This window comes from Candidatus Hadarchaeales archaeon (assembly GCA_038736355.1).
In the GTDB taxonomy this organism is placed as follows: domain Archaea; phylum Hadarchaeota; class Hadarchaeia; order Hadarchaeales; family WYZ-LMO6; genus WYZ-LMO6.
Window position 1 is genome coordinate 57,672 of record JAVYML010000001.1, and the last position, 402,580, is coordinate 460,251.

Here is a 402,580-nt window from a genome sequence, read left to right on the forward strand (position 1 = left end):
GCCACGTAATTGGTGAGGAGTTTCTTCACACCCCTAGCCCTCGAAGGGGCTAGAACCGTCAGAAAATTCCTCCCCTTAAAGGGCCTTATCCAGAAAGGCACCTCCTCGGTAACCGGTACCTCCACCAAACCCCTACGATAATATCTGCTCAGGATGAAATCCCTACTGAAAACACCCACAAGGCTGCCCCCCTCCATTTTCAAATCCAAGATTTCCGTCGTGAGGTCGAGCTTCCTGCCCCCGCTCTCATAGGGTTCCACTTCTTTGAAGTCCCTCAGCTTACGGGCCATCAGGGGCAACTCCATTTTTTCCTTGATCTCAAAGATCTTTGCCGCTAGAACCATCGGAACACCGGCAATATTCTCCCTTCAAACTTTAATTCCCAACGCCTCCTCCACCCATCTTTTAAGAACATGGGAAGAGCATACTGCTGAGGTGATGAATACGATCAGGGAGCTCATCCTAGAAAACTTCATGAGCCATTCCTACAGCAGGATCCCCCTCAAGCCAGGGTTGAACCTCATATGTGGTCCCAACGGGGCAGGGAAATCCTCCATCCTCCTGGGACTTTCCGTGGCGCTGGGACAAACCTATACGGAGAGGTCCAGGAAGCTCAGCGACCTGATCCAGAGGGGTAAGGACCTAGCCAGGGTCAGCGTGGTTTTCGATAATTCTCCTACGGACGGAAAGAGGCCCCTCCCCCACTTCCCCACCGACACGGTAGTGCTCTCCCGTTACCTCAGCAAGGATGGGACCTACTGGCACGAGATAAATTCTAAGGGCATCACGAAAGGGGAACTACTCAGGTTCCTGAAACATCTCTCCATCAACCCCGACAACATGCTCATCATCATGCACCAAAATATGGTGGATACCTTCGGAGCCATAGACATGAAGGAAAGGCTGAAGTTGGTGGAGGAGGCCGTGGGGCTGCATGAATACAGGGAAAACATCCTAAGTGCCATGCAAAAGCTCTCCCACACCCTCAGCGAGGAGGAGGCTGTGAAGAGGCTGTTGGAAAAGGCGGAGGAGACCTTGAAGTATTGGGAGGGCGAATACCAGCGCCTGAAGAGGAGGAGGGAACTGGAGAAAAGGAAGAAGGAGCTGGAGGCGGAATACCTTTGGTCCAAGTACCTCAGGAAGGAAGAGGAACTCCAAGAACTGGAGACCGACCTTGAAGAACTGAGAGTCCAATTGGAGGAGCTGAGGGAGGAAACGGGAAAGGAGAGGAGAAAAGTGGAGGGACTGGAAGGAGAAATAAGCAGGTTGGAGTTCGAACTGGAGGCCTCCTACGAGGAACTGATCGCGGGCGAAAAACTCAGGGCGGAAGGGGAAATCTACCTCACCCTGGCCGAAAAACTTTCGGGGATCACGTTGCCCTTCCCCCTCAGTTATGACAGGGGAAGGGTGGAAGCCAGGATAGGGGAGATCAGGGGAAGGATTGCCAGGCTGAAGGGGGAGCTCTCGGAGAAGAGGAAAGCCTACGTGGACAGCAGGGTGAGGGAAGCCCTTCTAGAGATGAGACAGGATCTCCTGCGCAAGGAAATGGACTCCCTCTCTGGGGAGATGAGAAGGGTGAGGAGGGAGCTCGAGGTTCTCAGGAGGGAAGCCGAAAGCGTGGGGGAAAGGGTGGAAACGAAGAGAAAACCCCAAGAGGTGCTGGAGGAGCTGAAGATAGTGGGAGCCCATCTGAGCACCTTGGGAGAGGTTTCACCAGATGTGGAGCAGATGTACCTGAACTACAAGGCCACCATGGAGGAATTGAAGGAGAGGGCAAAAATAGCGGAGGAAAACCGCAGGAAGGCCCTCGAAGAAGTGGAAGAAAGGAAGAGGCGCTGGAGGAAAGAAGTGGAGAAGCTCCTCCATCAGGTGAGGGAAGAATACGTGAAATTGCTGGAAAGGGTGAACGCGAGGGGGGACCTTAAGCTGGTGAATCCCGAGGATATCGAGGGCGCCGGGCTCGAACTCTACGTGGGCTTCAGGGGTACCACCCCCCAGCTCCTCGATGCTTATACCCAGAGCGGTGGTGAGAGAACCACCGCCATCATGTTCTTCCTCCTCGCCCTTCAAAAGCAGATCAAATCCCCCGTCAGGGCGGTGGACGAATTCGAAACCCACCTCGACCCACGCAATAGGGAAACCATCTTCCGTTCTCTCATAGAAGCCACCAAGGGGGAAAAAGTTCAATATTTGGTAATAACTCCGGGCTACCTCTTGGGGGTGGAAGAAGTACCCAACATCATCATGGTCCAAAACGTGGGGGGTGTCTCCCAGGTAAGGGTGGTGACGGGTGCGTAAGGAAAAGAGGGAACTACTCCTGAGGGTAATAGACCTTTGCGAGAGTGTTAGGAAGCATGAGCTGGATCCCTTCGAAGTCCAGGTAGGGGAGTTCCTGCGCAGGTTGAGGGAACTCCTCCCCAAACTTAAGGATTTACAGGACCTCTATCTGGACTTGCAAGCCCTGCTCGGTCTCACCGAGGTAATCCTCCACCAAGGAGAATGGATCAAACATCGATCCTCCCTTCTCTATTTGGATCCCCTTCTGATTTCCCTGAAGGTCCAGGTAATGTCCAATCGCGACCTTGCGGAAATCTTTGTGAGGGCATGGCATCCCATCGTGGAACTGGAAATCCTTTCCCCACCAGCCCTCTCTGAGGCCAAAGAGTACTGGACCAACCTTCCACCTCTGGAGGAGAGAAGAAGGGAGCTGGAAGGAGGGGGAGAAGGGAGGGGGGAACTCTCTGTGGAAGAACTCTCCAGGATGGGAATAGTGAGTAAGGAGGAATTCCAGAGGTTGCTCAACGAACTCTGGGAGGAACTGAAGAAGGTTGGCGGAAGGGGCATATCCTATTGGAAGTTCATATCCGCTCCCACTTTCGAGGAAACGGTGAGGAGGGCCTGGCTGGTGAGCTTTCTGGTGAGTTATGGCTATGCCGGGATGGAACTGAAACCCTTGGAGGACGACATGATCCTCTTCCCCTATTCCTCTCCCCAGCGGAGGGAGGAGAGCATGTCCCTTCCCGTCTCTATTTCAAGGGAAAAATGGAGGAGAAAACGTGGAAGGGGAGGCCGAGCTGAGGGAGAAGCTGGCTAGGGCTGCCCAGCTCCTTTTTTTCAAACACCATGCCCAACCTGGAGCTAGGGGATGGGAGCTGAAGAGGGCCCTGGGAAGGGAGTACGAGCAGGTGCTGAAGGTGCTGGAGGAAGAAGTGGGAAAGCTTGGTCTCACCATCAAGAAGGTGAGTGAGGGTGGAGAGCCGGAAAGCGACAGGTACTTCCTCACCCTGAAAGGTCATCCCACCCTCACGGAGGCCAGGACCTTCGGCTGGAGGATAGACGACATGGCCATGCTCACCGTGACCTTAGCCCACCTACTGGCCAAAGGAGGGAAGGCACCCTTCAGGGAGGTGGAGAGCATCCTGGAGGAGAAGTTTCCCAAGTTCAGGGTGGAGCCCACGCTTGAGAAGTTCATCAGGATGGGCTACCTCTCGGAGGATGAACAGGGGACTCTGTATGTGGGGTGGAGGACCAGGGCGGAGATCGACCAGCAGACCCTCCTCACCCTTCTCCTGGGGAAGGAAGTGAGGGGGGAAAAGTCTCCGGCGGAGCAGGGGGAAGCTACTCAGAGCGACGAGACCTCCCAATCCTCTCCGCCGCCCTCCTGATGCGCTCCAAGGTATCGGCTTCCTCCTCGGTGAGCTCAGGCCTCCAGGGCTCCCTCACTCTCATGGAGAGCTTCTCGCAGATGGGTGGTTCGGGCCAGGCCCCAGGATCCCAGAGGGTGTACCCCATGAACTCCACGGGCTTCTCCTGAAGGCAGGCCCAAACGGCCTTCTTCACGTTTTCAGGATCCATTCCCCTCCTAGGTTCTTCCTCCGAGATGAGGTTCACAATGGTGATTTGCTTCCTGAATCTCTCGATGGAGCGGAGGGGGAGGTTGGGAAGGTAGGGGGCCGGGGCTCTAGACCCCAGGATGGTCCTGCGCTTGTCGTTGGCCACGCCTTTCTCCACCAGCTGTAGGAGGGAGTGGGCAGGCAGGTGACCCTGTGACTCCCTCCAGCACAGCACCAGGTAGCGTATGTTGGGGTTTGCCACCACGTTGGCCACCAGCTTTTCTATCCCTATGTTCTCGGTCTGGAGGGTTCCCGCCAGGGCAGCACCCGCTTCCACGCCCACCTCCACGAGCCTCAGGAGTTCTGGCGGTATCCTGAAGTCGTAGGTGTCCAAGATGGCACAGACCGCGACCGGGGAATAGTCGTTGCCCCTGAGGTATCTCCCTTCCTCGGGAGGATAGTCGGGGGGAGGATCCACCTTCAGGAGCTGGTATCCCTCCACCTCGATGGCCCCCTCTGGGCACTTCAGCTCGCATGCCCTACAGGCACAGCACTCCTCCCCCCTCACCACCTTCGCGACCTTCCTTCCCCTCCCCTCCTCGAGCCCGAAGACCCCGGCGGGGCAGACCTCTACACACCTTGCACACCCTGTGCACTTCTCCTCCCTTATCCTTACCCCCACCATCCAGCTCTCTGGTCTCCCCTAGAATATAATGGTAGCTTTCACCAAAAAACTTTTATATAAATTTATATTGATGAAAACGATGCCCAAGCACCAGACCCCCGACTTTCAGGCAAAAAAGATGGTGGTGAAAAGGGGACTGGGTCTCTGGGAAAAGTACCTCTCGGTGTGGGTGGCCCTCTGCATCCTCACCGGAATCTTTCTGGGCCGGACCTTCCCGGAAATCTCCGACGCCCTGGCGAAGGTGGAGGTGGCCCACGTCTCCATCCCCATCGCGGCCTGCCTCTTCGCCATGATTTACCCCATCATGGTCCAGATAAGCTTCGAGGAGATCAAAAGGGCCAGCCGCTCCCCCAAGCCCATAGGGCTCACCCTCTTCATGAACTGGGCCGTCAAGCCCTTCACCATGACCTTCTTCGCCTGGCTCTTCCTCGCGGGAGTCTTCTCAGGCTTTCTTTCCCCCGAACAGGTCGAGCAGTAGAGCCGGGATGATCCTGCTGGGGGTGGCCCCCTGCACGGCCATGGTGCTGGTGTGGAGCTACCTGGCGAGGGGAAACATGGGACACACGCTGGTGATGACCGCCATCAACTCCCTCACCATGGTCTTACTCTACGCCCCCCTCGCCACCTTCCTGCTGGGAGTCTCGGGGATAAGGGTGCCCTGGGAAACCATAGCCTTCTCGGTGATGGTCTACATCTGCACCCCCCTGGTCGCGGGGTACTACACCAGGAGAGAGGTCCTGGAGCGGAAGGGGGAGGAGTGGTTCAGCAGAAGGCTGGTGCCGGCGCTCGGCAGGATGGCCATCGCCGCCCTCCTCATCACCCTAGTGATCCTCTTCGCCTACCAGGGGCACCTCATCACCGAGATACCGGGCATCATAGGGATGATCACCGCCGGGATCTTCGCCAACATCCTCCTGGTCTTCGGCATCCTATGTGGTAGCCAGGATCATCCACTTGGGATACGAAGACGCCGCCCCAGCCGCCATCATAGCGGGGAGCAACCACTTCGAGGTGGCCATCGCCGTGGCCATCTCCCTCTTCGGGGTGGAGTCTGGGGCTGCCCTGGCCACGGTGGTAGGGGTGCTGACGGAGGTACCCCTCATGCTCTTCCTGGTGTTCCTTTGCAGAAAAACAAGAGGTTTTTTCGGCTGAGGGGAGAGGAACTAAGATGGGTACCCGAGAACTCAGGGTGCTGAAATGTTTAAGCGACGAGACCAGGTACAGGATCTTCCTCCTTCTGGGGGAGGGGGAAAAGTGCGTGTGCGAGCTGGTGAGGGAACTCAGGAAAGAACAGCCGCTGATCTCCCACCACCTGAGGCTGATGAAGAAGTGCGGTCTGGTCTCCAGCAGGAATGAGGGGAGGAGGACCTACTACAGGATCAGCAAGCCCGAACTTTCAGAGCTCCTGGAGGTCCTCAAGAAGCTCTGAGCCATCCCTCCAAGAGGGCCCCTTTTATGGAGGGAGGAGAGAAATCGGAGATGCTCACCCTCGAGGATCTGGCCAGGATGGCCCAGCTCTCCTCCGCCCTCGAGGTGTGCGGTCATCCCAAGCCCGGAAACGTGCACCGCACCTCAGACTTTCCGGATGCCACCTTCGAGCAGTTCGTGGCCAGCACCATCGCGATAGGCCCCGCCATGCTCCTCGCCGCCCGCAGGGGCTTCTCGGTGGGGAAGGGGGAACTGCGGAAGGAGGAGGTGGGACTGGGGGGGATCATGGAGGAAGCCATGAGGGAAACTAGGAAATGGCAAAAAGATGGAAACACCAACCTGGGAACGATCCTCCTCCTCACCCCCCTCACTGCCGCCGCCGGCTGGGTGTTAGCAGAGGAGGGTAGGATAGGGGGGGAATCCCTTCGCCGGCGCCTCTCCGAGCTCCTCAAAGCCACTACCCCGGAGGATGCCGTGGGGCTTTACCGTACCGTCCTCCTCGCCGAGCCCGCCGGGCTGGGGAAGCTTGAGGACCTCGATGTAAACGATCCACGTTCTCAAGAAGAGCTGAGGAGGAGGGGGATCTCAGCTTACGAAGTCATGAGGATCTGCTCAGGATGGGATGACGTGGCGAGGGAGTGGGTAACCGATTATTCCATAACCTTCGAGTTCGGTTATCCCACCCTCGTCAGGATCTATCGACAGACGAACCACATCAACACCACCACCGTCCAAACCTTCCTCGAACTCCTGGCCTTCCGTCCCGATACCTTCGTGGCCAGAATCAAGGGAAGGAAGAAAGCGGAGGAAGCTTCACAGAAGGCCAGAAGGGTGCTGGAGGAAGGAGGAATGCTGACGGAGAGGGGAAGGAGGATGGTGAAGGAACTGGATGAAGAGTTCAAAGGAGAAGACATAAACCCGGGAACCACCGCCGACCTCACCGCTTCCTCCTGGATGCTGGCCCTCCTCCTAGAAGGGATAAGACCCTAACCCCACCACTAAATAGGGGGAAAGGAGAGGCTTGTTGATGGTTTCACCCCAAGCACTTGGTCTAAGGGAGGCTCCGGGGGAAGTAATCCTTTCCACCCTCAATCCTGACTCCTCACCCCATGCTGCCACCGTGGGGGTTAGACTCAAGGGCGAGGAAGTGGAAATGTTACTCTTCCATCCCTCCACTTCCCTCTCCAACCTCAAGAGGGAGGGAGAAGGGGTACTGAACGTGACGGACGACGTGAACTTGCTCGTGAGATTGGCCCTCAGGGAACTTCTCTCCCCACCCAAACTCGAGTTCCTCCCCTCCCCTCCGGGCAAGGTTCCCAGGCTGAAGGGGATGAGAGGATATGCGAACCTGAGGGTGAAAAGGATAGAGGAAGAGGAGGTGGAGGACGAGCTGGGACCCTCAAGGACCTCAAGGGTGACCTGCCTCGTGGAAAGGGTGGAGGTACTCTCACAGTACGTGAAACCCTTCTTGAGGTCCGAGTTCCTCCTGTTGGAAGCCGCGGTGATAGCCAGCAGAATCCTGGTCGCGAAGGAAAGGGGTTTGAAGGTGAGGAGGATGATGGAGGAGCTGAGGAGGATGGTGGAGGAATGTCTCCGCCTTTCCCCCTCCTCCCAGGAGGCCAAAACGGCTGAAGAGCTTCTGGGGGCTGTTGAAAAGAGGATGATCGGATGAGGGTTCTCCTCCTCACGGGAAGGCTCGCCTCTTCCCTCGTGAGGAAATACTCCAAGGTGGAAGGGGTGGAAGCGGAGGTGGTGGTGGCCCCCGTTCCCGTCGCCACTTTCCTCACACCTTCCCTAGCCGTGAGGGAATTGGAGAAGAAGGGAACCAAGGGCTACGATCTCGTCCTCCTACCAGGAATGGTAAGGTTCGACCCTTCCGAGGTGGAGAGGAGGATAGGGATTCCCACTTACAGAGGCCCCAAACATGCCGCTGACCTGCCCTTGGTCCTAGAAAAACTTGGGGAAGTGGAGCTTTCAAAGGAAGTCCCGGCCTGCGAACTCCTGAGGGAGGAGGCGAGGAAAAGGGCGGAGAGACTCCTGAAGGAGGTGGAAAGAAAGGCTGAGGAGAATCCGGGAGAGGGGGCCTTCCTCTTGGATGGGCTGGGGATAGGAGGATCCTTCCCCCCGAGGGTGATGGCGGAAATCGTGGACGCCCCCCTCCTCCCCCAAGAGGAAGTTTTGGAAAGGGCGAGGAGGTATCTCGAGGAGGGGGCGGAGATCCTGGATGTGGGGATGGTGGCTGGAAGGAGTTTCCCCGAAAAGGCTGGGGAGCTGGTCTCCCTCCTCAAGAAGGAATTCGGGGTACCCGTGAGCATCGATACCTTCAACCTCGAAGAAATCTCCCGGGCGGTGGAGGAGGGGGCGGACTTGGTTTTAAGCCTCGATCGCTCTTCCCTGAGGAAGTTCGATAAAGCCGAAACGGCCGTGGTACTCGTCCCACCGCGTGTGGAGAGGGGGAAGAGGAAGAGGGAACTGCTGGACTTGGTGGAGGAGGCCAGGAAGAGGGGTTTCGAGAAGGTGGTGGCAGATCCCCTTTTGGAACCCCTCAACCTGGGCTTCCTGGACTCGGTGAGGGTGCTGGCGGAAGTGAGGGAGGAGAGGCCCGAGCTACCCCTCCTGATGGGGGTAGGGAACGTGGTGGAACTCTGCGACGCCGATTCCCCAGGCATGATGGCCCTGCTTGCGGGAATGGGGATGGAGATAGGGGTCAGCCTCTTCCTGACCGCGGAAGCCAGCGACAAAACGGAGGGAAGCGTGGGCGAGCTGAGGAGGGCCAGGGACATGATGCTCCTGGCCAGGGAGAGGGGTTCCGTGCCCAAGGACTTGGGACTGGATCTCCTCTTCTTCAAAGAGAAGAGGAAGAGGGAGGAACCCTACGATCCCTCCCCGGAGGCTGGAGCCAAGGTTCTGGAAGAAAAACCCATGGAAACCCCATTGAGGCTTGGGGAGAGCTTCTTCAGGATAAGGGTGGAGGGAGGGGAGATAAGGGCCGTGCTCTATCGGGGGAAAAGGGCGGAGGTGGTCTTCAGGGGAAAGAGCGCGGAGGGTCTCTGCAGGAGGATCCTGGAGGAGGGGATAACCGACCCCTTCCATGCCGCCTATCTGGGAAGGGAGTTGCAGAAGGCGGAGATAGCCCTGAAGACCGGAAGGAGCTACGTGCAGGAAGGAGAGCTTTTCTAAGCAGCTATTTTATAGCGGACCACTCCAAGGATGAGAGCATGGCCCTTCTCCTCGTGAGCGTGAGGGACGTGGAAGAGGCCCTGGAGGCGGTTAAGGGGGGTGCAGACATCGTGGACGTGAAGAACCCACTTGAAGGTTCTCTTGGGGCGGCCTTTCCCTGGATCATCTCGGAGGTCAGAAAACTCCTCCCTTCCTTTCCCTTGAGCGCCACCATAGGTGACTTCCCCTCCCTCCCCGGAAGTGCCTCCCTGGCCTGCCTGGGGGCCCTGCAGGCTGGCGCCGATTTCGTAAAGATCGGGCTCAAGGGACCGAGGACGAGGGAGGAGGCCCTTTCCCTTTTAAAGGCCGTGGTGAGGACCGTCGACTTTTGGGGGAAGGGAGAAGCCGTTGCATGTGCCTATGGGGACTTCGAGAGGGCTGGGACCTTAGATCCCTTCCTCCTACCCGAGTTGGCCGCTGAAGCCGGGGCAAGGGTGGTCATGCTCGACACGGCGGTGAAGGACGGTAAACCCCTTCCCTCCTTCCTTTCCCTCTCGGAGCTGAAGGAGTTCTCCGAGAAGGCACATTCGATGGGATTGTTGGTGGCCCTTTCGGGTTCCCTTGGGGAAAGGGAAATCGAAAAACTGAAGGGACTGGCGGATGTGATAGGCGTCAGGGGGGCCGTCTGTCCTTCGGGGAGGGGGGGGAAACTCTCACCAGAACTCGTGGGAAGACTGAAAGGGCTGCTGAAGGATCTTCCTCGATGAAAGTTCTCCTCCTGGAGTTCGCCTCCTCCTTCGGAGGATCCCCCTCCCTCCTGCCTGAGGGTTTCGCCCTCCTCAGGATGATGGCCTCCCAGTTCGAAGAGGCAGGCTTCCAACCCCTTTCCCTCCTCCACCCCAACCTCCGCTGGCTCAGGGATTTTCTGCCGGGAAGGGTGGAGAGCTCCCTTCCCCCCTCCCTTCCCGAAGTCGCCCTTCCCATCGCCCCTCCCAGAGAGCTAGTGGAACTCACCGGATGGCTCGAGAGGAAAGGGGTGAAGGTACTGGGCACGGACAGGGAAGGGGCGAGGAGGATGGGGGATAAGTGGCTCACTTACCTCGCCCTGAGGGGGAGGATCAACCTCCCACCCTCCACGCTCATCCCTCCACGCTCGGGGAAATGGTTGGTGAAACCCAGGTGGGGAGCGGGCGGGGAGGGGATAAGGTTCGGGAAAAGGAGGAAGGAAGGGGAATTCTTCCAGGAGTTCGTGGAGGGAATTCCCGCGAGCTGCTGCCTGCTGGTGGGTGAGGAGCCCTTCGTTCTCTCCCTCAATCGACAGGTGCTCTCCCTCGGGAGGAACATCCGCTATCTGGGAAGTGATGTGCCCTTGAGGCTCCCACCCTCCCTTTCCAGGCAGTGCAAGGAAATGACTAGGAAGAGCGCCCAGCTCCTAGGAGCAAAGGGGATCTGCGGAGTGGACCTCGTGGTGGGGAGGAAACCGTACTTCATCGAATTCAATCCCCGCCCCACCACCTCCTTCCTCGCCCTGGTGAGGATCCTCCGGGGAAACCTGGCCGAAATGTTGGTGGAAGGAAGGGGGAAGGGTTCGATCGGGGGGGAGGCCTGTGTGAGGATCCTGGAGGCTCCCCCCCTTCCCCCCGGAGGGATGGAGGGAATGGAGGAAGTGGAGGGTCTCCTCACCCCTCCAGTGGCCACGGAAAAGGGCTTCAAGATGGTGGTGGTGGGATGGGGAAGGGACCTGAAGGAGGCTCTCCAGAGGATGGAGGAAACGAGGGAGGAAGTGAGGAAAAGGTTCAGCGCTTGGAGCTCTTGAGCTCCTCCACTTCCTTCTTACCCTTCTCCAGCTCCCCTACCTGTTCCCTGTCCTTTTCCAAGAGGAGGGCTTGGAATTCCCCCAGATGGGTTTTCTCTTCCCTAGCTATGTCGAGCAGTAGCTTCCTCACCAGTTCGCTGTTAGCCATCGCGGCCATCTGCTCGTAGAAGTTGATGGCATCCAGCTCCGCTATCATTCCCGCCCTGAGGATTTCCCTATCGAGCTCCTCCTTCCTGAGTTTCTTCACTTCCGTTGGAAGTTCCGATAACATCGAAAAACTCTTTTTTTAGTCCATATTAGCCCATCGCAAGCCTTCCTTATACCCTTCCCCACAGACCTATGGAGATGTCTTCCCTGGGTATTGACCTAGGCGGAGCCCACACCAAAGCCGTGCTCTTGGAAGGGGGAAGGGTGAAAGCCTCCCTCCTCCGCTACCTTCCCCTCTGGAAGGAAAGGGAGAAGGTGGGAGACCTCCTCAGAGAGTTGGAAAGGTGGGGACCGGAGAGGGTGGGGGTGGTGATGACGGGTGAATTGGCCGATGTATTTGAGACGAGGGAAGAGGGGGTGAAGGAACTGGCCAAGGAGGTATGGGGGGTGTGGAAGGGAAAGGCTCTTTTCCTCACCCTCGGTGGTGAATTGGTGGGGATGAGAAAGGTCCTATCCGATCCCCTTTCTGTGGCAGCTTCCAACTGGGTAGCCAGTGGGCTCGTCGTGGCAAGGGATTTTCCCGATTCCCTCCTCGTGGATGTGGGGAGCACGACCACCGATCTCATCCCGCTCGTGGGGGGGAGGGTGGCCAACCTGGGAAGCACGGATTTCCAGAGACTCAAGAGAGGAGAACTCGTTTATACGGGGGTCATACGCACCCCCGTGGCCTGCGTACTGGGAGAGGTGGAGGGAATAGGGATGGCGGCGGAGAACTTCGCGGTGATGGGGGATGTCTATCTCCTCCTGGGCAAGCTAAACCCGAAGGAATACACGTGTGAAACTCCCGATGGGAGGGGAAAAGACGTGAAGAGTTGCGAGAGGAGGCTGGCAAGGATCTTTTGTTCCGATCCGGAAGAGGTGGGGAGGAACTTCCTCAGGAAGTGCGCCAGGATCCTCCATAGGAAACAGGTGGAGAAGGTGGCGGAGAAAATGGGGAAAGTGAAGAAAAGGTATGGGCTGGAGGGCTGCCCCGTGGTGGTCACGGGGGTAGGAAGAGAGATCGTGGGGAGGGAAGCTGCCTTAAGGGCTGGATTCAAGAAGGTGGTGGATCTAGGAGGGATATGGGGGAAGGAAGCGGCCCTCATGACCCCGGCCTTCTCCATGGGCAAACTGGTCGAGGAGGTGGTCGGACGGATGCCGTGGTGAAAGTGGGGGGAAGTCTGCAGGAAAAGGAGGAGGCCTTGAAGAAGGTCTGCTCCCTCCTCCGCCTGCTTTCCGACGACTACGATCTGGTGGTGGTTCCGGGAGGGGGGAGGATGGTGGAAACGGTGAGGGAACTCCAGCGTGAGCTGGGCTTTTCGGAAGAGGTAGCCCACTGGATGGCCATCTTGGGAATGGAAGCCTATGGGATCCTCCTGAGGGAACTCCTGAGATGGAGGTGCGTTACCTCCCTCAAGGAGGTGAAGGGAGGAACGGTCTTCCTGCCCTTTCTCGAACTCAGGAAGGAAAAGAAGCTAGAGAGGTCCTGGAGGCTCACCTCCGATTCCATTGCCGCCTGGGTCTGTGGGAAGGTGGAATGCCATACGCTGGTGCTGGTAAAGGGGATAGAGGGGATAAGGGAAGGAGGAAGGCTGAGGAGGGTCCTGACCACGAAAGAACTGAGGGAAATGGGAACGAACGTGGTGGATCCCCTCCTTCCCGATCTTCTGGAAAAGAACAGGATCACCTGCTGGGTGGTGGGAGTGAAGGGGATGGAGGGATTGGAAGAAGCCCTCAGGGGTGGGGAGACCCTCGGGACCAAGATCGTTCCGGTGGTGGAGTGAAGCTCATTCCCGTGCTGGATGTGAGAGGAGGGATGGCCGTCCATGCCATAGGGGGTAGGAGGAAAGAATATAGACCCGTGAGGAGTGTGCTGGCCGAAGACTCCTCCCCCCTCTCGCTGGTGAAGGGCTATTTCAGCCTGAACCTGAGGGAGCTCTACTTCGCCGATCTGGACGCCATCGAAAAGACGGGTAACAACCTTCCTTCCCTTTCCGAAGTGGTGAGGGAAGGGGCGGAAGTAATGGTGGATGCCGGTTTTGAGCGGGCAGAAGATGCCAAACCCTACGCCGAGGCGGGGGTGAAGAAGCTGGTGATGGCCACGGAAACCCTCAGGAGCTTCGAGGAAGTGAGGAAGGCCCTGGACTATGGTCTGCCCCTCGTGGGAAGTCTAGACCTGAGGAGGGGAAGGGTGGTAGCCCGCTCCGAAGAGGTAAAGGGTCCGGTGGCCAGGGTGATCCAGGCTTTCGAAAGGGAGGGGGTCTCCGAGCTCCTCCTCCTCAACCTGGACAGGGTAGGCACTTCAACGGGCCCCAACCTCGCCCTCCTCCAAAGGGTCCTGCGCCTTACCCATCTCCCCCTCCTGGTGGGAGGGGGGGTGAGGGGCATGGGGGACCTCAGACTCCTCAAGAGGATGGGGGTTTCAGGGGTTCTCCTCGCCACCTCCCTTCACCTGGGCAGGGTGGGAAAGGAGGAAGTGAAGGAAATCCTGGCACCCTAAGCCAAGAGTCTCAGGATTTCTTCGGCCGTTCTCCTAGCGCTTTCCAGCGCTTCCTCCCTCCTCGGTGCGAACTCGAGCACACTGCAGACCGGTTGTCCCTTCCCTATCCCCTGTCCCTTCCAGGGGAGATCGACCACACCGGGGAACTTCCTCAGGTCCGGTGCCGTTCCTTCCCTCGGAGCGTACAGAACGAGCTTGACCGAAGAGCCCCTCGCCTCTCCGTATTTCCCTCCTCCACCGCTGCACCACCTGAAATGTTCCTCCACCAAGTTTATTCCCAGCACTCCCTCCACCTGCTCCAAGGTTCCCTGAAACCTAGGATTCACCTCCACCACCCAAGCCTCCCCCCCCGAAAGAACGAAGTCCACACCATTGCTTCCCACCAATCCCAGCTCAGAACACAGGACCTCGGCGTACTCCCTAACCCTCTCCACTTCCTCCCCATCCTCCAAGGGGACCACCCCTCCACAGTAGGAGAAGGGGCTTGGGGCGCAAAGCCAAGCCTCACCTATCAGCTGTTCGTTCACCGTCAGACAAACCGCCTCCCCCCTTCCACAGAGCAGGCTGGCGCTGACATTCCTTCCCGGCAAGTACTTCTGTACCACCACCCTCTTCGAAGGGGAAGAGGCAAGCTCGAAACCCTTCCTCGCCTCTTCACCCGATCTGGCCAAGAAAATCCCCCTTCCCCCTCCACCCAAAAGGGGCTTCAGGAGTACGGGATAACCCAGCTCCTCCCCCCTTTCTTCCGCCTCTTCCGGACTCTTGACCTCCTCGGTGGGGGGAAAGGGAAGACCCAACCTCGAGGCGACGCGGAAGAGGTCCTCCTTCGCCCTCCTCACCCTTTCCCATCCGTTGCCCACGAGCAGTCCTTTCCTCTCCAACTCCCTTAACAAGTCCGGCTGATGCTCCATGCCCGAAGTACAGAGCACGGCGTCCACCTCGTGCTCCTCTAAGGCCCTGAAACAGAGCTCTTTCCAATCCAACCTCTCCCGTGGAAGGGAAGGGGGAGGAGGGAAAACAGCCTCCGCGAGGGAGCAGAGGTCCAGGTCCCTGAAGCGGTCCACTGCCAATGCCCTCAGGCCCAGGGCCCTAGCCGCCTTCACCACGGGCCTGGTGTTGACCCCCACCACCAGTACCGTTCTCAGATCCTCCACCTCTCCCCTCGGGCGGGGAAAAACTAAAGGTCTGATCCTTCCCCAACCCTTGTCTAGATCTCCCCTGCCCTGAACTTTTCCGCAATCCTTCCTCGGGCATACAGGAGTACAGGAACCTGTTGATCTCCTCCAGCCACTCCAGCTTCTGCCTAGGGGAGAGCTTCAGGTACTCCCTGAGCTTTTCCTCGCTCACCACATACCGGGAGCCCCTTCCCCTCATTTCGCCATCCTCCCCATCCTCTCCACCTTCCCCAGGGCCTCAAGGTCGGAGAGATCCTGGAAGCGTCCGGAATACTCCTTGAGCTTCAAATCCCTCCGGAGACCAGGGGAATGGTGATCCTCCCCGCCCCCACCACTTCCCTCCTAGCATAGGCCTTTCCGAAGTCCAGGGGATGATCCAGGATCAGGTCTACTCCTTCGTAGGGTACCCGCGGGTTTTTGAAGCTGAAAGCCTTCCTGTTTTTCTCCTTTCTCCATCTCTCCAAGTTTTCCACGGTGATATCCCCAAAGGTGACTGGCACTCTGGGTCTATAGCCTCCTCATCGCTCCCAAGAACTTCTCCAGGTTGCGTGCTCCCGGCTGGAGGAGAAGGTCCAAATCGGCTGTGGCTCTGGGCACACCGTACAGGTTCACCGCTATTCCGCCAGCTATCAGGTACCTCACTTTTCTTCGGTTCAGCTCCCCCAACACCCTCCCGTAGTACATCAATAACCTTCAAAGCCGGGATATTAAGGACCTCAAGAGTGCCTACTTGCCCCACCTCCTCAGCATCTCCTCGCGCTCCTTCTCCAGAACCCTCTCTATGAAGGAGGTGGAGAACTCCCTCTCCCTCTTCAGGATCTCCTCCGCCGCCTTGGGGGTGATGTGCCTCCCCGCCAGAGCCAGGGCCGCTAGCCTGCCGTATCGGGAGAGGAGCCTGGCGCTCTCCACCACCTTCTTCCAGACCTCCCCCTCCCTTCCCCTCTCCGCCAGCTCCGCCGCCTTCCTCACCTCCTCCTCGGGCTCCTCCGCCATCCCTATCTCCGCGCTTCCGCACCTGGGACACCTGGGCCTCTCCTCCAGCTCGTGGAGGGGAAGCTCCCTGAACCAAGAACGGCAGGAGACACAGGCAAAGGTCCTCACTTCCCCCAGCAACCTCGCCCGTGCGGAGGCCACGACCAGAAGCCTCAACCTCCCGGGGACGGCCGGCTCCATTCCCACCCTGTGCTGCCTCCAGATCTGATAGGAGAGGGGGGTGGGATGGTCCCTCTCCCCAAGGGATTTCACCTCTATCTCACCCGAACGCATGAGGCGAAGCACCTCGGCCGTCCTTTCCAAGTCGAGATCCTTCTGTACCACTTCCTTGAAGGTTTCCTCGAATACGGGAGTACCCTTGAGGGAAACCATCAGCTTGTCCACGAGGGAATGGGTGAGTTCCACTTCTTTCCTCAGGACTCCCATCCTCCTCGCCACCTGAACCAACCTCCACCTGAAGAACCTGCTACCCTCCACGATTTCCCTCAGGTCCTCCTCCCTCCCCCTCCTGAGCAGGGATACCACCCTTTCGGGATCGAGGGAAGGGGAGCGCAGGACCAAACGATAGGGATCCACCCTTGAGGCCACGGTCTCCACCAGTTCCGAGGAAAGGGTCTGGGCCAAGAACCTCGCAAGGGTGCGGTTCACCAGGGTGCCAAAGCATGCCCCCACCACGCAGAATTCCCCCACCTTTTCCACCACCACTCTCCTATCCGTGGGGAGGGGGAGACCTTCCCTCAGCTGTGAAAACATCTCGGAGAGGGGAGACTCCAGTTCCCCTTCCTCCACTCCATACTCCCTCGCCAGTTCCCTCCTCACCTCTTCTTCCCCCCTTCCCTGGAGGAAGGCTTCTTCCACTCTCCTCCTGATCCTCCCCACTTCCTGCGCCACGGAAAAGGGAACGGGGATTTCCTCCCCTATCCAGCTCGGAACCGCCCCCACGGGATCCTCATCCCTCTTCACGTAGACCTTCGAGGAGAACACCTGAACGATCTTCCAGATTTCCCCTCCCAAGGTGAACTTCACTCCCGGCTCTCCGTACTCCGCCATGAAGGAATCGTCCAGCACCCCCACGGGTTGTCCGCTCTCGTCATCCACCACCAAGTACTGCTTCAGGTCGGGGATCATCGAAAGGTTCTCAAAATAATACTGGAAGAGCCTCGCTGGTGGTCCCGCCCTTTCCACCACCTTTCCATCCTCCGAGAGCCTGAGGAACCTCCCGCTCAAACCCTGTGCGAATTCCACGACCTTCAGCACTTCCTCCTTCCCCAGCCCCCTGAAGGGATAGGCCTTCCTGAAGAGCTCCACCACCTCCTCCACCTCCACCCTCCTCCTCCGGAGGAGGAGGGAGGCCAGGGAATGGAGGAGGACGTCGAGGGGCTTTTCTGGGACCTTCACCGGCTCGAGTTCCTTCCTCCTCGCATGCGAGAGGATGACCATGGCCTCCAGCATGTCGTCCGGGTCTTGAACCACCACTATTCCCTTAGCCACCTTTCCCAGCCTGTGGCCGCTCCTCCCCACCCTCTGGAGCAAACGGGTGACCTGTCTGGGGGAATTGTACTGGATGACCAGATCCACCCTTCCTATGTCCAACCCCAGTTCGAGGGAGGAAGTACTCACCAGCCCCTTCACCTCGCCCTCCTTCAGTCCCCTTTCCGCCCTTACCCTCGAGAAACTGGAGAGGGAACCGTGATGAACGCTCACGGGAAATTTCACATCCCAGAGCTTGAAACGATTGGCCAGGATCTCCGCCATGGGACGGGTATTGGTGAAGAGGAGGGTGGAGCCGTGGGTTTCCATCAGCCTCCTGATCTCCCTCAGCCTAGCCGCCACCTCCGGAAAGGTGTAGAGCTTGGATGCCAGCTCCCTGTCCTCTTCCGTAGGTTTGGGATAGACCACCCCGAGCTCCATTTCCTTTTCCATGCTCACGTCCACAACTTCGCACTCCCTTCCTTCCCCCACCAAGAAACGGGCCACTTCCTCGGGGGAGCCTATCGTGGCCGAGAGCCCCACGATCTGGAAATCCCCACAGAGGGCCCTTAGCCTCTCCAGCGAGAGGGAAAGCTGGGCCCCCCTCTTGTTATCCGCCAGCTCGTGTACCTCGTCCACGATCACCCACCTCACGGTTTTCAGGTGGCCGCTGAGCCTCCTCCCCGCCAGCAAGATCTGCAGGCTTTCGGGAGTGGTGATGAGGACCTCGGGGGGGACGAGGGCCTGCTTCTGGCGCTCCGAGGGAAGGGTGTCTCCATGTCTCACCGCTACCTTCAGGTCCAGCGCCCTGCACCACCATTCCAGCCTCTCGAGCATGTCCCGGTTGAGCGCCCGCAGGGGTGTGAGGTAGAGGATCCTCACCCCCTTCCCCTCTGGCTGGGAGAGGAGGAGGAGATGGAGAACGGGGAGAAAGGCCCCCTCCGTTTTCCCCGATCCACTCGGGGCTATCAGGAGGACGTTCTTCCCCTCTAGAATCTTGGGAAGGGCGAATCTCTGGGGGGGTGTGGGTTCGGAGAAGCCCCTTTTCTCCAAGAGGCTCCTGAGGGGTTTCAGGAGCAGCTGGAAGGGGTTGTTCTCAGAGATACTCTCCACCCCTTCCCAGCCTCCTCTTGAGCTCCTCCAGCTTCCTCCTGAGCTCCCTTCCCGCCTTCTGGTACTCGGAGAGGAAATCCGAAAGGGTACGGGTAGACTCCGTGCGACATCCCATCCCGGAGGCTATCACCAATTTGTCCCTCGAGGAAGGATGGAAGGAAGCCAGACCAAAAGGAACGGGCTCCCCTTCCTCCATCACCCTCCTTATCTCCTCATCCATCCTCTTCACCGCGAACTTGGCACCCACTCCCAGGAGCTCGAAGGGACTCACCATTTCCCCCTTGATCTGCCAAAGCCCCAGTCCGGGCGCGTGGAAGAAGAGGTCTCCGTAACCGTAGTCGTCCCCTCCCATCAGCACCCTCCATTCTTTCCTCAGGGAGGGATACTTCTGATACTTCTGACGCATCTCCTCCATTACCTCCGCCACGGACTTCACCCTCATCTCACCACCTTATCCTGAAGCCCTCTTCCCCCTTGGGTTCTTCCCACCTTACCTCCACCCCATCCACCCTCGCTCCCGGAGGACCCTTCCTGCAGAAGTTCAGCATCTCCTCCACCTTCTCCCTTTCACCTTCAAAAACCGCCTCCACCCTCCCATCGGGCAAGTTCCTCACCCATCCACCCACTCCCAGCCTGGAAGCCAGCTCGCTGGTCCTGTACCTGAAGAAGACCCCCTGAACCTTACCGCTCACGTAGACATGGGCCCTTACCCTCATCCCACCACCTACCCGAAGCCATTGGCCAGCTTATCCCTGAATTCCCTTAAGTCCCTTACCACGAACTCCCCAGAGGTCCTCCCCTTCCTGTCTAGATAAAAGGCCCTTATCCCCACCCTCCTAGGAACCAGGTAATCGTGCTCGAAGTGATCCCCCACATGAACGAGTTCGGAGGGGAGAAGGGAGCACTCCCTCAGGATCGTGAGGTAGGTCTCCTCCGATCTCTTGATCTTCCTGAAATCCGAAAAGGAGGAAAAGAAGCGGTCGAAGCAATCCTCCAGACCCAGCACCCTCAGCTGGAAGGAGGCGAACTCCCTAGGAGCATTGGTGAGGAGGAGGAGCCTGTACCCCCTCTCCTTCAGCCAACGGAGTACCTCCGGTGCTTCGGGATACACCCTCACCGCCCCCTTTGAGCGCTCGAAGAGCTCTTGGGGATCCACCCTCAGGTCGAACTTCTTCAGCCAGTACTGGAGGTCATACCATTCGAGTCTTCCATCCCCCACCCTATCGTACTCTTCCTTCACCACCCTCTTGGCCTCCTCCAACGGAAGCCCGTGCCTGAGGGAGTAGGCTCGGGGTATCTCCTCCAGCCACACCTTGTTGGCAAAGCTCATGTCCACGATGGTGCCGTCCAGATCCAGGGAGACCGCCTTCATCGTTTCTTCTTTATAATTGGGGGATTAAGAGGGTTGGCACCGGGCTATTTTAGGGTTCTAGGGAAAAGGAGAATGTGCCCACGAAGACCAAAAAAAAGCTTCCAGCCCTCCTCCTCAGGCCCCCCAAGAAGGAAAAGGGAGTGGAAATCAAGCCCAGAGAAGCCAAGATCATAGGAGTCTTTTCCTGCAAGGGAGGGGTGGGAAAGACCACCGTCGTCTCCAACCTTGCCTCGAGCCTTACGGACCTCAAGCGGAAGGTTCTGGCGGTGGATGCCAACCTGGGAGCCCCCAACCTCGGCCTACACTTCGGGGAGCTCACCCCCAAGATCACCATCCACGACGTGATCTCCTCCGATCTTCCCATCGAGGAAGCCGTTCTGAAAATCCAGGGGATATCCATGATCCTGGGCTCCATAGCCTACGAGGACGAGGTGAAACCCCCAGATCTGCGCGAGCTCCTTTCCCCCCTCAAGAGGGATTACGAACTCATCCTCTTGGACTCAGCCCCAGGGATAGGGAGTGAGGTGGTAGCAGCCCTCAAAGCCTGCACGGGGATGATCATCGTCACCAATCCCTACGTACCCACCATAGCCAGCACCCTCAAGACCTTTAGGGCGGCCGAAAAGTACAGGGTCCCCATCTTGGGGGTGGTGGTCAACAGGGTGGCGGGGGAACCCTTCGAGCTCTCGATAGGGGAGATAAGGAAAGCCCTGGGCTGGCCCGTGATAGGGGTGATTCCGGAAGACAAGAGGGTGAGGGAATCCACGGCGGCTGGCATTCCCGTGGTGAAGTATCGCCCCAGATCCAAGGCCGCCGTCAAGCTCAGGGAGCTCGCCTCCTTCCTTTCCGAGCGCCTGAAGACCCTCTAACCCTCCTCTTCAGCACCTCCCTTCTCTTACGCTTCACCACTTCTTCTAGGACCTCCCAGGAGGCCAGTTCTTTCCTCGCCCTCCTCCTCAGTTTTTCCATTTCCAGCTGGGTGAGACCCGCCTTCTTTCTCCTCTCCCTGATGAACCTTTCCAAGGCCTCCACCGCCACCCTCTCCGGTTTGGCCAGGCGCCTGCGCACTGGCACCACCTTGGGCATGCCAGCCCTGCGCAGGAGGGAGGAGAGCCTCGCCAGACTCTCCCTTTCCCTGCTGCTTAACCTCACCCTCTCTCTAAGCACCTTCCTGCGCTCCCTTTCCGTGGCCCTCTTGAGGAGACCCATCATCCTCCCATACCTAAAGGACCAGCTTACTTGGTAGAGGGAGAAGCCCAACATTGCCAAGATCATGCCCAAGAAGATCAGGAGAAGGAGGGTGGAAGAAGGGGCTGCCGGCACTTCGAAGACGGGGAGGAGGGAAACGGGTGGGAGGGGAACCGGTTTCACCCTCTGCCCGTAGAGGAGGAAGGTACCAAGTTCTTCCGTCCTGAACTGGAAGTAGAGGTACTCCCCGTCCTTCCCCGAGACCTCTAGGTTGAGTTCCTCTAGGGAGGGAATCCTCTTCACCCTTATGGTCCTCACGTCTATTCTTTCCTCCCTTATCCACCGACGGCTCACCTTCACCTCCACCCTCGCTTGGGAAAGGGGAGTGTCGGGGGTGAGATGGAAGTATCGGTAGGGAACCGAGTCGGAGGGGAGGTGGAGGGGGAAATCTTCCGCCTCCCAGATCACCATCGTTACCCTTCCACTCTCCCTCACCTCGATCTCAAGCTTGTGAAGACATGTTCCCAGCCAGCTCAGCTCCACCGTTCTCGAAATCCCCGCCTCCATATAGTCCAGCTGGACCTCACGCTGGGAGGGGGGTGCCCAACCCTTCACCCCTACCTTCCACTCCTCGAGAGGTACCCACTCCAGGGCGAAGGGGGGCCCACCCACGATCACCCATCCCCAGCCCGCAACCGTCACCGCCTCCGCCTCCCATCCATCCAGCTTCCTCCATCCATGGGGAGCCACGATCCCTCCCACCCTGTTCTCCAGCTGCACCCATCCCTTCATGGGAGGACCCTTCATGGAGAAGTTCCTTCCCTCCACCATCCTCCAGGAGGCAGGATGTTGCACCATCACCCTCCTCTCCTCCAGCTTCCTCCATCCCACCCCTCCCCTCGCCCCGATATTCCACTTCTCCACCTCCCTCCAAACGGCGGAGATGGTCCTGGAGGAAACCGTGCTTCCTTCCAGCCTTACCCATCCCCTCTCTTCCCGAGCGGAAAGACCGGCGCTCCAGTCCTCCAGACGCCACCATTTCCTTATGGTGAAACTCCACACCTCGGTGAGGTTCTCATGGCCCGCTTCATCCCTTGCCCTCACCCTCCAGTAGTAGGTTCCGGGAAGGGAGAAACCCACGATGAGGTAGTTTTCATGCGTGTTTTCCGCATGGACGAAGGGCCAAACCATCCCCGGCTCGCTGTCCACCACGAACTCGTAGAGAACGGAGGTATTGTCCCTCGCGCTCCTCCACTTGAACATGAGGGTGAAGGTCTCCACTTCCATCCCATTGGCGGGTGAGAGGAGCTCCAAGCCCGAAGGAGGCCAGAGGTCCGTGAAGAAGGAAAAGGTGGGGGAGTTCTCACTTTCCTTTCCGGAGTTGTCCCTAGCCTGTACCCTCCAGTAGTAGGTGAGGTTGTCCTCGAGGGGAGGCCAGACCTCCCAGCGATCGTTCTCCCTCCAGTCGGAATCCGCCACCACGTTTTCGAAGTTCTCGTCCACAGCCACCCATATCCTATGGAGGACGGGCTGGGAGATGTCCCAGGAGGGTTGCCAAACGAGGAGGGGCGAGGGAACGCCCACCACCTTCCCGTTCTCGGGGGAGAGGGGAAGGGGAGCGGGTGGTGAAGCGTTCTCCACCCTGAACCACCATGAAGGAGTTTCGAAAACATTACCCGCCTTGTCCACGGCCAAGACCCTCCACTCGTAATCGTTGTCCGGGAGGGAGAGGGGAACCTCCCACCAGTTCTCGAGAATCCAGCCCGAATCCAGGTAGTTCTCCACCACACCCTTCCTACAAACTAGGACCCTGTACCTGAGGGGGGTGGAATTGTCTGTTCCCTCCCTCCAGGTGAGGACGGGCTGGGAGTTCTCCAGCGTAGCCCCGTTATCGGGCCAGAGGAGGGAGACGTCCTGGGGAGGAAGCGTATCCAGCCTGAACCAGCGCACCTCCGAATGTTCTCCTTCGTTCCCCGCGTTGTCCTTGGACTGGACCCTCCAGTACCAGATCCCGTCTGGTAGGGTCAGATCCATCTTCCAGTTCTCCCCTTCCAGCCATCCCGAGCTCGCGTTTTCATAGGGGAACTCCCCGTGGTCGCTGAGGATCACCCTGTACCTCACGGGTAGGGAGTTCTCGCCCACGGAACTCCACCGGAACTCCACCTCCCTGAGGCTCTCCCCGTTCTCCGGGGAGAGGAGGGAAGGGGCGGGGGGTGGGACCCTGTCGAGCTGGAAGGTACGGGGAGGGGTGAAGGGACTCCAGTTACCCGCTCCATCCCTGCTCCTCACCTTCCAGGTGTAGATCCCGTCCACGGGTAGGGGTGGCACCTGCCAGAAGTTCTCAGACACCGTCACATCGTAAACCGTGACCGGACCGTACTCCACCTTCACGTTGTAGCTGAGCGGGAGGGAGATGTCCCACACACTTTCCCATCTCAGAACGGGGGTACTGTTGTTCAGGTTTTCGCCTTCGGCCGGGGAGAGGAGGAGGGGGGCAGGGGGAGGGGTGAGGTCCACCCTGAAGCTCCGGATGGAGGAAGGCGCGGGGCCCTCGTTCCCCGCGTTGTCCCTCACGAAGACCCTCCAATAGTAGATGTTCTCCTGCAGGGGGGAGGGAACCCAGTAATTCTGCTGGATCCAGCCAGAATTCTCCACCAACCGCGTGAAGAGCCAATCCAGGGCCAACTGCACGAAGAAGCTCAGGGGGCGGGAGTTCTCGGGTGGAGAGGACCAGGTGAGGAGCGGGGTGGGAGTGTTCAGGTTCTCACCGTCAGCGGGAGAAAGGGGAGTGGGGGCCGAGGGGGGAAGGGTGTCCACCCTGAAGGTCCGGATTTCCGACCACTCCCCCACCAGACCCAATACGGAGGCCCTGACACGCCAGTAGTACAGATTATCGGGAAGGGGGGAAAGAGCGTAGCAATTCTCGGTCAGCACCTGGTCCAGGAGCAAGGAGGGGAAGTCCTGGAACCATCCCTCCACCACGCAAAGGTCCACGTGGAGGATCGTCCTGACATCGCCGGGGGTGTCCTCTAGATACCTCAGGTGGATCGCCCCATCCACCAGATACTTTGGCAGTTCCAGCGAGTCGAAGGAGAACTGCAGGGTCCTTTCCTCCCCTCCAAGCATGCCCAGGAACCTCCAGCCACTTCTCTCCCACACGTATACCCCCACGTTCTCATCCCCGCTCGTCCTGCCTTTCACCTTCAACACGTAGTGGGTGGCCTGTGGTACGTTCTCTATCCTGTGTTCCCAGTTGAGGGTGTTGTCCTCCTCGTTCTCCGCTATGTTCTCGCAAATCCCATCCTCCCACCAGGTGTTCTCCAAGGATCCTCCCACCACCTCCCCCCTTCTGGAAGAACCGTCCACCAGCTGCAGGGGCTCGCTTCCCACCCTGGCGTTCTCCGTTCTCCACTCGGGCGCCTCGGAGGAGAGCTGGAGCCTGTAGTTGTCCGCCAGGAAAACGGCTTCCCAGCCCAGCGTGGGTGCATTCTCTTTCATGTTCCTCCCGTTCTCGGGGAAGAGGAGTACGGGCGCCCGCACGTTCGCGGGAAGGAAGACCGTCCACTCCTCCATCACCCCCCACCAAGCCTGAACCGTGCGAACCGCATCACTCCAGCCTTCCAACCACCCCCAGCCCGAGAAGGGGGCCTCAATTCCGCCTCCCCATCCCTCCAGTATCCTCCAGCCCGAGGGAGAGGACGCGTGACCCTCCCATCCCTCCAGCACCTCCCATCCCGCTGGCGCCTCACTCCCAACTGTCCATCCCTCCAGCACCTCCCACCTGCACACCCTGAACCACCTGACCTCAGACCATTCACTCGCGTTCCCCGCGAGGTCGAGAGCCCTCACGCGCCAGCTGTAAACTCCCGGGGAAGGAGGCACCCAGGTGTAAGTACTCTCTTCCACCTCCCCATTCTCGTGGAGGATGGGGGAGAGGTTCTGCCCCGCCCCCACCTGCAGATGGTAGCCATCCACCCCGGAGGGAGCATCCACGGAAGAAGTCCACCCCAGCTGGATGGGCCCAAGCTCCAGGAAGGCACCGTTCTCGGGGAAGAGGGGCTCCACCCCGGAGGGAGGAGTATTGTCCACACCGAAGAGACGGTTTTCCGACCATGGCCCCACGTTCCCGGCGTTGTCCCTGGCCCTCACCCTCCAGAGGTACCTTCCCTCGTCCAGCGTGGTGGCGAAGGAGGTGGAGTCCGTCCACACGTTCTCCCTCACCAGCAGGCTGGGATAGTAGAGGATCACCAAGTTGTAGGTAACGGGGAGGGAGTTTTCCTCCACCGCTCCCCAGCTCAAAATCGGTGAGGTCTGCACCCACCTGTCGTTCTCCGGGGAGAGGAGGGAGGGGGCGGAGGGAGGAAGGGTGTCCACGCGGAACCTCCTCCAGTCGGAGAAGAGACCCGTGTTGCCGGCATTGTCCCTGGCTAGGACCCTCCACCACCAGATACCGTCCTCCTTGAAGGAAGTCTCGTAGCTGGTGGAGGAGATCCAGGCATTCTCCGCTATGTTGACCTTATCGGGGGAGACCTCCACGTAGTACGTCAGCGGAAGGGAGTTCTCCGGTGGGGCCTGCCAGGTCAGGGTGGGGGTGTTGTCCCCCACGTTCTCGCCGGCCAAAGGACTCAGGGGAATGGGCTTGGCCGGGGGTACCGTATCCACCCTGAAGCTCCAGACCTCGGACCAGGGGGAGTTCTCCCCTCCCCTGAACATCCTCACCCTCCAGTAGTAGAGGTTGTCCTGGAGTCCGTTCTCCAGCTCGTGGGAGGTGACCGTGAGGCCTCTCTTCCAGTAGATGATGGGCTCGGAGAAGGTGGGCTCGTTGTCCACCTGGAGCTCGAAGTTGTCTGCGGGCTGGAGGTTCTCCCAGCTCAGGGTGGGGGTGGTATCCCTGGTGTTGGTCCCGGAGGGCGGGGAGAGGGGGAGGGGGGAGGGAACGGGGGAAGAGAGGGTTGAGGTCCAAGAATCGAGGGAGTACCAGAAAGCGGGAAGGAAGGGCCTGGCCGTCCAGTTCTCCAGTACCCTCCAGAGAAGAAGGGAGGAAATTCCCAGCATCCAAGCTTCGGCCTCTCTCCAGCTGGAAGGCTGAGAAGAGGAAGCGCCCAACCATCCCTCCACTTCCTTCCAGGACGCCCCCGCGTTTACCAGGACTTCCCTTTCCTCCAGCTCTTGCCAGCCTGCCCCACTCTTTCCTTCTCCCGACCAGCCTTCCACTTCTCTCCACCGAATGAGGGTGCCCGTTACCGCCATCCAGTCTTCTACTCTCACCCACTGAATCCTCGCTTCACCATTCGCGTCCCAGCAGTCCTGCATCCTCCATTCGGCCGGTCCTATACCCTCTTCCCGCCAGCATTCTAGGGGACTCCAGTTGGAAGTGGTGGCAAACCAAACAGAACCCCCCTCTAAAGCCTTCCAGAAGGCTGGAGCCTGGAAAGCGACCCTCCAGCCCTCCACCTCTAACCAAGAAGATGTTGCCTCCATCCCTCCGTACCACAAGTCCTGGATCGACCAACGGGCTGGGGCCCAAGCCATCATCGTCCAACCCTCCAGCGCCCGCCAGCCCGAAGGAGAAGGAAGACCAACCGTCCAACCCTCCAGAGCATACCAGACCCATTGAGTGCAAACCGTTATCGTCCAACCCTCCAGTGTCCTCCAGGCGGTTGGAGAAATCGATTGTAACTGCCATTCCTCCAGTTTCCTCCAACCGGCTACCGTCTCCGTTCTCTCTATCCATTCCTCCAGTTTCCTCCAGCCCGAGGGGGAGGGGAGCCATGCCTGCCATTCCTCCAGTTTCCTCCAGCTGGAAAGCGCCTCCTTCCTTCCCGTCCATCCCTCCACCTCTTGCCACCGGGCGGATGCCCCTGCGCTCCCCCACCTAGAGTCCAGGGACTTCCACCAACTAGGGGTCCCCATGGAAGCGATCCACCCCTCGAGGGAAGACCAACTCCCGATCGCTAGAGTACCCATGGACCAGCCGTCAAGCTCCTTCCAACCCGCTTCCGCCAGGAGGGAAACCATCCATTCCTCCGCCTTTTGCCATCCGGGGAGATACCCGGCACCCACCCTCCATCCCTCCAGCACCTCCCACCTGCACACCCTGAACCACCTGACCTCCGACCACTCTCCCGGATTTCCCGCGTTGTCCCATGCCCTGACGCGCCAGCAGTATTCCCCTGGCTCTAGGAGGAGGGAGGAACGGTTTTCCGCGGAGTTCTCCCTCCACTTCGGGGAGGAAAAATCAGGGTCGGTGTCCACCTCTGCCTCGTACCACCTTATCCCCGCCCCCTCGTCCGTCGCGTTCTCCCACTCCAGCTCCACCTGCTGACCAACGCAACCCTCGTTCTCGGGGCGGAGTAAGGTAACCTTAGAAGGAGGAGTGTTATCGACCCTGAACCACCTTCCACCCGACCAACCGCTCCAGTTCCCCGCATTGTCCTTTGCCCCCACCCTCCACCAGTAGGTGCCCTCAGGAAGGAGGAGGGAGAGAGAAGTAGAAGTAGTCCAGAGCTCCTCCACCTTTAGGTAGAAGTTTTCATCGTAAGCGAGGAGGAAGCCGTAGAGGACGGGGAGGGAGTTCTCCTGAACGGACTGCCAGATGAAAACTGGGGAGGAGGTTGTCCAGCCCCCGTTTTCGGGCTGGAGTTGACCAGGAACTTGCGGGGAAAGGGTGTCTATCCTGAAGGAGCGGGTCTCTGAGAAGAGACCCGTGTTGCCGGCATTGTCCCTGGCTAGGACCCTCCAGTAATAAACCCCATCGGGAAGGGAGGGGAAAACCTCCCAGCAGGAGGATGAAACCCAATCCTTTCTCACCACGTTCTCGGGCTCAAAGTATCTCGAGATTGAGACCTCCACGTAGTACGTCAGCGGGAGGGAGTTCTCCAGTGGGGCCTGCCAGGTCAGGGTGGGGGTGTTGTCCCCCACGTTCTCGCCGGCCAAAGGACTCAGGGGAATGGGCTTGGCCGGGGGTACCGTATCCACCCTGAAGCTCCAGACCTCGGACCAGGGGGAGTTCTCCCCTCCCCTGAACATCCTCACCCTCCAGTAGTAGAGGTTGTCCTGGAGTCCGTTCTCCAGCTCGTGGGAGGTGACCGTGAGGCCTCTCTTCCAGTAGATGATGGGCTCGGAGAAGGTGGGCTCGTTGTCCACCTGGAGCTCGAAGTTGTCTGCGGGCTGGAGGTTCTCCCACTCCAAAATGGGGGAGATCCGGGTGTTGTACCCATCATTGGGGAAAATCAGACTGGGCCGTGGGACGGGAGAAGAAGAGAAACAGGACCAGGAGTCGAAAGGAAGCCAGGAACCCTGAAAAACTTGGAAGGAGGCCGACCACCTCTCCGTCTCCCTCCAAGCTCCGGTGATTCCCCCCACACTTCCCTGCCAGCTCTCCACCCCCCTCCAGAGGGGCTGGGTCATCGCCACACCACCAAAACCTTCCAGTTTGTACCAGAAAACGGAAGAGGGAAGGAACACCGCATATCCTTCAAGGACCTGCCAGACCGCTGGAGAGGTCGTGAGGATCATCCACTCCTCCATCCTTTCCCAGTCCCCTCTCGTCGAACAGGATCCTCCCCATCCCTCCAGTTCCTTCCACACATGCGGTGCCACCACCGTCCCCATCCACCCCTCCACCTCTCGCCAAGAAGCCCGGCCGGCCGAGCCCGTCCACCAGGACTCCAGTTCTTTCCAAAGACGGACGGTGAAGTAGTAGTTCTCGGACCAATCGCTCTCCCATCCCGCTCCGTCCCTGGCCTTCACCCTCCAGCGGTAGCTCCCGCTTTCAAGGGCGTTCTCCAGCGAGTGCACGTTTTCCGCGAGGAACAGGCGATAGAGGAGGCTCAGATCCTCGTATACTTCCAGCTCGTACGTGACGCCAGAAATGTCCTCCACCCCGCTCCATCCCAGGGTGGGAGTGGGGGTCTCCACGGTGGCCCCGTTCTCGGGAAGGGAGGGGGAGGGGGTGGCGGGTGGAGTGTTGTCGTAACCCACCTCCGCCTCCGCTCCCGGAGGGGCCCGCTCGTAGTTCCCCCTGTCATCCCACGCCCTGGAATAGAACTGGTAGTGCCCCTGTCCGTTGGGGGGAACAAAGGGGAAGGTATAGGGAGGGGTGGAGAGGTTGTCGTAGAGGGTCCAGGAGCTCCAGCTGGAGTTGTCGGGGGAGTAGCGGAACCAGAGCTCCACGTTCTCCACGGACCCATCGTTATCATGGGCCTCCACCTCCACGAGGATGGGGGAGGAGGTCTGCCAGTAGGGGAAGAGGGGCTTAACCAGGGTGAAGGGGAAGACCTTCAGGGTGAAGGTGTAGGGCTGGGACCAGTTCTCGTTCCCTGCCCCGTCCACGGCGCAGACCCTCCAGTGATAGGGTGAGAAGTTCTCGCAGAGCTTGTTTTCGAGCCTGTGTTGATTCTCCGTCAACCCCGTTTTCCTGTAGAGGGGTGAACCGAAGTCAGGGTCGTTGTCTATTTCCAGGATGTAGCTCACGCCGCTCGAGTCCCAGACGCTGGACCAGAGGAAGAGGGGCTGATCTTCCAACAAATTGTCCCCGTCCATGGGTGAGAGGGGGGAAGGTGAGGGGGGAAAGACCGTGTCCACGGTGAAGCTCCTGACCTCCGACCAAGGGGAGCTGAGGGCTCCGGCCTTGGCCCTGACCTTCCAGTACCAGATGCCATCGGGAAGACCCGGAGAGGGGACCGTGTACTCGCTGGAGGTGGAGAAGACGTTGATCTCGGGGGAAATGAAGTTGGGATCGTTGTCCACCAAAAGTTGATAGGAAGTGGCTCCTTCTACGTCCGACCAGTCGAGGGTGGGAGTGGCTATGGGGAGGAAGGAAGCGTGGAGAGGACGGAGCAGCTGGGGAGGCCCCAGCGTCCTCACCCCTCCCTCCCAGCTCTCCAGAGCCGACCATCCCACCGTTCCCTCCCCTCCACCCGTCCAGCTTTCCAGCTCATACCAATCCTCGGCCAGAACGGGAGAAAGGGAGGAAAAGAGGAGCAGGAGGCTCAGGAGGAGGGAGAGGGAAGCCTCTGTCCTCTCCGCAGGGGAGGAATCCCTCCTCTGGACCCTCTCGCAGGAGACGGTGCGCACCTCCACCCGCCAATGAAACCTCTCTCCCTCCCCTCCCTCGCCGGTTTCCCAGGGAAGTTTTGTTTCGATTTAAATCGAAACCTTAAAAAGGAAAGTGGAGGAGGGAGAGGGGTGAGGAAGATAGACAGGGTGATGAGGGAGATCCTCCACCAATACCACGAGAAGGGAAGGAGGTTCTTCAACCAGAAGGAGCTGGCGGAAAACTGCGGTCTTTCCCTGGGAACGGTGAACCCCCTCATTTCGAAGTTCGAGCTCATGGGGATGGTGGAGAGGAGGCCCTTGGGCTTCAGACTGGTGGATCCCAAAAGGATGCTCCTCTACTGGGCGGCCACCAGGGAAATCTCTGGGGATGTGGTCTACACCACCTTTTCCGCCGAAACCCTTTCCAAGGTGGAAGAAAGGCTCTCCTCCCTCGGTCTCCTCACCGCCCACTCCGGATACAGGAGACTTTTCGGTTTCTGTCCCGTGGACTACTCCAGGGTTTTCGTCTACGCTCCCCCCGAGGAAGTAAGGAGGATCTATGGACCCAAGAAGAAAAGGCCCAACCTCTTCGTCCTTACCCCCGACGAGCACCTCCTGAGGCTGGGGAAAAAGGGAGCCGTGCCACCCGTTCAGCTCTACGTGGATCTTTGGCAACTGGGCTCGCTGGCGGGAAGGTTGCTGGAGGACCTCGAACACAGATTGGGGGAGGCGCCGGCCAGGGCAGTGGAGGAGGTGGCCAGGGAAAGGACTCAGCCTAGGGAAACGTAACTCCTTGAACCATCGAACTTCGGGAGGGACTGGGACTACTTCTTGGAACCCCTCTTGGCCTTCTTCTTGGCCTTCTTCCTGACCCTCATGCGCCTGAGGTAGGAGAGGAGCTGAGAGGAGAGCTTCAGATAACCCAGCGCCGCGGGAGAGCGGGGGGCCCAGAGCACCACGGGGGTTCCCCTCGTGATGCTTTCCGGAACCATCTCATCCTCGGGGATCTCGGCAAGCGAAGGCCAGCCCAACGTCCTCCTGATTTCGGAGATGGGTATTTCCCACCTCTTCCCCGTAACCCTCGTGAGGACGCAACCTATCACCGGAACCTTCAGACGCTCTGCCATCCTCAGGGTCTGCAGGGTGCCCGCTATCGCGGGGATCTGGGGCTGGCAACAGACGATGATGGCATCACAAACCCTCATGGCTGCCGTGACCTCTGGGGCGAAACCGGGAGCGGTGTCCAGGATGATGAGTTCGTATTTCTTCCTGAGAACTTCCACGATGGGGGAAAAATCCACGGCTGGAACCTCCTCCGTGTAAGCCACGGAACCCGGGAGGAGGTGAAGGCCATAGGGGGTCTTGATCAGGGCCTCCTCCACCCTCATCCTTCCGTACACCAAATCCTGCACCACCACGGGTGGGTCCACCACACCCAGATAGAGACCGAGGTTGGAGGCCGTCATGTTGGTCTCCATGATCACCACCTTCCCCTTTTTCTTCTGGGCAATGGCCGCCCCCAGATTGGAAACCGTGGTGGTCTTCCCCACACCTCCCTTCGCCGAAAATACCCCGAGCACAAAACCCCTCCTCCTCAAGACCAAGCCTCTCCCTCCAGCTGTTTCAACCCCTCAAAAGTCCCCATCATCCTACATCGTCAGGAATTACTTTAAAAATCACTTGGTGGAAAGGAGGAGATTCAGGATCCTGGAGGAAACCCTCTCCAAAACCCTCACCTTCTCATTGAGCTTGGAGAGCTCCCTCTTGTACTTGGTCTCCAACCTCTTCACTTCTCTTTTCTGTTCCTCCCTTAGGGTCTCGAGCTCATCCTTTCTGGAGGCCATCTTCTCATAGTATTCCCTGATCTCCTGGGCAAGACGTTTCATGGTCTCCAGATCCCCCGTGAGCTTTGCCAGCTCCGCCTTCGTCACCGCCTGCTTCACCACCACATCCATCTGGCTCACCATCTTCTCCAAGGGCTTCACCGTCTCCTCCAGGGTGGCGAGCTTGAGGGAAAGGTTGGTCACGTCCCTGAAACCACGCTGGAACTCCAGGAAGGCTGCCATCACCTTATCCGCCATCACTTCCACTTGATCCTTCAGCTGCTGAATCCTGAGCATGTTCTTCCTGGCCTCATCGGTCATTCCCAGGATGGTTTCCATCCCCTTGAACTGGGCCACGGTGGACCTGAACTCCTTCATTTCGTTCATCAGGCTCTTGATCATGTCCTCCAGGGCCACCAGCTTAGTATTCAGCTTCTCTATCTCCGCATCCCTCCTCATGATGGCGGCCCTGAACTCCTCGGGTCTTATCCCCTCTATGGCCATGAGGGCTTTCTCTGCCTTCGCCTTCAGTTCGGCGTTGTCCTTGGCCTGCGTGAGGACCATCGACCTTATCTCCCCAATCTTTTCGCTCAGGGTGGTGAACCTCGCATCGTAAACCTCCCTGAAGCTGGCGAGGGCAGTGACCTGGGCCTCCAGCTGATCAAGCCTCATCGCGAGGGGAGGTGACTTCTCACCCTTTTCCGCCGGCGGGGGGGCAGGATCTTCCTTTTTCTCCTCCTTCTCCCCTTTCTTCTTCAACTTCATCCTTCATCCCTTCTTCTTGTTGGAGCCACCATTTTTGCCCCCATTTTTCTTTCTCTTTTCCTCCGCTTTAGCCTTCTCCTCGGGCTCCTCCGGCTTCTCCCCCTTGGCCTCGGGATGAACCATCTCCTCTTCTTTCTCCTCCTTCAGGGGTTTCCCAGCCTCACCGTGCTTCACTTCCTTCTTCGGACCCAGGATTTCCTTGTAGGCCTCTATGATCTCCGGTGGCCTCTTCATCATCGCCAGCTGCCTCTCGCGCTCCCTCAGGGCTGCAAGCTGGGCCCTCTTGATTTCCTCCTCCGGCACCAGCTCGATTACCCTCTTGATGCCCTTGAGCTTGTGCTTGGCACAAAGCTCATCCACCCTGGGCTCCAGGGAATCGAGGTAGGCATTCACCATGTCGAAGGAAGCCTCCTCCAGCTTGCGCTGGGCCAGGCCAAGCTCGATCCTCAGGTCGAAGACATCCACCCCCTTCTCCTCCAGTTTCTTCAGCTTGAACTTGATGTTCTCTATCCTGTCGTCGGCGGCGTAGTACTTGTCCAGCTCCTCTGGAGAGAGCCTGAAGGGAGAGTGTAGGATGGGCCTGAAGTTCACGTAGTACGGTCTGCCGCGGTTGTAGTCTGGGTTCACGACCATCCCGAAGCCTATGGGTGCCCTCGAAACGGATCTCACGTGCTCCTCACCGTACTTCATGGCTATGCGCTGGAGCTCTCCCTCCTCCCTCGTCCAGAACTGTATCTGGGTGCGGCAGTTCGTCTGGATGGTTTCGGAGAAGTCGGCTATGGTCTGGGAAACCAGCATCACCCCTATTCCCCACTTCCTGAATTCCCTGACCGCCCTCTCCAGCTGGATGACACCGGCCCCCGTTCCACCGTACTTCGGGAGAAGCCTGTGTACTTCGTCGAAGATCAGGAGCACCTTCAGCTCCGGATACTCCCTGGGCTGTGACTCGAAGATGGACTGAATCACGTTGGTCACGAAGATGTCCATGTCACCGGGCTTGAGCCTCTCTATCACGAACACCGTGATCTTACCCCTGGCCTCCTCACCGAGCAGTTCCTTCATGTCTATCTTCTGCCTCGGATTCGTGATCAGCTTCACCACACCCGGGAAGCTCCTGGCATCGGCTTCCGTGAGACCGAACTTCGGATAGTGGGAAAGCATGCGCTCGTCCGTGCACTTGCGGAGGAAGCCCGTCCACTGGGCGGTGGGATCGAAGACGATCACGTTCTTACCCTGCTTCAGGGCCTCTTCCGCTATGACCATGGAGGAGATGGTCTTTCCACCCCCGGTGGCACCGGCGGTGATGACGTGCATCCTCAGGTCGGAGAGCTTGAGATAGGCATCGCGCTTGGCCTCTGCCAGCGTACCCAATTTGATGGCATCTGGACCTGGCTTGGGAAGCTCCTCCAGGAAGAGGGTGGCCTCGAACCTGCGCTTGGCACTCCTCCTCTTCTTCACATACCTGTAGGAGAACCTTCCCGCCACCCCCATGCCCACCATGCAGAGGAGGAGGAGGGCCAGCATCCACAGGGGCAGGCCCAGGACCCTCAACTCCCTGGGAGGCCTCCTCACCTGCATGAAGCTCTGATCGGGGGTGAGTTTGAACTCCTTACCGGCCCAAACATACCTCCCGCCCGTCCTTATCAGGTAATCTCCTTCAGGTAGGTTCTCCGGTACCCTGAGTTCGAAAGTGTGCAGCTTGACCTCTCCCGCCTCCAGCTCCAAGTTCTCCGCTACCTCCGCGACTATCTCTCCGGCCGTGCTCACCAGTTGGACGGAGACGGAGGAGGAAATGCGCGAATTGCCAAGGTTTTTGACCTCCACCCCCACCCTCAGGGTCTTGCCCGGAGCTATGCTGGGTGGCACCATCTTCAGCTCCGCCCTGAGGTACTTCCTCACCTCCACGGTATCCGTGGCGCTCACCGAGATCACGTCGCCGTTGAGTCTGTAGTCGGCCCTCGCCCTCACGAGGTAATAGCCTTCCTCCGCATTTTCGGGTACCATAAGCGTTGTATCCACCGCCAAGGTTTCACCCGCCTCCACCAACCTTGCCTGTCCGGTGGCATCGGGCAATACCACCACTCCGGCCGAGGTGAGGAGCTCCAGGAAGAGCTGGGTCTCCGAAGCCATCTCCCCCATGTTGACCAGCGTGACCTTCACGGGCAGGAGCCCTCCCGGAGAAACCGTCCTCATCATGGGGGTGACCTTCAGGTCGAAGAGACCCCTGGCGCTTGGCAGGACCCTGATGGTGACGGGTACGCTCTTCTCCACGTATGCATCCTTGATCACCACTTCTCCCGTGTAGGTCTTGGGTGGGGTCTTCCTCGGAATCTTCACCGAGACCTTGATCTTCCCGCTCTCGCCCGGGTTGAGGGTCAGGAGGGTGGGACTGAAGGTGAGGAAGCCCTCGTCCTTCACTTCACCCGTCGAGTCCGGCCTGAGGTCCAGCGGGATGAAGGCGTTGTTCTTCACCGTGAGATACACGTCCGCCGTCCCCTCCTGGTAGAGCTCCAGGGAGAGGGACTCGGGATCCACCGTGATGGGTTCCCTGGGGGCGACGTTCTCCATCATCAGCCTGAAGGCATTCTCCATCAGGGACTGGAGCCTGAGGGCAGACTCGCTCTCCTGCTGCCTGAGGTTCTCTATCCCTTGCCAGACCGTCTGGAAGCCCGACCAGAGGGCATTGATCATGTTCTCCATCAGGTTCACCGAGGTGCCCTGCAGGGCGATCAGGTTCTCCAGGATCTGGCTCATGGTCTGGAGCGGGCTCAGCAGGGTGTTCTCCAGCGTCTTCATGTTCTCTTGCGTGACCAGGCCGGAGACGATGGCTGCCATGTTGTCCACCACGCTCTTCAGGTTCTCGGCCGCGCTGGACATGGTGCCCGAGGCCTGGGTGAGGGCACTGGTGGCCTGCTCCATCTGGGAGATGGTGTTCTCCAGCCTGAGCACCTGGGTGGCGAAGGGATCGTACTCCGCAAGCACGTAACAGGCGACCTGGGAGCGCAAATTGTCCTCGGCGGTGAGGGTGTATTTCGTGATATCGATGGTCCCTCCCTGGTTGATCCATGTTCCGCTCCTCACCCTGGTCCAGAAGTCCCATCCCTCCGCCCTGTACATCCTCAGGTACCACACGTCACCCACCCGACTCAGGTAGGAGGAGAAGTCGAAGGTGAGGGTGAGCCTGGAGAAGTTGTCCGTGAAAACGGGATGGAGCAGGACGGCCACGGAGCGGTGGGTGGCCCTGGTCCCGTCCACGCTGGTGAAGGCAGAGGGCGGGAGGTCCACCCTCACCAGGTTCTCCAGGTTGTCGTAGGGCTGGAGCTGGTCCAGGTTGAGGTTCTCGTACCTGAGGGTGATGCCCTGCTCGGTGAGTTTCACCTCCAGGTCGAAGCGCCCGGCGAACACCTGCTTCTCGTACCTGCCCTGGTCATCGGTACTTACCTCGAAGGCCTTCTCAGAGGTTCCCACCTCGTAGAAGGTGAAGGTGGTGGGCACGGGTATTCCCTCCAGCTTCTTCACCTCACCCCTGAGGTTGATGGGCCTCCCGGCCAGGATCTCCCTGGAGTTCTCCCCCTTCAGGCCCTCCGCGTCCGTTCCCTTCACCTCCACCAGGTACAGACCGCGCTTGGGGAAGGTGTGGGTGAAGGAGTAGTCTCCGTTGTCGAGGGTCTGGACGGTTCTCACGGGTTGTCCCTGCACGTAGACCTGGAGGGTGATGCGGGAGGCGGGGATGAGATCCGGGAGGGAGAGGGCCCTGCCGCTGAAGCCGAAGGGTACTCCCTCGGGAGCCACCTCGCCCTGAGGTATCAGGGAAATCCAGAGGGTTCCGGTGGTGAGGACGACCTGGTTCTCGACCTCCAGCCCCCTGCGGTCCGTCACCCTCACCCTCACGTTCTCCCTGCCCACCTGCTGGGGTGCGGTGAGGACGGTGGAGTAGCCGCCCGTCTGGGAGGTTGGGAGGATCCGCTCGGTACCGAGGAAGGTCAGGATCACGTTCTCGTTCTCCACCGGGATGCCGTCGGGAAGGAGGGTGAGGGTTCCGCTGGCCGTCACGTTCTCACCCGGATTCACCACGTAGTCGCTCAGCACCAGGGACAGGCGGAGGGCCTTCACCTGGTATTGAACGGTCTGGTTGTACACGTACCCGCTTATCCCGTTGGCGGTGAGGATGGAAACGTCGAGGTTCTTGGAATAGGTACCCAGTGTCTGGGGGGCGGTGTAGGAAGCGTAAGTCCTCCAGTACCCATCCCTCACGTGGGTGAGACCGGGCGGGCTGGGGGTGGCCCCATCCACCTTCACCGTCACACTTCCCATCGTCACGGGGAAGAGTTCGGAACCGTTGTTCTCCAGGATCCTCACGGCAAGGTAGAAGTTCTCCCCCGGGTTGAGCACGCCGTCGAACTGGCCGTGGGAGTCGAGGGTACCGAACCACTGGAACTGCACTATCCTCTGCTCGAAGTACTGGGTGTTCTCACCCACGATTCCATCGGGGTTCTGCAGGCGCACGTACACGGTGTGCTTGGAGGGGGCGGGGGCATCCTTGGTGTAGAGATAGAACCAGTCACCGTTCTCGTCGGTGTAAACGGTGGACTCGTAGAACCCGTCCACCCTTATCTCCACCGCCGTGTTTTTGACGGGGGTCCCGTCGGGCAGGAGCACGGCCTTTCCGCTCATGGTGAAGTTCTGGTCGAGCGTGACGATGTTGTCATCGAAGGTGAGGGAGAGGCTGATCGTCTTGACCCTCAGCTCCTTCACGTTCTCGCTCCAGAAGACTCCCACGGTGGTGCTGGCCTTCCCGTAGTAGGTTCCAATACGGGAGGGGGAGAGGAAGGTGATGGAGTAGTAGCCGTTGGCATCGGTGAAGTTCTCTCCTCCTCCCGCCCAGTTCCCGTTCTCGTCGAAGAGGGAGAAGGTTACCTTGTTGAAGGCCACGGGCTCGTTGCCAGGCTGTAACACCGCCCTCCCGCTCACGGTGTTGGGCTGGGAGGGATTCACCACCTCGTCCGCGTACTCCATGGAGATGTCTATTCTCCTGACGGAGAGGGTGGTGAAGTTCTCCCCGGTGATCCCCTCGGCAGCCGTGATCCTCACCCTGTACTCGTAGACCCCTATCTGGGTGGGGGCGTAGATCTCGAAGCGGTAGGAACCGAAGAGGTCCGTGTTGTCCACGGCTATGACGGAGTTGTCACGGAGGAGGGTGATGGTGGTGTTGATGACAGGAGAACCCTCGGGCCTCAGCCTCACCTCACCCGAGATCCTCATGGCCTCTCCCGGGTTGGCCTCGTTCCTTGGGACCCCCGCCGTGTCGGTGAGGGAGAGGGAGACGGTGAGGGTCTTGACGGTGAAGATGGCGGAGTTCTCTCCCCTGATCCCCTCGGAGCTGACCGCCCAAGCGAGGAGCTGGTGTGGTCCGAGGGTGGAGGGAGCGCTCACCCCTATGCTGTACCTCCCGTTCTCGTCCGTGCTTCCCTCCCCGGCTATCTGCCCGTCCACGTACACCGTGACGGTGGCGGAGGTCTCCGGAACGTTCTCCCAGACCCTCCTCACCTCCCCGGAGACGGTGAGGGGCTGGCCCGGGTTCACCACGTAGTCGTCCAGGGAAACCGTGACCGAGAGGGTCTCCACCTTGAAGATGAGCTGGTTCTCCTCCCTGGTGCCCTCCTTGTCGGTGAGGGCCACCCTTACCACGTGCAGCCCCAGCACGTTGCTGGAGAGGGTCAGGGAGTACTCCCCGTTCTCATCCGTGGGAAGGTTCTCCAGCGGAGAGTCGTCCAAGTACACCTCCACGTTCTCCCCCACCACGGGGGAGTTCTCGGGCTGCCAACTGGCCCTCCCGTAGACCGTAAGGCTCTCCCCTGGGTTCACCGCGTTGTCGGAGAGGAAGAGGGTGAGTACCAGGTCCTCGATTCTGAGCCTGAAGGGTGAACTCCAGTCGCCCGCGTTGCCCGCCCTGTCCACGGCGCGGACACGCCAGTACCAGGTGCCCACGGACAGGGAGTTCTCCTGCGGGAGGGTGAAGCTGTTCTCCCTTATGTTCTCGAAGGTGAGCGGGGAGGAGAAGCCCTCATCCTCATCCAGCTGGAGGACGAAGTGGTCCACGCCGCTTACTTCCTCGGTCTGGGAGGTGTTGTCGGGAACATTCTCCCAGCCGAAGGAGGGAGTGTTATCGGAAGTGACCTTCCCGTTCTCGGGGGAGTAGAGCTGCGGGGTGAGGGGCTTCACCCTGTCCACCACCAGCTCGTAGACCCGTGACCACTCACCCGGCTCGTTGGGGGCGGCGCGGTCGTAGGCCCTCACCCTCCACCAGTACCTACCGTCGTACGGGTAGAACACCGTCACCTCGGAGGAGGTCAGGTAATCCGGGTTGGAGGAGAAGTACTCGCTGGGCAGGAGGGAAGTGAACTGCGGGTTCAGAGAGACCTGGATCTGGTAGTGGTCTATCCCCGAAGCATCCCTCACGTCCTCCCAGTCGTGGTTCACCACCACGTAGTCCCCCGCCACCCTGTTCTCGGCCGCGTTGTTCTCGGGCGCATAGAGGGCAGGACCGTAGGGTCTGGTGAGGTCCACCACGAAGTTCCAGATGGTGCAGGATTCCCACGGAGGAACATTACCCGCGTTGTCCCAGGCCCTGACCCTGAAGTAGAAGTTGTCTTCCCTGAAGCCCGCCGAGGGATATCCGGGATCTCCCAGGGACCATACGTTGTCCACCGTGGTCCCGGAGTAGTCCACGGAGCTGAAGTCCGGATCGTTGTCCACCTGGATCTCGTAGTGGGAGAGCCCCGCCACCTCTCCCGTGGGGGAGTTGGAGCGATCGCTGACCTGGTTCCAGCTCAGGGGGGTGAACCTGTCACCCACGATCTGGCCGTGTAACGGGGAGTTCTCCGGCAGGTCGGGGGGAAGGGTGTCCACCAGCAGCTCCCAGACCTCTGAGAAGGCCCCAGCCTTTCTCTCCCCTCCCATCAGGCCGTCCCAGGCCCTTACCTTCCAGTAGTAGTATTCGTCTCCCAGGCCAGAGGAGGGCTGGTAGGAGTTCTCCGCCACGTTCTCAAGGATCTCCGGAGAACCGAAGTCCGGGTCGTTGTCCACCCAGAGCTCGTAGGTCACTCCCGTCACATCGTAGACCTTTGTCCAGGAGAAGATGGGCCTGTTGTCCTTCGTCACCCTTCCGTTCTCGGGAGAGAGGAGGACTGGAGCCGGGGGCGGGTTCACGTCCACCACGAAGGTGAAGGGTGGCTCGAAGTCGCTGGCGTTGTTGGCCAGGTCCCATGCCCTGACCCTCCAGTAGTACCTGTTGTCCGCCAGCTCCAGCTGCTTGGTGGAAGAGGTGAGGTTCTCCCTCAGCACCAACTGGGTAAAGAGGTTATCCTTTGCCACCCAGAGCTCGTAGCAGGCGAGACCGGCCACATCCCCCGAGGGTGATCTGGATCTGTCCACCACGTCCCCCCATGCCAAAGTCACGAGGTTGTCGTTCAGGATGTCATTGTTTTCGGGCAGGGCCTTGGAAGGCACGTCCGGGGGAAGGGTGTCGAGCAACACGCTCCATACCTCAGACCAGGCGGACTCGTTGCCCGCGTTGTCCTTCACCTTGACCCTCCAGTAGTAGCGCTCATCCTGCGGGGCCCCTCCACCGTAAAAGATGAAGGTACGCTCGGAGAGGGAGACCGTGGCGCTCTTGTAGTAGGGGGAGGTCGGGGAGAAGGCCGTGCTGTTATCCACCTCGATAACATAGGCTCCCTCGGCCGGGATGCCGTAGAGGTCCCAGGCATCCTGCCAGTCGAACCTTATGCTGTAGTTGTTGGTGATCGCATTGTTGTGGGGTGAGGAAAGCGTCGGTGGACTGGGTGGGGTGAGGTCCACGATGAGGATCCAGGGGGCCTCGTTCTCGCTCACGTTCCCCGCCCAGTCCCAGGCCCTCACCAACCACCTCCACTCTCCCTCAGGAACCGTCAGGGTGCGGCTGGTCCCGAACACATTTTCTGAGATCCTGTATCCCGTGGCCACGTTCTCCAGGGTAAGCTCGTACCACCTAACCCCGGCGTTCTCTCCCGTGGGGGAGTTGGAGGTGTCCTCCACCGACTGCCAGTAGAAGGTCACGGTGTTCTCCTTGGTCACCACCCTCTGGGGAGGATCGTCCACTCCCGTGTCGGGTGAGACGTCCACCTTCGGTGGAGCGGGAGGAGCCACCGTATCCACCAGGAAGGTCCAGGTGCTGCTGAATTCGCTCACGTTGCCCGCCCAGTCCCAGACCCTGACCCTCCAGGAGTAATTCTCGTCCGGAAGGGAGGAGGAGGGCTGGAAGCTGTTATCGCTCACGTTCTCCAAGACCTCTGGGGAGCTGAAGTCGGGATCGTTGTCCACCCAGAGCTCGTAGTACCTCACTCCCGCGTTCTCACCGGTGGGTGACCAGGACCTGTCCACAACCGCCGACCACCTGAACACCGGCCTGTTGTCCCTTGTTCTGGTCCCGTTCGCCGGGGCCTGCAGGCTCGGTATGTCTGGGGGTCTGATATCCACCAGCAGGGTCCTTACCTCAGAGGTGCTATAGTTGCCTGCGTTGTCCCAAACCCTTACCCTCCAGAACCAGTTCTCGTCGGGCAGTTCCAACGTCCTGAAGTTCTCCGTGAGGTTCTCCTGCAGGAAGGGGGAAGAGAAGTCGGGATCGTTGTCCACCCAGAGCTCGTAGTACCTCACCCCCGCGACTTCACCCGTGGGGGAGTTGGAGGTGTCGATCACGTAGCTCCAAGTAAAGGTCTGGAGGTTCTCCCTGGTCACCAGCCCGTTCGCGGGGATGTCCAGCGTGGTGACCTGCGGAGGAACGGTGTCTAGCAGGAAGGAATAGGTCACGGAGTTCTCACCCACATTCCCCGCCCTATCCGTGGCCCTAACCCTCCAGTAATACCTTTCATCCGTAAGAGTTACCATCCTAGAGTTCGTGCTGGCGGTGTAGGAGGAGGGGGAGCTGAAGTCGGGATCGTTGTCCACGAAGAGCGTATAGAAAGCTATTCCAGAGAGGTCCTCCGGGACGCTCCAGGTAAAGGTCACCGCCGCGGAGTTCCTCATTCCACCATTTTCAGGAAGCATGGGAACAGGTGGGGGAGGTGGAGTGGTATCCACGATGAAGCTCCAGGTGGTGGACCAGCTTCCAGCGTTCCCCGCCCAGTCCCAGGCCCTCACCCTATAGAACCAGTTCTCATCCGTGAAACCGAGGGAAGGATAGTTCTCATCCGATCCAAGGGCGAAAACGTTGTCTGGAGTGAACTGGATGAGGAGGGGAGAGCCGAAGTCGGGATCGTTGTCCACCCAGAGCTCGTAGTACCTGAGCCCGGAAACCTCGCCCGTGGATGAACGGGAGAGATCCACCACGCCGCTCCAAGTAAGCGTGGGATTCTTCTCCTTGGTGATCAAACCATCGCTGGGGGAGGAGGATGGGGCTGGAGGTGGGACGGTGTCCACCATCAGGGAGAAGGATATCGACCAATCACCCACATGGCCCAGCACGTCATAGGCCCTTACCCTCCAGAAGTAGTTCTCATCCGGCAACTCCGTCGAGACCTCCCAGAAGTTGTCAAACACATTTTCTCTTACCTCCGGGGAGCTGAAGTCGGAATCGTTGTCCACCCAGAGCTCGTACTTCCAGATCCCAGCCAGGTCGTAGGGTCTGCTCCAGCTCAGGACGGGGGTATTGTCGTTGGTGCTTGAACCGTTGGGGGGTGAGAGCAGAACCGGGCGTTCGGGTGGAGTGGTGTCCACGATGAAGCTCCAGGTGGTGGACCAGCTTCCAGCGTTCCCCGCCCAGTCCCAGGCCCTCACCTTCCAAGAGTAGTTCCCGTCGGGGAGGACCGCGGAGAAGGAGTTCTCCGGATGGGAAACATTCTCCCTCACCTCCGGAGAGCTGAAGTCGGGATCGTTGTCCACCCAGACTTCGTAGTACCTAACCCCCGCGGCTTCACCCGTGGGGGAATAGGAGGCATCGGTGGACTGGGACCATTCGAAGGTGAGGGTAGTATTCTCCGTAACATAACCATGGTAGGGAGAGGAGAGAGCAGGGGTGGAGGGAGGACAGGTGTCCCTCAGGAAAGTGGAGACCTCGGACCAGCTGCCCTGGTTCCCAGCCCGGTCTATGGCCCTTACCCTCCAGAAGTAGTTCTCATCCGAAGAGATCTCCAGGTAGAGATAGGAAGCGGAGGGTTCCTCCTCGAATTCTGGGGAGCTGAAGTCCGGATCGTTGTCCACCTGCAGGTGGTAACGATCCACACCCGAATAGTCGTCGGTGGCCTCGGTCCAAGCGAAGCGAATCAACGTGGTGTTGGTTCTGATTCCTACGGGCTCGAGTGGTGTGGGTGTGGAGGGTCCGGTGGTGTCTATGATGAGGATCCAGGGGGCCTCGTTCTCGCTCACGTTCCCCGCCCAGTCCCAGGCCCTCACGATCCAGCGGTAAATCCCTGGGGAAAGCGTCACGTTCTTCGTGGTGGAGGTGAGGGAATTATCGTAGTGGGCGTAGGGCGGGACGAAGTCGTCGTCCACGATCAGCTCATAATGGGCTACTCCGGCATTCTCACCGGTGGGGGAGCGGGAGCTGTCCGAGGAGGGACCCCAAGTGAGGGTCACGGTAAGGTTGGTAGTGATGTAGCCGTTAGAGGGTGCGACCTTCGGCGGAACCGTTGGAGCAAGGGTGTCCACGAGGAAGGTCCAGGTGCTGCTGAAGTCGCTGGCGTTGCCAACCCAGTCCCAGACGCGCACACGATAGAGATAGTTCTCATCGCCCAGCTCGAAGGTGAAGGTATAGGAGTTCTCGGTCAGGTTCTCGACGAGGAGGGGAGAGCTGAAGTCTGGATCGTTGTCCACCCAGAGCTCGTAGTACCTAACCCCCGCGACTTCACCCGTGGGGGAGTTGGAACGGTCCCGGACCGAGGACCAGCTAAGCGTGGGGGTGTTATCGTTGGTCTTCATGAGGTGCTGAGGTGAGGTTTCCGGGACTTCTGGAGGTACGGTGTCCACGAGGAGGGAGCGCACGATCGAATCCGCAAAGTTCCCGGCCTCATCCCACACCCTGACCTTCCAGAACCAGTTCTCGTCGGGTAGCTGGAGGGTCCTCTCCAACAGGGTCAGGTTCTCCTGGTGGAAGGGTGAGGAGAAGTCGGAATCGTTGTCCACCCAGAGCTCGTAGTACCTTATCCCCGCATTCTCTCCCGTGGGGGAACGGGAGAGATCGCTCACCGAAGCCCATCTGAAGGTAACCAGATTTTCCCTCGTCCGGTATCCATCGACGGGCTGGCTGAGGGTCGTGGCCGGAACCACCGTATCCACCAACAGGGTTCTCACCTCCGAGAAGGGTGAGGGGGTACCCCAGACGTACATCCTGACCTTCCAGAAGTAGTTCTCGTCACCCAAGCCTGGCTGCGGAACGGTGAAGGAGTTTTCAAGGGTGTTCTCCTTCACCTCCGGGGAGCCGAAGTTGGGGTCGTTGTCCACCCAGACTTCGTACTTCTCCGCCAAGAGTCTCGAGACCCACCTGAGGGTCGGGGTGTTTTCGTTGGTCTTGAATCCATCCTCAGGCGAAACCAGCCTGACCCATCTCTCCACCGCGAAGACGAAGAAGCCCGACCACTCACCCACGTTCCCGGCCGTGTCCCTGGCCCTCACCCTCCAGAGGTAAACCTCTTCGGACAGGGTGCAGGTATGGGAGTTCTCCCACAGGTTGTCGTTCTCGTACACGAGGTGCGCCTCATCGGGATAGGTGAAGAGCTGGAGGTGGTAGATCACACCGGAGTTGTCCTCCACTGGCATCCATTCGAAGGTGACCTGACTGCCCGTCGTGCCCATGTTCTCAGGCAGGAACGGCTGGGGTGCGGGAGGAGCAAGGGTATCGACCCTGAACTTCCTGGTCTCGGAGTTGTCACCGATGTTCCCCACATTGTCCCTGGCGCAGACCCTCCAGTAATACAGACCGTCCGGCAGGGAGGGGGTGACCGTCCAGAAGTTCTCGTATATCCAGCCGCTCTCCCTCACCACCTGGGTGAACTGGTTGTCCGTCGCCACCCAGACGTAGAACATCACGGGCCTGGAAACATCCCAGACGTTCTCCCAGCTCAGGAAGGGTGTGTTATCAGAGGTGTTCTCCCCGCTCGGTGGTGTGTAGAGGACGGGCGGGGCCGGGGGCTGGGTCTCGACCCTGAACCACCTCCTCGGGGTTTCAAAGAGGTTCCCAGCGTTGTCCCTAGCGATGACCCTCCACTCATAGTCGTTGTCCGACAGAGGCGGCGAAACACTCCAATTATTGGCGAGGATCCAGCCCGAATCCCTGTAGTTCTCCTCCAGTCCCACCCTGTTGATGAGCACCCTGTAGGTGACGGGCAGGGAATTGTCCACGGCGGGATTCCACTCCAACGGGGGCTGGGCGAGCACATGGGCTCCGTTCTCCGGCCAGATCAAGAAAACGTTCTCGGGTGGCAGCGTGTCAACCCTGAACCAGCGCGTCTGGCTGTTCTCCCCCACGTTCCCAGCGTTGTCCCTAGTGCAGACCCTCCAGTAGTACACGCCATCCTCCAGCTCCGGTGCGGTCCAAGAAGTTCCCCCAAACCAACCCGAGTCCGCAACTATGGAGAGGAAGGAAGCATCGCGGGCCACCCAGATCCTGTAGAGCAAGGGGGGCGACATCTCCGCCCCTCCCGTCTCATCGGTGGTCACTTCCTCCCAGGTGAAGGAGGGCGTGTTGTCGTTGAGGTTCTCTCCCTGTACGGGTGAGAGCGGAACGGGTGGGGACGGACGCTTGGTGTCTATCCTGAACCAGATGTCTTCGCAGAAGTTCCCTATGTTACCGGCGTCGTCCTGGGCCTGTACGCACCAGTAATACTCATCATCCGATCTTTGGTCCGGATACTTGCAATTCTCTTCCTCGACCCAACCACTCGTCCAGAGAACCAGGTGCAGGATGTTCTTGAGTTGCACCCTGTATTTCAGAGGATAGGAGTTCTCGGGAGGTGCCTGCCAGCGGAAGTTGGGGGAGTTGTCGTTTATCTTTATCCCCACGGGCCACAGGGGCACGGGGGGAGCTGGGGGAAGGGTGTCCACCCTGAAGGCGAAGACCATGGAGTTGTCGCTGTAGTTGTAGAACTCGTCCCTGGCGCAGACCCTCCAGTAGTACAGACCGTCCGGCAGGGAGGGGGTGACCGTCCAGAAGTTCTCGTATATCCAGCCGCTCTCCCTCACCACCTGGGTGAACTGGTTGTCCGTCGCCACCCAGACCTTGTAAACCACGGTGGTGAGGTCGAAGGCATTCTCCCAACGGAGCGTGGGGGTGATGTTGTTCAGGTTCTCGAAGTTTTGCGGGGAAACCGGAACCGGGGTGGTTGGGCGGGAAGTGTCTATGGTCATCTTCCGGTTCTCGGACCAGGGACCGATGTTCCCCGCGTTGTCCCTTGCGCAGACCCTCCAGTACCAGATTCCGTCGGGTATGGGGAAGCTCTCCCAGCTGGTCGCCTCCATCCATCCCGAGGTGTAATTCTCATGACCGAAACCTGGATCGTCGGAGATGGAAACACGGTAGGTGAGGGGCAGGGAATCCTCCACGCTCCCATCCACTTCATTCTCAACCGGCTCCCATTCGAAGTTGACGGTGTTATCGTTCGTCTTTACCTCATGGGGAGGAAGGATGAGGACGGGGGCGGCTGGTGGCGTGAGGTCGATCACCAGCCTCCTGTTTTCAGACCAAGATCCCTCGTTCCCCGCATTATCCCTTGCCTTGACCCTCCAGTACCAGGCACCTTCGGTGAGAGTTGCGGTCCAGCTCGTGTTCTCGATCCAGCCCGAACCCAGATTTTCATAAGAGAAGCTTGGAGTGTCGCTGATGGAAACGTAGTAGAGTACTGGTCTGGAGTTCTCCTCCACGGCATTCCAGGAAAGCTGCACCTCGGTCCTGTTCTCTTTGTGGTTGTCGGGTGGGGAAGAGAGAATCGGCTCAGCGGGTGGGAGGGTGTCCACCCTGAAGTACCATATGGCGCTCGCATCGCTGGAGTTCCCGGCGTTGTCGACCGCGTAGACCTTCCAGTAGTACCTTCCGTCGGGCAGGGGTGGGACGATTTCCCACTGGGTGTTCTCACCACTCCCGTAGTCGTAGAGGATGGCGTTCCTTACCTGGTCCAGCGTTATGGCGTCGTATACGAGAACGTAGTAGGCCACCGGATAAGAGTTCTCTTCCACAGGTTCCCAATCGAGTAAGGGTGTGTTGTCGTTGAGGTTCTCATTGTTCTTGGGGGAGACGAGTACGGGTGGGAGGGGCTGGGTTATGTCGACGGACACGCTCCAGATGGCAGACCATTCCGACCAGGCACCGGGGAACGGGCCCGCGCCGTCGCTGTCCCTGTACTGTTTCACCCTCCAGTAGTAGGTACCGGTCCCGGGCAGCTCGTAGGTGTAACTTTTACTGGCAGTGGTCGTGTCGAGGAGGAAAGGTTCCGCAAAGGTGTTCTCATAGTCTATCTGGAGGTTGTAGTAATCGGCCGGCAAAACGTTGTCCCAAGAGAAATTGACCACCCTATCCGCTTGTCCGGACTTGTCGGGAGGTAAGAGCAGCCTTGGGGATGGAACGGGGGCCGAAACCGTGTCCAGCCATCCCTCCAGCGCATACCATTCTACCCTGGTCGGGAAAACACAACTCCAGACTTCCAGCACAAGCCAGCTAACGGGGGCGTCGACCCGCGAGGTCCATTCCTCCATTCCGTACCAGACCGCCGGGGCTGCGGTCCAGGCTGCCCAGACCTCCAGCGGATGCCAGACCACGGGGACTGAAGAGACGGTGGGGGTCCAGGAGTCCAAAGAAAGCCAGTGAGCGGGGGCGTATGTGTGTCCAGTCCACTCCTCCAGGCTCATCCATCCCATCAACTGGGTCGGGACACCAAGGGTCCATCCCTCGAGGACACGCCAGGTACCCGCGTAGAAGTTGCGGACCTGGGACCAAGGCCCCTCCCATCCCACGGCGTCGATGGCGCAGACCCTCCAGAAGTACAGGCCGAAGGTGGGAAGGATGACCGTATGGGAGTTCTCGGTGACGAAGGAGTTTTCGTAAACGGTGATGGAGAAGTCGGGAGTGGTCGAGACCTGGATCCTGTACCTAGCCACTCCCGAACCCGGACTCGGGTCCGAGCCCGTGTACCACCTGAGGATGGGAGACAGGTTGTCGGTGAAGCAGGAATTGTTCTCCGGCAGGTAAAGTTGGACCTGGTTGGGCGGGGTCCTGTCCACCCCGAAGGTGGCTAGGTCAGACCACGGCCCCGCGTTCCCTGCGTTGTCCACCGCCCGTACCCTCCAAGTGTAGTAGTCCTCCGTGATGATGGGTGGATCCACCACCCAGTTCTCATTCTCGTCGCCGGTCACCCAGAGGTCCCTCGTGGAACCGTATGCCGCCCCTGAGATCTGAATCTGGATGTGGTACCTGAGGGGGAGGGAATTCTCCTGGACGGGGAGGTACCAGCGGAGGTTGGGGGCCCCGTTGGTCCAGACTCCTCCCGTCGGGTAGTCGAGGATGGGGGCGGGCGGGGGAACGGTGTCCAGCCTGAAGGAGCTGACCGACCAGGCCCCGACGTTTCCCGCGTTATCCCAGGCCCTCACCCTCCAGTAATAGACGTTGTCCGGCAGGATGATGGGGACTTCCCTGTAATCCTCCGTGAACCCGTTGTCGCTCCAGATCACCTGGTCGAAGTTGACATCTGTGGCAACCTGAACCTCATAGGTGACGGGAGTGGCTTCCTCCGGGGTTCCGTCCACCTCCGTGGTCACGGGCTCCCAGTCGAGGAGGGGCGTGGAATCGTTCAGGTTCTCCCCGTTCCTAGGAGCCAGGAGGATCGGGGCCGCGGGGGCCTGGGTATCAACCCTGAAGGTCCAGATCTCCGACCATGGACCGGTGGCACCCGTTCTCTTCTGTCTCACCCTCCAGTAGTAGAGGCCATCCGGGAAGGATGTGAGGAAGGTCTTGTTCGGGGAGACGAGCCCATAGGCGGGTCTGTATACCTCGGACCAGTCGTTGTCGTTGTCGACCTCCAGGTCAAAGGTGTCTGCGGGCTGCACGTTCTCCCAGCTGAAGGTTGGGGAGGCATTGGGGGTGTTGATGCCGTTGGGTGGGGTCAGCAAACGGGGCGCCGGAACGGGGGCATCCACGGTTCCCGTCCAGCTCTCCATCCCGTACCATCCGGCCGGGGCAACTACCACCGTCGACCAGCTCTCCACCGCGCCCCACCGCGCCGGGGAAGGAACAACCGCGGTCCAGGAGTCCAATGAACACCAGATCACGGGAACGGAGGAAACGGTTCCTGTCCAGGAGTCCAGGGAGTACCAGAAGAGGGGGACGGAGGAGACCGTGGAGGTCAAACTGTCCAGCGGGTACCAGATCACGGGAACGGAGGAAACGGTTCCTGTCCAACCCTCGATCATGCGCCAGCTGGCTGGAGCGCTAAAGAGGAGGGCCCATCCCTCGACCTCCCTCCAGCTCACGGGAACCGAGCTCACCGTGACCCACCACCCCTCCACTTCCTGCCACACCACCGGCACGGAGCCCAAGGAAGCACTCCATCCCTCCAGCGTCCTCCATGTGGCCGTTCTCACGCTTCTGACCTCGGACCAGGGACCCTCGTTCCCAGCCTTGTCCACTGCCTTGACGCGCCAGTAGTAGGTCCCCAGGGCTGGGAAGATGTACTGGTAGTCGTTGTCGGGGTAGGGCTGGTTCTCGTCCACTAGGAGGGAAGTGAAGGAGGGATCGGTGGCTATCTGGATCCAGTAGTTCTCCGTTCCCGAGGGTGTGTCCACGGCGGTCTGCCAAACGAATACCACCACCGTACCGTTTTCGAAGGCCTGCTGGTTTTCGGGGGAGGAGAGCTGGACCTGCGGGGGTGGGGTGGCATCCACCCTGAAGCCCACCGCGGAACAGAAGGCGCTGGGGTTCCCGGCGTTGTCTATGGCCCTTATGCGCCAGTAGTAGTAACCCTGCGTTAGCGGTGGGACCGTCCAGTTCTCCCCGTAGAGCTGGTTCTCCTGGACCACGATGGTGAAGTCGCTCCAGTTCTCGGTCGCGATTTGGACATGATATCTCACGGGACGTGAGTTGTCCTCCACCGCCTGCCAGGTAAGGTTGGGGGTGGTCCTCGTCCAGGCGTCGTCCCTGGGCCAGACGGGAACGGGGACGGGGGGAGGCGTGGTGTCGATGCGGAAGACCACTTCCGTGTTGTCGCCCACGTTCCCCGCGTTGTCCCTGGCCCTCACCCTCACGCGGTAGAGATTGTCGGGGAGGGAGGGGAGGGTGTACTGGTTCTCGGGAATCCAGGCGGAGACGTGCTCGGGGGAGGAGAAGTCGGGATCGTTGTCCACGATCACCTGGTAAAGCAGGGGGAGAGAGTACTCGGGCGAACCGTCGTACTGCTTGGTCACATTTTCCCACCTTATGGTGGGGGTGCTCGTTCCCAGGTTCTCCCCCTGCAGGGGGGAGAGCACCACGGGGGAGGCCGGCCTGGTCAGATCCACGCGGAACTGCCAAGTCTCGGAGTTCTCGGAGTCCACCCCGCTCCTCGTCATGCGGACGCGCCAGTAGTACAGACCATCCGCCAGCTCCAGCAGGTCCTCGGCAGGGTTGTAGTTGGGAACGGTCTTGGGCTTGCTCACGCAGGGGGAGCTGAAGTCGGGATCGTTGTCCACCCAGATCCAGAAGGAGTCGGCTGGCTGGAGGTTCTCCCAGGTGAGGGTGGGCTGGCGTGTATTGAGGTTCCTGCCGTTCTCGGGGGAGAGAAGCCGCGGGGCGGGAACGGGGGCGGAAGCAGTGGCCTGCCATTTCTCCAAGATGCGCCACTCCACCGTGGTGTAGGCCCCCGCCGTCCAGGCCTCTAGCTCCCTCCATCCCGTGATGGGGGCCCCCGAAGAGGTAATCCATCCCTCGAGGACGAACCAGCACCTGAGGATGAGGGAGCGGGTCTCTGACCAGGGACCCTCGTTCCCCACCGCGTCTATGGCCCTGACCCTCCAGTAGTAGGTCCCTATCCCCAGGAAGTTGTAGGAATAGGAGTTCTCGGTGGGCGGGAGAAGGGTGTTCACTAGGGGGGAGAGGAAATCGGGGGCATCATCTATCTGGATCCTGTAGTTCGCGAGCCCGGAACCTCCATCCACGGTGGTATACCATTGGAGGACCAGGGAGAGCTGGTCGGTGAAGGTTACACCATTTTCCGGCCAGTAAAGCTGGACCTGCGGGCACTCGTTGTCGATGCGGAAGCTCCTGCTCCCGCTCCAGTCGCTCACGTTTCCGGTTCCAGCGTTGTCCCTGGCCCTGACCTGCCAGTACCAGACGGTGTTGTTCTCGTAGCAGGGAAGGGCCACCCAGTTGTCGTCCGTGATCCATCCCGAGGAATAGACCCCGGTCTGGAAGCTCGGGTCCTGCGAGACCCTGATCTCGTAGAACACGGGAGTGGATAGCTCCGTGTTGCCCGCGTTGTCCAGTGTGACGGCTGCCCAGTCGAGGTTGGGGAGGGCGGCCACCCAGGCCCCGGTGGCCGGCCAGGAGGGCTGGGGCACGGCGGGCGGAACAGTATCGATGCGGAAGCTCCGGTAAGTGGTGGGCCAGGACCCTACATTACCCGCATTGTCCTTGGCCCTGACCTTCCAGTAGTAGGTGTTGTCGGAAAGGGCGGAGGGGATTTGGTAGTTGTCGGTGGTGATCCAGTCCGTGGGATATCCGGGCACGGAGCTCAGGAAGGAGGAATCGTAGGCTATCCACACCTGGTAGAGGAGGGGATAGGAGTTCTCGGCCGGAGGCTCCCAGTCCAGGAGGGGCGTGCTGGTGTTCAGGACCGCCCCGTCCGCGGGTGAGACGAGCGTGGGTGGACCAGGTGGGAGGGTGTCGATGCGGAAGCTCCAGGGGGAGGTCCAGGCGTACCAGGAGTTGTTGAAGTACCTCTGAATCCTCCAGTAGTACAGGCCATCGTCGAGCGGGGTGGGCGGGGTCCAGGCGTTCTCGGTGCCGGGGATGGCGCTGTTGTCCACCACCACGTTGTTGAAGAAGTAGTCGGTGGCGATCTGGATGCGGTAGTTGTCCGCCGCCACGCTCTCCCACTGGAAGGTGGGCTGCGCGTTGTTGAGGTTGAGCCCGTCGGTGGGGTAGATCAGGTTGGGGAGGGTGGAGACGTTGAAACGTACCCAGTCCACCTTGGGGCCGTTCTCTCCCGTGAGGATGGCATGCTGGGAGGAGAAGTAGATCCTGTACTGGATGTAGCGGTTGTCTGGGATGTTCTCCATGGTGGTGGCGGCGGCCTCGAAGTAGGTGGAGGAGGTCCCGTCCGGCCCCATCCAATCCGTCCAGTTAAGGTTGTCCCCGCTCACCCTCACCTGCAACTTCACGTCGGAGGTCGCCCAGAAGGCCTCCTCTATCCTGACCATGTCCAGGATGAGGTAAGTGGGAGTAGCGTCGCTCGGGCTGTCGTCCCTGAACCTGATGTGCACGCTGTCGCCGTCCAGATAGTTCTCGATGGGGGAGAGGCGGAAGGTGATGGTGGAGGGGGCCTTCCTGGGCATGTAGTACTCTGTGCACTGCCAGCTGCTGGAGGCCACGTTCCACACGTCGATCCAGATGTACTCCAAATCATTGTAGGTGTACCCTCTGATTTTCAGGTCGTAGTTCTCATAGCCCGTGGTGATCCCGGTTATGGTGTACTGCCAGTTCAGGGACTGACCGGCGGCGGTTGTGGATTTGACCCTTGTATAGTTGAGCATGAAGGATGTGCTCACCGTGTCGAACTGGGTCGGGATGTCGGTCTGGACGTATCTGACCCTCACCTTTCCTGTACCGAGGATGTAGGGGGTGCCGGTGAGCTCGTAAGACCACTGGGTTGGGGTCTTCGAATCAAGGAGGCCGACATAGTCCCACTCCCCGACATCGAAGTCCCAGAGATAAACCTCAATATTTTCGTCGTCGCCGGTGAGGTAGTACGCGACTTCCAGCGTGTATGATGCCCTTCCGGTCGGAGCCATCAATGTATGGATGACCTCAAGGTTGTAGCCGGGCTTTACCCCGCGCACCCCGATGTAGTCAACGTAGATCTTTGTGATGCTCTCTTTAGTGTTATCATTGTCTACTATTCTTACGTGCACGTTCTCTCCTCCGAAGAGGAAATCGGGATGCAACTGAACGCTAAAAACAGTCCAAACATCCTTCGTGAGGTCCCCCAGCCTCACCCAAGTTCCAGGGCTCTGGGAATTCTCAACCTCCACGTGGAATTTGTCGAGGGTGTTGCTGAGCTTGTAATAAATCTCCAAAAAGTAATTTTCTGCTAGGGGAATGTTATCTACATTCTCATATACCTCCAGCCCGTAAAGGGTCGGCCAGTGGCGCCTGCAGCTGAGGTCCGCCCTTCCGTGAACGGGATTAGGCGGGAGCTCGCTAACCACAAACCGGATTGATGGGGTTGCGCTGAGGTTGTTCCAGGTCGAGCCGCTATTCGTGGACCAAATGGGGAAGATCCCGTCGTACGCTGGAGCGGCACCGTCATCGGCCAGAACTATCCCGAGTATGTAGTTATTATACCAGTGGGTCTTGAGCACGATTCTCGCCGTGTCATCACCAGCGGTAGTTGCAGCGCTCCAAGCAGAACCATTCCACTGCTTCCGCGAAATAGTTGCTCCATCACCCCACAAAAGCCAGGCATAGCCAGGGGGGGAAAACAGATAAGTTAGAGCGGCATTGTAATCTGTTCCAGCCTCAGTCGCCGCGTCATGCTCAGCGTCTAGAGTCCAAGTACCGACTCCGTCCCATCTGATAGTGTTCAGATCGGCACCGGCATCTTGGCTCACCAGAATCATCTTATTGTCGGATGGATGCGCCACGAGCTCAAGCCACTGAGCAGCTCCACCGAACTGGGCCGAGTAATCGTTGGTGGTAATGGCCGAGAGAGAGGTCCCATCCCAAATTCTGTAGCTAATACCGTTAACCGCACTCGAAGCCCAAACAAAGATGGCACGACCAGAGAGGCTCTCGTAAGCCACCTCCACCCTATTACCACTTGTAGCGGCGGCGGTAGCCCAACTCGCACCGCTGCCGAGATTGTCCCACATGTTTAGATCCCCCCTCCATACCATCCCGTAGACATTCGCGTTACTGTCCACCATGATCATGGCTATGTCGTTGTTATCGGGGAGGGGATTTGGAGCAAGCTCTATCCAAACTGGGTAGCCCGTCAGAGGCACGCTGACCGTCGCCTCAGAGGACCAGCTGCTCCCATCCCATAGTCTGTAGGCGAAGACTCCCGCAGTATCGTCCAAGTTATATACCACAAGGGCTCTGTCATTTCCGTTCTCATAGGCAATATCGAAGGGCCTCTTGGACGTCGTCGCCCAAGTAGTGGAGGATACCGTCAGGGGAGCGCTCCAGCTCCCGGTTGTCCCGTCATACACATAGAAGGAGATATATCCCGAGTCGTCGTATACCCCCAGAATCATTTCATTGCGGGTTCTGGCGGACTCAAGCCTAACCCATTGAACTACTCCGGGGGCTGCCGGAGGAGTGGGCATGGCTACCCATTCCGACCCGTTCCATTCCTTCACCCCAGGAACCTCGGTACCGGTGGAATAGACTGCCACGGCTTTCGGCTGCTCAAATATCTGTATTCCGCCCTCGATGTAGGTGGCATACCCTTCAGCCTCCTGCTGCTGGTAAGAGAAGTTCTCTATCCTGCCCCTGCGGTTTTCGTAATACTGAGCGTAGGTGTAGGCAGTGGCGCTGTATGAGTTCTCATATATGTTCTCGTAATTGCTTCCCCCTGCCTCCGTGGTGTCCGCGACCTCCATGGCATTTTCCGTGTCGATGGTCCCGCCCGCAACTACTGTTTCGTTCTCCGGACTCTCCATCACAGTATAAGTGACGCCACCTGCCGCCCCAGTCTCGCTCAGGTTCTCGTAGGATCCATCATCCGGATTCCGTGTGTTCTCGTAGGTCCCCTGCCACTGTGTCCCAACCCTTGCGCTCCCGTCCTTGAGGGTGTCTGGCTCGGCCCCAACGTAGGCTATATTTGTGGCACCCCCCTGAGGTTCCGTGAAGCTCCAGACTAGGTTGTCCCACTGGGCCACCCCTCCCGCGTCGAAGACCCTGGAGGTAAACCTTCCCTGCGTGTACCCGTAGATCAGCCTCACCACATCCCCCACGTTCTCCGTGTTCTCGTGGGTTCCCAAGGAGAACTCCTCGTTCGTGTTGTCCACGAAGGCGAAGGTGGAGAAGCCCGGGGTCCTAGCCAGGAAGAGGATCTCCCCACTCTCCTCACCCACCTCCACCGTGGGCAGCTCCTCCCATCCAGGCTCCCCGTAGTGGAAGAGGACGGCCCTGCTACCCGAGGGGTTGGAGCCCCTCAGCCATCCCTTCGGAACGGCAAATTCTATCTCCGCCTCCTCCAGGTCCTCCCTGGCGACGGAGGGGGAGATCTCCACATAAGCCAGGACCCTCTTACCCTCCAGCGGGGGGACCTCCTCCGGCTTTCCGGGGCTCACGTAGACCTCCACCCCCTCCAGATCCCTAGCGGCCCTCAGGCTCACGGCCCTGAGCAGGAGGCCCTGTCCTCCGAAGTCCGCCCTTTTCTTCTCCCCTGCCCTCATCCTGCCCACGACCGCCTTCCGGCCGTGCCTGGGTTCGGCCCTTATCCCCCAGACCTTGGGTCCATTTTCCCCGCTCAGCCTTGGATCCTCGCTTCTCAGGAAGACCCTGACCTGCAGGTACCTAGAGGGCGGGAGGAAGGAAAGATCGACGGGGGGTGAGGTGAAGAAGGTGTTGGGGGTACCATCGGGACCCATCCACTCGCTCCAGCTCTCCCCGTCGGTGCTCACCCTTACCTGCAGGTCCACCCGCGAGAGGGCCGGGGTGCCCGCGCCCCCCGCCGGAACCTGCTCCTGGCCCCCTGCGTTCTCCTCCATCCCTTCCCGTGAACCCTCGTTCTCGGAAGGGACGGGGATAATATCCCGACCCTCCACGGTTCCCTGATCTGATGGGGTCTCTTCTTCGGTCTGGGGCTCTAGATTTTCCTGAACCCCCGTTCCTTGGTTCTGGTCCTCCTGGGTCCCCTCGTTTTCGACAACACCCCCGTTCTCGAGACTTTCTCCTACAACTTCTTGATTCTCTGCCGGGATCGGACTTTCATTCTCCGGGGGGGCCTCCTGTACTCCTTCTCCGTTTTCAGCTGCACTCCCATTTTCGAAACCATTTTCCTGTGCCTCCTGGAGCTGGCCCAGTCCCTCCGAGTTTTCAGGGTTCTCCGTCCATCCCTCCGCCACCCCTTCGCTCGGGGAAGAAGCGTTCTCGACGGTGCTCCCGGCGGGGCTCACCTCGAGGGACTGGCCCTCCGCCGAACCCCCAGCGCCCTGGGTCCCCGTCCCAGGCATGGAGGGCTCGTTCTCCTCCCAGGTCAGGAGGCTCCACCTCACCACCCTCCCCGCGTCGAAGATCTCCGAGACGAAGGACCCCTGCGTGCACCCCGGGAGGAGCCTCACCACGCCCCCCGCGTTCTCCGTGTTCTCGAAGAGGGGATAGGAGATGGAGGGAAGGGGAGAGGAGGGAGAAGCGGCCACGGGAAAAACGGGAACGGAGGAGGTGAGGAGGAAGAGGGTGAGGAGGAGGGAGAGGCTTCTCCTCAGCGCCTCCCAGGTACAGAGGGGGGGCGCGGAGGCGGCCCGCCCCTCAAAAAAGAGGTCGCCTCCGCACGAGGGTTGGGGATAAAGGGGCTTCGGACGGGAGGGGGGCCGCGGAACGGAGTAGCTGGGCTCGACCTCGACAGCGGAGCCTTCAACAATCTCGCCACTCACCCTCGGCCCCCCTCTGATTAAAAATCTGCTTTAACCTTATTTTAAAAATTTTCTATTTAAGTAAAAATAAAATTATACTTAACTCTGAAATGCTAGAGAAAGAGGAAAAGCTCCGAATCCTCCCACCTCTAAATGTATAAACAAAATTTAACTAAAATAGAAATCTTTTTATACCACAATACAATTTGAATTAAAATGATGAGGGAAATACCCGTACATCCGGCACCCACCCTCTGCGGGAAGTGCGGTCTCTTCTACCTCTATCCCAAATGGCTGGACTACGAGCACAACCCCTGCCCCAGGTGCGATCACCCTAACAACGAACATCGGAAAGGAGGTGAGAAGTGATGGAAACCCTGTCGGCGGCGCTGAGGAAGGTGGGTCCCTGCGGCATGTATCTGAGGGATCCCCTCTGCCCTAGCACCCCTTCGGCCAAGTCAGCCGGATTGTGCCACCGCTGTCCCTTTGCCAAGAGGTCCTGAGCTCCCTGGGTAACAACCCGTATTTCTTGTGTCCAAGTTGGAGAACCATGGACAGCACCCTCTTTTTGTTAGATAGATACAACTGAATTTTTATACGAGAAAAATTTAATTACATAAGGTGGAAGGTTGGAAATCCTGAAGGATCATCCCATCAAGCTCGAGATAGGAGGGGAGGAATGGGAAACCCTGGATGAGAAAAAGGCCTCGGAGGTCAGCGAGGCCCTCGCGGACCCCATCAGGAGGTGGATCTACCAAGAACTGGGGAAGGGTTCCCTCAGGCAGGCGGAGCTGGCCAAGAAGGCCAGCCAGGCCCTCGGCAAGAAGATCACGAACGTGCTCATCCGCTACCACCTGAACAAGCTCGCCTCGGCCGGGCTCGTGAGGTTCGAGAAGGACGAATCCCGCCCCAGGGTGAAGATGGTGCACAGGTGTTGCGAGGTGAGGATCCAGGTGAGACCCTTCTCCCCGCCCTCCGCGGGGCTGGAGGAGGTGCTCGCTGAGACCCTGAGGAGGAGAGGCTGATGCCCATCCTCTCGGTGATGGGAACCAAAGGAGGGGTGGGGAAGAGCACCGTGGCCATGGGGATCTCTGCCTGGCTCAGCAAGCTCCAGAAGGACATGGTCCTGCTGGTGGATGGGGACACCCACGTGAGGACGGTGGAACTGAAGATGTGTCCCGGGGCGGACGTGACCCTCTCCCAGGTGCTGGAGGGGAAGCACTCCCTAGCGGATGCCATCTACTCCTGCGCCCTCAAGGCGGGGGGAAGGCCCCTCTTCCCCAAACTGGCCATCCTCCCCGCCGGGGGAAGGTTCCTCCCTCCCGGGAGCAGGGACATCGTGGGCTTCGTGGAGCACACGGTGGGGAGGTTCGAGCGCATGCTCTCCACCCTCAGGAAGAGGTTTTCCTACATCATCGTGGATACACCCGCCTCCGTGGGGTTCGAGCACCTCATCCTAACCGCCATAGCCGACGCCCTCCTCTTCGTGGTGAACCCAGACCTGGATTCCATCCTCTCCTCGAAGATGACGGCGGAGGGGCTGAAGGGACTCCTGGGCCTACAGGCGGTAGGGGTGGTGGTGAACAGGGCACCACGAGGAAGCTCGGTGGAGGAGTGGGTCCTCCAGGCGGGGGAAATAGCTCCCGTCCTTGGGGTGATAGAGGACGACGAGCTCGTGGAGGACGCCTTCAGGAGGGACTTACCCGTGGTGGCCCTTTATCCGGAGGCACCCTCCAGCCAGGCTTTGAAGAAAATCGCTGAGGAGATCCTGAAGCTGAGGATCGAGCCCACCAGGCTCCTCCCCAAGCTGGAGCTGGCGAGGGGCTCGTAGGGCTTATATTTCTGGGGCAGAAGTTACTTCTGGGGCAGAAGTATGCTCTTCGACGAGAGGCCCAAGGAGGAGAGACGGGACCTTTTTGGCAGGGAGAGGGAACTGGAGGAGCTGAAAAGGGCGGCGAAAAGACCCCTGGTGCTCCTCTTGGGAATAAGGAGGATAGGTAAAACCTCCCTCCTGAAGGTTGCGCTGAAGGAACTTGGGAGACCCACCCTCCTCCTGGACGCCCGAAACCTGGGAGAGAACTATGGCAGAAGAGAACTTTATTCCCATCTCGCCAACAGTCTCCAGCCCCTCCTCCCCAAGATGGAGAGGGTGCTCAGGGCGGTGAGGGGGGTGAGGATCCTGGGAACGGAAGTGGAACTCCGATGGAAGGGGGAAGAGACCTTCTCCCTTTCGGAACTCTTCGATAAGCTCGACCGGGAAGGTGCGGTGATCGCCATAGACGAGGCCCAGAGGCTCAGGGGGCCCCTCTCCCCCGAGATAAGGAATGCCCTCGCCCACGCCTACGACTACGATCGGAACCTCACCTTCATCCTCACCGGCTCCGAGGTGGGCCTCCTCAGGGATTTTCTGGGAATCGAGGACGAGGCCTCCCCCCTGTACGGCAGGTATGCCCATGAGGTGGTGCTGGACAGGTTTGAGCGGGAGAAATCCTTGGAGTTCCTGAGAAAGGGATTCGAGGAGGCCGGAAGGAGGGTGGATGAGGGAGTTCTGGAAAGGGCGGTCGAAGAGCTGGACGGGATTCCCGGATGGCTCACCTTCTTCGGTAACTCCTATCTCTCCGGAAAGCCCGATCTTCCCTCCATCAAAAGAAAAGCTGTGGGGTTGGCGATGGAAGAGCTGAAGCACCTTTTGAAGGGAAGACCGAAGAGATATGGGCTGGTCCTCAAGGCCGTAGCCGAAGGGAAAGGGGGCTGGAGCGAGGTCAAGAGATACGTGGAAGAGAGGGAAGGGTGTACCCTTTCCACCAGCGTCCTGCATAACATCCTGGAGAACCTGGAGAAGATGAGCATCCTGAAGGACTACACTTTCCTGGATCCCGTCTACCGGGAGGCCGCCAAACTCCTTTATCCAAAACTGGTCTAATATGGACCAGTTTTTTATAAAAACCGGTCTAATATAGACTGAATGAAAAGGGAAGACTTCAAATACGTCATAGCGGAATGGCTTCAGCAGGGGATCCCGGAGGTCAAGGGAAGGGAAATCCTCCTGCCCTTGCACGGTCGTAACGGGGTTCTGAACTAAGTATGGACACGTATGGAGTCCACACCTAGTCCTTGGGCCTCACCGCCCTTGCCCCCCTCCGGGTTCATTGGGGGACTCATCAAGCTCGGCCCCTTTCGGGGGGAACCCGTGACTCCCCACATCCTAAGGAATTCCCTCCAGATGTTCCTCGCCGCATTCCCCTGCCTGTCAACCACGAGTCCGCACCTGGGGCACCTGAACTCGCCCGCCCCCCTCAGGTCTTTATTGTAGAACCCGCATCCGGAGCAGGTCCTGGAGGTGCCCCGAGCCTTCACAAAAATGGTGGCGTACCCGTTCCAGGCAGACTTGTACTCCACGTACCTCTGCAGCTTGAGGTAGTCGTGCTTGGAGTTCTGCCTGTTCACGTTCCTGCTCTTCGTCCTGGCCACCCTCTCCTTGAAGTTCCTCAGGTCCTCGAAAACGTTGGTCCTTCCCGACAGCCGCTTGGCGAGCTTGTGCAGCGCGTCTTCAACCCTGTTCCTCTCCCTCGAGCGGTACTTCCCCAGGAGCCTCCTCCTGGTTTTATCGGGGAGCTTTTGGATCACCCTCCTCTTCAGCTCGTAGGTCCTGTGGATGGTATAAATTTCCTTCAGGTCCAGGGAGCAGTCGTTCTGCCCGTCGAAACCGTCCAGGGAAAGGAGATTTGTATCCCAGGCGACCGGGTTCTCTATCTTCAGCTCCGCTTTCTTCCTGACCGTCACTATGAGCTTATCCTGCTTGAGTATAAGTTCCCCGAGCTCCAATCCCCTTATCCTCTCCCAGCACCAGGCCTTCCTCAGGTCCAGGGTTACGCTCTCCCCATGCGGCCTCACCGAGATCCTGAGGACCCCGTTCCTGTAACTGTAGAGGGTCTCCTTGATCCTGACGAACCTCCTCTTCAGTTCGGGTTTCTCCCTTCCTGCCCTCCCCCGCAGGTACCTCTTCCTCCAGGACTTCAGGATGGAGTAGGCCTGCTTTATGGCCGAGTCCACATAGTGCTTTGAATAGGCCCATCCGGCGAGGTGCCTGTCCCTCAGCCCCTTCCTGAAAGCCCTGTCCTTCTTCAGGAACGGGATCAGCCTCTTTCCCCTCCTCTCCCAAACCATGCTCCCCCACAACTCGTCAAGGATGGCATTCAAGATCCGCATGTAGTCCTCTATGAGCCCGCCCACCTCGAGCTCGTGCGGTATCGAGTATGCCTTAACCAACAAGTTTCCTGACACCCTCAATCACCTCCTTATACTTGTGAGACCTCATGCCGTAGAGCTTTCCAGCGAAATGAGAGACTATGGTGATCAGGTCCTCAACAAGCTCTTCCTGAGGAGTTTTCTCTTCGTGGTTTATCACTTCTATTTCTGTTCCGAAAACCGAAAACATCTTTCTGAGTGTTTCAAAACCAAACCTCGTCAGCCTGTCCTCGTAGGCTATTACCAGCTTGGATATTTTTCTCTCCGAAACCATGTCCAAGAGCTTCAGGAAGTTTTTTCCGCTTTGGTTGAGCCCGGAACCAACATCCGTCAGAATCTGAATTTCACCGTAACCCATCTCCTTGGCGTAGCTTGAAATGAGCTGCTTCTGCCTTTCAAGATCATCTTTCTGGGTCGAAGACGAAACCCTCGCATACCCCACGACCATTTTTTCCTCCCTTAAATCGAAGATGCGCTTTATTTCGCTCTCGGGAATCCTCCTTCGTCCTCCAATGGTTCTAACACACCTGATCTTGCCCTGTCTATCCCATTGCTGGATGGTCTAGGTGGTGACTCCAAGGAGTTTTTTTCGCCTCTTTGATCGTGTAAAGCCTTTCCATCCAAGTTTCTATCATATCAAGATATTTTTATTTGGAAACTGCTGAAGGGGCAAGGCCAGTCCCGATGAAATCCTCTACCTCGACTTCGAACATGCCAGGTTAAAAGGGGTAACGGCGGCCGACCTGGACGAAATGCTGGTAGGCTTCTACGAGCTCACGGGCAAAAGACCCAAGTACCTCTTCCTCGACGAAATCCAGGGAGTGAGGGACTATGGGGGCTGGTTCAGGAAGAGGCTCGACGCCAGGGTCTATCTTTCGGGTTCTTCCTCCGCCCTGACCCCCAAGAGGATTGCGGGGGAGCTGAGGGGAAGGTGCGTGAACTACGAAGTCTATCCGCTTTCCTTCAGGGAATACCTCTCCTTCCTAGGCCACAGCCCTCCAAAGCCCGAGGTCCTCCTCCACAGGGAGGAAAGGGGCAAACTCCTCTCCCTGCTGAGGGACTACCTCCAGTATGGTGCCTATCCCGCGGTTGCGCTGGAAGGGGACAAGAAGCGCGTGCTGAAGGCCTATTTCGACTCCGTGGTGGTCAGGGATCTGGGCGGAACACCCCTGGCCGAAACCCTCGCCCTCTACCTCACGGCGAACTATGCCCAACTGACGACCCTGAACAGGATCTACAACTACCTCCGGTCGCTGGGTTTCCAAGTGGGCAAGGAGAAGACCATGGAGCTCCTGGAGAGGGCGAGGGAGACCTACTTCGCGTTCACGATCGAACAGTTCAGGAAGAGCGAGAGGGAAAGGAAGATGAACCCCAAAAAGCTCTACATCGTGGATACCGGCTATCCCACCGCGCTGGGGTACGAGTTCTCGGTTTCGAGGGCCATGGAAAACGCCGTCTACCTGGAACTCCTGAGGAGGGGGAAGGGGGAGGTGTACTACTGGAAAGAGTACGGGAAGAGCACCGGAGCTGAGGTCGACTTCGTGGTGAGCAAGAACTTCAGGGCGGAGGAGCTGATTCAGGTAACCTACGGGGAGGAAGAAATCAGGGAAAGGGAGGTAAGGGCTCTGGAAAAGGCAAAGGAGGAACTCGAACCCAAGAAGCTCAAGATCCTGACATGGGACTACAGAGGGGAAATAGAAGGGATGGAGGCCGTGCCGTTATGGTATTGGTTGCTGACATGAGCGGTTCGCGAGTCCGTGCTGGAAAACCGACCATCGGTCCACTTCTCTGGGGTTAAGACGCCAGGAGAGCGGGAACTCCGCTTTGCAGAGCCTCACTCAGTCCTCCCCATCAGCTTCTTCAGCTTCTCCAGGGTTTCCCTGGTCTCCGGGGCCCTCACCGTCTCTCCTTCCTTCTCGGGCAAGGGCCTGGCCCTTATCCTGATCTCCAGCTCCTCCGGTCGGACACGGGGCTCCACGGGCCTAATCACCCCTGCAAGCTTGGCAGGGGGCACTGCGGGCGGGGCCCTGCCGGCCCTGAGGAGGGACTGAAGGGCCTCCTCCGGAGCCGGAATGGGTGAGGGCCTGAGGGGTTTCAGGGTGAGGGGCTTGGCCTCGGGAAGCTCCTCGAAGGCTGGGCGGGCGGGTTCAAGCTTCCGCAAGGAAACGGCCGGAACCACCCTTTCGGGCAGCTTCAGCCTGGGACGCACCAGGCTGGACAGCGGAACCTTCGGGAGGATGGGGCGGAAGCGCCAGAGGTAGATGAAGTAGCCTGCCGCCCCCACCGCCATCAGGCTCCCCGCCAGGAGGAGGAGCAGGAGGGGCGGCCAGGAGAAGGGCGGGGGCAGGGTTGGGGCCTTCCTCCCGTACAGGGCCAGGGCCCTTGGGTAGAAGGTGAGCTCGGTCGAGAACACCAAAGCACCCTCTTCCCTTCCCTCCAGCTTCATGAGCACCTCCCTCCAGCCCTCACCGTCGAAGGCGAGGAGCTTGAGCCCTCCCTCCTTCACTCCCTTCTCTTCCATCCAGTCCTCCGAGACCTGGAGCTCCACCCTTGTTCCCTCCACCATCTGGGAGGAGGTGCTGAGGCCCAGCAGGGCCCCTCCGTACGCCCGCTCCAGGGAAGGCCAGAGGGCTCCCCTCACCTCTTCCCCCTTCACCTCCAGCAAGCCCAGCGAGACCACCCTCTGCTGCTCGCGGAAGACGATTCCTACCTTCCTCACGAACCAGGAGGGCGGGTGGAAGACGAACTCCACCTCCCCTCCCGGAGGCACGTTCTCCGCCATCTTCCTCAGGGAGGGGGTCAGGGTGAGGAAGCTTCCCACCGCGAAGGAGGAAGAGAGACCCGCCCCGTTCACCGCCCTCACCCTCCAGAAGTACCTCCCCTCCTTCAGTCCCTCGAGCCTGAAGGAGGGAGTACCCAGCTCCCTCACCGTCACCGGGGAGCCGAAGTCCGGATCGTTGTCCACCCAGAGCTGATAGGTCACTCCCGAGAGGTCAGAAACGGAAGACCAGTGGAGAGAAGGCTGGGTCGTTCCCACCATCTCACCCTCCCCTGGCGAGAGGAGGATGGGCACGGGAGGAGGTGTGAGATCAACCCCGCAGGAGGCCTTGGCCCTGAGGGGTGCGGGCTCCGTGAGGTTGTCGTTGTCCCTGGCCAAGGTATAGAACTCGTAGAATCCTTCCCCTTCTGGGGCGGTGAAGCTCCAGGACCAGGGTTCCCTCTCCGCCACCGCGAACTCCTTCCACTCTCCCCACACCACGTTGTCCCGGGAGTGCCTGTACCAGAGGGCTACCGACACCACGTATCCGTCGTTGTCCCAGGCGGTGGCGCTCACGGGGAAGGGCACCGTGTTCCTCCAGTACGGACGGAGCTCCAGCACGGAGGAGAGGGGCGGGAGGAACGGGAGGGCTTTCACCTTCAGGAGGAAGGGAGCGGTGCGCCTCTTCCCCTCCGCGTCCTCTCCCACCACCGTGAGGGAATAGGAGCCCTCTGGCGTCCCCCTCTCCACGCTGAGGTTGAGGGAGGAAGTGAAGGGAGGCATGCCCTCCCCGACCGAGAACTCCGCCAGCACCGTGGCGGGCAGGTTCTCCACCCTCAGCTTCACGGGGAGGGCGTAACCTCCGAAGGGCTCCACCCTCACCTGTACGGTGAGGCTCCCTCCCTCCGTCACCTCTCCCAGGCTCGGGCTGACCGAGAGACTGAAGTCCGCAGGTGGCGGCGGGGGAGGTGGAGGTGGCGGAGGTGGAGGAGGTGGAGAGGGCGTCTCCAGCCTGCCCTGCCAGCCCTCCAGCGCGAGCCAACCCGCACCGGCCCTAACCCAGGTCTGGAACTTCTCCAGTACCCTCCAGCCTGCCGGGAATCCAGCCTGCACCGTCCACCCTTCTGCCCTCCTCCACCCAGCCTGCGTGAAGAGGGGCGAACTCCATCCCTCCACCAGTTGCCAGCGTGCCGCCTCGGTTCCCGCCGAACCAAACCATCCTTCCACCGCGGACCATGAGGCCTCCGCCCAAATCCAGCTCTGCCAGGCTTCCGTCACCTTCCAGAGGCCCCTGGCCGAAACCCCCTCCTGCCAGCCCTCCAGCACCCTCCAGCCAGGAGGTGTGACCATTCCCTCCACCCACTCCTCCAATCCTTCCCAACCGGCCGCTCCACCCAGCGTGCCCGACCACCCTTCGAGCGCTGACCAGGCGAAGGGAACCAGGAGCGAGGACCACCAGGAGTCCGAAACCACCCAGCCCGCCACAGTCCAAGTTCCTCCCAGCCAGCCCTCCAGGCTTTCCCACCCCGCTGCCGTTCCCGTTCCTCCCGTCCAAGAGTCCAGCCCGTACCAGAGCATGGGGGCCCCTACCGCCGTCTGCCAGCTCTCAAGGGAGAGCCAGGCCTCCCTGAGCGTCACGATGAAGACCCCTGAAAAGTTCTCGTTCCCGGCCCCGTCCACCACCACCCTCCAGTAGTAAGTTCCGGCGGGAAGGAGGTCCTCGCAGGTGTGGTAATTCTCCGTTATTCCCACCTTGCGGTAGGAGAGGGGTGGGGAGAAGGTGGATTCGTTGTCCACCTGCAGCTCGTACTTCACCCCCGAAAGATCCGCAACGCTCGTCCAGCGGAAGGTCAGGCCTACTCTTGAAACCGTGCTTTCGTTCTCAGGCTCCAGCAGGGAGGGGGCAGGTGGAGGAACGGGGTCATAACCGCAGGAGGCGTCCGGGACGGGGGGCGGAGACTCGTGGTTGCCCGAGTTGTCCCAGGCCCTGGAGTAGAACTGGTAGTGGCCCGGACCGCTGGGCGGCTCGAAGTAGAAAGTGTAGGGCGGGGAGGTGAGGTAGTCGTAGAGGATCCAGGAGCCCCAGCTCTCGTTGTCGGGAGACCAGCGGAACCAGAGCTCCACGTTCTCCACGCGCCCGTCGGCATCGGAGGCGGAGGCGGAGAGGGTGATGGGCGCACTCTTCTTCCAGTAGGGAGAGACCGGCAGGACGGAGGAAACCGGTGGAACGAGCAGGGTGAAGGTGCGGACCTCGGAAACGTTCTCGTTCCCTGCCCCATCCACCGCCACTACCCTCCAGTAGTAGTTGTTCTGGGGCAGGACGTTCTCTACCATGTGCTCGTTCTCCACAAGCATCTTCTGGTAAACGGGGGAGGAGAAGGTGGGATCGTCGTCCACCTGCAGGAGGTAGGTCACCCCGCTAAGGTCGGTGACGCTCGTCCAGCCGAAGGAGGGTCTTCCGGTGGAGTCCACCACCGTTTCCCCGTTCTCAGGATAGACCAGGGAGGGGGCCTGAACGGTGGGATCGTAGCCGCAAGCCGTGTCGGGGATAGGTGGCGGGGATTCATGGTTGCCGGAGTTGTCCCAGGCCCTGGAGTAGAACTGGTAGTGGCCCGGACCGCTGGGCGGCTCGAAGTAGAAAGTGTAGGGCGGGGAGGTGAGGTAGTCGTAGAGGATCCAGGAGCCCCAGCTCTCGTTGTCGGGAGACCAGCGGAACCAGAGCTCCACGTTCTCCACGCGCCCATCGGCGTCGGAGGCGGTGGCGGAGAGGGTGATGGGTGAGGTGCGGTACCAGTACTGGGGCAGGGGCTGGAGCTGGGAGACCGGCGGGACGAGCAACCTGAGGAGGAAGGCCCTCGACACGTTTTCGTTACCGGCCCAATCCCTCGCCACCACCCTCCACCAATAGTTGTCCTGGGGCAGGACGTTCTCTGTCTCGTGCCAGTTCTCCCTTATTCCCTCCTTCACGTACACCGGGGAGGAGAAGGACGGGTCGCGGTGGACCTCAAGCCTGTAGGTGACCCTGTCGCTTTCCCCGTCCTGGGAGGTGAACCAGCGGAAGGTGGGCCTTCCATCGGGCTCCTCCAGCAGGGCCCCGTTCTCCGGATGGACGGGGATGGGTTCGGTGGGAGGCGTCACATCGTACCCGACCGTGAACTGCCAGACCTCCGACCAGGGTGAGTTCTCCCCTCCCGCCTCAGCCCTGACCTTCCAGTAGTAGGTCCCGTTCTCCAGCTCGGTCACGAAGGTGTACTGGCTGGCCTGAACCACCTCCTCGAATGGGGACCCGAAGTTCTCGTCCTCGTCCACCCATAGGCGGTAGACCTCCGCACCCTCCACATCCGACCAGTCGAGGGTGGGGGTGTTGTCATTCAGCCAGGCATCGTTCTCGGGGGAGAGGAGGACGGGCGCACCCAGCGTGATCACCCTGCCCTGCCTGGAGTCCAGGAGGGACCAGCGGGCGGGTGCGGTGCTCCACCCCGTCCACTCCTCCACCTTCCTCCATCCTCCCACCCCTTCCAGGAGGATCTGCCACCCCTCCAGCTCGCTCCAGCTCGCTCCAGCTCCGACCGAACAGGTCCAGGACTCGATTCCGCCCCACCCGGCGGCGGCCTGGAGTATCGCCAGCCAGTCTTCGACCTCCCTCCAGAGCACCGAGGTCGCACAGGTCGCAGTCCAGGAGTCAGCAGTAGACCAGGAAGCGGAGGTCAGGATTCCCCCTGCCCATCCCTCCACCTCTTCCCACCCAGCTCTGGTCTCCAGGGCATTCATCCATTCCTCCACCGCCCACCAGCTGGCCCCGGCCTGCACCGTTCCCGTCCAGGAATCGAGCCATGACCAGCTGGCGAGAGCGCTCACCGCTCCCGTCCAAGCCTCGACCTGCCGCCAGCCGGAGGGAGCCTGGGCCGAGCAGGACCAGTCCTCCACCGGCTGCCAGGAGGCTTGGGCCTGGAGTTCCTCCGTCCAGACCTCCAGCTGGTGCCATCCCACCGGTGTCTCGAGTCCTCCCGTCCAGCCCTCGACCGGCTGCCAGGAGGCGGGAGCGGTGATCACCTCCGTCCAGGAGTCCGCCGGACACCATCCCGCGGGGGCGGAGAGGGTTTCTGTCAGGGAGGCGAGAGGCTGCCAGAAGGCGGGGGCGGAGAGGGTTTCTGTCAGGGCCTCCAGCAGGATCCAAGAGGCCGGACCCTGGAGCATTCCCGTCCAGGAATCCAGCTGGTGCCAGGAAACCCGTGTCTCGAGACCCGAACTCCAGCCCTCCAGGGACTGCCAGGAGACGGGCGCGGAGAGCGCACCCGTCCAACCCTCTACCGGTTGCCAGCTGGCCGCGGCCCCTATTGCTCCCGTCCAGGAGTCAACCCCCAACCACCAGGCCCGTGCCTCGACCGAGTCCGTCCAAGAGTCCAGGGAGGACCAGGCGACTGCGGTTTCAGACTCACAAGTCCAGGTCTCCAGATGGGACCACTCGGCCGGGGATGAGAAGATGCCCGTCCAGCTTTCCGCCTGCCACCATCCGGCAGGAGCTAAAGCCCTTCCCGAAAGGGAGTCGATGGGCTGCCAACCAGCCACCGAGGACGCCGTCCCACTCCAAGAGTCGAGGAGCTGCCAGAAGACCGGGGAGAAAAGCATGCCCGTCCAAGAGTCTGCCTGCCACCAAGAGGCTTGGGCCAGGATTCCCTCCCACCATGATTCGGCCTGCACCCAGGAGCTTGGGGCCAGGACCGCGCCCGACCAGCCTTCCACTGGCCGCCAAGTGGCGGGTGCCACGAGGCCACCTATCCAAGACTCTGCCGGCAACCAGCCAGCCATGGTCTCCACCGCGAGCATCCAGGACTCCAGCCCCTGCCACCAGACCGAGGAGAGGAGGGTCTCCATCCATCCCTCCACTGGCTGCCAGGTAGCGGGTGCGGAACTCTCCGCGCTCCACTCCTCCATCAGGTGCCAGGTGGCCGGGGCTGGAACGTCCCCCGATAGGGAGTCCAGCGACCTCCATCCAGCCGGTGCGGGTAGCGTAACCGTCCAGCTCTCCACAACCGTCCACTCCACCGGGGCTCGAGCGCTGGTGACCCAACCCTCGACGGGCTGCCATCCCACAACCATACCCACCTCTCCGGTCCAGGAATCTGCGAGCCGCCAAGCCACCGCCGCGTGGAAGGTCCCGGACCACCCCTCCAGCTCCACCCATCCCGGGGAGACCAGGAACCACCTGGTGTCCGACCATCCCGAGCAGTTGCCTGCGTTGTCCCTGGACCTTATCCTCCAGTACCAGACTCCTTCCTCCAGCGGGAGGTGCCAGGAGTTCTCGGTGATCCAGCCGGAGGACTGGAGGCCCACCTGGAAGTCCTCGGTCTGGGCCACCTGGACCTCGTAGAGGACGGGGAGGGAGTTCTCCTGAACGCGGGACCAGGAGAACTCCACGACCTTGCCCACCGTGGCCCCGTTCTCGGGGGAGAGGTTCTCGGGCACCGCGGGAGGAACGGTGTCCACCCTGAAGGACCTCGGGGAGGAGAAGGAGCCCCAGTTGCCCGCATTGTCCCTGGCCGCCACCCTCCAGTAGTAGAGGTTGTCGGGTAGGTAGCTGCACCAGCTGTTCTCGGATAGCCAAACCTCCACCACCATTTCCCCCGGCAGGAAGTCCGGGGAGGTGGAGATCTGGAGCTTGTAGGTCAGGGGATAAGAGTTCTCGGGTGGCGGGAACCAGGAGAGCTGGGGAGTGCTGTCGTTCTCGTTAACCCCGTCGGGTGGTGAGGCTAGGACGGGAGGAACTGGCGGGAGGGTATCCACCCTGAAGGTCCAGACCTCGGACCAGGGGGAGTTCTCCCCTCCCCTGAACAACCTCACCCTCCAGTAGTAGAGGTTGTCCTGGAGTCCGTTCTCCAGCTCGTGGGAGGTGACCGTGAGGCCTCTCTTCCAGTAGATGATGGGCTCGGAGAAGGTGGGTTCGTTGTCCACCTGGAGCTCGAAGTTGTCGGCGGGCTGGAGGTTCTCCCAGCTCAGGGTGGGGGTGGTATCCCTGGTGTTGGTCCCGGAGGGCGGGGAGAGGAGGATGGGCGCCAGAAGCGGTGCGGAGAGGACGAAGGTCCAGGCCTCAAGCTGCGTCCAGAGAACCACGGCGGACCCGGTACCCATCCAGCCCTCCAGGAGTCCCCACCGCGCCGGGGAGGAGGGTGAAAGGGACCAGGTTTCGAGAGGCCTCCACAGTGCGGAGGCCGTGAGCATCACCGTCCAGGTTTCGGCCGCCCTCCAGAGGGCCCGGGCACTCACCGTCCCTACCCACGTCTCCACACACCACCAGGAAGCGTACGTCTGGAGGGTCAACGTCCAGGCTTCAATTGTCCGCCAGCTTGCAGCGGTTAGGACACCTCCCGTGCGGGAATCCAGCTCCCTCCAGCCCGCGGAGGTTTGGACCCCTCCGGTCCAGCCTTCCATCTGGCACCAGGAGGCCCGGGCCTCAGCGACCAACGTCCACCTCTCCACCTCCTCCCAGAAAGAGGGCGCGGCGGTGGTAACGGTCCAGCTCTCCTGCACCGACCAGAAGGCCGGAGCCTGACTTCCGGCCATCCAGCCCTCCACCTGGGACCAAGAGGTCAAGGTCACCACGCATCCCTCCCAGACCTCTATCTCCCACCATTGGGCCTGTGCCTGCAGAACCCCGCTCCACCCTTCCAAAAGGGACCAAGTTGCGGAGGACTGAACCTCCCCAGCCCAGCCCTCCACCTCCTCCCATCCGGCCCCCGCTCCGGTCAGGAGGGACCAGGACTCCATCATGAACCAGGACGCCACGGTCTCCAGCGCTCCCGCGAGGGTATCCAGGGGCTGCCAGGATCCCAAGGCCTGAAGCGCCACGGTAAGGGTATCCAGGACCCACCAGCCGGCAGGCGAGTGCGCACTGTCCTCCCAGGTCTCAACCGCCACCCAGGAGGCTGGGGACGGGAAGACACACATCCAGGTCTCGAGCGCCACCCAGGAGGCGGGTGACTGGACCGTCCACCACCATCCCTCCAGAGCTGACCAGCCAGCGAGCGTGCTCACTCCTTCCTCCCATCCCTCCAGAGCTGACCAGAGGACGGAGGTCCGGAGTTCCGTAACCCAGGCCTCCATCAGCTCCCATCCCGCCACCGCCTCCAGAGTGGTGCTCCAGCCTTCGGTCGCCCTCCAGAGAGCCCGTGCCTCCACCGTGCCCGACCAGGAATCCGCAGCGCTCCAACCCGCCGGGGACTGGAGGGTGCAGACCCAGACTTCGGCGGGTGACCAGGAAGCCGGGCCCCCGACGACCGCCGCGAGGGATTCCAGGGACTCCCACCGCGCCGCGGTCCGCACCTCCTCCGCCCAGCCATCCAGGGCCTGCCATCCCGCGGAGGTCCTTGCTTCTCCTGACCACTCCTCCAGAGACCACCAACCCACCGGAACCAAGACCGAAGCCGATACCGAATCCAGGATCCGCCACTCGACCCGGGGAACCAGGGAGCAGGCCCACTCCTCCACTCCCCGCCACTCGGCCACGGAGCCCAAGCCCACACCCCATCCTTCCAGGGGCGACCAGACCGCTGGAGAACCTGCCAGGCCTGCCCAGGTCTCCACCACCCTCCACTCCGCTGTTGCTCCGATCGAAGAGACCCAGAGATCCACCTCCCGCCAGACAGGGGCGGAGGTTCCACCCACCAGCCAGGAGTCGAGCCACCGCCATTCCACGAGCGTGCCCATCTCCCCCGAGAACTCCTCCAGCACAAACCATCCCACCACCATCCCCACACCTTCCGTCCACTGCTCCAGCTCTCTCCACCAGGCCGAAGCCTGGAACTCGGACATCCGGGAATCAAGCGTTATCCAGCCCGAGGGGAGGGTGGAGGCTCCCACCTCCCAGCCCTCCAGCTCCCTCCACACCGCCACCACGTTGACCGTCCTGGTCTCCGAGACGTTCTCACCCGCGGCGTTCACGGCCCATACCCTCCAGTAGTAGGTCCCGTAGTCCTGGAAGACCGTGGAGTACCAGTTGTCGTCCGGGGGCGACCTCCAGACGTTCTCCACCGGGGAAGAGAAGTCGGAGTCGTTGTCTATCTCTATGCGGTGGTTATCAGCGGTGGAACCCCTGATCCAGGTGAAGGTGACCTCCAGGGGGACGTTCTCACCTTCCGCCGGGGAGAGGAGGGAGGGGGCCCCGGGCGGTCCCGTCACGACCGTGAAGGTCCTGACCACGGAGCAGTTCTCCCCGAAGGCGTTGAGGGCCCAGACCCTCCAGTAGTAGATGGCAGGAGTGTAGCCGGGCGAGGGCTTGGTCCAGCTCCTGGTGGTGGCGGGGAAGACCAGGTTGTCCAGGGGAGAGGAGAAGTCTTCGTCGTTGTCCACCTCGAGCCTGAAGTTCTCCAGCGGGCTGGTGTTGTCCCACTGGAAGGTGGGGGTGGGAGTGGTGAAGGCGTTGTTCTCCGGGAGGAGGAGGGCGGGCGAGGAGGGCATGCACCCCAGCTTCTCTTCCCATCCCTCCACCACCCTCCACCCGGCGGTGGAGCCTAGCACAGCCAGCTTGTCTTCTAGGGAGTACCAGCCAGAGGGGGCCCAAAGGATCGCTTCCCAAACTTCCTGGACCCGCCAGAGAACCTGGGCCTGTGCGGTTTCAGTCCAGGCTTCAACCTCCCTCCAGAGGACCAGAACCTGTACAGTCGCCCAGTAGCTGTCGATTTCCCGCCAGCTTGCCGAGGTCCCGAGAAGGGTGGTGAAGGTCTCGACCACCCACCACCAGGCCGTGGCCACGATTTGCTCGGTCCAAGAGTCGAGCGGACACCATTCGACCTGGACCCGAACCGCCCAGGTCCAGGAGTCCACCCACGACCACTGAACGGAAACCGTGACCTCAACCGTGAAAACATCGAGGGCAAGCCACTGGGCTGGCCCTCCTATTTCCCCTGCAAGGGAATCAAGGAACAGCCAGAGGGCCTGAGTCTCGAGCATTCCCATCCAAGTCTCGAGGTACTGCCAGCCCGCCTGTGCCTGCACACTTCCCGCCCAAGTCTCAATCAACCGCCAAGAAGCGGGGGTCTGGAGGGTATCCGCCCAATCCTCGAGGATCCACCATGAGGCGCGTGCGAGGACCACACAGGTCCAAGATTCCAATTCCATCCATTCAGCCTGTGTTTGAACCGCTCCCATCCAGGAATCCAGCCTAGTCCAAGCCACGGGCGGAGAAACCTCTACCGTCCAGGCCTCAAGCTTCTGCCAGGAGGCCTGTGTAGAGACCGCACACATCCAGGAATCCGTGGGCTGCCAGGAGGCCTGCGCCCGAGCACTCACCGTCCAACTTTCGACGGTCCTCCAGAGTGCTACAGTTCCCGCGCCCCCAGTGCAAGTGTCCAACTCCTCCCAAGCCCCCGCGGTCCAAGCACTTCCATCCCAGCTCTCAACCGCCCTCCACCCGGCCGTGGTAAGGGCCTCTCCCGTCCAAGTATCCACCGCCGACCAAACGGCCGTGGTCTGGAGTTCCCCCATCCAGCCTTCCAACTCACGCCAGACACTAACCACGGTGAAGTACCAGACATTCTCCGAGACGTTCTCCCCTGCGGAGTTCACGGCCCAGACCCTCCAGTAGTAGGTCCCGGGTGCGTATCCTCCAGCCTTCACCCAGCTGTTCTCCCCCACCACCCAAACGTTGTCCACGCAGCCGTTGGTCCAGTCCTCGTCGTTGTCCACCTCGATCCTGTGGTTCTCGGCGTTCGCCCCGTTCTCCCACTCGAAGGTCACATCTTCGTAGGCGGGAAAGATCGAGTTGTTCTCGGGCCTGCATAGCCTGGGACTCCCCGGAAGAAGCTGGGTCTGGATGCTCTCCGTCCAACTCTCCAGGAACAGCCAAACCGCCACAGTCTGGACGGCCTCACTCCAGCCTTCCACGATCTGCCAAGAACCGGCGGCGCGAACCACGATGGTCCAGCTCTCAGCCATTACCCACAGAGTGGTCGGCTGGATGTTCTCCACCCAGCCCTCGAGGATTTGCCAGGAAGCTGTGGTTCCTACCCCTCCAGCACAGGAGTCCAACTCTCTCCAGCTCACGAAGGTCAGGATCTCGCCTGTAAACGTTTCAAGGGACCTCCAGGCACCCAGGGACTGCACCGTGCTTGTCCAAGCTTCCAGGTGCTGCCAGCTCACCGGGGAACCAACGCTGTCAACCCAGCCCTCGACCATGTACCACGCAACTGCGATTTGGAGGCTTCCTGCCCAAGTGTCAAGAACCTGCCAGAAAGCTCCTGTCAGGATTCCCTGCATCCAGGCATCGAGAGGCTGCCAGGCGACCCTCCCTTCCACCGTCCAAGTCCAAACTTCAAGTGGCTGCCAGCTCACCCCACCCTCCGTGACCACGCTCCACGCGTCGACTGGCTGCCAAGAGGCCCGGGTCTGGAGCTCCGTCGTCCAGGCATCGAGAGTTTGCCAGGAGATTGCGGTCCAAACCACTCCGGACCAGCTTTCCAGGGCCCGCCAGCCTGCCTGAGCCAGCAGCTCCACCGACCAGTTTTCCAGTGCCCGCCAGTGGGCTGGAGCCGAAACCTTCCCCGTCCACTCCTCCACAGGAAGCCAGGAAGAAGGCGCTCCAACGGTGGAGGCCCAGCTCTCCTGCATCTGCCATGCCGCCGTGGTTCCCAGAACCTCGGTCCACTGCTCGAGACTCGCCCAGCTCCCTCTACCCTCCACCCTCACAGCCCATTCCTCGATCGACCGCCATGAGGCTTGGAAGTGGAGCGCGCTTTCCCAGACCTCGAGGGTCCACCAGCTTACTGACACGGACATGGCACCCATCCACTCGTCCGCCGTCCACCAGTTCACAGGCGCACGCAGGGTCTCGGACCAAACCTCCATCGTCTGCCAACCGACCTGTACCACACCTGCGCCTGTCCACGTCTCGAGCGACCTCCAGCTGGCCCCTCCCTCCAAGACCTCCGTCCAGGTCTCAAGCTCCGCCCAGGAAATTTTGGTTGGAAGGACGCAGGACCATGAGTCAAGGAAGGACCAACCCACTACTGGGGAAGAAACCCCCCCGAGCCAGGATTCCAGCCAGAACCAGTCAGAGGGGGAGGTGGAGAGGTTCTCCGTCCAGGAGTCCAGGACTCTCCAGGTACAGATCCTGAGGACCCTCGAAGGGGAGGAATTCTCGTTCCCCGCGTAGTCGACGGCGCCCACCCTCCAGGTGTGCTCCCCGAGCGAGAAGGTGTGGGAATAGGAGGTGACGGTGTTGTCCACCTCCCCCACGAGCCCTTCGTCCACGTAGATTCGATAGTTGTCCACGCCCGTCAGAGCATCCGTCGAAGGGTTCCATTTGAGCTCCACCTGAGCCTCGGAGAGGTCCAGGTAAGTGTTGTTCTCCGGGGACACGAGAGGGGGGGCGGTGGGTGGATGGGTATCCACCGTGAACTTCCAGACGTTGTCCGACCAGTTCTCATAGCCTGCGCCCGTGGCCGCAACCTTCCAGTAGTAGACGTTGTCAGGGAGCTGGTTCTCTATCTCCAGAGAGGTCAGGGCCGGTGGGATGTTCGAGTTATCGTAGATGTTCTCCGAAAAATTGGAATAGGGGCTGATCACCAGCCTGTAACCGGTGTGGTTGTCGGATGCCGTCCAGGCAAAGGTTGGGGTGTTGTCGTTGAGGTTTTCGTTGTTTTTTGGAGAAACCAGCTGGGGGCGCCCTGGACCGTAGACCACCACCCTGCAGAAGTCCACCATGAGGCTCGTCTGGATGGAGTCGTTGTCCCTCTGGATGTATCTCGCATAGACGTTCCCGCCGGAGAGGTAGCTGGTTCCAGTAAGGTTGTAGCTGAAGAAAAGGGGGCTCCCGGCACTCCCCCCCACCTGCAGGTTCCCCAGGTTGTCCCACTGGCCCGTCGAGAAGTTGTAGAGGTAAAGCGAGATGGGTTCAGAGTCCCCCGCCGTGTAGTACTTTATTTCTAGGATGTGGCCCGTGCCGCTGGGTATGCCCGTTATGTCGTGCCGGACATCCACACGATAGGCCTTGGGGATTTCCCTCCACTCCGCGAAGAGCCTGTGGACGTGGGCCGTGCTTCCGGCTCCCTCCTGATAGAGAACTATTCCCTCCCCTGGCAGGAGGAGGAGCGGTCCCGTGATCTCGAACGTGAGCAGCCGAACGCCCGTTATCTGTGGGGTCAGAGCAGCGCCTGTGGCTCCCGGGGAGGTGACCGAAACCAGCCTGCTCGTCGCTTCGCCCACAGGAGTGACCGTGGCATTACCATACCTGGCCACCAGAGCGGGAGCGGGTGCATCCGTGTGTTTCCTTGGAACGTAGTCGGGGGGAATAGAGGTCGCACCCGTGGCTGACGATATCCTCTGCACCGTTATCGGAACATAAGTGGCTGTGGTAGTGGCAACCACCATCACCATCATCTTCTTGATTACCGCAACATTGTTGGAATCCGCTGGATTGAAGAAGGAGGCGAAGTTGTCACCTGCGGTGGCGGTACCAGTCACCGGGCCTATGGAGAGCACGTAGTCCCTCTCGGCGGAGGGAGCGGTGGTCGTTTCCCCCCACTCCACCAGGAGTATCACCCTATGGTTTGCGTTTCCCGTCCCGGACTCCTGGTAGAAGGCTATTCCTTCCCCGGGTTTCAGGACGAGGGGCTCATTGGGCACGAACACGAGGCTCTGCCACCCGTGCTGCTGTCCCACCGCCCCCTCCGACGTTATTCCCAGAATCCGGCTTTCCGTGGCGCCCGCAAAAGTGACCGTAGGGCCTGTGCGTCTGATGTCCATCGCGGTGTCCGGGGATCCCGTGTGCTTCTTGGGGACGTTCGCGGCGGCTATCTGAGTCCCACCGCTGGCTGCCGTGATTCTCCTAACACTCATCGGGATGTAGGTCGCTGCCCCTGCCGCCGAGACCCTCGCCTCAATCCTCTTGACAATCGCGTACTTCCCAGACCCAGCGGGATTGAGGATTGAAGCGTAGATATAGGGCATGGTGGTTGAGCCATTTATGGGCCCTATCGAAAGGAGGTATTCTCCTTTCGGGGAGGGTGCGGTGGACACCTCGGCCCACTCTATGTATGCCGAGAAGTGGTGGTCGATATCTCCCGCCGCTTCGGAGTAGAACGCTATCCCCTCTCCTGGCTGAAGAATCAGCTTTTCATCGTCCCCACCAAATACTATCTCCCTGTTGACGTACTGTCCTGCCGCACCAGGGGTAACCACGCTCAACAGCCTGGAGTCGGCCGTGCCGCTCCAGGTGAAGCCTGGGACGGTTCCGAGGGTATGCCTGATGTCCATGGCGGTGTCCGGGGATCCCGTGTGCTTCTTGGGGACGTTCGCGGCGGCTATGGCGGTCCCCGCCGTGGGGGCGCCCGTGAACCTGCGCACCGTGAAGGGGATGTACAGTGCTGCGGCGTCGGCGATAATCCTCACCCCAATCCTCTTCACAACTGCGGTTCTGCCAGAGCCGGATGGATTGTAGAACGAGTAATAGACATAGTTGGCTCCCGGCGCGGTGGTCAGCTCAACCCTGGGAAAGGCCAGCAGGTACTCTCCCTGGGAAGAGGGAGTGGAAGTTTTCTCGTCCCACTCAACGGTCGCCAGGATGAGGTGGTTGGAATCGCTCGCGGCCTCGTTGTACAACGCAACGCCCTCGCCGGGTTGCAGGATTATGGGTTCGTTCGGCTCAAAGATGAGTTCCTTCTTGGCATACTGGTGGTCTGCGGCCCCTGGCGAAATCACGAGCATCAGCCTGGAGTCGGCCGTGCCGCTCCAGGTGAAACCGGGGGCGGTCCCCAGGTTGTACCTGAGGTCCATCGCGGTGTCCGTGGACCCCGTGTGCTTCTTGGGGACGTTCGCGGCGGCTATGGCGGTCCCCGCCGTGGGGGCGCCCGTGAACCTCCTGAGGGCAAAGTTTGAGGTGTATACTGCGGCACCATCGCAGTCTATGCTTATCCTGACCCTCCTGATGATGGCGGTCCTGCCCGAAGTCGAAGGATTGTAGAAGGAGTAGTGAACGTAGCCGGCGGCCCAGTTTGTCCCACTCCTCCTCGGGAAGGTCAGGATGTAGCCACCCAGAGGTGTCGGCGCGGTGGGAACCTCCTTCCATTCGACCAGGAGGTAGATCCTGTGGTTGGTATTACCCGCCGCCTCCTGGTACAGGGCTATTCCCTCGCCTTCCCGCAGAACCAGGTTTTCCTGTTGAAACACCACTTCCTGGTGACCCTGATGGGTTCCGGCGGTAGCAGGCGAGACCACCGACATCAGCCTCGAGTCGGCCGTTCCGGCCCAAGTCACGCTGATGCCGGGACCGTACCGTATACTCATCGCCGTGTCGGGTGCTCTGGAATCCTTCTTGGGAACGCTCGAGGCCTGGATGACCGTACCTCCGCCGGTAACGTTTGTGATTCTCCTCAGGGTAAAATCCACCCTGCTGGCGGTCCCCACGGCGTTGACCATTATCACGATCCTCCCGATCACCGCGGTTCTGCCGGAGCCAACGGGGTTGAAGAAGGAGGCGAACACATCATTCGCCGTGGCGGTTCCTGACACCGGACCGATAGTGAGCAGGTAGGAGTTCTCCACCCCAGGTGTTCCGCTATCGCTCTCGTAGAGGTTTTCATAGACGCCATCATCGCTCTGGGCCCCTGAAAGCCCGCTCGTCCCACCCTCATAAATCGTCTCTCCCTTCACGTAGACGATAGCGTAGACGGAGAAGCCCGAACTCCTGGCCCTGAAATGTAATGAGGCTCCATCCTCACCCTCCTTCCAAGTGGAAAGCTCCTCCCATCCCCTCTCGCCGTAGTGCCAGAGCGCCAGCCTGCCAGACCCTCTTCCCTCCAGCCAGCTCTTCGGGACGGAGAACCCTATCCAAGCCTCTTCAAGGAGTTCTCTCTGCAGGGAAGTGGAGAGATCGAGGTATGAGTAGACTTGAACCTTCCCCACGTAGACCGCCTCTTCTCCCGAGCCCACAAGGTTGGCGGGGGGCACACCCTGCGGGAGGGAATCGAGGGCTTCCGCCGTTACCTCGAAATCCCTCGCCTGTCCCCTCATCAAGAGCTCGATATACCTGACGGGGAGGTTTTCGAACCTCGCCAGCGCTCTTCTGTTCGCCCGGCCAAAGTTGGCCCTGGCCCTCCCTGAAACCCAACGGGCCCACCTCTCCCAGTTCTCCGTCCCAGCCTCCCATTCCTCCAGGGTAACCCAGCCCGAAGGGAGGTTCTCCCGTTGGAAATCCTCCCCCACGCTCCAAGAGTCTAGAGGGTAGAAGGACCCGCCTGCCTGGTGGAGATTCTCCCCCACACTCCAAGAGTCAAGAAGAGAGAAAGACTCGCCCACCCCCCCACCGTCCTCTCCTAACTCCTCCCATCCCTGGGGAGGCTTGGCCCTGAGCCCGATTCCCCAAGCCTTCGGACCGGTCTCCCCGCTCAACCCGGGGTCCTCGCTCGCCAGGAACACCCTGACCTGCAGGTACCTGAAGGGCGGGAGGAAGGAAAGATCGGCGGGGGGTGAGGTGAAGAGGGTGCCGGAAGTACCGTCGGGACCCATCCACTCGCTCCAGCCCTCCCCGTCGGTGCTCACCCTCACCTGCACGCCCACCCAAGAGTGAAGGACCTGTGGCTCCAAGCCCGCAACATCTTCCCTTGACGGTTGGTGACCTCCCGTATCCTCCCCAAGCAGGTTTTCTGGAGCCCCTTCCAGCTCCGGCTCCACCCACCCCTCACCCGTCTGAACTACCAGGGAAGGCTCTTCCCTCTCCCACCACAGCTCCCATCCACCTTCCCCGAGCTCGATGATCTCAGAGACGAAGGAACCCCGTGTGTAACCCGGAAGGAGCCTGATGATCCCTCCCGCGTTCTCCGTGTTCTCGAACAGCGGGTAGGATGGAGGGGCCTCCTCCTGGGCCCCCACCGGAACGGGGGGAACCTGCGAGGAGAGGAGGAGGAGAGAAAGGAGGAGGGAAAAGGCCCTCCTGAGCCCGAGGGAAAGGCAGGTGAGGCGAGAGGGACCTTTCTTCACCCTCTCACTCCTCCCGGCGGTCCCTCAGGTGGGGGAAGGCCAGCAGGAAGAGGAGCAGGGCCAGTCCCCCTTCCCATTCGCTCACGAGGGAGAACTCAGGGGGAGAAGGACCGGAGAAACGGCAGCTCTTGGCCGGTCTTCCCCTTTTTCCCCTCCTTTCCTCCCTCACCTCCACCCATCCGAGGACTAAAAGGCGCTTCACCAACCTAGAAACCTTCCAAGAGGGAAGTCCCAGCTTCGAAGAAAGTTCAGAAAGAGATACCCAGCCCTCCTCCTCCCCAATCCCGCTTCCTTCTCCCAAGGTGCGCACCTTTCGGGATTTTTCTGCACCTTTTCCTCGAGAAATCGCTAAAAGAAGGAAGAAGGGGGCAATCTTTTCGTCTTTTTACGAAAGGTTAAAGAGGACGGATCCCTTTATCTTAGACTTAAGCCTTTTCGCTTTTTTGCGAAACCTTTTTATAAAGGATCCCCCAGAGGAAGAGAAATTCTCCCAGTCCTTCCCCCCTTACGCTCTTTTGCGAAACCCTTTTTCCTTCCCTTTTCTTTTCTTGAAGATTGAGGAAGGCGGAGTGGGTTCTTAGAGAAATCCTCTACAGGGTCTACGAGGAGAACGAGTTCTTCATGAGCCAAAAGAGCCTGGCCGAGACCTGTGGGGTCTCACTGGATACCGTGAACAAGGTAGTGGGAAGGCTGGAGGCTTTCAGGAGCCTGGAAAAGAAGCCCTTCGGATTCAGGGTGGTAGAACCCAAGAAGATCCTCCTCTACTGGGCCGCGACCAGGGACCTGAGGAGGGAAATTCTTTATTCCACCTACTCCCCCCACTCCCCCGCAGAAATAGAGGAAGCCCTGCCAGAAAACTCCCTCCTCACGGCCTTTTCTGGGTGCAAGAGGAGGTTGGGATGCGCTGAGGACTATGAGGAGGTTTACGTGTACTGCCACCCCGAGCCCGTCAGAAAAAAGTTTGGGGAGAGAACCCATCTTCCCCCCAACCTCTTCGTGCTGCGGGGAGACCCGCACCTCTACAGGAGGAGCAGGGAAGGTGTTCCCTCCTTGGCCCAGATCTATGTGGACCTCTGGCAAATCGGGGGAACCCATGCCAACCGGCATTTGATGAAACTGGAGAGGAAGATGGAACTCAGACCGGTGGAGGTCCTGAAGGAGCTGGCGAGGACGGCTAAGGAAGGGAATAGGGAAAGGGAAACTCCGGAAGTATCCGAAAGATGAATTGGGACTAGGGGGAGATGGTTACACGGTAACTGAAGGTCGAGGGTTTGTGCCTTATCCTTATGTAATCACCCACTTTCAGGACCCCCGCCCTCACATACACACTCACATCAAGCGTGAGGGAAACTCCTGTGTTCAAGCGACCTGTTCCAAGAACATAGGGACCCACCGGACCGCTCGCGTTCTCGGCCCTCCATTCCCAGTCTCCCTCTTCGATAGCATTCTCCGCTGATTGAACGGTGAGAAGGACCTTATTCTCTGGGGTGAGTCTGGCGGTGAAGGACATGTGGGGGAAATAGACCCCACGAACGGTAGCAGTCATGTTCATTCCCCCTCCCGGCAGAGGAGTGGTGAAGGATTTTATTTCCCCTACAACCTCCTTTCCATCGTACCTCAGGAGGGCCTGGAACTCGTATGTCTTTCCCGGGGAGAGATTGTTTAGACGGTATCCGCAGCTTAGGCCTGTGAAGTTACGGTTCCACGGAACATAGTTCCAAGCTCCTCCCACTTCCCTCCATCTGAAACACACATCGACCATTTGATAGTCACCATGATAGATGGTAGCCGTAAGAAGGGCCGAGGTTCCCGTTACTTCAGCTGCCAATCCCGTCCAAATGGAAGGAGGAACGAGGTTCTCTTCCCCTTCCTTCTTTTCCTCCCTAGAATGGATCCAATAAACACTGCCCAAGACAACCAAACCCAAGAAGATTAATATCATCCATTTAGTGCCTTTCTCAGGAGCTTGGGATTGAGGAACCGAAGCCACTGTTAATTTTCCTTTTCCCTCTTTAAAAACTTTTGAATCCTCCTTTTTCTTACATCATAATAATAGTAGTAGCAAGAAAGGAAACTCTTATAAAGGACGATGGGAAAACTCGAAAATGATGAGGTGTCCCCGCTGTGGGTATGAGTGGAAACCCAAAGTCCCCAATCCCAAGGAATGCCCGAGGTGCAAGGTAAGGTTGGATTACAAGCCTCACACCACTCTTCCACAGGGGGCACCCCAAAAAATAAAGGAGGTGAGGGAAGGAATGGCGAGGAAATTACCCTGGGTGGCGGCTGCGGTGGTCATAGTAGTAGCAGTGGGACTGGGAAGCTGGCTCTGGCTTCAGCCTGCAGCGGTAACCCCTGGATGGAATGCCATGGTAAACGTTAGCGGACCCCTCAGCGGGCCTATAGCGGTGGGTCTCTTGAGCGGTCCTTATGGCGACTTTGGTATAGAAAACATCTTCATCATGGTTCACGCCAACCAAAGCCAATGGAAAGGCAAAGCCCCTGAGGAGTGGGGCACGACATATGGTTCAGACAGCGATAACTACTACGCGGTAATCAGTCAGAACAATCAGACTGTAAACATACCGTATGAAAGGAGATTCGATATCTTGGTGGTGTACAGAATCAGGGGAGATAACGTAGCTTATATGAGGTACGAAAACACCTACGAATACATTACCATTACGGGGACCTTCCCTGCGGAAGAAAACAGGCTAAGAAGTCAGACGGACTGGGAAACCTCTGATCTCTGGCACACTGAAAATGTTACATACGGGGCAGTAGGAAAAGATTATCCAAGTTCGTGGATGAGGATTTACAACTTCATCGACAACCACGGCAACGGCTTCATCTTGCCAGCCGGCGGTTCCATCACCATCAACCTGACCATCTATACCTGGAAGTGAGCTGACCACCGCAACCTTTTTCTTTTTTCCTTCTTTTTTCTTTCTGTGAGTTACTCCAAGCTGGTAGCCATTTCCATCCTTTTGCTCTTCTCCCTCCTTCTCCTCCTCACCATCCCTCCCTCCTACCCAAGGGATACGAAAGACTGGAGTGAAGCCTTCCTAGGTCATCGGGCCCTTCTCGATCGGAGGATCTGGCCCCTCACCCTGATGGGAAGCAGCATGTATCCCTCCCTTACCGAAAACGACCTCCTCCTCTGCGTGGAGGAGGATCCCGCAAACCTCAGGATAGGGGACATCGTCGTGTACCGGTATGAAGGGACCCTAGTGGCCCACCGGATTGTGGGGTTCTGGGAAAACGGGGTGGTCACGAAGGGGGATGCGCCGGAGGCGTGGGAGGAACACAGGGTGGGGTGGGAGGACATCCGTGGGAGGGTGATGGGGGTCCTCCCAAGGTAATAATATCTCCATCCGAAAGGGGGATGATGGCCGGGGAGCTGAAGTGGGGAATAGACAAGTATTGGCGCCTGAAAAGGAGGCTCAAACAACTCTTCCCCTTCCTCGTGGTCCTCGCTCTCGTACCCGTGCTGCTGCTCTTACCCCACTCCTCCTCCCCCCCACCTCTCGACAACTGGCCCAAAGCAGTGGTGAGGGGACCCACTTTCGCCATAGCTAGTAAAAGATCCACCCAACCCCTCGCCCTTCTCAAAGGGGGGCTTACGGGAATAGAAAACATTTACCTCATGAAGCATGGAACTTACTATCCAGGCGAGAACCTGGCCGATAATTCTCTGAGGTGGATGGGAGTAATTTCGCACAGTGGACAAACGGTGACCATAAGGGCTTACGAAGTGTTCGATATCGTGGTGGCTGTGAGGGCCAAAGCCGATGGAGAAAACCTGGCTTACGCCACAAAGGAAAACATCAGAGTCTGGCTGGGGGCGAGTGGGGCTTTTACCATACCCTTCAACTACGCCCCCGACTGGAAGGAATACGTATTTTACAGTGAAGGATATGGGACCCCTCATGGTTACCTCAGGATGAATGTGGTCTGGGACAACGACGGGGAAGGATACCTTCTCTTTCCCGGGCAGGAGCTCTGGATAGACAACCTCATCCTGGAGCTCTGGGGGTGAGGGATGAGGAGGGAAACCCTCCTGAACCTGCTGATCCTCCTTTTGCTGGGGATGGTTACCTTCCTCTCCATTTTCCACCTCTCCAGGCACTTCCAAGAGCTGGAGAACCGCACGGAGTGGTTCGGAGGGTATGCGGCCTTTCTGGACCGGGAGCTGCATCTGAGCAGGGCCGAGGACTGGGGAATGGGAAGAACGGTAAAGGAGAACGATACGGTAATCTGGGTGAAGGTGGATCCTTCCGTTCCCAAGGTGGGGGACCTCATCCTTTACCGGGAACCTGGAACGGGAAGAGTGGTGGTACACAGGGTGGTGGAGAGAGTAGGGAACTCCTTTAGAACCAAGGGAGATGCCCTTCCTTCACCCGACAACTACCTGGTGGAAGAGCTGGAAGGTCTGGTGATAGGGATCATCTATTCCCGATAAGACTTTTCCAAGGGACTTCAAAGGGAATTGATGGAACTTGGAAGGCTTCTCAAGAGGTGGGTGGAAAAACCGGAAACTCCTTTCCTCCTTTCCTCCTTTCTGATCCTCTTGCTCGGGGGTTATCTCCTGGACGCCACCCTCATCTTGATGGCCCTCCTCATGTGGCTTAGCCTGGCCGTGGCCTTCGATTTGATCTCCTCCGACCTGCCGCCCAAACTCCTTCCCCCTCTCCCAGTTTCCTTCCTTTTTGGGCTCCTCTTCGTGGTGGGGGCATTGCGCTCCTTTTCCAGAGGGATTTTCACCTGGCAAGTCTGGGTACTCCTGCTGGCAGGCATCCTCTCCCTAAGGTCTTCCCAGCAATGGTTGGGAAGGGGAAAACGCAGGAAGAAGGAGGTTAGGATCTGAATCCCCGGTAGGAAGTTCTCTCCCACAGCATGAACGTGAAAATCACCATGCCGTAGATGAAGCCCAAAACATGTGCCTGAACGTTGGCCGAGGGGGCCACGCTGAAGAAGGAGGAGGGGTGGAAAAGGAGCTCCCAGCCAAAGACCAACAGAACGGCCACGGCGGGGGAGGCTGCAAGGAGGAGGGGAAACCTGAGGGAGGGATACTTCAGGGAGAGTCTGGAAAAGAGGAGGAAGTTGTAGAAGGAGGAAACGAAGACCATACCCATCACCGCATACACTATTCCGGAGGAACCGCAGGAGGTGGAGGAGGAACCGGAGGACCAGCGGTAAAGAAAATCCACCAAATTCACCCCCAGCCCTGCTAGGAAAAGGGAAAGGGTGAAGGCCAACGCCATCTCCCTCCTCACCTCTACCCTCCTCGGAAAGTGGAGGAGAACGAAGAGGAAGGAAAAGGATATGAAGGAAAGGAGGTTGGAGAGGAGATGCTCTGTATCCGCATGGGTGAAGAGGGCGGTGAAAATGCCCCAAGGATGGGAACGGGAGAGGGAAAGGAGGGGGAGAAGGGAGGGAAAGAAGGAGGTCCAGACGAAGAAGAGAAGACTGAGGAGGACCACTGCCAGAACCGCTTTTCCCACCTCCTCGAACCCCACCAACCACTTCTTGAGTTCCACTCGCTTCCCCCCGAGTTATCGGTTATCCCTCTCCCTGGAACTTTCCTTGTTTCCTCGAATCGCGGATTTGAGCCTCTCCAGTCTTGACTCCACCTCCTTCTCGAGCTCGGCAGCGGGTGCCACCTCCAACCAAATCCTCTGGGTCCTCCCCCTCGGGTGGAGGGTGGTTTCCTCCACCTCCAGAATCCCCAGCATCCTGAGCCTCTCCAAGTGCTCCAGCATGGTGGAATGGTGCCTGGGCTTTTCCCCGTACTCCTCGCAAACCACCTCGTATGCCTTCCTGAGTTCCCCCGTCGTCAGCTCTCCGACCCTCTTCAGCCTCCTCAAAGCCGCCAAGAGGAGGAGAAGCTCGTGGAGGGAGAGTTCGGAAAGGATTTCCCTCTTCAGCTCCGGATAAAGGAAAGCCCTGGCGGCCCTCACGTGCTCGGGCAAAACCGTCTTGCTCCCCTGGCCCTCCGCCAACATCCCTGCCCTCAGGAGGAGCTCTATCCCCATCCTGGCATCGCCCGTCTTGGAAGCCATTTCCGCCGCCAGCTCGAGGGTCTCGTCGGGAAGGGCCCCCCTGCGGAAGGCCTCTTCCCTCCTGGCCTTGAGGATTTCCACCAACTGTTCCTTCGTGTAGGGTGGGAGCTCGAGGTGATGGCCTAGGAAGGTGGCCCTAGTGGGCTCATCCAGTCCTCCAAGGAACCTCAGGTCCCTGGAAATGGAGAGGAGGCTTATCCTCGAAGCGGTCTCCCCAGCCCTGCTCAGGGAATAGAGGAGGTCGGGACCATGCCTCTCCACCAAGTAGTCCACCTCATCCAGGATGAGGAGAAGGGAGAGGGAGTGGTGCTTCAAGTGCTCCACGAGCATCGAGAGGAGTTCCCCCTTTCCCACACCCCTCTCCGGCCAAGTGGGGAAGAACTTCCTCACGGTCTCCAGCAACAGGGAGTAGGGGGTCCTTCCCCTACAGTTCAGGTAGAGGTGGAAGAGCTTCCTTCCCCTCCTCCCCATCTCCCTCTCGGCTTCCATCCCGAACCTCCGGGAGAGGGCGGTTTTTCCCACCCCTATCCTTCCCGTGATCAGCACCCTGCAGGGGATACCTCCCTCCAGCAGGGGACGGAAGAGGGAAACCAACCTCCTGGACTCCTCCTCCCTTCCCACGAGCTTGGAAGGCAGATAATCGGGTGAGAGCTTTCCGGGATCGGTGAAGATCGAACCCTTCCCCAGTTCCTCCCTGAAGATCTCCTCGAACACTTTTTCTTTTTTCCTCCCAGAGGAAAAATCCATCGATATGCTTAATTAGACATATCGACAAGAGGAGGGATGCGTGGATGGCCCTTGAAGATGCTCATCCTCCTTCTCTTCCTTTCCTCCCTTTCCCTGTGGGCGGGAAGGGGAAGGCCGGGCATAAGGGTGGCCACCACCACCAGTCTCTACGAAACGGGCCTGCTCGAGTACTTGGCGGAAAGGTACTTGGAGAAGGGTGGAAAACCCGTGGCTTTCCTCCCTTCGGGAACGGGGACGGCCCTTCTCTCCGCCAAGAGGGGTGAGGCCGACCTCCTCCTCGTTCATGCCCCTCCGCTGGAAAGGAAGTTCATGGAAGAGGGATACGGGGAGAGGAGGGTGGCGATAGCCTACAACTTCTTCCTCATCTTGGGACCACCCGGGGATCCGGCCGGGTGCGAGGACCTTCCCCCCCTCGAGGCCCTGAGCAGAATAGCCCTGGCAGGAAGGGGGGGAAGGGCGAGATGGGTCTCGAGGGGTGACCTCTCCGGCACCCATGTTAGGGAGAACCTCCTCTGGAGGGAAGCGGGTTTCGATCCGGAGGAGCTGAGGAAGGAGGGCTGGTACCTGGAGGCGGGGGCGGGGATGGGGCAGACCCTCCTGCTGGCCAGCGAGAAGGGGGCCTATACCCTTTCCGATCTAGGGACCTTCCTGAAATACCGAAAAGAAGGACTCGTGCAGCTGAAGCCGATGACGGAAAGGGGGAAAGGGCTTCTCAACGTGTACTCCGCCATCGTGGTGAACCCCAGAAGGGTGAAGGGGGTGAACTTCGGGGGGGCGGTAGAGTTCTTGGACTTTCTCCTTTCGGAGGGGCAGGAGCTCATAGGGAAGTTCGGAGTGGAGGAGTACGGCTCCCCCCTCTTCTTTCCCGTAATTGGACTGGAGAACTCGGACCCAGAGCTGGCGGTTTGGCTCAGGGAGGTTTGGGGGGAAGGATGATGCTGGACATCGTCCTGCGCTCCCTCTGGGTCTCCGGAACGGCCACCGCCCTCGCCCTCCTCTGGGGTCTTCCCCTCGCCCTCCTGCTGGGTCTGAAGGAGTTCAGGGGTAGGAGGGTGGTGCTCAACCTCTTCCACACCCTGCTCGGTCTTCCCACCGTCACCCTTGGTCTCCTCCTCTACCTCCTCCTCTCCAGCAGGGGACCCCTCGGCCCCCTCCATCTCCTCTACACCCCTTCGGCCATGATGCTGGGACAGGCTCTGCTGGTCACACCCATCATGGTGAGTCTCCTCGCCGATGCCCTACAGGCAGTGGATCCCGCGGTGAGGGACTTGGCGAGGACCCTAGGTGCCTCCGAAAAACAGGCCTCCCTAGTGGTGCTGGGAGAGGCCCGAAGGGGGGCGGTACTCGCGGTGCTGGCCTCCTTCAACAGGGCCATTTCCGAACTCGGTGTGGCTATGATGCTGGGGGGGAACATCCACGGGTACACGAGGGTGATGACCACCGCCATAGCCCTCGAAACCGCCAAGGGGGAAATCCTCCTCTCCCTCCAACTGGCCATCATCCTCCTCTCCCTCGTCTTCTTCCTGAACTTCTTGGCGAACATGCTCGGGAGGGGGTAGGATGCTGGAGCTGAGGAAGGTGGTGAGGAGGTACGGGGGGAAGGAGGTCCTGAAGGGGATAAGCCTCAGGGTGAAGAAAGGGGAGAGCCTCTCCATCGTGGGGCCCAACGGTTCTGGAAAAACGACCCTCCTGAGGGTGATGGCCCTCCTGGATCCACCGGACGAGGGGGAAGTGGAATGTGGGGTGGAAAGGGGAAAGATCACGATGGTCTTCCAGCAGCCGGTTTTTTTCAACACCACCGTATACCACAACCTCGCCTATGGACTGAAGCTGAGGGGATATCCGGAGGAGGAGGTGAGGAGGGAAGTGAAGAGGGCCCTCTCTCTGGTGGGGATGGGGGGATGCGAGGGGAGGAAGGCAGTGGAACTCTCGGGTGGGGAAAAACAGAGGATAGCCCTAGCCCGCGCCCTCGTCCTGAAGCCCGAACTCCTGCTGCTGGATGAACCTACCTCCAACCTCGATCCCGAGAACTCCAGGATGATAGAGGAGGTGATAGAAGAGATGGGGAAAGAGTGCACGCTGGTTCTAGCCACCAACCATCCCTTCCAAGCCTTCAGGCTCTCGGAAAGAATGGTTTATCTGCTGGAAGGGAGGATCCTCGCCCAAGGAAAACCGGAAGAAATCTTGAAACGGAGGATGGGGAAGTTTCTCAAGGGTGAATGGTGGTGAAGGATCTCAACCCGGAGGTAGGGCTCTGGTTCAGGAAGGGCGGGAAGACCTTGGGGGGAAAGGGAAAGGTGGAACTCTTACTCGCCATCGAAAGGGAAGGCTCCCTCAGCAGGGCGGCGAAGAAGCTGGGCATGTCCTACCGCCATGCCTGGGGGATGGTGAAGGAGCTGGAAGGGGAGCTGGGCGTCGAACTCCTCAGGAGGAGGAGGGGAGGAAAGGAAGGGGGGGAAAGCGTGCTGACGGAGGAAGGAAAGAAGCTCGTGAGGTGGTACGGTGTTCTGGAGGAGGCACTGAGGGAGATGGTGAAGGAAGAGACCTTCTGGGAAGCCCTCTCCACCAGGCTCTCCGCCAGGAACAGGCTAAAGGGGATAATCGAAAGCGTGGAGATGGGGGAGGTGGGGGCCACGGTCAAGATCTCCGTGGGTCCTTCCCTCCTAACCGCCTTCATCACCAGGGAAGCGGCCGAGATGCTGGGGCTGAAAAAAGGAGACGTGGTGGAGGCGGTGATCAAGGCCACGGAAGTGATGGTGGCGAAGCCTTGAGACTATCCATAACTAACCCTTTCCCTTCTTGAACTCCGCGTAACCACACCTCCCACAGGACCATCTGTCCTCGTGCTCCGCCATGAAAACACCCGGTCCGCATCTCGGGCAGTACCTTCTCAGGACCTTGAGCTTCCCTCCCTCCACCTTGTAGTATTTGGTCTTGGCCTGCTCACCCTTCGCCACCCTTTTCACCACCTTCCTTCTTCATCCCCCTCTGAAGCAGGTGCTTGGGGGCGAACTTCTTCATGACCTCTTCGGAGCGATAGAGATGGGCCAGCCCCCTGGTACGGGAGGAGCCCTGATGGGTCCTGAGCTTCAGGATCACCAGCATCCCCCCATCCGCCCCCAGTTGCGAAGCCAACTGACCCCTCACCGCCTCGCGGGAAGGGGTGGGCTCCCCAGGATGGAGGACCTCGAACTTTACCTCCTCCCTCTCCACCAAAGGATTCTCCCTTCTCTCCAAAACCCTCAGCTCCATTGGGAATCTCTACTCTTTTTCCCTCCGATTTTTTACCATTTCGGGACTTCAGCCATAGATGGTTTCCGGTCCCATCCTCTCCCTTGCCTTCATGGTCCTGTAGGCATTGGCCATTTCCTCCAATCTCTTCTCCATCTCCTTCCCCTGCTCCCTCAGGGAAGAAACGTCCACCTTCAGACCGAAGGCCTCGCTGAGGGCTTCCAGCAACACGGCCGCCCCCTCGGCATCGGGAAGGAAGAGGATGGCGGGGGTGAGGAGGGCGATGCCCGTGATCTTGCGGTTGAGGCATTCGTTCAGGATGGCTCCCGCTATCCCCGCTATCACCCCTTGCGAAGCCATCTTCACCCCCTTCCCCTCCAGGGCCTTGCATCTCTCCTCCTCCGCCACGCAGAGCTTGGGTCTCTCGACGGGCAAACCCTCCACGGGCAAACCCTCCAGCACCACCACTTCCCCAACCCCTTTTCCCTCCGCCCACTCCAGGAGGGTGGAGGCGATCGGATAGAAACCCTCCGGAGGAATGGGTATTTCCGTGAAGGAGGCGAGGAGCCTTCCATCCTTGGTGGAATAAATCCTGAAGGGATGGTGGAGCTTTCCCTCCAAGAAAACGGCCACGGGGGGGAGGTACTTGGAGCGGAGGTGGGCAATTTCCTCCATCTTCAACTCTTTGACGAGATGGGAAACCGCGATGGAACCCACCAAGCCGGGACCTATGAACCCCAAAACCAATAGGGGATGGTTGGGTTCAACCTTTTTGGTCTCCACGATTTCCGCTTCAGGAAGTTCAGGCATCATCCTATTTCCCCCTCCCTCCTTTAAAAAACCCCTGAACCATTCTTTAAGGGGTCGTGGGGTAGCCTGGTCTATCCTGCCGGCTTCGGGACTCGGGCGGAAAAGCCGGTGACCTGGGTTCAAATCCCGGCGACCCCACCATTTCAGAGTTCTGGAATCACTCCTTCTTCCAGGGCAGCCTGGAAGGTGGCGTTCGCCGCTTCCACGTACTGGTCGAGAGGCATGAGTTCCCTCTCCACCTTCCTCTGCAGCTCCTCCGGGATCTTCCCTTCCCTCACCAGCCTCCTTCCCGCCTCCCTACATGCCTCGAAGAGGTCATCCAGCGGGAGACCGAGCTTCAGGAGGAGCCTCAACCCTCCCCCGTGTGGACGTAGCAAAGCCCCCGCGAACTCCCTCCCCGCATTCCTACACATGGCCTTCACATGTTCCAGCGCTGGATGGAAGTTGTCCTTTTCCCAGAAGCCACAGGTGGCCACCATCACCACCTTCCCCCCTTTCACCCCTTCCCTGAGGGGATGTCTGCAGTGTCCTTCCCTGAGCTCGAAGAAGGGTTTGAGGAGGGGGAGGAGGCGATCCACCATGGTCTTGAGGGGGCCCGGCATGCCGTCCACGTAGATGGGAAAGGCGAAGACCCAGACTTCGGCTTCCGCCAGCTTGGGATAGAGGAAGGTCATGTCGTCCTCGTGCACGCATCTCCCAGGTGTTTTCGTCCAACAGGTGAACCTTCCATTGCAAGGTTTGATCTTCAGCCTGTTCACGTAGAAGAGCTCCACTTCCGCCCCTTCTTCCCTCATTCCCTCCAAGAAAGGTTTGAGGAGGAGATCGGTGTTCCCCTGCTCTCCCCTGGGGCTCCCGTTGAAGGCCAGCGCTTTCATCCTCCTCCCTCACCCACGGAGATTAAAGGGTCATCGGTCGTGGAACTACTTCCTTTTTCCCACCAACCTCGAGAGGTCGTCGCTGGTGAGGATTCCCGTGACCTCCCCGCGCTCGTTCACCACGGGCACGCCCGAAATCCCGTGGATTTCCAGCGATCTGGCCACCGAATCCACTGGCTCTTCCTCCCTGGCCGTGATCACCCTCGTGGTCATGATCTCCGAGACCTTCACCTTCCCCGTACCCACGGAGGTGGCGATGTCCCAGGAGGTGATGATGCCCACCAGCTTTCGATGCTCGTCCACCACCGGGAGGTGGTCGAAGCCCTTCTCCGCCAGGATCCTGGCGGCTTCCGTTATGGGACAATCCGGTCCCACCGTCACCACCCCTTTGGTCATCACCTCCTTCACTAGGGGTACGGGTGTTTTTTCCCTCATGGGTTTGAAGACCCTGTCCGTGGGCAGTTTTTCCACGGGTTCGGAGAGGAAAAACTCTCCCTTCTCTATCCAGCGCTTGAGGACTTCGGCTATCTCCCTCGCCATCCTAAAACTGCTCAGGGGACTGACCGGCACCTCCTTCTTCCCTATCTCTATCTTTCCGGACCTGAGCTCTGCATAGGTCACCTCCTTCACCACCGGCCTCTCCCTCCTGGGAACACCGTAGTCCAGCACCTGCGTCTTCAGCTGGGTCTCATCCATGCCTGCCGTTCTCGCCACCTCTTCATCCAAGATGGGGATAGGTATTCCCAATCCCACGTAGAGGGAAGTTCCGTACCTGTAGATGGTACATCCCCTGAGGTACCTAGGACTCATGCGCTTGAGGTCCCCTACAACCGCTATGGTACCCAGACCCTTCGCGGGGAAATGCTGGGTTCCCTCCCAAGCTATATAGCCTTGGGCCCCTCCCAAGAAAATCCTAGTACCTATACCTATGGTCCTGTAGGCTGGGTCCCTCCCGAGGGGCCCCAGCACCCCCGCCCCAGAGAAGGTCACATTACCGTAATTGGGGAGGAGGGTTCCCATGTAGGTATAGAGTGTTTCCTCGCGCGAGTTAGTTGCCGCGTTGTACCTCTGGTAGGCAGTGCGGGGACAATAGAGTACGGCCTGGTTGAGGTCGTGGATGGTGATGGTGGTCTCCACCTCTCTCCTAGGATAACAATCCGTGCCGTAACCCCTCCCCCTGAGTTCCACCTCCTTTCCGCTGACCAAATCCTCTATGACGTGTCCTCCACCGTACTCCATTCCCCTCGTTCTGGAAAGGGAGGTGGCCCCCAGATAAACGTCCACGGCCGCCAATCCCGCATAGGCCGGAACCTCGTTGAGATAGACCTCACCTCCCCCGAACTTGATGGGGGGATCGGCATGCCCGAAGTTGAGGAAAACCCCCGAACTGCACATCGCTCCGAAAGTACCCGTCGTGACCACGTCCACCTCCCTGGCCGCGACGGCTTCCCCCTTTTCCCTCACTATCTCCACCATCTCCTCGGCCGTTACGACCACCGCTTCCCCTCGACGGATTTTCTCGTTTATTTCCGCTATGGTCTTCAGAAAACCACCGAGTGGTTTCGTAAAACTCCTAATATATACCTTTCCTAGAAAAAATAACTCTGGGTTATAAGAGGGAATTCTTTTCGAAAACTTTAAGGGAAAAAACCGAAGGGGAGTGGTGGAAGTCCAAGAACTCGGCGAAAGGATAGAGGGTCTGAAAAGGGAGAAGAAGGCCGTGATTCTGGCCCACAACTACCAAAGACCGGAAGTGCAAAGGATAGCCGACTTCGTGGGTGATTCGCTGGAACTCGCGAGGGCCTCCGCGAAGATAGAGGCCAAGCTGGTGGTTTTCGCGGGGGTGGATTTCATGGCGGAAATGGCCGCCATGCTCAATCCGGAGAAGAAAGTGGTGATTCCCGATCCGAAGGCCAGATGTCCCATGGCCTCCCAGCTCCCCCCACAACTCGTGAGGGAAGCCAGGAAAGAACATCCCGAGGCGGCTGTGGTCCTTTACGTCAACTCCCTTGCCGAAGCCAAGGCGGAGGCCGATGTGGTCTGTACTTCCGCCAACGCTCCCCAAATCGTGAACGCCCTGGAAGAGGACGAGGTGCTCTTCGGGCCCGATCGTAACCTCGCTTGGTTCGTACAGCAACGCACCTCCAAGAAAATCCTCCCCCTACCCGAGGACGGACACTGCTACGTGCACAGGATGTTCTCCCCAGAAGACATCCTCCTGCTGAAGGAACGCTATCCCGATGCGGAGGTTCTGGTGCATCCAGAGTGCGATCCCGACGTCCAAAGGCTTGCCACCCACATCTGCAGCACGAGCCAGATGTTGAGAAGGGCCAAGGCTTCCCAGGCGAGGAGGTTCATCATAGCTACGGAAGTGGGCATGCTGGAAAGACTGAGGAAGGAGAACCCTGGAAAGGAATTCATACCCGCGCTGGATTCGGCCCTCTGCCTCCAGATGAAGAAGAACACTCTGGAAAAGGTTTACCTCTCCCTTCGAGACGAGAGACATGTGGTGAGGGTACCGGAAGAAATTGCAGCCAGGGCGAGAAGGGCCATAGAACGTATGCTGGAGATTTCGGGGAGGGCTGCCCACGACTGATCTCTTCAGGAAGAAGGTGTTGAAGATCGACCTCTCGAAGGGGGAAAGGAAGGAAGTGGAGGAGGAGGTGGCAGAGGACAGACCCATCCGTCTCTTCCTGAACGGTAAACCCCTCCTCACCCTTTACGCCACACCCTCCCATCTGAGGGAACTCGCCCTGGGATACCTCTTGGGGGAGGGATTCCTGCGGGGAAGGGAGGAGGTGGAGGGGGTGTGGGAGGAGGGAACGGAAGTTCACGTGAGGCTAAAAGCCCTCCATCCCCCGGATCCGAACCTTCTAGGGGTCAGGCGAAAGGAAAAACGCTTTAAGGCCTCCATCGTCTCCAAGGCCATGGCCCTCCTACACTCCTCAACGGAGCTCTTCAGGAAGACGGGGGGAACCCATGCAGCCGCCCTCTTCACGGAAGAGGGAAGGATGGAGGTCTGCATGGAGGATGTGGGAAGATACAACGCGGTGGATAAGGTGCTGGGATGGGGGATGGAGAGGGGTGTAGATTTCGGCGGATGCTTTTTGGGCTTCACCGGAAGGGTACAGGAGGGGGTGGTGGCGAAGTGTTTGAGGGCGGGCCTTCCCTTGCTCGCTTCCCTTTCCGCTCCCCTAGCTTCCGGAATAAGGCTGGCCGAGGAAGGGGGATTGACCCTGGTGGGCTTCGCCAGGGGATCCCGTCTCAACGTTTACACCCATCCCGAACGTCTAGAGCTTTAGGAGGGCATCAAGACCGCAGGCCCTGCAACGTGCGCATCCGCTCTTGATATGGGCTGAGAGGGCCCCAGCCCTCCTGTACTCTCCCTCCACTTCCGAAAGGAGCTTTTCCAGTGTGGAAGGTTTGGGAGGAGAGACCTCCCCCAAGGGAGTCCCGGGAGTAGGCCTGAAGGGGACGGGTCTGGGAAAAACCCCCATCTCCAACATGGCCCTCACCCCCTCCACCAGGCTCATGTGGGACTCACCCAATCCTATCAGGAGGAAGGAATTGACCTGCCATTTCCCAAAGATCTCCACCGCTTCCCTCCACCTCCTGAAATATTGTTCCCTTGGAACCTCCGCCTTTCCCGGGCAGACCCTCCTCCTCACCCTTTCATCGTAGAACTCGAGATGCATTCCCACCGTGTCCACCCCAGCTTCCTTCAGCTCCTCCAGGCTCTCCGGATCCTCTGGGGGCTCCAAATGGACTTCCGTGGGAAGATCCACCTTTTCCCTGATCTTCCTCACGGTTTCCGCTAGAACCCTAGCCCCCCTATCGGGGGTTGCCAACGTCCCCGTGGTGATCAAAAGATGCTTGACCAAACCTTCCTCTAGGGCGGCCTTGGCCACCTCCACCAGCTGCTCAGGAGTTTTCCTTATGAGGGGGTCCTTCTCTCCGTAAACTTGAATGGCGCAGAACTTGCACGCCTTTCCCTGTGCCCACCTCCAACAGGAGGAGAGGAGGGTGGTGGCCAGACAATCCCTCCCGTGGAGCTTGGCCACCCTATGCATGGGAATGCCATCGGAGGTCTTCTTGCGATAGAACTTGGGGAGGGGAAGCAGGGAAACCTGTACCAGCCGCTCCTCCCCCCTCCAAATCCATCCTTCCCTGAGCTCGAAGGGTGAGCGGGAAACGAAGTTCCCCCTGAGGGGAACGTTGAGGACCACCCCATCTGGAAAGATCATGCACCTACCTCCAGAGGGACCCGCCCCTCCCTTCCTCCCCCTGTAGATGCCCCTGCTCCTAGCACCCAAGGAAAGGAGGGAGAGCTCCAGCTTCCTCAGCTCCATCCTTTTCCCTTTTTCCTCCAACTTTACGGCTTTTACGATGGCCGGAGGGAAAGGAAGAGATGAAGGTGGAGGAAATAAGGGAGGACTTTCCCATCCTGGCCTCGGGTATCATTTACCTCGACAATGCCTCCACGAGTCTCACCCCGGAACCCGTTCTCAGGAAAATGCTGGAATTCTACCGGGAATACCGGGCGAACGTGGGAAGGGGGATACACAGGCTCTCAAGGAGGGCAGGCGAGGAGCTTTCGGAAGCCAGGGAGAAAGTGCGCAAGTTCATTGGAGCGAGATCGGAGGGGGAAATCATCTTCACGAAAAATACCACGGAGGGCATCAACCTGGTGGCGAGGGGGCTGGGGTGGGAAAGGGGGGACAGGGTAGTAACCACCCTCCTCGAGCACCATTCCAACTTCCTTCCCTGGCTCAGGCTGAGGGAACGCGGGGTGGAGGTGAGGGTGGTAAGGCCCGATCGGGAAGGTGTGCTGAGACCGGAGGTGTTCGAGGGGGAAGTGGAGGGAGCCAAGCTGGTGACCCTGACCCACGTTTCCAACGTTTTGGGAAGCGTCAACCCCGTGGAGGAAATAACGAGGCTTGCCCACGAGCATGGAGCCAGGGTGCTGGTGGATGCCGCCCAGTCCGCACCCCATCTTCCCCTCCAAGTGGAGAAGATGGGATGTGATTATCTGGCCTTCTCGGGGCACAAGATGCTGGGACCCACGGGCATAGGCGTCCTCTACGTGAGGGAGGAGTGTCTGGAGGAACTCGAACCCCTTTGCCTGGGAGGAGGAACCGTGGAGGAGGCCTCCTCCAGCGGATATTCCCTCACGGTCTCCCCGGAGAGGTACGAAGCAGGCACCCTCCCCATAGCCGAGGCCCTAGGACTGGGTGAAGCCATAGAATACCTCGAAAGGGTGGGGTTCGGGGCCCTTGCCTCCCACGAGAGGGAAGTGGTCAGACGCCTGCAAAAGGGATTGGAGGGGATAGCTGGTGTGGAGGTCTACGGGCCCTCCGATCCCAACCGAAGGGTGGGGATCGTCCCCTTCAACGTGGAGAAAAGGGATCCCCACGAGGTTGCCACCCTCCTGGACCGCTCGAACATCATGGTGAGATCCGGCCACCACTGCGCCCTTCCCCTCCACCGGGAGTTCCTACGTCTTCCGGGCACGGTGAGGGCCTCCGTGTACCTCTACAACACCTTGGAAGAGGTTGAAAGGTTGGTGGGAAGGGTGGAGGAAATCGTGCACGGACCCTAGCGGGAAAGCCGGGTCGGTGAAGGGAGGGCTTCGAGCACCTTTCTGAAGGGTCTCAGGAGGAAGAAGAGGGAAAGGAAGGCATAGAAGCAGCCAGCCACCAAATCCTGCCAGTAGTGCTCACCGAGGTAAAGGGTGGAGAACATCAAAAGGATCCAGCTCACCCCCCAAACGAGGGAGGGGCCCTTCCCGTGTCTCCTGACGAAGAAGAAGGCCAGGAAACCGTTGGCGGCATGGAGGCTGGGAAAGGCCCCATGGGGAAAGGCGTTGAACCTCTCCGTGAGCCCGAAAAGCTCCTCCCTCACATCCCTCACCTCGGGTATGGCCAGACGGGGAGGGGAGACGGGAAAGAAAAACCAAGTGAGGAAGCCCAGCAACTGGCAGAAGGCGAAGATCCAGAAGTACTCCTTGAAGGCTTCCACATCCTCGAAGAAGAGGAGGAAGGCCGCCGTGGCGTAGATCAGAAAGAGGTAGCCGAAGGAATATACGGCCACCCACCACCTGTCGGAAAGTTCCCCGGAGAGATGCTCCTGTAGGAAGAGCACTTCCCTTCCATCAAAGGCATGGGGGGAGGATGGGGTGGGAAAGACCCTGGGAAGGGCATCGAGGACTAGGGTGAGGAAAAGGAAGAGGAGGAAGGGAGGGAGGAGTCCTTTGAACTTCCTCACGATCATCTTTCCCCGCATTTGTATCCACCCAAGAAGAGTCTCTCCCTCTGGGCGTACCTCTCTTCCATTTCCCTCACGAGGGCCTCGAACTCTTCCTTCCCCACTGCCCCAGTTTCCACCAGGGCCTTGGCGAGCTCCCTGGCCTGCACCACCTCCGCCAGCTCCCTGTCGCACGTCCTTCCGAAGGCGGGTGCCCTACAGTTCTGCCCCACCCTGAGCCCGAAATACCTGACGGTCTCCGGAGAAGCCGGTCTTCCCTCCAGGGTGCGGGAGGCCTCGGCCGTGGAACCACAGGGGGATTCCCTGAGGAGCTCCACCTTCACTATCCTTCCGTCCCTAACCTCCAGCCCGAACTTGGGCCTGCCGAAAAAACGGGAGAATTCATCGAAGGCCCTTACCCCCGTTTTCCCCTCCAGAGAACACATGGTTGGAGGGGCTAGCACGTGGGGATTCCTCTCCCTGGCTTGGCGCAGAAAACCCTCTCCGAAGCTCACCGCCAGCAGAGTGGGCACTCCCTTCCCAGCCACCTCGAGGGCCACGTCCGGATGCCTGACGTAGGAAAGGTAGAGATCGCAGGGGGGAAGTTCGAGTTCCAGTTCATCCACCACCTGTGAGGAAGGGAAATCCACGAGGATCCATTCCACCTCGAACTTCCTGCCCACCCTCTCCCTTGCCCTCTCCCCATACTTCCCATCCGAAATTATTCCAACCCTCACCTCCTCCCCCCCTCGAAAATCTTCCTGAGCTTCGCCGCCAACTCCTCGGGCATGGTCTCCACCACGGGCTCGTACTGAAACCTTTCCATGAATCCACTGTCGCTGGTGTAGAGGGGACGGAGGGGGGGACGGGAGATGAGCCTCAGGTTGAGCCTGTGGTACTTCTTTCCCCTCCCATCCTCCGGGCCCGAAAAGGAAGTGAGGTTGAAGGTCTCAACCCCCAACTCCGCGTACCCCCTGAGGACCGAGGAAAGCCCCTCCGCCAGCTCCCCCACTCCCTCTTCCCCCACCTCTCCAAAACAAGAAGCCTCCTTGAAAACTGCCCAGACCTCGTTCTGGCCTTGGGGGGCGAAGGCAGCCAGCCAGCCTATCCTTTCCCCTTCCCCTATCCATCTCTCTCCCCTCCTGCGTTCCTCCCTCAACAGGTCCGACCAGAAATTCCTCCCCGTTCTCCTCCTGTACCTCTTACCTCCTTCCAGTACTTTCTCCAACCAAAAGGTGGGTGTACGGTCGACTAGGAGCTGGAAGTGGGGATGAACGATGCTGGCGGCAGCGGAGGGGAGATGGTTCCAGTTGAGCATCGCATAAACGGCCCTCGGTTCCACTCCCTTCACCCTCTCAAAGTATTCGAAGGAGAGACGGAGGGCATCCTCCAGCATCCTGGAATGGAAGTCCCTAACGGTTAGGAGATGCTCCCTGCTCAATACCACCACTGCATGGAACTCGGCGAAGGGGAAGAGGTTGGGGAAGAGTGTCGCCTCACCCTTCCTCATCCTCTCCTCTCCGAATTCTGGAGGAAGCTTGGGCGTGGAATCCTCCAAGTTTTCTGGACAGAAGAAGCAACCCTTGGCGGATTCCCTCAGGAGATCCAAGGGGCTTTCCCCCATCGCCTGCCTCACCCTTTTTGCCCTCTCGAGGTTGATCCTGCTCCATCTCCCCGTGAGGGGATCCTCCCTGAACTCCACCTTCTGGACCACCTCGTTGAATCCCTGTAGGGGACTGAGGAAACGGACCTCCCTCACTTCCTTGCGGAAGAGCATCACCCTATTAAGGGAAGGGGAAATATAGGTGATGACATGGGCAGGGGGCCCCTTCCCAAGTTCACCGAAGTCCATGTGAGGGCGGCGCTGGAACTCATCCACAGGATGGGAAGGGTGGGAAGACCCCTCCTCGGGAAGAAATTGGGATTGGGGGAGGGAAGTACCAGGGACCTCCTCCTTCTCCTCAAGAAGAGGGGACTGGTGAAACCTTCCCGGGGAGGACACGTCTTGACCGAGAAGGGGAGGAAGAAACTCGGGGAGCCCATGAAGTTTGTGAAGCTGGATTGTGGTGAGCTCACGGTGGGCGAGGTGGATGTGGCCGTGTTGGTGAAGGATGCGGCGGAAAAGGTAAGGGGAGGAATAGAGGAAAGGGACGAAGCCATCAAGATGGGGGCTCAAGGAGCCACCGTTCTCGTCTTCAAGGAAGGAGGGCTCTACTTTCCAGACAGCGGAAAGAGGGTGGAGGGAAGGATAGGGAAGGAACTGGTGGAGAACCTGAAACCGAGGGAAGGTGATGTGATCATCATAGGAACGGGAAAAAATGAAGTGGAAGCGGAAATGGGTGCGAGGGCAGCGGCCATGAGGCTGGAAAGGAAAAGGTGATTACCAGCTCGGTACCTCGTACCTGAACTTCACGTTTTCTCCGTCCCTGAGCTCGTAAGAACCTGCACCCACGCTGGCATACTTCCATTGATGGTTCTCCCAGATGTAGAACATCCAATACTTGCCCTCACTGGGATTATTGCTGAGCCCATTGATGGAGGTGATGAACTCCCCCAATCCGGGATAGTACTTCGTTTCTACCTTGGCCACCCTCTTGAGGGCATCCAAAGCCGTGGCCCCCTTCGCGAGACTCAGCCGGTGGGAAAGTTCTGCTTCCCCGTTGTCTATGACCACTCCCACGTCCACGGTCAGGATGGTTCCCTGGAGCTCCCTCAGGTCCGCGCGCAGGTCCGAAACCTCGTAAGCCAAGTACACCGTCCCCATGGCCATCACCACCAGCACCACCAGAATGGCCTTGGTCACCTCTTCCATCCTCTCACCTCCTTTCCGTTGTGGAAACGGAAGCCCCCACCCTTATCGGGATGGGGACTTCGAGCCTGATCTTGGTGCTTAGTTTCAACAAACCCACGAGCGGAGGAACGAAGAAGAGGGAAGAAAGGTGGTAGAGGGTAAAGGGCACCTGCAGGAGGAAAGCCGTGAACCATGTAGAAAGGGAGGTGAGGGGACCGTAGAACCCTGTGAGGGGACTGCCTATTATACCCGTCCAGAAATCGAAGAGGAGGATGGCTATGGCTGCCGTGAGGGTAGTTTTCCCCACCAAACGCCAGAAGCCGGAGAGGGGGGAGAGCTTGTTCCTAGTGGCCAACCACCAGACCATCAGAAAGCCCGACCAGGTAAAGAGGTAAATCCGGTGAAGTCCCCAGAAGAGGAGATCCACCAGCACTACTCCCCCAAGGACGAAGAGTCCGAAGGTCTTCCCCAGCTTCTTTTCCGCCTCCCCCACACCCCAAAGGTAAGTGGAACCGGTCACCACCAAAACTGGTATCACCAGCTCCATGTTGGGGAGGGTGAGCCCCTTCAGGTACAGGAGCTTGCTCACCCCGGCCAGTGAAAGGCAAATCCCGGCGAAAATCCAAAGCCTTTTCCTCAACTTTTCCTCAATTCCCATCTTATTGGATATATTGTCCAATATAAAAATCTTCGGAAGAAAAAAATTAAGGTCTTTTGTAGAGATAAAACCCTATCCACTCCTCCAGCACTCCCACCAGTCTCCTCCTGAGTTCCTCTCCCTTTACCCCATCCCTGCGGAGGGCAGAAATTCTGGAATGAAGAAAAGCTGAGTTGAATACATCCTTTATCCAACGCTCAAAGTCTCCCCTGTAGAGATGGAACTCCAACGACTCCGTACCCACTCTTTTCACGGCCTCCAAGAATTCCAGAAGGCTTTGGGCCTGTATCCCAAGGGGTCTGTCCATGCCGGAATAGAAGTGGAAGGGGGCTTCCACCTTTCTAGCAGGATCCATTCTTTTTTCTTTCTCATGCCACTAAAAAAAGAATACTTAATCCAATCGAAGAAATCGTTGGTATTCACAACCTTTAAATACATTATGGGACCTTTTTAAACGTGAGGCCAACGAGCGAAAGGGGAGTTTCACCGGTAGTTGGAGTAATCCTGCTGATAGCCATAACGGTGACGCTGGTAGGCATTGTGGCGACGCTGGTGGGAGGACTCGGCGGCAAGGGAACACCGCCAACCATAAACATCCAAGTGAGGGCCAGAAGTGGCCCTGATAACCAAGTTCTTCTCACCCTCATCCACAATGGAGGGGACTCCGTCTCCCTGGCCGACCTCATAGTAAAGGCTGGAGATGACGAAACCTCCTTGGGAGAAAACAGGGCCCTCGGTACGGGTCTCTTCTCCGTGGGCAGCTCGATACAGGTCTGGGTGAAGTGTCCCACGGACTACCGGACCGACAACATCATTGCAGTTTGTGTGATCCACAAACCCAGCAACCAAATGATTCTGCCTTTCACCAACGTCACGGTAGAGGCCTCTTGATCCCGGTACCAATTTTGTCCCCATCGAAATCCCTTCGCATGCCCAACCTCAGGGAAGAGAAGGGAGTTTCCGAGGCCTTAGGGGCGGCAATGGTCCTGAGCATCCTCCTTGCGGCTTTCTCCACTTGGTATCCCACCTACGTCCGTTCCTCCGTTTACGACAGCGAGGCCAAACACATGGAAGAAGTCCGTGATGCCTTCTTGAAACTCCAGTCAGGAATAAGCATGTTGGAGAAAGGACAATCGATGTTGGTGAATCTGAGAATGCAGGGTGAAAAACCACGTTTCGTTCCCGCCCCAGGAAAGGTAGGAAGGGTACTGGTCCGTGGCGGTCCCCAGTCCGGCGTGGGTTCCCTCTTCACCGAGAGCCTTGGATCACAACCCTGCCCCGAAAGCTTGAAGGGAGAGGGAGGAGGATGGTATGAACTCAGCCCTTTGGTCTTTTTGGAAAAGTTCTGGAGCATGGAAAACTGGGAAATGCTTCTAGAAGTCGATGACCCCAACACTCCTTCCCCGGAATGGACGCCCCTCAAATCCGCAACCATGGATGGATCAGGCTCCATCCACGTATCCGCCTTCTGTACGGATCCTTGGTCAGAGAGTAGGGAGAGTTGTTGGTGGGTAAGAACCCTCAACACCCCTGTGGGGGAAAAGGCTCAGAAAATAACCATAGGGGGAAAGCTGATGTTCGTGACCGATAGGGGAGAAGGTTCGATAAGGGTCGAGGTGGAAGACAACGGAAAATGGAAAATGGTTTACACGAGATCCTGGAATCAAAACACCAACGGATGGGTGAGGTTCGAAAACTTCTACCAGATAGAAAACTCCATCACCAGGATGAGGTTGTATTTACAGGTGAGTACCTCTACCTTCCTTTATGACCGAAGGGCAGATCTTTGGATGGACGAGGTCTACCTTATCCTAGGACCTCCCTACAGGGTGGAGGCCGAGTACTCAAGTTCTCCTCTGGGATCCACGGGAGAGATAGAGCAACTCACCATTGCCACCCTCCTGAAAACCGAGGAAGCCTCGGCCCTCTGTACCCTCTCCATCCATAATCCCTCTACGGGAAATTGGGAAGATGTAAAAAGGAAAACTGTGGGCATGGAAGAGGAAAGTTGGGAGGTAGTCCTTTCGAATCCCCAGGCCTACTTCGGCTCGGATGGTAGGATCAGGCTCAGGCTCCAGGCGGAAAATCAAACCAACTTCTTTAGGCTTTACCAAGACTACCTGAGATTCTCCCTTGATTACAGAGGGGGAAGGAGCAGCGGTAGCGTGGAGTTCGAGATAAGGAACTCCCAATACCCCAGCCAAACCTACGTCTACGAGGATGGTGGGGTGATCCTCCTCCAAGATGGAGGGGGTGCCATGCTTTCCACACCTGCCATGCTTTCCTTCAGGGAAAGAACGGAAAACGAGGTCGAAATCTGGGTGAACCGCTATTTCTTGGTAGGGGGAGATTCTTCCCTCTCCCAAAGCGGATACGTATCCCTCAAGGTCACCCTCTTAGACTCATACTGGGGAGTCCAGGCGGGGGAGAAACCCAACAGGGAAAATGTAGTCCTGGAGATAAAATCACCGAGGATGGCAGTCTGGAGGAAGTATCTCCACAACCTGCAAGAGGAACTGAACCGGGTGGGTTTGAACGCCCTTCTGGATGAGAACAGGAATGTCCTCACCATCTTGGGGAAAGTGGTGGAGGGCGGAAAGAAAGACATCTACTACTTCGAGCGGATATACGAGTTCTCCATCCAAGCCAAATAGTTAAATTCCCCTTATCAGCTCCTGTTTCGTGACCTGAAGGCCCAAGGGTGGAACGAAGGAAATTTCGAAAACGGCCTCCCCCCATAGGGAGGAGGGTAGCCTCCTGAGCCTCCTAGCGTACATGGCCCTCTTCCTCTTGTAGGGTCCTAGCCTAACCCACTCGAAGCAGAATACCACATCGGCACATTCCTCGAGCTCCTGCAGGTTCTCCCCACCCAACTTGGTCTCGAGGGGAGCGTAGATCAGACAATTTCCCCACTCTTTGCTCTCCCTTTGAAGTTTGCGCAGGAAGAGGAGGAACTTCCTCCACTCCTCCTCGCGGAGGAAAGGCAAGAAATCTGTGAGTTCGGAAAGGATGACCAAGCTGTTCCTTCCCTCCTCCCTCAAGAAGTGGTGGAGGGAATCCAAGAGCTCATCCCAAGCTCGGAGGGGGGAGAAATACTGCTCCGAGAAATCCTTGAACCTAGCCCACTTCTCGAACTCCCTGTAAAGCTCCTCACCGAAACTCGAGGAAATCTCCTCCCTCAAATCCCCCTCACCGCGGGAAAAGGAAAGCCACCACACCCCTTCTGGCAAAACCTGCCCTCCCGCCGTTTCGAAGAGACCCGATTTGATGGCCGCCATCACCACGGAGGAAGTGAGGGCGAACTCATGGGGACCGGAGCCTATCTCCCCAAGAAGGAGGACCAAAGAACCCGCCGGAATCCCTCCTCCCAGAGACTCGTCCAATGAAAGGATTCCCGTGGGTATTCTCTTCAAGGACTCCCCCCTCAAGATTCTCCCACGAGCATTGTCGCCAGTTTCTTGATGGCCTTAGCGGCTGGTGATTTGGGCTTCCTAAGCACGAGCATCCTCCTCATCATAGCGCACTCCGCCACGGCCCGATCCTCTGGAATGGAAACTAAGACCTTCAGACCCATCCTCTTCTCTATCTCCCCCACCTCGAGCACCTTTGGCTTCCTGAAAAAGCCTAGGAAGGAAGACTTGGGCATACGGTTCAGCACCACTCCCCTACGCCTGACCTCCAGGGCCTCCGCCACCAGCAGGGTCTTGAAGGTGGACTCCAAGGCCAAGGGGTCGGGGGTGAGGATGAAGAGTACTTCATCCGCCGCCGCCAAGGGGGCCAAACTGTACCTGCTCACCCCAGGAGGGGTATCCAAGAGGATGAAGTCGTATTTGGGGGAAAGTTCCTTCACCACGGCCTCCAGTTTCCTAGGGGAAGATTTGAGAAAGCCTTCGAGGGTGGGACCGGAGGGAAGGAAGCTGATACCGTTGACTTTGTAGATGGCCTCCGTCACTCTTTTCTCACCCGAGAGAACATCGTGGAGGGTGGCGGGAAGCTGGGGGAGACCCATGAGGGCGGCGGCATTCCCCATGGCTAGGTCCCCATCTATCACCAATACCCTTTTTCCGAGCTGACCCAAACTCACTCCCAAGTTGAGGGTGGTGGTAGTCTTTCCCACCCCACCTTTTCCCGAGGCTATAGCCACAACCTTGGCCATCAGTTCCCCAAAGGTTTTGTCTGGAGGTTATTTTAGTTTTGCCTAGACCTTGAGGAAGAGGGAGAAAAGAGAAAAAGCCACGAGCATCAGGACAACGGAGTACTTCAATCCCGCCCTCAGGTCGCCCGAACTCGTCTGTCCCACCAGCAGACCGGCAAAAAATCCTTCTATCATGGCTGCATGCATGAAAAGATTCCTAATGGTGGACACGTTCGCAGCGTAGGAAAAGGCAGTTTCACCCACCTCCCTGTTCACGCTCATCACGCTACTCACCACCATGAAGGTGGAGAAGAGGAAAAGACCGAACATCATCAGGACTATGATCTTGTAGGAACCGAGGGCTGCCTCCCTCTTTTTTCTCAGTTCCTGCTTGTTCGCCACGTCCAGCATGAGGATGTCGAGCACGCCGGAAATGTCTTCGTCCGTCTCGCTCGATTTTTCTATCACCCTAGTCACATAAACGATGTCTCCAGAATCAGCCACCCTCTTCTCAAACCTTTCCAAGGCTTCCTTCGCCGAAATCCCCCAGCTCAAATCCCTTTTCATCTTCTTCGTCTCCCGCGTGAAGGGGCCCAAATCGGCGGAAGAAGTGACCTTGAGGGAAGCGGAAAGGGTGAGCCCGGACTTGATTCCGCTCGCCAAAGCCCTCAGGAAATCCAGTAGGGAACCCTCCAGATATCCTATCTTGGCCCTCTTCACTTCGTAGACTAGGGAATAGAAACCCAAGACGGCCAGAAAACCTAGAATGAAGCAGGAGGAGAGCTCTATCCCCAAATTCCTCCTGAGGAAGAAGAGCACGAGTGAGGTCAGGGGGATGCTGAAGAAAAAGGAGGTGGCTGGCTGTCGTGAGACCGCCTCCACGGGCTTCCTCACCAGTTGCCAGACCCACTTCAACAGTCTGCGGGGGAGGGAAATCCTCTTTATCTCCGCCTTCTCCTCCACGAGGGGCACTCCCGTGTACTCCTCCCTCAATCTTCCCCAGTGCCTACTCATGGGAAGCCTTCCCGGTAAGGCAAGGCTCACCATCACCAGGAAGAAAGAAGCCACGGCTGGAACCACGGCATAGGCTATGAGGTAGAGCCAGAGGTCAGAGTATCCTCCAAGTGGGCCGAGAAGGGAGAAGAGGATGAGCATCACGAGAGGGAAGAGGATGACGAGGTTGACGTAGAGCTCGCTGTAAAGCTCCAAGCTGGAAATGAGCTTCGAATGGTCGGCCTCGGCGTTGCGCTGGTATTCCATCCACTTGCTCGAGAAGTAAGAGGGAAGATCACCCCCGCTCTCTATGACGGAAGCCAAAACGTCGAGGAGCTCCCTGAACCTCTCCGAAGGGGTGCTCTGGGCAAGGTTCCTCAGGGCGGTTAGAGGATCCTGTCCAAGCTGCTCCACGTCCCTCATGAAGAGCTTGGCCTCATTCCTGAGCTCCCCGGCATCCTCATACCTGCTGAGTTCCCTGAAGATCTCCACCACTCCTGCCCCACCCCTGCTGAGGGCATACATGAAGCCTATGGTCTGTGGCAGGGCGAGGTTTATCTTGTAGGCCCTATTCTTGGCGATGAAACCTGGGATGAGGAGGAAAAGACGGTAGAGGGCCATCCAAAAGCCCAAGCTTAGCAGAATACCCACTGTCACGCCCAGAGGGGAGAACCTTCCCAGCAACCCAAGGATAGAGAAAAAGAGGATGAGAGAGAGGGAAACCAGCAAACTGTAGAGGAGGGAGATACTGACGTAAACTTCCACCGAAACCCCCATCCTTGCCCTCTTCAAATCCCTCTTCAGGGCTTCCTGTTCCTCCCTCTTCACCCACCTGTGGAAGAGTCTGAAGGCTAGCTTACTCAGAGGGGGCATGGGAAGTTCCTTCCTCCTTGATCTTCTCCAGTACCTTCTCGGGCTCGAAGTAGTATTGTCTGATGACCCTCGCCACCTCTTCTATTTTCCTTATGTCCCTCTCCACCATGTACTCCAACACGGCCTTCCTGTTCGCCAGCTCTTTCTCCAACCTAGTGGGACCCCAACCCCTTTCCTTGGCTATTTCAGCCAAGACGAGGGAATCCCCCAGCTTCCTGAACTTATCCGTCAGGTTATCCCTCTCGAAGAGCCTGTTGATGCTAAGAGCACCCGTCTCCGCATCCACCCCACCTATTTCGACTATGCTTTGGTTCCTCCTCACCCTCACCTCCTTGAAGTAGGTGAGGTTTTGGAGGCAGACGATGTCCAAGGCAGAAAGCATGTGATGGGGTACGTTCAGGGGCTCCCCCTCCAGCCTGAGCACCATCTCCTCCACTGATCCCGCATGCATGGTGGAATAGCATGTATGTCCTGTGGTCATGGCTTGGAAGAGGGTCAGGGCCTCAGGGCCCCTCACTTCTCCCACGATGAGGACTTCCGGTCTCTGCCTGAGGGCTTGCATGAGGAGATCGTACATGGTAATGGCCTTCTCTCCGGGGGCTGGACGGGTAACGTTGGCTACCCAATTCTCCTGGTAAAGGAAGAGCTCCCTTGTGTCCTCTATGGAAATGATCTTGGCATCGGGAGGGATGAAGAGGGTGAGGGCGTTGAGGGTGGAGGTCTTTCCGCTTGCCGTCCCTCCTATGATCATGATGTTCTTCTTGTTCTCGGTCGCCAGCCAGAGATAGGCCAACATCTCAGGGGAGAAGGTTCCAAGCTTGATGAGGTCTACCGGAGTGAAGGGTTCCTTCCTGTACTTGCGGATGGTGAAGGTGCTTCCCCTTGCCGTTACCTCTTTGCCCAGGGTGGCTTGAAGTCTGTATCCCTCCGGAAGGGAGGCATCTACCGTGGGCTTTCCCAAGGAAATCTGCTTCCCAGCCCTTTCCACCAGCCTACCCACGAAGAGGTCTAGCTCCAAGGAATCTGTGAAAACGAGGTTGGTCTTGAGGTTCTGATAGTTCTGGTGGTAGAGGAAGAGGGGTATCCCCAGCCCATCGCAGGAGATATCCTCTATTCTGGGATCCTTCATCAGCACGTCGATTTTCCCATAGCCCACGTAATTCCTCTTCAGATAGTAGAGGAATTTCTGCAGGGTTTCCTCCTTTACCCATATCCCCCTCTCGTCGAGAATTTGCTCCACCGCCTCCTTCAACACCAGATCCCTGTCCTCGCCCTCGGTGTAGGGGAGTCTGTCGAGGAGGTCCCTGTGTAGCGTTTCGAGGAGGGACTTCTCCGTGGGGGTGAGGCTTGGCTCCACTACGTGATAAAGGCGCTCGTTCTTGGAGGGATTATAGAGAATGGCCACCCAAGCAAAGGGTCTGACCACCCAGTAGCGTTCTTCCTCCACGTATCCCGGTGGGGGAGCGAAGAGCGTGTACTTCTCAAATTCCTTTTTCTCCTCTATCCTCTTTTGGAGGAGCCTCATCCTAAGCTCCTCCAAGAAGTCGTCCTCATAAAGAGTTTCGAGGGAGTCCTTGGAAGATTTTTTAGCTGGTGGAGGGGGTGTCGAAGTCGTCAAGGATACTTGTCCTCCTTCCTCCTTTCTCTCGGTCTTCCCCGGGGAAAGCCTTTCCTTCAACTTGGCCAAAGTCCCCAACAGCCCGCTTCCGCTTTCTTCCGAAATCATTCTCCCATTACCTCCTCCTTCCTCCTTTTCTTTCTTTTCCCGGAAAGATCATGCCCTCCCATAGAGCTCGGTCAGCTCGACCAGCCGCTCCACCGCCTCAACCGTGAGTAGCCAGGGTTCCACCCTCCATTCCCAGTTTCCCTCCGCCCTTCCTGGGGTATTCATCCTGGCTTCCTTTCCCAGTCCCAGCACATCTTGGAGGGGTAGGACGGCGAGTTCGGCAACGGAACCTAGCGCTAGCCTCATGAACTCCACATGAACTTCCTCCGCCCGCACCTCCCTCCCCACGTACTTGAAGAATCTCCTCTTCACCTCCGGAGTGGCCTCCTCCTCGAACCACCCCCTCACCGTGTTGTTGTCGTGTGTACCCGTGTAAACCACACAATCTTTCCGGTGATTATGGGGAGCATGGATATTGGAGGGGAGGTCCTCACCGAAGGCGAACTGAAGCACCCTCATCCCCGGGAGACCTAGTTTTTCCCTGAGCTCCACCACCTCCTCCGTGATGGTTCCTAGGTCCTCGGCTATGAGGGAGAGGAAACCAAGCTTCCTTCTAGTTTCCTTGAAAAGTTCTTCCCCAGGTCCCTCCACCCACTCCCCCCTTTCGGCAGTTTTCTCACCAGCGGGGACCTCCCAATGGGCTACGAAGCCCCTGAAATGATCCACCCTCACCAGATCGAACATCCGCTGGGCGTGCTCCATTCTCCTCACCCACCATTCGTATCCCCCCTCCTCCATCCTCTTCCAGTTGTAAACTGGCTGTCCCCAAAGCTGACCCGTGGGGCTGAAGTAGTCAGGGGGTACCCCTGAGACAAAAAGAGGTTTTCCTTCTTTGTCCAGCTTAAAGAACTCCTTGTGAACCCAAACGTCCGTACTGTGATGGTCCAAGTAGAAGGGGAGATCACCCACCAACCTGATCCCCCTCCTATGGCAGTACTTCCTGAGTTCTTCCCATTGCCTGTAGAAGAGGTACTGGAGAAACTTCTCCTTCTCCACCTCCTCCTTCAGCTCCTCACCCGCCTTTTCAAGGGCTTCCCCTTCCCTGTTCCTTAGCCCCTCCGGCCAATCCGTCCATGGTTTACCCAGCCTCTTGGAAAGAGCCGTGAAGAGGGAATAGTCCTCCAGCCACCATGAGTTCCCGGCGCAGAACTCCTCGAAACCCTCCGCTCCCTTCTTTCTGAAGCTTCTGTAAGCCCTTTCGAAAAGCTTCTGTTTATAGGAAAGGACTGAGGGGTAATCCACCCGATGGTGGGGAAGGGGAGGGGGGAGGGCCTCCTCCCGCGTGAGCCATCCTTCCTTCACCATCTCCTCGGGACTCAGGAGGAGAACATTCCCAGCGAAGGCGGAGGAAGGGTGGTAGGGTGAGTTTCCGGAAGAGGGGGGAAGAAGGGGGAGGAACTGCCAGTACTTCTGTTCCGCCTCGCAGAGGAAGTCGGCGAACGCCCTCGCCCAAGGACCCAGATCACCTATCCCGTGGGGAGAAGGTAAGGAGGTGAAGTGTAGGAGGATACCGCTCGCCCTCATCCTTCCTTCCTCCTGCACCTCCCTGAAACCGGACAGGGAGTGCACCTTTTTCTCTTACAGTACTCCAAACCCAGTCTGACCAGTTTGGGCTCCAGCTCCTTCATCTTCTTCTCACCCTTTATCCCAAGTCTCTCCGCCACCTCCCTGGCCAGGGGAGAAAGGGGGGGATCGGCCTTCTCCCATATTCCCCTGAGTTCCCTGAGGAAGATGCTGGCAGTGGTGGGACCTATCCCCCTAAACTCCATGAGCCTCTTCATGAGATCCTCGGGATCCTTAGCCGAAGCGCAAAGCTTCTCCAATCCTCCCCTTTCCTTCAACTCCTTGCAGATCTCCAGCAATCTGTCAGCGGTGGAAAAGTCGTAGCGCACGTAGCCACCCTCGTCTAGGGCTTTGACCAATTTAGCCCATCCTGCCTCGAGTATTCTTTCGGGGGTGGTATACCCCCTGCGCTCGAACTCCCTGAAGGTCCTGAGGGCTATCTCCGCGGAAATCCTCTTGCCGAAGAGGATGGAAGCAAGGAACCACTTAAACCTATCTTCGGGTTTCCCAAGGTCTAGACCCAACTCCTCGGGATAACTTTTGAGGAGTCTTACATCCATACTTTTCTAAATAAATTGAAGTAAGGTGGGAAAAAGGGGTGGGGTAATCCCCACCCAAAAGGGAAAAAATCTGCTTCACTCGAAGTAGATGGACAGACCGGTATAGCCCAGCGAGCCAATAGACACATAGTAGATATCTGTTTCTAGGTCATCCATGGTACCGCCAGTGATGTTCTGTTGTAGTCCTCTGGGAGAAGGCTCCACCCACATCGTGACACCACTGAGGGTTCCGGTTTGGCTCAAGAGGTTCTTCGCTTTCATCAGCACGTTGATCAGGGTGGCATTGTCAAACTTTATTACCACATTGTCGAAGCCAGGTCCTAGACCCAGACGTCTCTTTACGATCTGACCCTGTGGACATTTCAACCTACCCACTCTCTGGGTCACGACGTTAATAGAACTCCCGGTATTCTGGTAGGTATCCCCATACATCTCTACGTTCTCCAGTTCGGCCTTAGGGACTTTGATGTAAATGGTTCCACCCGTGAAACCCCAGACGACATCGGATGCCGCCATGGCTCCCAGCAGGGCCAACATTGCTACCAGTCCGCCCACTGCTATCTTCCAGTTCATGCTTTACCCCCTTCTTTCTCCCTTCCCCTCCATCCAGCCAGCTCGACCCCTCGGTTTGGGGTTTCTTCTCTGGTGTCTGAGGAAGGGGCAAGCGAGCGCAAGAGGTTTTCCACCGCCTTTTCTAGCCCACTTCCACCCGTCCCAACTTCACCTTTGACCTCTAAGGGTTGGCTCGTCTCTTCGGGTACAACCTCAAGCGTGGGCTCGAACACACGGCTTTCCAATTTCTCTGAGGGTGACCAAGAGTAGGAGCAAGCCCCAGCCAAGACCGCAAGTACACTCCCCAATGCCATTCCTCCGAAACATGTGAACCAAGAAAGGAAGCCCACGAAGGGAAAGATCAATCCCACGGCCTTGGTCGCCCCCTCCCTCGGATAAGCGAGGAGGAAGAGGGAGAGGAGGATCAAACTTCCGGCGGTGGCAAGGGTCTTCATCTCGTGGAACCAGAGGTCTGGATAGGGCAAGAGGGGATAAACACAACAAAAGGCCGCGAGGATACCCAAGTAAACGCCCCAGAAGGGCTTGTTCGCCCTAAGCCTCCTCCACCTCTCCCTGAAGAGGAAGTAACCCGCCGTGGGGGGGAGCACTATCGCCAAGGAAACAAAGGGGACTATCTCAATGGTAGAAACAAGGGCGAAAAGGAAGGAAGGCGGAGGGAAAGGAACCAGCTTGAGAACCAGGAGGAGGAGATAGAGGAGGAGCCCGAAGACTATCCCTATTCCCAAGAGAGAACCCAAAACTACGTTCGGAACTCTCTCGAGCGGAATGAGGCCTGCCTCTATTCCATCCACCACCACCGTTCCAAGCAAAAGTACGGTAAAGAGAAAGACGGTGGAAACTACGGCTAGCGTGAAGGTAGCAAGATTATACACCAGTATGTAGAGAACCCATGAGAAAATGCTTAGGAGCAGGAAAAGGGGAAGAACCAATCTCCTTTTATCCCAGAGATTGAAGAATCCCAAACCGATATTTTCCATCCTAGAACCAACCATCACCTAATCACCACCCTGAGGTTCTCAAAATCCAAGGATTTCATCGAAGACCAGTACACATCCATCTCCACATCATCCAAGGTAACAGGCACTCCAAGGATCATGGGAATGGATTCCAAAAGATGGGTCAATGCCGTCCATAGCACGGAGGTAATGGTTACCCACATTTCCATGTTATCGGTGTAACCATGGGGGAGATACATCACGCGATTTCCATAAATCACCCTGACGTTTTCCATCGTGACGTTCTCTGCCTTTATATATCCTGCTATGAGCCCAAGAAGGCCGAAAAGTCCGCCCTCTATGTTCGTACATGTCATGGTTATCCTGTCAGCCTTGATGGTGAAGGTGCGCCCTGGATCCCCGGCTGCCGGGGCCAAACACAAGGAAAACACTGAAACGAAGAGAACCGCACTGAGAAGGAAGACGGATCCCCGGATCATCCCTTTCCCCGCCATTTTAGACCCCCTCATGTGCTCCTCATCTCCACCCCGTTCATCCTGCCACCAGTGGCCTTCATCGACACTATGTGCATGGTGACGTTACGGAAGGTCGTGGGGTCCCTCAGGAGCCTTATCGTGAAAGGAGGTGAGTCCTTCCCCTTCCAGCCCGACTGAACGCGCATGCCAAAGGCACTGCCGGTCCCCTTCATGTAGGTAACATAAGCCTCGAAGTTATCCATCTCCAGGGAAGAAGTTCCCAATCCCATCCCTCCCACCAGCAGATCCTGTCCGGAGATTCTCGCCTTTCTCGCGGTGATGCGGGTGCACTGTACTCCTTGGTACTCCACCGGTCCCTCGATTTGATAATCCCAAAGGGTAACTTCGCTTACCTTTACCCCCGCCTCACCGGCGGCCGTGGGAGGTTCGGGTGGCGGCGGCATAGTTATCATCACGACCGCCGGTGAGACGAGGAACCAAATCCCAAGAACGATGATGATGAAGACTATGACGACGAAGAGGGCGAGAAGGGCATAGCGCAGGCCGAGCAGGAAGGCGGAGGGTAGGGAAAAGACGATCATGAGAAAAACGAGGAAGCCCACGAGGGGCCAGAGAGACCACGAAGGGAGATTGGAAAAGAAGATTAGATAAAGGATCAAGGCAAGCATCACTATGTCGAAGATAAGCCTGTGCCTGTTCACCCTCATCCAGAGGGAGACGTTAAAGCCGAAGAACTTCGCCCAAGCCTTCTCATAAGCCTCCCTCAGCTTCCTGAGTCTCTTCTCCTCCTCGGGCGTGGGTGGGGTTGGCGGTAGCTCGGGAGGAGGGGGAACCGCCCTCTCCAACCTCCACAAAAGTTCCTCTTCCCACGTTTTTCCGCTCGGAGCTTTCCCCCAGTTTCCCGGATCAACCAATTTTCACCCACCCCTCCAAGCTTCACGGGACTCGGCCATCGAGTCCCGGAAAAGGTTTCATGAGTATCCATAAAAGCGACTACTGAAGTTTGTTCTGGAAAATTGGTCGGGTTCAAGAGCCACCGCGACGAGGTTTAATCTCTTCCCGTCACCTAGGACCCGTAAATAGCCTGAGCCCCAGCTACGTCTCCGGGCTCCAAGGAAACCTTGTGGGTCTCTCCGAAGTTCGCATAGCCGTACATGGTCATGGCCCAGTAAGGCTCATCATAAAGATCGTCGAGGCCTGTGAAGTGTCCCACCTCGTGGGTGGCTATGTCTTGGAGGTCGAAGGCTCCGCTCAACTGATAGACCGTTCCCTCGCCGTCGGGATCTATCCCCCATCTGTAGTAGGAGTTGAACACTATGTCCGCATCTACGAGCTCTCCCGTATCCGTGAGGTACCAAAGGTAGGTGACCGCCACCACTCCCCTCTGCAACCTCCCCCAGGTCACCACGTTCCTGTAATCCGGACGCTTTGTACTGACATTTGCCAATCTGCTCACGGTTACTACATTGTTGTACAGCTCCAATCCCACTGCCTCATCCCAGTTCTCGAAAGCCCTCCGGATGGCCCCCACCACCTCGCTTTCCTTCAACCCATAGAACCTAACTGCCACCGTGGGGTTTACCGTGTAGGGGACTCCACCGGGATATTTGGAGCAATCCCACCTAACACCCAAGAGAGCATAGGCATCCACGGCCCCATCGTTATCCGGATCCCCAATTTCCACCACCTCCGAGGGCTCAGAGAGTCCTTCCCCCACATACCGGATAAGGACCATCCTGCTCAGCTTCCCGAAGTGGTCCACGACCTTGTGCTTCCCCATCCACTTCGCCGGGAAGATGTCTTCCTCCGGAGAAGCGGTCAAGGCAGGAAGGGGAAGGACCAACAAGAGGAAAAGGACTAGGACACCCGCTAAAACCTTCATCGAGTTTTAAGTCGATAACGGGTCATATAAGGTTTGTGATAAGTCTGCTTTTTCTTCAAGAGCCAGCGCGTGTTGAAAGGGGCATTACTTCTTTATTACCATACCCCCCAACGCTTTCACCCGATGCTCATACCTCACGGATCCATCCATGACCAGGAAGAGATGTTCCTCACCGTCTGGGGAGGGAAGCCTCACGTGAAGGATGGGCTTCACCAGCCCCTCTGCGATCTTGGCCAAATCTTCCATCCTTCCCACCCTCACCGTGGTTCCACCCTCAGGAACCTTCGGCTCCTCCGAGAGCTCCACCACCAGCTCCCTGAGGGGTTCCACCAGCTCTTCTACCTTTTTGGGTTTCTCGATCGAGAAATAGGCCCAGCCCGTGAGAAGGGTGCCCACCAAAGCGAAACCCAGCAAGAGGTAGGAGATCCTCCGTAGGGTCCCTATTTCTCCCCTCCAGAGGATCTCAGAGTGGGTGAGTACTCCCTCCTTTTTCTCCTCCAGCCCTTCTGCCGTGAGGTACTCTCCCTTGCTAGGATCCCTCACGAAGTGAAGGGTGAGCTGGGGGGAGAAAGTTTCATCCACCCTGCCCCTTCCCGTCTGGGCCACCGTACGAACCGAAGTCTTCACGCGCACATCGTAGTTGCGGGCTGAGACTCCCGTCTCCGAGCTTATCACCTTCACCCTCTCCTCCACCCAAGAAGGATCGAGAACCAAACCGAAGGAAAAGGCCAGGGTTTTCCCCGAGGCCTGGACCGAGTTCTCCAACCAGGGGTAACTTTTGCTCCAAGCCGGGGTGGAGAGTACCACTTCCACCCGATAGGAGGAAGAAAGATTGCCCTCCTCCGTGGAGAGGAAGAGATAGTTGAAGGTGAGAGTGAGGTACTCCAACAAGGGTAGGTAAATCGTCCCCTCCCCGGTCGAGAGTTCCAGCCTGTTATCGTAAAGCTCGTTGGGCTTCAGATGGGCCACGTAACCATAGTTCCCGCGGTGCTGGTAAGAGAGGAGGACCTGAGTCCGGTTCTCCCTTTCTGGTCGGGAGTGGGAGTAACCCAGGAGCAGGACGGAACCAAGCAGCAGGAACAGGAAGACCAGGAAAGGGAAGGGGGTTTTCCCCAATCTCTTTAGGAAACGAAGCTTCACCACCTTTTTCATCCTCTCCCTCCTTAAATAAACTGTCCTCAAGTCCTCCCCAAGCAGGACCAGCACACGTCCTTTATGCTCATGGAGATGGTGAAGTCACAGGAACAGGAAAAGCTCTTCAGCTTCACCACGGCGATAAGGCTCTGACAGGGGTGGAGCTGGATGGGGGGTTTGAGACAACAGGAATCCATCCAGCAACAAGTCCTCTCGTCCGGGCCGTCACATCCATCTCCGCAGAGGAGGTCCTTCCACCAGCAGCAGTCCCCCTGCTGGCAACCATCTCCGTAGGGGCCAAAGAACCATTCGTAAGTCTTGAAGTCTTTCCCCGAAAACTGGTACTGGAAGCCCTGGAAGAAGATGGGCACGGTCCCCGTGTTGTGAATCTTGAGCACTACCCACACCGTATCGCAAGGATAGGTATACCAGTAGTGCAAGTAGAGGGTGCGGTTGTCCTCCGAACGCCAAGAGTTCACCTGACAGCACGGGAAGCTCCAGACCTTGTAACACTCTATCTCCGACTTCCAAGTTCCCGTCTCCACCGTGCCCGACACGTAGAGGGGCTCGCTCCAGTGGGCGTAGGCTATTCCTCCCACCGAGAGGAAGAGCATTAGAAAGACGAGGGGAGTGCCCCACCGCCGGGAGGACACCTCCTTACCCAGCCCCCACCTCACCTTGCGCCCCCTGTACCTGCGGCCAAGGAAGACCGGCACCGCGAGGAGAGGCAGCGAAAGCACGAGGGCGGTGTGCTCTCTCACGAAAGACCATAGGCCAACCATCACCCCCTTCACTCCAAGAATGGCCCATCCCACCTTGGGAATCCGCATAATCACTTTCCCCATCAGCTGGGAAGAGGAAACGGGTGTGGGGTCGGGAGAGGAGTTGGCATCCCCCTTGGTAATGAAGGACCAGCTCCCCCCCTCCTGCCTTACCTCCACCACCCTGTGGATCACCGCTTCTCCTCCCCGGACAAACTGGATTACGTCCCCAGGCCTCACTGAAGAGGGGGAAACCTCCCTCACCACTGCCACATCCCCCACCTCCAGGCTCGGACTCATGCTCCCGCTGAGAACGGTGGTCACCCGAAGGCCTAAGAGGCCCGTGGAGGCCCACACCATCACCACGCAGAGGACCGAGGCTATGACCAGGCCACGCGTCTGGGATTCTCTTGCCTTGAAGCCAACCTGTGAGGTGAAACCCAACCTTCGCAGGGTGAAGGGTGGGGTGTACAAGTTGATGGAGAAGAATCCCGCCGTGGGGATCATCACCCCCACCAGGGCCTCCACCGCCCAGGAGAGGCGGGGGAGAATCGGGCAGAACCACCAGAAAGCGGTGAGGGGGAGGCGGTATGCCAGGGAAGCCACCGGCCCGCCCAGGAAAGCCAGGTAGGTGGCTAGGAGGTTCTCCGCCACCAGGGGCAAAAAGCCCGTCCCTAGGAACTTGGTCGTGGCGAGGGGGGTGCGGAGCCCCAGCAGCTTGGCCGTGGAAATGCCAAGGAAAGCGTAAAAGAGGGTGACCGACCCCAAGGTGAGGAAGGGTCTACCCCTGCCGAGGTTCTTCACCAGGTAGGACCTGGAGAGTTCCATCCCCAGCAGGGTGGAGAGAACCAAGAAAGAATTGGTGAGGAGGGAAAGGGGGGCGAAGGAGTAGGGACTCCTCCCAAAGCCCATGAAGAAGCCCAAGTTCAGGAGGACCAGCACGTAGAGGATGGAAACGCTTGCGGCTGCCAGGGAGACCGGGGCGTTGAACCAGGACCTTATCCTGTCCAGGCCGCAGGCCCAGAAAGCGACCAGGGCCAGGGTGCCCCAACAGACGGAGGGGAGGAAGTAGGCCATCCATCCCCTGGCCGGGAAGAGGTTCAGGAAGAGGTAGTTGAAGAGGGCCAGGACTAGGATGACCGCCGCCTTCCTTTCCGCCTTCCAGCCTGTTTTCATCCCCATCACGTTTTGAGCGCGATTTTTTCAAAAATTAAAAAACAAAAAAATTTGGTTAGGGTTTCTCCGTTCTATACTGTATAGGTCACCTGAACTTCGACCCAGTCGTGCAATGTGGGGTAATAGGGAGAGCTACTCTGGGCTTGGAACCTGACCCTTAAGTTGTTGACCTCGCTAGCAGTGTTTATACTATAGGGGTTGACATACAGGTTAAGCGTCACAATGTTGTCCACGCCTGCGGGTGGTAGACTCAATGAGATATTCCCTCCTCTCTGCGAAGCGCCAACGTAGATTTGCAACCTAGCATTCGTCACGCCCGTACTCGGGCGCTGCCATTCGAACTTGAGCACTACACTTTGTACTGTGGCTCCCGCTGGGATGTTCTCGAACTCGAAATCGAGATAGTCATCCCACCCCGAGGGATTCCATCCTGCATAGGGAACTCCCGTCAGAGTTATGTATCGATCGTCGTCGCTGGCCGTTAGCTTGGCCAGATTATCGGATGAAAGGGGCACGGGCCCATCGGTGGCGTCCACCGCGTAATTGGGATGCAGGTTCACCGAGATGATTGGGGATTCTATCACCAACGTCACGTCCACCGTCTGCGGACTGTTCGTCGCGTTCGGGGCCGAAACCGTGATCGTGGCGTGGTAGGTCCCCGCTGTGAGCCCGGTGATGTCCACGCTAACCGTTATGTTCTCAGAAGCCCCGGCCGCCAGGGCTCCGCTCGTCGGATTGAGCGAAAGCCAGGTAGCGTCGTCCGTGGCCGTCCAGCAGAGCGTTCCCCCGCCTGTGTTGGAAATGGTCACTGTCTGCGGCGGAGGATTGGGCCCTCCAGCCGTGGCTTGGAAAGTCAGGCTCTGGGGAGAAAGTCCTATGGTGGGCTTGTACTCGGAGAAGTTCCACTGCACGGCCACCAGTTGGATGGTGAAGTGCAGTGAAGCTCCCCTGGGCGCACCCTGCAGGACGTGAACCCAGAAGCTCGTCTGAGGTGAATCTTTTCCGGGCTCAAGCTGAACGCCAAAGATGTTGGCCCTCCACCATATCTCCAAGTCATTCTCTCCATCGTTGTTGAGATCCAGCCTGACCTTCGTGTCATAGTCCATCACCACGGTCCCGTTGATGATGGCCTTTTCAATGATCAGGGGCACCGTTCCCGTGTTCTTCATGTAAACACTTATGGAGTTGAAGTAGCTGGGGTACACATTGTTCAAGGTCACCTCGATGATATGAGGATCTTTTATCACCGCCGTGGTGTAACCCACATCCTTGTCTCCCTGCCAGGAATAGGGCTCAGGCCCCTCGAAGTTGTCCCGGCAATGGTAGTCCCTCACACTGTCGGGGGGGCCTGGGTCAGAGTGTTTCACGTCGGTAAACCGCCAGTCCAGCGACCCCGTGGCCACGCTACCCGTGAGGAGGAGGGACTCCGACCAGTGGGCGAAGGCCACACCGGTCAGGAGCATCCCTGCCACCAGCAGCACCGGTAACACCGCTAGCCTCGCATCCCTCATTTCCACACCTTCCTATGGTTGCGGTGGTTACGGGGCTCGGTAGTAGTTCCACTGTACCACGTCGATGGTTACGCTGAAGGTGTAGGTTGTGTTCTCCTCTGCGTCCTCGTCCAGGTGCACGTGCAATACCCCATAGGCCTTTTGGCACTGGTGGAGCTGCGTGCCCACCTCAATCCTGTTCTCATTTGGGTGGTCGTTATCCGCAATTATCTCCAACGTGGTGTTGTCCGGCAGATTTCCACGCCCGTATGTTATACTCTGTATCCTCAGGGGTACACTGCCCACACAGTGAAGGTCTATGGGCAGGTAGTAGTGGATGCACGGGTAGGCGTGGCTGATGGTCACCGTTATGGTGTTTTTGTCCTGCGAGAGTGAGCCAGTGATGAAGCTGACATTCTTACACTCGGGCTCACTGTCCCAACCCTCGCCCACGCTCAGCTCGGCATCGAAGGTTCCCGTGTTGACCGTACCGTTGATGTACAGAGTGTCGGTCCAGTGGGCAAAGGCCACTCCGGTCATGGCCAGAGCCACCATCAAAGCTCCAAACATTGCCATTGCTGTCCTCATCTTCTATCACCTCCTTTTCTCCATAGGGGCTATCATCGGTCGATCCACGAAGGGACCTCCCTTTAACGGGGGCTCCCCTTTTAGTCCCCCGGGCCTTTCCGGTTTTCCGGCCATGCCAAAAAGAAACTGAGACCCCGGGATAAAGGCGCCTACTGAAAATAGTTCTGGCGTCTTTTTCTGGCGCTCAATTCAGTCTTCTTTTAAGTTTTCCCTCCGCCAGCTCCTTCGTGTCTGGATTTGAGGAATCCTTCGAGGAGATCAAGAAGAAACTGGGGGGGAAGCGGGGTGAGGAACTTGCGGAGGAGATCCTCGGAATCCTGAGCGATGGAACTTCTCATTCCCTCAAGGAGCTGGTAGAACTCACGAAGACCTCCAAGGAAAGTGTAAAAACCGTGCTGAATCTTCTGGAGGAGATGGGTTTCGTAGAAAGGGAGTACAGGTTAACGGAGTTCGGAAGAAGGGTGCTCTTGCCCCAGGAGTGATCAACAGAACATCTTCCTGAGTTCCCTCAGCTTCTTCAGCACCTTCATCCCTTCTTCCGTAGTCTGGTAGACCTTTCGACCTTCCCCCTCTCCGTTGGTTTTCACCGCCAGTAAGCCTCTTCCCACGAGTTCGTCTATGTACTTCTGGGCCAGACCAAAACCCAGATTGGTCCGGTAAGCTATCCCCGTCTTCGTCATCTCCCCCACACATGCCAGCTCCAGAATCTCGCCTATGATCTCCAGCCTGTTCCTTCTTCCCCTCATCTAGGTTATTTTGTGCTCACACGCCCCTCCTAAAAATACCTCGTGACTCTTTTCCCTAAGACCGTAACACAGTAACACATTTTCGAAACATCATACCTTTTTCGTTCTTCCCTCTCTCTTTTCCCCCTTTCTCCTCCGTTCAATGTTTTTGTGTAATACCAAATTGTTTAAATAGCGGGACAAGAAGTTATCAAGTGGGAAGAAGGGATGAAGGTGGGGGGGCCTAAATATCTACCCATAGGTGCCTATCTTCCTGGCAGAAAGATAGTTGAATACTTGGTCTTAACCGATGACCTGGTGAGCACCCTCGCTGAAATCACTTGGAGGGCCAAGGAAAAGGGAGTGGAAATCGTTGCCGGGAACCTCACCACCGATCCCCGCTCCCCCATCAAGCACTTCTCTTTCTTCGCCGATCTCACCAACTCCGAAATCACACCGGAGGAGCTGGAAAAGGAACTGACCAAAGTGGAGGGGGTAAAGGAGGTCCTCTCCCAGCCGGGGACTTCCCAGGGATTGGTGGTGGACAGGCTGCATTTCCCCCTCATGGTGATGGAGGAGAGGGCCATCACCCTAAGGGTGGAAACCTTTGGGGATCTCCTGCAAAACTTCAACCAAGTAGAAACCAACAAACTCGCCTTTTTCAGGATGGGAGTAAAGGCAGGGTTGAGGAAGGCTAGGAAGGTCATCCAACTGGGATTGAGTGGCATACAGGCCCTCGACTTCATCCTCACGGAAAGGATAGCCAAGGGTTGGGGTCTGCCCACCATCAAGAAGTTCAACGGAGATACGGTGGAGGTGGAGATGCAGGAACTCTTCGAGTGTCTCCCCTTCAAGGGGAAGGGAAAAGAGAGCAAGAGCCAGTTCTTTAGGGGGTATCTCTCGGGAGTGGTCTCCGGCCTCATAGGAAAGGAAGTGGTCATGGAGGAGACGAAGTGCATAGCCAAAGGGGACAAGTGCTGCTACTTCGTCTCCACTCCCGGTTCTCTCTCGGAGGTAGGCACCAGGCCCTCGGAAACTCCTCAGACGAGGGAGGAGCTCTTTTCCGTAATCAAGGAAATTTTTGGGGAAGACCTGAAGTTCAAGGCCTTGAAGTTCTTGGCCAGAAAGGAGGTGGCCTCCATCAGGGAGATAGCCAGGAAAATCAACATCGCCCCCAAGAACCTCACCCGCCACTTGGATTACCTCTTGCAGAAGGGAGTGATAGAAACCGTCTACAGCGGGAAAAACATCAAGCTCTACCGTCTTTCCTCAAAGGTGGAGGTACTGGGCAAGTTCCTGCGCAGCGACCTCTGAACTTTTTTATCCCAAGGTGGAAGGAAAAGGATGCTGAGGACCCCCCTGGTCATCGTGAACTTCAAGGCCTACGCCGAAGCGATGGGGAAAAGGGCCGTGGAACTCTCCAAGATCCTTTCCTCCGTGGCCAGGCGTGAGGATGTGTGCGTGGCCGTGGCCCCCCAAGCGCCCGACCTCAAAAGTGTGGCGGAGGTGGGACTTCCCGTCCTAGCCCAACATGTGGATCCCCTCACGCCTGGAGCCCACACGGGCTGGATCCTCCCGGAGGCCGTGAAAGAGGCTGGGGCGGTGGGTTCCCTTCTCAACCATTCTGAACATCCCCTGAGGGTGGAGGAGGTTGGGGCCTGTGTGAAGAGGCTGAGGGAACTGGGATTGGTGAGCGTGGTCTGCGCAGCCGATCCCGAGCTCTGCAGGAAGGTGGCCTCCCTCCGCCCAGACTTCGTGGCCGTGGAACCCCCAGAGTTGATAGGAACGGGAAGGGCGGTTTCGAAGGTGAGGCCGGAGGTGGTGAGCGAAGCCGTGGAACTGGTGAAGGAGGTGAATCCCTCGGTAAAGGTCCTTTGCGGGGCTGGCATCTCCACGGGGGAGGATGTGAGGAAGGCGCTGGAGCTGGGTGCGGAGGGGGTGCTCCTAGCTTCCAGCGTGGTGAAGGCCAAGGACTGGAAGGCTGCGGCGGAAGAGGTGATCAAGGGAATCAAGGGAGGTTAGCCCTCTTTCACCTCGAAGGGGAGGTCCCTTTTGGGATCGGAAAGTTCTTCTTCCGTCATAGGTTCGGGGGAAAGGGGAGAAAGGCGGAGGATGGGCTGGAGCCTGCGGTCGACCTCCCTCGCCAGGCTTTGCATGCGTTTGACCTTCCTGCGGGAAGAGAAGTGGGAGGCCATGTCGAACTTGGATTCCGAGAGGAGGATGACCACCCTCCCGAAGGAGAATCTCCCCGTCCTGCCTCTCCTCTGGATGTACCTTATCTCGGAAGGAACGGGCTCGTAAAAGACCACCAGATCCACGGAGGGGATGTCCAGTCCCTCTTCCGCTATGGAGGTCCCCACCAAGACCCTCGTCTCCCCCCTCCTGAACCTCCCAAGGACTTCCAGCTGCTCCCTCTGCTTCAAACCTGAATCGCTCGCCCTCCTCGACTGTCCCACGAACCTCTCCACCCCCACTCCGGGTAGGTTGCGGGAGAGATACTCCACCAACCTGGAAGCCGTGTCCCTGTACTGGGCAAAGACCAGCACCCTCGAAAGGGGGGAGGACTCGAGCTGTTTCTTCACTTCCCAAAGGAGTCTTTCCATCTTTGGATGCTCGGGCAGGGGTTCCTCGAGGATGGCCCTGAGCTTCCTGTACCTGGGATCCTTGAGAAGGAGGGAATAGGTCCTCCTCTCCCCGCTTCTTCCCTCCATCCTCTCGAAGAAGGAGAGGAGGGCGAAGGGACCCTGTGACTCGAGGAGCTCCAGCGCATGCGAAAGGGTGAGGGAAAGGGACTGGTATCTGAGGGCGGTGAAGAGGGGACCCTTCTCCCTAGCCGTCCCCAGTTTCTTCCTCAGTTCCTCCCCCAATCCCAGCAGGACCTTCCTCGTTACCCTGCTTGGGGGGACCCTCAGGTAACCGTGCTCCCAGAGCCATCTCACCTTCTCTTCCATCATCTCCTTCAGGAGGGAGGAAAGGGGTGAGTATTCCTGCGGTAGGGGGAGCCTGCATGGAACTACTTCCACAGGATAAACGTAAGGACTCACATCAGCATCCCATTCCGTCCTGTACTCCACATGCTCTATTCCGAGGGCCCTGCAAATGGCCTCCATCCTCTCCGGAGTGGAGCCCGGGGAGGCGGTGAGACCCAGGATGAGAGGATGCGGACACTCCTCGAGATACCTCTGGGCCACCAGCGTGTAGGCGTAATCCTTCACCGCCCTATGGCACTCATCGAAAACCAAGAGGATGAACTCCCTTAGCCTCAACCTTCCGGCCTCTACGTCGTTCCTCACCACTTCGGGAGTGGCGAAGAATACCCTTCCCTCCTTCCAGGCCCTCTCCCTTCTCTCCGGTTCCACCCTTCCCGTGAGCACCCTGAGCTCGGAGGGAAGGAGGCGGACGGAGAGGACGAAGCTGTGGGCATGCTGAATCACCAGGGGGCGGGTGGGAGCCATGATCAGGATCTTCCCCCTCCTATAGCGGTGAAGGAGGTGGACGGCCACCAAGACGAAGATCACCGTCTTGCCCAGCCCCGTAGGTAGGACTACCAGCGTGTTCCTTTTCACCGCTTCCCCCACTATTTCCTCCTGGTACTTCCTGTACCTGAGGACCCCGGGTCTGAGCAGGGGATGCTCGAAGAACTCCTTCACTTCCTGCATTTTCCCTTCCTCTCTAGCCAGGTGTCGAGGGGTTCCCCATCCCCCCGCTCCAGCCTGTAGCTCTCACCCCCACTCTTCCTGAGTTTCCCCAACTCACAAACCAGCGGGGAAGTCCTGCGGAAACCAAAACAGAGAAGGGGTTTGGCCCCCATTCCTTTGGCCTCCCTCTTCAGTTCCTCCACCTCTCGCAGGGGGATGTAGAGACGATCCCCCATGGTCTTCTTGCACGATACCAGGAACACGGGTTTTCCCCCCTTCGTGATGAGCAGATCGTAAACACCCAAGGAACTCCCCGATCTCTTCCATTCGTAACCCCAACGCTCGAACCTGTGGGCCACCCTGTACTCCCACCTCGTCCCCCTGCTCTTCGGGGTCACCATCTCTCAGAGTTTTCTCTTCTTCTATAAAGAAGGAAGCATCTCCGACAGGGTCACGAACTCAGCCCTTCTTCCCAACCAGAGAAGGAGCTCCCTGAGCCTGCGCAGGGAAACCTTACCCGTCGAAAACTTCAGGTCCCACCTCACCCCCTCCACCTCCACCGCTTCCCAAACATGGTAATCGAGCACGGTGAGGGGGAAATGACGCACACACCATCCCACGATCCTCCTCGAGAGGGAAAGGGGAAGACGGAGAATGGAAGAAGGTAGGGTGTTGGGGAACTCGGGGAGCTCGGGGAGCCTGAGTCCTGGATAGAACTTGTAGATCGCGAGGGAGGAATCGTAGGAATAACCCAAGCCCTTCACCTCCTCCAGCACTTGGGTAGTGGGCTTGAAGTTGGGGGCCCTGAAGCCCTTGGGCCTCCATCCCAGCCTCCTCATTTCCTCCGTGGCCTTCCTCACCCTCTCCCTTCCCTCCTCGGGGGAAAGGTGGTCCAGCCTCTCGTGCGAGAAGCCATGACATCCCACCTCTTCCCCCCTCATCTCCTTCGGAAGTTTCCTGGCGGCCTCGGCAGTACAGAAGAAGGTGGCCTTTACCCCCACTTCTTCCAGGAGTTCCAGGAGAGAGGGAAGACCTTCCTCCATTCCCCTCCAAGTGCTGAGGAAGGGAGGGGCATCTCCCTCCACATCCACCGTAAAGGCCACTTTCCTCAAGCGATCTCCTCGTAAAGACGAAGGGTTAACTCGGCCGTTTTTTCCCAAGTGAATTTCCTAGCCGTTTCCAAGCCACCACGGCGGAGGTTCTTGATCAGTGCACTATCGGAAAGGAGCTTGAGGAGGACCTCCTTCAGGGAGGAAGGGTTGCCGGGTTCGAAGAAGAGGCAGTTGTAGCCCTCCCTGGCGAACTCTAGGATACCGCCAGCCCTGGGACAGACCACTGGTGTTCCCACCGCCATGGCCTCCACCGCCGCCAGACCGAAGGCCTCCAAAGAAGAGGGAAGGACAAAAACATCCGCACCCGCCATGAGCTTGGCCACCTCCGGATAGGGAAGGCGGCCGAGCATCTTTACCCTACCCTTCAATCCCTCCCTCTCCACCTCCCTCCTCAACCTCCCCTCCTCCGGTCCTTCCCCTGCTATCACCAGCTTGACTCCGGGCACTTCCCTGCTCACTTCCTCGAAGGCTTTGAGGAGCAAGTAAGGTCCCTTCCTCTTCACCAACCTTATAGCCGTGGCCACCAACCTCTCTCCATCTCCCACACCCACCCTCCGCCTGAACTCCCTACCGTCCACTCCCTCATGGAAGAGGGAGAGATCCACACCGTTGGGGATTACCCTTATCTTCTCCTCCGGAACACCCAAGGAAAGACAGAACTCCTTGGAAGCCCCGCTCACCGCCACCACCCTGCTTGCCCGCTTGAGGAAGGAGGAGAGGGGTAGGTAGGCGGCCTTCCAGAATCCGGAGGAGGAATGGACGGAATGACAAGTGAGGACGGAAGGTATTCCTTTCCCCCGAGCAAAACGGGAAGCCGCCAAGGCAAGGGAGGAATACATGTCCACTCCATGCACCACCGAGAAGTCCCCCGAACGCAGATACCTCCGGAGCTCGGCGAAGGTGAAGGGGGAGAGGAAGCGATTTTTCACGGAAAAACCCTTCAAACCCCTCACCTCCACCCCCTCCCTCTCCTCCGCTCCTTCCCTCGTGAAGACCACCACCTCCACCCCCAGCTTGGAAAGGAAGGAACTCAGTTCAGCCGCATAGGTAGCCACCCCTCCTGTCAGGGGAGGGTATTCATCACCCACGAGCGCCACCCTCATCTTCCGCCTCCCGAAGAGGAGAGGTGAATTTAGCCTTTTTGACGTTTAAAGGAAGAAGGTCCTGCCAGACCGAGATAGGAAAGGGCCCCCGCCCCCACCAGCGTGCTCAGGAGGAGGGAAATGGTTCTCTCGAGCACCGTGGCCGCCACGGCCGTAGGCAGCGGCACCCTGAAGAAGGTGAAGACGGAGAGCATGGTGGCCTCCACCAGCACCAGCCCTCCCGGTAGGAAGGGGACTAGACCGGCTATGGTGGGGAGGGTGGTGGCCAGGAGGAGCATGGGGAGAGAGGGGTAGTATCCTAGGGAAAGGAAGATCAGGTAGAGCCTGAGGAGGTCCAAGGACCAGATGAAAAGGGAGAAGAGGAATAGGGAAAAAACACATCTCCAGTTGGAGAGCACGGAACTGGAGCTCCGGTACATCTCCCTAATGGAGGAGAATAAGTCCTTTTTCTTCCCCACCAACCTGCCCAAGCGATTCATCCATCTCCCCAACATCCTTGCCCCCACCTCCTTTTTCACCATTCCAAAGACTAGGGAAGGGGGGAAGAGGAGGAGGAAGAGCCATAGGAGGAAGAACCAGGGAAAGGAAAAGGGAAGGGAAACCCCAAACCAAAACCCGAACAGAAGGAAGGAAATCACGACGGGAAAATCGAAGAGATGATCCACCATCGTGGTGGAGATGGCGAAGGAATAGGGAATCCCCTTGAGCTTACCCAGCAAATAAACCCTTCCAAGGGGATCTGCTCCCCCCCTCAAGAAGGGGGTGATGTTGTTGATGAAGATGCTCCCCGAAAGGATCAAGTAGAGCTCTTTCAGGGTCACCCCAAAACCAAGATAGGAGAGGGAGACCCTCCATCTAAGGGCCCACAAGAAGATGCTTCCGAAGTATAGGGCCACCGCTGCCACAAACCATCGAATCCTCACCCTCCTGAGCATCCAAATCGCGGAGTAAAGGTCTTCCCTCCACCAAAGGAAGAGAAGGGAGAGGACCAGGAAGAGCAACAGGAAGAGGAGAACCCTTTTCCAGCTTTTTTTCATCCTCTCCATATTTATCTCATCCCTAAAAACTGAAGAGTATGGCATCCGTTCTTTTCATTTACCCCCCCATAAGCTTCGAGGAGAGGAGTGCCCTCTCCGCCTACGCTCCTCCCCTGGGAATCCTCTACTTGGCCTCCATTCTCCAAAGGGCTGGACACAGGGTACAGGTGATAGATGCCGAGGCCGAGCACCTTTCCCTAAAGGAGCTGGGGGAAAGGATCGAGGAAGCAAGACCGGATGTGGTGGGCCTAACCTGTTTGACCCTTACGCTGGATTCATGCAAGAAGATCGTGAGGGAGGTCAAGAAGAGGTCCAAGGCCTACGTGGTGGTGGGCGGACCCCACATTTCCGTTTCCCCTCCCGAATACCTGAAGGAGATAGGGGCGGATGCCTATGTGATGGGGGAGGCGGAGGAAGAGATCCTCAGGATCGTGGAGGAAAGGCCCTCCGGGATCCTGCAGGTGAAGGAGCCCCAGGACCTCGATTCCCTCCCCCTTCCGGCCAGGGAATTGGTGAAACACGTCGAGTACGGCCAATTCTACGGAATGAAGATGATGGGGAAGATCACGGGAATCCTGACCTCGAGGGGATGTAGATACGGTTGCACCTACTGCAACCGTCCCAAGAAGCTTGGCTTCCGCTCCCGCTCTCCCCAGCAGATCTTGGAGGAGCTGAAGGTACTGGATAGGGAAGGTTTCGATTCCATCTGGATTGCCGACGACAACTTCACCAACGATCCCAAGAGGGTGATCAAGCTGGCGGACCTCATGAAGAGGGAGGGTTTGAAGTTCCACTTCTTCGGTCAGGCGAGGGTGGACACACCCAGCAAGGCCCTCTACAAGGCCATGAGGGAGATGGGGGTGCTGGCCCTGAGCTACGGTGTGGAGTCGGTGGTGCCCAAGGTGGTGAAATGGTATGGCAAAACCCCCCATCCCGAGCGCTGGCCCTACTACGTGAGGCGCACCCTAGACCTCTGCAAGGAATACGACATCATCTTCCTGGGAAGCCTGATCTTCGGGGCTCCCGTAGAGACCAAGGAGGACATGATACGCTCGATCGAATTCTTGGAGAAGGGGGGGGCGGACTTCATCAACGGAAACATCCTTCTCTACATGGTGGGCTCGGCCATCTGGAACTGGGCTAGGAGGGAAGGAAAGCTGCGTCCGGACCAGTTCGTGGCCACCGCTCCCGAGCTGGGTCTCACCCCCTACTCGAAGGAGGAACTTCAGGAACTCTGCAACCGTTGCGCCGATTTCTCCAAGAGGGAGGGATGGAAGAGCGCCTTCAGGAAAATCCTGAGAAGGAAGGAGTTCGGGCTGATATGGATGGGTCTGAAGAAGTACGTGGGGGACTATCTGAAGATCAGGAAGGTCAGGAGGGAAATCTACGGGTATGGGTACGGAAAGAGATATACCACCAGGATATGAGGGGAAAGGGTGCCGATCAGCAGGGAACTCTTGAAGATCCTGGCCTGTCCCCTCTGCAAGGGAGAACTGAAGCTGAAGGGGGAGGAGCTGGTATGCAAAAAGTGTTCCCAGAGGTACCCCATCGTGGACGACATTCCCTACCTCCTTCCCCCGGAACTCATGCCCAGGAAGTTCAAGAGATCTAAAACTCCACCTCGATCGTGATTTCCAGGGGAAGGGCCTTCCTGAGGAGGTTTACGAACTCCCTCGAGAGGTGAAGGGCGGCCCTATCCGCCCTCACCGCCAAAGTCCTCCCGCAGAGGAAGGAGCTCCTCCTCACCACCATGTCCGTCGGATGATCCAGGGAGAGGGAGGGATGTCCCCAGGCATGGACCTCCTCCACCCATCCCTCCACCTCCATCCTCACCACCACCCTCCCTCCCCTCCTTATTCCCTCCTTCACCCCCTCGCTCAAATCCCGGACGGACTTGTCCGCTCCCACGGCCACGATGCAGTCCCCCCTTGGCCCCACCTCCTCCTCCCTCGTGATCATCAGGGTGGTGGGATGGAGGGCGGTGAGGAGCGGGTGTCCCCTCGCCCTAACCCTCTCCCTTTTTTTCATTTCCCTCCCTCATTTCTTGGGGGGATATTTCTGGATTTCGAGAAGGAAAGGGAGAGGATGGTGGAAGAGCTGATCAGATGGGGTTACCTCCGCACCCCTTCCATCATAGAGGCTTTCAGAAAGGTTCCGAGGGAGGAGTTCGTTCCTCCCTCCTTCAGGAAGCACGCCTACGAGGACCATCCCCTTTCGATAGGTTATGGACAGACCATCTCCGCTCCCAGCATGATAGCCCTGATGCTCGAGTCCCTGAAGGTGGAAAGGGGACAAAGGGTGCTGGAGGTAGGAACGGGCTCCGGATACAACGCCGCCCTGCTCGCGGAACTGGTGGGGAGGGAGGGGAAGGTGGTTTCGATCGAGCGCATCCCCGCCCTCGCCTCCTTCGGGAGGGAGAACCTCAGGAAGACGGGATACGAGTGGGTGGAGGTGGTGGTGGGGGATGGCACCTGCGGCTATCCTCCCGGAGCCCCCTGGGACCGGATCCTCATCACGGCCTGTTCCCCAGGCTTCCCTCCCCCCCTCCTAGAACAGCTGAAGGTGGGTGGAAGGATGGGGGCGCCCGTGGGGCATTTCTATGCCAGCCAGGTGTGGAAGGTGGCGGAGAAGACGGAGAGGGGAATAGAGGTGGAGAATTATTCACCCTGTTCCTTCGTCCCCCTGCTGGGGAAGTATGGATGGAAGGAGTAAAGGTCTTGGATCGAAGGAAGGAGACCCCCCAGATGATGAGATTCGGTTGTGGAAGCAGCCCCCCCATCACTTAGGGGCTGGAAGAACCCGAACGGAGGGGTAAGGGGGAATGGCTTCGAAGAAAAAGCGGGGAAATGGACTAAAACCACTTCTCCAGGGAGCTCTGCCTTCCCTCCCTCCCCCTCAGGAGCTTCTGAATGCCCGACTGGACCCTGTCCTCGGAGAAATCATGTTCCTCGCAGAGGAACTCCTTTATCCCTTCCACATCGGGTTGGCCCCACTCTATCCTGTAGGTATCCGAAACTTCTGGCTCAAGGAAAATCTTTCTGATCTCCTCGAAGTCCTCCACCCTCACCTCCTCCATCCCCTCCAAAGAACCGTACTTCTTCACGAGTTCCAGCGCCCTCTTGGGTCCTATCCCCTTCACCCCCTCGTTGAAATCCGTGCCCACCAGGATCCCCACATCCACCAACTGCTCCCTCGTGATCCCCAGTTCGGATAAAACCCTCTTAAGTTCCACCACCTCTGGCTTCACCTCGACATAGACGTCCTTGCCCGGAAGCTTCCTCCTCCCCGTGATGGCCAGATTCCTGACCAGAACGGGGGAACCGAAGAGGAGGCTGTCGAAGTCCTGACTCGCCACCGCCCAGGCATCCCCCCTCCTCACCAAATGGGCAGCTTGGGCCTCTCCCTCGGCGGGAGCCTGGACGAAGGGAACCCCCATCAATCTCAGCAGGTGCTTGGCATCCTCCACCACCTGCTCCTCCACCGTCGCCGCTTGGGCCGCATACCTTCTGGCCTCCTCCAGCCTTCCCTCCTTCAGGGCTCTCTCCCATTCCTCTGCAGCCTTTTCCCTCAACAACCTCCTTTCCTCCAGCGTCCTCCTCTTCAACTCGGGGGGCTTCCCATCGAAAACGTAAATGGGGTAGATCTCGGTCTCCAAAAGGTTGGCAGTACGGTAAAAGAGTCCCGAGAGATGGGAGGTGATCCTCCCCTTGGAATCCCTGAGGGGTTCTCCATCCCTCTGCCTGATGATGGCCAAAAACTGGTAGAGGAAGTTCAGGGCATCCACCGCCACCCTTTTCCCCCTGAGCTCCTCCAGCTCCACTTCCGCTTTGGGGATGATGGGCCCAAGCTGAACTCCCATCTCCGAAGATTCGGAGGGTGGAGTTAAAAGCCAAGAGGGCTAGAGACGGTGATGGAAAGGATCAAACTGGAGGAAGTGGCAGAAGAAGAGGAAAGGGAAGACCTGGTGGTGGAACACGAGCTGAAGGGTGTGGAGCCTGAAATGATCGATTGGTTCTGGATCTACCTAACGGAGGGGGCCATGCAGGGCAGGGAGGAAGCGACTAGGAGATACAAGCTGTGGCATCCCAGGGACCATCTTTCCTTCGAGGGGGAAGAAGGGTGGATGATCCACAGGGTGGTGGAGAGGATCGGGGAAACCCTTCCCGTGGAGATGAGGATGAGGGTGGAGAATCCGGACGAAACACCCATTCCCCGCTCCACTTCCTATACACATGCCGTGGCCAGTTGTATTCTGGGAAAGAACGACAGACCCATAGGATGGGTCCTCCACGAATACGATCGAATGCCGGGAGGAACCAAAATGCGCTCCACCTTCAGACTTCCCAGAACCCTCCTTTCCATGGTCGGGGAAAACCTGCGGCGCCATTGTCTGGAGGAGATGGGGGAGTTCACGCATTTTCTTCCCAAACTCTACGGGGAAAGAAGGGAGTCAGGATTCCCCGGGTAGTTCCCTGAGTACGGTGATGGGACAAACACCCTTCTCGAACTCGTAGAGGGCTATTTCTACCGAGCTTTTGAGGTGCTTGGGAACTTCCACCAGTACGGGTGCCCCCATGGAAATCTGGAGGGCACGGGCCCCTATGATCCTCGCCTTTTCAAACTTGGTATATTTTCTTACGGTGAAAATGCCCAACCCCCCCTTCAAACCAACGGTTTGCATTCAGAATTCAGGGGAGGGGGGGGAGCTCTCTCCCTTCTTCTCCTTTCCTTCCTTCTCCTTCTCCTCCGTCTTCACGGCCGCGATAACGTCGTCAATCCTCAAAATCATTTCCGCGGCTTCGCTTGCAGACTTAATGGCCTGGAGCTTAACCCTGAGCGGCTCCACCACTCCCTTTTCCATCATGTCCATGATCTGCCCACTCACCACCTCTATTCCCTTATACTTCCCATCGGGTTTCTCATGCTCTGCACGGAGTTTCACCAAGATGTCGATGGGATCGAGACCGGCATTCTCCGCCAACGTCCTTGGGATGATTTCCAAGGCCTCGGCGAAGGCGTTTACGGCCAGGGCTTCCCTTCCGCCCAGCTCCTTGGAGTAGTCACGGAGTTCCTTCGCCAGCTCCATCTCACAGGCCCCTCCTCCTGGCAGGATCCTCCCATCCTCGAGGGCCACACAGGCCACAGAAACACCATCGTGTACGGCTCTCTCCAGCTCATCCACCACGTGCTCCGTGCCTCCCCTCACGAGAATGGTCACGGCCTTCGGGTCCTTGCATCCCTCCACGAACACCATTTCCTCCCCAGCCACCTTCCTTTCCTCCACCAACTCCGCCGAACCCAAATCGGAGGGACTCAGGTCCTTGAGGCTCATCACCACCCTTCCACCGGTGGCCTCCGCCAGCTTCTGCATGTCGGATTCCTTAACCCTCCTCACGGCCAAGATACCAGCCTTGGCCAGATAGTGCTGGGCCACATCGTCTATACCCTTCTGGCAGAGGACCACGTTGGCGCCCACCCTCTTCACCTGTTCCACCATATCGGCGAGCATCTTCCTCTCCTCATCCAAGAAGCTCTTCAGCTGCTCGGGGTCGGTGATGTTGATCTTCGCATCCGTCTCCGTCTTCTCCACCTCGAAGGCGCTGGCGATGAGGGCTATCTTGGCATTCTTCACCCTCTTGGGCATGCCCGGATGGACCACCTCCTTGTCAAGCACTATACCCTTCACCAGCTGGGAGTCGGAGGAAGAACCACCTATCTTCTTCTCCAGCTTGATCTTGTCCCTATCCGCCTTGATCTTTCCGTTCTCCTCACGGGCTATCTGCCTAGCCGCTTCCACGATGAGGTTCACCAGCTTGTCCCCTTTGATCTCGGATCCCTTGCTACTTATGGAAGTGGCCACGATCTTCTTCAGCGTCTCCACATCATCCTTGGAAATCGGGCGGGCGATTTTCTGCAGGACCTCCTGAGCCTTGGCCGCGGCCTTCCTATAACCGCTGGCAATGACCGTGGCATGGATATCCTGATCCAGGAGTTCCTCCGCCTTCTTCAGTAGTTCCCCCGCCAACACCACGGCCGTGGTGGTCCCATCCCCCGCCTCATCCTCCTGGGTTTTCGCGATCTCCACCATCATCTTGGCGGCGGGGTGCTCCACATCCATCTCCTTCAGGATGGTAACACCATCGTTGGTGATCGTGATGTCCCCCAGACTGTCCACCAACATCTTGTCCATCCCCCGCGGACCTAGGGTGGTGCGAATGGCCTCAGCTATTACCCTGGCTGCCATGATGTTCATGTGCTGGGCATCACGCCCCAAGTACCTGATGGCCTTCTCTGGAAGGACCAGTACGGGAGTACCACCTAGTTGGGCCACCGGCGCTGCCATCTCACCACCTCACAAATTCTTAGAATCAATTAGTGTAGTTAGGGTTTCCCTATAAAAGATTTTCCCCTCGCCCAACCCCTTTCTATTTAAATTTCGGGAGGAAAGATGAAACGTGGACCTCCAAGCCCTCAAAAAGCTTAGCTACGGGTTATATGTACTGACTTCGAAAGACGGGGAAAAGCTCAACGGACAGATCGCTAACACCGTTTTCCAAGTTACCTCCGAGCCCCCACAGGTAGTGGTCTCCGTGAACAAGAAAAACCTCACCCACGAGTTCATCAAGAAAAGCAGGATTTTCGCCGTCTCCATCCTCTCCAAGGAAACCCCTCTGAAGTTCATAGGGCACTTCGGCTTCAAGTCCGGAAGGGAGAAAGACAAGTTCGCCGAGGTGAGGTACAAGATGGGGAAAACGGGGGCACCTCTCATACTAGACCACGCCCTTGCCCACATAGAGGCGGAGGTGGTGGGGGAGATGGATGCGGGCACCCACACCCTCTTCGTGGGGAAGGTGGTGGAGGCGGAAGTGGTGAGGGAGGGAGAACCCATGACCTACGCCCACTACCAAGAGGTGAAGGGTGGGACCACCCCCAAGACCGCGCCATCCTACGTGGAGAAACCGCCCGAGGTGAAGAAGATGGACAAGTACCGGTGCTCCGTCTGCGGGTACCTGTACGATCCGGAGAAGGGAGATCCCGAGGGTGGTATACCACCTGGCACACCTTTCGAGATGTTACCTGAAGGATGGGTCTGCCCCGTATGTGGGGCGGATAAGTCCCTCTTCAGGAAGGTGGAGGTTTGATTCCCAGGGAGATAGCCCCTGGCGTCTACGCCGTGGGGGCAGTGGACTGGGAAAGGAGGCTGTTCGACGGCCTCATTCCCCTGCCACAAGGAACGAGCTACAACTCCTACCTGGTGAGGGGAAAAGGTGGAACGGTACTCCTGGACACGGTGGACCCTTCCAAGCGGGAGGTGCTGCTGGAGAACCTCCGGGAGCTTGAGGTGAAGGAGTTGAACTATGTAGTGGTCCATCACGCCGAGCAGGACCACTCGGGTTCCCTACCGGCGGTGCTCGAGGAGTATCCCGAAGCCAAAGTGCTGGCCCACCCCAAGGGCAAGGAACTATTGCAGCTCCTCCTCCATGTCCCCGGTGAGAGGGTGAGGGAGGTGGGGGACGGGGAAATCCTATCGCTGGGAGACAAGACCTTGCAGTTCTTCCACGCCCCCTGGGTCCACTGGCCCGACACCATGTTCACTTACCTGAAGGAGGAGAGGATCCTCTTCACATGTGACTTCCTTGGCTCCCACCTAGCCACCTCCGCGCTCCAGGCCGATGAAGTAGAGGTTTACCCGGCGGCCAAGAGGTACTACGCCGAAATCATGATGCCCTTCAGGAGCCAGGTGAGGAAGAACCTGGAGAGGGTCAGAGAGCTGGAGGTGAGGCTCATCGCCCCCAGCCATGGGCCCCTACATTTCAACCCGGAGTTCATCCTCAGGGCCTACGAGGACTGGAGCTCCGACGCCTTGAAGAATGAGGTGGTCCTCCCTTACCTTTCCATGCACGGGAGCGTGAAGAGAATGGTGAAACACCTGACGGAAGCTCTGGTGAGGAGAGGAATCACCGTGAAGCCCTTCGACCTCACCGTCACGGATGTGGGTGAGCTGGCCATGGCGCTGGTGGACGCGACCACGCTCCTCGTGGGTTGCCCCACCGTTCTGGGTGGTCCCCATCCCGTGGTCCTTTACGCCGCCCAGCTGGTGGCCGCCCTACGCCCCAAGCTCAGGTTCTTCGGGGTGGTGGGCTCCTACGGGTGGGGAGGCAGGACGTTAGAGGTGCTCTCGGAGGTTCTCTCCAGAACGGGGGCGGAAGCCCTTCCACCCGTCATGATCAAGGGGTATCCCTCGGAAAAGGACCTGAAGGCCTTGGAGGAGCTGGCTGAGCTCGTCGCCAGCAGGCACCGCGGACTGGGGCTGGAGGTGAGCCGATGAACCTGGAGGAGTTCATGAGGGAGATGGTGAGGAGGGAAGAGGAAATCGTGATCTCCCTCAGGGAGAGCCTGGGAAAGATTTCCCACCCTGCCGTGAAGGGGGTGCTGGAGGGGATTTCCCTGGACTCCGTGAAGCATGGGCGCATGTACGAGGCCGCCCTGAAGCTCCTGCATGGGATGAGGGAAGAGGTGAAGGAGGAACAGCTCAGGGAGCAGGAGGAGCTCCTGAGGAAGCACCTGAGATGGGAGGAGGAGCTGTTGGAAAAAATAGATTCCATGCTGCCAGAGGTAAAGGATGAAAAGGTGAGGATGCTCCTGCAGGCCATCCGCGAGGACGAGAGGAGGCATCACCTCCTCCTGAAAAGGGTGATGGAACTCCTCGTGAGGAGGGAAACCGTAACTAGCGAAGATCTCTGGGATCTCCTCTGGAAGAACGTTCCCTTCCACGGTACCCCAGGAGGATGACTCCCCTGAGGGGAAGCCACGCACACCACGGTGCGGGACACGCACACCATCCCGGTGACTTCAAGCGCAGGCTGCTGGTCTCCGTTGCCCTGACCCTACCCGTCCTCCTCCTCTCGGAGATGATCCAGGAATGGGCTGGCTTCAGCCTGAGGATACCCCTGCACGAGGGCGTCATGCTGGTGCTCTCCGGTGTCATCTACTTCTACGGGGGCTGGCCCTTCCTGAAGGGACTGGCGGAAGAGGTGAGGGGGAGAAGACCGGGGATGATGACGCTGGTGGGGACTGCCCTCTCCGTGGCCTTCTTCTATTCTTCCCTCACCCTCCTCAGAGGGGGGGAGGACTTTTTCTGGGAGCTCGCCACGCTGGTGGACCTCATGTTGCTGGGGCACTGGATGGAGGCAAAGAGCCTGCTGGGGGCCTCGAGGGCCCTGGAGAAGCTCGCCAAACTGATGCCCGTCCAGGCCCACCTCCTCGTAGGGGAGGAAATCAGGGAGGTAGCCGTCTCAGAGCTCAAGAAGGGAGACCTGGTACTGGTCAGACCTGGGGAAAAGGTGCCTTCGGATGGAAGGGTGGTGGATGGACTTTCTTCCGTGAACGAGGCCCTTCTCACCGGGGAGTCCAGGCCGGTGCCCAAGCGACCCGGAGACAGGGTAATAGGGGGATCCCTCAACCTGGAGGGCGCCCTGAAGGTGGAGATCGAGAAAACTGGGGAGGAGAGCTACGTGGGCAGGGTCATGGAGATGGTGAGGAGGGCACAGGAGAGCAAGAGCAGAACGCAGGAGCTGGCGGACAGGGCTGCGGCCCTCCTCTTCTACGTCGCCCTAGGAGTGGCCCTGCTCAGCTCCCTCTACTGGTACCTCTCGGGCAGACCCTCCTTCGCTTTCGAGAGAGCGGTGACCGTGATGGTGGTGGCCTGCCCGCACGCGCTCGGTCTGGCCATCCCCCTGGTGGTCTCCCTCTCCACCTCCCTTACCGCCAGGAGGGGAATCCTGGTGAGGGAGAGGAGGGCCTTCGAGAACCTAAGGAAGGTGGGGGTGGTGGTCTTCGACAAAACGGGGACCCTCACCTCTGGAACCCTGGAGGTCTCGGATTACCTTTCCCTCCTCCCGGAGGGAGAACTCCTCTCCCTAACCGCAGGAGTGGAGAAAAATTCCGAGCACCCGATAGCGAAGGCACTCGTGGAGTTCGCCGAGAGGAAAGGAGTGAAGGTGCCGGAGGCGGAGGACTTCCAGGCCCTGCCAGGAAGAGGGGCAAGGGCCAGAGTGCTGGAGAAGGAAGTGTGGGTGGGAGGAGCTACCCTCCTGAGGGAAAGGGGGGTGGAGCCCCCGGAGGAGAAGGAGGAATGGAGGGGCAAGACGGTGGTCCACGTGGTGGTGGAGGGAAAGCCTGCTGGATCCTTCGCCCTCTCCGACAGGGTGAGGGAGGAATCGAAGGAAGCAGTGGAAAGGCTGAAGGAAAAGGGAATGAAGGTCATGATGATCACGGGTGACGGGGAGGAGGCTGCAAGGGAGGTGGCCAGAGAACTGGGGATAGAGGAGTACCGGGCCCAGGCTTCGCCGGAGGAGAAGGCCGCGTGGATAGAGGAGCTGAGGAAAAGGGGAGAGACCGTCGCCATGGTAGGGGACGGGGTGAACGACGCCCCCGCGCTGGTGGCGGCGGATGTGGGCATAGCCATAGGGGCGGGAACGGACGTGGCCGTGGAGAGCGCGGACCTCGTGCTGGTGAGGAACGACCCGCGAGACGTAGCCTACCTGATGGAGTTCTCCCAAAGGAGCTACTCCAAGATGGTTCAGAACCTCTGGTGGGCGGCAGGGTACAACGCCCTCACCATCCCCCTCGCCTCCGGTATGTTCCAGGGATGGGGCCTCACCCTCAGCCCGGCCGTGGGTGCGCTTCTGATGTCCCTGAGCACCATCGTGGTGGCCTTAAACACCCAAACCCTCAGGAGATACGAGCAGGAGGGGGTGGAAGAGACGTTCGTGGACCCCGTCTGCGGAATGGAGGTGGAGCCCTCGAGCGCTGCCGGTAAAGTGGAGTACAAGGGCAGGATGTTCTATTTCTGCTCCAAGCGGTGCGAGGAAACCTTCAGGAAGGATCCGGAGAAATACGCGAAGGGCGGTTAGCTGCAACCTAAATTAGGCTGCGGGAGGAGGAGAGAGGATGACGGTGCTCGGAACCTTCCTCTCCTCCGTCTGGTTCATCCTCCCAGCCTACGCCGCCAACATGACACCCGTGGTGGCGGGGGGAGGGAGGCCCATCGACGGGGGGAGGAAGTTCGTGGATGGGAAACCACTGCTGGGCCCGGGCAAGACCGTTCGGGGGTTCTGCTGGGGTCTTCTCGTGGGGTTCTGCGTGGGACTGGTACAGGCCCTCCTCCATTCCCCTCTCGAAACCCACCTCACCCTCCTCTTCGGAAGTCCCCTGGAAACGGTGTTGGGGGGTCTCCTGCTCTCCCTCGGCGCCATGGTGGGGGACCTGGCGGGAAGTTTCTTCAAGAGGAGGGCCGGGGTGGAGAGGGGAGAACCCTTTCCCCTGCTAGACCAGCTGGACTTCGTGATCGGGGCCCTCCTCCTCTCCCTTCCGCTGGTCCTGTCACGCCTCACGTGGGAAATCCTAGCCGTCCTCTTCCTCCTCACTCCCCCCCTCCACCTCCTCACCAATTACGCCGGGTACAGGATGGGTCTCAAGAACAGACCCTACTGACATCCTTTTTAGGGGAAAGGAGAGGTAGGATGTGGAAGGGTTCCTCCATTTGAGTTGGGGGGAAGTCCAGCTCCTTTGTGAAAGACTTTCCAAGAAGATCGTTGAAGCGGGATACCGTCCAGACCTCATAGTGGCGGTGAGTAGAGGGGGCTTCCCGGTAGGCAGGATCCTTTGCGACCTGCTGGGAGTGGAGGAGCTGGCCTCAGTACAGGTGAAGTACTATAGGGGGCCCGGGGAAACGGGGAAGAAACCCGAACTCCTACATCCTCCCAACGTCAAGATGGAAGGGAGGAAGGTGCTGGTGGTGGACGACGTGGCGGACACAGGACATTCTTTGGCCTTCATCCGCGACCTCTTCTCGGGAAAGGGTGAGGCGGGGTTCAGGGTAGCCACCCTTCACTACAAGCCCTGGAGTATCTTCAAACCCGACTTCTACGTGGAAGAGGTGAGGGAATGGGTGGTCTATCCCTGGGAGGTGAGGGAAACCATTCTGAAGCTGGTCCAGAGGCTCAGGGGGGAAGGAAAGGGGGAAGGGGAGATAATCTCGATCCTGGAGGGATGGGGCTTCGAAAGGGGTGAAGTGGAGGAGGTAGTGAAGGGTATTTAACGGGGCACTGAACACTTCTCAGGGATGGGGAGGCTAACGGAAACTTGCGAACTCTGCGGGGGCACCACTTCCGAGCTCCGCCGCTGTCGCATCTGTGGCACGGCGGTATGCCTCAGGTGTTACTCCCCGGAAAGCGGGTTGTGCAAGAAATGCCTCTCCAAGGGATTGTGGGTGGAAAGGGAAGAAGAGGAGTGAGCCGAAGTGAGGGAGGAAACCCTAGAAGAGCTCGAAGAAGTGTTACGGGAGCTCAGGATGGAAATTCGGGATGGAACACCCATACTGGTGGAGGGGAGGAGGGATAGGGAGGCCCTTCTCTCCCTGGGTATCGAAGGGAGGATTGTACACCTGAACAGGAACGGGAGTTTGTTGGAACGGCTGGAGGGGTTGGGAGGATACGAGAGGGTGGTGGTGCTCACGGACTTCGACCGAGAGGGGGAGGAACTCGCTCTGAGATGTTCCAAATACCTCAGGTTAATGGGGGTGGAGCCCCTCCTCGAACCTAGGGAGAAACTGAAGAAACTGCTGAGGAAGGAAGTGAAGGATGTGGAGGGAATGGTCCATCTCCTCCGGTTCCTACGCGAAAAGGGATGAACCTTGCCCCCCCTCTGGCTCTTCCCCCTCCTCTCAGCCTTCCCCTTCTTCGAGGGCAGGTACGCCCTTCCCCTCGCCATCCTCTGGGGTCTCTCCCCCCTCACCGCCTACTTCCTCTGCACCCTTCCCAACCTAGCCGTCATCCCGGCCATCCTGCTTGCCCTGGAGAGGATGGTACCTCCCCTGAGGAGGAGGTGGGAATGGGTGGACAACTTCTTCAGGCTGATGGTCAGGAAAAAACTCAGGAAAAAGCACTTCCTCGCCCTCTTCACCTTCGTCTCCCTACCCCTTCCAGGAACCGGGGCCTACACCGGAACGATCCTAGCCTTCATGCTCGGGATGAGGGGATGGAAACCCGCTCTCACCGTGGCCCTGGGAGTGCTCACTGCCAATGCCCTAACCGCCCTCCCCGCCACCGGTCTCTCCCTCTGGCTTTAACCTGCCCCTCCCGTACTTGTACTCGATGGCACAGGAACCCTCCGAAGAAACCATGCACGGTCCCACCGGGCTCCTGGGTGTACAGACCTTCCCGAAGAGGGGACAATCGGGGGGATCGAGGAGACCCCTCAGCACCCTGTCGCACCTGCAGGAGGGATGGGGCTTGAACTCCCTTCCCTCCAGCTCCTTCAGCTCGTCCTCGTACCTCTTCCTGGCATCATACTCTTCGAATTCCTCCTTGAGGGCCATGCCAGACTTCGGAATCACGGGAAAGCCCCTCCAGTCCAGATCGAAGGGCTCGAAAACTTCCTCCATTACCCTGAGTGCCTTCACATTGCCCTCCGGTCTCACCGAGCGTGTGTATTCATTTTTGACCCCCACTTCCCCCTTTTGGATCATCCTCGCCAGGAGGTAAACCCCCATCAACAGGTCGAGGGGTTCGAAACCCGCCACCACCTGGGGGATTCCGTACTTCTCCGCTATCTCCTCGTAGGGCTTGGTACCTATCACGGTGGAAACATGCCCCGGTTCTATCAGCCCCTGAATCTTGGTCTCACCCATCTCCAGGAGGGCCTTGATAGCCGGGGGGATGTAACGATGACAGCAAAGGATGGAGAAGTTAGGGGGAGGTCTTCGGAGGAGGGTGACGGCCGTGGAAGGGGCGGTGGTTTCGAAACCTATGGCCAAGAAAACCACCTCCTTCTTCGTTTTCTCCGCAAGTCCCACCGCATCCCTGATGCTGTAAACCACTCTCACCTCTGCCCCCTCTCCCCTGAGCCCCGCGAGCGAACCACTTTCCCCCGGCACTCCCACCATATCCCCAAAAGTTGCCACCACCTTTCCCTTCCTTGCCAGCAAGAGGGCCTCCTCTATCTCCCTCTGGGTGGTCACACAAACGGGACATCCTGGTCCCTGCCTTATCTTGATCCCACAGGGTTCCAGAAGGCGATCCAAACCGTACCTCACGAGGGTATCCTGGTGGGTCCCGCACACGTGCATCAGGAAGAGGTTCAACCCCATCTTCCTGAGTTCCCCCACGATCCTGCTCGCGGTCTCCCTATCCCTGAACCTGAACATGCTCAGCCCTGCGAGAGGAGTTCCTGCCAGAGCCTCAGGCTCTCCCTCGCCTCCTCCTCGTCTAAGACTTGGATGGCAAAACCGGCATGGACGATCACGTACTGCCCCACCTCCACCTCCACGAGGGAGATGTCCACTTCCCTCAGGGTGCCATCCCCGAAGTCCACCTTGGCGAGCTCACCCTTCTTCTCCACCACCCTCGCCGGAATGGCCAGACACATCTACCTTCCCTCCCCTTCCCCGCATAAATCCCTCAGCACGAGGGAGAGGGTATCGGCCAGCCTCTCGGCCGCCTCCTCCAGCTCCCTGGTCATTCCTTCCCCGAAATCCGTATCCCCGGGCTGGACACAGAGGAGGGCCACTTTGCATCCCACCACTTCCCTCACGTATTCGCAGAAGATCCTGAGGGGGAGGAGATGCGTGGAAACGGTTTCTACGGGTAGCTCTTCCGAAGTCAAGAACCTGCTTTCCCCCGGTCTCAGCCCCAAGAGGGCTGCGTCCACGAGGAGGAGATGGCTGGGCCTGACCCTCTCCACCTCCTCCAAGAAATTCTCCGCCACCGTTTCGCATTCCAGCAATTCCACCCCCTTTCCCACCCTTCCTTCCATCTTCCTCACAACCTCCAGTCCCACCGCGTCGTCCTTTCTGAGGGGATTACCTATTCCCATCACCATGGCCTTTCTGCAACCCGCAAACCATTCCCTGAGCTCCCTCTCCATCATAGAAGGGGGTAGGAAGGAAGGAAAAGACTTTCAGGGTCTCTTGAGGGTGTAAAGGAGGTTGCGGTCCTTATCGTAGATCTTTACCTCTAGGGGCATCTTGCCCAGGGCGAAGTGGGTGGCACAGGCGTAGCAGGGATCGTAGGCCCTGAAGGCCATTTCAATCATGTTCAAGATCCCATCCGTGACCTTCCCTCCAGAAATGAGGGCCTTGGCAGCATCCCTTATGGACATGCAGATGGGAGCCACATTGTTGGTGGTGGCCACGATGAGGTTGGCCTTCTTGATCAAACCTTCCTCCGTGAGTTGGTAGTGATGGTACAGGGTCCCCCTGGCCGCCTCCACTACCCCCACACCTTCCCCTGGAGTCCCCACCGGATTCCTCACTTCCTTGCTGGTGATCTCAGGATCCTGGGCAAGCTCCAGTGCCCTCTCGCAGGCATAGAGGAGCTCTATCAGCCTGGCCCAGTGGAAGGCCAGGGTGGAGTGTACGGGTTTTCCTCCCAGCGTTTCGTACATCCTCTCGTACTCCTGCTGGGCAAGGGGTGTGGCCATCCCATCGGCGGCATTTAACCTTGCCAGTGGACCCACTCTGTAAATACCGCTGTCGGGACCGTCCACCAATCCCTTCCACCCCACCTTCTTCAAGTAGGTGAACTTCACGTAAGTCCACTCCTCCACGTGCTCCCCTATCACATCCAGGTACTGGGATGGTGCAAACTTTACAAACTCCCTGCCATTGGGATCCACCACCCTGATCTTCCCGTCGTAGAAGTTCACGCGGTTCTTCTCATCGACCAATCCCATGTAGTAGGTCCTCAGGGTGTAGGCATCACTCTTTATCAGCTCCACGTATTTCTGGTTCTTCAAAACGACCTGATCGAAGATCTGGAGGGCCTTTTGGGCAAAGTCCACGCAGGACCTGGCCATCTTCTCTATTTCCTTCCTCTCTTCCTCGCTCAAGGGTTTGCTCACCCCTCCGGGCAAGCCGCACACGGGATGGGTGGCCTTTCCACCCAGGATGGCCGTAATCCTCTGACCATAGGCCCTGTGTTTGATCACTTCCTTCCCCACTTCCAGCCCCACCTTCTTGATCACTCCCAGGATGTTCCTCTCGGCCGGTGGAGCATCCGGACCCACCACGAAGTCTGGTCCCCCTAGATAGAAGAAGTGCAGGGTGTGGTCGTAGATGTAATAACCCGAATAGATCAGCTCCCTGAGCTTCTTGGCCGCGGGCGGCGGATCCACGTGGAAGGCTGCATCCAGGGCCTTCGTGGAGGCCATGTGGTGGGCCACCGGACAGACACCACAGATCCTGGAGGTGATTTGTGGCATCAGTTCCGCCCTTCTTCCCTCACAGAAACGCTCGAAGCCCCTCAGCTCTGGAACCTGGAGGTAAGCGTTTGCCACGTCACCCTTCTCGTCCAAGAAAATCGAGATCTTTCCGTGGCCTTCGAGTCTGGTGATGGGATCTATGGTGATGACCTTCATTTCTTCTTCACCCTCCTTCCCAGCACGGAAGCCGGTAGGGTATACATGTAGAAGGTTCCCACGGGATCCACTATCTGATCCACCAACTTCTGGGGATCATACCCTGCCTCTCTTTCCCCCTCCACCCCGAGAATGGAGGAAAGGGCGCTGATCATGGCCGCCCCCTGGTCAACCTCATTGGGGCAGGGACCATGGCATCCGGTGCACGGCATGTTGCCGTTTAAGCACCTGGCCTCGCACCCACCCCTAGTAGCCGGACCCATGCAGATGATACCCTGGGCGAGGAAACACTTCTCCGGATCCAGCTCTACCTCGTAAGGTCTTTTCACCTGAGAAATCGAGAGTTTCTCGGGCTTCGTCTTGTTCCTAGGACACTCATCACATACAGACTTCAGGGGAGCCAGTACCGACCCCCTCGGTGGGAGTTCACCCTTGGCTATGGCCTCCACCGCCTTCAGGATGAGGTTGGGAGGAGGCGGGCAACCGGGGAGGTAGTAATCTACCTCCACCGTTTGATCCAGGGTTTTGACCGTGTCGTAAAACTCCGGAAGCTTCAGCTCACCCTCCTTTACCCTGGTGGAAGTCTTGGGGACTATTCGCTGGGGATTCTCGGTGGAGGGGGATTCCAGATAGGCCCTCGCAAAGATCTCCTCCCTGTCCGCCAAGTTGGCGAGACCAGGGACTCCTCCGGTGTAGGAACAGGCCCCAAAGGCCACCAACACCTTTGACTTTTTCCTGAGGAGCTTCGCCAGGTGCTCCTGCTCTTCCGTCCTCACAGCTCCGTTGAAGAAGCAAACGTCTATGAAGCCATCGGGCATGGCTTCTACATCCTTGTACTTCACATCGAGGGCCACAGGCCAAAAGACGATGTCGGCCAACTCCACCACATCAAGAATTTTTTCATCGATATCCAGAACCCCTATCTCACAACCCCCACAACTGGCCGCCCAGTAGAAGGCAAACTTCAATTTCTGCTTCGGCTTGGCCATCCCTATCCCCGTCCAATTTTAACGCAAATTTTTGCTAATCCTTCTTTTAAACTTTATGGTAGGTCAGGAGATGTCGTTCATGTAAAGCAGCTTGTTCTGGGGGAGGTAGGTAATGGTCATGGCATCCCCTATCACCAAGGGATCTTTCATCTCGAACTCCAGCACATCCCCAGGGGAGAAGTCGATCCACGTCTCTCCCCGTACCCACATCCTGAGATTTCTGATCCTGTGCTCGGTGTTATCCCCACCCGCCCTAGCCCCCCAGCCGAAGAGACTCTTTCCCTTCCTGTTGGCCGCCTTGTAATCAATGTACCTAATCCTGTTATCCAAGCGGTTGTCCAGGTACATCTCTATGACCATTCCATCGAAAACGATCCTGGCTTCGTGCCACCGGTTATCATTGATGGAGTGCATGTTGTCCGCCGCCAGTCTTTCCCCTCCATACCAAACCTCCAGCTTATCGCTGTTTTCGTTGTAAGCGAACACGTACCCCCCGGCTGGGGGCCAATTCTCGTTCTCGGGAGTAACACCACAATAGGCGTAAAACCATGTCGAACCCTCTCCCCGACCTCCCCCTGCCCAGAATTGAAATTCCACCACGAAACTGGAGGGGGGTGGGGACAAAGTGTACTCCAGTTGTCCGTTCTCTCTGGCGGAAAGGGTGAGCCTAACCCATCGGTTCTCCGGAAGATAGAGGGCACTGCGCTTGAGGACCCCCAAAGGTGGGGAGTCCATGTCCTCGTAAATGAGATACTCAGCCCTTTTGCCATTGAGGCGTGGATAAAGGGCTTCCACTTCCCTTCCGCTCTTCTTCACCACCAAATCCCCCCAGTAGAAGGCCCCGTCCCTTATGAGGAAGGCGTTCCTTATGATGTCTCCCCCTAAGTGGTGGATGACCAGTCTTTGGCTTCTCCATTCAAATCCATCCACACCCAGCTTGGCATCTAGAGTCCTCACTGAAAAGCTCACCCCACCCAGAACCACGATGACCGCCGTTGCGATGGAAAAGACTATGGCGATGAGGATGATCTCCGCGATGAGGGGGGAGACTCCCTTCACATTTATCCTTTCTCTCGCCCGATTAGAAGTTTTTTATAGGGGAAGTCTATATACAAACGATGGTTACCTACAGTGACCGTCCATGGATTAAAATTTATGAGCAAATAGGTCTTCCCTATAAATTCGACTATCCCAAGATACCACTTTTCGAACTCATCGATCGGGCGGCTGCGGAGTATCCCGAAAGCAAAGCCATGGTGTACTTCGATAGGGAGTATACCTATGCCCAGTTGAAGTCCTACACGGATCGGCTGGCCACGGCCCTTAGCAAGAAGATGGGGATAAAGAAGGGGGATGTGGTGGGAGTACAGCTCTTCAACTCTCCCCAGTTCATCATAGGAGTCTACGGTTCCTTAAAGGCCGGGGCCATTGTAGCCCTCATGAGCCCCCTCCTCCCCACCCCGGAGTTGGAGTACGAGATCAGCACTTCTGGCGCTAGGGTGGTCATTACCGACGAGTCCAGAGTGGAGGAAATAAAGGCCATGAAACACCGCACCAAGCTGGAACAAATCATTGTTACCTCCGTGAAGGATTTCTCTCCCTCGGAAGATCCCGTGCCTCCGAAGGTGGAAGGAGCCATCCAACTGCGCCAACTCCTCTCGGAAACGGAAGCGGACCCGCCCAAGCTGGAAATAGATCCGGTAGAAGATGTTGCCCTCCTCTTCTTCACCGGGGGTTCCACCGGCATTCCCAAGGGGGTGATGCTCACCCACTACAACCTCACCACCAACATCGTCCAAACCTTCGGTCCTACGGCGGCAGGTATGCTGGAACCGAACAAAGGAAACTTTTCGGTGATGGGATGTCTGCCCTTCTTCCACATTTATGGTTTCACTTGCGCCATGAACGTGGCCCTTTATTGGGCGGGATGCCTCCTGCTCGTTCCCGATGCCAGAGATACGAAGATGATTTACGAGCTACTGGTAAAATACCGTCCCCTTTTGATGCCCGGGGTTCCTACCCAATTCATGAGGTTGCTCCAAGAAAAGAATGTGGACCTTTCCGAACTGAAGGGATGTGTACCCTATAGCGGTGCTGCTGCCCTTCCCCCAGAGGTTTCCAAACAATTTGAGGAGAAAGCGGGTGTATTGGTCAGCGAGGGTTATGGGCTTTCGGAAGCCAGTCCCGTCACCCATTCCAACTTCGTGGCCATCCTCAAGGGTGCGGGGATCGATCTTGGGTTACCGGTAAAGCTGGGATCCATAGGCATACCCGTGCCCGATACGGATGTTAAAATAGTGGACATAGAAACGGGGACGAAGGAAATGCCCGTGGGGGAGCCAGGGGAAATGATCATCAAAGGACCACAGATAATGAAGGGTTACTGGCCCACCCCGGGCAGTGGTTTAAGGGATGGATGGCTGTATACGGGGGATGTGGCGAAGATGGACGAAGATGGCTACTTCTACATCGTCGACCGCACGAAAGACATGATCAACGTCTCGGGTTTGAAGGTCTATGGAAGGGTGGTGGACGATGTTCTCTACGAACATCCGGCTGTGGCCAAGGCAGCTGCTGTGGGCATACCCGATCCCGAGCGCCCCGGAAGCGAAAGGGTGAAGGCCTTCATCGAACTAAAGGAAGGATACGAACCCAGCGAGGAGCTGAAGGAGGATATTCTCAGACATTGTAGGGAGAGGCTTCCGCCCTACGCCGTCCCCAAATTCATAGAATTCAGGAAGGAACTTCCCCTTACCGTTACAGAGAAGGTTTTCAAACGGAAGCTCAGGGAAGAAGAAATAGAGAAGATGAAGAAGGCTGGGCTCCTTAAGTAAAAAAAGAAAGAAAAAAGTTCAAACGTATTCGTCCACGAAGATCGTTGGCACTTGTGAAGCGATCTTTCCCATCTGTTGCGTCGCCTTGATGTACCTCATCACCTTGCTCATGTCTCCCTGGAGTTTCATCTTGCCAGTGAGCACCAGCTTGGTGGCATCGCTCTCGGCCTTCGCCAGCTTCTTCCAAGAATCGTAAGAACCTATCAGTTTGAAGCCCACCTGCACCTCGTTGGGATCCTTCAGCAGGCGCATACCCGTGCACTTCCCATCCTTGAGCCCGACGTACACATAGATGGTCTTCCCTTTCAGGTATTCCTTCATGACGGCCTTGAATTCCTCCTGGATTTTCTTGGCCTCCTCAAAGGTAATTCCTGCCTTTTCCGCGAGCTGCTTGATTTCCGCATCAGACATCGTTTCCGCCTTCTGCAACTTTTCCACGGGGACCTCGTCTATCTGGAAGATGAAATCTCCGTTCCATCCCACGCCCCATCCCTTGCCAGCCTCGGCCATTACCGGATCGCTGTTAAGTCTTTTGACATATTCCTCGTTCCAAGCTTGGGTTCCAAAAGCCAACTTTGTCATTCTCATCCCCCTTTTAGGCTTCCTACACCTCCATAAATACCCTTCGGGACTCCCCTCTGGAACTTCAAGGGAAAAAAGAAAAAAGGGAAAAACTATGTTTAGACCATCTCGTCCAAGAATTCCGTCGGAATCTGTGAAGCGATCTTTCCCATGAGCTGCGTCGCCTTGATGTACCTCATCACCTTGCTCATGTCTCCCTGGAGTTTCATCTTGCCAGTGAGCACCAGCTTGGTGGCGTCTGCTTCTCCCTTCGCCAGCTTCTTCCAAGATTCATAGTCTCCTATTAGCTTGAAACCGGCTTGCACTTCGTTGGGATTCTTAATGACCTTCGCACCCGTACACTTCCCATCCTTCAGACCTATCCAAGTATATACCGTGGTACCAGAGACATACTTCTCCATCATTTCCTTCATGTACTTCTTCAGATCCCCTTCGGGCAGTTGCTCTATTTTCTCCACTGGCACCTTGTCTATCTGGAAGATGAAATCTCCGTTCCATCCCACGCCCCATCCCTTGCCTGCTTCTTCCAGTTCTTTGCTCTCATTCAGTTTCTTGACATATTCCTCGAGCCATTCAGGTGTCGGAAAAGGTACCATTCGTCCACCTCTTTTTTTGGTTTACACTTTTCTTTCAGTCCATCCTCTATAAAACCTTTCCCTTCAAACTTTCTCTTTAACCAAAAGTTTGGGAAGGAGTTTCATGAGGGGCGCAAGCCTCATCGCGTCTGCTACCTTACCTTCCACCTTGTATCTACCCATTAAAGCACCCCAGATGGGATCCACCTTTCCCGTCAGGAGCCCCATCAAATCCGCGGTAGAGGCAAAGACGGTGAGATCTGCCATCATCGCTCCCCTTCCACCCCCAGACAGTTTTCCCTCACTCACCTTGAAGTGACCAACCATGGGAGAATCCGTTGCTTTGAAGTTCACAATGAGAGTTTTCATTTCCTCTAGCTTTTTCCTGATCTCGGGATCCTCCTCAGCCAAAACCCCCAATCCTTCCCAAAGCACATCCAGAAATCTGGAGGAGGCTTGAGGTACTTCCCTCACAAAGCTCGCCAAATCCAGCGTTTCCATCTTCTCCACCATCTTGGAGAGGAGATCGGGAACGGCCCTCAGGAATTCCCTCACCCCTACGCTCTGAATGGTATCCATCAAAAAGGAAAGACTAGACTTCAGTTCTTCCTCTGATAGAGTTAGGGCCCCTTCCACCACCGATCTGAGGTCCTCCCCCACTCTCTCCGATAGGATTAATTGGCGCCTCCTCATTTTATCGTTGTGGAAAAAGGTAGATTGGGAGCCTCGCTGATGTATGCTGCCATCTTTGCCGGAGGGGGAATCATAGGTTCGCTTGCCTCCTCCTTTTTCCTCATGATGGAAGACCTAGGAACCAATCCACTGGGAATGGGCTTTCTAGCCATCGCCCCCCTTTTGGGTCTTTCCCTGCTCGGTCTCTCCCTGATGCTCTGGTGGAAAAGACTCGTCACGAAAGAAGGTTTTGGAAGGATGGTGGCCTTGCTCATGGCTGGCACCGCCCTAGCTGGTCTCTCCTGCCCTCTAAAGAATTTCTGGCTCCTAGGAGCCTCCAGAATCCTTCTCGGAACCTGCTCTATGGGACTCGTCCTCCTCCTCCTGGTGCTGAGCCTAGAGTGGTTCATGGAAAGACTCAACCTCATGGTACTCATGGGCATCCTCTCCCTGCTCCTCGGCACACTCTTCTCATCCTTCTTTGGTTCCCTTATCACCCATCTGCTTGGAGGCTGGGAGAAACTCCCCCTCTTTTTGGGATTGCTCGCAGGGGGATGTTTTCTCCTCTGGCTCCTCCTCGGACCCTTCCTCCCTCCCCTCCCAGATGGGGGCCATACAACAACCGAAACCTTTCAAACCCTCAAGAATCCTTCCCTTTTCTATTCTTCCCTTATGCTCTACACCCTTCTGGCCTACCTGGGAGTCTTCTCCTTCATCTTCGTGAAACTTCCAGGGAGCTGGGAACTGGCCCTTTTGAGTAAGGAGATGATCTTTTCCCTTCCCTTCTATTTGGCAGCGGCAGCCCACTCCCTTCTGGTGGTCCTCGCCTCTCCCCTCTTCCTCTCCCTCGCCTCCGAAAAGAAGAGGAGAAGATCCATGTGTCTGATCTCGGGCTTACTCTCACCCCTTTTCGGTCTCCTAACCTTCAACCTACCCTTTTCAGATGGCTGGATGATCCTCATCCTAGAAAGCATAACGCTGGCCCTCCTCCAACTCTCCATCCTTCTCCCCCTCTGGATTCTCCTGTTGCAGGAACTGCCCGGCGTGAGTCTAGAAAACTTCATCCCCTCCATGGGCGGCATCCTTTTCCTTTCTGGAGCCATGGGGGGCTCAGCCACCCTAATCCTGGGATGGGCTCTTTTCCAAAGCTGGTCAACCTTTCGGATGGTGATCAACCTACTCGTCCTGAGCTGGGGGGCCAGCGCCCTAGGCGGATATTTCCTCACTAGGGAAGGAATAGAGTAAACTTTTTTTTATCCCACCGCAAAGAAACTACGTTGCCCGGATATATGGGGAAGCTCCTGAGGGTGGATCTCTCCCACGGAAAGATAGTGGAAGAAGAGGTCAAAGAAACTGAAGTGAGAAAGTTTTTGGGTTGCAGGGGTCTGGGGGCCCGCTATCTCTTCGAAGTCAGAAAGGGAGCAGATCCCCTGGGACCCGAGAACAAACTCATTTTCATGACAGGTCTTCTCACGGGAACAGGCTTTCCTACCGCTGGAAGATACGATGTGGTTTCCAAATCTCCTCAGACGGGTTTTTACGGTCATGCCAACTCCGCCGGTTTTTGGGGAGTGGACTTCAAGCGCACGGGTTTCGATGGCATCATCTTTGAGGGGATTTCTCCTAACCCCGTCTACCTGTTCGTGGAGGACGGGAGGGCTGAACTGAGGGATGCCAAGCATCTTTGGGGCAAGGGTGTGCATGAAACCACCAGAATGTTGAAGGAGGAGCTGGGTGAGAGGGTCAACGTGGCAGCCATAGGGCCTGCGGGGGAGAACTTGGTCAGGTATGCTTCCATCCTCAACGATTACAACAGGGCCGCGGGGAGATGCGGCATGGGGACAGTGATGGGCTCCAAAAAGCTCAAGGCCGTTGCCGTGAGGGGAACGAAAAAAGTGGAAGTGGCAGACCCAGACAGGTTGAAGGAGCTGACCAAGGAAGTCATAGAGTTGGCCGGTCAAAACATGTTGAAGACCAGTCTGGAAACCTTTGGAACCAACTCGGGCTTCGATTTGGTAAACGCCATGGGTGGAATGCCCACGAGGAACTGGCAGGAAGGAGTCTTCCCCGCTGGGGAAAAGATCAACGGACCTGCCCTTTCCGACAAGGTCTTGGTGGGAACCAAAGGATGTTATGTCTGCCCCATCCATTGCGCCAGACTCTCGGAGGTGAAAAGTGGACCCTACGCCTGCAAGACGGAGGGACCGGAGTACGAATCGGTTGGGGCCTTGGGATCCATGTGCGGGGTGGATAGCATGGAAGCCATCACCTATGCCCACCACCTGTGCAACGATTATGGGATGGACACGATAAGCACGGGAAGCACGATCGCCTTCGCCATGGAATGTTTTGAGAAGGGCATCCTGACGAAGGAGGATACTGGCGGTTTGGAGCTGAGGTTCGGTGATGCCGATACCATGGTAAAACTGGTACACCTGATAGCCCGCAGGGAAGGAATAGGGAACCTTCTAGCCGAAGGAACGAAGAGGATGTCGGAGAAACTGGGGAAGGGATCGGAGAGGTTCGCCATGCACTCGAAGGGACTGGAGTTCGCGGCCTATGATCCAAGGGCGGCCAAAATCGTGGGGCTCGCCTATGCCACCTCCAACAGGGGAGGATGCCACATCAATGCCTACGTCCAGCTTCAAGCCTTCATAGGAGCCCCACAGCCCCTGCTTCCCGAAGACATAAGAGAACCCTTCTTCGATCCCCTCTCGGAAGACCCCATTTTGGGAAGGGTGGTGAAGGAAACTGAGGATGCCTATGCCTTCGTGGAGGCACTTGGGATGTGCAAGTTTCTGGGCTGGATGATAACCGCCGACAAGGTGGTGGAAGCCGTGGTGGCTGCTACGGGATGGAAGGATTTCGATGAAAGGGAACTGAGGAGATGTGGGGAAAGGATCTACAACTTGGAGAGGATGTTCAACGTGAGGGAAGGTTTGAACCGTTCCCACGATTCCCTACCCAAGCGGCTACTGGAAGAACCCCACCCCTCCGGACCGGCCGCTGGACAGGTGGTACATCTGGAGCCCATGCTCGATGCCTATTATCAATACCGTGGATGGGACAGGAACGGCATACCCACCAAGGAAAAGCTGGCGGAGCTCGACCTCCTAGACCTTCCGATGGCCTGAGGGAAGAGGATGAATCCCTTTCCCGTTCTCTTTTCCCCTATTTCCATAGGTAGGATGGTGGTGAGGAATCGCATCGTGATGCCCGCCCTCACCACCGGCTATGCCTTTGGGGAGGTCACGGACCAGCTCAAGCACTATTTCGAGGCCAGGGCAAAGGGAGGAGCAGGTCTCATCGTGGTGGGAATAGCCGCCGTGGAAAAGGGAACGGAATACGTGATCTCTGCCTCCGACGACTCCTACATCCCCGGTCTGAGGGAACTGGCGGAGACCATCCACGCCCACGGGGCCAAGACCGCCCTCCAGCTTTGGCATCCAGGAAGGTATGAGTTCGTGGAGATCACGGGGAGGGAACCCGTCTCTGCCTCCGACGTCCCTCCCCCCATCTTCAGTAGGGTGAAGCCCAGGGCCCTCACCGTTCCGGAAATCAAGAGGATAGAGGAGGAGTTCGCACAGGCGGCGGGGAGGGCGAAGGAAGCTGGCTTCGATGCGGTGGAATTCATAGGTTCAGCAGGCTATTTGATAAGCCAGTTCCTCTCCCCCGTCACCAACAGACGCACCGACGAATACGGTGGATCCTTGGAAAACAGGATGAGGTTCCTCCTCGAAATCGTGGAGCTGACCAAGGAAGTGGTGGGAAAGGACTTCCCGCTGATGTGCCGCCTCTCCGGGGACGAACTCATCCCGGGAGGGAATACGCTTTCCGAGATGAAAATAGTGGCCAGGAAGCTGGCGGAAGTGGGCATTTCCGCCATCAACGTTACCGCGGGATGGCATGAATCGAGGGTTCCCATGATCACCATGGAGGTCCCGAGGGGAGGATACGTGTACCTGGCGGAGGGTATCAAAGAAGCCCTGAAGGGAACGGAGGTGAGGGTGGCGGCCAGTAACCGCATCAACGAGCCCTTCCTAGCCGAAAGGATCCTGAGGGAGGGAAAGGCGGATTTGATCTCCATGGGAAGGGCACTGGTAGCCGATCCCGAGTTCCCCAGGAAGGCACAAGAGGGAAGGGTGGAGGACATCGTCACCTGCGTGGCCTGCTGTCAGGGTTGTTTCGACAGGCTCTTCGAGGGAAGGCCCCTAACGTGCATGGTCAACCCTGGTGTGGGAAGGGAGGCCGAAGTGAAGGTGGAACCGGCGGTCAAGAAGAAAAGGGTGCTGGTCGTGGGGGGAGGACCGGGAGGACTGAAGGTGGCGGAAATGGCCGCCCTCAGAGGCCATCAAGTCATCCTCTGCGAGGAAGATGGGGAGCTGGGAGGACAGCTCAACTTGGCTTCCATCACACCAGGAAGGGAGGAACTGGGAACGGTGGTAAGGGAACTGGCCCTCCATGCCAAGAAGGCTGGAGTGGAAATAAGGCTGAGAACGAAGGTGGATGCCGACATGGTGGAGGAAATAGAACCGGATGCCGTGGTATTGGCCACCGGTGCTCTGCCCATCGTTCCTTCTTTCCCCGGCGTTGACCTTCCCCACGTAGTACAGGCTTGGGAGGTTTTGAAGGGGAGGGAAGTGGGAAAGAGGGTGGTGGTAGTGGGAGGAGGAGGGGTGGGATGCTATACTGCCCATTACCTCTCTTCCAGGGGAAGGGAAGTGACTCTTCTGGAAATGCTGGAGAAAGTGGCTGGTGATGTTGGTATCACCACCCGTTGGATCCTGAGGGAGAACCTGAAGAAGGGAGGCGTGAGGATCTTCACTTCCACCAAAGTGAAGGAAATCCGCCCCGAAGGGGTGGTGGCCACGAGAGGGGAGGTGGAAGAGGTTTTCCCAGCGGACTCGGTGGTGCTGGCCGTGGGGTCCAGACCCAACTCGGGTTTGGTCGAGGAACTGAGGGACAAAGTGGAGGAACTTTACCTAGTGGGGGACTGCCTCCAACCCAGAAAGGCCTTGGATGCCATTCGCGAAGGGTGGGAGGTGGGTCTCAAGCTCTAGCCCTCCCCACCTTCGAAAGAGCAGCGGAGAAAAGGGAAATCGCGCAGAAAATGGCTCCCAAGAAGAGGAAGGCTGGATCGTAACCTCGCTTGGAAAGGGGACTGAAAAGGGCCACGGTGATCACGAGGCCTCCGAGGTTGCCCGAGGTGAGGATCACACCCGAAGCACCACCACTGTATTTGGGTCCTATCTCCGGCAGGAGGGGAGGATAGGCCAACAGGAGGGGAGGAACACCTCCCGCCATCACACCTCCCACGAACACCAGCAACCAAGTGGAAAAACCATAGGCCTCAAGCCAAGCCAAGAAGAGGAGGGGGCCGGAGAGGAGGGAACAGAGAATGAGGAAGGCCCTGAACTTTCCCGTTCGGTCCGCCAGGGGAGGCCATATCAGGTTTCCCACCACCATTCCCACCACGGCAAGGGCGGAAAGGGCTCCTGCCTCCCCGGCCCCTACCCCAAAAACTTCCTGAACGGCGTGGGTCAAACCACCCGTGTAGGAAACGAAGGCTCCGAGGAAAAGGAACTGGGAAAAAGCGAGCAACCAGACGTTGCGACTCCTCATGGCGTGGGATAGGCTTTCCTTTAAAGGTACACCCCTATGCCCACCCGTGGGTGGTTCTCTCGCGAAGAAAAACCAGAAAAGGGAGGAGAAGAACATTCCCATTCCCGTACAGAAGAAGGCCCATCTCCAAGAGGGAAAGAGGGCACCCGTGAAGAGTCCCGCGGAGATTCCTAGCCCCATCGAACTCACGTATATTCCTGAGGCCGATCCCGTTTCCCCTTCGGGGAACCATTCCCCCACCATCTTGGGAAGGTTGGGTACCACCAAACCCATCGAAGCACCTACCAGAAAAGTTAGGAACCAGAGGAGGAGGAAACTCTGGGAAAGGGCCCTAGCCGTTGCCACCACCGAGCCCAGCAGGATGCCCGCGAGAACCGTTCTCCTCACCCCGAGCTTATCCCCCACTGCCCCTCCCGGTATGCTGCTCAAGGCTGCTGCCAGCGTAGGGGCGGTGAGGAGGAGGTAAAGGTGATCCGTGGAAAGGCCTAAGGAAGAGGAAAGCTCTTCCTCCAAGGGAGGAAGGATGTACCAGCTGTAGTTTACGAAGAAGATCAAAAGCCATGCCAGCGTTAGGATGACCCATCTGTATGGAGAGGCTTTCAACATTATCCGTGGATCTACCTCCTTTTATCCCATGCCCCCGGAAGTAGTTGGGGATGAAATCCTTCAGGTACAAGCAAGTAATGGTCGTAAGGGAAGATCTGTCCATGAGTAGGGGAAAGCTTGCCGCCCAAGTAGCACATGGGGCCGTGCTTGGAGCGGAGGAATGTAGGAAAAAGAAGGAGGAATGGTTCAGGGGATGGATGGAGGAAGGACAGAAAAAGGTGGTGGTTTCGGTTCCTGGGGAAAACGAGTTGAGGGAACTCTTCAGGGAGGCAAAGGAGCTCGGATTGCCCGCGGGACTGGTGGAGGATGCCGGACTTACCGAACTTCCTCCTGGAACGGTCACAGTGCTGGCCGTCGGACCGGCACCCTCCGAGTTGGTGGACAGGGTCACGGGAAAACTGCCCCTCTTGAGGTGAAGGATGAAGCTGAGCGAAGTGGGGGAAAGGGAACTCCTCAAAGAGGTGAGGAGGCTCTTTCCCCAAGCCCCCTGGGTGGAGGTGGGGATAGGGGACGATGGAGCCGTCCTCAAACCCATGAAGGAGAAACTGGTGGTCTGTTCCGACATGCTCACTTCCAGCAGTGACCTCCCCAAGGGGATCGACCTCTTCTATCTGGGCTGGAAGGCGGTGATTTCCAATCTCAGCGATTTGGCTGGCATGGGGGCTAGACCCATCGCCCTCCTCTTCTCCCTCGGTTTCCCCTCCGAGTTGGAAAGGAGGGAGGCGGAGAGGGTGCTGAGGGGAATAAAAGAGGCCTCTTCCCTTTACGGGGTACCCGTAGTGGGGGGGGATTTCAGTGGGTGCGAAGAGGTGGTGGTGAGTGGGACGGGAATAGGCGCCGTGAAAAGGGCCCTGCTGAGGAAGGGGGCTTCACCCGGTGACCTCCTCGCCCTAACGGGGGAGGTGGGAAAGGCGGCTGCCGGCCTGGAGATCCTACGAAAGCGGAAAAGGGGATATACCGAACTCGTGAGAAGCTTCCTCCAACCCAGGGCAAGGGTAAAGGAGGGGAGGGTGCTGGCAGAAGGAGGGGCGACCTCGGCCATCGATCTCTCGGATGGTCTGGCCCAAGCCCTCTGGAGGCTGGAGGAAGAGAGCAGGGTGAGGCTGGTGGTGGACTCCCTCCCCCTCTCTCCCCTCCTGAAGGAATTCTGTGAGGAAGAAGGCCTTTCCCCCCTGGATTTCGCCCTCTATGGTGGAGAGGATTTCGAGCTCCTCTTCACCCTTCCCCCCGTGCGCTGGAGATCCGTGAGGAGGATGCTCGAAGGGATGGGGTGCCAGGCCCATCTACTCGGAAGGGTGGAAAGGGGGAGGGGGGTCTTCTTGGGAAAGGAAAAACTTCCCGACAGGGGATACGAGCACTACCGCTAAAAGACCCGACGCCAGCTTTTCCTATAGACCGCCCTGTACTTTCCGTGCTTTCTGGGTCTGCCGCGAGGAGGGGTGAAGCCCCTCCTGCAATCCGGACAGAGGAGGATGGGTCCGTCCTCGAACTCGTAGAGGGAAATGAAGGGGGAAGAACATATGAAACACTCCCTTCCCAAGGAATCGAGCTCCTCCTGGAGCATCTTCAAAGCCCCAGGAACCTCACGGATGGAGGGAACCACCGCGTCCGCTTCCGCCTGTTTGGGGGTGTGTGGGCTCAGGAGGACGAAGCGCATTCCCACTCCCTTGGCCCCCTTTCCATCTATTTCTGGACGATCCCCCACATGCACGGCCCTTTCCGGAGGAACTTCTAGTTCCCTGAGGGCCCTGAGGAAGATCTCCGGATGGGGCTTGCGATAACCTACCTCACCCGAAACCAGGATGGTCCTGAAGTATTTTCCCAGGCCCCTTTCCACCAAGAACTCCTTCGGAGCGGGACTCATGGAGTTGGAAATGGCTCCCAACCTGTAGGAGTTTGCCAGCTCCTCCACCACCCTCTTCGCTCCCCTCTTCAGCCGACGGGGGAAGGAAGAGAGGTAGAGGGAAAGCATCCTTTCCAGCAACTCCTCCTCCGGTTTCACCCCCACCGCGAAGAGCTGGAGGGAGGAAAACTCTTGAAAGGACATCTCCAGGCCCTTCTCCCTCCTGAGCCTCAACTGGAGGAGGGCCTGGGAGGTGGCCCTTTTCCATTCCTCCTCCCTTACCGCGAAACCAAGGGAGGAGAGATGGGAAAGAACCCTCTTGGCATAAAGTCCGTGATCGGGTTTTCCTTCCGCCAGCGTTCCTCCCACGTCGAAGGTAATGGCCTCTATACCCCCTTCAGCCTTTTCCATAGCTCGTAGGCCCTCTCGTATCCCTTTTCGAGCACGAGGTCGACGAACCTCAGATGCTCCCTCACCAGTTCCCTCACTTCTTCCTCCTCCAGCTTTCTTCCCCCAAACATCTCCTCCCTCATCCTCCCCAGGAGGAGATCCAGGGGCCTGCAGGGGGGATCCACCGTTCTCACCTCGGTTTCGAACCCCCATTCCGAAAGGAGGCGGACGAGTTCGGGGGTAGCATCCAGGCAGGCGTTCTCTTCTCCAGCCTTCGAGGCTATGAAATCGGCCTCGAGTTCAGCCACCTGAAGCCTGTTTTGTATTTCCCTCCTGAGCACCTCCTTCCATTCGGTCGTCGCTATCCTCCCCAGTTTCGCTCTGATGGTCAGACGCAGGAGGGCCAAGGCCGTTTCCCTTGAAAGCCTGTAGGAGGAGAGGTCCCTGTAACCGAAGACCTTGATCTTCCTTCCCCTCAAGACCCCCAGCAACCCCTCAAGGGCCCTCAGTTCCTGGAGATCCTCGGGTATCATCACTTTTCCTCTCCTCTCCATTTCCTCCACCACCTTTTCAGGATCCTCCCCCCCGATCATCCTGCCCACGTACTCCGTGTGGTCCATCGGGAGATCGAGGAAGAGGCACTCGCAGGAAGGGGGGAGCATGAGCCCTGCCCTCCCCTTCGAGGAGCGCGTCTCGGCCGTTACCAGGACTTCCATCCTCCTGGCCAAGTTCTCCCCAATTTTTCTCTCACTTCCTTCCCAAAAAGGTTGGAAGCTTCCCCACCAGGGGGATCTCCCTCCCGCAGCGCGGACACCTCCTTCCCTTCAGCCTGCATTCCTTCAGGGAAAGACCGAAACGCCTGAGGAGGAGCTCCCCGCAGGAAGGACAGTAGGTATTTTCGTACCTGTGTCCGGGAACGTTTCCCACATATACAAAATCCACCCCCTCCCTCACCGCCAGCTCCCGTGCCCTTTCCAGGGTGGAGACGGGTGTGGGTGGAACGGTGAACCTGAAGGAGGGATAGTAGGCGGTGAAATGCAGGGGTGTCTCCGGTCCTGCCTCCTTCAGGTGGCGACGGATTAAGGAAAGCAACTGGTCCTCCCCATCGTTCAGTCCCGGAATGATGAGGTTCACGACCTCCACGTGTAGGCCCAACCTCCTGGCCAAGCCCACATTCCTCCAGACCTTTTCCACATCCGCTCCGCAGTACTTTCTCACGACCTCTCCATCCCCCTTTACGTCTATGTTGATGGCGTCCAGTCCCGCATCCGCCAAGGCCCTCAGGGCCTCTTCGGTCATGTATCCGTTGCTCACAAAGGTGTTGTACAGTCCCCTTTTCCTCGCCAGCGGAAAGACCTCCAGGGCCCATTCGAAGAGGAGGGTAGGTTCGTTGAAGGAGAGGGAGGTTCCCTCGCATCCCTCCCTCAGGGTGAGTTCTACGAACTCCTCCGGACTCAGGTAGTTGGCCCTTTCAGGCTTGGGTTTACTCTTGGAAAGGGTCCAGTTCTGACACCATCCGCAGGTGAAGTTGCATCCCCAAGTTCCCACCGTGAGGGCCACGGACCCCGGCCAGAAGTGGTAGAAGGGTTTCTTCTCTATGGGATTGGCCGAAAGGGAAGAAATATCACCGTAGACGAGCGTCCTGAGTTCTCCATCCATGTTCTTCCTCGTCCCGCAAAAGCCCTCCTTTCCCTCCCCTATCTCGCACCTCCTCTCGCAAAGCCCGCACCTTACCCTGTTCCCTTCAAGCTTTTCCCAAAGGAGGGCCCTTCTTACGGTGGGAAGGGACTCCATCCCCTTACTTGGAGGATGGAGTATAAGCAGTGGCGCCCTGGCCGGGATTTGAACCCGGGGCACAGGCTCGACAGGCCTGTATGTTTGGTCTCGGGAACTCCTCGCCCCCGATTAGACCGGGCTACACCACCAGGGCGCCAAACTTCCTTCCTCCACGCGATTAAAGAAATTTTCCCGCCCGGGATTGGCCTTTGGCCAAAGGTGGTTGGCGGCGTCCTGGAGTTCCCGTCCGCTTCCGCAGGACAGTACAGTCCAGATCGCTGGCGGGCTTAACTTCCGGGATCGAACGAGACCGGGTGTTTCCCCGCCGCTATGGCCGCCAACCAAAAGGAAATGGGGGGAGAGTTATTTTAGCTTTGCTAAGGCTCCATCTCCACCTTCACGAGTTCCCTCAGCTTTTCCGGATGGTTGGAGCTGAGATGTCTTAGGGCGATGGAGAAGAGAACCAGATCCTTGGCGAAGGAGGGATCCTGCCAGCTCACCTCCCTGAGTAGCCCCAGTGCTTCCGAGAGTTGCCTTTTCACTTCCTCAGGCAACTCTTGGATCCAGGAAAGCTGGGAACCCCTGAAAAGCACCTCACCACAAATCCCACACTTCACGACCACTTCCATTCCTTTACCTTAGTTGACCCTCCTTTAATTACCCAGCTCAAACCATCGATGTTGGTGAGACTCAAAATAACGAAAATGGGGGAAGAAGGGGAAGGACTGGCGGAATGGGAGGGAAGGGAGATAAGGGTGCTCAACGCCCTCCCAGGAGAGGAGGTGGAGGCGGAGTTCCTCACGAGGGGGAAGACCCCCATAGCCGTGGCAAAGGAAATCCTCTCCCCCTCCCCCGATAGGAGAGAACCTCCCTGTCCCCTTTTTCCCCGTTGTGGGGGATGCCAGTTCCAGCACCTCAAGTATCCCAAACAACTCGAGCTCAAGAGGAGAAGGATCGAAAAAGTCCTGGGGGAAAGGGTGGAACCACCCATAAGCAGGGGTGAACTGGGCTACAGAAACCATGCCAGACTAACGGCTAGAAGGGGGGAAGTGGGCTTCGTGAACAAGTTCACCCACGAGTTCGTAAGGGTGGACCGCTGTCTCCTCATGTCCCCTCTCATAAACGAGTTGCTTTCCAAAGTGCAGGGGAGGTGCTTCAGCACCATGGCTTCCATCAGGGTAGGAATAAGGACGGGAGAATACCTCATCCAGCCCGACCTCTTCTTACAGGATCTGCCCACCGGACAGTCCTTTTATCACGAGATCCTGCTGGGAAGGAGGTTCAGGATTTCGGCTTCTTCCTTTTTCCAGACCAACACTGAAGGTGCGGAGGAGATGGTGAGGATGGTGAGGGAATGGGTGGGAAGCGCCGGAAAAGTGGTGGATGCTTATGCCGGGGTCGGGGTTTTCGCCGCCCTCCTTTCGGACCTCGCCTCGGAGGTCTTGGCAATAGAGGTCTCATCCTCCGCCGAAAAGGATGCGCTGCACAACCTAGGAGGATTACCCAATGTGAAGTTCGTGAAGGGAAGAGTGGAGGAGATACTTCCGCTGGAAAACGTGGATGTTCTCCTTTTGGACCCTCCCAGGGAGGGATGCTCCGGGAGGGTCATAGAAGCCATCAACCTCTCTCCCCCCAGGAGAATCGTTTACGTCTCCTGTAACCCCACGACCCTGGGGAGGGATCTGGCCAAATTGAAGGGCTTCATCCTCGAGAAGGTCCAGCCCATAGACCTCTTTGCCCAGACCAAACATGTGGAATGCTTGGCCCTCTTGAGGAGGGAGGACCTACCCTAGCGGATCGGCTACTCCTCCCAAGACCAGACTAGAAAATGGCTTTGGGAGAAGGACCTTTCCATCTGGCTCCGAAACCTTTGATTGGTCCCGCGGGGGAGATTTGAACTCCCGACTTGCCGGTCTCGGCCTTGGGTCTACAGCCGGCCGCTCTAACCAGGCTGAGCTACCGCGGGACCTATTTTTCCTTGGACCTTTCCAGATAAATCCCTAACCCACCAAACCCGCCAATCTCCTGAGGGCCTTCAACTTTTCCTCCCTGTCCACCTTGGCCTCTTGGAGGGTGAGCTGCAGGAACTCCACCACCTCATCGTAATGCTTTCTGTTGATGGGATAGGGCACACCATCCTTTCCACCCACGGTAAAGGAATACCTCACGGGATCCTTCCAGGAGGGTGGTTTACCATAAATGAGGGTGGAAAGGAGGGCCAAGGCCCTGACGGTCTTAGGTCCCACTCCCCTGATGGCTACCAGTTCTTCGTAATCCTTGGGATCCACCTCCCTAACCCTCCTCAGCACGGAGAGGGTCTCCCTCGTAAGCCTCGAGATGCCATGTTCTCGGGGCATGATGAGCCTCGCCCTTTGGGGAAGACCGAGGTATTCGTCCAGGGAAGACTGTTCCGCTTCCCTGCTCAGGGCGAGGAGATCCTGGGGATCCTGTTTTGCCAGCTCCAAACTCCCTTTCCTTGCCCCCTCGCTCTCCCTCGCCGTCATGTCGAGTACCACCTCCTCCCTCTTCTCCCCCGCTATTCCCGAGTGGGGTTCCTCCACGAAGCTCTTCACCACCTCCGAGACCCAGTGGTACCTACGGGCCCATCTCTCCCTCATCCCCTGCTGGACCACCGCCCAGTCTCCGTCCTCCGTGAGGATGAAGCTGTGATGGTAGAGCTGATAGCCATCCTGCACGCAGGCGTTGTCCACTTTAGCCGCCATCTTACTGGCGTACTTGAGTCTTTGGACTCGGTCCGAACTCAAAGAGAAGAGTTCGGAAGCCCTTTCGATCTCCTCTGGTGTTTTGCGAGAAACTTTGCCCTTCCCCCCACAGACCAGGATACCAAGCTCCCCCGTTTTCAGGGCCTCTTTCAGCGCCCCTGTGAGGGTGGTAGTCAGACCGGAGGAGTGGTAGTCGAATCCCACCGCACAACCGAAGGATTGGAAGAAAAAAGGATCGGCCATCCTCCTCAAGAACTCCCTCTTCCCGTACTCCATCAGGATGACTTCCGTCACCGCCCTGGAGAGTTTGACCATCCTTTTGAAAAGCCAAGCTGGACACTCTCCGGAATGTAGGGGCAACTCGGTGATTCCAACCCTTTTCATCCCATGAGGTTTCGGGCTCTTTCCTTATTATGGTACCATCTTTAAAAAAATAAAAACAGGAACCGCTAACCCAGCAGGAAGAAAAGCCTCCTTTCCCGGAGCCTTCACTTGAGTAGGTAATACCCGGCGGCCTTCTCCCTCGCCACCCTCTTGGCATATCCCTTGTTCACGAGCTCCATCAGGGAATTGTTAACCATCCCCTTCGGAAGCTTCGCCGCTCTCATCACGTCGTCGGCAGTCTTCAGGGTGTTGGGAGAAGTGGCGCCGAGTTTTTTGAGCGCCTCATACACCTTCTGGGCATTCGCTGACAGTCCCTCCAAATTTTCACCCTTTTAGGATGTTCACCCTTTCCTTTTTAACCTATCGTTCTATCTCCAGACTCATGTCCACGGCCAGCGCCCTAAAGGTCATGTAGCTGGAGGAAAGAACATCCACCCCCGTTCTGGCATATTCCTGCAGGTTTTCGGGGGTAATTCCACCCGAAACCTCCACGATAACCCTTTCCCTCAACCCGGCCTTCTTCAACTCCTCCACCGCCCTCTTCACCTCGGAGGGGGAAACGTTGTCCAACATCACGATGTCCGCTCCCGCCTTGGCCGCTTCCAGGGCCTGCTCCGCCGTCGTGACCTCCACTTCTACTTTTTTCGTAAAGCTCGCCCCTTCCCTAACCTTCCTTACCGCCTCCGTTATGGAATCCACTAACTGGAGGTGGTCCTTCTTCACCAGCACCCCATCGTCCAGTCTCCACCTATGGGGGTCCCCACCACCCACCACCACTGCCCTCTTGTCGAAATAAGTGAGGAGGGGAAGGGTTTTCCTGGTGGCTGCTACCCTCACCTTTGGTGCCACCCGCCTTGCCAGCTCTACCATTTTCCTGGCCGCAGTGGCCACCCCACTCATGCGCATGAGGAGGTTGAGGGCGATTCTCTCGGCCTTCAGCACCCCTTGGGCCGGGCCCTCCACTTCCATCACCACATCTCCCGGTTCCAGTTCCTCACCATCTTCCTTCGACTTCAGCGTCCTCACCCCCATTTCCTCGAAGGCTATCCTCGCCTCCTGAACCCCTGCCAAGATCCCCTTCTCCTTACATACTATCCTTGCCCTGATCACCTTCTTCGGGTCAACCAAGATTTCGGTGGTGAGATCCCCAAAGCTCAGGTCCTCCGCCAGCATCTGTCTGATCTTTTCCCTCACGTACGGATTGAGACCCGAACCCTTTGGAAGGGCGTTCAACACCCGCTTTTCTTCCCTCTGGATTTAATTTTACCGTTGTTCCTCCAGCCACTCCTCTATGGGGGAGGGCCAAGGGGAAGGAGAGGGCAGCCTCTTCCCCTCCAGCAGTTGGAGGGGGGGAAGCCTTCCCATTGCCCCCACCTTCCCACCGTAAAGGATCAGGCAGCCCCTTATCCCCTCTATTTCCTTCGCCTTCTCCAGTCCCTTCCCTATTCCTTCCTCCGCTTCCCCCTTCACCTCGTTACAAATGGAGGTGGCTGCTGCATCCGAAAGGGAGGCTTCATCCGAAACCACCGTTACCGCTTCCGCCCATCCCAAACTGAGGGAAGGTCCCACCTTCCCCGAACTCGTGCAAACACCAGCTGGAAGCTCCCCGGGACCCAGGGCAAGGGCTATCCTGCCCGAGAGGGGATGCCCCCCTGCGAAAATCCCCACCAGGAACCTCCTCCTCCCGTCGAGCGCTATATCCCCTCCGTTTTCCACCACCACGTTGATCCCTCCCGCTTCCTTCGCCCCCTCCAAAGCCAGCTGGGCTATTGCCCCCGCCACCGAGGCGAAAGGACCAACACCCGCCGCTTCTCCCGCCCTCACCATCAACTCCACCACCCTTGGCAGCTTCTCACCCGGGAAGGAAAGGGGCTCAAGGGAATACCTGAACTCGGGATGAGTTATCATGAACCTCTCTATGTCCCTCCTCGCCCTGAAGGCGGCGTGCACGGCGGCCTTGGCCACCTCGTGGGTATCGGCCTTCACCAGAAGCCTAGTTTCCTTATAGGACCAAGTGAGGGAAATCATTCGAAGCTCCTTACCGTGATAGCCCTCACCGGACAGGCAGGAACGCAGACCTCACAGCAAACACACTTCTCCTCTTCCACCTGAAGGGAGTAGTCCTTTCCCAACCTGAGGGCCTGCGTAGGACAGAGGGAAATGCAGGCCCCACAGTCAAAACATTTTTCCCTATCCACCCTGATCGCCTTCCTCACCTCCACCGCTTCCACTCCCTTCTTCCTGAAGAGGGCCATCATCCTCTCCACCTGCTCCGGAGGAGCATCCACCCCTATGAGGATCTCCCCTCCCCTCGCCCCTATGCTGGAGTAAAGGATGTTGGCCAGAATCCCCGTCTCCAGAAGAACGGAGGCGAAGACGGGCTCCTCCGCCATCTCCGCTGGGTACCTCAAAAGGATCTTTTTCTTCATCACCACACTCTTTCCCTCTGGTTAAATATTTCCCCCTCCCGAGTAGGGGGATGGGAGCCCCTGCTCCGGAGCGTCTCTCCCGATACAGGAAGCTCGAAAGGGAGTTCGGGAGGGAGGGAATCATCAACCTGAACCCCATTCAGAGGGGAGGCATCCTCACCCCCGAAGCCAGAAGGGCCTTGATGGAGTTCGGTGACGGATACTCTGTCTGCGACTGGTGCCCACCCAAGACCCCAAGGCTGGATCGAATCGAAAAACCACCCATTGCAGACTTCCTCGAGGACCTGGCGGAGTTTCTCCACTTGAAGGTGGCAAGGGTGGTTACGAGGTGCAGGGAAGGAAAATTCATCGCCTTTTCCTCCCTGGCCTCACCGGGGGACTGGGTGGTGGTGGACAGTCTTGCCCACTACTCCACTTACCTCGCCGCCGAACTCGCCCATCTGAAGGTGAGGGAGGTTCCCCATTCGGGCCCTCCGGAGTTCAGGATTTCCCCCGAAGCCTACGGGGAGACAATAGAGAGGATAAAAAGGGAAACGGGAAAGCCCCCCGCCCTCGTCCTCCTCACCCATGTGGATTCCTTCTATGGCAACCTAGCACCGGCGGAAGAGGTGGGAAAGCTCTGCCAAGAACAGGGTATCCCCTTTCTCCTGAATGCCGCCTACACCGCAGGGGTGATGCCCGTGGATGGGGAGAAGTTGGGGGCGGATGTCCTGGTGAGTAGTGGACACAAAAGTTGGGCTGCCAGCGCACCCACGGGTATCCTGGCCCTAGGGGAAGGAGTAGCGGAGAGGGTCCTTCGAAGATCCGAGATCAAGGGGGACTGGAGCGGCAGGTCCTTCCCGGAGAAGGAGCTGGCCCTTTTGGGATGTACGGTAATGGGAGCACCCCTCGTTACTCTCATGGCCTCTTTTCCCCATGTGGTGGAAAGGGTGAGGGGCTGGGAGGAGGAGGTGAAGAAGGCAAGGTATCTCGTGGGGGAGCTGGAAAGGATAGAGGGAACAAGACAACTGGGAGAAAGACCCAAGAGGCACACACTGGTACAAATGGAATCTGAGGGTTTCTACAAAGTTTCCCAGAAGCATCGCAGAAGGGGTTTCTTCCTCTACGAGGAGCTGAGGGAAAGGGGAATCGTGGGAATCCAACCGGGGCTCACGAGGCACTTCAAGCTCAACACGTACGGGCTCAAATGGGAAGAGGTGAAGTTCGTGGCGGAAAGCTTCTTGGAAATAGCCAAAAAATATGGCCTTGCCATCACCTAAGTGCCCACGAGGAGGATTTCTACAAGGTCCCTGAGCCTCATGATGGCGGAAAGGGCGGCGAGATAGCTCGTCTTCGGGTTGCCGGGGGAGGGGATGTTCCTCGCTATCGTTATCATTTCTCCTGCCTCCCCCACCACCCTCAACTCGTGCACGTTCTTGTCCAAAGAGGGATCCGCTATGATCTTCACCTTCAATTTGTCGAAGCCTATTCCTGCCAAAGCCAGGGTGGCGGCGATGTTCACGCTTTCCGGAAAGGCCTTGACTGCCTCCCTCGCCGTCCCCTCGAAGACCACCGTTGGTTCCCTCACCCTCGAGAGATCCATTCCCCTTTCCCTCAGATAGGGACTGTAGGAGAGGGCAACGGGTGGTTTCCTCGTGATGAGCTGTGCCTCCTTAATACCCACGAGCTGTGCGGCCTTAACCCCATCCACCCCCAAGATGGATCCGGAAGGAAGATGGATCCTGCTTCCCCCCTTCCTCGCTGCTTCCAGTAGTCTTTTGAGCAACCCCTCATCGGCAAGGGCACCCACGCTCATCACCATTAAATCCTTTCCCGCTTCTAGGATGCGCTCTCCGTATTCAGCCACGGCGGCTTGGGAGGCTGCTTCCACTACCACGTTGGTCCCGGGATCGGAAAGGATCTCCTGCAGGTCTCCCGCCACCCTGAACCCCAGCTCTGAAGCCAACTTCCTGCTTTTCTCCCCATCCCTGTCGAAAAGGAATCTCAATTCCACCCTTCCCGCCCTTCCTTCCTTGATTGCCCTAGCCAAGACACTCCCTATTTCCCCACATCCTATGAGGGAAACTCCAAGGTACTTAGAAGAGACCAAAGCCCCTCACCTTCATCCTTCTATCTATCCTTCTTTAATCCTACCGTTTTGAAGGAAACGGGCTTTTCTAGGAAAAAGCGCCGAGAGAGCAGGGGTAAGGAAGGGATCCTCTTGCACCCCAGTACCACAAAACCCGACATGGACGAAACCGGAGAATATAAGGGCAATCTTCAGGATAGCCGAAACCTTCTAAGATTTCTGGCGAGAAGGATTGAGCCCCTTCTCCAACCGGAGTTTTCTTCGGTGGACTCCAAAGGGATCCCGACGAACTCCTACGGCAGGAAGAGGAGGGTCCTGGGGTAGAGAGGAAGAAGGTTTTCAAGCTCTGCGCTCGTCGGCTGCTCTCTTGAAGAGCCCTTTTCATCAAGCCTCTGTAACGGGAGAAAGTTGGCAAGACCTCACGCAGGTCGGATGCTGCTCGAAGCGACGGAAGACCACTTCTTGCGGACTCCACTTACGATCATCTCTCTCCCAGGCTTGCCAAGGACCGCGCGGGCTTGGGGATGGTTGGAAGCTTAGACCTGAACTTATAGACTGAAAAAGGTTGCGGAGGGGCTTTGCAACCAGATACCTTCCAAGGATAAGATACCAGGCTCCTCACGCTCAGGAGTGCTCCATTCTCCTGATGGCCGTTGGGGGCTGCCAAGAACAAAATTAGAGGCTTGCTCAAACTAGCCCTAAACTAATTTTTCGACAGACCTTTAAATTTAAATACCCCTGAAAGAGTTTTGTTTGTGCAAGCAAGAATTAAAAATGATAAGCTGAGCATCCTTTTTGCATTACTTTTAATATCGCTTCTCTCCCTCTCTTCTCTGTTCTTGACTCTGTCCTCTGTGAGAACGGTTTCCGCATCTCCGGACCCACATGCTCCGATATACATAGAGGGGGATGGAAATTTCAAACCGGCAAACGGCGTTCGCAGTGGTTCTGGAACCAAAACCGATCCCTACATCATCGAGAACTGGGAAATCGATGCTTCCAACGCCCACGGGATCCACATTAAAAACACCACCGCGTATTTCGTGATCAGAAATGTGCTGGTTGAGAACGGGAAGACTACTTACCATGGGATTTTTCTGGAAAATGTGGTCAACGGCAGGATCGAAAACGTGGTGAGCCGGAAAAACTCTAGAGGCATCTTTCTCTCTTACTCCAACAACATCCGCCTCTCAACCAACACCGTGGAGAACAACAAATACGGCATCTATCTCTACTGCTCCTCCAGAAACGAACTCTGGAACAATATCGTGAGGTACAACGAAAATGGCAACATCTATCTCCTCTCCTCCAACAACAACACCTTCTTCTCCCCCAACACCGCGGGAAACGGCAGATACGGCATCTACCTCCACTCCTCCGACAACAACACCTTCCTCGGCAGCACCGTGGAGAACAACAGATACGGCATCTATCTCTACCACTCCTCCAGAAACGAACTCTTGAACAATATCGTGAGGTACAACGAAAATGGCAACATCTACCTCATCTCCTCCAACAACAACACCTTCTCCCACAACACGGTGAGGAATGGCGGGAGCATTTATCTCGACTTCTCCGACAACAACACCTTCTCAACCAATACCGTGGAGAACACCTTCATAGGTATCCACCTCCACTCCTCCGACAACAACACCTTCTCAACCAATACCGTGGAGAACAACACCTACGGCATCTATCTAGACAATTCCGGCAACAACACCCTCGCTAATAACACCGTGAAAAACAACCGGGGACATGGCATCCGTCTCGACTCCTCCGACAACAACATCCTCACCAACAACACCGTGGAGAACAGCGAGGAGGGCATCTACTTCCGCTCCTCCGACAACAACACCCTCACCAACAACACCATGAAAAACAACTGGTCGGAGGGCATCTATCTATACAACTCCGACAACAACACCCTCACCAACAACACCGTGGGAAACAACGGGTCGAAGGGAATCTATCTCAACTCCTCCGACAACAACACCTTCTCAACCAATACCGTGGAGAACAACGCCCGTGGCATTTATCTCTATTACTCCTACAGAAACACCCTCTCAAACAACAAGGTGGAGAATAACTCTACAGGTATCTATCTCGACTCCTCTGACAACAACACCCTCACCAACAACACCGTGGGAAACAACGGATCGGAGGGCATCTACCTCCGCTCCTCCGACAACAATACCCTCACCAACAACAGGGTGGAGAACAACTTTATGGGTGTCTACCTCGTAGGCTCCTCTAATATCACAATGGACAACAACGTAATGAGGTCCAATCGCTGTAACTTCCTGGTATTCGGTGATAAGCTCTCGCACTTCATCCACGACATCGACAATACTAACACCGTGAACGGGAAGCCAGTCCTCTACTTAACCGGGACCGAGAACAACCTCGTGATAAATCAGGATAACCGGGTAGGCTGGCTGGGTGTGGTAAATTCCAACAACATACAGGTGGAGAACCTCGTGGTCGAGACTGTTATGCTTGCGTTCACGCACAACACCAGGGTAGAGAATGTGATCGTCGAGAACTCATTAGTTGGCATCTATCTCTTCTCCTCCTCCAACAACTTCCTCTTAAATAACACCGTGGGGAACAACATGGAGGAAGGCATCCATCTCCACTCCTCCCACAACAACATCCTCTCAAACAACATCGTGAGGAACAACCAGTTGGGAATTGGAGTTGAGAATGGCAATCTGTTGGTTATTTCCCACAACGTTATTGAGAACAACTTGATCCGGGATATCGAATTTGATGGAAAAAATTCGGTTTTTGAGGCCAACGTCTATACAACAGCAAGAGGCATTCCCCATATACATTCAGTTTGTGTTACAGACATCACGCAGACATCCGCAACGATAACCTGGGCTACCGATAAGAACTCAACAAGTGTTGTCGAATACGGCCCAACAGCGGCATACGGATACACGGCCACGGACGGTGTGACGACCAACCATCGGGTGGACCTCTCCAACCTTTCACCCGGAACCTATCACTTCCGCGTCCTTTCAACCGACAGCGAAAACAACCTCGAGATATCGGGGGACTTCACCTTCACGACGATTTCCCTACCAACATCCATAACGCTCGAACCATCCTCCTTCTCCCTGGTCTCAGGAGGTTCCAGGGAGATAACGGCCATCCTGAGGGACAACGGGGGAAACCCACTTTCCGGAAAGACGATATCGTGGAGCACAACCGCTGGAACAATAACCCAGACAAGCATGACGGACAATCTTGGGAGGGCAACCGCAACCTTCACGGCTCCCGTCGTCACGCAAATGGAGAATGTGACGATTACGGCAACCTTCGCGGGGGATGCCGGCTACGGGGGGAGTCAGGAAAATGCCTTATGTACGGTCTCTCCCGTTCCCTCCACCCCAACAACCTTGACGGTTTCACCGTCAAGTTTCACCGTCAGAGTTGGCGGAAGGATAACCCTAACCGCAATCCTCTTGGATAACGCTGGAAATCCGCTCCCAGGAAAGCAGATAGTTTGGAGCACGACTTCCGGTTCGATTGAACCTATGATAGGTCTCACGGACAACCACGGGAGGATGGAGGTAACGTTTTTCGCACCATCGGTCAGCGGGTCCGTTGAAATCGGAGTTATTTTCCAGGGAGATTCAGTGCATGCCAGAAGCCAGGCGATAGGTGTGGGTACCGTGTCCCAGCCTCGACCGGGGACCAGGCCATGGATTCCGGTAGCTGTGATCGTCATCATAGTCCTCCCCACTGTTTTCTTTTTCCTCAGGAGAAAGAGGTAAGGATGAAAATTGAAAGACCTCAAAAACAGTTTTTAACACTGACTGGATGATGGACTGAAGAGAATTACACGAAAAGGGAAATGATAAAAACACATTCGAGTCTGGCGTGACGATTTTTTACGAAATTCATTTTGACAAAATCCGAAGAGGCTGAAGCTTTTATAAGGGCGATACCCCTCGATACAGAAGCGGAGCTTGAAAGGAGGTCTATTTTGAGGTACCGTTTCGGGTAGCTTTTGAAAATTTAGACGAAAGGGTGAATTGGGTGATGTTGCTAGGCTGTATACTAAAATCCAAGGGAGGGACCGTGGGCTCAAAAGGGGGAAGTGGGACTCAACCTGAGGATCTGTGCTGAGATTGATGGCAGGGCAGGATACGGGAGCGAGTTAGCCGTTCTACCTCTCAAAATACGTCCTTTTTTCCTGAGAATCGAGGCGGAAAGTCTGAGCTCGAAGGAAACGAATAAAAAAAGCTGATTCAAAATAGGAAGGGTACAGAGGGAAAAGATGGGTCTGTACATCCAAAGGCTGGAGGAACTGGGAAAGGAAGACTTGCCCAAAGTAGGGGGAAAGGCCGCCAACCTGGGGGAAATGTATAACGCGGGACTACCCGTTCCCTACGCCTTCGTGATAAACACCAGGGCCTACCAGGAGTTCGTGGAGAAAAACGGCCTCTGGAAGAAGATCAGGGAAATCCTCACGAATACGGACGTGGACAATCCCTCGGAACTGGAGAAGAACACCGAAAGGCTCCGTTCCATGATAGAGAGTTCGCCCATTCCTCCCGAGATAAAGGAGGAAATCCTTGAGGAGTACAGAGAACTCTCGAAGAGGTTCGGGAAGGAAGAAGAATACGTGGCGGTGAGGAGCTCCGCCACGGCTGAGGATGTCCCAGATGCCTCCTTTGCCGGGCAGCAACTTACCCTCCTCAACATCAAAGGGGAAGAGGAACTGCTGGAAGCCGTGAAGAAGTGTTGGGCTTCCCTCTTCACCTCCCGAGCAACCTTCTATAGGGCCAAGAAGGGTTTCGAACACGAAAAGGTGCTCATCGCCCTCGTGGTGCAAAAACAGCTGGGGATGCTGCGGGAAGAGGAATACCTACAGGGAAAGTACAAGGCCGGAGTGGGTTTCACCCTCCACCCCTCGACTGGGGATAGGAACAAAATCGTGGTGGAGGCCTCTTGGGGTCAGGGAGAAGCCGTGGTTTCAGGATTGGTGACACCCGATACCTACGTTTTGGATAAAAAAACGGGGAAGGTGGTGGAGAAGCACATCTCCTTCAAATCCAGAATGGCCGTGGTCTCCCCCGATGGTGGCCTGAGGAAGAGGGAGGTACCGGAGGGGATGGCCGAAGGGGAATGTCTGACTGAGGAGGAACTCAAGCAACTCTGGGAACTCGCCCTAAAGTTGGAGAACCACTATCGCACCCCCCAGGACTTCGAATGGGCGAGTGAGAACGGCAGGGTTTTCCTGCTCCAAACCAGGCCCGTGACCGTCTTCTACGAGGAGAGGGCGATGGAGGTGGAAGTAAAGCATCCTCCCCTCCTGAAGGGCCTTCCCGCTTCACCCGGGGCGGCCATAGGAACCGTGAGGATCGTGAGGAGTCCGAGGGAGGCCTCCGAGAAACTCAAGAGGGGAGAAATCTTGGTCACGGAAATGACTTCTCCGGACTGGGTACCTTACATGAAGATAGCCTCCGGCATCATCACCTCCGAGGGAGGGATTACCTCCCATGCCGCCATCGTCTCGAGGGAACTGGGGATCCCATGCATCGTGGGGGCAAAGGATGCCCTGAAGGTCCTCTCCGATGGAATGGTGATCACGCTCGATTCCAGGAAGGGGCTAGTCTATGCGGGTGAAATCCCCGAACTGATCGCGAGGGAAAAGGCCCTAGAAGTATCACCGGAGGAAGTGAGGGGACTCAAGACCAAGACCAAGATCCTGATGAACTTGGGCGAACCGGACGAGATAGGGAGGTACAAGGACCTCCCCTTCGAAGGCATAGGACTGATGAGGGTAGAGTTCATCATAGCCAGCTGGGTGGGAAAACATCCCAATTATCTGTTGGAAGAGGGTAAGGGGGAGGTCTACACCGAAAAGCTGGCCGAGGGAATAGCGAGGGTGGCGGAGGCCATCTATCCCAGGTTCGTGGTGGTCAGGTTCTCCGATTTCAAAACCAACGAATACAGGGAACTGGAGGGTGGGGAGAAGTACGAACCCATGGAGGCCAACCCCATGCTCGGCTGGAGGGGGGTTTCCCGCTACATCAGTCCCCAGTTCGAACAGTCCTTCAGGCTGGAGTGCAGGGCCATCAAGAAAGTGAGGGAAAGGGGACTGGACAACGTTTGGGTAATGCTTCCCTTCGTGCGCACCGTTTGGGAAGTGGAGAGGTGTTTGCAAATCATGAGGGAGGAAGGACTGGAAAGGGGGGAGAACTTCAAGGTCTGGTTGATGGCGGAGGTTCCAAGCATCGTCTTCCTGGCGGAGGAATTCTCCAAGTTGTGTGATGGCTTCAGCATAGGGAGCAACGATCTAACCCAGCTGGTCTTGGGTGTGGATAGGGACTCCGGGATCTTGGCCAACATGGGATATTTCGACGAGAGGAACGAGGCCGTGAAGAGGGCGATCGAGGAACTGATAAGGAAGGCCCATGCAAATGGGGTGACGGTCTCCATCTGTGGTCAGGCCCCCAGTGTTTATCCGGAGTTCACGGAATTCCTGGTGAGGTGTGGAATAGACAGCATTTCCGTCAACCCAGATACCGTGGCCAAAACCAAGCTCCTGGTATATCAGGTGGAAGAGAAGTTGAAGTCCGAAAAATGAGCCCGGAATACCTCAGCGTAAAACCAGGCTTCGGGGGCTTAGAGGGGACCTATGAGGAGGCTAAGGTCGTCTTCCTCGGTATTCCCCTCGATTCCACCTCTTCCTATAGGAGCGGAGCCCGTTTTGGACCTTCGAGGATAAGGGAGGCCTCCCTCAACCTGGAGACCCATTTGATGTCCTTGGGGGTGGAGCTGGCCGAAAAGGGGGGGATAGCCGATCTGGGGGACCTCCTCCTCTCCTCCGAACTCCAAGAGGACGGGAAAAGGATAAAGGAAGCCGTGGAAGAGCTGGTGGAGGAGGGAAAAATACCCGCCCTCCTAGGAGGGGAACATACCCTCACCCTCTTTTCCCTGCAGGCCTTTGGGGACGTGTACGTCCTGCAGCTGGACGCCCACCGCGACCTCAGGGAAGAGTACCTGGGCAGCAGGATCAACCATGCCACGGTGATGAGGAGGGTACTGGATCATCTTAGTCCCAAGAAGTTGATCCAGCTGGGAGTGAGGTCCTCCTCCTCGGAGGAGGCGGAATTCGGGAAAAGGGAAGGAATAAGGTATTACACTTCCGAAAGGCTCATGGAGGGGGGCAGGGAGGTCCTGGAGGAGGTGAGGAAAGAGGTTGGATCTTCCCCCGTTTATCTAACCCTCGATATGGATGTTCTCGATCCTGCCTTCGCCCCCGCCGTCTCCACACCCGAACCGGGAGGCTTGACCACCATCGACCTCCTGAGGATCCTCAGGGGGCTGAAGGGATTGGACATAAGGGGTTTCGACGTGGTGGAGGTAGTCCCACCCTTCGACTCCGGTCAGACGGCCTTTGCGGCCGCCAGGGCCATCTACGAGCTGCTCGGAATCCTCCTCTAGCCCGTCTTCTCAACCACCATTCTCCACCTGAGGGGGAGCTTGCTCTTGGCCCTCTCGAGGGCCTCCTTGGCCAGGGGAAGGAACTGTTCCGGGACCCTAACCGTCATCAACTTCTGCTCCGGTTTGACCCTAGCTGCCGTACCTATCGGCCTTCCGAAGGCCAGGCGCATGCCCTCGGAGACCCTGTCCGCCCCCGCCCCCAAAGCCATCGGATGATCCCTCAGGATCTGGTGGGGGTAGAGGCGGATCTTGAAATGATAGTTGTTCCTTCCCACCTTCGTTTCCAGTAGACGGTTGGCGGCCATCCTGGCCGCCTCCAAGGCATTGTGCCTGATTTGCCCCTGTTCCTGGGCCACCAACGAGACCTCCACGGGGAAGTTACCGTTCGGATTCCCCATGTCGAAGAAGGTGATACGTGAGCCCGGTACGCCGTCCACGAACTCTCTCCTCGTGTAGGCCGGACCGCTAAAGTACCTGTAGCACTTTCCAGGCTTGAGGGGCATGTTCTCTCCTCACTTTTCTCCGAATCGCTTAAAGCTTATCCCCCGATCTTCCTCTGCCTGAGTCTCCTGAGCTTCCTCCTCATGCGCTTCCTTACCCATTTCCAGCGCATTCTTCCCTTTTTCTTCCACTTCCTGGGTCTTTTCCCCATGGAGATCCTCCCCTTTTTCTCCTTCAGAAATTAAAAAGTAGGATAAATCTCATGCAGGAGTCTCTCCACCTTGGACCTTACCTCCTTCCTCCTTTCCTCCAGCTCCCTCAAAAAGTCCTTGGCCCTCTCCACCATTCCCTCCTTGCATTCTCCACAGATGATTTCCCCCTTCTCGCACCTTTCCTTCAACTCCAAGAGCTCCTTGTCCTCAGGCATGAAGTGGTACATACAGAGCTCGTATACCAGACACTTGGAAGGTTCCCCCCCCTTCTCCCTCTGCTCCCTGGCGGTCGGTCTTCCCCCCGTAAGGGCATCCCAAATCTTTCTCTCCCAAACCTCTGGGGGATCGGTGAGGAAAAGGGCCGAGTCCGGCCTACTGCTGGACATCTTTCCCCCGAAGAGATCCCTCATCAACCTATGATAGGTGGAGGAAGGGGGAAGGAAACCATATTCTTCGGAAAATTTGGCCGCCACATCCCTCGCCAATCTCAGATGCGGATCCTGATCCACACCCACGGGAACCACCGTGGGTCTGGGACCCCCAAACTTCTCCAGCTGGGGATGGAGGATGTCCGCCACATCTATCATGGGATAGTAGAGATGGGAGAGATGTGTCTCTCCAGAAAAGCCGTAGATGGCCCTCACTTCGCTGAAGTTCACCTTCCTGGCCAGGCTGTAGGCCAAACCCTGCACTTCCTGGCTCCTGGACTGGAAGTACACCCTGCACCTCTCCAATTCTAGGCCCAAAGCCTCGCAGTTCAACAAATATTCCTCAAACGCTATCTCCCTACCCTTCTCGTACGGGATGCCCCTAGCGGAGAAGGCCTCCATATCCGCTATGCAAAGGAAGATCTCCCCTCCCTTCCTTTGATACCAGACGAGCTGATCCACCACCATCTTGTGCCCCAGATGCATCTTTCCACTCGGCATGAGCCCCGTCATGACCGCATACCTTCCGTTTCCAATCATCCTCTCGAGGACCCTTTCGAAGTCCCGATGTCCGAAGATTACTCCCCTCCTCATCAGGTGGAGGGGATCGGGGATTCTAGGGAGGAGTTCCTCCAAGGGTCTTATCCCGAATTCCTGCATGAGTCTGGAGTAGTCTTCGGGTAATCCCGTTCCCCAAGGATCCAGTTTCTCTGGCATTACGGTTTTTCCCTCCTGAGGGAGTAATAGGTCACATCCCCCTCATCGTCCACCACTGCAAAGAGCATGGTCTTCCTAACGGAGTGGGCCAGCCTCACCGCCCTCGCCAGCTCCGGGGGGGAGAGTCTTATTCCTTCCTTAATGGCATGCACCAAATACTTCGAATGGGCTTCCCCAGGTCTCTCCCCCCTATCGTAAACCCTGAAGTGGGCCCCAAACTTGAGCCCCGTTTTTACCACGTATCCCCTCGAGCGCAGGTCGGAATAAACGGCATACTTCAGCACCAGTTCCGGATCCAGTTTCGAGAACCTCTTACAAAGCTCCTCCCAGCCCAGCGGTTTCCCCGACTTTCCATCCACCGCTTCCGCCTTTCCATTCTCCACCAGATAGAGGACTTCCAGAGGGGAGAGCTGTAACTTGCCTCCGCTCAGGGGCTTTCCAAAGGCCCCCTTTTGGTAAAGCTGGTTGGCCTGGGCTTCCTCGAACACCATCCCCCTATCCCTGTATATTTTTACCTTCACCGGGGGCTCCATCCCATCCCACCTGGAGCCTCATCTAAAAAAAAGGAGGATGCTCAATCCATGAATTCCTCCGGTTTAGGCACCTCCAGCTTCAGACCCTTCCTCTTCCTAGTATTGGCTATAACCTGGGCCTGGAGTTCTGGGGATAACCTTTCAAAGCGCTCGAATTCCGTAGCCCAAATCGCCCTTCCCTCCGTCTCCGAACGCATCTCGGCCGCCAGACCAAAGGAATTGGCCACGGGAAGGAGGGCCCTTATGACGGTTACCGCTTCCCCTTCCGGCTCCATGGCGATGATCCTCCCCCTCCTCCCCTGGATCACCTTGATCGCCCCTCCCATGAACTCCGTTGGAACGCGCACCTCCAGCCTGAAGAGGGGTTCAAGGATCACGGGATTCGCCATGAGGATGCAGGCTTGGATGGGTCGCCTCACCGCGGGTATGATCTGGGCTGGACCCCTATGTACGGAGTCCTCGTGGAGCATGGCATCGTTCACTATCACCTTGACCCCTCTCAGGGGTTCCCTCATGACTGGACCCTCGTTACAAACCTGCGTGAAGGCCTCCCTGATGTAGTCCTCCACCTCCCCCATGTACTGGACCCCTTTCGTCATGTCCACGAGGATGTTCCCCCCAACGACCGCCATTACCCCCTTGGCCGCATCGGCGCTCCATCCCAGCTTCCTGAGGATGGAAGCCCTCTCCTTCGGATCCTGCTTGTCCGTGACCTTCTTCTCGTCTATGGCCTTCAGTACCTCCGGCTCCAAGGGTTCCACACTGATTTGGAACCTGTTGTGCTTGTTGGGCGACTTCCCCTCCACCGGTCCTGCCTTCCCCGTGATGGTTTCCCTGTAAACTACCAGGGGCTCTGAGGTCTTGACCTCCAAGCCTGCCTCCTTCAACTTGTACTGGACGATTTCCAAGTGTACCTCCCCCATTCCCGAGATGAGGTATTCACCCGTCTCCTCGTTGATCTTGACCCTCACGTTGGGATCTTCCCTAGCTATCTTGTTGAGTTGGTTGACCAGCTTGGGAAGATCCTGGAAGTTCTTGGGTTCAATGGCCAAGGTAACCACGGGCTCGCTTATGTATCTAAGTTCCTCAAAACCCGCTGCCCCCTCCGCCCCCGTCTCCACGAGGGTCTCACCCACTACTGCCTCCTTCATCCCTATCACGGCCGCTATGTTTCCAGCCGGCACCTTTTCCACAATTTCCCTCTTCGGACCGATGTAGATCCCCACCTGTTGGATGCGCGCCTCCTGCTTAGCACCCACCAGCCTCACGGTCTTACCCTTCTCCACCGTCCCGGAAAAGACCCTTCCCGTGGAGATCACGCCTGCCTGTTCATCCACGATGATGTCGGTGATGACCATGCAGATCTTTCCATTGGGATCGCAAGAGAGCATGGCCCTTCCCAACTCGCTGTTCAAATCCCCTTTCCAAAGGATGGGGATGCGGAGCTTCTGAGCCTCGATGGGATTGGGAAGGTGCCTCACCACCATGTCCAAAACCACCTCATAAACGGGTGTGCGCTTGGCAAGCTCCTCCCTCTTGCCCTCCTTCGAGGCCTCCAACACATCCTTGAAGGTGATGTTCTTCTTCTTCATCTGGGGAACGGAGAGAGCCCATTTCTCCTTTGCCGAACCAAAGGCCACCGACCCCTCCTCCACCCTCACCTGCCATTTTTCGGCAAGCTCCTTTGGGGCATACTTCCTTATGAGCTCGTTGAACTGGGCGATGAGTTTTGCCAGTCTAGCCTGGATGGCCTCTGGAGGTAGTTTGAGCTCGTCTATCAGCCTGTCCACTTTGTTTATGAAGAGAACGGGTTTGGTGTACTCCTGCAGGGCCTGCCTGACCACCGTCTCCGTCTGGGGCATGATTCCCTCCACCGCGTCCATTACCACGATCACACCATCGATGGCCCTGAGGGCCCTGGTAACGTCGCCCGTGAAGTCCACATGACCGGGGGTATCCAAGAGGTTGATCAGGTATTCCCCATCCTCCAGCTCATGTACCAAGCTCACGGCAGAGGTTTGTACGGTGATACCCCTCTGCTGCTCTATTTCCAAGAAATCGGTGAAGAGCTGCTCCCCTGCCAGTTCGAAGCTTATGATACCCGAAGCCGCCACCAGGGAATCGGTAAGGGTGGTTTTTCCGTGATCGACATGAGCCACTATCCCAATGTTCCTCACCCTGGTGGTTTCCCACATGAGCTTTTCCACTTCTGAGACGTGCTTGTACCTGTGCATGTTTCCACCTTTGCAACCTTACCCCTAGACGGGAATAAATAACTTGTTTGACTCTATTTCCTCCTCCTTTGTGGGGGGAGGGAAGTCCTTGGGAAGGTCCTTTCCCTGCCCTATCCCTATCGTGTTGCCTATTCCGGCCACTATCACCCAATCCCCAGGCTTGGTCCTCTCCCTCACGGCCCTCTTCACCCTCTCCACCGTCTCATCCGCGGCCTTGGCAATCCTGCTGTTCATCTGGGTGATGGCCTCCCTGAAGGATTCCTTGATCACGATCGCATCCAGCGGGATGCGGTGCTTCACGGCCACCTGTTCTATCTTGTACTTTTCGGTGGGAGGTCCCCCTATGGCTGCACCCACCCCCTCGATCACCTCCCCGCTCTTCTCCCCCTCTAGCTTCAGAGCAGCATCCACCATGATGATCCTAGCTATCTTCCTCTTCTTGACCAGCTTGCTTATGAGCTCCCCGGGCTTACCCACCCTCCCACCGGGTCCTTTGGCCTTCACCACCAATAGCTTTCTTCCCTCGAACTCCACCTCACCCACCACCGTATCCTCCACCAGCTCCTTCACCTTGGCCCCATCGAAGAGTTTGGCCGCCACCAGGGCTCCCACCCCGTCCCCGATGGGCTTTCCCTCGGAAAACACCTTGGTGGCATCCCTGTAGGCCTTCGCGTACTCCTTGAAGATGGGCATATACATCTGGATGGCCATCGCCAACTGATAGCTCCTCGTCTTTTCGGCAAGGAGGAGGAAGTGCCTGACTATCCTGTAGAGGTAGTGGGTGGCCATCGCCCCCTCTATCACCATCTCCAGCGTGGCCGCCTCCTCGGGATCGGCCTTGGGAGCGAAACGGGCCACCGCATCCTCGAACCTTTTCTTCCTAACATCCAAGATGTGATCGAGTCTCTGGATGACCCCCACGGGATCCTCGGATACGGGCTCTATCGCGAAGAACTCCAGGAAGTTTCCCAGTTCCTCCTCCAAATCCCTCTTGGTCCTTCCATGCTTCTGGAGGGAAAGAAGGGCTATCCTCTTGGTCTCCTTTGCCCACTCCTCCAGCTCCTTCACCGATTTCCTCACCTTGGAGAGGAGGAGGCTGGATTGCATGGACATGAGCTGGGGAGTCAGATAGCTCCACAGGACCCCGAAGATGAAGAACATCAACATCCAGAGCAGCAGGCTATCCACTCCCGCATCCCAAGGCATCTTCTCTTTTTCTCCTTCCACCCCTAAAACCTTGCTAGCCGGGGAAAGGACAGGTCCTCGTGGGGCATCCCCCCGCATACTCCGCTTCGGCCGCCACGAACTTCGCCTCCCTTCCTATGTAAAGCACCTGCTCCGGTTTGCTCCCATAGCGGAAAATCGTTACCCCCTTGCACTTGAGTCTCCAAGCTAGCTCGTAAACCCTTTCCACCTCCTCCACGGTGGCTTCAGAAGGAAGGTTGACGGTCTTCGAAACAGCGTTGTCGGTGTATTTCTGGAAGGCGGCCTGCATCCTCACATGCCACTCGGGGGGGATGTCCAAGGCAGTGACAAAGATCCTCCTGAGGTCCTCCGGAACCCCTTCCACCCCGCGGAGGGATCCGGTCTTGGCTATTTCTTCGAGAAGCTTCGCACTGTAAAAACCCCTTTCCTTGGCCATGAGCTCGAAGAGGGGATGGATTTCGAAGAGCTTCCTTCCCCCCAGCACCTTCCTAATGAAAGAGAGGGCGAAGATGGGTTCTATCCCGGAAGAACATCCGGCGATGATGCTTATGCTCCCCGTCGGGGCTATGGTGGTCACGGTGGCGTTCCGCATGGCCCCATACCTATCCTTCCAGATGCTCCTTTCGAAGTTGGGGAAGGAACCGCGCTTTTCGGCCAATTCCACCGACTTCTTGCGTGCTTCTTCCGAGATGAAGCGCATCAATTTCTCCGCCAGCCTCAGTGCCTCCTCCGAATTGTAGGGGATACCCAATTTGATCAGCATATCGGCAAAACCCATGACCCCCAATCCTATCTTCCTGTTGGCCTTGGTGATTTCCTCTATCTCCCTGAGCGGGTACCTGTTGGCATCTATGACGTTGTCCAGGAAGTGAACGGCGCTTCTCACCGTCTTTCCCAGTTTCTCCCAGTTCACTTCTTTCCCCTCCACCATCCTCGAAAGGTTGATGGAGCCCAGGTTGCAGGATTCGTAGGGCAGGAGGGGCTGTTCCCCACAGTTATGCACACAGAAGCCGTTGGCATCGAAGAGGTTCACACCCGGGACCCTAACATCGAAGACCTCTTCTCGACCCTTGAAGACAAGGCTTTCTACGGTGGCCAGGAAGCGTCCCCCCTCCATCCCCCCCTTGTAAAGGCTGAGAAGACGTTCCAAGCGTTCCCTTTTCTTCGGGTCTCCAAAGCCTATTTTCCGGGCGAAAACGAGGAGATCTTCCCCGGAAATAACCAGCTCGCGCACCCTTCCTTTGCGGATTTTCGAATATATCCCGAACCTGAGGAGAATGCGCTGTACTGCCCTCAAAATCTCCAAGTTGCTCTGCACCAATCTCACACTAACACCCTTCCGTTTACTTCCCCGAACCGAACCATTGACATCGAACAGTCCCCTAACCAAGCCCCTACAGAAGGCCGAAGAGGCCTTTTCCATCGGAACGGTGATCCTCCTTTCTCCTGGCCTCAGCCCCATTTCCCTCGCAAGTTTCTCCAAGGAATCTGATCCGTTGGGCAGTTTCTTCATACGGGCGTGGGTAAGGTCCTCCACCCTTCCCTCCTTCCCGTCGCCCAAGAAGAGACCCACCAAATAGCCTTCCTCGAAGGTGAATTTTCCCTCCCAAGAAGTCACAACCCGGTTGCGGTTCAAAAGTACCTTATCCCCCCTCTCCAGTTTTCCCGCCGGTACCCACTCCATTTCCCTCGCGCATCCCGTCCTTCCCTTGACCCTGAGAACGGGATGATCCCATGTAAGACAAACCTCGAACCCTTCCCTCGTAATCAGCCTGTAAACCGGCCTCACTCCAGTCCTGAAGAATCCCTCCTCCGTAGTTTCCCACTTCCCCCCATTCGCCACGACCACGAACTTTTTCCCGATGAGGTCCCTTACCTGTCTAGGTCCCTCTTCTGTCATGACCCAAGTGTAGACGGGCACACATGGGTTGGTAGCCTCTATCCTACCCACTCCAGGCGTGGGGTTGTGGCGGTTGATTTCGTCTATGAAGATCACTCCGGGATCTCCGCTCGCCCAGGCGGACTCTGCCATCAACTTCCAAACGCTCCTAGCCCTCAGTTTCTCCACCCTCTCCCCGTTCCTGGGATTGATGAGCCAGTATTCCCCGTCCTCTTCCACCTTTTCCATGAACTCGTCCGTGACGGAGACGGAGAGGTTGAAGTTCTGTAGAAAGGTGTAATCCCTCTTACAGGTGATGAACTCCAGGATATCTGGATGGTCCACCCTAAGAATCCCCATCATGGCACCCCTTCTCCTCCCTCCCGCCTTGATGACCTCAGTTGTGATGTCGAAGATCCTCATGAAGCTTACCGGTCCCGAGGCCACACCCATCGTCGATTTCACCAGGTCCCCTTTGGGTCTGAGCCTGGAGAAGTCGAACCCCACACCCCCACCGCTCTTCTCTATGATGGCCATGTTCCTCACGGCCGTGAGAATACTTTCGAGGGAGTCTTCCACAGGAAGGACGAAACAGGCGGAGAGCTGCCCCATTTCTGTCCCTGCGTTGAAGAGGGTAGGGGAATTGGGAAGGAACTCCAAACGCGCCATCATTCCGTAAAAGATTCGCTCGCTCTCCTCAGGATCCTCACCGTAGTTTCTATCTACCCCAGCTACGGCCTTCGCCACCCTTGAAAACATCTGCTGGGGTGTCTCGACGACTCTTCCCGTCTCATCCCTCAAAAGGTATCTACTGCGGAGGACCTCCAGGGCATTGACCGTAAGCTTGGGCTCGGGAATCCCGAGGCTCTGTCTCAACCTCCTTATCTCCTCTTTCTTCTCCCTGTACGATTGATATTCCTCCGCCACCCTTTCATAACCCCTCCTCCTCAGAACCTCCACAACCGCATCTTGGGCATCCTCCACGGAGGGTATCCTTTCCCTGAACCTCTCCTCCAGCATCCTTACCACCTCCCTGGTAACCTCCTCTGCTTTTTCCCCATCCTCCTGCTCCACGGCTATGAAGGCCCTATGAACGGCGTCCCTGATTTTGCTGGGATCGAAATCTACCAGCCTTCCGTCCCTCTTTTTTATCTTCTGAATTGGCATATCCAAAATCATTCGTTCAGGTAACCCTAAAAACTGATGTACAGCTTTTTTTTTGTCCCCCTTCCAGGTTGAAAGGGTTGGGAAAGGTTTACCTCTTCACGGGAACGGGGCCGGGGAAAACCACGAGTGCCCTGGGGCTGGCCCTGAGGGCGGTAGGCCAGGGGAAGAAGGTCGTGATCGTCCAGTTCCTCAAATGGTGGAAGAACACAGGGGAGTATAAGATAAGGGAGAGGCTTTCCCCCCACTATGAGATCTACCAATTCGGAAGGAAAGGTTGGATGAAGAAGGAAGAGCTTGGTGAAGAGGACAGAGAACTTGTGAGGAAGGGACTGGAGTTCGCAGAAAGAATCGCCAAGGAAAAAAAGCCCGATCTCCTCATCCTCGATGAGCTGAACTTAGTGGCTGGATGGAAACTGGTGGGGATGGAAGAAATACTCAAGCTCCTGGATAACCTGCCCAAGAAAACGGATGTGGTCCTCACGGGAAGGTACGCACCCAAAGGGCTGAGGGAGAAGGCGGATGTGGTGGTGGAAATAAGGGAAATCAAAATCCCCGAGCCCTTCCAAGCAAAGAAGGGTATCCAGTACTGAAAGGCTGGTTACTTCAACAGGCCCAATTCCTTCAACTGCTTTACCAATAAGTAGAGAACGCAGGTATTGGTCTTGACCTCCGAGTTCCTAGCCAATTCCTCCAGAAGTTCCTTTATGGTGGGAGGAAGGTACACCACCAGTTTTTGGTTCTTGGGCTCTAGAAAAACCTCTTCGATCGAAACGGGCTGACGTTTAGAGGGTTTCTTGAACCTCATCACTTAGACTGGAGTTCCCCTCATAAAACATTCTTCCAACCAACAACGGATACGTTTTCGACTATATCTTCGTTCCAGGATGGTATTTTACCAACTAAAAGGGGAAGAAAGATGTGGCCGAGGATTACCGAAGATGGGAAAGAAGGGTGAAGGGCAAATTTGGACCCATCAAGACCGGCGCCGTTTTAATCCTCTTTATCCTCCTCACAATCTCCTCGGGTTGGCTCTGGCTTCGCAGTCCTGGAAGGGAGGTACCCGCTCAGGGATTGATTAAGTTTTCCTCCGAAGCTGAATTTTTCCAGTACCTCTCCAAGTCACAGGAATGGCTCAGCGGCTACTGGAGGATGGGGGGGTATCTCTTGGGGAAAACTCCTCTCTCACCCATCAGGGTCCTCGAAGGTAGTGGGGAGAGGGAGGAGGCCTCCAGAATCTCCGAAACCACGATACAAGTGAAGGGCATAGACGAGCCCGACATCGTGAAGACCAACGGTAGACACCTCTACTTCTCTGGCTACTGGAGCACGAAAATCATAAGGGCCTTTCCTCCCTCTGAACTTTCGGTGGTCTCCAGACTGGAGAGGAATGGAGAACTGCTCCTTCTGGAGAACCTGTTGATCCTCCTCTCCCACGAGGGAATCACCGGCTACGACGTGTCCGATCCCTCCTCCCCAAGAGAACTCTGGAACGTGGAATTGAAAGCTGACCTAGTCTCAGCACGTCTTTACCGGGGTAGGATTTATCTAGTCACCAGTACTCCGCTGGGAAGTCCAGTGTCCCTTCCCCTGCAGCCCCTTAAAGCCAAAGATACCGAGGTGCTGGTGAAAGCCACCGACATCTACCATCCACCCATTCCCATACCCGTGGACTCAGTCTACACGGCCTTTATCTTGAATCCGAGGGAGGGTAGAGTGGAGAAGAGCGTGAGCTTTGTGGGATACTCAGGCGCCTCGGTGGTCTACATGTCAAGGACTTCCCTCTACCTCGCCTACACTTCCTCTGCCTCGCTCGTCGAGACGTACTATCACTTCCTCTCCGGATGCCCAGACCTTGTTCCCGCGAACCTCATGAGGAAGGTGGAAAGGCTCATGGGTTACGATCTCAGCGATGCTGCCAAGATGGTGGAGCTCGAGGTCCTGCTCTCCTCAGTAGACCTTCCCTGGGAAGAGCTGTGGAAAAGATGGGAAGGATATGTGGCTGAGAGGAAGAGGGAGCTCGAGACCACCCACATAGTGAAGATAGCGCTGGAAAACTTTGAAATCGTGGCCCAGGCCGAAGTTCCTGGAAGGCTGCTCAACCAGTTCTCTCTGGACGAGGAGGGCGGGTACCTGCGCCTCGCCACCACCGTGGAACCCTGGATGTTCCGATGGAAGGGGGAAAGCACCAACGACGTGTATGTCTTAGACCATGAACTGAAGGTGGTTGGCTCCCTTACGGATCTAGGTTCGGGGGAAGAAATCTATGCCGTGAGGTTCATAGGGGATAAGGGATACGTAGTAACCTTTAGGGAAACTGATCCCCTGCATGTGATCGACCTCTCCCATCCCTCCAAACCGGAAGTGGTGGGTGAGCTGAAGGTGCCTGGCTATTCTTCTTATCTACACCCCATAAACGATAACCTCCTACTGGGAATAGGAAGGGAAAACTGGAAGGTGAAGGTCTCCCTCTTCGACCTCTCCTCCCCCTCCCAACCCATAGAGCTAGACAAGCTCCTCTTGGAGGAGTACTGGTCAGAGATCCTTGAAACGCACCACGCCTTCCTCCTAGACCCCGACCATGAGGTCTTCTTTCTACCGGCCTTTGGAAAGGGGTATGTGATTTCCTATGGAGAAAAAGATTTGGAAGTGGTGAGGGTGGTGGAAAACCGTGCCGTGAGGAGAGCCGTCTATCTAGAGGACTACCTTTACGTGATTTCCGAAGAGAACCTAACCGTACTCAACGAGAGGACCTGGGAAATCGTGAACGAAATCGAGCTCTGATTCGAACTACTCGAAGACGATGGTCTTGTTCTCGTAAACCAGCAGTCTCCTCTCACAGTAAAGCCTCACCGCCTCGCTCAGGAGAATCTTCTCCAAGTTCTCGCTCTTCCTCACCAAGTCGGAAAGGGAATCCTTGTGGGAAATCCTGACCACATCCTGCTGAATGATGGGGCCCTCGTCCACTTCTTCGTTCACGAAATGAACCGTGGCACCTATGAGCTTCACCCCCCGTTTATAGGCCTGGGTGAAGGGATCCTTTCCAGGAAAGGCGGGAAGGAAGGAGGGATGCACGCTTATGATCTTGTTCCTGAATTCCTGTACGAAAAGAGGGGAAAGGATTTTTCCATAGCGAGCCAGCACTACCAGCTCCACTCCCTTTTCTTTGAGGAGGGCTATCTGCTTCCTTTCCCCTTCCTCCCTCTTGTTCAAATCGACAGGAATGTACTGGAAGGGAACACCGAACATCCTAGCCACTTCCTCTCCATCTGGTTTGTCCCCTATGACGATGGGGATATCGCACTTCAACCTTCCCTCCTTCCACCTCGCCAGCAGGTCGTAGAGACAATGCAGGTATCGGGAGACCATGATCCCCACCCTCGGCCTCTCCGAGCTGAAATGGACCTCCCATTCTGCTTTCAGCTCCGAAGCCAGTGGATGGAGGGCTTCCCTTATCTTCTCCTTGGGAAGGGCGAAATCCTCGAGCGTCCACTCCACCCTGGCGAAATACCTCCCGAATCCCTCATCCACATGCTGATCGAAATGAACGATGTTTCCACCGTTCTTCCAGATGAAGGTGGAAATCTTGGCGTCTATCCCCTTGGCATCCGGACAGGAGAGGAGGAGGATGGCAGTTTCCATCACCCTAACTGAGGACCCACGATTAAACCCCTTTCGGTTTCAGAACTCAGTTCATCCCGTCAATCTACCATGTGATAACTCCGTGATTGAAAGGCTCTATGACTTTGTCCTCTTAGGAGGGCTTTAGATTCAAAAGCTTTCCAACCCTTTCGAACTCCTCCAACACCCTTTTATCCCCCCTCTTCTCGTATTCACCCATTAACCTGTAACACCTCACCAGGATCCTCCAAAGGTTCGGCTTCAAGGGCAAGGAAATGCCCCTTGCCATTTCCCTAAGGATTTTCACATCCCCCTCCTCTCCCTTAAGCTTCTCTGCCAGCTCGGAGAGCTTCCTGGAGAGGATAAAGGAGAGGCGGGGCTCGTCGATCCTGAGCGAAAGTTCCTTCATCTCCTCCATTGTTTCCGCCACCTTCCCGAAGTTTCCCTCTTCCATTTCTCTCCTGAGTTCTAAGTTCAACCATAATTCCAGCAGGGGGGAGAATTCTGCAGGAAGGCCCCTCTCACCCTTTTTGGGAGAGGGAAGAAGGCCCACCGCCTCCTCCAGTAAGAAGACGAGAGCGCCCAACCTCTCCTCCACCATCCTCTCCAGTACTTCCCTTTTCGAGTCCTCGAGCAAATGACGCACGGAGAATTGGAAGGGAAAATGTTTTTCTATCTCTCTCATCACTTCACCCATTCCCTCCCTGAAGGCCTTCGCTATACTCTCCACCAGCTTGGAAGGAAGCTCCCCCCTTCCCTCCCTCAAAAAAGCTAAAGGAAAGCCCCAGGGGGAGAGGAGAGCACAGAATTGGAAGGAGGAACTCTCCCACGTGAGCTTGGAGGAAAGTTCGAGCCATCCCATCCTCAACCTTCCCTCCCCCTCTTCCCCGTGCTGGAAACCTCCCCTCACCTCGAAGGAATGAAAGCGGGAAGGAAGGGAGGAACGGAAGAGGGAGAGAATCACCAGCGTGGAGGCCACTCTGAGGACGGTGTAGGCGGAAGGTCTAACCAACTTCTCGTAAACCCCTGCTCCCGTTCCGAATTCGGGAAGGTTGCTTGGGGCCCTTTCCAGTTTCCTGAGGAATTCTTGCTCCAAATCCAAACCCGTGACTTCCTTTGCCAGCTGGAGGGCCCTTGCCGCATGCCTCAGGATGATCACCGTTTCCAGTCCCGAGAGCTCATCGAAGAACCAACCGCAGCTCGCATACATGAGCAGGGCATGTCTCTGCATCTCCATGAGCTTCAGGATCTTAACCTTCTCTTCCTCGGGCAATCTCCCTGCCCCCTGTCTTTCCAAGAAGCCCTCCACTACCTCCCTGGAGCGATCGAGGACGACCTTCACGTATTCATTCCTAGCCCTCCACGGATCCACCAACCATTTCTTTGCCTCACGTTCGTAGAGGGTGGCGAGGGTATCCCTGAGCCAGTTCAGTGCATCTCTGAGAGGTTCCCTCCACCTCTGATGCCAATCGGGCTTGAATCCGAGCCTGCATCCGCAGTCCTTTCTCCACCTTTCTACCCCATGTGCACAGCTCCAAGAGGTGTTCTCAAAAATCTGTACCTCGTGGGTGGGTGGATATCTCTCCAAGTATTCCCCATAGACAGTGAGCTTGGCTCCTCCTTCCCTTTCCAAGTACCTGAGACAATAGGCCAAAGCCATATCACCGAATTTGTGATGGTGGCCATAGGTTTCTCCATCGGTGGCTATGTGGGCGAGTTGGGGTTCGGGTCTGGATGAGAAAATGCCCAACAATCTCTTCGCAAGCTGCTCCCCGCTGTGGAGGAGGCCTCCAAAAGCCACATCGAAAGCCACACCGCCGTGATAGAAGAAAAGGGAGAGAGAGCGGCCAGAAGGAAGCCTACAGAGATAGGGCATGGTCACATCCACCTTCCCCCCCGAGACATCCACCCATTTCCTCTCACCCAGCGGTCTCACCTTGGCGGCCTGATGGGGTGCGAGGATGGTGAACTTTATGCCAACCCTAGCGAGGAAGTCAAGGGTTTCCAGATCCACCGCCGTTTCAGGAAGCCACATCCCCTCCGGCTTCCTACCGAACCTCCTCTGAAAGTCCCTCACTCCCCAGAGGATTTGGGTACACTTGTCCCTCCGGTTGTCCAAAGGGAGGATGGAATGGGAATAGGGATGGGCGAGGGCAGAACCATGTCCAGAAAACTTCTCCCTACTCTCCCTGTCCGCCTCTAAGATGGCCCTGTAAACTTCCTTCTCTTTCTTCTCCAACCAAGAGAGGAGGGTGGGACCAAAGTCGAAGCTTATCCTCGAATAGTTGTTTACCAGCTCCTTCACCCTGCCCCTTTCATCCAAAAGGGGGGAGGCAGTGTTGGGGGCATAGCATTCTTCCGTGATCCTTTCATTCCAATCGTGGTAGGGATAAGCCCCCTCCTCCACCTCCACCTCCCCGAGCCAGGGATTCTCCCTAGGAGGTTGATAGAAATGGGCATGGATACAAACATACTTCATCTCATCCCTCCGGCTTCAGGTAGAGACACCCCAAAGGTGGGAGGGTAAGGGGAAGAGAATAAGGGCGACCATGCCAAGGAACGGGATCCGCCCAAACTCCTCCAAGGTTTCCCAATCCGCTTCCCCCGTATTCTCTAGCATCGCTGTTCAGCACTTCCCTCCAGAAACCCCCCTGGGGCACCCCTATCCTGTATCCGTACCTGGGAACGGGGGTGAAATTGCAGACCACCAAGATGGGTGGGCTGTTCCTTCCCTTCCTCAGGAAGGAAATAACGCTCTGCTCGACATCCTTGAAATCCACCCATTCGTAGCCTTCAGGTTCGAAATCCAGCTCGTGGAGGGAAGGTTCCCTCCTGTAAAGATGGTTGAGGTCCCTCACCCACCGCTGGAGTCCCCTGTGATCCTCGTACTCGAGGGCATGCCATTCCAAGCTTTCATCGTGAACCCATTCCCTCCACTGCCCGAATTCCCCACCCATGAAAAGGAGTTTTTTACCGGGATGGCCGTACATGTAACCAAAGAGGAGCCTGAGGTTGGCGAACTTCTGCCAAACATCCCCCGGCATCTTCCCGAAGAGGGAACCCTTCCCGTACGTAACCTCGTCATGGGAGAGGGGAAGGATGAAGTTCTCGGAATAGGCGTACCACATGCTGAAGGTGATCAGATCATGATGATACTTTCTGTAGATGGGGTCCATCGAGAAATAGCGGAGGGTATCATGCATCCATCCCATCTTCCACTTCAGGCCAAAACCCAAACCACCCACGTAGGTGGGTCTGGTGACCAAGGGCCAAGCGGTGGATTCCTCGGCTATCATCTGTACGTCAGGATATTCACCGTAGACCACCTCGTTCAGTCGACGCAGGAAGTGGATGGCTTCCAGATTTTCCTTCCCCCCATACTCGTTGGGTATCCACTCCCCTTCCCTTCTTCCATAGTCGAGGTAAAGCATGGAAGCGACGGCGTCTATCCTAAGACCGTCCGCATGATATTTGTCCAGCCAAAAGAGGGCACTGCTTATCAAGAAGGCCCTAACTTCATGGCGACCATAGTTGAAAATACAGCTTCCCCATTCGGGATGGATACCTTTCCTCGGATCGGCGTGCTCGTACAGGTGGGTGCCATCGAAAAAGACCAAACCATGTCCATCTGAGGGGAAGTGGGATGGAACCCAGTCGAGGATCACTCCTATTCCCCTCCTGTGGAGGGCGTCCACCAGCTCCATGAACTGCTGTGGAGTTCCGTATCTGCTCGTAGGGGCAAAATAACCCGTAATCTGATATCCCCATGAGCGATAGAAGGGATGCTCCATCACCGGAAGAAACTCCACGTGGGTGAAGCCCATTTCCTCCACGTATTCCGGAAGCAACTTGGCCAGCTCGGAATAGGTGAGAAAGCGATTCCCCTCCTCTGGTACCCTCCTCCAAGAACCAAGATGGACCTCGTAAATCGACATGGGGGAGGAAAGGGAGTTCCTTTCCTTCCTCGAACGCATCCATTCCGCATCCTTCCAATCGTAATCCAAATCCCAAACCACCGAGGCCGTGGCGGGAGGAACCTCGTTGAAAAAGGCGAAGGGATCTGCCTTGTCCGCCGCATATCCCCCATACCTCGAGAGGATGCGGTACTTGTAGAGATCACCCTTTCTCACCCCCTCCACAAAACCCTCCCAGATGCCCGAACCGTCCTCTCTGGGCCTGAGGGGGTTGGCCCCGGGGTCCCAGTCGTTGAAGCTCCCTATCACCGAGACATAGGAAGCATTTGGGGCCCAGACGGCGAAGTGGGCACCCCCATCCACTAAATGGGCGCCGAGCTTCCGGTAGAGGCGGAAATGTTCTCCCTTCCTGAAGAGATATATATCGTAATCAGTGAGTGGGCTCCACATCTCTTGCCTCCTGGAAAAGAAGGCTTCTCATCTGCTTATATTCCATCCCCCAGCAAAAAGATTGCCGGAAGACATGGAGAAAATCTTCATCCTCTGCGAAAAACCCGATGCCGCCGCCAAGATCGCCTCCGCCTTGGGAAAAGCCAGGAGGGAGGAAAGGAGGGGGGTGCCTTATTACGAGTTGGAGCTCGATGGTAAGAAGGCGGTGGTGGTTCCGTCGCTGGGACACCTCTTCACCCTCAAAAATACCAAACCCTTGAAGGACTATCCTGTCTTCGAGGTGGAATGGGTTCCCTCTTATCAAGTGGATCGAAAGGCTTCGAGAACAAAAGTCTTCTTGGAAACCATCAGGGAACTGGCGCAGGGCAGCTCGGAATACGTGGTTGCCACCGACTTCGACGTGGAGGGGAGTGTGATAGGCTGGACGGTTCTGAAATTTCTCTGTGGGGAAGAAGCGGTGAGAAAAGCTAAGCGCATGAAGTTTTCTACCCTCACCGCCCAGGAACTCAGGGAGGCCTACAGGAACCTTTTACCAAGGCTAGATTTTGAGCAGGTAAACGCCGGAATCGCCAGACATGTGCTGGACTGGTATTGGGGAATGAACGTGAGCAGAGCACTGAGCTCTTCCGTGGAGAGGGTGATGGGTTCCTTCGCAAAGCTCTCGGCTGGTAGGGTACAAACGCCCACCCTGAAAATCCTCGCGGAAAGGGAGGAGGAGATCAGGAAGTTCGTGCCCAGACCCTTCTGGACTCTGAAGCTGGTGGTAGAAGTGGATGGAAAGGAGCTGGTGGCCGAACATGAAGTGGAGCGCTTCTGGGAGGAAAACGAAGCCAAGAAAGCGGTGGGAAAGTGTGGGGGGGAAGCCGTGGTCAAAAGGGTGGAGATAAGATTATACCACCGCCATCCTCCCACCCCTTTCGATCTCGGAACCCTGCAGATGGAAGCCTACCGGTGTTTCGGCTATACCCCTCTGCGCACCCAACAACTCGCCCAAGACCTTTACTTGGCGGGGGCGATCAGCTATCCACGTACCAGCTCCCAGAAACTCCCACCCGCCATCGGATACAGGAGAATCCTAGAAGGACTAGGGGAAATGGAAGAGTATAGGAAATCCGTAGAAATTTTGCTTTCGAAAGAGAAACTGAAGCCAAGGGAGGGTGAAAAAACCGATCCTGCCCATCCCAGCATTTATCCCACGGGGGAAAAAGCAGGAGAACTCACGGGGGGCCACCGCAACCTCTTCGATCTGATCGTGCGCAGGTTCCTAGCCGTCTTCGGCGATCCGGCAGTAGTGGAGGGGAAGAGGATAGAATTGGTTTGTGGAGATCAAATCTTCCACCTTTCGGGAAGAAGGGTAGTAGAAAAGGGATGGCTGGAACTGTATGGGAAATATGCGGAAGTGGAGGAGGTTTACCTCCCCCTACTGGAGGAAGGACAAAAGTTGAAAGTTAAGGAAGTGAGGATGGAGAAGGGTGAAACCCAACCTCCTCCCAGATACAATCCTGCCTCCATCCTCAAGGAAATGGCGGAACGTGGGTTGGGCACCAAGGCCACCAGAGGTCCCATCCTCCAAAACCTCTACGACAGGGGATACATCCATGGAGAGCGGATTACCGTGACGGAGCTTGGAATGGGGGTGGTGAGCGCCCTGAAGGAATGGTGTCCGGAAATCGTGAGCGAGGAGCTTACTGCTTCCTTCGAAAGGGAAATGGAAGCCATCCAAGAGGGCAAGATCAAAAAGGAGGAAGTGGTGGAAAAAGCCAGGATCAAGTTGGAAGAAATCCTGAGAAAATTCAGGGAAAGGGAGTTAGAAATAGGAAAAAAATTGGCCGAAATGTATAGGAGAACCAGACTTGCACAAAGGACCTTAGGGAGATGTAAATGTGGGGGGGAGCTGAGAATAATTCCAACCAAGAATGGGAAGCGCTTTGTGGGGTGCTCCAACTTCGAAAAGGGATGCAGGATAACCTATCCTCTTCCCTCCTCAGGTACTATCGTGACCCTTGGAAAGAACTGTCCATGCTGTGGCACTCCACTCATCCTCGTGGGAAGAACGGGAAGAAGGCCCTATAAGATGTGCCTAGAACCTAGCTGTCCCAGTAAGAAGAGATGGGAAAAGAATAGAATGGGAAAATCTTAAGGAAAAAGTGGATCCTCGAATCGTAAAGGTGGAAAGGATACTTCTCTTCGTGTATGGAAATTTGACAAACCCACGAACAGTTTCCTCCAGGTTAGAGGGACTGAAAGCCAGGTTCCGTTATCAGGATGCCCGCATTCTAGACTTCATCTTGCTGAGACACGGGGCGAGGGGAAAATACGATACTCTCTTTCCCTTCAAGGGAGGAGCCACTTGGGGAAAGTTACTGGAAATAGAATGCGATTCCAAGGAAAAGGTGCTGAAACGCTTGGATGAGTACGAGGGAGTGCCCGATTCCTACGAGAGGTTCGAATTCCGTACTAAAGATGGAAGGAATGTTTATGTGTACCTTTCCAACCCCTCCAAGGTGAAAATCGAAGGCTATCACTCGGCGGTGGAGAGGGACCTGCAGGAAATCCTGCAAAAGGGAGGATGGAAGTCCTATCTAACCCTGACAGGAAGAAAACCGCTGATAGAAGGGGTGGGAAAGAAGGGAGAATGGCATGAAGTAAAAAGCCAATAGCTGGGGCAAAGGAGTAGCCTTAACCCCCCTGAAAAGGAAATTATATGTGTACGATCCCCTTCAGCTAGCCCAAGAAGTAGAAAAAATGGTGGTGGAAGGGGAGAAGAGAAGGTACTACAGGATTCCTAGGCCGGGGGACTGGTATGGTGGAATCGCCACGGCGGATTGTTGTGGATGCTGTCTGAAGTGTGTGTTCTGTTGGAGCGGAGCCCCTAGGGACAATCCCTCCATGGGAAAGTTTTACTCACCGGAGGAGGTCTTCAGAGAACTCCAAGCCTGCGCTAAGAGGTTCCAGTACAACAAGCTTAGGGTGAGTGGAAATGAACCTACCATAGGCAAAAAGCACCTCCTTCGCTTGTTGGAGCTGGTGGAAAAGAGTCCCTATACCTTCATCCTAGAAACCAACGGCATGCTCATCGACGAGAGGTATGCCAAAGACCTTTCCGAGTTCAAGAACCTCCACGTCAGGGTCTCCCTGAAAGGGACCAACCCCCAAGAGTTCTCACGCCTCACGGGTGCTAAACCTGAAGCCTTCGAGCTGGCCCTGAAGGCCCTGAAGAACCTGCTGGACCATGGAGTGGCCTGTCATCCGGCCGTGATGCTTTCTTTTAGCCCCAGGGAAAACTTGGTGGGTCTTAAGCGCAGACTGGAGGAGATAGATCCCCTCCTTTCCAGGAACCTAGAAGAGGAATACGTCTTCCTCTACCCACACGTGGAGGAAAGACTAAAGAGGGCCGGGATCAAGCCCTTCCTCTCCTACCATCCTGGCCATATCCCCAAGAAGTTCAGGTAATCCAGACCCTGAGCTCCTCAGACCAGGGAAAGCTCTTCCAGCAAGGGCTGAGGAGAAATGGAATGGGTTTGGATGCCCACCACCCTCCAAGGATCCGCACCTAAGGAAAGGGCTAGAAGTTGCCCGTAATTCATATGAACCATCCCGAACTTTTCTCCCGTTTTCTCTTCTAGGTATTTCTGGTTTCTGTCCAGCGTTACCTGACAACCCGGGCAGGCGTGCACCACTATCCTCGCCCTTGAGCTTTTCAAGGCCCTCAACTTCCTCAGAGCTACGGATCTCACCAGCTCCCTATTATCCAACGTATGCCTGAACCCCATACCACAGCAGAGGTTCTTCTCCTCGTAGTCAACCACCCTTGCACCCGTCACTGCCACCAGTTCTTCCAGCAAGTTAGGCGTCGCATACTCCCTGAACATCTTGGTGTAATGACAACCTTGATGAACAGCCACTCTGAGACCGGAGAGGTCGTGACTAACTAGGGACCTGAGCTTTCCCCTGAACGCATACAGGATCTCCGAGAGGTGATAAACCCCCACTCTCCCCCTATATCTCATCCCTATCCCTTTGAGCAGCCCATTCACTTCTTCCCCCAGTTTCCCGCCCAAGAGCTTCCAGCACTCGGTGAGAATACCGTAGGAGGTCACGCACACCGTGGCCACCGTCTCGAAACCCCCTTCTTCCGCTAGGGCAAAGTTCCTAGCGTTCAGAGCCAAGAGAGCTGGAAGGGAAACCTCGTCAGCATAATAGCCGAAACCACCACAACTGGACTGCCTCTCGTCGTCAAGGTACTTCAGGTCAAGCTTCTCTAGTAAGTATTTCAAGGAAAGGGTAACACCTGGATAGTGGGTGTCCATCACACAGCTTTTGAAGAGGTAGATTCCTCCAAGAGGATTGGGTCTTTTACACCCTTCTCCATGTCCTCCTCCGATTAACTTCAAAGAGGAACTCATCTCCAAGAGCCTCTGAATCTGTTGAAGGGCTTCTTCTGGTATTTTTCTATACAGGTCCTCTAAGCCGAGCTCCCTGCGGACGTTTGGCATTTCCTTCAGTATTCTGTCGAAACCCTTCCAGTCCTCCCACGTCCCGGATCTAAAGCTCTCCGGCGTCAGGCACAAGCCTTTCTCGTAGAGGGAGCGGTAAAGGGGGCCCTGATATACCCCATTCTTTCTTTCCCTAAGGACCTTGATGAGATCCGAAACGCTATTGCCCACCCTACAGGCCCACTTACAGGTGTAGCAGTGGAAGCACTTGTCTAGGGGAAAGTCTCCAAGGGAGGAATGGAGCCTCATGAGGCCCACTAGCTTCATGGGATTGAACTCTTCAGCTAGGAAGCCCTGATGATAAGCATAAGTGGCCGGACAAGAAGAAACACACGAACCGCACTGCATACAGGAGAGATAATTCGGCAATCTGGGGTCCTCTCCATCCATCTTTGGGGTTTAACGCTCTTTTCTTTAAAAAATGTCAATATGTTTTCCTTATGAGGAAAAAATTTCCCGTCCTTTCCCCCTCTTTCTTTCACTAAGAAGTATTATTATCCACACTTTTTTTATAACATGGGATGAGGAGGTCGATGAAAACGGTGGAAGAAATAAACCGCAGGATAAGGGAAGGAAAAGCTGTGGTAATGACGGCTGAAGAATTCAAGAAAGCAGCCGAAAGCGGACTCTCCCCTCAAGAGGTGGATGTGGTCACCTGTGCCACCTGTGCCCTCATGTCCGGCACCTTCGCCCTCCTCTCCATCCCAGTTGCCGAGAGGGGAAAATTCGAAAAGGCTGAAAAAGTCTGGCTCAATGGAGTCCCAGCTTTTCCAGGACCCTGTCCCAACGAGCGACTGGGGATAGTGGAAGCCATCGTCTACGGGACCTCAAGGTCTGAACTTTCTCCCGGGAAATATGGAGGTGGACATCTCTTCAGAGAGCTGGTGGAGGGAAAGGAAGTGGAAGTAGAAGTCAGAGCAGGAGGAAAAAAGTTCATGAGGGAAGTGAGGCTTGAAGAGATGGAGCTGGCGAGGATCTTCACCAGTCGCAGTGCCTTCAGGAACTACATGGCCTTTGTCCACGGGGGAAAGGGAAGGGTGAAGACCATCTTTTCGGTGCTCGGTCTTAGGGGTCGGCTGACTGAAGCTTCCGTCTCTGGGTGCGGGGAGCTCAATCCTTTAGAGAACGATCCTAAGCTCCTGACGGTGGGGATTGGAACGAGGATCCTCCTCAACGGAGCCATGGGGTACATCATGGGGGTAGGAACGCGTTTCTCCAAAGAAAAACCCAATCTCTCCTTGACAGCGGATATGAAGGGAATGATCCCGAAGTTCATGGGCGGTTTTGTCACCTCGGCTGGACCAGAGTGCATCACCTCCGTAGCCATGGCCATACCCGTCTTGAACGAAGAGGTCTTCAAGGGATTGAAGGTGAGGGACGAGGAAGTGGAACTTCCCATTGCCGACGTGAGGGACAGGGTACCCTTCGAGCACACCCAATACTCCAAGGTCTGGAAGGGAGTCGATCTGAAGGTGGAGTATCTGCCATCCTCATGCGCCGAGCACAAAGCCTGCCCCGTGGAGAGGAAATGTCCTACGGGCGCTTTCAGAAAAGGAAAGGGAATTGACCTGGAAAGGTGCTTCGATTGCGGGACCTGTATACAGCTCTGCCCCTCCTCTTTCCGCGGAAAATTGGGAACATTGCCCGTCGGGAACAGGGAGGTACCCATCACCCTTCGACAATCCTGTAGAAGGAAAGCCGTGGAACTTGCTGAACTCCTCAAGAAGAAAATCTTGGAAGGAGAGTTCCTCCTTTCCGAACCCTTGCAACCACTGGGAGGATGAGGCGTGGGATCCTACACTCTCGTCTGCTTAGAATGCGGCCTCAAGATGGAAGACCGCCTTCAGAATTGGTGTCCCCTTGGGCACGATGCTCTCCTCAGGAGCGAATACCGGGAAAGGAAACTGAAGGTGAAGAACTTTCAGGCATGTGGAAGTTTTTGGAGTGGCTCCCCTGCACTTCCCCCTTGCCTACGGAGGGAGAGGTCCTTACCTACAAGAGCGAAGGATTGGCCAGGGAGCTAGGGCTCAAGGACCTCTACATAAGCTTCAGCGGTTATTGGCCCGAACGTGGGGCGAAACTCATGAGTTGTTCCTTCAAGGAACTCGAGGCTTCTTCCGTGCTGGCCAGAACCAAGGAGAGGAGCAGGGGAATCATGGTAGTTGCTTCTGCCGGCAACACGGCGAGGGCTTTTGCCCTCCTCTCAGAAAAGACCTCCGTCCAAGTGATGGCGGTAGTTCCCCGCCCGTATTTGTCCAGGATATGGGTACCGGGGGAGAAACCCTCCCACTTCCTGTTGCTGGGAGCGGAAGGAGGATACCGGGAAGCCATCCAATGGGTCGAGAGGATCTCTAGACTTGAAGGCACGATAGCGGAGGGAGGGGCTAGGAACGTGGGGAGAAGGGATGGAATAGGTACCCTTCTTCTAAGTGCCGTGCTCGAGATGGGGAGACTTCCAGATCATTACTTCCAGGCGGTGGGAAGTGGGGTGGGAGCCCTTGCCGTATTGGAGGCTTCTCTCAGGCTTCTGGCCGATGGAGGTTTCGGGAAAAAACTCCCTAGGCTCCATCTTTCCCAGAACCTACCCTTCGCCCCCATGTTTCACGCTTGGAAAGAAGGCAGGAATAGGATCTTACCTGAGCTGGACCTCCCTTCCCCGGAAGAAGCCGAGAAGGAAATGTACGCTACCATCCTCTCCAACCCCTCCCCACCTTATTCCGTGAAAGGTGGAGTATATGAAGCACTGAGAATGAGCGGGGGGAGGATGTACGGAATCTCCAACAAGGAAGCCCTCGAGGCATGGAAATGGGTGCGAGAGGAGGAAGGCATAGACTTAGATCCGGCCGCCTCCGTGGCGGTAGCTTCCCTCGTCCAGGCAGTAGAAGAAGGAGAGGTGAAAGAAGAAGAGATGGTGCTCCTCAACTTGAGTGGGGGTGGTTACGAGAGGATCAGGGAAGATTTTTCACTTTCCCCCATAGAACCTTCTCTGATCCTAAACAAGGATACTTCTCTTGAGGAAGTGAAGGAAGTCATGAAAGGGTGGTGTTCCCTTGCTCGCTGAGAAACTTCTGCAGATACTCGAGGAGGAGGGGATCAACCTCGTTCCCTATTTACCATGTGAAAAAATCCGTTATCTCCTCCACCTCCTCCACTCCAGGCCTATCCTCCATCCCCTCCTCCTGAACAGGGAAGAGGATGGAATAGGAATAGGTGGAGGATCCTATCTCGTTGGGGGAAAGCCAGCACTCCTCATCCAGAGCTCGGGCCTGGGCAATTCTCTGAATGCCCTTCTTTCCCTCTCCGTCACTTACGGTCTCCCCCTTCCCATTCTGGCCAGCTGGAGGGGGACTAGGGAAGAGAAAATCCCAGCTCAAATCCCTTTCAACCGCCCCCTCCCGGAAGCCCTTAGAGTCTGGGGGATCAAAACCACCAAAATAGAAAAAACCTCGGAGCTAGAGGAAGCGAGAAAAACTATAAGAAAAGCCTATGAGGAAGAGAGACCCAGAGTGATCCTTTTATCCCCTAGGCTCTGGGAGGGAGAGCCAGAGGTCCAACCTTCCTTTCCCCCTCGAAAGAGGGAGATAAAGCTAAGATATAGGAAGACCTTTGTCCCCCCCGAAATGACGCGGTACGAGGCAATAAAAGTGGTGGCGGAAGAAGTAGAGGAGGAAGAGATATTGGTCTCCAATCTGGGCTTTCCCAGCAGGGAACTCTATCAGATCAAGGATAGACCCCTCAACTTCTACATGCTGGGGAGCTATACCCAAGCCTCTTCGATAGGTCTGGGGATGTCCCTCTCAACGGAAAGAAAGGTGGTGGTGCTGGAAGGAGATGGGAGCGTGCTCGGCTCTAGCCTCCTCTCCGTGCTCGGGGCTGAGGGGAGGGAAAACCTGCGTGTGGTGTGTCTCGACAACGGCACCCTTGGCAGCACGGGGGACCAGCTCACCTACTCCTATCTGAGGGTAGACTTGGAACTCATGGCCCTAGCAGCAGGAGTTAGGACCACGAGGGCCTTCTCACCCGGGGAACTCAGAAAGGCCTTGGGGGAAAGGGGCCCATGCTTTATACACGTTCCGGTCAAACCCGGTAATGAAAAAGTGGGTCTCATACCCCTCACTCCGGAAGAAATCAAAAGGAGGTTCAGGAGGGCGGTAGGAGTTGACTGAATATCAGTTGAGGGAAGCCAGCGAAGAAGATGCCGAACAGGTAGAGGCCTTGGCCAAGCTCTGTCAACCACTCAGGGCCTCCGTGAAGGGCACCTACGAGTACTTGGCCCTTTGCTTTCCCAAGTACTTCCTGGTCGCCCTAGGACCAACTGGGATGGCCGGCTTCGTAATAGGCCTCCCCAGCCTGAGCGGGGAGGCCTGGATCTACCAGATCTGCGTCCACCCAGACCACAGGAGGAGGAGGGTGGGAGAGCTCCTGATGGAAGAGGAGCTGAGGAGGTTCCGTTCCGACCGCTTTCCCAGGGTGAGGGCCAGGGTACTGGAAACCAATCAACCCTCCCTCTCCCTCATGCGCAAGATGGGCCTCAGGGAAGTGGGAAAGAAGGGGGAGTGGGTAGAGCTCCAAAGGGAGCTCTAGGAACCCACGAGGGCGAACTGGGCCAACATGGCCTCCAGCTGAATCCTCTCGTTTGCACCCTCCACGATTCTGAAGGAAAATTCTCCCAGCTTTTCTATCAGCTCCAGCTTTTTCCTTTCTGGGATCTTCAGGTTCAGGACCTGCCTGTGCACCTGGTTTAACACATCTTCTCCTGACAGGCCCTGATCGATGAGGAGCTCGTAAAGTTTTTTCCTGGCCTCCTCAAAATCTCCCTTCAAGGCCAGCTCCACCATCTCCCTCACCTCCTCAGGGTGGGCCACGGCAGCCACCTCGTATACCGCCTTCTCCGTCACGTGCTTCTTCACCGCGGCAGCGGCCTGCAAGAGGTTGATGGCCCTCCTCAGGTCTCCTTCGCTCACCCTGATGATGGCCTCCACGGCCTTTGGGTCCAAGGTGAGCTTTTCCTCCTTCGCAATCCTCTCGAGCATTCCCCTGATGTCCTCGTCCGTCAGCCTGCGGAAGCGGAAGAGGGCACACCTGGACTGGATGGGTTCGATGATCCTGCTGGAATAGTTACAATCCAAGATGAACCTGCAGGTCCTAGAGTACATCTCCATCGTCCTCCTCAGGGCCTGCTGGGCTTCAGCGGTGAGGGCATCGGCTTCGTCCAATAGCACGATCTTGTAGGGGACTTCCCCAATGGGCATGGTACGGGCATAGTCCTTCACCCTCTCCCTTATGGTGTCTATCCCCCTCTCGTCGCTCGCGTTGAGCTCCAACAGATTCTGTCTCCAGTATTCCTCCCCAAAGAGTTCCCTCGCCAGACAAAGCGCAGCGGTCGTCTTTCCAGTCCCCGGTGGCCCAGCGAAGAGGAGATGCGGTAGAGCCTTGGTTCTCACGAAGTTCTTGAGCCTAGCCACGATTTCCGCCTGCCCTACCATCTCGTCCAGCTTTTTGGGCCTGTACTTCTCCGTCCAGATCTCCGTTTCCTCCAAGCTCTCTTCCTCCTAGGAAGGACGAATAAATAGTTTAAACTCCAAGAAAACTGAGAGCTTGTCCCAAGGCCTAGGCTATGCTCCTCCTCAAACTGGCTGGGAGGGATACAGAAACCTTGCCATGCTCCTGCTCGGGGGAGTCCTCTGCCTGACGGGCGTCCTCCTCATCAATCAGGGCGTGGACTTGGCCAAGGAGGTGGGGCCGAGGCTGGTGGTGAGCATCGGACTCCTCGCTGCTGGCTGCCTTCTCTTATTGGTGGCCCTGAGCCATCCCTGGCCTGGGGTAGGGGCAACCACCCTTCTCTTCCTCTTGGGTCTCCTCTGTCTGGTGGGGAGTGGACTGGCGGCGGCCGAGAACCCCAAGGGAATAGCCTATGCGGTGGCCCTTACCCTCATAGGCATCTCCCTCATCGTCTTGGGGGTGAGGGTGGCTGCCAGGTCCTGGAGGTCGGTGGTGGGCAGGGAGAGAAAGGATAGGGGCTGAGCGCAGTCGTTTTAATCCACTCGGGAAGTATCTTAGACTATGAGACCGGCTTCCAAATCCTATCATCCGCCCGAGGCGGAGAAGAGGATACAGAAATGGTGGGAGGAGAGGGGAATCTACGGGAAAGTCAAGGAGAAAGTTAAGGATAGAAGACCCTGGTATTTCCTGGACGGTCCTCCCTACGCCAGCGGTTCCATCCACCTGGGAACGGCGTGGAACAAGATCCTGAAGGACGTCTTCTTGAGGTACTGGACTATGAGGGGGCTGAACGTCAGAAGACAACCCGGCTGGGACTGCCACGGTCTTCCCATTGAGGTGATGGTGGAGGAGAGACTGGGGATCCGATCCAAGAAGGATATAGAAAAGAAAATCGGGGTGGAGAAGTTCATAGAAGAATGCAAGCGCTGGGCGCTGGAACACGTAAGGCTGATGACCGAACAGTTCAAGCGCCTAGGAGTCTGGATGGACTGGGATGAGCCCTACCTCACCCTAACCAACCAATACATAGAATCCGCCTGGTGGACCCTGAAGAAAGCCCATGAGAAGGGTCTGCTCCGTAAGGATCTGAGGGTGATCCACTGGTGTCCCAGATGCGAGACCGCCCTGGCCGAACACGAAGTGAGGGGTGAATACTACGAGGTAAAAGATCCTTCCCTCTACGCCAAGTTCAAGCTGAAAGGAGAGGAGGGCTATCTGCTGATCTGGACCACCACCCCCTGGACCCTTCCCGCCAACTTAGCCGTATGTGTCCACCCGGAGTTTATCTATGCTAAGGTGAAGGTTGGGGAGGAAATCTATTTCCTCGCCGAGGGCACCCTCCCACGCGTGGCGAAGGAGTTGGGCTGGGAGGAATACAGGATCTTGGAGAGGAGGGAGGGAAAGGAGCTGGAAGGGTTGCGCTACGAACATCCCTTACTGGAGGAGGTACCCAAGCAAAGGGAATTCGTGGAGCATCACAGGGTGATCTGTGGGGAACATGTGGTACTGGAGGAAGGAACGGGATGCGTCCATACCGCTCCGGGTTTTGGGGAAGAGGATTTCCTGGTAGGAGGGAAGTATGGCCTTCCCGTCTTTAGCCCCGTGGGTCCGGATGGAAGGTTCACGGAGGAAGCTGGAAAATATGCTGGATTGGGGGTGAAAGAAGCCGATCCCCTCGTGCTGGAGGATCTGAAGAAGAAGGGGCTCCTGGTGAAGGGAGGAACGGTAATCCACTCCTATCCCCACTGCTGGAGGTGCAAGACCCCCTTGATCTTCAGGGCCACGGAACAATGGTTCCTGAAGGTCTCGGAGATCAAACCCCTTCTGCTGGAAAAGAACGAACGAGTGGAATGGGTTCCAGCTTGGGTAAGGGAAAGGTATGTGAACGGTGTCCTCTCGGTGGGGGACTGGTGCCTCTCCAGACAGAGGTACTGGGGGATTCCCCTTCCCCTCTGGATCTGCTCCTCCTGCGGCAACTCCGTGCTGGTGGGGAGTCTGGAGGAGCTGAGGAGGCTTACCGGAGAAAAAGGTGAGCTGGACCTCCATCGTTCCGACCTCGATAAACTCAAGGGAAAGTGCCAGGTATGCGGGGGGGAGATGGAAAGGGTGCCGGATGTCCTGGATGTCTGGTTCGACTCCAGCATCGCCTCCTGGGCCAGCTTGGGCTTCCCCCAGCAGAAGGAGGCCTTCGAGAGACTTTGGCCCAGCGCCTTCATCACCGAGGGGGAAGACCAAGTGACCAAATGGTTCTATGCCCAGCAGGTCTCCTCCATCCTGGCCTTTGGGGAGATCCCCTATCGGAGGGTGCTCACCCACGGTTTTGCCCTGGATGCGCAGGGAAGGAAGATGTCCAAATCTTTGGGAAACGTGATCGATCCCGTGGAAGTGGCGGAGGAGCATGGGGCCGATGTGCTCAGGCTCTACATCCTCTCCGCCAATCCTCCCTGGGAGGACCTGAAGTTCAACCTCACCGAGCTGAAACAGGTGGGAAGGGCCCTCAACGTCCTCTGGAATGTCCATGTCTTCGCCACCACCTACATGGCTTTGGATTCCTTCGACCCAAGTCGCCACACGCTTCGGTCCCTCTTCCCCCACCTCCTACCCGAGGACAAATGGATGCTTTCGAGGGTTCAAGGTCTTGTGGAAGAGGTGACGAAAGCCCTAGAGGGATGTGAAGTACACCGGGCCGTGAGGGCCCTCCTCTTCTTCGTGCTGGAGGACTTGAGCAGGTGGTATGTGAGGGCCATCCGCCCGCGCACCTGGGTGGAAAAGGAACATCCCTCCAAGCTTGCCGCCTATGCCGTCCTCTATTATTCCCTGGAGCGCCTTCTCAGGTTGCTCGCTCCCTTCGCCCCCCATCTCTGCGAGGTCATGTATGCTGATCTCAGGATGGGCGATTCACCGGAAAGCGTGCACCTGCTCGATTGGCCCCTGCCCGAAGGGGAACTGAGGGATCAAAGGCTGGAGAGGGCCATGGAACTCGCGAGGATCCTCACGGAAGAGGTGGCGGAGGCCAGACAGAAGGCCGGACTCAAGCTCAGGTGGCCGGTGGCGGAGGTGGTGGTGAGGCTTCCGGAGGAAGAGCTGGAGCTCCTCCACGGTCTGGAAGACTTCCTGAGGGAGAGGTTCAACTGTAAGAGGCTCCTCCTGCTGGAAAGGAAGATGGAAAGACCCCAAGGGGATTACTCCATTGTTGAGACGGAGAACAGGGAGGTGGCGGTGAGCAGGATCCTTTCACCGGAACTGAGGGGGGAGGCGCTCGCGAGGGAGCTCGTGAGACGCCTCCAAGTGATGAGGAAGGAAATGGGTCTGGAGATGGAGGAAAGGGTGGAAGCTGAACTGGGAATGGGAGAGGAGGATGCCAAGGCTCTGGAGCCCCACCTCGAGTACTTGAAGAGGGAAGTGAGGATAGAGGGACTGAGGATCTGCAGAAGGGAAGAGGTGGGGAAGGAGGGCTATGTGAAGGACTGGGAGATAGAGGGAGAAACCTTCAGGCTCCTTCTGAGGAGAAGGGGCTAACTCCCCATCCTGCGCTGCCTTCTCTCGAACTCTTCCAAGCACCTCTCCAAATCCTCCCTGGTGAAATCGGGCCAGTACTTGTCCACGAAGAAGAGCTCGGCGTATGCTGCCTGGTAGAGGAGGAAGTTGGAGAGCCTGTGCTCCTTTCCGGTCCTGATCACCATGTCCACGGGCCTCTTCACCCATAGATACCTCTCCAACACTTCCCTCGTTAGCCTGGCCGGTCTGCTCGCCATGAGCCTTTTCAAGGCGGAGAAGAGCTCATCTTGGGCGCTGTAGGCTATCAGGAAGTTCAGATGCCTACAGTTGTAAGACTTGGTGGCCTCCACCACCCTCCTCACCCCCGTCAGGAGAAAGCCGGGCAACCTATTCAACCTCCCCAAAACCCTCACCCTCACCTCCTTCTCATGGATCGTGCGATCCTTTTCCACCCTATGCAAACACTGATTCATCAACCTGAAGAGATGGCGGAGTTCCTCCGCCGGTCTTCTCTCCAAGTTCTCCAAGGAAAGGGTGTAAACGGTAACCTCTGGGATATCTTCCTCCAGACACCAATGGAGAAAATCTTCAAGGACCCGTACTCCCCTTTCGTGACCCTGCCAAACCTCCAGACCATGTTCCCTCGCCCATCTCCTGTTCCCATCGGGTATCAGACCCAAATGGTGGGGCCTCATCCTCCCCCCTTTTCCTTCCCCTTTTAAAGACCTTCCAGCAATCCGAGAAGCTGGGAATGCAGCTTTCCGTTGGAAAAGAGCAGATCCATCCTCTCCGGTCTCCACCTTCCCCCTCGGAAATCCGTGACCTTCCCACCCGCCTCTTCCACCAAGAGGACGGAAGCTGCCACGTCCCAAGGCTGGAGGGCGGTGGCAGCATAGGCATCCCCCTTTCCGCATGCCACCCAGGCCGCTTCCACCCCCGCCGAACCCAGCTTCCTCAAATCCCTCACCCTCGGATAGAGGGTACACACGATTTTCCCCGTTCTTTCCCTGTTCGTCTCGCTCCCCTCACAGGAATATACGTAGGCCCTTTCCAACTCCTCCACTCCGGACACATGGATGGGGATCCTCTCCCCCGTTTCCCTTCTTTCCAAGAAGGCCCCCTTTCCTCTCTCGGCCAGAAAGAGCTCCTGGAGCACGGGGAGGAAGGTTATCCCCAGGATTGGCTCCTCCCTCCTCAAAAGAGCTAAAGTAATACAGAAAAGGGGGTTGCCGGAAGCGAAGTTCGTGGTCCCGTCCAAGGGGTCCACCACCCAAGTGAACTCCGATCCCCTCTCCACCAGACCCGTTTCCTCCGTCAGAAGGTTGTGGTCGGGATAGGAGGAGGAAAGCCCTTCCACCAGTACCCTATCCGACTTGAGGTCATATGGGGTGGTAAGACCCTTGGCCGTTCCTCGCATTCCCAGAAACCCACTCCTACGAAAACCTTCCCTCAGCACCTCCCCCGCCTTCAAAACCAAGGGGATCACGTTCTCCAGTTCGGACATCGGAAAAAATGGGAAACCTAGCCTTTATCCTCACAGGTCCGAGGAGAGGACCCTCTCCCTCAGCTTGGAGAGGATTTCCCTTACCGTAGTAGAGGGAAGCTTCCCTTCCCTCTTCACCCCTTCCTTTCCCACCGTGAGGAGCACACCCATCCTCACCCTCCTGGGACCCTTCAACCCGGCGAACCTCAAATCCTTCTCGGAGAGTTCATAATCCAGTTCCTCCTTCCCCCTCCCTTCCGCCACCGGAACCACCACCACCTCCTCCCCCAACTGGTTGTACCTGTCGGAAGAGACCACCAAGGCCAACCTCTCCCCTGCAGGGGTTTTTACCCTCACCAGTTCTCCCTGCCTGATTTGGTCTCCTGCCATCACCCTTTTCTCCCCCTCTTCTATGAAAGCCTTCTCTTCCGCCAACCTCGACCCCGCCAGCTCCTTCTCCTCCCTTCCCAGCAAGGAGACTCTTTTCACCCTTTCCCCCTTCACCTCCTTGACATCGTAAGATCCCAACAACCTCACGTGCACCCTCTTCTCCTCTATAGCCCGCAACGCTTCTTCCACCCTCTTTTCCCCCTCCCTTCCCTCGAAATCCACGAAGAACACGTATTCTCCCAACACCCCCCTGTCCGGCCTGGACTCTATCCTCGTGAGGTTGATTCCCCTCGAAGAAAACTCCCGCAGGATTTCCTGGAGAATGCCCGGCCTATCCTCAGCCAGTTCCAACAGCACGGAGGTTTTCACGGGTCTGATGCCTGGAAGGGGCTGCCGACCCAAAACGAAGAATCTGGTGAAACTAAGGCCCTGGTCGTGAATGTTCCTCCTCACTATCTTCAACCCGTAAATCTTCGCGGCCCTTTCCCCCGCCACAGCCGCCACCGAGGGATCGGAAGCCGCCAGTTCTGCGGCTGCTGCCGTGCTGGGCATCTCCCTCAACTCCGCGTGGGGTAGATTCTCCCTCAAGTATCTCCTGCAATGGGAGAGGGCCTGATGGTGGGAAGCCACCACCTTTATTTTCCCCAGCTCCCCGTGCCTGGCCAAGAGGTGATGGACAACGGGCATCCTGATCTCCCTCAACACCCTCAGTCCGTGATATCTCCGGAGGAGATCCAACACGAAGGGAACCTCCCCCTCCACCGAATCCTCCACTGGCACCACCCCCAAAGCCTCTGGGTGGGTGAAGACATACTCAAAAACCTCTGCCACGGGAAAGAGGTACCTCCTAGGGGCTCCCCTGGGAAGGAGGTCGGTGAGGGCTTCCAAAGCCCTCTCGGTATGGGTTCCCTCCGGACCCAGCAACGCCACTTCCTTAGGTGGACTCAACCTCTCCCCAACCCTTTCCCACCCCGATTAAACCCTTTTGCCCTCCAAGAAACGCCTGTTCTCCTCATCCAGCTCCAAGATGAGGGCTAAGGCCTCTTCCTCCGTGAGGAACTTGGAAGGCCCCTTCCCCTTGGGGCATTTCACGGTCTCCACCACCCCAAAGAGCCTGCAGGGAAGGAAGCGCACAGGCCAGATAGAACATCTTCCCCCTTCCGCGTAGGGGCATCTCTCCCCCACCTTTCCCACCCTTTCTTCCCTTCCCCTCTCCTTCAACCATCTTCTCACCCTTTCCTCCTCCAGAGGAGTACGGCTGGGCCAAAAACAACACTCGGTACATCCCTCCTCGCATTCCATCGAAGGGATCTTAGCCCAGATCTCCTCCAGCCCCATTCCTCCACCCAAAACGCGATTGATTGAGGGAAAAATCGGTCTTGAACGGCTTAAAGCAATCCTTAGACTCTTCGTCACACCCACTATTCCTTGAAGACCTCATAACAGACGAGTTCGTCCAGTTCCTTCCTGTATTTGGGTAGGGGCTCATCCGCAGGATAACCAACGGGGAGGAGTGCCACCACCTTGTACTTTTCGGGTATACCAAGAATCTTCCTCACCTCTTCTTGGGAAAAGGAACCAATCCAGCAGGTCCCCAGTCCCTCTTGTACGGCCGCCAAAGTGAGATGGTCCACTACGATGGCCACATCCACGGCATAGGAAGGAACCCCGCACCTCATCACCCTTTCAGGATCCAAAGCCACGGCCGCTATCACCACGGGGGCCTCTGCCACGAACTCCTGTCCGTAGGCGGCCTCCGCCAGCTTTTTCCTTCGCTCCGGGTCCCTAACCACCACCAACTTCCAGGGTTGAAGGTTCTTAGCGGAGGGGGCGAGCCTGGCTGCCTCCAGCATCCTCCTCAAGGCTTCTTCCGGAACTGGCTCCTGACGATAGGCCCTCACACTCCTTCGCTCTCTTATGGCCGAATATACGTCCATTCCATTTCCACCTCCCCAGCCCGTTATTTATCCTCGGCTATTCTTTCTTCTTCCTTCCAGGAGGATATACCGTAAGACCGGCCTTTCGCTTGGCCTTGGCCCAAGAGCCAAAATACCTAACCGCCGCGCTCACCAAGGAGGGAGAAACATCACGCGCCCTGGGTGCCCTACCATGTTTTTCGGCCCACTCCTTCATTTCCGAAAGCACGCGCTCCTCGCTCCATTTTTCATACTTCTTCTTTCCAAACAAGCCCATCTTCCCACCTTCTTCCTCCCACCTGCCCTCTAAAAAACCTTCCAGCTAACCCCTCCACACGAGAAGGATGAAGAGGAGGGCCAAAATCAAACCCACGGCCGCCATCAGTTTGGCTATGGTCTCACTGGTACCGAAGGCTATGGGGAAGGGTCCTATCACCACCACCCCCCCACCCTCTACCCTCCCCCTCTCCGCCATCCCCCACACTCCGAGGGTGAGGAAGAGGATACCCAAAAGGAGGAGCAGGAAACCCACCAGCAGGAAACCCTCTGGTTTCATCTTTCCCTTTTCCCTAGGCAGCTTTTAACTCCCCCTCTCCAGAAAGAAGAGATGCACCTCATCGTTGCCCTCACAGGCTCCAGCGGAGTGGTTTATGGAGTGCGCTTCTTAGAGGTTTGCAGGGAGTTGGGAATAGAAACGGACCTCATCCTCTCGGAGGCTGGAAAGGAAATCCTGAGGCTGGAGATGGGAAAGGAACCGGAAGAAGTGGAAAAACTGGCCAGCAGGAAATACGGAGAAAATGAACTCACCTCTCCCCTCTCCAGTGGCTCCTACGAGGTGGACGGAATGGTGATCGTCCCCTGCAGCATGAAGACCTTGGCCTGTGTGGCGAATGGGATTTCAGGAAACCTCATCACCAGGGCTGCTGATGTCATGCTCAAGCAGGGAAAGCCCCTCGTTTTGGTTCCACGTGAGACCCCCCTCAGCCTCATCCACTTAGAAAACATGCTAAAGGCGAAAAGGGCAGGCGCGGTGGTTCTTCCTGCCTGTCCTGCCTTCTATCATGGGGCAAAAAACCTCTCGGACTTGGTGGACTTCATCGTGGGCAAAATCCTAGATGTGCTGGGGATAAAGCACCGTCTCTATCGGAGATGGGGGGGAGGATGAGCCTCAGGGAATTCGTGGAAAGGCTGGAAAGAAAAGGACTCCTCCTCAAGGTTAAAAGGGAGGTGAGTCCCCGATACGAAATCACCTCCTTACTCCTGAAGGCGGGGGAAAAACCGGTTAAGTTCGAGAAGGTGAAGGGATCCCCTTTTCCCCTAGTCTCCAACGTTTGTGCTTCTAGGGAGCTGGTGGCCCTAGCCTTGGGAGTTAAACCTTCCGATCTCCTGCGCACCCTACTGAAGGCCATAGAAAATCCTAAAGAACCGGAGAGGATGGAGGCGAGGGAATACAGGGAACTTCCACCCGACTTGAGAAAACTACCCATCCTTCTCCACTACCCCTTCGACGGCGGGAAGTACATCACGGGAGGAATAGTGGTCGCTGAGGATCCAGAGCTGGGAATAAACCTATCCTTCCACAGGATGATGGTGGTGGGGAAAGACAGGGTGGTGATGAGGATCCTTCCAAGACACTTCCACACCTTCCTGGAGAGGGGACTGAAGGAATTCGCGGTGTGTATTGGATGTGATGTGCATGTCCTCCTCTCAGCCGCCACCTCCTTAGAGCTCGGAAGGAGTGAACTTGGAATGGCCAGCGCCCTCCGGAAGACGAAGGTGGTGGAGCTGGGAGGACTCCTCGTACCGGAAGCGGAAATGGTGATGATCATGGAAATGACAGGAGAAGAAAGGGAAGAAGGACCTTTCCTCGATCTCACGGGAACTCTGGATATGGTGAGGAAACAGAAAGTGGCTAGGGTGAAGAAGCTTTTTGTAAAAGAAGAAGCCCTTTACCATGCCATCCTCCCAGCCGGACCGGAACACAAGATCCTGATGGGTATGCCCAGGGAACCCACCATCTTCAGGGAGGTGAACAAGGTATGTGAATGCAAGGATGTCTACCTCACACCTGGAGGGTGCTCTTGGCTGCATGCGGTGGTGAGTATAAAGAAAAGGAAACCGGACGATGGAAAAAAAGCGATAGAGGCGGCCTTTAGGGGGCACTCCTCCCTCAAACACGTTTGGGTGGTGGACGAAGACATAAACCCAAGGAACCCGGAAGAGGTGGAGTGGGCCATGGCCACGCGCTTCCAGGGTGACCGGGGAATGGTGGTGAAAAAGGAAAGGGGTTCCTCCTTGGACCCCTCCGCCGATCCCGAGACGGGCCTCACCACGAAGGTGGGCTTCGACCTCACCATCCCCCCCGACCGTCCCCGCTCTTCTTTCCTCCGCCCTAGGAGGTGAGGGATGCATCTCACGAAAGAACAGGAAAGGATGCTCGATGGGGAGGAGGGAGAGATAGTGGAGAAGATGTTCCGCCTCCTCGTCAAGATGGGTGACCTCTATCAGGCCGATAGGATGATCCCCGTTTCTTCATGCCAGGTCTCTGGGGTCTCCTATAAATCCGTGGGGGAGCCCGGTCTGGAGTTCCTAGAGGATCTGGCAGCCAAGGGGGCTAGGGTAAGGGTGAGAACCACCCTTAACCCTGCAGGTCTGGACCTCGAAGAATGGAGGGCGATGGGTTTCCCCGAGGACTTTGCGGAGAAACAACTCAGAATCCTCAAGGCCTTCGAAAGACTGGGAGCAGAACCCACCGTTACCTGCACCCCCTATTTGGCCGGTCTAGTACCCTCGAGGGGGGAACATCTGGCCTGGTCGGAATCCTCGGCCGTGGTCTTCTCGAACTCGGTGCTGGGTGCTAGGACGAACAGGGAAGGTGGGCCCTCTGCCCTGGCGGCAGCCATCTGTGGACTCACCCCAAGATATGGGCTCCACTTAGAGGAAAACCGGTGGCCCAGCCTAGTGGTGGAAGTGGAAGGAGAGCTGGAGGGTCCCTCGGACTTCAGTGCCTTGGGCTATTGGGTGGGGAGGGAAGTGGGCGGAGGGATACCCTATTTCAGGGGGATAAAAAGGGCCGGGATCGAAGAGCTGAAAGCCTTGGGGGCAGCCATGGCAGCTTCAGGGGCGGTGGCCCTCTTCCATGTGGAGGGAATCACGCCCGAGGCCGATCCAGAAAAAACCAAGGGACTGGAAAGGATGAGGGTGGGGAGGGAAGAGGTGGGGAAAGTCTATGAGGAATTGAGCACGGGGGGAGAACCGGAACTGGTGGTATTGGGCTGTCCCCACGCTTCTTTGGAAGAAATCTCCCGCCTTCTTCCCCTATTGGGGAAAAATCCAAAGCCCTTCTGGATCTGTACCAGCAGGAGGGTCAAGGAAAAAGCCATGCGCTCCGGGCTTGGGAAAAAGGTGGAGGAGGCTGGTGGAAGAATGGTGGCGGATACCTGTGCGGTCGTTTCCCCTCTGGAAAAACTCGGCTTCAAGACGGTGGGGGTGGATTCCGCCAAGGCTGCCCACTACCTTCCTTCCCTCTGCCGGGTGGAAGTGATCTTTTCCCCTCCAGGGGAGCTCCTGAGGGGGGGAAGATGAGGGGGAGAACCGTTAATCCGGGTAAGGCAAGGGGGGAAGCTCTAGTCTCCCGTTCCCCTCTCAGTTTTTACGGAGGGGTGGATCCGAAAACGGGAATGGTGGTGGAGAGGGGGCACGAACTCGAGGGTAAATCCGTGAAAGGGAAGATCCTGATCTTCCCCCGAGGGAAGGGGTCCACGGTGGGGTCCTATGTGATCTATGCCCTGAAGAAAAATGGGGTAGCCCCCTTAGCCATCGTCAACGAGGAAACGGAACCCATCGTGGCCGCCGGGGTCATCCTGGCGGACATACCCTGCGTGGACAGGGTAGACCTGAGTCTGCTGGAAACCGGAGACCTAGTGGAGGTGGACGCAGACCAGGGGAAAGTGGAGATCCTCGAGAAACGAAAGTCATAGATGTGCCAGGGGAAACCAAAGCTACTGGCGGTAGGCTTTTAAACCGGTTCTCCGTTTTTTCTTTATGCCCAAGAAATGTAAAGCCAAGCCCAAGAAGAAAAAGAAACCAGCGCCGAAGCCTTCCCCCAAACCCAAACCCCAACCCGAAGTCTCGGAAATGGAAACTTCGGAACCAGAAACCGAAGCTTGGGAAGAGGAGTGGGAAGGAGGGGAAGAAGAGGAGGCCTATTGAGCCTCGGCTTCGGCGCCTTTTTTCTTTTAGATGGTCTTACACTCGTAAAAGTACCTGGTAATCTCTATCATATCCAACTGTCTTCCGCCCATCCAAAGGGTAAGCATTTTCGAGTCCCTCCAGTGCTTTTCCACGTCGAATTCTCTGGAGTAACCGTAGGAGCCCATGAGCTCCATGGCCCTGTTGGTACAATGAACAGCCTGATCGCTACAGAAAAGGGAGACTGCCCTAGTCTTCGCTACGATCTTTTCCGACCATGGTTCCCCATAGATTTCGGGACGATCGTACATCCTGGCCGCCATGTAGAGGGCGTGGGTACAGATCTCAGCGGCGGTGGCGATCTCGCTTAGGTTCACCGCACTTATCGAGTGCTCCTTGAGGGGTTTTCCTGCCACTACCCTCTCATCCACCCATTTCTTCAGGATTTCGTAGGTATCCTTGATCACGCCCACGGAGAAGCCTGCGGTGGCGATGTTCGCTACGGTGATGAGCTCCCTGAAGTACTTGGCATCGAGACCCGGTCCATGGGCCCTGTAGTAGGCTGGAACCCTCACTTCCTCAAACCAGATGTCCGTGTTCATGTCCGCTGCCATTCCAGCCTTCTGATAGGGCTCCCCCACCCTCACCCCCTCGGCATCGGCCGGGACGTAGATGTAGGCCATCCCCTCTTCCCCAGCCGAGGGGTTGGTGGTGCACACCACTCCAAAGAGGTCAGCGATCCTTCCGGAATTGGTGGGCCAGATCTTGTGACCCTTTATCACCCATTCATCCCCCTCCAGCCTAGCAATGGTCCTGATCGTCCTCCCCTTCATGGCCCCCAAGTTCTCTATGTCCGAACCCCCCTGAGGTTCCGTCATGGCGTTACATCCCACATAGAGTTCCTCTCCGCAGAACTTTGGGGCGAACTCCTCTATCAGCCTCTCGTTCTTGTGTGGCTCCACCGCAATCATCACCATAGGCCAGAGGGAAACCATTACGGAAACGGCGAACCCTGAGTCCAGTCTTCCCAGCTCTTCACTCATCACCGCCGTCATGGTTCCCAGTATCTCCCTGGGCAAACCCAGACCACCGTACTCCTCCGGCCAGAGGGCCTTGTTCACTCCCAAATCCACCAGCACTTCCTTCAGGAGGGGCTCCACGAGCTTGTGCTCTCTCCAGTCCTCGTCTATCTTCCTCCTGAGAGGCCGGTATCTCTTTTCTCCAAAGTCCCTAATCATTTGAGCGAACTGATAAGCCACATCCGGAATCCATTCCACCGGCTTGGTGAAGTCATCGGCCGTCGGCACTCTTTTTTCTTTAATCTAGTCCTCTATAAATCTTCCCAAAGTCGGCACCGCTTCCAATAAAGGCCCGAAAGGAGAAAAGAAACGATGGAGCTGGAGCTCAAGAAGAAGATCGTGGAAGGGGGAAGGAGGATGGTGGAGAAGGGACTGGCCCATGGAAGCATGGGGAACCTGAGTATCAAAATCCCAAGTAAAAATCTGGTGGTGATCTCCCCCAGCCATATCCCCTACGAGTGCATGCAGCCCGAACAGGTTTCCGTGGTAGACTTACAGGGAAACCTGTTGGAAGGACTAACCCCTTCGACCGAGCTCCCCATGCACCTGGCAGTCTATCGTGCAAGGCCTGAGGTGGGGGCGGTGGTGCATGCCCATCCGGTCTACGCCAGTGCCCTCGCCTCCGTGGGGCTTGGGATTCCGTCCTTCCTAGAGGAGGTGGTGGTGCTCTTCGGAGGGGAGGTGGAGGTGGCAGAGTATGCCCCTCCGGGAAGTGAGGAACTCGCCAAGAACGTGGTAAAGGCGCTGAATAAGAAGAACGCTGTTCTCCTCTCCAACCACGGGACCCTGTGCTGCGGTCGCGATCTGGAACAGGCCCTGGAGCTCTCGGAAGCCCTCGAAAGAACTTGTAAAACTTACCTCCTCTCCCTCTTGCTGGGGGGACCCAGATATCTGCCAGAAGAGGTGGTAAAACTCCAAAGGGAACTCTTCGAGTCGTTGGGTGGACTCTAACCCATCGTGATCCCAACGGGAAAAAGCCCCCAGTAATCCGGTGAAGTTAAGTTCCTTCCTTCCCTTTCACCAAGATGGAACCTCGACGGCAACTGGAGAGGGCCGTGGCCTCTTGCAAACTTTGTCCTTTCGTGGACCAGCCCTTCCTCCTCGATCGGGTTTACTCCTGGCTTCCCCCCAAGGTGAAGGTACTGGCCGTGGGAGAATCCCCTCCTCCTGGAAGGAAGGTGGGTTCCCTCTACCATCTGGAGACCTTCGACAGGCTCAGGCTTTCCCTCAGTCTTATCCTCGGAGTGGGTATGGAAGAGGTCCTAGAGACCCTGAGGAGACATTCCATCTTTTTCACCGCCGCGGTGAAGTGTAGACCGCCAGACAAGAAAAGCGTAGAAAGAATGAGGAGGAACTGTGTCCCCCTCCTTAAGGGGGAGCTGGAAATCCTCCGTCCAGAAAGGGTGGTGGCCATGGGAAGATTCGCCTCGGCCTCCATTTGTGAACTCATGGGAGTGAGTCCGCCAGACGACCTGAGGAAGATCACTCGCACAAGAGTGGGGAGAAAGGAAATCTTTTTCACCCCCCATCCCAACCATCTCTTCAGGTTCAGGAGGGAGCTTTGCCCTAAGGTAAGGGAAATCTTGCTTCCCCCATGAACCCATCCTATTCGGGGGTTCCTTCGGGGAGGGAAGGATGCTCTAAGAAAAGAAGGGGAAAGATGAAATCACTGGTACAACAGGGGAGCCAGACGGCTAGGAAGAGGAGGAAAAAAAGGGCTGGAAGGAAGGGAAGCCAACTGGAGGGTGATCCAAAGGCGGTTAGGTAGAAGGTGGAAGCATAGGTGCTGACCAACACATGACCGGAATGGGGAAGTTCCGTGCTGGGTCTCATCATCCCCAAACCCATCCCGAGCATGACTGCAGGAAGGACGAGGTAGGGATGCTCGAGCAAGCAGAGATGGAAATGCATGGGAATCCCCAGCACCAAACCACCCAAATGGGGAAGGAAAATGTCGCTAAGTGTACAGATACCCACCGATCCGAAAAACCCCACCACCAAAGCCTCTCCCCTCCCCTTCCCGTACTTCCTGTAGATGGCTGTGGTCACCGTGGCGCTCAGGAAGAGATGGAGGGGATGGAGGAAATGGAAGAGGTGCTCGTGCTCCATTCTCGTCAGGAGCTCCACGGTGAGGACCAAGAGGAGAATACCCGTGAGAGCACCCAAAGCAGTGAAGGGAGCGTGATGTCTGAGCTCCCTCAGAATCAGGTCCGCCTTTACCATTATTTCCCCTCGCACTTCCCAATGGGCTTGCCACAGGGGCAGGTGGAGGGATGTCCCAATGCCTCACACAGGGAATCCGCCAAGGAAGTGGAAACGAAAAGGAGAGAGGAGGCCTCCTTACAAGCGGTTTGGGAATCACAGCCAAGCAATCTGTGGAGGAGGAACTCGAGGAGCCTATGCTTTCTCAGGAGCTCACTCCCCTCCTTCCTCCCGCGGGGGGTAAACTCTACCCCTCTGTAGGGTTTGTAGCGGAGAAGACCCTTCGAAGCCAATTTGCGGAGGGTCTGAGTGGCCGTGGCCGGCCTCACTCCCATCTCCCTTGCCAAAGCAACCGTCCCTACCTTTTCCCCCTCTTCCTCCTGCTTCCTGTAGAGGAAGAGCACATACCTGGCCTCCGTTTCCGTGAGCATCCAAAAGTTAGGTAGTATCTAAATTAAAGGATACCCAAGGTGATTATAAGTTGGCGAATTCGCTCTTTGATTGATGAGGACTTGTGTAAGGTGCGGAGGAGATGCGGAGGTAAGGCTGGACTACGCCAGGCTGAACCTCTGCTCCCGTTGTTTCATCTCCTTCTACGAAGAAAAGGTAAGAGAAACCGTGAAAAAGTACGGGATGCTGAAGAGGGGGGAAAGGGTGGCGGTGGCCGTCTCGGGAGGTAAAGACAGTGCCTCCCTCCTCTTCGCCCTCCACAAAACCTTTCCTGACCTCTCCCTCACGGCCCTCCACCTCAATCTGGGTATTCCGGAGTACTCGGAAGAATGCGAAGAAAAGTTCTGGAAGCTTGTGGAGAGGGTGGGGGTAAAAGGCGTGGTTTACGACCTGAAAAAGGAATTGGGGATTACCATCCCAGACCTCCAAGAAGTCCACGGAAGGCTTTGTTCTCCCTGCGGAACGATCAAGAGGTACCTCCTCAACAAGCTGGCTTGGGAAGGGGGTTTCAACAGGCTGGCAACGGGACACCATCTGGACGACACGGCAGAGGTCCTCTTCCACCTCTACCTCCAAGGTGACTTCCAGCAACTCGTGAGGCTCAAGCCCGTTTCCCCCTCCACCCATCCCAAGCTGGTGACGAAGGTGAAGCCCCTCTGGAGGATGACCGAGAAGGAAAACCTGCTCTATGCCCTAGCCTGTGACCTTCCCTTCAGGAAAAAGGAATGTCCCTTTGCCCAAGGAAGCAGAAGCTTGAGGAGGAAGAAACTCATGTGGAAAATAGAGGAGGAGATAAGGGGATTCAGGCGCACGCTCGTTTCCTCCCATCTCAAACGCTTCCTCCCCCTCCTGGAGAAAGTGGTGGAACCCCCTCCCCTTCTGGAATGTTCCAGGTGCGGCATGCCTGCTTCTTCCGATCCCTGTGCCTTCTGTAAGAAGGTGGAGCTGGCCAGAAAAATCGGACTGAAGGAGGTGGGGAAATGAGGGTCCTTCCGCTGGCCTTTGATTCGATGGGAGTGAGAAGCATGTGTACCTTCTTGGAGGTGGGAAAACTCAAGCTCCTGATCGATCCCGGAGTGGCCCTCGGTCCCACGAGATACGGGCTGGGTCCCACCAAGGAGGAATGGAAGGCCCTGGAACTCTCCCGTGCCCTCATCATGGAGGCTGCGGGGAGGGCGGAAGCCGTGGCCGTCACCCACTATCACTACGACCACCATCCCTTCCCGGAGGATGGGGAGATGTATGAGAGGTGCTTTGGAGGGAAGATGGTGATGGCCAAAGACAGGAGGAAAAACATCAACCTCTCCGGAAAGAAGCGTGGGGCCCTCTTCGAGGAGAGGGTGATCCGCGTGACCGATAGGTTGGAGTGGGCGGACGGAAGGGAGTTCGAGGTGGGGGAGAGGGTGGAGTTCTCCCCGGCGGTCTGGCACGGAGACGTGGGGAGCAAAGTGGGGACGGTGATAATGGTTTATGTGGAGAAAGGAGGCTTCCTTTTCGGTTCGGATGCCCAGAGTTTGGCGGATCCCGAGGCCCTGAAATGGGTGCTGGAGAAGAACCCGGAGTTCATGATCCTGGATGGCTACCCCACCATCTTCGTGGGATGGCGTATGAGCCAAAAAGCCTTCGAGGCCTCCATGGAGAACCTGAAGAGAGCGGTGGAAGAAACCCAAGCCGAGACCATTCTGCTCGAACACCACATCCTCCGTGACCTAAACTACAAGGAAAAGATGGAAGCTGTCTTCAAGGCTGCGGAGAGGAAGGGAAAACGTCTTCTCTCCGCGGCCGAATTCCTAGAGCTGGAAAACTTCTTCCTAGAGGCCTGGAGAAAGGAACTGAGCGAGGGGAAAAGAAGGGTTGAAGTGGAAGAATATTACAAGAAGCTATGCTCAAAGGTAGGAGTGGCCTTCTCCTCCCTGAAAAGTAAAGGAATGGAAAGGGGAATAGGACTGGAATAACTCGTTCCCAAGCCCTACCACTTGAAGGCCTCCAGCTTCCTCTTCAAGTCTCTGTTTCTTGTTTCCTGAGTTTATCGGAGGGAAAGGGGAATCCTCCTCCCCTTCCCGTCGTATACCGCCACATTCTCCTCGTTCAGATAGGGAAAACCCATGATCAGCATCACCTTGCCGAAAAAGCGGTTGAGGTCGGTGGGGGAGGGAGAAAGGTTCCCGGAGGGGTGGGAATGGGCGGTACCCACAAGGGAGGGATCGAGGGGAAGGGCTTGGACGGAGAAAGAGGCGAAATCCTTCCCCCTAGCGGAAAAAGGAGGGAAAAGGAATTCGGTGATTTCCACTCCCCCCTTTTCCTTCCTTCCCCTGAGCAAGAGGAGGATCTCTCTCGGATGGAGTCTCCTAGCACCCTCCAACAGGGCCTCCAAAAGCTGCCTGTCCATCACCACCTTGAATTCCTCCTTCAAGACGATCGGCATAGGCACTTTTTAATTTGGGATTTTAAAGGGAATTGTGCAAGAAAAGGCTTTACCCAAGGTCTTTTCCCCCCTTCCCGACGAGGAGGTTCTGAGGGTCCTCAAACCAGAGCGCATGGCTTTCCTTTGGCTCTTCCTGGGAATGGGGGTCCTAGTGGGTCTGGGCCTGGTTTTCTTCCGCTTCTTCCTTCCCGTGGGGTTCTTTCTAACGGCCGTGGGAATCCTTGGCCTCCTAGCCTCCTTCTTCTACAGTGGTGCCTTCACCTATTACCTCACTACCAAGAGGATCCTCCTTTACCGCAGGTTCATCACCATCTCCTCCAGACAAATCCAGTATGATGATCTTTCCGACGTAATGGTAGATCAGGGGATCATTGGACGCCTGTTCGGTTTCGGAAATGTGATTCCCATCACCAAGTCGGGACTGGGAACCGAGATGAGGGGATGGCAAATGGGGGGAGGATGGGGCGGAAGAACGGGACCCATCGTGGTCACGGGACCCATGGTCGGGGAAATTGCCCCCTCCACCTCCCCCTCAACTTGCCTGTATGGAATCAAGAACCCCTTCGAGATCAAGGATCTCATCTTCAAGTACCAAGAAGAATATGCCGAGGCACCTTATTTGAAGAGGATAGCCAAAACGGTAGAAAAGAGACCCGGAGCAATCAAGGGGATGAAGTATTGTCCTTTCTGCGGTTCTAAGTTGGAAGTGGAAGGAGCGCGCTTTTGTCCTTTTTGTGGGAAGGAAGTAAAGGTCTAGCCCAATCCCCAGCTCACCTTCTTCTCCGGAATGAGCTTGAGGATGGGCGCTTCTCCCTCCTCCCAGGGATCCTTTCTAGCCCACTCGAATTTCCGATAGAATTCCTCCCTGATCTTCCTGAACTCCTTTCCCCTCTCCAACACCTCCATTCTCCCCTGCACCATCACAGCTTTGTGGGGCTTGTAGGTATCCACCACCAAAGCTACCTTGGGGTTTTCCTTCACATTCCTGTACTTCTTTGTTCCATAATCCGTAGCCACGTAGAAGAATCCTCCCCTAAAGAGGTAGCAAACCGGGACCACATGGGGAAGGCCGTCCCTACCCACCGTTGCCAGCCTACCCACCTCATTCTCTTCTAAAAATTTCCTTTCCATCCTACTGAACATCCTTTTTCCACCTCTTCGAGGGTTCCACATGTACTACCACGGATGAGAGCCCAGGCATCCTGCGCTTGAGCCTCCTCTCCACCTCACTGGCCACTTCATGTGCCTTTTCCACACTGAGGGAAGGATCCACTTGCAAGTGGAGGTCTGCGTAGATCTTGGAGCCCACCTTCCTAGCCCTGCACCGGTGATAGCTCCTCACCCCCCTCACACCCAGACAAGCCTTTCTGACCTCTGAGGTGAAATCTTTAGGGGCCTCACCCATGAGGGACCCCACCGCTTCCCTCCCCACGCAGATTCCCCAATACATCAGGAGAAGGGAAATGAAGAAGGAAGAAAGGGCATCCACCCACCTCCTCCCCATCCTCACGAAGACTATGGTAGTAAGGACCAAGATGGAAGCCAAGGCATCGGAAAGGGTGTGATAACCATCCGCTACCACGGAGGGATTATCCCACTCCCTCCCGATTCTGAGCTTGGTGATTCCCAAGATCGAAAAAAGGGGTATAGTAACCCCCGCTACCAAAAGCAACCACACGGGAGGCTCTGCGGGCTCGCTCCCTTGGAAGGACAACAGGATGATCCTCACAGCTGCAAGAATGAGGACGCAGGAGAGGAGGAGAGAAACCAGCATCTCCGCCTGTCCGTGACCATACTGATGGTTACGGTCTGCAGGACGTCTAGAGACCCTCAGACCCACCCATACACAAAGGGAGGTGAAAGTATCAAAAAGGGCATCCAAACCCGCCGCCAAGAAAACGAGCAGGCCGAAAACCGACCAAAGCCCCACCTCCACCAGTCCCAACCCTCCGGTAAGGGCCATGGAAAGCAGGACGATCTTATCCGGTGCTCGCACATAAGAAATAAGAAACCACCTTAAAGGATGTTCCCATTCGTTTAAGAAGTTCGGAAAAAAAAGAATAGCAAATGAACGTGGTCTGGACGGTCCTAGGGACGATGGCCATCTTCTTGGCCCGCCTGCTTCAGAGCATCCTTTTCACCATCAAGGAGATCCTGATGGTGAGGGGAAATAGGACGGAGGCTAGCCTTCTGAGCCTGGCGGAAACCACGGTCTGGTTCGTGGCTTTTTGCGTGGTGATGAAGGACCTTCTTTCTGGACCCTTTGGTCCCACGGCCGCGGTAAAAGCCACGGCTTTCCTCCTCGGATGGTCCGTCGGAACTTTCCTCGGCATGGAGGTGGAGGAGAGGATGGCCAGGGGATACGCCACCGTCCAAGTTATTTCGGTGGAAAGGGAAAACGAGCTGAGGGAGAGGCTCCTCTCAAGTGGTTTCCCCCTCACCTCCATAAAGGCCCAAGGAAGGAAGGGACCCAGAACTATTTACCAAATCGTCACACCACGGAGGGAACTTCCCAAGCTCTTGCGTTCCATAGACGAGGTGGATCCTAAGGCATTCGTCACCATCTTGGAAACCAAGAGGGTGATGAGGGGGGTAGGAAATTCCCCCTCTGGGGTAGAGTAAAAACTTTTGCGCTTCAATTTTTTTGGTCCAACACCCTATTTCAAAAGAGTGTTGTGAAGGTAACCGTCTTTGGAGGGGCGGGAGAGATAGGAGGCAACCAGATCCTGCTGGAGGGGAGGGAGAGTAAGATCTTTTTGGACTTCGGGAAAAATTTTGCCAGGGAAAGCAGGTACTTTGAGGATCCCTATCTCATCCCTAGAAAGCCTCAGCAACTCTACGAACTGGGTCTCCTTCCCAACCTTCCAGGTCTCTATCCCTGGCAGGAAGAAGAGCCGGAGATCGCGGGTATCCTGCTTTCCCATGCCCATCTGGACCACATGGACTACGCAAGATACACCAAGCAGGAAATTCCTCTCTGGGCTGGAGAGGGGACTTGGAGCGTCATCTTCGCTAGGGAGATCATCGGAAGAAGAAAGGAGGAGGAAAGACTGGCGAAGTTCGAGGACCGTGGCTCAGTCCCCTTCTATAAGTGCTTTGCTCAGTACCGTCCAAACCTCATGAACTTCAGAACGGGGAGAGAGGTGAAGGTGGGGGAGTTCACGGTGAGGCCCGTCCACGTGGACCATTCCATCCTGGCCTCCTATGGATTCGTTCTCGAAGGACCGGAAGGGAAGATATCTTACACGGGGGATCTCAGGTTTCACGGACCCAAGAATTTTTCAGAGGATTTCTTGAAGGAGGCGGAGGGATGTGACGTGCTGATCATGGAGGGGACCAACGTACTGGAATCCAGGCCCTTCAGCGAAGGGGAGGTGAGGGAGAAGGTGGAAAAAATCGTGACGAAAACGAAGGGACTGGTGGCAACGAGCTTCGCGAGCATGGATATCGACCGCCTCAGGACCTTTTTCGAGGTGGCCGATAAACACGGAAGGATACTGGTGCTTTCCACAAGGCAGGCTGTCCTCCTCGAATACATCAGGCAAGAAATAGAGAAGGGGCCCGTGGACTTTCCCTTCAAGCTGGGGGACCCCAGGGTGAAGATCTACGGCAAGGAAAAGGAGAATAGTAAGTGGGAACAGAAACTGAAAAGCCTCTACGAAACAGTGAATAGTTCTTGGGTTTCACAGAATCAGGAAAAAGTACTACTTTTCGCCACCTACTATGACATGCTTGAACTCCTGAGTATCAAGCCCAATCCAGGATCCGTCTTCATCTATTCCGAAAGCGAGCCCTTGAACGAAGAGGGGGAAATAGAGTTCGAGAAGCTGGAAAACTGGCTGGAGCTCCTGGGCATGCCCATGTTCCATGTCCATGCCTCAGGGCATGCAAGTTCCTTGGAACTGGCGGAGATGGTGGAAAGGCTTTCCCCGAAAAAGGTCATAATAGTGCATTGCGAGCGTCCCATGCTCTTCAAAAAATTTCTCAAGACCCGTGCGGAGGTAATTTGCCCTGAAAGGGGAAAAACTATTCACCTTTAAAATTTAAAATTCCGGGAGGAAAAAAACAAAAGGAATGAAGGGCTTCACCCTCCTCCTCTCCCTTCTGGTAGTTCTCGCCTGGTTCCAGCCACCTGTGAGTGCCTGTGAAGATCTCTCTCCTTTGACCCCTTTAAAAGGCGGAAGGCTGGAGAATGTGGGAGGAAAATATCTCCTAAGGGTTGAGGGTTCGCCCTACGAGATGGGGTATCAACATGGCTACCTGCTGGCTAAAGGTGTCCAGAGGATGACCAAAGAATTCATCTATGCAGTGGTTGAAAGTTATGGTATACCGAGGGAGTTGACGGACCTCCTAAAACCCTTGATAATAGCTATGTGCCATGCGAACGAGAAGTTTGTCCCAAAGGAATTCAGGGAAGAAATGAAGGGAATCGTGGATGGCGCAAACGACTACGGCAACCTTTACCTCGAGAACTGGGAAAACTTGTCCTACGAGGATGTTCTCCTCCTCAATCTAGGGTTCGACATCTTGTTGAGTATAGCTTATCCTATCATCACCCCCCTACTTCCCCTTGAGAAAGTAGGGATCTCCCCCCTCTCCTGCGACGGATTCGTCGTGAAGAACAGAGCCACCGCCGATGGCAAGGCAAGAATGGGAAGAAACTTCATGTTCACAGCTAAGGTCTTTAGCGAAGAAGCTTTACTCATTGAACACGTTCCCAGCAAGGGGAAGAGGTTCGTCAGCGTAACAGCTCCAGGATTTGTGGGTGTGACCTCGGCAATGAACGAAGAGGGCCTTGCCATAGGAATGGACATGGTACCAGCCATGAACACCCATCCAGCCGTTGTGGGAATGGGCTGTCTTCTCTTGGCGAGGAAGGTGGTCCAATATTCCAGAACGTTGGAGGAAGCCGTCTGGACCATAAAGAAGGCCGTGAGGGGTACACCGTGGCTTTACATAATAGGGGATGGAAAGGGAAGAAGGAGATTTGGGGCGGTAATAGAAACCTCTGCCGATTTTTGTGAGGTGAGATACAACGACTACATCTATCCCTCCAAGTTCCCTCTCCTTCCCAAACAGATAGAGGAGTACGAAGACGTGGTTGCACTCGCCAACCATTACATCATTCCAGAAATGGTTCTTAAAACAGGAAGTTATCCCGTTCGCGATTCCCTCTCCAGATACGAGGAACTCGTGAGACGCCTGACCGAAGCTTACGGAAGAATAGACGACGCCCTGGGAAGGGAACTGGTAAACTATCTTTGGCACTGGGGATACTATGGAGCGGATCCAAGCCAGCCCATCGGTGGAAGCAGAACTCTCTACAATCTGACCGACAAAAGACTCTATGCCCTCTTCGGAACCTATGCCGACAATTGGGCCTGTTATGACTTCTCTACCCGAAGATTCTACGTTCTGCCCTGAGTAAAAAAGGTTTGAGGACTAAACGGGAATGATCTTAGCTTTAGCGCTCAACTGTGGAGGTTTGCGTCCCAACTCCCAACCCTCTGTCGTCTCGCAATAAGCGTAGATCTTTCCATTGTATTCGTAGTAAGTGAGGGGATAATATCGATTCCACCTCTCCACCATCTCCCTGGAAATGGCCACACCCACCGCCATGTGCCTGTCTTCCTCGAGGAGAAGAAGCACCACTTCATATCCGAGGGCTTTCACTAGGGAAGCGAAGAGGATGGAGGTATCTTCGCAATCTCCCCCACCATCCACGATGGTCTCGATGGGATACCTAGGATATTCATCGTATCCAGTGGTGACATCGTCCGAAGTATAGGGCCATCCCTGCACGAAGGAAAGCACGAAATCCAGTTTTTCGAAATCTCCCCATCCCTTAACCGCGTTCTCGAGAAGACCCGCCAGATGTGAAATCCACTGGTCGTCCGCGGGATTATCCACGTACTCACTGTAATCTCTGACCCTGGGCCTACTCCTGAACCACTTATAGGCCTCCACCTTTATCCTAGTATCATAAATCCAGGTCTTTCCCCCCCACCCTCTGGGGTATCTCCATTCGTAGTGAACCACATAATAGCCGTTCTCTATCCTGACGGTGGGTGGAGGTGGGGGAGGTCTGTAGAGGAGGGAAGGGAGAAAGGAGGAAAAGAAGTGGAAAACCAAAAAAGCGAGGAACAATCCCAGGAGGGCTCCGAGGAGAATCGCCAGTGGGTTCTTTTCCATCCCCTTGGGGTGGGAAAGGAGGAATAAAGAACTTCTCTGGTCACCTTTTAGGGAACTGGATTCCCGGAACTGGAGATCTCCCTCCTCACCTCTTCCTCCATCCCCTTCAGAACGTCTTGGAAGTGGATCTTTCCGTTCTCGATGGCATCGATGGTTTCTTCCAGGTCCCTCGTCAGTCCCTCCGAAACGAGCCTCCCAAACCTCTCTTCCAGGTATCTGTAAACCATCCTTCCGAGAGGGGTAACGAAGAGCTTCCCTCCTTTCTCAAAGACATATCCTCTTTTGAACAGGGTTTCGATGATCTTCGAGTAGGTGCTTGGTCTCCCTATCCCCTTCTCCTTCATCAGGGCTATGAGATCTCCTTGGCTGTAAGGTCTCACCGAGGATTCATACCTCACCTTCGTCTCCATCACCCTGAAGCTTCCCTCTTCCACCCTACCTTCCACCCTCAGGGTCTGATGGACCTTCAAGAAACCCTCCTCGATGATTCCTACCACCCTCCTCTCCCTCACTTCCTTTCCCCACACCTTCACCTTGAATTCCTGAACCAAGATCCTGGCTTCCTTCATCTGGCTGGCGATGAACCTTCTGAAGATGAGATCGTATAATCTGAAATGATCCGGCCCGAGTTTTTGGGGTATCCTCACGATCCCGGCGGAGAGGTAAAAGCGTAATTGCTGGAGACTCAAGAGTTTGGTGGGTCTTATGCACTCATGGGCCCCTTCCTTCGAGTATTCCCTGGGCTTGGAAAGACCGGGATAATTCTCTTCGACAAACTTACGGGCGAGCTCCATCCCCACGATCGAAACCCTCGTGGAATCCGTCCGATGGTAGGTGATCAGGCCACACTCGAAAAGGGTCTGAGCAAGCTCCATCGTATGACTCGCCGAGAAGCCCAGCCTCTGGGAAGCTTCCCTCAGCATGGCATCGGTCGTGTAGGGAGGAGGGGGGAGGACCTTTTCTTCCCTTGTGGAGAGGTCCGTTACCTCTGCCTCCTGGGGAGGAGGTCCCTCCGGATTTTGGATCCTGAGAACCAGACCGTTCTCCAATCTCACCGTGGCCACGGGTATTTTCCTCTTCAGTTCTTCCGTCTGCCTCAACACCCACCCCAAAACAGGTGTCTGAACCCTTCCGGCCGAAAGGTTCCTTTTCCCAAAGACCTCCCAGAGCTTTCTGCTCAACTCGAATCCAACCCACCTGTCTTCTATCCTCCTCACGACTTGGGCTTGAACATAGGAAGGCCTTAGCCCTCCCGGCTCTTCCAGGGCCTTCCTCAGGGCCTTTCTCGTGACCTCATGGAACTCCAGCCTCCTGATGTTCCTGCAGTAGGGGGAAAGGACGACGTAGAGATCGTATCCTATTTTTTCCCCCTCAGCATCTGGGTCCGTGGCTATGAACACTTCGTTTACTTCCAAGGAAAGCTTCTGGAGGAGTTCTACGGTTTCCTTCTTCGTTCTGAGGTTTGCCGATCCACAGAAAGGACAGGTCTCATGATCGGTGAACTGTTCTCCACAGTCAGCACACCTCCTGATGTCCGTGTAAACGGGTAAATAATTCCCGTCTTCCTTCCTAACCCCGTGGAAACCCTCAAGGGTGGTGAGATCGAAGAGATGCCCAGCGGATGCCACAACGGTGAGAACATGTTGCCCGCTTGCCACTTCGTAGAAGGTAAAACCGTCGAGGGTCCTCTGAGCAGGGTTCCCGAAGAGGTAAGCTATCGTTCTGGCCTTCGTGGGAGATTCCACCACCAATAGGGAGGAGCGCAGGAGATCCAGCACTTCCGGCTTTACCTCTCCCCTCCTGATCCTCCTTATCGTTTCCCTGTCCCTGTCCACTTTTTCGAATTCTTCTTTCACTTTCTCCGGAACATATTCCTCGAATTCCTCATCAGCGAGCAGACGCAGTCTCCTGCTCAGCCCGGAGAAGGCTTTTTCGTCGTCCACGACGACGATGGAAACCCCCCTGCTTATCCCCATCGCATAGAACCTGGAGGCCCTTCCAGAGGCCTGCAGGTAGCCGTCCGTGTCCGGTGAGATGAAAACCCACTCCCCTCCCTCCATCCTCATCTCCACGTCCAGCCTCCCCACCTCTTTCCTGAGCTCTTCATCTCCCATCGCTTCCTCCAGAATTTCCCTCGCCTCCAAAACCACCTTCCTGAGATGGGCTGCAAAACCTTCCAGCTGTGTTTTACCCTCATCCGCCTCCCTCAGCTTCTGGATGAGTTCACCTCTCACGGGAATTACCTTGGAGAGGGAAGAAAGAACGGAAGCCATCCTCTTTCCCATCCTCTCCCCAAGCAAAGGAGAAAGGGCCTTGAGGGCGACTAAGAGTTTCTGGGGATTACATTCCTTCACCTCCACCTTCATTTCCCTCCTCGGCACCCCGGCGAAGACCACATACCTAACCGTTTCGGGCAAATCCAGACCCCTCGCAAGTGGACTCCTGCTGCTCGCGATGCCCACGAGAACGGCATATTCCCCCTTGCGGAACTTTTCCAGCATCCCGGGTGACATCCTCTCGTAGAGGAAAACGCTCATCCCCTCTTTTTCCAGGGTTTCCGCTATCTTCTCCGCATACTCCAGACCCTTGGCCTGGGGAACGAAGACAAGGCAACCTGGACCATACTTCTTAACCAAGTCCGCCACTTCTTCCTCCACCTTCCGTTTCGGTCTGAGCGCGAAATTGGCTATGTTCCTGACGAACTCTAGCGTGAAACCTGGCTCGAAACCCAAGAGTTTTCTGAAGACCCTTAATCTTTTGGTCCTCTTCCCCTTCAAGGTGGCACCGGAAACCACCAGTACCCTTTCCCTCCTCCCCTCCACCGGCTCGTCCGAGAGTGCCTTCTCCACCTCCTCCGAACTGAAACCAAGTAAAAAGGCCACTTTGTCTATGTTCTTTGGGGACTTCAGAAAGGAATCCACATCGTCAACGAAAATGAAATCAAAATTCAGGGAGTGGAGCAGGTCAAACTTGGTGTAGAGGAACCTGTCTGTGGTGATGAGAACGGAGAACTCACCCTCTCTTATCTTCTCCAATACCCCTTCACTTTCTGGCATCCCAGAATAATATCCTAGTACCACGGCCGCTTTCCCCGCCCTTTTCAACAATTCCTCTGCTCTGTCAAGCAAATGTTTGACCAAAAGACTGGTCGGGACTACGATGTAACTCCTTTTGCCTTTCTGGGCGAGGTAGAGTGCCATCACCAAACCAAAGTGAGTTTTGCCTATCCCAGTGGGGGCCACGAGCGAAAAGCTCCTTTTGAGCAAGACCCTCCTGGCCCAGACCTCCTGGAGGGCCCAAGGTTTGGAGTCCATCAACATGGCGAAGAACTTGCAGAACTCCTCCACCTCCTCTTCCACTCGCAGTACCTCGGCATACTTTCCAGGCCTCGCCAAACCACGTCCGTTGGGAGAAAAGCAGCGGTAACAGACACCTCGGTTCACCAGTTCCGAATCTTTGATATCACCGCCGCAATTGGGACACATCCCCTTATATGTAGCTCCTAAAAGTCCCTCCATTATCAATTTTTCTGCCTGTGGAATCCTTAAATCGACTCCTCGAGCGAGCCTCGAACAAGAAATAAATCAGCTTTTTTTCTGGTTCTGAGTATCGCAAAATAGCAGTTGCGTATGGAGGGTTTCGATTGTGGGCTATTGCCTGCGGTATGAGATGATGAAATTCAGGTTTTCGTTGGCAATACTCATCCCCCATATTGAGATCCGAAGGACCGGGAAAGCTGGTCGGAGAAAAATGGTGCGGGGGAGGGGATTTGAACCCCCGAACCCCTTCGGGACCAGACCCTGAATCTGGCGCCTTTGACCTGGCTTGGCTACCCCCGCCAATCTTTTTTGTCTTCCCATACCCAAAAACCTTAGGGCCCAGCAAGTTCGCTTAAATGGGGGGATAAAATCTCCCAAAACTATTCCACCATCCCCAGTAAGGAGAGACGAACCAGCCAACCTCCTTGATCTTTGAAGGATGAGAAGGATTACTCAGGCCCTGAGGAAGGACCTAGCCTCAAGGGCGGCCACCATTCCCTGAGCCACGGCTGAAACCACTTGTTTCACGGGAAAATCCGTCACATCACCCGCTGCGTAGATTCCTTCTAAGCTCGTGCGTTGCCTCCTGTCCACCACAATATATCCAGCCTCGTCCGTCTTTATCCCCGCCTTCTTCGCCAGCTCGCTGTTTGGTTCCTCTCCCACCATCACGAAAACCCCATCCGTCTCCACTTCCTCTTCTCTTTCCGTCCCCACTTCCTTGAGCCTTACTTTAGCCACCCTCCTCTCCCCCTCTATTCCCTCCACCACCCTATTCCAAAGGATCCTGACCTTCCCCCCCAGTCTCTCCACCAACAAGGGGTCCGCCCTAAGCTTGTCCCTGCGGTGTATGAGTACCACTTCCGAAGCCAAGTTGCTCAGGTAAAGGGCAGTGGAGACTGCCGAGTTTCCTCCACCCACCACCACCACTCTCTTTCCTTTGAAGAGGGGACCATCACAAACTGGGCAATAACTGACCCCCCTCCCCAAAAACTCTTCCTCTCCCGGTACCCCAAGCTTTCTATGTCTTACCCCCGTGGCGAGCACTATGGCACCGGCCCTGTATTCCCCCTTTCCCGTTACCACACCCTTTTCCTCCCCCACGAGGAGCTCCTTTACCTCTTCACCCTCTCTCACCTCCGCACCCACTCTCTTGCAGTGCTCCGCCATTTTGGAAGCCAGCTCCCATCCCTGCATGGGCTGAACCCCAGGATAGTTTTCTATGAGGGGTGCCTCCGTCATCCTCCCGCCCACCACCTTCCCCTCGAGCACAAGGGTCCTCAGGCCCCCCCTAACCCCATAGATTCCAGCCGTGAGACCAGCCGGACCTCCTCCAACCACGATCAAATCCCACTCCATTCCCTCCCCTCCACCTGGCGTTTGATGCTCTTCGCCGTTTCCAGTCCTATCGTGGGGACGGAAGCGAGCTGCTCCACCGTCGCCCTCTTTATGTCCTCCAACCTCTTATAACCTGCCTTCCAGAGGTTCCTGGCCCTTACCCTCCCTATTCCTGAAAGCTGTATAAGCTCCAGCAATTCCTCCTTCACCCCATACTTCACCCTCTCTTCCAGCTTCCTCAGGGGCCTCAGGGCCTTTTTCACCTTCAGGAGCCGGGCGAGTTCGTGGGCTGCGTGAAGGAGCCAAGAGGCCGTCTCCACCATCCTCCGGATATCTCCCGCCCCCACTCCGAATTCCTCGTGAATCCTCTCTTCGTGTACTTCCTCCACCCAGCTCTCCAGCATCCTAGCGGTCTTCACCTCCGCCAGGAAGAACTCGAAGTCTTCCGGATCCTCGGGAATGGGGACCAGGAATTCCTTCCACCTCTCCTCCACCAAGTTCTCGAACTCCATTTCTTCCCCCCTTCCGAGATAGAGCTTCTCCATGTCGGGTGTCCTGCAGATCAAATGTAAAAGACCCAAGGTGGTGGGCTCTCCTTCCGAGATCCCCTCCAGCCCTTCCCTCATCAAAACTCCGGAAAGGGGATCGATGTAAAGGCGGGAGACCAGTTCTCCAAAGGGGGTTGCCAAGAGTCTTTCCCCTTCCTTCCTCACCATTCCCTCCTCCTCCAAAAAGTCCAGCACCCTCTCCACCACTCCCTTCATGGTCTTCACCTCGAACTGATAGGAGAAGAACGTTCCCTTCATGAAACCCAAAACATCCCCCACCGTGGAAGCATATCCCGAGGCCACACAGGCCAGAACGTGTGTCCTCAGAGCAGGCTCCGTTCCCAGCTTCGAAACCAACCTCTCCGGTTCCCCTTTCACATATTCTTCCATCAGTACCTCCACCTCCCCCTCGCTCTTCGCAATTAGGACTGCCTCCCCATACCTGTCGTACTTCGGCCTTCCCGCCCTCCCCATCATCTGCTGGATCTCGAGCACGGGAATGAGGGTGGAACCGAAGTCTTCCGAGTATCTCCGATAATCCCTCACCACCACCCTCCTTGCGGGAAGGTTCATTCCAGCCGCCAAAGTGGGAGTGGCACAAACGACCTTCAGGAGGTTCCCCCTGAAGGCATCTTCCACTTCTTTCCTTTGGTCGGCATGGAGGCCGGCATGGTGGAAGGCTACGCCCCTCCTCACGCACTCCGCTAGGAGTTTGCAGGTTCTGGTGGGTTCACCCAGCGCCCCCTCCACCCTCTTGGCCACTTGTCTCAACTTTTCCCTTTCCTCTTCTCCCAACAACATGACCACCTTTTCCGAAAGGGAAGAGGCGACGGTCTGAGCAGACTTCCTCGTGTTCACGAAGATGAGGACTTGCCCTCCTTCCCTGAGGGTATCCAACGTGAGAATGGAAAGGGCCTCCCCCTCTCCTATTTTCCTCTTCTCTCCATCCTCGAAGATGATCTTCCCATCCCAGAAGACTCCCCTCTTGAGGGGAACGGGCCTCCAGTCGCTCCTCACCAGCTCGGCCCCCAACCATTCCGCCAGCTCCTCCGCGTTCCTCACAGTGGCACTCAGGGCCAGCACCTGTACCTTGGGGTTTACCTGTCTGAGCCTCGCGGTGAGGACTTCCAAAGTAGGCCCCCTTCCGGGATCGTTGATGAGGTGGACCTCGTCTAGTACCACCACCGAAACCACATCCGCCAACCACTTCGCCCTGTGCCTGAGGAGGGAATCTACTTTCTCCGAGGTAGCCACCAAGAGGTCGTATTTCGCCAGCCTAAGGTCCGCGGTGTCGAAGTCTCCGGTGCTTATTCCAACCTTCACCCCTAGAGGACTATACCTTTCCCTGAATTCCTCGTACTTTTCGCTGGCCAGTGCCCTCAGGGGGACGATGTAAAGGGCCTTTCCCCTCTCCACCAGGATCGAGCGAAGCATACAGAGTTCTGCCACCAGAGTCTTCCCTCCCGCCGTGGGTACGGCTAAAACTAGGTTCTTTCCTTCCATCACCCCCTTCCTTATCGCCTCTTCCTGTGGGGGGTAGAGGGAGAGAATGCCTTCCCTTTCCAGCACCTCCGCCACACCCGGAATCCCCCACTTCTCGCAGACTTCCCTAACCCTCATCACTCCCTTTTTTCTCCCCACGATTTATTTTCCGGGGAAGAGGTGGAAAGATGCAAGCGGTGAAAAAACCCGTGCGTAGCCTGAGTGGGGTGTGCGTGATAACCGCGATGGTGGAGCCCAGGCCCTGTCCGCATGGCAGGTGCACTTACTGTCCGGGTGGGCCGGAAAATGGGGTTCCCCAATCCTATACCGGAAAGGAGCCCGCTTCGGCCAGGGCCCTCCAGCACGGGTACGACCCCTACTCGCAGGTGAAGAGCAGGGTGAAACAGCTGAAGGAAATAGGGCACAGAGTGGACAAGGTGGAACTCCTCCTCTTCGGAGGGACCCTCACCTCCTATCCACGGGAATACCTGAGGTGGTTTGTAAAGGAATGTCTCGATGCCCTCACCGGAACCCGTTCCTCCACCTTGGAAGAAGCCCAGGGCAGGGCAGAGGTGGCGGAGATAAGGGTGAGCGACATAGGGATGGAAACGAGACCAGACTGGTGTCTGGAAGAACATGTGGACCTGATGTTGGAGTTGGGAATAACGAGGGTAGAGTTGGGAGTCCAAACGATCGACGAAGGGATTTTGAAGGAGGTGAGGAGGGGACATGGAAAGAGGGAAGTGGAGGAAGCGACGAGGATAGCAAGGGATGCCGGGCTCTCCCTTGTATACCATCTCATGCTGGGCCTTCCCGGATCGGATCCCGAGAAGGATTTGGAGATGTGCAGGAGGATCTTCGAAGAAGAAGGTTTCAAACCGGATGCCATCAAGCTCTACCCCACTCTCGTCCTACCCGGAACGGGACTCTATGAGAGATGGAGGAAGGGAGAGTACCAACCCTATCCCCTGGAAACGCTGGTGGAGCTCCTCATGAAGATCAAGCTCCTCGTCCCACCCTGGATAAGGATCCAGCGCATCCAAAGGGATATTCCCCTCGATTTGGTCTCCGCTGGTCCAGAGAGGGGTGATCTAAGGGCACTGGTTCAGTGGAGGATGGCCTCCTCCGGCCTCCGCTGCCGTTGCATTCGTTGTAGGGAAGTTGGACGTTTCAAGGGGGAATTGAGCCTGGAGGAACTGGAACTGGTGAGGAGAAGCTACAGGGCCTCCGGGGGGGAGGAGATCTTCCTCTCTTGGGAGGCTCCTGAAAAGGACGTGCTCTTGGCCCTTTTGAGGCTAAGGCTTCCCTCCTCCAAGGCCCACCGTCCGGAGCTGGAAGGAGCAGCCGTGGTGAGGGAACTACATGTGTACGGTCCTCTGGTGCCTGTGGGAGAAGCCCCAACCGAAGGGGCTTGGCAGCATCGGGGACTGGGAAAGTCACTGTTGGAAGAGGCCGAACACTTGGCGGAGGAAAGAGGAAAGGAAAAGATTGCCGTGCTCTCGGGAATAGGGGTGAGGGAGTATTACAGGAAGTTGGGGTATAGCAGACAAGGGCCTTACATGTGCAAGGGGGTGGGGGAGTGAGGATAGGGGTAATCTCCGATATCCACTCCAACCTACCGGCCCTAAAAGCCGTGCTGGAGGATTTGGGGAGGGTGGACGAACTCCTCTGTGCTGGAGACTTGGTGGGTTATGCCTCCCAACCCAATGAGGTGGTTGATCTCTTCCGCATCAAGGGGATCCCCGCGGTGATGGGAAACCACGATTATGCGGCAGTTACGGGGGAAGTCGAGTGGTTCAATCCCTCGGCTAGGAAGGCTGCCCTTTGGACCAAGGAAAGACTCACGGAACCCAACAGGAAGTACCTCCGCTCCCTTCCGGAAGAACTGAGGATCACCAGGGAGGGGGTGAGGATCTACATGGTACATGGTTCACCCCGCGATCCCCTTTTCGAATACGTTTTCCCCGATCTTCCACAACATTCCCTTCTGGAACTGGTGGGGAAGATTGAGGCGGAGGTGATCCTGCTCGGACATACCCACATTCCCATGAAAAGGTTCATCCAAGGAAAGCTGGTACTGAATCCGGGAGGGGTGGGGCAGCCAAGGGATAGGGATCCAAGGGCCAGCTACTTGGTGCTGGAGGTAGAAAAGGGTGAGGTGGAGGCGGAATTTAGGAGGGTGGAATACGACGTGGAAGAAGCAGCGGAGGGAATAAGGAAGGCAGGGCTCCCGCCCGAGCTGGCCTCCCGCCTTTTTGTGGGATGGTGATCTAGGTCTTTCCCGAAGTTCCCGTCGGGCTCGTCCCTGAAGGGGTAGGAGCAGTGGATGGGGTGGGAGTGGCTTCCACAGGTACTCCAGTTTGGGCGACCTTCATGTGGTGGATGGCCAGAACCCTTTCGTTCACCACGATGAGTTCCTTGATCGCTATCACGGAACTGTAGGAAATCATTGGGAGACCCCTATCATCCTTGGGGAGATTATCGAGGAGTCCTTTCTCCGCTGGTTTCACCACTATGGAGAGGATGGCACCCGTGTTTTCATCCATGATCAAGTCAGAGAGTTTACCCAGGTGAAGCCCCCTATCCGTCACGACGGTCATACCGCGCAACTTACTCGCTAGGATCTGCCCCAAACTTTCACCTTTTTTGCTCTCTTTTGCGGATTTAAAAAGATGTCCTCAGGCGTTGACCGGTTTCCAGTCAGAGGGCCAGGGTTTCCCACTCAGGTACTCGTGGATGGAAGCCGCCGCCCTCTTCCCAGCCCCCATCGCCAAGATCACCGTGGCCTCACCCGTGGTGATGTCTCCTCCCGCCCAAACTCCCTCGAGTGAAGTCCTTCCCTCTTCATCCACGAGAATGGTTCCCCATTTGCTTGTTTTCAGGTCTGGGGTAGTGGTGGGTATTAGGGGATTGGGACTCTGTCCTATAGCCACCACCACCGTATCCACCTGAAGCCTGAACTCCGATCCGGGGATTTCCACGGGTCTCCTCCTTCCCGACTCGTCTGGCTCTCCCAACTGCATCCTCACGCACTCCATTTCTTTCACCCATCCCTTCTCGTCTCCTATGTACCTCTTGGGTAGGGTAAGGAGCAGGAACTTCACCCCTTCCTCCTCCGCCCTTTGTATCTCCTCCTTTCTGGCAGGCATTTCGGCTCTGGACCTACGATAAACGATGTAAGATTCCTCCGCTCCCAACCTGAGGGCGGTCCTGGCGCAATCCATGGCCACGTTTCCCCCTCCTATGGTAGCTACCCTTTTCCCCACCTTGATGGGGGTATCATACTCTGGGAAGAGATAGGCCTTCATGAGGTTGGTGCGGGTGAGGAACTCGTTGGCAGAATAGATTCCGTTGAGATTCTCCCCCGGGATTCTCATGAAATTGGGAAGGCCCGCGCCCGTACCGATGAACACCGCATCGTATTCCTGCCTGAGCTCCTCCAAAGTGATGGTCTTTCCCACCACCACATCCAGCTTTATTTCCACCCCAAGGCTCTTCACATACTCCACCTCCGCGAATACTATTTCCTTGGGCAACCTGAACTCGGGGATTCCGTACATCAACACACCGCCGGGGGCATGGAGGGCCTCGAAAATGGTAACGGCATGACCTTTTTTCGCAAGTTCTGCTGCCGCCGTCAATCCGGCGGGTCCAGAACCGACCACGGCCACCTTCTTACCAGTGGGAAGGGGTTTGGGCGGTATCTTGAAACCTCTAGCCCTCTCCCAGTCCGCTAGGAACCTTTCCACCCTCCCTATTCCCACCGGCTCATACTTTTTCCCCAGAGTGCATGCTCCCTCGCACTGATTTTCGTAAGGACAAACCCTCCCACAGATGGCTGGAAGGGCGTTTTTTTCCTTGATGAGGGCAATGGCTTCCTCGAACCTCCCTTCCTTGGTGAGGGAAAGAAAACCGGGGATGTTTATTTCCACCGGACATCCTTCTACACAGGGAGGAACCTTTTTTCCCTTGGGTGGCTTGCACTGCAAGCATCTGGCAGCTTCCAGCTTCACCGTTTCAGGATCTTGCCCGAGTGGAACTTCTCTGAAGTTCCTTATCCTCTCCTTCGGATCCTGTTCGGGCATGGGGTATTTCTTGGGAACGATCTTGCTGCTCATGATCTCCTCCTCAACTCTTCCAGTGCCCTCCTTTCCTCCTCAAGGTACCTGCGGTTCCTAGCCGCTAGGAGATCGAAGTCCACCTGATGGGCATCGAACTCGGGGCCGTCCACACAAGCGAACTTGGTCTTTCCCCCTACCTCCACCCTGCAGCATCCACACATCCCAGTACCATCCACCATGATGGGGTTGAGACTGGCCACCGTCTTTATTCCATGGGGTCTGGTCACCTCCGCCACGGCCTTCATCATGGGTACGGGACCAACCGCCAAAACCAAATCCAGCTTCTTCCCCCCCTCTATCAACTTGCGCAGAGCATCACTCACAAACCCCTTCTGTCCGTAAGAACCGTCATCGGTAGTAACGTAAAGCTCGTCACTGAACTTCCGTATTTCCTCCTCGAAGATCAGAAGTTCCCTCGTCCTAGCACCAATGATGGAGATCACGTAATTACCTGCCTCTTTGAAGGCCCTAACCTCCGGATATACACAGGCTATGCCTACTCCTCCACCCACGCACGCTACCGTCCCATACTTCTTTATCTCCGCCGGTTTTCCCAAAGGACCCACCACATCCATGAGGTAATCTCCATTTCTGAGGGAAAGCAACCTCTTCGTAGTAGCACCTGCTTCGAGCGCCACCAAAGTAATGGTCCCCTTTTCCTGCGACCAGTCGTTGAGGGTGAGGGGAATGCGCTCCCCCTTTTCATCTATCCTTATGATCACGAACTGCCCCGGTCTGGCCTTTCTGGCGATAAGAGGTGCCTCGATTTCAAATTTCGCCACGGTGGGACAGATGAACTCTTTCGAGAGGATTTTAAACATCGGCAAAACTCTGTTGGGTCTTCCTATATAAATCAAGCGATTTTTTTCTCTTCTTTGGGAAAAAAGGTTTTCCAAGTAAATACAGGTATAAGAAAACTTTTTCCCCTTCTCACGAGAGAAGAAAGATGTCGCTGGAAGCTCCCAAGAAAGAAATTCTAAAAACCTTAAGGAATACCCATCCCCGCTACCTAGACTTCGAACAGCTGGCCGCGTGCCTGCGTCTGGAGGAGTCCAAGCTTGAGGAAGAGCTAAGGGAATTACGTTTGAGAGGCTTTATCGAAGGAGAAAACAAAAAAGTACGCATTACCTCCCTGGGAATAAACGAATTAGCCGAGGAAGAGAGAAAGGAGCTAATGTACGAGTTGAGGAGAATAACTGAAACAAAAAAAGAACTAGAGGAGAAGGAAGGTTTTCTTAGGTACAAGTTCTGGGGATGGGCCTTGGAAAATCTGGACAAGGTAAGAGGAGAATTGAAAGACCCAAGGTTTTACGCGAGGTATCGACTCCTCCTGAAAGCCATGGAACTCTACATAGGAATGGAAAGTGCAGAAGAAGGAAAACGTTCGGTGGAAGAGCTCCTACAATCTTTCAACGAACTGACTGAGGAACTTAAAGAACTCTCAGAAAGCCGGAAGCTAGGGGATTTTCCCAAAATCGTTTCCCTCTCCCCCGGAAAGGAACCTAGGACATACGGAATCTACATGTGGAAGACCAACGGACCCCTGCTTGATCTAATGCGTTTCTGGCTGAACAAAATCATGACTTTCTTACTGTCGGAGCTGAAATGACTAGGGGGGAGAGAAAGGCGGATTGGGTCCAAAGGAAGTGATTCTGCCGGTGGGACAAACCCTGTAGCAATAGGAACATGTCTTACAGGCCTCTTCCTTCCCAGGCATCAACGCTACCCTTCTCCCCACTCCCCTGCCCACGAAGTCTATAGCATTATCCCATTGGGCTTCGATACAGCGCCTCACGCAGAGGCCGCAGAGGATACACTTACTGGGCTCCACCAATCCCAAGGAAACGAAGCGTGAGAGGTTCGCTCCGTACTGGAAGGCCAAAGCCCTCACTTCTCCACCCACATCCTCTCCCGCGGTGATGGCTGCCAGCTCCAAGATGGTCTTTCTCACCCTCTCGATCTTAGGGGTCCTAGTCCTTACCTTCAGACCTTCCTCCACGGGATAACAACAAGAAGCTACGGTCCTGGATCTCCCTCCCCTTTCTATTTCCACCACGCAAATCCTACAGACTCCATAGGGTTCCATCTCCTCGTGATAACATAGGGTAGGAATTTCTATTCCCGCCTCCTTCGCAGCTTGGAGTATCGTCATTCCTTCCTTCGCCCTCACAACCTTCCCATCGATTTCCAGTGTGACCTCCTTCACTTTCTCACCTCCTTCTTCGCCTTTATTCCGTAAGTGGCTGGGGGAGCCACCGGTGGAGAAAGCTTCTCTACCGCTCCGAAAGGACAAACGGCATAACATATTCCACACTTGATACATTTCTCCTGCTCGATCACGTGCACCATCTCCCTCTCGCCCTGAATAGCCCCAGTGGGGCAGTTCTTGAAACATACCAAGCATCCCTGGCACTTGTCGGGGTTTATGAAGTAAGCCGTCAAAGCTTTACAAACCTTCGCAGGACATCTTCCCTTCAGATGGGCCTCGTACTCCTCCCCGAAGTACCTCATGGTCGTGAGGACGGGATTCACGGCCGTGGTGCCCAAGGCACAGAGGGAGGCTTCGGCCATGGCTTCGCATATCTCTTCTATGGTCTTCAGATCCTCCTCCTTCCCCTTACCCAAGCAGAGGTCCGTGAGGATCCTGTCCAGCACCCTCAGTCCCTCCCTGCACGGAATGCACTTCCCACAGGATTCCTCCAGGAGGAAGTGGATGAAGAACCTGGCCACATCCACCATGCAGGTATCCTCGTCCATGACGATCATCCCACCCGAGCCCATCATGGAACCCAGCTTCGTGAGCTCATCGAAGTCCACGGGGGTATCCAAATACTGCTCCGGTATAACCCCCCCGGAGGGGCCACCCGTCTGGACGGCCTTGAACCTCTTCCCTCCCTTTATCCCTCCCCCTATCTCGAAGATGATCTTCCTCAGGGTTATGCCCATGGGTACCTCCACCAATCCCGTGTTGTTGACCTTCCCCACGAGGCTGAAGATCTTGGTGCCAGGAGAACCCTCCGTCCCTATCTTCCTGAACCATTCCGCCCCGTTGAGGATGATGAGGGGGACGTTGGCCCAGGTCTCCACGTTGTTCAGGCAGGAGGGCTTGTCGTGGATCCCCTTCACGGCCGTGTGGATGTACTTGGGCCTGGGTTCGCCCACCCTCCCCTCTATGGCCGTCATGAGGGCACTCGATTCCCCGGAGACGAAGGCCCCGGCTCCACGGTGGACTTCCACCTCGAAGTCGAAACCCGAACCCAGGATGTCCTCACCCAGCAGGCCGCACTCCCTGGCCTGCTCTATGGCTATACCTATGTTCTCCACGGCCAGGGGATATTCCTCCCTCACGTAGATGAAGCCCTGATGGGAGCCTATGGCATAGGCCCCTATGATCAATCCCTCCAGGACGGAGTGGGGATTCCCCTCCATGAGGGAGCGGTCCATGAAGGCTCCGGGATCCCCCTCATCGCAGTTCACGATCACGTACTTGGGCTCCCCCGGGGCCTTCCTGGTGGTCTCCCACTTCCTCCCCGTGGGGAAGCCCCCTCCCCCCCTCCCCCTCAGGCCGGAGCGCTTGACTTCCTCCAGGACCTGTTCGGGGGTGAGCTCGAAGAGGGCCTTGGCCAGGGCCCTGTATCCCCCCTCGGCTATGTAATCCTCTATCCTGGTGGGATCGATCCTACCGTTGAGGGAGAGGAGGAGCTTTTGCTGGTGGCGGTAGAAGGGGAGGTCGGAGGCCTTCCTGATCCTCTGTCCCGTGACGGGATCCTGATAGAGGAGGCGGTCTACCACCTTCCCCTTTTCCACACCCTCCACCAGCTCGGGAACGTCCTCGCTCCTTACCCCCACGTAAAAGGTCTCGTCCGGATAAACCGTGACCACGGGCTCCTTCTCACAGAAACCGTTACATCCCGTTCTGACGATCCTTCCTGCCAGTCCCCTTCCCTCCACCTCTTCCTCCAGCCTCTTGGCCACTTCCTCGCTTCCAGCCGCCAGGCCACAGGCCGACCTCACGTTTACCGTGAAGAGCAGCGCGGAGGGATCCCTTTCCCTCCTCAGTCTTTCCCTCCACCTTTCCAATTCCTCGGGACCCCTCAGGCGCTCCCTCATTCCCTCACCCATAGCTCCCCAAGATTTTCTCCAGTTGGGGAAGCTTCAAACGTCCAAAATACTGGTCGTCCACCATCATCACCGGACCCATCGCGCAACACCCCAAGCAATTCACGGTCTCCAAGGTAAACTTTCCATCCGCCGTGACCTGCCCCGGTTCCACTCCCAGTAGCTGACGGAGCCTCTCGAGGATGGCCGGAGAACCCCTGATCTGACAGGCCGTTCCCATACACACCCTCAGCAAATGCCTCCCCCTGGGAACCAGGGAAAAGGCCTTGTAAAAGGTGGCTACCTGATAGATCCTCGAGAGGGGAACCCCCAACTTCCTGCTCACCTCCTTGAGGGTCTCCGGAGAGAGCCATCCCTTCTCCCTCTGCAGGGAGAGGAGCACCTGGATGAGCTTTTCCGGATGTTCGGGTCCACGGAAGAAGGAGGAAACACCCGTAACCTTCTGCCCACACCTGGAACAGGTGGAGAGCCAGCCCCTATCCTCCCATTCGTTGCCACATTCCACGCATCTGTACCTCATAAATCAATCATTCAAACTTCCCCTTCATTTAACCTTACCGGAGGAGGAAGCACAACGGATTTAACCTTTCTTTCCGGTTTGATTTGGTATCCGCATGCGCTTGATGGCAGTGGCTGACTTCCACGGGAAACCGGAAAGCAAGGCCTACCTCTCCAAGTGTGTGGAGAGGAAGGACCTGGATGCCCTCGTGATCATGGGAGATCTCACCCAGTTCGGCCCCGTCAGTGCCGGGGAAGAGGTACTGGAACCCGTGAAGGACCTGAAGATCCCCGTTCTCTGCGTACCTGGGAACTGCGATCCCAAGACCATGGTGGAGGTGCTGGAGAAGTGGGGCATCAACCTCCATGGGAAGAGGTTGAGGTTAGGGGAATGGACCTTCCTCGGCTTGGGAGGCTCCAACATCACCCCCTTCAACACCCCCTTCGAGTTCACGGAAAACGAGATCTGGGAGGCCCTCACCTCCCTCCTCCTGCCGGAAGACAGGAAGGTGGTGCTCATCACCCATACACCCCCCTTCAACTCCTCCTCCGACCTCTGCAGGGGGGGAGCCCACGCGGGAAGCAAAAGCGTGAGGAGATTCATAGAGGAGAAAAACCCCATCCTCAACCTCTGCGCCCACATCCACGAAGCCAGGGGAATCGAGAGGATAGGAAGAACCCTCGTGGTCAACCCAGGACCCCTCTTCGAGGGTTATGCGGCCCAAGTGGTGCTGGAGGGAGAAGAGGCGAGGGCGGAACTCCTCAAGCTCTGAACGGGGAAAGAGATGAAGTTCTTCATCACCACGGCGATAGACTATCCCACTTCCTCCCCCCACCTGGGACATGCCTACGAAAAGATCTGTGCGGATGCGATCGCCAGGTTCTGGAGGTTGAGGGGAGCGAAGGTCCATTTCAGCACGGGAACGGACGAACACGGCCTCAAAATCCAGCGCACGGCAGAAAGGGAAGGGAAGACCCCCCAAGAACTGGTGGACGAGAGGTCCTCGGAATTCAGGAGGATGTGCGAGGAACTGGGCATCTCCTACGACGACTTCATCAGGACCACCGAGGAAAGACATCTGAAGGTGGTGGAGGAACTGGTGAGGAAGCTACAGGAGAAGGGTGAAATCTACAGGGGGAGATACGAGGGCTTTTACTGTACGGAATGCGAGACCTACTATTCCCAGGAGGAGCTGGTGGAAGGGAAGTGCCCCGTGCATGGGATAAAAACGGAGTGGGTGAGCGAGGAGGGATACTTCTTCAAGATGGGGAAATACAGGGAAAGGATCTTGGAACACCTGAAGAACCATCCGGAGTTCCTCGAACCGGAGGGAAGGAGGAACGAAATCCTGAGGAGGCTGGAGGAACCTCTGAGGGACCTCTGCATCTCCCGCTCTGGCTTCAGCTGGGGGATTCCCCTTCCCGGACTGGAGGGATACATCCTCTACGTATGGGTGGATGCCCTCATGAACTACCTCACGACGGCTGGCTATCCAGGTAAGACCTTCGAGGAGCGCTGGCCCCCAGATCTCCACCTCATAGGGAAGGACATAAGCTGGCATCATTCGGTGATCTGGACTTCCCTCCTCCTCGCGCTGGATCTTCCCCTCCCCAAGAAGATCTTCGTACACGGCTTCATCACCTACAAGGGGGAAAAGCTGAGCAAGAGCAGGGGGGTGACGCTCGATCCCCTCCACTTCGCACGCACCTATTCCCCGGATGCCCTGAGATACTTCCTGCTGCGCGAGGTCTCCTTCGGACAGGACGGTTCCTTTTCGGAGGAGGCCCTGAGGACAAGGCTGAAGGAGGAACTCGTGGGGAATCTGGGTAACTTCGTACACAGGGTGCTCACCTTCACTTGGAACCACTTCGACGGAAAGGTGCCGGAGGGGAAGGTGGATCCCTCCCTGGAAAGGGAGGTGGCCTCCTGCGCCGAGGAAACCGGGAGGCTGATGGAAGGGTTGAGGCTCCACCAGGCACTGGAGAGGGTGATGTTGCTGGCCAAGACAGGGAACGAGTACTTCCAGGGAAAAAGGCCCTGGGAAGCCATAAAGGTGAGGAGGGGGGAGGCTGCCGACTGCCTCTTCAACTCCCTCAACCTGGTGAAGTGCCTTTCCATCCTGCTCTTCCCCTTCCTGCCCTTCACCTCCCAGAAGATGGCCCACATGCTCGGGGTGGAGGTGAAGGAATGGAAGCAGGCCTACACCTTCGACCTGAAGCCCGGACACCCCATCAGAAAACCGGAAATCCTCTTCAGGGTGGTGGAGGCGGAACCTGCCGGGAGTACCCTCAAGGCGGAGGAGTTCGAGAAGGTGGACCTGAGGGTGGCGGAGGTGGTGAGGGCGGAAAGGGTTCAGGGATCGGAGAAGATGGTGAGGCTGGAGCTCAGACTTCCGGAGGGAAACCGGACGGTGATGGCGGGGATAGGGAAGAGTTACTCGCCGGAGGAGCTGGTGGGGAAGAGGGTGGTGCTGGTGGCCAACCTCGAAAGGAAAAAGATCATGGGGGTGGAGTCGGAGGGGATGATCCTGGCAGCGGGAGAGAGGGAAGAAGAGCTCTCCCTCATCGTTCCAGAGAGACCCGTAAAACCGGGAACGAAGGTGAGGTAGACGCGGCTGGACCTGCACGTCCACACCTCCCACTCCTACGACGGTCGCTGCTCCCTCAGGCTCCTTTCCAAGCTGTTGAAAAAGAAGGGGCTGAACGGCTTTGCCTTCACGGACCACGATAACCTCGAAGCCCTGAAGGAGCTGCGCCTCCTCTCCCCCCCCAAAGACTTCCTGATCATTCCAGGGATAGAGGTGACGAGCAGGCACGGCCATATCCTGGGACTGGGGGTGAGGGAGGCCGTGCCACCCCATTTGGAAGCGGAGGAGACCGTGGAGCTCATAAGGGAACAGGGGGGAATAGCCGTGGCAGCCCATCCCTTCTGGCTCAACGGAAGACCGGGAGCGGTTTTCCATGCCCGCTTCGATGCCGTGGAGGTTTTCAACTCCAGATCCTACTTCCTCTCCAATCCCCTGGCCCGCAGGTACGCGGAGAGGAAGGGACTACCCATGACGGGGGGCTCGGACGGACACAGCGAGGAGGAGGTGGGGCTGGCCTATACGGAAGTGGGGGAGGTGAAAGGGGTGGAGGGAGTGCTGGAGGAGATCGAAAGGGGAAGGACCCTTGTCGGGGGAAGGAACTTCCCCTTCCTCAAGTACCTTGCCGGGGCCGTTAAGAAGGTGGTAGGGGGATCAGGGTAGGCCCCTCCTGATCCACTCCCTGAAGAAAACATCGAGGATTTTTCCTCTCTCCACCAGACCCCTCTTTTCTAGGAGCTCCAGTCCCTTCCTGACGTGGGCGGGGGATCTCAATCCGTACTTGGAGATGAACTCCTGGGAGTAGGGACCCACTTCCTCCTTCGCCAGACCCTCCAGAAGCCTGCGTTGCAGGGGGGTGAGGTTCTCCCAGATCCCGAAGTAGTGGATCCTCTCGTGGAGGATCACGTTCTCCACGGCCTTCTCCACCGCGGCCTCATCGTCCACCCTTTTCGAGAGAAACCAGAGTTCGTAGCAGAGCTGCTGGGTAAAGGAGGGATGACCATCCGTGAGGTCAAGGATGTGGGCTATCGCGGCCCCGCTTATTCTCCCCCCCGTCCTTCTGAAGCCCTCCTCTATGTATTTCGCGAACTCCTCCCTGGGTATGGGTCCGAGCTCCATGGGCTCCCCGAACCTGTAAAAGGCCCGGCGCTCCTCGCTGAAGATCTCGTCCAGAAGGTGCCTCCTGCTTCCCGTGAAGAGGTAGGTGACCCTTCGGTGGTGCTGGAACCTCGACCTCATCAACTTTTCCATGGCCTCGCCATCCAGGTTTCTTATCTCCTGGAACTCGTCGAACGCTATCACCATCCGCAGGCCCTTTTCTTCCGCCACCTTCTCGGGCAGGTCGAGCACCTGCGCGAGATCCTCCTCGGTGGGGGTCCTCAGGAGCTCAAACCTCACCTCCCCTCCGGGGGTCAAAACCATGTCCACCCTCAGTCCCCTGAGGAAGTCCTGCAGTCCCTTCCTCATCCTCTCGAAGGTACCATAAACCTTCTTCGCCACCTTCCCCACCAGCTCCCTCGCCAGGGCCTCCCTGCTCTGGATCCCGAAGAGGTCGATGAGGATGGAAGTGTATTTTCCCTCCGTTCTCCTGAAAAATTCCTCCACCAGGGAGGTCTTCCCCATCCCCCTCGAGGAGTACAGGATAACGCTCCTCCCCGCCTCCACATGTGCCTCCAACTCCGCGAGTTCCCTTTCCCTGTCTATGAAGTGCTCCCCGCTCACCACCTTCCCGTAGAGGAAGGGATTTTTCATACCTTTCAGTATACCTTTTGGTATAATACCTTTATTTATACCTTTTAGTTAAATTCCACAACTGTTTTGTTCAAAAAATTTGGATGAAAAGCGGGGGGCAACCTTGGGGGGAAGGTTGCCCCCCGGGCTGGCAAAGGTGGGGGGGTGATCGTTACTTCTTCTTCGCGTATTCCATCAAGCCGCGGAAACCCCCTATGTTGGCCATCACCCAATCGTGGACCATCTTCCTCACGACTTCGCTCCGGTTGGTCCCGTAACCCGCGGTGATGAGGTCATCGATGATCCTGAGGTAAAGACCATCCAGGAACACCCTCACTTCCCCCTTCTTCTCTCCTCCATCTACCATCCAGCTCAAATCCAGCTATACTCCAGAAATATAAAAAGGTATCGGCGGCGATCAAAATATCAAGGGCTGGGAAAAAATGGGGGGGGAACGCTTGAGAAATAGGAGAACCTGAGATCCTCACTGATTCCTTTTCCAAACTCCTAAGAAAGGAGCTCGCAAGCGTCTTGACGGGAAGAACCCTGTCGCTTGAGGTCCTCCCGTTGATTTGGCGGAGTTCCTACAGTTCAAAGGGCTAGAAGTAAAAGAAGAAAGCGACCTTCTGGTCAGGAAAAAGATTCTGAACCTTCGCGAGTACCTAGAATTCGGCGGTTTTCTATAGGTTGTCCTCACGAGGCTCAAGGATGTAAAGAGGATCCTCAAGGAACTCTTCAATGAAATACATCAATAACATAGCAGGGAAGCACAGGGTGAGGTAGACGACCTCAAGGTACTGGCGGTCCTGACAGTGGAAAACTTCTCTCGGAGAGGCCAGAGAAAAAACTAAGCAAGCTCGCCAACCACGCAGGAGCCATCTTGGTATGCAAGAGGGCTTGCGTACCGTGTAATAAAAAAAATCCGGCCTCACAAGAAATCGGCTCCACAGTAGTGAAAAAAATTGAAGTTTCTCAGTAAGATTTTGCTGATATCTCCGGACTTTTTGAATTCAGACCTTCAGTCTTAACGGTTAGATTCGTAGACTGGTATAAAAAACTTATGAGCACCTTAAAGTGAAATAAGTTCTAGAATGCAGTCTGGTGTGTAGAATGAGGATAGGAATTATCACAGAATTCTTTCCAAAAAGTCCGGATGTCGAAGTAAGGGGAGGGGTTGAGGCAAGAGCCTTTCACGTAGCAAGAGAAATCGCAAAGAGCGAGGAAGTAACAGTTTTCACAACCAGAGAGATTGGAGATCAAAAAGAAAGTAAATTTTTGGGAATTAGAGTCGTCAGACTTGGAAAGGAAAGAAAATATTCCCAGAAGGAAAGTCTTGTGGAAAGACTCAGCTTTATCGTTGATGGCATAAAAACGAAGGAAGAACTGGATATCGTTGATGGATACTGTTTTATCGCATATCCCATCGCTTGGCAGATTTCCAAGAAACTGAAGATTCCAGCCGTTGCAACATACCATGATGTATGGTTGGGAAGATGGATCAAAAACATTGGGGTAATCGGCGTCGCTGGAGAATTTCTCGAAAGTTTCGTATTGAGCAGGAAGTGGAACCGATTCATCGCAGTAAGCCAGTTTACCAAAAGGATGCTTATTAGACATGGTATTTGTGAGGAAAAAATAGAAGTAATACCGAATGGTGTGGATGTTAAGAAGATCCGCAAGTTAGAGGCAAAAAAAGAGAAATACCCAACAATCTGCTGCATATCGAGATTGGTGGAGTACAAGCATGTGGACGATATCTTGAGAGCGATCGCGGAGGTCAAAAAGGAGTTACCGGATGTCAAATGTAAGATTGTTGGAACTGGACCTGAAGAAGAGAAACTGAGGAAACTCGCTACCAAGCTAGGAATAGAGAAAAATGTAGACTTTCTCGGATTTTTAAAAACTCATGAAAAAGTAATGGAAGTTTTGAAATCTTCACATGTTTTTTGCTTAGCGAGCACGGTGGAGGGGTTTGGGATCGTGCTGCTCGAGGCGATGGCGGCAGGGGTTCCATTCGTTGCGACGAAAATCGAACCTCTACTCGAAGCCTCCGGAGGGAAAGGAGGTCTGTTTTTCGGCCCAGGGGATATCAGGGACATGACGAGAAAGATTTTGGCGGTTTTGACGGATAATAACCTGAGAAAGAAGCTTGTAGAGGAAGGAGAAAAATGGGTGGAGAACTTCAGATGGGAAAAGATTGGAAAGAGAGTCCTGGAAGTTTACCGCGACCTGACGAAGTAAGCGCGGTGATGACTGTTTACAACAATGCAGACCAGCTTGCGAAGTTTTTCGAATCTTTTCTCGAGCAAACGTATCCAGTCAGAGAGATAGAATTCGTGATCGTGGATGCGGGGAGCACGGATGGAACCGTCGAGGTCGCAAAAAAATATTCTGAAAAACTCCCCAAACTGAAAATCATGGTTGAGCCCAAGTGCAACATAAGCAGGGGAAGAAATCTAGGAATAAGAGAGACGAATGGGAGATACATTTTAACTTTTAATTCTGATGCCAGACTCGAAAAGAACTGTGTGGAGGAACTCCTGAAGGTTCTGATGGAGCATCCGGAAGCCGGGGGTGTGGCCGGCATGCAGGTTTTCCCAGAAAGCCAAAACTTCGTGGCAAAATGTGTTTATTTTATACCTGGCATGGCCCAGGTCAGTCTGGTCACAACGCCAACGCTAAAAGAGAGAGATATCGTAGAAACCCATTCGATCCCTTGCGAATGTGGAGTGTGGAGAAGAGAAGCTCTGCCCGAAGGGCTGTTTGACGAAAAAATTCAGTGGGGTGAGGATTCGGAATTTCATTTCAGGATGATGAAATCTGGGTGGAAAATCTACGGAACGAGGAGGGCGAGATTTGAGCACTTTTACAAGAACAGCGCGCGGAAGTTCTGGAGGCAGCAAGTTGCGTACGGTTATGGTGCTGGTCTGATGTTCCGACTTGGGAAAGAGATAGGATGGGGGTTCCGGTGGAAAAAGTATGTTGCGCTATTTTTACCCTTTGCCGTCGTGGCTTGGGCGGTTCTCACAGCTTTCTGGCCTATTCTTGGGCTCCTGCTTTTCATTCTCGGAATCTCCCCTCTTCTTTTAATATCAGTTAAAGCTGCGGTGGCTGGCGGACCGAAGTTTTTCCCTGGAGTGTTTTCTCTTTTAATCGTGAAATATTTTGCGAACGAGGTGGGATTTTGGAAAGCTCTGTTAAGACGTTCTCCGTGATCATTCCCACTTATAGAAGACCGGTTGAGCTAGACAGGCTCCTCACGGATCTGGAGAAACAGAAATTTAAGAAACTCAGGGAAAGAGTTGAGGTAATCATCGTGACCGAGAATCCGGACGAGGATGTTCTTAACATTATAAATAGCCACGAAGAAAAGGGCATTCTAGATATTGTCAAAATAATCTTCGATAGGAAGTTGGGATTACCGGGAGCGAGAAACAGGGGAATAGAAAAAGCCAGGGGAGAGTTCTTGATTTTCCTTGACGACGACGTAAGAATTGATGAAAACTTTCTAAAGGAATGTGAAAGATACTCCGAACTGAAAAATTTCTGCTTCAGGATAGAGGGAGCGAAATCCCATCTGCTGGACAGAATTTTTGTGGGAAAGATGATTTTCCCTTTAGGTTTGGTTTTCGCCGGGTTTGGAAAAAAGCTGGACAAAATCGTTGAAATATCGCATCTTCCAGGAGCTTGCTTCATCGTGCGGAGGAGTTCTGGATTGATATTTGACGAAAAACTAGGGGAGGGAAACGCGTACCTTGAGGATTGTGATTTCTCTTTTAGACTTAGAAAGCTTGGGGAGAAACTTTACTATGTTCCATTTTACTCGATCAAACACATGCCACCGGAAAGTGGCGGATGTAGGGAACCGGATTACAGAAGATGGCTTAGGTATTATTGGAGTCACAAGAGCTATTTCATACGCAAGAATGGAAGTAGCGCTTGCCTGATCGCGGCGTTTTTTGTGGCATTTCTGGAGTGCTTTTATCTCTCTGTGAGCAAAGGGAAAAACTTTTTCAAGGAGTTATTCCGTGGTTGGAGGGAAGGAATCCTTGGAAAACTAGAATAAACTTCTGTCTCCAAGTGGTTGTGAGGATGAAAAGCGATTTGAAAGTATTCATTTGGCAGGGGGGATGGCTGGGAGGAGCGGAAAGAGTGATGCTTGGACTTGCGGAGACATTTAAGAGTCATGCCCGAATAGAGCCTGTTTTAGGGGTTTTTGAAAAAAACGAAAACATCGATTTTAAACAGGTTTGCGTGAACAGAATTTTTCCGGAAAAGGCGGTTGGATATAACACGATTTGGGCCTCGTTTTATCTGAATAGAAAAGGTATTCTTGATGATTTTGATATCGTTATAGCCCATGGGGGCGGAATGTGGAAAACTAGGAAAAACTTCTACGTTTGTCATGAAGCAGGGGATCTAGATGCTTTAGCAAAAAACCTGCCCCTATTCTCCAAGCTCACATTTTTTCCTCTGAAAGAGCTTTACATTTGTTTTATCAAAAAATCTGATCTAATCATATCAGCCACAAGAGAATGTGACAGATTTTTAGAAAGGCATGGTGTGAGGGATTACGTAAAGGGGCGCAATTTTGTGGATACCAAATTTTTCAGACCAAATGGAAAAAAACCAGGCGGAGCTTTTAAGATTCTTTTCGTCGGAAGGAATGAACCTAGAAAAAACCTTGGGGCTCTGAAAGAAGTCTGCAGAAAACTTCGTGGAGTTGAGCTCAACATAATCGGAGCGGTAGGAGAAAATGAGGGGGATGTTAGATATCTAGGTTATGTGAGTGATGAGGAGCTCGCTGAATGGTACAGAAGATCTCATCTTTTTGTTCTGCCATCTTTCTGGGAGGGCTTTTCTGTTTCAATTCTCGAGGCGATGGCGAGCGGGACCCCTGTCCTAGCTAGCGTATATGCCATTCCGGAAGAATTGAAGAAATTTGCTATTACTTTTGATCCATACTCAAAAAACGAGCTTTCCAAAAAGATTCAATGGATAATGGAGAACTATAAAGATGTGACAAGGATTGCCAAGAAAGCGAGAAATTTCGTCGTCAAAAACTATGAGAAAGAGATGGTTTTGAGATGGGAGGTAGAAACGATTCTCGAAAGATTCAGAAGGAGGAAAAGAAGATGAACTACAAAGTTCTCTTCATTCCTGGAAATGTCTACCACGTTAGAATGTTTTCCAAAGTTGCGAAGAAGCTGAAAGGAGATGTACTTGCGATAAGTTTGGAAGGATACGGCGAAAAGGGTAGAGCTGGGATAGAGCGAGCACTTCAAGAAAACGGAATTCGATTTAAACGGGTTCAAGATTATCGAAAGAAGGATCCGGAGTTTATCCTACGAGAGGAGAAACCCGACGTTGTGGTTGTTTTAAACGATATCGACCCAGGTTGTCTCTATTTCGTCAGAGGAGCTAACAGACTGGGAATACCAACGCTTCTCATAGCTGAAGGGATAGTTGTGGACACTCCGCATAGAAGCTTAGGACCAAGTTATTTCATAAATATCATCAAAAATGTTTTGTTCTCTGGAAATATTGCTCATTCCATAAAACTTCTCGTTAGAAGAACTTCCAGCATATTGTCCGGAAATCCTGAACCAGGATATGATAGGTATGGTGCTGAGTGTATGAAAATTGCTGTCTGGGGCGAATATTCAAAGAAATTTTTTGAAAGTAGAGGCATACCGTCGGAAAAGATTGTAATCACGGGAAATCCACTGATGGACGATATTTTTAGATTAAAACCGAAGGCCGATAAAATAAAAAAGCAATTGGGTTTACCAGCTGGGGCTAAACTCATTGTGTACGCTTCTTGTAATCCTATTGATATTCAGTATTGGACGGAAGAGGAGACAGCTCATCTAGTGAGACTTTTAAACAAGATAGTGCTAAACATGAAGAACTGCTTTTTGCTTATCAGACCTCATCCAACTGAACCGAACGAAAGATATCTGCGCTTTTTACAAGGAGAGGATACAAGCAAAACATTCGTGAGCAAAAAGGAGAATCTTTACGATTTGTTGGCTTCTTGTGATCTCTTGATAACTGAGGGCTCAGTAGTGGGGAGCGAGGCCGCTGCAATGGGAAAACCCGTAATAATCGTCAATTTAACCGGTAAACCCTACCTAAACAGATATTACCCCAAATTGTTAGCTGACGAGGGAGTAGCCATTGAGGTTCTAAAAGAATATGAACTCGACAACTTAATCAAGCGGCTTCTGAAAAGCAAAGACCTTGCGAAAAATCGCTGGAAATTTATAAGAAAGTATTTCTATAAGTTGGATGAGATGTCTTCTCAGCGGGTGGCTAGTTTAATAGAAAAACTTGCCAGAGGGCGGGGCGGATAGCTTATGAGATTTTTATTCCTAAATCCTGATTTTCCTTATAAGCAAAACGACCAAATAATAATCACGGGCGGATTACAAGCACACGGTTTTTTTATAGCGAGAGAACTCGTCAAAAGAGGACACGAGGTAACTGCTATAGCTTTTTTACCACAAGGCAGAACGGAGGTAATTGATGGAATTAGGGTTTGTAGAGTTGGGAACTGGACTACCGAACACAGTGTGTTTAAGAAGACATTTAATTTTGGAAAAAACTTGATGGAGCTTTTAAGAGCTGGAATGTTTATAGCCGAGGAATATAAACCAGACTTCATCTACAGTTGGTCAAGTGAAGGCTTTATTATTTCTCCCGTGATAAGTAAACTGTATAAAATCCCGTTTATTGCAAGCATCCATGGTATCGGCGGGTTGAATGTGTTGTTTTACGGTTTCTTTTTGAACAAGGGAGCATATGCCTGCCCCACGTCTCTAGGGGAGCTAGTGCTCGCGACACTTGGTACACTTGGTAGTAGGATGGCAGATCTGGTTGAAACGATCTCTACAGAAAGTAAAAAACTTATCATAGATTTCGTCGGAATTGATGCCAGAAAGATCTTTGTGACTGGCAATGGTGTGAATATTGAAGATTACGAATATTCTGAAGACAAGGAAAACCTAATCGTTGTTCTGGGCAGACTTACTCGCGTTAAACGAGTTGACAGGGCAATAGAGATCTTTAGAAGGGTAAAAGAGAAAGTGAAGGATGCGAAACTGTGCATTATAGGTGATGGTCCGGAAAAGGAACTACTGATGCGTATGACAAAAAACGAATCTGATATTATTTTTACCGGCATAATACCAGAGAAAGAAAAAATTTCTCTTCTGAAGAGAGCAAAAATCTATCTTTCGTCCTCTTCTCATGAAAGTTTGAACATTCCACTTTTAGAAGCTTGGGCATGCGGAGCTTATCCAGTAGTTCCCCACATCCCTGCTTTTGTGAATATTGTTGGTCCTTATGGATTCGTTTACAAAGAAGAAAGTTAGAGCAATTACGCATATGCTAATTCAAGAAAATGAGAGAAAAAAATGTACATACGCCGCAAGGAAGTTTGTAGAAGAAAACTATGATTTTGAAAAAATAGCAGATAAATTTATCTCAGCAGTTGCTAGTCGGGATAGTAAAAGATAGAGAATTTTAACTTTTAGCGAAGGCCGATAAAATAAAAAAAGCAATTGCATATGTTTATTCAAAAAATAGAGAAAAAGCATAAATCGGTGCAAGTGTAATTTGAACGATGAAAACTGCGGTGTTGATTCCGGTAAGAATAAAATCGACTAGGTTGCCCAGAAAACCCTTAAAAATTATAAAAGGAAAAAGAGCGATTGAACACCTTATCGAACGGGTAAAAACAGCCAAGCTTCCAGATCTAATAATTCTCTGCACCACAATTCGTTCGGAGGACTTGATTTTGGAAAAAATAGCCAAAACTTATAAAATAGAATGTTTCAGAGGAAGCGAAAAAGACATTATAAACCGGCTCTTTCATGCAGCTCTAAAATATAACGTGGACTTCATAGTTAACGTGGATGGAGACGACATTTTGTGTGATCCAGAACTTGTCGATCAAACAATACGGGTCTTCAGAAGGAGTAAGGCTGATGTTATCAGATGGGAGAACCTTCCTTTGGGGGCAGCTCCCTTTGGAATCAAAACAGAGGCGATAAAAAAAGTTTTATCAATTAAAGCTACAAATAACACAGAAACTGGATGGGTGAGATATTTCACTGATACAGGATTGTTTAAAGTGAAGAAAATGACCCCAAGTGATGAGAGACTCAAGAGGCCGGACATAAGAATTACTCTTGATTACCCAGAAGATCTTAAATTTTTCAGAAAGATCTTTGAAAAACTCTATAAACCTGGAAAGATAATTTCTTTGAAGGATGTAATTCAACTTTTAGAAAAAGAACCACAGCTCTTGGAGATAAATAAAAATGTCAGAGAAATTTATTGGAAAAGATATATTCGTAATTCAAAAATAAAAATAAAAATAGAATAGAGATACCATGAAATTCCTAATAGTTGGTCTGGGTTCAATGGGCAAACGGAGGATTCGTAATTTGATGCGTTTGGAAGCAGGCGAGATAATTGGTTTTGATGTTTTAGAAGATAGGCGAAAAGAAGCTAATGGAAAATATGGGATAAAAAGCTTTAGCGAGTTCGAGGAGGCAATGAGGGAAAATCCTGATGTACTTATCATCTCTACTCCTCCCGATTTACACATGAAATATGCAATAATGGCCGCTCAGGAGAATAAACACTTCTTCACCGAGGCTAGCGTGGTAGACGACGGCATGGAGAAGCTCATTCACCTGTTGAAAGACAAAAAGATAGTTGCAGCACCATCTTGCACTATGAGGTTTCACCCTGCAGTCAGAAAAATAAAGGAACTGGTGGATCGGGGAGCTGTTGGAAAACCTCTTTCGTTTACATATCATTCCGGTCAGTATCTTCCCGACTGGCACCCATGGGAAGATTACAGGAAGTTTTACGTTGCGAGGAGGGAAACCGGAGCAGCGAGAGAGATAGTTTCGTTTGAGCTGGTCTGGCTCGTTTGGGTTTTTGGAGATGTAAGAGCAATATCGTGTTTCAAGGGAAAGATCTCGAGACTGGATGTTGATATAGATGACGTTTATCAGCTTCTGCTCAAATTCAAGAGTGGTCTTCTTGGACACTTACTCGTGGATGTCGTGGCCAGGTACCCAACTCGTTACTTTAGACTAGTTGGAGAAGAAGGAACGATCGAGTGGAGCAGAGATACTGGTATAGTGAGGCTGTATAGGGCTGATGAAAAGCGCTGGGAGAATTTTTTGGCTGGAGAAGGAATCCCAGAGAAGGGCTATATCACTGGGGAGGATATGTACGTAGAAGAGATGAAGGCCTTCATAAGAGCAATAAAGGGAGAAGCAGCGTATCCATACACCTTCGAGGAGGATTGGAAGATACTAAAGCTGTTGTACGCAGCTGAGAGGAGCTCAGATGAAGGAGTTCATGTGGAGGTGAGTCCATAATGAAGATCAGGAGAGGCCCTCGACTCTGGGAGAAAGCGAAGACCCTCATACCGGGAGGTTCTCAGCTTTTTTCCAAGCGTGCAGAGCTTTTTTTGCCGTCTTTGTGGCCTGCATACTACAAAAAGGCTAAGGGAGATATGATATGGGACTTGGACGGTAACAAATTCATCGACATGTCTTACATGGGGGTCGGTACTTGTGTTCTGGGATATGCTGATCCCGACGTGAATAGGTCCGTGGTTCGAGCAATATCGTTGGGCTCTATGTCCACGCTGAATTGTTTCGAGGAATTGGAGTTAGCCGAACTCCTTTTGAAACTCAACCCATGGGCAGGGATGGTCAGATACGCTAGAACCGGCGGTGAGGCCATGGCGATTGCCGTGAGGATCGCGCGTGCCTTTACCGGAAAAGACAGAGTGGCCTTTTGCGGCTATCACGGATGGTCGGATTGGTATCTCTCCGCGAACCTTGCAAAGGACACCAACCTTGATGGTCACCTTCTTCCTGGATTGCAACCCAAGGGGGTTCCAAGGGCTCTGATGGAAACTGCCCTTCCTTTTAACTATAATAGGATAGAGGAGCTTGAGGGCATCGTTTCGAAGTACAATGACATCGGCACAATAGTCATGGAGCCCGCCAGACATCAGGAGCCCAAGGATGACTTCCTAAAAAGGGTTCGAAAGATTGCAGATGAAATCGGCGCTGTGCTCATTTTCGATGAGATAACTTCAGGCTGGAGGATGAACGTTGGTGGGATTCATCGGCTCTACGGGATTGATCCGGATATAGCCGTTTATGGGAAGGCCATGAGCAACGGCTTTCCGATGGCAGCCGTTGTTGGAAAAAAGGAGGTGATGGATGCCGCCCAAGATAGTTTCATAAGCAGCACATACTGGAGTGAAAGGATCGGTCCTGTAGCAGCTTTAGCAACAATAGAGAAGATGAAGAGGAGAAACGTTCCCCGTCATCTGTGTAAGATAGGGAACTCGGTGAAAAAAGGTTGGAAAAAGATGGCTAGCGAGCACGGGCTTGAGATAAAGATCGTTGGGCTTCCACCTCTGGCCACTTTCTCCTTTGAAGGTGAGGACCCTCAGGCAATGCACACACTCTTCACACAGGAGATGCTGGAGAGGGGATTTTTAGCTTCAAAGAGCCTTTATGCTTCCTACGCCCACACCGAAGAACACGTATCCAAGTATTTGGAATGCGTTGATGAGGTCTTTGGGCTGATAAGAAGGGCAGTAGATAGAGGGGAACTGCGAAAAATGTTGAAGGGTCCGGTAGCCCAGACAGGCTTCAGGCGTCTAGCCTAGGAGGAGATCATGAGGTGCATTAGAATCGGAGAGAGAATGGTGGGAGAAGGGAAGCCGTGTTTTATAATAGCAGAGGCCGGAGTCAATCACAACGGGAAGCTCGGACTGGCAAAGAAGCTCATAGACGCAGCCAAAAAAGCAGGGGCGGATGCGGTGAAGTTTCAAGTCTTTTCGGCAGAGGATTTGGTCACAACAAGGGCCCCTAAGGCGATGTATCAAAAAAGAGCAACTGGGAAAGGCACTCAATACGAGATGCTTAAAGAACTTGAGTTGTCTGAAAGCGAGTTTGAAACTCTGGCAAAATATGCAAAAAAAAAGAGAATAGTCTTCTTGGCTTCAGCCTTCAACGAAGAGAACGTGGATCTCGTCGAGCGTTTGGGCGTCCCCGCATTTAAGGTCCCTTCCGGGGAAATCACAAATTTTCCGCTTTTGAGGCACATAGCGAGGAAGGGCAAACCAATTATCTTGTCTACAGGCATGTCTACGCTGGAGGAGGTGCAGGAGGCCTTGGAGGTGATGAAGAAAGAGGGAGCAGGGGATATAGTCCTGCTCCATTGCGTGAGCAACTATCCCGCAAAAATCGAGGAGGTAAACCTGAGAGCGATAAAGACGTTGAGGTCGGCGTTTGGGGTACCCGTGGGGCTCTCGGACCATACGGTTGGCATAACTATCCCTATAGCTGCCGTAGCGATTGGGGCATCAATTGTAGAAAAGCATTTAACTTTGAGCAAAAAACTCCCAGGACCAGATCACAAGGCCTCTTTGGAGCCGGATGAGTTCAAGAGAATGGTGGTTGGGATAAGAGAGGTTGAAAGGGCGCTTGGGGATGGAGTGAAAAGGCCGACCAAAAGCGAGGAAATAATGAAGAAAATGGTGCGGAAAAGCATAGTTGCCAAAACATCCATCCCAAAAGGTACTATAATCTCACAAGGAATGCTGGAAATAAAAAGACCTGGCACAGGTTTAGAGCCGAAATATATAGATAAGATTGTTGGAAAGAAAGCACGGAAAGACATAGAAGCAGATGAAATTATCACATCAGAAAAAATTGTGTGGTAGCATGAGAAAGATAGCGGTCCTGACCGGTACGCGGGCTGAGTACGGAATTCTCAGACCCCTTCTCCGAGCGATAGAGAATCATCCAAATCTTGACCTTGCGCTTATCGTGACTGGAATGCACCTCTCAGAAGAATTTGGCTATACGATTAAAGAAATAGAAAAGGACGGATTCAAGATTGACGCTAAGATAAAGATTTTACACAAAGAAGATACTGGATCAGCAATGGCAAAATCAATCGGTGAATGTATAAAAAAAATCACTGAGGTCTTGGACCGGATAAAACCTGATTTTTTAGTACTCTTAGGCGATAGAGCCGAAATGCTAGCTGGAGCGGTAGCAGCTTCTTACGCGGGGATTCCAATAGCACATTTACACGGAGGGGAGGTTTCCGGAAGTATAGATGATTCAGTTAGACATGCGATTACCAAATTGGCACACCTTCATTTTCCAGCTACTCGAAAGAGTGCAAAAAGAATAATAAAGATGGGTGAAGAGCCATCCAGAGTTTTTGTGGTGGGAGCCCTAGCTCTTGACACAATATTAAATGAAAAATTGCCAAGTGGAGCTGAGCTTTCTAAAAAATATGGCCTTGATTTGTCAAAACCTATTTTGTTGGTTGTGCAGCATCCCGTAGTTACGGAAGCCGATGAAGCAGCATATCAAATAAAAGAAACGCTCGATGCACTAGTTGAACTAAATCGTCAAACTAATAATCAAACAATTTTAATTTATCCCAACGCGGACGCGGGCGGGCGAAGAATGATTAAGATGATAGAAAAATACAGAAAATATCCCTTTCTAAAGTGCTTCAAGAGCATTCCATTCAATGATTATTTGGGTCTAATGAGCATAGCAAGTGTGATGGTTGGAAACTCGAGCAGTGGCATAATTGAAGCGCCTTCTTTTCATTTACCAGTAGTGAATATTGGAACAAGGCAGGCAGGACGGGAACGATCGGTGAACGTAATAGATGTCAGATACAACAAAAAGGAGATCCTCAGGGCCATAAAAAAAGCTCTATACGATAAAAAGTTCCTAACGAAAGTAAAAAAATGTAAAAATCCATATGGAGACGGAAAAGCAGCTCAGAGAATCGTAAAAGTTCTTGCGAAGATTAAAATCACACCATCTTTATTACAGAAGAGAATCGTTTACTGAGGGTAAATATGGCGAAAAGATTCAAAAACTGGAAACCTCCTGAGTTCGACGAGCGCGGCCTAACAAAATGGAACTGGATGTGTCAGTATCACGAAAATCTGAAGCTCGGAAAGAATACCGACATAGGTGCCTTCACATACATCAACGCAAAGTATGGGGTTGAAATACAGGAAAACGTCCAAATAGGATCCCATTGCTCCATTTATTCCGAATCTACGATCGATAGAAAGAAAGGCAAGGTAACGATAAAGAAGAACGCTAAGATAGGATCCCATACCGTGATCATGCCCGGTGTAACCATAGGCGAAAATGCGATTGTTGCGGCGTGTTCTTTTGTGAACAGGGATATCCCAGACGGCGCTGTGGTGGGAGGAATACCCGCAAAGCCGATAAAAAGATCTTCATGACGAATTTTATCTAGCAAGTCATCCAGTCTCTTAGTCATCAAGTAGAAAAGAATTCTCACCGTTAGAGTTTACATTCTTGAAAGGAAAAAACCTCTTTTATCTCATGCAAAGCTTCAGATTATAAGTGGGCGAGATATTATATAATATGATTACAATGTCTCACAATTGGAAAATTCCGCTGTTCAGGATATACTGGGACGAGGACGACATTCAGACAGTAAACGGTGTTATAAGAAGGGGCATGTACTGGGCGGCCGGGCCGGAGATAGAGAATTTTGAAAATGAGATTTCGAAATACATCGGCACAAGGTACTGCGTGGCTTTTAATTCAGGCACATCGGCGTTGCATGCCGCCCTGTTGGCGCATGGTGTGGGAAAGGGAGATGAGGTGATAGTCCCGTCGTTCACCTTCATAGCGACGGCTAATGCTCCCCTTTTTGTCGGTGCAAAGCCAGTTTTCGCCGATATCGATGAGAAAACCCTCGGGCTTGACCCAGCCGATGTGGAAAGAAAAATCACAAGAAAAACTAGGGCAATCATTCCGATCCACTACGGCGGATGTCCATGCCGGATTAAGGAGCTGAGGGAGATAGCCGATGATCACGGCCTCATCTTGATAGAGGACGCGGCCGAGGCATTCGGCGCTAGGGTGAACAAACAGAAGGTCGGAACCTTCGGTGATTCCGCCTTTTTCAGCTTCTGCCAGAATAAGGTGATAAGCACGGGTGAGGGCGGAGCCGTGGTGACCGACTCAAAAAAAGTATACGAGAGGCTGAAACTCGTGAGATCACACGGCAGGCTTGAGCGCGAGGATTACTTTTCCACACCAGAATCCCCCGAGTACGTGAACCTCGGGTACAACTTCAGGATGTCAAGCATCACCGCTGCGCTCGGCATCTCCCAGCTCCGAAAGGTCGAGAGGTTAATTGATATGAGGAGGAGAGCCGCAAACGCATACGACAGACATCTATCGAGGATAAAGGAGGTGATTTTACCCACCCCTCCCAGCGGATTCTACCATGTGTACCAGCTGTACACGATCAGGGTGAGGGGAGGGAGAAATCTCAGAGATGGTTTAATCGAACACTTGAGCCGAAAGGGCATAATGAGCAAGGTCTTCTTTTACCCCGTCCACTTCACAAAATTTTACAAGCAGAAATTCGCCGTAAGGCTTCCTGTGACGGAGAGTATTTCCAAAGAGGTTCTCTCACTTCCGATGTACCCGGGTATGACCAACGAGGAGATAAGCTATATAGCCGGCGAGTGTCAAGCCTTTTTCAAGGAATCAACATGAGCGACGATTACTTCGAGGGCAAGAGGGTGCTCATAACTGGGGGGGCTGGATCGATAGGGTCCGAAATCGCGAAGGCCCTTCTGAAGAAGAAGGCAAAAGTGGTCCGGATACTTGACATAGATGAGGAAGGCCTGTTTAAATTGTCGCACGAGCTTTTACCCGATGAGAGAGTTAGGTTTCTAGTCGGAGATGTTAGGGAAAAGGAGAGGGTAAAGCGCGCGATGGAGGACATTGATATAGTTTTCCACGCTGCAGCTCTAAAGCATGTTCCCTCATGCGAGTACAACCCCTTTGAGGCAGTGAAGACGAATGTTTTTGGAACCCAAAATGCCTTGGAGGCGGCCATAGATGAGGAAGTTGAGAAGTTCATCACCATCAGCACCGATAAGGCCGTTAACCCGATAAACGTGATGGGGGCAACCAAACTTCTGGCGGAGAGACTAACGATTTCAGCAAATTACTATAAGGGTCCTAGAAAAACGAAATTTTCCTGCGTAAGGTTCGGAAATGTCTTAGGCTCCAGTGGATCAGTAATAGAGGTCTTCATCGAGCAGCTAAAGAAAGGAAAACCTCTCACGATCACTGATCCAAGGATGACTAGATTCGTTATGACAATGCGCCACGCTGTGGAATGTATCTTAAAGGCGACACAAATGGCACAGGGGGGAGAAATTTTCATTTTTAAAATGCCAACTGTAGAGCTAGGAGAACTGGCGGCTGTGATCGCAGAGGAATTATCTCAAAAGCTGGGACTGGAAAAAATAGAAATGAAAATAATCGGAATAAGACCTGGAGAAAAGTTTCATGAGGAACTTATGACTGAAGAAGAATCAGTATGGGCCGAGGAAACTCCTGAAATGTTCATTATAAAACCACTCGTGGAACTTTCTGATGGTATCGTAAGAGAATACAGTTTCTTGAACGAAGAGTATTTTTCCTCGAGAAAAAGACGTCTTGTTTCAAAAGATGCTACTCCACGTCTGACAAAAGAGGAAATAAAGAAACTTCTCCGTGAGTGTATAATTTTGTAATTGGTTTGTATCTTCTAATAACCATTCCTCGCTCCCAAGAGAACTTTTCCTCATACCACTGACGGTATCAATCTCCTCATGTCATTTAGACCAAAACTGACAAAAATTTTTCCATCTTCGGATTTACAACTTTTTCTTCAACCTCCCAGAAAGCCCTTCTGAGCGGTGCGAACTTTGAACCCAGTAGATATCGAACACCCCTCCTTTTCGGATATCTCAGCTTCTCAGCGTAGATGCTCCCATTCAAAACGATGCTTCTTGGTGGATAGTCCAATCTTCTGAAATCGTCAACAAATAGACACTTTTTTAACTCACTTGCCCACCGATAATGGTTTAGCGACGCCAAGTATGAGTCTATCACAACGAGATCGGCGGAAGAAAGAAAGCTTTTGAACGTCTCAAAATCATCGATCCAATTTTCCAAAACTACGTCTCTATTTAGAAACTTGACGATTTTTTCATCGCCTTTTACAACGAAGGTGGTCTCCTCACCAACCTCCTCAAAAGCATCGGAAAGAGCCCTGCATCTGGTTATGTGACCAAAACCTGCACTTTCTCCACCTTCTGTGAAAAACACTATATTGGATGACATTCCTATCCACTCGTCTTTAGGAATTTCAAAACAGCCTTGATTCTCTCTCCACATTTCCCATCAATCGGCCTCGCTTTCCTCGATAATCTTCCTTCTTCCTTTCCTGTTTAGCTCTGGATTCTCCAGATGCACATTTATGAACTCGACAAGCTCTCGGATTCTTCGCGATTTTAACACCACCAGAGTTCGCAACTACTTTGTAGTACGTGGTATAGAAGTATCCCCTCGTTGACTCTATGAACGGCCTTTCCCCATATCCTTCAAAGGCTATATTGAATGTTGGCTTGTTCAATATAACAGAATCCAGGGACACGGACGAAGCAATATTGACGGCGACGTCGCACAAATAGAGAAGTTCGGCATAATGAATCATATCTCCTTCATCAGGTACCCAGCAGTACCCTTCCCCCTTGCTCAAATGCTCGCCCCTTCCCGTGATCAGCGAATGCTGTAGGCTGCTGGGGCCCAAAAAGAGCCTCATCCTTCTTTCCCTCTTCCCAAGGGCCTCCTCCACCATTCTCACGTTCCTCAGTTTTGAAACTTTACATTTCAGGAAAAACAAATCGGTGGGAGGGGATTCCACGACGACCACCTTCCATCCCTCTCCTACTTTCAGAGCCACCGGGACGGTGAATCTCTTCACCCAAGCCCCCACATCGAGAACCAACTCTTCCCTTCCTACGTCCAAATCCCTATCGCAGTACTCTGAGTACATTTCGTTGAGGTACCTAGACTCACCCCCTTTTCCAAGAGAACCAGTCCCTGAAAATCCTTCCTCTGAAAAAAAAGCAACGGGAGAAGATATGGGAAAAGTAAAGAAACCTTGTCTGCGGGGAGATAGCCAAGAGTAGAGCGGAGATCAGGCGGAAAGGCCAAGGAGGGAGTTCGGTCTCCACTCTCTCCTTCATCCTGCCCCACCAGCTCTTGCCCGGAAGACCTTTCAACCTCTTTCACCACTGAAAAACAGCAGGCGGAACAATATCTTCTTTTCTCCCTCGGTGAAGACTCCCGCTCCGAGGAGCCAGAAGAGGTAGAGGGAGAGGAGGGGGGGAAAAATCACCATAGCTTCAAGCCAAGGGGAGAGAGAGAGGAGTGACTTGAAGAGGGAGATGAGAAGAAAAACCAGGCTTCCTCCCGCCGCCACCTTTAAGAGGGGAGGGAGAGTAGCCCTCCCCACCTCCTTCCAGGCGTACCTGCGGAGGAGGAGGATCCCCAGGAAGGAGGAAAGAAGGGTGGTCAGGGCAGCCCCAGAGGCCCCCAAGGGAGGGATGAGGAGGAGATTCCCCAAGAAGTTGAGGACCGCCATCCAAGCCACGGTCTTGGTGATGAGAAGGGGCTTCCCTACCCCAGCCACCACCGTTCCCACCACCGAGAAAAGAGCCCCAAGCACCGTGTGAAAGGAAAGGATCCTGAGGGCCGTACAGCTTCCCAAGTACTCTCCTCCGAACACCAGCCTCAACGCTACCTCAGGGAAGGAGAGGAAGAGAAGGGAGAAGGGAAGGATTACCGCTAGAGAGGACTTGAACAGGAAACCCGTGACTTCCCTCACCAGCTTCCTCTCCCCCTTCGCCCACATCTCCGAAACCAGGGGAAAGAGGGCTGCGGTGAGGGCTTCCACGAAGTACCCCAGCAGCCTCGCCAGGGGCTGGGCGGCCTGGTAAAGACCCACCTCCCCTGTCCCTCGGAAGAAGGTGAGCATGAGGGTGTCGGTGTAGGCCAGCACGAGGGATCCCAGACCACCCACGAAAAAGGGGAGAGCGAAGGAGAGGAGCTTTGCGAGGGTCCCTTCCTTCCTCTCCAAGGGACCCGCCACCTCTCCGTACTTCCTTCCCAAGTACCACGCCCCTCCCACCGTCAAGAGACCCGCGGAGAGGAGGTAGGAGAAGGCCACTCCGCTGACCCCCCGGGAGGGGACCAAGCACAAGGACCCCACCAAGATGACGAGGATCCAGAAGAGGTCCAGCAGGGAGTAAGCCAGCATGTCCTGTAGACCTTGGAAAGTGGAACGAAGGAGCTGATAGAAGGTGGAGGCCAGGAACCAGAAAAGGAGCAGCCTGAGGGGTAAGAGGGCCTCGGAAGTTCTGAAGAAGGAAGAAGAAAGCCAGCCGGAGAGGAGGAAGAGGGGAATAAAGAGGAAGAGGGATGAAAGGCTCTGAAGCAGAAACACCACAAAGAGGGAGGACCTCAGGGAGGAGAGGTCTCCCTTCACCCTGAACTCTGGAATGAACTTCACCAGAGCCGAGTTGAGCCCCAGATCCCGGAAGAGGAGGAAAAAGGAAACGAAGAAGAAAACGGAATAGAAGAGGCCGTAGCCTTCCACCCCTAGGCTCCTGGCTAGAAACATGCGAAGGAGGAAGGCCACGAAGGTGGAGGCCACCATGCAGAGGAAGACCAAGGTACTTCCCCTGAGCAGCCTCTTGGCATAATCCTCGAGCTTTCCCTCCTCGGAGGACATGCCCCTCGAACCCCAAGGAAACCCGTTTTAATAAAGAAAAAGGGTCTGGTTAAAAGGCGGGAGGGAAAAGGGAAGGGGATGAAGGTCCTGGTGACGGGAGGGGCGGGTTTCATAGGCTCCCACTTGGTGGACAAGCTGCTGAAAGAGGGACATGAAGTAACGGTCTACGACAACCTTTCCTGGGGAAAGGAGGAGTTCCTGAAGGAACATTACGGGGAGAAGAACTTCAGGTTCCTCAAAGGTGACCTGCTCGATTCCTCCTCCCTCAGGAAAGCCGTGAAGGGACAGGAGTTCATTCACCACCTAGCCGCCAACCCCGACATAAGAAAGGGGGCCGAAGAAACGGAGCTGGACCTCAAACAGAACGTACTGACCACCTTCAACCTTCTCGAAGCCATGAGGGCCTGCGGGGTCAAGCAGATAGCCTTTTCCTCTTCCTCCACCGTCTATGGGGAGGCGAGGACCCTTCCCACCCCCGAGGACTACGGCCCCCTGCTTCCCATCTCCCTCTACGGGGCGAGCAAGCTGGCGGCCGAAGGGCTCATCTCCGCCTACTGCCACACCTTTGGCTTCAGGGCCTGGATCTTCAGGTTCGCCAACATCGTGGGACCCAGGCAGACCCACGGGGTGATCGTGGACTTCATCGAGAAGCTCAGGAAGAACCCCGAGGAGCTGGAAATCCTCGGGGACGGAAACCAGAACAAGTCCTATCTCTGGGTGGAGGACTGTGTGGAGGCCATGCTCCTGGCCGTGGAGCGCTCGACAGAAAATCCGGCCATCTTCAACCTGGGAAACACCGACAGAACCACCGTGAGAAGGGTGGCGGAAATCGTTTGTGAGGAAATGGGCCTTCAGCCCAGGTTCAGGTTCACGGGAGGGAGAAGGGGATGGGTGGGAGACGTGCCGGAAATGCTCCTGGACATCACCAAAATATGCTCCCTGGGGTGGAGGCCGAGGTACTCCTCGGAGGAGGCCGTGAAAAGGACGGTCAGGGTCCTCCTCGGAAGGTCCTAGGCGGTCTTCTGAACCCATAACGAGGAAAGGCTTTTTCTTCCGTTAGGAAGGTCTTGGCTATCTTTCCAGCAGCCACCTCCAGAGGGGGACGAACCTCACCCTCTTCCCATCGACTTCCTCCTCCCCACCGTAATCCTCGGTCAGGACCAGACCCTCCTTCAGCCCGAACTCCTCCATGGCCTTCACCAGCCCCTTCACCTCCCTCCTCTTCGTCTCCTCTTCCGTCGGGTCCCAGCAAACCTGGATCAGCTGCTCCACCTTCAACCCTTTCCTTATGACGAAATCGACCTCTCCCCGTTCACGGTTCCTCCAGCAGAAGATTTCGTGGACGGGGGGTTCAAACCTCCGCCTCAGCTCCACGTACACCATGTTCTCGGCCAATCTACCCCAGTTTTCACCAGTCCTAGCGAAGCAGTTGACGATCCCCGTGTCCACGCAGTAAATTTTTCTGGGGTATTGCATCCTGTCCTTAATTCTATAGGAAAAAATCTCCACGGGGAAAAGGAGGAAGACGGACTCAGCGTACCTCAAGAAATTCGCCAGGGTTTTTTTGCTACACCTGATACCCGTGCTTTTGAAGTATCCCTCTACCTTGCTCAGACTGAGGTAGGAGGAGAAGTTGTTTATGGCATAACGCAGGAAGTCGTTGAGCAAGGACAAGTTCTTGACCCCATATCGCTCCACGATGTCCTTGTAGAAGATGGTTTCGAAGTAGGAGGAAAGCAGTCTGCGCTTGGTCTCTTCATCCCGCTCGAGAACGACTTCAGGAAACCCGCCGAATTCCAAGTATTCCCTCTGGAGCCTCAGCATCTCCCCCCTTTCCTCGCTGTACTGAATCTCCTTCAGGCTTTGGGGGAAACGCCCCTTCGCTCTCAGGAACTCGGCGAAGGAGAAGGGGTAGAGGATGAAACTCAGGCATCTTCCCCTCAAGGAAGTCGCGATTTCCCTCCCCAGCAGTTTTGAGGAAGAGCCCGTTATGAAAATCCTGAACCTCCGCTCGTCATGGACCCTCCTGACCCATTTATCCCAATCCCTGACGTTCTGGATTTCGTCCAGAAGCAGGAAAAGGGGTTTCTCATCGGGTTCAAAAATTTCCCTATGGGCCACCAAAAGCTCCTCCATCTGACCGGCATCCAGATTCCTCAGCCTTTCGTGCTCGAAGTTCAAGTAAACGACGTTCCCCCTTTTCAACCCTTTCAGCAACTGTTTTGCTTTGCTGAGGAGCAAGTAAGTCTTCCCGCACCTCCTAACCCCCACGACGGAGATGATTTGGTTCGAAGAAAGGGGCAGGTCAAGCTCTCGCTCAACTGCATCCGGGAGCTCGAGACGCTTCCACCAAACCAACGCGGCCTTGAAATCCTCCCTTCGCATCTTTCTCCTAGGAAACAATTATTTATAAAAATTGTTTCCTTAAGGAAACAAGAAACGATTGAGGATTTGCCCCGGCTTCCCGATCCGATAAGTTCCAAGAAAGCTAGAATCGGAGCAACTTTAATCCCCCAGCAGCACGGCGTTCACCACGCCATCCTGCCCCGGCCTGCTCGTTACCCTGGCCCTCCCCAGCTCCGTCCTGATCACCGCTCCCTTCGTCACGATGTTCCTTCTGACGTAGTGGGGATTGGAAGGATTCTCCACTACCCCCAAAATTTTAACTACCGTGTGCCTTCCCGTCCGCGGATCGAAAACGTTGGCCTTCTCCGCCACCCTCAACCTGATCTTCCTTCCCCCGCCCATGGTCCTCACCACCACCTTCTCCTCACCTTCCCCCACCACCACGGGGACATACTCCTCTCCCAGCTCCCTCTTCCTCTTTTCCCTCCTCCTCCAGATGCGTCCGCCACTCGGCTTTTTCAGCGACCTACCCTGCCACCTGCCCATCCTGCTTCCCTCTTCCCTTCCACCTTAAAAAGCTCTCATCCCCTCATCTTCCTCTCCAGACCTTCCTGAAGCTTCCTGTGGATGAGTTCCTCGTCATCCTCTAGCCCGAAATAGCTGGCGAACTTCTTGGAGGTTTTCAGGACCTTCGTCCTCCCCACCCTCCTAGCCTCCACGAATCCCAGGGAAACCAGCTGCCTCACATGCTCGTACACGTGTCCCCCCCTCAACCTCGCCAGCCTCGAGAGATGGATGGGCTGCTCGTAGGCTATGACGGCGAGGGTTTTCAGCATGCCCCTGGAGGGCCTGACCTTCCTCACCAAACCCTTCAACTTGGGCAGGTATTCCTCCCTCAACCTGAGCATCACCGCATCCCTCGCCGTGTTCACCAGCTCGAAGGGGGAGCGCTCGAGTTCCTTCCTGAGCTCCTCCACCACCTTTCCCACGTAGGTTTCCGAGGAGGTCCCCAGCACCTCCTTCAGTTCCCCCAGCGTGAGGGGACGATCACTCGCGTACAGGGCAGCGTAAACCAGTGCCTTGTCCCTCTCCAGCCCCATCCCCATCCCTCATCGGCCTCACGTAAATCTCCCCGAAGGGTTCCTCTTGCCTCAGCCCAATCCTTCCCCTGTTGAAGAGGAAGAGGAGGAGGAGAAGGGTCCTCACGGCGCACTTCCTGGTCCTCTCCTCCAACAGCTTGGAAAACTCCACCTCCCCTCCCCCGGAGAGGGAAAGGATCTTGGAGTAAAGGGCTTCCATGAGCTCCTCTATCTTGAGTCTGAACTCGTTGATCCTCTTCACCAACTTTTTCACGAGCTCCCTTTCCTCCCTCCTCTCCGGAGGGACTTCCCTCAGGGCTTCCCTCAGGGCGGAGAGGAGCTCCTCCAGCGTCACCTTCTTTCCCTCGTGCTGGATCAGGACGATGGGGCCCAGTTCGGGAAGTTCCAGTTCCGGCAGTTCCAGGATTTCCTCCCCATTTCCCTCCTTCCCGTTTCCCATTCCCTCCGCCTTCATCCTCAGCAGGGTGGAGGCCGAGAGCATGGCCCTTCCGGAAAGCCTTAGATCCGGACCGTTTCCAAGGATCTTCCTGGAAAGAACCTCCATCACCACCTCTATGTCCACCTCCCAAGGATCCAGTTTCTTCTCCTGAACCAGGTGGAGGAGGATCTCGAAGGGTTCGTCCACTACCACTTCCATCTTCATCCCCCGTATTTGGAGAGGTCGAGGGAGACGATCCTGGAGACCCCTCCCTCCATGACCACCCCGAAGAGCCTATCCGCCACGCTCATGATGGGGTCCTTGAGGGTAACCACGATCACCTGGGAGTTTTCCGCATACTTCTTGAGAAGCCTTGCCACCCTCGGCACCTTCTCGTCGTCCAGATGGGCATCTATCTCGTCGAAAACGTAAAAGGAAGCGGGCCTGAGCCTCTGTACTGCCAGGATGAAGGCGAGGGCCGTGAGGGATTTCTCCCCTCCCGACATGGCTTCAGCCCTGAGCACTTCCTTACCCGCAGGTCTGGCCACGATCTCCACCCCTCCCCTGAAGGGATCCTCCTCGCACTCCAGCACGAGCCTCGCTTCCCCCCCTGGGGAGAGCTCCGAAAAGATCTTCCCGAAGTTCTCCGAAAGCTCGTTGAAAACGGAGAGGAAGGCCTCCCTCTTCCTCCTCTCTATTTCCTCCATGAAACTCAGGATCACCTGTTTCTCCCTCTCGAGCTTCTCATGGGTTTCCCTAAGGGAAAGGTACTTCCTCTCCTCCTCCTCGAACTGTTCCACCGCCTTCATGTTCACGGGCTCCAGTTCCCTCATCTTGGCCTCCAGCTCCCTGGCTTCCCTTTCCAGTTCCCTTTCCCCCTCCTCAGCCCTCCTCAGCCTCATCCCTTGGGCCTCGTTTTCCAGTTCCTCCAGCCTGAGGGAAAGGGAGCGCTCCTCCGCTTCCAGTGCTCCCTTCTGCTGCTCCACTTCCCTGAGCTTGGCCTCCAAGGAGCGCCCCTCCTCCTCCAGCCTGTCCAGCCTCCTCCTCAGTTCCTCCCTCCTCTTCCTCCTCCTCTCCACTTCCTCCCCCGCCTTCCTCTCCAGGGAGGAAAGCCTCTCCAGCTCCTTCTGGGCCCTCAAAAGCTTCTCCCCCACCTCCTTCCTTCCCTTCTCTATCTGGACCAACCTGGCCCTCAAGTAGAGGAGCCTTTCCCTCGCATCGGAAGGTTCTTTCCCCTCCATGCCCTCCTCCACCTCCTCGAGCAACCCCTTCAGCTCCTCCACCGCCTTCCTCAGCATCTTCAATCCTTCCAGCAACTCCTCCGGCGATCCATGCCTCTTCCTCAGGAAGGAGGAACTGAGTTCCAAGAACCTCTGACACCCCTCCTTGAGCCTCTGGAGTCTCTCCTTCAGGGGGGGTCCAGCCCTCTTCACCTCTTCTTCCAATCCTTCCATTTCCCTCCTCACCTCCTCCCCATCCCTTTCAAGGGCTTCCAGTTGTTCCCTCAAGTCCTCCACCCTCTGTCTGGCCTTTTCCGCTTCCAGGGTGGGCATCGCCCCCTCTATTTCCTCCCCAAGCCTCCTTTCCTCCTCCTTCAGGGAGGAGATTTCCTCCACCAGCTCGCTATATTTTTCTCCCAGCTCCTTCGCCCTCCTCTCGAGCTCCCCCCTCCTCTCCCTTACTCCAGCAAGCTCTTTCCTGCACTTCTCCCTCCTCAGCCAGAGGAGTTTTCCCCTCACCTCCTCCAGTTTCTCCTTCAGCTCCCTGTACCTCAGGGCATTCTCCCTCTCCGTCCTGAGCCTCTCCACGTTCTTGGAGACCTCCTCCAAGAGGGTGCGAAGGGAAGAGAGCTTACCCTCCACCCTGTTCAGCTCCCCCAGCGATTTCTCCTTCTTGGCCTCGTACTCCGCTATTCCCGCCAGCTCCTCCACGATTCCCCTCCTCTCCAGGGGAGTCATGTTCACGAAGCGATCCACATCCCCCTGCAGGATGAAGTTGTACTCTCCCATCCCCAGGTCCTTTCCCAGGAGGTCCACCACCTCCTGCCTGCTCAGGCGCTTCTTGTTGAGCATGTAAGTCGATCTCCCTTCCCTGTCCACGATCCTCGTAATCACCACCGTCTTGGAATCGACTTTCAGCCCCCCATCCTCGTTGTTGAAGTGGAGGGAGACCTCGGCATAGGGAACCGATTTGCCCTTCCCCCTGAAGAGGAAATCGGAAAACCTCTCCGCACGCATGGTCTTGGCGCTCATCCATCCCAACACGAAGCAAAGGGCATCCACGATGTTGCTCTTTCCCGAACCGTTGGGTCCCCCTATGACCGTCAGACCCTTCGAAAGGGGTAGCTCCACCCTGTCCCTAAAGGATTTGAAACCCTTCAGCTCAAGCTTGCTGGCGTACGGCAACCCTCACCCTCCCACCCCCCTTCCCTCCGCCAGCCAATTTTCTCTTTTCTTCCCTCCACTAAAAGCTTTTTGTGGAGGAAAAAGCATTAAGCCAGAACAACCAGGTGAGAATATGCGTCCCACCGGTCCCACCAATCCCGTGCTGAAGGCCCTCATAAGGAGGCTCAGGGAAGAGGGGAGAAGGAGGAAGGTGAGGGTCTGGCTGGACTTGGCGGAAAGGCTTTCCAGACCCAGGAGGAACAGGGCGGAGATCAACCTGAGCCAGCTGGACAGGTATGCGGAAGAGGGGGAGACGGTGGTGGTGCCGGGGAAAGTTCTGGCTGCGGGAAAGCTCACGAAGCCCCTGCGGGTGGCGGCTTTCAAGTTTTCCCTCTCGGCGAAAAGGAAGATCGTGAGCGCGGGAGGGGAGGCCCTGAGTTTGACCCAGCTCCTGGAACAAAACCCTGAGGGAAAGGGTCTGAGGATCATGGAGTGAGAAGATGCTGGTGGTGGATGGAAAGGGTCATGTGCTGGGGAGGCTCGCGAGTCTGGTGGCCAAGCGTCTCCTCCAAGGGGAGAGGATCACCATCGTGAACGCGGAGGAGGTCCTGATCACGGGGAAGAAGCCCACCATCCTGGCCACCTACCAAGCATGGTTCAGGACGAGGAACCTGGCCAATCCCAGGAAGGGTCCCTTCCATTACAGGAGACCCGACGATCTCGTGAGGCTCACCGTGAGGGGGATGTTGCCCTATCACCAAGAGAAGGGGAGGAAGGCCTACAAGAGGCTGAGGGTACACGTGGGGATTCCGCCGGAACTCAGGGGAAGGGAACTGACGAGGTTTCCGGAGGCGGAGGCGGAGAAGCTGGGGAGAACACGCTTTATTAAGGTGGGAGAACTCAGTAAGCTGCTGGGGGCGAAGTTTTGAAAACGGTGATCGCGACGGGAAGGAGGAAGGCTGCCGTGGCCAGGGCGATCCTGACTGAAGGAAGCGGGAAGGTTTATCTCAACGGAACCCCTCTGGAAGTCTACGGTCCTGAGCTCGCCAAGCTAAAGATCATGGAGCCCCTCCTTCTGGCCGGGGAGGTGGCGAAAAAGGTGGACATAAGGGTGAACGTGAGGGGGGGAGGAGTGATGGGCCAGGCGGATGCCGCCAGAACGGCCATAGCGAGGGGATTAATAGAATGGGCGAAGGAAGAAAATCCCCAGCTCAGGGAGGTCTTCAGGCAGTACGATTGGACCCTGATCAAGAGCGATACCCGCTTCAAGCTGCCCAAGAAACCGGAAGGATATGGGGCCAGGGCGAAGTATCAAAAGAGCTACAGGTGAGGGAATGAGACCCATCAGGTGCATCACTTGCGGCAAGCTCCTAGGTGATAAGTACGAGGAGTTCGATAGGAGGGTCAGGGCTGGAGAGGATCCCAAGACCGTGCTGGACGAGCTGGGGCTGAAGAGGTACTGCTGCAGAACGGTGATGCTCACGAGCGTCGATTTAACCGATGAACTCCAGAAATACAAAAAGTGGTAAGACTGCGCAAGTTTTTTATCTGTGCCCGCTGAGGAAAACTCGTGGTGCTCAAGGGAGGGAAGGAAGGTTATTCCATTCCCTTCGACTCCCCCCTCTATGGGGCGGGCCTTTCCCCAGGAACTCCTGCCGAGAGACTGAAAATTGAGTACAGGAATTGCGACTGTCTCGTGGCCATGGTGGAGACGGACAAAAGTGTGGAGGCCCTCCTCCCGGAGGGACTAGAACTCTTCTCCGATCCCCCCTATGCCGGTCTCTGGATCTCCCGCTATTCCTTCTCCACCCTGGGAGAATACAATGAGTTCCTGGCCGTGATCCAGGTGAAGGACGTAAAGGGGGAAATGGGTTACTACATCCCCTACATCTATGTTACCAACGATGCTGCGATGGCAGCTGGAAGGGAACTCGCGGGGGCACCCAAGAAGCTTGCCCACATCGAGTTCCTCCAAGAGTACGATGTAATCCAGGCCACCATGGAAAGGCCCAGGGGAAAGAGGCTTCTCACCTTCACCTTCAAACCGGACGAGAGGGTCACTCCCGACCTCGTGAGTTCCATCCTCCCCCGTCCCACCCCCCTCCTTTCCGTAAGGCACCTTCCACCGATCAAGGGAGGGGATGGTCTAACCCAACTGGTGAAGTGGTATTCCCTGATAGACTTCCACAGGGATCCACAGGGGAGGGAGACCATCTGGACGGGGCCCGCTTCGGTCACCTATGACTCCCCCTCCGCGATAGACCCCATCCACCGCATCCCCATCAGGGAATTGGTGGCGGCCATCTACTTCCAGTTCGACATGACGCTAGGCATCATAGAGGTACAGAAGGAATACAGGGTGTAGAAGGTGGGATACGCGGAGATAGAGGAGATTTCCGAGGATGAGAGGCTTCTCAAAGAAGAACTCCACCGTTTCGCCGAGGAGGTGGTGAGACCGGCATCCATTGAGATAGACAGGATGCCCTCCGACGAGTATCCCGAAAGGGTGGTGAAGAGGGACTCGCCCTACTGGAGGGTTCTGAAGGCCTGGAAAAGGCTGGGATATCACAGGGGACCCGTCCCAAAACTCTTCGGAGGGGAAGGTCTGCCGGGAAGGATGGTACACATGATGGTGGAGGAAGTGGCATGGGGAAGCTCCGGTTTCTCCATAGCCTTTGGGGTGGATCTCTTCCCCATCCTCTTCGCCGCCTCGGGCTTCGACGAGGAACTCAACCAAAATTTCGTCCGTCCCTGGCTCGAGGACGATCAGGCCAAGTACCATGGATGCTGGGGGGTAACGGAGCCGGAGCACGGCTCCGATTGGTTGCTGGCCTGTGATTTCGTCCTCGAGGGGGAGGAACTGAACCGCTTCACACCGGGACAGGTAAGGGCGGTGAAGGAGGGGAAGGAGTGGGTGATCTCCGGGTCCAAGTCTTCCTGGATTTCCTCCGGACCCGTGGCCACCCACGTCGCCCTCCACGTGAACCTCGACTTAGCGAAGGGAAGCGTGGGGGCGGGATGTGTGGTTCCCCTCGACCTCCCCGGGGTGAGGAAGGGACCGCCCATCCTGAAGCTCGGTCAGAGGGATTGTCCCCAGGGGGAACTGGTGTTCGAAAACGTGAGGATACCCGAGGGTTACATGACCCTTCCAGAGGGTGCCCTCCATCCCTCCACGGGACTCATGACCCTCCCCCAGATCCTCTGCATCACCAGCTCTTGGATGGCAGCCTCCTCCGTGGGGCTGGCAAGGGCTGCCTTCGAGGAAGCCCTGAGGTACTGCAAGGAAAGGGTACAGGGGGGAAAACCCCTCGTGAAACACCAGCTGGTGAGGAAAAAACTCTTCGAGCTCTTCACGAAGGTGGAGACGGCCAGGGCCTATTCCAGGAGGGTCATGGAGCACGTTTGGAGGGAAAACTTCGAGCGCTTCACCTTCAAAGCTTCCTACAGGCACGCTTTGGCGGCCCAGGTTTACTGCAAGAGGATAGCCTACGAGGTGGCGGATGAGGCCCTCCAGCTCTTCGGGGCCTACGGGACCACGGACGAGTTCCTGATCCAGAAGCTCTACAGGGATGCCAGGGTGAAGTTGATAGAGGACGGGACCACGGAGGTCCTGAGCCTGGAGGGTGCGGGGGATCTCATCAGGAACTACTGATCCACAAATGATGCCTGCACTCTTTCCAAGAAAAACTCAAGTTCTCCACTGATGGGATCTTCGCATGGTCCTTCTCCCACTCAACACTCATGGTACCCTTTCCTTCGAAAACCTGAGAGACTCCAAAACAAATCGAGATTCGAAAAGATCCGATAAATCATGCGAGGAAGGCTGGGAAGGTTTTCATCCCAAACCGAATCCAGTTGAAACTGGCCCCGCTCGGGAGGAAGATCGATGAAGGGAAGGGAAGCGAGGGACCTCACGCTCTCCGCCTTCGTCTTGGCCCTGGCCTTCTCCACGGTTTTCGCCGGGGGACCGGGGAAAGCCACGAACTACCTCCCCCTCTCCCTCCTCGCGGTCTCGGTGGGTTTTGTAGCCCACGAGCTCTCCCACAGGTACCTCGCCAGAAGGTTCGGATGTTATGCCGAGTATCGGGCTTGGCCCATGGGTCTGCTCTTGGCCCTCCTCCTCTCCCTAGTGGGCTTCGTTTTCGCCGCTCCGGGTGCAGTGGTCATCCAGCCGAGGCTGGGTCCCTGGGGAACGATCCTTGGACCGGGGAAAAGGGAATATGGAAAGATTTCCCTAGCAGGTCCCCTCTCCAACCTCTTCCTGGCCTCCCTCTTCCTCTCCCTCCACCTCCTCCATCCCTGGTTCGGTTTTTACTTGGCGGCCAGCGTCAACGGCTGGCTGGCCCTCTTCAACCTCCTCCCCCTTCCACCCCTCGACGGAAGCAAGGTCTTTCGCTGGGATAAGAGGGTGTGGGCGGGTGCCTTCCTAATCTCCCTCTTCTTCCTTTTCGCGTAGGACCCCCTTTCTCTCCAAGTATTTCCTGTACCCGTACATCTTGGACAGGATCCTACCCGCCTCCCTCACCGAACCACAAACCGCCAATCCCCCCTCCTGGAACCATTTCCTCATGGCTTCCTCCGTATCGTGGAAGAAGGAAGGTGGAACGGCCACCAGCACGGGTTTTCCCCTCTCCTCCTGGATCCTCCTCCCCATCCGCGCGAGCTTGCTCACGAAATCCTTCAACCATTCGGGAGGGGTTTCCCTGTAGGCCCTGAACTCCTCGGCTTGCATCTCCACCACGATCGAGTGGATGACCCCTTGGGAGGCCAGGACCTCGAGCACCTCATCCAAGTATCCCCTCGCGTACGCCGGCCAGATGTCGAGGGGATTGCTCAAACTGGTTCCCGCCCTCCTGAGCCTCTCCTCCAGCGCACCCCATCCCCCCTCCAGCCTGGGCACGCTCAGGCCTTCTTCCACCAGTCCGTCCGTCTCCACCACGCTCGTCCCTCCCGAGACCGTGGTCACCGCCACTCCCCTCCCCCTGGGAAGGGGTGAGCGGAGGAGGGCCGCCAAAAGGTCCGCCATCTCCGCGAAGCTCCCCACCTCCATTGCACCCACCTGCTCCAGAAAACCCTCCCAGACCCTTCCCGAACCCGCCAGCGAACCCGTGTGGGAGGAGACCGCCCTTCTCCCTTCCTCCGTTCTTCCCCCCTTCAGCACCACCACGGGTTTCCTCAAACAGACCTCCTCCATCACCTCCCTCAGCTCCCTACCCCTGCCCGGTCTCAGTCCCTCGAGGTACATTCCTATCACCCTCGTCTTGGGATCTTCCCCCAAGTAACGGAGGAAGTCCACGGCATCCAAGTCCACCCCGTTCCCATAGCTCACCACCTTGCTGAACCTGAAACCCCTCACCACGCCTGCATAGACGAAGTTCACTGCCTGCCCCCCGCTCTGGGAGATGAAGCCCACCTCTCCGGCCTCGGAGGGCTGGTGATAGGCGAAACGCAGGAAGGATTCTGGACAGTAAAGGCCCATGCAGTTGGGTCCTATGATCCTTACCTTACCCCCCGCAGCCCTGAGCACCTCCTCCTCCAGATCCCTCCTCCCCACCTCCCCAAAACCGGAACTGAAGATGTGCACCACCTTCACCCCCTTCTCCACACATTCCCGGATGACCCCAGGCACCAGCTGGGCGGGAACGGCCACCAGGGCGTAGTCCACCGGTTCTTCCACCTCGGCTAGGGAGGAATAGCATTTCTGCCCGAAGAGCTCCTTCCTGTTGGGATTCACCAAATAAACCTTCCCTCCCGCCTCCAGCATGGGGAGGACGAAGTGGTCTAAACCCGTAGAGGCACCGATCACGGCCACGGCCTTGGGATGGAAAAAGGCGTCCAGCTCCTGGAAGGACACCATCCAAAGAAAAGGGAAGAACTACTTATAACGCTCTTCCTCCACCTTCTTGACCTTCTTTTCCTTCATCTCCTTGTATTCCTTCCATCCCTCGAGGTTCTTCATCTCCAGGTACCTCTTCAGCATCCCCGCCGCCATCTTTTTTCTTTTCGGTTGTGAGCATAAAACTATTCCAGCTCCCAAGTGGCCACCACATCCACTCCCAGTCCCAGTAGGTTCTTCACGACCACCTCACCCATCCTCACCGGACCCTCCACCTCCACCGCCGCCAGTTCCTTGACGGCCTCCTTCAGCCTCTCCTTGGGAATGGGTCCCGTACTCCTCACGGGAAGGACCCCTCCCCCCTTCACCCTCACCACCGTGAAGAAGTCCCGGAGGGGACGTTCCACTTCCCTCTTCACATATTCTTCCCCGGCCTTGCACTCGAGATGCTCCCATCCCACCGCCCTCCCCCCCTCCACATAGACCTTGGCCCTGCATCCCAAGGGACAGATCACACAGGTGAGTTCCTTCACTTCCATGTCTATCCCAGAGGCTTACCCAAAACCCTCACGGGAATTTCCCCACCCAGCCCCCCCACTTCTTCCTTCCCCAGCTCCACCGTCAGCATCTCCGGTGGTCTCACGGCCTTTCTGAAGAAGCTCTTTCCCCCCACCTCCACCCTCGCTTCCCTCAGGGGTCTCGAAACCCTCAAGTAGAAGGTGACGGGACCCTCCCCGCTCACCCTCTGGGGCACCACCAGCCTCACGTTCTCGCCCGGTCTCACTTCCCTGACCCTCCGGGGTGGTGGAAGCTCACCCTTGAGGTACTGGGAGGCACTCTTTCCCGCCCTCTCCCCCGTGAGGGTCACATGGTCCACCAGATCGAAGACCGTCACCACGTTCCCGCAGGCGAAGAAACCTTCCAGGGAGGTGCGCATGAATTCGTCCACGAAGGGTCCCCCCGTCCTCTCATCCAGCTCTATTCCCGCCCCCTCCGAGAGCTCGTTCTCCGGTATGAGGCCCACCGAGAGGACGAGGGTATCGCAGGGGATCTTCCTTTCGGTTCCAGGAATGGGATTTCCTTCCCCATCCACTTCCGCCACCGTTACGGCCTCCACCCTCTCCCTCCCATGGATGTGGGTGACCGTCCTCCTGAGGAGGAGGGGAATGCCGAAATCCTCCAAGCACTGCACCACGTTCCTCCCCAACCCACCCGGATAGGGCATGAGTTCTACCACCGCCTTCACCTCCACCCCTTCCATGGCAAACCTCCTGGCCATGATGAGTCCCACGTCCCCCGAGCCCAAGATCACCACTTCCCTCCCCGGAAGGTAACCCTCGAGATCGAGGAGCCTCTGAGCCGTTCCGGCCGTGAAGATTCCAGCCGGTCTCCCTCCCGGAATGAGGAGGGAACCCCTCGGCCTCTCCCTGCAACCCATCGCTAGGATCACCGCTCCGGCCTTCAGCTTCAGGAGGCCCTCCGAAGGATTGACCGCCACCACCTCCCTTTCCTTGGTGAGCCTGAGGACCATCGTCTCCAGCTTGATCGTTATTCCCTCCTCCCTCGCCCTCCTGATGAAGCGGTGGATGTACTCCGGTCCCGTCAAGTTTTCCCCGAAGTAGTGGAGCCCGAAACCCGTGTGGATGCATTGGGGGAGGATACCCCCCGGTCTCTCGTTCCTGTCCAAAACCCAGATCTCCTCGATCCCTTCCTCCCTCGCCTTCAGGGCCGCCGCCAGGCCCGCCGCTCCCCCTCCCACCACCACCAGCTCCACTTCCCCCTCCACCCTCACCCCCCCAGAAAGGGTTCCTTGATCCTGCCCATCACCACCCTGCTCTTCCCTCCCTTCTTCGTGAGTTCCTCCACGGGCCTTCCCAGCTCCCTCGAAAGGATCCTCAGGAGGTGTGGGGTACAGAAACCTCCCTGACACCTTCCCATCCCCGCCCTCGTCCTGAACTTTATCCCATCGAGGGTGGTGGCCCCCCTCCTTATCGCTTCCACCACTTCACCCTCGGTGACGTGTTCACACCTGCACACCACCCTTCCGTACCTCCTGTCCAAGGAAATCAGTTGTTCCCTTTCCCTGTCCCCCAACTCCCTGAAACGCGGGGCGGCCCTCCTCCTGGGATTGAAGGAGACCTTTTCCCTCAGCTCCAGACCCTCCTTCCTCAGGATGTCCACCACCATCCTCGCTATGGCGGGGGCCGCCGTGATACCCGGGGACTGGATCCCCCCCACGTTCACCAGCCCCTTGACCTTCCTCGAGGGGGCTATGTGGAAGTCTTCGGTGTAGGTGGCCGCCCTCACTCCCGCGAAGGCCGTGATCACATCCGTCCTCTTGATCGAAGGGAGGTACTTGCTGAACTTCCTCCACACCCTCTCCATTCCCTCCTTCGTGGTCTCCGTATCCTCCTTGTAGGGAACTTCCTGGGCGGTGGGACCCCAAAGCATGTTCCCATCCACGGTGAGGGAGATCCCCCCACCCTTCGTGTAGGGATCCTCCTTCAGCTCCCCGGGGGCAAGGTTGTGAAGGCATGCCCCTGCCCTCTTCCAGTCTATGAGGAGCATTTCCCCCTTTCTGGGATGGATGGTGAACTCCGGGGCCCCGGCCAGCTCCGCCACCTCGTCGGAATAAAGGCCCGCCGCATTCACGAGGAAGGAAGTGAAGATTTCCCCCCTGTCGGTGATCACCCCTTTCACCCTTCCTTCCTCCACCCTCACCCCTATGACCTCCGTTCCCAGGAGGAGCTTCACCCCGTTCGCCACGGCATTCTCCACCAGTGCTATCGTTACCTCATAGGGCGCCACCACACCATACGTGGGGAAGAAGAGGGCTCCCGCCGCCTCTGGGGGAAGACCCGGTTCCATCCTGTGGAGCTCCTCCCTTCCTATCACCCTTACGGGACAGCCATGCTCCCTCACCCTTTCGGCAGCCACCTCCAGCAGGGGAACGAGTTCCTCCTCCATCACCACGGCCAACAGGCCAGGCCTCTTGAAGGAAAAGTCCAATTCTTCCGCCCACTCGTCGTAGAGCGCGTTGCCCTCCACACAGAGCTTGGCCTTCAGGGAAGTGGGATCCACATCCAGACCGGCAAAACCGTGGATCCAGGAGGCCCCCCCTTTGCTCTGCCCCCAAGCCACATCCTCCTCCTTTTCCACCAGCACCACCTCCAGCTCGTACCTGGAGAGCTCCCTCGCTATTCCCGCTCCCACGATACCCGCTCCCACCACCACCACATCCGCCCTCATCCCGTCCCAGGCCGCCTTCCCCTTTCCCTCCCTTTTCCTCTCGGGTTTGGGCAATCCCCTCGGCCAGAGCCTGTTCACGATCCCCCTCACCCCCTCGACTCCCGCCGCCAAGTGTCCCAGCTCCACCACCTGCTCCCAGCTCTCCGTTTCCCCTTCCAAGAACAGGATCTCTCCTTCCAGGCTTATCCTGAGGGAAACTCGGGAGAAGGAGGGATCCCCCTTCACCCTCTCCTCGAATTCCTCCACCTTCATCCCAATCTCCCCTCCAGCACCTGTGAAAGGTCCAAAACCCTCAGTCCCTCCCTTCCGAGGGCCCACTTACAGGTGGGGCAGGTGGTAACCGTGAGCTCCGCCGTTTCCGCGAGTTCCTTCGCCCTCTTCCTCGAAACCCCCCTGGCTTCCTCCAGCGGGTTCCCCCCTCCGCAACAGACCGCCCTTTCCCTCGTTTTGAGGGGTTCCACCACCTCCAGGCCCAACTCCTTCAACAACTTGCGCGGGGGATCGAAGATCCCCCTCTTCCTCCCCAGGGAACAGGGATCGTGATAGGTAACCCTTCCGGAAAGGCGCGGCAAACCCATCTTCCCCTCCTCGACCAATTTCAAGAAGAAGGTGGAGGTGTGGAACACCTCTATCCCCTCCAGTCCCGAGAGGAACTCGAGGCAACCCGGACAGCTCAGGAGGAGGATGCCCACCCCCAAAGAACGCAGGACCCCCTCCACCTCCCCCCTGAGTTCCTCCGCCCTCTTCTCGTCTCCCGCCCTAAAGGAGGGAAGACCGCAGCAGTAACCCTCCAGCAGGACCGCCCCCACCCCTGCCCCTTCCAACAGGCGAAGGGTGGAGAGAAGGACCTCCCTTTCCTTCATCTCCGCCGTACATCCTGGGAGGTAGGCCACCTCCCCCTTACCCACCACCCTTTTCTCCCTCGGCTCACCGAAGGGGTTGCCCTTTTCCCTCATGCGGAGGAGACGGGAGTGGACCTCGGGTGGGTGGATCTTGCTCGCCGCCTTCACGCGAACGGGATGAAAAAGGGAGGGAAGATCGAAATCGAAGGGACAGAAAAGCTTACAGGCCTGACAGTCCAAACAGAGGTAAGGGGGCCTGGCGTTTTCCTCCGTCCAAGGGAGTTCTCCGCGGAGAAGGAGGAGGGAAGTAAGGGCCTTCCCCTGGGGGGAAGAGGTTTCCGTTCCCGCAACTTCCTCCACGGGGCAGGAAAAACGGCACATGTTGGGACAGAGGGCACAGAGGAAGAGCTTATCTTCCACCCCTTCCATCTCCCCACCCGGCCTTACCTGGGTTCATCAGGTTCTGGGGATCCAAAGCTCCCTTGATCTTCCTGAGCACGGAGAGGAACCCTCCCAGTTCCTCCTCCATCCACCTGGCCCTCACTAGTCCCACCCCATGATGGTGGCTGATCGTCCCTCCCAGCTCGAGCGTGGCCTTCATGACCTTTTCCCAGGCCCCCCAGTAGAAGGCCTCTGGATCCGAAGGGAAGCCCGCGAAGGTGAGATAAAGGCAAACCCCTTCGGGATAGAAGTGGCTGAAGTGTCCGGAGACGTGGACCATACCCTCCAGCCCCTCCAGCTCTCCCCTCACCTTCCGATAGAGTTCTGCCGCCCTGCTCCAGAGGATGGCCACCTCCACCGTATCCACCACCCCTCCTCCCCTGATCACCTCTTGGGCGAGGTGGACATCGAAACGAGTCCTGAGCCAGTGTTCAACGGGCTTTTCCCCCGAGGGACTTCCACCGGCCGACCGGCATTCCCCTTCCACCACTTCCCCCTCCACCTCCACCTGTTTCCCATCACCCTCCAGCAGGAAGAGGGAGAGGACCCTCCCCTCCTCGACCACCCCCCTGAAGTGCAGCCCCACCTCCTCCCCATCGTAAATCCTCAGCACGGCCGGCCTGAAACCCCTCCTCAGAATCCTGCGGGCCGCTTCCAGGGCTCCCTCCAGGGAAGGGAAGGTGAAAGAGAGGGGGAGACGCCTCTCGGGGAAGGGAAAGATCCTGAGGGTGGCCTCGGTGATGATACCCAGCATGCCTTCGCTCCCCAGGAGGAGTTGCTCTAATCTGGGACCCGTGGCGGAGCGCGGAACGGCCCTCGAGCGTACTACCGTGCCGTCGGGCATCACCGCTTCCAGCCCCGCCACCAAATCCTCTATCTTCCCATATTTGGTGGAGAACTGACCCGCAGCCCTGTGGGCTATCCATCCCCCAACGGTGGAGGAGGGAAGGGACTGGGGTATGTGACCTCCGGTGTATCCCCTGCGGTTCAGCTCTTCCTCGTACCTCCACCCGTTCATTCCCGCTTGGACCCTCGCCAGCAGGTTTTCTCCATCCACCTCCAGGAGTCTGTTCATCTTCTTCAGATCCACCACGAGGGCCCCGGCTGGGGGGAGGGCTCCCCCCACCACCCCCGTTCCTCCCCCGTACGGCACGAGGGGAATTTTATATCGGCAACAGAGACGCACGAGTCCCGAGACCTCTTCCGTGCTCTCCGGATAGGCCACCGCCCCAGGAAGGATGGGTTCCTTCCCCCTAGAGAACCAAACCCCTCCCAGCAGCCAAGCATCCTTGGCATGGGAAAAAAGCTCGGCCTCTTCCGTTCTCAAATCCCTTTCTCCCACCAAGTCCCGCGCCTCCCGCAAGAAAGCCTCCGGCAGCGCGGGACGGAGTCTCCCCATCCTTCCCCTTCCTCCCTCCTCCCACAAAAACCTAATACCCCTCCTTCCCATCCTTCGCGGTGGGAGAGCAGCTCCTCGTCTTCGATCTGGGTACCACCGCTGCCAAAACCGTCCTCTTCGATGGAGAAGGAAGGGTGGTACGGAAGGGTTATTGCGAGTACCCCACCCATTCTCCCTCTCCCGGTCTGAGCGAGCAGGACCCCGCCGACTGGTGGAGGGCGCTGACGAGCTCCTGTAGGGGAACGGTGGGGGAAGGCGAGAGGATAGAGGCCATCGGTTTGACCACCCAAAGGGCTACGGTAGTTCCCGTGGACGAAGGGGGGAATCCCCTCCATCCGGCCATCACTTGGATGGACACAAGGACCTCCCCTCCCGCCGACCTTTTCCCCATGCGGGTGGTGGCCCATCACTTGGCCTGGTTCAGAACCAACCTCCCAAAGCTTTTCGAAAAAACCCGTTTCTTCCTCACAGCTGAAGCCTATCTGCTCCACCGGCTCACGGGAAACTTCGTGAGTGATCCCATCAACTCCTCTTACGGCTTCTTGGATATCAGGAGGCTGGAATGGTCGGAGGAACTCTCCAGGGCCTTTGGGATCCCCCTCGAGAAACTCCCCCCCGTGAGGCCTCCCGGAACCGTGGCTGGGGAACTCCTCCCCAAGGCGGCGGAAGAGCTGGGTCTCCCTCCCGGTCTGCCGGTGGTGGTGGGGGGAGGGGACCAACAATGTTCGGCGCTGGGATTGGGGGTGGTGGAGCCGGGAAAGGTGAAGGCCACCACGGGAACGGGGACCTTCGTGGATGCGGTGGTCGAAGAGCCCCTGTTGGACTTCTACGAACCCTCCTGTAGGATGTTCTGTCTCCCGCACGTGGTGAGGGGGAAGTGGTGCCTGGAGGCCGTAATGCCAGGAACGGGATTGATCTACAGGTGGTTCAGGGATGAACTCTCGGCGAAGGAGAGGGAGGAAGGAAAAAAGTTGGGCATGGATCCGTACGAACTCCTGAACCGACAGGCGGAGGAAGCCGAGCCAGGATCCAAGGGGCTTTTGGTGATTCCCCTCTTCTCCTACTCCAAAGGGCTTTTCCTCAACCTCTCCTTCAGCCATAGGAGGGCGCACCTCATCAGGGCCATCCTGGAAAGCAATGGCTTCACCATCAGGCTTTTTCTGGACCTCATGGAGTCCCTGGGCGTTCCCGTTTCGGAGGTAAGGGTAGATGGGGGAGGGGCTAGGTCTTCCCTCTGGAGACAAATACAGGCCGACATCACGGGCAAACCCATCATCCTTACCGAAACGGTAGAGGATGCCTCCTCCTTGGGTGCGGCCCTCCTCGCCGGAGTGAGCGTGGGGATTTACAAAAACCTGGAAGAGGCCCTGGCCCGGGCGGTAAGGGTGAAGGAAAAGAGGGAACCCGACGAAGGAAACCGGAGGGTGTACGAAAACCTTTATTCAAAATATCAGGAAACCCTCCTCAAGGTAGTCTCGGAACTCGGGATCTAAAAACCAAACCAAGTCCTCACGTCTATTCCTAGGATGCCCAACAACTCCTGCAGATAGTCTGCCAGGTTTTCCCACGGGAAGTCCCTCAACAGGTCTTTAAGGGCCTTGAGTCCCTCCACGGTAGCGAAGGAGCACTCCATCCTCACCTCCAAGTTCTCTTCGTTGGCATCCAGTACCATACGGTTGGGACATTTGGGCTTGATGGTCCAAGGAGTCCATTTGGGTAAGCCCTGCGCCTCCGGTACTCCCTTCCTCATGAAACCCGACCAGTAGGCTATCATGGCATCGGAAAGCTTCATCCTTCCCTTTTCGTTCTGGGGACTGTAGGCGAAATAGGGGGAAGAATAGGGTGGGCAATAATCCCCCGGACCCACGTTTCCGAAGATGAAGGGAATTTCGGAGGAATGACAGGCCCCGACGATGAAGTCGAAAGGCTTAGGTTCTTCGTTCCAAGAAAACTTGAAGACATACACTTCCTTCTGATGCAGGCGCATTAAGCTGGCAGGTATTTCCACTCCCACCAATTGCCAGAGGGAGGTGAGGAGATCGGAAACGGGCTGATAGATGGGGTGCCAGAGGGGATCCATATAGTCTTCCAAGTTGTCGGAGAGGGGATAGCCTAGGATGGCATTCTCCATGGTTTCCATGGCCTTCTCGGGCTCGACCATGAAGGGCAACATGAACTTGACCTCTTCCGAGGTGTTCCCGATGATCACGGGGACCTTGATGTACTTACCCACCATCAACCTCCAGTAGGGTTTCCAGATGGGGGAAGCAATAACGTACCCATCCGCCAGACAGCCAGAAAGACCCAAGAGGCTTAGGAAGGGAATCCCCCCACTACTGAAGGACCCCATGTAATCCGGAACGAAGCATCTGTAGAGGTTCTCCATGGGCATGGAGAGGAGAAGATTTGCTATCCCCTCCGCACCCATCTCGGCAATCATCCTCTCCGCCTCCTCCTCGTTTTCCGCCCACCCTTCCCTCACCAAGAGACGAACCAACATTCCATGGGCCTCCCTTTCGGCTAGTTCTGGAGGAACGGGAAGGAGTGCCCCACTCTCCAAAACCGCCCTGTGGAAGAGTTTTATTCCCTTATCGAAGTATTCCTGTTTCACATAGGGTGAAACCAAGAGGTGGTAGATGTTCATGGCCCCAGCCGATTCTCCCGCTACCGTCACGTTGTTGGGATCCCCTCCAAAGTTTTCGATGTTGTAGTGTACCCATTCCAACGCCTTGACGATGTCCAAGAGTCCGTAGTTGCCCGAATCGTCTAGGGGATTGCCCGTCCTCAAGGCGGGATGGCGGAACCAACCCGCTATCCCCACCCTGTAGTTAAGGGTTACCACCACCACGTTGGCCTTGCGGGCCAAGTTCGCTCCGTGATAGAGGGGGAGAGCGCTCTGACCGGCCTGGTTGGCCCCTCCGTAAATCCAGACGTAAACGGGGAGCCTTTCCCCACTCTTCGGTCTCCAAATGTTCAGATAGAGGCAATTCTCGCTTCCTATGACTTCATGGTTCCTAATCTTTTCAACCTCTATACTCCCCATGATACCCGCGAACTGAACCGGTGGGGGTGGAAACGCGGTGGCCTTCAGCACTCCCTCCCATGCCTCAGGATCCCTCGGGGCTTTCCATCTCAACTCGCCCAGGGGTGGTTTGGCGTAAGGGATGCCCAGCCAAACATAAACTCCATCTTTTTCAAAACCCTCCACCAGACCATAACGGGTAGAAACCAGAAGACTGGGAGTCCATCCGTTGGATCTTGGGGCTCCCGCCAAGGGCTGAAGGGAGGATAGGAGGAAGAAAACCGCTGTTGCACACACCAAAATTTCTTTTTTCACCGTCCTGCTTCCTCCCTTTCTCCTTTTTAAACTCCTCCCTCAAGTGGAACGAAAAAGAAACGTATGTAACAAAAATTCTTTACTTTTTTCTTTTATGTTACTCCATTTCGAATTTTTGACTTCCCGATTTCGAAAAATACAAACCGCTGAACCTTTCAGGGAAGGGAAAGAGGTTGTCAAGAAAGGTGGTGCGGCCGGCGGGATTTGAACCCGCGTCGCAGGCTTGGAGGGCCTGAGTCCTAGACCAGGCTAGACCACGGCCGCCCCATTCTACGGAGGGGAAAGTCAGATTAATTTGTTTGGGTGAAAGGCTGAAAGGATATAAAGCCAAACCGGGAAGGAATTCCGATGGACTGGGGAATGAAAAACAGGCTGGCCCAACTCATCCAAAGGGATGGGAGGGCCCTCTTCCTACCCATCGACCATGGTTATTTCCAGGGCCCCACCCACAGGCTGGAGAAACCCGGTGAAACCATTGCCCCCCTCCTCCCCTACGCCGACGCCATCATGCTCACGAGGGGAATCCTGCGCTCCTGTGTAGACCCCACCAACACCAAGCCCATCATCCTGAGGGTCTCTGGGGGGACGAGCATCGTGGGGGAAGATCTTTCCCACGAGGGTATCATCACCTCCGTGAAGGAAGCGATAAGGTTGAACGCCAGTGCCGTTTCCGTTTCCATCTTCGTGGGGAGCAGGTACGAGCATCAGACGCTGATGAACCTGGCCAGGCTGGTGGACGAGTGCGAGGAATATGGGATACCCGTGATGGCGGTGACGGCGGTGGGCAGGGAACTGGAGAAAAGGGAAGCCAGGTATCTCGCCCTCTGTTGCAGGATCGCTGCGGAGCTGGGGGCAAGGATCGTGAAGACCTATTACTGCAAGGAGGGTTTCGAGAAGGTGGTGGAGGGATGTCCCGTTCCCGTGGTGATAGCGGGGGGACCGAAGGTGGATTCGGAAAGGGAAGTCTTTGAGTTCGTCTACGACGGCATCCAGAAGGGTGCCATAGGGGTTAACCTCGGAAGGAACATCTGGCAGCACGATTATCCCGTCGCCATGATCAGGGCGCTGAGGGCCATCATCCACGAGAACGCGACGCCCAGGGAGGCCCAGGAAGTCTTCGAGAGCGTAAAGGTGGGTGCCAAACCCTGAAGCTTTTTTAGGGGGGAGGGAATGCGCGTAGCCGTTTACTACAGGGGTGGAGAGATAAGGGTAGAAGAGAGACCCAAGCCCGAAATCGGTCCCGGCGAGTTCCTCATGAAGGTGATGGCCTGCGGAATCTGCGGGACGGATGTTCTCCAGTGGTACCGCGACCCGCAGGCACCGAGGGTGCTGGGACATGAAGCGGTGGGTGTGGTGGAGGAAGTGGGGGAGGGAGTGGGAGTGGTGAAGGTGGGGGACAGGGTTTTCGTTTCCCACCATGTGCCCTGTGGGCAATGCCGTTACTGTATCAAGGGACATGAGACGGCCTGCGAGACCCTCCACACCTCCAATTACGATCCCGGTGGTTTCTCCGAGTACGTGAGGGTGCCGAAAATCAACGTGGAAAAGGGAACCTACCTCCTTCCCCCCCAGCTCTCCTTCGAGGAAGCCACCTTCATCGAACCCTTGGGGTGTACCGTGAGGGCACAGAGACTGGCGGGTGTGGGGGAGGAGGATACCGTACTCATCATAGGAGGAGGGGTCTCCGGTCTCCTCCACCTCCAGCTTTCCAAGCTCAGGGGTGCGACAACGGTCATGGTCGCAGACCTCCGGGATTACAGGCTGGAAGCTGCCAAACGCTTTGGGGCGGATTTTGCCCTCCGCGGAGGGGAGGGCCTCCCCGAAAGGGTGAGGGAGATCCTCGGAAGGGGGGCCGATCACGTCATCCTCTGCGCGGGTTCGAGGCAGGCAGCGGAGCAAGCTTTCAAATGCGTGGACAGGGGAGGAACCATCCTCTTCTTCGCCGTTCCTCCTCCCGACTCCTCCCTTTCTTTCGTGCCCGCGGAGAGGTGGAGGGAAGAGGTGAAGCTGATGACCTCTTACGGAGCAGCCCCTAGGGATCTGGAGGAAGCCCTGGATCTCCTCAGGAGGGGAAGGATAAGGGTTAAGGAGATGATCACCCACAGGGTGGGGCTGGGGGAAATAGCCCTAGGTTTCAAGCTGGTGGCCGAAGCCGGGGAATCCCTCAAGGTGGTGGTGGAGCCGCAGAGGTAGATGGGATGTTCCTGAAGGTGGACAGAAGGGTGGAGGATAGGTTTCCCGGAATAAGGGCAATGGAGGTGAGGGTGGAAGGGGTGAGGGTGGAGAAAAGACATCCAGAGGTGGAGAGGCTCAAGGAGGAAACGGTTAGGAAGGTCAAGGGGAAATATGACCTCCATTCCCTCAAGGAGGTGAAGGCGGTGAGGGCCTACCGGGACTTCATGTGGAGGCTGGGTATAGATCCCACGAAGATTCGTCCCTCGGCGGAGGCCCTCGTGAGGAGGATCTTACTGGGAAAACCCTTCCCCACGATCAACACCCTCGTGGATCTCTACAACGTGGTCTCCGTCCAGTTCCTGATCTCCATAGGAGCCTTCGACCTGGACAGGCTGGAGGGGGAACTCCTCCTGAGGTTCGCGGAAGATGGGGAGGAGTTCTTGGGAATAGGGATGGAGGAACCCATGAAGCTGGGAGGGGAAGTGGTGGTTTCGGATGGGAAGAAGGTGGTGGCCATCTATCCCTACAGGGATTCGGAGCTCACCAAGGTGACGGAAGAGACCAAGAGGGTGCTCTTCCTCCTGTGTGGGGTTCCGGGCATAGAGGTGGAGACCCTCAAGGAGGCTGGTGCGAAGCTCCGGGAATATGTGGAGAACCTGTGTGGGGGAAGGGCATGAAGATCGCCGTTTTCTTCCACATGCCTGGCATCTTCGACAGCGGATGGGCTCGGAAGATTCTGGATCTGCTCGAGAGCGAACACGAGGTGAGGGCTTTCACCTACGGCACGATGGGGAGGACCGCCCTCCTCGACAGCGGGATGGAGGGGGAAGTGGAGTTCGTTCCGGGAGAACCCAGCGAGGTCTTGGCCAAGACCTCCGAGGAGGTGGATGCCCTCGTCCTCCCCATGTATGCTTCTTCTCCCCTGAAGAGTCATGCCCACTGCTGGCACCTCGTTAGGGCTTCGAGGGTGAAAAAGCCCGTGGTGGAGGTGGAGGCGAGGGGTGGATGGGTAATACCCTGGACGGAGGGGGCGGAGGGACTGGCGCGCTGGATGGCGACGAACCTGGGAATGAAGCTCAAGGAGCCACCCTCCTTCGGTGAGGCCTTCTGGAGCTTAGGGGGGAGGAACTACCGCAGGTTGTTGGGGGTGGAGGTGGGAGACCACGTATTGGTGAACAGGATGGTGGTGGGAAGGGCGGTTTCGGAGGAAGTGATCCTCGTGGAGGAGGGGGGAAAGCTGTTGGAAATTCGGGGGGTGGAACTGAAGCCAAACATCTGGAAGAAACTGGAAGGTATGGGGAGGATCGAACTGAAGAAGATCAGGCTGGAGTCCACCCCCTCCCTCCGTCCCTTCCCTCCCGAACCCAAGGTGAGGGAGGGACCGAGGGGAAAGGGAGTGGTCCTCATCGACCATGCTGGCTACCACGTTTACGAGCTGGCGAGGGAGGCGGAAGGGGCGGTGGTGGTAGGGGACGATACTTCCTACGTGGTGGGGGACATCCTCTTCAGGCTGGGGAAACCCGTCGTGGGGATAGTGGATGGGGATAGGGATGGGTTGCTCGCGAAAACCCACTTCGCCAGGGGTTCCCTCCTCCTGACGGTGGAAGAGGACGACCTGACGGGAAGGGAGATCAGGGAAAAGGTCTTCGGGGGAAGATGGAAGACGGAAAGGGGTTTTTCCGAAGTGAAGGAGGAAATCCTCTCCCTCCTGAGTAAAAGGATTCTTCGGCTGGTGGAGGTATAATCCTTTATTCCCAGTGTTGGAGCGGATAAGACATGATTCTCAGGACGGACATAAGGTTTGGAAGGATGGAGGAAGTCCTATCCTCCCTCCGGCTGGAAGGGAGGGGACTCCTCTGTTGCAGGAGGGGGTTCGAGGGAAGGGTGGAGGGAAACCTCACCACCTTGAGGATCTCCCCCGAACCCTCCCTCGAAGAAGTGGAGGGGTATTGGGAGAAGATCGAGGATGAGGATTTCCAGTACGTGCTGGCCGTGGGGGGAGGAAGCGTCCTGGATGTGGCGAAGGTGCTGGCGGCCCTCATGGAGAACCCCGGAAGGATAAGGGACTTCTTCGGAGTGGAAAAGATACCCAACAGGATGAGAAAACTCATCGCCATTCCCACGACCCATGGAACGGGAAGCGAGGTGACCAAGTATTCGGTCATAAGGGTGGGGGAAGAAAAGTGGTCCATCGTTTCCGAAAACATCTGTCCGCACTTCGCCGTTCTGGACGAGAACCTCATGCTGGGTCTGCCCAAGGACCTAACCCTTTCCAGCTCCATGGATGCCCTCTGCCATCTCGTGGAAGCCTATCTAACCCGCTTCTGCGATCCCTTCGTGGATCTCCTCTGCGAACAGGGGGTGAGGTTGTTCTTGGAGGGGCTGGAGGAGGCGGTGGAAGACAAACGGGAGGGGAGGAGGAAGATGATGCTCTGCTCCCTGCTGGGTGGAATGGCCATCACCAATGCCCAGGCCTCCCTCGTCCACGCCCTCAGCCACGTGCTGGGGGGAAAGTACGGGATTCCCCACGGGGAGGCCAACTCCCTCTTCCTCACCGCCTTTCTGAGATTTTACGAGGGTGAGAAAAAATTGGAGGAATTGGAACGCAGGCTTGGGATAAAGCTGGCGGAAGAAGTGGAGAGGATCAGGGAGAAGTATGGGATGAGGAGGCTTTCCGACTTCGTGGGGGAGAGGGAGGCGGTGGAGGTGGCGGAGAGGGCCTATCGCAACAGGAGACTGGTGGAGGGAAACCTGAAGAAGGTGGAGCTGGAGGACCTGAAGGGTATAGCCCTCCGCTCCCTCTGACCTTCACCCCCACGAAATAGAGATCTTCCCCCTCTTCTCCCTCCTCCACCACCTCGAAGCCCGCATCTTCCATCCATTCCCTCACTTCCCTTCCATACTTGTACCTCAGGGTGCTCACCACCACCTTTCCCCCCTTCCTCAGAACCCTTGCCATCTCCCTGAGGGCCAGGGCGGGATGGGGAAGGTTTTGGAGCACGGTGATCGAGAGGACCATCCTGAAAGCTCCCCCTTTGAAGGGGAGGTGCTCCGCATCCGCCAGGATCAAGGGAACTCCCGGATTCCTCCTCCTCGCCCTCTTGAGCATGCCCAAGGAGAGATCCAGCCCCACCACCTCGAAACCCTTCAACTTTCCCAAGAGGAGACCCGTGCCGCAACCCACATCGAGTATCCTACCTCTCCTTGGGAGATGGGAGAAGATCCTCCGATATTTCCTCTCCTGAAGAAGGGAATACCTCCTATCGTAGAGGGAAGAGGTCCGGTCGTAGAGGAGGGAGAGTTCCCTCTTCCTCTCCATCCAAGGTTTTTAGTCGTGTCCCCTAAAACGGGTAGCGATGGAGAGGATCGGATGGCTGGAGAGGGAGTTGGAGGAGAGGGGATGGGCTTCCTGTTTGGTCCTCAAACATCAGCGTTATTTTTCAGGTACTTCCGCCGGGACGGCCTTCCTCCTGAAGGAAGGGGATCCCCTCCTCTTCTGCTCCGAGATGGAGGCGGAAAGGGCGAGGAGGGAGACCCGCCTGCCCGTCCTCCCGTACGGTTCCGAACCCTCGGAGGAACTCTCGAAGGTGGTGGGAAAAGTCTTGAGGGAAGGAAGGATCAGGGAAGTGGCATACGATGAAGCCTCCCCCTCCTTCCTCTACAAGCTGAAGAAGGAAGCGGGAGGGATCAGGCTCCAGAAGTTCAGGAACTTTTTCGAGAAGTTCTGCGAGAGGAAGACCAAGAGGGAGATAGAATGGATGAAGAAGGCCGCGAACATAGCCCTGAAGGGCTTGCGTTGCGCCTCCGAGTTGGTGGAGGAGGGAAGGAGTGAGAGGGAAATAGCCGCGGAGGTGGAGTACGAGATGAGGAAGGCGGGATCGGAGGGAACACCCTTCCCCACGATAGTGGCTTCCGGAAGGAACTCCCTCCTGCCCCACGCCACCTCCACCTCGAAGAAACTCAGGAGGGGGGAACTGGTGGTAGTGGATCTGGGTGCTTCCTACAGGGGATACTCCTCCGACCTCACCAGAACCTTCGCCCTCTCCCCCTCAAAAAAACAGGAAAGACTCCTGGAGGCGGTGAGGGAGGCCCAACTCCTCGCCCTCGAGGAAGTGGGGGCTGGAAGGGGGGCGGGGGAAGTGGAAAGGACTGCCAGAAAGGTTCTGGAGGAGAGGGGTTATGGAAGGTATCTCCTACATGGGGTGGGACATGGAATAGGCTTGGAAGTCCACGAGCCCCCCAGTCTCAGGAAGGGATCGAAGGAAGTGCTGAAGGAAAACTCCGTGATCACGGTGGAGCCTGGAGCCTACGTTCCTAGGGTGGGGGGGGCGAGATGGGAGGACATGGTAGTGGTGAAGGAGGGAGGTGCCCTCCCCCTCTCGGGAAATATAAATGGGGGAAGGTGAAGAAACTCGGTCCAGTGGGAACATGGGAGAGGAAGACACCTTCGGGGAATGGTTCAACAAACTGATCCTGGAAGCCGAGATCATGGACCCCCGTTATCCCGTGAAGGGGCTCTGCGTCTGGCTTCCCTATGGAATGGAACTCAGGAACAGGATCCTCTCCGTGATCCGCGGGCTCCTGCTGGAGACGGGACACAAGGAAGTCCTCTTCCCCCTCCTCATCCCCGAAGATCTCTTCAGGAAAGAAGAAGAGCACATCAGAGGTTTTGGAAACCAGGTTTACTGGGTCACGAAGGGAGGGGAGGAGGAACTGGGTGTGAAGCTGGTCCTCCGTCCCACGAGCGAGACCGCCATGTATCCCATGTTCTCCCTCTGGATCCGCTCCCACACCGATCTGCCCCTCAAGGTCTTCCAGATAGTGAGTGTCTTCAGATACGAAACCAAGATGACGAAACCCATGATAAGGATGAGGGAGGTCACCACCTTCAAGGAGGCCCACACCGTCCATTCCAGCAGGGAGGAAGCCGAGGAGCAGGTGAGGGAGGCCGTCTCCCTCTATTCCCGTTTCTTCGAAAGGCTCTGCATTCCCTACGTGATCACCAAAAGACCCAAGTGGGACACCTTCGCGGGGGCGGATTATTCCCTAGCCTTCGATACCCTCCTCCCGGATGGAAGGGTCCTGCAGATAGGAACGGTCCACTTCCTCGGTCAGAACTTTTCCAGGGTCTTCGAGATAAAGTTCCTGAAACCCAATGGGGAGCACGAATACGCCTATCAGACCTGCTACGGCATCTCCGAGAGGGTGGTGGCCGCCACCCTGGTACTCCACGCGGATGAGGTGGGTCCCTGCCTCCCACCAAGCTTAGCCCCCATCCAAGCGGTCATCGTCCCCATTCCCTTCAAGGAGGAAAAGGAACCGGAAGCCTTCGCCGAGGAGGTGAGGGGAGAACTGGAAAGGAGGGGCTTCAGGGTGGTGCTGGACAAAAGGGACCTGAGGCCGGGAAACAAGTTCTACTATTGGGAGAGAAGGGGCGTCCCCCTGAGGCTGGAGGTGGGACCCAGGGAAAGTTCCTCCCGCACGGTGACGGTCGTGAGGAGGGACGGGAGGGAGAGGAAGGAGGTTCGCCTGGAGGAGCTCCCCTCCTTCCTCTCTGAGGAAATGGGAAGGATGGAGGAAGAGATGAGGAAGAGGGCCTGGAAGAGGATGGAGGAAAGGATAGGGAAGGCTTCGAGGCTGGAGGAAGCGGTGGAGGCGGTGAGGAAGGGAGGAATCGCGAGGATCCCCTTCTGCGGGGAGGAATGTGCCGGGAGGGCGGAGGAGGAAACGGGAATACAGGTACTGGGGGAGGAAGTGGGGGGAGGGGAGGGGAGCTGTGCCCTGTGCGGGAAACCGGGAAAAACCTTCCTGATGGGGAAGAGCTACTGATCACTTCAAGAACTTCTTGATTTCGGCCTCGGAAGGGAAGCCCACGGCCCCCTTGTACCTCACCTTGAGACCAGCAGCCGCGTTGGCGAACTTCAGCGAACGCTCCACGTCCCTCGTTTCCAGGTACTTGGCTAGGAAGACCGCCCCGAACACGTCGCCTGCCCCCGTGGGATCCTGAACCTGCACCTTCAGCCCTTCCGCGCTCAAGAACTTCCCATCGCAATAGGCCATACATCCCTTCTCCCCCAAGGTAACGATACCCAGCTTGACCCCCATCTTCTTCAGGAGCTCCAGCATCTCCTTGGGTTTCTTCCCTATTCCCTCCATCTCTTCCCTTCCCACCTTCACCACGTCGGCGTACTTCACCAGTTCCTGGAAATTCTCCGGCATCCTTATCCTCACCCTCCCCTCCCTTCCCACTTCCCTAAAGGCTCCTTGAGGATCCAGCACCACCAAACCGTCCGAACGCTTCAGTTCCTTGAGGAGCTCCGGCCCCACCTCGTTCACCACGGGAGAAACGTAGAAGCCCTTGGCCTCCCTATAGCTTTCAGGCAGGTCCCCGGGGGAAAGGGGAGGAGCCCTGTACTTGCACCTCTGCACCCTCCTCCCCCTTTCGTCGTAGGTGTTTTCGAAGAGGGTGGTATGCTCCCCCACCACCATTATTCCTTCCGTGTCTATTCCGAAGGCCCTGTACAGGGGAGGGAACTTCTCGGGCAAATCCCTTCCCACCTTGGAGAGGACCCCCACTTCCTTTCCCAAAGCCCTGAGGGCAAGGCCCCCGTAGGTCGGGGCCCCTCCCAAAACATTTTCGATAATCCCCCAGGGGAAAACGTTCACATCTATGGCTATATGGCCCACCACCACTATTTCCGGTTCCGGACCCATCACACCTTCCCCTTTATGAAGTCTTCCACGGCCTTCCTCGCCACTTCATCCGGCATTTGTACAGGCGGATGCTTGAAGAAATATGCCGAAACCCCCAAAAGCGGTCCCGCGATCTTCCTATCCATCGCTATCTTCACCGCCCTTATGGCATCTATCACCACACCCGCACTGTTGGGTGAATCCTCCACCGAGAGCTTCACATCTATCGTGAGGGGAACATCCCCGAACTTCCTCCCCTTGATGAAGATGTAGCATATCTTCCTGTCCTTGAGGAAGGGCACATAATCGCTTGGTCCTATTCTGAGGGGAACCTCATAGGGGACTTGACTGGAAACGGCTTCCGTCTTGCTTATCCTCTTGGAACTCAGGCGCTCTTCCTCCAGCATGTTGAGGAAATCCGTGTTCCCTCCTATGTTGAGCTGATAGCTCTCCTCCACCTTCACTCCCCGGTCCACCAGCAGCTTCACCAGCGTCCGATGTAGAATGGTGGCACCCACCTGCGACTTGACATCGTCGCCGGCACAGGGAAGGCCGGCTTCCTGAAAGCGCCTACCCCATTCCTTGTCCGAAACGATGAACTCCGGAATGCAGTTCACGAAACCGCATCCAGCCTTGAGAGCGGCTTCGGCATAGAACCTCGAGGCCTCATAGCTACCCACGGGAAGATAGTTTACCAAAATATCGGCGTTTGAATCCTCCAACACCCTCACCACGTCCACGGGCTTGGGTTTGGAACGGTGGGGTATCACGGGAGTGAGGTATTTACCCAATCCGTCGAGAAGCGGACCCTCCATCACCTCCACTCCAAGCTTGGGCACGTCGCAGAACTTGACGGTACAGTTGGGAGGGGTGAAGATGGCCTCGGAAAGATCCTTCCCTATCTTGTTCAGGTCCACGTCGAAGGCCGCCACGAACTTTATGTCCCTGACGTGGTAATCGCCGAACTTCACATGCATCAAACCTGGAACCGACTCTCCCTCCTTGGCATTCTTGTAGTATTCCACTCCCTGCACCAAGGAGGAAGCACAGTTCCCCACACCGGCTATGGCGACCCGTATGGTTCCCATTTTATCTCGTCTTATCCTCCTTTCCTTAAAAATGTGCTTCACTTTTTTTAAGCTCGGAAAGCCTTTATTACCATACCCTTGAATGGAAAGGGGGGGACTTATGAAGAGATTGAAACGCAAGACCACCGTGGAAATGCTCTGGCCCTATGTGCTCAACTTGTTGCGGGAGAGGCCCATGTATGCTTATGAACTCAGGAACGCCATCTATCAGAAGTTCGGTTTCAAACCTCCCATGGTTTCTTGCTATCTCGTCTTGAACAAGCTCGAAAAACAGGGATATACCTCCTCGGAATGGAAGGACCAGAGGGGGAGACCGGCGAGGAAATACTACAAGATCACTCCCAAGGGTATTGAGCTCTTCAAGCAGGTGGGAGATTACTTCAGAGAATTGGCGGATAAACTATCCGCTTAGTCGAGAAAAAGCTCGGTTTTGGTATGCGCGGATGTTGAAGCCTAATCCCCCAATCTCCTTTTGGCCACCACCATCCTTTGGACCACTGTGAAATGGGAGAGGACCGCCACTAGAACCACCGCGTAGTTCGTAAAGCCCAAGATCGAACCCAAGCCCAAGAGGAGGATACGCTCTCCCCTTTCCGCCAAGCCCACCTCCATCTTCCCCGTCCCCGCCGCCTCCCCCCTCGCCCTCACATAGCTTACCATGAAACTCCCCAAGATGGCTGCCCCTCCCCAAACCAAACCGGAAATCCCGAAGGCCTCCGCCAATCCTCCCCAGATGATGGCCAAAAGGATGAGGAAGTCCACGTATCTATCCACGACGGAATCCAAAACCCCCCCGAACTTCGTTTCCTTTCCCCCGCTCCTCGCCACGGCACCATCCAAGAGATCGAAGAACCCGCAGAGGAGGAGGAGCAGGCCCCCCTCCAGCGGTTTTCCCAAGGCAAAGAAGAGAGCCGAAACCAAACCCATGCCCAAACCCAGCAGGGTGAGGAGATTGGGGGTAATCCCCCCCCTCGCGAGGGAGGAGGCGAGGGGCTCCACCCACCTCCCCACTTCTTTCTTAATTCTGCTCAACATCCTCCTCTTTGGAAGGGGGAGAAAAAAAGGGAAAAGGGTAGGGAGGACTCAGCGGCAGCAACCAGAAGTAGTGGTTTTTTCCTCAGCCTTCTTCTTTTTGGCAGCCTTCTTCTTCGCCATGGAATCCCTCCACCATTTGAAGTTGAAATGGTTCACAATTTAGGTTTTTCCTTCGGAGAAAGGGCTAAATCCCTCCCTTCAGGTCTTTGAGGATGATCTTCCTGGGACCGGCGGGAGTGCCGCTGGGGAGCCCAGAAAAGAGCACACTGGGCGGCCTCCGGTACCTGGCGAAAATAGGTTTGAACGCCATGGAAATCCAGTTCGTGAGGGGGGTGGCCATGAGCAGGGAGATGGCCGAAGAAGTGGGGAAGGAAGCGAGGAGGTTGGGGATAAAACTCTCCGTTCACTGTCCCTACTTCGTGAACCTCTGTTCCCCAGAGAGGGGAAAGGTGGAGGCTTCCAAGCGAAGGATTCTGGAAGCGGTGGAGAGGGCCCACAGGATGGGGGCGGGAATAGCCACCTTCCATCCCGGTTTCTACGGGAAGCTGAAGCCAGAGGAAGCACTGGAGAAGGTGAAGGAGGGATGCTTGGCCCTCAGGGAAGAAATGGAGGGGAAGGGATGGGGGGAGGTAAAGCTGGGGCTTGAAACGATGGGAAAACAGTCCACCTTCGGGACCCTGGAGGAAGTAATAGGGGTCTGCAAGGAAGTGAAGGGATGCGTTCCCGTGGTCGACTGGGCCCACCTCTACGCCAGGAGAGCGGGGGAGGTGGATTATCCCAAAGTTTTCGAAACCCTCAGGACCCTCAAGTTGGAAGAACTCCATACCCACTTCACGGGAGTGGAGTTCAACAGGGTGGGGGAAGGGAGGGGGAACGAGAGGTATCACCTCGAACTCTCCTCGGGCAAACCACCCTTCGAGCCCCTCGCCAGGGAAATCCTGAAGAGGAAGGTGGAGATCACCCTCATAAGTGAAAGTCCTGTGCTCGAAAGGGATGCCCTCGTGATGAAGGAAATCTTCAGCCGTCTCGGTTACAAGTTTTCCTGAGCCTTTGGATCAGTTCTTCCCTCCTCACCTCCTGTTGCTCCCCCGTCCGCATGTCCCTGAGCATCACCGATCCCCTCTCCCATTCCCTGGGCCCCACGATGACCGCATACTTAGCCCCCCTAGCGTTGGCATGGGCAAGGGCCTTGCTGAGGTTCCTTCCCATCAGATCCACCTCCGTGCTTATTCCCTCCCTCCTCAATTCCGTCGTCACCTCCAAGGCCTTTTCCAGCATTTCCTGGGAAGCTGGAAGGACGGCACAGCACAGCTTCTCTTCCTCTATTTCTTCCCTCTCGAGCAGGAATTGGGCAATCCTGTCCACCCCAAAACCCACCCCCACCGCCTGACATGGTTCCCCTCCCAGGGCCTCCGCCAACCCATCATACCTTCCACCGCCCGCCACCTGCACTCCTTCCACATATACCTCGAACACGCAATCCGTGTAGTACTCGAGTCCCCTGGCTATGCTCAGATCCACGGAAAGTCCCCTTGCCCCCATTCTTTCCGCTAGCCTCAGGATCCTCCTCATCCCCTCCAGGATCTCCCTCTCCTCCTCCCCCACCTTCGCCCTGTCCAGTACTTCTTCCCCTCCCCTCAGCCCCACCAACTCCTCGAACTCCTCCCTTCCCTTCCTCCCCGCCAGCTCCCTTTCCAACCTTTCGGGATCCCTGGAGTCCACCGCCCTCAGGATCCTCTCCGCCTCTTCCCCCCTCACTCCCATCTTTTCCAAGACCAGGCGGAGCAGGCGGACGTTGCCTACCCTGAACTCCCCCCTCAAGCCCAGCTCCCTGAAGACCTCATGGGTGAGGGCGAGGACCTCCGCATCGGCCTCCGGCCTGGGACTTCCCAGGATTTCCACTCCCGCCTGCCTGAACTGCCTCCACCGATGGGCCTGGGGCTCCTCGTACCTGAAGCATGGACCGAAGTAAAAGAGTTTAACGGGCTTGCTCTCCGATCTGAACTTCTCCAGGTAGAGCCTCACGACGGGGGCCGTCAGCTCGGGACGCAAAGCCAGCTCCTTTCCCGATTTGTCCCTAAAGACATAGAGTTGTCTCACCACTTCCTCCCCGCTCTTCCTGGTGAAAAGCTCCAGACTCTCGAAGATGGGGGTCTCCACTTCCCTGTAACCCCACCTCACGAAAATCCTCCTCATCACCTCCTCCACCCTTCTTATGCATGCCAGTTCCCTTCCGAAGAGGTCCCTCGTCCCCTTGGGCCTCAAGTTACCATCCTCTCCCAATCAACCCTAAAGAGGAGGACGATGCCGTTGGAGCTCTGGTGGACTCGCTCCAGATAGGGGAGGGAAGTTGGATTGGTAAAGACCAATAACCCCACGGGGTCGGGTATGCTCCTGATGGCCTCAGAGACTCCCTCCACCAGCCATGCACCCACCATGTTTTCCCCTTGTATGAAGACCACCAGCGTCTCCTTCACATCCACCGTACTGGAAGGTATGAAGTTGATGCCCTGAGGTTTCCATTCCTCATCCAAGAAGATGTAAGCCACGCCGTCAAGGTAGAAGTTCCCACCCTCGGTCCTGAGGTAGACTTCACCGTTATCCCTAAGCACCACTGCCTTCCTGTTTTCGCTGAAATCGAAAACCCATTCCCCCTCCCCACGTGTGGGAGTGGTCCTGGGTCTGGTGAACAACCTCTTCGCCTCCCACACCTTGGAAAGGGGAGCATCACGATTTTTGTAGTAATAGGCTTCCCAATACTGTCCGACGTGAAAGACCAAGTAGTCTATCCTACACCCGTAGTTATCGTAAGCCTTAAGATACCATTTCAATTCCTCCACCCCCATTAACGGGAACCATTGCACATCCACCCTCCTCCCGTTCACCCTCCAGTTCTCCCTCCGAAGATTCATGCCACGCAGCAAGGCATGGTTACCCTGCACCACATAAATGTAATCCGGAGGACGGACGGGATAGCGCAAGGGATCGTTCTCCCATTCCCCTTCCGGAGCCATAGCTTCCACCCCATCGCAAACCGATCTCCTCTCCGAGACACCCGTGAGGAGATGGCCATAGGACCATTCGACCGCCACCACGGAATTTTCAGGAGAGTTTTCCTTCAACCAGAGGAAGGTCTCCAGCAGACCGCTATCGAGACCCCTCACATTCCACTCCGTGGGTGGGTTGGTCCTCTCGGCATGCCCGTAAGCATTGGAAATTAGGGGAGAAAGGACAACTGCCCCACATATGGCTAGGAGGAGGGTGTTTTTGGTCCAGTCAAAGCTCGGTATCCAAGTTTCAACGGAAATCCTCTTGAGCAAGGAGAACAATACTCCCACACCCACGCCAACCATCACGGCCACGAAGGGCCACCACTGCCTTATGAAGCGTGCCTGTCCCACCCCGGGCCATACCAAACCAGCGAGTACGAACAGCCACAGGAAGGGGAGGAAATCGGTGGTTCTCCTCCTCCAGAGGAGGGCGAGGAGACCCAATACCATGAGGAGGAAAACCAGATCTCCAGATCTCTCGATTCCATAGTAGAACTGGGGGAAGATTTCCCTCCAGGAATTGAAAGGCTGCATTTCGCTGGCATACCTTGGGAAAACCAATCCTTCCACCCTTGAACTCCATGCCCAAACCACCAGTGCCCCCACCGCTAAGGAGAAGAGGAGCCAGCCCAGCCCGATCCTGCTCTTCAATTTGCTCGTCTCCCACCAGAAGTAAAGACCCACCATCACCATGCCCGTACCCGCCGCCAGGGAAAGGGAGGGAGGGAGATAGCCCCAAACGCCCAGGATTATTCCTTTCCAGTAGTCCAGCCTCCCTTCTCCGCTGAAATACAGAAAAGCCTCTAGGAGGACCAGGGAAAGGAGGAGTCCGAGAAACTGGGGGAGATGTTCCTTGGTGGAGGAGAGGATGGCCTCCCCCGGTCTCCGTTCCTTCCAAAGACGCTCCAAGAACCTCACCCCTACCCCCAACAGGGGTACGAAAAAAATCACGGGTAGGAGGTACCACCACCCCGACCAAGAAAGGGCGAAGAGTCCGAGGGTGGCCGCCATCAACCCTCCCCACCAACACGCGGAGGGGAGGGACCTAGACTTGAAAATCTTCAGGGAGAAAAAGATGGTCCAGAGGGTGAGGAGGGTCTGTAGGGCTTCCCTGTCGAAGGCCCCCACCTTACACCAGTAGATGAGGTTGGTTATGAGGGCCAAGGAAAGGGCTGCCACCGCACCCGCCACCTCCCCCCAAAGCTCCCTACCCACCAAAAAGGCGGGAAGGAGGGAAAGGGCTAGGAGAAGGGGAGACCAAAGCCTACAGACATCCATGAGATCCAGGTCTTGGTCGAGGGAGTGAAGGGCCCTGTAAAGCATGACCAACATCAGAGGTTGTCCCTGGTCTGCCGGACCTATCGTCCATCCAGAGGGGGCATGGGAGAGGGAATACCTTTCCACGAAGCCGTTCTGCCGATCGATTTCCCTGGCTATACCGAAGAAGAAACCGCTGTCGGAGGTGTTGAGGGTGTCCCCGTTCTTCCCCGGTACTAGGAGAATGGAGAAGCTCAGCACCATGAGGGAGAGCAAGTAAAGGGCTATCGCCAGTTTATGGACGCTCAAGTTCTCCCTGCTCTCTCAGAGGGCCCAAGATAAAAGCCGAACGTGGGAAAGAATTACTTCTTTTTCTTCTTGGGTTTCTCCTCCACGCTGGGGGGCGAAACGTCCTTGGTGGTGGCCATGATCCATCCCAGCCAGAAACCCAGGGCGGCTAGGACAACCATCCCCCCTGCGACCGGCACCACGACCCAAAGGGGGGCCGTATAATCTCCGAACTTCCAGATCTGCCACCACCTGCCCAGCGGGAAGAGGATATAAAGGGCCGCTATGATCACGCAGGCAACACAGAGCGCCGCACCCATAACCCTTGTTCCCGCTCCCATATTGAACCTACGAAGTTAGGAATCCTCCTTTAAATAGTTTCCCGGAAGATGCGGAAGTTTGAAAACGAAAGAAAAAAAATTAGGGCCCCTACTCGTAGGTGTAGAAGCCCTTCTTAGTTTTCTGACCCAACTCTCCCCTCTTCACCATCTCCTCGAGCAGCGGGCTGGGCTTGTAGAAGGGTCCATACTTGGCTGAAATCTCCTTGAGCTTCTGGACCACCACATCTATTCCTATGGAGTCCGCCAGTTCCAAAAAGCCCATCGGCAAGTTGAAACCCAGCTTGAGGGCCTTATCGATATCATCCCTCGTGGCCACCCCGTTCCTAAGGAGCTCGGCCGCCACGTTGATGCCCACGTAGGTGGGAATGAAGGGATCGAACTTCTCCGCCTTCTCGAAGGGAAGATCGAGGGGCACCCACTTCTTCTCCGGGTACTCATAGAAACCCTTCCCCGTCTTAACTCCCAGTTCTCCTTTCTTCACCTTCTCCTCCAGTAAGGGACTGACCTTGAACCCTGGTTCCCTTTCCTCCATGAACTTGGCAACGCTGTAGGCTATGTCTATTCCGGTGTAATCGAGCAACCCGAACATGCCCATGGGCATTCCCGCCTTGTGGATGGCCGCCGCATCCACCTCTTCGATCGTGTACTCCCCGTTGTACACCATCCAGTGGACCAAGTTGGAACCTATGATCGTGCACCGGTTAGCGATGAAACCTGGAACATCCTTGTTCACTATCACGGGTTCCTTCCCAAACTTCTTGGCCAGTTCCACCGTTATCCTCACGGTTTCATCGCTCGTCTTCTCTCCCCTCACCACCTCCACCAGCCTCATGAGTTGCGGGGGATTGAAGAAGTGCATCCCCACCACCTTCTCCGGTCTGGTGGTGGCGGAAGCTATTTCGGAGATGGGGAGAGCGCTGGTGTTACTTGCCAGGATGGCGTGTTTGGGAGCATTCTTGTCCGCCTCCGCAAAGGCTTGTTTCTTGAGATCCAGTTTCTCCGGAATGGCCTCTATCATGAAATCCACATCCTTCACGGCGTCTCCCACCGACAGGAATTTCTTTATCCTCTTCAGAGCATTGTCTGCATCTTCCTGGCTGATCCTTCCCTTCTGCACCAATTTGTCCAAGCTCCACTTTATCTTCTCTATTCCTGCTTCCACGAACTCATCCTTGATGTCCATCAAATTGACTTCGAATCCGCTCATCGCCGCCACTTGAGCTATTCCGTGACCCATGGCCCCTGCTCCGAGGACTGCTATTTTCTTTATTTCCATTTCCTCACCTCTCCTTTTTTGAAGTGATTCTTCATTGCTTCCATATATTTTTTGTGGAAAGCGGAAGGGAAGGGATGCAAGGAGAGGAAGTGGAAGTAGGAGGGTTGCAGGCCATCTTCTGCCCAGCGAAGTCTTCCCGTAAGGGATGTGTGATCATGTGCCATGGTCTCTTTGGAAGCATGCACAGCCCCAAATACGTGGAGCTTGCCGAGGAACTTCAACGAAGGGGACTCTCCTCCCTCAGGTTCAACCAGAGAAGCGGAGAAAGGGGAAAGGAGGCCACGCTCACCCAAAGGATGGAAGATTTGGGAAGGGTGGTTGATTTCGCCCATTCACTTGGATACAAAAGAATAGGGCTCATGGGGAGCAGCCTGGGAGGATATATGGTCCTGCTCCTTTCCTCCCTCTACCGGGACTTTCAAGCTTTGGCGGCATGGGCTACCCCATATAACTTGGGAGGACTTCAGGGTGAGGAATTGAAGGAATTGATCGAGGATTCGAAGAAATATCCCTTAATCGAATATATACGTGGAGTAAAGGCACCCCTCCTCCTCCTGCACGGAACGGAAGATGAATTGGTTCCCCCCTACCATTCGCTCTTGCTCTTCGAGCGGGCCCCTCCTCCAAAGGTATTGGTCTGGGTGGAAGGCGCTGACCATAGGTTTACCCAACCCGAAAAGAGAAGGATTGCCGTGGAAGTAACGGCCGAATGGCTAGAAAGGAAGCTGGGCCCCTGAGCGAAGGGATGGAAGGGAAACTACTGTTTCTTTATTTTCTCGATGAGTTTTTCCACGGGTATGGCCGGTAGACTCATCACCTTCAGGGTTCCCCTGGAACCAAGCTCGATGGAAATGCGGGTAACCGTTTCGTTATCCGGTGCCTCCACCACGTTGACAAAGTCGTAGGGACCAAGCACGGCATATTGATGCAGCACTTTGGCTCCGAAGGCTTCGATTTCCTTGTTCACTTCAAAGATGCGATGGGGTCTTTCCTTGAGGGTTTTCCTCCCTTCCGCTGTCAGTATGGACAGCAGGATGTAGATGGGCATCATTTCCTCTTCGATTCTCCCTTTAAAAAAGGTGATGGTCTAGAAGCCAGTGTAAGGCCTCCTTCAAATCCCTTACTTCACAGTCCCTCTTCCCTGAAAAAACTTCTCCCCTCCTGTTGACCCAAATCGTTTTCATCCCCACCTCACTCGCCGGTTGGATGTCATGGGTCGTGCTATCTCCCACCATCACACTCTCCTCAGCCCTAGCTTCCGCGAGCTCCAGGGCCTTGAGGTAATACTCCTTTTCCGTTTTCCTTATCCCAATGTTGTGATCACCAAGCACGCAGGCGAAATATTTCCTTCCACCCATCCTTTCGAGGGAAGAGGCTTTCTGAAGGGCGTTCTCGGAGGTGGCAAGACAGACCCTATACCTTTTCGAAACCTCCTCCAAGAAAAGAAAGGTTTCTGGGAAGAAGGTGGGATTCCTCCAGCACTCCTCCATGGCCCTCTCGAAGGCGGAGATGAGCTGCAGGGCCAGCCCTTCGCTGTAGGGTTTTCCCAGCTTCTGGAAGATCAGACGGCAGTGGAATTCCCTATCGTCGTGCTTTTCCGGATACCACCTGTGCACGATGTCCCTGTGTACCTCGAAGAGATAGAGCTTCCAGAGCTCCCTACCCGTCAATCCCAGTTTGGAGGCGGGGGCCTCGAACTGGGCTATGAACTTGGAATCGGAATCGTGCAGGGTGTTGTCGTAATCCACGAAGACGTTTCTTATCACAACGGAAAATGGAAAGGGGGGCTTAAGCCTTATCCCTCAGAAAGGAAAAGATGGCCGGAGGTACCTACGTTCTCATCCTCCACGTACCCTTCGACCTGCAACTGAAGGTGGGGGAACTGGGGGTAAGGGATTTCAAGGAAGGATATTATGCCTACGTGGGCTCGGCCCTCTCCGGCATGGAGAAGAGGGTACAGCGCCATCTGAAGAAGGAAAAACCTTCTCACTGGCACATAGACTACCTGAGGATGAGGGCTAGGGTAGTGGATTTGGTGAGGGCAAGGAGCAGGACCAGAAAGGAATGCGAAGTGGCCAGGGAACTGGTCGATCTCCCCTCCGTTTCTGGCTTCGGTTCCAGCGACTGTCGCTGTCCCAGTCACCTCTTCTACCACCCCGACAGACATGTCCTCACGGAAAGGGTCATACGTGCCTTCAAAAAAGTTGGACTGAAGCCTGAGAGCGGGTTCGAGGGGGTGTGACTTGCCCTTCAGGGGAAAGGAGGAACCCTACCGCAGGTTGGCCAGGAAGATGGGGTATAGGGCTAGGTCCGCCTTCAAGCTCAAGCAGCTGAACTCCCGCTATTCCCTTCTCAGGAAGGGAGAAGTGGTGGTGGACCTGGGAGCGGCTCCGGGCGGATGGATGCAGGTGGCTAGGGAGGAGGTGGGGGAGGAGGGCTTCGTGCTGGGAATAGACCTGCAGCCCATCAGCCCCTTTCGAGAAAACAACGTGCGTTCCCTGGTGGGCGATCTCCTGGATCCCTCCACGCCCGAACTCATCCTCTCCCATCTGCCTAGGAAGGCGGATGTACTTCTCTCGGATGCCTCACCACACATCTCGGGGGTGTGGGAGGTGGATCACGCCAAATCGCTGGAACTGGCGGAGGCGGCCCTCCGCATAGCCGAAGTGGTGCTGAGGGAAGGGGGAAAGGCCTTGATAAAGGTTTTCCAGGGAAGTGGATTGGAAGGATTCTTGAGGGAGTTCAGGAAGAGGTTCGAGTTCACCAAGGTTTCAAAGCCTCCAGCCTCCAGGAAGGGAAGTGCGGAGGTTTACCTCATAGGGAAGGGCTACAGGGGGGCTACGACGAAAAGAGCTTCTCGATCTCCTCAAAGGGAGCATCCGTCCTAAAGCCCGTGGGGGAGAAATGGGTGCGGAGGGCAAGATATCCCTTCCTCCTCAGCCCCTCCAAGATCCTTTCCAATTTGGGGGGAGAGAGGGACCTCCTGCGGGAAATCCCGTGGGAATCGTAGAAGAAGGGGGGACCCCCCGCCTCCTCGGCGCAAAGTCTCAACATCTTCACCTCCGGTGCTTTGAGCCTGAAGGAGGAAGCCTCCACCACCTTCAGCACCTCCTCCACGAACTCTTTTTCCCACAGGTTCCCCAACCACATCGGACCCGAGACTTCCCTCTTCCTTCCGCACTCACAGGTACCACCTTCTGGCCTATGGGAGATCGTCCTCCTCCCACACCTACACGCCAAAAGGTATCCCTGGCCCTTGAGCATCCTGTTCACCCCTCCCCTGCGGAGGAGGAGGTAGACCCTGAAGTAATGGCGAGTGGAATGGGAAAGGAGGGGAAGGAGGGAGAGCCCGTGGACTCCCGCCACCCTCTGGCAATGACCTATCAGGATCCTCAGCCCAAGCTCGTGCGCGTATTCCGTTCTCAGGGGAAGGGCTCCGTATTTCCTGAAACAGGCCATGGGATAGGTGCCGGCCAAACAGGCAGTGTCGGTGGCGGTGAGGGCGAGCATTCCCGGATCGGAAAGGGAAACACAGGAGGCTTCGAGGAAAGGGGAGGGTGAACCGAAGGGGTCCAGATCCACCACTTGGAAGCCCCTCCTGTTCTTCCAGAGGAGGAGGTGGGCCTCCTCCCTGCATGCCACCACGTTGGAAAGGGAGTTGAGGGAGATGTTCTTGCATAGAAAGCGGTAGGCCTCCTCGGAAACATCGTTCACTATCACCTCCCTTACCCCATCCACTTCCGCCGCGTACCTGATTCCCCTTACCCCGACTCCGGCCAGGGGATCGCAAATCCTCAGCTCCCCCACCCTCTTGCCGAAAACGGAGACTGCCGCCACGCCTATGTCCCTTCCGAACTCCATGTGGGGGTTGTAGAAGACCTTGGTGAGGGAGGGCACGAAATCACCGGAAGGGGCCCTGAAGGTGGAGAGTTCTGGAACCTCCAGCACTACCTTCCCCTCCCTTACCCTTTCCGTCCCCATCATTCCGACTCCACCGTCCTTCCTAAAGCAACTTCCTTCAGGATTAAAGGGGGAAAGGAAAAGGTAGGGGGATGGAGGAGGGGATGAAGAGGGCTGCGGAGCTCCTTCGCTCTTCTAGCTACGCCGTGGCCCTCACGGGAGCAGGGGTGAGTACGGAATCCGGCATACCGGACTTCCGTTCACCGGGTGGACTCTGGTCCAGATACGATCCCTCCGAGTTCGCCACCCTTTCCTCCTTCTTGGAAAATCCCTCCCGCTTCTACCAGGCGGCTTCGGAGTTCCTCTCCGTTTTCACCGCCGAACCCAACGAGGGACACAGAGCGCTGGCGGAACTGGAGGGGATGGGCATCCTGAAGGCGGTGATCACCCAGAACATCGACGGCCTCCATCAGGCGGCGGGATCCAGAAGGGTGGTGGAGCTGCACGGAAACCTCAGGGAGTGCAAGTGTCTTCGCTGTGAAAGGGTTTCACCCATCGAAGTGCTCGTGGAAAAGCTGGTGCAGAGGGGTGAGCTCCCTCCCCGCTGCGATTCCTGTGGGGGGTTGCTGAAACCCAACGTGATCTTTTTCGGAGAACAATTGCCCAGGCGGGCGCTGGAGGAAGCCTTCGAACATGCGAGGAGATGCGATCTCATGCTGGTGGCCGGGAGTTCTCTGGTGGTGAGTCCAGCCAACTTCCTACCACCCATGGCACTGGAAGCCGGGGCCGAACTCATCATCGTGAACGAAGAACCCACCCCCATGGATGCCTTTGCCTCCGTGGTAATCCGGGGAAAAACGGGAAAGGTCTTGCCTGAATTGTTGAGGCTGGTCAAGGAAGCATTGAAGAAAAAAAATATGGGTTGAAGTCCCCCCGACTAAGGTCTTTATCCGAAGCTGGGAGCGCTCTTAGCCACTTCCTGCCCGATCTTGCCGAACTTCATGGCATCGGCGAGGGAACCCTGAATGCTGTACTTCTTCGCCATGAAGGCCCTGGTGGGGTCCTCTTCCCTCGTCAGGAGCTTCCACATGATGTCCTTGTTCCCTATCATGGTGAAAGCCGGACTCGGGTGCTTCCCCACATTGAAAGTTACCTGTCCGCCCTTGAACTCCAGATAGAACTCCTTGGGGTCCTCACCTTCCACCACGAACTGTACCACTTTGTCCCATCCCTGCATCAGTTTCTTGGCGGCTTCATTCTGGTTCGCTAGTTCCGCAAACATTCTCCAGCCTTCCACTACCTCTCCCAAGTTTTCACCCTCCCCCTTTCTCCTTTCTCTATTTAACCTTTTCAGGGAAAAAGAAAAGGGCAAGGAACGTTGCCTACACGAGGCTAACGTTCTTGCCCACTTCTTCCAAAATCTTTCTGAACTTTATGGACTCCGCCAGTGATCCCTGTACGGTGTATTTCTTCGCCATGAAAGCCTTCACGGCATCCTCTTCCCTCGTAAGGAGCTTCCACATGATATCGGCATTTCCCACCATGGTAAAGGCAGGACTTGGATGCCTTCCCACGTGGAAACTCACCACTCCGTCCTTGGCCTCCAGATAAAACTCCTTGGGATCCTCCCCCTCCACCACGAACTGCACCGCCTTGTTACCCCAAGCCTTCAACGCCTGCTTGGCTGCTTCCATGGTATTGGCTATTTCGGCCGCTTTCTTCCATCCGTCCGCTACCTTTCCCAAGTTTTCACCTTTTTCCTCCTTTTCCTTCCCTATTTAATCCTATCGAACCTTCAGCCCAGTTTCTCGCAGTTCAAACCCAGTTTCTCGCAGAGCTCCTTGTACCTGTTCCTCACCGTGACCTCAGTAACCCTCGCCACATCGGCCACTTCCCTCTGGGTCCTCCTCTCGCCCAGCATCTGGGCGGCGATGTAGATGGCTGCCGCCGTAACTCCCGTTGGTCCCCTACCGGAAGTCAGACCCTTCTCCATGGCCTCCTTGAGGATCTCTATGGCCTTGGACTGGACTTCCCCGCTCAATCCCAACTCGCTGGCGAACCTGGGCACGTAATCCGCCGGGGAAGTCGGGTGGAGGTGGATGAGGAGTTCCCTCGCTATGAACCTGTAGCTCCTGCTTATTTCCTTCTTGCTCACCCTCGAAACTTCCGCTATCTCGTCCAGCGTCCTGGGCACCTTACACTCCCTACAGGCGGCGTAAAGGGCTGCCCCCGCCACCCCCTCTATGGACCTCCCCCTTATCAGCTTCTCCTCCACCGCCCTCCTGTAGATCACGGCCGCGGTCTCGCGCACGTTCCTGGGAAGGCCCAGGTGGGAGGCCATCCTGTCTATCTCGGAAAGGGCGAAGGCCAGGTTCCTCTCTATCGCATCGGAAACCCTTATCCTGCGCTGCCATTTGCGCAACCTGTAGATCTGTGCCCTCCTCTTCGGTGTGAGATCCTTCCCATAGGAGTCCCTGTCCCTCCAATCTATCATGGTGGAGAGGCCTTTGTCGTGGATGGTGTCACGGAGGCAAACGGCACCCCTCCCCCCCACGAAGTTCAGGTACCCAGGGACGGTCACATCATAGGCGTAACCGTTGGTGGACCTCACCCTGGAGATGCGCCTCACCCTCAAAAATGCCAGCTGACCCCTGGCTAGTTTGGCCAGCTCTTGGTCCCCATACTTCTCCGCTATTCTGAGGGCGAGCTCCCTCCCTATTCTCAGCCTCCTCCTGGAGCCCCATTCCCTCCTGTACTTCAGGGGAGCGGGCAAAAGGTCCGTCAGCGTGCCCTTCCTCGCCCTGGGTCTGAATCCGTCCACGAACCCCAGCTGGTGAACCATGTCAGGATTGGTGACCCTCGTTCCGGTCAGCTTGCTCGCCGGGAGGACCTGCCCGGTGGAAAGCCTGTGCGATGGGACTTCCTCCTCCGTGTAGCTGGCAAAAATCCCTTCAAAGAGGTAAAGATAGAGAAGATCGTTGCTCAGCTCTCCATTGCATGAAACCGTGTAAAGGTGCACAAGCGGTCTCCAGTGGGGCTTCTCCTCTGGGTGGATATACACACATCCGTCACCCCTTACGTAGGACCTGAGGAAAGCCCTCCTGGCTCGGGGGGAGGAGAAGATTACGGGCGGCACCCTCTTCCTTCTGGCCTCCCTGCCGGCACCCAAGATTTCGGACAGCAGCAGGGCGAGGGTCTTGCTATCGACGCTCACCACGAGGGAGGAAGGATAACGGTATAGGCTGGCCTCTAGCCCGAGAACCTCCCGTAAGTACCTGATGGTTTCCTCGGCATACTCCTCCTCTTCGGGTCCGAAGGTGAAGCTAACCCCGTGGGAGGTGACGCAACCCTCACTTACATAGTATCCCATCAGGGCACCCAGGCGCTCGTCGACCGGAATCCTGAGCGGCAGTCCCTTCCGACACCCATGTGCCCTTATCCTCACCCCATTCCCCACGAAACCCTTCAGCTCAAGGAAAACCTCCAGGGGGAGCTTCGATTCTTTACTCCAGGCCTTCACTTTCCTCTCATCGAACCTCCCCCTCAGCTCTTCGTACACTTCGGCGGGTATCCCGTCCACGAAGAATTTGCCCTGCACCCTCGCGAACTCATGTGCCAGGTTCAGCTCCCGGGGAAAAGACCCAAGCTCGGGCAGGACCCTTGGCACGGCCACGAAATCCCCCTCCCGCAGCTTCTCCACCTCCACCGGAACCACCCTCCCCTCCCTCACCGTATAGAGACTGTGGGCTCCCGTTACCCTGACCTTCCTTCCCCCTTCCAACTCCACCTCGTACAGGGGATCACTCACAGGATGTCTGGTGACGTGGCTTATCGGCGCCCACTTCATCTTGTAATCCTCATCGAAAACCACGGTCCTGTACCCCCGTACGGGCGCCATCTCCACTTCTCCCTCTCTTCTCACCTCCTCGCTCTCCTCGAGGACCGAATCCACCCACTCCCCTATGGGGAGGATCATCACCTTCCCCTCTTTTTCCAGGATGATGGGTTCCGAGTAATCCACGCTGAAGGTCATGGGTGCCCCTACCCTGCCCCTCTTGTCCCTCTGCTCCTGATCGAAGGCCCTCCATTCCGGACCCAAGTCCATGATCCTCTCGGCTATCACGTAGCCACAGCCCGCGCACACCAACTCGCCGTGCTCGTAATCCCTCACCAGCTTGACCGATCCGCAGTTGGGACAGGAGGTTTTCTTCTTGGGCTTCTCTTCCATTTCCTCCTGTTCCGCTGTCATTTCTTCACCTCCACATACAGTTCTTTGCCCAAAAGGGAGTCCAGCTCCTTCTCCTCCAATCCCCTTTTCGGACGGAGTAGGGCATAGGGACGGGAGACGGGACCGAAGAGATCGAAGATCCTACCCACCTCTCCCTTCCCCCTCACCATTACGGGCTCCCCCAGCTTCTGGGGACTCTCCAGCCTCGCCACGAGGCCCCGTGGGGTCCTGTACAGCAGCTTTCCCACCTTCTTCATCCTCCCACCCGGTTTCCTTCCTCCCTCGATCTCTTATTTAAGTTTTTCGAAATATTTAAATATACCCTTTAAAAACTCGAAACCTTCATGTCTGGCCGGGCGGAAGGAAGGAGGATGAGGAGGACGAAATTCGTCTACGTTCTGGGTCCGGCTGGGAGCGGAAAATCCACCCTCCTCTCCTCCCTGGTCGATCTGCTGGGTCAGCAACAAAAGGTCCTCGCCCTCAACCTCGATCCAGGAGCTGACTGGTTGCCCTACACACCCGAGGTGGACGTTAGGACCAAGATCACCTTGGCGGACGTGATGGAGGAATACAGACTGGGACCCAACGGTGCCCTCCTGGCCTCGGTCAACCTCACCCTCAACTACCTACCGGAGTTCGAGGAGGTGATTTCGGCCTGGGGGGCCGATTATGTGCTGGTGGACACGCCCGGACAGCTGGAACTCTTTGCCTTCAGGGACACGGGGATGAGGGTGGTGAAGGCGCTGGGTGGAAGGTCGGCCATCCTCTTCCTCATAGATTCCTTCTTCGTCCGCAGCCCCACGGATTTCGTCTCCATGCTCATGCTCGCCACCTCCGTCCAAACCAGATTCGGATTGCCCCAACTCAACGTCCTTACCAAGATCGACCTGTTAAAGCCGGAGGAACTGGAAAAGGTGGAGAGATGGATGGAGGATCCGGATTACCTTTCCTCGGAGGTGGAGGCGGAGGCAAGGGGATTGAGGGGGGAAGTGGCCAAAAGCCTGCTCTCCGCCCTCTCCGCCGTGGGGATGCCCACCACCCTCCAGATGGTCTCCTCCCTCCAGAACGAGGGGATGATGGAACTCCAAGCTTCGATAGAAAGGCTCTTCGGTGCCGAAACCGAACTGGACCTCGGGGAGGAGGGATATCGGGGGCAGGAATGAGTTCAGGGACCCAACCTCCTCCTCTCCACCATCAAACAGGCTCCGTGTACCACCTCTATTCCCTTCCCGAGGCAGAAGGCCAAAGCCCCCTTCGACTCCGATCCAGGTTGCATCCAAATCTTTTTTATTCCCAGCTCCGCACATTCCCTCACCACCCTCTCCGTCACCTCGGGGGGAACCACCGTCACGACCACATCGGGCTTCCTGGGCAGTTCCCTGAGGGAGGAATAGCATCTCTCCCCAAAAAGTTCCTTCAACTTCGGGTTGACGGGATAAACTTGGAAACCTGCCTCCTTCAAATCCCGATACACACGATATCCGTACTTATCGGGATTCGCACTGGCGCCCACAACGGCGAAGAGGTTCCTTCGATCCAAGAAGGAAACGACCCCCACCTTCATCCTCGTATTTTCCCCCTTAAAAAGGGGGATGGGCCAACCAGGTGGGATGGAATCGAAGAACCTACCGGGATTCAAAGAGCTGATGGGAAGGGAGCTGGAGAGAAGCATCATGGACCCGACCCACGTGATGGCACTCGTGAGAGTGGAAGAACACGTCAGGGAAAAACTGGAAGGACTGGAGAAAATGGAAATAGATCTTTCCACCAAGAGTAGAACCATCACCGGCCTCACGGAACTAGCCACCCTCCTGAAGGTGAAGTACGGATACACCCTGGACGTGGAGCTCGTGAGCAGTTCCCTCTACCACCTGAGCAGGGGTCTCAACCTCTATCCCTGCGGAGCGGTGGCCCACTACTGGCCCGATGCCTCCCCCGTGGTCTTCCTCTTGGATTCGGAAATAGCCTTGGTGGTGGCCCCAAAGATAGAAGAATAATTTTTTTCTTTTCTTCTTCTTATTGATCTGCTGTCGAGGTTTATCGAATTCAAGCTTGCCGGATTCCCTTTACTCCGCTGCTCAGCACTCCTCTCGCCCGGAAGTCGTAAGAATGAGGGGGAATTTGCCGGTGTGCACCACCTAGAGCTTGGTCGAAAGGAGCCTAGGTTATTGCAGATATCCTCCCGCCTCGGTATCTTCCCTCTCTGGCACCGGACCTCATCCCCGTAAAGGAGTGCTAGTTTTGCCGAGGTCATGCCCCTGATCTCATCACACTAGACCACCACCTTGCCATGCCAGGAGTTGAATTGAGCCTAATTCACTCCTTGTGGGGTGAAATCCAACACCAGCAAATCCTCTTGAGTTTGATTTCCTCCGCTGGTGGTAGGGTTTTACTTTCCTCCAAGAGAGGAGGTATCACTCTCTTTGCTTCCTCCAGTAGCCTTCCTTCCTTCATGGCCCGGTAAAGCTGGTTCACCAACGTTATCCTATCGCAAACTTCCCTAAAACCTGCGGCCAGTTTTTCCCCCTCATCGCCCAAGCGGCTGAGCTTTTCATAGATTTCCCTAGTCTTCCGACCGCCTGGAGGACCCCGAGTCCGCTGACGAATTTTTCTTCTTTCCATTTCCTCGATGAGTTCCAGCTTAACCAGCCTTAAACGCTCCACCAGCTTTTCGTAATCTATTCTTTCTCCCCTTCCATTTTCAGACCCTCTTAAAATCTCTATGATCTTGACGGGTGAGGTTTCGGTTTGGGGTTTATCGAAATACCTCAACCTCCAATGAATTTCCTTTCCATCGGTGAAGGCCACGAAGAGGGCCTCCCTCTCCCCCTCCATGAAGGAACCTATGCCGTAAGGCAGTTTCTCCAGCCATTCTTTTCCTTTTTCCCTTAGGATTTCTGCTAGAACGTTGGCGGGATCGTTGGTGAACTGCTCCATCTGGGTTTCGAGGAACCTGAGTGCTTCATGATCTTCTTTGGAGAGGGCCCTGATCAGCGTAAAGTCCTTGGGGATTGGTTCTTCCCCCAAGACCGAAGCATCAAGTCCCACGGTACTCCGGATGGCCTCTAACCTCTTACACAACTTTTTCATCAAACCGAGAAAGCGCTCTAGGGTTTCCTCTTCCGGGAATAGGTTGGTTAAATACACAACAGAATGGGGAGAACCTATCCTGTCCACTCTCCCTGCCCTTTGGATGAGAATCACTGGGTTCCAAGGGAAATCGTAGTTGACCACGTACTGGGCGTTTTGTAGGTTCTGGCCTGTGCTGAGAATATCGGTGCTGATCATCAGTCCTCCTCTTTTCCGGAATTCTTCTACTCCCTCTGCCTCCTCCATCCTTCTTCCTTGAGGCCCCCTAGCTCCTTCACCCGTTACTAGGAAGAGGGAGGGATGTTTGAACCTCTCGTATAAGTATCGAGCGGTGTCGGCGTATTGCGTGAAGATGATGATGCCATTATTCCCGGTCAGGCTAGGCAAGGTTTCTTCCACCCAGGCTTCAACCCTTTCGAGCTTGGTATCCCTCTCTGGAAGCAGCCTGAGGAGCTCTTGGATTTTTTCCCTATCCTTCTCACATCCCCTCAAGAACTCTTCGACTTCTGCGGGGGTTAGCCTACATCTTTCCACAAGCTCCGGGTATTTGAGGACTTCCTCGGGTTCCGGAAATTCTCCTTCCTCTTCCTCCTCTCCAATCAACCAAAATACTTCCCCCCTCACCCGCGGGGGAATGAAAATTCCCTTCTCCTTCGCGTATTTGGCTGCTCTCTCCAAATAACCCTCCATCCTGTTCAAAGACCTTCGGAAGGCCTCCAAGCTGCTCTCAAGCCTTTTTAGGAGGTTTATCCTTACCACCATCTTTACCAATACCTTAAGCTGTTCCAGCTTCTCGGAAGCCATGGCCTCCGAGATGATCTTTCCGTTTGGAAGTCTCAGTTTTCCGCTCAGTTTCTCGACGGAAAAATCGTAACACTTGAAATCCATGGATCCTAGAGCCTCCATTATCTTCTCGGGGTCAAAGGGCAAAGAATAGCGGATATTGAGGAGTTTCCTTTCTGGGAACTTCACCTCCTTGGAAAGTTCCTTGGCGAAAGCTCTTGAGATTCTTACCACGAACCTTCGGAGAACCTCGTCCATGTTCACAGGTTTTTCTTTCAGCCACTCCTTCTGTCTGGAGGTAAAGTATCCTCTCAGGGATTCTCCTTCCAAGGCCCTATCGGGCAAATAAAGACTCAGGAGGAAATAGAGATCCATCAAGCTCGTGTTGACGGGAGTGGCGGTGAGCAGAATCACATCGGCCGGACTCCTGTTGATCAACTCCGCCAAAGCCTGATAGCGGTTGGTAGAAGGATGCCTGAACTGATGCGCCTCGTCCACTATGATTAGACCAAGGGGATTCTCTGGATCCAAGAATTTTTCAACCGTTCCCTCGGGGTTGCTGGACAACATCTCGGAGTTGACGCTTTCCAGCTGAATGTTCATTTTCCTCATCTCCTCCCTCCAAGTGGTTTCCAGCACACTCTTGGGGGCTATGAGAAGGGTGCGGTTAGGCATGGCATCGTGGGCCAGCGCCAAGGCTACCCTAGTTTTGCCCAATCCCGTGGAATCCGCGATTAAGACGCCGCCCCATCTTTGGAGCTTCAGGCGGGACTCCACCACCGAAAGACGTTGATGAGGATAAAGTTTCTCAAGAATTTTTTCCTTTTCCTCTATCTGTTCAAGTCCTTCCCTGTAGCTCTCGTAGAGGGCTTTGGCGAGCACCTCCAAGGGGGTCCAGGTGACGGTGTAGTTTTTGAGCATGGAAAGGAACTCCTCCTTGAAATCCCTTGCCATCCCCCAGACCTCTTGGAACCAATCGAAGAGCTGTTGAACTGCCAGCGGGTCCGTGTCCACCATGTTGAGCTCACGGTTCTTGACCAGACCGGCATAGGTGAAGTTGCTGGATCCGACCACGGCCACTCCATTAGCTTCTTGCGGGCCGGAAATGCCCAGGTAAGCCTTCCCGTGAAAGAAGGGCATCTCCAGAATTCTCACTTCTACCTCCGGGGACTCAAAGTAGGATACGACTTCCTGAAGGAGCTTGAAATACTCTGGGTCGTCCTCATTCTCCTCTAGCTCCTTTAGGATTTCATCCTCCCATTTCAGGCTTTCCGTGGGTTCCTTTCCCAGCAGGAGTTTGAGGGGCTTTCCAACCAAAGCCTCTTTGATGGCACCCCAACCCCGGATGTTGAAGTAGGCCGTGGCAATCATGATTTCATTAGCCTTCGCCAGCTCCCTTTTCAGGACCTCCGCCAAGACTTCCTTTCTATTGTCCACTATTCTGGCAGTCAAGTGGCCGACACCTTCCCTGCTTTTATAAGCCTATCCTGAATCGAATTAAAAGAAGAGATGTATCGGTAGAGAGTGAGGTCGAGTATGATATAATTGACGGCCAGCAGAGACTAACTACACTTCAAGAATTTGTGCAGAATCCACTTGTCTCCATTACGGAGTGGATCAAGAAACCCAAGCAAGATGATCCCTTTTGGGAACTCTGGGAAAGAGTCGAGCGAATTACAAATAGGTTGAAATCGAGTAGTTCTACAAAAAGAGAGCTTAGAAAGCAGGTTATAGAGGAGGCGATAAGTCGTTATAATCGTTATAATCCTTCCCAAAAAGCTTCACGAGACATTTACAACCCCTTGCTTCAAAAAATGATAGAATTTAGGTCTCGTGTTGTAAGTAGACACGTTCCGGTTCAGATTCTTTCAACCGATACAGCAACCGCTGAGAAAATATATGCAACTCTTAATAAGACGGGAACTAGGCTGACTATGGGAGTTGCTTCGAGCAGATCCTCACTTCACAGAAAACGAATATGAGGGTGATTTCCAGCGTGTGGTGAGTAAAGTAAAAGAACTCTACGAAAAAGGAAAATTTCCGCGAGAAAGGAGTAAGCTATCCATGTGGGATGCGATGTACGCTTTAGGCGAGTATTATCAACATGTGCTAGCAGGAAAGACACCAGGGAGAGTTGAAGAACTGATTCCAGGAGAATTAAGGAAAGTTGAAATAGATGGTTTGGGATTTCGACTTGTTAGCGCGTTTCTTTCCCACGAGGTAAACATGGCAAAGACCCAAAGAGTTCTCTCGGACTATTCAAGAGACGATGTTCAAAAGACAATCGATGTGTTGTTTCAAACTGCAAATCTTTTAGTTCAAGGAAAGGGAAGGTTTGCCCTAATTAAGCAATATTCTCAACTCAAAGGAGTAATCCTTCCGGCCTATCCCCTTGTAGGAATAATTATTTGTGCAGCCAAATTTGTGGCTAAAAATTATGCGACCCAAGGTAAATTTATTCTATCTCGGGACGATGGCAAGAAAATCAGGAGAGCTACTGAAGAAATCTTCCGAGGATATTTCCTCGGTAAATGGAAAGGAAGCGGGGACAGTAGGTTAAAGGAGTGGTTGGATAGGCACTTTAGGGAAGTCGATTCTTTCTCGAGTTGGCCTGAAACAATAATTGAGCCATTTCAATCCACTTATAATTCAAAAGAATGGCAACAAGTGTTACGCCAATTAAGAGAAACTGGAGAGAGAGTGGTAGATAGAGTATCGGCTTGCCTACTCTTTTGGATACAGTACCTCTTCAAGCGTCTCCCCAGTGGAGAGATCGACTTCGATCACATCGTTCCCTTCGATTCCGCTTTCAGAGAAACCTCTCACCCCTTTAACATTGCTATCGTACCTAGGCAGATAAACAGGGAAAAAGCTGAGCGAACCTTTGCTGAATGGAGTGATCGAGCTTTGGAGCGAGCGGTAGAAGAATACAAACATTACGTGATGAATGATTTGGGAAAAAACTTCTTGAAACATGCTACCACTACGGGTATTCACGAGTTACTAGAAAAGAGAAGAAAGCTTTTTGAAAGATGCTTCAAGGAAAGACTCCCTCAGTGGCTAGATAACGGTGATGCTTAACAGAGAAAAAAACCTTCAGATATTACTTTTCGTTTTTAGAGAAGAAAAGGATCCTGCGCGCACCCCATCTCGCACCCATATAGCATTATGATCACACACAATCTACTTCCCCTCCTTTAAGTGAAGACCAAAGAAAGGACAGGAATTTTCCCCTTCTCGGTCAGACCGGGAGGGAGGAGGATCCCCGTGAGGTATCCCTAGCGGACTAGGAAATTCTGGGGCTCAGGGTGGGGGATGTTCAGTTCGACAAGGTCGAAGCCGTGGTCATCGTGAAGGGGGAAAACGGGGGAGCAGGAGGATGAGGCTCATCGAGTCCGTTCCCGACCTCCAGAGGTCATTTCGAACATGTATTTCAACTGACTACTCAAACGGCTGGCAGAGGCAGCGGAATTCAGAAGAGAGTTCATCCTCACCTCCTCAGGCACTCAAGGGCCACCCATCTGGCGAAGGTCCTGACTGAGGACCAAGATGAGGGTCTTTTTCGGATGGACCAGGGATTTGGATGTCCCGGCCAGGTATGTCCACCTCTCGGGAAGGGATGTGGATGGGGCCCTGGCAGGCTTCTACGGTCTGGGCCGGGAGGACGGGAGGAGGGCCTGTCCGAGGTGCGGTTTCCTAACCCCCGAGGGCTCCCTCTACTGTCCCAGGTGCTCCTTCGTCCTCTCGGAAACTGAAGCCCTGAGGGTGGAGAGGCTGAAGGAAAGGGAGGAGGAAATCCTGGAAAGGGTGGTGAGGAAGCTCATCGAAGAACATCCCGATCTCCTTGGCCGGGTCCTGAGGGAGGTGGCGAGGAGTTGAAAGCCGGGAAAATTGAACCGTATCAACTTGGTGCGGGGGAGGGGATTTGAACCCCCGAACCCCTACGGGACTGGCGCCTCAGGCCAGCGCCTTAGACCTGGCTTGGCTACCCCCGCTCTTTTTTCTTTCTTGCCCAGAAGGTTTATCCTTTTTCCTCAGAGCTTTTCCACCAGCTTCTCCAGTTCCTTGCATTTGCCCGTCAAAGCCTTGATCGCCTGAAGGAAGACTTGCTCCGGCCTGAGGGAGCCATTGGTTTCAACCCTGAAGATGAACCTGCTATCATCGAAACCCACCCTCACCGCCTCCCTCTTACATGCCCTCTCACACATCTTACACATCGTGCACCTCTCCACTTCCTTTACCTCCACTTTTCCATCCGAGGGGACGAGGATCTTCGGTGGACATACCTCCACGCAAGCTTCACATCCATCGCACTTCCTCGGATCCACCCTCACCACGGGCATGTACTTGTAGTAGGCCAGGCCAGGCTGCCACTTCGCATGCTCCCTCCCAAAGCCCAATCTGGCCAGGGCGATCAGCTCCAGCTTCTGCCCCCTCTCCAGTTTCACGATGGGTATGGAGGGACTCACGGGTACCACCTCTTCGTCCGAGGATTGTAGGTCCCCGCTCATCACCACGCATGGGCCCTCCTTCTTCAGGGAAAAGGTAACCGTACACTTGGGGCATCTTCCCTCCTCGCATTTGCATTCCTCGGGAAGGACGTATCCCCTGAGGGGGGTACGGAGGGGGATCATCGCCAGACGATGGGCGATGATCTCGTCGTGGAGTGCGGAATCGTTCATCTTCACCTCCAGCTCATCTATCGCCATGATGGGTACTTCCCTCATGATGGCCCTCCTGAGGGAATTGGCAAAGGCAGGGGTAATGCCCTCCAGCCTGAGCTCCATCTCCTGTTCCGTGAGGGAAGTTATCTTCACCTCCATTCAGACCCTCCTCCCCCTCCTTCCCCCCTTCCTCTTCGTACCGTCGTGGGGAATGGGGGTAACATCCTCGATGGTGCCGATCTTGAGTCCCGCCCTGGCCAGGGCCCTGATGGCCGCCTGTGCCCCCGGACCTGGACTCCTGGGACCGCTGCCCCCCGGGGCCCTCACCTTGATGTGGACCCCCACTATCCCCTTCTCCATGGCCTCTTCCGCCGCCCTCGCCGCAGCCTGCATGGCGGCATAGGGGGAGGCCTCCTCCCTATCGCTCTTCACCACCATTCCCCCGGATTTTCTGGAGATGGTCTCCGCACCCGTCAGGTCGGTGATGTGGATGATGGTATCGTTGAAGGAGGAATAGATGTGGGCCACACCCCATTTTCCGGTTCTGGGTTGCTCGCTCATCCCTCACCTCCTTGCTGGGCCGGTCCCACGGGAGAGGGCAGGGGAAGGGTAACTTCTATTTTTCCCTCCTCCTCCACGGGCACGAGATAACTGGGAGTCCTCACCCTCTGCTCCCCTATCTTCACATGGCCGTGGATGATCAACTGCCTGGCCTGGCGTGGGGTCCTGGCCAGTCCCTTCCTGTAAACCACCGTCTGCAACCTCCTCTCCAGCAGGTCTTCCACCGTGAGGCTGAGCACGTCGTCTAGGGTGGCATTCTCCCCCACCAGACCGTATTTCCTTAGCCTATCCAACAACTGTCTGGTCTCCAGCTCCGCCTGTTTGCCGCTCAAAGCCAACAACCTCCTGGCCTGCCTCCTCCATCCCCTGAGAATGGCCGCGGTCTTCCATATTTCCTTCTTCCTCCTCAAACCGTACTTCCTGAGGAGGACATCCTCCGCATCCATCCTCTGTTTGTCCCAGGGATGGCGCGGTCTGCTGTATTTCTTCCTCTGCCTCTTCACTCCCTCACCCCTTCTTTTCCTCCTTCTTCTTTTCCTTCTTCTCCTTGGCCTTCGCAGCCTCCTCCTTTATCCTGGTCTCCTTCCTCTTCACACCCACCGTCATTCCCTTCCTACCGGTAGTCCTGGTCCTCTGACCCCTCACGGGGAGTCCCAACTCATGCCTTATTCCCCTCCTGCTCCTGATCTTGCGCTCCAATCCTATGTCTCCCTGGATGGCCATCTCCAGGTCAGGTCCTATGAGATGGAGGTCCTTTCCCGTTTCATAATCTTTTCTCCGGTTGAGCATCCAGGAGGGGATCCCATATTTGGCGGGATCCCTGAGCACCTCTTCCAGCTTTTTCAGGGTCTCCTCATCCAGAGAACCCAGCTTTTCCGAGGGATTCACCCCCACGGCCAGGGCAGCGGCCCTGGCAAAGGCCGGCCCCACTCCCTTCAGTTCGGAGAGGGCCCACTGCACGGATTTCTCTCCCGGCAGATCCTTGTAAATCATCCTCACGATGTGTTTGAACTCAGCCATTACGAAAACTCTAAAAACCAAAACTTATAAGACAATACCCTTCTCCCCAAGGCGCCGGGGGAGGGATTTGAACCCTCGAGACCCAAAGGGTCACACGCTCTCCAGGCGTGCGCCTTACCTGGCTAGGCTACCCCGGCCCACTCCCTTCGGTGAGGCAGAGTAAAAAGGCTAACTTTAAACTTTGCCTTTCGAAGGGAGGGGGATGCGGATAGCGGTACTGGGGGGAGCCGGACACATAGGCTCGGGTGTGGTACGGGAACTCTCCAGACTTGCACCGGAAGTCGACCTCGTCGTGGCCGACAAGGACCTGGAAAGGGCCAAGAGTCTTTGCGAGGAAGTGGGGGGTCGTGCCTCCCCCAAGCAGGTGGATGCCAATGACTTCTCCAGTTTGGCGGAGGTCTTGAGGGGGGTGGATGTGGCCGTGAACACCATAGGACCCTATTACCTGTATGGGGCCAAGGTTCTCCGTTCCGCCATCAAAACGGGTACCTGCCTTGTGGATGTGGACGATGATTACGACGCCACGGAGGAATGCCTCTCCCTACACGGGGAGGCCGAGAGGGCGGGTGTACTCGCCATCATAGGACTGGGGGCCACCCCCGGTCTCCTGAACCTCCTCGCTAAGTACGGGGCGACGGGACTGGAAGTGGAGGAGATACACACCGCTTGGGCTTGGACGGGAGTGGATCCGGAAATGGGTCCAGCCATCATCTCCCATTACTTCCATGCCATCACCGGTGAAATCGTGACCTATCGGGAGGGAAAGTGGGAGAAGGTAAAGGCCCTTTCCGAACCGGAAGTGGTGGCCTTTCCTCCTCCCGTGGGTGAGCAAAGGGTCTATCACGTGGGACATCCCGAACCCGTAACGCTCCCCAGGTACATCCATGGGGTAAAGACGGTCACCAACAAGGGAACGATTTGGCCCTCTTTCCTCGCGGACCTGGCCAAGACTTTCGCCGAGGTGGGCCTCACCAGCCTGAAGGAATTGAGTTTGAGGGGGGTTTCCGTTCCCCTCCGTGAAATCCTGGTCCAGCTGACGCTCAACCTGACCGACTTCGCTCCCCCGGAGCTCTTGGAAAGGGCCCAGGAGGAACTGGAAAAGCTGGGAGAGTACTCGCTGGGCGTGGCCTTGAGGGCCGAGGTCAGGGGGAAAGAAGGAGGGAAAAGGGTGAGAAGGATCTACGGGATAGTCTGCCCTTCCGCCGTGGTCGCCACGGCCCTTCCAGCCGCCCTTGGGGCTTTGGGGATTGCCAGGGGAGGGATCGAGGGAAAGGGGGTCTTCCCACCCGAGGGGATCATCGAACCACGGAGTTTCCTCCGCGAGGTGGGGAAAAGGATAGAGATCTTCGAAACGGAAGAAAGGTGGGGGAAGCTCTAATCCCTTCCGAGATTTTCCACTTCCTTTCGTCTCCCTTCCACAACCCTTAGGGACTCGAAGTCACCCACCCTTCTGAAATACCTTTCCGCCCTCTCCAATGCCCAAAGGGCATCGGAAAGATCTCCCCTCTTCATGTGCCCTTCGGCACATTTCATCCAGGCTTCCCCAGGCTTACGATAATTTTTCCCCATCCCCACGAGCTCGGCCGCCCTTTCATAGGAATCCGCGGCCTTAAAGAAATCTCCCCTCTTCTCCCACTTCTCAGCCAAGACCTCATAAACTTCAAAGGCCCTTCCCTTCCTTCCCGCCCTCCTCCAGCATCTGGCGGCTTCCAGCAGGAAAAGGGCCGCAAGCTCCATACTCCCGCCCCTCTCGGCCATCCCCGCTGCCTTCCGGTATATCCCAGCCGCCGCCCCCCACCTCTCCTCCTTCTCCAACAACCTACCCAGTTGGCAAAGTCCGTAGGAGGCAAGGAAGTAGCTACCCTTTTTCCCTTTGAGTCTCGCATAATTCCTCCAAAGCTTCTCCGCATCCTTCAGTTCTCCCCTTCCCTCGGCTTCCAGTGCCTCCCTCTCTTCCTCCCTAGAACGTTCGTAGTCCCCACGGGTTTTTCCCCCGGGCAAAGGCTCACTTCCATTTCCTCGGATAGGTACCGGGAGACATCACCACCCTCTCGGGCTTCGCCACTATTCCATGGTCTGCTTCCCAAATCTGTTTGGAGGTTTGCGTGGCCCTCGCCAGGCAAACGAGTTCCCCCTTCAAGGTCATCACCGCCACCAGATCACCGGGTGAAATCCCCGTCTCCACCCTGAGCACGCCGGGAGCAGCCAGGGCCGCACCATGACAGAGGGCATCCACCGCCCCATCCCTTATCACCAGCTTGGGGAGGTGACCCACTGCCGCTTCCACGGGTAGCACGGTTTTCCTCAACCATTTTTCCTCACCTTCCTCCTTCCAGAAGGCATAGGCATCGGCAACATCCTGCAGCTTCACCAGCGTACCGTCCTCGGTGAAGGGTCCCGTCCTCGTCCTCCTCAGCTCCTTCATGTGGGCACCGCAGCCGAGGGCAAGCCCGAGGTCAAAGCAATACTTCCTGAGGTAGGTACCCGCCTCACATCCCACCCTCAGGAGGACGTTCCTCCCCTCCCTTTCCAGGATCTCGGCATAGTAGATCTTCCTCTTCCTGAGCTTCCTCCTCACCGCCGCCCTCATGGGGGGACGCTGGTAAATCTCCCCCTCGAACTCCCCAATTACCTCCCTCAACCTCGCTTCCGGAACATCACCGTGGAGATGGAGGAGGCAAACGTACTCCTTACCGGCGGGTAGGAGGGCCTGGAGGACCTTGGTGGCATCCTCCAGGGCTATGGGGAGAATGCCGCTCACGGAGGGGTCCAGAGTACCCGAGTGACCCGCCTTTTTCCTCTCCATTATCGTCTTGACCCAGGAAACCACCTCGTGGGAAGTGGGACCCACGGGCTTGTCCAGGTTCAACACCCCCAGCCTGAGATGGTCCGTGATGGGGCGCTGGGAAGGGGGACAGCCGTACCTCTCGTCCGTTACGTCCTCGGCCCTGACCAAAACTTCCCTCTTGGAGAGGAAGGGTAGCTCCTTCAAGCACCTTTCCCCTTCTCCCCTGCACTCGAGAGGGCTTCTTCCAGGAGTCTTATCACCTCTCCGTCATCCACCTTGGGGGGAAGGTCCAGCTTCAGGTTCAGGGGTTCCAGATGCTTGACGTTGCACCTCCTCCTCTTCACCCCCTTTCCCACCACCACCACGTAGGTATCGTCCAGTACCTCCACCACCACGCACTTCCTTCCCGCCTCCTTTCCCGCCAACTTAACACACACCCTTCCCACTTCCACTTTCCTTCCTCCTCGCCAATCTTTCCAGTATTTCCACTTCCTCCTCCACCTCCAACCTGGCGGTGTTGATCACCAGGTCGAAAATGGAGAGATCGTCTATATCTATGCCGTAGAGCTCCTTAAACCGTTTTCTCTCGCTTTCCTCCCTCGCCAGCGTCTCCTCCCTCACCTCCTGCAGGTCCCTCCCTTCCCTCTCCGCTATCCTCCTCACCCTCACCTCAAGGGGGGCCGTGAAGAGGACCCTGAGATCCGCCCCCTTCACCATCCATCCCGCGAGCCTTCCATCCACCACTGCCTCCCCCTTCACCTCCCCCAGCCTCCGGTCTATTTCCAAGTCTATCTCGGGATGTTTTTCCGCATATTCCGAGAATTCCTTGAGATCCATCCCCTTCTCCTCCGCCATGCGCCTGAAGATCTCCCCTGCGGAGAGGTGCCTGAGTCCCAGTCTCTTTGCCAGTTCCTTAGCCACCGTGCTCTTTCCCGCTCCGTGATCCCCGCTTATGGCGATGAGCAAGCTTCACCTACCTCACGAGGCTCCTCAGGGCCTCCCTCGAGCACTCGGAACAGAGATCCGAGAAGGGTCTGTTTGCCCTCCTGGAAGAGCGGGGAAGACTTCCCGCCCTCCTGGGACTTCCGGGTAGGGGCCTTCCGCACTCCCTGCATCTGGGGAAGTCTCCCCTCCTATCCTCGTACCTTATCTTGGTCCTCCCCCCGGGAAGCCTGACGGGAACCTTCCTCTTGGCCCCCGTCCTCAGCCTGCGCGCCGGCATTCAATCACCTATGAGCAGTCTCCTCCAGAGATGAGAGAAGGAGAAATAGGTTATAAAAAGCCACCCCACGAAGCCGCAGGAGGACCACTCCCCAAAGAAGGGGAGGGGAAGGGAAAAGGGGAGCCAAGCCATCACCCAACCCACATAGATCCTACTCAGGAGGGCCCAAAGGAGGAGCCAGGGAAAGAGGTAAACGAGCGTGGGACGGAAGCTCTCCCTCATCATTTCTCCCTGGAGGGAGAGGATGCGTCCCTGCTCCAGCATCATCTTGTGGACCTTCTTCATATCCTTCTTGCGTTGTGCCTCCCTCAGTTCCGCCTGCCAGGAAGCCACCTCCTCCCTTATCCTCCTCACCTTTTCCCAATTCACCATCCTCCTCGTGAGAAGGGTGACGAAGAGGGAAAAGAGGAGGGAGATGAGGAGCACTAAAGAGGTGGCATGTCGGTAGGTGAGGGGAACCTCCAGCCCCATCTTCGAAATCCCCTTCTCCAGCATGGAACGCAGGGAGAGGATGCCCCTTTCCGAAGGTTTGGAGAGGAGGTTTTCGAAGGTTTTGAGGATCTCGTTGTCCAGTTCGGGATCGAGGTTCTCCAGTACTGACCTCCAAGTCTGGTACTCCTCCTTTGCCCTTCCCAGGTGGTCTTTGGCCCCTTCCTCACTCCCATGTCTCAGGGAGAGGAGGGACTGATCCACCTCCCCCAGCATCGCCTTGGCAGGAGTTTCCTCCCGATGGGAAAAAACCGCCCACAGGATGGAGGAGAGCGCCAGGAGTACCAGGAGGAAAACGGATATTTCCAGCAGCCTTCCCCCCTTGGCAGGGGAGGGCTGGGGAGGAGTGACTTCGGAGGACATGCTCTCACTCACCCAACAACCTCCTCAGGGCTGGGAACATCTCACTCACCCGCTCCCTGGCTATTTCTTCGTAGAGGCTATAAGTAATGCCCACCGCCAGCAGGATACCCGTTCCCGATCCCAGGGCTCCCAGGAAATCGGCCAGGGCGGAAAGGGAACCTATGACCAAACCACTCAGGATCGTGAGACCCCCGATGTACCTGGAGAGGAACTGTTCCATCACCCTCACATCCCTCCTGAAACCCGGGATGAGGAAACCGGCTTCATCCAGACTCTCCGCCACTTCCCTCGGTCCCATTCCCGCCAGGGAAACCCAAAGGACACTGAAGGCCACGCAAAGGGAGACCAGGAGGAGGAAATAGATGAGGGTCCTCATCGGGTCTCCGAGGACTTCCGTGAGTCCTCGGGGAGCGTTCAGGTAGGGATCCATGAAGCGGAGGCGGGGAAGGAAATAGGTCAAGAGCCTGAGATTGGCAAAAACCGCCATGGCCAGGATCACGGGTATAACCGAGGTGTACATGAATTTCAGGGGATACCTCCCCCTGATCCCCCCGAACCTCCCGTAGGCAAGGGGTATCTCCACCCTCATGCTCTCCACGTAAACCGCCACCAGGAAGACTCCCACGGTAGCTATTACCCCGAGCATATTCGCCCCTCCCCTCGTGAAGGCCTCCGACAGGGGACCTCCCGAGAGGAGGGTGCTGAAGAAGAAGGGAAGGGCCCCTATCAGCTCCCCTCCATAGGTGAAGGGGGAAAGGGCCTGCCAGATCACCTCCGTGGCCACCCCGCCCACGATGAACAAACCTATCCCGCTTCCAAAACCGTACTTGGAAACCAGCTCGTCCAAATACATCACCACCACTGCCCCGAGTACGAGCTGGCCGAGTACGAGCATCTTCGTCTCGAGGGGAAGGGGATTCCCTCCACGGGTGTACCATCCCCCCATCACCAGTGCCCCTCCTTGGAAGATCGCCATGAAGATGGCGAAGAGCTTCTGTACACCCGTGAAGAGGGCCCTATCCTCCCTCTCCCTCAGATCCAAACCTATGAGTTTTGCCCCCACCAGCAGTTGCATGATGATGCCCGCCGTCACGATGGGTCCTATTCCTAGCTCCACCAGGCTTCCGGCATGGCTCGCCAGCACATACCTGAGGGCCCCGAAGAAGCTCTGAATGGGTTTTTCTACCCCATAAAGGGGGATCTGGGTCATCACCAGGAAGAGCAGGAGGGCGAGAGCACTCCAGAGGAACTTCTCCCTGAAGGAAACATGCCTCTTGGGAACCTCCACCTCGGGGAGGAATCTCAGGACGGGCTTGAAAACGTAGAGTCTGGACTTAGGCTTCGCTTCCTGATTCATCGGCCGACTCCCCTATCACCAGACCTCCAGCCCCTTCTATCTTGGCCCTCGCCAGCTCGGTCACATAGGGTGCCTTGAGTTCCAGTGCGTGCTCCACCTTTCCCCCTCCAAGCACCTTCTCCACCCCAAGCTTCGTCACATCCACCGCTATCCTCTCCCCCTTCCTCTCGGCGATACCCTTCTCCAGGAGCTCCTCTATCCTCTCGTCTATCTCCCCCACGTTGATGGCCACCGGTTCGGGTCTCTCCACGGGAACAAAGCCATGTTTACCGAAGTGATCGGGGAAATACTTCAGGATGTAGCTCCACTTCTGTTTGTGTCCCCCGCTCCATCCCTTTCCACCCTTTTCTCCACTCCCCCTTCCCCTCTTCGCGCATCCCCGTCCATGCGTTCTTCCGTCGTACTTCCTGGCCTTCCTCCTCCTCCTGACCACCATCCTCCCACCTCAGATCATCCTCATGAGCAGCTCGTTGATGGCCTCCCCCCTATAACCCAGGTCCCCCCCTTCCTTCACCGACTTCTTGATGGCCCTGTAGCCTCCCCTCGGGGGGTGAAGTCTGAAAACCTTCTTGAGTCCGGGCAAATCCTTCACCCAAACCTTACCACCCAGCAGGGCATCGGCCAGTTCTTCGAGGGAAGAAAATCCCCATTCCCTCACCCTCTCCTCCGTGAGGGGAAGTTCCCCCCTTATTCTCCCCCTCTTCTTCAGCAGGTGGAGGAGGGTTTCCCTGTTGATCTCCCCCCAAGTCACCATATCCTTAACTTTCTTCAACATTCCCTTCTCCGAGTCCCCTCCCCTGAGCAGGACACAATGGTTCACCCTCGTAAGGCCCAGCATCCTGAGGGTATCCAGCATCTCCCTTCTGACCTTGATGTTCCCCCTGAGCCTCACCACTGCCAAAAGCTCAGCCACCGGTCTCCCCTCCCGATCCCTCACCCGTGGGGCCCAGGTGGATCCCCTTTTTCCTCCCCACGAGTGCTATCCTCGTAATGTTTTTGAGGGCTTCCAGCGTGGCCATGGAAAAGTTGATGGTGGTCCTAGTTTCCCCCCTCGAAAAGGTCCAGGCATCCTTTACCCCCGCCAGCTCCAACACCGTCTTGGGAACTTCCGAGGCCACCAGACCCAAGCCCCTGGGGGCGGGTTTTATGGTGATCTCCACACTTCCCCACTTCCCCTTTCCCTGCACGGGCACGGAATGGGGTCTGTCACACATGCACTCCCAGCTGCCACATCCCCTCGCTATCTCCACCAAGTTCATCTTTGCCGTGACGGTGGCCTTCCTTATCGCCTCCCTTATCTCCCTCGCGCTGTTGTGTCCCACCCCTACCAGGCCATCCTTATTCCCCACCGCCACCAGCACCCTGTACTTCGTCCTCCTCCCCGACTTGTGCATGCGCTGTACGAAGCTTATGGAAAGGATCCTCTCCTCCAAGTTGGGGGCCAAAAATTCCACTATTTCCGGTTCCTTGATGGGTATACCCTTCCTGAGGATCTCGGAAAGACTCTTCACCCTTCCCTCCTTGACCTCCCTTCCCAACGCCGTCTTCGGTTCCCAAGTCTCCAAGGTAGGTTTCTCCATCACTTCACCCACCCAACCTTTCCACCAGGACCTTTTTTATCTCCTCGAAATGGTCCGGGAGTTCCTCGGGGGGAAGACCCCTCCTGAGATACTCCGAGAACCTCCTGGAATACTCCCTTTCCCTTTCTTCCTTCAGGAGTCTCGCATACTCGGCGATGTGTTCTCCCCTTATCCTTTCCTCGGAGGGAAGTACCTGCTCCGAGTGGGGAATCTTCAGACCCGCATCCAGTGCCCCCTTGAGCACGGCAAAAACCTTGGAAGAGGGAACGGGAGTATGCAAACCTATGTCCAGCACGCACTCCTCCACTCCCGCCTTCTTGGCCCTCAAACCGCACATCAAACCCACCAGGTAGGCGGCCGGAGTATTGGAGGTACCTCCCTTCCAGCCGAACTTCTTGAGTTCCCCGGAAAAGGCCGATGCCTTCACCTTATCACCTTTGGCGTTGAACTCCACCACTTGGGCCCTCACGTGGTTCAGGGAAACCCTTGCCACCAAACGGGGCTTTCCGGACTTGAGGAGCCTGAACCTGAGCCTGTAGTCGGTCCTTCCTTCCCTCCTCCTCCTGAAGTTCCTCACTTCCCCTCACCCTCCCTCTCCTTCAGATAGGCCTCCAGGTGGGCTTTGCTCCTGAAGTAACCCCCACTCACCTTCCGGTATAGCCTGCGGTATTCCGATCTGGAAATCTTGCCACTGTCCCTCAGTTCCCTGAGCTTCTTCCTCAGGGCCCTTACCCTCCTTATCCATCTCTCCTTTTTCGGGAGCCTCGCCCCCCAGGAACCCTTCTTGCTCCCGGGCCCCCTCTTCCTCTCCTTTCCCCTCTTCCTCCCCCTGCTTATCCCCTTCACGGGCTTCGCCCTTATCGCCCCCTCCTTTATCAGGCGTTCCACATCCCTCCTCGTTATGGCGGAAGCGATCTCCTCAAGCCTGGAGGGATCCATCCAAATCCTGTTCTCCCCCACCCCAAGCAAGCTCGCCGCCAACCTGCGCTGGGTGCTGAGCTTCATCCTCCCCTCCCCGGATTGAGCACCTTAAGGCCCAGCTCCTTGGCCCTGGAAAGGATTTGCTCCCTTTTCTTCTTCCCCACCGTGGAAGAAATCCTCACCGCATGGGTGGAGGGATCTATCCCTTCCAGATCTTCCGGACGGCTCACCAGAACCTCCCTCAAACCGCAGGGATGCAAGCCCCGCAGTTCCCTGGGGTTCCTGTATCCTATCTTCACCACTGCAGGCTTGCCCTTGATCTCCAATCTCATCTTGCTGTCCTTCCCCTTTGGTCTCCTCCACTTCTCCCCCACCCTCTTGTACCTGAACCACTCCTGCCTCCTGAACTTCGGAAGTTTCCTCTTCTGCATCCTCATCCCCTCTCGAAAAGGTAACATCCGTCCTGAAAGACCCTCGGGTCCCTTCCCTTCACCCTGCTCGCCTGTTCTATGTTGAGGGCGGTCTGCCCCACCTCCTCCTTGTCCACACCTTCCACTATGATCTCATCACCCACCACCCTCACCTGTGCCCTTCCCATGATCTTCGCCACCCTCGGGACCTTTTCCCCCAAGAGGTTATGGATGGTAACCCTGTCCCCCTCCACCTTCACCGTGATGGGGAAGTGGGAATAGACGATTTTGAGCTTGTACACAAAACCCTGGGTTACGCCCTTGAAGGCATTGCGCAGGTGGGCCTTGATGGTACCGATCATGGCCTTGACCCTCCTCTTTTCCGAGGGGGAAGAGATCTTGATCCTTCTCCCTTCCATTCTCAGCTGTATGTCCCTGAGGTTGAAGGTCCTGTAAACCGTGCCCTTGGGTCCGCTGACCTCCACCCTTCCACCCTCCATCTTCACTTCCACCCCCTCCGGAATCTCTATTTCTTCCTCGGGCATGGCCATCACCTAGTAAACGTAGGCCAAAAGCTTCCCACCCACCCCCCTTTCCTTGGCCTGGGAAAGGGAGATCACCCCTTGGGAAGAGGTGATGACGATGGTTCCCAGACCGCTCGCGGGAAGGAACCTCTTCTCCCACTTCTCGTATTCTCCCTTCTTCACGGAGTGTCTGGGTTTGATGGCCCCACACCTGTTGATCCTCCCCCTGAGTTTCACGCGCAGGGTATTCCCTTCCCTCACGAAATCCTCGATGTATCCCTCCTCCTTGAAAACCTCTAGGACCCTCTCTATCAATCTGGAGGTGGGATAAACCACCACTTCCTTCTTCCCCGCCTTTTCGCAGTTGTAGATCTTGGAGAGGGCGTTGGCTAGGGGATCGAGTAACATCTCCACACCTAATGGTATTTCTTGAAGCCCAGTTTGGGGGCCAGCTCCCTGAAGCATCTCCTACAAAGGTAGAGTCCATACCTAGTGAGGACTGGGCCCGACCTTCCGCATTTCCTGCACTTGTGAGCCCCCTTTCCGAAGACCCTCTTCATTCCACCACCGTTACTCCCAACTTTTCAGTCACGAATTTTATGGCTTCCTCCTTTCCTATCCTGTGGGAAGGTGGTATTTTCGCCCTTTGTCTCTTCCTCCTCTTCACCCTGAATCCCGGCCTCTCCAAGGAAACGCACACATCCATCCCGAACATGCCCAGCTCCGGATCGTACTTCACCCCAGGAATATCGATGTATTCCCTTATGCCGAAGGAGAAGTTACCGTTCCCATCGAAACACTTGGAGGAAAGACGGTTGTCCACGGCCTGGAGGAGCCTCACCAGCATCTCCTCCGCCTTCTTCCCCCTCAGGGTAACCTTCACGCCCACGGGATCCCCCCTCTTCATGCCGAATTCCCTTATGGTCTTCTTGGCAAGCGTGCGGAAGGGTTTCTGCCCACAGAGCCTCTCGAGGAGGGTTTCCGCCTTCGAAAGTTTTTCTCCCCCTTCCCCCACCCCTATGTTGAGGGTAACCTTTTCTATCCTCACTTCCCTCATGGGGTTCAAGCCTTCACCTCCAGGGGCTTATCCAGCGGAAAGACGTAATCGAAGGGAGCCTGAAACCTGCCTCCATCCTCTTCCAGCTCCACCTCCCTTCCCTCCACTTTCGCGATCCTTCCCACCTTTCCCACGTTCTTCCCTCCCGTTACGAGCGCCCACACACCCGGTTGGAAGGGTATCCTCCCCACCACCCTGTAGTCGGGAAGGGAGAGTTTGAGGGTGTCACCCACCTTTACCTCGTTGTAATCCCCCAACACCGTCTTACCGTCGTGGAGGGAGAGCTGGATTTTCCCCCCCTTCACCATCCTCTTTCCCGTCACCCTGCAGAGTTTGAAGGAAGTTTCTTCGGCGGGAAGGGGAATGAGCCTCCCGTTCCTATCCATGGAGATCAGGTAGGAAGTGCCCAGGGAGGGAAGGGAGACGAGATCCATCAGTCCCACGGGAAAGCGATGGTCTGTCCTCACCCTCCCATCCACCAGTACTTTCCTTTCGGCCAGTACCTTCTTGGTTTCCGAAAGGGTGGAGGTCAGACCCAAGAGATCCCTCAGGAGGATGGCGAGGGGAAGGGCCCGGTCGGCAGGATGGGGTCCTGGTCCAGCCTTCACTGCCCAAGGAAGGGACTTCCTTGGAAGCTTCACCGCCCGCGGTACCGCATACCGTTTGAGATGCCTCTTCGGACCCTTCTTTACCATTTTCGACCTCTATACCTTCCTCTTCCCTCTCTTAAAGGTGCTGAACCGGTTTTTTCTCCCAACTTTTTTATTCCCCCTTCCTTCTCTTTTTGAATGGTCAAGGTCAAATTTTTCGCCAAGTTCAGGGAACTGGCTGGCGGGGAAGAAATGGAAGTGGAAGCCGAAAATGTACGTTCCCTCCTCCTAATCCTCAAGGAGAAGAGAGAGGGGCTGGGAAAAGCTTTGCTGGAAGAAGGGGGAAAGGACCTCAAAAAAACGGTAAAGGTGCTGGTCAACGGAAGGGAAGTCCGTTGGCTCAAAGGACTCGATACCCCCCTCAAAAAGGGGGATGTGGTTTATCTCTTCCCACCAGTGGGTGGGGGATAGTGGGATGAAAATAAGGGTGAGGATTCTGGAGGAGCTGGAGGAAAGGGAGATAGAGCTTCCGGAGGGGGCCACGGTGGAAGCCCTCCTTTCAAAACTGGGTTTGAAGGAACAGGGGATAGTGGTGATCAGGGAAAAGAAAATCATCGAAGGAAAGGAGGAGTTGAGAGAAGGTGACAGGATTCGGATCCTACCGGTGGCCATAGGTGGATGAACCTGATTTATTTAGAAGCTATCTCAAAATACTGTGATGCCGAGGGTCAGGGTCAAACCGGGTCTCCTCCTCACGGAGAAGATAGGGGAAGTGGAGATAGAAGGAAACACGGTTGGGGAGATCCTCGGGGAATTCGAGAGGAGATTCTCGAGGGAACTGGAAGAGTTGGAACTCTTGGAGAATGGAAAACTTCCCTCCTCCTTCATCCTGCTCCTGAACGGAAGGAACGTCAAACTCCTCGAGGGAGAAAGAACGAGGGTAAAAGAGGGCGACCTGCTGATGATCCTCCCTCCGGCCGCCGGTGGGTGAATGGAAAGCCGAGTAGCCTTTCTGAACGCTGGCAAGAAGGAGCTTCGGATCTCGGAAGTGAAGGATCCGAACCTTCTGGGGCCAGTGGACTGGGGCCTCTATTGCCACCTCGAACTCTATCGAAGTTACCTCTATCCCCCCTACGACGAACACAACGTACTCTGCCTGGGAATGGGCAAACTCGCTGGAAGTTGCATACCGGGGACCCATCGTCTCACCCTTTGCTTCCGCTCTCCCCTTTGGGAGGGCTTCTTCTTTTCCACCATAGGAGGGGCAGCCTATGCCTTCCGTCACCTGGGAGTTGAATACCTGGCCCTAGAGGGAAGGGCGGAAACTCCCCTGGCGGTGGCCCTGAAGGGTTCCCCCTCTGGATTGGAGATGAAGTTCAGGGAACTTTCTCCGGGTGAGCTCCAGGAGATTTACAAGGGATACGAAGGTGAGGAAGGTGTTTACGCCCTGCACGAATTCCTGCTCGAGGAATTCGGTGGATGGTACAGGAAGAGGGGAAGCCAGCTGGAATACCGCGTGCTCTGTGTGGGCCCCGCCTCCCTCCACACGAATCTGGGGGGAATCTTTTCCTCGGCCGTGAAGGGGGAGAAAAAGGACGTGGGGGCCGAGGATTGGGCGGCCAGGGGGGGCCCTGGCTCCGTGATGGCTAGGGCCCATGGGGTGATAGCCCTGGTGCTGGGGGGAAGGAACGAATGGAGGAAGTTTCCAGGAGTCAACCTAGCGGATCCGGAGGAGGCGGAGGAAGTCTTCAAGAAACTCCTTGGGAAGGGGATGATGAAGGTGGCCTCGGAAGCCACCGTCAAATACAGGTACGACGAAGCGGTGGGATCGGGAGGAACCTTTGGGGTAAACTACTTCGTGCTTAGGGAACTGGCGATCATGTTTGGTTGGAGTTCCGTGAACCTTCCCAAGGAGAAGAGGCTGGAACTCTACGAAAGGCTGATCCGGACCAAGTACCTCAAACAGTTCGACCAAGAAATCACCTCCAGGAAGCACCTCCGTCCTTCCCTGGAGATTCCCTCCACGTTCTCGAGACCGTGGGTGAGGGTGAAGGTGTGGAAAAACTGCGGGGAACCCTGTCCAGGGGTGTGTAAGAAGGTGAGGGATAGATACAAAAAGGATTATGAACCCTACGAAGCCAACGGTCCCAACTGCGGGATCTTCGATCAAAGGGCTGCCGAAAGGGCCGTGTACAAGGTGGATTCTCTGGGTTTTGACGGCATAGAGTTCGGAAACACCTGCGGATGGATCTTCGAATGTCTCCATTCCGGGCTACTACAACCCCACGAACTGGGACTGGAGGAAAATCCTTCCTTCGACCCCTCCTCCTTCCATCCCTCCGATTCCTGGAAAAATGCAACCCTTCTGGAAAAACTGGCCGAGGCCGTGGCCTACCGCGAGAACGAGCTTTCGGGTTTGATAGGGGAGGGGGTGAGAAGGGCAGCGAAGGAATTCGATCGAAGGTTTGAGGAAAGGGTGAGGAAAACGGGAAAGAGGTTCGAGGATCTGGCAGTTTACGTGGCCTTCGGGAGGGACGGTTCCATCACCCCTGCCATGTACTGGAGTCCGGGTAACCTCATGCCCGTACCCATCCAAGGGAAATACTTCACCTTCTATCACTCGGAGTTCAAGGAACCGGAAGAATTCGCGGAACTCTGTTATCAAAGGGCGGTCAAGGAGATGTACTCGGAAAACAACGGCCTTTGCAGGTTTCACAGGGGATGGAGCGAGCGCATCCTTCCCCGCCTTCTAGAGGAAGCTTGGGGGATAAAGGTGGACTACGATGCCCACTGCAAGGGAATACTGAAGAGGATCGTAGAATACAACAGGAAGGCGGGTGTGGGGCCTGTTTTCTTCGAGGGAGAGAGGATAGTGGATGTGGTGGCCACCATGGCCAGGGAACTCTCGGAGAAGAACGAAAGCGGGAGGAAGTGGTGGGAGAAGTTTCAAAGGGACAAGTGGGGGGCGGCGAAGGAATACTGGGAGAGATTCCTGAGGAAGTACGAAGAACTAGTCTTGGGATCTATTTGACCTGAGGCCTATCATCCTCCCGTTCCTCAGGAAACTCTTGAGGGATTCCCTGTTGGAATAGAGCTTGAGGGAAAGGAGGAAAAGGGTTACCACCAGGGCTCCCATGTAGAGCCAGAAGGGAGGGAAGAGGGTGAGGAGGCCCAAAGCTCCCAGGGTCCAGAGGATCCCGCTCGCCACGGCGCAAGGGGCGATGATGGGAAAGGCCTTCCTTCCCACACCCAACCCATAGGCGGTCATCACCGCCACCATCGAACCCAGGGAAAAGGCCAGCAGGCCAAGGGAGGTAAGGGTTGATCCCTTTCCAAGGTGAAAGAGGGGCTTCAGCCTGCGGAAGAGGAGCTCCGCCAAGAGGAGCCACAGGAAGGCTATGAGAACATTACAGAAGGAAATGAGGAGGAGGATCTCCTCTGCCTGAAAGCCCTCGAGCGAAGCACAGGCCGTACCACCCACTGGACCAAAGAACCAAGTGGAGAAGAAGATGTAAAGGAATTCCCTCATCCCCCCGCCTCCGGAAGGAGGAGGTAAAGGGAATAGTCCTTGAGTCTCCCCAGCTCCCTCACCTCCTCCAGTTTCACCTCGGAAATCCTCTCTTCGTACTTGTAGAACTCCTCGGCCGATCCCGCCAGCTCCTCGTAAACCAGAGCTAGGGCCACCCTGTAGCTGTTCTCCATCATCAACCTGTGCTGACCTATGAGCTGCTCCTTGGCCTCCTCCAGTTCCTTCCTCTCAAGCTCGCACATCCCCTTTATCTCGGAAAGCATGAGGTCCCTCACCTCCTCCACCTTCCCAGCCTCCGTTCCCGCATAGAGGGCCACGTAACCGTAGTTCCTCCCCACGTTGAGATGGGCGGAGACCTCGTACGCCAGACCCCTTTTGTCCCTGATCTCCTGGAAGAGTCTGGAGGAAGCACCGTCTGCCAGCACCGCCAAGAAGGACTGAAGGGCATACCTCCTTCTATCCCTCAAGGTAGGGGTGTGGAAACCCAGAGCCACATGGGCCTGTTTGAGTTCTTCCCTCCTCTCCACCCTCTCCCCCCTCCTCTCCCTCACCCGGATATCCGGCTCCTCCCTTTTGGGGAAGGGAAGATACCTCTCCGCCAATTCCACCACCTCCTCCGGATCCACCTTCCCCACCACCGAAAGGATGGGGCGGTTGTATTTCTCCAGGAAGTTCCTCAACGAGACTTGGGAGAGCCTCCTCACCGTTTTCACTGTACCCAGCACCTCCACGCCAAAGGGTTTTTCATAGAGGAGGGATTTGATTTTTCCCAACACGTGACTCTTCGGATTGTCGTGGACCATCTTCACTTCCTCCAGCACCACTTTCTTCTCCTTTTCCAGCCTCTCGGGATGGAAGGCGGGATGGAAGAGCATGTCACCCAAGAGCTCCAAACCCAGATCCAGATATTGGGAGGGAAGTTTCATCCAGAAGGCTGTGAGCTCCTCCGCCGTGAACCCATTCAAAGTCCCACCCTTCTTCTCCACCGCTGCCGAGAGCTCCTCGGAAGAACGGGTTTCCGTTCCCTGGAAGAGACAATGCTCCAAGTAATGGGCCACTCCCTTTTCTTCCTCCGGCTCGTGGGCCGCACCAGCCCTCACGGCGAGCACGCAGGAGAAAAGGGGAAGCTGTCTTCGCTCCACCAGGATGGTCATGCCGTTCTCCAGTTCCCTCCTGTAGAACTCAGCTTCCATCCTTTTTTCTCCGTGGAGGAAGGGTTAAGCCTTTTTCTGAAGCCGAGAAGGGGAAAGGGATGAGAAGTGCTCTGGTCTATGCGGAAGGATACTTGAAGTACCACTTTGGCCCCTTCCATCCCTTCCAACCCGAAAGGGAAAGGAAAACCGTGGAAAAACTGAAGGAGCTGGGAGTGCTGGAGGGGTATGCCAAGCTGGTGGAGCCCGAACCGGCAAGGGAGGAGGACCTCCTCATGGTCCATTCGAAGGAATACGTGAACTTCGTGAAGAGGATGAGCGAAAGGGGGAGGGGTTTCCTGGATTACGGGGATACTCCCGCCACCAAAGAACTCTACGAGGGAGCCCTATGGGTGGTGGGTGGTTCCCTGAAGGGGGCGGAGCTGGTACTGAGCGGGGAAGTGGAACATGCCTTCAATCCAGGGGGAGGACTGCATCATGCGGGCAGGGAACATGCGGCGGGCTTCTGCGTTTTCAACGATGTGGTCCTTTCCGTGAGATATCTTCAAAAGAAGGGTGTGAAGAGGATCGCGGTGATAGACACGGATGGACACCATGGAGACGGAACCCAGGATCTCCTCTACGAGGAACCCCTGTTGAAGATTTCCTTCCACAGGGAAGGAATCTATCCAGGAACCGGATACCCCTGGGAAAAGGGAAAGGGGGAGGGTGAAGGCTATTCGGTGAACGTTCCCCTTCCAGCAGGGACCTCGGACGATGCTTACCTCTTCGCCTTCGAGGAAGTGGTCCCTCCCCTCCTGAGAGCCTATCGGCCGGAGATCCTCATCCACCAATTCGGAGTGGATGGGCACTTCAGGGATCCCCTCGTGGGATTGGGCCTAACGACCCACGGTTATCTCAGGCTCTCCCAGCTCGTTCATGAGCTCTCCCATGAGCTCTGTGGGGGTAAGTACTTGGTGCTGGGGGGAGGAGGATATAGCTCCTCCGACGTCTGCCGGTGCTGGACCATCATGTTCTCCTCCCTCTCAGGCTTCCCCCTCGAGAAACTGGAAAACTTGATGGACGAGAAGAGAACTTCCCCCCCTTCCGTTTGGAAAGGGGTGAGGGAAGTGGTGGAGGAGGTGAAGGAGAACATTTTTCCCTACCACGGACTGGAGGTAAGGGAATGAAGTTCGGGGTAATCTATCCTGCCTACGGAGAGTACTCCCATCCCTCCCTAGCGGTGGAAATGGTCAGGGAAGCCGAACGCAGGGGGGCGGAGGCCTTCCTGGTTTGGGACCACTTCCTCCTTCCCATGCAGGGTGGGGAGAGGACCCTGGAAGCCTATACCCTTCTCTCCTTCCTGGCCGCCAAAACCGAGAAAATAAAACTGGGAACCTGTGTGACCCCCCTCCCCCTCAGGAATCCCCTCCTCCTCGCCAAGATGATCTCCTCCCTGGACCATCTGTCCGGAGGAAGGTTGATAGTGGGGGTGGGGGCGGGATGGCACATAGACGAATTCCAGATCTACGCCCAATGGGAAAGTGCGGGAACGAGGGTGAGGAGAACGAGGGAAGCCTTGGAACTCATGGTGAAAATGTGGACGGAGGAAAGGGTGGATTTTGAGGGTGAGTTTTACTCCGTCAGGGGTGCCATCCTGGAACCCAAACCCCTCCAGAAACCCCATCCACCCCTATGGATAGGGAGCACCGGAAAGCGTATGCTGGAACTCACCCTCCGCTACGGTTCTGGCTGGATTCCCGCCGCCCTTTCTCCCGAACGATATGGAAAGCTGGCTCGCTTCCTGAAGGAAAATCTGCCCAGGGAAAGGAGGAACTCCTTCGTCTTTTCCCTTCAGGATTGGGCTACGGCCGAAGAGGTGGGGGAGAGGGCTGAGGAATTCGGGAAAAGGGGATGTCAGGTCTACTCGGTGGTATTGCCCGAAAGGAGGGAGGAAGCCCTGGAGGTTCTGAAGAGGTTGGGGGAGCTCGGGTAGTCATTCCCAGATGAATTTTTCTAAGAGTCTCTCCTCCAACCTGTGATCCTTTTCCCTCTCCCTGCTCCTCATGAGCCTCCTTTCCAAGTGTTCCATGGCGGCGGAAAGGGCCTGTGCGAAACCCCATCCCTCCCCCACCCCCACCAGCTGGCTCTTCCCCTTCACGGTGAGCCTACAGCTCACGAGGGGCTTATCCTTGCCCTTGCTTCCTATCCTCTTGAAGTGGGCGGAGATCATTCCTCCCCTCACCAGCGTGGCATACTTCCTCACGAAACCCTTCAGATCCGAGAGCATGCGTTCGTATTCCAAATCGTCCACCGAGCTCCTGTCGAGGGAAAGCTGGAGATAAACCCCTCCCCTTTCCTCTTTCCTCGCCAAGAAGGAAAGGAGATCGCTCTTCGTGAGGATTCCTTCCAGCCTTCCGTCCTCCATCACCACCAAAGAAGCCACGTCCCTTTCCGCCATCAACTTCACCGCTTCCCTGAGGGTGGTTTCGGGACGAACCCAGAGGAGGGGCTCACTCATCAAACCCCTCACGGGAGTGCCGAGGGGTTTGGGCTTTTCCCCAGCCAGATCCCCGAACCTCACCTGATCCTTGGGTCTTATGACGTTCACCACCAGATCGTGCATGGTGATGATGCCCACCGGTTTGCCCTTCCTCGTCACGGGAAGCCTGGAGATTCCTTCCTCCCTCATCACCGCTAGGGCGGTGGCCAAAGTTTCGTTCTCGTCTATTGTCCTCACCTCCTTCGTGGCCACCTCCTTGACCCGCCTCAAACCCTCCTCCCCCTCCACCATCTTCTGAAGGATGGCCATGTCCGTCACCACCCCCACGATCCTTCCCCCCTCCACGACCGGGAGATGCTTGAGGTCGTTTTCAACCATCAACCTCGCCGCTTCCTCCACCCTTTCTTCGGGTGAAAGGAAGGGGGAGGGACGGTAGACCGCCTTCACTTTGGTTTTACTGGGGTCCAGTCTGGACCTCACGATCATGCGCTCGGTGAGTACCCCCTTACATTTTCCCCTCCCATCCACCACGAGCAAGGCCCCTCCCGGTCTCACCTTTCCCTCCCTGAACATCCCCACCGCCTTGGAGAGGAAGTCCTCCTCTCCTATGGTCTGAAACTCTTTCGAAACCAGGTCCCTCACTTCCATCCCAAATCCTCCCCTTCCTCCACCATCAAGCTTAAAAAGGTGGAGGGAAAGTGGAAGGATGAAGTATTGGGGAATCCTGCTGGTCCTCGTGGTAGTGGTGGTGATAGCCGCTTCTTCCTTCGTGGTTTTCCGCTCTGAAAAGGAGGAAGGGGGAACTCCCCCAGGTTTTCCCACCGAGTATTTTTCTATCGATAGGGTCTACTTTGACGACTGGATCGATTTCATGGGTAACGTCTCACCCTACGACTTCGCGGTGGTGGTGGAGATCACGAGTGGAGGAAGGGGGGTCACCTCCTGGTCGGTGGGCATCGATTACGGGAACGGCATAGGGTTCGTGGACAACGTCATCGAGACCGACTTCGGGGGCTTTCCCTCACCGGAGAACCACAAAATCGTGCTGAAGGAGGATATGGCGAAGTGGAACCTTCCGGGAGGGGAGCATCCCCAGAGGGGAAGACAGTACTACGTGAAGGTCCACCTCACCCTCAGCGACAATTCCTACCGCTCCTGGGAGGGCTACACGGGCTATCTCAGCTAAAGCTTCTTCAGTCTCTCCAAGGTTTCCTCGGCTTCCCTCATTATCCTCTCCACGAGTTCCTTCACGGTGGGAAGATCGTTGATCCTTTGGGCGCACTCACCTCCCGCGGTTAAGGCCCTCTCCCTGTCCCCGGCATAGGTTGCCATGAAGCCCTCCATCTCCTTCATGAGGACCTCCACGGGAACGGTCGTAAGGTCGTCGGGCCTTCCGATGTAAACTCCCGGGGAATACTTCGCCGTCACTTCGGCCATCTCCTCCGCGAAGGGGGTCCTGATGTACCTGGCGGGACCCACTATTCCCCTGGCCACGATCGTTCCCCTGTCTCCCGCCTTCAGGATACTCTCCTTCCAGAGATCCACGAAATCGCTCTCCTGGGTACACAGGAACCTCGTCCCCATCTGCACCGCTTGGGCTCCCAGGGCCAGGGCCGCCACGAGCGTTTTCCCATCGCAAAAGCCCCCTGCACCCACCACCGGAACCCCGGGACATGCCTCCACCACGGCGGGCAGGAGGACCATGCTGTGTAAGGGTTCCCAAGCCACATGGAAACCACCCTCATGCCCGGAAGCTATGATCCCATCCACCCCCGCCTCCAGGCACTTCTTGGCCGCCCTCACGGAAGGTACCACATGCATCCAGAAGATATCGGAGGACTTTACCAGTTCCCTCCACGGAACCGGGTTGCCCGCGGAAGTAACCAGCACCCTGAGCCTCTTCTTCATCTCCGGATCTTCCTCCCTCACCTCCAGCGTGGCCCGGATCATCTCCTCGGCCGGCCCCCTCACCTCTTCGGAAACCATCACGTTTACCCCGAAGATCCCCTTCGACTCCCTGGTTTTCTCCAGGGTATGCCTGAAAATGTTCTTCAAGGTCTCCGCGGGGGTGGGACCCTCCATTCCAGGCTCAAAGGTCCTCTTGAACATCTCGTAGGTGTCCTCGGACATGAACTTGAACTCCAGCGCACTCGCACTTATCAATCCCAACACACCGGCATTGGCTGCAGCCACGGCCAGTTTATTGGTACCAAAGGGCCCCATCCCTGCCTGGATGATGGGGTATTTGATTCCCAGCTCCTCACAGAGCTCCGTTCTTATCAAGCTTCTTTCCTTTGAGAGGAGGCAAAAAAGGCTTTCGAACGTTGGAGGGGAGGAATTAAAAAGGGAGATAAAAAGGAAGAGGGAGGAACGTGTTCGGGAACTTCTGGGTGGATGGGGAAGGGCGCCTGAGAGTGGGTGAGCTCAGGGTCTCGGAGCTGGCGGAAAGATTCGGAACCCCACTTTTCGTGATGGACGAGAACAGGATAAGGGAGAATTACAGACGCTTCAGGGAAGCCTTCGCAAGCAAATGGGAAAAAGTGATCGTGGCCTATGCCTATAAGGCCAACTCCCTCCTGGCCGTATGCAGGGTGCTCAGGGAGGAAGGGGCGGGGGCGGAAGTGGTTTCCGAGGGAGAACTCAGGATGGCCCTCAAGGTGGGTGTCCCCCCGGAGCTCATCTTCTTCAACGGAAACGCCAAGAGCGAGGCCGAGATAGAGCTGGCGGTGGAGAAGGGAATAAGGATCAACCTGGACAGCTTGGAGGAAGTAGAGGTGGTGGGGAGAATCTGCAGGAGAATGGGGAAGAAGGCTGGGGTGGGATTGAGGGTAAATCCGGGCATAGAGGTTCCAACCCATCCCTACATAGCGACGGGGGTGAAGGAGAGCAAGTTCGGAATGGAACTGGAAACGGGGGAGGCGTTGGAGGGTTTCCGTAGGGCGAAGGAAGAGGGGCTGAGAATAGAAGGCATCCACTTCCACCTGGGCTCCCAGTTGCTGGATCTGAGCCCCTTCGAGGAAGGGGTGAGGAAGGTGATGGACTTCCTGCTCCTCCTCAAGGAAAAACTGGGAATGGAGCTGGAATTCGTGGATATGGGTGGTGGGCTGGGGGTACCGGAAAGACCTGGGGAGAAGGGGCCCTCCCCAGAGGATCTGGCCTCAAGGGTGGTCCCCATCTTCAGGGAATATGTGGGGAAGGGACTGAAACCCTTCACGCTGGTCCTCGAACCGGGAAGGTATCTGGTGAACGATGCGGGAATCCTCCTCCTCAGGGTGGAATACGTGAAACCCAGGAGGGGAAGGCCCACCTGGCTCTGCGTGGACGGTGGTACCAACCTCCTCCTCCGTCCCGCCCTCCTCGGAACCTACTACCACATGGAGCTGGCGGATAGGATGGGGGAGGAGGAGAGGGAAACCGTGAACGTGGGGGGACCCCTCTGCCAGGCGGGCGACGTCATAGGAAGGGAGAGGAAGTTGCCCAGGGCAAAAAGGGGGGAGGTGTTGGTCGTTTTTAACGCCGGAGCCTATACCCTCACGATGGCCAACCAATACAACTCCAGACCCAGGGCCGCAGTGGTGATGGTGAAGGGGGAAAGGGCTGAAATAATAAGAAAAAGGGAGACCTGTGAGGATCTATGGAGGTATGACCTCCTTCCGAGTTGGTTGGGATGAGGAGAATCGTGGTAAAGTTCGGTGGGACCTCCCTCGGGAACGGGGAAAGGATCAGGCTGGCCGCCAAATCCGTGGAAAGGGAATGGAGGAAAGGTGCTGAAATAGTGGTGACGGTTTCCGCGATGGGCCATACCACGGACGAGCTCTTGGAGGTGGCGAGGAAAGCTTCCGGGGAGAACCTCACGGCCAAGGATCTCGATGACATCCTCGCCATGGGGGAAAGGACCAGCGCCAGGATCTTCGCCGCCGCCCTGCGCAGCTTGGGGGTGAAGGCCAAAGCCATAGATCCCGAGATGAAGGAATGGCCCATCATCACGGATTCCTCCTTTTCGAAGGCAAGGGTGGATGAGAAGAGGACGGAGGAAAGGGTGAAGAAATACCTGGAACCCCTCCTCAAGGAGAGGATAGTACCGGTGGTCTGTGGCTTCCTGGGCAGGAACCTCAAGGGGGAGATCACCACCTTGGGGAGGGGTGGAAGCGACACCACCGCTTTCATCCTCGGGAAATACCTCAGGGCCTCCGAAGTGATCATCGTCACGGATGTGGAGGGTGTGATGACGGCAGATGTTAACGAATTCAAGGATGCCAAGCTGCTGAAATCCCTCACGGCCCTAGAGTTGAGGGAACTGGGAAGGTTTGGAGCCAGGGTGATGCACCCAGCTGCCATGAACTACAAACTCCCGGAAATGGATGCCAAGGTCATACACTTCAGGCATGGAGATTTATCTGCTCGGGGAACCACCATAAAGGGAGGCATCATGGAAAATGGAAAGATGAAGATCACCCTCCACGAAAAACCGATCGGGATGCTCACGGTGGTGGGGGAGGGAATGCAGGAAACGCCCGGTGTGCTCCTGCAGGCCATCTCCCCCCTGAGCAAGAGGGGTCTGAACATCCTGGGGGTATCCATAGGTCCCAGATCCTTCTCCCTCTACGTCTGGCAGAGGGATCTGAGGAAGGCCGTGGAACTCGTTCACCAGCAGGTGAAGAGGAGCAAGGTGATGAAGTCGGTGACCAGCGAAGACAACCTGGCCTTGGTGGTGGTGGAGAGCGAGAAGTTCATAGACACTCCGGGAATGATCGCCAAGCTCACCGCCCCCCTTGCCAGGGAAGGAATCAACATCGTGGAAATCCTTTCCAGCAGGGCTTCCATAAGCTTCTTCTTCAGGTGGGAGGATAGGGAAAGGGCGGTGGAAACCCTCCGCAGGAGCTGTCTGGATGTTTGAGGGTGTGCTCACGGCAATGGTTACCCCTTTCCTCGAGAACGGGGAGCTGAACGAGGAGGGTCTGAAGAAGAATGTGGAGTTCCAGATAAGGAGCGGAATAGACGGCCTCGTGCCGGTGGGGACCACGGGGGAATGCTCCACCCTGAGTTACGAAGAACACCTAAGGGTGGTGGAGATAGTGGTGGAGGCGGCAGGGGGAAGGGTACCCGTGATCGCGGGGACGGGGAGCAACAGCACGAGGGAGGCCCTCATGCTCACGCGGGAAGCCAAGGAGAGGGGAGCCGATGGGGCACTGGTGGTGGTCCCCTACTACAACAGGCCGACGCAGGAAGGTCTTTACCAGCACTTCAAGCGCCTGGCCGAAGAGGTGGATATACCCCAAATCCTCTACAACATTCCTTCCAGGACGGGCGTGAACCTAGCCCCCGAAACCGTGGCCAAGCTGGCCAAGCTGAAGAACGTGGTGGGGATAAAGGAAGCCAGCGGAAACTTCGACCAGATCTCCAAGATCATAGAGCTAACGAAGGGGGAGGACTTCATGGTGACCTCCGGAAACGATTCCCACACCCTACCCATGATGGCCCTTGGGGCCGTGGGAGTAATCTCCGTGGCTTCCAACCTCGTTCCCTCCCAAATGGTGAGGATGGTGAGGGCCTTCAGGGAAGGGAGGGTGGAAGATGCCAGGAGGATCCACTACGAACTTTCTCCCCTCTTCGAAGCCCTTTTCCTCGAAACCAATCCGTGCCCCGTGAAGGAAGCCATGGAAATGGTGGGTCTCCCAGCCGGTCCCCCCCGCCTTCCCCTCGTAAGGGTGGGAGAGGGAACTAGGAAGAGATTGAGGGAAGTTCTTTCGGGTTTAGGACTCCTTAAGTAACCTTGGGGCATATATTTTTACGATCCTCACCCACTTCTTTAGATTGACTTGGGCAAGATAGTGAGGATCACGGGTCCTGTGGTTCTGGCCGACGACATGAGGGGATCGGGGATGTACGAGCTCGTCAGGGTGGGAGAGGAGGGTCTCATGGGTGAAATCATAGGACTGCAGGGCGAGAGGGCCATCATCCAGGTCTATGAGGAAACCTCGGGGCTGAAACCGGGAGAAAAGGTGGAGAGGACGGGAAGACCCCTCTCGGTCGAGCTCGGTCCTGGACTGATAGGTACCATCTACGATGGGGTACAACGACCCCTCACGGAAATAAGTAAGAGGGTGGGCGAGATGGTGAAAAGGGGAATTTACGTCCCCGCCCTGGACAGGGAGAAAAAATGGGAGTTTGAGCCGAGGGTAAAGAAAGGGGATGAGGTGGTGGAGGGGGACGTGGTGGGGGTGGTGAAGGAAACCGAACTGGTGGAGCACCGCATCCTCGTCCCCCCGGGGATGAGGGGAAGGGTGGTGGAAGTGAGCGAGGGAAAACACACGGTGGAGGAGACGGTGGTGAGGGTGGAGGGACCGAAGGGGGAGGAGGAAGTGAAACTGATGCAGCTCTGGCCCGTTCGTAAGCCTAGGCCCTATAAGGAAAAGCTGGATCCGAGGGAACCCCTCCTCATAGGGCAGCGCATAGCGGACACCTTTTTCCCCATAGCCAAGGGGGGAACGGGAGCCATCCCTGGAGGCTTTGGGACGGGGAAGACCGTTTTCCTCCATCAGGTGGCCAAGTGGGCCGACGCCAACATCGTGGTTTACGTGGGGTGTGGGGAGAGGGGAAACGAGATGTGCGATGTGTTGGTACACTTCCCGGAGCTGAGGGATCCGCGTACGGGTAGGCCCCTGATGGAGCGTACGGTGCTCATAGCCAACACCTCCAACATGCCCGTGGCGGCCAGGGAGGCCAGCGTCTACACGGGCATCACCTTGGGCGAGTACTTCAGGGACATGGGATACGATGTGGCCCTCATGGCCGACTCCACCTCCCGCTGGGCTGAGGCCATGAGGGAGATCTCGGGGAGGTTGGAGGAGATGCCCGGGGAGGAGGGCTTCCCGGCCTACCTTGCCTCCAGGCTGGCGGAGTTCTACGAGAGGGCGGGATGGGTGAAGACCCTGGGGAGCGAGGAGAGGTATGGCTCCCTCACGGTATTGGGGGCGGTCTCGCCACCGGGAGGTGACCTCTCCGAGCCCGTTTCCACCAATACCCTCAGGATCGTGAAGGTTTTCTGGGCCCTCGACACCGCCCTCGCCTACCGCCGTCACTTCCCCGCCATCAACTGGCTCACCAGCTATTCCCTCTACGTGGATGGCGTGGAAGAGTGGTGGAGGAAGAGGCTAGGGGAGGACTGGAAAGCCTTGAGGGCGGAAGCCATGGCCCTCCTCCAGAAGGAGGCGGAGTTGGAGGAGATCGTGAAGTTGATAGGGGCGGATGCCCTTCCGGAGCCGGAGAGGGCCGTCCTCGAATCCGCCAGGATGATCAGGGAGAACTTCCTGCAACAATTCGCCTTCGATGAGGTGGACAGCCACTGTCCGCCGGAGAAGCAGCTCGGAATGCTCAAGCTCCTGCTGAGGTTCTACCGGAAATGCATGGAGGCCGCAAGGGAGGGAATTTCCGTGACCGAGATAAGGAAGTTGCCGGTGAGGGAGGAACTCGCAAGGATGAAGAAACTCCCCCTTGCGGAGTTCAAGAAGGTGGAAAAGGAACTGGAGAGGAAAATAGATGAACAGTTCGAGGGATTGAGGAGGGGTAAGGGTTGAAGGGTGAAAGCAAGGGTCTGGAGTATCTTTCGATAAAGGAGGTATCCGGTCCTCTCCTGGTGGTGGAGGGAGTGAGGGGGGTGGCCTATGGGGAGGTGGTGGAGATCATTACCCCCACCGGGGAAAGGAGGAGGGGACAGGTTTTGGATGCCAGGGAGAACCTCGCGGTGGTGCAGGTTTATGAGGGGACGGGAGGAATAGACACCTCCAAGACGAAGGTGAGGTTCACGGGAGAAACCGTCAAGTTTGGAGTGGGAATGGATCTGGTTGGAAGGATCTTCAACGGAAGGGGGGAACCCATAGATGGAGGACCCAAGCCCATTCCCGAAGATGAATGGGATGTCCACGGGGCCCCCCTCAATCCAGCCGCGAGGGAATACCCATCCGAATTCATCCAGACGGGGATTTCGGCCATAGATGGGATGAACACCCTCGTGAGGGGACAGAAGCTTCCCATCTTTTCGGGCTCCGGTCTCCCCCACAACGAACTGGCTGCCCAAGTGGCGAGGCAGGCAAAGGTGCTGGGGGAGGAAGAGAAGTTCGCGGTGGTCTTCTGCGGCATGGGCATCACCCATGAAGATGCCTCCTTCTTCATCAGGGACTTCGAGAGGACGGGCGCCCTCGAGAGGGCCGTGGTCTTCCTGAACCTGGCCAACGACCCCGCCATAGAACGCATCCTCACCCCCAGACTCGGTCTCACCACGGCAGAATACCTGGCCTTTGTGCAGGGGATGCACGTCCTGGTAATCCTGCTGGACATGACCAACTACGCGGAAGCCCTGAGGGAGCTCTCCGCTGCGAGGAGCGAGGTCCCGGGCAGGAGGGGCTATCCCGGCTACATGTACACGGACCTTGCCACCATCTACGAGAGGGCTGGGAGGGTGAAGGGAAAGAGCGGTTCCGTGACCCAAATGCCCATCCTCACGATGCCCGGAGACGACATCACCCATCCCGTCCCCGATCTCTCGGGCTACATCACGGAAGGACAGCTCGTGATGGAGAGGGAACTCCATCGAAAGGGGATCTATCCACCCATCAACGTCCTTCCCTCCCTTTCCAGGCTCATGAAGGATGGAATAGGGAAGGGAAAAACGAGGGAAGACCACTCGGATGTTTCCAACCAGCTCTATGCTGCCTATGCCGAAGGCAGGGACTTGAGGGCCCTCGTGGCGGTGGTGGGGGAGGAAGCCCTCACGGAGAGGGACAAGAAGTACTTGGAGTTCGCCGATGCCTTCGAACGCAGGTTCGTGAACCAAGGGAGGGACGAGGACCGATCCATAGAGAAGACGCTGGACCTGGGTTGGGAGCTGCTCAGCATGCTTCCCGAGGATGAGCTCACGAGGGTGGATCCCAAGTTCATCTCCAAGTACTTGCACAGGAAGGCTGCATAGTCAAAGGAGGGGTAGGAGGGAAAGGAGGGAAAGCAGTCCGAGCGTGAGGATGAAAAGGAAGAAGAGTCTTTCGAAACCGAACTTCCTGAGGATCCTGCGCGCCATCAGGTAGACGGAGAGGAAGGAAGCGAAGTAAAACCAGAGGACACACGGTACCAGGATTCTCTTCTCCACCCCCGCCAGGAGGAGAAGGAAGGCCAGAAGACCCGTCATCACCGTGACGAAGGAGAAGGGATAGAAGAGGAGGAGAAAGACCGACCATTTCCTTTCGCTCATGGAAGGAAGAGGTAATGGGTGGTGGTGGGAAGCTTTCTCCTCACTTCCAAGAGCTCAGGACGATAGATGACCAGTTCCCCACCCCCCACCTCCTTCCCCAGCAGCTTCCCTATCGCCCTTGCCCCCAGTTTCTCCCCTATCCTCACCGCCCCCCTACCCAAGCCCGGATCCAGGACTAGGAGGATGGGGAGTCTCAGGAGTTCCCTCTCCTCCTCCGGAACCAGTTTGGCGAGGAGCTCCAGCTCCTCCCTTTTGAAAACTAGGAAATCCCCGTTGGTCAGGGGAACACCCGGCCTCTCGCTGGAAAGGGCTTGCCTGAGGGAAATCCTTTCCTTCGGAAAGGGGGAATTGAGCTTGGCCAGCTCAGCCTTGAGTACTTCCTCCACCTCCCTCCCTCCTCTCGAGCATGGCCTTAATCCTCTTCAACCTGAAGAAGTGCTCCCTTTCCATTTCGTCCAGCCTCATCGCTATGAACTTGAGTGCCGCCTCCAGTCTCGGGATGAGGATATACTCCAAGGCGTTGACCCTCCTCCTCGTCCTCTCCAGTTCCCAAGCCAGGGCCCTAGCGGCTTCCTCGAGTTCTGCCACCTCCACCAAGAGCTTGAGGGCCCTCTCGAAGTCCTCCGAAGCCCTATCCAGAAGGGAGGGGGAAGGATGGAGGGAATATCCTCTCCCAAAAGCGTTGCGCACCGTTTCACCCATTTCCACCATGGGCACGGGTACCCCCATGATGTACCTCAGGGAGGTTTCCAGGCCCACTTCCTTCCTCGCTTCCCTTGCCGCCTGTTCGGTCTCGGCCGTTCCCCAGACCGCCATGCAGGCGGAAAGGGAAAGATGGGCCCTGGCCAGTTGCTCGAAGGCCTTCTCCCTCGCCTCGTATACCTTTCTCAGAACCTCGAAGAACTCCATCACCAGAGCATCCATTTTTTCCCTGAGGAGATCGTGGCCTCTCTTGGCTAGGGCTATCCTCCTCCTCAGCTTGAGAAGCTCCATCCTGGTGGGAGAGAGGGCCATCATTCCTCTTCCCTCCTCAGCACCACCTCCGCCCCCACCGTTCTCTTGACCATTTCCTCCAGCTCATCCCTTTCGGGACGGTAGCCCCTTCCATCCGGGATCCTGAGCACCATCGGAAAAGGACCCTTTTCCCTCACCATCCTCTCAAACTCCTCCCCCAGCTCCTCCGCCACCCTGTGGGTGAGGAGGATGAGACCCACCTTCTCCTCCTTAAGCAAATCCCTGAGGAGCTTAAGGGTCTCTTCCTTGGAGGAGTGGAGATACACCCTGCTCACCCCAGCCAGGGCGAAGCCCACCACCGTCTCCCTTTCCCCCACCACGACCACTTCACGCCTCAAGTCCAGGCACCCTCACGAGCAGTTCCTTTATGCGTTCGGGTGGCGCCCCCTCCAGTTTGAGCCTGAGCAGGAGATGGAGGTTCCTCACCTCCACCTCCTTCCTCCTCACGTACGAATAGATGGGGGCAAGCGTGAAGGGTTTGGTGAGGGAGGCCCATCTGCAGAGCCTGAGGTGTTCCTCCTCCAGCGCCCTTTCCAGCGGGAAGAGGTCCCCCGCCTCCAGCTGGGGGAGGAGGGGGGAGAGGATCCTTCCGTAGGGGGTGTGGGAGAGGAGCTCCACACAGGTCCTGAGGTCCTCGGCGGAGATGAGGGCCTTCAAGAGTTCCTCCCCGAGCTGGTAGGGTGGACGGAGGCGTATTACGAGGGCATCTATCCTTTCCGGTGGAACCCCTTCCCTCTTCAGTCTGAGGATGAGCCTGAGGTTGAGGGAATCTATCTCGAAACCCACGAGGGGAACCAGAACGGACCTCTGCGCCTTCTTCCCCACCACCTCCTCCCAAAGGCGCGAATAATAGTGACGGTCGAGGGCGAAGAGGAGGGGGGAGAGACCTTCCCTCCCATATTCCTCCAGGGCGGAGGAGAGCACCCCGTAATACTCGCTCTCCTTCAGGAATTCCAGCAACTGTTCTAGGGTCTCGGCGGAAGCGAGGAACTCCAATCTTTCTTTGGGGAGGGTGGGACAGGGGAGGAGGCGCTTCCTCCTCTCCTCCTTGGATTCCTTCAGATGGAGGGAAGTGAGGATGGCCTTCAGGTTCCAAACCTCCATTCTGGCCAAGATCCTGCGTACGGTCTCCCTCCTTTCCTCCGGCACCATTCCCAGGAGTTCCGCCAGCCTACCGCTGGAGACCTCGAGGAGGGACCTCTCCAGTTCCATCGGATCCATGCTCTCGGGGAGGGGATAACCCGCCTCACCCAAGGAGGACCTGAGCTCCTCGAACCTTTGAACTTCCGCCAGCTCCAACAGTCGGGCCTCGGGGAAGAGTTTGGCCTCCCAAGTACTCACCACCGCATTGCAGTAGAGGTATCCGACCGTCCTCCTGGCGTGTAGGATGACCAGGAGGAAGAAGAAACCCACGAGGAAGAAAACGAGGAGGGGAACGGCGAGCATCAGGATCCTTCGAAGAGAAGCTTGGCAACCCTCACGCGGAGGGTTTCCCTCTCCCTCCTCATCCTGTTTTCTAGGGTCTCGTCGAGCTCTATCCTTCCATCCTTGGACCTCAGCCTTATCCCGCCGAGGGTTTCCAGTGGTCCACCGAAGGAAAGCCTTACCCCTTCCAGCCTCCTCACCAGCTCCTCCTCCCTTTCCTTCAGCCTCCGTAGATCCCTCTCGTTGGCTTCCACCACCACTTCCGTCGAACCCAATCCCTTACATGCCCTCACGGTGAGCTCCACCAAGTCCCTTTCGTATTCCTTGGAAGAAACGTACTTCCTCAGCCTCTCCTCCGCCTTCCTGAAGACCTCCTCTATCAACTCTTCCTTCTTCTTCAGTATTTCCTTCCTCCCCTCCACCCTTCCCTTCGCCACCCTCTCCTCGTACTGCTGTCTGGCCTTCTCCCTCATCCTCCCCAGTTCTTCCTCCCCTTCCCTCCTTCCCTCCCCTTCAGCCATCTCCAGCAGGGAGGAGGCTTCCTTCCTAGCCCTTTCCAGAATCTCCTCGGCCCTCTTTCTGGCCTCACCCAAGATATCCTGGGCTATCAGCTGGGCCCCCCTCTCCGCCATTTCCTCCCTCCTTCACAAGGCCCCTATGAAGGTCAGGAGAAGGATGGTGGCGAGGAGTCCCAGGATGGCGTAAATCTCCACCATCACCGTGTACATCATGCCAGCCGCGAAAACCTCAGGTCTCTTGGCGAAGGAAGTGGCACTGGCCGAAGCCACCATTCCCTGCGGGTAAGAGGTGAAGCCCTGGAGGATGGAGGGTATGGCCGCACAGAGAACCGCCAATCCCGCTACTTCCGGTTTAACCGCTGCCCCCTTCGAAAGCCCAGTGCCCAAGATGATGAGGAAACCGGCCACGAAGCCATAGAAACCCTGCGTCCCAGGCATCACCTCGTACACGAAGACCCTGTATGCCTTTTTGGGATCCTCCCCCGCAATGGCTGCACAGGTAACACCGGTCATGCCCACTCCGAGTCCTGCCATTACTCCGGGTACGGCAATGGCGAGGGAAGCCGCTAGAACCACCCAAACGCCTTCTGCTACCATTTTATCTCCTCTTTACTCGTGTGAACATCCTTTTAACCTTGAAGGGTGAGAACTTTTCCCCTCCTCCCTCGTAGAACTTCGAAAAGAACTCCACGTAGTGGAGACGCATGGTATGGATGAAGGCCCCAAGGCTCTGTACGAAGAGGTTGAAACAGTGTCCCAAGAAAAAGACCAAGACCAACACGGCGAGGAAGAGGATGACCAGAACGGGGGAAATTCCCTGCAAGGGGGGAGCTATGCTCTCGTAGATCCAGCCCAAGATGTAGTTGATGGCGAAGGCTATGATGCTCGAGGAAATGCAGAGGGCGGTAAGCCTGGTGTAGGAGGCGGCATCCGCCACCAAACCCGTAATGCCGTAGGCGAAGTTGACGGAACTACCCACTCCGGAGAGAAGGGAGCCGGCGGTGAGGGCCGAACCCAGCATACCCAGGAAGAGTCCCAGGTAGAAGAGGAGTCTGAAGAGCGGGACGGGGGAGGGAGCGGGGGAAAGGGGGCTGAAGGCCTCCACCAGGCTCAGCTTGGGAAAGCTGAAGGAAAGACCGAATTCCCTGAGACCCACGCCCAGGGAGCAAAGGGCCAAACCGAAGAAACCGAGCACCAAGAAGAGCTGGGGGAGATGCACTAGGAAGAGTCTGGTCCATTCCTTCCTGAACGCATCCTTCAAACAGGCTCCCCCCACCACTCCCCACACGATCTGAAGGATGCCCAGGAAGACCGCGAGCTTGAGGATGGGGATGGGATTCTTCAGGGGATCCACCCAAAGGGGAGGGGCCCTGCCAAAGAGCCCACCGAACCATCCTCCCAGTAAGCACCCAACGGGAACGGTGAGAAGGGAACCGGCGAGCACGATCTTCCTGAGCCTGGGAGGGAAGATCTTCGCCACCCAAAGGCCCGAGCCCATGACCAAAGCGAGGAGGAGGCCATAGGCTGCATCGGAAAGGCAGATGGCGAAGAAGAGGGGAAAGGTCAGGGCGAGATAGGGGGTGGGATCCACCTCATCGTAGCGGGGAAGGCCATAGGTCTCGGTAAGGAGTTCGAAGTTCCTGAGGCCCGGAGGATTCTCCAGTTTCACGGGTGCCTCTCCCTCGGGTTCGTAAGTACGGAAGATCATCCTGCCGGAGGTGAGGGAACGAAGGAGGCCCTCCAAGCCCTCCTCCCTTGCGGGTACCCATCCTTCCAGAAGAACCGTGCTTTCGGTGTATCCCAAGAGGGAGGAGGCCCTGAGCCTCTCCACGTGGATCTCCAACAATTCCATCAGGGAACTCACCTCCCCGGCCCATTTCTTGGCCAGCTCCCTCCTCTTCCCCTCCAGCTCCTCCCTCTTCCCCTCCAGCCTTCCCAGTTCTTCCTCGATCTTTTTGAGAGCCTCCACCGGAGTCTCTTCCAGCGGAGGAAGCTCGAGGAGCTCCAACTCGAACCTGTAGATCAGGGGAGAAAGTTTCTGTTTCTCTCCTGTCCTACAAACCACCACCACCGTCCTCTTTTCCCCCTTCCCGACACTCCTCACGATGGCCCTCCCCTCCAGTGCCCCCTCCACCTCCCTGGAAAAGTTCACCACCTTCTCCGCCGCCATCCTTCCCACCAAAACGTGGATTTCCTGGGTGGAACGGAGGAGGTTCATCGGAACCTCCAGCTCCCTTATCCCCTCCAAGAGTTCCCTCCTCTTCAGGAGTTCTTCCCTCTCCCTCTCCAGTTCTTGCCAGGCGGACTTGAGGGGTCCCCACTTGTCCTCCAGCTTTGAGAGGAGTTTTTCCGCCCTCTTCGCCGTTTGTTCCCCCGAGAGGGGTTTCACCTCGACCGGTCTGGAGGGGGGTCCCAGTGCCTCGTGTATCTCCCTCAACCTCACTAGGAGGGAAGAAAGTCTTTGCAGCTCCTCACCCGGAAACCTCCTACCCACCGCTGGCTCCGTCACTTCCTTGAGTTGAACCACACCCCTTTCATGCAGGGCTTCCAACACCCTTTCCCTGAAACGCTGGGGGAAGAGGACCCTGAACCTCCTCATCCTACAGGGTCTGAGCATCATCCCACCAGGGCCTTCAGGAGTTCCTTCACCGCCTCCTCCATCCTTTCCCTGGCCCTTTTCTCTATCCTCTGCTTCTCCTTCTCCGTCTCTTCCCTCAGTTTCTCCAGTTCCCTTTCCGCCTTCTCCTCGAACTTCCTCCTCAGTTCCTCCCCCTTCCTCCTCATCTCCTCCCTTATCTCCTCCCTCCTCCTCGCGGCCTTTTCCCTCGCCTCCTCCAAAAGCCTGGCGGCCTCCCTCTCCGCCCCTTCCACGATTTCCCTGGCCTTCTTCTCTGCTTCGAAAACTAGGCGTAGGTCCTCCTCCAACCCATCAACCTGCTAAGATAGAGAAGGAAGTGTTAAAAAGATTACAAAGGAAAGGGGCTGAAGCAGCGAACCAAGCTTTGTCCCCTGGATCACTCGAGATGGGTATCGAAGGCTGTGAGGGTGATGGTCTTCATGACGTTGGGGAGCTTCCTTATCGCGAGCACGGCCTTGTCTATTTCCTCATAACTGCCCTCCAGAACACAAACCACATCGTACTCCCCGTGCACGAAATCGGAGAGCTTCACGTTTGGAACCCTCTCTATTTCCGAAACCACCGAAGCTTCGTATCCAGGCCTGACCGTGACCAATACGTAAGCCCTCTTCTTGAAGGCCGCCAACCCTCCAGCCATCGTTATAGAATGGGCTTTCACCTTTAAAATCATTTGGGGCGCTCCGCACTCAACATCCTCATCACCCTTCAGCTCAGCCTCTTCATCGCGCCCCAACCCCATCGGAAAAGTAATTAAAAAGCTTGATTCAGGGGTAAAGATGAGGCTCATCATCTTTGGTCCTCCGGGCGCAGGAAAGGGAACGTACGGAAAGAAAATCTCTGAAAGGTATGGCATTCCCCACATAGCCTCTGGGGACCTGATAAGGGAGGAGATAGGAAAGGGAACTCCCCTGGGAAGGAAGTTCAAGGAATATGTGGAAAAGGGATTGCTGGGACCGGACGAGGATGTCATAGAACTCGTAAAGGAAAGACTTTCCCTTCCGGACTGTTCCAAGGGATTCATCCTGGACGGTTTTCCCCGGACGCTCCGCCAGGCGGAGACCCTCGAACTCCTCTGTCCCCCCGACCTCGTACTCAACCTCGACGTGGGGGAGGAAATCCTCGTGAAGAGGCTCTCTTCCCGCAGGATTTGCAGCAAATGTGGGGCCATCTACAACCTCGTCTCCCTTCCCCCCAAGGAGCCCGGGAAGTGTGATAGGTGTGGGGGGGAACTCTATCAACGGGAGGACGACAAACCCGAAGTCATCAGGAAAAGACTGGAGGAATACCAGAAATTGACCAAACCCCTCTTGGACTTCTACGCACGTAAGGGCATTCTGAAAACCATCACCCTGCATGAGGAAGTAGGGGTGGAGGAAGGTGTGGCAAGGGTGATGAAGGTTTTGGAAGGGAGATGATCATTTTACCCTTATTCTTCCCACCCGAACATCTAGCAAACGATCGAACTTCAGCTTCCTGTTCCATCCCCTCTTTTCTAGGACGCCCATGAAGCTGAAGCCCACCACTTTACCTCCCTTCTTCAAAAGGGAGGGGAAGAGCCCCTTTATTTTTTCCACCTCCACTCCGCTCGCTGGAAGGGCCAAACCACCCATCACCACCAGGATGTCCGCCTTTCCTGGTTTGACCCTTCTCCCCGTCTGGAAACCGTAAGGTGACCTGTACCTCAGCTCCACCGCCTTTCCCGGCTCCCCGCCGGGGGCGAAGTAGAAGGAGTCTCCCAGGTCCCTGCAGGCGTACGCCAAGAGTTCGGCGAAGGGAAGACAGACGGCCTCGGAGCCCAAGAAAAGAATCTTCTTTCCGGTTCCAAACTCCTCCATCATCTTTCTAAAGGCCTTGGTCATTCCCGCTATCCCCTTCTGACCACCCATCTTCTCCCGCAGCTTAATACTCCCAGTCCCAAAAAAATAAGGGGCCCGTGGTCTAGCCTGGATAAGACACAGGCCTGCGGAGCCTGCAACTCGGGTTCGAATCCCGACGGGCCCGCCAGTACAAACGGAAACCTTTTCAACCGTCATGCGTAGAAAAGGGGGTGAAGCTGGTCTTCTCGGAAAAGTGTCTGGAGTACGGTAGCCCGTATCACCTGGAAAACCCGAGGAGACTGAAGAAGGCCTATGAAATCCTGAAGGAACTGGGGTACGAATTCGTGGAACCCAAACCCGCAAGCGAGGAGGACCTCCTCCTAGTCCACTCCAAGAGATACATAGATATCATAAAGAGCGGGAAGTTCTTCGACCCCGACACCCCCGCCTATCCCAACATCTACGAATACGCCAGACTGGCTGTGGGAGGGGCCATCAAGGCCTCCGAGATCCAAGGTTTTTCCCTCATGCGTCCTCCCGGACACCATGCGGGAAGGAATGGACTGGCACTGGGTGCACCCACCCTAGGCTTCTGCTACTTCAACAACATAGCCGTGGCTGTAAAGAAATTGGGCCTTTCCACCCTCATCGTGGACATAGACGGACACCATGGAAATGGCACCCAGGAAATCTTCATGGGAGATCCCAAGGTAAGGTTCCTTTCCCTCCACAGGATGGGAATCTATCCGGGGACGGGATGGGACTCCGGACCCAACTTCGTAAACATTCCTTTGGATGAGGTTGGAGATGAAGGTTACCTCAGATGCCTCGAAAAGGGACTGAGAAAGGTGAGGGCTGAGGAATGCGAGGTGATAGGAATTTCCGCGGGTTTCGATTCCCACGCGGGGGACCTCTCCTCTCTCGGTCTCACCCCCGAAGGCTTCAGGAGGATAGGAAAGAAGCTTGCAGAATATGGAAAACCCATCTTTGGAGTGCTGGAGGGGGGATACGTGGGGGAGAACTTGGCCAGGAGTTTACACGCCCTCATCGAGGGACTGGAAGACTAAACCCCAGAACATTCCTTGAGGATCCTTTCCAATCTCTCCCTCTTCTCCTCCAAGATCCTCCCCACACCCTCCAGGAACTGGATCAGGTCGAGGGAATAGAAGCATACCTTCCTCCTTTTCTCCGTCCTTCCCATCCTCTTCCTGAGAAGCCCCATCCTCACCAAATGGCCCAGATGTTGGCGCAGGGCCCTTTCAGACCTCTTCGTTTTCTTCAGGAGATGGGAGATGGGGAGCTCCCTGCCTTCCCTAACCAGCACCAGGAGGAGGAGCTGGGCGGTGGGTGGCAAACCCAAAAGGAGGGAAGCCTCCCTCACCGCTCTATGCTTCCTGTCCATCTCCTCCCTTCCTCATCATCCTTTTAAACTTCTCTGCAAAATCTTTTGCATAGATGCCTGAGGTAGTTCTGACCGCCGACCGCAACCTGATGTCGGATTATGGGGGATCCGTGTTCGTGGGCTTTGCCGCCTGTGCCCCCAAGCTCCTACCCGACCCACTCTTCCGTCTCTTCCTCTGTCCTCCCGTCCCCCACCGAAAAGGGGTGGCACTCTTCGCCCCTTCAGGAACTAGGAAGATCGAAGCCGTTCTCTTGGAGGAAGGTTTTGATGTGGTGGTAGGGCATCCGGAGCACCTGGAAGAGGTGGTGGATGAAAGGACCAGGGCCATAGGGATTACCACCAACGATCCACTGGGACTGGGACCCGCCTCTTCCACCTTCAGCAGCTTGGTGGGTAGGGAGACCTATTCGGCCATTCACTTCAGGGAACTGATCACCCATAGGATCTTCCGGAGGAAGGACCTGAAGGTAATCGTGGGTGGACAGGGTGCCTGGCAACTGGCAGAGAGCAGGATGATGGCAAAGTATGGAATAGACTGCGTAGTGCTTGGAGAAGGAGAAACCGTGGCACCGGAGCTCTTCCGCAAGGCGGTAAGGGGTGAACCCCTTCCACCCATCGTTCAGGGAGGACCGACTCCTCTCGAGAAGATTCCCGCCATCAAGAACCCCACCGTGGATGGAATAGTGGAGGTGGCTAGGGGATGCGGAAGGGGATGTAAGTTCTGTGTCCCCACCCAGCGCTACCTGCGCTCCCTCCCCCTCGAGAAGATCAGGGAAGAAATGAGGGTGAACGCGGTGGTAGGTCACCTCGTAATCCATGCGGAGGATGTGCTGAGATATGGGGCAAACGGCATCCTGCCGGAGGAAGAGAAGGTGATGGCCCTTTTCCAGGAAGTGGCCAAGACGGGAATGGACGCCAGCGTTTCCCACGTTGCCTTTGCCTCCGTGGTCTCCGCCCCTTCCCTGGTACAGAAAATCACGGAACTCTTGGGCATAGGGACCAAACAAAAACCCTTTTTCGGGGTCCAGATGGGGATAGAAACGGGATCCCCTTCCCTGATCGAGAAGCACATGAGGGGGAAAACCCTTCCCTTCAAACCAGAGGAATGGCCGGAAGTGGTGGTAAAGGCCCACCAGATCCTGGCGGATCACCACTGGGTTCCCTGCTCCACGCTGGTAATGGGTCTTCCCGGAGAAACCCCCGAAGATGTGGAAAGGACGAGGGAACTCGTGGAAAGGCTGAAGGAGTTCAAATCCCTGATCGTCCCCCTCTTCTTTGTTCCCCTGAGCTTCCTGAGCGGGGAGAGGTTCTTCACCGCAAAGGACATGAGGGAGGAGCACTGGAAACTCTACGCCGCTTGCCTCAGACATGACTTCAAATGGATAAAGGAGCTCGCAAGGGACCACTTCAAAGACAGCAGGATCAAGAGGATGATGATGGGAATTCTGACGAACTTCATCAGGAAAAGACTGGAACCTTATCTCAAGCTGATGGAAGAGGGAAAAAGCCCCTTCAGAGACGGGAGCAGCGCCTGACCACCTCGTCTATGAGCCTGTAGGAGGTTCCAGTTTTGGAGGGATCAGCGAAGGGGGTCTGGTTCCAGAGCACCACTACCTCCGCCCCCTTCTCCGCATAAAGCTTAAGGGTCTCCACCACCTCTTCCGGAGTACCGTAAACGAAGCTCTCCGCGGCGAGATCGGTGGGTATGTGCTGTACCGCCTCCACCACCCTTTCGGAGAGTTCGGTGAAGATGAAATCGGCAAAGGGGTTGAAACGTTCACCCAGAGGATGTTTCAGTCCCCTACGCTCGTAGGCGGAAGGTGGGAGGGTAAGGGCATATCCCTTGAGTACGGGATTTTCCATCATCTTTAGACACTCCTCTCTGGTCTCCGCTATGACGAGGGGGGCGTAGAGGGCCAGAGTGATTTCCGCGGCCTTCCTTCCCACCCTCTCAGCTGCTTCCCTTATCACCTCCGCCTTCTCCCCGTACTCCTGCGGGGTCATCATCATGGGCAACCAACCATCCGCAAGTTCCCCCACCACCTTCAGCATTCTGGGACCATGCGCTGCCACCCAAATGGGTGGGGGTTTTTCTCCGTAAGGCAAGAGATCGAAGGGAGCGTTCTTCAGCTTCCAAAATTTTCCCTCAAAGTTCACCAAGTTTCCCCTACCCGCCTCCCAGCTGAGCCTTATGATCCTCAGGGCCTCCTCGAATTTTCCCACCTGTTTTGAGTACTCCATCCCATAGGGGGTGTAGTTCATGGCTTCACCCGTTCCCAAACCGAAAATACACCTTCCCCTGGAAATGTGGTCCAGGGTTAGCATACTCTGGGAAAGCATCACTGGGTTCCTCCTGATGGGATCGGTGACGGAGGTCCCTATTTTGATCTTTTCGGTTCTGGAAGCCACGAAGGCCAGGGTGGCTATGGGATCATAGAAATCGTGGGGCGGGAACCAACCCATTAAATGATCCGCGTACCAAACCGAATGATATCCCTTTTCCTCACAACTCTTAGCTACCCTCCAAACGGTATCTACTTGGGGACGACCTTGCTCGTCCACCCGGAAAAGGGAAGGATTGATAGGACCCACCGTCCCTATTCCCAGCCCCATTTCCTCCCCCTTTTTCCAGTCGGAGCATATATATTCCTCACCTAAAAAGGAGTTTGCTTTTGCCAAGAGGAGTTCAAGATAAGCCTTTTCAAAAGGAAAAACAAAATTATTTTGGGGAACGAGACCGCAAGACCCTCTCGAAGGAGGTGATAAAAGGGCAAACGATATGAAATTCGGAGTAAATCAAGTGGGAATAGTGGTGGAGGATTTGGATAGGGCGAGAGAGGCCTGTATCCAGTTCTTTGGGGAAGAAAGTCTTCCTCCGCTGGAGTTCGAGACGGGTGGTGCCAGACTGAAATTGGCTTTCTTTCAGGCGGGTGAAATACAATTGGAACTCATCCAAGTGCTGGAAGGAGAAACCATCCATTCCAAATTTTTGAAGGAAAAGGGTGAGGGTTTGCACCATCTCGGATACTTCGTGGAAGATCTGGAAAAGAGTCTCTCACTCCTCGAGAAGGAAGGGATAAAGGTTCTTTGGAAGGGGGAAGTGCCGGGGGCTGCGAAGTTCGCCTATTTGGACACGGAAAAGATGCTGGGTATTGTACTCGAACTCATCCAGTTGGGATAGTCAAACCTAAATTCTCCCCTTCAAAAAAGAAAAGGGGAGATTGCCCGTCCTGACGGGAGGGGAGATCCTAACCAAGTGTCTGGTCCAAGAAGGAATAGACAAGGTCTTCGGTGTGCCCGGTGGGGAGCTCACCCCTTTCCTGGAAGCCCTGAGGAAGGAACCGGGCATAGATTTCTTCCTCACCAGGCATGAACAGGCTGCCGCCCATATGGCTGACGCCTGTTACCGCCTCACGGGAAAGGTGGCCGCCTGCGTGGGAACGGTTGGACCAGGGGCCGCCGACCTGGTTCCAGGAGTTTACCCTGCCTTCGCCGATGGCATCCCCCTGATAGTACTCACCGCCCAACACCAGAGCTGGAAGTGCTACCCGGACAGGGCAAGTATGCAGAGCCTAGACCAGCTTCAGCTTCTCAAGGCCGTCACCAAATGGAGTGCCGTGATCTATCATGGAGAAAGGATTCCAGAGCTTCTGGACAGGGGACTGAGGGCAGCCTTCCGCGGGAGGACGGGACCTATCCATTTGGATCTCCCCGTGGACTTGCTCTTCAAGCGCTTTGAGGTCCCTTCCGATCAGTTTATCCCGCCTTCTCACCGATACGATGCTCTCCAGCCACCGGTGGGAAGGAAAGAGTTGGTGGAGAAGGCCGTGGAAATGCTCCTACAAGCGGAGAACCCCCTCATCCATGCCGGGGGAGGAGCCCTGTGGTCCGGAGCCTACGAAGAGTTGAGGGAACTGGTGGAGTACCTCTCCATTCCCCTCACCCCAAGTCATGCTGCTAAAGGAATCCTTCCCGAAGATCATCCCCTCTATCTCATACCAGATTCTCCGGCGGCATTGGGAGCCCAAGCGAGTGCGGATCTGGTGCTGGTGGTGGGATGCAGGATGGGGGACCTGGACTTCTTCGGCAGACCCCCCGCTTGGGGTGAACCCGGTGTCCAGAAGGTGGTCCAGATCGATTTGGATCCCGAAAATCTGGCCTTAAACCGGCAGGTGGACTTGGCCATCTTGGGAGATGCGAAAGCCACCCTGAGACTCATGTTGGAAGAAGTGAAAAAGAGGAGCGATCCCAGGAAGAGAGACCTTTCTCACTGGAAGAGGGAAGAGGAGGAGTGGATTAAGGAGAACGAAAGGATAGCGTTGGGAAGTTATGAGGGTGTTCATCCGATGAGGGTGGTGTACGAAGTAAGGAAATTCTTCCCAAGAAACGCTATCACGGTGGTAGATGGAGGAAACGTGGGGCTTTGGGCCCATTATCTGAACCGTGTCTACGAACCAAGAACCTTCCTTTGGGCGGCCGATTCCGGTCACCTCGGTACCGGATTGCCCTACGCCATTGCAGCCAAACTCGTTCGTCCGGAGAGGGAGGTCTATCTCCTCACGGGTGATGGTTCCCTCATGTTCAACGTACAGGAAATGGAAACGGCTGCAAGGTTGGGGACCAAAATCTACGTGATCGTTCTCAACGATCGTTCCTACGGAATGATAAGGGGGGTCCAACACCTTTTGTATAAAGGTGAGTATTATGGAGTGGATTTCTCGGACGTGGACTATGCGAGAGTGGCAGAAGGAATGGGATGGTTCGGGAGGAGAATAAGGGAGCCCGAAGAAATCCCCAGGGCACTGGAAGAAGCCAAGGCCCAAAATAAGCCTGCCCTCTTAGACGTGATCAATCCAAAGGAGCTCAGCATGCTCCCCCCAGACCTGGAGATGCTGGGTGCCATCTGGATGGAGGGAGTGGAGTTTCCCACTTGATTAAGCTCTTTTTCTCCCTTTACCCGTTTTGGGTTTCACGACCTCGGCCTTCTTTTTCTCGATGAGCGCCCTCAGCTTTTGGATATCTCTTTCACCCCTCTCCAGCAAAGGACCTGAAGGGTGGAAGAGTCTGCGATAACGTTCCAACAAGGCCTCGGACTTTTCCATGGAGCTCCTCCACCTTTCCAGCTTCCTGATCCTCCTTTCCAACCTTTCCAATTGGGCGGAGAGTTTCTTTTCCAGCAACCTTTCAGAATTCCCAAGAAAGATGACCCTCCTTTCTTCATCCACCTTCCAATAAGGGGAGAGCCTCTTGCTGATCTCCTCTAGGCTCCTCTCCCACCCAGAAATCTTTTCACCCATTCCATTCTTACCCTTCCCTGCTCTCAAAAAGGGGTCGTGGATTTCCAGTCCGAAAAAGGGATGTGTCTTTCAGTTTCGTAACACTTGCTCCCTTGTTGTCTTTCTGTTTATCTTTGTTTATTCCACAGGACAATAAAAAAAGAAAAAAATTAGGGAGGCATCACTTCTTTCAATTTTTCGCTGGCCTGTTCTCCACTAACACCCCAGTTCTCCTTTGGGATCTCGTGGAGAATTACCTCCACTGCCTCTGCGGGTACCCCCATATCGGTGAAGACCTTAGTAATACCTCCTATCACCCTTTTCTTGGCGGCATTAGAAAATCCCTTCCAAACCATTACATGAACCACGGGCACGTGTTTAACTCTACATCCGGTTTTAAAAAGATGCATAAAACCTAACTCGTTGAGTGCGGGGGGTGGGATTTGAACCCACGACATTCCGGTCTTCAGCCGGACACTCTCCCAGGCTGAGTTACCCCCGCCTTTTTTCTTTCAATGCACCGAAAAAAATACTTTCCGGGGGGGAGAAAAAGAAAAGAATGGTAGAGATACTGGTGGGGTGCTGTGGGTACCCTTGCTCTCGCCCCAAGTATTACGAGAAATTCAAAACCGTGGAAATTCAATCCACCTTTTATAAGCTTCCCAAACCCGAGACCGCTTCCAAGTGGAGGGAGGAGGCCCCCGAAGGGTTCGTCTTCACCTTCAAGGCCTTTCAGGGCATCACCCATCCCACCACCAGTCCAACTTGGCGTCGTTCTGGTCTAAGCCAGGAAGAACTGAAGGGCAAAGAATATGGATGGCTGCGTCCCACCGAAGATAACTTCGAGGCCTGGGAAAGAACGGTGGAGATAGGGGAACTGCTCGGTGCGAGGGTATGTGTGGTCCAGTGTCCACCCAACTTCAAATACACGAAGGAAAATGTAGAGAACATGAAAAAATTTTTCAAGAAGGTGAAGAGGAAGTTTTCCATAGCCTGGGAACCGAGGGGGGATTGGGAGAAGTATCCGGAAGAAATACGAAAACTCTGCAGGGAGCTGGACCTCATCCATTGCGTGGATCCCTTCCGTCAGGAACCCCTCCATTTCTCCAGGGGCATGGCCTACTTCAGGCTCCATGGCCTAGGCAAGCCTTCCATATACAAGTACAAGTTTTCCGATGGGGAATTGGGGGAGCTCGCCGAAAGGGCAAGGAAAATGGAAAGGGAAGTGAAGGAAGTCTATTTCATGTTCAACAACGTTTATATGCTGGAGGACGCCCTTCGGTTCCTCAAGCTTATGGAAGGTGCTTAAAAGGGATTATAACCTCCCTCATCCTTTCCCTCTGAACATGAAAACCGCCTACCTCCTCACCCTGCTTTCCAACACGGGAGTGGCCTTCTCCTCCATCCTCATTCCCCTCCTGAGCAAAGAGTTGGGACTCTCCTTTTTCCAACTGGGTCTGGTGGTGATGGGGTACGGTCTAGCCTCCGCCCTTTCTTATTTTATTTTCGGGAGGTTTTCGGACGCGATAGGAAGAAGGACCATCTTCGTTAAGATGGGTCTGCTCCTCTGCTTCCCAACCTTTCTTTCCCAAGTACTGATAAGGGGCTTTGGCTCCATGCTCCTCATAAGGACCCTGGCCGGCTTTTGTTTGGGGATAGGTACTTTCCCCCTCCTAGCCTACCTTTCGGGGCTTCCGAGATACGAAGCCAGGGTTTGGCTCTTTGCAGGTTTCACCTCTCTGGGCTGGGCAGTGGGATATTTGGGCGCAGGTTTTCTTCCGAGTTATGGAGCGGCCTTCTTCCTTTCCTCCCTTTCCTTCCTCCTGGGCTTCTTCTTTTCCCTCTCTTTACCCGAAGTAAGAGCGGAGAGGAAAAATTTCTCTTTCCTAGCGGTGGTCAGGCGCAACTCAAAGATCTACCTCCATTACCTGTTGAGGCATACGGGGGCCCAGTGCGTTTGGACGGTCTTTCCCATCTACCTGGTGGAACTGGGGGCAAGCAGGGGCTGGGTAGGCCTCCTCTATGCGCTGAATTGCGGCCTTCAGTTCTTCATCATGGCGGCCTTCAGCAGGATGAGGGAACCCCCAGACGACAGGATGCTGGTGAGGACGGGACTCATTCTTTCCACCGTCACCTTTTTAGCCTATTCCCTCGCCACTTCCTACCTCCACATCCTTCCCGTTCAGCCAGTGTTAGCCATCGCCTGGAGCACCCTCTATGTAGGTTCGCTGCTCTACCTCCTGAGGAGGAACGTGGAAAAAGCCACCTCCACGAGCCTCTTGGGATCCACCATCAGCGTGGCTGGGGTGATAGGACCCTTTTTGGGGGGTGCAGTTTCAGAGGTCTTCGGACTCAGAGCAGTGATGTTGACTGCCTTCGGTCTGAACTTAACAGCCACTTTACTGGCCCTTGGGGAAAAGGGCTAAGCCTTTAAGCTTTTCTCTATCTTTCTTTACTGATGCCCGCAGTTGTCATTTACTATTCCAAAACGGGCAACACCAAGAAGATAGCGGAGGCCATAGCGAGGGGTGCCAAGGCTAGATGCGAACCCGTGGAAAAAGCAGAGGAAGTCATGAAGGGGGCCGACCTCTTCTTCATAGGCACCCCCGTCCACTCCTTTGGACCTTCCAAGCCCATCCTGGAGTTTCTGAGGAAGACGGACTGGAGTGGAAAGAAGGTGGCCCTTTTCTGTACCTATGCTGGTCTGGGCAACAAGAGGACCCTGGGGAAGATGGCCAGGGAAATAGAGAAGAGGGGAGGGAAGGTAGTGGGGGAGTTCTGGTGCAAGGGGAGGTTCAAGTTCCTTAGGAAGGGAAAACCCGACGCGGAAGACGAAAGGAAGGCGGAGGAGTTCGGTAGGAAAGTGGTCTCCGGTCAAGGAACATCCTGATCCGACAAGATCACTATTCCCCTTCCCTCCACCAGCGCCCTCGCCAGCTTTTCCCTGGCGCCCTCCACCAGCCTCCAGGCCGTGTTTCTGGAGACCCCCATTCTCTTTCCCACCTCCTCTAGGGGGAGCTTCTCCAGCTCCGTCAGCCTGAGGGCTTCCACCTCCGCCACCTCCAGCGAGATAGGATCCCCACCGCAGCGTGGGAAGGGATGAAGCCTGCGAAGGGGAGGTAGGCATCCTACAACCACGGGCTTGGGGGGTCTTCCCACCCCTTTCCCACACCTCCTGCACCACCTGGGTCCCATCATATTGGGATTTATCACAAAACTTAAAAACCCCTCCGAGAACTTATGTGAAATATCACGAAAGAGGGGAGAGAATGTGGTGGGAGAAAAGGGGATGGTGGTGCCCCAGACATCCCTGGCCCCCGGCCTGGGCAAGGTGCTGGCAGCCTGGATGGTACCCGCCCGCCTACCCTAGCAAGGAGGAGGAGCTGAGGGTCCTCGAGGAGATGAAGGAGGAACTGGGGAAAGAACTCAGGGAGATAAGCAGGAAAATAGAGGAACTGAAGGGCGGGAAGTGAATGCTGGTGGCGGTGGCGACGCTGGACAAGGAAGGTCCGGAGGCTAGGATTTCCCCCGAATTCGGGGGGAGGTAGGGCCTGGGGGTCGAACCAGGGGAAAAGGATGCCGAACCGCAAGACTCTCCTGACCGTACTCGCCTGGTTCCTCCTCCTCTTCGGTCTCTTCACCATAGTTTACCACAGGGTAACGGGACATCCCCTCGCACCCGTCTACAGGTACGGGGACCTAAAGTCCTACCACCCCGTTCTCATTCCCTTCGTGTACCTCGCCAGCTACCTCACCAGAGCCTGGGGGGCCTTCCTCTTCGCCTTCATGCTGGGGGGCATGATAGAGGCCTTCGTCCCCAGGGAGAAAATGAAGGGCTACCTCTCAAGCAAGAGCCTCAGGTCCTACGTGCTGGCCGCCCTCTTCGCCCCCGTTCTGGCCGTGTGCTCCTGCGCCATGATTCCCATCTTCGGGGGCATCCTAGCCGCGGGAGCGGGCATAGGGCCGGCCCTGACCTTTCTCCTGATGGCCCCCGCCGGAAACTTCCTCGCCATCCTGTTCACCTCCGAGCTCATCTCCCCTGTAATGGCGGGAGCACGCTTCGCCTTCGCCTTCCTGGGAGCCGTCTTTTCATCGGCCTGCTGACGGCCAGGACGAACTGGGCCAAGAAAGTAGAGGAGAAGTTCGCCGGGATTTCCATAGCGAAAGCGGAGGAAATGGGGGAAAGGGACTTCCGAGAAAAGTCCATCAGCTCCCTATACGAGGCGTACGCCCTTCTGAGAATGATCCTGCCCTACCTGCTCCTGGGAGTGGCGGTGGTGAGCTTCATCGACGCCTACCTTCCAAGGGAGGCTGTGGGGAACTACCTGAGGGGAGGCCTAGGCATCTTTCTAGGGGCGACGATAGGGGTTCCCCTCTACACCCCCACGCTGGTGGAGGTGTTCTTCGTAAAGGCCCTTCTGAACTCAGGGATGTCTTCCAGCGCCGCCCTGGCCTTCCTGCTCGGTGCCCCCATGTCCTCCGTGCCCTCCATGATGGGGGTCTCGAGGATCGTGGGGTGGAGGACGGTGGCGACCTATGCCCTGCTCGCAGTCCTCTGGGCCATGATAGCGGGCTTCGCATACTTCATATTAACAGAAGGATAGAAGGGAGGTGAGAGGAATGAAAATAGAAGTCTTCGGAGTGGGATGCCCCAAGTGCAAGAAGACCGAGGAGAACTGCAGGCGAGCGGTGAAGGAACTGGGTCTCAAAGCGGAGGTAACGCACGTGTACGACCAAGCGGAGATGGTGAAGAGGGGGATCACGAGCAGCCCCGCGGTGGTGATCGACGGGAAGCTGAAGGTGGCTGGAAGGGTTCCTGAGGTGGAGGAAATCAAGAAGTGGCTGGCCTCCAAGTAGAAACAACTTGGGGTGAGGGGGAGGAGTACCAGAGTCTGAGGGTCTGGCCGGCTTAAATCTCGGGATTTTATTTATACTCTAAGCCCTCAGGCAGGAGATGGTGAGAAAAAAGATCAGTCTGGAGGAGGCGAGGAAGATCGGGGAGCAACTGGGACTGGACTGGAAGGACTTCGACGTGGAGCAGTTCAGGTACGGAATGGAGGTGGAGCTAGAGCATGGAAAGAGGGATCCCGAAACCAATGTCACGAACGACGACCTTCTCCTCACCGGAAAAATCGCCCTGGCCCACCTGCGCGAGTTCCCCGACTACTACTTCAGGCTGAAGAAGATGGAAAAGGAAGCAGAGGAGTACTGGAAGAGGAGGAAGGGTCGAGGGAAAAAGAAATGAGGGCGGCGGTCCTCAGGAGGACGGCCCCAGCGGAGGAGTCCCCCCTCTCGCTGGAGGAGCTTCCCACGCCTTCACCCGATGAGGGGGAGATCCTGATCAGGATCTCGGTGTGTGGAATTTGCAGGACCGAGCTCGACGAGGTGGAAGGAAGGCTCAAACCAAAGCTTCCCGTCATCCCCGGGCACCAGGTGGTGGGGAGGGTGGAGGAACTGGGTCGGGGTGCCTCGGGTTACGAGAAGGGGGAGAGGGTGGGGGTAGCCTGGATCTACTGGGCCTGCGGGAAGTGCAGGTTCTGCACCCGGGGGATGGAGAACCTCTGTCCCGAGTTCATGGGGACGGGGTGTGATGTCGATGGGGGGTACGCGGAGTACATGGTGGTACCGCAAGGTTTCGCCTATCCCCTTCCACCCACCTTTCGGGACACGGAGGCTGCCCCCCTCCTCTGCGGAGGGGCCATTGGGTACCGGGCCCTGAGACTGACGGGAATGAAGGATGGGGATATCATAGGACTATACGGATACGGTTCCTCCGCCCATCTCGTCCACCAACTCATCAGATACCTCTTTCCTTCTTCTGAGGTCTACGTTTTCACCAGGAGGAGAGGGGACGGGCCGAGTGAGCTGGCTAGAAGGCAAGGGGCCGATTGGGTGGGGGAAACGGGGGATACACCCCCCAAGAAACTCCACTGCGCCATCGACACCACTCCGACCGGAGAAACGGTGAAGGAGGCCCTGAGGAACCTGGAAAAGGGAGGAAGGTTGGTGATGAACCTGATAAGGAAGGAAACACCCATCCCCGAACTCGACTATACCTCACACCTCTGGGAGGAAAAGGAGATGAAGAGCGTCGCCAACATCACCAGGGAGGATGTGAAGGAGTTCCTGAAGGTTGCCGCGGAAATCCCCTTGAGGCCAGAGGTGAAGGAATTCAGGCTGGAGGAAGCCAATCGGGCCCTGCTCGCCTTGAAGAGGGGGGAATACAGGGGGAGCGGGGTACTGAGGATAAGGGCTTAAGCTCCTCCCAAAAATATGGGGAGGAAATTTTCCGGGAAGTTCAAGATTTCGAACCGACTCGACTCCTGCCTGGATTGTGGCTTCTGCACCCTTCAAATCGCCTGCCCTGGAGAGAGCAAGTGCACCGGTTGTGGTGCCTGTGTATTGGCTTGTCCCCACTCCTCCAAGGTATTGGAAGAAAGGGAAGAGGAAAGGGAAGGTGTGAGGATCTCGGTAAACGGTGAGAGTTTCCATGTTCCGGAGCGTGTGACGGTTTTGAGGGCTTTGGAGTTCCTCGGATTCAAGGTCTCCTCCCTCCCTTGGGAGGAAGGGATTTTCGCCCCCTGCAGGACGGGAGGTTGCTGGGCCTGCTCGGTGGTGATCGATGGGGAACTCAAACCCAGCTGTATTACCCCCGTTCGTGAGGGTATGTCCATCCTGACGGATACTTCAGGCTTCAAACCCCTCCGCCTGGTTTCGGGTTTTCAGGGGCATCCCGTTGGAGGGGTGGGGACACCTTACTGGCTCAAGTCGGGACTCAGGTATGTGGAGGCTGCTTGCTTCGCCCACGGATGTATCCTGCGCTGCCCCAGCTGCCAGAACTGGCACCTCACCTATTCCTCGATCGAGAGCCCGCTCACCCCGGAAAGAGCGGCTGCCCTCATGAAGAAAACGAGGGAAAGGTTTGGGGTGAACAGGATGGCCATAAGCGGTGGGGAACCCACCCTTAACAGGAAATGGTTACTCGAGTATCTCAGGAATCTGAAGGGGATGAACCAGGATCCCGAGGCCAGATTGCACGTGGATACCAATGCGACGGTACTGACGAGGGACTACATAGACGAACTGGTTGAGGCCGGCATGACCGACATAGGGGTGGATCTCAAGGGATTGGAGCTGGAGACCTTCTGCAGGATAACGGGGGTGGAAGAAAGGCTTGCCCGTGAACTCCAAAAGACCGAGTGGAGTGCGGCCGAATACTTCATCAAAGAATACTATCCAGAAGTCTTCGTGGGGATAGGGATTCCCTACAACCCTTCCTTCATCTCCCTCGAAGAGGTGGAGAGGATGGGGGAGAAAATAGCCAAGTGGGACCCGGAGGTTCAGGTCTGTGCCCTCGATTACAGGGCCGAGTTCAGGGCCAGGGGACTCAGAAAACCCACTTATCAGCAAATGCTGGAAGTCAAGAGGGTTTTAGAAGAAGCCGGATTGAGATGTGTCATCTGTCAGACGGAGCGCGGTCATGTCGGTCCTTGAAGGTTGGATGGAAAGGCTGGGCTTGAAACCCAGCCGGAAACTCGTGGCGGTGGTGCTAACGGGGGCCGGGGTTTCGGCCGAAAGCGGGGTACCCATCTTCAGGGGACCCGGATCCCTTTGGGAACTTCCGGAAGCGAGAAAACTCGCGGCCAGGGCCAGACCCCCTTGGAACAACCGGGGCACTTGGGAGTTTTACGAGTGGAGGAGGCAGCTCGTTTCCAGATGTAAACCCAATCCTGCCCATTTGGTGATAGCGGAGATGGAAAGGTACTTCGAGGATTTCACCCTGATCACCCAGAACGTGGACGGTCTCCATCAGAGGGCGGGAAGCAGGAGGGTTTTCGAGTTACATGGGAGCATGTGGAAGGGAAGGTGTCCGAAGTGCGAGGAAATCGTGGATCTCCCGGAAACCCCCCTTCCCGAGCTTCCTCCCAAACACTCCTGTGGAACCCCCATGCGACCCCATGTGGTCCAGTTCGGGGAACCCGTCGATCGGCTGGCCCTCACGGAAGGAATAAAAGCCAGCTCCAAGGCCGACCTCTTCTTCGTGGTGGGTACCTCGGCCGTTGTTCACCCGGCCGCTGGACTCCCCTTCCTAGCCCTGGAAAGCGGGGCAAAGGTGATAGAAATCAATCCCACGGAAACTCCCCTAACCCCGTACGTCACCCTTTCTCTGAGGGGGAAGGCTGGGGAAATCTTGCCCAAGCTCTGGAGGGAATTCCTTTCGAAGGAAGCCTGAGGCAAGATCACTCGTAGACCTTTTCCTCGGTTCTATCTGCCTCTGCAGCATCGGCCTCCACATCCCTAGAAGCTTGGGGGGCCTGCAAGAATTCCCTGTAGAATTCGTGTTGGATGATGAGATCCATGATCTCGTTAGTTCCCGTCCAAATCATGGCCAGCCTCATGTCCCTCAACAGGCGTTCCACGGGAAAGACCGTGGTGTAACCTATCCCCCCGAGGATCTGCATGGCATGGTTCACCACCTGCCAAGCGGCCTCTGTGGAAAACTTCTTGGACTCAGAAACCAACCTCCTCACACGTCCAGGTTCTTCCCCCGCATCTATGGCCCTAGCGGTGAGATGGACCAAGCCCCTAGCCGCATCCAAGAGGGTGAGGCTATCCGCTATCTTGAAGCTCACCGCCTGAAAACTCCTTATCTTCTGTCCGAAGGCCTTTCGCTTGTCGGCGTACCTAGCAGCCACCTCGAGGGCTGCCCTCGCCATGCCGATGGAACCTGCGGCCGTGGTCATCCTTTCCGGGATCATCATGTGCCAGAACACTTCCGCCCCACCGTTTTCCTTCCCTATTATGTTCTCCGCCGGTACCTTCACATCCCTGAAGTATACCCTTCCGGCACCCCCTCCCCTCGTACCCATCAGTCCATAGATGTACTGAACCTCTACGCCGGGCCCCCTTTCCACCACGAAACAGGTAAGGGCCTTGTGGGAGGGTGCGGAAGGATCCGTACGGGCGTAAACGAGGAAGAGATCCGCCCCTTCGGCTCCTACGATGAAGCGCTTCTGTCCGTGAAGAATATAGGTATCTCTCTCCTTTCTGGCGACGGTAGTGGTCCCAAAAAAATCCGAACCTCCCCTGGGTTCCGTGAGGGCCTCGGCCACCGTCAACTTTCCCTCCAGCACGGGACGCAACCATTTTTCCTTCTGCTCCGGGGTACCGAACTTGTTCAGGGCCTCACCCACGATGCTCACAAGGGAATAGAGACAGGCCAGGGAGGCTCCCAGCACCCCCACTTCCTCCAGCGCTATGACTTCTTCCTCCCATCCCAGTCCCCTTCCTCCGTATTCCTTGGGGAAACGAAGACCCAGTAGCCTGCGACGGGCAGCCTCCTCCAGGAAGACCCTGGGATAACGCACCCTTTCGGCATCCATGTCCAGGAGAAGTTGTCTGGGAACCCATTTCACGAACTCACGCACTTCTTCCCTGAGCTTTCTCTGCTCCGGTGAGAGGAGGGCTTCAATCATTCTCCCAAGTTCAAAACCGTTGGAGGATATTTATCCCTATTCCATAGAAAGGGAGGGGAGCGATGAAGAGAAGAGGGTTAGGCGATCCATGAGCTCGCAAGGTATTTCTGAGCTCCCCTTCTAACAAATCGTTTATCGCCATCATCCAAACGAGGATTAAGGCTGTGATCTTCGGGAATACGGAACGTCCAATTCCTCAGCATTTTATACACCATTTCCAAAGGTAAAGAGAGGAACATGGGAAGGCTGATGAACGGAAGGGAATACATCCAGAGCCTCAGGAGGCTGAAACCCACCCTCTACTTCATGGGGAGGAAAATCGAAAGCGTGGCGGACGAGCCCATGCTCAGGCCGCATGTGCAGGCGGCTGCCATGACCTATGAACTGGCGCACGACCCAAGGTATGAGGAGATCATGACTGCCGTTTCCCACCTCACGGGTGAAAGGATCAATCGCTTCACCCACATTCACCAGAGCACAGAGGATTTGGTGAAGAAAGTCATGATGATGAGGCTTCTGGGAAGGAAGACGGGAAGCTGCTTCCAGAGGTGTGTGGGGCTTGATGCCTTGAACTCCCTCTACATCGTCACTTACGAGATCGACCAGAAACTTGGAACGGATTATCACCGCCGCTTCGTGGAATACCTGAAAAAGGTGCAGAGGGAGGATCTGATGTGCACGGGCTCCGTCACCGATGTAAAGGGCGATAGGAGCTTGAGACCCCATCAGCAACCTGATCCGGATCTCTACGTCAGGGTGGTAGAGAGGAGGGAGGATGGAATAGTGGTGAGGGGGGCCAAAGCCCATCAGACCGGGGCCGCCAATTCCCACGAAGTAGTGGTCTTACCCACTCGCGCCCTGGGTCCAGAGGATAAAGACTACGCTGTGGCCTTTTCCGTTCCCATCGATACACCAGGTCTCATCCAAATCTTCGGAAGGCAAACCAACGATACTCGAAGATTGGATGGAGAAATAGATTGCGGAAACCCGAACTACGGAATCGTGGGGGGAGAAACCCTGATGATCTTCGACAACGTTTTCGTACCCTGGGAGAGGGTGTTCATGTGCGGGGAGTACGAGTTCGCCGGAAGGTTGGTAGAAGTCTTCGCTACCTTCCATCGTCAAAATTACGGTGGATGTAAGGTGGGCGTCGCCGATGTCCTCATAGGTGCTTCCGCCTTGCTGGCGGAGTACAGCGGAATAGCGGGCTCCTCCCATGTGGAGGACAAGCTCACGGAAATGGTCCATCTTTCCGAGACCTGCTGGTGTTGCTCGCTGGCTTGTTCTTACCTAGGGCACAGGACCCCATCCGGAGCCTATCTGGCCGATCCCCTGCTGGCCAACGTGGTGAAGCTCAACATCACTAGGTTACCCTACGAGTGGTCCAGACTGGCACAGGATCTGGCAGGGGGACTGGTGACCACCGCACCTTCGGAGAAGGATCTGAAGAATCCAGAGATAGGGAGGCTGGTGGAGAAGTACTTGGCCAGGAAAAAGGGGGTACCCACAGAACACATCCTCAAGCTCTTCAGGCTGATAGAGAATCTTTCCCTTGGAGGACAGCTTCCGGAATGCATGCATGGGGCCGGTTCACCCCAAGCCCAGAAGATCGTGATAAGGAGGAGGGCCGGAATCGAGGAAAAAAAGGAGTTCGCCAAGAAAATCGTGGGTTTGGAAAGGGACGAACACTTGGAAAAAATCAGGGGGTCCAAATAATCCGGTGCGGTGGGGACTAGAGGAAGTAATAGAATTCGAGGGGACGAAGTTCCCTGAATTCTTTCGTCTGTTTTACGAGGTGTCTCCGGATATCGAGGCAGAGGTGACACGCCGAAACATATCCCTCCTTCCTCTCCCTATAACCATGTTCCTTTCCAAGTTCCAACAGTTTTCCCAGACTGGTGGCCAAGGCCCGGAGAACGGGAAAATCCTCCAACTTTAGCTCTGCTGGAAACTCCAGATGTCTAGCATCACCCAGCGAAATTCCACCACAATAGCCGGGAAGATAGTTGAAGTAATTGTCCACATGCACATGCCAGGGTCTGGTAAGCTCTCCCAAACAGGAACGGTGGAGAAAGTGTTCGGCTGGATAGTGAGCACAGAGGTGTCCCAATCTGAAGGGAAACCTACCCATCGGTAAAAGCTCCAGTTCTGCTAGGATTTCTTCCCCCTCCAACTCCAACAGCTTCTCCAGTCTGAGGATTCCACGAAAGCCCCTCCTGAAAGCCCAGCGGAAAAAACCTTCCTGGTAAACCAGCAAATTCCTCCCGAAGATCTCCCCTCCCACCCTCACCGCCAACTCGGCACGCTCGAAGGGAACGTGCTCCAAAACGAAGGGATTGGTGCTTACCAGCAAACCGTCCAGTCCTTCCTCCTTGAGGGCGAGGAGCCTCTCCTTAGTTTCCTCTTCCTCCACACACCAGAAGGCGTTGGTTTCAACAAAGGTGGCCGGAATCTCCAGCTCACTCGCTATCTTCACCAACTTACGGAGAAGGGAGAAATTGAGAAAGGGTTCCCCACCCGTGAAGTGTAGACCAAGGTTCACCCCCACCCTGCTGAAACCAGGTGGATATTGCTCCCGGAAAGCGGCTGCAAGTTTGGCGAGGACCTTCTCGGCTCCAGTTGGATCGATCCAATCCTCTTTCCTGTGCGGGGAACAGGCGTACATGCAATGCCTGCATTCACCCACGCACCTGTACGTGAGGAAAAGTCCGCAGGAGAAAGGTGGAGGTATTCTCAGGACCTGCATCCTTTTTTCTCGAAGACCCAAAAGAAGAGCCTTCCTAAAGGACTGGATTGGATCTGATCTTCTCAAATTCATGCGGAGCTCCGAGTTGCTTTTTTTTTACTCTAGATAGAAGTGAGGAAGTGGAGCCTTCCCCCATTAGGGTGGGAAAAGGAGCTGGTGAAGAAGTTCTAAAGATAATTCAACAAGCCAACAAGAGTCTCTTCGTGGTCTCGCCCTGGATTTCACCTTCTTTGGCAGACTTGTTGGTCAGAAGGGAGAGGGAAGGAATCAGGGTTGAAGTGGTTACCCTAAACGATCCTTCAACCAATAAAGAGGCTCTACGCCGCCTTTTCCGCACGGAAAGGAAATTAAGACTTCCCTTGTTAATCTGTGGTAGTCTCCTTACCCTGCTCGGTCTGGTCTTTCTACAGAAGTTTCTTTACCCGAGCTTACTCCTCCTGTTTACAGGACTTTTCGCGATGCTCTTGGGCAGGGGAAAAGGCAGGATGATTGCGAATGTCACGCGTGCTGTTGTCCTCCCACCCTCTTCCGGCCTCCATGCCAAAATTTACTTGGCCGATGAAAACGTCCTCCTCGTAGGCTCCCCAAATCTGACAATAGCTGGAATCCGCTCTAACCTAGAAGCTGTAGCAAAGCTGAAAATCTCGGAGGAAGAGGCGAAGAAAATTAGGGCAATATTCTTTCCTCAGGGTTGATTTTTAGTCAAGTAAAGAGAATCCACTATCCCTACCAAGCAAGACTCGGAGGTTATCGACCGGTGACTCATAGTCCCCCTTAACCCCGGAGGCCGAGACACAGTTCTCCACCACTCCTCCACTCCCTCTCCTGGAATTTCCTCGAAGTGGACAAAGTTCCTCTGAACACAAGCTCGACATCCTGGCCCAGAAGACCAATGGATGAGTTTGTCGAAGGTCCAGTCGCTTAGAAGGAATAATAAAACAGGGAAAAAGAAGAGATGATGCGGAAGTTCCTGAAGACGGTCGCCGGGATCCTGGCCTCCGGGGCAGTCTTCTCCCTCTCCCTCCTCCTCCTGGTCCGGCTCTTCGGCTGGCCCGGGCTCACCCCTCCCCTGATGGGGATGCTGGCGGTGGCCTGGGTGGCCGGGGCCTCGGCGGGAGGGAAGCTGGCCGGGGGATGGGCTGCCGGGATCAGCCTCCTGCTGGCCGTGGGGCTGGTGGGGGCGGTGGCCTACCGGGCCTGGAGGGAGGAGGCAGGGGAGCCGGTGACCTGGAGGGTGGATGCGACCTTCGCCTACGTGGGCTCACCGGAGAACAAACCGCTCGAGAACGTGGCCGTGTTCTTCCCCGTTCCCAGGGCGGAGAACGGGGGTCCGGTGGGTGAGTACTTCATAGGGTGGAAGCTCTACAAGGTGGACGAGAACGGGGTCTGGCACCTCCAGCACACCTGCAACTACGACAACTCTTACGAGCCCGTGAACCTCTATCCTCCGAGGGAGAGCCTGCTGGTGGAGATCAAGGGGGGAACAGGGCCAGGTGGTACTACGAATGGTCTTAGAATGATGGAGGGCGGTTTCTATTTCGACAGGCTCTACCCCGGCGAGGTTATTTGGGCTTACGGATGGACAGTAACCCGCAAAAAGAAGGTAACCTTGCGCCTCCCCAACGACAACAGGAGCGGAGGAGGAATGCTTGGTTTTGCCACTCTAGGAGAGTTCAGGAGGTTTGAGTTTCCTGTCCACGTGATCATTTGGGCCAGCCTTTCAAAGCTTGTCAAAGGCGAGAACGGGATGTACTTCCAAAAAGTGGAAGGAGAAGAATACAGGAGGGAAGTGGAGGACCACACTGGGGAAACTGGCTTCTACCTTTACTTATACAAATAGGGTGGATTTTCTATCGCCTCTCTCTCAGCCATTTCCCTCAGCGCAGGATCCCAGTAGTTCAGGTAGACTATTGTACCCTCGGGCGGGTTGGAGATGCGGGGATCACCCGGCAACAGGTACTCGACCTTCCCGGTCCGCAGGTCTTTGAGCACATACGGGAGGTCCCAGTTTATGGCTTCCGCCTGGGTGGGCGGACCACCGGCCGTTCCCCCGTCGTAGACGCCCAGGAGCCGCTTGAACTGGTCATCCGGAGGAACAACGGTGCCTCCAACACCCCTTCCCTCCACCCACATGGTGATCTCGTAGTTGTCGTCCGGCAACAGGTTTTCCACCCCCACGAACCTGGAAGACCCCTCGGCCGTCACCTGGAGGGAGGAAGAAGCCACCTCCCTCCTCCTCCCGCTCAGGTCCACGGCGTAGGCCTTCACGGTTGCCGTGTAGGTGCCCGGAGAACCCGGGGAAACGGTCAGGATGGTGGAGGCGGGACTGGAGAACCGGAGCTCGGAGTCCTTCAGGCTCCCCCCCGAGGCCTCCAGGTAGACCGGTCCCGCGTACCCGTTCTTCGGACTCACGGTCACGGTGGCGGAGACCGGTGACCAGGAGGCGGGGACCTCGTAGACTTTGTAGGCGGTGTAGTTCTCCGTCTCCACGATGGGGATCTTCACGACCGTGTAAACTTCCTGGAGCTCCGTCACGTACCCGGGCTGGGGTGGCCCCACCTCAAAGGTGGCAGGGTACTCCACCTTCCCGTTGGAAACCCTTCCTATCCGGCCGTTGTCGCCGGAGAAGGTGATGGGTTCCCAATAAACGGTCCCGTCAGCCGGCGGGCGCTCGCTCCTCCTCTCCACCCACCCGTAGACCGGCTCCGCCCTAGTGGCCAGGTAGCCGGTGAGCTCCTGCCTGGTGGAGGAGGTGACGTTCCGGTAGTCCCACCCGTTCCCGCTCACCGGTGGGGAGGAGAAGGTCTGCCTCCCCTTGAAAACCCAGTCGTAAACATCCACCGTGATGATGTCCCTTGAGTAGGTGTCGTATCCGTAATTGTAATAGGTGCGAACGGTGGTCTCGGTATAGGTTCCAAGGTATTGATACACTACCTTGTCCTCCCCCTTCAGAAAGTCCCCTCCCTGGGTGAAGGAAGAACCTCTGTATTCGGTGAAGAGGACCGTTCCGCTTTCAATTGGCTCCCATCCGGCATAGTACCAGTCCCACCTGTACCTGGTGTACTGATACCTGTAGTAGGTGGTGCCTACGACAGTTTGATAGGAGGTCATCCACCACCTCAGGGCCGAAGTCGAGGAGTAGTATTCCCACCTTTCGCTGGTTGAAAGGGGAGGACTGGTGAGGTTGGTACCGAGAACGACGGTGGATGTCCTGTACCATGGACCGTATTCGGTTCTCGTACCCACCTTCTCCCAGTGGTAGACGTCCGCTTGATACTCGGTAACGATCCGGTACTGGGGAGTAACGGTCCAGCCCTCGGCCTTTAGAACCTCCACCTCGTTCCTTTCCTCCCGGTAGGTGTCGTAAAGGATCCCGCTGTCTATCTTCACCCATCTGTATCCGTCAGGAAGGGGGGGAAGGGAATCCAGGATCTTGGCCTTCTCGTAGGTTCTCCCGGTGGGCACCCAATTTCCCGCTTCCGGTTCCAGGCTCCGGCTTTCGGTCCTGGTTCCCGTCTGGGCCCACTCCTTCCACCTCCAGCCCGAGGCGATTTTCTCCTCTCGATAATCCGTGACGATGAGTCTAGCGGTTTGGAAGGGAATTTCTACCCTTTTGAAGGAGGCGACCGGTGAAAACTTAGAAGGTTCGGAAAGGGAAATGTCAAAGGGATCGAAAAGAAGGTTTAACACTCCAATATCCTTGACCTTACCCGTGGTAAGAAAACCGTGCACCACAAGTTCACCCCTTTCCCGATAAATCTCCAAGTTTTCCTTTTCCAGACGCTTCAAGAGGGAAGGGGAAGGCTTATAGCCGGGAACAGGGAGCCTCAGCCAGAACTCATGAACTCCTGGCTCCAACCCCTCGAGCTTAAAGGAAAAATTACCACCCTGGCCGGAACTGGTGGAGTAAAACCTGGGAGAAGAATGAACTTCCAAGGACAGGGGAAGGGAAAGACCTCCGAACTCATCCTCCACCGTTCCTTCCAGCGAGGTGGTGAGGTCGGAGTAGTAAGAAACGTATTCACGATGAAGGGAAAGGGCAGGGGGAGAAGAAAGGAGCACGAAGAAAAGGGAAAGCGTCGCGAGAGTCAACCTCCGTATCATCCCCCCACGACCCCCTTGCGCCCGAAAAGATGATTTCTACAAACTTTTAATGCTATCGCTTACCCGGAGATTTTTTTCCTTCAGTTTTCCCAAACATTAATCTTTCCTTTTCCATATGAGTTGATGGAATTCAGAAGATTGGCGGAACTCTGTGAAAGATTGGAACAGACCAGCAAGAGAAAGGAAAAGATGAAAATGGTTTCCTCTTACCTTTCCTCCCTCTCGAAGGAGGAGGTGGAACCCTTCTGCCATCTCCTCCTCGGAAGGCCCCTTCCCCCCTCCAGTCCCCTCACGCTCGGTGTGGATTGGGCTACCCTGAAGGGGATTCTCCTCAGAGTCACCGGATTAACTTCCTCTGACCTCTTTCAGGCCTTCCACTCCACCGGTGACTTGGGGGAAGCAGCCAAGCTCCTCTTCCAACGCAGGAAATATTTCTCCCCCACCCTAGACAGCAAACCTCTCGAACTCCTCGAAGTTTGGAAGGTCCTGGAAAGGGTAGCGCTGGAGAACGAGAGGGAGAAAAAGGAAAGACTGTTGGAAGGTGTATTGAATCGCTGCACTCCGGAGGAGGCCAAGCTACTGGTCAAAACGATAACGGGAGAGATGAGGACGGGATTCAAGGAGGAGATGCTCCTCTCCTCCCTCGCGATGACCTTTGGAATGGGGGAGGAAGAAATAAGGAAGGCCTTCGCCCTCTCCTCCGATGCAGGAAGGCTGGCGGGAATGCTGGTGGAGGGAGGAAGGGAAAGGCTCATCTCCCTAGAAGTCGTTCCCTTTCAACCCCTCGAACCCATGCTGGCCCAGCCTGCAGATGGAATAGAGGAGATCTTGAAGGAACATGGCACTTCCTCGCTGGAAGTGAAGCTGGATGGAGCAAGGGTACAAATCCACAAGTCGGGAAAGGAGGTGAAAATCTTCAGCAGGGGGTCCAAGGAGGTGACGGGGAGCCTCCCGGAAGTGGTGGAGGAGGTGAAAGGACTTGAAGTCGACAGGGTCATCCTGGATGGAGAGGTCATAGCGGTGGATGAGAAGGGGAAGCCCCTCCCCTTCCAGTACCTCCTCAGGAGGTTCAGGAGGAAGTGGGGAGTGGAGGAGAAGAAGAAGGAGGTACCGGTGAGGCTACAGCTCTTCGATCTCCTCTATCTCAACGGTCAAACCTTCCTCCACCTTCCCTATTCGGAAAGGAGGGAGAGGTTGGAAGAGGTTTGTGGGGGAAAAGTAACTGAAAGGATCCTCACCTCGAGCCTGGAGGAGGCAGAGGAATTCCTGAAAAGGGCCAGAAAGGAAGGACACGAGGGGATAGTGGCCAAGCTTCCGAACAGTCCCTACCTGCCCGGGGCCAGGGGAAAACTTTGGCTCAAGTTCAAGCCCGTTCCCGAGACCTTGGACTTGGTGATCGTGGGGGCGGAATGGGGACATGGGAGGAGGGCCAAATACCTTTCCGATTATTACCTGGCCGCTTGGGATCGGGAAAAGGGGAAGTTCGAGATAGTGGGAAAGACCTTCAAGGGGTTGACGGATGAGGAGCTTGCGGAAATGACTGAGAGGCTGAAGGCCCTGGAAACCTCCACCGAGGGAAGGAGGATTTGGGTCAGACCGGAGGTGGTGGTGGAGGTGGCTTACAACGAAATACAGAAAAGCCCAAGGTACCCCTGCGGCATGGCACTCAGGCTGGCTAGGATCGTGAGGATAAGGGAAGACAAAAGGGCCCAGGAAGCGGACACCATCCAGAGGATGAGGGAACTCTTCGAGAGGCAGGGAAGGGAATGAAGGATTATTCCATCGAAACCTTTGGACTAACGAAAATCTTCAACGGTTTACCGGCGGTGGAGGACCTCACGCTAAAGGTAAGAAAGGGGGAAGTGGTGGGTCTACTCGGGCCCAACGGGGCTGGAAAGACCACCACGGTGAGGATGCTCTGTTGTCTTCTCAAACCCACTTCCGGAAAGGCCTTCGTGGTAGGCTATGAAGTGGGAAAGGATTCCCTCGAGATAAGGGAAAGGATAGGTCTCCTCCCCGAAGTACCGGGTCTTTACGGAGAACTGAGCGCCCTGAGGAACCTTGAGTTCCATGCCAGGTTGCATGGAATGCCGAAGGAAAAGGCTAGGAAAAGGGCCGAAGAGCTCCTGCGGATTTTCGGTCTCTGGAAGAGAAGAGAAGATCCCGTGGCTACTTTTTCCAAGGGAATGCAGCAAAAGATCGCCCTCGCGAGGGCAATGATTCACGAACCCGAGGTCCTTTTCCTAGACGAGCCCACTTCTGCCCTAGATCCGGAGGCGGCAAGGATGGTGAGGGACCTCATCCTGGAGCTCAGGAAAGAGAAAAGGACCATCCTCCTCTGCACCCACAACCTCCACGAGGCGGAGGAACTCTGCGATGGAGTGGCCATCCTCAACCATAGGATGCTGGCCTTTGGTCCTCCTAGGGAACTGGAAAGAACCTTCGGGAAAAAAGAAGTGGAAATCCAGGTGGAAGGGATGAGCAGGAGGATGGTGGAGGCCCTCAGGAAGATAGAAGGGGTGAGGAGCCTGAGGAAAGAGGGAAACAGGTGGCTGGTGGAAGTGGAGAATCCGGAAAAAACCAATCCAGAAATCGTGGAGGTTTTGGTGAAGATGGGTGGAAGGGTAAAGTACGTCAAACCGATCTCTGGAGGGCTGGAGGAAGTTTACCTCAAACTGGTGAGAAGCGATGAGGTTTGAAAGGGTCTGGGAGGTCGCACGTAAGGACATGGAAAGCGCCAGAAAGCACAAATACGTACTCTACGGATTCATTGGAATCCCACTCATTTTTGCCCTCCTCGTTCCCCTCACCACCCTCTATCCCGTGTTGGGGGGAGAAACCCCTTCAGAAAATGAACTACCACCCTTCGCCCCTCCAGGGATGGAACCAAAGCAAGCATTGGTGGCTGGATTGGTGGACACCACCATTCTGATGTTCATGTTTCTTCCCTCCTTCATACCCTCGGTGATAGCCTCCTATACCTTCGTGGGGGAAAAGGTCAACCGCCAGCTCGAACCCCTGCTGGCAACTCCCTTGACCGATCTGGAGCTATTACTGGGCAAGGTTCTAGGGGCTTTCCTCCCTTCCCTTTTCGTGACCTGGGGCTCCTTCCTCCTATTCGTGCTGGTGGTGGACCTCCTCACCTTCCCCCTCTTCGGTCATCTCCTCCTCCCCAATCCCCTCTCCACAGTGGTACTTTTGGTGTACTGCCCGCTGGTTTCCCTCCTCTCCATTTCTTGGTCGGTACTCATTTCCTCCAGGGTAAGCGACGTGAGGGCATCCATGCAATTGGGGGGAGTAGCCATCCTCCCCGTTCTTGCCTTTTACTTCCTCTGCATGGGGGGAATCCTACCCCTGGGAAAGCTCGCCCTCGCCGGATTCGGGGTCTTGCTGGCCTCCGCCGCATCTGGACTTTTCCTGCTGGGAAAAAGAACTTTCAGAAGGGAGGAAATCCTTACCCGATGGAAATGAACCGATCCCTTTGAACCCAAAAGGACGAATTAGGTTTTTTCGGTTTCTTTTCTGTACAGCTCCGGAAGGAACCTCGGTAGATTCCCCATCTCCTCCCTGCAGTGCTTGTACAGGTTCTTCGCGAATTCCTCCGGAACGATAGGAGGCAGCCTAAAAGTCGACCGCATCCTCGTTCCCTTAGGGGTCCTTTCGTACTGATGCACCAACCATGCCATGGGCTCACCATCTTCACCTATGATGCTGGCTGCAATGGCGTGCGGCATGGTGATCGGTATAGGTACCTTCTTTGGATCCTCCCAACGAATGCGCAGCGTCATCGTCGCCTCCCCGATATCCTCCTCTGCCACATGAATGGCCTGCTCGTGACCAAACCTTGGATGGGCCTCCCATCTGAAACTCTTATGGTCTTTGGGATGCCAGAGTTTGTATCTCTCCGGATCTATGTTGTACCACCACCAGTCTATCATCTCAGGCGTCACACCCTCAAGGTCGTGGTCCACCACCACTTCCACGTACTCCATTTGGTCCACCAAAGATGTTACCGCTTTGGGTTAAAAAACTAAACCAGCAGAACCGAGAAAATCCCCGTGAGGAAGATTCCGTCGAAAGTACCCGCTCCACCTATGCTGACTACCGGAGCTCCCAGCCTCTCCACCTTGTTCAAATTCATGAGGTCCGCTCCTACCAGCGTACCAAGGGTTCCCGAGAGATAGGCTAAGGGGGCTGCGTTTTCCCCACCGAATAGAAGGGCCACGAGGGCGGAGAAAAGGGGGGGAAGGAAAGCCGGCATCACGATCCCCACCCCCTTCACGGGACGGGCCAGCTTCCAGCAGAAAAGGGCCACAAGTCCCACGCTCAGGGGAATTCTCCATCCGAGCTCGGAACCGAACCTTAGGAGGAGGAAGAAAGAGAGGAGAAGGGGAAGGAGGGCACCTCCCACGTTCACCGCGATCACCGTCTTCCTCTCCTCCCTTCCCGTGACCAGCACGGGGTAGAGAAAGCCGTAAATTCCCCTCACCTCTATTTTCAACACCTCCTCCTCCCATTTCAGGGTCCTGACCGGAAGGTTGATCGCACTCCCCAAGAGGGAAAGGAGGAGGAGTTGGAGGGCCACGAAGGGGGGCAAACCCAGCTTGCGAAAGGCCTCCCCCAGCAGAAAGGGGAAGAGGAAGGCGAGGAAAACTAGGAAGAGAAAGAGGGGGAGGGCGAGAGGGAGATAGAAAAGCCTTCTCACTCCTTCACCTAAAGAGCTCTCTATAACCTGCCTTCTCCGCGTCTTGGGAGAAGAGTCTTATTCCCTCCTCCGTCTTGGGGTGCCTGAGCATGGCCCTCAAAACGGAAAAGGGTACCGTGGCCACATCTGCTCCCGCCTCAGCCACCTCACGGACCTGTCTTGGATGCCTGAGGCTGGAAGCTATGATCTTCGTCTTGAACTTATAGTACCTCAGGATTTTCACGGTGATCCTTACGAGTTCCACCCCGCTGAGGATTCCATCGTTTTGTCCCGGGTCCATGAGGGCTCTCAGCTCCCCATCCTGGTATAACATGCCCAAACCCTCCTGCCTTCCCCCCACTCTTTCTTCCAGCCTGATCCTGCTTATCTCCCTCAGGAGGCTGAAATCGAAGTAATCGTACTTCCCAAAGGGTATGCCCAACCTGCTCCTGACGAGATCATCTATCCTTCCGGCGAAGGGACTCACGTATTTGGCCCCTGCCTTGGCGGCCAGCAGAGCCTGTTCTGGGGTCATCACGAGCGTGGCGTTGGTGGGTATCTTGAGTCTCGAGAGTTCCTTGAGGGCCCTCAATCCCTCTTCCACTCTTCCCTCCCCTGTAGAAGTACACACGGGAATCTTGATCACCACGTTCCTTGCCACCGGGTTGAATTTCCGGTAAAGGATCTTGGCCTCTTCCACCATTTCTTCGGCCTTCAACCCCATCACCTCTAGACTCACTGGTTTGCCCCTTCCAGCCAGCCTGCAGATCTCCCTCACATGGGCCTCCAAGGACTCCGATTTTTCCTCCTCCATCGCCGCCCTCAGGAGGGAGGGATTGGTGGTTATACCATCCACCACCCCCCAATCCATCGCCTCCCTGATCTCGGAGAGTTTGGCGGTGTCCAGGAAGAGCTGCATCCTTTTTCCTTCTCCCGCCCTCTTTAAAACCTGTTACTCGGAAGGCTCAAGGCTCGAAGAAGTAGACTCCGCCAGTCGAGTCTCCTACCACTACCCTTCCATCGGAAAAGACTCCCATGGAATCGGGAGAGGTGAGAGAAGAAACGGTATATTTCCAGAGAAGATTTCCCTTCTCGTCAAAGGAGTAGATTTTTCCTTCCATATCCCCCACGACGAGGTATCCGGCAACCCTGGAAACACAGGCTACAGGACCGACGGTACGAATCCATTCTGGCGTTCCCTTTTCGGTGAGTAGAAGGTAAATCTTCCCCTCGAACCTCCTCTCCGTCACTATCTCGTACATGTCGCCCACCGCCAAGAAGAATCCCCCTGCAAGGCTCAAATCTTGAACTGAACCCTCCGTCCGGTAACTCCAGAAGGGAACGTTCTCCAACCTAGAGAAGAGATGGACCCAGTTGCGACCTCCTGCCGCCAAGTAGGTACCATCCCAACTCAGATCTAGGGAGAAAACTGTGTCAAGTCCCTCCAACTCGTAAGTCCAGAGGGGTGAGGGAGAGTCCGTGGAAAAGAAGAAGATGGTCCGATGGTCTTCGTTCTGGAGAAAGACCGCCACGTACTTACCGTTCCGAGAGAGTCTCAGCAGGGGCCTAGAACTACCCATGGGACCCAGCTTCCGCTTCCAGAGGAGAGTACCGTCACGGGAGAAAAGGTAAAGCGTGGCCTCACCCTCTGACATTCCCACGGCCGCCGCCGTTGTGCCGTTGCTGCTGAGAGCCACAGGACAGGGATAATAACCCACCTCACACCTCCACAATTCACGTCCAGAAGAATCCAGCAAGAAGAGATAGGGATTGAAATGGGGCAAACCGGAGGCTAAAACATAGGAGCCTTCCTTGCTGATCGCTGCCGATCCGATCAAATCCTTGACCCACAGGGGCCTATTCTCATCCACGGAGAAGAAATACAGGGGGTGGGCCCTGCTCCCCTCATCGGCCACGACCACGAAGTGGGAGCCTTCCTCCGCCACCCTCACCTCCTCGATCACGCCAAAAATCCTGTAAACCCAACGGGGTGGAAGGGAAAATTCCGCCAAGACGGTGGGGGAGGAAATCACTCCCGTAACGGGCCATCTAGCCGTTTCCCTCCAGTCACTGGTCTCAAAGTAATAGGTATGGGGACCCAAATCTGAATGAGTGGTGGTCCACTCGTATCGATAAAGGGCACCCGTTTTGTAGTTCCCCTCCACCCATCTCATCTCCAAGGGACGGTTATCGATGAAGCACCTAACGTACTTCGGGGGATCACCTTCCTCATCCCAATAAACCACCTCGTAGACAACGGTGGTATCCAATCCCACGCGCGGGGGAGGTCCTGTTCTTTGGGAGAGTCGCGGCGGGGTATTCGGACCGGAGGGGGGTATCCCTTCACCCGAAACTGTGACTAAAGGTGTCCTCCAACTGTAAAGGGTGGTAGACCAATCCCCGATACCCAACCAATCGGTTAGAATCCCCAGACAAACCCCTCCGTCCACATCGAACCCTGCTTTCAGCGACCAGTTCTCCAGGCTACAGGTATCCAGCTCCAGCAAGGGTTTGAAGGAAAGGTAGGGGCCTGCCATGGAATAGAAGTATGCTCCCATTTCAAAGTCCAGATAGGGTTGGGCATAGGCCAGTCCCTCCATGCAGGGACCAGAACGGGAGAAGGAGGGTATGATTTCCGCCACTGGACCCCATCCTTTTTGCCTCGTCCATTGTACTCCCAGCTTGAAGGTGGTGGAGGAAGTCATGCTTGCCTTTAAGGAAAAATCTCCTCTCGTTCCCACCTCTAGGCCTCCGCTCACGGTCACGTTCAGACTCACTTCCACTGGAACGTTGAAGAGCACACAGAAAATCAGATAATTCCACTCGTACACCTTTTTGTTCCAATCATAGGAGAGCCTCCCTTGAATGTTCCAATCCAAAGAGAGGGAGAGGGAAGGATCCACTTCCGCGTAAGCTCTGAACAACTGTAGCTTTCCTTCCTCGAAGTCCCATTCCACCACCCAATTCAAGCCCAAACCCACGGATCCTGCAACATCGGCTTTTGCCGAAACCTCCTCCGAGAAAAAGCAGAAGGGTAGGGCGAAGTGAAAAGAAAGCCTTGCACCCTCTTTCCAATAGAAGTCGCTTTCCTCTTCCTCACCCTCCTCAACTTGGGGAATTCCCTCCGTTCCTGCCAGCACGTATTTGGCGGTGAAGCTCCTGTACTCCTGCAGGGAAAGGAGGAGTTCGGGAGTGATTTCCGGCGGGTTCTCCGTTACCACCACCTTCTCCGTCAGCTTTAGCTCAGAGCCCTGTAGGTCGAGATGGGCTTCCCTGTAATTCCCTCCCCCGAAATCCACCCTCCACTTCTTACCGGAAAGCTCCCCAGCGTTGACCAAGATGGCCCGTTCCGGCAACTTTATGGGTAGAACGGTGACACGTTCCACCCTTTGGCCCTTTTCAGGCATGGACTTGAGCATGAGCTGCATGAACATCATTTGCCCCAGGATGAAACCCACCCCTTTATCTCCCCTCTTGGGACCCACTTTCACTTCCCAGAGATTCTCGGAAGGATTGAACTTGGAAGCCCTCACGACCGAGCCCTCCACTGAGATCCTCAACCCATTTTCCTTTCCACCTTCCACCCTGGAGAGAAGGGGAGCAGCTTTCGTCCCCGTGAGCATTTCGTATTCTTCCAGCATTCCCGCCACAAGCATTTCCTCGAATTTTTCACCCACTTCTTCCTGAAACTCGCGGTAGAAAGTCAGGAGGGAACCTTCCGCCGTTGTGGAAAGCTGCAACGTGGCATCCCCGTTATCGAAGATGCAAATTCCACCTCCCAAAAGCAAGGAGGCCTTGGATCCGGCCTTAGATCTCCCGAAAATTAGAAATCCTGAAAGGGTTCCCACCAACAAAAGAACGAGGAAAATGCCTACCTGAATACCACGCATCTTTACCTTCTGACGAACCGTTTTATAATTTAGCGGTGCCAGAAGCGTAAGACTTCCTTCAATCCTTCCTCCAGGGTGGTTTTGGCTTCGAATCCCAGCACTTCCTTTGCCTTCCTCACATCCGCCACACTCCTCTTGATATCACCCCTCCTCGGCGAACCGTGGATGGGCTTCATTCCCTCCTTTCCCGTCAGCTTGAGCAAAAGGGAACACAGCTCCAGGATGCTGGTCTCCCTTCCCGTTCCTATGTTCAGCACCTGACCAGGCGCCCTTGGGGAGGTAAGGGCAAGGAGGTTGGCCCGTGCCACATCCCCCACATACACGAAATCCCTCGTCTGCTCCCCGGTTCCATGGATGAGGGGGGGAAGATCCTTTTTCAATCTTTCCAAAAATCTCACGATCACCCCAGCATACTCTCCCCCTCCTTGCCTGGGGCCATAAACGTTGAAGTACCTGAGACAGACCGTCTCCAGACCCCTCTCCCTGAAGAACCTCAGACACTCCCATTCCGCCCTTAGCTTGGACTCGGCATAGGGTGAAAGGGGGGAAGGGGGATGGTCTTCAGCCACGGGTAGATGTTTGGGCTCCCCATAAACCGAGGCGGAGGAGGCATAAATGAACCTCCTCACCCCCTTCCTCGCGCAAGCTTCCAAAAGATGGAGGGTACCCATCACGTTTATTTCCCTTACCCTTTCCGGTCTCTCGAAGGAAAGGGGAACGCTGACCAGTGCGGCCTCATGGATCACCGCCTCCACACCCTCCATTGCCTTCCCCACCGCCTCCGAATCCCTGATGTCCCCCCTTACCAGCTTGAAAGAAGGTTTTTCCAGATGGACTGCCAAATTTTCCCTTTTTCCGGAAGAGAAATCGTCCAGTACCGTCACTTCGTACCCCTGGGAGAGAAGGAGATCCACCGTGTGGGAACCTATGAAACCAGCCCCTCCCGTCACCAGTATCCTCATTCCACGACCACCCTTCTCCCCGCTTGGTAATCCGTCAGTTTCAACCTTCCGTTCTCCTCCTCGAAGAGAATTCCCTCCTGGGAGAAAAGGGAATTCAGTTCCTCCACCGACTTTCCCAGAGGGATGGAAGCCAGATGTTTGAGGCGGAGGAAACGCTCCCTTGCCTCCACCCTCAGCTCCAGACCGAAGAGCTTACAACCGCCAGAATGCTCAAAGGAGGCTGGCAACCATCCCCTCACCTCCAAGCTACCATCTGGCCTCCAGAGGAAGAGGAGGTTCTCCACCACCGGCACTTTTACTTCGACGCTCGGATACATCCAACCCTCCAAAATCCTGGCGTTGAGGAGGGAGAGGACCTTTTTCTCCACTTCCTCTTCCCCTCCCCCCCTTCTTCCCGCCTCATACATCGCCAGGGGAAGGGTATCCTCCAACAGGCCCTCCAACTCCCCCTTCACACTCAACGAAACAGCACGGGTGAAGTCGGAGGCGAGAAGGATCCTCGATGTACCCACTTCCTCTTCCCAGAGACGGTTGAAGGTCCAAAGGGCAGCCCAAGAACAAAGGATCAGGAAAAGTGCGAAAACCGCCACCGTCTCCGCCGCACCCCTATGGTCCAAGCAGGCCCACCTCCACCCTCACCATCACGAGACCCCCCGTGGTGGCCAAGGTGAGGGCCCCCCTTCTGGTGGCCAAGACCCTCTCTCCCCTCCCCACCTCCACCCTTTTGAACGCATTCTCCGTCCTCATCTCCAGGAAGGCTCCCAAATTCTCGGGACAGAGAAACTCGAGCACTTCGGAGAGGGGAAGCTCGTTTTCGGGAACGGTGGGATCGTCTAGGAGAAGGATCTCGGCCACCGCCCTCAAGTAACCTACTCCGGGAACCACCTCAGAGGATTCCAGAGTACGGTAGAGTTGCTCCGCCTTGAGCTCCATGTACCTGTGGGGGGAGAGACCGAAGGAGGAAAGGGAGAGATAAAGGATACTGGAGGCCGTGAGGAGGAGGAAAAACATGGAAGCGATGGCGAGGAGATCGGCCACCCCCTTCATGCCCACCAGACCTCCAGCCCCAACCTTCCGGGCTGGGGAAAGTTCTCAAGCAAGGAAACGGGGGCGAGGAGGGAACACTTCCGTTTACCCTCTGGAGGAAGGGGACCAAAGGGACCCCACTTCCTCCCCCTCAAATCCTCCGCCCAAATCCTAAACTCCACCTCCCTTTCTCCCACCTTCCTCCTGAACTCCAGGGAGGAAAGGGAGGAGGGATCCACCACATAGGGCTTTCCGGAGGAAAGCTCCTCCGCGCAAAGGCGGATGAGGAGAGAACAGGAAGAATCGGCCAGGACTTCCATTCCTGCCAGTTCTTTTACCCTCAGGTATGAAGAGCCCAGGAGGAAAGAAAAGGAGAGGAAAAAGAGGAAGGCGAAGAGCACCCTGAGGAGCTTGGGGTTCATACTTCCCTCACCACCATTTCCCAGCCCGAAGGTCCCTTCTCCAACCTCAGCTCCAGCCTGAGCCTTCCCCTGAAGGATTCTGGAGTCCTGATGGGGTACTCAAGCTCCAGCCTCTTCCCAGCCAGCCTGACCTCCTTTCCCTCGAAGATCAGTTCCTGATCCTCGGGGAGATCCAGGACCACCGTCTGGGGATTTCCCGTGGTTCCAAGGACCCCCAGGGCCTCTCGAAGGGAAAGGAGGGCCTTTTCCGCTTTGGCCTCAGAGGAAAGGGAAGTGAGGAGCTCAATCCCCAAGAAAAGAACCAGCAATACGAAGGAGGAGAGGAGGACCAGCGCAACCAGCTTCAGAACTTCCATGTCATTCCAGCTTCAGCTCGAGGGGGCAGGAACGCTCGGTTCCATCCTCTCCCTTTGCCTTCACGGTTAGGGAAATGGTGGTGGGTGAGGCGGAAGGGGTCACCCTGATCACCAGAGTGGAGTAAAAATCGGGTGTTCCAGAGGATGGGTTGAACTGGAGGGAAACTCCCCCGAGGGAGGGGGAAGCGGAGAGCTGGACCAAGCGGTCGTAACCCGCTATCCTAGTGATGGACACCCTAACTGTCACCTGGTTCTCCCCGTTCTCGGGAATCCCGATCCTAAGGGAAGAGGGTTCGACGGAGAGATGGAAGGCGGTGGAAGAGGTCACGCCCTTCCCAAGCTGGGTGTAGAGGGCCACACCTATGGTGAGGGCCAGGCCGAAGAAGACCACTCCGGCCAAGAGCTTCATCACGAGGGGCTCTACCCCTTTCTGCTCTAGACCCATTTTCTCAGACTTTTTCTCTTACTCCCCAAGGGTTTAAAAACATGGAGGAAGCACCATTTTCGGATTTTAGGAAGAAAAAGAGGGGACATTCTCTTTTTAAAAAAGCTGACGGCCCCATCCCTTGGATGAGAAAACTCAGATGTCCCATGTGTGGTTCCGAGAAAGTCAAACCGGTGAAAAGAGGCTTTGGGGATGTTAAGTGCTTGAGCTGTGGATACCGCTGGGTCATCACACTTTAGAGCTCTAGTTTTACTCCTTTCAGCAATTCCTCAAAGGTATGGGGCGAAGAAAGATCGATGGCGAAAGAATAAGGAATCAGATGAATTCTTTCTGGCGGGCTCACATGCTTTGGTACCCTTTCGGCCAGTAGAACACCTGCCTTACATTCTTCCCCTAATTCTTCCACATATCTCTCGAGCTGCTCGATATCGCTTCTTTCCGCAGAGCCAAGCTTGACTTCAATCGCAATCATCACCTTCTTTCCCTTTGGATATGATTCTTTAATGAAGATATCCACATATCCCTCAGAAAGTGCCTTTTCTCCCAGCACTTCCAGCTCCCCCACCCCCTCAACACCAAGAAGATTGAGTAACTTCTTCAAAACTTCTCGCCTGAGGAGGTGGTGGCGGAGAACGGACTGGACTATGACCTCACGTAGGGGATAGGCCCCTTCCACCTTTTTTCTACTCCTGACGAACCTAGGCTCAAACAGGTCCGGTGAGATCCCCTCTCTCCTCCTCACCTCGTCTCTCCAAACTTCTCCCATTCCTGAAACTTGTTGCAAAGTAGTTTGGTCCGCTTGGAAATGTGTTTTCCAGTAACCACCCCTCTGAAGAAGGTTTTCCGCGATGTAGGAGAACTCATGTCTGATCAAGGGTTCCTCCAGTCTCCTCAACGGCTCCAGTTCTAATCGGAAGGGAAAATGACAAACTTTACCTGAGGTTTGAAAGAAGATGGGTTTCCAGGGCGGGGGAAGAACTTGGGGATTCTTTACTGCTTCCTTTCTGATCACTCGGTAAAGGTTGTAGGCTTTTGCCCCATAGAGGAAAGTCAGAAAATCTCCTGGTTTTATGTCACAATATGCCCAAACTCCATTGATGGTGTCCGGGAAACCAGCCATGGCCCATTCCAGGCATAATTCCAGATTTTCTTTGTTCGAAACTGCAACGAAAAAATACTCTTCCATCTTAGAAAAAAGGGAATAAGATCTTAAATCTTCGCAGAACTCATGACCACCAACGACGATGCCAATTTTCGCAAGCTTTAGAAACTCGAGGAAGATCTCCAGAAAAATTTCACGCTACGAGAAAGCTGAACCAAGGCTAGACTAGGCTTAAGAGAAAAATGCTAGAGGAACTAACACCGTCTTTTCGAGGGGGCCAAGGTCCTCTGCCATAGGGAGGACGCCCCTGCCGTTAGGTCGGTGAAGAGGTTGGAAGCCCTCTATGGCTGCCCCAACGAGGAAATAGGAAATGGCATGATGGAATTCCTCATCGGTATGGTTCGTGGGGAAGTCTGCCAATTTGTCTTCAAACGCGTAAACTTCAGCGGGCGTGAACTCCCTTTTCTTCACTTACACAGAGAGTACATCGGCCAGCCAACCACGGGAATGAGAGGTCCAATTGGGGATCATCCTTAAATAGTTCTTGCGGAACGATCGGATCGTGAAGGAGCCTCCCTTGCTGAAGGGAAGGATTAGGAGGGTAGAACCACCCTTACATGCCGAAGCCAAGGAACTGGATAGCGGGGACGAATACCTCTGGAGGGCCACGAGAGTAGACCTCGAAACCATGTCCCTCGTGGTGGTGGAGTGTGCACATCCCAACGTGGGCTACTACGAGGAGATGTGCCTCTTCATCAGCACCATGCATTACCCTGACTGGGAATGTGTACCCCTCTCCGAGTTCTGGCCCCAGTGGAAGGATGTTAAAAAATTCGTGAGGAGCTTTCCGGCTTTCAAGGAGCTCTTCAAACACAGAGACTGGAAGGGGGAAATCCTGGGGAAAATCTTCCTCGAGTCCCCATCTCCCAAAACTTAAGGGGTACGTCCTCCTTAAGGAGAGGATGCTGGAGGAGCTAGCGCCCGGGATTTACTTCGTGGAGGGGGAGAACCGGGGAAGATATCCCTTCTCCAATTCCCTCCTCCTGAAGGGGAGGAACCTCACGGCTCTGATAGACACCGGAATAGGGCCGGAGAAGGCGAGGGAGCTGGCCAAGGAAGAGAAGGTTGATCTTCTACTGGTAAGCCATGGACACGAGGACCACTTCTGCCAGAACCGTCTTTTCGAGGGGGCCAAGGTCCTCTGCCATAGGGAGGACGCCCCTGCCGTTAGGTCGGTGAAGAGGTTGGAAGCCCTCTATGGCTGCCCCAACGAGGAAATAGGAAATGGCATGATGGAATTCCTCATCGGTATGTTCGACCTCAGGGACTCAAGGGTGGACGTGGAGCTGGAAGGTGGGGAGGTGTTGGATCTGGGGGGACTGGAAGTGGAAGTCCTGCACACACCCGGTCATTCGTCGGGTCACTGTTGCTTCTGGATCCCTTCGGAGAGGCTGCTCTTCCTGGCCGACATAGACCTAACTTCCTTCGGTCCGTGGTACGGGTGTGTGGACTCAGACATCGATCAGTTCCTTTCCTCCCTGAAGAGGGTGAAGGAATTCCCAACCGAGGTGGCGGTGACCAGCCACAAAGGAGTGGTGAGGGGGAGGGAAGAGATAAGGGAGAAGCTGGAGGAGTACGGGAAGAAGATCGAGGAGAGAGAGAAAAGACTGCTCGCTTTCCTGGAGGAGGAGAGAACCCTCAAGGAAATCGTGGATGCGGCCCTCATCTATGGGAGGTTTCCAGAGCCACAGGTCTTCTACAGGCTCTTCGAGCGGATGATGGTGGAAAAACACCTCAGGAGGATGGAGGAGAGAGGAGAAGTGGTTAGGACGGAAAGGGGCTTCAGGAGGGCCTAGACTTCTAACCCTCTATCCACCTTCCCTCCCTTCCGTAGACTTCCTTCTTCCAGATGGGTACTTCACTCTTCAGCCTGTCCATCAACCTCGGAAGGAGGGAGAAGGCCTCCTTCCTGTGCCTTGAAGCTATGACCACGTAAAGGGCCTCCTCCCCCGGTTTCAAATCCCCCACCACATGGTGAATGGATACCTCCAAAATCCCCTCTTTCCCTTCCCCTTCCTTCGCTATTCTCCTGAGGGTGTCCAGGGCCTCCTTCTCAGCACTCTCGTAATGGAGGTACTTCACCCTCCTTCCCCCTTCCGACCTCCCCCTCACCATGCCCACGAAGCAGGTGAAGGCCCCTGCCCTTCCTTTCCATTTCTTTCTCATCCTGCGCAGGAGGAGCTCAAGACTCACTTCACCTTTTTTGTGGAGACCTACGTCCACCATGCCCCTCACCGCAAACTGGACAGTTGGGATTCCTTTTGACCTCCACCTCCTCAAAGGTCATGCCCTTTCCCTCGAAAAGCAGGAGCCTGCCCACGAGGGGCTTTCCCAGTCCGGTGAGGAGTTTGATGACCTCCAAAGCCTGTAAGCATCCCATCACTCCGGGGACGGGACCGAGCACTGGAAAGAGGGGTTTGGGGGGAGGAGGCTCCGGGATCACACAGCGAAGACAAGGCCCCTTCCCCGGAACTACGGTCAGGAGCTGTCCTATGAAACCCTCCACCGCCGCATGTACAAAGGGAATCCCCTTCTTCACGCAATGGGAGTTCACAAGATATCTGGTCTCGTAGTTGTCCAGACCATCAACCACCACATCCCCTTTCAGGATCTCTCCCACATTTTCCTCCCCCAGCTTCTCTTCCACTACCTCCACGCCCACGCTCGGATTCAGCTCCCTGAGTTTTTCCGCCGCCGATCCTGCCTTTGATCTTCCCACATCCCTCGTCCAATGTAGAACCTGCCTGTTCAGGTTGCTCTCCTCCACCCTCTCCGCATCCACCAGCGTAATCCTTCCCACACCTGCCGCCGCCAAATATAGGGAGGAGGGACAGCCCAATCCTCCCAAACCCACCACTATTACGTGTGCCTTTCCCAGTTTCTCCTGCGCCCTTTTTCCAAACCCTGGAATCATCATCTGCCTGCTGTATCTCTCCATCTCCTCTCCTCTCCCCAACTACTAAAAAAAGCAGGGGGATCGGATGGCGGGCCCGGTGGGATTTGAACCCACGATTTGCAGCTTAGGAGGCTGCTGCCTTATCCTGACTTGGCCACGGGCCCCCACCATACTCCCCCTTTCGGTTTTTAGGATTATGCGCCGGGCGGGGAGACGAACGATTTGGGTGAACCTACGGTAGGATTAAATAAGAAGAGTAAAAAGGAGGGAGGTGAAAACTTGGCTTACCAAACCATTATAGTAGAAAAGAAGGACGGGGTTGCTAAGATTACTCTGAACCGACCGGACAGGATGAACGCCATCAATCCTACCCTCGCTACGGAACTAAGGGATGCCATGGAGGAAATAAAAAAGGACGACAGCGTGAAAGTGGTGGTGATAACGGGGGCTCCCAGGATAAGGGAAAAAGAAGGGAAGACGGAAATAAGATACGTGTTCTCGGCCGGATGGGACATGTCCGAAGCCGCACCCCTTCCCTTCTCCCTGACCGACTACATCCAAGACTACGAAAAGCCGGTGATAGCCATGGTCAACGGATACGCCCTGGGAGGAGGAAATGAACTTGCCCTAGCCTGCGATTTCATCTTCGCTTCGGAGAATTCGGAGCTGGGACAACCCGAGGTCCTAAGGGGCTTCCTTCCTGGGTGGGGGGGAACCCAAAGGCTTCCCAGGAGGATCGGTCTTCCCAAGGCGAAGATGCTAATCCTCACCGGAAAAACGGTGAGCGGTAAAGAAGCCGAGCGCCTGGGCATGGTGGATGTCTGTGTTCCGATGGAGAAACTTGAAGAAACGGTGATGGAGTTCGCCAAAGACTTGGCGAAGAAGGCCCCGTTGGCCGTGAAGAAGATCAAGGAAGTGATGAACAAGGGAATCGAAATGGACTTGAAATCCGCACTGAAACTGGAAGAAGAAGCGCTGAACTTCCTCACCCAGACCGAAGACTTCCAAGAGGGGCTGATGGCCTTCCTCGAGAAGAGGGAACCCCAGTGGAAGGGGAGGTAGAACCTTTCCCTTTCCTTTCTTTTTTTAACTTTCCAAAGGGCGGTAAAGTTAAAAGGAGGCCGGGGCTATTGCCAACGTGGATGTACTAAAAGCCATAAAGGAAAGAAGGTCCATACGGAAATACCTCCCAAAGGAAGTGGAAGAGGAGAAGCTGAGGGAACTTCTGGAGGCAGCCCGTTGGGCACCTTCTTGGGCCAACACCCAATGTTGGGAATTCATCGTGGTGAAGGAGCCCTCCACTAAGGAAAAGCTCTCGGAAACCCTTCCACCCGGAAACCCTGCTAGAGAAGCCGTAAGAACGGCGCCCGTGGTCCTTGTGGCCTGCGGGAGAACGGGAGTCTCGGGCTTTTACAAGGGAAAACCCGTAACAGACAAAGGCGATTTCTATCTCTTCGATGTGGCCCTCGCCCTCCAGAACCTGTGCCTCGCCGCCCATGCATTGGGCTTGGGAACCGTGCACGTGGGGTACTTCGACAGTGTGGCCGTGGAGAAATTGCTCGGAGTGCCCGAGGGAGTGAGGGTGGTGGAACTCGTTCCCATAGGCTACCCAGCCGAGGAACCCAAGGCCCCCCGTCGGAAAGAACTTTCAGAGTTCGTATACTGGGAAAAATATGGTCAAAGGAAATGAGTTTGCTTCACCAGCGGTTGAAACCAAGAACCTGAAGAAGGTCTATCAGCTTGGCAAAGTGAGGGTACCGGCCCTGAGGGGGGTAACGGTGAAGTTCTTCAGGGGGGAAATGACTGCCATCATGGGACCCTCCGGCTCGGGAAAAACTACCCTCCTCAACCTCATAGGCACCTTCGATCGTCCAACCAGTGGAAGGATCTACATCGATGGACAGGATTTGACCAAGATGAGTGAAAAGGAATTGACCCGTCTCAGGAGGGAAAAGATAGGCTTTGTATTCCAATTTTACAACCTCATCCCCGTCCTCACGGCCTTTGAAAACGTGGAACTCCCCATGCTCATTTCTGGAAAACCGAAGGAGGAAAGGAGGAGGAGAACGGAAGAACTTCTGGAGCTGGTGGGCCTCTCCCACAGGGCCCACCATCGTCCCGACGAGCTCAGCGGGGGAGAACAGCAGAGGGTGGCCATTGCTAGGGCTCTCGCCAACCACCCCTCCATTCTCTTGGCCGACGAACCCACCGGAGATCTAGACACGAAAACGGGAAAGGAAGTGGTAGAGGCCCTCAGAAAAGCGGCGAAGGAAGAAGGAGTGGCGGTAATCGTGGTAACCCACGATCCCGTGGTAGCTGGCATGGCGGATAGAACGCTGAAGATAAGGGATGGAAGGATCGTGGGGGAGATGAGAAACAGGGGGAAATGATTTGTCCCTCCTCAAGATCCCCTTCCGCAGCTTTCCCAGAAGGAAAACCAGGAATCTGTTGACTGCCCTGGCGGTAGCGGTAAGCGTCTCCCTCTTCATAGGGGTGAACCTGGCCACGGGAAGCGCTCTTGAAGCCTTTAAGGAGTACCTGGAAAGGGGGTGGGGCGAAACCGACCTCATCGTGACTTATGGCTCGCCCTCACCCTTCGATCAGGATAACCTTATCCTCTTGGAAAGGGTGGAGGGCATAAAAGAAGTGGCTAAGGTTCTTTATCTGGCGGCCTTCATCGAGGGAAATCCGGGAGAAGTGGTGGGGGCCAGGGGAGTGGATCCCTCCGAATATTACTACACGAGCCTGTTGGAAACCATCTCTGGAGGAGGGGAATTAAAAGGGGAAAATGTGGTGATCACGAAGGCACTGGCGGAGAACTACGGATTGAGGATAGGTGATTGGTTCCCCGTGAGTTTCGTAAAGAGCTTGGCCGAGAATGGTACCCTCCATTACCTCAGGGTCTCAGGCATCTACGAACCGAAGGAAAGGGTGGAGTTCAACCAGAAGTATTTCTTCATCTGCTTGGAAAAATTGCAGGAACTTTCGGGTATGGAGGGAAAACTCTCTTCTCTTTGGATCAAACTCGAGCGCGTGGAGGATACCCGAAAGGTAAGGGATGAACTGGAGGAAGTTTTTGGTACGGAGTTCGAAATCCATGCTCCAAAGATAGAGGCGATAGAGGTGATGAAAAGGCAAACAGCCAGCTTCAGACAGGGACTCGATGCGATGGTAGTAGTCTCACTTGTCGTTTGTCTCTTCTTGGTGTTCAACACCATGTTCATCACCGTGAGGGAGAGAATTAGTGAAATAGGCATCCTCCGGTCGGTGGGGGCCTCCAGTCCCCAAATCTTTTCCGTCTTCTTCGCAGAGAGCTTCCTGCTGGGAATTCTGGGAGTCTCCTTGGGAATCCTTCTGGGCCTTCTGCTGGGAAGAGGTTTCCTCCTCCTCTTCGTGGGGGTGGAGGGCATGGGTGGGAAACTCTACTTCACTCCCTCCATCAAAACCCTTCTTCAAGGGATTCTGGCTGGGATGCTCGCGGTACTGGGTGGAGCCTTCTACCCATCCCTCGCAGCTTGCAGGGTGACGGTGGACCAAGCCCTCCGTCCCGAGATGAGAAGGGAAGGGGTGAAACAGGGGAGGTTGTTACTGGCTGGACTCTCCCTTTTCTCTCTAGGTTCTTCCCTCCAACTAGGTCTGCTCCCCTCACCCACTCCTGGACTGGATTTCTTCATCATGGCGGTGGGTGCCATCATCCTAGCTGCCCTTTTCCTGAGTTTCTCCTCCCTCCACCTGTCCGGTTTTGGGGGGATGGGAAGGTTGGTTTCGAAAAACTTGGGAAGGAAAATCCTACGAACGGCGGTGTGCTTTGGGATCGTGGGGATGAGTCTCAGCTTCGTGGTGATGCTGGGCGGTCTTAAAACTGGGATTAGAGAAGCGATGGAAGAAAGTGTGAAGGAGTCCTTGGGTGCTGACCTAATCCTGATTTCTGAAAAGAATCTCCCCGTGGAATTCGTGGAAAACCTTAGGGGGATAGAAGGGGTAAAGGAAGCTGTCCCAGTAAGCATAGTTTATCCAGGAACCAAATGTTTGGAGCCCTCCAGTAGGTCCATAGGAGTCTTCGTGGTGGATCCGCAACTCCTACCCAAGGTGATAAAACAGGATTTTGTGGATCCCCCGGGTCTCCCCCCCGAGGAAGCCTACCTTCAGCTTTCCCAGGATCCCAAGACCCTGCTCCTTCCCAAGCATCTGGCGGAAAAGCTGGGTGTAAGAGCTGGAGACTACCTAACACTGGAAACCTGGAGACTCACGGAAAGGGGGATGGTACCTGGGAAAGAAAACTTCAGGGTGGTGGGCATCTTCACCGGAGCGGTGCTGGAGCATGTTTGGATAGGAAGTCATCCCCTCTCCGAGTCAGCGGTGATCAGCTTCCTCGCCCAGGACGAGTATTTCTATCCCGTTTGGGGCAAGGGTAGGGCTTGGGGTTTCCTCGTGAACGTGAAGGAGGGTTTCAACCCTTCTGAAATAAGGGAGAGAATCGACCGTCAGTATCCAAATTGTGGCTTTTCCACCCATTCCATTACCCAAGAGGAAATCCTGGAATACGCCAGGGAAAGCATAGACAGGGTATTCAACATCCTCTTTGCCGTCCTTTACTTCTCCGTCCTAATAGGAGCGATAGCCATCGCGGTGGTGATGCTCATGAACGTGACGGAAAGAAGGAGGGAGATAGGAATCCTCCGCTCCCAAGGAATGAGCGGTTCCCAAGTCCTTCTGATGTTCCTGGGGGAAGCCGTGGCAGTGGGGCTGGTGGGTTTAGTCATAGGATTGGTCTGCGGTCCCATCCTCCTCAAGGGTGTGACCTCTTCCATGTCCTTCGCCGGTTTCACCGTTGAGATGGTCTTACCTTTACAAGCTATCCTCCACGCTTCCCTCTTGGCCTTCGTCGCCGCCATCTCCGGAGGTCTTTACCCCTCTTACAAGGCTTCCAAACTCACGATCGTGGAGGCCTTACGGAGGTAGGAAAACCCTTAGTGTCCACAACCTTTAAATTACGCACGAGAAAATAGAATGCAAATGGAAGTCCAGACTCTCTCCCAGCTTCCAAAAAGGGCGGCGGAAGAATTCAAGGAAAAACCCTTCCTCCTTTATCCTTCCCTTTTCACTTTTCAGCAACTGGACAAGGAATCCGACAAGATAGCCTCGGGTCTGGCGGAGCTGGGAATAGGAAAGGGTGATAGGGTAGCCCTATACCTTTGGAACAGACCGGAATTCGTTTATGCCCTCTTAGGAATCCTAAAAGCGGGTGCAATTGCAGTACCCATTGACCCTGCCTTCAGGGAAAGGGAAGTTCGCAATCTTTTAGCCGATTCGGGCGCCAAGGCAATCTTCTTCGAAGAAGCCACTTCGAGTGTGTTACTGAACGTGAGAGAAGAACTGCCGGAATTAAAGCATCTTATTTCCATAAGTGGAGATCTTGGAACAATTACCCTTCAAGAACTCCAGAAAACCTCTCCTCCGCCTCCCGTAAACATCTCTCCGGACGATCCTGCCATTTTGATGTATGCTGCCAGGGAGAAGGGATATCTTGGAGCCGTGCTCACCCACAACAACCTCCTTTCCGTGATCAAGCGTCTGGCCTCTCCAGAGCTCTCCTTCGGTAAACCTGATGATAGGGTCGCCCTCATTCACCTCATGTATTCCATCTTCAGCCTTGACGAACTTTTCCTCTCCCTCTACCTGGGCAACTCCGTAGTGTTGGAGAAGAGCTTTGATATCGAAGTTTTCCTTTCCCATGTAGAACAGCTGTGGGTTTCCAAGGTTCTTCTCCCCATGAGCAACATCATGCTCCTAACGGATCTTCCCAACGTGATCACAAGGTATGACCTTTCCTCCCTCCGCTTCGTCTGCAACGTGGAAGAGGCTTACAACAAGGAAGTGGCTGAGGAATTCCATTCCCTCACCGGAGTCCCCGTAATCAACTCCTATGGGCTTGCGGAAGCCTCAGGTTTCGTGAATCTTCCCAAGGTTGGGGAAGCTCCCTCGGGCTCTCTAGGGCCAGCTACGGGAATGGAGGAGAAGGTGGTGGACGAGCAGGGAAGGGAAGTAAAGCCCGGGGAAGTGGGAGAACTGATAGTAAGGGGTCCGCAAGTGATGAAAGGATACTGGAACCGACCGGAAGAAACTGCCAAGGTATTGAGGGACGGCTGGCTCTACACGGGTGATCTGGCTAGGATGGATGCCCTAGGAAACTTGGAGCTGGTGGGAAGGAAGAAGAGGATGATCAAGTTCAGGGGTTTCGGTATTTCCCCAGAAGAAGTGGAGGGGGTGCTCAAAGAACATGAAGCCGTTCTGGATGCGGTGGTGGCAGGAAAACCGGGACTGGCGGGTGGTGAAATTCCGGTGGCTTTTGTGGTCTTGAAACCAGGAATGAGGGTCACGGCGGGAGAACTCATGAGATGGGTGGAGGAAAAGCTCGCCCCCTTCAAGAGGGTTAGGGAAGTGGAGTTCGTTCCTCTCATTCCCAGGGATAGACTCCAAGAGTTCATTCAAAGGATGACCAGGAGGAGGAGATGATGTCGGAGCATCTGGAAGGCGTGAGAAAGATCCTGAGCAGGGAGGCTTTCGAGGACTTCAAGCAAAGGGTTCAACCCATCCTCTCCATGAGGGAAGACATTATCAAGAAGTTCAGGGATGTGTATCCTCCCGGACATGAGCACCTGGCCCCCGAAGGTTTCTGCGTAGATCCCTGGATCGTGATTTGGATCAGGGAGAGGGGAGGATTAGACCTGAAGACTTGGCATAGGCTGGAATATGAGGAGTTCGTAGAGTGGGCTCATCGCAACTTCTACGCCATTTCCCTATGCAAGGAAGCCCTTTCCAGAAACCTCCCACCCGAGGAGGCCATCGAAGCCAAATGGCTTTGTCATCTGGCCCAGCCCCCAGCCTATCTGGTGAGACCCGATCTGGGCTTCGCCAGCATGAGGTATTTGTACGGTGAGTATGCCACCACCCTCTGGCTACATGTGGACTACTGGAAAGGGGAATTCGATTGGATAGAAGGTTTTCATAACGAGAAGGGAATACCCACCCAATACTGGTTGGTGGGAACTAGTGAAGAAATTGCCCAGCACTTTGACGAGGATGACCGTGAAAGGCTTCTCACTCCTAGCGAGAGCGTGGCTGCACCTAAGGATTTGACTTATCAGCTCAACATACGAGATCCCGTCACCGGAGTGAAGGTAAGGGAGCTTCCCAAGCATATGCCTTATGTGTTGGAGGAATGGGTACGCCCGGCTAGGGAAATCATGATGGATCTAAGACAAGAAATGTTCAGAAAGTGGATACATGCCAATCTCTATCTCTCCATCTCTCCGGGCCATTGGGGAGTGGGGACCCAGTTGAATTTCTGGAGTGTTTCGGGTTTCTGGGGGGATCCCTGGATGGCCGTCAACAACACCAGACTCTTTGGCCACCCCCTCCAATACTATATCCAGTATCCAGCCCCGCCGGGCTTTGAAAGCGCCATGAAGCTGACCAAGGAAGGGTGTGTTAGGGCCATGGCAGAGCTTTTCCTGCAGGGACCCAAAGGACTTCTCTGCGATGCCATCAACAAAATAGTCACCCCTCCGAAGAAGACCCCCCTTCTTCACTCCATCTTAAAACTCTTCTTGGAAGGAAAGATGTTCAAAGGGTTTGCCGAACCCTTCGATGAAGGAATACCTCCCCCCAGAGCCCTGCTTACAGCCATGCCCGCTCCCCTCTACACTGAAACCACTATATGGGACGCCCAGATGGTTGAAAATCCGGACACCATCATCAAAGATCCTTCTCTAAAGCCCTTTAGAGAACTCATGGAAGCGGAGGGAGGAATAGATTTCAAGACGGGAAGGGTCCCACCCTACGACGAAGTGCCGAGGCTGAAGTGGCTCTTCGATCCCACGATAGAGTGGCTGAAGCCAAAGGACTTCCCACCCA

General features: G+C 56.3%; 382 protein-coding genes, 10 tRNA genes, 1 rRNA gene and 2 pseudogenes (1 of these 395 running past the window's edge). 180 read left to right on the forward strand and 215 right to left on the reverse strand.

What is annotated here, in order from left to right; translation table 11 throughout:
* Positions 1-344, reverse strand: the beginning of a protein-coding gene (locus QXG22_00285) for a hypothetical protein (protein ID MEM0358439.1). The gene continues 361 nt to the left of window position 1, outside the view; 344 of the gene's 705 nt are visible here — the first part of the coding sequence; the start codon lies at positions 342-344; its stop codon lies off the left edge, out of view.
* A 94-nt stretch (positions 345-438) separates the two neighbouring features.
* Here QXG22_00285 and QXG22_00290 point away from each other — a divergent pair, with 94 nt between their 5' ends.
* Genes QXG22_00290 through QXG22_00300 form a run of 3 tightly spaced genes read left to right on the forward strand, consistent with a single transcriptional unit; the run spans position 439 to position 3,665 of the window.
* The gene (locus QXG22_00290; GenBank protein MEM0358440.1) at positions 439-2,298 is read left to right on the forward strand and encodes an AAA family ATPase; all 1,860 of its coding nucleotides are present in this window, start codon (positions 439-441) and stop codon (positions 2,296-2,298) included.
* Positions 2,291-3,094, forward strand: coding sequence for a hypothetical protein (locus tag QXG22_00295; protein MEM0358441.1), 804 nt, complete (start codon positions 2,291-2,293; stop codon positions 3,092-3,094). Before QXG22_00290 ends, QXG22_00295 begins: the two co-directional genes overlap by 8 nt.
* Entirely contained in the window at positions 3,057-3,665 is a 609-nt protein-coding gene (locus tag QXG22_00300) for a hypothetical protein (GenBank protein ID MEM0358442.1), read from the forward strand. The genes QXG22_00295 and QXG22_00300 overlap by 38 nt, the downstream gene beginning before the upstream one ends.
* Here the strand turns inward: QXG22_00300 and QXG22_00305 are convergent.
* On the reverse strand, positions 3,619-4,518 hold the full coding sequence (locus QXG22_00305; protein ID MEM0358443.1) for a tetrahydromethanopterin S-methyltransferase subunit A: 900 nt from the start codon (positions 4,516-4,518) through the stop codon (positions 3,619-3,621). The genes QXG22_00300 and QXG22_00305 overlap by 47 nt on opposite strands.
* A 79-nt stretch (positions 4,519-4,597) precedes the next feature.
* Here QXG22_00305 and QXG22_00310 point away from each other — a divergent pair, with 79 nt between their 5' ends.
* The 8 genes from QXG22_00310 to QXG22_00345 are packed head-to-tail and all read left to right on the forward strand — an operon-like array spanning position 4,598 to position 10,921.
* On the forward strand, positions 4,598-4,996 hold the full coding sequence (locus QXG22_00310) for a hypothetical protein (GenBank protein MEM0358444.1): 399 nt from the start codon (positions 4,598-4,600) through the stop codon (positions 4,994-4,996).
* Positions 4,997-5,003: 7 nt separating this feature from the next.
* On the forward strand, positions 5,004-5,714 hold the full coding sequence (locus tag QXG22_00315; GenBank protein MEM0358445.1) for a bile acid:sodium symporter: 711 nt from the start codon (positions 5,004-5,006) through the stop codon (positions 5,712-5,714).
* On the forward strand, positions 5,687-5,947 hold the full coding sequence (locus tag QXG22_00320) for a metalloregulator ArsR/SmtB family transcription factor (GenBank protein MEM0358446.1): 261 nt from the start codon (positions 5,687-5,689) through the stop codon (positions 5,945-5,947). The genes QXG22_00315 and QXG22_00320 overlap by 28 nt, the downstream gene beginning before the upstream one ends.
* Positions 5,948-5,997: 50 nt before the next feature.
* A complete protein-coding gene (locus QXG22_00325) occupies positions 5,998-6,936 on the forward strand; it encodes a triphosphoribosyl-dephospho-CoA synthase (GenBank protein MEM0358447.1) in 939 nt (312 codons plus the stop codon).
* A 37-nt stretch (positions 6,937-6,973) separates the two neighbouring features.
* Positions 6,974-7,618: a DUF447 family protein gene (locus QXG22_00330; protein MEM0358448.1), complete on the forward strand. Its 645-nt coding sequence runs from the start codon at positions 6,974-6,976 to the stop codon at positions 7,616-7,618.
* On the forward strand, positions 7,615-9,126 hold the full coding sequence (locus QXG22_00335; GenBank protein ID MEM0358449.1) for a dihydropteroate synthase-like protein: 1,512 nt from the start codon (positions 7,615-7,617) through the stop codon (positions 9,124-9,126). Before QXG22_00330 ends, QXG22_00335 begins: the two co-directional genes overlap by 4 nt.
* A 38-nt stretch (positions 9,127-9,164) precedes the next feature.
* Complete coding sequence (locus tag QXG22_00340; protein ID MEM0358450.1) at positions 9,165-9,872, forward strand: (5-formylfuran-3-yl)methyl phosphate synthase; 708 nt, start codon at positions 9,165-9,167, stop codon at positions 9,870-9,872.
* The gene (locus tag QXG22_00345) at positions 9,869-10,921 is read left to right on the forward strand and encodes an ATP-grasp domain-containing protein (GenBank protein ID MEM0358451.1); all 1,053 of its coding nucleotides are present in this window, start codon (positions 9,869-9,871) and stop codon (positions 10,919-10,921) included. Before QXG22_00340 ends, QXG22_00345 begins: the two co-directional genes overlap by 4 nt.
* Here QXG22_00345 and QXG22_00350 read toward each other — a convergent pair.
* A complete protein-coding gene (locus QXG22_00350; GenBank protein MEM0358452.1) occupies positions 10,902-11,192 on the reverse strand; it encodes a ferritin family protein in 291 nt (96 codons plus the stop codon). The genes QXG22_00345 and QXG22_00350 overlap by 20 nt on opposite strands.
* 74 nt (positions 11,193-11,266) lie before the next feature.
* Here QXG22_00350 and QXG22_00355 point away from each other — a divergent pair, with 74 nt between their 5' ends.
* Genes QXG22_00355 through QXG22_00365 form a run of 3 tightly spaced genes read left to right on the forward strand, consistent with a single transcriptional unit; the run spans position 11,267 to position 13,607 of the window.
* Entirely contained in the window at positions 11,267-12,274 is a 1,008-nt protein-coding gene (locus QXG22_00355) for a hydantoinase/oxoprolinase family protein (protein ID MEM0358453.1), read from the forward strand.
* Entirely contained in the window at positions 12,271-12,891 is a 621-nt protein-coding gene (locus QXG22_00360; protein MEM0358454.1) for a hypothetical protein, read from the forward strand. Before QXG22_00355 ends, QXG22_00360 begins: the two co-directional genes overlap by 4 nt.
* A complete protein-coding gene (locus tag QXG22_00365; GenBank protein ID MEM0358455.1) occupies positions 12,888-13,607 on the forward strand; it encodes a HisA/HisF-related TIM barrel protein in 720 nt (239 codons plus the stop codon). The genes QXG22_00360 and QXG22_00365 overlap by 4 nt, the downstream gene beginning before the upstream one ends.
* On the opposite strand, the gene QXG22_00370 is transcribed toward QXG22_00365, so the two are convergent.
* The 7 genes from QXG22_00370 to QXG22_00400 form a co-directional block, all read right to left on the reverse strand.
* Complete coding sequence (locus tag QXG22_00370; protein ID MEM0358456.1) at positions 13,604-14,761, reverse strand: ATP-grasp domain-containing protein; 1,158 nt, start codon at positions 14,759-14,761, stop codon at positions 13,604-13,606. The genes QXG22_00365 and QXG22_00370 overlap by 4 nt on opposite strands.
* 305 nt (positions 14,762-15,066) lie before the next feature.
* Positions 15,067-15,282 (reverse strand): hypothetical protein, encoded by a 216-nt coding sequence (locus QXG22_00375; protein MEM0358457.1) that lies wholly within the window; start codon positions 15,280-15,282, stop codon positions 15,067-15,069.
* A 7-nt stretch (positions 15,283-15,289) separates the two neighbouring features.
* A complete protein-coding gene (locus QXG22_00380) occupies positions 15,290-15,466 on the reverse strand; it encodes a hypothetical protein (GenBank protein MEM0358458.1) in 177 nt (58 codons plus the stop codon).
* A gap of 42 nt (positions 15,467-15,508) precedes the next feature.
* Positions 15,509-18,358: a DEAD/DEAH box helicase gene (locus QXG22_00385; protein MEM0358459.1), complete on the reverse strand. Its 2,850-nt coding sequence runs from the start codon at positions 18,356-18,358 to the stop codon at positions 15,509-15,511.
* A complete protein-coding gene (locus tag QXG22_00390; GenBank protein MEM0358460.1) occupies positions 18,342-18,800 on the reverse strand; it encodes a hypothetical protein in 459 nt (152 codons plus the stop codon). The genes QXG22_00385 and QXG22_00390 overlap by 17 nt, the downstream gene beginning before the upstream one ends.
* A 1-nt stretch (position 18,801) precedes the next feature.
* Positions 18,802-19,074: an acylphosphatase gene (locus QXG22_00395; GenBank protein ID MEM0358461.1), complete on the reverse strand. Its 273-nt coding sequence runs from the start codon at positions 19,072-19,074 to the stop codon at positions 18,802-18,804.
* A gap of 8 nt (positions 19,075-19,082) precedes the next feature.
* Positions 19,083-19,730, reverse strand: a complete 648-nt coding sequence (locus QXG22_00400; protein MEM0358462.1) for an HAD family hydrolase — start codon at positions 19,728-19,730, stop codon at positions 19,083-19,085.
* Between the two features lie 74 nt (positions 19,731-19,804).
* On the opposite strand from QXG22_00400, the gene QXG22_00405 reads away from it, so the two are divergent.
* A complete protein-coding gene (locus tag QXG22_00405) occupies positions 19,805-20,599 on the forward strand; it encodes a P-loop NTPase (GenBank protein ID MEM0358463.1) in 795 nt (264 codons plus the stop codon).
* On the opposite strand, the gene QXG22_00410 is transcribed toward QXG22_00405, so the two are convergent.
* Complete coding sequence (locus QXG22_00410) at positions 20,553-30,002, reverse strand: hypothetical protein (protein ID MEM0358464.1); 9,450 nt, start codon at positions 30,000-30,002, stop codon at positions 20,553-20,555. The genes QXG22_00405 and QXG22_00410 overlap by 47 nt on opposite strands.
* A 105-nt stretch (positions 30,003-30,107) precedes the next feature.
* Here QXG22_00410 and QXG22_00415 point away from each other — a divergent pair, with 105 nt between their 5' ends.
* On the forward strand, positions 30,108-30,746 hold the full coding sequence (locus QXG22_00415) for a hypothetical protein (GenBank protein ID MEM0358465.1): 639 nt from the start codon (positions 30,108-30,110) through the stop codon (positions 30,744-30,746).
* A gap of 35 nt (positions 30,747-30,781) precedes the next feature.
* Here QXG22_00415 and QXG22_00420 read toward each other — a convergent pair whose 3' ends face one another.
* From QXG22_00420 to QXG22_00430, 3 genes are all read right to left on the reverse strand, one after another.
* Positions 30,782-31,561 (reverse strand): AAA family ATPase, encoded by a 780-nt coding sequence (locus tag QXG22_00420; protein MEM0358466.1) that lies wholly within the window; start codon positions 31,559-31,561, stop codon positions 30,782-30,784.
* Positions 31,562-31,633: 72 nt separating this feature from the next.
* Positions 31,634-32,545 carry a hypothetical protein gene (locus QXG22_00425; GenBank protein MEM0358467.1) on the reverse strand — a complete coding sequence of 304 codons (912 nt, stop codon included), beginning with the start codon at positions 32,543-32,545 and terminating at the stop codon, positions 31,634-31,636.
* A gap of 3 nt (positions 32,546-32,548) precedes the next feature.
* Positions 32,549-56,353: a PGF-pre-PGF domain-containing protein gene (locus QXG22_00430; GenBank protein ID MEM0358468.1), complete on the reverse strand. Its 23,805-nt coding sequence runs from the start codon at positions 56,351-56,353 to the stop codon at positions 32,549-32,551.
* Positions 56,354-56,548: 195 nt separating this feature from the next.
* On the opposite strand from QXG22_00430, the gene QXG22_00435 reads away from it, so the two are divergent.
* From QXG22_00435 to QXG22_00455, 5 genes are all read left to right on the forward strand, one after another.
* On the forward strand, positions 56,549-56,701 hold the full coding sequence (locus QXG22_00435) for a hypothetical protein (GenBank protein MEM0358469.1): 153 nt from the start codon (positions 56,549-56,551) through the stop codon (positions 56,699-56,701).
* The gene (locus tag QXG22_00440; GenBank protein MEM0358470.1) at positions 56,701-56,835 is read left to right on the forward strand and encodes a hypothetical protein; all 135 of its coding nucleotides are present in this window, start codon (positions 56,701-56,703) and stop codon (positions 56,833-56,835) included. Before QXG22_00435 ends, QXG22_00440 begins: the two co-directional genes overlap by 1 nt.
* A 126-nt stretch (positions 56,836-56,961) precedes the next feature.
* The gene (locus QXG22_00445; GenBank protein MEM0358471.1) at positions 56,962-57,357 is read left to right on the forward strand and encodes a winged helix-turn-helix domain-containing protein; all 396 of its coding nucleotides are present in this window, start codon (positions 56,962-56,964) and stop codon (positions 57,355-57,357) included.
* Positions 57,357-58,163 (forward strand): MinD/ParA family protein, encoded by an 807-nt coding sequence (locus tag QXG22_00450; protein ID MEM0358472.1) that lies wholly within the window; start codon positions 57,357-57,359, stop codon positions 58,161-58,163. Before QXG22_00445 ends, QXG22_00450 begins: the two co-directional genes overlap by 1 nt.
* Positions 58,164-58,205: 42 nt before the next feature.
* Complete coding sequence (locus QXG22_00455) at positions 58,206-59,255, forward strand: ATP-binding protein (GenBank protein ID MEM0358473.1); 1,050 nt, start codon at positions 58,206-58,208, stop codon at positions 59,253-59,255.
* A 155-nt stretch (positions 59,256-59,410) separates the two neighbouring features.
* Here QXG22_00455 and QXG22_00460 read toward each other — a convergent pair whose 3' ends face one another.
* Entirely contained in the window at positions 59,411-60,601 is a 1,191-nt protein-coding gene (locus QXG22_00460) for a zinc ribbon domain-containing protein (protein ID MEM0358474.1), read from the reverse strand.
* A pseudogene (locus QXG22_00465) lies at positions 60,594-61,200 on the reverse strand (IS607 family transposase). Before QXG22_00465 ends, QXG22_00460 begins: the two are co-directional and overlap by 8 nt.
* A 69-nt stretch (positions 61,201-61,269) precedes the next feature.
* Here QXG22_00465 and QXG22_00470 point away from each other — a divergent pair.
* Complete coding sequence (locus QXG22_00470; GenBank protein MEM0358475.1) at positions 61,270-62,322, forward strand: ATP-binding protein; 1,053 nt, start codon at positions 61,270-61,272, stop codon at positions 62,320-62,322.
* Between the two features lie 92 nt (positions 62,323-62,414).
* On the opposite strand, the gene QXG22_00475 is transcribed toward QXG22_00470, so the two are convergent.
* Both QXG22_00475 and QXG22_00480 read right to left on the reverse strand, forming a co-directional pair.
* Positions 62,415-79,307: a PGF-pre-PGF domain-containing protein gene (locus QXG22_00475; protein ID MEM0358476.1), complete on the reverse strand. Its 16,893-nt coding sequence runs from the start codon at positions 79,305-79,307 to the stop codon at positions 62,415-62,417.
* Positions 79,308-79,311: 4 nt separating this feature from the next.
* On the reverse strand, positions 79,312-79,617 hold the full coding sequence (locus QXG22_00480; GenBank protein MEM0358477.1) for a hypothetical protein: 306 nt from the start codon (positions 79,615-79,617) through the stop codon (positions 79,312-79,314).
* A 245-nt stretch (positions 79,618-79,862) separates the two neighbouring features.
* Between QXG22_00480 and QXG22_00485 the strand changes: the two genes are divergently transcribed.
* Positions 79,863-80,531, forward strand: coding sequence for a replication/maintenance protein RepL (locus tag QXG22_00485; GenBank protein ID MEM0358478.1), 669 nt, complete (start codon positions 79,863-79,865; stop codon positions 80,529-80,531).
* 7 nt (positions 80,532-80,538) lie between these two features.
* Here the strand turns inward: QXG22_00485 and QXG22_00490 are convergent, their stop codons facing one another.
* Entirely contained in the window at positions 80,539-81,249 is a 711-nt protein-coding gene (locus QXG22_00490) for a hypothetical protein (protein ID MEM0358479.1), read from the reverse strand.
* Between the two features lie 163 nt (positions 81,250-81,412).
* Here QXG22_00490 and QXG22_00495 point away from each other — a divergent pair, with 163 nt between their 5' ends.
* From QXG22_00495 to QXG22_00515, 5 genes are read left to right on the forward strand one after another with little or no spacing between them, the layout of a single operon-like run.
* Positions 81,413-82,210 carry a hypothetical protein gene (locus QXG22_00495; GenBank protein MEM0358480.1) on the forward strand — a complete coding sequence of 266 codons (798 nt, stop codon included), beginning with the start codon at positions 81,413-81,415 and terminating at the stop codon, positions 82,208-82,210.
* Positions 82,211-82,255: 45 nt separating this feature from the next.
* Positions 82,256-82,666: a S24 family peptidase gene (locus QXG22_00500; GenBank protein MEM0358481.1), complete on the forward strand. Its 411-nt coding sequence runs from the start codon at positions 82,256-82,258 to the stop codon at positions 82,664-82,666.
* 26 nt (positions 82,667-82,692) lie between these two features.
* A complete protein-coding gene (locus tag QXG22_00505; protein MEM0358482.1) occupies positions 82,693-83,343 on the forward strand; it encodes a hypothetical protein in 651 nt (216 codons plus the stop codon).
* Between the two features lie 3 nt (positions 83,344-83,346).
* On the forward strand, positions 83,347-83,766 hold the full coding sequence (locus QXG22_00510; GenBank protein ID MEM0358483.1) for a hypothetical protein: 420 nt from the start codon (positions 83,347-83,349) through the stop codon (positions 83,764-83,766).
* A 30-nt stretch (positions 83,767-83,796) separates the two neighbouring features.
* Entirely contained in the window at positions 83,797-84,171 is a 375-nt protein-coding gene (locus tag QXG22_00515) for a hypothetical protein (protein ID MEM0358484.1), read from the forward strand.
* On the opposite strand, the gene QXG22_00520 is transcribed toward QXG22_00515, so the two are convergent.
* Both QXG22_00520 and QXG22_00525 read right to left on the reverse strand, forming a co-directional pair.
* On the reverse strand, positions 84,161-84,844 hold the full coding sequence (locus QXG22_00520; protein ID MEM0358485.1) for a rhomboid family intramembrane serine protease: 684 nt from the start codon (positions 84,842-84,844) through the stop codon (positions 84,161-84,163). The genes QXG22_00515 and QXG22_00520 overlap by 11 nt on opposite strands.
* 15 nt (positions 84,845-84,859) lie before the next feature.
* On the reverse strand, positions 84,860-86,080 hold the full coding sequence (locus QXG22_00525; protein MEM0358486.1) for an AAA family ATPase: 1,221 nt from the start codon (positions 86,078-86,080) through the stop codon (positions 84,860-84,862).
* Positions 86,081-86,149: 69 nt separating this feature from the next.
* Between QXG22_00525 and QXG22_00530 the strand changes: the two genes are divergently transcribed.
* Genes QXG22_00530 through QXG22_00545 form a run of 4 tightly spaced genes read left to right on the forward strand, consistent with a single transcriptional unit; the run spans position 86,150 to position 88,884 of the window.
* Positions 86,150-87,049 (forward strand): substrate-binding domain-containing protein, encoded by a 900-nt coding sequence (locus tag QXG22_00530; GenBank protein ID MEM0358487.1) that lies wholly within the window; start codon positions 86,150-86,152, stop codon positions 87,047-87,049.
* The gene (locus QXG22_00535) at positions 87,046-87,672 is read left to right on the forward strand and encodes an ABC transporter permease (protein MEM0358488.1); all 627 of its coding nucleotides are present in this window, start codon (positions 87,046-87,048) and stop codon (positions 87,670-87,672) included. The genes QXG22_00530 and QXG22_00535 overlap by 4 nt, the downstream gene beginning before the upstream one ends.
* A gap of 1 nt (position 87,673) precedes the next feature.
* A complete protein-coding gene (locus QXG22_00540) occupies positions 87,674-88,342 on the forward strand; it encodes an ATP-binding cassette domain-containing protein (protein ID MEM0358489.1) in 669 nt (222 codons plus the stop codon).
* Complete coding sequence (locus QXG22_00545) at positions 88,333-88,884, forward strand: LysR family transcriptional regulator (GenBank protein ID MEM0358490.1); 552 nt, start codon at positions 88,333-88,335, stop codon at positions 88,882-88,884. Before QXG22_00540 ends, QXG22_00545 begins: the two co-directional genes overlap by 10 nt.
* A gap of 12 nt (positions 88,885-88,896) precedes the next feature.
* On the opposite strand, the gene QXG22_00550 is transcribed toward QXG22_00545, so the two are convergent.
* From QXG22_00550 to QXG22_00560, 3 genes are read right to left on the reverse strand one after another with little or no spacing between them, the layout of a single operon-like run.
* On the reverse strand, positions 88,897-89,079 hold the full coding sequence (locus tag QXG22_00550) for a 30S ribosomal protein S27ae (GenBank protein ID MEM0358491.1): 183 nt from the start codon (positions 89,077-89,079) through the stop codon (positions 88,897-88,899).
* A complete protein-coding gene (locus QXG22_00555) occupies positions 89,057-89,365 on the reverse strand; it encodes a hypothetical protein (protein ID MEM0358492.1) in 309 nt (102 codons plus the stop codon). Before QXG22_00555 ends, QXG22_00550 begins: the two co-directional genes overlap by 23 nt.
* Positions 89,366-89,413: 48 nt before the next feature.
* Complete coding sequence (locus QXG22_00560; GenBank protein MEM0358493.1) at positions 89,414-90,154, reverse strand: proteasome assembly chaperone family protein; 741 nt, start codon at positions 90,152-90,154, stop codon at positions 89,414-89,416.
* A gap of 50 nt (positions 90,155-90,204) precedes the next feature.
* Between QXG22_00560 and QXG22_00565 the strand changes: the two genes are divergently transcribed.
* Positions 90,205-90,295: transfer RNA gene (locus QXG22_00565), tRNA-Pro, on the forward strand.
* A 2-nt stretch (positions 90,296-90,297) separates the two neighbouring features.
* Here QXG22_00565 and QXG22_00570 read toward each other — a convergent pair.
* Both QXG22_00570 and QXG22_00575 read right to left on the reverse strand, forming a co-directional pair.
* Positions 90,298-91,029: a flavodoxin family protein gene (locus tag QXG22_00570; protein ID MEM0358494.1), complete on the reverse strand. Its 732-nt coding sequence runs from the start codon at positions 91,027-91,029 to the stop codon at positions 90,298-90,300.
* A gap of 45 nt (positions 91,030-91,074) precedes the next feature.
* Positions 91,075-92,526 carry a homocysteine biosynthesis protein gene (locus QXG22_00575; GenBank protein MEM0358495.1) on the reverse strand — a complete coding sequence of 484 codons (1,452 nt, stop codon included), beginning with the start codon at positions 92,524-92,526 and terminating at the stop codon, positions 91,075-91,077.
* 166 nt (positions 92,527-92,692) lie between these two features.
* Between QXG22_00575 and nadA the strand changes: the two genes are divergently transcribed.
* Both nadA and fdhD read left to right on the forward strand, forming a co-directional pair.
* Positions 92,693-93,625: a quinolinate synthase NadA gene (gene nadA, locus QXG22_00580; GenBank protein ID MEM0358496.1), complete on the forward strand. Its 933-nt coding sequence runs from the start codon at positions 92,693-92,695 to the stop codon at positions 93,623-93,625.
* A gap of 16 nt (positions 93,626-93,641) precedes the next feature.
* Positions 93,642-94,331, forward strand: coding sequence for a formate dehydrogenase accessory sulfurtransferase FdhD (gene fdhD, locus QXG22_00585; GenBank protein ID MEM0358497.1), 690 nt, complete (start codon positions 93,642-93,644; stop codon positions 94,329-94,331).
* Here fdhD and QXG22_00590 read toward each other — a convergent pair.
* The gene (locus tag QXG22_00590; protein ID MEM0358498.1) at positions 94,320-95,378 is read right to left on the reverse strand and encodes an MSMEG_0568 family radical SAM protein; all 1,059 of its coding nucleotides are present in this window, start codon (positions 95,376-95,378) and stop codon (positions 94,320-94,322) included. The genes fdhD and QXG22_00590 overlap by 12 nt on opposite strands.
* 59 nt (positions 95,379-95,437) lie before the next feature.
* Between QXG22_00590 and QXG22_00595 the strand changes: the two genes are divergently transcribed.
* The gene (locus QXG22_00595) at positions 95,438-96,628 is read left to right on the forward strand and encodes a cysteine desulfurase (protein ID MEM0358499.1); all 1,191 of its coding nucleotides are present in this window, start codon (positions 95,438-95,440) and stop codon (positions 96,626-96,628) included.
* Here the strand turns inward: QXG22_00595 and QXG22_00600 are convergent.
* From QXG22_00600 to QXG22_00610, 3 genes are read right to left on the reverse strand one after another with little or no spacing between them, the layout of a single operon-like run.
* Positions 96,625-97,311: a phosphatase PAP2 family protein gene (locus QXG22_00600; protein ID MEM0358500.1), complete on the reverse strand. Its 687-nt coding sequence runs from the start codon at positions 97,309-97,311 to the stop codon at positions 96,625-96,627. The two genes, QXG22_00595 and QXG22_00600, sit on opposite strands and share 4 nt — an antisense overlap.
* Complete coding sequence (locus QXG22_00605) at positions 97,296-98,009, reverse strand: DUF166 family protein (protein ID MEM0358501.1); 714 nt, start codon at positions 98,007-98,009, stop codon at positions 97,296-97,298. Before QXG22_00605 ends, QXG22_00600 begins: the two co-directional genes overlap by 16 nt.
* Positions 98,006-99,049 (reverse strand): hypothetical protein, encoded by a 1,044-nt coding sequence (locus tag QXG22_00610; GenBank protein ID MEM0358502.1) that lies wholly within the window; start codon positions 99,047-99,049, stop codon positions 98,006-98,008. Before QXG22_00610 ends, QXG22_00605 begins: the two co-directional genes overlap by 4 nt.
* Positions 99,050-99,085: 36 nt before the next feature.
* On the opposite strand from QXG22_00610, the gene QXG22_00615 reads away from it, so the two are divergent.
* Positions 99,086-99,652: a DUF4443 domain-containing protein gene (locus tag QXG22_00615; GenBank protein ID MEM0358503.1), complete on the forward strand. Its 567-nt coding sequence runs from the start codon at positions 99,086-99,088 to the stop codon at positions 99,650-99,652.
* On the opposite strand, the gene QXG22_00620 is transcribed toward QXG22_00615, so the two are convergent.
* The 3 genes from QXG22_00620 to QXG22_00630 are packed head-to-tail and all read right to left on the reverse strand — an operon-like array spanning position 99,653 to position 101,076.
* On the reverse strand, positions 99,653-100,084 hold the full coding sequence (locus QXG22_00620) for a DUF4430 domain-containing protein (protein ID MEM0358504.1): 432 nt from the start codon (positions 100,082-100,084) through the stop codon (positions 99,653-99,655).
* Positions 100,085-100,088: 4 nt separating this feature from the next.
* On the reverse strand, positions 100,089-100,721 hold the full coding sequence (locus QXG22_00625) for a hypothetical protein (protein MEM0358505.1): 633 nt from the start codon (positions 100,719-100,721) through the stop codon (positions 100,089-100,091).
* Positions 100,722-100,767: 46 nt separating this feature from the next.
* Entirely contained in the window at positions 100,768-101,076 is a 309-nt protein-coding gene (locus tag QXG22_00630) for a hypothetical protein (protein ID MEM0358506.1), read from the reverse strand.
* 101 nt (positions 101,077-101,177) lie between these two features.
* Here QXG22_00630 and QXG22_00635 point away from each other — a divergent pair, with 101 nt between their 5' ends.
* Positions 101,178-101,612, forward strand: coding sequence for a type IV pilin N-terminal domain-containing protein (locus tag QXG22_00635; protein MEM0358507.1), 435 nt, complete (start codon positions 101,178-101,180; stop codon positions 101,610-101,612).
* Between the two features lie 38 nt (positions 101,613-101,650).
* Entirely contained in the window at positions 101,651-103,375 is a 1,725-nt protein-coding gene (locus QXG22_00640) for a hypothetical protein (GenBank protein ID MEM0358508.1), read from the forward strand.
* On the opposite strand, the gene QXG22_00645 is transcribed toward QXG22_00640, so the two are convergent.
* The 15 genes from QXG22_00645 to QXG22_00715 all read right to left on the reverse strand — a co-directional run bounded on the left by QXG22_00645 (position 103,376) and on the right by QXG22_00715 (position 119,607).
* The gene (locus QXG22_00645; protein MEM0358509.1) at positions 103,376-104,134 is read right to left on the reverse strand and encodes an RAD55 family ATPase; all 759 of its coding nucleotides are present in this window, start codon (positions 104,132-104,134) and stop codon (positions 103,376-103,378) included.
* A gap of 11 nt (positions 104,135-104,145) precedes the next feature.
* The gene (gene minD / locus QXG22_00650) at positions 104,146-104,877 is read right to left on the reverse strand and encodes a cell division ATPase MinD (GenBank protein MEM0358510.1); all 732 of its coding nucleotides are present in this window, start codon (positions 104,875-104,877) and stop codon (positions 104,146-104,148) included.
* A gap of 42 nt (positions 104,878-104,919) precedes the next feature.
* The gene (locus tag QXG22_00655) at positions 104,920-106,722 is read right to left on the reverse strand and encodes a type II secretion system F family protein (protein MEM0358511.1); all 1,803 of its coding nucleotides are present in this window, start codon (positions 106,720-106,722) and stop codon (positions 104,920-104,922) included.
* On the reverse strand, positions 106,706-108,448 hold the full coding sequence (locus QXG22_00660) for a type II/IV secretion system ATPase subunit (protein ID MEM0358512.1): 1,743 nt from the start codon (positions 108,446-108,448) through the stop codon (positions 106,706-106,708). The genes QXG22_00655 and QXG22_00660 overlap by 17 nt, the downstream gene beginning before the upstream one ends.
* 48 nt (positions 108,449-108,496) lie before the next feature.
* A complete protein-coding gene (malQ, locus tag QXG22_00665; GenBank protein ID MEM0358513.1) occupies positions 108,497-110,017 on the reverse strand; it encodes a 4-alpha-glucanotransferase in 1,521 nt (506 codons plus the stop codon).
* Positions 109,969-110,571, reverse strand: coding sequence for a hypothetical protein (locus QXG22_00670; GenBank protein ID MEM0358514.1), 603 nt, complete (start codon positions 110,569-110,571; stop codon positions 109,969-109,971). The genes malQ and QXG22_00670 overlap by 49 nt, the downstream gene beginning before the upstream one ends.
* Positions 110,572-110,646: 75 nt before the next feature.
* A complete protein-coding gene (locus tag QXG22_00675) occupies positions 110,647-111,144 on the reverse strand; it encodes a hypothetical protein (protein ID MEM0358515.1) in 498 nt (165 codons plus the stop codon).
* On the reverse strand, positions 111,141-112,136 hold the full coding sequence (locus QXG22_00680; protein ID MEM0358516.1) for a DUF6114 domain-containing protein: 996 nt from the start codon (positions 112,134-112,136) through the stop codon (positions 111,141-111,143). Before QXG22_00680 ends, QXG22_00675 begins: the two co-directional genes overlap by 4 nt.
* A complete protein-coding gene (locus tag QXG22_00685) occupies positions 112,136-112,609 on the reverse strand; it encodes a hypothetical protein (protein MEM0358517.1) in 474 nt (157 codons plus the stop codon). The genes QXG22_00680 and QXG22_00685 overlap by 1 nt, the downstream gene beginning before the upstream one ends.
* Entirely contained in the window at positions 112,606-113,421 is an 816-nt protein-coding gene (locus QXG22_00690; GenBank protein ID MEM0358518.1) for a hypothetical protein, read from the reverse strand. Before QXG22_00690 ends, QXG22_00685 begins: the two co-directional genes overlap by 4 nt.
* Before the next feature lie 221 nt (positions 113,422-113,642).
* A complete protein-coding gene (locus QXG22_00695; GenBank protein ID MEM0358519.1) occupies positions 113,643-114,458 on the reverse strand; it encodes a matrixin family metalloprotease in 816 nt (271 codons plus the stop codon).
* Between the two features lie 84 nt (positions 114,459-114,542).
* Positions 114,543-115,664: a DUF5305 family protein gene (locus QXG22_00700; protein MEM0358520.1), complete on the reverse strand. Its 1,122-nt coding sequence runs from the start codon at positions 115,662-115,664 to the stop codon at positions 114,543-114,545.
* Positions 115,637-117,535 (reverse strand): signal peptidase I, encoded by a 1,899-nt coding sequence (locus QXG22_00705; GenBank protein MEM0358521.1) that lies wholly within the window; start codon positions 117,533-117,535, stop codon positions 115,637-115,639. The genes QXG22_00700 and QXG22_00705 overlap by 28 nt, the downstream gene beginning before the upstream one ends.
* 65 nt (positions 117,536-117,600) lie before the next feature.
* Positions 117,601-119,040 (reverse strand): hypothetical protein, encoded by a 1,440-nt coding sequence (locus tag QXG22_00710; GenBank protein ID MEM0358522.1) that lies wholly within the window; start codon positions 119,038-119,040, stop codon positions 117,601-117,603.
* 27 nt (positions 119,041-119,067) lie between these two features.
* Complete coding sequence (locus QXG22_00715) at positions 119,068-119,607, reverse strand: hypothetical protein (GenBank protein ID MEM0358523.1); 540 nt, start codon at positions 119,605-119,607, stop codon at positions 119,068-119,070.
* A gap of 227 nt (positions 119,608-119,834) precedes the next feature.
* On the opposite strand from QXG22_00715, the gene QXG22_00720 reads away from it, so the two are divergent.
* Positions 119,835-120,089: a hypothetical protein gene (locus tag QXG22_00720; protein ID MEM0358524.1), complete on the forward strand. Its 255-nt coding sequence runs from the start codon at positions 119,835-119,837 to the stop codon at positions 120,087-120,089.
* Here QXG22_00720 and QXG22_00725 read toward each other — a convergent pair whose 3' ends face one another.
* On the reverse strand, positions 120,090-120,353 hold the full coding sequence (locus QXG22_00725) for a winged helix-turn-helix domain-containing protein (GenBank protein MEM0358525.1): 264 nt from the start codon (positions 120,351-120,353) through the stop codon (positions 120,090-120,092).
* Between the two features lie 207 nt (positions 120,354-120,560).
* Between QXG22_00725 and QXG22_00730 the strand changes: the two genes are divergently transcribed.
* On the forward strand, positions 120,561-121,646 hold the full coding sequence (locus tag QXG22_00730) for a V4R domain-containing protein (protein MEM0358526.1): 1,086 nt from the start codon (positions 120,561-120,563) through the stop codon (positions 121,644-121,646).
* Between the two features lie 30 nt (positions 121,647-121,676).
* Positions 121,677-122,354, forward strand: a complete 678-nt coding sequence (tpiA, locus tag QXG22_00735) for a triose-phosphate isomerase (GenBank protein MEM0358527.1) — start codon at positions 121,677-121,679, stop codon at positions 122,352-122,354.
* Here the strand turns inward: tpiA and QXG22_00740 are convergent.
* The 5 genes from QXG22_00740 to QXG22_00760 are packed head-to-tail and all read right to left on the reverse strand — an operon-like array spanning position 122,351 to position 127,222.
* Positions 122,351-123,991: a helicase-related protein gene (locus QXG22_00740; protein ID MEM0358528.1), complete on the reverse strand. Its 1,641-nt coding sequence runs from the start codon at positions 123,989-123,991 to the stop codon at positions 122,351-122,353. The genes tpiA and QXG22_00740 overlap by 4 nt on opposite strands.
* Positions 123,979-124,371, reverse strand: coding sequence for a hypothetical protein (locus QXG22_00745; protein MEM0358529.1), 393 nt, complete (start codon positions 124,369-124,371; stop codon positions 123,979-123,981). Before QXG22_00745 ends, QXG22_00740 begins: the two co-directional genes overlap by 13 nt.
* A 21-nt stretch (positions 124,372-124,392) precedes the next feature.
* Positions 124,393-125,073 carry a polysaccharide deacetylase family protein gene (locus QXG22_00750; GenBank protein ID MEM0358530.1) on the reverse strand — a complete coding sequence of 227 codons (681 nt, stop codon included), beginning with the start codon at positions 125,071-125,073 and terminating at the stop codon, positions 124,393-124,395.
* Between the two features lie 5 nt (positions 125,074-125,078).
* Positions 125,079-126,185, reverse strand: a complete 1,107-nt coding sequence (locus QXG22_00755) for a glycosyltransferase family 4 protein (protein ID MEM0358531.1) — start codon at positions 126,183-126,185, stop codon at positions 125,079-125,081.
* Between the two features lie 29 nt (positions 126,186-126,214).
* Complete coding sequence (locus QXG22_00760) at positions 126,215-127,222, reverse strand: flippase-like domain-containing protein (GenBank protein ID MEM0358532.1); 1,008 nt, start codon at positions 127,220-127,222, stop codon at positions 126,215-126,217.
* A gap of 38 nt (positions 127,223-127,260) precedes the next feature.
* Between QXG22_00760 and QXG22_00765 the strand changes: the two genes are divergently transcribed.
* Complete coding sequence (locus QXG22_00765; protein ID MEM0358533.1) at positions 127,261-128,649, forward strand: radical SAM protein; 1,389 nt, start codon at positions 127,261-127,263, stop codon at positions 128,647-128,649.
* A 9-nt stretch (positions 128,650-128,658) separates the two neighbouring features.
* Positions 128,659-128,853: a Trm112 family protein gene (locus QXG22_00770; protein ID MEM0358534.1), complete on the forward strand. Its 195-nt coding sequence runs from the start codon at positions 128,659-128,661 to the stop codon at positions 128,851-128,853.
* Here the strand turns inward: QXG22_00770 and QXG22_00775 are convergent.
* Positions 128,831-129,250 (reverse strand): DUF371 domain-containing protein, encoded by a 420-nt coding sequence (locus tag QXG22_00775; GenBank protein ID MEM0358535.1) that lies wholly within the window; start codon positions 129,248-129,250, stop codon positions 128,831-128,833. The two genes, QXG22_00770 and QXG22_00775, sit on opposite strands and share 23 nt — an antisense overlap.
* Between QXG22_00775 and QXG22_00780 the strand changes: the two genes are divergently transcribed.
* The gene (locus QXG22_00780) at positions 129,194-129,934 is read left to right on the forward strand and encodes a protein-L-isoaspartate(D-aspartate) O-methyltransferase (protein MEM0358536.1); all 741 of its coding nucleotides are present in this window, start codon (positions 129,194-129,196) and stop codon (positions 129,932-129,934) included. The genes QXG22_00775 and QXG22_00780 overlap by 57 nt on opposite strands.
* A gap of 139 nt (positions 129,935-130,073) precedes the next feature.
* On the opposite strand, the gene fen is transcribed toward QXG22_00780, so the two are convergent.
* The gene (gene fen / locus QXG22_00785; GenBank protein ID MEM0358537.1) at positions 130,074-131,081 is read right to left on the reverse strand and encodes a flap endonuclease-1; all 1,008 of its coding nucleotides are present in this window, start codon (positions 131,079-131,081) and stop codon (positions 130,074-130,076) included.
* A gap of 51 nt (positions 131,082-131,132) precedes the next feature.
* Here fen and QXG22_00790 point away from each other — a divergent pair, with 51 nt between their 5' ends.
* On the forward strand, positions 131,133-131,690 hold the full coding sequence (locus tag QXG22_00790) for a hypothetical protein (GenBank protein ID MEM0358538.1): 558 nt from the start codon (positions 131,133-131,135) through the stop codon (positions 131,688-131,690).
* Here the strand turns inward: QXG22_00790 and QXG22_00795 are convergent.
* Positions 131,673-131,903: a DNA-directed RNA polymerase subunit K gene (locus QXG22_00795; GenBank protein ID MEM0358539.1), complete on the reverse strand. Its 231-nt coding sequence runs from the start codon at positions 131,901-131,903 to the stop codon at positions 131,673-131,675. The two genes, QXG22_00790 and QXG22_00795, sit on opposite strands and share 18 nt — an antisense overlap.
* A complete protein-coding gene (gene thsB / locus QXG22_00800) occupies positions 131,904-133,553 on the reverse strand; it encodes a thermosome subunit beta (GenBank protein MEM0358540.1) in 1,650 nt (549 codons plus the stop codon).
* 124 nt (positions 133,554-133,677) lie between these two features.
* Here thsB and QXG22_00805 point away from each other — a divergent pair, with 124 nt between their 5' ends.
* The 9 genes from QXG22_00805 to QXG22_00845 are packed head-to-tail and all read left to right on the forward strand — an operon-like array spanning position 133,678 to position 140,354.
* Entirely contained in the window at positions 133,678-134,364 is a 687-nt protein-coding gene (locus QXG22_00805; protein ID MEM0358541.1) for a flavin reductase, read from the forward strand.
* Positions 134,361-135,551, forward strand: a complete 1,191-nt coding sequence (locus QXG22_00810) for an FprA family A-type flavoprotein (protein ID MEM0358542.1) — start codon at positions 134,361-134,363, stop codon at positions 135,549-135,551. The genes QXG22_00805 and QXG22_00810 overlap by 4 nt, the downstream gene beginning before the upstream one ends.
* Complete coding sequence (locus QXG22_00815; protein MEM0358543.1) at positions 135,548-136,015, forward strand: hypothetical protein; 468 nt, start codon at positions 135,548-135,550, stop codon at positions 136,013-136,015. The genes QXG22_00810 and QXG22_00815 overlap by 4 nt, the downstream gene beginning before the upstream one ends.
* Positions 136,012-138,138, forward strand: coding sequence for a copper-translocating P-type ATPase (locus QXG22_00820; protein MEM0358544.1), 2,127 nt, complete (start codon positions 136,012-136,014; stop codon positions 138,136-138,138). Before QXG22_00815 ends, QXG22_00820 begins: the two co-directional genes overlap by 4 nt.
* 37 nt (positions 138,139-138,175) lie before the next feature.
* The gene (locus QXG22_00825; GenBank protein ID MEM0358545.1) at positions 138,176-138,718 is read left to right on the forward strand and encodes a CDP-2,3-bis-(O-geranylgeranyl)-sn-glycerol synthase; all 543 of its coding nucleotides are present in this window, start codon (positions 138,176-138,178) and stop codon (positions 138,716-138,718) included.
* Between the two features lie 31 nt (positions 138,719-138,749).
* Complete coding sequence (locus QXG22_00830; protein MEM0358546.1) at positions 138,750-139,325, forward strand: phosphoribosyltransferase; 576 nt, start codon at positions 138,750-138,752, stop codon at positions 139,323-139,325.
* A gap of 24 nt (positions 139,326-139,349) precedes the next feature.
* On the forward strand, positions 139,350-139,520 hold the full coding sequence (locus tag QXG22_00835) for a hypothetical protein (protein MEM0358547.1): 171 nt from the start codon (positions 139,350-139,352) through the stop codon (positions 139,518-139,520).
* A gap of 6 nt (positions 139,521-139,526) precedes the next feature.
* Positions 139,527-139,916: a hypothetical protein gene (locus QXG22_00840; protein MEM0358548.1), complete on the forward strand. Its 390-nt coding sequence runs from the start codon at positions 139,527-139,529 to the stop codon at positions 139,914-139,916.
* Between the two features lie 3 nt (positions 139,917-139,919).
* Positions 139,920-140,354, forward strand: a complete 435-nt coding sequence (locus QXG22_00845; GenBank protein MEM0358549.1) for a small multi-drug export protein — start codon at positions 139,920-139,922, stop codon at positions 140,352-140,354.
* Here QXG22_00845 and hypD read toward each other — a convergent pair.
* From hypD to QXG22_00875, 6 genes are all read right to left on the reverse strand, one after another.
* Positions 140,313-141,431: a hydrogenase formation protein HypD gene (gene hypD, locus QXG22_00850; GenBank protein ID MEM0358550.1), complete on the reverse strand. Its 1,119-nt coding sequence runs from the start codon at positions 141,429-141,431 to the stop codon at positions 140,313-140,315. The two genes, QXG22_00845 and hypD, sit on opposite strands and share 42 nt — an antisense overlap.
* A 2-nt stretch (positions 141,432-141,433) precedes the next feature.
* Positions 141,434-141,652, reverse strand: a complete 219-nt coding sequence (locus QXG22_00855) for a HypC/HybG/HupF family hydrogenase formation chaperone (GenBank protein ID MEM0358551.1) — start codon at positions 141,650-141,652, stop codon at positions 141,434-141,436.
* Positions 141,653-142,150, reverse strand: a complete 498-nt coding sequence (locus tag QXG22_00860; protein MEM0358552.1) for a hydrogenase 3 maturation endopeptidase HyCI — start codon at positions 142,148-142,150, stop codon at positions 141,653-141,655.
* Positions 142,151-142,183: 33 nt separating this feature from the next.
* Positions 142,184-143,641 carry a Ni/Fe hydrogenase subunit alpha gene (locus QXG22_00865; protein ID MEM0358553.1) on the reverse strand — a complete coding sequence of 486 codons (1,458 nt, stop codon included), beginning with the start codon at positions 143,639-143,641 and terminating at the stop codon, positions 142,184-142,186.
* A complete protein-coding gene (locus QXG22_00870; protein ID MEM0358554.1) occupies positions 143,638-144,630 on the reverse strand; it encodes a F420-nonreducing hydrogenase in 993 nt (330 codons plus the stop codon). The genes QXG22_00865 and QXG22_00870 overlap by 4 nt, the downstream gene beginning before the upstream one ends.
* Positions 144,631-144,693: 63 nt before the next feature.
* Positions 144,694-145,689, reverse strand: coding sequence for a hypothetical protein (locus QXG22_00875; GenBank protein MEM0358555.1), 996 nt, complete (start codon positions 145,687-145,689; stop codon positions 144,694-144,696).
* Between the two features lie 59 nt (positions 145,690-145,748).
* Here QXG22_00875 and QXG22_00880 point away from each other — a divergent pair, with 59 nt between their 5' ends.
* Complete coding sequence (locus QXG22_00880; protein ID MEM0358556.1) at positions 145,749-147,464, forward strand: AMP-binding protein; 1,716 nt, start codon at positions 145,749-145,751, stop codon at positions 147,462-147,464.
* An 18-nt stretch (positions 147,465-147,482) separates the two neighbouring features.
* Here QXG22_00880 and QXG22_00885 read toward each other — a convergent pair whose 3' ends face one another.
* From QXG22_00885 to QXG22_00895, 3 genes are all read right to left on the reverse strand, one after another.
* The gene (locus QXG22_00885) at positions 147,483-148,052 is read right to left on the reverse strand and encodes an SCP2 sterol-binding domain-containing protein (protein MEM0358557.1); all 570 of its coding nucleotides are present in this window, start codon (positions 148,050-148,052) and stop codon (positions 147,483-147,485) included.
* A gap of 92 nt (positions 148,053-148,144) precedes the next feature.
* Entirely contained in the window at positions 148,145-148,642 is a 498-nt protein-coding gene (locus tag QXG22_00890; GenBank protein MEM0358558.1) for an SCP2 sterol-binding domain-containing protein, read from the reverse strand.
* A gap of 63 nt (positions 148,643-148,705) precedes the next feature.
* The gene (locus tag QXG22_00895; protein MEM0358559.1) at positions 148,706-149,314 is read right to left on the reverse strand and encodes an SCP2 sterol-binding domain-containing protein; all 609 of its coding nucleotides are present in this window, start codon (positions 149,312-149,314) and stop codon (positions 148,706-148,708) included.
* A gap of 9 nt (positions 149,315-149,323) precedes the next feature.
* Here QXG22_00895 and QXG22_00900 point away from each other — a divergent pair, with 9 nt between their 5' ends.
* Genes QXG22_00900 through QXG22_00910 form a run of 3 tightly spaced genes read left to right on the forward strand, consistent with a single transcriptional unit; the run spans position 149,324 to position 154,353 of the window.
* Positions 149,324-150,538 (forward strand): hypothetical protein, encoded by a 1,215-nt coding sequence (locus tag QXG22_00900; GenBank protein ID MEM0358560.1) that lies wholly within the window; start codon positions 149,324-149,326, stop codon positions 150,536-150,538.
* 32 nt (positions 150,539-150,570) lie between these two features.
* Positions 150,571-152,427 (forward strand): aldehyde ferredoxin oxidoreductase family protein, encoded by a 1,857-nt coding sequence (locus tag QXG22_00905; protein ID MEM0358561.1) that lies wholly within the window; start codon positions 150,571-150,573, stop codon positions 152,425-152,427.
* 9 nt (positions 152,428-152,436) lie between these two features.
* A complete protein-coding gene (locus QXG22_00910; protein MEM0358562.1) occupies positions 152,437-154,353 on the forward strand; it encodes an FAD-dependent oxidoreductase in 1,917 nt (638 codons plus the stop codon).
* Here QXG22_00910 and QXG22_00915 read toward each other — a convergent pair.
* The gene (locus QXG22_00915) at positions 154,343-155,518 is read right to left on the reverse strand and encodes an MFS transporter (protein MEM0358563.1); all 1,176 of its coding nucleotides are present in this window, start codon (positions 155,516-155,518) and stop codon (positions 154,343-154,345) included. The genes QXG22_00910 and QXG22_00915 overlap by 11 nt on opposite strands.
* A 53-nt stretch (positions 155,519-155,571) precedes the next feature.
* Between QXG22_00915 and pth2 the strand changes: the two genes are divergently transcribed.
* Complete coding sequence (gene pth2 / locus QXG22_00920) at positions 155,572-155,937, forward strand: peptidyl-tRNA hydrolase Pth2 (GenBank protein ID MEM0358564.1); 366 nt, start codon at positions 155,572-155,574, stop codon at positions 155,935-155,937.
* 3 nt (positions 155,938-155,940) lie between these two features.
* On the forward strand, positions 155,941-156,888 hold the full coding sequence (gene thiL / locus QXG22_00925; GenBank protein ID MEM0358565.1) for a thiamine-phosphate kinase: 948 nt from the start codon (positions 155,941-155,943) through the stop codon (positions 156,886-156,888).
* On the opposite strand, the gene QXG22_00930 is transcribed toward thiL, so the two are convergent.
* The 6 genes from QXG22_00930 to QXG22_00955 all read right to left on the reverse strand — a co-directional run bounded on the left by QXG22_00930 (position 156,885) and on the right by QXG22_00955 (position 160,159).
* Positions 156,885-157,775, reverse strand: a complete 891-nt coding sequence (locus QXG22_00930) for an HAD family hydrolase (GenBank protein MEM0358566.1) — start codon at positions 157,773-157,775, stop codon at positions 156,885-156,887. The two genes, thiL and QXG22_00930, sit on opposite strands and share 4 nt — an antisense overlap.
* Positions 157,751-158,470 (reverse strand): hypothetical protein, encoded by a 720-nt coding sequence (locus QXG22_00935; GenBank protein MEM0358567.1) that lies wholly within the window; start codon positions 158,468-158,470, stop codon positions 157,751-157,753. Before QXG22_00935 ends, QXG22_00930 begins: the two co-directional genes overlap by 25 nt.
* Positions 158,471-158,501: 31 nt before the next feature.
* Entirely contained in the window at positions 158,502-159,548 is a 1,047-nt protein-coding gene (gene amrS, locus QXG22_00940) for an AmmeMemoRadiSam system radical SAM enzyme (GenBank protein MEM0358568.1), read from the reverse strand.
* Between the two features lie 30 nt (positions 159,549-159,578).
* Positions 159,579-159,684: transfer RNA gene (locus QXG22_00945), tRNA-Asp, on the reverse strand.
* Between the two features lie 67 nt (positions 159,685-159,751).
* A 5S ribosomal RNA gene (gene rrf / locus QXG22_00950) occupies positions 159,752-159,872 on the reverse strand.
* A gap of 35 nt (positions 159,873-159,907) precedes the next feature.
* Positions 159,908-160,159 (reverse strand): hypothetical protein, encoded by a 252-nt coding sequence (locus QXG22_00955; GenBank protein ID MEM0358569.1) that lies wholly within the window; start codon positions 160,157-160,159, stop codon positions 159,908-159,910.
* 54 nt (positions 160,160-160,213) lie between these two features.
* Here QXG22_00955 and QXG22_00960 point away from each other — a divergent pair, with 54 nt between their 5' ends.
* Entirely contained in the window at positions 160,214-161,323 is a 1,110-nt protein-coding gene (locus tag QXG22_00960; protein ID MEM0358570.1) for a class I SAM-dependent RNA methyltransferase, read from the forward strand.
* Between the two features lie 82 nt (positions 161,324-161,405).
* Here QXG22_00960 and QXG22_00965 read toward each other — a convergent pair.
* The 6 genes from QXG22_00965 to QXG22_00990 all read right to left on the reverse strand — a co-directional run bounded on the left by QXG22_00965 (position 161,406) and on the right by QXG22_00990 (position 165,066).
* A tRNA-Tyr gene (locus QXG22_00965) sits at positions 161,406-161,496 on the reverse strand.
* Positions 161,497-161,530: 34 nt separating this feature from the next.
* Entirely contained in the window at positions 161,531-162,637 is a 1,107-nt protein-coding gene (locus QXG22_00970; protein MEM0358571.1) for a DUF763 domain-containing protein, read from the reverse strand.
* Between the two features lie 104 nt (positions 162,638-162,741).
* Positions 162,742-162,957 (reverse strand): helix-turn-helix domain-containing protein, encoded by a 216-nt coding sequence (locus QXG22_00975; GenBank protein ID MEM0358572.1) that lies wholly within the window; start codon positions 162,955-162,957, stop codon positions 162,742-162,744.
* Positions 162,958-162,997: 40 nt separating this feature from the next.
* Positions 162,998-163,870: a carboxylating nicotinate-nucleotide diphosphorylase gene (gene nadC, locus QXG22_00980; GenBank protein ID MEM0358573.1), complete on the reverse strand. Its 873-nt coding sequence runs from the start codon at positions 163,868-163,870 to the stop codon at positions 162,998-163,000.
* A 30-nt stretch (positions 163,871-163,900) separates the two neighbouring features.
* Complete coding sequence (locus QXG22_00985) at positions 163,901-164,665, reverse strand: UPF0280 family protein (GenBank protein MEM0358574.1); 765 nt, start codon at positions 164,663-164,665, stop codon at positions 163,901-163,903.
* The gene (locus QXG22_00990) at positions 164,662-165,066 is read right to left on the reverse strand and encodes a 4Fe-4S binding protein (protein ID MEM0358575.1); all 405 of its coding nucleotides are present in this window, start codon (positions 165,064-165,066) and stop codon (positions 164,662-164,664) included. The genes QXG22_00985 and QXG22_00990 overlap by 4 nt, the downstream gene beginning before the upstream one ends.
* A 50-nt stretch (positions 165,067-165,116) precedes the next feature.
* On the opposite strand from QXG22_00990, the gene pscS reads away from it, so the two are divergent.
* On the forward strand, positions 165,117-166,325 hold the full coding sequence (gene pscS, locus QXG22_00995) for an O-phospho-L-seryl-tRNA:Cys-tRNA synthase (GenBank protein ID MEM0358576.1): 1,209 nt from the start codon (positions 165,117-165,119) through the stop codon (positions 166,323-166,325).
* Here pscS and QXG22_01000 read toward each other — a convergent pair.
* A complete protein-coding gene (locus QXG22_01000) occupies positions 166,322-167,155 on the reverse strand; it encodes an aspartate dehydrogenase (GenBank protein MEM0358577.1) in 834 nt (277 codons plus the stop codon). The genes pscS and QXG22_01000 overlap by 4 nt on opposite strands.
* 833 nt (positions 167,156-167,988) lie before the next feature.
* Between QXG22_01000 and QXG22_01005 the strand changes: the two genes are divergently transcribed.
* From QXG22_01005 to speB, 3 genes are all read left to right on the forward strand, one after another.
* Complete coding sequence (locus tag QXG22_01005) at positions 167,989-170,916, forward strand: NosD domain-containing protein (protein ID MEM0358578.1); 2,928 nt, start codon at positions 167,989-167,991, stop codon at positions 170,914-170,916.
* 506 nt (positions 170,917-171,422) lie between these two features.
* Positions 171,423-173,738: a phosphoenolpyruvate synthase gene (gene ppsA / locus QXG22_01010; protein MEM0358579.1), complete on the forward strand. Its 2,316-nt coding sequence runs from the start codon at positions 171,423-171,425 to the stop codon at positions 173,736-173,738.
* On the forward strand, positions 173,735-174,598 hold the full coding sequence (gene speB, locus QXG22_01015; protein ID MEM0358580.1) for an agmatinase: 864 nt from the start codon (positions 173,735-173,737) through the stop codon (positions 174,596-174,598). Before ppsA ends, speB begins: the two co-directional genes overlap by 4 nt.
* Here the strand turns inward: speB and QXG22_01020 are convergent.
* The 6 genes from QXG22_01020 to QXG22_01045 all read right to left on the reverse strand — a co-directional run bounded on the left by QXG22_01020 (position 174,595) and on the right by QXG22_01045 (position 183,415).
* A complete protein-coding gene (locus QXG22_01020) occupies positions 174,595-175,101 on the reverse strand; it encodes a 50S ribosomal protein L16 (GenBank protein MEM0358581.1) in 507 nt (168 codons plus the stop codon). The genes speB and QXG22_01020 overlap by 4 nt on opposite strands.
* Before the next feature lie 179 nt (positions 175,102-175,280).
* The gene (locus tag QXG22_01025; protein MEM0358582.1) at positions 175,281-176,396 is read right to left on the reverse strand and encodes a tryptophan--tRNA ligase; all 1,116 of its coding nucleotides are present in this window, start codon (positions 176,394-176,396) and stop codon (positions 175,281-175,283) included.
* Positions 176,396-176,929, reverse strand: a complete 534-nt coding sequence (gene endA / locus QXG22_01030) for a tRNA-intron lyase (protein MEM0358583.1) — start codon at positions 176,927-176,929, stop codon at positions 176,396-176,398. Before endA ends, QXG22_01025 begins: the two co-directional genes overlap by 1 nt.
* A gap of 41 nt (positions 176,930-176,970) precedes the next feature.
* Positions 176,971-179,163 carry an elongation factor EF-2 gene (locus tag QXG22_01035; GenBank protein ID MEM0358584.1) on the reverse strand — a complete coding sequence of 731 codons (2,193 nt, stop codon included), beginning with the start codon at positions 179,161-179,163 and terminating at the stop codon, positions 176,971-176,973.
* Between the two features lie 24 nt (positions 179,164-179,187).
* Positions 179,188-180,390 carry a DUF1512 domain-containing protein gene (locus QXG22_01040; GenBank protein ID MEM0358585.1) on the reverse strand — a complete coding sequence of 401 codons (1,203 nt, stop codon included), beginning with the start codon at positions 180,388-180,390 and terminating at the stop codon, positions 179,188-179,190.
* Between the two features lie 13 nt (positions 180,391-180,403).
* Positions 180,404-183,415 (reverse strand): ribonucleotide reductase N-terminal alpha domain-containing protein, encoded by a 3,012-nt coding sequence (locus QXG22_01045; GenBank protein ID MEM0358586.1) that lies wholly within the window; start codon positions 183,413-183,415, stop codon positions 180,404-180,406.
* A gap of 77 nt (positions 183,416-183,492) precedes the next feature.
* On the opposite strand from QXG22_01045, the gene QXG22_01050 reads away from it, so the two are divergent.
* The gene (locus QXG22_01050) at positions 183,493-184,005 is read left to right on the forward strand and encodes a cob(I)yrinic acid a,c-diamide adenosyltransferase (protein MEM0358587.1); all 513 of its coding nucleotides are present in this window, start codon (positions 183,493-183,495) and stop codon (positions 184,003-184,005) included.
* Positions 184,006-184,013: 8 nt separating this feature from the next.
* On the opposite strand, the gene QXG22_01055 is transcribed toward QXG22_01050, so the two are convergent.
* Entirely contained in the window at positions 184,014-184,220 is a 207-nt protein-coding gene (locus QXG22_01055; GenBank protein MEM0358588.1) for a hypothetical protein, read from the reverse strand.
* A 113-nt stretch (positions 184,221-184,333) separates the two neighbouring features.
* Here QXG22_01055 and QXG22_01060 point away from each other — a divergent pair, with 113 nt between their 5' ends.
* Complete coding sequence (locus QXG22_01060; protein ID MEM0358589.1) at positions 184,334-186,196, forward strand: beta-propeller domain-containing protein; 1,863 nt, start codon at positions 184,334-184,336, stop codon at positions 186,194-186,196.
* 6 nt (positions 186,197-186,202) lie between these two features.
* On the opposite strand, the gene purU is transcribed toward QXG22_01060, so the two are convergent.
* The 3 genes from purU to glgB all read right to left on the reverse strand — a co-directional run bounded on the left by purU (position 186,203) and on the right by glgB (position 191,397).
* On the reverse strand, positions 186,203-187,054 hold the full coding sequence (gene purU, locus QXG22_01065; GenBank protein ID MEM0358590.1) for a formyltetrahydrofolate deformylase: 852 nt from the start codon (positions 187,052-187,054) through the stop codon (positions 186,203-186,205).
* Positions 187,055-187,166: 112 nt separating this feature from the next.
* The gene (locus QXG22_01070) at positions 187,167-189,512 is read right to left on the reverse strand and encodes a DUF3536 domain-containing protein (GenBank protein ID MEM0358591.1); all 2,346 of its coding nucleotides are present in this window, start codon (positions 189,510-189,512) and stop codon (positions 187,167-187,169) included.
* Position 189,513: 1 nt separating this feature from the next.
* Entirely contained in the window at positions 189,514-191,397 is a 1,884-nt protein-coding gene (gene glgB / locus QXG22_01075) for a 1,4-alpha-glucan branching protein GlgB (protein MEM0358592.1), read from the reverse strand.
* 73 nt (positions 191,398-191,470) lie between these two features.
* Here glgB and topA point away from each other — a divergent pair, with 73 nt between their 5' ends.
* From topA to QXG22_01090, 3 genes are read left to right on the forward strand one after another with little or no spacing between them, the layout of a single operon-like run.
* Positions 191,471-193,537, forward strand: a complete 2,067-nt coding sequence (gene topA / locus QXG22_01080; protein ID MEM0358593.1) for a DNA topoisomerase I — start codon at positions 191,471-191,473, stop codon at positions 193,535-193,537.
* Positions 193,538-193,565: 28 nt separating this feature from the next.
* On the forward strand, positions 193,566-194,057 hold the full coding sequence (locus tag QXG22_01085; GenBank protein ID MEM0358594.1) for a gamma-glutamylcyclotransferase family protein: 492 nt from the start codon (positions 193,566-193,568) through the stop codon (positions 194,055-194,057).
* Between the two features lie 46 nt (positions 194,058-194,103).
* Positions 194,104-194,850, forward strand: a complete 747-nt coding sequence (locus tag QXG22_01090; protein ID MEM0358595.1) for a radical SAM protein — start codon at positions 194,104-194,106, stop codon at positions 194,848-194,850.
* A gap of 17 nt (positions 194,851-194,867) precedes the next feature.
* Here QXG22_01090 and QXG22_01095 read toward each other — a convergent pair whose 3' ends face one another.
* Positions 194,868-196,283 (reverse strand): heterodisulfide reductase-related iron-sulfur binding cluster, encoded by a 1,416-nt coding sequence (locus tag QXG22_01095; GenBank protein ID MEM0358596.1) that lies wholly within the window; start codon positions 196,281-196,283, stop codon positions 194,868-194,870.
* Positions 196,284-196,426: 143 nt separating this feature from the next.
* Between QXG22_01095 and QXG22_01100 the strand changes: the two genes are divergently transcribed.
* The 4 genes from QXG22_01100 to QXG22_01115 are packed head-to-tail and all read left to right on the forward strand — an operon-like array spanning position 196,427 to position 200,477.
* Entirely contained in the window at positions 196,427-197,677 is a 1,251-nt protein-coding gene (locus QXG22_01100) for a methanogenesis marker 16 metalloprotein (GenBank protein ID MEM0358597.1), read from the forward strand.
* A gap of 32 nt (positions 197,678-197,709) precedes the next feature.
* Positions 197,710-198,954, forward strand: coding sequence for a cysteate synthase (locus QXG22_01105; protein ID MEM0358598.1), 1,245 nt, complete (start codon positions 197,710-197,712; stop codon positions 198,952-198,954).
* Positions 198,944-200,059, forward strand: coding sequence for a sulfopyruvate decarboxylase subunit alpha (comD, locus tag QXG22_01110; GenBank protein ID MEM0358599.1), 1,116 nt, complete (start codon positions 198,944-198,946; stop codon positions 200,057-200,059). The genes QXG22_01105 and comD overlap by 11 nt, the downstream gene beginning before the upstream one ends.
* On the forward strand, positions 200,052-200,477 hold the full coding sequence (locus QXG22_01115) for a GNAT family N-acetyltransferase (GenBank protein MEM0358600.1): 426 nt from the start codon (positions 200,052-200,054) through the stop codon (positions 200,475-200,477). Before comD ends, QXG22_01115 begins: the two co-directional genes overlap by 8 nt.
* Here the strand turns inward: QXG22_01115 and QXG22_01120 are convergent.
* Positions 200,474-201,433, reverse strand: a complete 960-nt coding sequence (locus QXG22_01120) for a replication factor C small subunit (protein ID MEM0358601.1) — start codon at positions 201,431-201,433, stop codon at positions 200,474-200,476. The genes QXG22_01115 and QXG22_01120 overlap by 4 nt on opposite strands.
* Before the next feature lie 58 nt (positions 201,434-201,491).
* On the opposite strand from QXG22_01120, the gene QXG22_01125 reads away from it, so the two are divergent.
* Together QXG22_01125 and ileS are read left to right on the forward strand one after the other, a co-directional pair.
* Positions 201,492-201,917 carry a hypothetical protein gene (locus QXG22_01125; GenBank protein ID MEM0358602.1) on the forward strand — a complete coding sequence of 142 codons (426 nt, stop codon included), beginning with the start codon at positions 201,492-201,494 and terminating at the stop codon, positions 201,915-201,917.
* Positions 201,918-201,956: 39 nt separating this feature from the next.
* Positions 201,957-204,914: an isoleucine--tRNA ligase gene (gene ileS / locus QXG22_01130; protein MEM0358603.1), complete on the forward strand. Its 2,958-nt coding sequence runs from the start codon at positions 201,957-201,959 to the stop codon at positions 204,912-204,914.
* Here the strand turns inward: ileS and uppS are convergent.
* The 7 genes from uppS to QXG22_01165 all read right to left on the reverse strand — a co-directional run bounded on the left by uppS (position 204,911) and on the right by QXG22_01165 (position 209,238).
* Positions 204,911-205,588 (reverse strand): polyprenyl diphosphate synthase, encoded by a 678-nt coding sequence (gene uppS / locus QXG22_01135; GenBank protein MEM0358604.1) that lies wholly within the window; start codon positions 205,586-205,588, stop codon positions 204,911-204,913. The genes ileS and uppS overlap by 4 nt on opposite strands.
* A gap of 23 nt (positions 205,589-205,611) precedes the next feature.
* Positions 205,612-206,397, reverse strand: a complete 786-nt coding sequence (locus QXG22_01140) for an inositol monophosphatase family protein (protein MEM0358605.1) — start codon at positions 206,395-206,397, stop codon at positions 205,612-205,614.
* Positions 206,398-206,427: 30 nt separating this feature from the next.
* Positions 206,428-207,714, reverse strand: a complete 1,287-nt coding sequence (gene pheA / locus QXG22_01145; GenBank protein ID MEM0358606.1) for a prephenate dehydratase — start codon at positions 207,712-207,714, stop codon at positions 206,428-206,430.
* Positions 207,715-207,741: 27 nt separating this feature from the next.
* A complete protein-coding gene (locus QXG22_01150; GenBank protein ID MEM0358607.1) occupies positions 207,742-208,104 on the reverse strand; it encodes a hypothetical protein in 363 nt (120 codons plus the stop codon).
* 83 nt (positions 208,105-208,187) lie between these two features.
* Complete coding sequence (locus QXG22_01155; protein MEM0358608.1) at positions 208,188-208,703, reverse strand: nitroreductase family protein; 516 nt, start codon at positions 208,701-208,703, stop codon at positions 208,188-208,190.
* A gap of 37 nt (positions 208,704-208,740) precedes the next feature.
* Positions 208,741-208,959, reverse strand: coding sequence for a hypothetical protein (locus tag QXG22_01160; protein ID MEM0358609.1), 219 nt, complete (start codon positions 208,957-208,959; stop codon positions 208,741-208,743).
* 45 nt (positions 208,960-209,004) lie between these two features.
* Complete coding sequence (locus tag QXG22_01165) at positions 209,005-209,238, reverse strand: DUF131 domain-containing protein (GenBank protein ID MEM0358610.1); 234 nt, start codon at positions 209,236-209,238, stop codon at positions 209,005-209,007.
* Between the two features lie 51 nt (positions 209,239-209,289).
* Between QXG22_01165 and QXG22_01170 the strand changes: the two genes are divergently transcribed.
* The 5 genes from QXG22_01170 (at position 209,290) to QXG22_01190 (ending at position 212,894) form a co-directional block, all read left to right on the forward strand.
* The gene (locus tag QXG22_01170) at positions 209,290-209,847 is read left to right on the forward strand and encodes a UbiX family flavin prenyltransferase (protein ID MEM0358611.1); all 558 of its coding nucleotides are present in this window, start codon (positions 209,290-209,292) and stop codon (positions 209,845-209,847) included.
* Positions 209,832-211,085 carry a UbiD family decarboxylase gene (locus tag QXG22_01175; GenBank protein ID MEM0358612.1) on the forward strand — a complete coding sequence of 418 codons (1,254 nt, stop codon included), beginning with the start codon at positions 209,832-209,834 and terminating at the stop codon, positions 211,083-211,085. The genes QXG22_01170 and QXG22_01175 overlap by 16 nt, the downstream gene beginning before the upstream one ends.
* A 3-nt stretch (positions 211,086-211,088) precedes the next feature.
* A complete protein-coding gene (locus QXG22_01180) occupies positions 211,089-212,267 on the forward strand; it encodes an aconitase X catalytic domain-containing protein (protein ID MEM0358613.1) in 1,179 nt (392 codons plus the stop codon).
* The gene (locus QXG22_01185; protein MEM0358614.1) at positions 212,264-212,662 is read left to right on the forward strand and encodes a DUF126 domain-containing protein; all 399 of its coding nucleotides are present in this window, start codon (positions 212,264-212,266) and stop codon (positions 212,660-212,662) included. The genes QXG22_01180 and QXG22_01185 overlap by 4 nt, the downstream gene beginning before the upstream one ends.
* 64 nt (positions 212,663-212,726) lie before the next feature.
* Complete coding sequence (locus QXG22_01190) at positions 212,727-212,894, forward strand: hypothetical protein (protein ID MEM0358615.1); 168 nt, start codon at positions 212,727-212,729, stop codon at positions 212,892-212,894.
* 26 nt (positions 212,895-212,920) lie between these two features.
* On the opposite strand, the gene QXG22_01195 is transcribed toward QXG22_01190, so the two are convergent.
* Positions 212,921-214,180: an acyl-CoA dehydrogenase family protein gene (locus QXG22_01195; GenBank protein ID MEM0358616.1), complete on the reverse strand. Its 1,260-nt coding sequence runs from the start codon at positions 214,178-214,180 to the stop codon at positions 212,921-212,923.
* 84 nt (positions 214,181-214,264) lie between these two features.
* Here QXG22_01195 and QXG22_01200 point away from each other — a divergent pair, with 84 nt between their 5' ends.
* Positions 214,265-214,903: a class II aldolase/adducin family protein gene (locus QXG22_01200; GenBank protein ID MEM0358617.1), complete on the forward strand. Its 639-nt coding sequence runs from the start codon at positions 214,265-214,267 to the stop codon at positions 214,901-214,903.
* Positions 214,904-214,977: 74 nt separating this feature from the next.
* Complete coding sequence (locus QXG22_01205) at positions 214,978-215,550, forward strand: uracil-DNA glycosylase family protein (GenBank protein MEM0358618.1); 573 nt, start codon at positions 214,978-214,980, stop codon at positions 215,548-215,550.
* 7 nt (positions 215,551-215,557) lie between these two features.
* On the opposite strand, the gene QXG22_01210 is transcribed toward QXG22_01205, so the two are convergent.
* Together QXG22_01210 and QXG22_01215 are read right to left on the reverse strand one after the other, a co-directional pair.
* On the reverse strand, positions 215,558-216,175 hold the full coding sequence (locus QXG22_01210; GenBank protein ID MEM0358619.1) for a hypothetical protein: 618 nt from the start codon (positions 216,173-216,175) through the stop codon (positions 215,558-215,560).
* Positions 216,175-216,585: a metal-dependent transcriptional regulator gene (locus QXG22_01215; GenBank protein MEM0358620.1), complete on the reverse strand. Its 411-nt coding sequence runs from the start codon at positions 216,583-216,585 to the stop codon at positions 216,175-216,177. Before QXG22_01215 ends, QXG22_01210 begins: the two co-directional genes overlap by 1 nt.
* 73 nt (positions 216,586-216,658) lie before the next feature.
* Here QXG22_01215 and QXG22_01220 point away from each other — a divergent pair, with 73 nt between their 5' ends.
* Both QXG22_01220 and QXG22_01225 read left to right on the forward strand, forming a co-directional pair.
* Positions 216,659-217,588, forward strand: coding sequence for an ATP-binding protein (locus QXG22_01220; GenBank protein MEM0358621.1), 930 nt, complete (start codon positions 216,659-216,661; stop codon positions 217,586-217,588).
* Positions 217,585-218,559 (forward strand): hypothetical protein, encoded by a 975-nt coding sequence (locus QXG22_01225; GenBank protein ID MEM0358622.1) that lies wholly within the window; start codon positions 217,585-217,587, stop codon positions 218,557-218,559. Before QXG22_01220 ends, QXG22_01225 begins: the two co-directional genes overlap by 4 nt.
* Positions 218,560-218,630: 71 nt before the next feature.
* Here QXG22_01225 and QXG22_01230 read toward each other — a convergent pair whose 3' ends face one another.
* Positions 218,631-219,029 carry a Mov34/MPN/PAD-1 family protein gene (locus tag QXG22_01230; GenBank protein ID MEM0358623.1) on the reverse strand — a complete coding sequence of 133 codons (399 nt, stop codon included), beginning with the start codon at positions 219,027-219,029 and terminating at the stop codon, positions 218,631-218,633.
* Positions 219,030-219,063: 34 nt separating this feature from the next.
* Here QXG22_01230 and QXG22_01235 point away from each other — a divergent pair, with 34 nt between their 5' ends.
* On the forward strand, positions 219,064-219,786 hold the full coding sequence (locus QXG22_01235) for a PH domain-containing protein (protein MEM0358624.1): 723 nt from the start codon (positions 219,064-219,066) through the stop codon (positions 219,784-219,786).
* Here QXG22_01235 and QXG22_01240 read toward each other — a convergent pair.
* Both QXG22_01240 and QXG22_01245 read right to left on the reverse strand, forming a co-directional pair.
* Entirely contained in the window at positions 219,783-220,172 is a 390-nt protein-coding gene (locus QXG22_01240; protein MEM0358625.1) for a pyridoxamine 5'-phosphate oxidase family protein, read from the reverse strand. The two genes, QXG22_01235 and QXG22_01240, sit on opposite strands and share 4 nt — an antisense overlap.
* Positions 220,162-221,025: a cation diffusion facilitator family transporter gene (locus tag QXG22_01245; protein ID MEM0358626.1), complete on the reverse strand. Its 864-nt coding sequence runs from the start codon at positions 221,023-221,025 to the stop codon at positions 220,162-220,164. The genes QXG22_01240 and QXG22_01245 overlap by 11 nt, the downstream gene beginning before the upstream one ends.
* 71 nt (positions 221,026-221,096) lie before the next feature.
* Here QXG22_01245 and QXG22_01250 point away from each other — a divergent pair, with 71 nt between their 5' ends.
* From QXG22_01250 to QXG22_01260, 3 genes are read left to right on the forward strand one after another with little or no spacing between them, the layout of a single operon-like run.
* Positions 221,097-221,651: a DUF2179 domain-containing protein gene (locus QXG22_01250; protein MEM0358627.1), complete on the forward strand. Its 555-nt coding sequence runs from the start codon at positions 221,097-221,099 to the stop codon at positions 221,649-221,651.
* A 53-nt stretch (positions 221,652-221,704) separates the two neighbouring features.
* On the forward strand, positions 221,705-223,069 hold the full coding sequence (locus QXG22_01255) for an MBL fold metallo-hydrolase (protein MEM0358628.1): 1,365 nt from the start codon (positions 221,705-221,707) through the stop codon (positions 223,067-223,069).
* A 34-nt stretch (positions 223,070-223,103) separates the two neighbouring features.
* The gene (locus QXG22_01260) at positions 223,104-224,453 is read left to right on the forward strand and encodes a C45 family peptidase (protein MEM0358629.1); all 1,350 of its coding nucleotides are present in this window, start codon (positions 223,104-223,106) and stop codon (positions 224,451-224,453) included.
* Between the two features lie 18 nt (positions 224,454-224,471).
* Here QXG22_01260 and QXG22_01265 read toward each other — a convergent pair whose 3' ends face one another.
* From QXG22_01265 to QXG22_01285, 5 genes are all read right to left on the reverse strand, one after another.
* The gene (locus QXG22_01265; protein ID MEM0358630.1) at positions 224,472-225,221 is read right to left on the reverse strand and encodes a hypothetical protein; all 750 of its coding nucleotides are present in this window, start codon (positions 225,219-225,221) and stop codon (positions 224,472-224,474) included.
* 47 nt (positions 225,222-225,268) lie between these two features.
* Positions 225,269-228,739 (reverse strand): reverse gyrase, encoded by a 3,471-nt coding sequence (rgy, locus tag QXG22_01270; protein MEM0358631.1) that lies wholly within the window; start codon positions 228,737-228,739, stop codon positions 225,269-225,271.
* A gap of 233 nt (positions 228,740-228,972) precedes the next feature.
* Positions 228,973-229,060: transfer RNA gene (locus tag QXG22_01275), tRNA-Leu, on the reverse strand.
* 153 nt (positions 229,061-229,213) lie between these two features.
* Positions 229,214-230,119: a thioredoxin-disulfide reductase gene (gene trxB, locus QXG22_01280; GenBank protein ID MEM0358632.1), complete on the reverse strand. Its 906-nt coding sequence runs from the start codon at positions 230,117-230,119 to the stop codon at positions 229,214-229,216.
* Positions 230,104-232,266 carry an ATP-dependent DNA helicase gene (locus QXG22_01285; protein ID MEM0358633.1) on the reverse strand — a complete coding sequence of 721 codons (2,163 nt, stop codon included), beginning with the start codon at positions 232,264-232,266 and terminating at the stop codon, positions 230,104-230,106. Before QXG22_01285 ends, trxB begins: the two co-directional genes overlap by 16 nt.
* A 50-nt stretch (positions 232,267-232,316) precedes the next feature.
* Here QXG22_01285 and QXG22_01290 point away from each other — a divergent pair, with 50 nt between their 5' ends.
* Together QXG22_01290 and QXG22_01295 are read left to right on the forward strand one after the other, a co-directional pair.
* Positions 232,317-233,711 (forward strand): tRNA uridine(34) 5-carboxymethylaminomethyl modification radical SAM/GNAT enzyme Elp3, encoded by a 1,395-nt coding sequence (locus QXG22_01290; GenBank protein ID MEM0358634.1) that lies wholly within the window; start codon positions 232,317-232,319, stop codon positions 233,709-233,711.
* Complete coding sequence (locus tag QXG22_01295) at positions 233,708-234,397, forward strand: metallophosphoesterase family protein (protein ID MEM0358635.1); 690 nt, start codon at positions 233,708-233,710, stop codon at positions 234,395-234,397. The genes QXG22_01290 and QXG22_01295 overlap by 4 nt, the downstream gene beginning before the upstream one ends.
* A 1-nt stretch (position 234,398) precedes the next feature.
* On the opposite strand, the gene QXG22_01300 is transcribed toward QXG22_01295, so the two are convergent.
* The 3 genes from QXG22_01300 to QXG22_01310 are packed head-to-tail and all read right to left on the reverse strand — an operon-like array spanning position 234,399 to position 237,070.
* Positions 234,399-234,761, reverse strand: a complete 363-nt coding sequence (locus QXG22_01300) for a PRC-barrel domain-containing protein (protein MEM0358636.1) — start codon at positions 234,759-234,761, stop codon at positions 234,399-234,401.
* Between the two features lie 45 nt (positions 234,762-234,806).
* Complete coding sequence (gltA, locus tag QXG22_01305) at positions 234,807-236,246, reverse strand: NADPH-dependent glutamate synthase (protein MEM0358637.1); 1,440 nt, start codon at positions 236,244-236,246, stop codon at positions 234,807-234,809.
* Positions 236,243-237,070, reverse strand: a complete 828-nt coding sequence (locus QXG22_01310; protein ID MEM0358638.1) for a sulfide/dihydroorotate dehydrogenase-like FAD/NAD-binding protein — start codon at positions 237,068-237,070, stop codon at positions 236,243-236,245. Before QXG22_01310 ends, gltA begins: the two co-directional genes overlap by 4 nt.
* A 125-nt stretch (positions 237,071-237,195) precedes the next feature.
* Here QXG22_01310 and QXG22_01315 point away from each other — a divergent pair, with 125 nt between their 5' ends.
* Positions 237,196-237,858 carry a hypothetical protein gene (locus QXG22_01315; GenBank protein MEM0358639.1) on the forward strand — a complete coding sequence of 221 codons (663 nt, stop codon included), beginning with the start codon at positions 237,196-237,198 and terminating at the stop codon, positions 237,856-237,858.
* Here QXG22_01315 and QXG22_01320 read toward each other — a convergent pair whose 3' ends face one another.
* The 3 genes from QXG22_01320 to nuoE are packed head-to-tail and all read right to left on the reverse strand — an operon-like array spanning position 237,859 to position 240,888.
* The gene (locus QXG22_01320; protein ID MEM0358640.1) at positions 237,859-238,455 is read right to left on the reverse strand and encodes a 2Fe-2S iron-sulfur cluster-binding protein; all 597 of its coding nucleotides are present in this window, start codon (positions 238,453-238,455) and stop codon (positions 237,859-237,861) included.
* Entirely contained in the window at positions 238,452-240,371 is a 1,920-nt protein-coding gene (locus QXG22_01325) for an NADH-ubiquinone oxidoreductase-F iron-sulfur binding region domain-containing protein (GenBank protein ID MEM0358641.1), read from the reverse strand. The genes QXG22_01320 and QXG22_01325 overlap by 4 nt, the downstream gene beginning before the upstream one ends.
* A complete protein-coding gene (gene nuoE, locus QXG22_01330) occupies positions 240,364-240,888 on the reverse strand; it encodes an NADH-quinone oxidoreductase subunit NuoE (protein ID MEM0358642.1) in 525 nt (174 codons plus the stop codon). Before nuoE ends, QXG22_01325 begins: the two co-directional genes overlap by 8 nt.
* Positions 240,889-240,982: 94 nt before the next feature.
* Between nuoE and QXG22_01335 the strand changes: the two genes are divergently transcribed.
* Genes QXG22_01335 through QXG22_01345 form a run of 3 tightly spaced genes read left to right on the forward strand, consistent with a single transcriptional unit; the run spans position 240,983 to position 244,114 of the window.
* Entirely contained in the window at positions 240,983-241,639 is a 657-nt protein-coding gene (locus tag QXG22_01335) for a metallophosphoesterase (GenBank protein MEM0358643.1), read from the forward strand.
* 12 nt (positions 241,640-241,651) lie between these two features.
* Positions 241,652-243,475, forward strand: coding sequence for a methionine--tRNA ligase (metG, locus tag QXG22_01340; protein MEM0358644.1), 1,824 nt, complete (start codon positions 241,652-241,654; stop codon positions 243,473-243,475).
* Between the two features lie 12 nt (positions 243,476-243,487).
* Positions 243,488-244,114: a PHP domain-containing protein gene (locus QXG22_01345; GenBank protein MEM0358645.1), complete on the forward strand. Its 627-nt coding sequence runs from the start codon at positions 243,488-243,490 to the stop codon at positions 244,112-244,114.
* Here QXG22_01345 and QXG22_01350 read toward each other — a convergent pair.
* Entirely contained in the window at positions 244,106-245,203 is a 1,098-nt protein-coding gene (locus tag QXG22_01350) for an ATP-binding protein (GenBank protein ID MEM0358646.1), read from the reverse strand. The genes QXG22_01345 and QXG22_01350 overlap by 9 nt on opposite strands.
* Positions 245,204-245,354: 151 nt before the next feature.
* Positions 245,355-245,549 carry a hypothetical protein gene (locus QXG22_01355; GenBank protein ID MEM0358647.1) on the reverse strand — a complete coding sequence of 65 codons (195 nt, stop codon included), beginning with the start codon at positions 245,547-245,549 and terminating at the stop codon, positions 245,355-245,357.
* A gap of 743 nt (positions 245,550-246,292) precedes the next feature.
* Here QXG22_01355 and QXG22_01360 point away from each other — a divergent pair.
* The 14 genes from QXG22_01360 to QXG22_01425 all read left to right on the forward strand — a co-directional run bounded on the left by QXG22_01360 (position 246,293) and on the right by QXG22_01425 (position 260,849).
* Positions 246,293-247,423 carry a glycosyltransferase family 4 protein gene (locus QXG22_01360; protein MEM0358648.1) on the forward strand — a complete coding sequence of 377 codons (1,131 nt, stop codon included), beginning with the start codon at positions 246,293-246,295 and terminating at the stop codon, positions 247,421-247,423.
* 8 nt (positions 247,424-247,431) lie between these two features.
* On the forward strand, positions 247,432-248,397 hold the full coding sequence (locus QXG22_01365) for a glycosyltransferase (protein ID MEM0358649.1): 966 nt from the start codon (positions 247,432-247,434) through the stop codon (positions 248,395-248,397).
* A complete protein-coding gene (locus QXG22_01370) occupies positions 248,367-249,248 on the forward strand; it encodes a glycosyltransferase (protein ID MEM0358650.1) in 882 nt (293 codons plus the stop codon). Before QXG22_01365 ends, QXG22_01370 begins: the two co-directional genes overlap by 31 nt.
* Before the next feature lie 26 nt (positions 249,249-249,274).
* Positions 249,275-250,321, forward strand: a complete 1,047-nt coding sequence (locus QXG22_01375) for a glycosyltransferase family 4 protein (protein MEM0358651.1) — start codon at positions 249,275-249,277, stop codon at positions 250,319-250,321.
* The gene (locus QXG22_01380) at positions 250,270-251,538 is read left to right on the forward strand and encodes a CDP-glycerol glycerophosphotransferase family protein (GenBank protein ID MEM0358652.1); all 1,269 of its coding nucleotides are present in this window, start codon (positions 250,270-250,272) and stop codon (positions 251,536-251,538) included. The genes QXG22_01375 and QXG22_01380 overlap by 52 nt, the downstream gene beginning before the upstream one ends.
* Before the next feature lie 3 nt (positions 251,539-251,541).
* Positions 251,542-252,558, forward strand: coding sequence for a glycosyltransferase family 4 protein (locus QXG22_01385; protein ID MEM0358653.1), 1,017 nt, complete (start codon positions 251,542-251,544; stop codon positions 252,556-252,558).
* 251 nt (positions 252,559-252,809) lie between these two features.
* Positions 252,810-253,574 carry a hypothetical protein gene (locus QXG22_01390; protein MEM0358654.1) on the forward strand — a complete coding sequence of 255 codons (765 nt, stop codon included), beginning with the start codon at positions 252,810-252,812 and terminating at the stop codon, positions 253,572-253,574.
* 7 nt (positions 253,575-253,581) lie between these two features.
* Positions 253,582-254,586: a Gfo/Idh/MocA family oxidoreductase gene (locus QXG22_01395; GenBank protein ID MEM0358655.1), complete on the forward strand. Its 1,005-nt coding sequence runs from the start codon at positions 253,582-253,584 to the stop codon at positions 254,584-254,586.
* Complete coding sequence (locus tag QXG22_01400) at positions 254,586-255,899, forward strand: aminotransferase class III-fold pyridoxal phosphate-dependent enzyme (protein MEM0358656.1); 1,314 nt, start codon at positions 254,586-254,588, stop codon at positions 255,897-255,899. The genes QXG22_01395 and QXG22_01400 overlap by 1 nt, the downstream gene beginning before the upstream one ends.
* A 9-nt stretch (positions 255,900-255,908) precedes the next feature.
* Positions 255,909-256,958, forward strand: a complete 1,050-nt coding sequence (neuB, locus tag QXG22_01405) for an N-acetylneuraminate synthase (GenBank protein MEM0358657.1) — start codon at positions 255,909-255,911, stop codon at positions 256,956-256,958.
* A gap of 1 nt (position 256,959) precedes the next feature.
* On the forward strand, positions 256,960-258,117 hold the full coding sequence (gene neuC, locus QXG22_01410) for a UDP-N-acetylglucosamine 2-epimerase (protein MEM0358658.1): 1,158 nt from the start codon (positions 256,960-256,962) through the stop codon (positions 258,115-258,117).
* An 8-nt stretch (positions 258,118-258,125) separates the two neighbouring features.
* A complete protein-coding gene (locus QXG22_01415; protein ID MEM0358659.1) occupies positions 258,126-258,524 on the forward strand; it encodes an acyltransferase in 399 nt (132 codons plus the stop codon).
* A 124-nt stretch (positions 258,525-258,648) separates the two neighbouring features.
* Complete coding sequence (locus QXG22_01420; GenBank protein ID MEM0358660.1) at positions 258,649-259,818, forward strand: DegT/DnrJ/EryC1/StrS family aminotransferase; 1,170 nt, start codon at positions 258,649-258,651, stop codon at positions 259,816-259,818.
* Complete coding sequence (locus tag QXG22_01425; protein MEM0358661.1) at positions 259,815-260,849, forward strand: UDP-N-acetylglucosamine 4,6-dehydratase family protein; 1,035 nt, start codon at positions 259,815-259,817, stop codon at positions 260,847-260,849. Before QXG22_01420 ends, QXG22_01425 begins: the two co-directional genes overlap by 4 nt.
* Positions 260,850-260,934: 85 nt before the next feature.
* On the opposite strand, the gene QXG22_01430 is transcribed toward QXG22_01425, so the two are convergent.
* From QXG22_01430 to QXG22_01440, 3 genes are all read right to left on the reverse strand, one after another.
* A complete protein-coding gene (locus QXG22_01430) occupies positions 260,935-261,495 on the reverse strand; it encodes a hypothetical protein (GenBank protein ID MEM0358662.1) in 561 nt (186 codons plus the stop codon).
* Positions 261,467-262,156 (reverse strand): hypothetical protein, encoded by a 690-nt coding sequence (locus tag QXG22_01435; GenBank protein MEM0358663.1) that lies wholly within the window; start codon positions 262,154-262,156, stop codon positions 261,467-261,469. The genes QXG22_01430 and QXG22_01435 overlap by 29 nt, the downstream gene beginning before the upstream one ends.
* Before the next feature lie 225 nt (positions 262,157-262,381).
* Entirely contained in the window at positions 262,382-263,896 is a 1,515-nt protein-coding gene (locus tag QXG22_01440; protein MEM0358664.1) for a flippase, read from the reverse strand.
* 78 nt (positions 263,897-263,974) lie between these two features.
* Between QXG22_01440 and QXG22_01445 the strand changes: the two genes are divergently transcribed.
* The gene (locus QXG22_01445; protein MEM0358665.1) at positions 263,975-264,910 is read left to right on the forward strand and encodes an NAD-dependent epimerase/dehydratase family protein; all 936 of its coding nucleotides are present in this window, start codon (positions 263,975-263,977) and stop codon (positions 264,908-264,910) included.
* 57 nt (positions 264,911-264,967) lie between these two features.
* On the opposite strand, the gene QXG22_01450 is transcribed toward QXG22_01445, so the two are convergent.
* The 5 genes from QXG22_01450 to QXG22_01470 all read right to left on the reverse strand — a co-directional run bounded on the left by QXG22_01450 (position 264,968) and on the right by QXG22_01470 (position 270,165).
* A complete protein-coding gene (locus tag QXG22_01450; protein MEM0358666.1) occupies positions 264,968-266,281 on the reverse strand; it encodes an ATP-binding protein in 1,314 nt (437 codons plus the stop codon).
* Positions 266,282-266,401: 120 nt separating this feature from the next.
* Positions 266,402-266,788, reverse strand: a complete 387-nt coding sequence (locus tag QXG22_01455; GenBank protein ID MEM0358667.1) for a 30S ribosomal protein S8e — start codon at positions 266,786-266,788, stop codon at positions 266,402-266,404.
* 35 nt (positions 266,789-266,823) lie between these two features.
* The gene (locus QXG22_01460; protein MEM0358668.1) at positions 266,824-267,342 is read right to left on the reverse strand and encodes an SMC-Scp complex subunit ScpB; all 519 of its coding nucleotides are present in this window, start codon (positions 267,340-267,342) and stop codon (positions 266,824-266,826) included.
* Positions 267,290-267,985, reverse strand: a complete 696-nt coding sequence (locus tag QXG22_01465; GenBank protein MEM0358669.1) for a segregation/condensation protein A — start codon at positions 267,983-267,985, stop codon at positions 267,290-267,292. The genes QXG22_01460 and QXG22_01465 overlap by 53 nt, the downstream gene beginning before the upstream one ends.
* The gene (locus QXG22_01470; protein MEM0358670.1) at positions 267,982-270,165 is read right to left on the reverse strand and encodes a chromosome segregation SMC family protein; all 2,184 of its coding nucleotides are present in this window, start codon (positions 270,163-270,165) and stop codon (positions 267,982-267,984) included. The genes QXG22_01465 and QXG22_01470 overlap by 4 nt, the downstream gene beginning before the upstream one ends.
* Positions 270,166-270,277: 112 nt before the next feature.
* Between QXG22_01470 and QXG22_01475 the strand changes: the two genes are divergently transcribed.
* The 7 genes from QXG22_01475 (at position 270,278) to QXG22_01505 (ending at position 274,600) form a co-directional block, all read left to right on the forward strand.
* A complete protein-coding gene (locus QXG22_01475) occupies positions 270,278-270,640 on the forward strand; it encodes a 50S ribosomal protein L18e (protein ID MEM0358671.1) in 363 nt (120 codons plus the stop codon).
* Positions 270,641-270,644: 4 nt separating this feature from the next.
* Positions 270,645-271,073, forward strand: coding sequence for a 50S ribosomal protein L13 (gene rplM / locus QXG22_01480; GenBank protein MEM0358672.1), 429 nt, complete (start codon positions 270,645-270,647; stop codon positions 271,071-271,073).
* Positions 271,074-271,078: 5 nt separating this feature from the next.
* Positions 271,079-271,474, forward strand: a complete 396-nt coding sequence (locus QXG22_01485) for a 30S ribosomal protein S9 (GenBank protein ID MEM0358673.1) — start codon at positions 271,079-271,081, stop codon at positions 271,472-271,474.
* Positions 271,475-271,478: 4 nt separating this feature from the next.
* Positions 271,479-271,673, forward strand: coding sequence for a DNA-directed RNA polymerase subunit N (locus QXG22_01490; GenBank protein MEM0358674.1), 195 nt, complete (start codon positions 271,479-271,481; stop codon positions 271,671-271,673).
* Positions 271,674-271,714: 41 nt separating this feature from the next.
* Complete coding sequence (locus tag QXG22_01495) at positions 271,715-272,509, forward strand: acetoacetate decarboxylase family protein (protein MEM0358675.1); 795 nt, start codon at positions 271,715-271,717, stop codon at positions 272,507-272,509.
* Between the two features lie 3 nt (positions 272,510-272,512).
* Positions 272,513-273,796, forward strand: a complete 1,284-nt coding sequence (locus tag QXG22_01500; GenBank protein MEM0358676.1) for an acyl-CoA dehydrogenase family protein — start codon at positions 272,513-272,515, stop codon at positions 273,794-273,796.
* Between the two features lie 234 nt (positions 273,797-274,030).
* The gene (locus QXG22_01505; protein MEM0358677.1) at positions 274,031-274,600 is read left to right on the forward strand and encodes a hypothetical protein; all 570 of its coding nucleotides are present in this window, start codon (positions 274,031-274,033) and stop codon (positions 274,598-274,600) included.
* Here the strand turns inward: QXG22_01505 and QXG22_01510 are convergent.
* From QXG22_01510 to QXG22_01535, 6 genes are all read right to left on the reverse strand, one after another.
* On the reverse strand, positions 274,571-276,001 hold the full coding sequence (locus QXG22_01510) for a CoA-binding protein (protein MEM0358678.1): 1,431 nt from the start codon (positions 275,999-276,001) through the stop codon (positions 274,571-274,573). The two genes, QXG22_01505 and QXG22_01510, sit on opposite strands and share 30 nt — an antisense overlap.
* A gap of 164 nt (positions 276,002-276,165) precedes the next feature.
* Positions 276,166-276,519, reverse strand: coding sequence for a DUF1667 domain-containing protein (locus tag QXG22_01515; GenBank protein ID MEM0358679.1), 354 nt, complete (start codon positions 276,517-276,519; stop codon positions 276,166-276,168).
* 2 nt (positions 276,520-276,521) lie between these two features.
* On the reverse strand, positions 276,522-277,772 hold the full coding sequence (locus tag QXG22_01520) for an FAD-dependent oxidoreductase (protein MEM0358680.1): 1,251 nt from the start codon (positions 277,770-277,772) through the stop codon (positions 276,522-276,524).
* Positions 277,769-279,481, reverse strand: a complete 1,713-nt coding sequence (locus QXG22_01525; GenBank protein ID MEM0358681.1) for an NAD(P)/FAD-dependent oxidoreductase — start codon at positions 279,479-279,481, stop codon at positions 277,769-277,771. The genes QXG22_01520 and QXG22_01525 overlap by 4 nt, the downstream gene beginning before the upstream one ends.
* Positions 279,478-280,500: a (Fe-S)-binding protein gene (locus QXG22_01530; protein MEM0358682.1), complete on the reverse strand. Its 1,023-nt coding sequence runs from the start codon at positions 280,498-280,500 to the stop codon at positions 279,478-279,480. The genes QXG22_01525 and QXG22_01530 overlap by 4 nt, the downstream gene beginning before the upstream one ends.
* On the reverse strand, positions 280,481-281,962 hold the full coding sequence (locus QXG22_01535; protein MEM0358683.1) for an FAD-binding oxidoreductase: 1,482 nt from the start codon (positions 281,960-281,962) through the stop codon (positions 280,481-280,483). Before QXG22_01535 ends, QXG22_01530 begins: the two co-directional genes overlap by 20 nt.
* An 8-nt stretch (positions 281,963-281,970) precedes the next feature.
* Here QXG22_01535 and QXG22_01540 point away from each other — a divergent pair, with 8 nt between their 5' ends.
* Positions 281,971-283,404 carry an FGGY family carbohydrate kinase gene (locus tag QXG22_01540; GenBank protein ID MEM0358684.1) on the forward strand — a complete coding sequence of 478 codons (1,434 nt, stop codon included), beginning with the start codon at positions 281,971-281,973 and terminating at the stop codon, positions 283,402-283,404.
* Here the strand turns inward: QXG22_01540 and QXG22_01545 are convergent.
* Both QXG22_01545 and QXG22_01550 read right to left on the reverse strand, forming a co-directional pair.
* The gene (locus QXG22_01545) at positions 283,401-285,248 is read right to left on the reverse strand and encodes a carboxylesterase family protein (protein ID MEM0358685.1); all 1,848 of its coding nucleotides are present in this window, start codon (positions 285,246-285,248) and stop codon (positions 283,401-283,403) included. The genes QXG22_01540 and QXG22_01545 overlap by 4 nt on opposite strands.
* Positions 285,249-285,434: 186 nt before the next feature.
* A tRNA-Gly gene (locus tag QXG22_01550) sits at positions 285,435-285,512 on the reverse strand.
* An 84-nt stretch (positions 285,513-285,596) separates the two neighbouring features.
* On the opposite strand from QXG22_01550, the gene lsrF reads away from it, so the two are divergent.
* The 5 genes from lsrF to QXG22_01575 are packed head-to-tail and all read left to right on the forward strand — an operon-like array spanning position 285,597 to position 290,228.
* Entirely contained in the window at positions 285,597-286,397 is an 801-nt protein-coding gene (gene lsrF, locus QXG22_01555) for a 3-hydroxy-5-phosphonooxypentane-2,4-dione thiolase (protein MEM0358686.1), read from the forward strand.
* A gap of 21 nt (positions 286,398-286,418) precedes the next feature.
* Positions 286,419-287,441, forward strand: coding sequence for an alcohol dehydrogenase catalytic domain-containing protein (locus tag QXG22_01560; protein ID MEM0358687.1), 1,023 nt, complete (start codon positions 286,419-286,421; stop codon positions 287,439-287,441).
* A 5-nt stretch (positions 287,442-287,446) separates the two neighbouring features.
* A complete protein-coding gene (locus tag QXG22_01565; GenBank protein ID MEM0358688.1) occupies positions 287,447-288,100 on the forward strand; it encodes a phenylalanine--tRNA ligase beta subunit-related protein in 654 nt (217 codons plus the stop codon).
* Positions 288,097-289,167 (forward strand): DUF2117 domain-containing protein, encoded by a 1,071-nt coding sequence (locus QXG22_01570; GenBank protein MEM0358689.1) that lies wholly within the window; start codon positions 288,097-288,099, stop codon positions 289,165-289,167. Before QXG22_01565 ends, QXG22_01570 begins: the two co-directional genes overlap by 4 nt.
* Positions 289,168-289,199: 32 nt before the next feature.
* Complete coding sequence (locus QXG22_01575) at positions 289,200-290,228, forward strand: iron-containing alcohol dehydrogenase (protein MEM0358690.1); 1,029 nt, start codon at positions 289,200-289,202, stop codon at positions 290,226-290,228.
* A gap of 79 nt (positions 290,229-290,307) precedes the next feature.
* Here the strand turns inward: QXG22_01575 and QXG22_01580 are convergent.
* Positions 290,308-290,742 (reverse strand): annotated as a pseudogene (locus QXG22_01580) (methyltransferase domain-containing protein).
* A 37-nt stretch (positions 290,743-290,779) separates the two neighbouring features.
* Between QXG22_01580 and QXG22_01585 the strand changes: the two are divergent.
* Both QXG22_01585 and proS read left to right on the forward strand, forming a co-directional pair.
* A complete protein-coding gene (locus tag QXG22_01585) occupies positions 290,780-291,829 on the forward strand; it encodes an aminopeptidase P family protein (protein ID MEM0358691.1) in 1,050 nt (349 codons plus the stop codon).
* Between the two features lie 22 nt (positions 291,830-291,851).
* Entirely contained in the window at positions 291,852-293,252 is a 1,401-nt protein-coding gene (gene proS / locus QXG22_01590) for a proline--tRNA ligase (GenBank protein ID MEM0358692.1), read from the forward strand.
* Here proS and QXG22_01595 read toward each other — a convergent pair whose 3' ends face one another.
* Entirely contained in the window at positions 293,253-294,137 is an 885-nt protein-coding gene (locus QXG22_01595) for a PfkB family carbohydrate kinase (GenBank protein ID MEM0358693.1), read from the reverse strand.
* Positions 294,137-295,204 (reverse strand): inositol-3-phosphate synthase, encoded by a 1,068-nt coding sequence (locus QXG22_01600; protein ID MEM0358694.1) that lies wholly within the window; start codon positions 295,202-295,204, stop codon positions 294,137-294,139. Before QXG22_01600 ends, QXG22_01595 begins: the two co-directional genes overlap by 1 nt.
* Before the next feature lie 82 nt (positions 295,205-295,286).
* On the opposite strand from QXG22_01600, the gene QXG22_01605 reads away from it, so the two are divergent.
* Positions 295,287-295,616 (forward strand): PadR family transcriptional regulator, encoded by a 330-nt coding sequence (locus QXG22_01605; protein ID MEM0358695.1) that lies wholly within the window; start codon positions 295,287-295,289, stop codon positions 295,614-295,616.
* 41 nt (positions 295,617-295,657) lie between these two features.
* Here QXG22_01605 and pgsA read toward each other — a convergent pair whose 3' ends face one another.
* Entirely contained in the window at positions 295,658-296,239 is a 582-nt protein-coding gene (gene pgsA, locus QXG22_01610) for an archaetidylinositol phosphate synthase (protein ID MEM0358696.1), read from the reverse strand.
* Positions 296,240-296,451: 212 nt separating this feature from the next.
* Here pgsA and QXG22_01615 point away from each other — a divergent pair, with 212 nt between their 5' ends.
* Positions 296,452-297,285: a TIM barrel protein gene (locus QXG22_01615; protein MEM0358697.1), complete on the forward strand. Its 834-nt coding sequence runs from the start codon at positions 296,452-296,454 to the stop codon at positions 297,283-297,285.
* Here the strand turns inward: QXG22_01615 and hisS are convergent.
* The 4 genes from hisS to QXG22_01635 form a co-directional block, all read right to left on the reverse strand.
* The gene (gene hisS, locus QXG22_01620) at positions 297,257-298,504 is read right to left on the reverse strand and encodes a histidine--tRNA ligase (protein ID MEM0358698.1); all 1,248 of its coding nucleotides are present in this window, start codon (positions 298,502-298,504) and stop codon (positions 297,257-297,259) included. The two genes, QXG22_01615 and hisS, sit on opposite strands and share 29 nt — an antisense overlap.
* Complete coding sequence (locus QXG22_01625) at positions 298,501-300,855, reverse strand: STT3 domain-containing protein (GenBank protein ID MEM0358699.1); 2,355 nt, start codon at positions 300,853-300,855, stop codon at positions 298,501-298,503. Before QXG22_01625 ends, hisS begins: the two co-directional genes overlap by 4 nt.
* 53 nt (positions 300,856-300,908) lie before the next feature.
* Complete coding sequence (locus tag QXG22_01630; protein MEM0358700.1) at positions 300,909-301,175, reverse strand: hypothetical protein; 267 nt, start codon at positions 301,173-301,175, stop codon at positions 300,909-300,911.
* Between the two features lie 88 nt (positions 301,176-301,263).
* On the reverse strand, positions 301,264-302,451 hold the full coding sequence (locus QXG22_01635) for a 3-hydroxyacyl-CoA dehydrogenase (protein ID MEM0358701.1): 1,188 nt from the start codon (positions 302,449-302,451) through the stop codon (positions 301,264-301,266).
* A 74-nt stretch (positions 302,452-302,525) separates the two neighbouring features.
* On the opposite strand from QXG22_01635, the gene QXG22_01640 reads away from it, so the two are divergent.
* On the forward strand, positions 302,526-303,188 hold the full coding sequence (locus QXG22_01640) for an alpha/beta fold hydrolase (protein ID MEM0358702.1): 663 nt from the start codon (positions 302,526-302,528) through the stop codon (positions 303,186-303,188).
* A 20-nt stretch (positions 303,189-303,208) separates the two neighbouring features.
* On the opposite strand, the gene QXG22_01645 is transcribed toward QXG22_01640, so the two are convergent.
* Both QXG22_01645 and QXG22_01650 read right to left on the reverse strand, forming a co-directional pair.
* On the reverse strand, positions 303,209-303,499 hold the full coding sequence (locus QXG22_01645; protein MEM0358703.1) for a GYD domain-containing protein: 291 nt from the start codon (positions 303,497-303,499) through the stop codon (positions 303,209-303,211).
* A gap of 22 nt (positions 303,500-303,521) precedes the next feature.
* Entirely contained in the window at positions 303,522-304,217 is a 696-nt protein-coding gene (locus tag QXG22_01650; GenBank protein MEM0358704.1) for an HAD family hydrolase, read from the reverse strand.
* A 50-nt stretch (positions 304,218-304,267) separates the two neighbouring features.
* Here QXG22_01650 and QXG22_01655 point away from each other — a divergent pair, with 50 nt between their 5' ends.
* A complete protein-coding gene (locus QXG22_01655) occupies positions 304,268-304,693 on the forward strand; it encodes a GIY-YIG nuclease family protein (protein MEM0358705.1) in 426 nt (141 codons plus the stop codon).
* Position 304,694: 1 nt separating this feature from the next.
* Positions 304,695-305,339: an RlmE family RNA methyltransferase gene (locus QXG22_01660; protein MEM0358706.1), complete on the forward strand. Its 645-nt coding sequence runs from the start codon at positions 304,695-304,697 to the stop codon at positions 305,337-305,339.
* On the opposite strand, the gene QXG22_01665 is transcribed toward QXG22_01660, so the two are convergent.
* Positions 305,290-306,432 carry a tRNA (guanine(10)-N(2))-dimethyltransferase gene (locus QXG22_01665; GenBank protein MEM0358707.1) on the reverse strand — a complete coding sequence of 381 codons (1,143 nt, stop codon included), beginning with the start codon at positions 306,430-306,432 and terminating at the stop codon, positions 305,290-305,292. The two genes, QXG22_01660 and QXG22_01665, sit on opposite strands and share 50 nt — an antisense overlap.
* Positions 306,433-306,503: 71 nt before the next feature.
* On the opposite strand from QXG22_01665, the gene QXG22_01670 reads away from it, so the two are divergent.
* Positions 306,504-307,277 (forward strand): NAD-dependent protein deacylase, encoded by a 774-nt coding sequence (locus QXG22_01670; protein ID MEM0358708.1) that lies wholly within the window; start codon positions 306,504-306,506, stop codon positions 307,275-307,277.
* Between the two features lie 20 nt (positions 307,278-307,297).
* Here the strand turns inward: QXG22_01670 and QXG22_01675 are convergent, their stop codons facing one another.
* The 4 genes from QXG22_01675 to QXG22_01690 all read right to left on the reverse strand — a co-directional run bounded on the left by QXG22_01675 (position 307,298) and on the right by QXG22_01690 (position 310,827).
* Entirely contained in the window at positions 307,298-307,660 is a 363-nt protein-coding gene (locus QXG22_01675) for an SCP2 sterol-binding domain-containing protein (GenBank protein MEM0358709.1), read from the reverse strand.
* A 73-nt stretch (positions 307,661-307,733) separates the two neighbouring features.
* Positions 307,734-308,096: an SCP2 sterol-binding domain-containing protein gene (locus tag QXG22_01680; protein ID MEM0358710.1), complete on the reverse strand. Its 363-nt coding sequence runs from the start codon at positions 308,094-308,096 to the stop codon at positions 307,734-307,736.
* Positions 308,097-308,146: 50 nt separating this feature from the next.
* The gene (locus QXG22_01685) at positions 308,147-310,600 is read right to left on the reverse strand and encodes a transcription initiation factor IIB (GenBank protein MEM0358711.1); all 2,454 of its coding nucleotides are present in this window, start codon (positions 310,598-310,600) and stop codon (positions 308,147-308,149) included.
* Positions 310,597-310,827, reverse strand: a complete 231-nt coding sequence (locus QXG22_01690) for a Gar1/Naf1 family protein (protein ID MEM0358712.1) — start codon at positions 310,825-310,827, stop codon at positions 310,597-310,599. Before QXG22_01690 ends, QXG22_01685 begins: the two co-directional genes overlap by 4 nt.
* A gap of 123 nt (positions 310,828-310,950) precedes the next feature.
* Between QXG22_01690 and QXG22_01695 the strand changes: the two genes are divergently transcribed.
* Positions 310,951-311,742, forward strand: coding sequence for an ATP/GTP-binding protein (locus QXG22_01695; protein ID MEM0358713.1), 792 nt, complete (start codon positions 310,951-310,953; stop codon positions 311,740-311,742).
* A gap of 2 nt (positions 311,743-311,744) precedes the next feature.
* Here the strand turns inward: QXG22_01695 and QXG22_01700 are convergent, their stop codons facing one another.
* Positions 311,745-312,143, reverse strand: coding sequence for a CoA-binding protein (locus QXG22_01700; protein ID MEM0358714.1), 399 nt, complete (start codon positions 312,141-312,143; stop codon positions 311,745-311,747).
* 46 nt (positions 312,144-312,189) lie between these two features.
* On the opposite strand from QXG22_01700, the gene QXG22_01705 reads away from it, so the two are divergent.
* The gene (locus tag QXG22_01705; GenBank protein ID MEM0358715.1) at positions 312,190-312,576 is read left to right on the forward strand and encodes a hypothetical protein; all 387 of its coding nucleotides are present in this window, start codon (positions 312,190-312,192) and stop codon (positions 312,574-312,576) included.
* A gap of 319 nt (positions 312,577-312,895) precedes the next feature.
* Here the strand turns inward: QXG22_01705 and QXG22_01710 are convergent, their stop codons facing one another.
* Positions 312,896-315,904, reverse strand: a complete 3,009-nt coding sequence (locus tag QXG22_01710; GenBank protein ID MEM0358716.1) for a helicase-related protein — start codon at positions 315,902-315,904, stop codon at positions 312,896-312,898.
* Positions 315,905-316,453: 549 nt separating this feature from the next.
* Here QXG22_01710 and QXG22_01715 point away from each other — a divergent pair.
* A complete protein-coding gene (locus QXG22_01715) occupies positions 316,454-317,533 on the forward strand; it encodes a hypothetical protein (GenBank protein MEM0358717.1) in 1,080 nt (359 codons plus the stop codon).
* Positions 317,534-318,001: 468 nt separating this feature from the next.
* Positions 318,002-318,331, forward strand: coding sequence for a hypothetical protein (locus tag QXG22_01720; GenBank protein MEM0358718.1), 330 nt, complete (start codon positions 318,002-318,004; stop codon positions 318,329-318,331).
* Between the two features lie 28 nt (positions 318,332-318,359).
* On the opposite strand, the gene QXG22_01725 is transcribed toward QXG22_01720, so the two are convergent.
* From QXG22_01725 to QXG22_01750, 6 genes are all read right to left on the reverse strand, one after another.
* Positions 318,360-318,447, reverse strand: a tRNA-Leu gene (locus tag QXG22_01725).
* A gap of 39 nt (positions 318,448-318,486) precedes the next feature.
* The gene (locus QXG22_01730; GenBank protein MEM0358719.1) at positions 318,487-319,275 is read right to left on the reverse strand and encodes a DNA-directed RNA polymerase subunit D; all 789 of its coding nucleotides are present in this window, start codon (positions 319,273-319,275) and stop codon (positions 318,487-318,489) included.
* Positions 319,276-319,677 carry a 30S ribosomal protein S11 gene (locus QXG22_01735; protein ID MEM0358720.1) on the reverse strand — a complete coding sequence of 134 codons (402 nt, stop codon included), beginning with the start codon at positions 319,675-319,677 and terminating at the stop codon, positions 319,276-319,278.
* Positions 319,674-320,180, reverse strand: coding sequence for a 30S ribosomal protein S4 (locus tag QXG22_01740; protein ID MEM0358721.1), 507 nt, complete (start codon positions 320,178-320,180; stop codon positions 319,674-319,676). Before QXG22_01740 ends, QXG22_01735 begins: the two co-directional genes overlap by 4 nt.
* A 4-nt stretch (positions 320,181-320,184) precedes the next feature.
* Positions 320,185-320,697 carry a 30S ribosomal protein S13 gene (locus QXG22_01745; protein MEM0358722.1) on the reverse strand — a complete coding sequence of 171 codons (513 nt, stop codon included), beginning with the start codon at positions 320,695-320,697 and terminating at the stop codon, positions 320,185-320,187.
* A 52-nt stretch (positions 320,698-320,749) separates the two neighbouring features.
* Positions 320,750-320,834, reverse strand: a tRNA-Ser gene (locus QXG22_01750).
* A 65-nt stretch (positions 320,835-320,899) separates the two neighbouring features.
* On the opposite strand from QXG22_01750, the gene QXG22_01755 reads away from it, so the two are divergent.
* The gene (locus QXG22_01755) at positions 320,900-322,075 is read left to right on the forward strand and encodes a saccharopine dehydrogenase NADP-binding domain-containing protein (protein MEM0358723.1); all 1,176 of its coding nucleotides are present in this window, start codon (positions 320,900-320,902) and stop codon (positions 322,073-322,075) included.
* Here the strand turns inward: QXG22_01755 and QXG22_01760 are convergent.
* The 18 genes from QXG22_01760 to QXG22_01845 are packed head-to-tail and all read right to left on the reverse strand — an operon-like array spanning position 322,072 to position 332,103.
* Positions 322,072-322,698, reverse strand: coding sequence for a hypothetical protein (locus QXG22_01760; protein MEM0358724.1), 627 nt, complete (start codon positions 322,696-322,698; stop codon positions 322,072-322,074). The two genes, QXG22_01755 and QXG22_01760, sit on opposite strands and share 4 nt — an antisense overlap.
* Positions 322,699-322,702: 4 nt before the next feature.
* On the reverse strand, positions 322,703-323,689 hold the full coding sequence (locus QXG22_01765; protein ID MEM0358725.1) for an RNA-guided pseudouridylation complex pseudouridine synthase subunit Cbf5: 987 nt from the start codon (positions 323,687-323,689) through the stop codon (positions 322,703-322,705).
* Positions 323,686-323,931 carry a 50S ribosomal protein L14e gene (locus tag QXG22_01770; GenBank protein ID MEM0358726.1) on the reverse strand — a complete coding sequence of 82 codons (246 nt, stop codon included), beginning with the start codon at positions 323,929-323,931 and terminating at the stop codon, positions 323,686-323,688. The genes QXG22_01765 and QXG22_01770 overlap by 4 nt, the downstream gene beginning before the upstream one ends.
* Positions 323,912-324,451, reverse strand: a complete 540-nt coding sequence (locus QXG22_01775; protein MEM0358727.1) for an AAA family ATPase — start codon at positions 324,449-324,451, stop codon at positions 323,912-323,914. Before QXG22_01775 ends, QXG22_01770 begins: the two co-directional genes overlap by 20 nt.
* 7 nt (positions 324,452-324,458) lie before the next feature.
* The gene (locus QXG22_01780) at positions 324,459-324,707 is read right to left on the reverse strand and encodes a hypothetical protein (protein MEM0358728.1); all 249 of its coding nucleotides are present in this window, start codon (positions 324,705-324,707) and stop codon (positions 324,459-324,461) included.
* Positions 324,708-325,571 carry an EMC3/TMCO1 family protein gene (locus tag QXG22_01785; protein MEM0358729.1) on the reverse strand — a complete coding sequence of 288 codons (864 nt, stop codon included), beginning with the start codon at positions 325,569-325,571 and terminating at the stop codon, positions 324,708-324,710.
* A complete protein-coding gene (gene secY, locus QXG22_01790) occupies positions 325,564-326,916 on the reverse strand; it encodes a preprotein translocase subunit SecY (protein MEM0358730.1) in 1,353 nt (450 codons plus the stop codon). The genes QXG22_01785 and secY overlap by 8 nt, the downstream gene beginning before the upstream one ends.
* On the reverse strand, positions 326,894-327,352 hold the full coding sequence (locus tag QXG22_01795; GenBank protein MEM0358731.1) for an uL15 family ribosomal protein: 459 nt from the start codon (positions 327,350-327,352) through the stop codon (positions 326,894-326,896). Before QXG22_01795 ends, secY begins: the two co-directional genes overlap by 23 nt.
* A 9-nt stretch (positions 327,353-327,361) precedes the next feature.
* Complete coding sequence (locus tag QXG22_01800) at positions 327,362-327,829, reverse strand: 50S ribosomal protein L30 (GenBank protein ID MEM0358732.1); 468 nt, start codon at positions 327,827-327,829, stop codon at positions 327,362-327,364.
* The gene (locus QXG22_01805; protein ID MEM0358733.1) at positions 327,822-328,508 is read right to left on the reverse strand and encodes a 30S ribosomal protein S5; all 687 of its coding nucleotides are present in this window, start codon (positions 328,506-328,508) and stop codon (positions 327,822-327,824) included. The genes QXG22_01800 and QXG22_01805 overlap by 8 nt, the downstream gene beginning before the upstream one ends.
* On the reverse strand, positions 328,501-329,073 hold the full coding sequence (locus tag QXG22_01810; protein MEM0358734.1) for a 50S ribosomal protein L18: 573 nt from the start codon (positions 329,071-329,073) through the stop codon (positions 328,501-328,503). Before QXG22_01810 ends, QXG22_01805 begins: the two co-directional genes overlap by 8 nt.
* The gene (locus tag QXG22_01815) at positions 329,070-329,501 is read right to left on the reverse strand and encodes a 50S ribosomal protein L19e (protein ID MEM0358735.1); all 432 of its coding nucleotides are present in this window, start codon (positions 329,499-329,501) and stop codon (positions 329,070-329,072) included. The genes QXG22_01810 and QXG22_01815 overlap by 4 nt, the downstream gene beginning before the upstream one ends.
* Positions 329,498-329,848: a 50S ribosomal protein L32e gene (locus QXG22_01820; protein MEM0358736.1), complete on the reverse strand. Its 351-nt coding sequence runs from the start codon at positions 329,846-329,848 to the stop codon at positions 329,498-329,500. The genes QXG22_01815 and QXG22_01820 overlap by 4 nt, the downstream gene beginning before the upstream one ends.
* A gap of 2 nt (positions 329,849-329,850) precedes the next feature.
* A complete protein-coding gene (locus tag QXG22_01825; GenBank protein MEM0358737.1) occupies positions 329,851-330,372 on the reverse strand; it encodes a 50S ribosomal protein L6 in 522 nt (173 codons plus the stop codon).
* Between the two features lie 9 nt (positions 330,373-330,381).
* Positions 330,382-330,759: a 30S ribosomal protein S8 gene (locus QXG22_01830; GenBank protein MEM0358738.1), complete on the reverse strand. Its 378-nt coding sequence runs from the start codon at positions 330,757-330,759 to the stop codon at positions 330,382-330,384.
* An 8-nt stretch (positions 330,760-330,767) separates the two neighbouring features.
* Complete coding sequence (locus tag QXG22_01835) at positions 330,768-330,911, reverse strand: 30S ribosomal protein S14 (GenBank protein MEM0358739.1); 144 nt, start codon at positions 330,909-330,911, stop codon at positions 330,768-330,770.
* Complete coding sequence (locus tag QXG22_01840) at positions 330,908-331,408, reverse strand: 50S ribosomal protein L5 (protein MEM0358740.1); 501 nt, start codon at positions 331,406-331,408, stop codon at positions 330,908-330,910. Before QXG22_01840 ends, QXG22_01835 begins: the two co-directional genes overlap by 4 nt.
* 5 nt (positions 331,409-331,413) lie before the next feature.
* A complete protein-coding gene (locus QXG22_01845; GenBank protein MEM0358741.1) occupies positions 331,414-332,103 on the reverse strand; it encodes a 30S ribosomal protein S4e in 690 nt (229 codons plus the stop codon).
* 93 nt (positions 332,104-332,196) lie between these two features.
* Between QXG22_01845 and QXG22_01850 the strand changes: the two genes are divergently transcribed.
* Genes QXG22_01850 through QXG22_01865 form a run of 4 tightly spaced genes read left to right on the forward strand, consistent with a single transcriptional unit; the run spans position 332,197 to position 335,029 of the window.
* Positions 332,197-332,469, forward strand: a complete 273-nt coding sequence (locus tag QXG22_01850; protein MEM0358742.1) for a ubiquitin-like small modifier protein 1 — start codon at positions 332,197-332,199, stop codon at positions 332,467-332,469.
* 4 nt (positions 332,470-332,473) lie between these two features.
* The gene (locus QXG22_01855) at positions 332,474-332,680 is read left to right on the forward strand and encodes a MoaD/ThiS family protein (protein MEM0358743.1); all 207 of its coding nucleotides are present in this window, start codon (positions 332,474-332,476) and stop codon (positions 332,678-332,680) included.
* A 36-nt stretch (positions 332,681-332,716) separates the two neighbouring features.
* Positions 332,717-332,989, forward strand: coding sequence for a MoaD family protein (locus tag QXG22_01860; protein MEM0358744.1), 273 nt, complete (start codon positions 332,717-332,719; stop codon positions 332,987-332,989).
* Positions 332,990-335,029, forward strand: coding sequence for an aldehyde ferredoxin oxidoreductase N-terminal domain-containing protein (locus tag QXG22_01865; GenBank protein ID MEM0358745.1), 2,040 nt, complete (start codon positions 332,990-332,992; stop codon positions 335,027-335,029). It abuts the gene before it with no gap.
* On the opposite strand, the gene QXG22_01870 is transcribed toward QXG22_01865, so the two are convergent.
* Together QXG22_01870 and QXG22_01875 are read right to left on the reverse strand one after the other, a co-directional pair.
* Positions 335,009-335,527 carry a hypothetical protein gene (locus tag QXG22_01870; GenBank protein ID MEM0358746.1) on the reverse strand — a complete coding sequence of 173 codons (519 nt, stop codon included), beginning with the start codon at positions 335,525-335,527 and terminating at the stop codon, positions 335,009-335,011. The two genes, QXG22_01865 and QXG22_01870, sit on opposite strands and share 21 nt — an antisense overlap.
* Positions 335,524-336,720 (reverse strand): pitrilysin family protein, encoded by a 1,197-nt coding sequence (locus tag QXG22_01875; protein ID MEM0358747.1) that lies wholly within the window; start codon positions 336,718-336,720, stop codon positions 335,524-335,526. Before QXG22_01875 ends, QXG22_01870 begins: the two co-directional genes overlap by 4 nt.
* Before the next feature lie 59 nt (positions 336,721-336,779).
* Here QXG22_01875 and QXG22_01880 point away from each other — a divergent pair, with 59 nt between their 5' ends.
* The gene (locus QXG22_01880) at positions 336,780-337,847 is read left to right on the forward strand and encodes an acetoin utilization protein AcuC (GenBank protein ID MEM0358748.1); all 1,068 of its coding nucleotides are present in this window, start codon (positions 336,780-336,782) and stop codon (positions 337,845-337,847) included.
* Complete coding sequence (locus QXG22_01885; protein MEM0358749.1) at positions 337,844-338,653, forward strand: LLM class flavin-dependent oxidoreductase; 810 nt, start codon at positions 337,844-337,846, stop codon at positions 338,651-338,653. The genes QXG22_01880 and QXG22_01885 overlap by 4 nt, the downstream gene beginning before the upstream one ends.
* On the opposite strand, the gene QXG22_01890 is transcribed toward QXG22_01885, so the two are convergent.
* Complete coding sequence (locus QXG22_01890; protein ID MEM0358750.1) at positions 338,654-339,808, reverse strand: CBS domain-containing protein; 1,155 nt, start codon at positions 339,806-339,808, stop codon at positions 338,654-338,656.
* 58 nt (positions 339,809-339,866) lie between these two features.
* Here QXG22_01890 and QXG22_01895 point away from each other — a divergent pair, with 58 nt between their 5' ends.
* Positions 339,867-340,346: a hypothetical protein gene (locus QXG22_01895; GenBank protein ID MEM0358751.1), complete on the forward strand. Its 480-nt coding sequence runs from the start codon at positions 339,867-339,869 to the stop codon at positions 340,344-340,346.
* Here the strand turns inward: QXG22_01895 and QXG22_01900 are convergent.
* Positions 340,343-341,443: a nitronate monooxygenase family protein gene (locus QXG22_01900; GenBank protein ID MEM0358752.1), complete on the reverse strand. Its 1,101-nt coding sequence runs from the start codon at positions 341,441-341,443 to the stop codon at positions 340,343-340,345. The genes QXG22_01895 and QXG22_01900 overlap by 4 nt on opposite strands.
* Before the next feature lie 89 nt (positions 341,444-341,532).
* Here QXG22_01900 and lysA point away from each other — a divergent pair, with 89 nt between their 5' ends.
* The 5 genes from lysA to QXG22_01925 are packed head-to-tail and all read left to right on the forward strand — an operon-like array spanning position 341,533 to position 348,128.
* A complete protein-coding gene (gene lysA, locus QXG22_01905) occupies positions 341,533-342,831 on the forward strand; it encodes a diaminopimelate decarboxylase (GenBank protein ID MEM0358753.1) in 1,299 nt (432 codons plus the stop codon).
* Entirely contained in the window at positions 342,828-344,057 is a 1,230-nt protein-coding gene (locus QXG22_01910; GenBank protein ID MEM0358754.1) for an aspartate kinase, read from the forward strand. The genes lysA and QXG22_01910 overlap by 4 nt, the downstream gene beginning before the upstream one ends.
* Positions 344,050-344,931 (forward strand): 4-hydroxy-tetrahydrodipicolinate synthase, encoded by an 882-nt coding sequence (dapA, locus tag QXG22_01915; protein MEM0358755.1) that lies wholly within the window; start codon positions 344,050-344,052, stop codon positions 344,929-344,931. The genes QXG22_01910 and dapA overlap by 8 nt, the downstream gene beginning before the upstream one ends.
* Positions 344,932-344,979: 48 nt before the next feature.
* Positions 344,980-346,737 (forward strand): V-type ATP synthase subunit A, encoded by a 1,758-nt coding sequence (locus QXG22_01920; protein MEM0358756.1) that lies wholly within the window; start codon positions 344,980-344,982, stop codon positions 346,735-346,737.
* The gene (locus QXG22_01925; GenBank protein MEM0358757.1) at positions 346,734-348,128 is read left to right on the forward strand and encodes a V-type ATP synthase subunit B; all 1,395 of its coding nucleotides are present in this window, start codon (positions 346,734-346,736) and stop codon (positions 348,126-348,128) included. The genes QXG22_01920 and QXG22_01925 overlap by 4 nt, the downstream gene beginning before the upstream one ends.
* Here QXG22_01925 and QXG22_01930 read toward each other — a convergent pair whose 3' ends face one another.
* The 10 genes from QXG22_01930 to QXG22_01975 all read right to left on the reverse strand — a co-directional run bounded on the left by QXG22_01930 (position 348,129) and on the right by QXG22_01975 (position 354,738).
* Positions 348,129-348,404 carry a hypothetical protein gene (locus tag QXG22_01930; protein ID MEM0358758.1) on the reverse strand — a complete coding sequence of 92 codons (276 nt, stop codon included), beginning with the start codon at positions 348,402-348,404 and terminating at the stop codon, positions 348,129-348,131.
* Entirely contained in the window at positions 348,401-348,790 is a 390-nt protein-coding gene (locus QXG22_01935) for a DUF61 family protein (GenBank protein ID MEM0358759.1), read from the reverse strand. The genes QXG22_01930 and QXG22_01935 overlap by 4 nt, the downstream gene beginning before the upstream one ends.
* Positions 348,768-349,418: a V-type ATP synthase subunit D gene (locus QXG22_01940; protein ID MEM0358760.1), complete on the reverse strand. Its 651-nt coding sequence runs from the start codon at positions 349,416-349,418 to the stop codon at positions 348,768-348,770. The genes QXG22_01935 and QXG22_01940 overlap by 23 nt, the downstream gene beginning before the upstream one ends.
* A complete protein-coding gene (locus QXG22_01945; protein ID MEM0358761.1) occupies positions 349,418-349,756 on the reverse strand; it encodes a V-type ATP synthase subunit F in 339 nt (112 codons plus the stop codon). The genes QXG22_01940 and QXG22_01945 overlap by 1 nt, the downstream gene beginning before the upstream one ends.
* Positions 349,746-350,864, reverse strand: coding sequence for a V-type ATPase subunit (locus QXG22_01950; GenBank protein MEM0358762.1), 1,119 nt, complete (start codon positions 350,862-350,864; stop codon positions 349,746-349,748). Before QXG22_01950 ends, QXG22_01945 begins: the two co-directional genes overlap by 11 nt.
* The gene (locus QXG22_01955) at positions 350,864-351,475 is read right to left on the reverse strand and encodes a V-type ATP synthase subunit E family protein (protein MEM0358763.1); all 612 of its coding nucleotides are present in this window, start codon (positions 351,473-351,475) and stop codon (positions 350,864-350,866) included. Before QXG22_01955 ends, QXG22_01950 begins: the two co-directional genes overlap by 1 nt.
* 12 nt (positions 351,476-351,487) lie before the next feature.
* Entirely contained in the window at positions 351,488-351,958 is a 471-nt protein-coding gene (locus QXG22_01960; GenBank protein MEM0358764.1) for a hypothetical protein, read from the reverse strand.
* A 1-nt stretch (position 351,959) separates the two neighbouring features.
* A complete protein-coding gene (locus tag QXG22_01965; protein MEM0358765.1) occupies positions 351,960-353,981 on the reverse strand; it encodes a V-type ATPase 116kDa subunit family protein in 2,022 nt (673 codons plus the stop codon).
* Positions 353,978-354,286 carry a hypothetical protein gene (locus QXG22_01970; GenBank protein ID MEM0358766.1) on the reverse strand — a complete coding sequence of 103 codons (309 nt, stop codon included), beginning with the start codon at positions 354,284-354,286 and terminating at the stop codon, positions 353,978-353,980. The genes QXG22_01965 and QXG22_01970 overlap by 4 nt, the downstream gene beginning before the upstream one ends.
* A gap of 89 nt (positions 354,287-354,375) precedes the next feature.
* On the reverse strand, positions 354,376-354,738 hold the full coding sequence (locus QXG22_01975; protein ID MEM0358767.1) for a hypothetical protein: 363 nt from the start codon (positions 354,736-354,738) through the stop codon (positions 354,376-354,378).
* A gap of 37 nt (positions 354,739-354,775) precedes the next feature.
* Between QXG22_01975 and QXG22_01980 the strand changes: the two genes are divergently transcribed.
* Positions 354,776-355,414 (forward strand): adenylate kinase, encoded by a 639-nt coding sequence (locus QXG22_01980; protein ID MEM0358768.1) that lies wholly within the window; start codon positions 354,776-354,778, stop codon positions 355,412-355,414.
* On the opposite strand, the gene QXG22_01985 is transcribed toward QXG22_01980, so the two are convergent.
* Positions 355,415-355,885: a DUF2124 family protein gene (locus tag QXG22_01985; protein ID MEM0358769.1), complete on the reverse strand. Its 471-nt coding sequence runs from the start codon at positions 355,883-355,885 to the stop codon at positions 355,415-355,417.
* Between the two features lie 41 nt (positions 355,886-355,926).
* Here QXG22_01985 and QXG22_01990 point away from each other — a divergent pair.
* Positions 355,927-356,003, forward strand: a tRNA-Arg gene (locus QXG22_01990).
* Positions 356,004-356,046: 43 nt separating this feature from the next.
* On the forward strand, positions 356,047-356,883 hold the full coding sequence (locus tag QXG22_01995; GenBank protein MEM0358770.1) for a histone deacetylase: 837 nt from the start codon (positions 356,047-356,049) through the stop codon (positions 356,881-356,883).
* On the opposite strand, the gene QXG22_02000 is transcribed toward QXG22_01995, so the two are convergent.
* On the reverse strand, positions 356,880-357,218 hold the full coding sequence (locus QXG22_02000; protein ID MEM0358771.1) for a hypothetical protein: 339 nt from the start codon (positions 357,216-357,218) through the stop codon (positions 356,880-356,882). The two genes, QXG22_01995 and QXG22_02000, sit on opposite strands and share 4 nt — an antisense overlap.
* Positions 357,219-357,271: 53 nt before the next feature.
* Here QXG22_02000 and QXG22_02005 point away from each other — a divergent pair, with 53 nt between their 5' ends.
* Entirely contained in the window at positions 357,272-358,753 is a 1,482-nt protein-coding gene (locus QXG22_02005; protein ID MEM0358772.1) for a radical SAM protein, read from the forward strand.
* On the opposite strand, the gene QXG22_02010 is transcribed toward QXG22_02005, so the two are convergent.
* Positions 358,731-359,831 carry an LLM class flavin-dependent oxidoreductase gene (locus QXG22_02010; protein MEM0358773.1) on the reverse strand — a complete coding sequence of 367 codons (1,101 nt, stop codon included), beginning with the start codon at positions 359,829-359,831 and terminating at the stop codon, positions 358,731-358,733. The two genes, QXG22_02005 and QXG22_02010, sit on opposite strands and share 23 nt — an antisense overlap.
* Positions 359,832-359,997: 166 nt before the next feature.
* Between QXG22_02010 and QXG22_02015 the strand changes: the two genes are divergently transcribed.
* Positions 359,998-360,399 carry a VOC family protein gene (locus QXG22_02015; GenBank protein MEM0358774.1) on the forward strand — a complete coding sequence of 134 codons (402 nt, stop codon included), beginning with the start codon at positions 359,998-360,000 and terminating at the stop codon, positions 360,397-360,399.
* 40 nt (positions 360,400-360,439) lie between these two features.
* Entirely contained in the window at positions 360,440-362,152 is a 1,713-nt protein-coding gene (locus QXG22_02020; GenBank protein MEM0358775.1) for a thiamine pyrophosphate-binding protein, read from the forward strand.
* On the opposite strand, the gene QXG22_02025 is transcribed toward QXG22_02020, so the two are convergent.
* The 3 genes from QXG22_02025 to QXG22_02035 form a co-directional block, all read right to left on the reverse strand.
* Entirely contained in the window at positions 362,153-362,515 is a 363-nt protein-coding gene (locus tag QXG22_02025) for a hypothetical protein (GenBank protein MEM0358776.1), read from the reverse strand.
* A 149-nt stretch (positions 362,516-362,664) separates the two neighbouring features.
* Complete coding sequence (locus QXG22_02030; protein ID MEM0358777.1) at positions 362,665-362,868, reverse strand: tautomerase family protein; 204 nt, start codon at positions 362,866-362,868, stop codon at positions 362,665-362,667.
* Positions 362,869-362,922: 54 nt separating this feature from the next.
* Positions 362,923-362,996: transfer RNA gene (locus QXG22_02035), tRNA-Phe, on the reverse strand.
* A 57-nt stretch (positions 362,997-363,053) separates the two neighbouring features.
* Between QXG22_02035 and QXG22_02040 the strand changes: the two genes are divergently transcribed.
* Genes QXG22_02040 through QXG22_02050 form a run of 3 tightly spaced genes read left to right on the forward strand, consistent with a single transcriptional unit; the run spans position 363,054 to position 365,384 of the window.
* The gene (locus QXG22_02040) at positions 363,054-363,803 is read left to right on the forward strand and encodes a DUF72 domain-containing protein (GenBank protein ID MEM0358778.1); all 750 of its coding nucleotides are present in this window, start codon (positions 363,054-363,056) and stop codon (positions 363,801-363,803) included.
* A 37-nt stretch (positions 363,804-363,840) separates the two neighbouring features.
* Positions 363,841-364,920: an MFS transporter gene (locus QXG22_02045; GenBank protein ID MEM0358779.1), complete on the forward strand. Its 1,080-nt coding sequence runs from the start codon at positions 363,841-363,843 to the stop codon at positions 364,918-364,920.
* Positions 364,921-364,952: 32 nt separating this feature from the next.
* Complete coding sequence (locus QXG22_02050; protein ID MEM0358780.1) at positions 364,953-365,384, forward strand: flavodoxin family protein; 432 nt, start codon at positions 364,953-364,955, stop codon at positions 365,382-365,384.
* Here QXG22_02050 and QXG22_02055 read toward each other — a convergent pair.
* On the reverse strand, positions 365,369-365,689 hold the full coding sequence (locus QXG22_02055) for a DUF134 domain-containing protein (protein MEM0358781.1): 321 nt from the start codon (positions 365,687-365,689) through the stop codon (positions 365,369-365,371). The two genes, QXG22_02050 and QXG22_02055, sit on opposite strands and share 16 nt — an antisense overlap.
* 74 nt (positions 365,690-365,763) lie before the next feature.
* On the opposite strand from QXG22_02055, the gene QXG22_02060 reads away from it, so the two are divergent.
* From QXG22_02060 to QXG22_02095, 8 genes are all read left to right on the forward strand, one after another.
* On the forward strand, positions 365,764-365,967 hold the full coding sequence (locus tag QXG22_02060) for a DUF5320 domain-containing protein (protein ID MEM0358782.1): 204 nt from the start codon (positions 365,764-365,766) through the stop codon (positions 365,965-365,967).
* Between the two features lie 103 nt (positions 365,968-366,070).
* Positions 366,071-366,598, forward strand: a complete 528-nt coding sequence (locus tag QXG22_02065; GenBank protein MEM0358783.1) for a permease — start codon at positions 366,071-366,073, stop codon at positions 366,596-366,598.
* Positions 366,599-366,669: 71 nt separating this feature from the next.
* The gene (locus tag QXG22_02070; protein MEM0358784.1) at positions 366,670-367,098 is read left to right on the forward strand and encodes a permease; all 429 of its coding nucleotides are present in this window, start codon (positions 366,670-366,672) and stop codon (positions 367,096-367,098) included.
* A 16-nt stretch (positions 367,099-367,114) separates the two neighbouring features.
* Complete coding sequence (locus tag QXG22_02075) at positions 367,115-367,351, forward strand: thioredoxin family protein (GenBank protein MEM0358785.1); 237 nt, start codon at positions 367,115-367,117, stop codon at positions 367,349-367,351.
* Positions 367,352-367,448: 97 nt separating this feature from the next.
* A complete protein-coding gene (locus tag QXG22_02080; GenBank protein ID MEM0358786.1) occupies positions 367,449-367,739 on the forward strand; it encodes a DUF5661 family protein in 291 nt (96 codons plus the stop codon).
* Positions 367,736-368,752 (forward strand): zinc-dependent alcohol dehydrogenase family protein, encoded by a 1,017-nt coding sequence (locus QXG22_02085; GenBank protein MEM0358787.1) that lies wholly within the window; start codon positions 367,736-367,738, stop codon positions 368,750-368,752. The genes QXG22_02080 and QXG22_02085 overlap by 4 nt, the downstream gene beginning before the upstream one ends.
* Positions 368,753-368,767: 15 nt before the next feature.
* A complete protein-coding gene (locus QXG22_02090) occupies positions 368,768-369,988 on the forward strand; it encodes a radical SAM protein (protein ID MEM0358788.1) in 1,221 nt (406 codons plus the stop codon).
* Positions 369,975-370,727, forward strand: coding sequence for an NAD-dependent deacylase (locus QXG22_02095; GenBank protein ID MEM0358789.1), 753 nt, complete (start codon positions 369,975-369,977; stop codon positions 370,725-370,727). Before QXG22_02090 ends, QXG22_02095 begins: the two co-directional genes overlap by 14 nt.
* A gap of 7 nt (positions 370,728-370,734) precedes the next feature.
* On the opposite strand, the gene QXG22_02100 is transcribed toward QXG22_02095, so the two are convergent.
* Entirely contained in the window at positions 370,735-371,970 is a 1,236-nt protein-coding gene (locus tag QXG22_02100; GenBank protein ID MEM0358790.1) for an acyl-CoA dehydrogenase family protein, read from the reverse strand.
* Positions 371,971-372,207: 237 nt separating this feature from the next.
* Between QXG22_02100 and QXG22_02105 the strand changes: the two genes are divergently transcribed.
* A complete protein-coding gene (locus QXG22_02105) occupies positions 372,208-373,686 on the forward strand; it encodes a 4-hydroxyphenylacetate 3-hydroxylase family protein (GenBank protein ID MEM0358791.1) in 1,479 nt (492 codons plus the stop codon).
* Positions 373,687-373,702: 16 nt separating this feature from the next.
* On the opposite strand, the gene QXG22_02110 is transcribed toward QXG22_02105, so the two are convergent.
* Positions 373,703-374,716, reverse strand: coding sequence for a radical SAM protein (locus tag QXG22_02110; GenBank protein MEM0358792.1), 1,014 nt, complete (start codon positions 374,714-374,716; stop codon positions 373,703-373,705).
* A 47-nt stretch (positions 374,717-374,763) separates the two neighbouring features.
* Between QXG22_02110 and QXG22_02115 the strand changes: the two genes are divergently transcribed.
* Positions 374,764-375,411 carry a phospholipase D-like domain-containing protein gene (locus QXG22_02115; protein ID MEM0358793.1) on the forward strand — a complete coding sequence of 216 codons (648 nt, stop codon included), beginning with the start codon at positions 374,764-374,766 and terminating at the stop codon, positions 375,409-375,411.
* Positions 375,412-375,674: 263 nt separating this feature from the next.
* Complete coding sequence (locus tag QXG22_02120; GenBank protein ID MEM0358794.1) at positions 375,675-376,556, forward strand: hypothetical protein; 882 nt, start codon at positions 375,675-375,677, stop codon at positions 376,554-376,556.
* Here the strand turns inward: QXG22_02120 and QXG22_02125 are convergent.
* Entirely contained in the window at positions 376,541-378,820 is a 2,280-nt protein-coding gene (locus QXG22_02125) for a hypothetical protein (protein MEM0358795.1), read from the reverse strand. The two genes, QXG22_02120 and QXG22_02125, sit on opposite strands and share 16 nt — an antisense overlap.
* Before the next feature lie 123 nt (positions 378,821-378,943).
* On the opposite strand from QXG22_02125, the gene QXG22_02130 reads away from it, so the two are divergent.
* From QXG22_02130 to QXG22_02140, 3 genes are read left to right on the forward strand one after another with little or no spacing between them, the layout of a single operon-like run.
* On the forward strand, positions 378,944-380,590 hold the full coding sequence (locus QXG22_02130; protein MEM0358796.1) for an ATP-dependent DNA ligase: 1,647 nt from the start codon (positions 378,944-378,946) through the stop codon (positions 380,588-380,590).
* On the forward strand, positions 380,587-381,519 hold the full coding sequence (locus QXG22_02135) for an ATP-binding cassette domain-containing protein (GenBank protein ID MEM0358797.1): 933 nt from the start codon (positions 380,587-380,589) through the stop codon (positions 381,517-381,519). The genes QXG22_02130 and QXG22_02135 overlap by 4 nt, the downstream gene beginning before the upstream one ends.
* Positions 381,509-382,291: an ABC transporter permease gene (locus tag QXG22_02140; GenBank protein MEM0358798.1), complete on the forward strand. Its 783-nt coding sequence runs from the start codon at positions 381,509-381,511 to the stop codon at positions 382,289-382,291. The genes QXG22_02135 and QXG22_02140 overlap by 11 nt, the downstream gene beginning before the upstream one ends.
* Before the next feature lie 29 nt (positions 382,292-382,320).
* Here the strand turns inward: QXG22_02140 and QXG22_02145 are convergent, their stop codons facing one another.
* The 12 genes from QXG22_02145 to QXG22_02200 all read right to left on the reverse strand — a co-directional run bounded on the left by QXG22_02145 (position 382,321) and on the right by QXG22_02200 (position 392,178).
* Entirely contained in the window at positions 382,321-382,812 is a 492-nt protein-coding gene (locus QXG22_02145; protein ID MEM0358799.1) for a hypothetical protein, read from the reverse strand.
* A gap of 38 nt (positions 382,813-382,850) precedes the next feature.
* Entirely contained in the window at positions 382,851-383,525 is a 675-nt protein-coding gene (locus QXG22_02150; protein MEM0358800.1) for a DUF1614 domain-containing protein, read from the reverse strand.
* 4 nt (positions 383,526-383,529) lie between these two features.
* A complete protein-coding gene (locus QXG22_02155; GenBank protein ID MEM0358801.1) occupies positions 383,530-384,423 on the reverse strand; it encodes a transaldolase family protein in 894 nt (297 codons plus the stop codon).
* A 46-nt stretch (positions 384,424-384,469) separates the two neighbouring features.
* A complete protein-coding gene (locus QXG22_02160; GenBank protein MEM0358802.1) occupies positions 384,470-387,394 on the reverse strand; it encodes a hypothetical protein in 2,925 nt (974 codons plus the stop codon).
* A 29-nt stretch (positions 387,395-387,423) separates the two neighbouring features.
* Positions 387,424-388,356, reverse strand: coding sequence for an SDR family oxidoreductase (locus tag QXG22_02165; protein ID MEM0358803.1), 933 nt, complete (start codon positions 388,354-388,356; stop codon positions 387,424-387,426).
* A complete protein-coding gene (locus tag QXG22_02170) occupies positions 388,353-388,973 on the reverse strand; it encodes a hypothetical protein (GenBank protein ID MEM0358804.1) in 621 nt (206 codons plus the stop codon). Before QXG22_02170 ends, QXG22_02165 begins: the two co-directional genes overlap by 4 nt.
* Positions 388,963-389,409 carry a hypothetical protein gene (locus tag QXG22_02175; GenBank protein MEM0358805.1) on the reverse strand — a complete coding sequence of 149 codons (447 nt, stop codon included), beginning with the start codon at positions 389,407-389,409 and terminating at the stop codon, positions 388,963-388,965. Before QXG22_02175 ends, QXG22_02170 begins: the two co-directional genes overlap by 11 nt.
* Complete coding sequence (locus tag QXG22_02180; protein ID MEM0358806.1) at positions 389,400-389,804, reverse strand: hypothetical protein; 405 nt, start codon at positions 389,802-389,804, stop codon at positions 389,400-389,402. Before QXG22_02180 ends, QXG22_02175 begins: the two co-directional genes overlap by 10 nt.
* Positions 389,801-390,160 (reverse strand): hypothetical protein, encoded by a 360-nt coding sequence (locus tag QXG22_02185; protein ID MEM0358807.1) that lies wholly within the window; start codon positions 390,158-390,160, stop codon positions 389,801-389,803. Before QXG22_02185 ends, QXG22_02180 begins: the two co-directional genes overlap by 4 nt.
* 1 nt (position 390,161) lies before the next feature.
* Positions 390,162-390,605, reverse strand: a complete 444-nt coding sequence (locus QXG22_02190) for a hypothetical protein (protein ID MEM0358808.1) — start codon at positions 390,603-390,605, stop codon at positions 390,162-390,164.
* 235 nt (positions 390,606-390,840) lie between these two features.
* Positions 390,841-391,791, reverse strand: coding sequence for a hypothetical protein (locus QXG22_02195; GenBank protein ID MEM0358809.1), 951 nt, complete (start codon positions 391,789-391,791; stop codon positions 390,841-390,843).
* A gap of 147 nt (positions 391,792-391,938) precedes the next feature.
* Positions 391,939-392,178: a hypothetical protein gene (locus QXG22_02200; GenBank protein ID MEM0358810.1), complete on the reverse strand. Its 240-nt coding sequence runs from the start codon at positions 392,176-392,178 to the stop codon at positions 391,939-391,941.
* Between the two features lie 91 nt (positions 392,179-392,269).
* Here QXG22_02200 and QXG22_02205 point away from each other — a divergent pair, with 91 nt between their 5' ends.
* Positions 392,270-392,644: a hypothetical protein gene (locus tag QXG22_02205; GenBank protein ID MEM0358811.1), complete on the forward strand. Its 375-nt coding sequence runs from the start codon at positions 392,270-392,272 to the stop codon at positions 392,642-392,644.
* A gap of 25 nt (positions 392,645-392,669) precedes the next feature.
* Complete coding sequence (locus QXG22_02210) at positions 392,670-393,563, forward strand: MBL fold metallo-hydrolase (protein MEM0358812.1); 894 nt, start codon at positions 392,670-392,672, stop codon at positions 393,561-393,563.
* A gap of 4 nt (positions 393,564-393,567) precedes the next feature.
* Here the strand turns inward: QXG22_02210 and QXG22_02215 are convergent, their stop codons facing one another.
* The 3 genes from QXG22_02215 to QXG22_02225 form a co-directional block, all read right to left on the reverse strand.
* Positions 393,568-393,990, reverse strand: a complete 423-nt coding sequence (locus QXG22_02215) for a molybdenum cofactor biosynthesis protein MoaE (GenBank protein MEM0358813.1) — start codon at positions 393,988-393,990, stop codon at positions 393,568-393,570.
* Positions 393,962-394,705 (reverse strand): HesA/MoeB/ThiF family protein, encoded by a 744-nt coding sequence (locus tag QXG22_02220; protein MEM0358814.1) that lies wholly within the window; start codon positions 394,703-394,705, stop codon positions 393,962-393,964. Before QXG22_02220 ends, QXG22_02215 begins: the two co-directional genes overlap by 29 nt.
* 44 nt (positions 394,706-394,749) lie before the next feature.
* A tRNA-Arg gene (locus QXG22_02225) sits at positions 394,750-394,827 on the reverse strand.
* 58 nt (positions 394,828-394,885) lie between these two features.
* Here QXG22_02225 and QXG22_02230 point away from each other — a divergent pair.
* The 6 genes from QXG22_02230 to QXG22_02255 all read left to right on the forward strand — a co-directional run.
* The gene (locus tag QXG22_02230) at positions 394,886-395,725 is read left to right on the forward strand and encodes an enoyl-CoA hydratase/isomerase family protein (GenBank protein ID MEM0358815.1); all 840 of its coding nucleotides are present in this window, start codon (positions 394,886-394,888) and stop codon (positions 395,723-395,725) included.
* Positions 395,726-395,801: 76 nt separating this feature from the next.
* Positions 395,802-396,353 carry a nitroreductase family protein gene (locus QXG22_02235; GenBank protein MEM0358816.1) on the forward strand — a complete coding sequence of 184 codons (552 nt, stop codon included), beginning with the start codon at positions 395,802-395,804 and terminating at the stop codon, positions 396,351-396,353.
* Complete coding sequence (locus QXG22_02240; protein ID MEM0358817.1) at positions 396,337-397,053, forward strand: ABC transporter ATP-binding protein; 717 nt, start codon at positions 396,337-396,339, stop codon at positions 397,051-397,053. Before QXG22_02235 ends, QXG22_02240 begins: the two co-directional genes overlap by 17 nt.
* 58 nt (positions 397,054-397,111) lie before the next feature.
* The gene (locus QXG22_02245) at positions 397,112-399,625 is read left to right on the forward strand and encodes an FtsX-like permease family protein (protein MEM0358818.1); all 2,514 of its coding nucleotides are present in this window, start codon (positions 397,112-397,114) and stop codon (positions 399,623-399,625) included.
* Between the two features lie 54 nt (positions 399,626-399,679).
* Positions 399,680-401,179 (forward strand): AMP-binding protein, encoded by a 1,500-nt coding sequence (locus QXG22_02250; protein MEM0358819.1) that lies wholly within the window; start codon positions 399,680-399,682, stop codon positions 401,177-401,179.
* The coding region (locus QXG22_02255) for a hypothetical protein (GenBank protein MEM0358820.1) at positions 401,179-402,580 on the forward strand (1,402 nt) is incomplete at its 3' end. The genes QXG22_02250 and QXG22_02255, both read left to right, overlap by 1 nt.

Coding starts and splice junctions, on each gene's coding strand:
- QXG22_00860 (MEM0358552.1), bottom strand. CDS start 142,150: ATGGAGAGGGAGCTCAGGGAATGGTTTGCGGGTTGCAGAAAGGCCATG.
- QXG22_00535 (MEM0358488.1), top strand. CDS start 87,046: ATGATGCTGGACATCGTCCTGCGCTCCCTCTGGGTCTCCGGAACGGCC.
- QXG22_00435 (MEM0358469.1), top strand. CDS start 56,549: ATGATGAGGGAAATACCCGTACATCCGGCACCCACCCTCTGCGGGAAG.
- QXG22_02005 (MEM0358772.1), top strand. CDS start 357,272: ATGCCTGAGGTAGTTCTGACCGCCGACCGCAACCTGATGTCGGATTAT.
- QXG22_01820 (MEM0358736.1), bottom strand. CDS start 329,848: ATGCAGAAGAGGAAACTTCCGAAGTTCAGGAGGCAGGAGTGGTTCAGG.
- pscS (MEM0358576.1), top strand. CDS start 165,117: ATGGGAGCCCCTGCTCCGGAGCGTCTCTCCCGATACAGGAAGCTCGAA.
- QXG22_00290 (MEM0358440.1), top strand. CDS start 439: ATGAATACGATCAGGGAGCTCATCCTAGAAAACTTCATGAGCCATTCC.
- QXG22_02015 (MEM0358774.1), top strand. CDS start 359,998: ATGAAATTCGGAGTAAATCAAGTGGGAATAGTGGTGGAGGATTTGGAT.
- QXG22_01155 (MEM0358608.1), bottom strand. CDS start 208,703: ATGGACGTATATTCGGCCATAAGAGAGCGAAGGAGTGTGAGGGCCTAT.
- QXG22_01150 (MEM0358607.1), bottom strand. CDS start 208,104: ATGGGGCTGGAGGAGATCTGGGCTAAGATCCCTTCGATGGAATGCGAG.
- QXG22_00400 (MEM0358462.1), bottom strand. CDS start 19,730: ATGAAGGCGGTCTCCCTGGATCTGGACGGCACCATCGTGGACATGAGC.
- QXG22_01070 (MEM0358591.1), bottom strand. CDS start 189,512: ATGAAGTATGTTTGTATCCATGCCCATTTCTATCAACCTCCTAGGGAG.
- QXG22_00970 (MEM0358571.1), bottom strand. CDS start 162,637: ATGAAAAGGGTTGGAATCACCGAGTTGCCCCTACATTCCGGAGAGTGT.
- minD (MEM0358510.1), bottom strand. CDS start 104,877: ATGGCCAAGGTTGTGGCTATAGCCTCGGGAAAAGGTGGGGTGGGAAAG.
- proS (MEM0358692.1), top strand. CDS start 291,852: ATGGGAGAGGAAGACACCTTCGGGGAATGGTTCAACAAACTGATCCTG.
- QXG22_02095 (MEM0358789.1), top strand. CDS start 369,975: ATGTCGGTCCTTGAAGGTTGGATGGAAAGGCTGGGCTTGAAACCCAGC.
- QXG22_01720 (MEM0358718.1), top strand. CDS start 318,002: ATGAGGGTCTTTTTCGGATGGACCAGGGATTTGGATGTCCCGGCCAGG.
- QXG22_01930 (MEM0358758.1), bottom strand. CDS start 348,404: ATGAGCGAAAGGAAATGGTCGGTCTTTCTCCTCCTCTTCTATCCCTTC.
- QXG22_02160 (MEM0358802.1), bottom strand. CDS start 387,394: ATGCGTGGTATTCAGGTAGGCATTTTCCTCGTTCTTTTGTTGGTGGGA.
- QXG22_01645 (MEM0358703.1), bottom strand. CDS start 303,499: ATGCCCATCTACATCCTGCTGTCCATACTGACAGCGGAAGGGAGGAAA.
- QXG22_02125 (MEM0358795.1), bottom strand. CDS start 378,820: ATGATACGGAGGTTGACTCTCGCGACGCTTTCCCTTTTCTTCGTGCTC.
- QXG22_02085 (MEM0358787.1), top strand. CDS start 367,736: ATGAGGGCGGCGGTCCTCAGGAGGACGGCCCCAGCGGAGGAGTCCCCC.
- fen (MEM0358537.1), bottom strand. CDS start 131,081: ATGGGAGTTCAGCTTGGGCCCATCATCCCCAAAGCGGAAGTGGAGCTG.
- QXG22_02140 (MEM0358798.1), top strand. CDS start 381,509: ATGAGGTTTGAAAGGGTCTGGGAGGTCGCACGTAAGGACATGGAAAGC.
- QXG22_02155 (MEM0358801.1), bottom strand. CDS start 384,423: ATGCAGCTCTTCCTGGACACCGCCAAACTCTCCGAGATCAGGGAGGCG.
- QXG22_01490 (MEM0358674.1), top strand. CDS start 271,479: ATGAGACCCATCAGGTGCATCACTTGCGGCAAGCTCCTAGGTGATAAG.
- QXG22_00335 (MEM0358449.1), top strand. CDS start 7,615: ATGAGGGTTCTCCTCCTCACGGGAAGGCTCGCCTCTTCCCTCGTGAGG.
- QXG22_01570 (MEM0358689.1), top strand. CDS start 288,097: ATGAAGATCGCCGTTTTCTTCCACATGCCTGGCATCTTCGACAGCGGA.
- QXG22_00865 (MEM0358553.1), bottom strand. CDS start 143,641: ATGAAGGTCATCACCATAGATCCCATCACCAGACTCGAAGGCCACGGA.
- QXG22_00780 (MEM0358536.1), top strand. CDS start 129,194: ATGGAGGGCGGTGAGGAGCGGGTGTCCCCTCGCCCTAACCCTCTCCCT.
- QXG22_01285 (MEM0358633.1), bottom strand. CDS start 232,266: ATGAGGGTTAGGGAAGTCTGCGAGAAGTGGGGGATTCCGGGTGTGGCG.
- QXG22_00510 (MEM0358483.1), top strand. CDS start 83,347: ATGAGGAGGGAAACCCTCCTGAACCTGCTGATCCTCCTTTTGCTGGGG.
- QXG22_00315 (MEM0358445.1), top strand. CDS start 5,004: ATGATCCTGCTGGGGGTGGCCCCCTGCACGGCCATGGTGCTGGTGTGG.
- rgy (MEM0358631.1), bottom strand. CDS start 228,739: ATGGAGGGACTTTTAGGAGCTACATATAAGGGGATGTGTCCCAATTGC.
- QXG22_00885 (MEM0358557.1), bottom strand. CDS start 148,052: ATGAGAATGACAAAGTTGGCTTTTGGAACCCAAGCTTGGAACGAGGAA.
- QXG22_01525 (MEM0358681.1), bottom strand. CDS start 279,481: ATGAAGGTGGAGGAATTCGAGGAGAGGGTGAAGGGGGATCCCTCCTTC.
- QXG22_00515 (MEM0358484.1), top strand. CDS start 83,797: ATGGAACTTGGAAGGCTTCTCAAGAGGTGGGTGGAAAAACCGGAAACT.
- QXG22_01170 (MEM0358611.1), top strand. CDS start 209,290: ATGCACCTCATCGTTGCCCTCACAGGCTCCAGCGGAGTGGTTTATGGA.
- QXG22_00660 (MEM0358512.1), bottom strand. CDS start 108,448: ATGATTTCGGAAGAAAGCGGAAGCGGGCTGTTGGGGACTTTGGCCAAG.
- QXG22_00615 (MEM0358503.1), top strand. CDS start 99,086: ATGGGCAGGGGGCCCCTTCCCAAGTTCACCGAAGTCCATGTGAGGGCG.
- QXG22_01395 (MEM0358655.1), top strand. CDS start 253,582: ATGAAATTCCTAATAGTTGGTCTGGGTTCAATGGGCAAACGGAGGATT.
- glgB (MEM0358592.1), bottom strand. CDS start 191,397: ATGTGGAGCCCACTCACTGATTACGATATATATCTCTTCAGGAAGGGA.
- QXG22_01290 (MEM0358634.1), top strand. CDS start 232,317: ATGCAAGCGGTGAAAAAACCCGTGCGTAGCCTGAGTGGGGTGTGCGTG.
- amrS (MEM0358568.1), bottom strand. CDS start 159,548: ATGGAGTCCCTTCCCACCGTAAGAAGGGCCCTCCTTTGGGAAAAGCTT.
- QXG22_00345 (MEM0358451.1), top strand. CDS start 9,869: ATGAAAGTTCTCCTCCTGGAGTTCGCCTCCTCCTTCGGAGGATCCCCC.
- QXG22_01705 (MEM0358715.1), top strand. CDS start 312,190: ATGGAATCGAAGAACCTACCGGGATTCAAAGAGCTGATGGGAAGGGAG.
- QXG22_01310 (MEM0358638.1), bottom strand. CDS start 237,070: ATGTTTAAAATCCTCTCGAAAGAGTTCATCTGTCCCACCGTGGCGAAA.
- lsrF (MEM0358686.1), top strand. CDS start 285,597: ATGGACTGGGGAATGAAAAACAGGCTGGCCCAACTCATCCAAAGGGAT.
- QXG22_01180 (MEM0358613.1), top strand. CDS start 211,089: ATGCATCTCACGAAAGAACAGGAAAGGATGCTCGATGGGGAGGAGGGA.
- QXG22_01895 (MEM0358751.1), top strand. CDS start 339,867: ATGAAGTATTGGGGAATCCTGCTGGTCCTCGTGGTAGTGGTGGTGATA.
- QXG22_00600 (MEM0358500.1), bottom strand. CDS start 97,311: ATGCGGGGAAAGATGATCGTGAGGAAGTTCAAAGGACTCCTCCCTCCC.
- QXG22_01665 (MEM0358707.1), bottom strand. CDS start 306,432: ATGGGGACGGAAAGGGTAAGGGAGGGGAAGGTAGTGCTGGAGGTTCCA.
- QXG22_02055 (MEM0358781.1), bottom strand. CDS start 365,689: ATGGGACCCAGGTGGTGCAGGAGGTGTGGGAAAGGGGTGGGAAGACCC.
- QXG22_00490 (MEM0358479.1), bottom strand. CDS start 81,249: ATGATATTAATCTTCTTGGGTTTGGTTGTCTTGGGCAGTGTTTATTGG.
- QXG22_00425 (MEM0358467.1), bottom strand. CDS start 32,545: ATGAAGTTGAAGAAGAAAGGGGAGAAGGAGGAGAAAAAGGAAGATCCT.
- QXG22_00760 (MEM0358532.1), bottom strand. CDS start 127,222: ATGAAAAAAAGCTGGAAAAGGGTTCTCCTCTTCCTGTTGCTCTTCCTG.
- QXG22_00330 (MEM0358448.1), top strand. CDS start 6,974: ATGGTTTCACCCCAAGCACTTGGTCTAAGGGAGGCTCCGGGGGAAGTA.
- QXG22_00455 (MEM0358473.1), top strand. CDS start 58,206: ATGCTCTTCGACGAGAGGCCCAAGGAGGAGAGACGGGACCTTTTTGGC.
- QXG22_01215 (MEM0358620.1), bottom strand. CDS start 216,585: ATGCTCACGGAAACGGAGGCCAGGTATGTGCTCTTCCTCTACAGGAAG.
- QXG22_01535 (MEM0358683.1), bottom strand. CDS start 281,962: ATGGGAAGGAGGGGTATTAGGTTTTTGTGGGAGGAGGGAGGAAGGGGA.
- QXG22_01325 (MEM0358641.1), bottom strand. CDS start 240,371: ATGGGTGAGGGAATGAGGGAGCGCCTGAGGGGTCCCGAGGAATTGGAA.
- QXG22_01755 (MEM0358723.1), top strand. CDS start 320,900: ATGCGGATAGCGGTACTGGGGGGAGCCGGACACATAGGCTCGGGTGTG.
- secY (MEM0358730.1), bottom strand. CDS start 326,916: ATGAATCAGGAAGCGAAGCCTAAGTCCAGACTCTACGTTTTCAAGCCC.
- QXG22_01605 (MEM0358695.1), top strand. CDS start 295,287: ATGGAAAGGGGGGGACTTATGAAGAGATTGAAACGCAAGACCACCGTG.
- QXG22_01385 (MEM0358653.1), top strand. CDS start 251,542: ATGAGATTTTTATTCCTAAATCCTGATTTTCCTTATAAGCAAAACGAC.
- QXG22_01980 (MEM0358768.1), top strand. CDS start 354,776: ATGAGGCTCATCATCTTTGGTCCTCCGGGCGCAGGAAAGGGAACGTAC.
- QXG22_01390 (MEM0358654.1), top strand. CDS start 252,810: ATGAAAACTGCGGTGTTGATTCCGGTAAGAATAAAATCGACTAGGTTG.
- QXG22_01730 (MEM0358719.1), bottom strand. CDS start 319,275: ATGGAGGTGAAGATAACTTCCCTCACGGAACAGGAGATGGAGCTCAGG.
- QXG22_00880 (MEM0358556.1), top strand. CDS start 145,749: ATGGTTACCTACAGTGACCGTCCATGGATTAAAATTTATGAGCAAATA.
- QXG22_02145 (MEM0358799.1), bottom strand. CDS start 382,812: ATGGAGTACGTGGAAGTGGTGGTGGACCACGACCTTGAGGGTGTGACG.
- QXG22_01595 (MEM0358693.1), bottom strand. CDS start 294,137: ATGGGTCCGGAACCGGAAATAGTGGTGGTGGGCCATATAGCCATAGAT.
- QXG22_02010 (MEM0358773.1), bottom strand. CDS start 359,831: ATGGGGCTGGGAATAGGGACGGTGGGTCCTATCAATCCTTCCCTTTTC.
- QXG22_00310 (MEM0358444.1), top strand. CDS start 4,598: ATGCCCAAGCACCAGACCCCCGACTTTCAGGCAAAAAAGATGGTGGTG.
- QXG22_01845 (MEM0358741.1), bottom strand. CDS start 332,103: ATGGTAAAGAAGGGTCCGAAGAGGCATCTCAAACGGTATGCGGTACCG.
- QXG22_01795 (MEM0358731.1), bottom strand. CDS start 327,352: ATGGTGGTCAGGAGGAGGAGGAAGGCCAGGAAGTACGACGGAAGAACG.
- QXG22_00560 (MEM0358493.1), bottom strand. CDS start 90,154: ATGCCTGAACTTCCTGAAGCGGAAATCGTGGAGACCAAAAAGGTTGAA.
- QXG22_00440 (MEM0358470.1), top strand. CDS start 56,701: ATGGAAACCCTGTCGGCGGCGCTGAGGAAGGTGGGTCCCTGCGGCATG.
- tpiA (MEM0358527.1), top strand. CDS start 121,677: ATGCTGAGGACCCCCCTGGTCATCGTGAACTTCAAGGCCTACGCCGAA.
- QXG22_00710 (MEM0358522.1), bottom strand. CDS start 119,040: ATGAGGGATGCGAGGCTAGCGGTGTTACCGGTGCTGCTGGTGGCAGGG.
- QXG22_00715 (MEM0358523.1), bottom strand. CDS start 119,607: ATGAGGACAGCAATGGCAATGTTTGGAGCTTTGATGGTGGCTCTGGCC.
- QXG22_00395 (MEM0358461.1), bottom strand. CDS start 19,074: ATGAGGGTAAGGGCCCATGTCTACGTGAGCGGTAAGGTTCAGGGGGTC.
- QXG22_01220 (MEM0358621.1), top strand. CDS start 216,659: ATGAGGACTTGTGTAAGGTGCGGAGGAGATGCGGAGGTAAGGCTGGAC.
- QXG22_00935 (MEM0358567.1), bottom strand. CDS start 158,470: ATGGAAGTCCTGGTAACGGCCGAGACGCGCTCCTCGAAGGGGAGGGCA.
- QXG22_01530 (MEM0358682.1), bottom strand. CDS start 280,500: ATGGAAGGGGTGGAAGATAAGCTCTTCCTCTGTGCCCTCTGTCCCAAC.
- QXG22_00625 (MEM0358505.1), bottom strand. CDS start 100,721: ATGGGAATTGAGGAAAAGTTGAGGAAAAGGCTTTGGATTTTCGCCGGG.
- QXG22_00655 (MEM0358511.1), bottom strand. CDS start 106,722: ATGCCCCCTCTGAGTAAGCTAGCCTTCAGACTCTTCCACAGGTGGGTG.
- QXG22_01425 (MEM0358661.1), top strand. CDS start 259,815: ATGAGCGACGATTACTTCGAGGGCAAGAGGGTGCTCATAACTGGGGGG.
- QXG22_02180 (MEM0358806.1), bottom strand. CDS start 389,804: ATGAACCCCAAGCTCCTCAGGGTGCTCTTCGCCTTCCTCTTTTTCCTC.
- QXG22_01430 (MEM0358662.1), bottom strand. CDS start 261,495: ATGTGGAGAGAGAATCAAGGCTGTTTTGAAATTCCTAAAGACGAGTGG.
- QXG22_01250 (MEM0358627.1), top strand. CDS start 221,097: ATGAACGTGGTCTGGACGGTCCTAGGGACGATGGCCATCTTCTTGGCC.
- QXG22_02210 (MEM0358812.1), top strand. CDS start 392,670: ATGCTGGAGGAGCTAGCGCCCGGGATTTACTTCGTGGAGGGGGAGAAC.
- QXG22_01890 (MEM0358750.1), bottom strand. CDS start 339,808: ATGGAAGTGAGGGACCTGGTTTCGAAAGAGTTTCAGACCATAGGAGAG.
- QXG22_00640 (MEM0358508.1), top strand. CDS start 101,651: ATGCCCAACCTCAGGGAAGAGAAGGGAGTTTCCGAGGCCTTAGGGGCG.
- QXG22_01960 (MEM0358764.1), bottom strand. CDS start 351,958: ATGGTAGCAGAAGGCGTTTGGGTGGTTCTAGCGGCTTCCCTCGCCATT.
- QXG22_00590 (MEM0358498.1), bottom strand. CDS start 95,378: ATGGAGCTGAGGAAGCTGGAGCTCTCCCTCCTTTCCTTGGGTGCTAGG.
- QXG22_01655 (MEM0358705.1), top strand. CDS start 304,268: ATGGCCGGAGGTACCTACGTTCTCATCCTCCACGTACCCTTCGACCTG.
- QXG22_00755 (MEM0358531.1), bottom strand. CDS start 126,185: ATGAGGGTGGCGCTCGTGGGTGATGAATACCCTCCCCTGACAGGAGGG.
- QXG22_01205 (MEM0358618.1), top strand. CDS start 214,978: ATGGAACCTCGACGGCAACTGGAGAGGGCCGTGGCCTCTTGCAAACTT.
- QXG22_01265 (MEM0358630.1), bottom strand. CDS start 225,221: ATGGAAAAGAACCCACTGGCGATTCTCCTCGGAGCCCTCCTGGGATTG.
- QXG22_01105 (MEM0358598.1), top strand. CDS start 197,710: ATGCGGCCTCAAGATGGAAGACCGCCTTCAGAATTGGTGTCCCCTTGG.
- QXG22_00620 (MEM0358504.1), bottom strand. CDS start 100,084: ATGGAAGAGGTGACCAAGGCCATTCTGGTGGTGCTGGTGGTGATGGCC.
- QXG22_01855 (MEM0358743.1), top strand. CDS start 332,474: ATGAAAATAAGGGTGAGGATTCTGGAGGAGCTGGAGGAAAGGGAGATA.
- QXG22_02185 (MEM0358807.1), bottom strand. CDS start 390,160: ATGGAAGTTCTGAAGCTGGTTGCGCTGGTCCTCCTCTCCTCCTTCGTA.
- QXG22_00795 (MEM0358539.1), bottom strand. CDS start 131,903: ATGCAAACCGTTGGTTTGAAGGGGGGGTTGGGCATTTTCACCGTAAGA.
- QXG22_00495 (MEM0358480.1), top strand. CDS start 81,413: ATGATGAGGTGTCCCCGCTGTGGGTATGAGTGGAAACCCAAAGTCCCC.
- thiL (MEM0358565.1), top strand. CDS start 155,941: ATGAAGCTGAGCGAAGTGGGGGAAAGGGAACTCCTCAAAGAGGTGAGG.
- QXG22_00955 (MEM0358569.1), bottom strand. CDS start 160,159: ATGGAAGTGGTCGTGAAGTGTGGGATTTGTGGTGAGGTGCTTTTCAGG.
- QXG22_01700 (MEM0358714.1), bottom strand. CDS start 312,143: ATGAAGGTGGGGGTCGTTTCCTTCTTGGATCGAAGGAACCTCTTCGCC.
- QXG22_01735 (MEM0358720.1), bottom strand. CDS start 319,677: ATGAGCGAGCAACCCAGAACCGGAAAATGGGGTGTGGCCCACATCTAT.
- QXG22_01185 (MEM0358614.1), top strand. CDS start 212,264: ATGAGGGGGAGAACCGTTAATCCGGGTAAGGCAAGGGGGGAAGCTCTA.
- QXG22_00765 (MEM0358533.1), top strand. CDS start 127,261: ATGGCATCCGTTCTTTTCATTTACCCCCCCATAAGCTTCGAGGAGAGG.
- topA (MEM0358593.1), top strand. CDS start 191,471: ATGGAGAAAATCTTCATCCTCTGCGAAAAACCCGATGCCGCCGCCAAG.
- QXG22_02130 (MEM0358796.1), top strand. CDS start 378,944: ATGGAATTCAGAAGATTGGCGGAACTCTGTGAAAGATTGGAACAGACC.
- QXG22_00670 (MEM0358514.1), bottom strand. CDS start 110,571: ATGGATGTAAGACTCCTCAAAAGTTATCCCGAGGAGTTGGGTCTAGAC.
- QXG22_01780 (MEM0358728.1), bottom strand. CDS start 324,707: ATGCCGGCGCGCAGGCTGAGGACGGGGGCCAAGAGGAAGGTTCCCGTC.
- QXG22_01210 (MEM0358619.1), bottom strand. CDS start 216,175: ATGGTAAAGGCGGACCTGATTCTGAGGGAGCTCAGACATCACGCTCCC.
- QXG22_02135 (MEM0358797.1), top strand. CDS start 380,587: ATGAAGGATTATTCCATCGAAACCTTTGGACTAACGAAAATCTTCAAC.
- QXG22_01045 (MEM0358586.1), bottom strand. CDS start 183,415: ATGCCAATTCAGAAGATAAAAAAGAGGGACGGAAGGCTGGTAGATTTC.
- QXG22_00630 (MEM0358506.1), bottom strand. CDS start 101,076: ATGGATCCTGCTAGAAAGGTGGAAGCCCCCTTCCACTTCTATTCCGGC.
- QXG22_02075 (MEM0358785.1), top strand. CDS start 367,115: ATGAAAATAGAAGTCTTCGGAGTGGGATGCCCCAAGTGCAAGAAGACC.
- QXG22_01415 (MEM0358659.1), top strand. CDS start 258,126: ATGGCGAAAAGATTCAAAAACTGGAAACCTCCTGAGTTCGACGAGCGC.
- QXG22_00930 (MEM0358566.1), bottom strand. CDS start 157,775: ATGGAAAAGGCTGAAGGGGGTATAGAGGCCATTACCTTCGACGTGGGA.
- QXG22_01055 (MEM0358588.1), bottom strand. CDS start 184,220: ATGAGGTTCAAGAAACCCTCTAAACGTCAGCCCGTTTCGATCGAAGAG.
- QXG22_01745 (MEM0358722.1), bottom strand. CDS start 320,697: ATGGCTGAGTTCAAACACATCGTGAGGATGATTTACAAGGATCTGCCG.
- QXG22_01985 (MEM0358769.1), bottom strand. CDS start 355,885: ATGGGTGGTCAGAAGGGGATAGCGGGAATGACCAAGGCCTTTAGAAAG.
- QXG22_01830 (MEM0358738.1), bottom strand. CDS start 330,759: ATGTTACTCGATCCCCTAGCCAACGCCCTCTCCAAGATCTACAACTGC.
- QXG22_02050 (MEM0358780.1), top strand. CDS start 364,953: ATGCCCGCAGTTGTCATTTACTATTCCAAAACGGGCAACACCAAGAAG.
- QXG22_01460 (MEM0358668.1), bottom strand. CDS start 267,342: ATGGGGCTGGAGAGGGACAAGGCACTGGTTTACGCTGCCCTGTACGCG.
- QXG22_01435 (MEM0358663.1), bottom strand. CDS start 262,156: ATGTACTCAGAGTACTGCGATAGGGATTTGGACGTAGGAAGGGAAGAG.
- QXG22_01440 (MEM0358664.1), bottom strand. CDS start 263,896: ATGTCCTCCGAGGAGGGAAAGCTCGAGGATTATGCCAAGAGGCTGCTC.
- QXG22_01635 (MEM0358701.1), bottom strand. CDS start 302,451: ATGGAAATAAAGAAAATAGCAGTCCTCGGAGCAGGGGCCATGGGTCAC.
- QXG22_01260 (MEM0358629.1), top strand. CDS start 223,104: ATGAAGGGCTTCACCCTCCTCCTCTCCCTTCTGGTAGTTCTCGCCTGG.
- QXG22_01870 (MEM0358746.1), bottom strand. CDS start 335,527: ATGAGGGAATTCCTTTACATCTTCTTCTCCACTTGGTTCTTTGGTCCA.
- QXG22_00530 (MEM0358487.1), top strand. CDS start 86,150: ATGCGTGGATGGCCCTTGAAGATGCTCATCCTCCTTCTCTTCCTTTCC.
- QXG22_01825 (MEM0358737.1), bottom strand. CDS start 330,372: ATGCCCGAGGAAGAAATAGAGATTCCGGAGGGGGTGGAAGTGAAGATG.
- hypD (MEM0358550.1), bottom strand. CDS start 141,431: ATGTTCAGGTTCAGGGATAGGGAGACCGCGAGCAGGATCGTGGGGGAA.
- QXG22_00320 (MEM0358446.1), top strand. CDS start 5,687: ATGGGTACCCGAGAACTCAGGGTGCTGAAATGTTTAAGCGACGAGACC.
- QXG22_01190 (MEM0358615.1), top strand. CDS start 212,727: ATGCCCAAGAAATGTAAAGCCAAGCCCAAGAAGAAAAAGAAACCAGCG.
- QXG22_00985 (MEM0358574.1), bottom strand. CDS start 164,665: ATGATTTCCCTCACTTGGTCCTATAAGGAAACTAGGCTTCTGGTGAAG.
- QXG22_02165 (MEM0358803.1), bottom strand. CDS start 388,356: ATGAGGATACTGGTGACGGGAGGGGCTGGTTTCATAGGTTCCCACACG.
- QXG22_01630 (MEM0358700.1), bottom strand. CDS start 301,175: ATGGGAGCGGGAACAAGGGTTATGGGTGCGGCGCTCTGTGTTGCCTGC.
- uppS (MEM0358604.1), bottom strand. CDS start 205,588: ATGAGGCCCCACCATTTGGGTCTGATACCCGATGGGAACAGGAGATGG.
- QXG22_01560 (MEM0358687.1), top strand. CDS start 286,419: ATGCGCGTAGCCGTTTACTACAGGGGTGGAGAGATAAGGGTAGAAGAG.
- QXG22_01455 (MEM0358667.1), bottom strand. CDS start 266,788: ATGGGCAGGTGGCAGGGTAGGTCGCTGAAAAAGCCGAGTGGCGGACGC.
- QXG22_02195 (MEM0358809.1), bottom strand. CDS start 391,791: ATGGAAGAGTATTTTTTCGTTGCAGTTTCGAACAAAGAAAATCTGGAA.
- QXG22_01355 (MEM0358647.1), bottom strand. CDS start 245,549: ATGGTAGATGGAGGAGAGAAGAAGGGGGAAGTGAGGGTGTTCCTGGAT.
- pth2 (MEM0358564.1), top strand. CDS start 155,572: ATGAAATCCTTCAGGTACAAGCAAGTAATGGTCGTAAGGGAAGATCTG.
- metG (MEM0358644.1), top strand. CDS start 241,652: ATGAAGTTCTTCATCACCACGGCGATAGACTATCCCACTTCCTCCCCC.
- nuoE (MEM0358642.1), bottom strand. CDS start 240,888: ATGAGGTACAGATGCGTGGAATGTGGCAACGAATGGGAGGATAGGGGC.
- pgsA (MEM0358696.1), bottom strand. CDS start 296,239: ATGTTGAGCAGAATTAAGAAAGAAGTGGGGAGGTGGGTGGAGCCCCTC.
- QXG22_00355 (MEM0358453.1), top strand. CDS start 11,267: ATGTCTTCCCTGGGTATTGACCTAGGCGGAGCCCACACCAAAGCCGTG.
- QXG22_01230 (MEM0358623.1), bottom strand. CDS start 219,029: ATGCCGATCGTCTTGAAGGAGGAATTCAAGGTGGTGATGGACAGGCAG.
- QXG22_02025 (MEM0358776.1), bottom strand. CDS start 362,515: ATGGGTGAAAAGATTTCTGGGTGGGAGAGGAGCCTAGAGGAGATCAGC.
- QXG22_00555 (MEM0358492.1), bottom strand. CDS start 89,365: ATGGAGCTGAGGGTTTTGGAGAGAAGGGAGAATCCTTTGGTGGAGAGG.
- QXG22_01020 (MEM0358581.1), bottom strand. CDS start 175,101: ATGCCCCTCAAGCCTGGAAAGTGCTACAGGTACTTTAGCGGTCCGGCC.
- QXG22_00835 (MEM0358547.1), top strand. CDS start 139,350: ATGGGGAGGCTAACGGAAACTTGCGAACTCTGCGGGGGCACCACTTCC.
- QXG22_00685 (MEM0358517.1), bottom strand. CDS start 112,609: ATGAGGGGGTCTAAAATGGCGGGGAAAGGGATGATCCGGGGATCCGTC.
- QXG22_01375 (MEM0358651.1), top strand. CDS start 249,275: ATGAAAAGCGATTTGAAAGTATTCATTTGGCAGGGGGGATGGCTGGGA.
- QXG22_01165 (MEM0358610.1), bottom strand. CDS start 209,238: ATGAAACCAGAGGGTTTCCTGCTGGTGGGTTTCCTGCTCCTCCTTTTG.
- QXG22_00340 (MEM0358450.1), top strand. CDS start 9,165: ATGGCCCTTCTCCTCGTGAGCGTGAGGGACGTGGAAGAGGCCCTGGAG.
- QXG22_01095 (MEM0358596.1), bottom strand. CDS start 196,283: ATGGATGGAGAGGACCCCAGATTGCCGAATTATCTCTCCTGTATGCAG.
- QXG22_01140 (MEM0358605.1), bottom strand. CDS start 206,397: ATGTCCGAACTGGAGAACGTGATCCCCTTGGTTTTGAAGGCGGGGGAG.
- trxB (MEM0358632.1), bottom strand. CDS start 230,119: ATGGAGTGGGATTTGATCGTGGTTGGAGGAGGTCCGGCTGGTCTCACG.
- rplM (MEM0358672.1), top strand. CDS start 270,645: ATGCTGGTGGTGGATGGAAAGGGTCATGTGCTGGGGAGGCTCGCGAGT.
- QXG22_01840 (MEM0358740.1), bottom strand. CDS start 331,408: ATGAGGGAAGTGAGGATAGAAAAGGTTACCCTCAACATAGGGGTGGGG.
- QXG22_01640 (MEM0358702.1), top strand. CDS start 302,526: ATGCAAGGAGAGGAAGTGGAAGTAGGAGGGTTGCAGGCCATCTTCTGC.
- QXG22_00595 (MEM0358499.1), top strand. CDS start 95,438: ATGAAGGTGGAGGAAATAAGGGAGGACTTTCCCATCCTGGCCTCGGGT.
- QXG22_00825 (MEM0358545.1), top strand. CDS start 138,176: ATGACGGTGCTCGGAACCTTCCTCTCCTCCGTCTGGTTCATCCTCCCA.
- QXG22_00790 (MEM0358538.1), top strand. CDS start 131,133: ATGGAAAGGATCAAACTGGAGGAAGTGGCAGAAGAAGAGGAAAGGGAA.
- QXG22_01875 (MEM0358747.1), bottom strand. CDS start 336,720: ATGGAAGCTGAGTTCTACAGGAGGGAACTGGAGAACGGCATGACCATC.
- QXG22_02070 (MEM0358784.1), top strand. CDS start 366,670: ATGGGGGAAAGGGACTTCCGAGAAAAGTCCATCAGCTCCCTATACGAG.
- QXG22_01815 (MEM0358735.1), bottom strand. CDS start 329,501: ATGAAGCTCAGCACCCAGCGCAGGTTGGCGGCGAGCTTGCTTGGGGTG.
- neuB (MEM0358657.1), top strand. CDS start 255,909: ATGAGGTGCATTAGAATCGGAGAGAGAATGGTGGGAGAAGGGAAGCCG.
- QXG22_01575 (MEM0358690.1), top strand. CDS start 289,200: ATGATTCTCAGGACGGACATAAGGTTTGGAAGGATGGAGGAAGTCCTA.
- QXG22_00350 (MEM0358452.1), bottom strand. CDS start 11,192: ATGTTATCGGAACTTCCAACGGAAGTGAAGAAACTCAGGAAGGAGGAG.
- QXG22_02045 (MEM0358779.1), top strand. CDS start 363,841: ATGAAAACCGCCTACCTCCTCACCCTGCTTTCCAACACGGGAGTGGCC.
- QXG22_01910 (MEM0358754.1), top strand. CDS start 342,828: ATGAGGAGAATCGTGGTAAAGTTCGGTGGGACCTCCCTCGGGAACGGG.
- QXG22_00380 (MEM0358458.1), bottom strand. CDS start 15,466: ATGTACTACGGGAGGGTGTTGGGGGAGCTGAACCGAAGAAAAGTGAGG.
- QXG22_02190 (MEM0358808.1), bottom strand. CDS start 390,605: ATGGGTCTAGAGCAGAAAGGGGTAGAGCCCCTCGTGATGAAGCTCTTG.
- QXG22_00910 (MEM0358562.1), top strand. CDS start 152,437: ATGAATCCCTTTCCCGTTCTCTTTTCCCCTATTTCCATAGGTAGGATG.
- QXG22_00540 (MEM0358489.1), top strand. CDS start 87,674: ATGCTGGAGCTGAGGAAGGTGGTGAGGAGGTACGGGGGGAAGGAGGTC.
- QXG22_01940 (MEM0358760.1), bottom strand. CDS start 349,418: ATGGCCCTCTCTCCCACCAGGATGGAGCTTCTCAAGCTGAGGAGGAGG.
- QXG22_02250 (MEM0358819.1), top strand. CDS start 399,680: ATGGAAGTCCAGACTCTCTCCCAGCTTCCAAAAAGGGCGGCGGAAGAA.
- QXG22_01380 (MEM0358652.1), top strand. CDS start 250,270: ATGGGAGGTAGAAACGATTCTCGAAAGATTCAGAAGGAGGAAAAGAAG.
- QXG22_01965 (MEM0358765.1), bottom strand. CDS start 353,981: ATGATGCTCAGACCCTGTAGGATGAGGAGGTTCAGGGTCCTCTTCCCC.
- QXG22_00890 (MEM0358558.1), bottom strand. CDS start 148,642: ATGGTACCTTTTCCGACACCTGAATGGCTCGAGGAATATGTCAAGAAA.
- QXG22_01600 (MEM0358694.1), bottom strand. CDS start 295,204: ATGGGAACCATACGGGTCGCCATAGCCGGTGTGGGGAACTGTGCTTCC.
- ppsA (MEM0358579.1), top strand. CDS start 171,423: ATGGGTCTGTACATCCAAAGGCTGGAGGAACTGGGAAAGGAAGACTTG.
- QXG22_01465 (MEM0358669.1), bottom strand. CDS start 267,985: ATGAAGATGGAAGTGGTAGTGGACGAACCCTTCGAGATCCTCCTCCAC.
- QXG22_01025 (MEM0358582.1), bottom strand. CDS start 176,396: ATGCCAGAGAAACTGGATCCTTGGGGAACGGGATTACCCGAAGACTAC.
- QXG22_01225 (MEM0358622.1), top strand. CDS start 217,585: ATGAGGGTCCTTCCGCTGGCCTTTGATTCGATGGGAGTGAGAAGCATG.
- QXG22_02040 (MEM0358778.1), top strand. CDS start 363,054: ATGGTAGAGATACTGGTGGGGTGCTGTGGGTACCCTTGCTCTCGCCCC.
- QXG22_01445 (MEM0358665.1), top strand. CDS start 263,975: ATGAAGGTCCTGGTGACGGGAGGGGCGGGTTTCATAGGCTCCCACTTG.
- QXG22_00730 (MEM0358526.1), top strand. CDS start 120,561: ATGAAGGTGGGGGGGCCTAAATATCTACCCATAGGTGCCTATCTTCCT.
- QXG22_00450 (MEM0358472.1), top strand. CDS start 57,357: ATGCCCATCCTCTCGGTGATGGGAACCAAAGGAGGGGTGGGGAAGAGC.
- QXG22_01240 (MEM0358625.1), bottom strand. CDS start 220,172: ATGTTCAGTAGGATGGAAAGGAAATTTTTAGAAGAGAATGAGGTGGGT.
- QXG22_00870 (MEM0358554.1), bottom strand. CDS start 144,630: ATGGCCAAGCCGAAGCAGAAATTGAAGTTTGCCTTCTACTGGGCGGCC.
- QXG22_01955 (MEM0358763.1), bottom strand. CDS start 351,475: ATGGCGGAGAGGGGGGCCCAGCTGATAGCCCAGGATATCTTGGGTGAG.
- QXG22_01450 (MEM0358666.1), bottom strand. CDS start 266,281: ATGCGAAGGGAGGATTTCAAGGCCGCGTTGGTTTGGTGGAAGCGTCTC.
- QXG22_02000 (MEM0358771.1), bottom strand. CDS start 357,218: ATGGACAGGAAGCATAGAGCGGTGAGGGAGGCTTCCCTCCTTTTGGGT.
- QXG22_01950 (MEM0358762.1), bottom strand. CDS start 350,864: ATGCTCGCCGTTCCCCTCCTCGTTTTCTTCCTCGTGGGTTTCTTCTTC.
- dapA (MEM0358755.1), top strand. CDS start 344,050: ATGTTTGAGGGTGTGCTCACGGCAATGGTTACCCCTTTCCTCGAGAAC.
- gltA (MEM0358637.1), bottom strand. CDS start 236,246: ATGAGCAGCAAGATCGTTCCCAAGAAATACCCCATGCCCGAACAGGAT.
- QXG22_00725 (MEM0358525.1), bottom strand. CDS start 120,353: ATGAGGGGAAGAAGGAACAGGCTGGAGATCATAGGCGAGATTCTGGAG.
- QXG22_00815 (MEM0358543.1), top strand. CDS start 135,548: ATGAACCTGGAGGAGTTCATGAGGGAGATGGTGAGGAGGGAAGAGGAA.
- QXG22_02065 (MEM0358783.1), top strand. CDS start 366,071: ATGCCGAACCGCAAGACTCTCCTGACCGTACTCGCCTGGTTCCTCCTC.
- QXG22_00505 (MEM0358482.1), top strand. CDS start 82,693: ATGGCCGGGGAGCTGAAGTGGGGAATAGACAAGTATTGGCGCCTGAAA.
- QXG22_01360 (MEM0358648.1), top strand. CDS start 246,293: ATGAGGATAGGAATTATCACAGAATTCTTTCCAAAAAGTCCGGATGTC.
- QXG22_00695 (MEM0358519.1), bottom strand. CDS start 114,458: ATGAAGGTTTTAGCGGGTGTCCTAGTCCTTTTCCTCTTGTTGGTCCTT.
- QXG22_01160 (MEM0358609.1), bottom strand. CDS start 208,959: ATGGGCTTGTTTGGAAAGAAGAAGTATGAAAAATGGAGCGAGGAGCGC.
- QXG22_02105 (MEM0358791.1), top strand. CDS start 372,208: ATGGGAAGGCTGATGAACGGAAGGGAATACATCCAGAGCCTCAGGAGG.
- QXG22_01335 (MEM0358643.1), top strand. CDS start 240,983: ATGCGCTTGATGGCAGTGGCTGACTTCCACGGGAAACCGGAAAGCAAG.
- QXG22_00675 (MEM0358515.1), bottom strand. CDS start 111,144: ATGAACTGGAAGATAGCAGTGGGCGGACTGGTAGCAATGTTGGCCCTG.
- QXG22_01860 (MEM0358744.1), top strand. CDS start 332,717: ATGCCGAGGGTCAGGGTCAAACCGGGTCTCCTCCTCACGGAGAAGATA.
- endA (MEM0358583.1), bottom strand. CDS start 176,929: ATGGAGCCCCCGGTGAAGGTAAAAATATACAGGGATAGGGGGATGGTG.
- QXG22_01835 (MEM0358739.1), bottom strand. CDS start 330,911: ATGAAGAGGGTCTTCGGAAAGGGGGCTCACAAGTGCAGGAAATGCGGA.
- QXG22_00545 (MEM0358490.1), top strand. CDS start 88,333: ATGGTGGTGAAGGATCTCAACCCGGAGGTAGGGCTCTGGTTCAGGAAG.
- QXG22_00325 (MEM0358447.1), top strand. CDS start 5,998: ATGCTCACCCTCGAGGATCTGGCCAGGATGGCCCAGCTCTCCTCCGCC.
- QXG22_00990 (MEM0358575.1), bottom strand. CDS start 165,066: ATGAAGAAAAAGATCCTTTTGAGGTACCCAGCGGAGATGGCGGAGGAG.
- QXG22_01510 (MEM0358678.1), bottom strand. CDS start 276,001: ATGGTGTCCTTCCAGGAGCTGGACGCCTTTTTCCATCCCAAGGCCGTG.
- QXG22_01685 (MEM0358711.1), bottom strand. CDS start 310,600: ATGACAGCGGAACAGGAGGAAATGGAAGAGAAGCCCAAGAAGAAAACC.
- QXG22_01975 (MEM0358767.1), bottom strand. CDS start 354,738: ATGGGGTTGGGGCGCGATGAAGAGGCTGAGCTGAAGGGTGATGAGGAT.
- QXG22_02240 (MEM0358817.1), top strand. CDS start 396,337: ATGGTCAAAGGAAATGAGTTTGCTTCACCAGCGGTTGAAACCAAGAAC.
- QXG22_01670 (MEM0358708.1), top strand. CDS start 306,504: ATGGAGGAGGGGATGAAGAGGGCTGCGGAGCTCCTTCGCTCTTCTAGC.
- QXG22_02080 (MEM0358786.1), top strand. CDS start 367,449: ATGGTGAGAAAAAAGATCAGTCTGGAGGAGGCGAGGAAGATCGGGGAG.
- QXG22_01865 (MEM0358745.1), top strand. CDS start 332,990: ATGGAAAGCCGAGTAGCCTTTCTGAACGCTGGCAAGAAGGAGCTTCGG.
- QXG22_01505 (MEM0358677.1), top strand. CDS start 274,031: ATGAAGGGAAGGGAAGCGAGGGACCTCACGCTCTCCGCCTTCGTCTTG.
- QXG22_01100 (MEM0358597.1), top strand. CDS start 196,427: ATGAAAACGGTGGAAGAAATAAACCGCAGGATAAGGGAAGGAAAAGCT.
- QXG22_00740 (MEM0358528.1), bottom strand. CDS start 123,991: ATGCAGGAAGTGAAGGAGTTCTTCGAGCATCCCCTGCTCAGACCCGGG.
- QXG22_00570 (MEM0358494.1), bottom strand. CDS start 91,029: ATGAAAGCGCTGGCCTTCAACGGGAGCCCCAGGGGAGAGCAGGGGAAC.
- QXG22_00745 (MEM0358529.1), bottom strand. CDS start 124,371: ATGGTGACCCCGAAGAGCAGGGGGACGAGGTGGGAGTACAGGGTGGCC.
- QXG22_01515 (MEM0358679.1), bottom strand. CDS start 276,519: ATGGAAGTGAAGGAACTCACCTGTGTGATCTGTCCCTTGGGATGCAGG.
- QXG22_01475 (MEM0358671.1), top strand. CDS start 270,278: ATGCGTCCCACCGGTCCCACCAATCCCGTGCTGAAGGCCCTCATAAGG.
- QXG22_00610 (MEM0358502.1), bottom strand. CDS start 99,049: ATGCTCTTCCGCAAGGAAGTGAGGGAGGTCCGTTTCCTCAGTCCCCTA.
- speB (MEM0358580.1), top strand. CDS start 173,735: ATGAGCCCGGAATACCTCAGCGTAAAACCAGGCTTCGGGGGCTTAGAG.
- QXG22_02120 (MEM0358794.1), top strand. CDS start 375,675: ATGCGGAAGTTCCTGAAGACGGTCGCCGGGATCCTGGCCTCCGGGGCA.
- QXG22_01615 (MEM0358697.1), top strand. CDS start 296,452: ATGATCTTCCTGGGACCGGCGGGAGTGCCGCTGGGGAGCCCAGAAAAG.
- QXG22_01200 (MEM0358617.1), top strand. CDS start 214,265: ATGGAGCTGGAGCTCAAGAAGAAGATCGTGGAAGGGGGAAGGAGGATG.
- QXG22_02090 (MEM0358788.1), top strand. CDS start 368,768: ATGGGGAGGAAATTTTCCGGGAAGTTCAAGATTTCGAACCGACTCGAC.
- QXG22_00855 (MEM0358551.1), bottom strand. CDS start 141,652: ATGTGTCTGGCCATTCCGGCGAGGGTGGTGGAGAAGAAGGGTGAGCTC.
- QXG22_01565 (MEM0358688.1), top strand. CDS start 287,447: ATGTTCCTGAAGGTGGACAGAAGGGTGGAGGATAGGTTTCCCGGAATA.
- QXG22_01400 (MEM0358656.1), top strand. CDS start 254,586: ATGAAGATCAGGAGAGGCCCTCGACTCTGGGAGAAAGCGAAGACCCTC.
- purU (MEM0358590.1), bottom strand. CDS start 187,054: ATGGAAACTGCCATCCTCCTCCTCTCCTGTCCGGATGCCAAGGGGATA.
- QXG22_02220 (MEM0358814.1), bottom strand. CDS start 394,705: ATGGAGAGATACAGCAGGCAGATGATGATTCCAGGGTTTGGAAAAAGG.
- QXG22_00895 (MEM0358559.1), bottom strand. CDS start 149,314: ATGAGGAGGCGCCAATTAATCCTATCGGAGAGAGTGGGGGAGGACCTC.
- QXG22_01175 (MEM0358612.1), top strand. CDS start 209,832: ATGGGGGGGAGGATGAGCCTCAGGGAATTCGTGGAAAGGCTGGAAAGA.
- QXG22_01350 (MEM0358646.1), bottom strand. CDS start 245,203: ATGAAAAATCCCTTCCTCTACGGGAAGGTGGTGAGCGGGGAGCACTTC.
- QXG22_00775 (MEM0358535.1), bottom strand. CDS start 129,250: ATGAAAAAAAGGGAGAGGGTTAGGGCGAGGGGACACCCGCTCCTCACC.
- QXG22_00390 (MEM0358460.1), bottom strand. CDS start 18,800: ATGAGGGTGAAGTCCGTGGCGGAGGTAATGGAGGAGATGCGTCAGAAG.
- QXG22_02060 (MEM0358782.1), top strand. CDS start 365,764: ATGTGGTGGGAGAAAAGGGGATGGTGGTGCCCCAGACATCCCTGGCCC.
- QXG22_01315 (MEM0358639.1), top strand. CDS start 237,196: ATGTCGCTGGAAGCTCCCAAGAAAGAAATTCTAAAAACCTTAAGGAAT.
- QXG22_00705 (MEM0358521.1), bottom strand. CDS start 117,535: ATGGGGATGAAAACAGGCTGGAAGGCGGAAAGGAAGGCGGCGGTCATC.
- QXG22_00305 (MEM0358443.1), bottom strand. CDS start 4,518: ATGGTGGGGGTAAGGATAAGGGAGGAGAAGTGCACAGGGTGTGCAAGG.
- QXG22_01885 (MEM0358749.1), top strand. CDS start 337,844: ATGAAGTTCGGGGTAATCTATCCTGCCTACGGAGAGTACTCCCATCCC.
- QXG22_01035 (MEM0358584.1), bottom strand. CDS start 179,163: ATGCACAGGTACAAGCACGTCTCAGAAGTGGAAAAGCTCATGTGGGAA.
- QXG22_00680 (MEM0358516.1), bottom strand. CDS start 112,136: ATGGTTGGTTCTAGGATGGAAAATATCGGTTTGGGATTCTTCAATCTC.
- QXG22_01880 (MEM0358748.1), top strand. CDS start 336,780: ATGAGAAGTGCTCTGGTCTATGCGGAAGGATACTTGAAGTACCACTTT.
- QXG22_00820 (MEM0358544.1), top strand. CDS start 136,012: ATGACTCCCCTGAGGGGAAGCCACGCACACCACGGTGCGGGACACGCA.
- QXG22_02110 (MEM0358792.1), bottom strand. CDS start 374,716: ATGCAGGTCCTGAGAATACCTCCACCTTTCTCCTGCGGACTTTTCCTC.
- QXG22_01850 (MEM0358742.1), top strand. CDS start 332,197: ATGGTCAAGGTCAAATTTTTCGCCAAGTTCAGGGAACTGGCTGGCGGG.
- QXG22_01365 (MEM0358649.1), top strand. CDS start 247,432: ATGACTGTTTACAACAATGCAGACCAGCTTGCGAAGTTTTTCGAATCT.
- QXG22_02100 (MEM0358790.1), bottom strand. CDS start 371,970: ATGATTGAAGCCCTCCTCTCACCGGAGCAGAGAAAGCTCAGGGAAGAA.
- neuC (MEM0358658.1), top strand. CDS start 256,960: ATGAGAAAGATAGCGGTCCTGACCGGTACGCGGGCTGAGTACGGAATT.
- QXG22_01585 (MEM0358691.1), top strand. CDS start 290,780: ATGGAGAGGATCGGATGGCTGGAGAGGGAGTTGGAGGAGAGGGGATGG.
- QXG22_01695 (MEM0358713.1), top strand. CDS start 310,951: ATGAGGAGGACGAAATTCGTCTACGTTCTGGGTCCGGCTGGGAGCGGA.
- ileS (MEM0358603.1), top strand. CDS start 201,957: ATGAGACCGGCTTCCAAATCCTATCATCCGCCCGAGGCGGAGAAGAGG.